Source organism: Streptomyces sp. NPDC006314 (assembly GCF_040613075.1).
In the GTDB taxonomy this organism is placed as follows: Bacteria; Actinomycetota; Actinomycetes; order Streptomycetales; family Streptomycetaceae; genus Streptomyces.
The window spans coordinates 115,344-442,372 of sequence record NZ_JBEXRL010000006.1; the positions used below are offsets into that span (position 1 = coordinate 115,344).

Below are 327,029 nucleotides of genomic sequence, written 5' to 3' on the forward strand. Positions count from 1 at the left end.
GGACCTGTACACCGGCGGGATGCTGGCGGGGCCGACGCTCACCTGCCGCTAGGTCCGGTCGTCAAACCTGTCGTCAAACCCTGTCGTCAAACCCCCGCCGTCCGCCCGAAGGGCGGGCCAGTCCGACGACAGGGCCTCTACCAGGACCGCTCCAGCAGGTCCAGCGCCCCCTCCCAGGCGAACTCCGGACGGTGTCCGTCCTGTCCGGGTTCACCGGTGTACCGGGGGCCGAAGCGGACACCCATCCCGCTCAGCCGTACCACGCTGTCCTGGTAGGCGGGATGTGCGGCCAGCGCGTCGGCCACGCAGGGCAGGACGGCGACCGGCACACCCAGCCCGGCGGCCTCGCACAGGGTGCCGACGGCGAGGGTGTCGGCGAGGCCCGCCGCCCATTTGTTGAGGGTGTTGAAGGTGGCGGGTGCCACCACTACGGCGTCCGGCGGCGGGAACGGGCGGGGGTCGGCCGGGGAGCGCCACGCGGACCGGACGGGCCGGCCGGTCCGCGCCTCGACGGCGACGGCGTCGAAGAACCCGCCCATCGCGACCGGTGTGGCGATGACACCGACCTCCCAGTTCCGTTCCCGGGCGGCGCTGATCAGCTGGGGCACGCCGGCGGCGACTCCCGCCGCGCAGACGACGACGTACAGGAAGGGTTTCGCGGCGTGTTCGGTCACCCGGGAACCCTACCGACGCCTCGCGGACCGGTGTCCGGGCGGCCGGGACGTCAGGCGCCGGGCTCGGTCACCCTGATGGCGCTCACCGGGCAGGACTGGGCCGCCACCCGGACCATCGGGTTGTCCACGCCGTCCTCGCGCCCCGGGAGCAGGGTGCCGTAACCGTCGTCGTCCTGGGTGAAGACGTCCGGCGCGGTCAGCGCGCACTGGCCGGCGCCGATACAGACGTCCTTGTCGATGTCGATGTGCATGAGCAGAGCCTCTTACCAGGTCACGGGGAGTTCCAGCATCCCCTGAACCGTGTCGCCGGGTTTGCAGGGGATTTCCTCGGCCGGGGCGGCCAATCGCAGCCCGGGCAACCGCGTCAGCAGGCTGCCGAGGGCGATCTCCAGCTCCGCTCGGGCCAGGTTCTGGCCGAGACACTGGTGGATGCCGAAGCCGAACGCCAGGTGGTGGCGGGCGGGGCGGTGGAAGTCGAGGGTGTCGGGGTCCTCGTAGAGGGACGCGTCGCGGTTGATCACCGAGGTGGCGAACAGCACGCCCTCGCCGGCCCGGATCGTGGCGCCGGCGACCTCGATGTCCTCCAGGGCGACGCGCTGCAGCCCCTCGGCGATGGACAGCATCCGCAGCAGTTCGTCGACGGCGGCGGGCAGCAGCGCCGGGTCGGCGCGCAACTCGGCCAGCCGGTCGGGGTGCTGGAGCAGGGTGAAGGTGCCGAGGGAGATCATGTTGGCGGTCGTCTCGTGGCCCGCGACGAGCAGGATGATGGCGAGCGCCACGAGTTCGTCCCGGTCCACCGTGCCGTCGCGGAACTGATGGTGGACGAGGTCGTCGAGGATGCCGTCGCCCGGCTCGGTGTCCTTCGCCTTCTCGTCGATCAGCCCGCCCAGGTACTCCGCCAGCCGGTTACGGGCGTCCTGGTTGTCCGCGGCCGTCGGGCCGCGCAGCAGTCTGCGGGACTGCTCCTCGAAGAACTCGTGGTCCGCGTACGGCACTCCGAGCAGGCCGCAGATCACCATCGACGGCACGGGCAGCGCGAAGGCGGAGACCAGCTCGGCGGGCGGCCCCTGGGCGATCATCGCGTCCAGCCGCCCGTCCACGGTCCGCTGGATCAAGGGGCGCAGTTCCGCCGCGCGTTTGAGGGTGAACGACGGGACCATCATCCGCCGCTGCCGGTGGTGCTCGGGGTCGTCCACCCCGAGCAGGGCCACCCGGCGGCGGCGCATGGCGGCGAAGGCGGGCGTGAGCCCGGGGAAACCGGGACGGCTGCGGTCGGTGGACAGACGGGGGTCGGCGAGCAGGGCGCGGGCGGTGGCGTGCGCGGTGACCAACCAGGCCTGCCGGCCGTCGTAGAGGGTGACTCGGGACAGGGCTCGTCCGTCGCGCAGCGGGTCGTATCCCGTGGGCGGGGCGTAGGGACAGGTGCGGTCCTGGGGGAAGGCGACGGGGCCGGCCGGGCTCGCCGGGCCGGAGGTGTCCGTCAGTTCCGTCATGGAAAGTCCTCGCAGACGAAGAGGTACGTCATGCCGATCTTCATTAGATGCCCCGGCATCCGGCCACTCCGGTGATCCGCGTGATGTGGCCGAAGAGCAGGGGTCGCGGGGACACAAACCGGCCAGACCGTGCGGGACGGTGAGGTCGGGGCGGCACGGGCGGTGTGCCCCGGGAGGGGACCACCCGGTCGGCCGAAGGGATCCGCGGTACGGATGATTCGCGCGGTCACCGGTGTTGAGGCGGTGGCAGACAGCCGTTGGACCGACGAAGGAGACGGATCCCATGCCTCTTGAGGGCGAGTACGAGCCGAGCCCGGAGCAGTGGGTGCGCGAGCAGGTCGAGCTGTACGAGAGCTCCGGCGGGACGAGGGGGACGACGCTGCTCGACACCGGACTGCCGGTGATCGTCCTGACCACCCGGGGCGCGAAGAGCGGGAAGATCCGCAAGACGCCACTGATGCGGGTGGAGCACGAGGGCGCCTACGCGGTGGTCGCCTCGCAGGGCGGGGCGCCCAGCCATCCGGTCTGGTACTTCAACGTCAAGGCCGATCCGCACGTCGAGCTGCAGGACGGTCCGGTCAAGCGGGACATGCGGGCCCGTGAGGTGACCGGCGCGGAGAAGGACGAGTGGTGGGAGCGGGCCGTGGCCGCGTATCCGCCGTACGCCGACTACCAGAAGAAGACGTCGCGGGAGATCCCGGTGTTCGTGCTGGAGAGGTTCGACGAGAGCTGATATCCGGCCCGGAGCCGGCCCGTTCCAGATAAATCTGTTCCGGCGAGGTGTGAAGCCGGCTCCGGGCGGGCACTCGTGCGTCAGGCCCCGCCGCGTTCCCCCGTCGCGGCGGGGCTCTCCTGTGCCTCGCCCGCCCGCCGGTCGGTCACATCGAGGAAGATCTGGTCGGCGTCGGGGAAGGTCCGGGCCAGGGAGCGCTTGATGCGTACGGCGACCTCCTCGACCCGCTCGCTGTCCAGGCCCGGCGCCAGGTCGATCCGCGCGGCCACCAGCGTGGAGTCGAGCCCCATCTTCATCGTGAACAGTGCCTCCACACTGTCGATCTCCGGCTGCGCCTCGAGCAGCGACCGGATGCTGCCGCTCAGTTCCGGATCGGCGGCCTCGCCGATGAGCTGGTCGCGGGCCTCGCGGCCGAGCCGGTAGGCGACGTACACCAGCAGCACGCCGATCGCCAGCGAGGCGGACGCCTCCCACACCACCTGCCCGGTGACCATGTGCAGGGCCATGCCGACCAGAGCGAGGGTGACACCGAGCACCGCCGTGCCGTCCTCGGCGACCACCGTGCGCAGCGCCGGGTCGCGCAACCCGCCGAGGCCGCCGCCCTGCCGGCGCACCTGGTGCAGGGCCCGCAGCAGCGAGGCCCCCTCGGCGAGCAGTGCCACGCCGAGCACGATCAGGCCCGCCACATAGCCGCTGAGCTTCTCCTCGGTGTCCGTGTGCAGCGCCTCGAAGCCCTGGAAGAAGGAGAAGCAGCCGCCCATGACGAAGATGCCGACGGCTGCGAGGAGGGACCAGAAGAAGCGCTCCTTGCCGTAGCCGAAGGGGTGCCGTTCGTCGGCGGGGCGGCGGCTGCGGCGCAGCGCGGCCAGCAGGAACACCTCGTTGAGGCTGTCGGCGACGGAGTGCGCGGCCTCCGACAGCAGCGCCGGTGAGCCGGCGAGGACGCCGCCGACGGCCTTGGCGACGGCGATCACCAGATTGGCGGCCAGCGCCACGAGGATCGTGACCTTGGTGTGCCGGTCGGCTTTGGAGTCGGCCGGCCGGCTCGTCTCCCCGGCCGCCGGGCCGTGGGCCGGCGCCGTCGCCCGGTCCGGCGTCCCGTCGCCTGCCGCTGGGGCGCGGGTGTGTGCCGCGCCGCTGTCCTCGGCCGTCCGTGCGGCCGTCTCCCGTTGTGAGGATGTCCCGCTCATTTATCGCAGACTGCCCCCGGCCGTGCGCATCACACCGTGCGGGCGGCGGAAAACGGGGAACGCGTTGCCCCAGAGCCCCCGGCCGGCGAGGAGGAGAGATGAGCGGCGACGGCAACAGCGCTTACGGCCTCACGACGTTCACCCGGTCCAGGAGCCACTTCCGGGACCGCGTCACCGCCGACGGCCGGGACGGCTGGCCGGTGGCGGCGGGCCGTTACCGGCTGGTGGTCTCCCGTGCTTGTCCATGGGCGAGCCGGGCGGTGGTCTCGCGCCGGCTGCTGGGTCTGGAGGACGCCCTGCCGATGGCGGTCGCCGACCCGGTCCAGGACGACCGCAGCTGGCGGTTCACCCTGGACCCGGACGGCCGGGACCCGGTGCTGGGCATCCGGTTCCTGAGCGAGGCCTACGAGCGCCGGGAGTCGGACTACCCGGGCGGGGTGAGCGTGCCCGCGGTCGTGGACGTCCCGAGCGGGAAGCTGGTCACCAACGACTACCAGCAGCTCACCCTGGACCTGGCCACCGAGTGGACGGCCCTGCACCGTGCCGGCGCTCCCGATCTCTACCCGGCCGGCCGGCGCGACGAGATCGACCAGGTGATGGCCGAGGTGTACGAGGACCTGAACAACGGTGTGTACCGGGCCGGGTTCGCCACGCGGCAGAAGGAGTACGAGGAGGCGTGCAGGACGGTGTTCCGACGGCTGGAACTGCTCGCCGAGCGGCTGGCCGGGCAGCGGTATCTGGTCGGTGACACCCTCACCGAGGCGGACATCCGGCTGTTCACGACGCTGGTCCGGTTCGACACCGTCTACCACGGTCACTTCAAGTGCAACCGCTGGAAGCTGGCCGAGAATCCGGTGCTGTGGGCGTACGCCAGGGACCTGTTCCAGACACCCGGGTTCGGCGACACCGTCGACTTCGACCACATCAAGCGGCACTACTACCGGGTGCACGCCGGCATCAACCCCACCGGCATCGTGCCCCTCGGCCCGGATCTCGCGGGCTGGCTGAGCCCGCATCACCGCGCGGAACTGGGCGGCCGGCCCTTCGGCGACGGTACACCGCCGGGACCGGTGCCTCCCGGCGAACGAGTGGCCCCGCCGGGACGCCCCGCATGAGAGCCGCGTGACGAGGAAGGAGTCACACATGGTCAAGAACAAGAAGAAGAAGCTCCCACTCGCCTACCAGCCGGTCGGATTCGTGCTCAGCTGGGCAGGCGGTGCGCTGGCCGGCATGGCCTTCCGCAAGGCGTGGATGGCGATCCGGCACGAGGAGGACGCGCCCGACGCCCTGGACCCGGACCGCGGCTGGGGCGAGATCCTGCTGGCCGCGGCGGTCCAGGGCGCGATCTTCGCGGTCGTGCGCAGCGCCGTGGACCGCACCGGGGCCAAGGCCATCGCCCGGTCGACGGGTGTGTGGCCGGCCACCGACAAGGGCGGCCGGGACTGAGCCCTGCGGGGTGTCTTCCGGATCATGTCGGCGACCTGATCCGGAAGACACCCCCTAACCCTGCTTGGGAGCCCTCGTGGGGCTCAGGCGCAGGGTGAAGGAGTGCCCGGCCGGGTCGGCGTATCCGCGTTCCTCGTACGGCCCCGCCGCGTCCCTCGTCTCGATCGGCCGGCCGCCGAGCCCCACCACCCGGCGCTCGGCCTCGTCCAGGTCCTCGACCAGGAAGTCGAGATGGACCTGGAGGGAGTTCTCCGGGCGCGGCCAGCTGGGCGGGGTCGCGTTGACGTCCCGGCGGAAAGCCAGCCGGACGCCGTCGGCGCCCCGGACCACCACGAGGTTGGCGGAGGCCTCCGTCTGCTCGCCCTCCAGCAACTCCTTGTAGAACTCTGCGAGTTTCTCGGGCTCGGCGCAGTCCAGTACCACGACGCCCGCTTTCACCAGTGCCATGCTTCCTCCCGGTCGTTCTCCTCTCCCCTGCGGATAACCCGGGCCACCGGATTCAGTCGGCGAGCAGCCACTCCCCGTCACGCATCAACTCCCGGCCCGGCAGCTCGTTCGCCTCACGCCAGGCCTGGACGCGCTGCGGAGTGATGCTGAAGTACAGGTAAGGGGTGGCGAGTTGGCGCGGGTCGAAGCCGGTCTTCCCGGCGAACACCTCGGCGTCCTCCTCGGGCAGGTCCTCGGGGGTCACCGTGCGGACGGTGCCCTCGATGATGACGACGTCCCGGGTCGGACCGATGCCGAGGCGGGTGGTGCCGGTCGCCACGAGGTTGCGGCCGGTGGGGCTCTCGGCGGGGGTGGCGATCAGCAGGGTGGAGCCGTCCCACACGAAGGACAGCGGTACGAGATAGGGGGCGCCGCCATCGGGGCCGGCGGTGGCGACCCAGGCGTCGATGTCGTGCTCCAGCCGGTGGAGGGTGTCCTTCTTGCGCTGTTCGGTGGTACGGGCGGGCGCTGTGGTCATGTCGTACGGCCTCCTGGTCGTCGGTGCCCCGGGTGATGACGCGCGGACGCCGTCCAGTGTGACGGTCACTGATCGGTGTCGCCCCGGAACTCGTCGAGGCGTGTCCGCGGCCGTCAGGAGCGGGCCCAGGGCGGGCAGGAGCTGCCGCGCAGGCTGGCGACGAGGTGGCGGGCGGTGGACGCGAGGTGCGGGCGGCGTCTGCGGGCAGCCTGCCGTACCTCGTCCACCCCTCGGTCTCGCCCTCGTGGCGGCCTTCGGGGGTCCTTCCGAAGGCCGCGCCGGCCCGGCCACCGGCCGTCCGTCCCGCCGCTTGCGGCACTGCCCGTGGTGTGCTGATGTTCTCTCTCGCTCCGGGCCCGGGTCGTCCCGACGGCCCGGGGATGTCCGAGGGGGAGCCGGGACCGTACCCTCGGGCCGGTGTGGTCCAAGGTCAGTTCCCGGTACGGAACGCCGGGGGCCGGGACGCTGCCGGTCGGGTCCCTGGCCCGGGCGGTGACGGCGGGCGCCCTGGTGATGCCGCGCATCGCCGGCATGATCGTGGCGACGGTGAGCGCCGTGGGCATCGCCGTCCCGCTGCCTTGCCCGCTCACCGCGCTCGCGGCCGCCTCCGCCGACCACCTCGAGGTCACCGTGGGCGCCGGTCGCCGTGCTTCCGCACCGGCGAGGGCACCGACACCGGATCCCGGCAGCTTGTGACCACTTCCGACCGGCTTTCCAGGAAAGGCATCATGCACGCTGATCTTCTCTTCACCGGCGGCCCCGTCCTCACCCCCGAGGGCCGCACCGCGACCGCCGTGGCCGTGACCGGCGACCGGATCACGGCCGTCGGCCACGCCGAGGTCCGCGAGCTCGCCGGGCCCCGCACGGAGGTGGTCGACCTCGCCGGACGGCTGCTGCTGCCGGGCTTCCAGGACGCGCACGTCCATCCGGTACCGGCCGGGCTGGAGTTGTCCCAGTGCGATCTGACCGGCACGACGACGGCCGAGGAGACGGTGGCCGCCGTACGCGCGTACGCCGACGCCCACCCCGAGCGGGAGTGGATCCTCGGCGGCGGCTGGTCGATGGAGGCGTTCGCGGGCGGCACCCCGGCGAAGGAACTGCTGGACGCGGTGGTACCGGACCGGCCGGTGTACCTGCCGAACCGGGACCATCACGGCGCCTGGGTCAACAGCCGGGCGCTGGAGCTGGCCGGCATCGACCGGGACACGCCCGACCCCGCCGACGGGCGGATCGAGCGGGAGCCCTCCGGCGCGCCCGCCGGCACCCTGCAGGAGGGGGCGATGCAGCTGGTCGGTCGGCTGGCCCCGCCCGCTACGGCGGCCGACCGGCGTGCAGCGCTGCTGCACGCCCAGCGCCATCTGCACGCGCTCGGCATCACCGCCTGGCAGGACGCCCTGGTCGGGGACTTCCTCGGCATGGTCGATCCGGCGGAGGCGTATCTCGCCGCCGCCGAGGACGGCTCGCTCACCGCCCGGGTGGTGGGCGCGCTGTGGTGGGACCGGGAGCGCGGGGCGGAGCAGATCGCCGAACTCGTGGAGAAGCGGACCGCGTTCAGCCACGGCCGGTTCCGGGTGGGCGCGGTCAAGCTGATGCTGGACGGCGTCGCCGAGAACCACACGGCCGCGCTGCTCGACCCCTATCTCGACCGGTGCGGCTGCGCCACGGCCAACCGCGGAAACAGCTTCATCGATCCGGCGCGACTGCCCGCCTTCGTCACCGAGTTGGACGCGCGCGGTTTCCAGTGCCACTTCCACGCGCTGGGCGACCGGGCCGTACGGGACGCGCTGGACGCGATCGAGGCGGCCCGCGAGGCCAACGGGCCGAGCGACACCCGGCCGCACCTCGCGCACCTCCAGGTCGTGCACCCGGACGACGTGCCCCGGTTCGCCCGGCTCGGCGCCACGGCGAACATCCAGCCGCTGTGGGCCGCGCACGAGCCGCAGATGGACGAGCTGACCATCCCGTTCCTCGGACCCGAACGGGCCGGTCGGCAGTACCCGTTCGGGGCGCTGCTGCGCTCCGGGGCGCGGCTCGCGGCGGGCAGCGACTGGCCGGTGAGCAGTCCCGATCCGCTCCAGGGCATCCATGTCGCGGTCAACCGGATCGAACCGGGCGGCACCGGGCCGGTGTTCCTGCCCGACGAGCGGCTCGCCCTGGCGGACGCGCTGACCGCCTACACGGCCGGGTCGGCGTACGTGAACCACCTCGACGACGGCGGGCGGGTGGCCGTCGGGGCCCTCGCCGACCTGGTGGTCCTGGACCGCGACCCGTTCACCGGGCCGCCGGAGGCGATCGCGGAGACGGCCGTGGCGCTCACCTATGTCGGCGGCGAGCGGGTGTACGCCGCGGAGTGACGTCGCTGCGGCGGCGAGGGGCGGCGGCCGTCCCGGTGGGCGGCGCCACGTTCCCGGCCGCGGCGGCGCGGGGCTGCTCGCGCAGTTCCCCGCACTGCCGGCTGCGAGGCTCGGGGGCCGGTCAGGCGCAGCCCACCGACTTCTTGAGCCGCGGCCAGGCCTCCACGCCGCCGGCTGTGCGGACGTAGGCGGTCGCCCTGTCGTCCGTCAGCCACAGCCGACGGCCGCGGTGCTGGTACCCGGTGTCATGGGCGTCGGCGGGCATGCGGACCTTCCCGCGGTACGGTGCCCGGAGCAGGCCGTCCCGGCCCAGCACGCCGTCGGGGTCGCGGGCGTACGTCCGGTCGTCCAGGGCGAGGAAGTAGGCGGACTGCCAGCCGCAGTGCTCCGGTCCCGGCGAGCTGTTGAGTCGGGAAACCGGCACCCTCCGGCCCTGGCGGTCCGTCCAGATCTCCCAGCCCGTGGTGTCCGTGAAGCTCGGGGGGAGTTCGGCGGGATCGCAGGAGGCGTGGGTCTCCGGGCCCCAACCCGGCCGGTCCTTCTGGTCGTTGGCCACAACGACGGCCACCTTGGTGCGGCCGTCGACGTCGAAGGAGTACAGCACCCGGTCCGCCTCCTTGCGCTCCACGCGGTAGCCGTGATCCGGCTCCTCCGGCTCGACCATGTCGAAGTAGAAGGCCAGCCCCTCCTCCGGCGTGTCACCGCCCTCGGACGCGCCCCACCCGTCGGGTCCGGCGCCCTCGAAGATCTCCCCGTCGCACTCCAGTGCCCGGCCGGCGGCCCCGGAGGCCAGGCGGAGCGCCCGCGGGCCGCTGTCGTCGACGTCCTTGGTGGGCACGTGGAGCGGGCCGCCGTAGGGGGTCGCGGGCGGGGTTCCCTTCACCACCAGGTCCGGCCCGGGGCCGTCGTCGCACCCCGCCACCATCACCGCCGTCACCGCCGCCAGTACTGCCGCCACGAGCCCTCTTCGCATATCCCGCCCCTGTTCTTCCGTGCCGTGTGCGGTCCTCCGACGCCGGAGCGGGCCGGAACGTTCAGCGGGCCCGCTGGAACGTCCTGCGGTACGTCTGCCGGGGTCGGGGCGTACGTGATCGGCACGGCGAGCGCGGGCAAGCACGGCTTCCTGCGGGAGATCGGCGTGGACGAGCCCGTCGACTACCGCTCCACCGACGTCACGCAGGCGGTGCGGGAAGTGGACGTCGTCCTGGACACGCTCGGCGGGGAGACGTCCGTGCGGTCCCTGCGGGTGCTGCGGCCGGGCGGTGTCGTGGTGTCGATCCTGCCGGTGGGCTCTCGGGAGTTCCACGAGGAGGCCGAGCGGCTCGGCGTACGGGTGGTGCGCATGCTGGTCGACGCCGATCGCGCCGGGATGCGGGCGGTCGCGGAGATGGCGGAGTCCGGGAAGCTGAAGGCGACGATCGCCGGGACGTTCGCGCTGGCCGACGCGGCGAAGGCGCATGAGCTGGGCGACACGGGGCGCACGACGGGCAAGTTGGTGCTGCTGGTCGACTGACCGGAGCCGGACGGTGGGCGCGGGCCGATTCACCCGACCCGCGCCACGACACGCCGCAAACCCGAAGACATATGTCAATCGAACATGCTCAAATTCCTTCCATCGAGGGTAACTTGACGATCGGGGAACCGATGTCCGGGCGCGGGTGGGAGGTGATGCCGTCATGCGAGACGAGCCCGCTCCGCGCACCCGGCATCTGCGGGTGCACGAGCACCGCGGCTACACGGTGCTGGAGTTCCGGGGCGAGATCGACATCGCCGCGGCGGCGGAGATCGGTCCCTTCCTGGACCGGGTCACCCAGCGCACCGGCGCCCGGGTCGTGATCGACCTGAGGCCGGTGGAGTTCTTCGACTGCTCGGGGCTGCGGCTGCTCTACCGGGCCCGCGCCCGGGTCCTGGAGCGCGGCGGCCGGCTGCATCTGGTGTGCACCCATCCGCTGACCCTGCGCGTCTTCCGGGTGACCGGCCTCGCCCGGTTGCTGCCGCCGCATCCGACGCCGGACGCGGCCCTGGCCGACGCCGAGGCCGCGTCCGGCACGCTGTGACAGGGTGGCCATCCCGGCCGTCCAGACCTCTACGCCTCCTCGAACAGGGCGCTGACGGACTCACCGTTGTGAATCCGCCGTACGGCCTCGGCGAGTGCCGGGGCGATGGACAGGACACGCAGTTTGTCGGTGTGCTCGTCCGCCGACATCGGCACGGTGTTGGTGCAGACGATCTCCAGCACGTCCGGCTGCCCGCTCAGCCGCTTGAGGGCACCGGCCGCGAACAGCCCGTGCGTGCAGGCCACCCGGACCGGCCGTGGCCCCGACTCCCTCAGCCTGTCCAGGAGTTCCAGGACGGTGCTGCCCTTGGCGATCTCGTCGTCCAGCACGATCACATCCCGGCCGGTGACGTCGCCGATGACGGAGCTGATGGTCACCCGGTCGTCCGGGTAGCGCTGTTTGGCGCCGGCCGCCACCTGGGCACCGATCCGCCGGGCGAAGGCGGCGGCCTCCTTGGCGTTGCCGAGGTCCGGGGAGACGACCGTCGTGCGCGAGAGGTCGTACTGCCGGAAGTGCGCGGCCATTTCCCGCAGGGCGTGCAGGTGGTCCACCGGCACCGTGAAGAAGCCGTGCACCTGCGGGGAGTGCAGCGTCATGGCGAGGACCCGGCTCGCGCCCGCCGCCACCAGCAGGTCGGCGACCAGCCGCCCGCCGAGGGAGATGCGCGGGGCGTCCTTCTTGTCGGAGCGGGCGTAGGAGTAGTGCGGCATGACGACGGTGATCCGGGCCGCGGAGGCGCCCCGGGCCGCGTCGCACATCAGCAGCAGCTCCACCAGGTGCTCCTGCACCGGCCTGACCAGCGGCTGGATCAGGAAGACGTCCCGCTCCCGGCAGTTGGCCTGAAGCTGCACCTCCAGGCAGTCGTTGGCGAACCTGCTCACCCGGGTCGGGCTGAGCGGCACCGCGAGGTGCGCGCAGACCTCGCGGGCCAGGTCGGGGTGGGCGCTGCCGCTGAAGACGGCGATGTCTCGCACGATCCGCTCCTCGCCTGATCGGCACCGGTCGGGCCGTCATGCTACCGGCGGGGCCGTGGCCGGGCCTGCCGCCGGGCTTCGCACCGGGCGGTGCCGGCCATGACGCGGCCCGGCGCCCGCGTCGTGGGTCCTCTTCGGCCAACCCACCGGTCTGGTACGGCGGTCGGCGGGAATCCGGAGAGCAGGAAGGAGGACCGTCTCGATGACGACTTCCGTAAGGCACCTGCCCGGCTGGGCCAAGGCCGTGGCCGCACTCGTCCTGGTGCTCGCCGTGCTGTTCGCCGGAATCCGGCTGGCCGTACTGCCGGGCATCAAGGGCCTGTTCGGTACGGAGACGCACGACCGTTCCGGACCCGCACTCCTCAAGTCCATCCAGGACATGAGCCGTTACGACGCGGCCTCGGGCAACTTCCAGGTCGTCGTGGACCTCGACAAGGACGCGAAGTTCCTGCCCGACGCCATCCGCGGCACCCGCACCCTGTACGTCGGCGCGGGCACCGTGGACGCCTACGTCGACCTGGGCCAGGTCGGCAAGCGGGACGTGCGGGTCAACGACGACCGTACGTCCGCCACGCTCCGGCTGCCGCACGCGCGGCTCGGCAAGCCGGCCCTCGACCCCGACCACTCCTACGCCGTGTCCAAGCAGCGCGGGCTGCTGGACCGGCTCGGCGACGTGTTCTCGGACAACCCCAACAGTGAGCAGGCCGTGCAGAGGCTCGCCGTGCGGCACATCGGCGACGCGGCGAGGGGCAGCGGGCTGACCGCCCGCGCCGAGACCAACACCACCGGCATGCTGCAGGGCCTGCTGCGCTCGCTCGGCTTCAAGGAGGTGCACATCGACTACGGCCCCTGAACAGGCCGGGGCCCCTGTCAGCCGCCGAGCACCCCCGGCAGCACCAGCGCCCCCAGCACCGTGACGCCTGCCAGCAGCCAGGCCACGTAGTCGCCGACGTGGCCGGACTGCAGGCGGCGCAGGGGCCCGGCCCAGGCGGGGGCCGCCACCCAGCGCGGGCGGGTCACGGCGAGGCCGGCGAGGGCCGCGGCCAGCACGGTGGAGGCCACCCCCAGCAGGATGCCGTGCCGCGTCCAGTGCACGGAGGCGTGGGCGCCACCCGAACCGGCCTCGTTGACGGAGCGGGCCACCAGGTCACCGAAGCCGGGGGCCACACCGACGGCGAGGGCGGCGGCGAGCAGCACGGCGGGCACCGTCGTCATGGTGTCCGGGATCCGGCGCAACAGGCGACCGCTCTCGGGTTTCTCTTCGGAGCCGCTGGTCTCGTACGCGGCGTCCTCCGGGCGCGGACCGAGCCCCAGGAACACGCGAGCGGTGACCCGCAGGACGGCGCCCGCGGTGATCGCGGAGGCGGCCACGTACACCACGGTGAGCGGGCCGCCGACCGCCTCCTCGGTGACCGCCTTGCCGAGCGCGGTGCCGAACGGCGGCAGGCCCGCCAGGCCGAGGGCGCCGACGGCGAACAGCACCGCGGTGGCGCGGAGCGGGCGGGCGCGGCCGTGCAGCGCGTGCTCGTCGACACTGCCGTACCGGTCGAGCAGCGCGCCCGCGCAGGCGAACAGCGCGGCCTTCACCCCGGCGTGCCCGAGGATGTACAGGGCGACCCCGTCGTCGCCCTCGGGGGTGAGGACGCCGAGGCCGACGAGGAAGAGGCCGGTGTGGGCGACGGTGGAGTAGGCGAGCAGCCGTTTGATGTGCCGCTGGTACCAGCACATGACGGCGCCGATCGCGGCCGTGAGGGTGCCGAGCGTCACCAGGGCCCGGATCAGGTCGGCGGCGGGGATGCCGCCGGGTCCGGCGAAGACGGTGCCGTACACGCGCCAGACACCGTAGGCGCCGAGTTCGACCATCACGCCGGAGAGCAGCATGCAGACCGGGGTGGGGGCGACGGCGTGCGCGTCCGGGAGCCAGAAATGGAAGGGCACGGCGGCCGACTTCACCAGCAGTCCGGTCAGGACCAGCACGAAGGAGGCGAGGACGAGGGCGTCCGGTCCGCCGTGCGCGTCGAGTCCGCGCCCGATCTTCGACATGGCCAGTTCGCCGGTACGGGCGTACAGCAGGGCGATACCCATCAGCAGGGCGTACGCGCCGAGGGAGTTGACCACGCCGAAGGTCAGAGCGCCCTGGACGGCCTTGGCCTCGTCGATGCGGTAGCCGGTCAGGGCGTAGGCCACCACGCTCATCAGCTCGAAGAACACGAACGCGTTGAACAGGTCACCGGCGATGGCGAACCCGCACATGGCGCCCTGGAAGACCAGCATCAGCGCGGTGAACGCGCCGGTGTGGCCGTGCGGGGGCTCGTCGAAGTAGCGCCAGGAGTAGGCGAGGGCGGAGAGGGTCAGCAGCGAGACCAGCGCGGCCATGCCGAGCGCGGGGCCGTCCCCGACCACGACGATGCCGACGCTCTCGCCGTCGACGGGCAGCCAGCCGCCGACCCACTCGACCATCGGCGGTGAGGAGCCCGGTAGCAGCACGAGCGCGAGGGCGGCCGTACCGCCGGAGACCACGAAGCCGGTGATCTCGACGGCGATCCGGGGCAGACGGCGGCCGGTGGCCACCAGCAGGGCGGCCCCGAGCAGCGGGATCGCGACGAGCAGTGGGAGCAGGTGGTGCATCAGCCGCGCAGCTCCCGGAGCTCGTCGGGGTCGACCGTGCCGTGCCGCTTGGCGATCTGCTGGACCAGGGCGAGCAGCAGCGCGGTGACGGTGGCGCCGACGACGATGTCGGTGAGGGTGAGGGCCTGCACCAACGGGTCGACCACCGGCCGGGAGCCGGGCTCGAGGTCGGAGAAGACGGGTGCGGTCGCGCCGTCACGGTAGCCGACCGCCAGCAGCAGGACGTAAGTGGCGGACTGGCAGACCGCGAGGCAGCCGACGGCGTGGATGAGGTTGCGGCTGGTGGCGAGGCCGTAGCAGCCCATCAGGAAGACGTAGGCGGCGATCAGGTACGGAAGGATGTGCATCACGGTGTTCTCACCTCCCGTGCTCCTCCTCGATCTCGACGGCCTGGTCGAGGAAGTGGGCGAGCAGGACGACGACCGCGCTCGCCACCTCCATGCCGATGGCCGCGTTCAGCAGGGGGACGGTGCCGCCGGAGGAGAGCGTGTTGAAGGTGCCGTAGGGCAGCAGCGTGTTGGACAGGAAGGCGGTGCCGGTGAGGACTCCGGCGAGGCCCAGCACGAGGTAGGAGCAGACGGCGAGCGCGTCGGAGGTCTCCGGGACGGCGAGCGGGCGGACGCGTTCCAGCGCCCGGTAGTCGGCACCGAGGTAGAGCAGGTGCAGGGCGGTCGCGGCGACGACCCCGCCCTGGAACCCGCCGCCGGGGCTGAGCTGACCGTGGGCGATGACGTACAGGCCGGTGACCAGGGCGACGGGCAGCACGATCAGCGCGTAGCGGCGCACCGGCCGGCCCGCGTCCACGGGTTCGGGCGTGGCCCGGTGTTCGTCGCGGGCCTGGCGCAGCAGCACCACACAGCCGAGGACGGCGGCGAACAGGATGCTCATCTCGCCGAGGGTGTCGTAGGCGCGCTGGTCGAAGTTGACGGAGGCGATGGTGTTGGCGGTGTGCCGGTCGAGGGAGGCCTGGACGGCCCGTTCGCCGTAGGGGTGCCGCCGGCCGCCGAAGTGCGGCAGGTCGAGGCAGGCGGCGACGAGCAGGGCGGCCAGGCCCGCGCCGCCGACGGCCAGCAGCCACAGCCGCAGCCGCTGCCGCTGCCGGTTCACTTCGCACCGTCCCTCGTCCGGCCACGGCGTCTGATCTTGCGCACCGACAGCATGATCAGCAGCGGGGTCAGCGCGGAGCCGACCGCCAGCTGGGACAGGCCGACGTCCGGGGCCTGGAGCACGGTGAACAGCACGGCCAGGACGATCCCGAGCACGGACAGCACGAGTGCCTGGCGGGCGGGGTCGCGCAGGGCGACGGCCGCGGTGGCGGAGGCGGCCACCAGCAGCAGGGCGACGACGATCACGGCATCGGCCATGCCGCACCTCCCCCTTGACCACCCGGCGCCGGATCAGCCACCGCGCACCCCCTGGAAGCCGCCCGACAGCGCCCGTGCGGCGATCAGGTTGCCGCCGATCAGCAGGGCGCCGGTCACCAGCAGCTTCACCGTCGCCCGGCCGGGCCCGGTGGCCACGCACAGCGCGACCACGACGACCGCGCCCAGTCCGGCGGCGGTCCAGGTCAGCCCCCAGGCACTCGGCCGTTCGCGCTCCAGGTCGTCGGAGAGGAGCCGGGCGAAGACGAGGGTGCCGACCGGGCCGAGCAGGGCGAGCAGCAGGGCGAGGTCGACGTAGGACGGGCGGCCGTAGCCCTGCGAGAGGAGCAGCAGGGCCGGGCACACGGCCGAGGTGGTCAGGTTCTGGGCGATCACCCGGCGGGTGACGGGGCCGGTGGTCACGCCCCACAGGGCGGCCGCCCCTCCCCCGCCCAGCTCGACGGTCGCGGCCAGGATCCAGCCGTTCACCGCCAGGTCACCGCCCGCCGGCCGGCCCGGGCCAGCATCGCGCCCGCGGCGGCGCAGCCCGCGCCGACGATCCGCTCCAGGGGGTCGACCGTCGTGATGAGCACCAGCCACAGCAGCGCCAGACCGGCCCACCAGGTCAGGAGTTCACCGACGGCGAGGAGGACCGTGCGCGGGGCCGTACGCCGGGTCATCCGCCACCTCCTCGTTGCGCTTTACGCATGTGTGCGGCGTTCTGTCCCCTCTACCGCTTGGGGCATCCAAGCACCGCCGGGCCCGCTGCGGCACGGCGGCACGCGGGTCCGCACCCGGAGTGCCCCGGGAGCGTGAACGGAAGGCAGGGGTGCGCGCCCGGCGCGTTCGGGGTGGCGGCATCCCGGGGCGCATGCCGGGTAACCGCCCCACGAGACCCGGAACTTGAGGACTGGAGGACCCGATGGCCCGTACCGCCCTACGCCTGCCCGCGGCCTTGCGTGCCCCCAGGAAGCGGGAGCGGGCCGAGCAGGCCCGGCCGCCGGCCACGCGGCACGCACTGCCGCTGCCCGTCCGGCTGCTGGCGATGCTGGTCGCCTTCGCGTTCATGGTGGCGTTCGCCGTCGTCCTGGCCCGGCTCACCCTTCAGCCCTCTCCGGCCTCCGTGCCGCTGACCCACGGCAACCTGCACCCCGGCCGCTCGTTGCGGGCCTATCTGGAGCAGGCGCCGTTCCGGGACGCGGTCAAGCAGGTCGGCGGGAACGTGCTCCTCGGCATGCCGTTCGGGGTGCTGGTACCGGTCCTCGCCCCGCGCGCCCGCGGGGTGCTCCGGGTGCTGGCACTCACGGCGCTCGTGATGCTGATGGTGGAACTGGCTCAGGGTGCGCTGGTCACCGGGCGGGCCTTCGACATCGACGACGTCATCCTCAACACCGCGGGTGCGCTGCTGGGTTGGCTGCTCCTGGGGCGGCGGCTCGGGCGCGGGGTGCACCGGCGCGTACCGGAACCGTCCACTGAGTGAGTGTCAGCGACCGGTCCGTACCAGAGTATTGACGCCCTCTTATCTCACTCCTTAAATCAAGAGCAATCCCTCTCCTCCCCCCACGTCGAACGGAGAGCTCATGGCCTCCCCACGCCTGCTCCGCAGATGTCTCCTCGCCGCCCTGTCCGCCGCGCTGGTCGGCTCCGCCGCCGTCGGCCCGGTACGGGCCCAGACCGCGGCCCCGGCGGCAGCGGCCGTCACCACCTTCTCCGACAGCTTCGACGGGCCCGCGGGCTCCGCGGTCGACGATGCGAAATGGACGCTGGAGACCGGTGACAACGTCAACAACCACGAGCGGCAGTACTACACCTCGGGCACGAAGAACGCGGCCCTGGACGGCCAGGGCCATCTGGTGATCACTGCCCGGAAGGAGAACCCGGCCGGATACCGGTGCTGGTACGGCAGCTGCCAGTACACCTCGGCCCGGCTGAACACCGCCGGGAAGTTCACCGCGCAGTACGGCCATGTCGAGGCGCGGATGAAGATCCCGCGCGGGCAGGGCATGTGGCCGGCGTTCTGGCTGCTCGGCACGCCGGTCAACTGGCCGGACTCGGGCGAGGTCGACGTGATGGAGAACGTGGGCTTCGAACCCTCCACCGTGCACGGCACCCTCCACGGCCCCGGCTACTCCGGCTCGGGCGGCATAGGGGCGGGCTACTCGCTGCCCAACGGGCAGGCCTTCGCCGACGCCTTCCACACCTTCGCCGTCGACTGGGCGCCCGACTCGATCACCTGGTCGGTGGACGGGAACGTCTACCAGCGGCGTACCCCCGCCGACCTCGGCGGAAAGACGTGGGTGTTCAACAAGCCGTTCTTCCTCATCCTGAACCTCGCGGTCGGCGGCTACTGGCCCGGCGACCCGGACGGCTCCACGCGGTTCCCGCAGCAGCTGGTGGTCGACTCGGTATCCGTGACGACCAGCGACGGCGCGGCCGGGGTCCCGATCAGGGGGCTCGCCGGCAAGTGCGTGGACGTGGCCGGCGCGAACCCCGCGAACGGCACCCCGGTCCAGCTCTACGACTGCAACGGCACCGCCGCGCAGGCCTGGACGGCCGCCTCGGACGGCACGCTCCGCGCGCTCGGCAGATGCCTGGACGTCACGGGCAACGGCACGGCGGACGGCTCGGCCGTCCAGCTGTGGGACTGCACCGGCGGCCCCAACCAGAAGTGGACCGTCACCGGGGCGCACGACATCGTCGACCCGCAGGCGGACAAGTGCCTCGATGCCACCGGGAACGACTCGGCCAACGGGACGCGGCTGCAGATCTGGACCTGCACGGGCGGTGCCAATCAGAAGTGGACGGTCGGCTGAGCCGTCGGCTCAGTGCAGCGTCCAGGTGTACTTGTCGCCGCCCACGAAGCGGACCACGTCCGGGTCGTCCAGGTCGTGGATCGTGATGCCGTAGGAGGCGGCCGCCTCCAGCACGTCGGTGACGGTCCTGGCCGAACCGACCACCTGACCGTCGACCTCCATGATCCGGAAGGGCGGCTCACCGGGCTTCCCCGGGCACACGCCGTGCACGAGGACCCGTGGATGGGAGATGTAGGGAACTCCTTGTTCGGTCATGCAATTCAGCGTAGAACGCGACGCGGGCCGACGACTCGTCCACGGGAGCCGTCCGGCAGATCGAGGACGGCGGCCTCGACCGTTCCCTGTGTGGCCGGACGCCCGAGCACCCCGTGTTCACCCAGCCGGGTGGGCGCGGGGGGCGATCGTCCCGGCGCCGGGCCGCCTTGGTGACGCGGGCGGCGCCGGCGGCCACGGCGGCGCGGACGGTGGCGTGCCAGATACGGCAGTCCTCGGCGGTGAAGTCGGTGCCGGACGGCCGGCGCAGCGCCTCGTCGAGGTCGTCGCCGTGCAGGTCGTGCCAGGAACCGTGCTGGTAGAGGGCGAGGAAGCGGTCACCACAGCGCGGGCGGCGGTCCGCACCCGGTCGTCGACGAGGGCGCGCGCCATCCCGACGCCGCCCTTGGCCGGAAAGCCGAACGTGATCGGGGCGCGGCCGCGGGTGACGTGTTCGCGTCTCGGTGTTGCGGGGGTGCCGGTCGCTGCCGCTGCGGAAGAAACCGAGGTCCGGCAGGCGGACGGCGCTGGCGGTGACCGGGCCCGGCTCGACCATTCCGCCCGGGCGGAATGGTCAGGGCTCGGATACGGGCGAGCCGTTCGGGACCGGTGAGGGGCTCGCCGGAGGTGTCGGCACAGCGCAAGCCCCGGCCGCAGCGGACGCGCTGTGGCCGGGGCTGCCGCAGGAGCTGGTACGCAGCCTCATGGATTCAGGGACGGCGCCACTCGTCGCTGGTCAGATGTGAGCCGGCCTGTGGACCCATGCGGAGCATGCCGCCGTCGACGCTCCACGAGGCGCCGGTGACGTAGGAGGCGTCCGGGCTCGCCAGGAAGGCGATCACGGCGGCCACCTCGCGGGCGTCGCCGGGGCGTCCGAGCGGGACGCCGGGGCGGGACTCGGTGCGCACGTCGGTGTCCTCCTGGCCGGTCATCGGCGTGGCGATCTCGCCCGGCGCGACGGCGTTCACGGTGATCCCGTACTCGGCCAGCTCCAGGGCCATCACCTGGGTGAGCAGGCCGAGCCCGCCCTTGGCCGCGCAGTACGGGGCCGCGCCGACCCGGGGCTGGTGCTCGTGGACGGAGGTGACATCGACGATCCGGCCGCCGTCGCCCTGCCGGATCATGTGCCGGGCCGCCCGCTGCCCGCACAGGAACGGACCGACGAGGTCGACGTCGAGGACGCGGCGTACGTCCGCCAGGGTCAGGTCGAGGTAGGGCGTCATGGTGCCGGTGCCGGCGTTGTTGACCAGGACGTCGATGCGGCCGAGTTCGCCGCACAGCTCGTCGACGGTGTCGGCGGCCTCGGGCAGCCGGGTGAGGTCCAGCTGGGCGACGACGGCGCGGCGGCCTTTGCCGCGGACCTCCTGCGCCGTCTCCTCGGCGCCCTTCTCATCGGTGTGCCAGGTGATGCCGATGTCCAGGCCCGCCTCGGCCAGACGTACGGCGGTGGCGCGGCCGATGCCACTGTCTCCGCCGGTGATCAACGCCGTTCGCTGTGCGGGTGGGGTGGGCATGGCAGGCCTCCTCACGGGGTCACGTGGACGGGGTTTCGCAGTACCCGGGGCGGCGGTGGACAAACGGGGCATCGGGCTCCGCTGTCGGGATGCGGGGCCGTCGTGGCTGGTCGCGCGGTTCCCCGCGCCCCCTCGGGGCGCCTGATGCAACCTTGGTAAGCATGGAACCCGTGGCCGCGCTTGACCGCATCGCCTTCTTGCTGGAACGGGCGCTGGCGCCCTCCTACCGGGTTCGGGCCTTCCGTACGGCTGCCCGGGTGCTGGCCGAGCTGCCCGCGAGCGAAGTGGCCGAGCGCGCGGCGACCGGCACGCTGGAGTCGTTGAAGGGCGTCGGGCCCAAGACCGCCCAGGTGGTGCGCGAGGCACTGGCCGGTGAGGTGCCCGGTTATCTGCGCAAGCTGGAGGAAGAGGCCGGTACGGCGCCGGGCTCGGGCGCGGGTGCCGGGCTGCGGGCGCTGATCCGCGGGGACTGCCACACCCACTCGGACTGGTCCGACGGGGGCAGCACGATCGAGGAGATGGGGCGGGCCGCGGCCGGCCTCGGCCATGAGTGGACGGCCCTCACCGACCACTCCCCGCGGCTGACGGTGGCCCGCGGCCTGTCGCCGGAGCGGTTGCGCGAGCAGCTGGCGGTGGTGGCTGAGCTGAACGCGCGGTGGGCGCCGTTCCGGCTGCTCACGGGCATCGAGTGCGACATCCTCGAGGACGGCTCGCTGGACCAGGAGCCGGAACTGCTGGAGAAGCTGGACGTGGTCGTGGTGTCCGTGCACTCCAAGCTGCGGATGGACGCCCGGTCCATGACCCGCCGGATGGTGGCCGCCGTCCGCGATCCGCACGCCGACATCCTCGGGCACTGCACGGGGCGCCTGGTGACCGGCCGGGGGCGGCCGGAGTCGGAGTTCGACGCCGACGAGGTGTTCGCCGCGTGCGCCGAGTCCGGGACGGCCGTGGAGATCAACAGCCGGCCGGAACGGCTGGACCCGCCCCGGCGGCTACTCCGCAAGGCCGTGGAGGCGGGGGTGCTGTTCTCGGTCGACACCGACGCGCACGCGCCCGGCCAGCTGGACTGGCAGATCCTCGGGTGCGCCCGCGCGGAGGAGTGCGAGGTGCCGGCCGAGCGCGTGGTGACGACGTGGTCCGTGGACGAGCTGCTGGACTGGACGCGTGCGGGCCGGACGCCGGCACGCGTGGCGGGTGCCGGGCGTGGTACCCGGTCCCCGGAGTGAGAGAAAGGACCCCGGATGGACCGTGCCGCCGTCTTCGACGTCGACGGAACCCTCGTCGACACCAATCATCTGCATGTCGTGACCTGGTGGGAGGCTTTCCGGCAGGCGGGCCACCAGGTGCCCATGCACGCCGTCCACCGGGCGGTCGGCCTGGGCTCCGACGATCTCGTCGCGCATCTGCTCGGTGCTGACCGGGACAAGGACCAGGACGCCCAGCTGAGCGCTGCGCACAAGGCCCTCTACGGTCAGTACTTCGACCGGCTCCCCGCCCTGCCGAAGGCCGGGGAGCTGCTGCGGCGGCTGCACCGGGACGGCTGGACGGTCGTCCTCGCCACCTCGGCGAGCGGTGCCGAGCTGGGCGCGCTGCGCCGGGCGATCGACGCGGACGACGCCATCACGGGCATGGCGAGCGCCGAGGACGTCGAGGAGGGCAAGCCCGCTCCGGAGCCCGTGGAACACGCGCTGGAGCTGGCGGGGGTCCCGGCGTCGCGGGCGGTGTTCGTCGGGGACACCGTGTGGGACATGCAGGCCGGGAGCAAGGCCGGCGTGCGCTGTGTGGGCCTGCTGTGCGGCGGGATCCCCCGTGCCGACCTGGAGGAGGCCGGAGCGGAGGCGGTGTACGCCGACCCCGCCGATCTGCTCGCCCGGCTCGACGGCAGCCCGCTGGCATGAGCGTCACCGAGGGTGAGGCGGGTCACGTGTCCGTGCGGAACGCCCCGAGGTGGTTGCCCGTTGAACAAAGCGTGGGTGCGGATGGGGCAGTGTCCCCGGGCCTCACCTTCCGCCCACAGGGACGATCGTTCGGCTGAAGCCCTGTGGAGCGTTTCGCCGAGAGGCGACCGCCATCGGTGCCCACCACCTGGCCGCCCCGGTCGTGATTCCCCCGTCACGGCCGGGGGTCTCCACATGGCCCCGCCCGCTGCTCACCGGCCCTACCGGCGACGAAGACGGCGACCGGTCCGGTGGCGGGGCCGTGGTCGACGTAGCGCAGGCGGGTGCCGTCGACGGGGCTCTCGGAGTACGGCATGGGCCTCCTGGGTGGTCCGGTTCGGGGCGGGCGGGACGGGGCGTCCGCGGTGTTCGACGCCCTTGGTGTCTCCGTGCACCGGCCCGCGCGGTCGATTACCTCTCGTGTCGTGCCGTGTGTGCGGGGGGCGGCCCCCGGGTACCCGGCCGGGCGTCGCGGCCGCCGCCGTGAGGACGGAAGGAGCCGAAGGTGAGCAGCTCAGCGGGCAGCAGGGTGGTCGTGACCGGCGCCACCGGCAATGTCGGGACGAGCGTGGTGCGCCTGCTCTCGGAGGATCCCCGGATCAAGTCGGTGCGGGGGCTGGCCCGGCGGACGCCCGAGTGGTCACCGCCGAAGACCGAGTGGTCCGCGGTCGACCTGGCAGCGGACCAGGCGAACCTCGCGGAGCGGTTCGAGGGCGCCGACGCCGTGATCCACCTGGCCTGGGCGTTCCAGCCGACCCACGATCCGGCCACCACCTGGCGCACCAACGTACTCGGTGGCATCCGGGTGCTCGAGGCGGTCGCCGCGGCCCGGGTACCGGTGCTGGTGCACGCCTCCTCCGTGGGCGCCTACTCGCCGGGTCCGAAGCACCGCGCGGTGGACGAGTCCTGGCCGACGCACGGCTGGCCGGACGCCGCGTACTGCCGGGAGAAGGCCTATCTGGAGCGCACGCTGGACGTGTTCGAGCGCGACCACCCCGAGGTGCGGGTGGTCCGCATGCGCCCGGCCTTCCTGTTCAAGTGGGAGTCGGCGAGCGAGCAGCGGCGGATCTTCGGCGGGCGCTTCCTGCCCGGACCGCTGGCCCGGCCCGAGCTGCTGCCGTTCCTGCCGGACATCCCCGGCCTTCGGGTGCAGGCGCTGCACACGGACGACGCCGCCGAGGCCTACCGGCTCGCGGTGCATACGGACACCGCCCGCGGCGCCTTCAACCTGGCCGCGGATCCGCCGCTCGACGCCCGGGTGATCGCCGAACTGCTCGGCACCCGCCCGGTGCGGCTGCCGCGTGCGGCGGCCCGGTCCGCGATCGCCGCCGCCTGGGGGCTGCATCTGCTCCCGGCCTCCCCGCACCTGTTCGACGCGGTGCTGCGCCTGCCCCTGATGGACTGCGCCCGGGCCCACGCCGAGCTGGGCTGGCAGCCGAAGCGGTCGGCGACCGAGGTGCTGCGGGAGTTCCTGGACGGCCTGCAGAAGGGCGGCGGGATGGAGACCGAGCCGATGCGGGGGCGGAAGGTCGGCTGAGCGACACACCATGAGCCGAGGACACACCGTGAGCCGAGGAGGCGGAGGAGAACGCCATGGCCGTAGAGCGGGAGCAGGGGCAGGGAACCGGTGAGGCCGAGCAGCCGGTGCCAAGGGATATGCCCGATCAGCAGGCCGGGCCCGGCGAGGACCCCTGGGACGTCGCGCCCGGGCATCCCCTCGACGACGAGCCGGACGAGGACGTCGTGCCGGACACCGACGAGGCCGGCAGCGGGCCACGGGGCGCGACGCGTTCCGGCACGGTGCACCCGGAGCATCCGGCACCGGAGGAGCCCTCGGCCTGAGGAGGCTCCGGCCGGGGCGGGTCACCGCTCGACGCGGATCACCGCTCGATACGCTTCGGCGTTCAGCGTGGGGCCCGTTCCTCGAGCGCTGCCCGCCAGGCCGGCAGCCGGTCCTCGCCGACCGGCTCGGGGCGTCGGCCGCCACTGGCGAAGAAGTCGGCCAGCGGCAGGATGGCGGCGCCGACGGTGACGGCGTCGGGGCCGAGCCTGCCGAGTTCGATGGCCACCTTCTCCGCCGGGTGGCGCAGGGCGTAGGTCGTCGCGTGCCGGCGTACGGCGGGCAGGAAACGGGTGCCGAGCTGGAGTCCCGCCCAGCCGCCGATGAGGATGCGCTCGGGCTGGAACAGGTTGATCAGGTCGGACAGGCCGGCGCCGAGATATTCGGCGGTCTCCTCGAGGACGCCCAGCGCGACCGGGTCGGGTGCGGTGCCGTCGGGCGGATAGGCGGCGGCGAGCATTGCGGTGAGCGCGGTCTCCTCGTCGGTGCCCTCGGGCGGCCGTCCGCCCTCCTCGCGCCAGCGGGCGAGCAGTGACTCGGCGCCCGCGTAGGCCTCCAGGCAGCCGGGCGCACCGCAGCGGCAGCGGCGCCCGCGGACCCGGACCGTCAGATGCCCCCACTCCACAGCTCGCCCGTGCTCCACTTCGGGGGTGACGAGGCACGCGCCGACGCCGGAACCGAAGAGCACGACGACGGCGTTGCGGGCGCCGCGCCCCGCGCCGAACCACATCTCCGCCTGCCCCAGGGTCTTGGCTCCGTTGTCGATGAAGTACGGCACTCTCTCGGGGAGTTGGGAGGCCGAGCGGAGCAGCCGCTCCAGCGGGACGGCGTCCCAGCCGATGGTCTGCCCGTGCACGACGGCACCGCGGTCCGGGGTGTGTTCGACGATGCCGGGGACGCCGACTCCGACGCCGAGCAGTCGCTCGGGCACGGCCTGCTCGGCGCTGAGGACCTCGGCGACGCCGTCGCGGATGTGGCCGGCGATGACATCCACGTCGTAGCCCTGTGGGGTCAACGGGCGTTCGGTGCGGGCGAGTTCGGTGAGCGCCAGGTCGAACAGCTCCACGCGGACCCGGGTTTCGCCGACGTCGACGCCGATCATCTGGCCGCTGTGCGGGGTGACGCGCAGCAGGGTGCGGGGCCGGCCCCCGTCGGAGTCGACGCTGCCGGCCTCCTCGACCAGGCCGTCGGCGATCAGGTCCGCGACCACGTTGCTGACCGAACCGGAGCTCAGTCCGGTCGCCGGGCCCAGCTCGAAACGGCTGAGCGGGCCGTCGAAGTACAGCCGCCGCAGTACGGCCGTGCGGTTGCCCCGCCTCAGGTCGCGTACCGTGCGTCCGTTGTGCCCCGCCATGTGGCTCCCTTCACGAACCCTGCCCGACCTGCAACATACCCCTTCGGACAGCTGGGGCGCGACATTTTCCCAAGCCTTAGTTCACGCTGTGAGCTAAGAGCGGGTCGCCTGGCGTCCAGCGCCGCGACGAGTTCCGGCGCGATGGCCCTGCTGGACCGGCCGGCCCGACCCGCCCCGGCCTCCCGCGGAACCGCCTCGACCAGCAGGAACAGGTACAGCCAGGCGTGGTACGGCGCCAGCCGCAGTCGCCTGACCGGAGCACGCCGAGATCCCGCCGCTCACCACCCAGTGATGGTGCTCCTCGCCGATGTCCGCGCCGCCCCGGATCTCAGGCACGGTCGCCTCCGCCGGCTCGTCGTCACAGCAGTCCCGCAGACGAATCATGCTCATCGCACTCCTCGGAGCAGTTGTGCTGCTGATCGCCTTGCGTCCTGTCGGAAATCCCGCGGGGCTGGTTCCGGAGCCGGCAACCAACCGCTTACGGGGCGATGACGTGGGCAGCCACTGACACGCTGGGACGGGCAGAAACTTCCTGTGTACTGGTTCAGTAACCCGTACCGATCTTTGCGGTTGCGGTGCCGCTTCCCTGCGCCTCGGTCGCGAGGCCGTCGAGAGGTAGCTCTCATGGGGGAGGTTGATCGGCTGTGCGGATGACGCCTCGTCCTCGTGGCACGGCCAGGATGGCGTCATGACGATCAAGCGTTCCGTGGACGATGCGGCGCGTCCGACTCTGCGCCGGGCGCCCCGTCCGGGGCTGGGTGAATGGCCGGGGATCACCGCTGCGGCATGGGGGCTGCTGTTCGCGGTGCCCAGTTTCGTCTGGGCGATGGGCAGCACCTTCGGCGCCCGGTCGACGGTGTCGCCGTCGCTGGTTGAGCTCGCTGACGACCGGGTGACTTGGTTCGTGGCCGTCTTGTGGGTGACCGGTTTCCTGAAGCTCTTCGGGGCGCTGGTGGGGATCGGCCTGACGCGCCGGCGCGGCAGATGGGTCGGCCGTCTCATGGTGTTCTGTGGCGGCGGTGCGACGGCGCTGCTTGTCTGGCACGGCTGCCTCTTCGTTGCGCATGGAGTGCTGGTGGAGAGTGGGGCTCTCTCTCCTGCGCCTGACCTGGTCGGGCTGACGCGCTGGTACCTGTATGTGTGGGGGCCGTGGTTCATCGTCGGCGGTCTGGCCTTCGCCGCTGCCACCCAGAGGTACGTCCGTCGACAGGATGTCCGGCGCGAGGTGCGACTGTACGGCGCTGTGGGGGTACTGGGTGCGTTGCTGCTGTCGTTGGCGTCGACCGTAACCGGGATTGGCTGATGATCGTCGTGCACGTGTCGGCCGCGGCCGTCGCAGATGCCGCCGCCGAGGAGCGCACGGTGGCCGGGCGTGCGGTAGGCGCGTCGCGGCCAGGACTCGCCGGGCCTCCTCCTCCGAGTCCCCCACCGTGCCCCTCCTCCCCTGCGGACAGGCCGGCGGCGTACACGTGCTCGACGTAACGCTCCGCCGCCACCAGACGGTTCCCGCTGCCGGAAATCCAGTGGCCCCCTCCCTCCTTGGCTACCTACGCTAGCCGCGCACCTAGGGGCTCTAGGTTCACACGATCGCATCCGGAAGGACTCCCCCCCATGAGATCGCTCACCGAGCAGGACATCCGCAATTCCTTTGTCAATTGCTCCAAGGGGGAGGCCAAGCGGCTGGCGGTTCCGCGTGATCTCGGTGAACGCCCGTGGGACGACCTGGACTTCCTGGGCTGGCGAGATCCCGGGGCGCCCGACCGCAGCTGTCTGGTCACCGAACGGGACGGCGGGCTCGTCGGTATCACCCTGCGCTTCCCGGCCTCCCGGCGGGGTTTTCTGCACCGCAGCATGTGCTCGGTGTGCCTGACCACACATCCCGGCGGTGGGGTGTCGCTGATGACCGCGCGCAAGGCGGGAGCCGCGGGCCGCGAGGGCAACTCGGTCGGCGTGTACATGTGCACGGATCTGGCGTGTTCCCTGTATGTACGGGGCAGGAAGGTGCCGGAGTCCGGCGGCCGGTTCGAGGAGAGCCTGACCCTGGAGGAGCAGGTGGCCCGTACGAGGGGCAACCTGTCCGCGTTCATCGACAAGCTCTACGTCTGAGGTCGTCTTTCAACCTCCATGGGGAGGGGGCGCGGAACCCGCATACGGTCCGCTCGCGGGAAGCGGTCGCCGGCCGTGGTCGGTCGAGGTGCCGGGCAAGGTCGCAGGGTACGCGGCTCGGTGGTGTGGGCCGTGCCGGTGAGGAGGGCGTCGGCCACGTCCTGGACCCGGTCCTCGTGGCCGGCCGGGACGGCGAGTCCGGTGCCGTCGGCATCCCACAGGCGGATTGTCCGGTCGCGGGAGCCGGTGACGAGGCGGCGGCCAAACGGGTGCCGTCGGAGACAGGGCACGTCGGACACCTCGCCCTGTGCCGTCCACCTGCCGGAGAGCGGGCCGCCGAGCCGGTGGCGATGGCCCGGATGCGCACGGTGCCGTCCCGGGAGGCGGAGGCGATGCGCGTCGTCGTGTCCCCGTTCAGGGCCCACAAGCCCTCGCCTTCGACCGGATGACGGAAATCCGCCCCTTGCGATGCCCCGGAGAGCCGTTCATGTCACCGGCGGCGCCCACTTCGCGCCCCGCTCGCAATCTTTGCGGACAGAATCGGACACAAAGAGTCCACAATCGACCACGTTCGACGCACCCTAGGAACGGGAACAGGCCAAGGAATGCACGACGTACGAAAGTGGACTTCAGGACTGCTGCGCCTGGTGGAGCGACGCCGGCAGCCGGTGGTCGTCCAGACGCTGCGGTCGGCCACGGCCGCGACGATCGCCTATGTCATCGCCCTGCGCCTGAGCCCGGAACCCGCCCCCCTGACCGCGCCCCTGACCGCTCTGCTGGTCGTCCAGGTGACCTTCTACGCCACGCTCACCAACGGCATCCGCCGGGTGAACTCGGTGGTGGCCGGTGTGCTGGTCGCCATCGCCTTCAGCGGGCTCGTCGGGCTCACCTGGTGGAGCCTCGCGCTGCTGATCGTGGCCGCACTGGCCGTGGGACACCTGGTGCGGGTCGACGAATACGTGGCCGAGGTGGCGATCAGCGCCATGCTGGTGCTCGGGGTGACCACCGTCGGTTTCACCGCGTGGGCCCGGATCGTGGAGACGCTGATCGGCGCGGTCGTCGGGACGGCCTGCAACCTGTTGCTCCCGCCGCCGGTGTGGGTGGACGAGGCGGGCCGGTCGATCGAGGACCTGGCACGCCGGGTGCGGCAGTTGATGCTGCGGATGGGTGAGGAGGCCGCCGGCCGGATTCCCTGGGAGCGCGCGGCCGAACGGCTGCACGAGGCGCGCCGGCTGGACCACGACATCGTCCGGGTGGACGCGGCACTGCGGCAGGCCGAGGACAGCCTGCGGCTCAATCCGCGCGTGAAGGAGGGCCTGCTGCACCGGGTGGTTCTGCGCACCGGTCTGGACACGCTGGAGATCTGCACGGTGGTCCTGCGGGTGCTGGCCCGTTCGTTCACGGACCTGGCGAAGGCCCGCGGGTCGGAGGAGCTGTTCCCGCCGCGGGTCGGGGCGACCGTCGAGCAGCTGCTGTCGGAGATCGCCGACGCGGTGGTCAGCTTCGTCGTCCTGGTGACCACCCATCTGAGCGAGAACGCCGAGTCGGCGGAGGCCCGGCTGACGGCCGAGTTGCACACGGCGGCCGGCACCCGTGACCGGCTGGCCGAGCTGTTCCAGGAGGAGGTCCGGAAGGACTGGGCGAACTGGCAGCTGATGGGCGCGGTGCTGACCGAGACGACCCGGATCATCGAAGAGCTGAACACCGAGCACCGCACCCGCCGCCTGCTGGAGGAGCTGGACCGGGTCTCCCGGGAGCAGCGGGCGAAGCTGCCGCGGATGTCCCGGCTGCGTGAGCGCCTCGGCGTGCAGGAGGAGCTGTGGCGGAACCGTACCGGGTTCGGCGAGCGTTCTCGGTGAGGAAGGTGCCGGAACGGGTCGGCACGGGATGTGAGGGGGCGGTCGGATGACCGGCGCGGCGGTACGGATCGACGGGAACACACTGCGGCTGCCGGGCGGGGTGGCAGTGCGGTTCGTCCGCACGCTGCGGCTGCCCGAGACGGGCACGCATCCGCTGCCGCCGGGGCTGGGCGAGTTCCCGGTCCGGCGGGTCGCCGACCATGCCGACACGGTCCCCGAGGAGTGGCGGGCGCGCGGTGGCGTGATGCTGCCGGTGTATCACCGCGAGGCGATGTGGCTGAGTTTCTCCGGTACGACGGAGCCCGCGGCGCTCCAGGTCGGGGTGGGCAAGGTGTGCGCGGTGTCCGGCAAGCCGTGGAGCGCCCGGCTCTCCCGGCGCCCGCAGAACTATGTGGTGCTGCCCCGCCAGCCCTGGCTGGACGGCATCAACTCCGGGAAGGGCACGGTCCGCCAGTTCGTCGCCGTACCGCTTGGGCTGGGCGCGACCGTGGAGGGACAGGTCACCGGTGAGGAGGTGTGGGGCGGCGTCCAGCTGCAGTCGTTCCCGCTCAGGGAGGACGCTCTGGCCGAGTGGCGGCGCCAGGAGCGGGAGCGGCTGGAGCGGGAGCGGCGCGCGCGGAGCCACGCGGCCTGGGGGTACGGCGCGGCTCCGCCGATGATGGCCGCCCCCGGCGCGGCGATGCCGATGGCGGCCGCCGCCCCCGGCGCGGTCCCACCGCCGCCCTCGGCCCCGGGTGCGGCACCCCGGCGGCGCGCCGCGGCCATGGGCCTGGGCGTCGGCGGCTCGATGCGGCAGGAGGTCTACCGGGACGACAGGCCCCTGTCGGACTGGTCCGAGGAGCCCGCCGGGCGGGTGTTCGTCCACCTGGTCACGCCGCCGGAGTGGCGCCGCATCACCGGAGAGGCGCCCCCGCCGTCCCCGGTGGACCGGGCGGCTTACACGCAGGCGGGACTGCCCTGGTACGACTACTACGACACGGACGCCGAGGATCTCGCCCCCACGGACACCCTCCGGGCGGTCAAGCCGGCCGGCGACTGGCTCGGGGACGACCTGGATCCGTGGCAGGCTCCGTCTCCCGGCCAGGTGACCCCATTGAAGGACGCGCCGGGCAAGCCGGTCGGGGACGGAGACTGGTAGACCCCTTGCGTTGCATCCAGCGCAACGGACGTTGCCCGGCTTGCCCTTGGCGGTGCACACGGGTCAGGGTATCTGTCACGACCGGGGCAACCGACGACCTGAGGTGCGGCATGGACACGGAGGCACGGGCGGCGCGCTGGAGGTCCCGCCTGCCCATGGGGGTTCCCCCGCTCGGGCGGAATCGCGCCGGGGGCAGGAACCGAGAGCCCGGGGGAGGCTGGAACAGGCGCCGGTTCGTCGGGGCCGTGGCGGGCACGGCGGCCGTCGTGGTGGTGCCGTCTCCGGCGGCCCCGCCGGTGGACACCCCACCCGCGGACAGCGAGCCGAAGGCCGCCGCACCGCCACGGGAGCCGTCCGGGCGCCCCCGCCCGCTGTACCTGGGCACCTACACCTCCGCCGACGGCGGCGGCACCGGCATCGGTCTGGCCGCGTACGACCCGGCGACGGGGCGGATCACCGGTGCGGGCACGCTCCCCGGGGTCCCCGACCCGTCGTACCTGGCCGTGCACCCGGACGGCCGGACGCTGTACGCGGTGAACGAGCGGCAGGACGGCGGCGTGACGGCCGTACGTCTCGTGGACCGGCGGGTCCTCGGCACCTGGAGCACGGGCGGCGCGGGACCCTGCCATCTGTCGGTGCACCCGACCGGGCGCTGGCTGCTCAGCGCCAACTACGGGTCGGGCAGTGTCACCGTGCACCCGATCGACGGCTCGGGCGCTCTGGGCGAGCGCACCGATCTGGTCACGCACTCCTCTCCGGCGCCCGGTCCGGGTCAACAGGGCCCGCACGCCCACCAGTTCCTCACCAGCCCGGACGGCGGTCACGTCCTCGCCGTCGACCTCGGCACCGACACCGTCTACACCTACCGCCTCGACCGGGCCGAGGGCACACTCACGGAAGTTGCGCGGGCGCACACCCGGCCCGGCGCGGGGCCGCGCCATCTGACCTTCCATCCGGGCGGCCGGTACGCCTACCTGGCCAACGAGGTGGACGACACGGTCGCCGTCTGCGCCTACGACCCGAAGACCGGCCGCCTGACGATCGGGGGGCCGCAGCCCACGGGTTCGGGTGATGCCACCAACTATCCGGCGCAGATCCTGGTGACGGCGAACGGTGCGTACGCCTTCCTGGCCAACCGGGGCCACAACAGCCTGGCGCGGTATGCCGTCGAGGCCGACGGGGCCCGGCTGCGGCTGCTCGGCACGGTACCGGTGGGCGGGGACTTCCCCCGGCAGATCGCGTTCTCTCCCGACGGCCGGCTGCTGTTCGCGGCGAACCAGCGCTCCGGGACGGTCAGCGCCTTCCACGTCGACACCGGCAGCGGAGACCTCCGCTCGGCCGGCGAGCCGTTCGCCTCACCTGTCGCCGTCTGCGCGCTGCCGCTGTAGCGCGCGAGGACAGGCGGCGGCACTGGCCTGCGTCAGCAGGACGCGCATGCGCTCGGTGAGCTGGGCGACATCGTCGGCGGGCGCGTGGAAGGGCAGTCGTACGTCGCCGTGGGCGCGGGTGCGTTCGATGCGCAGGGTCAGTCCGTGCCGGTCGACGGCGAGGGGCGCCACACGGGTCGCGGCGTGCAGGCTCTCCGGCCGCACCAGGCGGGTGAGCCGCTCGACGGCGTCCGGGTGGGCGTCGGCGAGGTGGGTGAGCAACCGGGGCTCGGCGCCGACGAGGGGGTCCGGGCGGGCGGCGGTGAACTCGCCGGGATCGACGACCACGGCCCCGCAGGACTGCCGCAGCACGACGCGGGTGGGCCGGAAGAGCAGGGACCCCTCGGTCGGGGCGAACCAGCCGGCGAGCCAGAGCCGGGCACGGATGCGGTCGCGCACCGGGACGGGGGCCGCGTCGGCGAACTCCAGCACGGCGGAGGGTTCTTGGCGCGGCGCGCAGATGGCCGCCGCGAGCAGGGCGCCGTCGTCGGGCACCGTCAGCCGTACCGCGCCGTCGTCGGTCACGGTGTGCGCGCCGACGTACTCCTCGCGTGCGCCGTCCGCGGTCACCGTGCACGACCACGCGGCGGCCAGCACCGACCGGGCCCGTTCCGCCGTGCCCGGTGCGGCCGTCCAGTCCTGCGTGTCACCCATCCCCAGACCTCCTTAGGTAAGCCTTGCCTAACCTAGCGGAGATCGGTGTGCGCGCCAACCGGGCCCGCCACCGACGGAGGGTCCCGACGGGCCGAAGGTCAGACGATGACCCCCAGCAGCGCGCGGGCGCACAGGTCCCGCACCTGTTCCCGGGTCACCTCGCGCCCGCGCAGCCAGTCGAGGCACACGGCCGTGGTGAAGGCGAGCCAGCCGCGCACGGCCAGGCGTATCTGCGGGACACACCCGAAGGCCGGCCCGAACTCGGGGTCGGCCGCGAGCACCGCCAATATCTGCCGCTCCTGGGCCGCCAGCGCACGCTGATAGACGCGGCGTACGGCCTGGTCGCCGGCCGCGTCGGCCCGGTGGAAGGCGCGGAAGCCGTGGGCGTGGGCCTCCACATAACCGAGGTAGGCGTCGAGGCCGGCGGTGAGCTGCTCGCGGACCGGCACGCCGGGCAGGGCCGCCGTCATACGCAGCATCCGCTCGCTCTCGCGCTCCACGACCGCGGCGAAGAAGTCCCGCTTGGTCGGGAAGTAGTGGTACAGCAGCCCGCGGGAGACCCCGGCGATCTCGGCGACCTGCTCGATCCACACCTCGTCGTAAGGGCTCTCCGAGAACAGTTTCGCGCCGACCGAGAGCAGCTGCGCACGGCGCTCCTCGGTGCTGAGTCTGCGCCGGACCCGCTCCCCCTGATTCGCGGCCATGCGGTCACTTTACTTGACGTCGGTTCAACAACCCGACCACACTGGAACACGTTATTGAACTCACGTACAACTCGCGCGCGTCACAGGTTCAACGATCCGCTGGATCAAGGGAGATCGCGTCATGGCGGAGACGACCGAGACCGGGCTGCCGAAGGGTTTCCGGAGCGCCGAGCAGGGCTGGCCCCAGCTGCACCGCATCCCGCACCCGCCGCGCCGGCTGCCGCTGCTCGGCGATGTGCTCGGCGCCGACCGGCACCGGCCGCTGCAGGACTCCATGCGCTTCGCGCGCGAGCTGGGCCCGATCTTCCGGCGCCGGGCCTTCGGCAAGGAGTTCGTGTTCGTGTGGGGGGCGCCGCTGGTCGCGGACCTCGCGGACGAGTCCCGGTTCGCCAAGCACGTCGGGCTGGGGGTGGCCAATCTGCGGCCGGTCGCCGGGGACGGTCTGTTCACCGCCTACAACCACGAGCCGAACTGGCAGCTGGCGCACGACGTACTGGCGCCCGGGTTCAGCCGGGAGGCCATGGAGGGCTACCACGGGATGATGCTGGCGGCCGCCGGCCGGCTGACCGACCACTGGGACCGGGAGGCCGCGGCCGGACGCACGGTGGACGTGCCCGGGGACATGACCAGGCTGACCCTGGAGACGATCGCGCGGACCGGGTTCGGGCACGACTTCGGCTCCTTCGAGCGGGACCGGCCGCACCCCTTCGTCACGGCGATGGTCGGCACCCTCACCTACGCACAGCGGCTGAACAGCGTGCCGGGGCCGCTGGCCCCGCTGCTGCTGCGCGCCGCCGCCCGGCGCAACGCGGCCGACATGGCCCACCTCGACCGCACGGTCGACGACCTGGTCGCGGCCCGGCGCCGGTCCGGCGGCGGCAGCGGGGACCTGCTGGACCGCATGCTGGAGACGTCCCACCCCCAGACCGGCGCGAAGCTGTCGGCGGAGAACGTCCGCAAGCAGGTGATCACGTTCCTGGTGGCGGGCCATGAGACCACCTCGGGCGCGCTCTCCTTCGCCCTGTACCACCTCGCCCGGTACCCGGAGGTCGCCGCCCGGGCCCGCGCCGAGGTGGACCGGGTCTGGGGCGACACCCCGCGGCCCGGCTACGAGCAGATCGCCAGGCTGCGCTATGTCCGCCGGGTGCTCGACGAGTCGCTGCGGCTGTGGCCGACCGCGCCGGCCTTCGCCCGCGAGGCGCGCCACGACACGGTGCTCGCCGGAGACCATCCGATGCGCCGGGGCGCGTGGGCGCTGGTGCTGACGCCGATGCTGCACCGTGACCCCGGGGCGTGGGGCGAGGACGCCGAACGGTTCGACCCGGACCGGTTCGACACCAAGGCCGTACGGGCCCGGCCACCCCACACCTTCAAACCGTTCGGCACCGGGGCGCGCGCCTGCGTCGGCCGCCAGTTCGCGCTGCACGAGGCGACCCTGGTCCTCGGCCTGCTGCTGCGCCGCTACGACCTGCGGGCCGACCCCGCCTACCGGCTGACCGTCACCGAGCGGCTCACGCTGATGCCGGAGGGACTGCGCATGCGGCTGGAACGCCGGCCCGCACCGCCCATCGGGTCGGTGCCGGCGGCCGGACCCACGCCGGAAGCGGTCTCGGAACCGGCGGATGGACGATCGCCCGAAGACGTCGCGGACGCGGCCGGTCGCTGCCCGGCACCGCAAGCGCCCGGACGTGTGCCGGACGAGGCTGCGCAGCCGGCCGGCCGCCGCCCCGCCCGCGGAGAGGCCGTACCGGTCACGCTCCCCGACGACGCCCCCGGATCAGCTGCCCGCTGTCCAGTGCACCGGGCGGGTGACTGACTCCGGCAGCTTGGTGCCGGCGTTGCCCCGGGCCCCGTTGACCTGCGGCTGGGTGAGGAAGAAGGCACCGGTGAGGTCCGCGTCGGTCAGGTCGGCATCCCGCAGGTCGGCGCCGATCAGATCCGCGCCGCGCAGGTCGGCACCGGTGAGGTCGGCGGCGATGAGATAGGCACCGCGCAGGCTCGCCCCCCGCAGGTCGGCGCCTTTGAGACGGGCCCCGATGAGATCCGCGCCCCGGCGGTCCTTCCCGCCGCCCTTCTTGCCCTTCTTGCCGACGTCGGCCCGGGCCAGCTCGCTGGTGCGCAGCAGGAGCACATTGACCTCCTGCCGGTGTGCGGCCACGTCCAGCGCGGCCAGCTCCTCGGGAGTCTGCCGGGTGAGCCGCTCGGTCTGCTCCAGCGCCCGCCGCAGATCGGCGTGGACGGGCCGGGCGGCGGGCAGACCGAGCGCTTCGGTCAGGTACCACAGCAGTTCGTGCAGCTGCCGTACGACCGGGAACACGTCGGCCATCTGCCGCGCGCGCTCCCTGGGGCCCGTGCGCCAGTCCTGCCCGCCGAAGGTGACCTGTGAGACCTTCTGACCGGCGCCGAAGCAGTCGTAGACCGTGCAGCCGGTGAAGCCCTTCTCGCGCAGGTCGGCGTGGATACCGCAGCGGTGGTCGCCCCGGAGGTTCGGGCACGGCTTGCCCGCGGGCTTGTTCAGCGCGAAGTCGGCGGAGCGCGCGAAGGGCAGGGCGACACAGCACAGCCCGAAGCACTGGGCGCAGTCGCCGCGCAGGTCGGAGGGGTCAGCTATCTGGTCCGGCATGGGGTCCAGCCTACTGACCTGCGGAACCGCCCTGCTCCGCGTCGTTCACCGCACGGTCCGGGTCAGTGCGATGGCGCTGGTGGTCAGGTCCCGCCCGTCCGAGGACCCGTGCAGCCCCGGGTGCGCCGCCGCCCCGGTGCTGGGCATCGGCGGCCTCGGCCACCTCCGGGCGCCTTGCAGTGCAGGTAAGTGCCCGCGCCCGTCGCCGATGTCGGACCGGCCGGAGGACTCCCTGTCCGGAGCGGGAGTGCCGGTCCCGGCGGCTGCCGGTCCCGTACCCGTCACCAGGGCGAGCGCCACCCACCACGTCCACGGGGAGGGCGGGTTGCGCGCGCACCCCCCACTGCCGCCGCGCCCCGCCGTACCCGCCGCGCGGAGCCTGTCACGCCGGTTCGCCGCTGCCCTGGGCCACCCGTTTCGATCGCCTTGAGCACGATGCCCCGACGTCCTCGCCGCCCATGTGCCGTGCGGCCCGCGCGGCGGCCCGGGTACCGTCGGCTGCCGCGCTGTCGGGCTATCGGGCTATCGGGCTATCGGCCGAAGACCTCGAAGGCCACCGCCGGTCGGCCGCCGAAGCGCTTGCCCACGGCGGTGGTCTGGGCGGTCAGGAAGTCCCGGACGTACGTTTCCGGGTCCTCGTCGGTCAACGCCTCGATGTACGTGCGGTGTTCGAGCAGCGAGCCCACCGCCCGCTCCAGGCCGGGCGTGGCGTCGACGGCGTGGGTGGGTTCCGCGGAACCGGCGACGGCCACCCAGCGGACGCCGTTCCAGGGTTCGAGGCCCTGCTCGGTGAGTTCGGGGAAGATCCAGCGGTTGCCGGCGTCGGCGGCGGCGTCGAGAGTGGCGCGGCCGACGGCGACGTGGTCGGGGGTGTTCCAGGCGACACCGCCCCAGGTGTCGCGGTGGTTGAGGGTGATGACGAGTTCGGGTCGGTGGCGCCGGATCGCGGCGGCGATGTCACGGCGCAGCGCGAGACCGTACTCGATCACGCCGTCCCGGTGGTCGAGGAACTCCACCGTGGTGACGCCGACGACGGCCGCACTGGCCCGCTGCTCGCGCTCGCGCAGCGAGCCGCAGGTGGCCGGGTCGACGGTGTCGATGCCCGCCTCGCCGCGGGTGGCCAGCACATAGGCGACCTCGCGGCCGGCGTCGGTCCAGGCGGCGACGGCCGCCGAGCAGCCGTACTCCAGGTCGTCGGGGTGGGCCACCACGGCCAGGGCGCGCTGCCAGTCGCCGGGCAGGGGCTGCAGTTCGGTGATCTTCTCCTCCGTCATGGGCGGCACACTATGCGGCCCTGCCCCGTCCGCAACTCCTTTTGCGGCACGCCCCTCGTGGTCCGCGTCGGCCACCAGCGCACCCCTTCCGGTATGTCAGGCCTCGTCCCGGACCAACGCCAGCAGCCGGTCCAGTACCCGGGGCGCACCGGCGCGCAGCCCGTCGTGCTCGAACTCGTCGGTGACCCAGGTACGCAGGCCGCGGATCGCGCGGGCGGTCTCCAGCGAGTGGACGGTGTCGACGTACATGTCGTCGTGGTAGACGGCGGCGGCGACCGGGACCTCGTTCGCGGCGAGGCGGGCGGGGTCGTACAGCGGGCGCCAGTCGGTGCGGGCGGCGAGCAGTTCGGCCGTCTCGCGCAGTGGGCGCAGGGCCGGGTCGGTGTCGAACATCCAGGGGTGGATCGTCTCGCCGGTGAACAGGACCGGGGCGTCACCGGCGAGCGCCTTCGCCGCGTCGAACTGCGGGAACTCGGCGCGGACGCGCTCGGCGGCCCAGGCGGTGGGGCGGGCGTCCTGGCCGTAGATCGCCTCGTGGACGAGTGCGTGCAGGGGGTGGCCGGCGTACGAGAGCAGGGCCTGGGCCTGCTCCTGGAAGGCGTCGGAGAGGTCGAAGCCGCCGGGAGTGCGCACGAAGGCGTCCTCCAGGAGGTGGTGCAGGCGGTGGCTGCCGTCGCCCGCGCCGAGCATCAGGCCCAGGGACTGGAAGGCCTCCGCCGTGAAACGGTAGCCGTTCGGCAGGACCACGTCGTGGGTGAGGAGGTGGTCGGCGATACGGCGGGCCCGCTCGACGTCCTGCGGATAGCGGGCGTAGTGCGCGGTGACCTTGCGTTCGACGCGCGGGTAGGCGGCGCGGTAGACGTCGTCGGCGTGGGCGTGCAGGGAGGGCAGCCCGCCGGTGATCACGGCGGTGTCCAGGCCCTCGGGAGCGAGCGAGAGGTACGACACCGTGCAGAAGCCGCCGAAGCTCTGCCCGAGCACGGTCCACGGGGTGCCGCCGGTGACCTGCGGGCGGATGGCCTCGCAGTCGCGGACGATGGAGTCGGCGCGGAAGCGGGTGAGGTAGTCGGCCTGCTCGGCGGGGCCACCGCGCAGCGGGAGCGTCTGCCGGGTGGCGGGCGTGGAGCTGCCGGTGCCGCGCTGGTCGAGCAGCAGGACGCGATAGTCCTGCAGGGCCCGGCCGAGCCAGGCCTGACGTCCGACGAAACGATTCGCCCCGAAGCCGGGTCCGCCCTGCAGGTACAGCAGCCAGGGCAGGTCCTGCCCGGCCTTGTCGCTCGCGACCGCCTCGCGGGCGTACAGCTCGATGGTCTCGCCGCCCGGGTCGGCGTGGTCGAGGGGCACGGTGAAGCGGCGGTCGGTGAGGACGACGCCGGGCTGGCGGTAGCTGAGGCTCAACGGGGCTCCCGGGACGAATGGGATGGACGCCTCCCAGTCCAGCACATGACCGTGCGGGATCCGACCTCAGGGATCATGGATTGTTACTGAACTTCCGGTCAGCGGGCGGCGAGGCTGGAGCGGCGCACCACCAGCTCCGGCTGGAGCACCACCCGGCGGTGCTCGTGCGCACGCCTGCCCTCGCCCTGCTCGGTCTCCTCCAGCAGCAGCTCGGCGGCGAGGGCGCCCACGGTGACGGCGGGCTGCCGTACGGAGGTGAGCGGCACGGCGGCCGCGGCGGCGAACCCGATGTCGTCGTAACCGACGATCGCCAGGTCGTCCGGGACGGTGAGGAGCAGATCGCCGAGGCGTTCCGGGCGGCGGTGCTGGCCTTCGGCGGGGTGGGCCTGGTCGTGAACAATGCCGCTATCTCCCTCTCAAAGCCCCTGCTGGGGACCACCGCCGAGGACTGGGACCTCCAGCACGACATCATGGCCCGTGGGTCGTTCCTGGTGTCACGGGAGGCGGCGCGGGTGATGATCCCGCAGGGGCTGGGCGACGACATCGTCTACATCACCTCCAAGAACGCCGTCTTCGCCGGGCCGGACACATCGCCTGCTCCGCCGCCAAGGCCGATCAGGCCCACCAAGTACGCCCGCTGGCCGCGGAGCCGGGTGAGCACGGCATCCAGGTCAGCGGTGTCAACCCGGACGGTGTGGTCCGAGGCTCCGGAATGTTCGCCGGCGGCTGGGGTGCGCGGCGGGCCGCCGTGTACGGGGTGCCGGAGGAGAAGCCGGGTGAGTTCTACGCGCGGCGGACGATCCTCGACAGGGAGGTGCTGCCGGAGCACGTGGCGGGCGCGGTGTTCGCGCTCACGGGCGGGGATCTCACGCACACTACCGGGCTGCACATCCCGGTCGACGCGGGTGTGGCGGCCGCGTTCCTGCGATGAGCCCGCGCGTGAAGTCGTACGCCGCGGTGGACCTGGGGGGCGCCCAGTGGGCGGGTGATGGTCGGCCGTGTGAGACCGGACTCGCTGGAACTGAGCGAGGCGCACCGGTTCCCGAACCGGGCGGTGCGTGTCCCGGAGGGGACTGCGCTGGGACATCCTCGGTCTCTACGGCGGTGTGCTGGACGGGCTGCGGGCGGCAGCTGCCCCCTGCGACGGACGGCTCGACTCCGTCGGTATCGACGGCTGGGCCGTCGACCACGGCCTGCTGGACGCCGACGGCGCCCTGCTCGGCAACCCGGTGCACTACCGCGACGCCCGCACGGAGGGCGTCGCCGAACGAGCTGGGCCTCGACGGCTCCGTCCGGTATCTGCGCAACATCATGGGGCTGTGGTCGCTCCAGGAGTGCGTACGTGCCCGGGAAGAGCCGGATCTGGGGCTGCTGCTGCGCGAGGCCGCCACCGTGCCGACGCTGCGCTCGGTGGTGGACGGAGGGGGCGAGGCGTTCCCGGCACCGGGGCGGATGCCGGAACGGATCCCCGAGGCGTGCCGGGCGTCGGGGCAGCCGGTGCCGGGGACACGGGCCGAGGTCACCCGGTGCATCCTCGACTCGCTGGCGCTCGCCCACCGGCGGTGCGTCGAGGACGCGCAGCGGCTGGCCGACCATGCGGTGGACGTGGTGTACATCGCGGGCGGGGGCACCCGCAACGCGCTGCTCTGCCAGCTGACGGCCGACGCCTGCGGGCTGCCGGTGGTGGCGGGGGTGACGGAGGCGGCCGCCCCGGGCAACGTCCTCGTCCAGGGCCGCGCGCACGGTCTGGTCGGCGACCTTCCCGCGATGCGCCGGCTGCTCACCCGTACCCAGCCGCTGACCCGGTACGCGCCGCGCGGCGGCACCGCCCGCTGGCGGGGAGGCCGAGGCGCGGCTCGGCGCCCGGTGAGCCGCGGCCTCCCGCCGGCGGTATGCGCCCACTACCCTGCACTCGTCCGATGAGCGACCCCGAGGAGCCGCGATGCGTGTCGCCCTGTTCCTGACCTGCGTCAACGACACGCTCTATCCGGACACCGGTCGTGCCGTACTGAAGCTGCTGACCAGACTCGGCGTCGAGACCGACTTCCCGATGGGCCAGACCTGCTGCGGGCAGGCGCACTACAACACCGGCTACCGGCATGAGGCGGAGCCACTGGCCCGGCACTTCTCCGATGTCTTCCGCGAGTACGAGGCGATCGTGACGCCGTCCGGGTCGTGCGGGGCGATGGTGCGCGAGCTGTATCCGCGGATGGGCGAGCGGGCCCGCGCCGAGGGCCGCGGGGACTCCCTCGCCGCCACCCTGGCGCCGGTGATCCCCAAGACGTACGAACTCACCGAGTTCCTGGTGGACGTGCTGGGCGTCACGGACGTCGGCGCCTACTATCCGCACACGGTCACCTACCACCCCACCTGCCACGGCCTCCGTGGCCTCGGACTCGGCGACCGGCCCCGGCGGCTGCTGGAAGCCGTCAGGGGGCTGGAGCTGGTCGAGCTGCCGGGAGCCGAGGAGTGCTGCGGGTTCGGCGGCACGTTTGCGCTGAAGAACGCCGAGGTCTCGGCGGCGATGGGCACGGACAAGGTGCGCAACGCCGAGTCGACGGGCGCGGAGGTTCTGTGCGCGGCCGACAACTCCTGCCTCATGCACATCGGCGGCACGATGAGCCGGCTGCGGACACGGATGCGGCCCGTCCACATCGCGGAGATCCTGGCGAGCACGGAGGAGGAACCGGCGGTATGAGCGGAACGTTCGTCGGCATGCCCGCGTTCCCCTCCTTCCCGGAGGCCGCGCACCAAGCCGTCCACGACCCCACCCTGCGGGGGAACCTGCGGCACGCCACGCACACCATCCGCGCCAAACGGTCCAAGGCGGTGGGCGAGTTGTCGGACTGGGCGGAGCTGCGGGAGGCGGGCCGCCGGATCAAGGACCACACCCTGCGCCATCTCGACCGTTATCTGGTGCAGTTGGAGGAGTCGGTCACCGCGGCGGGCGGCACGGTCCACTGGGCCGCCGACGCGGACGAGGCCAACCGGATCGTGGCCCGACTGGTCAAGGAGACCGGCGAGTCGGAGGTCGTCAAGGTCAAATCGATGGCCACGCAGGAGATCGGGCTCAACGAAGCCCTCGAGGCGGAGGGCGTACGCGCCTATGAGACCGACCTCGCCGAGCTGATCGTCCAGCTGGGCGGGGACCGGCCCTCGCACATCCTGGTCCCGGCGATCCACCGCAACCGGGGTGAGATCCGGGACATCTTCGCGAGCGAGATGGGCGAGTGGGGCCGCCCGGCCCCGGAGGGCCTGACCGACACGCCCGCCGAACTCGCCGAGGCCGCCCGGCTCCACCTGCGGGAGAAGTTCCTGCGCGCCAAGGTCGGCATCTCCGGCGCCAATTTCATGGTCGCCGAGACCGGCACCCTGGTCGTCGTGGAGTCCGAGGGCAACGGCCGGATGTGCCTGACCCTGCCGGAGACGCTGATCTCGGTCGTCGGCATCGAGAAGGTGGTGCCGACCTGGCGGGACCTGGAGGTCTTCCTCCAGACCCTGCCCCGCTCCTCCACCGCCGAGCGCATGAACCCGTACACGAGCATGTGGACCGGCACCACGGACTCCGAGACGGCCGACGGACCCCGCGCCTTCCACCTGGTACTCCTGGACAACGGCCGCACCGACGCCCTCGCCGACCAGGTCGGCCGCCAGGCCCTGCGCTGCATCCGCTGTTCGGCCTGCCTGAACGTCTGCCCCGTCTACGAGCGGGCGGGCGGACACGCCTACGGCTCGGTCTATCCGGGCCCGATCGGCGCCATCCTCAGCCCTCAGCTCCGGGGCACGGCAAGCGCGATCGACGCCTCCCTGCCGTATGCCTCCTCCCTGTGCGGGGCCTGCTACGAGGTGTGTCCCGTCGCCATCGACATCCCGGAGGTGCTGGTGCATCTGCGGGAGCGGGTCGTGGAGGGCGGAGAGGCGGTACGACAGGGCAACAGGGTCGTCCTGAGGCCCGCCAAGGGGCATGCGGCCGAGCGGGCGGCCATGCGGGCCGCGCGCTGGGCCTTCGCCCATCCCGGCGCCCTGCGCACCGGCCAGCGGCTCGCCTCCCGCACCCGCCGGCTGCATCCCCGTATCCTGCCGGGCCCGGGCAAGGCGTGGAGCGGCACCCGGGACCTGCCGGCCGTACCGGCGGAACCCTTCCGGGACTGGTGGCAGCGCACGCGGGGTGGGAAGGACGGCGCCAAGTGAGCAGCAGGGAACGCGTTCTGGGCCGGGTGCGGCGGGCGCTCGCCGATGTGACGCCGGACGACAGGCCGTACGAGGTGGCCGTGGAGCGGGACTATCTGCGCGAGCACGGCGAGCCTACGACCGAGCGGACGGTGGAGCTGCTGGCGGAGAACCTGGCGGACTACCGGGCGCTCGTGCACCGCTGCGGCCAGGCTGAACTTCCCTGCCTGATCGGCCGGTTGCTGGCCGGCCGGAAGGCGCGCTCGGTGCTGGTGCCGCAAGGCCTGGAGGCGGGCTGGCTGGCCGAGGCGGACGTCGCCCTGGTCCCCGACCGGACCGGGAGCACACCGCGCGAGCTGGACCGGGTGGACAGCGTGGTCACGGGCTGCGCGGTCGCGGTCGCGGAGACCGGCACGATCGTGCTCGACGGCGGCCCCGACCAGGGCCGCCGTCGGATCAGCCTCGTCCCCGATCACCATATCTGCGTGGTGCGGGTGCCCGACCAGGTGGTCTCCTCCGTCCCGCGGGCCCTCGAACGCCTTGACCCCACCCGCCCGTTGACCTGGATCTCGGGCCCTTCGGCCACCAGCGACATCGAGCTGGACCGGGTGGAGGGCGTGCACGGGCCGCGGACGCTGGAAGTGATCCTGCTCAGCTGACAAAAGGGGTCGTACGCCGCTGGGCCACCGCGTCGAGCAGGCCGGGAAAGGCCTGGTCGAGGACGTGCCGGAGGTCGAATTCGGCGACCGGCGACGACGCCGCGGGTCTGGTCGAGGCGGCGGCCCCGGGGTGACCGGCGTGGCGCCGGGACAGCCGGTGAGCGTCGTCTCGAGCTGCTCGCACAACGGCTACGGGGTGTACGCCGAGCGCGCGCTCGTCCCCGCGTCCGCGCTCCTGCCCCGCTCGCCCGAGGTGGACGCGGTCAGTGGTGCGTCGGTGCGGATGCCGTATCCGACGGCCTATGGTGCGCTGGTGGAGGTCTGCGGTATCCCTCGGTGCCCGTGCGGCTTCACCGGACTCCCGTGACAGACGCCCTGAACAAGCGCTTAGATAGTCGTCAGCAGTGTGGACCCGCCCCCTACCCCGCCGGAGGCCCCGTTGTTCACGTCCGTCGACGACGTCTCCGCCCGCCTCGCCGCGGCCGGCTATCTCACCTCGCCCGCCGTCGCCACGACCGTCTTCCTCGCCGCCCGGCTGGGCAAGCCGCTGCTGGTGGAGGGCCCCGCCGGGGTCGGCAAGACCGAGCTGGCCAAGGCCGTCGCCCAGGTGGCCGGGGCCCGGCTGGTCCGGCTCCAGTGCTACGAGGGCGTGGACGAGTCCCGGGCGCTGTACGAGTGGAACCACGCCAAGCAGCTGCTGCGGATCAGCGCGGGCCGCGACGAGAACTGGGACGAGACCCGCACCGACATCTTCAGCGAGGAGTTCCTGCTCCCCCGCCCGCTGCTCACCGCCATTCGCGGGGACGAGCCGACGGTGCTGCTGATCGACGAGACCGACAAGGCCGACGTCGAGATGGAGGGGCTGCTGCTGGAGGTGCTCAGCGACTTCCAGATCACGGTCCCGGAGCTGGGCACGGTCACCGCGACCCACCGCCCGTTCGTCGTCCTCACCTCCAACGCCGGCCGGGAGCTGTCCGAGGCGCTGCGCCGCCGCTGTCTGTTCCTGCACATCGGCTTCCCCGAGGAGGAGCTGGAGCGGCGGATCGTACGGCTGAAGGTGCCGGGCCTCGGCGAGGCGCTGACCGCGTCGGTGGTACGGGTGGTCGGGGCGCTGCGGGCGATGGACCTGCGCAAGGTGCCGTCGGTCGCCGAGACCATCGACTGGGCGCGCACCCTGCTGGCCCTGGGCGCCGACACACTGGACGAGACGGTCGTCCGGGACAGTCTCGGGGTGATCCTCAAGCATCAGGACGACATCCAGAAGGCGTCGGCCAAGCTCGACCTGGACTCGCTGTGACCGCTGTCGCCGAGCGGATCACCGGCCTGGTCGGGGCACTGCGCGCGCACGGGGTGCGGATCGGCACCGGCGAGACCGTGGACGCGGCCCGCGCGGTGGAGGCGCTGGGGCTCGCGGAACGGGAGCTGCTTCGCGAAGGCCTGGCCGCCACGCTGCTGCACGGCCCGGGCCAACGGGCGGTCTTCGACCCGGTCTTCGACCTGTACTTCCCCCGCGGGGTCGGGCGCCCGGACGGCGACCCCGCGGACCGCGAGGCCCTGCGCGACCGGCTCGCCGAAGCGCTGGCGGCCGACGACCGTGCCCTGATGGCCCGGTTGGCGGCGGAGGCGGTCGACGGCCTCGGCGGGTACGGGAGTTCCCCGGGCACGGACGGCTGGTCGGCGTACCAGACCCTCGAACGGCTGCGCCCGCAGACCCTGTTGGCCCGGGTGCGAGCCGACGTCCGGGGCCGGAACAGCAGCGGCGCCGGCTTCGCGGACCGGCTGCTGGACGACGAGATCCGTCAGCGGATCGAGGAGTTCCGGCGGATGGTGGGGGCGGAGGCGCGGCGCCGGGTCGCCGAGCGGCGCGGCCGGGACGAGATCGCCCGGCGCGGCGTCAGGCCGACCGCCGACCGGGTCGACTTCCTGTTCGCGAACCGGGATCAACTGTCCGAACTGCGCAGGGCCGTTCAGCCGCTGGCGCGCAAGCTGGCCACCCGGCTCGCCGCGCGCCGACGGCGTGCCGCGCGTGGCACGATCGACCTGCGCCGCACCCTGCGCTCCTCACTGTCCACGGGCGGGGTGCCGATGCGGCCGGTGCTGCGCCGGCGCCGCCCGGCCCGCCCCGAACTGGTGCTGCTGTGCGATGTGTCCGGCTCGGTGTCCGGCTTCTCGGACTTCACGATGCTGCTGGTGCAGGCAGTGCACGACCAGTTCAGCAAGGTCCGCGTGTTCGCCTTCGTCAACCGGCTCGACGAGGTGACCGGCCTGCTCGACCACGGCCGCGCCGACCCGGACGGGCTCGGTGCCCGCATCCGTGCCGAGGCCACGCTCACCGGCTGGCACGGCAGCAGCGACTACGGCGTGGCGCTGGGCGAGTTCGCCGAGCGGTACGGCGACGCGGTGGGGCCGCGCACGACGGTGTTCGTCCTCGGGGACGCCCGGACGAACATGAGCGACCCCAACCTGCCCGCCGTGCGCGACGTCGCCCGGAGGGCCCGCCGTGTGTACTGGCTGAACCCCGAGCCGCGCGACCGGTGGGGCACCGGCGACTCGGTCGCGCCCGCCTACGCCGAGCTGGTCGAGATGCACGAGTGCCGCACGGCCCGGCAGCTCAGCGGGCTGATCGCACACCTGCTGCCGGTGTGACGCCGGGCGGCCGCCCGTGATCGACTGGCCCCCCGCAGACCCGCTACCGAGGATGTCCGCCATGAGCCACCTGCCCGTGCCGCTCGGCACGTACCCCACCCCCGTCGAACCGGCGCCCCGGCTGGCCGCCGCGCTCGGACTCGGACCGGAGGACCTGTGGATCAAGCGGGACGACCTGACCGGCCTGGGCGGCGGCGGGAACAAGATCCGCAAGCTGGAGTGGTCGGTGGGCGCCGCCCTGGCCGAGGGCGCGGGCACGCTCGTGACGACGGGTGCCCCGCAGAGCAACCACGCCAGGCTGACCGCCGCTGCCGGCGCCCGCCTCGGGCTGGACGTCGTCCTCGTGCTGCGCGGCTCGCCGGGCGTCTCGCGGTCCGGGAACCTCGCCCTGGACGGGCTGTTCGGGGCCCGGCTCGCCTGGGCGGGCGAGGTGGACCAGGCAGGCCTGGACGCAGCGGCGGCCGAGGTGTGCGCCACGCTGCGGGCGGCCGGTGCCCGTCCGACGCTGATCCCGTTCGGCGGTTCCAGCACCCTGGGTGCCCGTGGCTATGTGCGCTGCGGTGAGGAACTGCGCGAACAGGTGCCGGACCTGCGGACGGCCGTGGTGGCGCTCGGCTCGGGCGGCACCATGGCCGGTCTGGTCGCGGCCCTGGGGACGGGGTCGGTCCTCGGCGTCGACGTGGGCGCGCTGGCCGACCCGGCCGCGGCGGTGGCCCGGTTCGCGGCACCGCTCACGGCCGAGAAGCTGACGGCGGAGGGGCTGCGCGTGCGCCGGGACCAGGTGGGCCGCGGCTACGCGGCGCTGACCGGCCCGGTGGCCGAGGCGCTCCGGCTCGCCGCCCGCACCGAGGGCCTGGTCCTCGACCCGACCTACACGGGCCGGGCCCTGGCCGGACTCCACGCGGCCGTCCACGACGGTGACGTCCGGCCGGGCGAGAAGACCGTCTTCGTCCACACCGGCGGCCTGCCCGGCCTGTTCGGCCACGCGGACGCCGTCGCGTTCGCGGAGCAGGGCGCGACCACTTTCCCGGGCTGACAGGGTGGCCGGCGTCGTGCCGCCACAGCGCACCGGGCGGTCCCGTGCGCGTCGTTCAGGGGTGGGGCGACATCATCGCTACCACGCCGGGAGGGCCGGCGCCGCCCACGAGCGGTACAGGGGTCGCTGGCGCCGGATGGTGGCCGCGCGCTGCGCACCCTGGCCGGACACCGGCCCCGACTGCGCCGCTGGATGCGGGACCGGTGTGCTGTCGGCGGAGCCGGCGCCCGGTGTGGCCCCCGCCCGCTGCCCGGTCTCGACCGGTCACCCGGATACGTGACGGCGACGGCCCGTGCCTCGTGCACCGGCGGGCACGGTGTGCTTCGCGGCGGCCGACGCGAAGCACACCGTGCCGGGTGCGGAACGCCCGCTGCGACGCGGCGGTCGCCGGGCCGGTCCTGAACTCCCTTCCGCATCCGGTCGCCGCGGTGGCCGTCCTGGCCCGTGCCGTCCGCCCCCGGCGGTCCGGTCGCCGCGCACGTAGGGGCTGCGCGGAGGGAGCGCAGTTCCTTCCCGCGCCGGTTCCGGGACGCTGCCGTTACCTCGACCCGGCCGCGGCCGCCCTGGACGAGGGGGGCGGTTCCCCCTGTGCCGGCCGGAGGCGCTGCGGGGTGTGCGGGCCGGCGCGGGACTCACCGACGTGGCGACGGCCGTCCTGCGATGGCCCACGGTCTTCGCCGGATTCGCCGGTCTGTGGAAACCGTTCCCGGCCGGCCAAGGGCTCGCGCCCGGCCGTGTCGCCGCGCTCGCGCCGGCCGCCCGCGACCGGCTCCCCCGGGACGCTCTCACCACGAGCGTCCCCACCGATCCGGACGGCGGCATCACCCTCACCGCCCGGGCCCGGGCGGTCCACGGACACCACTCGCGGCGCCGAGCCCGGACACGCCACCGGGCCGCACACCGTGCGGCCCGGCCCTGTACGCCGACGATCCGATCCGCCGCTCGGCTAACCCTTCGCGTACTCGTTCGCCATGGTCCCGGCGAAGTCGAAGAGCACGACCTGCTCGTCACCCACCACCCAGGCATCGTGGCCGGGCGGGCACACGAAGACATCGCCGGGGCCGACCTCGCTCTCCCCGCCGTCGTCCATCCGGAGGTGCATCCGTCCCCGCAGCACATAACAGTTGTGGTGCACCATGCAGCTCTCGGTGCCCGCGATCGGGCCCACGGACTCCGTCCAGTGCCAGCCCGGTTCGAAGGTGCCCACCGCGAAGTCGAGCCCGGTCAGGTGGAGGGCTTCCAGGTGGCCTCGGGGGAAGTCACGCCGTTCGTCCGGCTTGTCGACCGTCTTCACTTCCAGCATGACGGTGTCCTCCCTTCCAGCCGCTGACCGCGGCCGGGGCCGGCATCCCGCCCCCGGGCCTCGGACGGCACGGGCGCTGCGGCGGTCGCCGTACCCCACGCCTCCATCGTGGGTCCCGCGACCTGGGCCCGCCATTCGGGCGAGTCGGGGACAACGATGTCAGAGCCCCAGGCGGCGGGCCGGGAGTTGCTGCTGGCGTACGGGGTGACGGCCGAACTCGCCCGGTACGCCGGCACGCACGCGTCCTGGACGGCTCCCGGGACCGGCGTGGAGGACCTGCTGGTGAGCTTGGCCGACGAGGTCTGGAAGAACAAGCGCGTTCCGGAGCTGGAGGATCCGGTGGTGTCCCGGCTGGCCGGTGCCGATGACGGGCGGCCGGTGTGGGAGTGGTTCATGGAGTTGGACGAGGCCCTCACAGCCGTCGGGGAGGGCGCCGACCGTAGGCTGGCGTACCAGATGTCCCATCCCCTCCCCCGAAGGTGACCATGTACGCGACCTCACTCGGTGACGACGGCGCCGAGTTGTCTCCCCTCCAGCCCTGGCAGGCCGAGGAGTTCCTCGCCCATGTGGACCGCGGGCGGGAGTTCATCGGGCGCTTCAACGGGCTGCCGGACGTGGTCACGGACGCGGCGGCCGCCCGGTCGTTCCTGCGGGCGTATGCCGAGAAGGAGGCGGCCGACGCGGGCCTCATCCGGGCGATCCGCCTCGACGGCACGCTGGTCGGGGCGGTCATCCTGCGCCGGTTCGACCCGGCCCGGGGCACGGCGGAGGCCGGCTGCTGGCTGGAGCCGGCCGCGGTGGGCCGGGGCCTGGTGACCCGTGCCGCGCGGGTGCTGATCGACTGGGCGATCCGGGAACGGGGCATCCACCGCGTGGACTGGTGGGTGTCGGCGGGCAACGCGCCCAGCATCGCGGTCGCCCGACGGCTCGGCATGCGCAAAGAGGCTGTGCTGCGGGAGAGTTACCTCTACCGGGGCGAACGGCACGACGAGGAGATCTGGTCGGTACTGGCACCGGAATGGACGGACGGCGCGGCGGCCAGCCGAGAGGACTGAGCGGCGCGAGATTCGAAGCCGCCCGCAGCTACCAGGGGCTGAGCAGCACGGAGTGCGGCGCGGCTGAACCGACGAGGCCTGAGCAGCGGGGAGTGTGATCGGTCCCGCAGAACCGACGACGGCCGAGTAGCGCGAGATCCGGCGCCGCCCGCAGCCACCGGAGAGTGCGCATCGCGGAGTGCGACGCGGCGGGAGCCGCCGCAGGTGAAGCAACGATGTGGGACTGTCGGCTACCAGGTGCGGGCTGACCGGAGCAGAAGCGCGTGGACGCGGGCCACGTCCGGGTTGTCGGAGGCGCCGGGGCGCTGGACGAGGAAGCCGGTGTTGATCGGCGGGTCCTCCGGCTCCAGCAGCGCCACCAGCGCGCCGGACTCCAGCAGGTCCTGGCACAGATAGCGGGGCAGCACACTGAAACCGGCGCCCGCGGCGACGGCAGCGAGCACTCCACGAAGGTCGGGCACGGTCGCGGCGGCGGTGCGGGACAGACGCCGGCCGAAGACGTGGCGCCAGTAACGACGGGCGATCGGGAGATCCTCGGCGTAGGTGATCAGGGGGACGCCGTGCAGGGCCGCCGGCCCCTCGACGGCCGGCCGGTCCCGCAGCCGCTCCGCCCAGGCCGGGGCGGCGACCAGGACGAACTCCTCATCCATGAGCGGAACGGCGTGCAGCGTACGGCCACGAGGCCGGGTGGTGGCGATCACCAGGTCGTGCCGGCCCGCGCGCAGTTCCTCCAGCAGCGGATCGGTCAGCCCGGTCGACACACGTAGCCGTACGCCCTCGGCGACCAGCGGGGCGAGGGCCGGCAGGACGGTGGTGCACAGGAGTTCGGCGGGGCCGGCCAGATGGACGGGCTCGGCGCGGGTGCCGGCCGGCGGGGTGGGCCCGGCGACGGCGGCCAGCTCGTCCAGGGGCACGGCGATCCGGGCGGCGAGTTCGTCGGCCACCGAGGTCGGCGCGACACCGCGCGGCAGCCGTTCGAACAGTTCCCGGCCGGTCTGCCGTTCCAGCGCGCGCATCTGCGTCGTCACCGTCGGCTGCGACAGGCCCAGCAGGCGGGCGGCGCCCGTGAAGGAGCCGGAGCGATACACCGCGAGGAAGGTGCGCAGCAGGTTGAGGTCGAGGGAAGCGGTCTCCACGCGTCCGAGTATCACCGCCGGATATTCCCCCACACCCATAGGAGATCCAATGTCAGCCATTCGATACTTCATTGGATGCCTATGGGTAGGTTCGCTTACGTTCTTCCTCGTAGACACACGCTTTCGGGAGAGAGAACCTCATGTCGAAGATCCTGTTCGTGATGACCGGCGCCGACCAGTGGACGCTCGCCGACGGCACTTTGCATCCCACCGGCTTCTGGGCCGAGGAGGCCGTGGTCCCCTACCGCGCCCTGAAAGCCGCCGGTCACGAGGTCGTCGTCGCCACGCCGGGCGGTGTGGTGCCGCCGGTGGACCGGGCGAGCCTGGCCGCCGAGGTCAACGGCGGCCAGGAGAAGGCCGACGAGATCGCGCGTGCGCTGGAGGAGATGACCGAGCTGCAGGCGCCGGCGAAGCTCGCGGAGGTGGACCTTGACGACTTCGCGGCCGTGTTCTACCCCGGCGGTCATGGCCCCATGGAGGATCTGGCCGTGGACGCCGAGTCCGGCCGGCTGCTCGTGAGGGCCCTCGACTCGGGCAAGCCGCTGGCCGTGGTCTGCCACGGGCCGGCCGCCCTGCTCGCCGCCGTCCGGGCCGACGGCTCCAACGCCTTCGCCGGCTACCGGGCGGCGGCCTTCACCAACGAGGAGGAGATCCAGGGCGGCCTCGCCGACCGGGCCAAGTGGCTGCTGCAGGACCGGCTGACCGAGGCAGGCGTCGACGTTCGCGCGGGCGAGCCGTGGGCGCCGCACGTGGTGGTCGACCGCAACCTCGTCACCGGTCAGAACCCGGCCTCCTCGGCCCCGGTCGCCGAACAACTGCTCAAGCGGCTGGGCTGAGCCAGCGGGCGGACCGCCGGCCGCGGAAGCGGCACCGAATCCTCCGGACTCCGGCAGCCGCCGGGGAGAGGCGGCAACGGGCTGGGCGGCCGGCCGGGCGAACAGCCGCACATGGAGAAGACCTACGGCCACCCCGTGCGGCGCGGTCACCCCCGAGGACGAGCAGATCGACGTCGTCATGCGCGCGGTGGCCGAGGCCGGCCTCGACATGAGCCCGGGTATTAGGGAACACCAGCGGACCTCGTACGTCGACGCCCGTGTCGGCGAGCGCTACCGGCCCCGTCCCTATGAGGGCCATGTGGTGCTCTACCGCGCTCGGCAGGCTCACAGGCTCATCACCGCGCTCGACCCGCGCTATCCGAGGACGGAAGCCGACCTCGGCTGGGCATCCTTGTGTCCCCGCCTCGAAGTCGTTCCGGTCGAGGGCGACCACCTGTCCCTCATCGACCCGCCGCACGTGGCCACGATCGCCCAGCACCTCGGACAGTGTGCTTCAAGACATGACCGGCAAGCCGTCGACCGGCCTCGGGCTGGTCGGCGCCCGGCACTCCCGCCGGGTGACCACGGTCGTCGTCGTACTCGAGCGGTGGTGATCGACTGACCTGCCGCACGGTGTTGTCGGCAGGTCGGGGACCTCAGGCGTCGGCCTTGTGGTGGCGCTGGGTCGTGCCGTGGCGCAGTTCTTCGTTGATGCGCTGGGCTTCTTCGAGCTGGTCTTCGAGGATGACGATCCGGCAGGCCGCCTCGATGGGTGTGCCCTGGTCGACGAGTTCCCGGGCGCGCGCGGCGATGCGCAGCTGGTAACGGGAGTAGCGGCGGTGTCCGCCTTCGGAGCGGAGCGGGGTGATCAGGCGGGCTTCGCCGATGGCTCGCAGGAAGGCGGGGGTGGTGCCGAGGAGTTCCGCGGCGCGGCCCATGGTGTAGGCGGGGTAGTCGTCGTCGTCCAGACGGTCGAGCGGGTCTTGTTTGGTCATCTGTACCTTCGTGGCGGGAACGCGGTCGAGGGGCCCTGGTTGCCGTACGGCAACCAGGGCCCCAAGGGATTGAACACCATCTGCCGGCTTACTGCCGTGCCGGCCTTCTTTTTCCGCAACTCCGCCTGGGAGGCCGGGCTTGCGGGGATCGCGGTTGCGTGACCGGGGACCACCTTCCAATCCGGGGTCTTGCGGTACCCGGGCGGTGTCGCTCGCTCGCCCGGGCGATCCTGATGGCGTCTGCCTCCTTTTTCCGCTTCGTGCTGCTGGGAACTGCTGGTACTGCGGGTACTGCTCACGGCCCCGTGGGCCGCCCGGCCCGGCGACCAGCGGTGAGGCCCCGAGTACCTTCCGGCCCCATCACTCCGCCGCCGTGCCGTTCCTGCTTGGTCTTGCATGCGCGGCAGTTCGTCCCTGCCGCGCCTCATTCGACCTCTTGGCTACGGGCAAAACCATAACCCACCACACAGGCAATGTCTACTCTCGCCGTAGCAGATTTCCTGCATGGTCGATCTGCGGTGTTGATAGTCGGCCGTGCCGGAAATCTGTGCCGCCGATCCAGGGGCGGTACCGGATGGCCCGGCAGGCCGGCATACGAGGCCGCGGGCCGCAACCGTTGCGCGCGGGAACAGCGCGGAGGTCACCGCCCGGCCCTCAGGTCCGGCACCGACCGTGAGTGGGCCCCCGCGCCGACGCCGGCAAAGCCGTTGCGCGAGAGGCATGCAATCGCTTCGGCGGCGCAGGTGTGAAGCATGTGGTGTGTTGTCTACCGTGAGTCGCAGGACGAGCCGGAGCAGGTGGACTGCCGGCAGGAGGACGGCGGCCGTGCGGCGGTGCTGGACTGCCTGAAGCGCGTGAGAGAGGACGAGTTCTGCTGGGTGCACGTGGACGATCCCGGACCACGGGACCTGGACGAGCTGGCGGACCAGCTGGGCTTGCATCCGCTGGCGGTGGAGGATGCCGTCCACGCCCATCAGCGACCCAAGCGGGAGCGGTATGGGGAGGTGCTCGCGGTGGCTCTGAAGACACTGTGGTACGTCGAGGACGGCCGTGAGGTGGAGACGGGCGAGGTGATGGTTTTCACCGGCCCGCGGTTCGCCCTGACCGTTCGTCACGGAGCGGCCGACCCCGCCGCTGAGGCGGTCCGGCGACTGAGCGGGAACCCGCAGGCGCGGCGCTTCGGGCCCGTCGCCGTACTGCACGCCGTCCTGGACTCGGTGGTCGATGCCTACACCGAGGCCGCCGCCCAGGTCCGCACCGACCTGACCGCGCTGGAGCGGCTCGTGTTCTCCCCGGACCGTGACGATCTCACCGAGGAGATCTACTCCCTCAAACGCGAGGTGCTCGAGTTCCGCGACGCCGTCCAGCCCCTGGTCCCCGTGGTGCAGGACTTCACCGGGTCCGGCACCGGATGGCCCAAGGAGGCGCTGCCGTACTTCCGGGACGTCGCCGACCACCTGCACCGCACCGACACCGAGGTCCGCTCACTGGACGAGCTGCTCAACTCCGCCCTCGATGCCCATCTGGCACGCGTGGGGACCTGGCAGAACGACGACATGCGCCGCATCTCCGCCTGGGCCGCGATCCTGGCCACCCCCACCCTCATCGCGGGCGTCTACGGCATGAACTTCGCGCACATGCCGGAACTGAGCTGGGTGTACGGTTATCCGCTCGCCGTCGGTGTGATGGCCGCCGCCGCCACCGTGCTGCACCGGGCCTTCCGCCGCAATGGCTGGCTATGACGCCCGCTGACGGCGCCCGTCACCCGCATCCGGGTGAGGGGCGCCGTCCGCCGTCCACCATCAGGAAGACGCCCGCGAGGAAGGTGGAGAGGCGGGTGCGGGCGCCGGAGACCTTTACGTTGATCATCGTCTGGCCGATCATCGCGCAGCCGCCCATGCCGCCGAAGAGGCCCGTGACGATGTTGGCGATGCCCTGGCCGATGGACTCGCGGGTCTTGGACGAGCGGGTGTCGGTGATCTCGTCGACCGGCCTGGCCGTCATCAGCGACTCCATCAGGCCGACCAGCGCCATCGCGAGGGCGTAGGGGGCGTGGGAGCTGGGCCCGGACGCGGGTACTGGCCATAGTTCCAGGTCCACGGAAAGCCCGTCAGGTCATCGGCGCCGGTGGTGGGTTCACCCGCTTCCACGCCCGCAGAGGCCAGGTGAACCCCGACGTCGGCTTCCGCGCACACGCCAGAGGTGGTGGAATATTGAACGACTGCGTTCCGTTGTGGCCGTCGAAGGAGGTCACGAGTGGAGACGCAAGTGGAGACCACGTACTACGACCAGGGAACCCCCGCCGAGCGCTGGGAGCGCGCGCAGTCGTTCTTCGACGCGAAGGACTTCGCGGGTGCGGCGCGGGTGCTGGCCGGGCTGGTCGAGGAGGTGCCGGAGCAGACCGGTCCCCGGCTGCTGCTGGCGCGCGCCTACTACCACTCGGCCCAACTGCGCCGCGCCGAGGCCGAGTTGCGGGTCATCGTCGAGCGCGACCCGGTGGAGGGCTACGCGCGGCTGATGCTGGGCCGCACGCTCCAGCGGCAGGCCCGGCACGAGGAGGCGGAGCGGCATCTGCGCCTCGCCGCGGCGCTCGCGGGTGACTTCCCGCAGGAGTGAGTCGTACGTCCTGGGCCCGGTTTCCGTCGGGGTCGGGGACCGGGCCCTCGGTGTGTCTCCGGACGAGAGCGGTACCGCCCCGTGGAGACCCGGGCGCCCTCCGAGTCCTGCGGGTAGCTCTCCGCCGTGCCGCCGCCGTGCCGGCCGATCTCGCTCAGGGCGCCGGCGAGCGCGGCCGAGGCCACCGCCACGCGTGTCCCGGCGAGCCGTGCGACCGGCCGGGCGGACAGCGAGCCGAGGACCTGCCCCCAGTTCACCTGGCCGTTCCGTCGGGCCCGGCCGTCGTCCCTCTCCGTCTGCCCGTCTCCCCGTCTGCCTTGCGCGTGGCCGGGTCCGCCTGCGACGCGCCCCTTCGGCTCACCGGCCGCTTCGATCGGATCCCCCGGGAGTGTTGGTGACCGGTGCCACTGGGCGCGGTGCGCGGACATGGCATTCTGACGCGATGGCACCTCCCCGTGATCACGCACCGCTCGCCGAGCGGGTCGAGGAACTCCTCGCCGCCGGTGGCCCCCTGCCCATCGTCGCCGCCGGGCAGCCGGTGCTGCGGCACGGCACCGAGCCGTACGACGGTCAGCTCGGTCCCGCTCTGCTGGGCCGCTTCATCGAAGCCCTGCGCGTCACCATGCACGCCGCTCCGGGCGTGGGCCTCGCCGCACCGCAGGTCGGCGTGCCCCTGCGGATCGCGGTCATCGAGGACCCGGCACCGGTGCCGGAGGAGGTCGCCGTGGTCCGGGGCCGCGTCCCGCAGCCCTTCCGCGTCCTGGTGAACCCGGTGTACGAGCCCGTCGGCACCGCCCGTGCCGCGTTCTTCGAGGGTTGTCTGAGCGTGCCGGGCTGGCAGGCGGTCGTGGCCCGGTACGCCGAGGTACGGCTGCGCGCGGAGGACGTGCAGGGCCGCGTGCTGGACGAGGTGTTCGCGGGGTGGCCGGCCCGCATCGTCCAGCACGAGACCGACCACCTCGACGGCACCCTCTACCTGGACCGCGCGGAACCGCGGTCCCTGTCGACCAACGAAGCGGTGGCGGCCCTGTGGGCCCAGCCGACGCCTCACGCGGCGGCCGAGGCGCTGGGGTTCGACCTGCCGTAGACCTGTTCCGCCGGCCCACCAGGACGGCGCCCGGGCGACCGGTGCAGGCGAGGACGCGGCGGTCGTCGTGTACTGCGCGGGGCATGGGCCGGTCCCAGGCCGGACGGGACCCCACCTGCGAAAAGGGCTGGTCGGCCCGCTCGTCGCCCTCGTCACCGCACTGACGGCCGCCCGCACCCCGACCTGGCCGTCGGCATCCGGCAGGGGCGTCGTCTTCCCGCGGTCGAGGCGGTCCCGCTCCGTGGCGGGACCGCCTCGGGGCCGGGTGACGCAGGCTCACGCGTCCCGGTACGCCTCCAGCAGCCGCAGCCACACCTCGCTCAATGTGGGGTAGGACGGGACCGCGTGCCACAGGCGGCTGACCGGGACGCGGCCCGCCACGGCGACGGTGGCCGAGTGGATGAGTTCACCGACGCCGGGGCCGACGAAGGTGACGCCGCGCAGGACCTCGTCCTCCAGGTCCACGACCATGCGGGCGCGGCCCTTGTAGCCGTCGCCGTACAGGCCCGCCCCGGCGACCGAGGAGAACTCGACGTCGACGGCGCGGACGCGGTGGCCGGCCTGCTCGGCCTCGGCGAGGGAGAGACCGACCGCGGCGGCCTCGGGCTCGGTGAAGACGACCTGCGGTACGGCGTGGTGGTCGGCGGTGGCCACGTGGGCGCCCCAGGGCTCGTCCAGGAGGGGACCGCCGGCGGCACGGGCGGCGATGGCGGCGCCGGCGACCCGGGCCTGGTACTTGCCCTGGTGGGTGAGGAGGGCGCGGTGGTTGACGTCGCCGATCGCGTACAGCCAGTCGGTGCCGGTGACGCGGAGGCTGTCGTCGACGTCCAGCCAGGAGCCGGGTTCCAGGCCGACCGTGTCGAGGCCGATGTCGTCGGTGTGCGGTACCCGGCCGGTGGCGAAGAGGATCTCGTCGGCCTCGATCCGGTCGCCGGCGCCGGTGACGGCGACGACGGTGCCGTTCTCACGGGTGACGGACTCGACGGAGGTGCCGGTGCGGACGTCGACACCGGCCTCGCCGAGGGCCTCGGCGACCAGTTCTCCGGCGAACGGCTCCATGCGGCCCAGCAGGCCCTTGCCGCGCACGAGCAGGGTCACCTGCGAGCCGAGGGCCTGCCAGGCGGTGGCCATCTCGGTGGCGACGACACCGCCGCCGACGACGATCAGCCGGCCGGGTGCCGCCTTGGCGCTGGTCGCCTCGCGGCTGGTCCACGGCGCCACGTCGGCGAGGCCCGGGAGGCCGGGCAGCTGCGCGCGGGTGCCGGTGCAGACGGCGACGGCGTGCCGGGCCGTGAGGGTCGTGACCGTGCCGTCGGGGCCGGTGACGGTGACCGTGCGGGGTCCGGCGAGGCGTCCGTGGCCACGGTGGAAGTCGGCGCCGGTGCCGTCCAGCCAGGCGACCTGGCCGTCGTCCTTCCAGTGCGAGGTGTACTCGTCCCGGCGGGCGAGGACGGCGGGCGCGTCGAGGGGGCCATGCACCGCCTGGGCGAGGCCGGGCAGACGGCGGGCGTCGGCCTGGGCGATGACCGGCCTGAGCAGGGCCTTGCTGGGCATACAGGCCCAGTACGAGCATTCGCCGCCGAGCAGTTCGTTCTCCACGACCGCGGTGGTGAGCCCGGCCGCGCGGGTGCGGTCGGCGACGTTCTCCCCCACGGGCCCACCCCCGAGCACCACGACGTCGTACGCGATGGATTCCGTTTCCGTCATGGGGTCAGTCTGGTGGGTGGTGTGCGCCCTGGCCACATGGGTACGCGCGCGGAACACACGCGTGCACGGGTGGAATAGGCGGCCCGGCGGCCGTGTTTCCGCCGTCGGCACACCCCCACACCAGGAAGAGGGAATCACGCCATGAGCAGCACCGTGGAGCTGACCAAGGAGAACTTCGACCAGACGGTCAGCGAGAACGACTTCGTTCTCATCGACTTCTGGGCGTCCTGGTGCGGGCCGTGCCGCCAGTTCGCGCCGGTGTACGAGAAGGCCGCCGAGGACAACCCGGACCTGGTCTTCGGCAAGGTGGACACCGAGGCACAGCCGGAGCTGGCCGCGGCCTTCCAGATCCAGTCGATCCCGACGCTGATGATCGTCCGGGACAAGGTCGCCGTCTTCGCCCAGCCGGGTGCTCTGCCCGAGGCCGCTCTCGCCGATGTCATCGGGCAGGCGCGGAAGCTGGACATGGACGAGGTGCGCAAGAGCATCGCCGCCCAGGAGGGCGACGCCGCCCAGTAGTCTCCGCGGGACGTCCACCGCCGTGTTCGGTCGTCCAGCGCCCTGCGATCCCGGCCGGGCTTGGATCAGGTGGACTCGCGCTGGACCACCGAGGCCCCCAGCACCTTGTGCACCTCGGGCTCGCCGCCGGGGTGGCCCACCGCGCGGTCGACCAGTTCGGCGAGGTCGCGGCCGGAGGGCAGCTCGACGTGGACCGTGCTGAGCCGGGGACGCAGCAGCCGGCCGAGCATCAGGTCGTCGGCGCCGATCAGGGCCACGTCGTCGGGGACGCGGACGCCTTCGTCCTGCAGCGCGCGCATGAGCAGCATGGCGTACTCGTCGTTGTAGGCGAACACCGCGTCCAGACCCAAGTCCCTCCAGCGGACGGCCAGTCGGGTGGCGGCCTGCTCCGTGTACGGGAGCGGTAGCTCCGTCACGACCGCGTCCGTGGCGTGCAGGGCCTGGCGCACGCCCGCCAGCCGGGGCCGCGCGTACGCCTCCAGGCCCGGTTCCTCGGGCATGACGACGCCGATCCGGCGCCGGCCACGCTCATACAGATGGACGCCCGCGCAGTGGCCCACGGTGGCGTGGTCCATCAACAGGGCGTGCGCGCCGTCGAGGCGCTCGGGGCCGAGGGTGACCACGGCCCGGGCGCCGGACCGCTTGAGGACCTGGACTCCCCGGTGGCCCAGTTCCGCGCCCGGCACCAGCACCGCGACCGGCCGCAACTCTGCCCAGGCGCGGGCCGCTTCGTCGCCCTGCAGGCCGACGCTGCCGTACTGCACGACGGTGTAGTCGAGACGGCCGAGCGCCCACTGGAGTTCGTTGAGGAACCTGCTGTAGAGCGGGCCCACCGGGATCGCCGGGGCGGGCATGAGGACCATGCGGCTGTGTCCGGCGCGCAGGCTTCGGGCGGCGGCGTGGGGCACGTACCCCAGTTCCCGCGCGGCCTCATGGACGCGGCGGCGCGTCGGCTCGCTGATCCGTACGGCGCTGGTGTTGTTGAGGACGTAGGACACGGTCGCGCGCGAGACGCCGGCCAGGCGGGCCACGTCGGCACTCGTGGGCGTGTTCGGTATCTGCACCATGACGGAGCGTATTCTGGCAGAGGGGCGGAGGCGTGGAGCAGGCGGGGCAATGTGGTTCATCATTGGACGGAAATGCCTTTTTCGCACCCTTGAACGAACGGATGGAGTCCGGCGGCTGGGACGAGACCGTGCGGGCGCCGGTCGCGGACGCGGCCGGGACGCTGACTCCCCGGCGGATCCACGCCCTGCCGGTCGGCCGTCGCCGGGACCGGGGCCCAGGCGTCCCACTGCCCGGCGACGCCGCCCATCCCATGCCACCGTTCGCCGGCGAGGGCGCCGGCCTGACTCCGGCCGTCGCGCCGAGCGGGGCCTCGCCCTGGCCACGCACCCCGGGGACCACGAGGCCCCCTGGTCGCCCACGAAGCCGGGATGTTCCCGCGCGCCGAGGCGTCGGCGGCGGCGTCCGCGCACAGCGGGGACCTGCTGTTCCGCGCAAACGCACCGCAGGGGCCGCTCGGCATGCTCGCCGGCCGGGTCGGCTGAGCCGCCCTCGGCGGGCGGTCGGCGGGACGGTTCAGGCCACGAGCGGCCTCAGTGTGGCGCGTCCGTGCGGGTCGTCCGGGCGACCAGGTCGATCCAGCCGGCCTCCAGCCGTTCCATGGGCATCCCGCACTGCCGGGTCAGATGGTGGATCAGGGCCGGGTCGAGCGAGGCCATCAGCGTGTGGGACAGCAACTCGCAGTCGGCGTCCGGCACGATCTGCCGGAGCAGCATCGCGACGTGCGTGCGCAGCGCCCCGACGGCAGGGTGGGAGAACCGGCGGTTCGGCTCCGGCTGGGCGGCCAGGTGCAGATCCAGCTGCTCCGCGGAGCGGTACAGCACGGCCACACCGAACGCCCGCAGCCGCGCGAGGGGCGGCGCCCCGGGTCCGAGCGGCGCGGGCCCGCTCATGAAGTCGGCCTGCAACTGCCTGCTCGAGTGGTCGAGCAGGGCCATCAGCAGCCCCGTGCGGTCGCCGAAGCGACGGAAGACCGTGCCCTTGCCCACCTGGGCCGCGGCGGCCACCGCCTCCATCGTGACCCCGGCCACCCCGTACTCCGCGATGAGACGGGCAGCGGCCTCCAGGAGCCGGGCCCGGTTGCGGGCCGCGTCGGCGCGCAGGCAGGGTTCTGCGGGAGCCGGGCCGACGGTGAGCAACTGAGGGGTGTCGAGGGGCTCCTGAGGCTGGGGAAAGGGCGGCAAGGCGCTGGGCATGAAGACAGCGTAAAGCATCGGGAAGAAAACTGGACCACGGTCCGTTTTGGGTGGTACAAAGCTTAACCGGACCTCGGTCCGGATCGTAACAGCGATATTCAGCCCCCTTGGAGTTCCCATGTCCGTCCGCATACTCGCGCTCGTCGGCAGCCTTCGCGCCGGTTCGCACAACCGCCAGCTCGCCGAGGCGGCTGTGAAGCTCGCACCCGAGGGCGCCGAGGTCGAGGTGTTCGAGGGCCTGGCCGACGTCCCGTTCTACAACGAGGACATCGACGTCGAGGGCAGTGTCCCGGCCGCCGCCGCCAAGCTGCGCGCGGCCGCGCAGGCCGCCGACGCCTTCCTGCTCTTCTCCCCCGAGTACAACGGCACCATCCCGGCCGTCCTGAAGAACGCCATCGACTGGCTGTCCCGCCCGTACGGCGCCGGCGCCTTCGGTGGCAAGCCCGTCGCCGTGGTCGGCACCGCCTTCGGCCAGTACGGCGGCGTGTGGGCGCAGGATGAGGCCCGCAAGGCCGTGGGGATCGCCGGCGGCAAGGTGATCGAGGACATCAAGCTGTCCATCCCCGGCTCGCTGACCCGCTTCGCCGAGACCCACCCGGTCGACGACGCCGAGGTGGCCGCCCAGCTGACCGAGGTCGTGGCGCGCCTGCACGGCAACGTGGGTGAGGTCGCGGCCGCCTGAGCCGTACGTCGCCCGCACGGGGGCCGGAGCTGTTCGCAGCTCCGGCCCCCGTGCGCGTCACGGCGGACAGCTGCCGGCCGCACTCCGGGAACGGCGTGGACGCCCGGTCGGCCCGACACCGGGCAACGGGGTACGCGAAGCAGGCCGTGGCTGTTCGTTCCGTGGGCCGCCGTCGCGTACCACGCGTCACGGGGTAGGTGATCACCGGCCGCACACGTCCGCTCCGGAGCGCCGCCCGGGCGGGCTCCGAGTCACCTGAGGAGAAGCCATGCCCTTGGTCCCGCCGCCGTTCGATCCGGAACTCGCCGCCGCGCTGGAGGCGGTCGGGGACGTGACCACGCCCGGCTTCACCCTGGATGACCTGGACGCCGCCCGGCAGGCCGCCGGCCCCGAGCTGCTCGGGTTGCTGGACGTGACCCTGGACGGCGCCTTCGAGGTGGAGGACCGTAAGGTGCCGGGCCCCGAGGGCGCCCGCGACATCTCCCTCCTCCTGTGCCGCCCGGCAGCCACGACGCCCACGGCCCCGCTGCCGGTGATCTACCACGTACACGGCGGCGGCATGATGACCGGGACCAACCGGGTCGGGGTGACCGAACCCCTGGCCTGGGCGCGCGACCTGGGCGCCGTCGTGGTGTCGGTGGAGTACCGGCTCGCTCCCGAACATCCTCACCCCGCACCCGTGGAGGACGTGTACGCCGGCTGGCTGTGGACCGTCGAGCACGCCGAGGAGATCGGCGGCGACCCGGACCGGATCGTCGTCGCGGGGGCCAGCTCCGGCGGCGGCCTCACCGCGGCGCTCGCCCTGCTCACCCGGGACCGGCAGAGCCCGCGCCCGCTCGGCCAGCTGCTGATGTACCCCATGCTGGACGACCGCAACGACACCGTCTCCGGCCATCAGATGGCGGGCCTCGGCGCCTGGGACCGCACCGCCAACGAGACCGCCTGGACGGCCTTGCTCGGCGACCGCCGCGGCGGCCCCGACGTCTCCCCGTACGCCGCCCCCGCCCGGGCCACCGACCTGTCCGGCCTGCCGCCGGCCTTTCTCGACGTCGGCTCCGCTGAGACCTTCCGGGACGAGGTGGTCGCCTACGCCTCCCGCATCTGGCAGGCCGGCGGCGCGGCCGAACTCCACGTCTGGCCGGGCGGCTTCCACGGCTTCGACGCCCTGGCCCCCGAGGCGGCCCTGTCCCGGTCGGCCCGGGCGGCACGAGTGCGGTGGCTGCGGCGGCTGCTCGCCCGGTGACGTTCACCCGGACGGGGCGACGAGGGCGACTCGGCTCAGGCGGCGAGTGTCCGGCGTGCGGGGCCACCGCTCCCGCCGAGTTCCCCAGGCGACCAGGTACGGCAGCCGGCCGGGCATCAGCGGGCACCACCGATACCGAAGACACCCGTGCGCAAACGGTAGGCGTGTCCCCCGACATGAGGTTACCGTTCGGTAGACATCGTGCCCGGAGCCTCCCGGAGGTGCTCCCCCATGACGCCCGACCGTGCCGCAGGCCTCGCGGAGACCCGACGCGCCCTCGCCGACGGGGAGGTGACCTCCCGCGCGCTGGTGGAGCAGGCCCTCGCCCGGATCGAGGCCACGCAGCCGACGCTGAACGCCTTCCGTATCGTGCGCGCCGGGGCCGCGCTCGCCGAAGCCGACGCCTGCGACCGGGAGTTGGCCGCAGGAGTGCGCCGCCCGCTGCTCGGGGTGCCGGTGGCGGTCAAGGACGACATGGACGTGGCCGGCGAGCCGACCGCGTTCGGCTGCCGGGGCGAGTTCCCGCCGGTGGCGGCGGACGGCGAGGCGGTACGGCGGCTGCGCGCGGCCGGTGCCGTGATCATCGGCAAGACCAACACGTGTGAGCTGGGGCAGTGGCCGTTCACCGAGGGCCCGGCGTTCGGCGAGACCCGCAACCCGTGGCACACCGGGCACACACCCGGCGGCTCCTCGGGCGGATCGGCCGCCGCCGTCGCCGCCGGACTCGTCCCGGCCGCGCTCGGCTCCGACGGCGCCGGCTCGGTGCGCATCCCGGCCTCCTGGACCCACCTGATCGGCATCAAGCCACAGCGCGGCCGCATCTCCACCTGGCCTCGCGGGGAGTCCTTCCACGGCATCACGGTCAACGGCACCCTCGCCCGCACGGTCGCCGACGCGGCCCTGCTGCTCGACGCGGCGAGCGGCAACCACGACCGGGACCCGCACCGGCCGCCCGCGCTGACGGTGGCGGACGCCGTCGGCCGCGACCCGGGCCGGCTGCGCATCGCCCTGTCCCTGAAGCCGCCGTTCACCGCCGTACCCGCCCGCCTGGACCCGGCGGTCCGGGCGCGGGTGGCCGAACTCGCCGAGAAACTGGCGGCGCTGGGCCACGAGGTCGAGGAGGCGGATCCGCCCTACGGACAGATCGGGCTGACCTTCGTACCGCGTGCCACCGCCGGGATCGCCGAGCGGGTCCGGGAGGCCCCCGACCCCGCGCTGCTCGACCGGCGCACCCGGGACGCGGCCCGGCTGGGCCGGCTGCTCGGCGGGCCGCCGCTCAGGGCGGCCCGGCGTGCCGAGGCGGTGCTGCACCGGCGGATCGGCGCGTTCTTCCGGTCGTACGACGTGATCCTCGCACCGACCACGGCCGCTCCCCCGCCTCGTATCGGCGCCCTGTACCGGTTGAGCGGGTTCGCCACGGACCGCGCGATGATCGCCGCGTGCCCGTACGCGTGGCCCTGGAACGTGCTGGGCTGGCCGGGCGTGAACGTACCCGCCGGGTTCGTGGACGGTGGCCTCCCGGTCGGTGCCCAACTGCTCGGTCCGGCCGGCAGCGAGCCCCTGCTGGTGTCCCTCGCGGCGCAGTTGGAGGCGGAGCTGCGCTGGCACGAGGTGTGGCCGCCGCAGCAGGCGGAAGCCGGCACACCGGCCGCGTGACCGCGCTCCGCCCGTACCCTGTGCCCATGGGTGACGCGTCGATGGTCGGGCTGATGGGTCGGGTGACGGGAACGGTCGGACCCGGGCTGGTCGGCGAGGTGATCGTGCGGGTGCGCGGCGGCGCGGAGCACTTCCTCGCCTACCCGGCCGACGGCACCGGCCGGATCGAGCCGGGCACGGTGGTGATGGTGGTGGAGTACCTGCCGCCGAGAACGGTCTACGTCACGGGGGCGTACGACAGCTGACCGGGCACCAGGTGAGCGCGTTCCGCCCCAGGTGAGGGCGGTATGCGTCAAGATTGCCACAAGGATTCGCCGTCGTCTTCCCGGCGCGTCCCGGCGGGCGCACACTCCCTTCGTTCGGTGCCGAAAGGGCACCATGCAAAGGGGGCGTATGCCGATGGTTGTCGGCGTCGTTGCGGGGGCGGTCGTTGTCGCCGTCCTCGTGTTGATCGGTCTGTTCAAGATGATGTGGCGGGTCGCCGAGCCGAACGAGGCACTCATCATCTCCGGGTCCAAGCACCGCACCGAAGGCCTCGAGGAGGGCATGGGGTTCCGCATCGTCACCGGGCGCGGCACGATGGTGCTGCCCGGTGTGCAGGCGGTGCGCAAGCTGTCTCTCGACCTCAACGAGACCGAGCTGCACGTGGACTGTGTCACGCACCAGGGCATTCCGCTCAAGGTGCGGGGCGTGGTCATCTTCAAGGTGGGCGACGACTTCGTCTCGATCGCCAATGCGGCCCGCCGTTTCCTGGACCAGCAGAAGCTGATGTCGGAGCGGGTGCACAACGTCTTCGCCGGTCATCTCCGCTCGATCGTCGGCGGGTTGACGGTCGAGGACATGATCCGCGACCGGGAGAAACTGACCGGGCAGACCCGGGCGGCCTGCGGTACGGAGATGGAGAAGCTGGGCCTGATCGTGGACTCGCTGCAGATCCACGAGATCGAGGACCCGACCGGCTACATCCAGAACCTGGCGATGCCACACGCGGCGGCCGTGCAGCGGGACGCGCGCATCGCGCAGGCGGAGGCGAACCGGCTCGCCACCGAGGCCGAGCAGCAGTCGTTCGCGCGGATGGCGGAGGCCACCCGGGACAGCGAGATCCTGCAGGCCGGCTACCAGGCCGAGCGGGACAAGGCGGCGGCGAAGGCCCAGCAGGCCGGACCGCTCGCCGCCGCGGGGGCCCGGCAGGAGGTCGTCGTGCAGGAGACGCGGGTCGCCGAGCTGGAGGCGCAGCGGCGTGAGCAGCAGCTCCAGGCGGACGTCCGCAAGCCGGCGGACGCGAAGGGGTATGAGAAGCGGACGCTGGCCGAGGCCGAGCGCGACGCGCGGATCTCGGCGGCCGAGGCCAAGGCGAGGGAGACGGAGCTGGCGGCCGCCGCCGAGGCGACCCGGGTGAAGGCCGCCGCCGCCGCCGAGGCCGAGGCGACCAAGTCCCGCGGTGCGGCGACCGCCGACGCCACCCGGGCCACCGGTGAGGCCGAGGCCGCCGCCGCACAGGCGAAAGGCCTGGCGGAGGCCGCGGCGACCAGGGCCCAGGGTCTGGCGGAGGCGGAGGCCATCAAGGCCCGCGCCGCCGCACTCGCCGAGAACCAGGAGGCGGTCGTCGCCCAGCAACTCGCCGAGAAGTGGCCGGAGATCGTCCAGGCGGGTGCGTCCGCGTTCGGCAACGTGGACAACATGGTGCTACTCAACGGCGCCGACGGAATGGGCGAGTTGTTCGCCAAGGCGCTCACCATGGGCGGTACGGGCCTGGGTCTCGCTCGCAGGCTGCTGGCCACGATGGGTGACAACGGGCAGGCCGTGAACGGGACTTCGTCCTCGCTCAACGGCGTGGTGACGCCTCCGTCACAGAAGGTGCCCGTGGAGCAGGAGGGCTGAGGAAGGGGTGCTGCGTGTGGCCGGGGTCCCTCACCAGGGGCCCCGGCCGTCCGTGTCCAGGAGCCGCTGGACGGTGCCCGGGTCCAGGGCCGGGTTCGCGGCGGCGGCGTGGGCGAGTTCCTCGTCATGGAGGAGTTCCGCCAGGCGGGGCCGGGCCAGGTTCGGGTGGCGGGCCAGGGCGGCCCGCACCTCGGGGTCGGGGTCCCTGGTGAGCCGCTCGACGACGGCCGGCTCGGCCCGCGGGTCCCGGGCGACCAGGGCGCGGACCTGTGGGTCGGCGTGGCCGGCGAGGTCGGCGAGACCGGTGCGCGGGAAGTTCGGCCGGGTGGTCAGACGGGCGCGCTCGCGGCCGGTGTACTCCAGGAAGCTGCGCAGCAGCAGGGCTGCCGGGGCGTCCGGATGGTTCTGGGCGAGCAGGACGCGCACGCCGAGGTCGTCGTCCTCCGCCAGCCGGTCCACCAGGTCCGGCGGCAGCGTCCGCTCCTGCGCGGCCCTCCTGCGCAGCAGTGGGTGCCCGGAGAGCGCGTCCCGGCGGATGTCGTCCGGGTCGCGGGACACCCAGCCCTGCGCGTGGACACCGAACACGCGGTCCGTCGGGACCGTGCAGTCGACGCGGGCGCGTTCCCGCTCGCTGAGCGCGGGGTGGACGGACACGGCGAGCCGTACCCCCGGGTCGGGGTCCACCGCGAGGACGCCTCGCTCGTGGGCGTCGAGGTCCGCGTGATGGGCGACCGCCCGGCGCACCTGAGGGTCGGGGTCGCCGACGAGTGCGCGGCGCTCCGCCGGTCCGAGGTCCGCCCGGCCCGCGATGCGCTCCCGTACCTTCGGGTCCGGATCGGCAGCCAGGAGGACCACCGCGTCGGCCGGGAGCGTGGGATTGCCGGCGATCGCCGCCTTCTCGTCGTCGTCGGCCGGTGCGGTGAGGACGCCTTCCACGACGGCTCGGCTGAGGGCCCGGTGGAGCAGGATGTCGGTGCGGCCGTGGCAGGGATGCGGGGGCAGCACGCTCTCCACCCACACGGGGTCCTCGAGGCGAGCCTGCGCCTCGGCCCGCTCGCGCACGCCCTCGTCCGGATCCGCCAGCAGCGCGGCCCGTCGTTCGGCGGACAGCGACCCCCAGCGTCCGGCACCCGCTCGGCGGACCTCGGCGACCGGATGAGTGGGCATGGACCGGATCAGGTCCCAGGACATCTGCTGCCAGAAGCCGATCGAGCCCAGCGGCTCGTCACCGTCGTACGTCGTGATCATGTGTACGACGGTCTCGTCGGGCAGGGGCCTCGGCCGGTCCGGGAGGGGCACGCGGGGCCCCTCGGCGAGGTGGGCGCGGACGATCCAGTCCGGATCGTCGGCCAGCCGGGCCCGCTGGTCGGGTTCGACATGGGGATTGACGGCGAGGAATCCGCGGGTCCGCGGGTCCGGGTGTTCGATCACGGCGTCCACGACGGCCGCCGGCAGATCGCGGTCCCGGCACAGCACCATCCGTACGACCGACGGCGCCTCGGCGAGCAACCGGAGGAGGACGTCCTGGGGGGCGGACGGGTTGAGCGCGAGCCCGGCGAGCCGGCGGGTCGCCAGGTCGGCTTCCTCCCAGATCTGCCCTGGTGTCGGCATGCCGTGCGTCTCCCCCGTGCGTGCACCGGCCTCGCGGCCCCGGCCGACGACCCTACGTGTTCCGGCCGGCTCCGCGCGGGGTGCCTTTCCCGAGGGGCCCCGTCACACCGTGAGCAGGCCGGCTCCCAGGGCGATCAAGGCGGCGGCCTTGAGGATCTCCAGCGCCACGTACCAGAGGTGGCTGCGGGAGCGGGGCAGTTCCTCGCCCGCGAGGACCCGGTCGGACCGGCGGTTGAGGCGGGGGCGGACGACGGCCAGCTGGGCGAGGAGGAGTACCGCCACGGTCACGGTCAGCGCGGTGATGCCCGCGGTGGCGCCGCCCAGGGCGACCGCGGCGATCACGACGGCCGCCAGCGCCGACTCGACGGCGTTCAGCGCGCGGAACACCAGGCGGCCTATGCCCAGTCCGATGGGGATCGTCACGCCCGGAGCACCGAACTTGAGCGGTGCCTCCAGAAAGGAGATCGCCAGCACCATCCCGAGCCAGACGAAGGTGACCGCGCTCGCGGTGGCGGCGGACGTGGCGTTCATCGACGTGGGGCCTTTCCCCGCCGGGTTCGGCGGTCGGGTTCGTTTCGGCGGGCCGGTCGTTTCGGCGGGTGGAGTCCGTCCCGGTGGGTGGCAGACGGCCGGGGTGCGCGCAGGGGCGGGGCCTGAATCGGTTGGTTCAGCCGGCGGTCGTCTTCGCCAGGTGCGCCACGCAGGAGTCCGGTTCGGCGAACGGCTCCAGGCCCCTGGCCGTCAGCGGCGCGCCCAGTCGCTCCAACGCGCCCTGCATCAGGCCGAGATGGAGCGGGCACACCAACCGGCCGTGTTCCTCGGCGAGTTCCAGGAACGGGCAGTGCCGCAGCCGGATCCGCTCCGGTGACCGTCCGGCATCGTCGCCGCCCTCCGGCCGCGGTGCGAAGCCCAGGTCGTCCAGCAGGGCGACGAGTCCGGACACAGAGCGCTCGGCCGTCGGCCGCTCGGACAAGGGCAGCGGGTGGACCAGGGAACGGCCCCAGGCGCGGCCCGTCTCCATCGCCTCCTCGCGTGCCTCGGCCGGATCGGCGGAGGCCCACCGGCTGAGCAGGAGGCGCGCGAGGAACCGGTAGTCGCGTACGCCGCCGCGGTCCATGCCGGGGCGGGGGGTGTAGACGGTTCGGGGCCGGCCCGGTCCCGAGGACGCCGCGGCCCGGCGCTCGGCCAGGCCTTCGGACACCAGGGCCTCCAGGTGGAACCGCACGGTGTTGGGGTGGACGCCCATCCGCTCGGCCGTCTCCGCGACGCCGAGCGGCGATCCCGCGGTGTGCAGCACGTCCAGCACCTCTCGGCGGCGGGGGCTCTGCCGCGTCGTCACCGTCGCCCTCCTTCTCTACCTGCGCTTATTTTTCACGAATCCTACCTGTATTAATTGTAGGGTGAGCAGTGGCACCCATGGGCAGGGGAAACAGCGGAGCAGAGGGGAACACCAGATGACGTCGCCGTCGGCGATCGACAGCGGGCCGGATCCGCGGGTGCTGTGCGACGTTCGGGCCTTGGCGGAGGCGCCGCCCGTTCCGGCCGGCGTCCTGTGGAAGCTGGCCGAGAGCGGACGCCAGCTGGACGCCAATGTGGTCCGGCTCGCGCCGGGGGGACGGATCACGGCCCACACCGAGACGCAGCTCGACGTCATGCTCGTCGTCGTCGCCGGGGCCGGCCTACTCGGCGAGGACCCCTCGGCCGAACCGCAGCCGCTCACCGAGGGCGCCCTGGTCTGGCTGCCGCACGGTGCCACGCGCAGCATCACCGCCGGGGAGGCCGGGCTGACCTATCTGACCGTCCACCGCCGCCGCCCCGGTATGCGGATCGGCTCACGCCCGGGCGCGTCCCCGGAACCGCCCAGCGGCGCCTCCCCCGTCCCGCCGCCGCCCACCGGGACCTCACCGGCCTGACGTCCGGGCGGCGGGCGCCTGTTGCCCCCGGAAAGCGAACCACTAGGGTGCCTGCGTGAGCACGTCCACCGATGAGAACGTCCCCGGCCGCCACGGCCCCCACGCCACCGCCGAGGCCGACCCGCGCGAGGTCGGCCGGGTGCGCACCGAGTACTCCCCGGCCCACGACGGCGACCCGGACCCCGGGGAGATCGTGTGGACCTGGGTGCCGTTCGAGGAGAACGACGGCCGGGGCAAGGACCGCCCCGTCCTGGTCGTGGCCCGGGAGGCGGCGGGTACGTTCCTCGCCGTGCAGCTCTCCAGCAAGCGGCACGACGGCGACCGGGAGTGGGTGGCGATCGGCAGCGGGCCGTGGGACCGGTCGGGACGCGACTCATGGGTGGCCGTGGACCGCGTGCTGCGGCTGCACGAGGAGGGCATGCGCCGCGAGGCGTGCGCGCTGGACGCGATGCGTTTCAACCTGGTCCGCCGGCGGCTCTACGAGCGCTACGGCTGGACCTGACCGGCTCGTTCGCGGCCGTACGACCGGCGCGCCGGCCCCGCGCCGGCCATCCGGCCGGCGCCCGCCGTCGTGACGCGTCGAGACCCGGGCCCCGACGGCGTGAGGTGATCACGACGCCATTACGACCCCGCGCTACGCGAACGCCCGCAGGAAAGCCTGTCGCACGACCGCTCCCGGTGTCCGGTCCAGCACTCCGAACACGACGTGCTCGAAGGACCTCGCGAACCGGCCTCCGGGGCCGAGCGGCACCCGGAAGGCTTCCGCGACCTGCGCCGGGTCGTTCTGGAAGACCCCGCAGCCCCAGGCGCCGAGCACCAGCCGGCGGTAGCCCTGTGCCGCGGCCACCTCCAGGACCCGCTCGGCCCGCTGCGCCAGCGCGCCCGGCAGCTGGGTGGCACGCTCGGGCGCCGTACGCCGTACGACGCCCGCGTTGGGGGCGGCCGCGGTCAGGAATCCCGCGAGGTATGGCTCCGGGAGCAGCCCGCCCCGGTCGTCACGGAAGACCGGGACGGCCGGTGAGTGGATCACCCGGTCCGTGTAGAACGGGTCGCGGTCGGCGCGGTGGTGGTCGTAGAAGGCGCGGGCCGTCAGCAGACAGGTGTGCAGCGCGGAGGCGCGGCACAGGGCCTCCTCCTGGGCCTGCGCGCCGTTGAGATAACCGCCGCCAGGATTCCGGGCCGAGGCGAAGTTCAGGACGGCGACCGGAGCATCGGCCAGCCGGCGGGCCGCCTCCAGACTGCTCTCACCGGTCGCCTGGAGGACGGTGTCGACCTCGGCTCCCCGCGGCTCCACCGGTACCGGTGCGGGCCCGAACATCCTCGTGCCCGCCCTCGCGGCGTCGATCGCCGCAGCGAGGGACACCTCCCGGCCGTCCGGCGTGCGGTACCGGCCCGCCGCGACGATGCGTTCCGTCTCCGCGGCCATACCGCGCAGGCGTGCGCTCACGGCGCCACCCCCGTGGGCGCCGCGACCGCGGCCTGCGCGGTATCCCCCGTCGTGCTCATGCAGGCATCCTGGGTGATCCTGGTGATGCGGTGCAACGGAGTTTCCCGCCCGCGGAACGGTCTGGAAACACACGCGGAAACGGAGATGACCGATCCGGAACGTCCAGCAGGGGGCCCTTGTGCGAAACGGCTCAAGGGTTTTGGGTGGAACGAGCGCCCGCCCGGCCCTGTCGAACCGGGCCGGTGGCATGGTGGAATCTCAGGAGGATCCCGACATGTCCGATTCGCGAAGCGATGGTGGTGACTGTACCGAGCACCGCGTCGCTGTCACCGAGCCCGAGGTGGAGGCCCTGGTCAAGGGCATCTGCTTCAAGACCGGACCACCTCGCACCCTCGGTGTGGAGCTGGAATGGCTCGTCCACGGGCTGCGGCAGCCGCAGCTCCCCGTGACCCCTGACCAACTGAAAGCGGCCTACGCCACGTTGCGGGCCGTGTCCCTTGGGTCGGCCCTCACCGTCGAACCCGGCGGCCAGCTGGAGCTGAGTTCGCCGCCCGCCGCCTCCCTGATGGAGTGCATCGGCATCGTCTCCGCCGACCTGGACACCGTCCGCGCCGCCCTCGCGGAGGACGGCCTCGGCCTCGTCGGCATCGGCCACGACCCCTGGCACCCACCCCGCAGGTTCCTGCACGAACCGCGCTACGACGCCATGGAGACCTGCCTGGACCGCGCCGGTCCGGCCGGCCGGCACATGATGTGCGCCTCAGCCTCCGTCCAGGTCTGTGTGGACGCCGGCCACGAGGAGCCCGGCCCCCTGGGACACGGGCGGCGCTGGTGGCTGGCCCACCAGCTGGGCGCGGTCCTGGTCGCCGCGTTCGCCAACTCCCCGCTGATCGGGCGACGGCCCACGGGCTGGGTGTCCACCCGGCAGCTGATGTGGATGGAGATCGGCCCCGGCCGGGCGGGCGGTCCCCCGCTGGAGGGTGATCCGCGGTCCGTGTGGGCGCGGCACGTACTGGACGCGCCGGTGATGTGCGTCCGCCGCGGCAGCGGGCCGTGGGAGGTTCCCGACGGGCTGACCTTCCGGGAGTGGACCCGCTCCCGGTCGCCTCGGCCGCCCACCCGGGCGGACCTCGACTATCACCTGACCACCCTGTTCCCGCCGGTCCGGCCGCGCGGCCACCTGGAGCTGCGGATGATCGACGCGCAGCCCGGCGAGGACGGCTGGATCGTGCCGCTCGCCGTGACGGCGGCGCTGTTCGACGATCCGGAGGCCGCCGAGACCTCCTACCGGATCGTGAAGCCGCTCGCCGAGCGGGCGCTGAACCGGCCCGCGCCGCACAACCCGCTGTGGGCCGACGCGGCCCGGTGGGGGCTCGCGGACCCGGAGCTGTGCGAAGCGGCCACCGGCTGTTTCGCGGCGGCGCTGGAGGCCCTGCCCCGGCTCGGCGCCACCACCCGGGTCACGGATGCCGTGGCGGCCTACCTGGACCGCTACGTCGCCCGGGGCCGCTGCCCGGCCGACGACCTGCTGGACGGGCTGCGCGACCCAAAGCGGTCCCGGCCCGGCCGCATCGGGGGCACGCCCACCGCCCATGGGAGGAAGGACATCCGCACATGACCGCCCCCGAGACCGACACCACCGGTGAGCCGGACATCGAGGCCCTGCGCCGGCGCGCGCTGGCCTCGCTCACCACCGCCCGTGACCGCACCACGCTGCTGACCACCTGTGTCGAGGAACCGGACCTCACCGCCCAGCACTCTCCGCTGATGTCCCCGCTGGTGTGGGACCTCGCGCACATCGGCAACCAGGAGGAGCTGTGGCTGCTGCGCGCGGTCGGCGGCCGGGAGGCGATGCGGCCCGAGATCGACACCCTCTACGACGCCTTCGAGCACCCTCGTGCCGAACGGCCCTCGCTGCCGCTGCTGCCGCCCGTCGAAGCCCGGCAGTACGCAGCCGAGGTGCGCGGCCGGGTCATGGACCTGCTGGAGGGCGCCGACTTCCACGGCACCCGGCTGACCGCGGCCGGTTTCGCCTTCGGGATGGTCGCCCAGCACGAACAGCAGCACGACGAGACGATGCTGATCACCCATCAGCTCCGCAGGGGGCCACAGGCCCTGACCGCGCCGGACCCGGAACCGGCCCCCCTGTTCACCGGACCGGCCGAAGTCCTGGTCCCCGGCGGCCCGTTCACGATGGGCACCTCCGCCGAGCCGTGGGCGCTGGACAACGAACGCCCGGCGCACCCGCGGGAGGTCGCGCCGTTCTGGATCGACACGACTCCGGTGACGAACGGGGCGTACCAGGCGTTCATCGAGGACGGCGGTTACGACACCGAGCGCTGGTGGGCACCGGAGGGCTGGGCGCACATCAGGCAGCACTCCATCACGGCCCCGCTGTTCTGGCGCCGGGACGGCGGCCAGTGGCTCAGGCGCCGGTTCGGGGTCACCGAGGTCGTTCCGCCGGACGAGCCGGTGCTGCACGTGTGCTGGTACGAGGCCGATGCCTATGCCCGCTGGGCCGGACGCCGGCTGCCCACCGAGGCGGAGTGGGAGAAGGCGGCCCGCTTCGACCCGGGCACCGGCCGCTCGCGGCGCTACCCGTGGGGCGACGCCGACCCGGCGCCCGAGCACGCCAACCTGGGTCAGCGTCATCTGCGGCCGGCGCCCGCCGGGAGCTACCCGGCCGGTCAATCGCCTCTCGGAGTACGGCAGTTGATCGGTGACGTGTGGGAGTGGACGGCGAGCGACTTCCTGCCGTACCCGGGGTTCCAGGCGTTTCCGTACAAGGAGTACTCGGAGGTGTTCTTCGGCTCCGACCACAAGGTGCTGCGCGGCGGTTCGTTCGCCGTGGACCCGGTGGCGTGCCGGGGCACGTTCCGCAACTGGGACTACCCGATCCGCCGGCAGATCTTCTCCGGGTTCCGCACGGCCCGCTCGGAGGCCGTCTGATGTGCCGGCACCTGGCCTATCTGGGTCCGGAGGAGCCGCTCGGCCGGCTCCTCGTGGAGCCCCCGCACAGCCTGTTCCGCCAGTCGTGGGCGCCGCGACGGCAGCGCTACGGGACGGTCAACGCCGACGGTTTCGGGGTGGGCTGGTACGTCCCCGGGGATCCCGTCCCGGCCCGCTACCGGCGGGCCGGGCCGATCTGGGCGGACCAGTCCTTCGCCGACCTGGCGCGGGTGGTGCGCTCCGGTGCCGTGCTCGCGGCCGTACGCGACGCGACGCTCGCGGGCGCGGACGCCGAGGCCGCGGCGGCGCCTTTCGCGGCCGGGCGGTGGCTGTTCAGCCACAACGGCGCGATCGCCGGCTGGCCGGACGCGGCGGCACCCCTGGTGTCCGCGCTGCCCGCGGTCGACCTGCTGTCGCTGCAGGCCCGTAATGACTCGGCCTTCGTCTGGGCGCTGGTCCTGCACCGGCTGCGTAGCGGCGACGACCCCGCCCAGGCCCTCGGTGAGACGGTTCGCCGGCTCGCCGAGGCGGCCCCCGCCTCCCGCCTCAACCTTTTGCTCACCGACGGCGACACGATCACTGCCACCGCCTGGGGCGACACCCTCTGGTACCGCACGGAGCCCGGCCGCGGCACGGTCGTCGCCTCCGAGCCGTACGACGACGACCCGCTGTGGCAGGAGGTCCCCGACCGCACCGTGCTCACCGCGAGCCGCGCCGGCGCGCTGCTCGCCCCGCTGGAGGATCCGGCGGCCGTACCCCCGAAGGAGCCCTGTACGTGAGTCCCCTGCACGTCACCCGTACCCTCCCCGAGGACGCGACGGACGCAGCGCTGCGCGCCGACGTCTTGCACGGCCTCACCGCCACCCCCAAGTGGCTGCCGCCGAAGTGGTTCTACGACGCCCGCGGCAGCGAGCTGTTCGACCAGATCACCGAACTGCCCGAGTACTACCCCACGCGCGCCGAGCGGGAGATCCTGGCCGCCCGGTCCGGAGAGATCGCCGCCGCGAGCGGTGCCCGTACGCTGATCGAGCTGGGCTCGGGCTCCTCGGAGAAGACCCGCTATCTGATCGGCGCGCTCCCACTCTCGGCCTACGTGCCGGTGGACGTCAGCGAGAGCGCCCTCACCCAGGCCGGGCAGGCGCTCATCACCGAACGCCCGGACCTCGAAGTCCACGCGCTGATCGCCGACTTCACCGCCCCGCTGACCCTGCCGGCCACGCCCGGCCCCCGGCTGCTGGCCTTCCTCGGCGGCACGATCGGCAATCTGCTGCCGGCCGAACGCGCCGCGTTCCTGGCCTCCGTACGGGCCCTGCTCGTCCCGGGCGACGGGCTGCTGCTCGGCACGGACCTGGTCAAGGACGAGCAGGTGCTGGTCCGTGCGTACGACGACACGGCCGGGGTGACGGCCGCGTTCAACAAGAACGTGCTGGCCGTCGTGGACCGGGAGCTGGGTGCCGACTTCGATCCGGACACCTTCGACCATGTGGCGCTGTGGAACGCCGAGCAGCAGTGGATCGAGATGCGGCTGCGCTCCCGTACCGCGCAGACCGTGAAGGTGCCCGCACTGGACCTCGCCGTGCACTTCGCGGCGGGCGAGGAGCTGCGCACCGAGGTGTCCGCGAAGTTCCGCAAGGAGGGTGTGGCCGCCGAACTCGCCTCTGTCGGACTGGAGTTGGCGCACTGGTGGACGGACGCACAGAACCGCTTCGCACTGTCGCTGAGTGTGGTGCGGTGAGTCAGCCCACGTCCGGGGTGAGCGCCTCGGTGATCTTCCGCGAGGCCCGGCGGGCCTCGGCCGCCGGGTCCGCCCCTGTGAGCACCCGGGTCATGTACTCCTTGATCGGGTTGTCGGCCTCGACGTCGGCCCACTGAGGGGTGTGGGGGGTCGCCCGGCCGTGCGCCGCGCCGGCGGCCATGGCGGCGACCCCCTCCTCGCCGGCGACCGCGCCGGCCAGGGTGGTCTTGTTGGGCACGTAGTTCATCGTGCGGGCGAGTTCGGTGTCCCACTTGGCGCCGGTGAGCGCCCCGACGACGGCGGTCGCGGCGAACTGGTCCTCGGTGTTCTGCGGGACGACGAGGTCGGAGCCGCCGGTGAACACGGTGCCGGGCCGGGCGGCGGTCCTGCCGGGCACCGGGAAGAAGCCGAGCCGGTCCTTCAGGTCCGGGTTCTGCCGCACGATCGAGTGGGCGAGCCCCGGTACGGCGACGAGCTGCGCCACCTTGCCACCGGCGAACACCCCGGCCTGGGGCGGGTGTTCCTCGTCGGCGCCCACGGGACCGTCGCCCAGCGCCTGGAGCCGCCGGTAGAAGTCCATGCCGCGCAGCGCGGCCGGCGCGTCCAGGGTGCCCTGCCATTCGTGGTCGTTCTCCCGGGCGAGGTCGCCGCCCTCGTCCCAGATGAAGCCGGAGAGCGTGTACCAGTCCTGTCCGGCGAGGTAGATGCCCTGGTTCCCACCGGAGTCGAGCTTCTCGGTGTCGGCGAGCCATTCGTCGCGGGTCTTCGGCGGGCGGGTGATCCCGGCCTGCTCGAACAGGTCCTTGCGGTAGATGACGACGCGGTTGGCCGCGTACCAGGGGATGCCGTACTGCTGGTTGCCGTCCTTGCCGGGTTGGGCCAGGCCGGGCAGCCACTTCTCCTTGCCCCAGTCGCGCATCGACTCCAGCGTGAGGTCGACGAGCCGGCCGCCGTCCGCGTACAGCGGCACCTGCGTGTTGCCGACCTCGATGACATCGGGTCCGTCCCCGGAGTCGTCGTCGAGTGCCCCTCGGACCTTCTCGACGATGCCGGTCCATTCCTGGATGCGGATGTCGAGGCGCAGGTCCTTGTGGGTGTGCTCGAAATCCTCGGTGAAGCGCTGCAGGAACTCCTCGGAGGCGCTGTCCTTCATCAGCCAGACGGTGACGGTCTTCCGTTCCTGTCCGCCGGGAATCATCCCGCAGGCGCTGACGAGGGAGCCGGTGACACAGATGAGGGCGAGCAGACGACGTCTCACGAGGGGTCCTGTTCTGTCTGGCATGGGCGGTGCGGACAGGGGTGGGAGCCCGATCGTGGGGGACGAGCGCATGCACTCGTACGGGTGTGCTGGATTTTGGTACGGACCAATGCGCAGGGTCAAGGGCTGCCCCGGTAGGCGCGTGACGCCGTGCGGGCCGGGCGCGGATGCGGCACGGTGGAGTACGGCGTGACACGAGAGGAGCACCCGCATGTCGAACCACACCTACCGGGTCACCGAGATCGTCGGTACCTCGCACGAGGGCGTCGACCAGGCCATCCGCAACGGCATCGCCCGCGCCGACCAGACCCTGCGCAACCTGGACTGGTTCGAGGTGACGCAGGTCCGCGGCCAGATCGAGAACGGGCGGATCGAGCACTACCAGGTGGGCCTGAAGGTGGGTTTCCGCATCGAGGACGGCGACTAGCCCGTCAGGTACGCCCTTCGCGCTCCTGCGCCTCCTCCAGCACGGCGGACGAGGCGGCCCAGCGGGCCCGCACCACGGCGAACCCGGCCCGCTCGGCGTCGTCGCAGACCAGTTCGTCGTCGTCGACCAGGACCCGGACCTCCCGGTTCCGCGCGAGCCGGCGAAGGATCTCCAGCTTCGTGAACCGGGCCGGTCTGCGGTCGGCATTGCTCCGCATGTACACGCGCCCCTCCGGCAGTCCGTGGGCCGCGAGCCATTCCAGCGTGTCCCGTCGGCACCGCTCGGGGCGGCCCGTGAGATAGACGACCTCACACTCCCGGGCGCTCTCCACGGCCAGTGTCACCCCTTCGGCGAGGGGCTGATCGTCGGGCGCGGCGGCGAAGAACGCGTCCCAGTTCCGCGGCCGGCCCTCCAGGAAGTGCTGCCGGTGGGCGGTGTCGGCCAGGGTGTTGTCGAGGTCGAACACGGCGAGCGGAGGCGGGCTGCTGTCTGTCACACGGTCACCCTAGCCAGGCCGCGGCGTCCGGCACGCCCTCGCACGATCGCTCATGAGATCTGTTTTCATCAGCGGCCTCGGCGCTTGCCACAGCACCGAGGAGGCACCTCATGGACGTTCGCCGGCGCCTCGTACCGCAGCGGCTGGTGAGGGGGGCGTACGAGCGCGGGCCGCTACGCGCGGAGGGCTGAGCGGCCACCACGCACGACCCGCCCGGGCCGGGACGCCCGTCACCGCCCCGCCCGGTTCCCTCGCGCACGCGCCCTGACTGGAAGTGACCGCGGGAATCCCGGGCCCCTCAGGGCGTTGAACTCTGCGTGAGCAGCTCAGTGATCGCCCGGACCCGGTTCTCCGTCCTCGACCGCTCCCGCACCCGCGAGGGCCACCCGCCCGCCGAGGCGCTGCGGGACACCGTCGCACTGGCACGGGAGGCGGAGGCGCTCGGCTATCACCGCTTCTGGGTGTCCGAGCACCACGGCGTCCCCGGGGTCGCCGGTTCCGCACCGACCGTGCTCGCCGCGGCGGTCGCCGGGGCCACCCGGACGATCCGGGTCGGCACGGGCGGGGTGATGCTGCCCAATCACCGACCGCTGGTCGTCGCCGAGCAGTTCGGGGTGCTGGAGGCGCTGTTCCCCGGACGGATCGACATGGGGCTCGGCCGTTCCGTGGGCTTCACGGACGGGGTGCGCAAGGCCCTCGGCCGGGACAAGGGGGACGCCGAGGACTTCACGGCCCAGCTCGGCGAGGTGCTGGACTGGTTCGCGGGTACCTCGCCGACCGGGGTGCACGCCCGCCCCCCGGAGGGCCTCGAGGTGGCGCCGTTCGTGCTGGCGATGGGCGAGGGCGCGCGGATCGCGGCCCTCGCGGGTCTGCCGATGGTCATCGGCGACCTGCGCGGCCGGGAGAGGTTGCTGCGCGGCATCGACCAGTACCGCTCCCTGTTCCGCCCCTCTGCCTGGGCGGCCGAGCCGTACGTGGTGATCTCCGGCACGATCGCGGTCGCCGGCACCGAGGAGGCGGCGCGGCGGTTGCTGGTCCCGGAGGCCTGGTCGATGGCGTACTCACGCACCCACGGCACCTTCCCGCCCCTCGCCCCCGCCGAGGAGGCCGAGGCCCGGACGATGACCGCCAGGCAACGGGACTTCTACGAGTCCTCCCTCACCGGTCATCTCGCCGGCACCGCGGAGCAGGTCACCCAGGAACTGGAGACGGTGCTGAAGGAGACCGGCGCCGAAGAGGTCCTGGTCACCACCAGCACCTACGACCGTACGGCGCTGCTGGACTCCTACCGGCGGCTTGCCGCACTGTTCGCGCCGGGCGGCTGAGGCCCGGCCGCCCCGAGATGCGAACCCGGCGTGCGCCGGTGACCCTGGGAGAGCAGGCCGCAAGCGACGAGGAGGGCTGTCATGTCCTTCATGGACAAGATCAAGGGCATGCTCAAGGGTCATGAGGGCATGGCCGACAAGGGCATCGACAAGGGCGGCGACTACGTCGACCAGCGCACCGGTGACAAGTACAAGCCGCAGGTCGACACCGGACAGGACAAGCTGAGGGACGAGTTCGGCACCCCGCAGGACCGGCCCCCGCAGTCCTGACGAGCCGGGGGGCGGGCTAGAATCGCGGGGTTTGTCCCCGTCCCGGCAGGCCCGTACGGAGTGTCCCCCCGATGCACAGCTCCCATGACCCGTACGTCCGCGTCCGCGGCGCCCGCGAGCACAACCTCAAGGGTGTCGACGTGGATGTCCCGCGGGACGTACTGGCCGTGTTCACCGGCGTGTCGGGCTCGGGGAAGTCGTCCCTGGCCTTCGGCACGATCTACGCCGAGGCCCAGCGGCGCTACTTCGAGTCGGTCGCGCCGTACGCGCGTCGGCTGATCCACCAGGTCGGGGCGCCCAAGGTCGCCGAGATCACCGGACTGCCGCCCGCGGTCTCGCTGCAGCAGCGGCGCTCGGCCCCCACCTCGCGCTCCTCGGTGGGCACCGTCACCAACCTCTCCAACTCCCTGCGCATGCTGTTCTCGCGCGCCGGGGAGTACCCGCCGGGCGCCGAGCGGCTCGACTCCGACGCGTTCTCGCCGAACACGGCGGCCGGTGCCTGCCCCGCGTGCCACGGCCTCGGCCAAGTGCACGAAACCACTGAGGAGTTGCTGGTCCCGGATCCCTCGCTGTCGATCCGCGGGGGAGCCATCGCCGCCTGGCCGGGTGCCTGGCAGGGCAAGAACCTGCGGGACATCCTCGACACGCTCGGCTACGAGGTGGACCGGCCCTGGCGCGATCTGCCCGCCGGACAGCGCGAGTGGATCCTGTTCACGGACGAGCAACCGGTCGTCACCGTGCACCCGGTCCGCGACGCCGACCGCATCCAACGGCCGTACCAGGGCACCTACATGAGCGCACGCCGATACGTGCTGAAGACCTTTTCGGACACCAAGTCCCCGACGCTGCGGGCGAAAGCCGAGCGCTTCCTGGCCAGCGCGCCGTGCCCTGCCTGCGCGGGCAGCCGGCTGCGGCCCGAGGCGCTGGCGGTGACCTTCGGCGGCCGGACCATCGCCGAGCTTGCAGCGCTGCCACTGACCGACCTGGCCGGACTGCCGGCCGGCAGCACGGAGACGGCCAGGGTCCTCACACAGGATCTCAGGTCCCGCATCGCACCGGTGGTCGAGCTGGGCCTCGGCTATCTGAGCCTGGACCGGGCCACCCCCACCCTCTCGGCGGGCGAGCTGCAACGGCTGCGGCTTGCCACACAGTTGCGCTCCGGGCTCTTCGGTGTGGTGTACGTGCTGGACGAGCCGTCCGCCGGACTGCACCCGGCGGACACCGAGGCGCTGCTGACCGTGCTGGACCGGCTGAAGGCGGCGGGCAACTCGGTGTTCGTCGTGGAGCACCATCTGGAGGTCGTGCGCGGCGCCGACTGGCTGGTGGACGTGGGTCCCGGCGCGGGCGAGCACGGCGGACGCGTGCTGTACAGCGGGCCGCCGGCGGAGCTGGCGTCGGTCGAGGACTCGGCGACCGCCGCGTTCCTCTTCGACGAGTCACCGGGACCGGCACGTGAAGCCCGTGAGCCCCGCGCATGGTTGACGGTGGGGCCCGTGACCCGGCACAACCTGCGCGCGGTGACGGCCGAGTTCCCCCTCGGCGCGTTCACCGCCGTCACCGGGGTCTCCGGATCCGGGAAGTCCACCCTCATCGGCGAGCTGACGCAGGACCTGGAGGGGGTGGACCGCCTGGTCCGGGTTGATCAGAAGCCGATCGGACGCACCCCGCGGTCCAACCTGGCCACCTACACGGGTCTGTTCGACGTCGTACGCAAGGTGTTCGCGGTCACCGAGGAGGCGCGGGCGCGCGGGTACGGCGTCGGACGCTTCTCCTTCAACGTGGCCGGGGGGCGCTGCGAGACCTGCCAGGGCGAGGGGTTCGTCAGCGTCGAGCTGCTGTTCCTGCCGAGCACGTACGCGCCCTGCCCGGACTGCGGCGGCGCCCGCTACAACCCCGAGACGCTGCGGGTGACGTACCGGGGACGGAACATCGCCGAGGTGCTCGACCTGACGGTGGAGGCCGCGGCGGAGTTCTTCGCGGACATCCCGGCCGCGGCCCGGAGCCTGGGCACGCTGCTCGACGTGGGCCTTGGCTACCTGCGGCTCGGCCAGCCGGCGACCGAGCTGTCCGGTGGCGAGGCCCAGCGGATCAAGCTGGCGAGCGAACTGCAGCGCGGCCGCCGTGGCCACACCCTCTACCTGCTGGACGAGCCGACGACCGGACTGCACCCGGCCGACGTAGAGGTGCTGATGGACCGGCTGCACGGGCTGGTCGACGCCGGGCACACGGTTGTGGTGGTCGAGCACGACATGACGGTGGTCGCGGACGCCGACTGGGTGATCGACCTGGGACCGGGCGGCGGCGACCGAGGCGGCCGGATCGTGGCGTCCGGCCCTCCGGCACGGGTGGCCCGGGCGGCGGACAGTGCGACAGCGCCCTATCTGACGCGGGCGCTGCCATGAGAAGCCGGGTGGCTTCAGCCGGCCTCTCGATGGTTTCCCGCCCGCGCCGGGTCGGCGAGTCGTGACCCGGCTCCGGACGGCGAGCAGAGCGTCCATCTCCAGGGCGAAGGCATCATGCGCCTGTCCTTACGACGCCGGGTGCGCGTGCCCGAGGGCGGGAGAGGGGGTGTGGGTCGCTGAACGGCGTGGGCGGGGACGGAGACCAGACGGGGCCGGAAGGAGCACCTCTCCCGGCCCCGCCCGCCCGCCTTTCTCGGCGAACGATCAGTGCGCCGGCCAAGGGGCGCGGGGCTCGCGCTGAATTTGCGGCTCCGCCGCGTGGGCGCGACCAGCCCCCACGCACCCGCACCCCGACGCGCTACCTCTTCCCCACCTTCCGGGTGGCCCGCAGCCACTCCCGGTTCATGCTCGTGATGGACACCAGCGGAATGCCCTTGGGGCAGGCGGTCGCACACTCACCGGTCAGCGTGCAGCCGCCGAAGCCCTCCTCGTCCATCTGCGCCACCATGTCCAGCACCCGCGTCTCCCGCTCGGGCGCCCCCTGGGGCAGCACGTTCAGATGGTTGACCTTGGCGGAGGTGAACAGCATGGCCGCCCCGTTGGGACACGCGGCCACGCACGCACCGCACCCGATGCACTCCGCGTGCTCGAACGCGAAGTCCGCGTCGGCCTTCGGCACCGGCGTCGCATGCGCCTCCGGCGCGGATCCGGTCGGCACGGTGATGTAACCGCCGGCCTGGATGATCCGGTCGAACGCGGACCGGTCGACCACCAGGTCCTTGATCACCGGGAAGGCGGCGGCCCGCCACGGCTCGATGTCGATGGTGTCACCGTCCTCGAAGGACCGCATGTGGAGCTGGCAGGTGGTGGTGCGCTCCGGGCCGTGCGCGTCGCCGTTGATGACCAGGCTGCACGCGCCGCAGATGCCCTCGCGGCAGTCGTGGTCGAAGGCGACGGGCTCCTCCCCGGCGAGGATGAGCTGTTCGTTGAGGACGTCCAGCATCTCCAGGAAGGACATGTCGGGCGAGATGCCGTCCACCTCGTAGGTGGACATGGCTCCTTCTGCGTCGGCGTTCTTCTGCCGCCAGACGCGCAGGGTGAGCTTCATGCGTAGCTCCGCTGGGTGGGGTGGACGTACTCGAAGGCCAGGTCTTCCCTGTGCAGGACGGGCGCCTCGCCGGTGCCGGTGAACTCCCAGGCGGCGGCGTAGGAGAACGCGTCGTCGTTGCGGGCCGCTTCGCCGTCGGGGGTCTGGGACTCCTCGCGGAAGTGGCCGCCGCAGGACTCGGCGCGATGCAGTGCGTCGAGGCACATCAGCTCGGCGAGCTCCAGGTAGTCGACGATGCGGTTGGCCTTCTCCAGCGACTGGTTGAACTCCTCTCCGGTACCCGGCACCTTGATACGCCGCCAGAACTCCTCGCGGATCTGCGGGATGCGCTCCAGGGCCTTGCGCAGGCCGGAGTCGGTGCGGGCCATACCGCAGAACTCCCACATCAGTCCGCCCAGTTCGCGGTGGAAGGAGTCGGGGGTGCGGTCGCCGCCCACCGCCAGCAGCAGGTTCAGCCGGTCCTCGGTCTCCGCCAACGCCTCCTGGACCACGGGGTGTCCGGCGGTCACCGGCTCCTGGTGCGGATTGCGGGCCAGGTAGTCGTTGATGGTGGCCGGCAGGACGAAGTAGCCGTCGGCCAGGCCCTGCATCAGCGCGGAGGCGCCCAGCCGGTTGGCCCCGTGATCGGAGAAGTTGGCCTCACCGATCGCGAACAGGCCGGGGACGGTGGTCTGGAGGTCGTAGTCGACCCACAGGCCGCCCATCGTGTAGTGCACAGCCGGGTAGATCCGCATCGGCACCTCGTACGGATCCTCGTCGGTGATCCGCTGGTACATGTCGAAGAGATTGCCGTACTTGGCCTCGACGGCCTTGCGGCCCATGCGCTTGATGGCGTCGGCGAAGTCCAGGTACACGCCCTGGCCGCCGGGGCCCACTCCCCTGCCCTCGTCGCAGACGTTCTTCGCGGCGCGGGAGGCGATGTCGCGCGGGACCAGATTGCCGAAGGACGGATAGATGCGCTCCAGGTAGTAGTCGCGCTCGTCCTCGGGGATCTGGTGCGGCGGGCGGTCGTCCCCCTTGGCCTTGGGCACCCAGATCCGGCCGTCGTTGCGCAGCGACTCGCTCATCAGTGTCAGCTTGGACTGGTGGTCGCCGGTGCGCGGGATGCAGGTCGGGTGGATCTGCGTGAAGCAGGGGTTCGCGAAGTAGGCGCCGCGCCGGTGCGCCCGCCAGACGGCGGTCGCGTTGGAGTTCATGGCATTGGTGGACAGGTAGAAGACGTTGCCGTATCCGCCGCTGGCCAGGACGACGGCGTCGGCGAAATACGTATCGATCTTGCCCGTGACGAGGTCACGCGCCACGATCCCGCGGGCCCGGCCGTCGACGACGATCAGGTCCAGCATCTCGGTGCGCGGATGCATCTCCACGTTCCCCGCGGCGATCTGCCGGGACAAAGCCTGGTAGGCGCCCAGCAGCAGCTGCTGGCCCGTCTGGCCGCGGGCGTAGAACGTGCGGGACACCTGCACACCGCCGAAGGAACGGGTGTCGAGCAGGCCGCCGTACTCCCGGGCGAACGGCACGCCCTGGGCCACGCACTGGTCGATGATCTCCACGGAGATCTGCGCGAGCCGGTGCACGTTGGACTCGCGCGCCCGGAAGTCACCGCCCTTGACGGTGTCGTAGAACAGCCGGTGGATCGAGTCGCCGTCGTTGCGGTAGTTCTTCGCCGCGTTGATTCCGCCCTGCGCGGCGATGGAGTGGGCCCGGCGCGGGGAGTCCTGGTAGCAGAACTGGACGACGTGGTAACCCTGTTCGGCCAGCGTGGCGCCCGCGGAGCCGCCCGCGAGACCGGTGCCGACGACGATGATCGTGTGCTTGCGCCGGTTGGCGGGGTTGACCAGCTTCGCCTCGAAGCGGCGCTTGTCCCAGCGCTCGGCGATGGGTCCGGAGGGCGCCTTGCCGTCGACGACCGGCTCTCCGGCTGTGTAGTCCGCGTAGGTAGTCATGTCAGCTCACCACTCCGGTCATGACGCCCACGGGTACGGCGATGAAGCCGGCCGTGAGCAGTAGTGCGAGGACGTCGGCGATGACCTTCAGGGAGCGGTCGCGGGTGCGGCTGCCGACGCCGAGGGTCTGGGCGGCGCTCCAGAAGCCGTGCCGGATGTGCAGTCCGAGCGCGAGCATCGCGGCGATGTAGACGACGTTGCCGTACCAGGTGGAGAAGGTGTCCACGACGTTCTGGTAGGGGTGCCCCTCCTGGAAGCCGTCCGCGTGCACGGTCCCGGTGGTCAGGTCCAGGATGTGCCAGACGATGAACAGGCCGAGGACGATCCCGCCCCAGCGCATGGTGCGGGTCGCGTAGCTCGCCCTGGGCTTGCTGTGCACGTACTTGCTGGGCCGTGCCCTGATGTCGCGGCGGCTGAGCTGGTAGGCGGACGTGGCGTGGGCGACCACGGCGACGACGAGGACGATCCGGATGAGCCAGAGCGTCCACTCGTAGTGCATGAATGGTTCGCCGACCGTGCGCAGCCAGTGCGCGTAGTGGTTGAACTCCCCCGCGCCGAAGAAGATCTTCAGGTTGCCGATGACGTGCGCGACCAGATACAGCAGCATGACCACGCCGCTGACGGCCATCACCGTCTTCTTGCCGACGGAGGAGTCCCACATCGTGCGCGCCATGGACGGCCGTCGGTCCGTCCGCGTTGCCAGAGCCATGGAACAGCACGCTAGGGCCGAAGGACCCGATCGGTCCAAGACATGGTCCGGCTTGTTTCCATAGGCTGGGGCTATCCTGAGAGGGTGCAGTTCCAGCAGCTCCAGTACTTCGTGGCCGTCGCCGAGGCCCGGCACTTCACCCGGGCCGCCGAGCAGGTCCATGTCGCCCAGCCGTCGCTGTCACAGCAGATCAAGGCGCTGGAGCGGGAGCTGGGCGCGGATCTGTTCCTGCGGGCCCGGGGCAACATCACGTTGACCGACGCGGGCGAGGCGCTGCTGCCGCTGGCCCGGCGCATCCTGGCGGACGCGGACACGGCCCGGCACGAGGTGCAGGAGCTGGTGCAGCTGCGCCGGGGACGGGTACGGCTCGGGGCGACGCCGAGCCTGTGCACGGGGCTGCTGCCGGACGTACTGCGCGCCTTCCACGACCGCTATCCCGGCATCCAGCTGCTGATCGAGGAGGGCGGCTCGCACGACCTGGTGCGGGAGCTGGCCCGCGGCGCGCTCGACCTGGCCCTGATCGTGCTGCCGCTGCCGACGCCCGCGCCCGCGCTGACCACGGTGGAGCTGCTGCGGGAGGACCTCGTGGTGGTGTCCTCGCCGGAGGTGCCGGCACCGGGAGAGGACGGCCGGGTGGTCGACATCGGCGATCTGGAGGGTGAGCGCCTGGTGATGTTCCGGCACGGCTACGACCTGCGCGAGCTGACGGTGGCCGCGTGTCGCTCCGCTGGGTTCGAGCCGGATTTCGCTGTGGAGGGGGGCGAGATGGACGCGGTGCTGGGGTTTGTACGAGCCGGGCTGGGCATGGCCGTGGTGCCGCGGATGGTCGCCACCCGGGCCGGGCGAGGTCTGCGGGTCACTCCGCTGGCTCGGCCGGGGTTGCATCGGACGATCGCGTTGGCTCACCGCAGCGATGTGGCTCCGCCTCGCGCGGCTCGGGAGTTGCAGCGGATGTTGCTCGAGCGGTGAGGGCAGGTTGTGCCCGGCCGCGACTGCCACGGTAGCGCCGCGGGAGTACGGGTGCGTCTCGCGCCCACGCGGCGAAGCCGTATGTCCATGCAGCCCCGCACCCTTTCAGGCATTCTCTGCGCCCCCTCCCCATCGAGAGGGCACTCCCTGCTCAGCCCGTCGCGTCGGCCAGAGCCAGGTTGTGCAGCCGTTCCGGTGGTCCCGGTCGTGCGTAGTACCAGCCCTGCGCCGTGTCGCAGCCCAGGACCCGCAACTGCTCGGCCTGGGCGCCGGTCTCCACGCCCTCCACGGTGACCGCGAGGTCGAGGCTGTGGGCGAGGGAGACGATCCCCTCGACGATCTTCAGATCGACCGGATCGGCGGGGAACTGCTGCATGCCCTGGGTGAAGGAGCGATCCAGCTTGAGGACGCTCACCGGCAGGCGGCGGAGGTTCGCCAGATTCGAGTATCCGGTGCCGAAGTCGTCCAGTGCGATGTCGACGCCCATCTCGGCCAGCCGGCGCAGCGGTTTGAGCAGATCGTCGTCGGCGCCGATCAGCGCGGACTCGGTGACCTCCAGACACAGGGCGTCCGGCGCGACGCCCGCGCGTTCGAGGATGTCGACGGTGTCCTGCACCAGACCGGAGTGGCTGAGCTGGACGGGCGACAGGTTGACGTTGATGCGCAGCGGGCCGGCGGCCGTCCCATCGCCGTGCCGTTCTCGCCATGCGCGGGCCTGGCGGATGGATTCCTCCAGGACCCAGCGGCCCAGCGGGACGATCAGGCCCGTGTGCTCGGCGAGCGGGATGAACCGGTCGGGGCCGAGGACACCGTGCTGCGGGTGCAGCCAGCGGACCAGGGCCTCGGCGCCGCGCACACTGCCGTCGCCGAGGTGGACGAGCGGCTGGTACTCGATGAAGAACTCGCCGCGTTCCAGGGCGGTGGGCAGGGCCGTGGTCAGACCGTGGCGGGTGATCGCGCGGGCGTCGGCCTCCGGATCGGCCAGTTCCGAGCGGTTGCCGCCCGCCGACTTGGCCCGGTACATCGTGATGTCGGCGCTGCGCAGGACCTCCGCCGCGGTGCGCTCGCCCGCCGGGCCCTCGACGATGCCGAGGCTGCCGCGGACCATGAGGTCGCGGCCGTCGATGCTGATCGGGGTGACCAGCGCGTTCATGATCCGCTCGGCGAGTTCGTCCACCTTGCGTTCGGTGCCCGGCCCGGTGGTCAGCGCCACGAACTCGTCGCCGCCGAGCCGGGCGACCATCTCGCCGGGCGCGGTCGCGCAGGACTGCAGCCGGTCGGCGACCTCCACCAGCAGCCGGTCGCCGGCCGCGTGGCCGAGGCTGTCGTTGATGGTCTTGAAGCCGTCCAGGTCGAGGTAGCACAGTCCGAAACGCTGGCCCTCGCCGGCGCTCAGGGCCTTCTCCAGGCGCTCGAAGAACAGAGTGCGGTTGGGAAGTCCGGTGAGCGCGTCGTGCGTGGCCTCGTAGCGCAGACGCAGGTTGAGCAGACGGCGCTCGGTGGTGTCCTCCATGAGGGCGAGCTGGTACTGCGGATTGCCGTCGGCGTCGCGCAGCAGGGACACCGTCAGATTGGTCCACAGGACCGTGCCGTCGGGGCGGTTGAACGCCTTCTCCGTGTGGTAGTGCTCGCGCTCGCCGCGGACGAGTTCCTCGTACAGCTTCCAGGTCTGCGGAGCGTCCTCGGGGTGGGTCCAGTCCGGCACCAGGCGGCCGCGCAGGGACTGCTCGGGGAGCCCGAACATGCGCAGCAGTGCCTTGTTGACCTGGAGGACGTTGCCCTCGAGGTCGGCGATGCCGATTCCTATGGCCGCGCCTTCGAAGACCGCGCGGAAGCGGGCCTCGCTGGCGTGCAGCGCCTGCGCCACCACACCCTGGGCCCGCAACGCGGCCTGTGCGATGGCCTGTTGTTCGGCAAGCGTGCGCTCACGCAGGGCTTGCGCGTACCCGGCGGCCATCGCGTGCTGCAACCGCGAGGCGCGCAAGCGCAGTTCGTCCTGGGGGCGGTCCTCGCCGCAGTACAGGGCCAGGTAGGCGTCGACGCAGTCCAGGGTGCGGGTGAGGGCCTCGGGGTCGGTGCAGTGCGCGTCGACCAGCGCGGCACCGACCGCCCTCGCGCCGTCCGCGTCGAACCCGTGCGCCCGCAGCAGCTCGCTCAACCGGTGTGCGAGTGGCAGGAGCCGCTCTTCGAACTCCGCGCGGGTGAGCGACGTCGAGGTCACCGGGAAGACCGCCCGGCTCCAGATCGTCGTCAGCCGGCGCAGTCTGTCCTCCGGCCCGTCCGGCTCCGCGCTCACGCCGTACGCCCCACGCCGGCGAATCCGGAGAAGGCGAACGGATCCTCGTCCTCCGGCGCCGACTCCGGGCGCCAGTGCGGCATCGGCACCAGTCCGGGTTCCACCATGTCGTACCCCTCGAAGAACCGTGCGATCTCGTCACGCGAGCGCATGATCAACGGGTTGCGAATGTCCTTGTACACGTCCACCGCGCCCTCGGCCCGCTCGGCAGGCACCGGGATTCCCTCGTACGAGGCATGGGTGAGGATCAGCAGGCTGCCGGGCGCGAGCGCCTCGCGCAGCTCGGCCACCGCACTGTACGGGTCGTCCGCGTCTTCCACGAAGTGAAGTATGGCAACGAGGAGGAGGGCCACTGGCCGATTCAGGTCGATAAGCCTCTCCAGTTGGGGGCTTGCGAGGATCTCCTGCGGCTTGCACAGATCCGCGGCGACCACGTCCGCGTGGTCGTTGCCCGCCAGGACCGCCTGGCTGTGCGCGACGGCGACCGGGTCGCGGTCGACGTAGACGACATGGGCGCCGGGTGCGACCGCCTGGGCCACCTCGTGCACATTGCCGAAGGCGGGGATGCCGGAGCCGATGTCGAGGAACTGGGTGATGCCCTCCCCGGCCGCGAAACGGACGGCCCGGCGCATGAACGCCCGGTTGGCCTGCATGATCTTCGGCAGGCCCGGCAGGAACTCCATGGCCTTGCGGGCCGCTTCCCGGTCGACCTCGAAGTTGTGCGAACCGCCCAGGTAGTAGTCGTAGATCCGCGAGACGCTGGGCACCGAGATGTCGATGCTCCGTGGGGCCCAGGCAGGACGCTCCATGTATCTCTCCAAGGCGTAAGCGACAGGCGTAGGCGATCCGGTGTTCGAGCAGAGGCTACTGATCGCCTGCCAAAGGAGCGACCTGAAACGGAAATTGACCATCCGTTCCCGGTCACTGCCTGCGGCAAGTGCCCGTATGACCCCGCTGTGTGACGGCTGTGCCGGCACCGGACGGCGTACCACCCATACAACGATCCGCCCCCTCCGTGCGGTGCGGAGGGGGCGGACCTTCGGTCGCGCGCCGGTCGGGCGGGGCGATCGACCCTGGGGAGGTGATCTAGTTGCCCGGCGCGCCGACCGGCTTGCCGTCGGGCGAGACGGCGTACCAGGTGCCGCCCACGCCCTGACCGTTGGTGTCCCCGGGAGCCTTGTCACCGGAGAAGGTGTAGATCGGCCAGCAGTTGACCGTCATCTGCTTCTCTCCGTCGGGCCGGGTGAAGGGCATGAGCCCCTTCTTCTTCACGCCCTCGGTGTCGTCGGCGCTGACCGGGCCGACGGCCGGCCACTTCTCCAGGCACGCGCCGGTGCAGTTGGAGACGGATTTCGGCCAGGCCTCGTCCTTCATGAAGCGGTAGACCGTCCTGCCGTTCTTGTCGACGACGATGTCACCGAGCTTGGGGTCCTTGCGGACGGAAAGTCCCGGCAGGGAGGACAGGGCGGCCTTCTTGCCGTTGGGGGCGAGCGCGAACCACTTGCCGCCAACGCCCTGGCCGTTGACGTCACCGGCGTTGACGTCCTTGGCGTAGCGGTAGGCGGGCCAGCCGCCGACGGTGAGCTGCTTGCTGCCATCGGCACGGGTGACCTCGCCGAGCAGCGCCTTGTCGATGCCGCCGCCGGCGGTGGCGTCGTCGGCGGGCACCGGCGGCCAGGTGGTGGCGCAGTCGCCGTCGCAGTTCGACTTGGGCGGATTGGCGGTGTCCTTGTCGAACCGGTACAGGGTGAGGCCGGAACCGTCGGTCAGCACATTGCCGAGGTCGGGATTGGAGGCCACGGCCAGCTTGCCCGCGGGGGCGGCCTGGGTCGGGGAGCTGGAACTCTGGTTGCCGTCGGCGCCGTAACCGTTGCCCGCGCCGGTCGCGGTTCCGGTGCCCGGATTGCCGTAGTCGCCCGCCGGCGCCGTGGCCCCCACGTTCTGGGCCGACGACGCGGGAGCACCGGCGTTGTCCTGACCGCACGCCGTCGTCAGCGCCAGCACCGAAGCGGCTGTGGCCACCAGTGAGGCGGTCCGCCAGGAGGTCTTCATCGTCAACTCCCCATTATCGCCTGAATATTGCAGCGAGCCCTGCAGCGCCTTGCTGCGCCGCCGCACGGTCATGGGTACGCGGCGGAGGGGCCGCAGCGTTCAACGGAACGGGAAGTTCTTCGGGATTTTCTTTCCGGATGCTGTGGCACGTGCCGCCGGCGGAGACTCGTACGGGCGTACGCAACAGGCCGGTCGGCGTCTTCGGCGTATCAAACCCTTGATCGCACCATGTCCTCCCTTCGGAGCAATCCCGGCGCACTGCGGCGTACGACCACGTTTCCCACCCCATGATCTTCGTCGTGCATGGACCCGAAGTGACCCGATGCGCGCGTGCCACAAGGGCGTTGGCCCTGCTGACGCTGACCTGGGCTCTGGTGGGCTGCCCGGTCGGCAGCGCGTCGGCCGACGCCTGCGCGTCCGCCTCGACGGGCCCGGACGGCACGGTGGCGGTGGCCTACGCCGGCGGCCACCCCTGGCTCTCCCCCGAGCCCTCGACCGCGGTCGGGCACGGGGTACCCGCATCCCCGCCCTGCCCGGAGCCGACCCCGCCGCCGTGCCCGCCCACGCCCACCCCGACGCCGACCCCGACTCCCACGCCACCGCCACCGCCACCACCACCACCACCGCCACCGCCACCACCACCGACGCCGACGCCGACGCCGCGGCCGACACCGAAGCCGACGCCGAAACCCACCCCCATGCCGCAGCCGCCCGCCCGGCCCGCCCCGGCTCCCCCGGCACCCCGGCCGACGCCCACGCCCCCTCCGCCACCGCCGGCACCCAAGCCCCAGCCGACGCCAAAGCCGACCCCGCGGCCGTCGGTGGCCCCGGTGAGCTACCCGGCGTACCACCCCCACCCGGTCAGCCACCACGCACCCGGCCACACCACGCCGGTCACCTACGTCCTGCTCATCACCGTTCCCGCGATCGTCGCCGTGGCGGCGCTGCGCCCGCGCTGACGCGCCGGCCCGCTCACTTCTGGAGGCACCTGTTGTCGGATTGGCTTGTTCTCGTCCTCGCGATGCTGGGGGCGTGTGCGGTGGTGGTGATCGTCACCGTGGTACGGCACAAGAGGGCTCCCGAGGACGAGGACCCCAGCGAGACCCCGGATGTCATCGAGTACATGACGATGTGGATCGGCGTCGTGTACGCCATCGTCCTGGGTCTGGCCATCGCGGGTGTGTGGGAGGCCCGCAGCTCCGCCCAGGACCACGTGCAGTCCGAGGCCCAGGCGCTGCACGAGATCTGGGAGCGGGTCCGGGTCTACCCGCCGGACATCCGTGACCGCGTCCGCGACGATGTCGACGCCTATGCCGGCTACGTCGTGCATACGGAGTGGAAGACGATGGCGCACGACGAGAGCGTCACCGACCGCGGCACCGAACTGCTGCGGAGGGTCCGGCAGGACGTCACCGACTACCAGCCCAGGAGCGACTTCGAGGCGCAGGCCTACCAGCCGCTGCTGGACCAGACGGCCGCCGCCGACCAGGCCCGCAACGCGCGCGCCGACTCCACGGAGCCCACCATGCCGCCGGTGGTGTGGTGGGGGCTGCTCGCAGGCGCGGTGATCACCATCGGCATGGTGTTCGCGCTGCAGATCCGGCGGACGAAACGCGAGTTGGTCCTGGCCGGGCTCTTCTCCGCGACCATCGCCTTCATGCTGTTTCTCATCTGGGACCTCGACGCCCCCTACAGCCGGGGCATCGCGGTGACCGCGGAGCCGTTTCTGAAACTGTTCCCGAACGTCACCGGGTGATCGCGGCGGCGAAGGAGACGTTCCCGCCTGGGCGGCGCACGTGACGGCAGGCCTCGGCCCCGGTTCCCACGAGGTACCGGGGCGGGGCCTTGTGAACGAGTGCCGCGCTGTGCCGTAGGGGCGGCCGCAACGGGCTCAGACGCGCTTCTCGTGCCTGCGGCGCAGCCAGAAGGCGCCGCCGCCGATCACGGCCATGGTCACCAGGCCACCGCCGATGGCCATGTCCGCGGGCGTCGCGCCACTGGACTTGCTGCCGCCGAGGCCGCCCTGCACACCGCCGAGCACGGTGAAGGCCGCCGGACGGGTCAGCGTACGGCCGTCGCAGCGGACGGTGATGTCGTACCGGCCGGGCCGGGCGTCGCGGTCGACGGTGACGACGCCCCGCGCGGTGTCACCGCGGAACGGCGTCAGCGGGGCGGTGCGGAAGGCACGGGAGGTCATCGCGCCGCCTCGGCAACCGTCCACGGTGACGGTGAGCCGGCCCCCGGCGGCGATCACACTGGGCGTGGCGACGATGTTGCGCGGATTGCCGTCGCCGCCCCGGCCGCCGAAGTTGTCGTTGCCCCGGCCCCCGAGGCCGTCGCCACCGCCGAAGCCGTCCCCGCGCCCCCCGAAGTTGTCCCCGCGGCCGAAGTTGTCGTTGCCCCGGCCGTTCCCGTTCCCGTTCCCGTTCCCGTTCCCGTTGCCGTTCCCGTTGCCGTTCCCGTTGCCGAAGCCGTTCCCGCGGCCGTTTCCGTTCCCGAAGCCGTTCCCGTTCCCGAAGCCGTTCCCGTTTCCGTTCCCGCGGCCGTTTCCGTTCCCGAAGCCGTTCCCGTTGCCGTTCCCGAAGCCGTTTCCGTTTCCGTTCCCGTTCCCGTTTCCGAAGCCGTTCCCGTTTCCGTTCCCGAAGCCGTTCCCGTTGCCGAAGCCGTTCCCGTGGCCGTTGCCGTTCCCGAAGCCGTTCCCGTTGCCGTTCCCGAAGCCGTTCCCGTTCCCGTTCCCGAAGCCGTTCCCGTTGCCGTTCCCGAAGCCGTTCCCGTTCCCGTTGCCGTTGCCGAAGCCGTTCCCGGCCCCGTTCCAGTTGCCGTTGCCGGTGATGGCGCCGGTGCCCGGGACGATGACGGTGGTGTCGGTGTTGCTCGGCCCGCCCCCGTTGCCCATGCCGTCCGCGACGGCCACGGGGGCGGCGAGCCCGAACACGGCGACCGCGGTGCACGCGGCCGCCAGGGCACGTTGGTTTCGCATGTGATCCTCCGCGGGAGGCGCCCGGGTCCCGTCCCCGGTCGATCGGCGAGAAAACACCTCCCGGGAAGACCCTCAGACGCCCGGAACACGCCCGCATGTTGAGAATGGTCCGTCCTGGTGAGGCAACACGCCGAACGAAAACCACACAATCGGATATTGCCGCAGGTCACGGACCGTCAGAAAATTCCTGAAGGCTGCAACTCGGATGGCGCACCGGGAAAGCGACGGGCCACCCGTTCGCCGGTTGCCCCGTCGCCCGTCGCGCGCGCGGGACTTAGCGTTTTCCCATGCGCGACGGACGTGGTGACGGCCGCGTAGAGAGGGGATGACGAATGTTGGCGTCCGAGCTTTCCGAGCTTGCCGAAGAGGAGGAGCGGCGGAAGAAGCGTGCCCCCTGGGGCGTGATAGCGCTTGTTCTGCTGACCGGCCTGGCGCTCATTCGGAATGGTTCGGGGGAGTTCGACGTCGGCCCCCCGCAGCCGGCGTCGGCGGCGGCACCGGACAGCCGCGCCACCCCTGACACCGTCCCCGCCGCCGCGCCCGCCTCGCTGCCGTTCTCCGCCGTCGACCGGGTCCGGATCCCCGCGATCCAGGTCGACGCCCCGGTCATGCCGGTGGGGCTGGACGCGAACGGCTGGGTCGGCGCGCCACCGCCGGAGGACCCCAACCTGGCGGGCTGGTTCACCGGTGCGGTCTCCCCCGGCGAGAAGGGCACCGCCGTCGTCGTCGGCCACGTCGACAACACGAAGGGCCCCGCCGTGTTCTACGGCCTCGGGGCCCTGAAGAAGGGGAACCGGGTCGAGATCCTGCGCAAGGACGGAAAGACCGCGGTGTTCGAGATCTACGGGGTCGAGGTCTTCGAGAAGAGCAATTTCCCCGGCGACCGGGTGTACGGCTCGAAGGGAACTCCCGAACTCCGGGTCATCACCTGTGGTGGCGGTTTCTCGAAGCAGAACGGCTACGACGGCAATGTCGTCGCCTTCGCCCGCCTGACCACGGTCGCCTGAGCGCGTGACCGGGCGGGCGAGAGCCTGGTCATACACGGCGGCGCGGCACGGTGAGGTGGTATCCGGAGTCGATCAGATAGGGCAGCCATTCACGGATCGCCCGGACGGTTTGCGAACGGTCGCCTCCGGCGTCGTGGGAGAGCACCACGACCCCGGGGGCGGCACCGCTCTCCACGATGTCGACGATGGTGCTCGTGCCGGGCTCCTCCCAGTCCGTGGTGTCGACGGTCCAGGCCATCGGCTCCATCCCCATCTCGGCGCCCAGTTGGAAGGCGGCCCTGTTCCAGGCGCCGTAGGGTGCGCGGAACCACTGGGGGCGCTCGCCGTAGGCGTCCTCGATGACCTCGGTGGTGCGCTCCATCTCGGAGCGGATCTCCCCGCGGTCGAGGGTCGTCAGCAGCGGATGGGTCCAGGTGTGGTTGCCGACGACGTGGCCCTCGTCGGCCATACGGGCCAGCAGGTCCTTGTTGTCGACGGCCATCTCGCCGCACACGAAGAACATCGCCCGGACGTCGTACTTGGCGAGGGTGTCCAGGATGTGCGGGGTGTACTCCGGGTGGGGGCCGTCGTCGAAGGTCAGCACCATGCGCCGGCCGCGCCCGGAGACCCGCAGGATGGGTGCCTCGCGCACCTTGAGCTTCCGGGGCGCGGCGCGTGGGGGTCCGTATCCGGTGAGCGGCTGGAGCCGGAAGGCGGAGGACTTGAGCGCCTGGCGGGCCTGCGGACCGGCGACGGGGGCGGCGGTCCGTGCGGTCTCCTCGTCGCCTGCCAGGATGACTCCGGCGGTGCCCGCGGCTCCCACGGCTGCGGCGCCGGCGAGGAGCATCCGGCGCCGCGTGAACAACTGATCCTTCTGCATGACTCATCAGTCGCCCCGTCAGGCTCCGGCGCACCGCAACGGCACCGGTGCGGCGGCGTGAATGCACCCGAACGGCGGAGTCGGAGAAGGTTTCAGCGGCGGCGCACGAGTGGGAACGGCAGCGTCTCGCGGATCGTCAGGCCGGTGAGGAACATGACCAGCCGGTCGACTCCGACGCCGAGTCCGCCGGTCGGGGGCATGGCGTATTCGAGGGCCTCCAGAAAGTCCTCGTCCAGCTCCATGGCCTCCGGGTCGCCGCCGGCGGCCAGCAGCGACTGCTCGGTGAGCCGCCGGCGCTGTTCGACGGGGTCGGTCAGCTCCGAGTAGGCGGTGCCGAGTTCGGTGCCGAAGGCGACGAGGTCCCAGCGTTCGGCGAGCCGCGGGTCGGTGCGGTGCTGCCGGGTGAGCGGGGAGACGTCGGTCGGGAAGTCCTTGTAGAAGGTGGGCAGCCGGGTCCGCTCCTCGACGAGCCGCTCGTACATCTCCAGCACGACGTCACCGGGCCCGTCGTCGGCGGTGTACGGCACGCCCGCGCGGTCGCACAGCCGGTGCAGCCGCAGCAGTTCGGCGCCGGGACCGATCTCCTCCCCCAGCGCCTCGGAGATCGCGCCGTAGACGGTCTTGACCGGCCACTTCCCGGAGATGTCGTACTCCTCGCCGCCCTTGCGGGCCACCGGGGAGCCGAAGGCGGCGGTCGCCGCCCCCTGGATCAGCTCGCGGACGAGGTCGAGCATGACGTCGTAGTCGGCGTGGGCCTGGTAGGCCTCCAGCATCGTGAACTCGGGGTTGTGCTTGTAGGAGACGCCCTCGTTGCGGAACGTGCGGCCCAGCTCGAAGACCTTCTCCAGGCCGCCGACGCACAGCCGCTTCAGGTACAGCTCGGGGGCGATCCGCAGATACAGGTCGAGGTCGTAGGCGTTGATGTGGGTGGTGAAGGGGCGGGCGTTGGCGCCGCCGTGGATCTGCTGGAGCATCGGGGTCTCGACCTCGAGGTAACCGCGCTCCAGCAGGCCCTGGCGGAGGGCCTGTACGGCGGCGGAGCGGGCGCGGAGCACGGCGCGGGCGTCGGGGCTGGTGGCGAGGTCGAGGTAGCGGCGGCGGACCTTGGCCTCGGGGTCGGTGAGGCCGCGCCGCGCGCCGGGACGGGGGTCCCCGCTGATTGAGTGAAGCCGAAAGCTCGGGGGAGGGCGCAGGCATTTGCCGGTGAGCTGCCAGGAGGTGACGAAGACGGTGGGTTCGCCCTTGTCGCTCAGCCGCGAGTGGCCGGTGGCGGTGATGTGGTCGCCGATGTCGGTGTCCGCGGTGAAGCGGTCCAGGGCGGTGCCGGCGCCGTCGCGGGTGAGGGCGATCTGGTGGTCGCCGGACCAGTCCCGCAGCATGGCGAAGACGATGCCGCCGAAGTCGCGGACCAGCATGACGCGTCCGGCCACGGTGACGTCCTCGTCGGGCGGTACGTCGGCGAGGGCGTGGGTGGGGGCGGGGACGCCGACGGGGTAGGGGTCGGTGCCGGTGGCGCGCAGCCGGTCGAGCGTGCGGTGCCGGACGCGGACCTGGTCGGGCAGGCCCGCGTCCGGGGCGGCGGGCCCGGCCTGGTCCCCTCCGTCGAGGCCGAGCGCCGTCAGGGACGGCAGCCCTTCCGTGGTGGCGGGCCGCTGCCCGGTCTTCGGGTGCCCCTTTCCCCAGAGTTTGTGCAACGAGGGTACGGACACGAAGCCTTCGGCGATGCCGGAGGCGAGGCCGATGCGGGCCAGGGAGGCGGTGTCGCCGTAGCAGATGAAGCGCGGGTACCACTCGGGGTGGTACTTGGCGTTGGAGCGGTACAGCGCCTCCAGTTGCCACCAGCGGGAGATGAACAGCAGCAGGCGGCGCCAGAGCCGCAGGACGGGACCGGCGCCGATGCGGGCGCCTTCCTCGAAGACGGACCGGAAGACGGCGAAGTTCAGGGAGACTCTGCGCACCCGCAGTCTGGGGGCCGCGGCGCACAGTTCGGCCACCATGAACTCCATGACTCCGTTGGGGGCGGCGCGGTCACGGCGCATCAGGTCCAGGGAGACGCCGTCGCGGCCCCAGGGGACGAAGGAGAGCAGCGCGAGGAGCCGGCCGTCCTCACCGAGGGCCTCCACGAGCAGGCAGTCGCCGTCGGCGGGGTCACCGAGCCGGTCCAGGGCCATGGAGAAGCCGCGTTCGGTCTCGGTGTCGCGCCAGGCGTCGGCCTTGTCGACGATCTCCTCCATCTCCCGTTCGGTGAGGGTGGCGTGGCGGCGGATGCGGCAGGTGGCACCGGTGCGGCGGACCCGGTGCACGGCCTGCCGGGTGACGCGCATGTCCCGGCCCTTCAGGTCGAAGGAGGCGACGTGCACGATCGCTTCGTCACCGATGTGCAGGGCGCCGAGGCCGGCGCGGGCGCAGGCGCGGGCACCGTCCTCGGAGGCGCCCATCACCGCGGCCGCCCAGGCGTGGCGGCGGGCCACGTCCAGCCAGGCCCCGATGGCGTGCGGCCAGGCCTCCGGGTCGCCCACGGGGTCGCCGCCGGCCAGGCACACCCCGGCCTCGACACGGTAGGTGACGGCGGCCTTGCCGCTGGGCGAGAAGACGACGGCCTTGTCGCGGCGGGTGGCGAAGTAGCCGAGGGAGTCCCGTTCGCCGTAGGCCGCGAGGAGGGCGCGGATGCGGGCCTCCTCGTCGCCGTGCAGGGCGGCCTCCAGGCGCTGGGACCGGAACAGCGTGGCGGCTGCGTTCAGCAGCGCGATCGCGCCGAGCAGGCCGAGCAGGAAGGTGACCTCGCGCGGCGGCCGGCCGTCGAAGGAACTGTCCGAGACGAGCCCGCCGCACGCCCGGTCGGCCGCCCAGGCCAGGTGCCGGCCCTCGGGCAGGGAGCCGGGGAACAGCGAGACCAGGCCCCAGCCCAGCAGGATCGCCACGGTGAGACCCGCCAGCAGCACGCCCAGCGCCCGCCGTACGGCTCCGCGACGGGAGGCGGCGTAGAACTCCCCGCGGGCCACGACGAGCAGGAGCAGCAGTAGCGCGCACAGCGCCAGGGACGGCAGCGACTCGGCGTACGGGCCGAGGGCCACGCCGAGGATGTCGTCGAGGACGAGCAGGCCGAGGTAGACGACGACCAGCCACCAGGCGATCTTCTTGCGGGCCGCTGTGGCGCCGGCCAGCAGGAAGAGGAAGACGGCGTAGGCGAGGTTGGCGCTGATCGGGACCAGGAGCAGGTCGAGGGCGCGGACGGCCGGTCGGAGCAGGCGGCGCAGCGGGGCGATGAACGCGAGCAGGGCGCACAGCAGGCCGAGCGCGGCGAAGAGCGCCGCGAAGGCCTCTGGTACCCAGCCGAGGCGCCCGCCGGCGGGAGGGCGTACAGGTGCCGTGGCGTCCCTCCGTTCGGCGGGCTCCGCGGTGGCAGTCATGGTTCCGACTGTAGGAAGCGGCCGGGCGGTCCGCCCGTCGAGACGGTGCCGGGTGCCGGGCGCGGGATGCGGCGGGCGGCCCCCGCATCGCGGCTGGAACCACCGGCTCCGATAGCCTCACGGCCGTGACGGAACAGCACGGGCGGCATTTCCATCGGTTCGAGCGGGGGACGGACGGGCCGAAGGTCATCCTGGTCGGGGTGGACGGCTCCGACTCCTCGCTGCGTGCCGCCGCCTACGCGGGCGGCCTGGCCCGGCGGCAGCACGCGCTGCTGGCCGTGGTGTACGTGCAGCCGGTGCTCGCGGCCGGGGCGGCGCTCGGTGCGCCGGTGGCGGAGACGGCCGACGAGATCGCCGAGGACCTGATCGCGCAGATCCGGGAGGCGGCGGAGCGGCTCAAGGGCTTGTTCGAGCTGCGGTGGGAGTTCCATACCTTCCGCGGCGACCCTTACAACGGCCTGGTGAAGGCGGCCGACGAACTCGAGGCGGACGCGGTGGTGGTGGGCGCCTCCGAGCAGGCCGGGCACCGGATCATCGGCTCGGTGGCGGTCCGGCTGGTGAAGGCTGGGCGCTGGCCGGTGACGGTCGTTCCGTAGGGCGGCGCAGGAGCAGCGGGGTCGCCAGCAGCAGCGCTCCGGCCAGCGCGAGCGCGGTGCGCGGGCCGGTGAGGGCCGCCAGCAGGCCCCACAGGGCGGTCAGGGTGGCGGTGACGGCCTTGCCGGTGACCGACCAGGCGGCGAGGGTACGGGCCACCCGGTCTGTCGGGGTCAGGTCGAGGCGCTCGGTGGCGAGGACGGGGTTGAACACCCCCGCGCAGGTGATCAGGCCGGCCTCGACCGCCATCACCAGCAGCAGGCCGGGGACGCCGGGGCGGACGAAGGCGAGTCCGAGCGGCCAGATCGCGCGCAGTGTGCCGGCGGTGAGCAGGACCCGGCGGCGGCCGTGCCGGGTGGCGAGCGGGCGGGCCAGCCGGGAGCCGAGCAGTCCGCCGAGGCAGGGCAGCGCGAAGGCGAGGCCGTACTGCCAGGGCGCGAAGCCGAGCGGGCCGAGCATGAGGACCGAGAGCACCGGCGAGGTGGCCATGACCAGACCGTTGACCAGCACCACGTTGAGGAACAACGGGCGCAGGGCGGGGCTGGTGAGGAGGTGCCGCCAGCCGTCGAGGAGGTCGCCGGCACGAGGCGCGGCGGTCCGCTCCGGGTGCGGCTCGTCCCCGCCGATGGCGCGGATGCCGAGGGCTGAGAGCAGATAGCTGACGGCGTCCGCGGCCACCGCGGTCATCGGTCCGAGCAGGCCGACCGCGGCTCCGCCGAGTGGGGGTCCGAGCACGAGGGCGGTCCAGTTCGTGGACTCGAACCGGCTGGTGGCGGTGAGCAGTCCCGAGGACGGCACGAGGGCCTTGAGGTAGGCGCCGGAAGCGGCGGTGAAGGTGATGTCGGCCGCCGCGACCACCATGGACACGGCCAGCAGCTGCCCGAAGCCGAGCAGTCCGAGCGCATAGGCGGCCGGAAGCGTGAGCAGCGAGGCACAGCGCACGAGGTCCGCCGTGATCATCACCGGGCGCTTGCGGCGGAATTCCACCCAGGGCCCGAGGGGTACGGTGGCCACCGCGCCGACGGCCACTCCGGCGGAGGCGAGCAGCGACACCTCCGCGGATCCGGCGTGCAGCACGAGGACGGCGATCAGCGAGAAGGCGTCGAAGGCGAGCCAGGTACCGAAGGTGCTGACGCCGTACGCGGCCCACAGCCATCCGAAGCGACGCCCCAGCTTCATCCCCGACCTCTCGTTGACCCGGGACATGTAAACCAGCAGGCCCGGCCGGGAGCAAACAACCGCAGGGGCGCCAGCCACAACCATCGGTTGTACGGGGATAGGCTGACGGCGTGGACCTCAAGGCCGTGCGCACCTTCGTCGCCGTGGCGGACAGTGGGCAGTTCCAGGTCGCCTCGGCCGTCCTGGGCATCACCCAGCAGGCCGTCTCCAAGCGGATCGCGGCCCTGGAGAGGGACCTCGGGGTACGGCTGTTCAACCGGACGGCGCGCGGGGCGGAGCCGACCATCGACGGGCAGGCGTTCCTGCCGCACGCGCGGGAGCTGCTGCTGGCCGAGGAGCGGGCCGCGGCCTCGGTGCGGCCGGGACGGCGCGCACTGCGCGTCGACGTGATCGGGCCATGGCTGGCTCCCGCGGCCCTGCTGCGGGAGTTCCACGAGGCGCGTCCCGGCACGGACCTGGACGTCGTGACCCTCTTTGACGCGGACATGGCCGTGGCCGCCGTGCGCTCCGGCACCATCGACGCGACCTTCCGCGCGGTCACCATGCCCGGCCGGCGGCTTCCCGATGGGCTGGCGGCGGACCCGGTCCTGGACGAGCCGTTGCAGTTGCTGACCGGGCCCGGGCACGCGCTCGCCGGGGCCCGCTCGGTGACGCCGGCGCAGCTCGCCGGGCACCGGATCTGGATGCCGGGCATCGTGGACGGCACCGAGTGGGCCGCCTACTACGCCGCCCTGGCCGCCGGGTTCGGGCTGACCATCGACTCCGTGGGCCCGAACTTCGGCACCGAGGCGCTCCTGGACGCGGTCGCGGACTCGGCCTCGCTAGCCACCTTCGTCGGCGAGCGCACCCGGCTCGTCTGGCCCGCCGAGCACGATCTGCGGCGGATCCCGCTCACCGATCCGACGCCGGTGTATCCCCACTCGCTGGTGTGGGACGCGGCCAACGCCCATCCCGGGCTCGCCGCCCTGCGCACCCACCTCACCGCCCGGTCGCCGGCCCGTCCCGCGTCCCGTACGTGGACACCGGCCTGGGCTGTGCGTGGCGTCTTCCGTCCGGGGCGCGCCTGAGACATCATGATCCGCCGTCAGCCGTTTGCCGTCGGTGAAGAGGTGAGGCGCGTGGCCAGACTCGGTACGGGTGAGGGGATTCTCCGCCGCAAACCCATTGAACACATCGACGAGACAGAGCTCGGCGAGGGCACCCGCCTGGACAGGTCGCTGGGACTCTGGCAGCTCACCGCGATCGGCGTGGGCGGCATCATCGGCGCGGGCATCTTCACGCTGGCCGGCACGGTGGCCAACGGCACCGCCGGGCCCGCGGTGCTGGTGTCGTTCCTGATCGCCGGTCTCGCGAGCGCCTGTGCGGCCCTGTCGTACGCCGAGTTCGCGGGACTGATCCCGAAGGCCGGTTCGGCGTACACGTACGGCTACGCGGTGCTCGGCGAGTTCGCCGGCTGGTTCATCGGCTGGGACCTGCTGCTGGAGTACACGGCCATCGTGGCCGTGGTGGCCATCGGCATCTCCGGTTACTTCGGCTTCCTGGTCGAGGCGATGGGCGCGAACCTGCCCGACTGGATGCTGGGCGCGCCCGGCACCGGTGCGGGCCACCGGGTCGATCTGTTCGCGGCCGTACTGTGCCTGCTGATCGCCTGGCTGCTGAACCTGGGTATCCGCGCCGCGGCCCGCTTCGAGACGTTCGTGGTGGCACTGAAGGTGCTGGTGGTGCTGGTGGTGATCGGGGTGGGCGTGTTCCACATCAGCACGGCGAACTATCACCCGTTCTTCCCGTTCGGCGTCAGCGGGGCGTTCACCGGTGCGGCGACGGTGTTCTTCGCGGTGTTCGGCTACGACGCGATGTCGACGGCGGCGGAGGAGTCGAAGGACGCGCAGCGGCACATGCCGAAGGCGATCCTCTACTCGCTGGCCATCTCCATGGTGCTGTACGTGGCGGCCTGCCTGGTGCTGACGGGCATGCAGAACTACAAGCAGATCGACCCGGAGAGCGGCTTCTCCACGGCGTTCAAGTCGGTGGGGCTGAACGCGCTCGCGGACGTGATCGCCGTGGGTGCGATCATCGGCATCCTCACGGTGATGTTCACGTTCATGCTGGGCGTGACCCGGGTGTGGTTCTCGATGTCCCGTGACGGGCTGCTGCCCACGTGGTTCGCCAAGACGCATCCGACGCGGCACGTGCCGACCCGAGTTACCTGGATCGTGGGGGTGGCGTCGGCCGCGATCGCCGGGTTCGTCCCGATCGGGCAGGCGGCGGAACTCACCAACATCGGCATCCTGCTGGCGTTCGTGGTGGTGTGCGCGGCGGTGATCGTGCTGCGCTACCGGCAGCCCGAGCTGCCGCGCACCTTCCGCACGCCCGGGATGCCGTTCGTACCCGCGCTCGGTGTCGTCTTCTCGGTCTGGCTGATCACGTTCCTGCAGTGGCAGACCTGGGTGCGGTTCGCGGTGTGGTTCGCCATCGGGTGCGTGATCTACTTCGGCTACTCCTACCGGCGCTCGGCGCTCGCCCCGCGGCAGCCCGCCGAGTGATCACTCCCCCATGACCAGGCCGTCATCGGCGGCTCCGCGGCTGAGGACCACGTCCTTGATCCGGTCGCGGACGTTCTCCAGTTGGGCGCCCTGGGCGATCGCCCGGTTGAGGTCGAGGACCCGGCCGGCGTCGAGGTCGTACAGCTGCGGGACGAACTCGGCCTTGGCGACCTGCCAGCGGCCTCCCTGCCTGACCGGCGGCGCGAAGGTGAAGCGGCCGAGGGTGGACTCGTTGCCGCGCCGGTCCTGGACGCCCTGGTCGTTGTACATCTCTCCGGCGATCTGGTCACCCATGCCGTAGACCACCCAGGTGCCGTTGACCTTCTCGTACGCCTGCGGGACGTGGGCGTGGGTGCCGAGGATCAGGTCGATGTCCGGCCGGTTGTGCGTCGCCGAGGCGGTGAGCCGCTGGGCGAGGGTGAGCTGGAGCTGGTCGGGCTCTTCCCGCCATTCGGTGCCCCAGTGCACGGAGACCACGACGACGTCGGCGCCGGCCTGCCGGGCGGCGCGGGCGTCGGCGATCATCCGGTCCGGCTCGATCAGGTTGACGGCCCAGGGCTGTCCGGACGGCAGCGGCTTGCCGCGGGTGCCGAACGTGTAGGACTGGTGCGCGACCCTGGCCGGGCCCGCCCGGAGGATCGTGACCGAACGGGCCTCGGCCCCGCTGCGGGCGGTTCCGGCGTGTCCGAGGCCCGCCTCGTCCATGGCGTCGAGGGTGCGCCGGATGCCCCGGGCGCCGTCGTCCAGGGCGTGGCTGGAAGCGGTGGAGCAGCCGTGGTAGCCGGTCGCGGCGAGGCCCCGGGCGATCTGCGGCGGGGACTTGAAGGTGGGAGAGCCGGAGTAGTCGCCGTCGGCGCCGAAGACGGTGTCCATGTGACACAGCGCCAGATCGGCCTGGGAGACGACCGGTTCGACCCCGGAGAGCATGGGCCGGAAGTGTCGAAGTCCGCCCGGTCGATCACGGAGTTGTGCGGCAGGACGTCGCCGGAGGCGACGAGGGTGAAGCCGCGGGCGGCGGAGGCGGCGGGCCCCGGGTGCTTGGACTCCTGCCGCTCCTGGTTCTGGCAGGCGGCCGCCGCCGCGAGGAGGGCGGTCAGGGCCAGGGCCAGTTGCTGCCTGCGTCCGATCATCAGCTCACCCCAGGATCTTCGTATTTACAGACAAAGCCATGACGGGCATATGGGTACGAATCTGACTCTCCGCGTAAACGGCCCAGGCGGTCTCATTAACCCGTCCGGTGCCGTCCCGGACCGTTTGCCCGACCGTTCGCCGACGCGATCGACCGTCCGCCGCAGAGCCGTGTGCACCCCCTGTCCCCCGGCCGCGCCCTGCGCTGCCATACGGCCATGACGGCCGGAACCTCACTGATCCAGGGGACGACGACACCGCCCGACGGGACGACGACCGCCGAGCACGAGCTGGCCGCGCTCCAGCGCGAGCACGGCGGGCCCCTGTTCGCCCTGCTGCTCAGGCTCTGCGACGGGGACCGGCAACGCGCCGAGGACCTCGTACAGGAGACCCTGGTGCGCGCCTGGCAGCATCCCGAGGCGCTGCACGCCGACGGCTTCGACTCCGTACGGCCCTGGCTGCTGACCGTCGCCCGGCGGCTCGCGATCGACGCCCGGCGCGCCCGGCAGGCCCGGCCGCCCGAGGTCGGCGACGCGGTTCCGGAGGACGCCCGGGTGAGCACCGACCACGCCGAGCGGGCCGCCGCGATGCTGGACGTCCGGGAGGCTGTGAAGACACTCACGCCGGAACACCGTGACGTTCTGATACTCGTGTATTTTCTCGGGGCCAGTGTGGCGGAAGCGGCACAAACCCTGGGAATCCCACCCGGTACCGTGAAGTCTCGCGCGTACTACGGGCTGCGCGCCCTGCGCCGGGTCCTTCCGGGTTATGCAGCCGACCTGCGGTGAAACCGGAAGTCAGGTCAAACCTCGGTAAAGCGCCTTGCTGTGGCCCCCGTTCGGGCAATGGGCTGTCCTCATCCGCGTTCCGGGCGGGGACAGGGTCCCGGGGGTTCGGACGACGCGCAGGTACCGGAGGAAGGGCAGGAAGGGATGCTGCACAGAGGTCACGAGAGCACGGACGGCACCGGTGGCGGTGAACTGACCGTCCCCATGGCGTGGTTGTACGCCGAGTACATCGCCGACGAGCTGCTGCGCACCGGCGATCTGATGCCGCCCACGTCCTTCGAGTTCCGGGCCGGCCGGGACGCGCTGGCACTGACCGTCTTCCTGTCCGACACCGACGGGGAGCTCTCCGGCATCCGGGTGATCTCGCAGCTGGAGCACTGGCTGTCGCTGACCGCCTACGACCAGCCGTGGCGGGACTGGGTGCGCGAACGCCTGGCCGAGCTGACCGCCCGGGACGCCGCGGCGGGCACCCCCTCGCCCGACCTGGCGCTCGCGGCGGACGCCTGGCGCTGGCTGGAGGAGACGGAACTGCTCGCGCCGGATCTGGACGCGGTACCGGGCGGCGGCACGGTGCTCGGTGAGGACGACGGGCCGAAGGTGTGGACACCGGCCTGGCGGCTCGGGCTGCCCCTCGGGCATCTCGCGATCCATCTCTTCTGAACAGTCTGGAATTCATACCAATCCACGGGCCGGGCCGCTCCGAATCTCTTGTCCGGGATTCTGTGCACGGCTTGAGTGATTCGGCTGTCGGCTGCGTACGGGTGGGAGCAAGGAGTAACCCCACCCCCACCCTTCGGCACGAGGATTCGGCATGAGGTCCCTGGAAAGGCATCGCGACGTCGGCGCGTACGCGCTCGGCGTGCTGGACGAGGCGGAGGCCTTCCGCTTCGAGGACCACCTCATGGAGTGCCCTCAGTGCGCGGCACACGTGACCGAGTTCGGGCCCACGACCCGGCAGCTGATGCTCTACCGCCGGGCCACGCCGCGCTTCGTGCACCCCATGGCACAGCCGGGCCCCCGGTTGCTGGACCGGCTGCTCGGCGAGATCTCCCACCGCCGGCGGGCACGGCGTCGCCGACTGCTGTACGGCCTGGCCGCCTCGGTGGTGCTGGCCGTGGCCGGCCCCGGGATCGTCGCCTTCACCGGCCACTCGGAGCCGACCGCCCGCGTCACCGCGGCGACCGATCCGCACACCGGGGTGTGGGCGCGGGTCACCTCCGAGGACGAGGACTGGGGCAGCGACCTCCGGCTGGAGGTCAAGGACGGCTCGGGTCCGCGCGCCTGCCGGCTCGTCGCCATCGGCCATGACGGCACGCAACAGATAGCCGCCGGCTGGACCAACCCCGGCCGGGGTGCCGGGCCCACCACGACGCTCGGCGCGGCCGAGATGCACCCGGACCAGATCGCCCGCTACGAGGTCCGCACGGCGGACGGCCAACCCCTGGTCACCCTCAAGGCGCCGTAGGAACTCACTTCAGCAGCCGGGACAGCCGGCGGTCCGCCAGGGGCTTGCCGCCCGTCTGGCAGGTGGGGCAGTACTGAAGCGAGGAGTCGCTGAAGGAGACCTCGCGGATGGTGTCGCCGCAGACCGGGCAGGCTTCGCCGGTGCGGCCGTGGACGCGCAGGCCGCTCTTCTTCTCGGCCTTCAGGCGTCCGGCAGCCACTCCCCGGGAGCGCTCGACCGCCTCGCTGAGCGTGCTGCGCAGCGCCTCGTAGAGGTGATGGGTCTCCTCCGGGGTGAGGGACGCGGCGAGCTTGAACGGGGACATCTTCGCGGCGTGCAGGATCTCGTCACTGTAGGCGTTGCCGACGCCCGCGAGCAGGGACTGGTCGCGCAGCGCGCCCTTCAGCCGGCGTCGCTCGTCCTTCAGGAGGGCGGCGAAGCGGTCCTCGCCGAAGTCGCCGGCGAGCGGGTCCGGGCCGAGCCGGGCGATGCCCGGGACCTCCTGAGGGTCGCGGACGACGTACACCGCGAGCCGTTTCTGGGTGCCGGCCTCGGTGAGGTCGAAGCCCTCGCCGGTCTCCAGCGCCACGCGCAGCGCGAGCGGGCCCTTGCCCGGCTTGGGCGGGCCGTCCGGCAGCCGGTCCTTCCACTGCAGCCAGCCCCCGCGGGCCAGGTGCGTCACCAGGTGCAGCCCGCTGTCCGCCTGGAGGTCCAGGAACTTGCCGTGCCGGTGCACGGCCGTCACCTCACCGCCCTCGAGGGCGGTGACCGGAGGGTCGTACGTCTTCAGGACGCTGATGGCGACCGGCATCACCCGCACCACCCGGCGGCCGACCAGGTGCTCGGTGAGGAAATCCGTCAGCGCTTCTACCTCGGGCAGTTCCGGCATACGTCCAGAGTGCCATCCGGCACCGACAACGCCATGCGCTGCGGAAGGGTCCGGCCGCTACGGCACCCGGAACTCGCACCACACCGCCTTGCCGCCGCCGCGCGCCTCGACGCCCCAGACATCGGCGAGCCGGTCCACGAGGAGCAGCCCGCGCCCCGAGACACCGTCCTCCCCCGCCTCGCGGCGACGCGGCAGGGCGCTGGAGGAGTCCTCGACCTCGATGCGGAGCCTGCGGCCGCCGCCGTCGAGGGCTCGCAGGGTGACGATCGCCGAGCCCTCGGTGTGTATCAGCGCATTGGTGATCAGCTCGTCGGCCACCAGCTCGATCTCGTCGGCGCGGTCGCGGGCGCCCCAGGCGCGGACGGCGGCGCGGATCATGTGCCGGGCCTGGGTGAGCGCCTCCGGGTCGCCGGGCGCCACATGCTGCCGGAGCCGGCCGCCGTCCCGCGGGGCCTGCGGGACGCGGCGGCGCAGCAGGAGCAGGGCCACGTCGTCGTCGCCGCCCCGCTCCTCGGCCATCCGGATCAGCCGGTCGGCGAGGGCGCGGACGTCGTCCGGGCCGTCCGCGACGAGTGTGGTGAGGCCGCGCATGCCGTCGTCGAGGTCGGTGCCGGGCTGCTCGACGAGTCCGTCGGTGCACAGCAGCAGGGTGTCTCCGGGGTCGAGTTCGAGGGTGGAGACGGGGTATTCGAGGCGGCCGAACTCGGCGGACAGGCCGAGCGGGAGTCCGCCCTCGACGGGGACCCGGCGGCAGCTGCCGTCGGCGTGCCGGAGCAGGGGATCGATATGGCCGGCGCGGACCGCCTGGACGACGCCGGTGGCCAGGTCGGCCTCCGCGTACAGGCAGGTGGCGAAGCGGTCGGTGTCGAGTTCGTGGAGGAAGACGGAGGCGCGGGCCATCACGGTGGCCGGGGTGTGTCCCTCGGCGGCGTAGGCGCGCAGCACGATCCGCAGCTGGCCCATGACGGCCGCCGCGTGGGTGTCGTGGCCCTGGACGTCGCCTATCACCGCGCCGACCCGGCCGCCGGGCAGCGGGATCAGGTCGTACCAGTCGCCGCCGATGTCCCGGCCCAGGGCGGCCGAACGATAGCGGACGGCGACGTCGGCGCCTCGGACGCTGGGAATGGTGCGGGGCAGCATGGCCTGCTGGAGGCCCTGGGCGAGGTCCTTGTCCTGCTCGTAGAGCATGGCCCGCATGAGGCTCTGCGCGATGCTGCTGCCGAGCGCGACCAGCACGGCGCGCTCCTCGGTGGAGAAGCCGCGACGGTCGTCGTAGAGCAGGCCCATGGCGCCGATCGGGCGGGCCTGGGCGATCAGCGGCAGATAGGCGGCCGAGGTGATGTGCAGATCGGTCAGGTGCGGCCAGAGGATGGGGTAGCCCTCGGCGAACTCCTCCGGGGACTCGATGAACCGTGGGGCGAGCGTGCGGACGACCTCGCTCATCGGGTACGGCTCGTCCGTCCGGGTGATGCGGGTGCCGGGGACGGAGCTGCCGGCCGGGCCCTCTGCGACGAGCCGGATGCGGCCCGCCTCCACCAGGCCCATGACCAGGCTGGCCGCACCGAGGTGCCGGATGCCGTGGGCGTCCTTGAGGACGTCGATGACGTCCTGGACGCTGCGGGCGTGGGCGAGGGCGGCGGAGATGACCTGGACGATGTTGGTCTGCTGGCGCAGGGCCTCGTCCTGGGCCGCCCTCAGGCTTCGGGCCGCGCCGTCGGCGAGTTCCTGGGTGGCGTCGCGGACGATGCCGACGACCCGGCGCGGGCGGCCCGACTCGTCGCGCCGGATGTAGCCCTGGGTGTGCGTCCAGCGGGAGGTGCCGTCGCGGCAGCGGATGCGGAAGTAGGTGCCGTAGTTCTCGCTGCCGTCCTTGATGGCCCGGGCGACCACCGCGTCGAGCCGGGCCGCCTCCGGCGGCGGTACCCGGACGGAGAGGGACTCCGGGCGGCCGTCGTACTCCTCGGGAAGCAGGTCGAACACCTCGTAGGCCTGGGCGTCCATATGGAAGAGACCGGTGTCCAGGTCCCAGTCGAAGCTGCCCATGCGGTTGAGCGCGAGAATCGGGTCCGGATGGGCGGGCCAGTCCTCCGGGAGTGACAGGGCACTCGCTCCCCGATCAGCCATGGGGCCACCTTGCCAGGCTTTGCCCGATTCTTCGACTCGATGGACATTCTTTGTCGCGCACACCACGTCACTCAGCGTGATTCCGCCTTGGTGTCCGCATTGCCCCGTGGCCGACGGGCAACTCGGGAAAGTGTCCGGCCGCGACGAAGGGCGCGCACCACCGTGGACTGGTTCACCGCACCCGACTACTGGTTGAGCCGGCTGGTTCTCCAGCGGGCTCTGGCCGCCGTGTATCTCTTCGCGTTCCTGACGGCGGCCCTGCAGTTCCGGGCCCTGCTCGGGGAGCGCGGCATGCTGCCGATCCCGCGCTTCGTGGCGCGGGTGTCCTTCAGACGGGCCCCGAGCCTGTTCCACGCGCACTACTCGGACCGGTTCTTCGCGGCCTGCGCCTGTGCGGGCTGCGCGGTGTCGGTGGCCCTGCTCGCCGGGGCGGACTCCGAACTGCCGCTGTGGGCGGGGATTCTGCTGTGGCTGGTGCCCTGGGCGTTGTATCTGTCCATCGTCAACGTGGGCCAGACCTGGTACGCGTTCGGCTGGGAGTCGCTGCTGCTGGAGACCGGCTTCCTCGCGGCCTTTCTCGGCAACGACGAGGTGGCGCCGCCCGTGGTCGTGCTGTTCCTGCTGCGCTGGATACTGTTCCGCGTCGAGTTCGGCGCCGGGCTGATCAAGCTCCGGGGCGACGCCTGCTGGCGGAAGCTGACCTGCCTGTACTACCACCACGAGACGCAGCCCATGCCGGGCCCGCTGAGCTGGTTCTTCCACCATCTGCCGAAGCCGCTGCACCGGGTGGAGGTGGCCGCCAACCATGTCACCCAGCTGATCGTGCCGGTCCTGCTGTTCACTCCGCAGCCGATCGCGTCGGCCGCGGCCGCCCTGATGATCGTCACCCAGCTGTGGCTGGTGCTCTCCGGCAACTTCTCGTGGCTGAACTGGATCACGATCGTGCTGGCCCTGTCGGCGCTCCGGCTCCCGGCGGACGCGCCGTCCGTGCCGTCGGCGCCCCTGTGGTACGAGGTCGTGGTACTGGCGGTCGCCGCACTGCTGCTCTTCCTGAGCTACCACCCGGTGCTGAACATGACCTCCCGGCGCCAGGTCATGAACCGCTCCTTCGACCCGCTGCACCTGGTGAACACCTATGGAGCCTTCGGCAGCGTCAGCCGGGTGCGTGACGAGGTGGTGGTCGAGGGCACGCTGGACGATGTGCCGAGGGAGGACTCGGACTGGCGCGAGTACGAGTTCAAGGGCAAGCCGGGCGATCCACGCCGCTGGCCACGCCAGTACGCGCCCTACCACCTTCGCCTGGACTGGCTGATGTGGTTCGCCGCGCTGTCGCCCGCCTATGCCGGGGAATGGTTCGGCGGCCTGGTGGAGCGGCTCCTGGAGAACGACCGTGACACGCTGAGGCTCCTGCGCCGCTGTCCCTTCCCACCGGACACCCCGCCCCACTACGTCCGGGCCCGCCTCTTCCGCTACCGCTACACCACCTGGCGGGAGCTGCGGGAGACGGGTGCCTGCTGGGAGCGGACGTATGTGCGCGAGTATCTGCCGCCGACCCGGCTGGCAGGGGTGGCTCAGAGATCGTAGACGCGCCGTGCGGTGCCCTCGTGGACGGCCGTGGGTTCCGCCGCACTGAGCTGCGCGGTCACCTCACACACGATCCGGTTGTGCACGCGTTCGCCGGTGGCGACCTTGACCGGGCTCACCAGACGGCGGATGGCGGCGTGGCCGAGGACGTCCTCGGCTGGTGGGTTCCCCGATCCAGTACGGGCCGAACTCGGCCAGGGCATTCGTCCAGCGGATCGCCTCGTCCACGCTCCAGCGCTGGCTGGCGTCGACGGCCAGGCGGACGTCCGGTCGGACGACCGAGGGCATCGATCGCGGCGGCCTGGATGTCGTTGCCCCGCCCGATGGTGAAGCCCGCCGGCACGGCCGGCATGATCTACCGGACCGGGACGGGCGGGACCCCGGCACCCGCCACGTCCTGGACGGCCTCGCCGGACTGCCGCCGCGCGACGCAGGACGAGCCCCTGCCGGCGCCGCCCGACGGGTGGTCAGCCCCTGCGCAGCCGCAGGGTCATCAGCTCGAACGGGCGCAGCCGTACCGTGATCCGGTCGCCGTCGCGCACCGGCGGCTCCCCGTCGCCGCCCGGCCGTTCCAGCAGGTCCGTCACGGTGACGTCCGTGGTCTCGAAGCCGGCCGTGAGCGTGGCCCGGGCCCGGCCGCCGTGGGCCTCGTGGAAGCGGACCACCACGTCACCGCTGCCGTCGTCGGCGAGCTTCACCGCTGTGATCACGACCGCGTCGTTGTCGACGGTGACCAGCGGGGTGACCTCCTGGGCGCCGGTCGTCCGGCGTTCCGGCAGATTGATCCGCCAGCCCTCGCGGACCGCGTCGGCGATCGAGGCGCCGGGGATCAGGGCGTGCCGGAAACGGTGCACGCCCTGATCGGTCTCGGGGTCGGGGAAACGCGGTGCGCGCAACAGTGATACGCGCACCGTGGTGGTCGTACCGCGGTCACCCTCGGCACGCACGGTCCGGGTCACATCGTGCCCGTACGTCGAGTCGTTGACGACCGCGACGCCCCAGCCGGGCTCCTCCAGGTGGACGAAGCGATGGTTGCAGGCCTCGAACTTGGCCGCCTCCCATGAGGTGTTGGTGTGCGTGGGGCGGTGGACGTGCCCGAACTGGGTCTCCGACGCGTACCGTTCGGCGTGCAGGTCGAGGGGGAACGCCAGCTTCAGGAACTTCTCCGTCTCGTGCCAGTCGACCTCGGTGTCGATGAGCAGCCGCCGTTCCCCCGGCGGCAGCGACAGCACCTGGACGACCCGGGAGTCGCCGAAGGAGCGGACGATCCGCACCGACGCGCCGTCCTCGCCGGCCGTGACCGACTCTGCGTCCGTGAGGTCGGTGACGGTGTTGCGGTAGAAGGAGTCGACGTCCCAGGCGTCCCACATGTTCGGGAAGTCCGGATGGAGTTGGAGGAGACCCGCGGCCTTGCCGGGGGCGATCGTCTCGCGGTCGGCGGCGGGGTCGTAGGCGGAGACCACCAGGCCCCGGGCGTCGACGGTGATCCGCAGCAGGCCGTTGTCCAGGACGTGACCGCCGTTTGGCGTGGGCGTGTGCGTCGTTCCGCCCTGCACCGCCGCGGTGGCCGCACCGCCGGCGGGAACACCGGAGCGCGGATACGGGGCCGCGTTGAAGACCAGCGGAATCGTGCCCGTACCGGTCAGCGTGCGCTGGGCGCCCTCGATGATGGCGGTCAGCTCGCCGGCGAGACGCTCGTACGTCGCCCGCGCCTCCCGGTGCACCCAGGCGATGGACGAGCCGGGCAGGATGTCGTGGAACTGGTGCAGCAGGACCGTCTTCCAGATCCGGTCCAGGTCCTCGTAGGGGTAGGGGAACCCGGTGCGCACCGCTGCCGTGGCCGCCCACAGCTCCGCCTCGCGCAGCAGGTGTTCGCTGCGCCGGTTGCCCTGCTTGGTCCTGGCCTGGCTGGTGAGCGTGGCGCGGTGCAGTTCGAGGTACAGCTCGCCGACCCAGACCGGCGGCTCGGGGTACTCGGCCTCGGCCTTCTCGAAGAACGCGCGGGGTGTCTCCCAGACGACGGTCGCCGAGCCCTCGAGGTCGCGCAGCCGGGCCGCCTTGCCGATCATCTCGCGGGTGGTGCCGCCGCCTCCGTCGCCCCAGCCGGTGGGCGCGAGCGAGTGTCTGGCCCTGCCCTTGTCCTTGAAGTTCTCGGCCGCGTGGGCGATTTCGCTGCCCTTCATGGAGCAGTTGTAGGTGTCGACGGGCGGGAAGTGCGTGAAGATCCGGGTGCCGTCGATGCCCTCCCACTGGAAGGTGTGGTGCGGGAACCTGTTCGTCTGCGACCACGAGATCTTCTGGGTCAGCAGCCACTTGGAGCCGGCCGCCTTGATGATCTGCGGCAGGCCCGCGGCGAAGCCGAAGGTGTCGGGCAGCCAGGCCTCCTCGTTCTCGATGCCGAACTCGTCGAGGAAGAAGCGTTTGCCGTGTACGAACTGGCGGGCCATCGCCTCGGAACCGGGCATGTTGGTGTCCGACTCCACCCACATCCCGCCGGCCGGCACGAACCGTCCCTCCGCCACGGCCTTCTTCACCCGCGCCCACACCTCGGGCCGGTGCTCCTTCACCCACGCCCACTGCTGTGCCTGGGACATGGCGAAGACGAACCCCGGCTCGTCCTCGATGAGCGCGGTCATGTTGGACGTCGTACGGGCCACCTTGCGGACGGTCTCCCGCAAGGGCCACAGCCAGGCCGAGTCGATGTGCGCGTGCCCGACGGCGCTGATCCGGTGCGCGGACGGCACCGCGGGGGCGGCGAGCACCTCCGTCAGCTGGGCGCGCGCCCGGTCCGCCGTGCCGCCCACGTCCTGCAGGTCGACGGAGTCCAGGGCCCGCTCGACCGCGCGCAGGATGTCCCAGCGGCGCGCGGAGTCCACGGGCAGTTCGGCCATCAGCTCGCCGAGCACCTCCAGGTCCAGCACGAGCTGCCACACGGTCTCGTCGAAGACGGCGAGGTCCATGCGGGTGAGCGTGTACTGCGGCTCGTGGCCGGCGGTGTCCTTGTCACCGAGCCGGGTGGGCCGGAAGGGGTGGTAGTCGAGGATGACCGGGTTGGAGGCGGCCTCGATGTGCAGGCGCACCTCCTCGCCGCCCCCGACGGGCGCGCCGACGCGCACCCACTGGTTGCGCGGGTTGAGGCCCTTCACCGGGGTGCCGTCGGGCCGGTAGACCAGGCCCTCGCACTGGAAGCCGGGCATGTTCTCGTCGAAGCCGAGGTCGAGCAGGGCCTCGACGGTCCGCCCGGCCCACGCCTCGGGCACGGTCCCGGTCACCCGGAACCAGCTGGTGCCCCACGGAGCACCCCACCGGGTGCCCACCTCGATCGGCTCGGGCTCGGCGGCGAGTCCCTCCGCGACCGGCACCGGTTCACCGGGCGCGTGCCACACCGCGACCTGCAGCGGCACGGACTCGGGGTAGACGGCGGGGCGGATGCGTTCGTCGAGGACACGCCTGAGGCGGGCTTCCACCAGAGTGCGGTCGTCATGCATGGGGGTTGCTCCCTGCGGGGTTCCGGTTGGTTACCAGGTGTGGGTGACGGTCACGGGGGTCGAGGCGTTGTAGAGCTCCCCCACGGTGCGCAGTTCGAACCGTGCGGCCCTCTCGCCTTGTTCGGGCCGCAGGCCGGAGAGGAAGTGGGCGCGCTGGCCGGTGGCGCCGAGGAAGCGGCGGCTGCCGTCGGGGAGGAGACGGTGGAGGGTGTAGTGGCGGACGGCGCCGGGGGCGGCGTTCCAGGCGAGGCGGAGGTCACCGCCGCTCGCCGCGGTGACGCGGGCGCCGGAGGGGGCGGCGGGTGGGGTGACCGCGTCCCGGACGGCGAGCCCGCCCAGCCGCCAGCGCACCGGGCCCTCGGTGGCGGTGAGCCGAACGCCGAGGGCATGGACGGAACCGGACAGCCCTGTGAGCGGCAGGGTCGCTGTCTGCCAGCCGTTGACGCACTTCACACGGGCATGGCTGTTGACCGGATTCACAGCCAGATACGTGTACGGCGGAGTCGCCCCGGCCCCGCTCGGTTCAGCGGTCGCCACCGCAAGCTCGACGTTCACACCGCCGGTCTCGGTCCGGTACGTCAGCTCGATCACCGTGTTCACACCGATCGGCAGCCGGGTCGCGTACAGATCCACCACCGCCGGTTGATCCAGTTCACCCTTCACCAGCACGCTGCTGCCACCCCGCCAGGCAGCGGCGAAGTCGAAGGAGATCACCGGTCGCTCTCCCGCCGTCCGCACCACCCACCGCCGCGACGGCAGCCGGTCCTGGAGCCCGAGGTGGTTCCAGGGGGCCTCCGAGGTGACGGCCCCCTCCTCGTACCACCGCAGCCCGTGTCCGGTGTTGAACACGCTGGCGAACGGCACCGAGGTCACCGTCGAGTGGTCGGCCACCGACACCGCCGGCGCCCGCCACGGGTCGGCGCCGTCGGGCCGGGAAGGATCGAGCGACCGCCCGCTCCAGAACCGGTCGTCGGCCGCGTGGAAGTCCTCGGGAGCGCGCTGGTCGGCGGGCAGGTGGTTACGGGTCCACTCCGGCCGGTAGAAGCCGATCGAGGTGATGTGCGGCTTCCCGGCCGGCACGATCGCGTCCCAGTTCACGGACGTACCCGACCCGTTCGACTCCACGTCGACGCCCGCCCACAACTCGTACCGGCTGCGCCCCTGTTCGCCCGCCTTCGCGCCCGAGGCGGCCAGCGTGCCCGCGCTCCACCGAAAGTCGACGAACATGGCGTCGGCGGCCTGGAAGAACGCCTGGTTCTGGTTGTTCAGGGCGCCCTGCCAGCTGACCGTGCCGTTCACGGTCATCGCGTCGTACCAGGTCACCCGCTGCCCCTTGGCCGCCGCGAGGGCCTTCAGCTCCCTGACGAAACCGAGCATGGCCGTGCCGAGCGCGGTGTTGCCCCCGCCCGTCTCGGCGTTCACGAACCAGCCGTCGAAGCCGTAGGCCTCGGCGACCGCGACGAGCTGGGCGGCGAGCGGGTGGTGCCCGGTGGCGTCCTTCTGCACGAGGTCGCGGGTCCACTGGAGCCGGCCGCCGTAGGCGGTGGGCGGCAGGAAGATGTTGCCGAGGACGGGGACACCGTGCCGGTGGGCCGCGTCCACGACCGGCGCGCTCGGCGCCAGGATGAGCCCCTCACCGGCCGAGCCGCCCCAGAAGACCAGCTCGTCCAGGTACGCCCAGTGGGTCAGGGCGTAGTAGTCGGCGGTGGCCGATCCCTGGGAGGGGTTGCCGGCGGTGGGCCCGAAGGAGACCAGGGCCTGGATGCGGGCCTGGCCGGAACGGGCGGCGGTGTTGGCCGGGGTCGGGGTGAAGCGGGCGGCGAGCGGCACGGAAGCGGCGTTGAAGGCGAGGTCGGGGTCGTCGGCCGCGCGCCAGGTCTTCAGGCTGCGCCAGGTGATACCGGCCCCGGGGCTGCCGGAGGGGAGCGAGTCCGGGTACCAGTAGGAGGCGTACGGCGGGGTCGCGGCGGTGGCGCGCGGGACCGCGGCGACGGGCGGGGAGGGGGTGAGGGCGGCCGCGGTCGCGGCGATCAGGACGGTGCGTCTGGTGGGGTTCACGAGCGGGTGCCTCCTTGTGGGGTGGGGAGTACCTGGTCGGCAGGGACGACTTCGGTGATGCCGCGTGCGGTGAGGTGTTCCTTGTCGTCGGCGCGGGTGTCCAGCACGGTGGTGGGACGGGCGCCGTCGGCGACGAGCCGGAAGAACGCGTCGAAGACCGGCCCGCCGGGCGCGCAGCGGGAACGGTGACCAGGCTCGGCGGGCACGACGAGGGCCGTACCGCGGACAGCGGGGGGTGTGCGGGGATCCCGGGCCGCTTCCGCCAGCACCCGCGCGATGTCCTTCGGCCGCCGGTCGTTGGTCAGCAGGCCGAGTGAGTACTCGAGTTCGGGGAAGTCGGCGAGGTCACGCGCGACGTCGTGGGAGCACCACCAGGTGATGCCCCACAGGTCGGGGCAGTCGAGGACGTTGGTGACGGTGGCCCCGGCGAAGGCGGCGGCGTGCTCGGCGGGCACGAGGGGTGCGGGTGCGCCGACCTCCTGGAGCCACACCGGCCGGTGCGGTGCGTCGGCCCAGGCCTTGCTCAGCTCGACCAGATAGGCGGCGTGGTGCTCGGCCGGCACGGAGGTGTGACCGTGGTGCTGGGCGGTGCCGTTGAAGACCCAGGAGTGCACGGCGGTGAGGTCGCCGAGCCGGGCGGAGTGGCCGGGGGTGAAGGGCTGGTCGTCCTGATACCAGGAGGCGTCGTAGGAGGCGTGCAGATGGAGCCGGCCCGGGGCGCCCTCGGCGCAGGCGGCCAGCATCCGGACGAGCCACCGCTCGGCCTCCTCGGCCGTGACGCGGTCGGGGTCCGGGTGGGGTCCGGCGGCGAACTGGTTGACCTCGTTGCCGACGGTCATGCCGATGAAGTTGGGCCGGTCGGCGAGGGCGGCGGCGAGGGTACGCAGATAGGCGGCCTGCCCGCCGATCACGTCCGGGTCGGTGAAGAGGTTGCGGCGGTGCCAGGTGCGGGTCCACGCGGGCAGGAAGTCGAAGCTGCTCAGGTGCCCTTGCAGGCCGTCGACGTTGACGTCCAGGCCGCGTTCGGCGGCCGCGTCCGCGAGGGCCACGAGCTGGTCGACGGCGTGCGGGCGGATCAGGGTGCGGTTGGGCTGGAAGTACGGCCACAGCGGGAAGACGCGGATGTGGTCGAGACCGAGCCCGGCGATCGCGTCGAGGTCGGCGCGTACGGAGTCGAGGTCGAAGTCGAGCCAGTGGTGGAACCATCCCTCGCTGGGGGTGTAGTTGACGCCGAAGCGCACGGCAGTGGGCATGCGGTGTCCTTGCTCCTGGCGGGTGGAGTACGGGTTCAGCCCTTGACGGCGCCTTCGCCGACCCCGCGGAAGAAGTACCTCTGCAGGCAGGCGAAGAGGGCGATGAGCGGCGCCACGGCGATCACCGTGCCGGCGGCGACGAGACGCTCGTCGTTGGCGAAGGTGCCGTGCAGATAGTTGAGGCCGATGGTCAGGGTGAACTTGGACGGGTCGCTGAGCACGATCAGCGGCCACAGGAAGTCGTCCCAGGCGCCCATGAAGGCGAAGATCGCGACGACGGCGAGGGTGCCTTTCACAGAGGGCAGGGCGATGCGCAGGAACCGCTGCCAGACGTTGGCGCCGTCGACGTAGGCCGCCTCCTCGATCTCGTAGGGCAGGTTGCGGAAGGCGTTGCGCATCAGCAGCACGTTCATCGCGCCGATCGCGCCGGGCAGGACGACGCCGACGAGCGTGTTGTTCAGGCCGAGTTCACGCATGGTGGTGAACTGGGCGATGACGATGCCCTCGACGGGCACCAGCATCGCCAGGACGAAGACGAGGGTGGTCACGCGCCGGCCGCGGTAGCGCAGCCGGGCCAGGGCGTATCCGGCGAGCGCCGAACCTGCGCAGTTCGTCACGACGTTGGCGGTGGCGACCTTCAGGGAGTTCAGGGCGTAGTCCCAGACCGGGATGGTGTCGGCGACCCGCGCGTAGTTGTGCAGGGTGGGGCGGCCGGGCAGGAACGTGGGCGGTGAGCTGTAGATGTCCTCGGTGGGTCCCTTCAGGGACGTGGACAGCTGCCAGAGGAACGGGCCGACGGTCAGGGCGACGACGGCGAGCAGCAGCAGGTACCGCCAGACCAGTTCGCCGGCCCGGATGCGGCGGCCGTGCCGGTCGGTGCGGCGGGGCCCGCGAGCGGCACCGGTGACCGCGGTCCGTTCGGGCCGGACCTTCTCCAGGACGCTCACGGCTCCTCCCTCCGGTCGGCGCGCAGCACGAGCAGCATCAGCACGACGGTGACGACGAACACGACGACGGAGAGGGCGGAGGCGTAGCCGACCCGGCCGGTGAGGCCGGTGCCGGTGCGCTGCACGAGCATGACGAGGGTGGTGTCCTCGCCGGCCGGACCGCCGCTCGGGCCGGCCATGAGGTACACCTCGGAGAACACCTTGAAGGCGGCGACCGAGGAGAGCGCGCCGACCAGCACCATCGTGGAGCGGACGGCGGGCACGGTGACCGAGAGGAAGCGGCGCGCCGGTCCGGCGCCGTCCACGGCGGCGGCCTCGTGCAGTTCGCGCGGCACGTTGGCCAGCGCGGCGAGGTAGATGACCATGTAGTAGCCGAGGCCCTTCCACACCGTGACGGCCATCGCGCTCATCAGGAGCAGCCATTGGTCGCTGAGAAAACCGACCCGGCCGATCCCGACGGTCTCCAGCAACGAGTTGACCAGGCCGCGTTCGTCCAGCAGCCACACCCAGATCAGCCCGACGACGACGATCGAGGCGACGACCGGGGTGTAGAAGGCGGAGCGGAAGAAGGCGATGCCGGGGATGTTCTCCTGCACCAGCAGGGCGAGCAGCAGCGGCAGGACGACGAGAGCCGGTACGACTCCCACGATGTACAGCGTGCTGTTGCGCAGCCCGGTCCAGAACATGTCGTCGTGGAGCAGCTCGCGGAAGTTGGCGAGACCCACGAAGTGACCGGGTATCAGGGTGCGGCGGTCGGTGAAGGAGCTCACCAGGGTGGAGACGAACGGGTAGAGCACGAAGGCGCCGGTGACGAGCAGTCCGGGCGCAGCGAACATCCAGGGGCTGGCGCCCAGTTGGCGCCGGACCCGGGTGGGCACGGTGGGAGTGGCCATGGCCGGTCAGCCCTGCTGGAGGAGGCGGTCGGCAGCGCTGACAGCGTTGTCGAGGGCTTGCTTGGGGCTCTCCTTGCCCTGCAGCGCCTTGGCGACCTCGTTGCGCAGCGCGGTCTTCATCTGGTCGCTGAACAGCACGGGCGTGTAGTTGACCGCGTTCTTCAGGGACTTGGCGGCTGCGACGCGCACGCGCGTCTCGTCGGTGCCGTCCTCCTGGGTGAAGTACGGGTCGTCGAGGGAGCCGGCGGTGCTCGGGAAGATGGCGACCTTCTTCGCGAACGACATCTGGTTCTGGGCGTCGGTGACGAAGTGCGCGAAGGCGACCGCCGCCGGCGTGTGCCGGGTGCGGGAGTTGACCATCACACCCATCACGTACATGTTGACGTGCCCGGTGCTGGTGATCTGATCGGTGATGCCGATGTTCCTGTACAGGTTCGGCGCGTTCTTCTTGAAGTTGCCGAGGTCGAGGGCGCTGCCGGGGTTCATGGCGACGGCACCGGTGAGGAACTTCTTGCCCGAGGACTCCGGGGTCGCGGTCAGCGCCTGCGGGTCGAGCGCCTTGGCGTCGTACAGCTCCTTGTATTTCGTGAGCAGTTGTACGCCCTTGGCGTCGTTGAAGGCGAACGCCGTGCCCTGGTGGTTCATCAGCGGGACGCCGTAGCGCCCGAAGTCCTCGATGGTGGGCACGTTGGCGAGGGTGGCGACCTTGCCCCCGCTCTTCTTCGCCATCCGCAGGGCGTCGGCGAAGAGTTCGCCGTACGTCTTCGGCGGCTGTTCGGGGTCGAGCCCGGCCTTCTTGAACAGTGCCCTGTTGTAGAAGAGCGGCCCGGTGTTCAGGTACCAGGGGAAGGCGTACGTGCCGCTCAGGCCCGGCACCTGGTGGCTGGCCCAAGCACCGTCCAGGTACGCGGACCTGTACTTGGCTGCGGCCTTGTCGAGGTCGAGGGCCAGTCCGGCCTGGGCGAGCGGGGCGACCAGGTCCGGGGAGACGTTGACGACGTCGGGCAGGGTGCCGCCGCCGGCGTCGGCGCTGAGCTTGTCGGGGTAGCCCTCTGCGGGCTGGTCGACCCACTTCACCTGCGTGCCGGGGTACTTCTTCTCGAAGCCGGCGATCAGGCCCTCGAAGTACGACTTGAAGTTGGCACGCAGGTTCCAGGTCTGGAAGGTGATGTGGCCCTCGACCTTGCCGGAGGCGTCGGTCGAGCCGCCGTCGTCACCGCTGGAGCCGCAGGCACTCAGCGGCAGGACGAGGGCGACGGCAGCGGCGGCGAAGGTTCTGCGGGAGATACGCACGGCGGCTGGGCTCCTTTGAGGTGGGATGCGGCCTTGCGGCGGGCTGCGGTTCTTGCGGTGGGATACGGCCGAAGTGCCGGGCCAGACTGTGCACAGCGATTCCCGGGGACGTCAATGGATTCGACGCAGCTAATGCCATTAGTGACGCGAAATCCCTGCTCACAGCGGCGGGTTGGGCCCATTGCGGTCGATCGCTAATGCGCTTTAGGGTGTGAGTGCTCAAGCGCATTAGCAGTTGGCCTGAACCACACCGCACCGAATGGGGAGCACAGCGTTGCCGGAGAAGCGATCGCCCGCCCGCCGGCCCACGATGAAGGACATCGCCCGGCGGGCCGGGGTGTCCGAGAGCGCCGTGTCCTTCGCGCTCAACGGCCGTCCCGGCGTCTCGGAGCGCACCCGCGCCCGGGTCCAGCGGGTCGCCGAGCAGCTCGGCTGGCGTCCCAGTACGGCCGCCCGGGCCCTGTCCGGCGAGGGCGCGGCGACGGTCGGTTTCGTCCTCGCCCGCCCTGCACACACCCTGGGCGTCGACTCCTTCTTCCTCCAGCTCGTCTCCGGCATCCAGGAGGTGCTCGCCGAGCGCCACCTGGGCCTGCTGTTCCAGGTGGCCGAGGACGTGGCCGACGAGTGCGCGGTGTACCGGCGCTGGTGGGCGGAGCACCGGGTCGACGGCGTCCTGGTGGCCGACCCGCGCGCGGAGGACCCCCGTCCCCGCCTCCTCGACGAACTCGGTCTGCCCGCCGTGGTCATCGGCGGCGCACCCGACGTACGCCACCCCGGACTGTCCACGGTGTGGGCGGACGACGCCGGTGCGATGGCCTCTGTCGTGGACGAGCTGACCGCCCTGGGGCACCGCCGGATCGTCCACATCGCCGGCCTGCCCGACCTCGCCCACACCCGGCGCCGTATCGCCACCCTGCGCGCGGAGGCGGAGCGGCGCGGCCTCACCGAGGTCCGCTCGCTGACCACGGACTACTCCGACACGGAGGGCGCGGCGGTCACCCACCGGGTCCTCGGCTCCTCCCCCGCCCCCACCGCGCTCATCTACGACAACGACGTGATGGCCGTGGCCGGCGTGGCCGCCGCCTCCGAACTGGGCCTGCGTGTCCCGCAGGACGTGTCGGTGGTCTCCTGGGAGGACTCGGCGCTGTGCCGGATGGTCACGCCCCGCCTGTCCGCCCTGTCCCGCGACAGCGCGGAGTTCGGCCGGACGGCGGCCCGGGAACTGCTGGCGCTGCTGGACGGCGACGCGGCCCGCGCGGTGGGCGTACCGGTACCGCGTCTGACGGGGCGGGGCAGCACGGCGGCTGTCCGGTCGGACGAGCGCGTGGAGGAACCCTCTTGAGGAGTGTCCCCTTACGTTGGGCCATCGTGCGCGGGTCGGGCGGAACGACGGTCTACGGGTTCCAGGGGCGGCGGCCCAGCTCCCCGCCGCCGGCCTCTCGACGTACCGCCCCCGACCGGGCACAGTTCTCCCTGCGCCGTGATGTACCAGCGAGTAGCCGACGACTGACCGAGGAGTGCCGGTGGGGAACTGGGCCGGGCGGAGCGCCGCCGAGATCGCCGACGCCGTACGCGAGAAGCGGGTGACGCCACGGGAGGTGGTGGCCGAGCACCTGGCGGGGATCGAACGGTTCGACGGACGGATCGAGGCGTTCCGGAAGGTTCGCCCGGAGGCGGCGCTCGCCGAGGCCGACGAGGTGGCCTCCCGTACCGATCTGGCCGAACTGCCGCTCGCGGGCGTGCCGGTGGCCGTGAAGGACAACCTGGCGGTGCGTGGCGAGTCCCACCGCAACGGCACCGCCGCCAGTCCGGACACGCCGGCCGCCGAGGACCATGTCACGGTGGCCCGGCTGCGGGCGGCCGGTGCGGTGGTGGTGGGCCTGACGAACGTGCCCGAGCTGTGCGTCTTCGGCACGACGGACGGTGTGTACGGCGTCGCCCGCAATCCGTGGGACCTCTCGCGGACGGCGGGGGGTTCCTCGGGCGGCAGCGCGGCGGCGGTCGCCGCGGGGCTGGTGCCGATCGCGCTCGGCAACGACGGCATGGGTTCGCTGCGCATCCCGGCCGCGAACTGCGGCCTGGTCACGCTGAAGCCGGGGCACGGGGTGGTACCGGCGGGGATCGGCAACGGCGACTGGTTCGGCATGTCGGAGAACGGTCCGCTGGCCACGACGGTCGAGGACCTGCGACTGATGTTCGGCGTCCTCGCGGGCACCGAGCTCGGCCGGGCGGAGAAGCCGTCACGGAGGAAGATCGCCGTCGCCGTACGCAGCCCGCTGGCCGGGGTGAGCGTGAGCAGGCCGTATACGACCGCGGTCCGGCAGGCGGCCGGGCTCCTGGCCCGGGCCGGGCACCGCGTGCGGCGGGCCGAGCCGCCGTACCCCCTCTCCCTGGGCGTGACCTCGTTGCGGCACTGGACGGCCGGGACCGCGGCGGACGCCGAGGGTCTGGACCCGGCGCGGCTCGCCCGGCGGACCCGGGTGCACGCGGCGTTGGGCCGGCGCTTCGTCCGCTCGGTCCGCACCGGTGGCAGCCGCGAGCGCCTGCGCGACCGGCTGACGCCCTTCTTCGCCGAGCACGACGTCCTGCTCACCCCGGCGCTGGCCCGCCGCTCCCCCCAGGCCGGCCCGTGGCACGAGCGAGGCTGGCTGCGCAACGTCCTCGCCAACGCCGCCTACTCGCCGTTCACCCCGCCGTGGAACCTCACCGGCTGGCCCGCGATGTCCGTCCCGTTCGGCACCCTGCCCTCGGGCGCCCCCTGCGCCGTACAGCTCGTGGGCCGCCCGGGTACCGAGTCCGTCCTGCTGGACCTGGCGGAGGAGCTGGAGCGGCTGCACCCGTGGCAGCGGACGGCACCGGCGGCGGGGCGGCGCTGAGGACCGCGCCGGGATACGGGGCGGGTCCGGGAGGTGGCAGCGGGCCTAGTCCAGCGCCCGGTACATGATGTGCAGCCCGACCCTGCCGTGCCGTGGGTGCTCGTACGCGTCCGGGACCGTGCCCAGGACGGTGAAGCCGAGGGACGTCCAGAGGCCGACGGCCGGGTTCGTCTCGACCACGGCGTTGAAGACCATCGCGCGGTATCCGTGGGCCTTGGCCTCGGCCAGCACGTGCTCCGCGAGGGCACGGCCGACGCCGCGGCCGGTGTGGTCCGGGTCGACCATGAAGCCGGCGTTGGCCACGCGGGCGGCGGGTCCGCCGTAGTTGGGGGTGAGGTAGGCCGAGCCGACCACGGTTCCGGCGGCGTTCTCGGCGACGTAGACGCGCTTGGCGGGGTCCATCCAGAGCGCGCGGGCCGCTTCCTCGGTCGTCTCCGGGTCCCAGGCGTAGGTCTCGGCGGCGGCGACGATCCGGTGCCAGAAAGGCCAGATCCGCGGCCAGTCGTCGGCCGCGGCTTCTCTGATCAGCATGGGCGTGAGTCTGCCACGCCCATGCCATCGGCGATCGCGACGGGACAGGCCGCGGCGTCAGTCCACGCTCGGCAGGATGTGCGGTTCGGCGAGGTCGTCCTCGTACCCCGCGAGGCGGATCGGGGCGGACCGGGCCCACACCTCGAGGCTGCCGAGTTCTCCGGCCCGGCGGCCCGCGCGCTCCGTGCTTTCCTCGGGGCGCTGTTCGCGATTCGTCTTCTCCGGTGTCACCGCGCACTCCTTATGTGTCGGGTCACCCTCGGGGCATACCGGACAGTCTGCGCTCCGGTGCTCGTCGCCCGCTCGGGTCTGGATGGAAGGCCAGTTCGGGCGCGGTGGCGCCGGTATCTCGTGTCGGAGCAGGCCGTTGTCGACCGGCTCACCCCGGGACGGACGGTGGGTGTGGGTGGGACCCCTTGCTGCTGTCCGTCCCTTCCAGGTTAACCAAATGAGCGGACGTCCGCTCGATAGGGAATGCAAACAAGGTGTAACGCGTGGGCGCCACTTGGCCCGTCAATGCCCCTCAATATGCGGCTATTTGTAATAACGCGCATCACCCGGGTGACAGAGTGAATCACCCACTCGGCCTACATGAGCGAACACTTCTTCGATGTCGGAGCTGGGATTTCAGCGTGCCGGGGCGCGAGGCGGTCCAAGTGCCGTCGGCCCGGCCGCAGCGCGCCAAACGCTGCCGACGTGCGGGCAACGGCTGTCTCGCGGGGGGAGCGACGTCCTCGGTGTCGGGCCGGTGCCGTGACGGACGAGGAGAGCCGGACGGGGGCTTCGACGCGGGCGTGCTGGAGGACTGACGGACGGTGCTGGAACTGGTGGCGGCCCGCAACTCACCGCTCGGCACGGTGGATCGACGGCGGCGCCGCGTACGAGCCCCGACCCTGACCGCCCGTCAGAAGACCTGGGGAAACGGTTGCTCGGGCCCGCGTTCAGCATCGCACAACCGAGCCCGGTGCCGGAGGCCCCGGCGGTGACGCGGTGGGCCCGCCGAAGGGCCTGACAGGCACAGGGCGGCCTGTCCGGTGGAGTGCAACCACGACGTACGCGTCCTGCGCACCGGGCGCCCCGGCACGACGATCGCACGTGGATCACCGGCCACCGGGCCGCCACCGGTCTTCCACCCGGCCGCCCGGCACGCATGACTTTCGCCCGCACGCCCGGCACGCATGACTTCCGCCCGGCCGCCCGGCGGCTCACCACCTGCCGGGCGCGTAGTCCTTCAGGAAGACGCCGTACAGGTCCTCGCCCGCCTCGCCGCACACGATCGGGTCGTACACGCGGGCGGCGCCGTCGACCAGGTCGAGGGGCGCGTGGAAGCCTTCCTCGGCGAGGCGCAGCTTGTCGTAGTGCGGGCGCTCGTCCGTGATCCAGCCGGTGTCGACCGAGGTCATGAGGATGCCGTCGCTCTCGAACATCTCCTGGGCGCTGGTTCGCGTCACCATGTTCATCGCGGCCTTGGCGGCATTGGTGTTCGGGTGGCCCGCGCCCTTGTAGCCGCGGCCGAAGACACCTTCCATGGCCGAGACGTTCACGACGTACGCCCGTCCACTCGTCGCCTTCCTGGCGGCATCGGCCATGACGGGGCGGAGCTTGCTGATCAGGATGAACGGCGCCGTGTAGTTGCACAGCTGGGTCTCGAGGAGCTCCACCGGGGAGATCTGCTCGATCGTCTGCACCCAGGTGTTGGTCTCGACGACGTCGGGGACCAGGCCGCCCGCATCGATGGCGGTGCCGTCGAGGTGCCGGGCGACGCTGGCGTTGCCCGCGACCAGGGCGAGGTCGGCCACCTTCTGTGCGTCGAGGCCACTGGTGCCGACGGGCAGCGCGGCCAGTCCGTCGACCGCGCCGGAGTTGAAGGCGCCGATGACGTGGTGGGCGGGAAGCTCCCCGGCGGGCAGGGGGGCGCTCTCTCCCTCGACCAGGGCGGCGTAGGCGGAGGGCAGGCGGCGCACGGTCTGCGTGGCGTTGTTGATCAAAATGTCCAGCGGGCCCGCCTCGGCGACCTGGTCGGCCAGCGCGACGGCCTGGGCCGGATCGCGCAGGTCGATGCCGACGATCTCGAGACGGTGCATCCAGTCCGCCGAGTCGTCCATCGCCTTGAAGCGGCGGATGGCGTCCTTGGGGAACCGCGTGGTGACGGTCGTGTGCGCGCCGTCGCGCAGCAGGCGCAGCGCGATGTACATGCCGATCTTGGCGCGACCGCCGGTGAGCAGGGCCCGCTTGCCGGTGAGGTCGGCACGGGCGTCGCGCTTCGCCCGGTTGACACGGGCGCAGTCGGGACAGAGCTGGTGGTAGAAGTAGTCGACTTCCACGTACCGGCTCTTGCAGGTGTAGCAGGAGCGCGGGCGCTGGAGTATGCCCGCGATCCTGCCCTCCTCGACCTTCGAGGAGGGCAGGATGCCCTCGGTCTCGTCGTCGATGCGCTCGGCGGAGCCGGTCGCGGTGGCCTCCGTGACGGCGCGGTCGTGCGCGGTCTTGGCCGCCCGGCGTTCCTGCCGGCGGCGCTGCTTGACCGTCCGGTAGATGTGGGAGGTGGCCCGGCGCACCTTGATCGCGTCGGGGTGGTCGACATCGAGCCGGTCCAGTTCCTCGAGCACGCTCAGGCAGACGGCCAGCCGCTCCGGATCGATGCCGGGTCCGTAGACCACCTCGTCCACGGAGGCGTCCGTGGGGACGTCCATGGGGACCTCCATGGACGCAGACCCGTCCTCTGTCACCGTCATCGCGCTGCCGCTTCCCTGATCACCCGCGCAGCGCTCCGACTCGCGCCCGCCCTGGAACAGCGGATTTTACGGAGCGGCAGGCCCTACGGCCAAACCCGCCCGTCCTCGCAGCCGAACCCGCCCGAGCTCGCTGCCGGACCCACCCGGCCCGGCAGCGCGACGCCACCCGCCGAACCGCTCGGGGTCCCTGCGCCGGAATCCGGCCGCCGAACCGCTCGGGCCGCCGCGCCGGATCCCCCGGCGACTCGGCAAGCGCCGACGGCGCATCCGCCCCACGAGGCCCCCGCACCCGACCACGAAAGCCGCACGGGTGATGCCGGTGGGATCCCGAACCCGGCCGAAGGCCTCGCGATCAAGGCTCGCAGACGGAGAGCAGCGTCTCCACTTCCTCCGTCACCGCCCGAGCGAACACATCCAGGTCCGGCACAGCCTGCCCGTCGGCGACGAGCCCGTAGTGCACGCGACCGCGATACGTCGAGATCGCGACCGCCAGCGACTGACCGGGCGCCAGCGGTGCCAGCGGGTAGACCTCCGTCAGCTCGTTGCCGCCGAGCCGGAGGCCGAGACCGGGCAGCGGCACGCTGGTGACCAGGATGTCGAACCACAGCCGGGCGGCCTGGCCGACGAGCGGCCCGCCGAGCCGGTGACCGAGCGCCGGCACGTGGTCGGCGAGCAGGGCGACGGCGCCGGCGCCCCGGTGGGGGCCCGCGTCCTTGTTGCGGACCATCGCGGTGCGCACGGTGGCGAGGCGGCCGAGCGGGTCGGGGTCGTGGACCGGAAGCGTTATCAGATAGCCGGAGAGCCGGTTGCCCTGTGGGTGGGCGGTGCGCGGGCGGCGCCGGGAGACGGGGATGAGGGCGCGGGGCGCCACACCCGCGCTGCCGTCGCCACGTTCGTCCAGCCAGCGGCGCAGGGCACCGGCGACGACGGCGATGAGCACGTCGTTGACGGTGCCGCCGACGCTCTTGCGCACCCGGTGGACGTCGTCGATGTCGAGGACCACCCCGGCGGTGCGGCGGGTGCCGCTGGGTGCGGAGGTCAGCGCGGAGGACGGGCGCATGCCGAGCGTGGACCGGGCGAGCGAGGCACCGATGTCCAGGGCCCGGCCCACGTCGGACAGGGCGCCCTTGACCAGCTCCGGGACGAGGCCGGGCAGCTTGCGCACGTCCGGCAGCAGGCCGCGGGGCGGCTCGATGGCGCGGGGCGTGCGCTCGGGCAGGTCCACCGGGTCCAGGACGCCGGCGGCGAGCTTGAGCGCGCGCAGCCCGTCGGCGAGGGCGTGGTGGAACTTGAAGAGCACCGCGAAGGACACCCCGTCCTCGCCGGGCAGCACATGTGCCTCCCACGGCGGCCGGCCGCGCTCCAGTGGGCGCTCCATCAGCCGGCCGGCCGCCGCGTGGAAGCCGGCGGTCGGGGCGTGCAGCCGTACGTGGTTGAGGGGGTCGAAGTCCGGGTCGGTCTCGCGGGCCGCCCCGCCGAAGGCGAGCGGCTGCCAGACGTCGCGGATGCGCATGCGCAGGCCCGGTACGGCGGCGGCGCGGGTGGCGAGCAGGTCGGCCGCGTGGGCCCCGGCCGTGGGCGAGCGCGCGCCGAAGACACCGAGCGCTCCGAGGTGCATCGGATACCGGTCGGACTCCATGTTCCAGAAGGCCAGGTCTAGGGGGGCGAGCAGGTCGGAAGTCACGGGCTTGCCTCGCGCGTCGAGGAGGGGCGGATCTGTGCAGTCCATCCCCGCCAGCCGATTACGGTCAAGTACGATCGTGCTACGCACGGTCAACAGAAGCGGGGAGGCCCGCCCGGCGGAAGGGGCGGGCCCCAGGTGACGGCCCAGGTCACCTCAGAACGGGTTGCGCCGCCTCGGGTGACGTACCCCACTCAGACGGGCGCGGGCCGACCGTGAAGGCGAGCGCGCGCAGGGAGCGCAGCCCACCGGTCGTCAGGTAGGTCCGCCCGTGCGGCCGCCCGTCGGTCCGGACGGCCTGGATGTAGCGGTCGGCGGCGGAGGTGCCGGGTGCGGAGATCGTCAGCCCACCGCTCGGCCAGTAGTGCCGGTCGAGCCTGAGCTGGACCCGGTCGAAGACCGGGGTGGACAGGCCCCAGGTGTCGTAGCCGGGCTGGATCGGGAAGAGCCCGATGGACGACAGCACGTGCCAGGCGGACATCGTGCCGAGGTCGTCGTTGCCGGTCATGCCGGTGGGGGTGTCGGTGAAGAGGGTCAGTGCCGCGTGCACCACGTCCGTGGTCTTCCAGGGCCGGCCGGTGGACAGGTAGGTGTAGGGCGCGATGAGGTCGGGCTCGTTCATCGGGTTGTACTTGTCGGCGTTGTAGTAGTCGTACGCGTCCCCGTGTACCCATACCTCGCGGGCGGTCCTCGCGGGGTCGGCGAGCAGCCGGTCGTAGGCGAAGAAGGAGTCCAGCCGGTCGTTGGCCGCGCGGTTGCCGCCGATCAGGTCGACCATGCCGGGCAGGTCCTGCGGCACGAGCCACTGGTACTGCCAGGCGGTGCCCTCGTGGAAGCCGGTGCCGCGGGCCGGGTCGGGCGAGCCGGTGAAGGCGCCGGAGGCGTCACGGGCACGGAAGAAGCCGGTGACGGGGTCGAAGATGTTCCGGTAGTTCCGAGACCGGGCGGCATAGCGGGCGGCGTCGTCCTCGTGGCCGAGACCGCGGGCCATCTGGGCGAGCATGGCGTCGGCGAGCGCGTACTCCAGGGTGACGGAGGCGCCGTGGTGGTAGTCGGAGTCGCCCATCTTGGCCAACGGACGGCCCTTGACGTAGGGCGCGAAACCCTGGGCGATGTACTCGGTGTTGGCCTCCCGGCCGATGCCCGGGTACTCGGCGGGTGGCACGCCGTCGGCGTTCTTCTTCAGCGCGCGGTAGGTCCGCTCCTCGAACCCCTTGAGCAGGCCCATGTGGTACGCGGTGGTCAGGAACGGGGTGACCGGGTCGCCGCTCATGACGTTCGTCTCCACCGGGCCGTAGCCCCACTTGGGCAGCCAGCCGCCGTCCTCGTCGATCGCCACCACCGACCGGGCCATGTCCCGCGCCTCGCGCGGCGCGAGCAGGGCGAGGAGCTGGGCCTGGGTGCGGTAGGTGTCCCACAGCGACCAGTTCTGGTAGTACGTGAACCCGTCGGCGCGGTGGGTACGCCGGTCCCAGCCGGCGTAGCGGCCGTCGGCGTCGCTGCCGATGTTGGGCCCGAGGAACGACCGGTACAGCGAGGAGTAGAAGGTGCGGCGCATCGGGGGCGTGCCGCCCTGGACGCGGACGCCGGCGAGCCGGCGCTCCCAGTCCTCGCGCGCCCGGTGGCGCACGGCGTCGAAGGGCCGGCCGCCCTCGGCGCGCAGGTTGCCGGCGGCACCGCGCGCGTCCACGTACGACAGGGCGGTGGTCGCCTCCACGGTGCGGTTCTTCGTGGCGTCGAAGCGGACGTAGGCGCCGCCGCGTCCGGTCCGGGCGCCCGGGGTGACGGCCCGGCCGTCCCAGGTGCCGTACGCGGTGAAGGGCCGGTTGAAGCGGGTGATCGTGTAGACCGTGTAGGGGCCGGTGTCCCGGCAGAAGCCATGCCCGGTGATCTTGGTGCGCACGGTGTGGTCGTCGAGGATCTCCACGGCGCTGCCGACCGCCTTGTGCAGCGACTGCGCCGCGTTCAGCAGGACGTTGGCCTTGCCGGTGGCCGGGAAGGTGTAGCGCTGCACGCCGGTTCGCTCGGTGGCGGTCAGCTCGGCCCGGATGCCGGAGGCGAGGCCGACGCGGTAGTAGCCGGGGCTCGCCTCCTCGTCCTCGTGTGAGAACCCGGCCGCGTACTGGGCGTAGTCCGTCTGCGTGACGTCGCCGGTGGTGGGCAGCACGGGCAGGTCGCCGCCGATGCGGCAGCCGACGCCCGAGAGATGGACCAGGGAGAAGCCGCGGATACGGCTCTGCGTGTAGTCGTAGCCGGTGCTGTGCCCGGTGTCCGGGGAGAGCTGCACCATGCCGAAGGGCACGGCCGCGCCGGGGAAGGTGTTGCCCTCGTCCTGGCTCCCGATGAAGGGGTTGACCAGGTCGGTGAGGTGGCCGTCGGTCCGCTCGGCGGCCCGTGCGGCGGGGGTGGCGATCAGCGCGGACGCTGCCATCACCCCGGCCAGGCACAGCCGCGTGCGCCGGGTCCCTCTCATGTCGGATGACCTCCGGAGGTTCGACATCGTTGCCTGCATCCTGAGGGGCGAACGGCACGAACCCGGGCATCCCGCGAGGTTTACGCGCAACGCGTCGCGGGGGGAGGGGAGGCGACCGAGCGGTGACGGGCAGTCAGGGGGCCAGCCTGAACCCCTCGTGGCTGCGGGCGAACCAGAGCGCGGTGCGGAAGCGGTGGGCGTCCTGGCGGCTTTTGCCGCTGGTGAGCTGGAGGAGCGCACAGCCGCGTGCGCGGGACCGGGCGACGGCACGTTCCATCAGGGTCCGGCCGAGCCCACCGCCGCGCCGGTCCGCACGGGCCCCCGCCTCGATCAAACCCGCTCGGCCCCCCTTGCCGAGCCCGGGGATGTAGGCGGCCTGCGGCAGCCGACCACCGTGCCGGCTCCGGCTTCTACGAGGACCAGGATCTCGTTGCGCGGGTCCGCGTCGATGTCGGCGAAGGCGCGCTCGTACGCCTCCGTCACCTCGACCGTGGCCGGGGTCCACCACCCGCTCCTCGTCGGTGAGCAGGGCGAGCACCGCGGGCAGATCGGCACGGGTCGCGGGACGCAGGACGACCCGGCCCGCCTGGCACCGCCTTGGCCTGCTCCGGGCACGGACGCGGCCGCCCCCTCCCCCTACGACACCCGCTGTCCCTTCCCCAGCGCGATGACCCCGCCCTTGGAGACGGTGTACAGCTCCGCGTCCCGCTCCGGGTTGACGCCGATCGTCGCGCCGGGCGGGACCTCGACGTTCTTGTCCAGGACGGCACCACGGACGACCGCGCCCCGGCCGATGCGGACGTTGTCGTGCAGCACCGATCCCTGCACGACCGCGCCCGGGTCGACGCGTACGCCCGGGGACAGCACGGACCGGGTGACCTGGCCACGGATCAGGCAGCCGGCACTGACGATGGACTCACTCGCGATGCCGCCCGCGTTGAAGCGGGCCGGGGAGAGCTGGCCCGAGTGGGTGTAGATGGGCCACTGGCGGTTGTAGAGGTTGAAGGCGGGGCGCTCGGCGATCAGGTCCATATGCGCCTCGTAGTAGGCGTCCAGGGTGCCGACGTCCCGCCAGTAGCCCTGGTCGCGGGTGGTCTCGCCGGGCACGTGGTTGTCGCTGAAGTCGTACAGCTGGGCCTCGCCGCGTGCGGTGAGCTGGGGCAGGATCGAACCGCCCATGTCGTGCGCGGACTGCCCGTCCTCGGCGTCCCGTCGCAGCGCCTCGATGAGGGCCTTGGTGGTGAAGACGTAGTTGCCCATCGAGGCGAACACGCACTCGGGGTCGTCGGCCAGACCGGGCGGGTCGGCCGGCTTCTCCAGGAAGCGCTCGACGCTGCGGCCGTCCGAGGCCGGCGTGATCACGCCGAAGGAGGCGGACTCCGAGCGGGGCACCCGGATGCCGGCCACCGTCACGCCCGCGCCGCCCTCCATGTGCTCTCGGAGCATCTGCCGCGGGTCCATGCGGTAGACGTGGTCGGCGCCGAACACGGCGACGTACTCGGGCTGTTCGTCGTACACCAGGTTCAGTGACTGCAGGATGGCGTCGGCGCTGCCCAGGTACCAGCGCGGCCCGAGGCGCTGCTGGGCGGGGACCGGGGTGACGTAGTTGCCGAGCAGGCTGGACATCCGCCACGTCGTGGTGATGTGCCGGTCCAGCGAGTGCGACTTGTACTGGGTCAGCACGCAGATGCGCAGGATGTCGGCGTTGACGAGGTTGGAGAGGACGAAGTCGACGAGGCGGTACGTCCCGCCGAAGGTGACCGCTGGTTTCGCGCGGTCGGCGGTCAGCGGCATCAGGCGCTTGCCCTCCCCGCCCGCCAGTACGATCCCGAGAACCGAAGGCCCACCACGACGCATGGTCGCTCCCCTCACCCTGGATGAACCATGGATGCCCCGAGCGGGCCGGACTAAGCCTGTTTGAGGATCTCCTCGTACAGCCCTGCCGTGCGCCGGGCCACCGCGTCCCAGCCGAACTCGCCGACCGCGCGTTCCCGCCCGGCCCGTCCCATCCGCCGGGCCGCGGCCGGGTCACCGAGGACGGTGTCCAGCGCCCGGGCGAGGCCCGCCTCGAAGTCTTCGTCCGCGTCGACCAGGAGGCCCGTACGGCCGTCGTCCACGACCTCGGGGATGCCGCCCACCCGCGACGCGACGACCGGAGTGCCACAGGCCATCGCCTCCAGGTTGACGATGCCGAGCGGTTCGTACACCGACGGGCAGACGAACACGGCCGCGCGCGTGAGGAGTTGGATCACCTCGGGCCGTGGCAGCATCTGCGGGATCCAGAACACGCCCGCGCGGACCCGGCTCAGCTCCTCGTACAGCTCGCGGAACTCGCGGTCGATCTCGGGGGTGTCCGGCGCGCCCGCGCACAGGACCACCTGCGCGCCCGGGTCGATCTCCCGTGCGGCGCGCAGGAGATGGGGCACCCCCTTCTGCCGGGTGATCCGGCCGACGAAGAGCACGTAGGGCCGCGCGGGGTCGATGCCGTGCCGGGTGAGGGCGTCGGTGCCGTGATCGGGACGGTACAGGTGCGTGTCGATGCCGTTGTGGACGACCTGGACCCGGGCCGGGTCGAGAGCCGGGTAGCAGGCGAGGATGTCCTCGCGCATGGCCCCGGAGACGGCGATCACCGCGTCGGCGGCCTCGATCGCGGTGCGCTCGGCCCAGCCGGACAGCGCGTATCCGCCGCCGAGTTGCTCGGCCTTCCAGGGACGCAAAGGCTCCAGCGAGTGGGCGGTGACCACGTGCGGGATGCCGTACAGCAGCTTGGCGAAGTGGCCCGCGAGGCCCGCGTACCAGGTGTGGGAGTGGACGAGTTCCCGGCCTTCGAGGGCGGCGGCGATGGAGAGGTCCACCGAGAAGGTGCGCAGCGCGTCGTTGGAGCCGTCGAGGACGGGCCAGGGGCGGTGGCGTACGACACCGACGCCGCGGCCCTCACCCCAGCAGTGCACCTCCAGGTCCACCAGGGAGGTCAACTCCCGTGCGAGGAACTCCACATGGACACCGGCGCCGCCGTACACGTCCGGGGGGAACTCCCGGCTCAGCAGTCCCACTCGCACCCGACAACTCCCTGGTCTCGTCGGCAGGTTCCCCTCATGGTCACCCAGATGCGGCGCGCGGGGAAGAGCGCGGTGGCCGGATGAAGCAGCAGTCGCCGCAGACCCCGCCGCCTGGTACCCGGTAGTACAGGCAGCAGCTGCGGCGGCGGAAGGCGGTGCCGGTGCGGATGCCGGTGGTGCGCAGCAGGGGGTGGGCGAAGAGGTCGTCGGTGAGGGCGCGGACCCGGTCCGCCACGTCGGTACGGCCGTGGGCACGGGCCCAGCGGTCCAGTTCGCGGGCCGCCCCGGCGAGCGCCGAGCCGGCGTTGCCCCACAGCAGGCCCGTCGCGATGCCGTAGCGCGTCCTCAGGGCAGCCCCTAGGGGTTCCAGATGCCCGTGCAGCACGATGCCGGCGAGCGTGGCCGCGTCGCCGGGCAGCGGGCGCGGCTCGGTGAGCAACAGGTCGTCGGGGGCGGACGCGAGAGGGTCCCAGCGCAGCAGGCGTGCGTCGAGGTCCGGCAGCCGGCCGTACAGAACGGCACAGCCGAGGGCCACCGACCACAGCCGGGCGGCCAGCCCCTGCTGCGCGATGGAGGCGGAAACCCGCAGCTCCGGCGTGCGGAGCCGATGCGCGACCGTGTCGACACGTGAAGTCAGCGCATTCCCGGGAACATCCGAGGTCGCCCGTTCGTATGTCTCCGCGAGGGTCGGCAGCCCTCCGGGCCCGCCGGCCGCTCCGCCCGGGGTCGAAAGCGTGCGCAGCACGAAGAAACCGCCGAGCGGGCGGAGCGCGGCGAGATCGGGGTCGAGGTTCACGACAGGCACTAGTACCAGGCGGGACCGGAGGCCGGGACACGGGGTCCGCACGCAACGTCACCCCTCCAGGGGATGAGCGCACCGCTGGTGTACTCCATCGGTAGTAGGACGCATCGCGTGCTCAGGTACGACGACGGGAAGCCCGTGGGCGGGCAGAGTGTTGGCCATGGAAGCCGACCGCCCGCCGCGCCGGGCTCCGGGTCCCCGCCACCCGCAGGGCCAGGGCCCCCGCCTCATCCAGAGGAGACGCCGATGAGCGCCCTCGCGGTGTCCGTGCTCCTGTCGTTCGTCTCCGCCCTGGCCTACGCGGGGGGAGCGATCGTGCAGGAACAGGTGGCGGTGTCCTCCACCGACAGCGCCTACCTGCGCCGGCCCAGCTGGTGGGGGGCGCTGGCGCTCAACGGCCTCGGAGGCGTGCTGCACGTCGTGGCGCTGGCCTACGGCCCGCTCAGCCTCGTCCAGCCGCTCGGCGCGCTGACCATCGTCTTCGCGCTGCCCCTGGCGGCGCTGTTCGTCGGCCGCAAGGCGGGCGCCACCGCCTGGCGCGGCGCCCTGATGGCCACGGTGGGGCTCGCCGGCCTGCTGTCCCTGGTCGGCTCCGCCGACGCGCACTCCCTGGACGGCACCCAGCGGGTGGTGGTCGCGCTCCTCACCGGCGGGGCGGTCCTGGCGCTGATGTTCGCGGGCCTGGCCGCGCACCGGCACCCGGCGGTGCGCAGCGTGCTGCTCGCCACCGCCTCCGGCATAGCGTTCGGCATGTCGTCGGTGTTCACCAAGACCGTCGCCGTCGACTGGACCCGGGGCATCGGCCTGGGCGAGCTGCCCTCCCTCGCGGTGATCGGCCTGTTCGCCACCGCCGGTGTGCTGCTGTCCCAGGCGTCCTACCGGGGCGGCGGCCTCGCCGCCCCGCTGGCCACGCTGACGGTGGCCAATCCGGTGCTGGCCGCCGCGGTCGGCATCCTGATGTTCGGCGAGACGTTCCGCTACGGCGGCACCGGCACCGTGCTCGCCCTGGGCTGCGGTGTGGTGACGGCGGGCGGTCTGATCCTGCTGACGACGGAGCGGATGGAGGGCACGGGGACGGCTGCGGGCACGCGGACGCCTGCGGGCACGCGGACGCCTGCGGGCACGGAGTTGCCGGGAGTGCCGGAGTTCGTTCCCGTCGCCTCCGCGCCGGCCCTCGCGTCGGACACGCTCCTTGCCGTGCCGCAGCAGCGCTCGGCAGCGGAGCCCGAGGCGGAGAAGGCGAGCCGACGTGAACCGGCCGAGGCCGACGGCGGTTCCACGGATCCGGTCCGGCGGGAGCCGGGCGAGCGCGTCCCACGGGGCCGGGCCGGGCGCGCCCTGCGGGAGCCTGCCGAACCGGCGCTGCGGGAGCTGCTGGTACCGGGTCCGGACGGCAGCGGCGCTGACACCGAGGTCGGCGAGCCGCCGGCCGGCCACGTGTCTCCCGTGCCGTGCACCGCGCTTCCCCTGAACATCTACGTGCCACTGCCGGTCCTGGAGCGCCACCGAACGTGCGTCAGATCCTGACGCCACCGGCCCGCAGATAGGCCAGCGGGTCGATGTCCGTGCCGAAGCCGGGCCCGGTCCGCACCTCGAAGTGCAGATGCGGGCCCGTGACGTTGCCGGTGGCACCGGAGCGGCCGAGGCGCTGGCCCGTGGTGACGTGCTGGCCGGCCCGCACGGAGATGGCCGACAGATGCGCGTACTGCGTGTAGCGGCCGTCGGCGTGCCGGAGCACCACCTGGTAGCCGTAGGAGCCGCCCCACCCCGCGGCCATCACCTGCCCGGCCTGCGCCGCCTGCACGGAGGTTCCGGTCGGCACGACGAAGTCGACGCCCGTGTGGTAGCCCTTCGACCAGTGGGAGCCCGCCACGTGATAGCTGGTGCCGACGGGCGCGTTCACCGGCGCGACGAGCGAGTGACCGGTCGGGGAGGTGTGATGGGGGGCGGTCTTCCTCTGCGAAGGGACTTTCTTCTGTGAAGGGACTTTTTTCTCTGAAGGGGCTTTCTTCTCCGGAGGGGCTTTTCTCTTCTCCGAAGGTGCCTTCTTCTTCGGTGACTTGGTCGTGGTGTGGGTGTCGGGCGCGGCACCGGTGGCGCGCAGGCTGAGCCGCTGGCCCGGCAGGATCAGGTCGGGATCGGCGCCGATCGTCGCGCGATTGCCCGCGTACAGCTGTCGCCAGCCGCCCCGGACGTGGTGTTCGCCGGCGATACCGGAGAGGGTGTCGCCGTGCACCACCCTGTACGTCTCGGCCCGGCCCGCGCGGGACTGCGGGGTGGTCTGCGGCTGCACGTCCTGCACCGAGCCGGTATTCGCGGCGCGGGTCTTCGGGCCGCTCTGCGCGGGGTGCGTGGCGGCACTGTCCGTGTGCAGATCGGGTTCGGCGCCGCCCCGCGTCAGCCCGGCCCGCACCGAGCACACCGGCCAGGCTCCCGGCCCCTGCCCGTCGAGCACCTTCTCGGCGACGGCGATCTGCTGGTCCCGGGTCGCGAGATCGGCGCGCGGTGCGTATCGCGTGCCGCCGTACGCCTGCCAGGTGGACTGGGTGAACTGCAGCCCGCCGTAATAGCCGTTGCCGGTGTTGATGTCCCAGTTGCCGCTGGACTCGCACACGGCGACCTTGTTCCAGGTGGCCGCGTCGGCGGCGTCGGCCGTGCCGGCGGCGACCAGCGGGATCGCGAGGCCGGCACCGCCCGCCGTGACGGTGAGTGAGGCGCGGTTGATCCTGTTCGGCTGGTACCGGCGGTGCCGACCGCGTACGGCCATGTCCGAAATCCCCTCGGCATGCGTCAGGAGCGGCAAAGGTAAGCGCGGCGAACAGGCCATGACAAGACGACAAACCAGCCTTACGGCCCCGCCAAGTGGCCGGGAACGGCCGCTGCTTGAGCGAGATCGCCAAAAACTGAGGCTCAGGGCGCCGTGGCTGCGTAATCAAGCGTGGCGGGTCGGATGTGCGCTCGCCGTAGCAGCACGTCAGGATGGGCGAGGGCCCGTACTGACGGAGCCGTAGTCACGATGCAGCTAGGGAGCAGGCGGTATGAGCACTTCAGCGCAGATCGGTGTCACGGGACTCGCGGTCATGGGCCGCAACCTCGCACGCAACTTCGCCCGCAACGGCTACACGGTCGCCGTGCACAACCGTACGGTCTCGCGAACGAAGGCGCTGGTGGAGGAGTTCGGGCACGAGGGGGACTTCATCGCGGCCGAGACCGCCGAGGACTTCGTGGCGGCGCTGGAGCGTCCGCGCCGGCTGGTCGTCATGGTCAAGGCGGGCGAGCCGACGGACGCGGTGATCGAGGAGTTCGCGCCGCTGCTGGAGCCCGGTGACATGATCATCGACGGGGGCAACGCGCACTTCGCGGACACCCGGCGCCGGGAGCGGGAGCTGCGCGAGCGGGGCATCCACTTCGTCGGCACGGGCATCTCCGGCGGCGAGGAGGGCGCGCTGCACGGGCCGAGCATCATGCCGGGCGGTTCGAAGGAGTCGTACGACTCCCTCGGCCCGATGCTGGAGAAGATCTCCGCGAAGGCGGCGGACGGCGCGCCGTGCGTGACGCACGTGGGCCCCGACGGTGCCGGGCACTTCGTGAAGATGGTCCACAACGGCATCGAGTACGCCGACATGCAGCTGATCGGCGAGGCGTACCAGCTGCTGCGCGATGTGGCCGGTTACTCCCCCGCGCAGATCGCGGACATCTTCCGCACCTGGAACACGGGCCGGCTGGACTCCTACCTGATCGAGATCACCGCCGAGGTGCTGTCCCATGTGGACGCGGCGACCGGCAAGCCGTTCGTGGACGTCGTGGTCGACCAGGCCGAGCAGAAGGGCACCGGCCGCTGGACGGTGCAGATCGCCCTGGACCTGGGCGTACCGGTGTCCGGTATCGCCGAGGCGGTCTTCGCCCGCTCCCTGTCCGGCCACGCGGCGCTGCGCGAGGCCTCGCGCGGGCTGGCCGGGCCGACGGCGTCCGCGCTGAGCGAGTCGGACGCGGCGGCCTTCGCGGACCGGGTGGAGCAGGCGCTGTACGCGTCCAAGATCGTGTCGTACACACAGGGCTTCCACGAGATCGCGGCGGGCAGCGAGGAGTACGGCTGGGACATCGACCTCGGTGCCGTCTCCGCGATCTGGCGGGGCGGCTGCATCATCCGCGCGGCCTTCCTCGACCGCATCCGCGCCGCGTACGACGCCCGCGCCGATCTGCCGAGCCTGCTGTCGGACGAGACGTTCGCGCAGGAGATCGCGGCGGCGCAGGACGACTGGCGCGAGGTGCTGGTCGCGGCGACGCGGCAGGGGGTGCCGACGCCGGGCTTCGCGGCGGCGCTCGCGTACTACGACGCGCTCCGTGCGGAACGCCTGCCCGCGGCTCTGACGCAGGGTCAGCGGGACTTCTTCGGGGCGCACACGTACCGTCGGGTGGACCGGGACGGGTCGTTCCACACGGTGTGGGGTGGGGACCGGTCGGAGGTCACGGCCTGACCGTGGTGGTCTGCGCCCAGGGGGCCTAGCGGACTGTTGTGGCGCGACCGCCGGCTTGTCGTGGCTGGTCGCGCAGTTCCCCGCGCCCCGTTTCGGGGCGCCTGCACCTCCCGGTGACTCATGTGAGGGGCGGACCCGGCTCGGGGCTCGGTACCGGCTCGGGCCCCGGGGGGATCGGGGACGGCGAGGGTTCCGGCGGGCCCGGTGCCGGTGGTGCCGGGGGCGGGGTCGGGTCGGGGCCCGGCTCGGGTGGCGTGGGTTGCGGCCCGGGGCCCGGCGGGGTCGGCTCGGGGCCCGGCTGCGGGGGCGGGACGGGGCTGGGGTACGGGTCCGGCGGGGTCGGGCCCGGGCCTGGCGTCGGTCCCGGCGGGACGGGGTCGGGGTACGGATTCGTCATCGTGTCCTCCGGGCAGTCACTGGACGTCGCCTCTGGACTACTCCCCCGCCTACCCGGCAGCCGCTCCCGCACTCACCCGACGGCAGGACCGGACGGGTACAGGTGGCTGCGGGGGTGGAGGAGGATCAGCCCGATAGCGCCGAACCCTTCGATCAGCCCGATGGTGCCCTGACGGCCGGCATCGGCGTGCCGGCCACCCGGGCCGTCATCGGTCGCGGCTGCTCACGGCACTGCTCGCGTCAGTGGACCGGTGCCCCGCGGCCCCGGCGGGAGGCCGGGGCCGGGTACGGGCACCACCTCCGTCCGTCAGTTGCTGAACGGCTTCCCTCCTCCTGCTCCTCCTGCCTCGCCCAGCGCGCGAGGTGGGTGGGGCGGTGTCAGCGTGGAGACGTAGGACGCGGCGCGTGGGCGCGAGACACGGACGGCAGCAGCGGGAGTGGTCATGACTCGGACGACGTGCCCGGGTGGGATGACCTGCCACCCCGTCGGTGCTGCCGACCGGTTCCCTCCGAACGGCGCGGACCGCTGCTTGCCTCGTCCGCCGGCTCCGCCACGACGCGTCGGCTTGGGGGCAGGGGCGGGTCGAGGAGCACAGCGGGCGGGCGGGCGACGATCCCGGTGGTCGGCCCTGTCGAGGTCCTGGCGATGAGCCGGGACGGCGGCGGCACGCAGTCGGCCGTGCCGGTCCGCGGCGAAACCCGCCCGCCCCTTGCCGGAAAGGACAGGAACCGCGCACTCGACGGGCTCCGGGGACTGGCGGTGGCAGCGGTGCTGGCCCACCACGGCGGCATCTCCTGGGCCCGGGGCGGGTTCCTGGGTGTCGACGCGTTCTTCGTTCTCAGCGGCTACCTCATCACCACCTTGCTGCTGCAGGAACGGGTGCGCACGGGAGCGATCGGCCTTGCCTCCTTCTGGGCGCGTCGGGCCCGCCGGCTGCTGCCCGCACTCCTGGTCATGGTCCTGGTGGTGTGCCTGGTCAGCCCCCACCTGATCTCGTCGTCGGATCTCGCGGGGCTGCGTGGTGACGCGCTTGCCGCCCTGATGTACGTGGCGAACTGGCGGATGGTCTTCCGTGGCACGGACTACTTCGCGCAGACGGCCACTCCCTCGCTGTTGCAGCACACCTGGTCACTGGGTATCGAGGAGCAGTTCTACATCGTGTGGCCACTGCTCGTGATCGGAGTGATGCGGGTTTCGCGGGGCCGCAGTGGCCGTGCCGGCTCGATGCTCCTGGTGATCAGCATGTGCGGCGTTGCGGCGTCGTCGGCCTTGTGCGGGGTGCTGTTCAGGGACCCTGCCGACCTCGGCAGGACGTACTTCGGCAGTGACACGCGGGCACTGGCGCTTCTGGTCGGCTGCGCGGTGGCGATCCTGCTGGCACGTTCGCCCGGACATGGGCTGCGGCATCGGTCTCTCCTCGCGATGGCGGCAGCGTTGGGTGCGGTCGCTCTCGCCTGGTTGTGGTCGAGCCTCGACGGCACAGCGCCCTTCCTCTATCCAGGTGGCCTGCTGGCGGGCTCACTGGCGACAGCGGCGCTGCTGACCCACGTGGTCACCTCCACCGGCTCGGTCGCTGCGCGGATCATGTCCCTGCCCCCACTGGCCCTGCTCGGCCGCATCTCGTACGGGGTCTACCTGTGGCACTGGCCGCTGTTCAGGTGGCTCAGTGCCGAGCGCACGGGACTGGACGGGGTCCGGCTCTTCGGCCTGCGCGCCGCCGTCACCGTGGTGGTCGCCGCCGTCTCCTTCGTCCTCATCGAACTGCCTGTCCAGCGCCGCTCCCTGCGCTTCCTCCGCCGACCGCTTCCAGCGCTGGCGACAAGCGCGGTGTGCCTGACCCTGGTGGCAGGCACGGCGATCAGTGCTCTTCCGTCCGGGCCGCGACTCAGTCCTTCCACGGCCACAGCGCCGGAGGACGCCGCTACCGCGTTCCGCGAACACGAACCCCCCACCGGCCGGCCGCCGTACCGTCCCACCGACCGCCACCCCGGTACAGCGGTCTCCACCGTGATCATGGGTGATTCCATCGCCTGGAGCCTGCTCCACTACCTGCCGCCCACCCCCGGTGTCACCGTCCACGACATCACCCGACAAGGCTGTGGCCTGGCTCTGGGCAGCCCTTACCGTTACTTCGGGAGCCTCCACGAGGTGTCCCGCCGGTGCGAGCGGTGGCCGATCGACCTCCGCCAGGCGGTGGACCGCCATGATCCGGACGTGGTGGTCATCCTCTTCGGTCGCTGGGAGACCATGGACCGCGAGCAGGACGGACGCTGGACACATATCGGCGACAAGGCGTTCGACGGGTATCTGCGGGCGCAGCTCGGGCGCGCGGTCGAAACGGCGGCGGCTCGCGGCGCCCGCGTACTGCTGGCCACGGAGCCGTACAACCGCCGCGGAGAACGTCCTGACGGCGGGTTGTGGCCCGAGGACAATCCCGAGCGCGTCGACCGCTGGAACCGCATGCTCCGCCAAGTCGCCACCCACGAGGGTCCCAGCGTCAAGATCCTCGACCTGGCCGGTCGCCTCTGCCCGGACGGCGCTTTCACTTGGCAGGTCGACGGCGTTCGCGTACGCAGCGACGGCGTCCATCTCACACCGGAAGGAGCACGCTGGCTGGAACCGTGGCTGACTTCCCAGCTGAAAGCCACGGCCGGCTGAAGGGCCGCCCTGCTCGGCCGCCCGCTCTTCTCAGCCAGGGGCTGGAGGGCCGAATAGCCACGCGGCCAGGTCCTCGGCCACCTTCTGGATCTGTGGACGGCTGCCGGCCGTGCCCCGGATTCTCAGCTCGTCCAGCGTGGCCGGCCCGCCGCGCTCGGATAGGCCGACTACGGGGGAATCCGGGGGTCTCCACCCTGGGGTGGAGACCCCTGGCGTATCTCCGCCCAGGCGCTCATGCGTGGAACCCCTGCGGCCAGCAGGCTGGTCGCTGTCTGATCGTCTCGACGAAGGGAATCCCATGATCTACGCATGTCTCGCGACGGCTCTCGGACTGGCGGGGCTGGTGACCTACGTGGTCCGGTCGCGGCGGCGCTCCGGCGGGGGGAGCCGATGAGCGCGCCGACCGCCGAGCGCCCGCCTGTCTCGGTGGACCGGGCGACGATGCCGGGTGAGACACCGCCCGCGCCCCGGCCGGTGGCCCGCGGCGGTACCGGCCCGGGCGTCGCCGAGGAGACAGCGGTACGGCGTCGCGAGCGACGGGGACTGGCCACGGTCATCGGTGCCTTCGCCATCTGCCCGTGCCACCTGCCGCTGACGCTGGCGCTGCTGGGCGCCGCGCTGGGCGGTACCGCCGCCGGTGTGTTCCTGCGTGAACACATCTGGCTCGCCGGTTCGGTCATTACCCTGGTCTGGGTGGCGCTGACGTGGCGCGGGCTCTGGCTGGTACGCAAGGGGCGAAGTTGCCCGGTCCCGGGGGCGAGTAGGTCTGGTGTGCGGGCCTGGTCGCGGTGGCGGCCCGGCGCGCGACGGGAAGGGTAACTGGACTCGATGAGCGAGGTGGGCATGGTGGTGGTGCCGCTGGGCTGCCTGGCGGCGGCCGCCGCCGGCCTGCTCTCGCCCCGCTTCGGTGCTCCGCTGGCGGTCGCGGTCGGGGTGGGGCTTGTCGGCGCCGGTTTCTTCCCGGCGGTGGTGCTGTCCCCGTTGTGTGCCTACCTCGTGGTGGCCCTGAGCCTGGCGGTCGTGCGCGAGCGGTCGACTCGGCGCCGGCTGGAGGCGTCGTCCGCGGCCGCGCGTGCCGCGCAGACCAGGGAGGCCGTGCTCGGTGAGCGCACGCGGATCGCCGGGGACATCCACGACGTGGTGGCGCACAGCGCCAGCGCGCTGCTGGTCCAGCTGATGGCGGTGCGCTCCCTGCTTGAGGACGACCCGGTCGATGTGCCGCGGCTACGCGCGATGCTCGACCGGGGTGTCGAGGTCGCCCGGGCCTCGATGCATGAGACGCAGACGGTGCTCAGCGCACTGCGCGGCGGGGCCCCCGACTGGGCGCAGGTGCGTCAGCTGGCGAACGACTTCGCGATGACCTCCGGCCTGCCCTGCGAGATCGTCCTGCCCGACCCGCCGCCCGCGCTGGAGCAGGATGTGGCCCTGGCGCTGTATCGCACGGTGCAGGAGGCGCTGACCAACACCGTGCGCCACAGCGCGGCGGAGCGGGTTCGCCTCGAGGTCACGGTGCAGGACGGACGGGTGCTCGCCACCGTGGAAGACATCGAGGGCAAGCGGCGGCAACCACGCCCGAAGCTACCCAGCGGCGGCCAGGGGCTGACCGGGCTGCGGGAACGGGTCACCGCGGCCGGCGGAACGCTCGTCGCCGGTCCGACCGCCACCGGCTTTCTCGTACGGCTGACCCTTCCGGTGGCGCGATGAGCGTGCGCGTACTGGTCGTCGACGACCAGGAGCTGGTGCGCGAGGGACTGGCCATGCTGCTCGAACGGGCCACCGGTGTCGAGATCGTGGGCAGGGCCGCGGACGGGCACGAGGCGCTCGCGCTCGCCCAGAGCCTGCGCCCCGACATCGTCCTGATGGACCTGCGTATGCCCCGCATGGACGGTATCGAAGCCACGCGGCGTATCGTCGGGGCTCACCCGGACGTCGCCGTCCTCGCGCTGACCACCTACCCCGATGACCGGTCGCTGTTCGCAGCTCTGCGCGCCGGCGCGCGCGGCTACCTGACCAAGGACGCGACCGTCGAGGAGATCGTGGCCGCCCTGAACACCGTCGTCGCCGGCGGCACAGCGCTCGCGCCGACGGTCCAGGGCCGGGTCGTCGCCGTCGCCCTCGGCGGCGACGACAGCGGCCACGGCCACAGACCGCACGACCGGCTCACATCGCGGGAGGTGGAGGTGCTCTCCTCGATGGCCGAGGGGTTGCGCAACGAGGAGATCGCGGTCCACCTGGGCATCAGCGTGGTGACCGTGAAGACTCACATCAACCACATCTTTGCCAAGATCGGAGTCGTCGATCGAGGCCAGGCGGTCGCGTATGCGTACCGCACCGGGCTGGCACCTCGCACAGACTGACCGCACGGCGACGTACCACGACGAACAACGGCATCGGCCACCGGCAGCCGGCAGCCGGCAGACCGGTGGTGCCGTCGCCCGGGCCGGCGCCTCGACGCGAGGGCGTTCAGGGCTCCCAGCCGACGAGCCGGTCCAGCGCGGCGGCGGTGCGGCTGAACCCGTCGTCACCCAGCTGGGCGCGCAGTTCGGCGTTGAACCGGTCGACCTCCGGCCGTGCGGCGGTCAGGGCGCCGTCCCCGGCTTCGGTCAACTCCAGGGCCACGGCCCGGTGTTCACGGGGATGAGGGTTCCTGGCCAGCAGCCCGGCCGTGGCGAGCCGCCGGACCAGCGCGGTGACGGCGGACTCCCGCAGACCGAGCGTGCGGGCGAGCTCCCCCTGGGTGATCCCCGGCCGGTCCCGCACCGCGTACAGCGCGCCGAGCTGAGCCGTGGTGACCCCCGCGGCGGCCAGGCAGCGCCGGTCGGCGGCGGTGCGCAGCTGGTGCGCGGTGCGCTGCAGCAGGAAGAACAGACGCTGGTCGGGCGGCTCGGGCATGGGCCGATCTTGACAGACGGACCGGGACCGCGCCAGTCTCACTTCACTAGTGAAGCGAGACGAGGCGCGGGGGAAGACCGTGGAGACCCTGGAACTGGAACACGCCCGGAAGGTACTGGCCGAGCAGCCCTTCAGTGTGCTGCTGGGCACCCGGCTGACGGCTTTCGGCGACGGCTCGGCCGAGCTCGAACTGGACATCCGCACCGAACTGCTCCAGCAGTACGGCTTCGTGCACGGCGGAGTCCTCGGATACGCGGCCGACAACACCCTGACCTTCGCCGCCGGCTCCGTCCTCGGCCCCCGGCTGATCACCGCCGGCTACACCATCGACTACCTGCGCCCGGCCACGGGCATCCTCCTGCGGGCCCGGGCCGAAGTGGTCCGAGCCGGCCGCACCCTCGCCGTCTGCCGGTGCGACGTGTCGACGGTCGACGCGGAGGGCCGGGAGACGCTGTGCGCCGTGGCCCAGGGGACGATAGCGATGGCCTAGCACGCGAACGGGAGCGCCCGGCCGGACCGGAACCCGGTACTGCAGCGGTGCCTGCCGTGACTGACGGCCAGGAGCTGAAGCGGTGCACGAACCGCTCGTGAGGAGCATCCGGTTCCCGCGCCCACAACCTGGCATCAGCAAGGTCCCCACCCCTGACCACCCGACGGCGCCCGCGGGGCCGGCCGCTCGGTCAGAACTTCTCGGGGTGGGCCCGGAGCCAGTCCTTCGCGCCCGCCAGCAGTTGCGGATCGGCCGGCGGGGCCACGTCGGGGTGGCGTTCGGCCCACTGGACGACGTACGGGCAGAGCGGGGCCACCGGGACGCCCTCGCGCTCGGCGAGGGCGTACAGCTCGCGGGCCAGGGAGCCGGCGATGCCCTTGCCCTCGTGGGCCGGCTCCACGATCGTATGCACCGGGACCAGGGCGCGCGCGGGCGACTCCAGGACGAAGTACTCGATGTGGCCGACGACTTCACCGTCGCCGACGGCCTCCAGGTGGCCCGCCGCCCGGTCGTCGCGGATCTCGGTCTCACTCATGGGCAGGCACGCTCCTGGTCCCGGTCCGCCGATCAGGCCCGGACGGCCTGCGGACTGCGCTGCTGGTCGGAGCCGGGCACCGGCTCCGACGGGTCGGCGCCGAGGGACACGATCCGGTTGTCGCCGTCCACGTGCACGACCCGCGGCCGCAGCTGCCGTGCCTCGGCATCGGAGACCTGAGCGTAGCTGATGATGATCACCAGGTCTCCGGGGTGCACGAGATGGGCGGCCGCCCCGTTGATCCCGATCACCCCGGACCCCCGTTCGCCCTCGATGACGTACGTCTCCAGCCGGGCACCGTTGGTGATGTCGACGATGTGCACCAGCTCGCCCGGCAGCAGGTCGGCGGCGTCGAGGAGGTCCGCGTCGATGGTCACCGATCCCACGTAGTGCAGGTCGGCCTGCGTGACGGTGGCGCGGTGGATCTTGGACTTGAACAGAGTACGAAGCATTCAGAACTCCCGGAATTCGCTCCCTGCCTGCTTTTTGCAGGTCAAGGGCCGTTCTTCGAGCCTACAACGGCGCCCTGCCGACTTGAATGAGTTCACTGAGGTCGCGTCAGTCGAAAGGGGAAGCCTGCTCGCGGGTCTGCACCTCACTCGGACCAACGAATGAGGTCAGGATATGGGCCAGCGCACCGCAGGCGCACCGAGATCCGCGTCACGTCTGCTGTGGCCATGAGGGCGACGGTCGAGAGCAACCGACGCCGATGGCGTCAACGGGGCCGCGCCGAGCTCATCGGCGTTGCCACTCGTCTGCCAGCAGTCGGTAGGAGCGCACCCGGTCGGCGTGGTCGTGGGTGATGGTGGTGAGGATCAGCTCGTCGGCTCCCGTCGCCTCCTGAAGTTGTTCGAGCTGGTCGGCGACGCGCCCTGGGGAGCCCACGAACTGGGTGTCGACGCGGTCGGCGACCAGTGCCTGGTCGGCATCGGTCCAGGAGTGGGCACGGGCCTGCTCGGGGGTCGGGAAGGGAATGGCGCCCTCGGCGGTGCGGATACTGCGAACCCACAGGCCGTAGCCGGTGGCCAGCTCGCGAGCGGTCGCGTCGTCCTCGGCGACGACCACGTCGGCGGAGACGCTGACATAGGGCTTGTCGAGGTGGCCGGACGGCTGGAACGCGGCCCGGTAGCCCTCTGCCGCCTCCAGGACGGTGGCCGGGCTGACGTGGTAATTGGCGGCGAATCGCAGGCCGTTGCGGCCCGCGACGTCAGCACTCTCGCCGCCGCTGCTGCCGAGGATCCACACCTGCACCTCGGCGCCCTCGCCGGGGACGGCATGTGCCTCGACGCCGTCCGACGAGCGGTAGTCCCCCCGGAGAAGCGCCAGTATGTCGTCGACCTGCTCGCCGTAGTCCTGAGGGCTGGTACCGGGCGGATGCAGCAGTTGCTGCTGGAGCAGGAATCGCGGCGAACCGATCAGCTGCTCCGGAGAGAATCGTGGCGGGATCTTCAGACCGTTCGGGGCGTAACCGTCGACGACGGGAGTGGTGATCGGCCGAGGTCCTGCCGTCCGTCCCCGAGGACGGCCTCCCGAGCGGCCGAGGCCCAGGTCGAGACGCCGCGGGTGCAGGGCGTCGATCAGCCCGAACTCCTCGACGGTGGAAAGGGCGGTGCGGTGACCGAGCTGTACGGCACCGGAGCCGATCCGGATCGTGGAGGTCGCGGAGGCGGTCAGGGCGAGCACGACGGCGGGAGAGGTTCCGGCCACGCCTGGGTTGAGATGGTGTTCGGCGAACCAGTAGCGGGTGTAACCGAACCGCTCGGTCTGCCGGGCGAGATCGATGGTGTTGCGCAGGGCCTCGGCGGCGGTGGACCCGGACGAGATCGGGACGAGGTCGAGGACCCCGAGGGGGATGCCGGACATGGTCGGATGCTCCTGGCGGTCGGTGGACACGGATGCGGGCGCGGGCGCGAACTCGGGTGTGAGCCCGGACGCCGGACCGGCGAGGACCGGTGCCCAGGAGAACGGGGGGTCTGGGATCTCACGGCGCAGCACGGGGGCCACACCTCGGCGTCCGTCAGCTCCGGGCGGAAGCGCCGGGGGACACTCACCTTCTCCTGCCGCCAGATCCGGCGGAACAAGGCCGGTCGGGGTGGTCACAGCCGCGTGACCACGTCGAGCAGTAGCCGGCCGCCGGTCTGCCGCTGGAAGGTGGACGCCATCTGCGCGGCCAGTGTCGGTGAGACGAAGCCGGGACGGAAGGCGACCAGGAACTTCAACCGCTCGGTGTGCTGGCTGACCATGGCGGTGGTCAGCCAGGCGTCCTCGCACCAGGCGCCGGTGGGGGTCAGCGCGCCGGTGAAGCCGAGGTCCTCTGCGGCGCGGGCGATCTGGGTGAGGTAGCCGATGCTCGGCGGCCGGTCACCCCCGGTCGCGGTGACCGGGGTGCCGTGGCCGCCGCCGACGACGTGGCGGCTGTCGCCGTTGGTGGGCAGGAACCAGTGGAAGGTGAGGCTCACTTAGGGCTCACGCCCCTTCGCTCGTCGTCGGCGATCCTGGTCACGGTGTTCATCCGGCGGCAGCCAGCAGGGCTGTTCGGCTGCCGAGGGCTTCGGAGAACCGGTCGACGACATGTGCCAGGGCCTCGGCCGGGCCCGGCGCGACGGTGAGCGTGCCGTCATCGCCGACCGCGATGTCCTTGTCGAGGGTGAACCAGCCCTGGACGATGTGCGTGGCGCCCATGGAACTGAGTACCGGGCGCAGGGCGTAGTCGATCGCCAGGACGTGCGCCGTGGTCCCGCCGGTCGCCAGCGGAAGGACCGTTTTGCCGGCCAGGCCGTACTGCGGCAGCAGGTCCAGCAGGGACTTCAGGAGCCCGGAGTAGGCGGCCTTGTAGACGGGCGTGCCGATCACGACCCCGTCGGCGCGGTCGAACAGTTCGGCCGCCTCGATGATCGCCGGATGCCGGAAGTCGGCGCCGAGCAGCGCCTCGGCGGGGACGGTGCGGACGTCGAGCGGGATCACCTCGTGCCCTTGGGCCGTGAGCCGCCTGTCCAGATGGCGCAGCAGGCGAGCGGTACGGGAGGTGGCGGAGGGACTTCCGGAGACGGACAGGACGGTGGCCATGGCGGACCCTTCGGGAGCGTGGGACGGGCGTGGGGTCGGTGCGGGGCCGCGGATCGGGCCCCGTACGGGCAGGGGATGCCTGCGAGGACGGCTACTTGTCGGTCTTGGGCAGGCCTGGCGGGTTGATCTCCGGCTTGTTCACGGCTTCGTTGGACCGACCCCAGCGCTTCAGCACCTTGGCGTATGCGCCGTTGCCGATGATCTCGTTGAGGGCGTCGGCCAGCGGTTCGACCAGTCCGTTGCCCTTCTCGGCGGTGGCCGCGATGAGGCCCTGAACGGTGGCGCCGGCGCCCGAGTAGGTGCCCACGACTTCCGTGTTGCCGGTGGTGGCCGCGTGGTAGGCGGCGGTGGGGCCGGGGCCGAGGTAGAGGTCGATCCGGCCGGACTGAAGGGCGAGGTAGGTGTCGCTGTCGTTCTGGTAGTGCTTGATGTTCACCGGCTTGAGGCCCGCCTTCCCGTCCTCCTTGCTCCACTCGCTGAGCAGCTTCTCCTGGTTGGTGCCGCTGCCCACGGCCACCGTCCTGCCGGCCACGTCCTCGGGCCCGGTGGCCTTGAGCCCGCTGCCCTTCTTCGCTGCGAAGCCGAGGTTGTCCTCTCGGTAGGAGGCGAAGTCGTACTTCTGCTTACGCTCCTGCGTGTCGGTGATGCTGCTGAAGCCGACGTCGTACTTGCCGCTGTCCAGGCCCACGCCCCACTCCCAGACCGGGTCGGTGGCCAGACCGTGCACGAACTGGGCGACCAGCACGGTCACGGCGACGGCCGCCGCCCACCGGGCGTAGTGGCGGGTGGGGACCACCTTGAGCGTTGCCCGTGCTGTTGGGGAGCTCACTCGCCCACCGTCGCGAGGTTCTGCGGGCCGCGCGCCGCCTGCACGGCGTCGCGTTCGGCGACCTCCTCGCGGACGAGCGGGATCACGTACCGGCCGAAGTCGATCGCGTCGCCGAGCAGGTCGTAGCCGCGGGCGGAGAGGATGTCGACACCGAGGTCGTAGTAGTCGAGGAGTGCCTGGGCCACTGTCTCCGGGGTGCCGACCAGCGCGTTGGAGTTGCCCGCGCCGCCGGTGGCCGCGGCCGTCGGGGTCCACAGGGCCCGGTCGTAGCGCTCCCCCGCCTCGGCGATGGCGATCAGCCGCTGCGAACCGGCGTTCTGAGGGGAGCCGCTGCGATGGTGCCGTACGAGGCCCGCCGCCCGCCGCTCCCGGATGGCGCCGACCGTCCGGTGCGCCTTCTCCCAGGCCAGCTCCTCGGTGGGCGCGATGATCGGACGGAACGCCACCTGGATGCGCGGCACGTCGGTACGGCCCGCGGCCCGCGCGGCGGCCTTCACGGCCTCGATCTGCTCGGCGGTCTTCTCCAGGGGCTCGCCCCACAGGCAGTAGATGTCCGCCTCGGCGCCCCCCGCGGCGTACGCGGCGGATGAGGAGCCGCCGAAGGAAACGCTGGGACGGGGCTGTTGGACGGGGAAGACGTCACTGACGAAGTCGTGGAAGCGGTAGTGGTCGCCCTCGTGGTCGAAGGGCTCAGGGGTGGTCCAGATCTTCTTGACGATCCGGATGTACTCGCGGGTGCGGGCGTAGCGCTCGTCCTTGGTGAGGGTGTCGCCCTCGCGGCCCTGCTCGTGGTCGTTGCCGCCGGTGATGAAGTGCACCGTCAGCCGGCCCTCGCTGATCTGGTCGAGGGTGGCGAAGGTCTTCGCGGCGAAGGTCGGGTACGAGACGTTGGGCCGGTGGGCGAGCAGGATCTGGAGGCGGTCCAACCTGCTCGCGATGTAAGCGGCGGCCGGCGCGGGGTCCGGCGATCCCGAACCGTAGGCGAACAGCACCCGGTCCCATCCGTTCTCCTCGTGCGCCCGGGCGAGCCGGAGCGTGTACTCCTTGTCGAAGGCGGCACCGGAGCGCGGGGTGGTTTCGGAGCCGTCGTTGGTGGCGGCGATGCCGAGAAACTCCACTGGCATGGGAGATGGCCTTTCTCAAGTCCTTTGGTGCCGTGCCGTGCCGATGGGCAGCACGCGGGCACCGCGGAGCAGCCCTCACTGCGGCCGGGTGTGACGGCGCGCCTCAGGGCGCTGGGAAGCCGGGGGGCGAGCAGGTGTGATGACGCCGGGGCATGGGCCTCGGGCGAGGGAGGGTGCTACGAAGGGGCGAACTCGGCCCGTGACAGGGGTACCGAGGGAGGAAAGGGCCGGTCAGACGGCCCGCTGCCGCTTCAGGCGCAACACGCGGCGGACCACACCCGACCGAAGTCGATGTGGTCACGGGTGACCAGGCGCTGCTCGGCATTCATGCGATTAATTGAGCAGTACATCTCCCGTCTCGTCAACCAGGTCCCGGATGCCGGACCGGCAAGTGCTTCCGGTACCTGATTCCGGCACATGGTTCCTCGTCGTGGTTGACATATGCGCGCGTTGGGCACATACGATCGAGCACGGACCCGGCTCCGCCACGCGCGGCAGCCGCACCGGCCGCGTTGAGGGACGCGGCGAGCGTGATGACGCCGAAACCGGGCCGCCGCCCCGTACGCCGCACTGTGTCTGCGCGGATTCCGCGAACGTGTGCGCCACCCCGGCGGTCGCCGGTGCCCGCGCCTCCCTCCCCTGGAGAGCCTCCTGATGGTTTCGCCATCCGACATCACCGATCCCGCCGCCGGTGTCGCCGCGTCACTCCCACCGGCAGGGCGTCCGAAGGACTCGGGCCATGGCCCCGCCGACGACCTGCCGCGCATCGTGCCGCGCCGGCGTATCGGCCGCCGACTGACTGCTGCCGCCGCGCTGCTGGTCTTCGCGATGGGTCGACCTGTTCTGGTTCGACATCGGCGCCCTCTACCCGACGCTCGGCCTCCCCTTCGGGCCCCAGTTCGTCACCGTCAAGACGGTCAACCCGCTCGGGCCGACCCTCACCGCCGTCATCGGGCTGACCCTGCACGAGGCCGCCTACGCCGCCGAGGTCGTACGCGCCGGCATCCTCTCGGTCGACGCCGGCCAGACGGAGGCGGCACAGGCTCTCGGTATCGGCAGGCGGCGCACCATGCTCCGGATCGCCATTCCGCAGGCGATGCGCTCCATCGTGCGGACCGCCGGGAACATGCTCATCGGCACCCTGAAGGGCACCAGCATCGTCAGCGTGCTGGCCGTACACGACCTGCTGTACTCGGTGCAGTTGGTCTGCGACCAGACCTACCAGGTCATCCCGCTGCCGATGGTCGCCACCCTCTGGCACATGGCCGTGACCACCGTGCTCAGTGCGGGACAGTTCTACGTCGAGCGCCACTCCGCGCGCGGCTCCGCACGCACCCTGCCGCCCACACCTCCGCAAGGACTCAGGCTCCGTCTCGCCGCACTTCGCGCCCGACTGGAAAGGGCGACCGCAACCGAGGGCCGCCCGGCAGTGGACGGCGACCGGTGAGCCCGGTGAGCCCGCCTGCGGTGTTGCGTTCCCTACATTTCCTATCGATTTACTGGGGAAGTGTTGACCGGCCACCCGGCGGGTGCGCAGGATGATGCACATGCCCCACACGCAGCAACGACTCGTTCGTCGTCGGCATGTCGACTTTGGTCACGTCGTCAGCGCCGCCTGCTGTCGCGTGTGAACCACGCGCCTCACACTCCGCGCGTGCCACGCCGCTCCTTCTCTCTCATCCCAGGTGCTCAGGCGAATCCATCCCACTGCGCCTGATGACCCGACGCGCTTTTGAAGGACGACCGCCATGACCACGGCACTTCCGGCCCAGGCCACCCCATCCGGTTCGCCACTCGCCGACACGCGTCATCTCCGCCTCGTGGGCGGCATCGTGCAGGACGGCGACGGGGGACACGGGTCCGCTCCGCTCGTCGGCTACCTCCTGCTCGTCCCCGAGGGCACCGATCCCGCCCGGCTCTTCGCCAAGGACGTGACACGACCGGAGATCCGACCGGTCGCCTACACGGGCTCGCCTACCGTCCGGCACACGGGAGACGACGCCGTCCGCATCGATAGCGCGCGTCATGTCGCATCGGTGGACGGAGATGAACTCGACCTCACCTACCTGGAGTTCGCACTGCTGGCCCACCTGGTCCAGCAGCCCCACCAGGTGCACTCGCGCGAGCAGCTGATGGCCGGCATATGGGGCTACGACCACATCGGCGACGGCCGCACCGTCGACGTGCACATCGCGCGTCTGCGCCGCAAGCTGGGCGCGGCACACCGGCATCGCATCGTCACCGTCCGGCGGGTGGGTTACAAGTACGTACCCGCCCGGCAGGACGACACCACCACCGCACCGTGCCATCGACCTTAGAGGAGACCGCTTCCATGGGCGTTGCCCCCGCGCCGGCCGGCCCCGCTTCGGAATGCGACCGGACCGGGCCCGGCCGGGCGCACTGGCTGCGCGTGGCCCGGGAGACGGCGGATGACCTGGCCACGGATGCGGCGGCTCGGGAGCAGGCAGGCAAGGCCCCGTTCGACGAGGTGTCCCGGCTGCGTGAGGCGGGACTGCTGACCCTCCTCATACCGGCCGGGTTCGGGGGAGGCGGCGCGGACTGGCCCACGGCGTACGCCGTGATCCGGGAGATCGCCGCGGCCGACGGTGCGATCGGTCAGCTGCTCGGCTGTCACTACTTCCTGTCGTGGAGCGCGCGGTTCTTCACCCAGCCCTCTCTCGCCGATCGGCTCGAGCGGCAGTCCGCGGCGGAGCGGTGGTGCTGGGGTGGCGGTCTCGCCCGCCAGGAACCCTCATTGACGCTGACCGGGACAGGCAACGGCCATGTGCTCAACGGCCGCCGGAGCTACGTCAGCGGGGTCCTGGTCGCCGACCGCCTCGCCGTGCGGGCCGTGCGGTCCGACACCGGCGAACCGCTCGCCGTCGTCCTCGATCCAACCCGTCACGGCGTGGCGATCGACGGCGACGCCGACGCCTTCGGCCAACGGCTCGCGGCCGGCGGGAGCGTCGAGTTCGACGCCGTACGAGTCGCTGCCGACGACGTACTCGGTTCCCTGTCCGCGGACGAGGACGTCCTGTCACCCCTGACTGCTCTGGTATCGCCGGTCGGGCGGCTGCTGTCCGTCCAGCTCCGTCTCGGCATAGCCGAGGGAGTGCTCGCCGAAGCCCGTGAGTACAGCCGGCCGGCACACTCCGCGTGGCAGACCGCCTGGCCGGTCGGCTCTCCCCAGGACCCGCACGTGCTGTCCGTCTACGGAGAACTCACCGTCCTCACGCGCTCGGCCTCCGCTCTCGCCGATCAGGCGCTGCAAGCCGTGCACGACGGGCTGGCACGCGGCGGAGACCTCACCTACGACCAGTACGCGGAGATCTCGGTCCTCGTGGCCCTGGCCGAAGCCGCCGCCTCCCGGGCCGCGCAGGAGTCCGCCGCGCGCGCCCTCGACATCGTCGGCGCTCGCTCCGCCTCCTCACGGCTGGGCTTCGACCGCTTCTGGCGCAACGCCCGGGCCCACACCCTGTACGAGCCGGTCACCCACCGGATCCGCGAAGTCGGGGACTACTTCCTCAACGGTGAGCATCCTCCGTTCGTCCTGCCCATCTGACCGTATGAGCGTGGCCCCACCCGCGCACAGAAACGCTCCCCGTTCACCTCAGCTTGATCGGCATTTCGCCATCCAATCCGACACCCCGGGTGATTGTGAACGCTGTACTTCACCAGCATTTCGGACGGTTGAGAATATGAGACGGACGCGCAAGCAACGTTGACCTGGCCGGTTTTCGCTGCAACTCTCTGGGTGTGAGCAAGTCCGAGTACCTCGCCGCGCGCCTGCACGTCGACCTGCGACGTCAGGCCAGCGCCATCTGTGCCGTCGGCCGCTGCGCCCGCTGACCGCGCTGCTCTCCTCCGCTCCATTTTCACAGCCGGCTACTACGAGCGTGCCGCTGTTGAGGTGAGAAGGATTCCTCAAAGCCATTCCTGTTGAGGTTTCTCTGCCGCCATTGGGCGCTGCCCCACCCACCCCGCCGCCAGGGCGTCAGGCACCCGTTTTCCGTCCAGGCCCCGTCACACCGGTCAACCCATTCGGGCGCCACTTCTCGTCATTGCCGGAAGCTTCTCCGCCCATCCGGTCTTGCTTTCGGTCGCTTTCCAAGCAGCGCCCGAAGACCGCGGCAGAAAGCCACACCAGCTACTCCTCGATCTTGAACAGGACCTTTCCATGGCCACGACGGCATCGACTCGACGCCAGTTCCTCACTCTGCTGGGCCTCTCGGCCGCGGCCGTGAGCTGCGGCACCGCGACCGGAGCAAGTTCCCGCAAGGGCCAGACCAAGACCCTCCGGTACCAGGGCTGGGCGGGTCAGGTCACCCTGCCGGAACTGGCCGAGGATCTCGGCTATCTGGGCGACGTGAAGCTGGAGTGGGTCGGCAACACGATCAGCGGGCCGCAGGACATCCAGTCCGCGGCCACCGGCCAGGTCGACTTCGGAGGCGCGTTCAACGGCGCAGTCGTCAAACTCGCCGCGAACGGAGCCCCCGTCAAGGCGGTCATCAGCTACTACGGCTCCGACAAGTACGCCCACAACGGCTTCTACGTCCTCAAGGACAGCCCGATCCGCTCCGCCATGGACCTCATCGGCAAGAAGGTCGGCATGAACACCCTCGGCGCCCACTCCGAGGCCATGCTCGACATCTACCTGCGGCGAGCCGGTCTGTCCCGGGCCGACATCGGCAAGGTCGAGCCCCTGGTGGTCCCCCCGGTCAACACCGAGCAGACGCTGCGGCGGAAGCAGATCGACGTGGCCGTGCTCGGCGGCATCCTGCGCGACAAGGCCCTGGCAGCGGGGGGCATCCGCCCGCTGTTCACCGACTACCAACTCCTCGGCGCGTTCAGCGCCGGCACCTACGTGATGACCGACCGCTTCCTGAAGCAGAACCCCGGGACCGCCCGGGCCTTCGTCACCGGCGTCGGAAAAGCCATCGAGTGGGCCCGTTCCACCCCGCACGACGAAGTCGTCGCCCGGATGACCGACATCGTCAAGAAGCGCGGCCGCAACGAGGACACCGGACCACTGAGGTACTGGCGGTCCTTCGGCGTCGCCGAAACGGCCGGCCGGATCACCGACAAGGAACTCCAGCTGTGGATCGACTGGCTCGCCGAGCGCGGCGACATCAAGAAGGGCCAGGTCACGTTGTCGGACCTCTACACCAATCAATTCAACGACGCGGGCAACGCCGACGCTGCCGCTCCCTCAGCGGCTTCCTCCTCCCCGACGAGTGGGAGCTGATCCCATGCCCGCAACCATCACACCCAAGCTGGTGCTCGAGCAGGTGCGAAAGGACTTCACCGTCAAGGACCGGACGCGGAAGGGCCGAGCAGCCGGCACCGACCGTGCAGGGACTCGGCCGGGCACCCGGTTCACCGCCCTCGACACCATCGATCTGGAGATAGCGGCCGGCGAGTTCGTCGTCCTGGTCGGCCCCAGCGGCTGCGGAAAGTCGACGCTGCTCGACCTCCTCGGCGGCCTCGCGCAGCCCACCGGCGGGCGGATCCTGTTGGACGGCAAACCCGTGACCGGCCCGGGTCTGGACCGCGGCATCGTCTTCCAGCAGTACGCGCTGCTGCCGTGGCGCACCGCGCAGGGCAACGTCGAGTTCGGCCTGGAAGCCACCGGCGTACCACGACGCCAACGGGTTGCGGCGGCAAGGGAATTCCTTGAGTTGGTCGGTCTGTCCGGGTTCGAGGACCGCCATCCGCATGAGCTGTCGGGCGGAATGCGGCAGCGGGTGGCTATCGCCCGCAGTCTCGCCTACGACCCCGATGTGCTCCTGATGGACGAGCCGTTCGCCGCCCTGGACGCCCAGACCAGGGAGTCGCTCCAGGACGAACTGCTGCGCATCTGGCAGCGCACCGGCAAGACCGTCGTGTTCATCACCCATGGCATCGACGAGGCCGTCTACCTGGGACAGCGCGTAGCCGTCATGACGTCGAGGCCGGGCCGCATCAAGCGGATCGTGCCGATCGTCTTCGACTCCCGTACGGCGACCGACGACCTGCGCTCCAGTCCCGAGTTCGCGCGCTACCGGCACGAGATCTGGTCACTGCTGCACGACGAAGTCGCCAAGGCCCAGCAGTTGGAGAAGGAGGAGGCTTCCGTATGAGCCCCACAACCAGCACGGCAACCGGCACGGTAACCGGCAAGACCACAACGCCGGGCTCCGCGAGCGCCGCCGAGCCTGCCGTGGCCCCTTCCCCCGCTGCGCCGGCGCCGTCCGTGTCACTCAAGGCATCGCCGTCGGACAACCGCCGCGGTCCCGCCACGGCGGCCCTTGCCCGCCGGGCGGTGCGCCGACTGCCGTTCCTCGTGGCGACGGGGGCGACCAAGTCCGCGTCGATCGTGGCTCTGCTGCTGCTGTGGGAGGCCGCACCGCGGCTCGGCCTGGTCGACCGGACCTTCCTGCCGCCGTTCAGTGAGGTCGCCCGCGCCTGGTGGGGGCTGGCAGCCGACGGGCAGCTCGCCGACAACGCACGCGCCAGCCTGGTGCGCTCGTTCAGTGGATTCGGTATCGCGGTGGTCGTCGCCGTGCCGCTCGGTCTGGTGATCGGCTGGTACCGGCCGGTGGCCGACCTCCTCGGCCCGTTGCTGGAGGTCTTCCGCAACACCGCGGCGCTGGCCCTGCTGCCGGTGTTCGTCCTGCTGTTGGGCATCGGCGAGACCTCGAAGATCTCCATCGTGGTGTACGCGTGCACCTGGCCGATCCTGCTCAACACCATCAGCGCGGTCCGCAACGTCGACCCGACCCTGCTGAAGCTGGCGAAGTCGATGGATCTGTCCGCGCCCCGGCTGTTCCAGAAGGTCATCCTGCCGTCGTCGGTACCGGTGATCTTCACCGGCATCCGGCTGGCCGGAGCGGCGGCCATTCTGGTGCTGGTCGCCGCCGAGATGATCGGAGCGAAGGCGGGCCTCGGCTATCTGGTCAACGCCTCGCAGTACAACTTCGCGATCCCGCAGATGTACGCGGGCATCATCACGATCTCCGCCATCGGCGTGGTCTTCAACCAGGTGCTGGTGGCCGTGGAGCGGCGGCTCAGTTCCTGGCGCGTCCCCGCAGGCGGCTGACCCGGTCCGCCGGACGCCTCACCGTCACCGCGGTCGCTGCCCCCCGATCGCCTCACCGCCTTCCGACCCGAGGAACCCCATGACCACGACCGGACCGCGTCAGCTGCACCTCAACGCCTTCTTGATGAACGCCGGCCACCACGAGGCCGCCTGGCGGCACCCCCGTACCCAACCCGAACGCGTCACCGACCTGCGCTACTTCCAGCAGCTCGCGCAGACCGCCGAACGCGGCCTGCTCGACTCGGTCTTCCTCGCCGACGGCCTCGCCCTGTGGGGCAAGGTCCGGCACAACGCGCTCGGTGGCTTCGAACCGCTCACCCTGCTGTCCGCCCTGGCCGCGGTCACCGAGCACGTCGGCCTGATCGCCACCGTCTCGACCACCTTCAACGAGCCCTTCCACACCGCCCGCAAGTTCGCCTCCCTGGACCACATCAGCGGCGGCCGGGCCGGCTGGAACATCGTCACCTCCGGCACCGTGAACGAGGCCCGCAACTTCGGGCAGGACGAGCACCTGGAACACCGGCTGCGCTACGAGCGGGCGCGGGAGTTCGTCGACGTCGCCACCAAGCTCTGGGACAGCTGGGAGGACGACGCGATCCTGCTCGACCGGGAGCGCGGCGTCTACGCCGATACCGACAAGGTGCGCCAGATCAACCACCGCGGGGAGTACTTCGGGGTGCAGGGCCCCCTGAACGTACCGCGCACCCCGCAGGGTCACCCGCTGCTGGTGCAGGCAGGCTCGTCGGAGGACGGCAGGGAATTCGCCGCCCAGTACGCAGAAGCCGTCTTCACCGCCCAGCAGACCCTCGCCGACGGCCAGTCCTTCTACAAGGACCTCAAGTCCCGGCTGCCCCGCTACGGCCGCACCGACGACCAGCTGCTCGTCCTTCCCGGCATCGCCCCCGTCATCGGCTCCACCGAGTCCGAGGCCCGCGCCCTGGAACAAGAACTGACAGAACTGCAGGTCCCCGAGTACGGGCTCGCACAGCTGTCCGGGATGCTCGGCACCGACCTGACCGGGCTGCCCCTGGACGGCCCGCTGCCCGACCTGCCCGAGGAACGGGACATCAACGGCAACAAGAGCCGCTTCACGCTCGTCGCCGAACTCGCCCGCCGCGACGGCCTCACCCTGCGCGAGCTCATCGCCCACCTCGGCGCCGGACGCGGCCACCGCGTCTTCGCCGGCACACCGGAACAGGTGGCCGACCAGCTCGAGGAATGGTTCACCCAGGGCGCCGCCGACGGCTTCAACATCATGCCGCCCCATCTGCCGGGCGGCCTGGAGGACTTCGTCGACCACGTCGTGCCGATCCTGCAACGACGCGGCCTGTTCCGCACCGAGTACACCGGCCGCACCCTGCGCGAGCACTACGGCCTGGCCCGCCCCGCCAACCGGCTGGCCACCACAGCCGCAGGAGAAGGGCTGCCGGTATGAGCGGGCTGGATCTCACCACCGACGTCCTGGTGGTCGGGGGCGGGCCCGCGGCCAGCTGGGCCGCGCTCAAGGCGGCGCAGGACGGGGCGGACGTGGTCCTCGCCGACAAGGGCTACTGCGGCACCAGCGGCGCCACCGCCTCCGCCGGCACCGGCGTCTGGTACGTCCCCCCGGAGCCCGCCGCGCGGGAAGCGGCCATGGCGAGCAGGGAGGCACTGGGCGGATACCTGGCCGACCGGCGCTGGATGACCCGGGTGCTGGACCAGACGTACGCCGGAATCAACGAACTCGCGGCGGCCGGGCGTTACCCCTTCCCTGCCGGACCCGACGGCAAGCGGCTCAAAAACGGGCTGCAGGGACCGGAGTACATGCGCCGGATGCGGATCCGCGTCCAGCGTGCCGGGGCACGCATCCTCGACCACAGCCCGGTCACCGAACTGCTCAGCGATCCCTTCGGCGCGGTCGCCGGGGCCAGGGGGTACCAGCGTCAGGCCGGCCGGCCGTACCGGGTGCGCGCCGGGGCCGTCGTACTGGCCACCGGCGGCTGCGCCTTCCTCAGCGGCGCGCTCGGCTGCAACGTCAACACCGGCGACGGTGCACTGTTCGCCGCCGAAGTGGGGGCCGAGCTGTCCGGGATGGAGTTCTCCAACGCGTACGGCATCGCACCCGAGGGGACCTCCGTCACCAAGACCGCGTTCTACTCCTTCGCCACCTTCTACCACGAGGACGGCACGCTCCTGGAGGGTGCGGCCGGCCAGGGCGGCCGCTCCGTGATCGCACGTGCGCTGCTCAGCGAGAAGGTGTACTGCCGCCTCGACCGGGCGGACACGACTGCACGGCAGGCGATGCGGCTGGCCCAGCCGAACTTCTTCCTCACCTTCGACCGGCTCGGCATCGACCCCTTCACCCAGCGCTTCGCCGTCACGCTCCTCGCCGAGGGCACCGTGCGCGGCACCGGTGGCATCCGCATCACCGGCGACGACTGCTCCACCACCGTCCCCGGCCTGTACGCGGCCGGGGACGCGGCGACCCGTGAGCTGATCTGCGGCGGCTTCACCGGAGGCGGCAGCCACAACGCCGCCTGGGCCATCTCCTCCGGCACCTGGGCGGGGCAGGGCGCGGCCCGGCACGCCCGCGCGCTCGGCACCCGATCCGCTACGAGGCACCTGGTGGCAGCGGGCGGAGCAGGGCTGCGGCCCACCGGAACACCAGGTCGGGCGGACGGCTTCCGGGAGGTCGTCACCGCCGTCCAGCGTGAAGTGCTGCCCTACGACAAGAACTATCTGCGTCACGGCGACCGCCTCACCGCCTCGCTGCATGTGCTCGACAGCCTGTGGGAGGAGTCGCGTGGGTCCCTGCATGCACCGGGCGTGGAGACCGTACGTGCCAGGCAGGCGGCGGCCATGACCGCGCACGCCCGCTGGATGTACGCCTCGGCGCTGGCACGTACCGAGACCCGCGGCATGGCCAAGCGGCTCGACTTCCCGGCGCAGGACCCCGGGCAGCACCACCGCATCGTCACAGGTGGCCTCGACCGGGTGTGGATCCGCACCGAGCCCGTGACCACCGCGCTAACCACCCCCACCGCGTCGGCGGAACCGCTGGAGGTGGCTTCGTGATCGAGCTGGTCTCGGCGGAACGCTGCATCACCTGTGACAAGTGCATCAGGGTCTGCCCGACCAATGTCTTCGACCGGGGTGAGGACGGCATCCCCGTGCTCGCCCGCCGTGACGACTGCCAGACCTGCTTCCAGTGCGAGGCGAACTGCCCGGCCGACGCCTTGTACGTCGCGCCCCTGACCCGCCCGCTGCCCGATGACCCCACCTGGGACGAGGAGCACCTTGACCGTACCGGCCTGCTCGGTAGCTACCGCCGGCACATCGGCTGGGGAGAAGGCCGCACGCCCGGCTCCCTCAGGGCCGTGGGCCCTCCTCTCGACCCCCTGGGGCCCAAGGGAATTTCCCTGCCCATCACCTCCTGATCACCTCGCGACCGGTCGCCTCCCGGCCGGTCACCTCCTGGAAGGACACCCGCCACATGACTACGAGTACCGGCTTCGACATCCGCAGGATCGGCGGCCGTATCGGCGCCGAGATCCTCGGCGTGGATCTCTCCACCGACCTCGACCCCGCCGTCGTCAGCGAGATCAACTCCGCGCTCCTGGAGCACAAGGCGCTGGTCTTCCGCGGCCAGCAGCTCGACGACGCCGGCCAGCTCCGCTTCGCCTCCCTCTTCGGCGAGCTCACCACCGCGCACCCCACGGTCCCCTCGGTGGAAGGACAGCCCCGGATCCTGCCCGTCGACGGTGACGAGGGCATCCGGGCCAACCACTGGCACACGGACGTCACCTTCGTCCGGACTCCCCCGAAGGCGTCCACGCTGCGCGGCATCGTGGTCCCGCCCTACGGTGGCAACACCCTGATCGCCAACGCGGCCGCCGCCTACCGCGACCTGCCCGAACCGCTGCGCGAGCTGGCGGACAAGCTGTGGGCGGTGCACACCAACGACTACGACTACGCCGCCCCCAGGTCCGAGAAGGCGGCCGAGCACCGCAGGCGGTTCGTCTCACGGAAGTACCGCACCGCCCACCCGGTCGTCCGGGTCCACCCGGAGACCGGGGAGCGCGGACTGTTCATCGGCGGCTTCGCCCAGAGCATCGTGGGGCTCGGCCCCTCCGACTCCCGCGACCTGCTGCGCATCTTCCAGTCGTACGTCACCCGCCCCGAGAACATCGTGCGCGTGGCCTGGTCGCCCGGTGACCTGGTCCTGTTCGACAACCGCATCACCCAGCACTACGCCCCCGACGACTACGGCGACCTCCCGCGCCTGCTGCACCGGGTGACCGTCGCGGGCGACGTCCCCGCCGGTGTGGACGGCGCCCTCAGCCACGTCATCGAGGGCGACGACGCTTCCCACTACACCCCCGCCGCGGCCTGATTCCACCGGCCGCCGGGCGGGGAGACCTACCCCCGCCCGGCGGCCCGCTCGCAGCGGATACCGGCCGCAGCCATACGGGATAATGAGCGCATGCGGATCTCAGCCAGGGCGGACTACGCGGTACGTGCCGCGCTGCAACTCGCCGCGTCACGGGATGACGGGCCACTGAAGGCCGAGGCCATCGCCGCCGCCCAGGACATCCCGCACAAATTCCTCGAAAGCATCCTGAACGACATGCGCCGGGGAGGTCTCGTGCTCAGCCAACGCGGCGGCAACGGCGGCTACCGCCTGGCCAGGCCCGCCGAGTCCGTCAGCATCGCCGACGTCATCCGCGTCGTGGACGGACCGCTGGTCTCGGTGCGCGGCGTCCGCCCCCCGGAGCTGTCCTACACCGGCCCGGCCGAGTCGCTGCTCCCCTTGTGGATCGCGCTGCGGTCCAACGTGCGCGAGATCCTCGACGGCGTGTCGCTCGCCGACGTCGCATCCGCCCAACTCCCCGCAGACGTGTCCGCACTGGCTGAGGTCCCGGGCGCCTGGATCAACCCCTGACCCTCCTGCCGGCGTTGGGAAAGGCGGCCACCAGACCGAACTGCTCAGAGTGTGCCCGGGTCGCCGAGGAGGCCCGAAGGAATGCGAAACTCGAATTCGGGACGGTCCCACGGCACGGCGGGCGGGTTCGCGAGGGCGGTCCCGATCCGCACTGCACCGGCGCGGTGGTAGAAGCCCTCGGCGGGAAGATGCGACACGACCTTGACACGGTCGAGCCCGGCGGCACGGGCCTCGGACTGCATGTGCGCCACGAGCAGTCGTCCGATACCCCGTCCCTGCGCTTCGTCAGCGACGAACAGCAGGTCGAGCTCCGGTGGAGCGAGGACGAGCGAGTAGAACCCGAGGACCCGGCCTCCATGCTCGTCGGCGCCGACGGCTACGAAGGCGCGGTGGGCCTCGATGTAATCAGGACCCACCCGGTAGCCCGCGACTGCGGCTGCGTACTTACCCTCGTAGGCGCCTGAGCCACGCACGAGCCGCGTGAGCCGTTTGGCATCCCGCGCGACGGCCCTCCGTACAGTGATCGGCTGGTTGATCGGGAAAGTGCGTGAACTCATCAGGAGAGTATGTCGCACCGGAGAGTGCTTCGTGCGGCGGGTCCGCTGGTCGGGCAGGCGTTCCTGCACCGCTCCCTGGTACCGCTCGCCCCGGCCCCGGTCGACCACGTCACTGCCGCCGAATGGGTCGCCCGCCGGCAGGAACTGGACGCGGGCACTGGTGGTTGTAGGCGTGCACCCAGCCGTCGATCGCTTCCTGGGTCGGGGCCAGCGACTCGAACGGCGCCACGTGATCGAGGAACTCCTCGCGCCGGCATCGACGACCACCCCCGCTTCGTCGTGATCGCCTCCGTCGTGGCCGTGCCCAGGTTGTCCGTCAGGACCTCGAAGGGCACTCCGTAGCGGCGCATCGCGGCGGTGAAGGCCGAGCACACCGCGCGGGCGCGACCATCTTGCTCTCCCGGCCGTCGGCGAGCGGAACCCCGCCGACCAGCCGAACGTGTCACCATGTCCGGAGCACGATTGGTCCGGTCCTCCATGTCCGAGCTTCTCCTGTTCCAGGTGCTCACCGCCGGGCTGTGCACCCACCCTCGGTCCGTGCGGCTGCCCACAGTGCGATCTGCGTGCGAGAGCGCAGGCCCAGCTTGTCGCGGATCTTGTCCAGGTGCGTGGCGACCGTGTGGATCGAAAGGCCGAGCCGGTCCGCGATCTGCCGGTTGGTCAGCCCTTCGGCGACGAGTTCGGCCACCGTGGACTCCCTTACGGTGAGCCGGAGCCGCTCGTCGGTGGCGCGGACATCGCGTCTCGATCGGTCCTCGCCGCTCCCTGTGCCGAGCGCGTACGCGACCAGCCGCTCTCCGCGCAGTCCACGGGCACCGGCGACGGCAGCCTCCTGCGCCGCAGCCGACAGCCGCGTCCGGGCACGCGCCGCCGCCTGTTCCATCCTGTGCCGCCAGGGAGCCTCGGGCTCGGTGTCCAGGCGGCGCCGCGCCTGCACGCTCGCCTCGTACAGCCTCAGCGCACGCTGCATGTCGCCGCTCTCCGCGGCCACGAGGGCCAGGCCCTCCACGGGGTACAGGGCATGGAAACTGGCCCCTGGAGCGATCCGCAGCACCTCGGCGAACAAGGTCTCCGCGCTGCGCAGGCGCCCCAAGGCCAGCCGTACGGCTCCCGCGGTGTGCAGCGCGGCCGCGGTCCGAGGCCACGGCGCTTGTCGCCTCAGCACGGGCAGACACCGTGTCATCAGTTCGTCGGCCTCCAGCTCCCCGCCGGACTGAAGCAGCGCCCAGGCCAGGTGATGGGTGCACCAGGCAATGTCCTGCGGGATGCCGGGGGAAGCGACGACCTCCAGGCACTCCCTCAGATCCGCGACGGCCTCGGCGAACTCACCGCGGCACAGGCGCGCGGCCGCCCGGGCGTCCAGGGCGTTGGCCAGTCCGGCGGCGTCACCGCGCATCCGTTCGCTCCGCACCGCCTGCTCACCCAGGCGAAGCGCCTCGTCCAGATCGGCCTGCTGGCAGGCCACGCGTGCGGCGAGCGCCGGCACCTGCCCACCCAGCGCCCGGCCCCCGGCTCCCCGCAGCAGTCCGGTGAGCAGCGCACGGGCGGCCGACGGCTGCTCCTGCTGGTAGTGCACACGTGCGAGCTCCAGTGTCAGCCGCGCCAGTACGGCATCACCGTGGCCGGCGCCGCAGGCCAGTATCGAGACGAGATTGTCCCGTTCCACCGCGAGCGGGCTGCCGGCCTGGTCGGCGAACACCTCCCCGCGGCCCCGCCCGGCCAGGTCGGTCAGCCACGCGAGCGCCCGGCGCAGGGTGGCGTGTAGCTCGCCGGATGCACGCAGACGGTCCAGGGCGCAGGCACGGATGGCACTCAACTGCCTGAAGCGTGTGGGCGCCGTCTCTCCCGGCAGACGTACGACGAGCGACTTCGCTTCCAGGGCGCACAGGATGCGGAATACTTGTCGTCGGCCTATGCCGTCACCGGCGCAGACTGATTGCGCGGCGGCCGCGTCGAACCCGCCGACCAGGACCGAAAGGCGCCGGAAGACCGCCTGCTCGGCCGGATCCAGCAGCCGATGGCTCCAGTCGACAGCTGCGGCGAACCCGCTGTGGCGTGCGGGTCCGGTTCTGCTTCCCCCGGTCAGAAGGTCCAACTGGCAGAACTGGTCGTCCAGCCCCGCCAGGATGTCGCTCAGCGCGAGCGCACCGACGTGTCGGGCCGCGAGTTCGACCGCGAGCGCCAGGCCGTCCAGGCGCCGGCAGATCTCGGCCACCAGATGGCCGTTGCCGCGATGGAGCGTGAACCCCGGAGAGTTGCTCGCGGCGCGTTCGACGAAGAGCCGTACGGCATCGGACTGCATGAGGGCCGTCGCATCCTCTCCGGCGTCGGCCGGCGGCAGGGACAGCTCACCGAGCCGGAACACGGTCTCTCCGGGCACCCTCAGGGCCTCCCGGCTGGTGGCCAGGATCCGCAGACGGGGGCAGCGGCCCAGCAAGGTCGCCGCCAGCCGGGCGCACGGCTCGGCCAGATGCTCGCAGTTGTCCAGAATCAGCAGCCGGGAGGCGTCACCGATCGCCCGGACCAGCACGTCGACGCCGGTCCGGCCCGCTCGTTCGCCCACCCCCAGCGCGGCGGCCAGGGACTGCGTCGCCAGCGCGCCGTCCTGGAGTGAGGCGAGTTCCACGAGGTCGACTCGTGCGAAGCGCCTCGGTAATCCCTTGGCGAACTCCAGCGCCAGCCGGGTCTTGCCCACACCGCCCGCACCGGTCAGCGTGAGGAGGCGCGAGCTCCTCAGCAGGGTACGCAGGCCCGACAGCTCGCGCTGCCGGCCGACGAAGGAGTCGAGCGCCGACGGCATCACGCTCCCACCGGCCGTCGAGACCGCAGGCGTGACACCAGAAGCCGCCCGTCGCCGCAGCGCCCGCTGCCGGCAGGCGCTGGAGCAGTATCGAGCCGGCCGACCTCCGTGCGGTCTCACGATCAGCGTCGCACCGCACACATCACACGTTCGGCTCCGGCTCATCCCCGACTCCTGGCCGTACCGCCCCGGAACGAAACCACGCCTTCAGCCATGTGTCTCTACGAAGTCTGCGCCGGTCGGCTCCGGCAGGAGCGGTGCGGCCGCAGTAGCGCGTGCGATGGCCGACACCGTGGCAGGGCCGGCCACTGCAGGCATCCAGGTGCGTCAGGGGGTGGCGGCGGGGTCGATGCCGAGGACGACGGTTCCGGTGACTCCCTTGCCGAGGTCGCCGCCTGCCTGGGTCAGGGTCAGCAGGGTCGAGGACCCACCGTTGCGGTAGATGCCGTCCCGCGCGTTGAGCGTACGGGTGGCCGTGTTGCGCCGGTACGGGGACAGGGCGGCGATCCTGGTGTTGTACGTCTCCGGGAAGTAGAGCTGGCCCGTATGGGACACGTGGCCGCCGTGGTACGTCCCGTTCGAGACGGTGCCTCCCACATGCGTCTTGAGGTGGATGTGGAGAGCCCGGCCGACGTACCAGCCGGGGTAGATGGTGGTGAACTCCGCGACACCGGCGGAGTCGGTCAGCTGCACGCCGCGCAGGAAGGTGGTGTCCGGGGTGGAACCGCCGGCAACATAACCGGAGTAGATCCCGAGGGCGTCGCAGTGCCAGATGTCGACGGCCGTCTGGGGCAGCGGGGCGCAGGTCGCTGCGTCGACCACCGTCACGCGGAGGGTCAGCGGAACACCCGCCTTCCCCTCTGTGATGTCCTTGCGGACCGTCTCCAGGTCCAGGTAGTACGGTCCCTCGGTCTGCTCGGGCGTGAGGACGCACGCTGCAGCCGGCCGGGCCGCGGCCTGGTGCTCGGTGTCGGCAGTCGCCTGCGTGGCGGCGAGACCCAGCGCGGCCACGCCGAGGGTGGCGCCGCCCAAGGCGGCTATGACGGACCTGCGGGTGGCACCTCCGGGAACGTCCGACGGCTGGAGGTCGCGCTGCGGTTCCGCGGTGTTGTGGCGGGGGATGTCAGTCATGGCGTGAGCATGACGCCTGTGACGGCTCACGGGATCGCACGGACGACCCACGAGGCAACCGCGTTACGAAACCCTCCATGGGGGCCGCGTGCGTGCCGTACACGGTCGCCGCGCCCATGACGATCCGGAGCAGCGGGACGAGGGCCTGACGTCGTGTCGAGCCCTACGCGGGCGGCGACGCCCCAACACGGCCGCACTGTGATCTCCGCCGGCGGTCACCGTCAGCGTGCCGGCCATCGGGATGGCGGAATCTCCCGTTTTGTCTGCTCCTTACCTGCTTCACGCAGGTCAGGGGGGCGTCCGGAACCTACAACCATGCGCATCTTCGGTCAGCTTCCCAGGTCTTTCAGGACTCATGCTGAACCATTGCCGACCTTCCCGATGCCGCGTCGGGCCACTGCGGGCCCCCGGATCCCGCGCCCCCACGCATCGCGCCACACCTTCACTCCGCTGCGGGGCGCCCGGATCGCTTCTGCTCGAGGACCGTCGCTCCCCGCTGCCGACGGCCCACAGAGGTTGGAAAATGGAGTGGTGAGCGACCTCCTTGGACATTTCCGGCGACGGCTGCTCGGCTGGACCACGAGCTCTACCTCTCCCCCACGGCCTCCTAGCTCAGGAGACCACCAAGAGCATCAGGAGCACGCCCAGCCCACCGGGGGAAGGGCGCGGCGGCCGCAGCGTCTGTTCTCCCTGCTGAGCGTGCGCAGCATGGCCGGTGAGGTGTTCCTCCTGCAGCTGGCCGTCGTGGTGCTTCTCGTCGCCGCCGCGGTGGTGGCGCTCGTGGTGCAGGCCCGGAGCGCCGCCATGCTGGACGCCCGGTACCGTACGCTCGCCGCCGCCGGAACGTTCGCGGAATCTCCCGGAATCGTCGCGGCCCTGCACAGCCCCCGTCCGAGCGCGGTGCTACAGCCGAGCGCCGAAGCGGCCCGGAAGATCGCCGGGGTCGACGGCATCAACGTGTACACGCTCGACGGGGTCACTCTCACCCACAGCGACCCACGACAGATCGGGAAGCACGTCGTCGGCCCCTTCTCCAAGGCGGCGGCCGGCAAGTCCTTCACCGAGACGTTCGAAGGGTCCCTGGGCCAGTCCGTGGTCTCGGTGGTCCCCGTCAAGGACACCGACGGCTCCGTCATCGCCGTCGTCACCTCCCCGGTCACGGTCCAGAACGTCCAGGGCATGGTGAACCGGCAGCTGCCGGTCGTCCTGGGCAGCGCCGCCGCGGTGCTCGCCGTGTCCGCGGGCGGGACGGCTCTGGTCAGCCGTCGGCTGCTGCGCCGGACCCATGGCCTGGGGCCGGCCGAGATGACGAGGATGTACGAGCATCACGACGCGGTGCTGCACGCGGTGCGAGAGGGCGTACTGATCGTCGGCGGTGGCGGACGGCTGCTGCTGGCCAATGACGAGGCACGGCGATTGCTGGATCTGCCGGTGGACGCGGAAGGGCTCAACGTCACGGACCTGGGTCTGGAGGAGGGGATCGCCGATCCGATCGCGTCGGGCCGCTCCGCGACCGACGAGCTGCACATGGCAGCCGATCGGCTGCTGGCGGTGAACATCCGGCCCACCGCCCCCTACGGGCAGGCCGGGACCGTCGTCACGCTGCGGGACACCACCGAGCTGCGGGCACTCTCCGGCAGGGCCGAGGTGGCCCGCGAGCGGCTGAAGTTGCTCTATGACGCGGGGGTGCGGGTCGGAACGACGCTGAACGTGGAGCGCACCGCGGAGGAACTGGCGGAGGTGGCGGTCCCGCGCCTCGCCGACGTGGTCACGGTCGACCTGCTGGACCCGGTGCTGCGCGGCGAGGAGCCGGCCGAAGGGAGCACCGAGACGCGCCGCACCGCCGTCGTGGGCCTTCAGGGCGACCACCCGCTCTCCCCCGTCGGCGAGCTGATCCGGTTCGCTCCCACCGGTCCCATGGCCGCCGGGCTGGCCGGCGGCCATGCGGTCCTGGAGGCGGACCTGCGCGCCACTCACCGATGGCAGGCCCAGGACCAGGCCAACGCCCGGCAGATCCTGGACCGCGGCCTCCACTCCTTGATCGTCGTACCCCTGCGGGCCCGGGGCGTGGTGCTGGGGATGGCCGGCTACTGGCGGGGGCAGGACTCCCCGCCGTTCGACGAGGAGGATGTGTCCTTCGCCGAGGAGCTGACCACCCGGGCGGCGCTGTCCGTCGACAACGCCCGCCGCTACACCCGCGAGCACACCATGGCCGTCACCCTGCAGCGCAGCCTGCTGCCCCGGGGCGTACCGGAGCAGTCGGCCGTCGAGGTCGCGCACCGCTATCTGGCTGCCCAGGCCGGGGTGGGCGGCGACTGGTTCGATGTCATCCCGCTGCCCGGCGCCCGAGTGGCCCTGGTGGTCGGCGACGTCGTCGGCCACGGTCTCCACGCCGCCGCCACCATGGGCCGCCTACGCACCGCCGTGTACAACTTCTCCACCCTCGACCTGCCCCCGGACGAACTCCTGAGCCACCTGGACGAGCTGGTCGCCCACATCGACACCGACGAGCAGGAGTGGCAGGGGATCACGGGAGCCACCTGCCTGTGCGCCATCTACGATCCCGTCTCGGGGCAGGTGACCGCCGCCAGCGCCGGGCATCCGGGCCCCGCCCTCGTCCGCCCGGACGGTACCGTGTCCTTCCCCGAGGTGCCGGTCTCCCCGCCGCTGGGCCTGGGTGCGGGTCTGCCCATGGAGACCATGACGGCCACCCTGCCCGAAGGCTCCCGGCTGGCACTCTTCACCGACGGGTTGATCGAGAGCCGCGACCGCGATCCGGACGCGGGCCTGGCAGCGCTGCGCGCCGCCCTGGCCGGGCCCGCCCGCACCCCGGAGGAAACCTGCACCGCGGTGATCGACGCGATGCTGCCCATCAGGCCCAGCGACGACGTCGCGCTGCTGGTGGCCCGCACCTGCCGACTGGACCCCGAGCGGATCGCCGAGTGGGACGTGCCCCTCGACCCCGCGGCGGTGTCTCCGATGCGCAACGCCTGCGCCCGCCGACTGGCGGACTGGGGCCTGGAGGACATCGCCTTCACCACGGAACTCGTCCTCAGCGAGCTGCTGACCAACGCCATCCGCTACGGCACCGAGCCCATCCGGGTGAGGCTGCTGTACGACCGCAGCCTGGTCTGCGAGGTCTCCGACGGGTCCAGCACCTCCCCGCACCTGCGCCGGGCCGAGGCCACCGACGAGGGTGGCCGCGGCCTGTTCCTCGTCGCGCAGTTCGCCGAGCGCTGGGGCACCCGCTACACCGCCCGCGGCAAGATCATCTGGAGCGAGCAGGCCCTTCACGACGGGGCCGCACCGTCCGCGACGGATCTCGGGGAGGCGCTGCTGGCCGGGTGGGACGACGAAGGACTCTGAGCACGCGCCGGTACGGCAGCCGCAGGGAAGACGGCGGACACCACCGTCTGGGACTGCGCTGCCGAGGTCGCCGAACGTACGCTGGCCTCGATAAGTACGCGACCGCCCGTTATGGAGCCTTTGTGGCCTCACCCGGTCTCCGGACAGCCTCCGTCGCCGCCTGCCTGGCCCTCGCGGCGGCGTTCCTCGGCGCCTGCGGAGACAAGCCCACCGCCGCGCCCAGAGCACCCGCAGTGGCCACCTCCGCCGCGGACGCCGGCGGCATGGCAGCACTGACCGCGGCGGCGAAGAAGGAGGGCTCGCTCAACACGATGGCGCTCCCGAGCGACTGGGCCAACTACGGCGCACTGATCGACGGCTTCGAGAAGAAGTACGGGATCAAGGTCATGGTGGAGAACCCGGAAGGTACCAGCCAGGACGAGATCAACGCCCTGAAGGAGCACAGGGGCGGAGGCCACGCCCCCGATGTGATCGACGTGGGCGACTCGTTCGCCCAGGCCGCCGCACGGCAGGGCCTGCTCGCTCCGTACAAGGTCGCCGCGTACGACCAGATCCCCGAGTCGCAGAAGGACCCGCGGGCCCGCTGGTACAACAACTACGGCGGTTACATCTCGATCGGCTGTGACGCCAAGCGCGTCAAGACCTGCCCCGCCACCTTCGCCCACCTGCGCAAGCCCGAGTACGAAGGCAAGGTCGCGCTCAATGGCAACCCCACCAGGTCCGGCTCCGCCTTCGCCGGGGTGTACGCGGCGGCTCTGGCGAACGGGGGTTCCTTCGACGACATCCAGCCCGGCATCGACTTCTTCGCCGAGCTCAGGAAGAAGGGCAACTTCATCCCGGTCGAGTCCACCCCGGCCACGATCGCGAAGGGCCAGACCCCGATCAGCATCGACTGGGACTTCCTCAACCTCGGATACGCCGACGAATTCCGCGAGAAGGGCGCGGACGTCGACTGGCGGACCGCCATCCCCTTCGACGGCAGCTTCGCCCAGTTTTACGCGAACGGGGTGAACAAAGACGCCCCGCACCCCGCGGCGGCACGTCTGTGGCAGGAGTATGTCTTCAGCCCGGAGGGCCAGAATATCCGGCTCGGCGCCTATGCGCGGCCCGTCCTCATCGACGCCATGGAGAAGGACGGCACCCTCGACAAGGCCGCCGCGGAGAAACTGCCGACGGTCGAGGGCACGCCGACGTTTCCGACGGAGGCGCAGAGGGAGAAGGCGAGAGAAACCGTCAACCGCGGCTGGGCCGAGGCCGTCTCGGGCTGAGGACCAGGGCGGTCGCGGCCAGGCGGACGCCAGCCCGTCCGGACCTCACACCGGCGGCCACGGCACTCGCGGCGCTGTCCGGCCCGTCTGCACGCCAGGTCCACCGTTGACGATCAGATCGAGGACCTCGGCGAGACGGTCCCTGACCGCCTCACGGTGCTGAAGTGCGTCCGGTGGCGTTCGAATCGTGATCGGCCACAGCTGCACACGACTCTACGAGCGCTGTCCCCTCGAAGGTCAACAGCCACACCACGACCCACACGTGGCTTGGTACGGATGCCTGCGTGCCGGAGCAACTCCCCAGGCTCCGCTCGGCGGGTCTGCACGCCCTGTACCCCCGCTCGGGTGGAGCGGGGGTACAGGGCGTGCCTGGTGTGGCGCCCGGCCGGGGCTGGAGTGCGATCGGTCAGGCGGTCGGCCGGGACAGGGCACCGCCCGCCCTCCGGCGCTCGGCCTCGACCGCTTCCCAGTCCTCGGTACTGAGGTTGGCGAGGGCGGCCGGGAAGACGCCGTCCTGTTCCTTGAGGATGTGATCGCGCAGCATGGCCATCGCTGCCAGCAGCCGCCCCGGCCAGGCCGGATCCGACGGCGTGACGTCGCCGGCGGCCTCCCCCAGGACGGCCTCGACGTGGCGATGCTCGGTCTTCAGGGCGGCGATCTGCTCGGGGAAGTCCCGGGCCATCGCGGGGAACAGGCCGTGCTCCTCCACCTGGGTGTGGGGGCCGAGCACGGTCGCGATCTCGCGGGCGACCCGCGCCATCCGGTCCACGTCACCGTCCTGGTGAGCGGGGCGGAGATGGCTGATCAAGCGGACGACCTCGTCGTGCTCCCGCGTCAGCTCGTCGATCGACGCCAGGGACTGGCAGCCGCAGTACTCGCACACCGGTCTTCTCCCTGCCCTTCGTTCCCGTCGGTCCCGTCCGTGTGCCCTTACGCGGTGGTGCCGGCGGTGGTGCCGGCGGTGGTGCCGTGCCCGCGCTGACGACCAGTGCGGGGCTTCCGCCCTCCGCCTTCGGCCGCCGCGCGGACGGCGGTGAGGGTGAAGGTCAGCGCCGCGGCGGCCACGAAGGCGAGCAGGGCGAGGCCGATCGCGTACGACTCGTACGCCCCGTACAGCGAGCCCATGACCAGCGGTGGCAGGAAGCCGCCCAGGCCGCCCGCGGCGCCGACGACGCCGGTGACGGAGCCGACCTGGTTGGCCGGGATCAGCTGGGCCACCAGGGCGAAGGTCGCGCCGCTGCCCGCGCCGAGCGCGGCGGCCATGGCCAGGAAGGCGATGGTGCCCACCGGCGCCAGCGCCGGGGCGAACGACTGGGTCACCGCTCCGGCCACGACCACGGCCAGCGAGCCCGCCAGCACCCTGGGCGCCTTCATGGTGATCGCCGGGCATGTCGTCGGGCTCGCCATTCCCGACTCGTGGACCGAGGCCGTGGGCATCACCGAGCACGCCTACCACACCACTGCCGTCTGGGCGGGCTCGGTGGCCGGCGTCGCCATGGTCGCCGGACTGGGCATGCTGTGTGCCCGTCGGCTGCTGACCCGCCAGATCCGTCTGGGCACGGATCGCAGCGACAAACTCCTGTTCCCGCTGCTGTCCGCCACCGTCCTGCTCGGCATCACCGCCACCGCCGCCCACAACGTCTTCGGCGCGGGCTACGACTACCGCTCCACCGTCTCCGTATGGTTCCGCGGCCTGTTCGTTCTCCAGCCGCAGCCGGAGGCCATCGCCGGAGCCCCGCTGCTGTTCCAGTTGCACGCGCTGAGCGCCTTCCTGCTCTTCGCGGCCTGGCCGTTCACGCGGTTGGTCCATGTGTGGAGCGCCCCGATCGGATACCTGGCGCGGCCGTACCTGGTCTACCGGCGGCGAGCCACACCGGCCGCGGCGCCGACGGCCGCGGGCCGGCCCCGGGCGGCCTCCGGCTCGCGGCGAGCCGCATGAGTCACGGACCCGCGCTCGCGCCGGAGGCCACGGCCACGCTGGAACCGCGCACGGGGGGCGCGAGCCGCCGTACGGGATGGGTGATGTTCCTCACCGGGGCCGTCGGCTGGCTGGTCTCCTTCCAGTTCACCGTCGACAACTGGCGGCTGCTCCGTGACCCCGCCTACCAACCGCCCTGCAACATCAGCCCCGTCGTGAGCTGCGGCAGCGTCATGTCCAGCCCGCAGGGCAGCCTGTTCGGCTTCCCCAACACGCTGCTCGGACTGGGCGCCTTCGCCGCCGTGACCGCCCTGGGCGTCGCCGTGCTCTGCGGGGCACGCCTGCACCGTCGGCTGTGGCTCGCGCTGGACGCCGGCGCCCTGGTGGGGGTGGCGTTCGTGCACTGGCTGATCGGGCAGTCGCTCTACGAGCTCGACAAGCTCTGCCCCTATTGCGCCGTCGTCTGGGTCGTGACCATCGGCCTGTTCTGGTACGTCACTCTGCACTGCCTGGAACGGGGGATCGTCCCTGTGCCCCGGGGTGTGCTGTACGTCGTCCGGGACACACACTGGATGCTCCTCGGCGCCTGGTACGGGGTGATCGTGCTGCTCGTCCTCACGCGCTTCTGGACGTACTGGAGCAGCCTGGTCTGACCGGCCACCGCACTCCGCACACGTCGCTCACCGGTCACACGGACGAGAGAACAACGACCATGGACGAAGTACTGCGGGAATGGACGGCCGCCCTCAAGGCCGACCTGCGCATCGACCTCGACGTCGACCAGGCCCTCCTCCTCGCCCTCGCGGGCGATGCCGCTCACGGCGTCGCCCGGCCCGCCGCACCGCTGACCACCTTCCTCGTCGGATACGCGGCGGCGCAGACAGGCGGTGGCCCCGACGCGGTGACCGCCGCAGCCCGCCGCGCCGGAGAACTCGCCGCCCGGTGGGCCACCGGGGCTCCCGGCCCAGGGACCGCGTGACCGGCCCTCTTCCACCTGCCTCTCCGCGCCGTGATCGAGGGAACGTTCGAGGGCGTAGCGCCGAACTCCTGGTGAGGGGCGAGGCGTATCACGACCGGCTGGATCGGGTTGTCGTACGGCCTGCACCGAGACGACTGCGGGTGCGAGCCGGAGTCCGTCGACCCCGGCGGCAGCGTCAAGGACCACATCGCCCCGGCGAACGGCCGGCGCGGGTCGTTGCCTGCGGCCAGCGACGGACGGACGGCGATCTCCTCCCCGTCCTCCAGGAGATGAGGAAGCGCCAGCACAATCCCGGCCGCGTGGATGAGGTCGTTCAGCCGGCCGAGGCTCTCACGCACGGTCAGGGCCGCCACCATGAGTTCGGGACTGATGCCCCTGGCGGCGGCCGTGTCACCGACCTCCCGCGCGGGCCTTCCCGCCAGGTCCCGCTCCAGTGAGGCGATGGCCGCGGTCAACGGCTCCGCGTCCAGGAAGCCCGCCAACAGCGCCACGGCGTCACTCAGTTGAGGAGCATCCGCGCCATCCGGTTCGACTGTCATGAACGGCATTGTGCCCGGCGGCGCTTCGGCAGCCCAGCCCCGGCCGGCTTCGGCAAGCGGGCCGATCGGCCCTCACAAGACGACCCCGTTGGTCTCTGACGCCATCGATCGCCGATCCGTCACCGTAGGTGTGATGTCCAGATCCGTCGTGCCCGGAGGGATGCGCGCATGCTGAAACGGGATGGCAGGGTGTTGCTCTGGCGTTGGCGGCGCAACCCGCTCAAGCGGCGCTCCGACGTCGCCGAAGCCTGGATCGGCCTGGCAGCGGTGGCGCTGCTGCTCCCCCTGGTGGCCGCGGTGGGCGTGGTGATGGCCGGCGTGGGCGAGCGTTCCGCCCTCGACCAGGGGCAGGGCCTGCACCGCACTGCCGCACGCCTCGTCAAGGACGCCCCCGCGACGCCGTCACGGTTCTCCGGGCAGGCAGACGACCGCGTGATGGCGACGGTGCGGTGGACGATGTCCGATGGCGCACCCAAGATGGGTGAGGCCCCGGTGGCAGCGGGCGGCAAGGCGGGCTCGTCCACGACGGTGTGGCTCGACGACGCGGACCGCCTTCGTCCCGCCCCGCTCACCCCCGCCCAGGCCAGGTCCCAGGGAACCCTCCTCGGCGCGGCGGCCGGAGCGGGTGTGTGCGTGCTGGTCGTGGGCGGCTGGTGGGTCTGCCGGGTACGGCTGGATGTGCGTCGCAGGGCGCGGTGGGACCGGGCCTGGGCGGAGTTCAACGCCGAGCAAGGCCACCGGCACGCGTAAGACGCCCAGGCTACCGGCGCACGTGGTGGACGCCGCCGGGCATCCTCACCGGGACGCTGAGTCCACGCCTGGATCCCATTCGAAATGGTCACCGGACGCGAGCTCGTGTCTCGCCGGCCGGGCGTGTGCCGCCGGGGCGGCACGGTCGGTCGGATGGAGCGGCACGCACGTCGGAGGCCGTCTGCTCGGTGCGGGGTGAGGTGTGGCGTGCGCGGCCGTGCGTGGCGTGCGGCCGCCGTCGGGGCCGTATCCGATCCGGATCAACAGCTGTGGGCAGCACGGTTGCCTCGATCCGCCCATCGCCGTCCGCAGATCCTTCCACTCCATCGCCTGGTGCAGCATCGAGGTGCGTACCCCGTGCACCGTCGCCGTGAGCAGTACGCGCTGCAGGGCCTGGCCCGCCCGCAACCAGTCCTCGCGCCGGTCTCCTGGGTCCACAACAGCCCTGCCTGGGCGTGGCGTTCGAAGCGCAGGGCGGGCAGGTGCGGAGCGGGCGTCCGGCCGGCGAAATCCCTCATCGGTATCCGCCCGGACGCGTCCGGGGCCCCCAGGGCGGTCACGGGGATACCGTAGGGTGTGTCCCTTCCCGGGGCGGTGAGCCAGGTGCGCGTCTCGGTCGTGCGATCCGGATGGGATGCGTTGCGGGCCTCGGCCGCCTGGGTCAGCTGCAGCAGACGCCGGGTATCCACTGCACAAGCGCCACCCGAGCCTGGAGATCACCTCGCAGCAGGTCCCGCAGCCGCCCGTGACGGCGCTGGTGTCGGCGTCCGCGGACGCCGACCCGCTGGTCATCGGATCGCGAGGCCTCGGTGGCACCATGGGCTTCCTGGTCGGTTCCGTCGGGCTCGCCCTGGTCGCGCACACCGACCGCCCCGTCGTCCTCGTACGCTCCGGTGCAAGCGCCGAGGACGAGCACCAGAGGGACGCGGACGGCCGGCCGTCGAGCACGACGCCGTATCGGGACGTCGTGCTGGGGCTGGACCATGAGCACCCCGACGACGCGGTCATCTCGTTCGCGTTCGAGGCTGCGCCCCGTCGTTCGGCAAGGCTGCGCGTGGTGCACGGGTGGAACCAGCCGCCCTGCTTCGCCTACGGGCTCCCCTCGGACCCGCTGTTGAACGCCGAACTCGCCCGCGAGGAGGCAAGCGCCGTCGAGGCGGCCCTGGCGCCGTGGCGCGAGAAGTTCCCCGGAGTGGAGGTCGTCGAGCAGACCCCGGTCGGCAGCGCCGGTGACCATCTGGTGGATGCCGCCCGCGATGCGTCGCTGGTCGTCGTCGGCCGCCGCATCCGGCGCACCCCGCTGGGTGCCCACATCGGACCCGTCACGCACGCGGTGCTGCACCACGCCACGGCGCCGGTGGTGGTGATCCCGCACGAGTGACCGAAGGACCGAGCGGTGGCGACGAGTTGGGCCCGTGGGGGCGTTCCTGCCGGAACGCCCCACACTCTACTCGTGTGTCTTCGAGTGTCATGGCGTAGTGGCCTGCCGCAATGGGGGCGCGACCTCTGGGCCGTCCGGCGCCTGCCGCGTCCATGGCCGCCGTTGTTTCCTTCCGGCGGGGTCCTGGTGCAGGATCAGCTCGAGGTGGCGCATTCCGCGACGGCGTGGAATGTGAAAGCCTCTGTTTCCTCGTCTACCTGCTCGAGGGTCACTTGCCATGATTCGCCCGGGCCCCTCTGGTCCTCACGCACGTCGTAGTTGAGGGCAGCCTCCGATGTGGTAACGACGAACCCACCGCCTGTGACGACACTTCCGGCGGGGCACGTCGCGGTGGCTGTCGCCTCGCCGCCCTCCGGAACCGTCACCTCCGGTCCCGCCACCTGGAAGGTGTCGAGTTCACCGTTGGGCGGGGGTGGGGGGGTGGTTCCATCTCCGCCGGTGGCGGTGCCCGACTGGGCGGTGGCTTCGTTCCGGGCGTTGCTGTCCCTCCCGCTACAGGTCTGCTGGGGAGAGGTTGCGGTCGCCGGGCCGCTACCGACGAGCGGAAGCGGGACGTTGACGAGGCCGTTCTGGTACGTCACGTAGTTGACCTCAGAGCGTTGGTCGCACTTGACCGTGTTCTTGTCCCCATCGTCGCCGCCGTGTGAGCCGTGGGCGGAGGCGACACTCACGCCGAACACGCTGATACTTCCGACCATGGCAGCTACCAGAGCAGCCTCGCGAAGCTTACGCACAGCATTCCCTCTTCGTTCGAAGTCGCTACCATCCATTGGATGATATGTACGGCTCAGGATGTTATGCAGTTTTTATCCTTTTTTGAAAGCAACATGCCGTTTAGTCTGAAAAGCAGCCCGGCGCGTTGCTGTGGTCGACGGCCGCTCACCGACGGTTGCCGGACGAGAGGTCAGTACGAGATGACGACGTAGAAGTCGCCGACCGGCTCGCCCGGGCCTTGTCCGCCGGTGGCGCTGGTCAGGACGGTGGCATCGGGTGCGAGCAGGGCCGGCGACGAGCCACGCGACCGAGACGAGCGCTGCGCTGACGGCCTCCTCCGGGCCCGGCGACGGAGCATGTCCTGGGAGAAGCACAGGGGTTGGCGAGGCCGATGACCACTTCACAGCGCTCACAGGCGCTGCCGGGCACCCGCCCCCGTACGCGACCGGCACGCTGCCGGTCTTCCGGTCCACGACCTCGACGAAGGAGGCGCAACCCCCATGGTCAAGGCCGCCTACTCGGCCGGCAAGTACGCCCTGGGCGTCGGCGCCGGCAACGTACCCGCCTACGTCCACAAGAGCGCCGAACTGCGCCGCGCCGTCAACGACCTCGTGCTGTCCAAGTCGTTCGACAACGGCATGATCTGCGCCTCCGAACAGGCCGTCATCCTCGACGAGGAGATCTACGACGCCGCCCTGGCCGAGTTCCGCACCCTGCACGCCCATCTCGCGACCGCCGAGGAGAAGGCGAAGCTGGAAGCGTTCCTGTTCCCCACCGGCCAGGCGAACGCCGGTTGCGAGCCCAAGGTCAGCGCGGCCGCTGTAGGACGGAGCCCGGCATGGATCGCCGAACAGGCCGGCTTCACCGTGCCCGCCGACACCTCCCTGATCCTGGTCGAGGTCGCACGTGTCGGCCCGGACGAGCCGTTGACCCGCGAGAAGCTCTGCCCGGTCCTCACCGTCCAGCGGGCCGGCTCCGCGCAGCAGGGCTTCGCCCTGGCCGCCGACATGGTCGCCTTCCACGGCCAGGGCCACAGCGCCGTCATCCACACCGAGGACAGCGCACTCGCAGTCTTCATGCTGTCCACAGAATCCGCCGCCCTGGTCCGGGCCACCCTGCCCGCCGTGGCCGGAGCACTGGACGAGATCACCACCCGCTTCTACGGCGCGATGTTCCGCGACCGGCCGGAACTGCTCGACGGGATGTTCAACCGCGGCAACCAGGCCAGCGGCGCCCAGCGCCGTGCGCTGGCCGGCTCGATCGCCGGGTTCGCGACCGCCCTGCTGGAGGACCCGGACACCCGCCCGGACGCCCTCCTCGCCCGGATCGCGCACAGGCACACCGCCGTCGGAGTCACCGACGACCAGTACACGATCGTGCACAAGTACCTGTTCGCCGCCATAGCCGAGGTCCTCGGCGACGCGGTCACCCCTCAGGTGGCGGCCGCCTGGGACGAGGTGTGCTGGCTGATGGCCGGCGCCCTGATCGCCCAGGAGGCACGCCTCTACCAGGACGCGGGCCTCGAACCCGGCCAGATCTGGCGGCAGTGGACGGTCATCGAACGCCGCACCGAGACCCCGGACACGGTGTCCCTCCTGCTCCGCCCCGCCGACGGCCAACCCGCACCGCGCGCACGGGCGGGCCAGTACGTCAGCGTGCGCCTGCGCATGCCCCACGCACTGCGCACCGAGACACGTGAACTGGCCGGACAACTCCCGAACGCACGCGCCGTGTTCTGGTACGAGCGGCCCGGCGCGGAGGAACCCCACGCCCGCGGCGGTCTGATGAACCTCGACGGGATCCAACTCCCCGACGGAGCGACGGTTTTCCTGTGCGGACCGCTGCCGTTCATGCGAGACGTACGCGGACAGCTGCTACGCGCGGGGGTTCCGGCACGGCACATCCGCTACGAAGTCTTCGGCCCCGACCTGTGGCTCCCCGGCCCGACGGCCTGAAAGTGGGAGTCGTGCACCGTCGCTTCCGAGGACCCGGCCTTCCTCGCGGCGCCGGAGGAGTTCAGCGGGCGCCCGCCCGGCAAGCATCGGTCTGACACCCTCGGGCGCGTCAGTGACCAGCCGGCCTCGCCCTCTCCTCGGCGGCCGCCTGTGTCCGCAGGTGATCAAGGGCTTGCTCGACGGTGGGGTGGAGAGTGAAGAGCTGGTGGAGCCCCGTGACCTGGAAGACGCGCAGCAGGTCGGGGTTGAGGCCCGCGATGCCGAGGGTCGAACCGGCGGCTTCCGCTCGGTAGTAGGCCCTGATGAGCACCGTGATGCCGGTGGAGTCGCAGTATTCCAGGGCCGACAGGTCGATGATCACGTCCAGGCCGGGGCCGAAAGCGACCTCTGCGACTGCCTCGCTGAAGTCGGGCGCGGTGTGATGGTCCAGTTCCCCGTCGACACGCAGCACGATCGGCCCGCCGGGATCGCACTGCCGGGTGATGGTGAGAATCCGTTCCATCTCGGACACCGTTGCCTCCTGTACGGCAGATACGGACGGGCAGCCACCGAGGGCCGACTGGGCCGAACAGGGAGCTGCGCTCCTGCTCCTCGCCCGCCTTGCCCGCCCTCAGCGGTGCCGCTTCACATGGGCCTGGCCGGAGGCCCGATCAGCTGCCTTATCCTACGGAGCCGTACGGGCCCGCCGAGGTCGACGCCTGGTTTTCGGCGGCGCGCCGGGTCTTGACGACGCGGGCGTGGCCCTGGTGGGGACGTGCGAGGCGAGCGCCTGCGCCCCGTGCGACGGGGAATGCGATCGGGTGGTGGTTTCGGGGAAGTGACCGGATCGGACGGAAGGTGTCACGTGGTGCGTCCGGAAGACGCCGGGCAGGAGCCGCAGGCGGCGGCCAGAGTGCAGGTGTTCGCCGCCGACCGTGAAGTCGGTCGCGACCTGGCCGCGGTGGACTGGGCGCGGACGCCGCTCGGGCCGCCCGAGAGCTGGCCGCAGAGCCTGCGGACCTCGGTGAGCATCCTGCTGTCCTCGCGGTTCCCCATGTGGATGGCGTGGGGACCGGAGCTGACGTTCTTCTGCAACTCCGCCTACCGCCGCGACACCCTGGGCCGCAAGTACCCCTGGGCGCTGGGACGTCCGGCGAGTGAGGTGTGGTCGGAGATCTGGGGCGACATCGGCCCCCGTATCGACACCGTCCTCACCAGCGGGGAGGCGACCTGGGACGAGGCGCTGCTGCTGTTCCTGGAACGCTCCGGATACACCGAGGAGAGCTACCACACGTTCTCCTACAGTCCGCTGCGCGACGACGACGGTGCCGTGGTCGGCATGCTGTGCGTCGTCAGCGAGGACACCGTGCGGATCATCGGCGAGCGCCGGATGGCGACGCTGCGTGATCTGGGTTCCGATCCCAGCGTGATCCGCACCGAGCAGGAAGTGCTGGATTTCGCCGGCCGGCAGCTGAGCGGCAACCCGCAGGATCTCCCGTTCACGCTGACCTACCTCTTCCAGGACGGCCGCTCGGCCCGGCTCGCGGCCACCACCGGACTTCCCGACGGCCATCCGGCCGCCGTGGCCACCGTCGGGATCGACGACGCGGACGCGGTCTGGCCCGCGGCGGCCCTGGCCCGCGGCGAGACCGCGCTGGTCGCTCTCGACGGCCCCCCGTTCACCGGTCTGCCGAGCGGGGTCTGGGAACAGCCGCCCACGCATGCCCTGGTCGTACCGCTGCTGCAGCAGGGCAGCGCCCCGTACGGGTTCCTGGTGGCCGCGCTGAACCGGTACCGGGTGCTGGACGACGGCTACCGCAGCTTCGTCGAGCTGACCGCCGGGCACCTCGCCTCCGGCATCGGCAGCGCCCGCAGCTACGAGAGCCAGCAGCAGCGAGCGGAGGAACTGGCCGAACTGGACCGGGCCAAGACCACCTTCTTCTCCAACATCAGCCACGAGTTCCGCACCCCCCTCACGCTGATCACGGGGCCGGTACAGGAGCTGCGGAGCCGCCTGTCCGACGACGCACGGGCACGCCAGGAGCTGGACGTCATTCACCGCAACGGCCTGCGTCTGAGCAAACTGGTCAACACCCTCCTGGACTTCTCCCGTATCGAAGCCGGCCGCGTGCAGGCCAGCTACGAGCCGGTGGACCTGGCCGCCGTCACCGGCGAGCTGGCCAGCGTCTTCCGCTCCGCCATCGACAGGGCGGGCCTCACCTTCCACGTCGACTGCTCCCCGCTCGGCGAGCCGGTCCACATCGACCGCGACATGTGGGAGAAGGTGATCCTGAACCTGCTCAGCAACGCACTGAAATTCACCTTCGAGGGCTCCATCACCGTCTCCGTGCGACGGCACGACGACCAGGCGGTGGTGACCGTCGCCGACACGGGCATCGGTGTGCCGGCCGCGGAGATGCCCCGGCTGTTCGAACGGTTCCACCGCATAGAGACCGCCCGCTCCCGCTCCAACGAAGGCAGCGGCATCGGACTGGCCCTGGTGCGGGAACTCATCGGCCTGCATCACGGCACCATCACCGCCACCAGTACCGAGGGCGAAGGCACCCGCTTCACCATCCGCCTGTCCTTCGGCACCGCCCATCTGCCGGCCGATGCGGTGGCGCCGGCAGCCGACCACCGGGCGGCCTCTGCCGCGGCCGCCGACCCCTATCTGCAGGAAGCCCTGCGCTGGCTGCCCTCCGGCTCCCCCGTCGAGGCCGCCGCGGCGGGACCGCCGGACCTCGCGTCCGACGGCGGCCCGCAGCTGGGTTCGCCCTCCCAGCCGACTTACCGGGCGCGGGTACTGATCGCCGACGACAACGCCGACATGCGCGAGTACCTCACCCGCATCCTCGCCGGCGGCGGGTGCCGGGTCGACGCCGTCAGCGACGGCCAGGAGGCGCTGGACGCCATCCGCCGGAAGGCCCCCGACCTGGTGGTCAGCGACGTCATGATGCCCCGCCTGGACGGTCTGCAGCTGGTCAGGGCGCTGCGCACCGATCCCCGCACGGCGTCGGTACCGGTGCTGCTGCTGTCCGCCCGCGCAGGGCAGGAAGCCTCCATCGAGGGCCTCCGGGCGGGCGCCGACGACTACCTCGTCAAACCGTTCGCCGCCGCCGAGCTGCTCGCCCGAGTACGGGCCAACGTGGAGCTGGCCCGGTTGCGCAACCACCAGGCCCGCTGGCGCACCGCCCTGGTGGACTCCCTGCAGGAGGCCTTCTTCGTCTGTGACGAGGACGGTGCCGTCGTCGAGATCAACGCCGCTTTCACCGACATCCTCGGCTACGGCCCCGAGGACCTTCCCTATCCGGCGGTCCACCCCTGGTGGCCGGATGCCGAGACGGACCCGGACGCGCACCGGCGGGTCAGCGACGCGTTCCATCAGCTGATGAGCGATACCCGCGGCTCCTACACCCTTCCCGCCCGGCACCGCGACGGTCACCGGCTCTGGGTCACCGCCACGTTCGCCCATGCCGAGGACCCCGACACCGGGCGCCGCGTCACCGTCGGCACCCTCCGCGACGTCACCGCCGAGCAGTACGCCATCCAGCGTGAGAGCGCCCTGGCATCCCTCAGCACGTGCCTGTCCAAGGCCACCAGCATGTCCGAGGCCCTGTCCGGCGCCCTGAGCGAGCTGAGGGACCTGTGGCGCGCGAAGCGCGTACTGGCCGCCGTCTTCGCGGGCAGCGGCGAGCCCACTGTGACCGCCACCGACGCGGCCCTCTGGCACGAGCTGCCCGCCGAGCTCCGACAGATGATCACCGAGACGCGTCAGCGCCCCCTGCTCACTCCGGTCCACGACCGGACGGGAGCCGGGATCGTCATCGAGCATCCTGCCGGTCCGATGGTCGTATGGATCGATCCGGGTGGTCACCGTCCCTTCTCCGACGAGGACCAGCTGCTGCTGTCCCTGCTGGCCGGACACCTCGCGCAGGGGCTGACCCGGGCCCACCAGATCGACGAGCAGCGCGAGACAGCGATCGCGTTGCAGCGCGCCATCCTCGGTCCCTCGGACCTGCCTCCCGGTTTCGCCGTCCGTTACGAGCCCGCCACCCGGCCACTGGAAGTCGGCGGCGACTGGTACGACACCGTCACCCTGCCCGACGGACGCATCGGCATCGTCGTCGGCGACTGCGTCGGACGCGGCCTGGCGGCCGCCTCGGTGATGGGACAGCTGCGCAGCGCCTGCCGCGCCCTGCTCCTGCAGGACGCCGACCCCGCGCAGGTGCTCATGGCCCTGGACCACTTCGCGGCCACGATCCCCGGCGCGAGGTGCACCACGGTCTTCTGCGGTGTCCTGGATCCCGCCACCGGCCGCCTGGCCTACTCCAGCGCCGGCCACCCGCCGGGCATTCTCGCCCACCCCGACGGAACCACCCGCCTTCTGGAGGACGGGCGCTCCATCCCGCTCGCGGTTCGTCCGGGCCGGGAGCGGCCCGCAGCGGAGTGCGTCATGCCCCCGCGCACCACGGTGCTGCTGTACACCGACGGCCTCGTCGAACGCCGGCGCCGCCCGCTCAACGCAGGCATCGACCAGGCCGGCGAAGCCGTGCAGGACGGCCACGACGTCGCCGTCGACGATCTGGCCACCCAGATCATGACCCGGTTGGCCTCCGCCGACGGCTACGACGACGACGTCGCCCTTCTCCTGTACCGCCACCCGGCCCCGCTGGACATGTCGTTCCCGGCGGAGTCATCCCGGCTGGCCCCGGTCCGCAAGGCGCTGCGCGATTGGCTGGACCAGTGCGAAGTCCCTTCCCCCATCGTCCAGAACGTCCTGGTCGCCGCCGGGGAGGCCTGCGCCAATGCCATCGAGCACGGTCACCGCGACGCCCCCGGCGACACCGTCCGTCTGCGTGCCGAGGCCTTCGTCCACGGGGTCCGCCTCACCATCACGGACACGGGCCGGTGGAAGACGCCACAGCCTGGGCTCAACACCCACCGCGGCCGCGGCATCATGCTGATGCGCTCGCTGATGCAGCAGGTCACCATCACCCCCGGCGCTGCCGGCACCACCGTCGACATGCATACGAGGATCGCTCGATGACCATCCCGCTCACCCTCACCCCCGGCCAGGACCCGGACGGCACCCAGCGGCTCGCCGTCGCCGGCGAGATCGACATGAGCAACGCCGACGCACTCGCCCACGCCCTCGAAACCACCGCCGGGCCCCTCGTCGTGGACCTGACGGCCGTCGAGTACCTCGACAGCGCCGGTCTGAGCGTGCTGTTCGCCCATGCCGACCGCCTCGAGCTGATCGCCGCTCCCCTGCTGACCCCGATCCTGACCGTTTCCGGCCTCGCCGACCTGGCGACCGTGCACGGGCCCGACGCCACTCTTCCCCCGTCCCGGCCCTGATGCCTGCACAGCGCCCCGCGGCCCGCGCGGGACCCGCGCTGAGCCGGCGCCAGCGTCGCCGGCCAGGCCGCCCACTCGTGTCCGTGCTGCCGCGCGCACGTGCGAGAAGGCCTCTGATGGCCGTCGCCGCCACCACGAACCGGCCGTCGGGGTCACGCCGAGGGCTCGAACCGAAGAGGTCGGGCCAGGCGGGGGCGCGCGGCACGGCTCGCTCGGAGCCCGCGTCCTGGGCGCGCCCGGACGAAGACGAGATGCGGGCCGCATGCACGGCGGCACCCGCGCCGCCGTGCATGCGGGGCCTGTCCGCCCTCGCGGTACGGAAGTCCCCCGGGTGCGCGGTCGACCTGAGGGGCGCCGCCCCGGCCCCGCTCGCGTGCCGGCCGCCGCCGGCCGCACGCTGTGATCCGCACGCGCCCGGAGCGCGTCCGCGCCTCGGTCGGCAACGCCGCCCCGGCCCTCCAGCAGATCCGTGGACGAGGTCACCGCCGACGACATCGACGTGCAGGCCCACCGCGATCCCGCGCGAGCTGAGCGCGGACACCGACACACCCGGCGGGTTCATGGCGTCCGTCGCGCGACTGTCGCCGTCGCCGCGCAGCGAGCCGGGCAGATGCCTCGTCCACGGCGCGCGACCGGCTGGTCGCCCGTCGGCGTCGGGCGTCGACCGGCCGATCCGGAGGCGGGCGGGCCGTCTTCTTCGAAGTCGTTGCTGCCGGCCGTTCGGCGTCGGCACCCGGGCGCTGCCGCGTAGGGCGGTGAGCCCCGCGTATCTCGACACAACGACCCTGCCGGCCGGCCTCACCACCTCGCCCGCCGGCTGGGCTCCCTCGACGCGATCCGCTCCCTCGAGAACAGCCCGGTGCTGCAGACCGTCAAGGCGGCTGTCCGGGAGGGGGCCGGGTGGGTCAGTGATGTGTTCCGTCCGGCTCCGGGGCGTCCTTCTCGATCATCGGCCTGCTGGTGACGAACCCGATCACGACCAGCCCGACGGCGACCCAGAAGGCGACCTGGACGGCGTGCAGCGCGGCCGAGGCGCCGCCCGGCTCCGCGCTGCCGAGGTAGACGCTGCCCAGGATGGCGACCCCGAGCGTGGCGCCCAGCTGCTGGACGGCGTTCAGCAGACCGGCGGCCGACCCGATCTCCTGCGGCCGCAGCCGCTTCAGGGCGATGGTGAAGAAGGCGGCGGTGAAGAGCCCGGTCCCCAGGCCGACGACGCCCAGCGGGAGCAGCAGCCAGGTGGGGTAGGCCGTGGGATCGGCCGCGTGGTAGACGGCGATCGCGGCCAGCGCACCGAGCAGCAGGACGGCGAGACCCAGCGACATGACACGGTGCCCGTAGCGCCGGACCAGTCGGGCTCCGGCGATCCACGACGCGATGGCCAGGCCCACCGACCACGGGACCAGCGTCAGGCCCGCGTTCAGCACACCGGTGCCGAGTCCCAGCTGGAGCTGGAGCACGACGACCATCATCAGACCGTTCGTGACCGCGAAGAACGAGGCCGACGTCGCCAGGGCGGCGGGGAACGCGCGGTGCGCGAACAGGCTGGGTTCCACCAGCGGGCTGCGGCCGGCCGCGGCGACCCGGCGCTGGTGCAGCGCGAACAGGGCCGTCATGAGCAGACCGGCCACGATGGTGCCCCAGCTGCCCCCGGACAGGCCGGCGACGTCCGTACCGATCAGCGGGTAGACGACGAGTCCCGCGCCGAGCGTGGCCAGGAGCGTGCCGGGCAGATCGAGCGTGGGCCGCTTCGGCGCGCGGTTCTCCAGCAGCTTGGGGGCCAGGGCCAGTACGGCCAGCGAGACGGGGACGTTGACCAGGAAGGCCGCACGCCACGACGAGCCGAACAGGTCGGCATGGGTCAGCGCGCCGCCGAGCACCGGACCGCAGACGGCGGCCAGGCCCATCACCGGCCCGATGCCGCCGAGGGCCCTGGACATCTCGTCGCCGGAGAACATGGCCTTGATCAGTCCTATCGTCTGGGGAATGATCACGGCCGCCGCTGCTCCCTGCACCACGCGGAAGGCGATCAGCGCACCCACCGAGGGCGCCAGGGCGCAGGCGGTGGACGCGAGCATGAATCCCGTGACGCCGATGACGAACAGCCGCCGCCGGCCCGCGATGTCGCCCAGCCGCCCACCGGTGATCAGCAGCACCGCGAACGGGAGGGTGTAGGCCGTCGTGAACCACTGGATGCCGGACACCGACCCGCCCAGATCGGCATGGATCGCCGGCGCGGCGACCTGCACGATCGTCGCGTCCAGCAGGTTCATCGCCTCACCCAGGAGCAGCGCGGTGAGCGCCGGCCACCGCCATCGGTACGCCGCCGTGGGTGTGGGGGCGAGCACACGCTCAGCAGTCATCGGGATTCCTCTCCACCGTTGTCGACACGCCGGCCCGACTCCCGTGATCGGGGCGTCGGTTCCGGCCGGGCCCCAGCGTGGGGGGACGCGGCCGGGGCCTCCCGCCGGAGCGCGGAGAGGGAGGGTTTCTTCCGTCGGGGACGCCTTCGCCGGCGATTTCCGACGCGTTGCCGGGGCCCCGACGCGGTCGCCGTCAGAGTGGCGGCGCCTGGACGCCCGGCCGGAACTTCGGGACACGGACCGTTATCTTCGTGCCGGCTCCGATGCCCGTCTCGATGACGAGGCCGTAGTCGTCGCCGTAGACCTGGCGCAGTCTGCGGTCGACGTTGCTCAGGCCGATACCGGTGGACGGACCGGCGGTGCCGTGCAGGATCGCGCGCAGGCGTTCCGGTTCCATGCCGATGCCGTTGTCCTCGATGACGACCCGGGCCTCGGTTCCCTCGTCCTCGGCGAGGATCGTGACGCTGCTGCGGTCGACGGATTCCCCCAGCCCGTGCTTGAGGGCGTTCTCGACGAGAGGTTGCAGACAGAGGAAGGGGAGCGTCACGGGCAGCACCTCGGGGGCGATGCGCAGGGTGACCTGGAGGCGGCGGCCGAAGCGGGCGCGGGCGAGTTCCAGGTACTGCTCGATGGAGCGCAACTCCTCGGCGAGGGTGGTGAAGTCGCCGTCACGGCGGAAGGAGTAGCGGGTGAAGTCGGCGAATTCCTGGAGGAGTTCGCGGGCGCGTTCCGGATCGGTGCGGACGAAGGAGGCGATGCTCGCGAGGGAGTTGTAGATGAAGTGCGGGGATATCTGGGCGCGCAGGGCCCGCATCTCGGCCTCGTGCGCGCTGGAGCGGGTCCGGTCGAGGTCGGCGAGGTCGAGTTCCACGGAGAGCCTGCGGCCCGCTTCCTCGGCGGCCCGGACCACAGTGGTGGACTGCGCGCCGCTGAGCACGGCGAGGGCGCCGATGGTCCTGCCGTCGGCCGTGAGGGGGACCAGTACGCCCCAGCGGACGGGGCAGTCCTCCTCGTCGCACGGCAGCGGGAGGGTCCGGGTGCGGGGGGTGGGGCTGGGGGTGAGCTGTGCCGCCAGCTGTTCGCGGTGGTGTTCGGCGGCACCGTCCCAGGCGAGGACGGCGTCGTCGGTGCCGGCTCCGACGGCGGTGACGGCGAGCGCGGGCGTGCCGAGCAGGGGGCGCAGCCGGCGGACCGCCTTGCGGGCCGTGTCGGGGGTCAGGCCGGCGCGCAGGGGCGCCGCGGCGAGAGAGGCGGTGTGCAGGGTGTGGAGGGTGGCGCGTGCCATGTCGCTGTCGGCCGAGTGCTCCTGCTGCCGGCGGGCCGCTCCGTGCCCGAGGGCGGCACCCAGGGCGAACACGGCGAGACCGGCGAGGATGAGGGCGGCGCTGGCGAGCACGGTCATGGGCGGCACGCTCGGTCCGGGTACGGCCGGTCCGGACGACCGGCGCTGGAACTCGTGTGCACGGTGGCTCCTCGGTCAGGTGGTGGTGGCGGGCCCGGGACGGGCGGGCGTCGGTTCCGGGAGGTGCAGCCGGGCCAGCGTCGCGGCGGTGCCCGGCGGGACGCGGTCGCGGGTGGCCAGGGAGGTCAGCACCATGGCCGCGAATCCCACGGGTACGGACCAGACCGCGGGCCAGGCGAGCAGGGTGTGCAGCCAGCCCGAGCGGGCGCCGCCGGCGATGGTGACCGTGACCGCGGTGAGCGCCGAGCCGCCGCCGAGGAGGAGCCCGGCGATCGCGCCCGGCGGGGTCAGGCCGCGCCACCAGATACCGAGGACGAGCAGGGGGCAGAACGAGGAGGCGGACACGGCGAAGGCGAGTCCGACCGCGTCGGCCACCGGCAGGTCGCTGACGACGGTGCCCGCAGCGGTGGGCACCGCGATCGCGGGCAGTGTGGCCAGCCGGAAGTGGCGGACGTGGCGGATGCCGAGGGTGGGCAGCACGTCCTGGGCGAGCACGCCCGCCACGGACATGGTCACTCCGGAGGCCGTGGACAGGAAGGCCGCACAGGCCCCGCCCGCCACGAGCGCGCCGAGCAGGTCGCCGCCGATGCCGCCGACCAGCCGCTGCGGCAGGACGAGGACCGCCGCGTCGGTGTCTCCGGTGAGCAGCAGGTCGGGCGCGTAGAGCCGGCCCAGCATGCCGTACAGGGGCATCAGCAGGTAGAAGGCGCCGAGCAGTCCGAGCACGATGACGGTGGTGCGGCGGGCGGCGCGGCCGTCGGGGTTGGTGTAGAAGCGGACGACGACGTGCGGCAGGCCCATGGTGCCGAGGAACGTGGCGAGGATCAGCCCGTAGGTGGCGTACAGACTGTGCTGTTCACGGCTCGACGACAGCGGCTTGGCCCAGCTGGACGGTGCGGCGCGGTCGGGTGTCCGGTCCGGCAGGGGGACGCGGGCTCCGGCCGGGAAGCGCAGGGTGGTGTGCGCGCCGATCCGGTGGCGGCCCTCGGCCAGCCGCGGTGAACCGCCCCGCACGCGGCGGCCGTCGACGGTTCCGGACGCGGTCACCCGGACCGGCTCGTGCACGGTGAGGGTGAGCGGTGCGTCGAGGCGTACCTCGGTGGAGCGGTGGAAGACGGGGCGGTCGTCCCAGGCGGGGGCCGGGGTGTGGTCGGCGCGCCAGGCGAGCAGCAGGAACGCCACGGGCAGCAGCAGGGCGGTGAGTTTCAGCCAGTACTGGAAGGCCTGGACGAAGGTGATGCTGCGCATCCCGCCGGCGGCGACGGCCGCGGTCACCACGGCGGCGACGACCAGGCCGCCGAGCCAGCCGGGGGCGCCGGTGAGCAGCCTGAGGGTCAGACCGGCGCCCCGCAGCTGGGGCAGCAGATAGAGCCAGCCGATACCGACGACGAGTACGCCGGCGATCCTGCGGACCGCCCGTGACTCGAGCCGGGCCTCGGCGAAGTCGGGCAGGGTGTAGGCGCCGGAACGGCGCAGCGGGGCGGCGACGAAGGCCAGCAGGACCAGGAATCCGGCGGTGTAGCCGATGGGGAACCACAGCATGTCGACGCCCTGGGCGAGGACGAGTCCGGCGACGCCGAGGAAGGAGGCGGCGGACAGGTACTCGCCACTGACGGCGCAGGCGTTGAGCGGCGGCGCGACGGTGCGCGAGGCCACGTAGAAGTCGGAGGTGGTACGGGAGACGCGTAGGCCCAGCGCGCCGACGAGGGCGGTGGCGAGGGCCACGGCCGTCACGCCCGCGACACCGTACGTCTGGTTCACCGGCCGGTCCCGGCGTGTGCATGGCGCATGGTCAGGGGCGTTCCACGGGGGCGGGGGCAGTGCTGCCGGCCTCGTTGCGCTCGGCACGGCGGACGTACCAGGCACCGATGGCGAGCAGGACCGGGTACGGAGCCACCCCCAGGAGCAGCCAGACGGCCGGCGGGACGCGGGACGCGGTGCCGGGAAACGGCAGGACCCGCAGGAGTACGGGGAGCAGCCCGAGAAGGGCGGCGAGCAGGGCCGTGGCGATGAGCCCGGCTCGCAGTTGTTGCCGCATCACCTTGCGTACGGTGTCGTCGACCCGCGGCGGGGGCTCCGGTGAAGGTGCCGGGCGCGGTACGGTCGTGCGGTCGGAGGGGCGCGGCCGTCCGGTGACCACCTCTCTGCGAGGGACGGACTCCGCACCCATGACGCACTCCCCGACGCCGCGGTGATCACCTGTGTGCGGCGAGTGTACGCAGCGGGCCGGCGGGGAGACAGCCGGCGGACGAGAATCGCCACAGGCCCGTCACGCCCGGGCCCGCCCCGGCCGGCTCAACGCGCCCGCGTGGTCGCGTGCCTGGCCAGGAGGTCCCGCAGCTCCCGGGCGTTGCGCCGGCTCACGGCGAGGACGCGGTCCCCGATCCGGACGGTCAGATTGCCACCGTCCAGACGGAGTTCCTCGATCCGGCCGAGGGCGACCAGCCGACTGCGGTGGATCCGTACGAAACCGCGGGGCCGCCACTGTTCCTCCAGGGTGGACAGCGGAATGCGCACCAGGTGACTGCCGTGGCCGGTGTGCAGGCGCGCGTAGTCGCCGTGCGCCTCCACATAGCTGATGTCGGCGACGGGCACGAACCGGGTCACCCCGCCCAGCTCCACCGGGACCTGGTCGCCCAGGGCGGTGACCGGCTCGGGCGCCGTCACCGGCGGGGCGGCCGGACGGGGCCCCTGCCCGGCCCGGACCAGCTCGGCGACCCGCCGTACGGCCTCGGCGAAGCGTTCCTTGCGCAGCGGCTTGAGCAGGTAGTCGACGGCCTTGAGGTCGAAGGCGCGGACCGCGAAGTCCTCGTGGGCGGTGACGAAGACGATCAGCGGCGGGGTGGCGAACCCACCGAGCAGCCGGGCCAGCTCGAGGCCGTTCAGGCCGGGCATGTCGATGTCGAGGAACACGACGTCGAAGCCCTCCGGGCCGCCCGGACCCTCCTCGATGGACCGGCTCAGCCGGCGCAGCGCCCCGGTGGCCGACGACGCCGGCACCACGCGGCCGACCCGCGGGTCCTCCCCCAGCAGGTAGAGCAGCTCTTCGAGCGCGGGTTCCTCGTCGTCCACCGCCAGGACGCGCAAGGCGGCGTCGGTCACGCTCATACCCGAAAGCCCCTTTCACTCCTTCGGTTTCCCTTCGGTCATCGTGGTCCCCCCGGCCGCCGCCGTCGAGATCGCGGGCGGCGGTGTGTCACGGCCGTCGCCCGGTCATGATCCCCTTGTCCGCGGATCGACCAGCCCGGAGGAGGCCCGGTGGGACACGTGAACCCCGAGGAGTGGGACGCGCACTACGCGAGCGGCGGCCGGTTCCGGCCGCTGGGCGACGCCGAGCGGCGGCTGCTCGCCGAGCACGTTCCGGCGCCCGCGGACGGCCTCGCCCTGGACGTCGGCTGCGGACTCGGCGAACTCGCCCGGCATCTGGCCGGGTGCGGGTACCGGGTGGACGCCGTCGACCGGTCCGCCGTGGCGCTCGCCGAGGCCCGGCGCGCCGAGGGGGCCGAGGTGGTGTACCGGCGGCTGGACATCGAACGGGACGACCTCGGCGGGCTCCCCCGTCCGTCCTACGACTTGATCACCGTCCGGCTCGTCTGGGCGTTCGTCCGCGACCGCACCCGCGTGCTGAACCGGCTGCGGGAGCGACTGCGTCCCGGTGGCGCGCTGTGCGTGATCACTCCGGTCGCGGACACCGTACCGGACGGCAGGCGGGGCATCGCCCTGGACGAGGAGGAGATCGGGTTGCTGTGTGCGGGCTGGGAGTCCGCCGAACGCTACGACGCCGATGGCCTGGGCGTGGTCGTGCTGCGCGGCCCCTCTCCCGCCCCGCCCGGCTGCGCCGGCAAGGGACGCCCCTCCCCGCACGCCCTCACCGGCGCGGGTGTCGTCGTCACGGATCAGGCGGGCCGGGTGCTGCTGGGCTGGTCGGTGCGGGGCGTGTGGGAGTTGCCCGGCGGCAAGAACGACCCCGGCGAGGACTTCGGCGCCGCGGCCGTGCGGGAACTGGAGGAGGAGACGTCCCTGAAGGCCGACCCCGCCGGTGCGCGGGTGCTGGCGGTCCTGATGGACTCCGTTGAGGGCATGCCGAGGCTGACTGCCGCCGTCCGGGTAACCGGGATCACCGGTGAACCGGTCGTCACCGAGCCGCAGTTGATCCGCCGCTGGGAGTGGCACGAGGTCACCGACCTGCCCGTGCTCGGCGAGCCCCTCTTCACGCCGAGCGCCCATGTCCTCGACACGGTGTGGCCGGGGCTGCTGCCCGTGCACCGGTACCGGCTGGCGGGCGGCTGAACGGTCTCAATCCGGCAGTACCAGCCGTGCCGTCTCCCCCGGCCGCACCGGCACCACCCGGTCCCGCAGGCGGATGTCGATGGGTGAACGGCCCGAGGACGGTACGGCGATCTCCAGCAGGCCGCTGCGCAGGCGCAGCTGGACGCCCCAGTGGCCGTGGTAGCGCAGGGAGAAGCCGTAGGAGGAGAGTTCGGGCAGCGGGACCGGGTCGAGGCACAGGGCACCACCCCGGGTCTCCAGGCCGGTCAGTCCGCGCTGGACGAGGTCGAGGGTGCCGGCCATCGCGCCGAGGTGGATGCCCTCGCCGGTGGTGCCGCCCTGGAGGTCGGCGATGTCGCCGCGCAGGGCCTCCTGGACGAAGACCCAGGCGTCGGCGCGGCGGGCCCGGGCCAGGATCCAGCCGTGGACCAGGCCGCTGAGGGTGGAGCCGTGGCTGGTGCGGTGCAGATAGTGGTCCACGGTCGCGGTCCAGGTCCGCTCGTCGAGCCGGTAGCCCAACCGGTCGAAGATTCCGCGGAGTTCGGGAGGAGCGAAGAGAAAGCCGAGCATGAGGACGTCGGCCTGCTTGGACGCCTTGTAGCGGTTGACCGTGTCACCGTCGGCCTCCAGGATCCGGTCCAGGCGGCGGATGTCGCCGTACCGCTTCCGGTAGCCGTCCCAGTCCAGCTCGGCGAGGTCGCCGTAGCCCGCGAACTGGCTGATCACCCCGTCGTGGAAGGGGATGTGGAGGGTGCGCGAGATCTCCTCCCAGCGGGCGGGTTCGTCGCTCTCAAGCCCGGCGCTGTCGGTGAGTTCGCGGCGGCGCGGCTCGGGCAGGGCGCGCAGCAGTTCCAGGGTGCGGGTGAGCACCCAGGCGGCGGTGACGTTGGTGTAGGCGTTGTCGTCCAGGCCCGGCCGGGTCGCGCCGGGGTAGGCGTCGTGGTACTCGTCGGGGCCGACCACGCCCTGGATGCGGTACCGGCCGAGGTGGTCGTCGTAGTCGGCCGAGTCCGCCCAGAAGCGGGCGATGTGCAGCAGCATCTCGGCACCCTCGCCGTGCAGGAAGTCGGTGTCGCCGGTCGCCTCCCAGTACTGCCAGACGTTGTACGCCACCGCCGAGCCGACATGGTGCTGGAGCCGGGAGTGGTCGGGCAGCCAGCGGCCGGAGCGCGGGTTGAGGTGGAGCTGCTGGGTCTCCTCACGGCCGTCGCTGCCGCTCTGCCAGGGGTACAGCGCGCCGCGCCGGCCGAGCTCGCGGGCCGCGTGGCAGGCGGCGTCCAGGCGGCGGTGACGGTAGCGGAGCAGGGCGTGGGAGACCTCGGGGAGGTGGAGGTTGAGGTAGGGAAGGACGAAGAGTTCGTCCCAGAAGACGTGCCCGCGGTAGGACTCGCCGTGCAGTCCGCGGGCGGGGACGCCGACGTCGAGGTCGGCGGTGTGCGGGGAGAGGGTCTGCAGCAGGTGGAACAGGTGCAGGCGCAGGATGCTGCCCGCCTCGCCGGGGACGTCGAGTGCGGTGCGCCGCCACAGCTGCTCCCAGGCGGAGGCGTGCGCGTCCAGCAGCTCGTCGAAGCCGGGCGCTGCCCGGACCCGGTCGACGGCCGCGCGCAGCGGGTCGCTGATGGCGGGGTCACGGGAGGTGTGCAGGGCGATGGTCTTGTCGACGGTGACGGTACGACCGGGCGGCAGGACCAGTTGGACGTGCTGTACGGCACGGTGGGCTTCGTTCGCGTGGGTGACCGGCGCCTCGGCGGTCAGCCGGCCGGCCAGTCCCAGGCTGATGTCCGAGGTACGGGTACGGCAGCGCAGCCAGACCGTGCCGGGTGCGGTGGTGCCGACCTGGACGTGGGTGAGGTGCCGGCCGTCCAGGTCCCGGTAGCGCGCGACACCGGAGTTGGTGACGCTCCCGTCGAGCGCGGCCTCGACGTCCAGGTCGACGGTGCGGCCCTCGGCGGTGAACTCGGTGCGCAGGGCGGCGAGATGGGGGTCGGCCAGGTGAACGAGGCGCAGTTGCCGTACCAGGAGGGTGCCGTCGGTGCCGAGTGGGTAGCGGGTGCGCCGTTCCAGCAGGCCGGGGTCGAGGTGGAGCATCTGGTGGTGCTCGGTGATGGGGGCGGCGTCGGGGGTGAGCCAGTCCCCGCCGACGGGACGGAAGCGCAGCGGCAGCCAGTTGGGCAGGTTGACCATGTCCTCGTTCTCGACCCGGCGTCCGGCGACCTCGGAGGTGAGCCGGTTGTAGCAGCCGGCCGCGTACGTACCGGGGTAGTGGACGTCGTCCGCGGTGCACTCCGGCAGCGCGCCGCGGGTGGCGAAGTAGCCGTTGCCGAGGGTGCACAGAGACTCCCGCAGGCGTTCCTCCTCGGGCCGGTAGCCGTCGTACTCCCAGGTCGGTCCCGTCACCGTCGTCCCCCGGACAGCAGGTCCCGTCACCGTCGCCCCTCGGACAGCAGGGCGGTGAGGATCCGGTCGGGGGTGAGGGGCAGTTCGCGGAAGCGGAACCCGGTGGCGTGGTGGACGGCGTTGCCGAGGGCGGCGGCGGTGCCGACGATGCCGATCTCGCCGATGCCTTTGCTGCCCATGGGGTTGAGGTGGGGGTCGTCCTCGTCGATCCAGTCGGCTTCGATGTCGGGGACGTCGGCGTGGGCGGGCACGTGGTAGGAGGCGAGGTCGGCCTCCGTGAAGTCGCCGAACGCGCTGTCCACGGTGCTGCGTTCGGTGAGGGCCATGCCCAGGCCCATGGTCATGGCGCCGACGAACTGGGAGCGTGCGGTGCGGGCGTTGAGGATCCGCCCGGCGGCGAAGATGCCGAGCAGCCGGCGTACGCGGGTCTCGCCGGTGATGGTGTCGACGGCGACCTCGGCGAAGTGGGCGCCGAACGCGTGCCGCGCGTAGGGGCTGTCGGCGTCGGCCTTCCCGGTGGTGTCCGCCCGGGCCTCGATCCCCTCGCTGGGCAGCGGTCCGGGGTGCGCGGCCAGCCGGGACGCCAGTTCGGCGCATGCCTCGTGGACGGCCCAGCCCCAGGAGGCCGTGCCGGAGGAGCCGCCGGCCAGTGGGGCGGGGGGCAGGTCGCTGTGGCCGACCTCGGTGCGCACCCGGTCGAGGGGCACGCCGAGGGCGTCTGCGGCCACCTGGGCGAGGACGGTACGGGCCCCGGTGCCGATGTCGGCCGCGTTGGTCCGGACGACGAAGGTGCCGTCGGGCAGGGCCTGGGCGGTGGCGGTGGACGGGGCGATCTGGACGGGGTAGGTCGCTGCGGCCACGCCGGTGCCGATGAGGAGGGGGCCCTCGTGGCGGGATCGGGGGCGTGGGTCGCGGTCGGCCCAGCCGAAGCGGCGGGCGCCCTCGCGCAGGCACTCCACGGCGTGGCGGCTGCTGAAGGGGTCACCGCTGCCGGGCTCGCGGTCCGGTTCGTTGCGGATGCGCAGGTCCACCGGGTCCATGCCGAGTGCGTGGGCGAGTTCGTCCACGGCGGACTCCAGGGCGTACATGCCGGGTGCCTCCCCCGGTGCCCGCATCCAGGACGGGCTGGGCACGTCCAGCGGGACCACCCGGTGGGAGCTGCGCAGGGCGGGGGTGGCGTACATGACGCGGGAGACCACCGCGGCCTGCTCCACGAACTCCTTCACGCGCGAGGTGTGGGTGGTGACCTCGTGCAGCAGGGCGGTGAGCCGGCCGTCCGCGCTCGCGCCGAGCCGCAGCCGCTGCAGGGTGGGTGCCCGGTGGCCGACGACGGTGGGCAGCTGACGGCGGGGGTAGGCAAGGGTGACGGGGCGGCCGGTGTGCCGGGCGGCCATCGCGGCGAGGACGACATCGGGGCGCGGGGTGCCCTTGGAGCCGAAGCCGCCGCCGACGTGCTCGGCGACGACGGTGATCCGCTCCTCGGACAGCTCGAACAGCTGGGCGAGCACGGACCGGACGGTCGTCCCGCCCTGGCTGGAGGTGTACACGGTGAGCCGGTCGCCGTCCCAGTGGGCCGTGGTCGCGTGCGGCTCCATGGGGTGGTTGTGCAGCGGCGGCACGCGGTAGGTGACGTCGACGCGAACGGCGGCGGCGGCGAAGGCGGATTCCGGGTCGCCGTGCTCGACGCGGCCGGGCCCGCTGCTGACGTCCTCGGGCTCGTAGGCGTCCGGGTGGTCTTCGGTGAGGCCGGCGTCGTGGGGATGGGCGTCGTATGTGACGCGGACGGCGCGGGCGGCGGCGCGGGCCGCCTCCAGGGTCTCGGCGACGGCCAGGGCCACGCACCAGCCCCGGTGCGGCACGCCGGGGCCCTGGAGGACGGCGAGGGTGGCGTCGTCGGGTTCGGCGAGGCGGGGCGCGTCGCCGGGGCTGAGGACGGCGAGGACGCCGGGCAGGGCGAGGGCGGCCGAGGTGTCGACGGCGGTGACCCGGCCGCGGGCGATCGCGGCGGGCACGGGCCAGGCGTGGGCGCGGCCGGGCAGGGCGTGCTCGGCTGCGTATCGGGCGGCGCCGGTGACCTTCTGCCGTCCTTCCCGGCGTTCGATCGGAGCACCCAGGGCGGTGCCGGTCATGGGATCCTCCAATGACATGCCGGTCGGCTCAGACCCCTGCGGGCGCCGGGGCGAGTCGGCCCAGGACGTCCAGGGCGAGGTTGCGGGCGAGGGGCACTTTGTAGGCGTTGTCCCGCAGCGGTTCGGCGTGCGCGAGTTCGAGCGCCACGGCGCCCTCGAAGGCGGCGGGGCTGGCGGGGGCGCCCAGCAGGGCCAGCTCGGTGTGCCGGGCCCGCCAGGGCCGGTGGGCCAGCCCGCCGAAGGCGACGGCCACCTGGTCGACGACGCCGTCCGCGACCCGCAGCACGACGGCCACGGAGGCGAGGGCGAAGGCGTACGACGCCCGGTCCCGGGCCTTGCGGTAAGCGGACGGGACACCGGCCGTGGCGGCCGGGAGCAGCACGCCGGTGATCAGCTCGCCGCGGCGGATCCAGGTGTCCCGCTCGGGATGCTCGCCCGGCAGCCGGTAGAAGTCGGCCACCGGAAGGCGCCGGGTGCCGTCAGGGCTGTACAGCTCGACCTGGGCGTCGAGGGCGGCCAGGGCGACGGCCAGGTCGGAGGGGTGGGTGGCGATGCAGTGCTCGGAGTACCCGAGGACCGCGTGGTCGCGGTGGACGCCGTCCCGGGCGCCGCAGCCGCTGCCCGGCTCCCGTTTGTTGCAGGGTTTGTCCAGGTCCTGGAAGTAGGGGCAGCGGGTGCGCTGGAGCAGGTTGCCGCCGGTGGTGGCGGCGTTGCGCAGTTGGCCGGAGGCGCCGGCGAGGAGCGCCTGGGACAGTGCCGGGTAGCGGTCGCGGACGCGCGGGTCGGCGGCCAGGTCGCTGTTGCGGACGGTGGCGCCCACCCGCAGGGAGCCGTCGGGCAGCTCCTCGATCGTGTCGAGCGGCAGCCGGCCGACGTCGATGAGGGCCGTGGGGCGCTCCACGCCGAGTTTGAGCAGGTCGACCAGGTTGGTGCCGCCCGCGAGGTAGTACGCGCCCGGATGGGCGGAGAAGGCTTCGACGGCCTCCTGGACGCTGCCGGGCCTGAAGTATCCGAAGCCGTTCACCGGATCACGTCCTCCACCGCCTCGACGATGCGGGGATAGGCCCCGCAGCGGCACAGGTTGCCGCTCATGCGCTCACGGATCTCGGGCCGGTCCAGCGAGACGGGCCGGCCGGAGGGGGCCGCGGGATCGGTGACGTGGGAGGGGTGGCCGGCCGCGGCCTCGGCGAGCATGCCCACGGCGGAGCAGATCTGCCCCGGGGTGCAGTACCCGCACTGGAACGCGTCCCGGTCGAGGAACGCCCGCTGGAGCGGGTGCGGCTCCTCGCCGTCGCCACCGAGACCCTCGACGGTGGTGACCTCGCTGCCGTCGAGGGTGACGGCGAGCAGCAGACAGCTGTTGAGACGGCGCCCGTCGACCAGGACGGTGCAGGCACCGCACTGGCCGTGGTCGCAGCCCTTCTTGGCCCCGGTGAGATCCAGGTCCTCGCGCAGCAGGTCCAGCAGGACGCGCCGGTGGTCGACGAGCAGGGTGTGGGGTTTCCCGTTCACCCGGAGGGTGACCTCGGAGTGGTGGCCGGGCTCGTTTGCGCTGCTCATGGCACGGATGACCTTCCGGATGGGCGGTGGTGCCGTGCAGACCGCGTATCCAGGCCACGGCGGCTCACACGTATCAGCCGGCACTGGTACCGGTCTTGGTCATCTTGTCGGTGACGTCCGCGGTGTCCTCGGCGGGCGGCGCGCTGACCTGCACGTCGGTTCCGTAGTCGGAGAAGCGCAGCACGGTCGTGCTCGTCACGGCGGCGTTCTCCCGCCCCGGCGTCCTCTGCTTCAGCGGGTGCAGGGTGAGCCGGACGCTCTCCTGCCGCAGCCGGCCCTGCTCGTCGAGCCACAGGTCCAGGGGCAGCGAGGACTTCCCGAGCTGGCGCCGCAGTTCCTGCTCCTGTCCGGCGTTGCCCCGGGAGAGGGCGGAGACGGGGACGGAGACGCGGTAGTGGGTGGTGCGGGTGCCGTCGAGGGTCTGGGTGCCGATCCGGGTGACGTCCTCGGAGCCGACGCCCTTGAGGTAGCGCACCGGCTCGGCCGGGTCGCTGACCTGGGACCGCCCGGCCGAGCCGTTCCTCGCCAGCCGGGCGAGGTCGATCTTCGTCCAGGTCTTGCCGCCCGGGACGGTCCCGCGCTGCTTGCCCGACGGCTTCTGGTACACGACACCGTCGACGACGCGCTGCTCGACGGTGGTGCCCTGCGAGGTCAGCGTGACCCGGCTGGTGCCGTCCTTCAGGCCGGCCACGCCGCTGCCGTGCGCGGTGAGGGCCTGGCCCTCGGCGACGACCTTGCTGGTGACGGTCATCTTCGCGGTGTCCGCGGCCACCGTCCTGCGGTAGGCGTCCTGGACGGCCCGGGAGGGCGGGGTCGTGCTCGGCCGGGCCTGCGCGTCCCCGTCCTTGCCGTTGCCGTCCTCGCTGCCGCAGCCGGTCAGCCCGGCGGCGAGGACGAGGACGGCGAGGGCGCTTCCGAACTGGACTTTCGACACGATGAGGATCCCTTTCAAGTCGGGCCGCTCTGCGCATACTTGACCCGGTCCCGGTTTCCCCGTCCCACGCCGCTCACGCCCGTCGGGTCACGGGTGGCGGACCAGGTTCGTCACGTACGTACCCGAGTCGGAGGGTCCTCCGGTGTCCTTGACGACCGCGCCGACGCGGTGGTGACGGTCTGACCGCTCCGTCCGCTGCCGAACCCACGGCCCTGCCGGCCGAGGCGGCCCACATCCCGCGGTCCTCTGCTCGCCAGCACCGTCGACACGGACGGCGCGCGCTGCGTGGAAGGCAGCGACATTCGCCTGACAGATGGTTGGAGGCGGCGGTGACCCGCGAGTCCGGCAGGATCACCACCGAATTGCGGCCCCGGTACGCGCCCCATGTCCCGACAGCGGTACCCGGACCCTCGACCGGGCGGCCGGGCACGGGAGACGGCCGGCCGGCGAGACCGTGCTCTGGCACGGGGCAGGGCCGCGGGTCCGCGCCGGTGGCGGGAGGTCATCACGGGCCGGTCGCAACCGTGGCGCAGGCACGCCGCCCGGGGTGGCCGGCGAGTGCCCGGCGCCGGCGGTCCTGCCGGACCGGGACGGGACACGACGACCCGACCCGACCCGCTGCCGCCTCCCCGCGCTGGAGAAGTCGCCGTAGCCGCTCAGACCGCCGGCGCCTGTGCCTCCCGCTGCGCGAACTGCGTGCGGTACAGCTCGGCGTACCGCCCGTCCGCCGCCAACAGCTCCTCGTGCGTGCCCCGTTCCGCGATTCGCCCGGCCTCCACGACCAAAATCTGGTCGGCGGCCCGGACGGTGGACAGGCGGTGCGCGATCACCACGGCGGTGCGGCCCTCCAGGGCCTCGGTGAGCGCCTCCTGGACGGCCGCCTCGGAGGTGTTGTCCAGGTGGGCTGTGGCCTCGTCGAGGATGACCACGCGCTGGCGGGCCAGCAGCAGCCGGGCGATGGTCATACGCTGGCGTTCGCCGCCGGAGAGGCGGTAGCCGCGTTCGCCGACGACCGTGTCCAGGCCGTCGGGCAGGGACCGTACGACGTCGGTGAGGCGGGCGCGGCCGAGGGCGTCCCACAGTTCGTCCTCGGTGGCGTCCGGGCGAGCCAGCAGCAGGTTGGCGCGGACGGTGTCGTGGAAGAGGTGGCCGTCCTGGGTGACCATGCCGAGGGTGGCCCGCAGGGACGGGGCGGTCAGATCGCGCACATCCACCCCGCCGATGCGGACGGCGCCCGCGTCGACGTCGTACAGGCGTGGCAGGAGCTGCGCGATGGTCGACTTCCCGGCGCCGGACGAGCCGACGAGGGCGACGGTCTGGCCGGGTTCGGCGCGGAAGGAGATGCCGTGCAGGACCTCGGAGCCGCCGCGGGTGTCGAGGGCGGCGACCTCCTCCAGGGAGGCGAGGGAGACCTGGTCGGCGGCCGGGTAGGAGAAGCGGACGTCGTCGAACTCGACGGCGACCGGGCCCTCGGGGACCTCGCGGGCGTCCGGTTTCTCCTCGATGAGCGGCTTCAGGTCCAGTACCTCGAAGACCCGCTCGAAGCTGACGAGGGCGCTCATCACCTCCACCCGGGCCCCGGCCAGCGCGGTCAGCGGGGCGTAGAGGCGGGTCAGCAGCAGGGCGAGGGAGACGACCGCGCCCGCCTCCAGGGTCCCGCGCAGCGCGAACCAGCCGCCGAGGCCGTAGACGAGGGCCAGCGCGAGGGCGGAGACCAGGGTGAGGGAGGTGATGAAGACCGACTGGGCCGTCGCCGTGCGGACCCCGATGTCCCGGACCCGGGCGGCACGTGCCGCGAACTCCGCCGACTCCTCCTCCGGGCGGCCGAACAGCTTGACCAGGGTGGCGCCAGGGGCGGAGAAACGCTCGGTCATGCGGGTGCCCATGGCCGCGTTCAGCGCCGCCGCCTCGCGTTGCATCCGTGCCATCCGGCTGCCCATGCGGCGGGCGGGCAGCACGAACACCGGCAGGAGAACGAGCGCGAGCAGGGTGATCTGCCAGGAGAGGGTGAGCATCACCGCGAGGGTGAGCAGCAGTGTGACCAGGTTGCTGACGACGCCGGAGAGGGTGTTGGCGAAGGCCCGCTGGGCGCCGATCACGTCGTTGTTGAGACGACTGACCAGCGCTCCCGTACGCGTACGTGTGAAGAACGCGACGGGCATGCGCTGCACATGATCGAACACAGCCGTCCTGAGGTCGAGGATGAGTCCCTCCCCGAGCGTCGCCGACAGGCGCCGGCCGAGGATGCCGAGCCCCGCCTCCGCGAGGGCCACGCCCGCGATGAGCAGGGCCAGCCGGACCACCGTGCCGGAGTCGTGCCCCGCCACGATCGCGTCGACGACGCGGCCGGCGAGGACGGGGGTGGCCACGGCGAGCAGTGCGGTCACCACCCCGAGCAGCACGAACCGGACGATGCCGGCGCGGTGCGGGCGGGCGAAGGCGGCGATGCGGCGCAGTGTGGCTCGGGCGAAGGGACGACGCTCCGCCTGCGCGTTCATCACGCTGTGCAGCTGCGTCCATGCGGTGGTCTCCATGCTCATGGAAGAGAAGGTAGAACCTCAAGCTTCGTTGAGGTCAAGGTCCGCGCGTTTTCACCCCCACCGACGTCCCCCCGACCGAAGGCCCCGATGACCGCAGTCTGTGAATCGCCGTCCCCGACCACGCCGCCCGCTGTCGGGCCCGCACGGGAGACCTCCGCCGCTGAGCCGGCCGTCCCGCTTCCCCCGCTCCCCCGGGGCCGGCTCGCGCGTCGCGCCTCCGTCCGCCAGGCGCTGTGCCTGGTCCCGCTCCTGCTGGTCGCCGTGGCCGGCGTACGGCACCGCTCGGTGCTGGCCGAGGGCTTCGGCCATCTGCGCACCGCCTCCTGGCCGTGGCTGCTCGCGGCGGCCGGTGCGACCTGTCTGACCTGGGTGGCCGCCGCGTTCACCCGGCAGGGCGCGGTGGTGCAGCCGTTGCCCAAGGGGCGTTTGCTGGCCACCCAGTTCGCGGCGGCCGCGGCCAACCATCTGCTGCCGACCGGGCTCGGCGCGGGGGCGGTGAACCTGCGTTTCATGACGGTGTGCGGGGTGCCGCTCACCCGTTCCTCGGCCGCGCTCGCCATGTACCTGCTGGCCGAGTGCGTGGGCCGGCTCGGTCTGCTGGCCGCGTTGCTGATCGCCTTCCCGGGCGTGCTGCGGCCCGGCACCCTGCTGCCGGACGGCTCGGCGCTCCCGCTGCTGCTGGGCGCGGCAGGCCTGCTGGTGGGGGCGGCGGCCGCCCTGGCCCTCGTACGGCCGTTGCGCATGCGGGCGTGCGCCTTCGCGCGGGACGCCCTGGGCGAGGCGCGGTCGGTGCACACCCGGCCGGCTCGCGCCCTGGCCCTGTGGGGCGGCTCGCTGGCCTTCCCGGCTCTCCAGGCGGCCGCTCTCGCCGCCGTCGGCCAGGCGCTGCGGCTGCCGGTGCCGCCCGCGCACATGGTCCTGGCGTATCTGGCGGCGACGGCCGCGGTGGCTCTGGTGCCCACGCCGGGCGGGCTCGGTTCCGTCGAGGCGGCGCTGATCGTGGCGCTGGTCGCGGTGGGCGGCCCGGCCGCGGTGGCCACGGCGGTGGTACTGGCCTACCGGCTCATCACCGTGTGGGTGCCGCTGGTGCCGGGGGCGCTGACGCTGGGGGCGCTGGTGCGGCTGAAGGTCATCTGACGTCCCGCGTCAGCTCGTCGGGGTGGGCCGGAAGGTGCGGCGATACGCCTGGGGTGTGACCCCGAGGGCCGCGTGCGGGTGCCTGCACCGGGCCGCTGCCCCGGAAACCGCGCCGCCCGACCGGACACAGGCCGGGGCAGCGGCCCGTGCGCTGGGCACTGTGCCGCGCGACCGGACGCGTGCCCCGGCGGACGACGGGCCGGGGGCAGAGGGCCGGGCCGCCTCACCGCATGCGGGCCGCGGGCGGACCGGACCACTCGCCTCCGGCCAGCCACTCCAGCACCGTACCGCCCACCAGCGTCCCGTCCCGGGCCGCCGCCCGGGCCCGCCGCCCGGGGTGCCGGACACCTCCGGCGGCGAAGACTCCGGGCCGCGAGGTGTGCGGGTGCGCGTCCAGCGTGATGCCGCCCCGGCGGGCGAGTTCGTCCTCGGGGACGAAGTCGCCGGTGAAGACGATCGTGTCGCAGGGCAGTACGGCCGTACGCCCGTCGCGGTGCCGGACGCGGACGCCGGACAGGCGCCCCCGGCCGAGGAGTTCGGCAACCGTGGTGTCCGTCAGCAGCGGAGTTCCCCGGCGCAGGCGGGCCCACTGGGCGCGGGCGCGGCTCGTCCGGGCGCGCGGGTCCTGCGTGACCAGGGCGACGACCTCGGCGCCGGCCGCGCGGACGGTGCCGGCGGCCGCGTACGACACGTCCTCGGCGCCGGCCACGACCGCGCGGGTGCCGATGTGTTGCCCGAAGAGGTGCACGGCCTGCTGGAGTTCGCCGGTGGTGTAGACGCCGGCGGGCCGGGTTCCGGGCACCAGCCGGGCCGCGCGCGGGCGTTCGCGGGCGCCGGTGGCCAGGACGACCGCCCGCGCCTCGATCGTCTCCGGTCCACCGGTGCCGACCGTTGTGAGTATCGTGCTCCGCTCCGGAGAGGCCCCTGCCGTCCCCCAGTCCACTACCGCCTCCCCGGTCCGGAGCACGGCTCCCGCCCGTTCGGCGGCCTCGGTCAGCAGGCGGGCGTACCGGGGGCCGGTCAGCGGGTGCGTCCAGGTGCCGAAGCCGCCGTGTGCGCAGTACCGCGGCACTCCCCCCGGCCGTGCCTCCCGCTCCAGCACCTCCACGAGCCCGGCACCGGCGGCGGCCAGCCGTGCGGCGGCGGCGAGCCCGGCGGGGCCGGCGCCGATGACGAGGACGTCCACGCGGCGCGCTGCCGTCATGGGCGGCACCTTTCCGACCGCCATGAGCGGCAGCCTTCGAACGCCATGGCCGCGCTCTTCGAGCGTCATGGCCGGCACCCTGCGATCGTCATGACCGGCACCCTGCGATCGTCATGGCCGCCCCCTTCGCGCGTCATGGCCGGCGCGAACCCGTTCGTCATGATGGACCCTCGATTCCCCCTGGCCGGCCGACCGTCACGGCCGTTCCCGTTCGTCCAGTCCCCGCTCGAACAACTCCCGGACCGCGGCCCCGCAGTGGAATCCCTGGCAGCGGCCCGCCCGTGCCCGGGTGCGGCGGCGCAGGCCCTCCAGGGTGCGGGGTGGGACCGTACTGGCGAGGGCGTCGCGGATCTCCCCCCGGGAGACGCGCTCGCAGTGGCAGACGAGGGTGCCGTACTCCGGGTCGGCGGCGACGCGTTCGGGCTGTTCGCAGGGGCGCGGCAAGGCCGCGCCGAGGTGGGGCATGGTCACCGGCTCCAGCTCCTTCACCGGGCCGGGGTCGAGGCCGGCGTCGGCCAGCAGGCCGGTGACATGGGCGGCGATGGCCAGGGACGCGGTCAGGCCGGTGGAGCGGATGCCACCGACGGTGACGTACGCCTGTTCGGAGTGGACGGTGATGCGGTAGTCGTCGTGTTCGGTGGCCGCGCGCAGCCCGGCGTAGACGGCGGTGACCTCCTCGTCGAGCAGGGCCGGCAGGATATGGCGGCCCTTGTCCCGCAGCAGGGCCAGGCCCTCGGCGGTGGAGTGGGTGGCCCGTTTGTCGTCGAGGTCCTCGGCCGTGGGGCCGAGCAGGACGTTGCCGTGGACGGTGGGGGCGACGAGGACGCCCTTGCCGAGGGCGGTCGGGACGGGCAGGAGGATGTGCCGGACGAGCGGGCGGGCGAACGTGTCGTAGACGAGGAGCTGGCCGCGGCGCGGGGTGACGGTGAGGTCCTCGTGCCCGAGCCGGCGGTCGAGGGTGTCGGCGTGCAGCCCGGCCGCGTTGACCAGGTACCGCGTGTGCAGGATGCCGCGGGTGGTGGTCAGGCGGTGGCCGTGGCCCTCCCGGGCGGCCTGCTCCACAGCGGCGTTGAGATGGAGATCGACTCCGGCATGGACCGCCTGGGTGGCGTAGGCCAGGGTCGTCGTCCAGGGACAGATGACGCTCTCGCCGGGGACATGCAGCGCACCGAGCGCGCCGGGGCCCAGGTGGGGTTCGCGGGCGTACAGCTCTGCGACGCTCAGCAAGCGGGTGTCGGTGTACGCGTTGTGCTCCGCCTTCTCGGCCAGCCGGGGCAGGGCGGCCCGCTGTTCCTCGTCCCAGGCGACCAGCAGGGCCCCGACGCGTTCGACGGGGATGCCGGACTCGGCGGCGAAGACGCTCAGGCGCCGGTGGCCGTCGCGGACCAACCGGGCCTCCAGGGTGCCGGGGGTCGCGTCGAAACCGGTGTGCAGGATGGCGGTGTTGGCCTTTGAGGTGCCCTGGCCGACGTCGTCCTGGGCCTCCACCAGGGTGATGCGCAGTCGGGGGTGGCGGGCGAGTTCGCGGGCGATGGCGCAGCCGACGACGCCGGCGCCGACGACCGCCACGTCGTACGCCGTCCGGGGCAGCGGCCCCTCCGCCGTGACGGTCATGCGTCGAGCAGTGCCGCGACGGCGGCGCGAAAGCGGGCTCGGCGTTCGGCGGCCTGGCCGGCCGGGATGCGGGGTTCGTACACGGCGACGGGTTTCCGGTCGGGCAGGGCGTCCGCGACGCCGAGCGTGGGGTCCGCGCCGAGGCGGGCGAGGGCGGCGGCACCGAGCGCGGTGGCGTCGGGCAACGCCGAGACCTCGACGGGGCGTTGCAGCAGGTCGGCCTGGGTCTGCATGAGCAGGGCCGAGCGGGTCAGGCCACCGTCGACGCGGAGGAGGTCCAGGGGGGTGCCAAGGTCGGTGGCGGCGGCCTCGGCGAGTTCGGCGACCTGGGCGGCGATGCCCTCGCACAGGGCGCGCACCAGGTGTCCGGGGGTGGTGTCGAGGCCGAGGCCGGTGAGGGAGCCGCGCAGGTCGCCGCGCCACCAGGGGGCGGCCAGCCCGGCGAGTGCGGGGACGAAGGTGACACCGCCGCTGTCGGGGACGGCACCGCCGACCGGGTCGAGGTCGGCGGCGGAGGAGATGACACCGAGGTCGGTGAGCCAGCGGACGGCGGAGGCGGCCGTGTAGACCTGGCCGTCCAGGCAGTAGCTGGTGGTTCCGGCGAGCCGCCAGGCCACGCAGCTGACCAGTCCGGAGGTGCCGCGCCGGGGGCGCTCGCCGGTGTGTGCGAGCAGGAACGCGCCGGTGCCGTAGGTGCACTTGGCGGCGCCGGGCCCGGTGACGCGCTGGGCGAGCAGGGCGGCCTGCTGGTCGACGATCAGGCCGGTGAGGGGGAGTTCCGGGCCGAACGCTGTGGTGGTGCCGACCGGTTGGGCCACGTCCGTCACGTCGGGAAGGCGTTCCCCGGTCAGGCCGTACAGGTCGAGGGCGCGCGGGGACCACTCGGCGCGGTCCAGGTCGAGGAGCTGGGTGCGGCCCGCGGTGGCGGCGTCGGTGGCGTAGGCGCCGGTAAGGCGGTGGACCAGCCAGGCGTCGGAGGTGGTGACAACGCCCTCGCGGGTGAGGTGGCGGCGGATCCAGGCCATCTTGGGTGCGGCGAAGTACGGGTCCAGGGGCAGGCCGGTCAGCTGCCGCAACTCCTCGGCGTGACCGGCGAGTTCGGAGCAGATGCTCTCGGCGCGCCGGTCCTGCCACACCAGGGCGTCGGTCAGCGGGCGTCCGGTGGCCGGATCCCAGGCGAGAACGGTCTCGCCCTGGTTGGCCAGGCCCAGCGCCACGACGTCCTCGCCCGCCTCGGCGAGCGCGCGCCGGCCGGCGTCGACCACCGAGTCGTACAGCTGGGCGGGGTCCACCTCGACCAGGCCGCCGGGCAGGTGACGGGGGCGCACCTCGGCGAACCCGGACCCGAGGACGCCGCGTTCCGGACAGACCACGAGGGCCTTGGTGCCGGACGTGCCCTGGTCGACGGCGAGCACCGGCCCCGTCATCGCACCCTCCCGCACTCCGGCTCCGAAGATCACGCGTCAGCCTGCCGTTGTCCTGTACCCCACGTCAAGGGACGCTGACTGACGGTCAACTGGCCTGCGGCGATAGTTAATTTGGCAACAATGGAAAGGGTGCAACCTCCGCCCCTATAGTGACCGCGACCACTTCGCGAGACTTCAATCACCGCCCAGGGGAGGGCTGTTGCTACGTCACCCCGCCACTTCGCCCGCGCGCCAGTGGCAGGGGGCCGGCGGCTGATGGCCAGAGAAGGAGCCCGCCCCTCCTACGACCCCGCCGGCCCCGACCACGCCCTGCGCAGCGCACTCCAGGAGCTGCGCACCGGGCGCTGGATGGCCATGCGGACCCTGCTCGCGGACACCGCTCAGTGGTGGCAGTGGACCCAGCGCACGCAGGTCCTGGCGGCGGCCGCGGCCGGCACCGACGTGGTGCGGGCCTGGCTCACGGAGGAGCCGGGCAGTGTCCACGCGGCGGTGATGCAGGCCCGGGTCGGCGTGGAGCGTGCGCTGCGGGCCCAGCGCGAACGGCACCGCCGTACCCATGAGTTGTGGATCGAGGCCTGGGACGCCGCCCAGTCCGCCACCCGGACCGCCCCGCAGGACCCCGTGCCCTGGGTGTGCCTGCTGGCCCTGGCCCAGCTTGACCCGGAGCAGCGCTGGGAGGAGCACCGGGCCGACGCGCCGGAGCCGTTGCTGCCGCCGGGCCCCTGGGGGCTGCTGGCCGAGGCCGGCCGGCGAGACCCGTACAACCGCGAGGCCCACCACCGGATGCTGCAGTTCCTGTACGTGCGCGGTGGCTCGGGCCGGCTCGCGGAGGCCGCCGGCTACGCGCAGTGGGCCGCCGGGCAGGCCCCGCCCGGTTCCGCGCTGCACCTGCTGCCGCTGTACGTCCGGGTCGAGCGCTACCGCCGGGACAGCGGGCACGACGCGGCGCTGGACCTGCACTGGGTGGCGGAGGACGCGGCCCGCGAGGCACGGCGGGCGCTGCACTCCTGGTTCGAGCACACCCACCGCGCCGAACGCTCGCTGCTGGACCTCAACCATCTGGCCCACGCCCTGTGGGGTTCCCTCCAGTTTCCGCACGCGTCACGCGTGTTCGAGGCGATCGGCCCGTACTTCACGCCCCCTCCCTGGATCTACCGCACCCCCGACCGCGACCGTGCCGTGGAGGTCTTCGTGCAGGCCCGGGACCGCTGCCGGGCGGCCGCGGACGGCACAACGGGCCACTGAGCGCTTCCCCCTTTTCTAAGTTCCCCTGACGACCCGGAGGTTCCGCATGTCCCGCACCCCCGATCCAGCGCCCTCGCCGGGCCTGCCCCGGCAGGACGAGGAACAGCGCCTGCGCGAACTCGGTTACCGGCCGGTGCTGGCCCGCCGTATGGGCGGCTTCGGCAACTTCGCGATTAGCTTCTCGGTGATCTCGATCCTGTCCGGCTGCATGACCCTGTACGGCTTCGGCCTGAACACCGGCGGTCCCGCCGTGATGCTGTGGGGCTGGGCGGGGGTCGGCCTGTTCGTGCTGTGCGTCGGCCTCGCCCTCGCCGAGGTCACCAGCGCCTATCCGACCTCCGGCGCCCTGTACTACATGGCCGACCGGCTCGGCGGTCGCCGCTGGGGCTGGTACACCGGCTGGCTCAACCTCCTCGGTCTGCTCGGCGCGATCGCCGGCATCGACTACGGCGCCGCCCTGTTCACCGGCGCCTTCGCCAATATGCAGTGGGGCTTCGAGCCGACGCCCGGCAAGACCATGCTGATCTTCTGCGTCATCCTGCTGCTGCACGCGGTGCTGAACCTGTTCGGCGTCCGTCTGGTCAGCCTGCTCAACTCCGTCAGCGTGTGGTGGCACCTGGCGGGCGTCGCGCTCATCGTCGGCACCCTCGCGATCGTCCCCGACCACCACCAGTCGCCGTCCTTCGTGTTCACGAAGTTCGTCAACGAGACCGGCTGGTCGAACCCGCTGTACGTGGCGGCGATCGGCCTGCTACTCGCGCAGTACACCTTCTCCGGCTATGACGCCTCCGCCCATCTGTCCGAGGAGACCTCGCACGCCTCGGTCTCCGCGGCCCGCGGCATCGTCCGGTCCATCTGGGTCTCCTGGCTCGCGGGCTTCGTCCTCCTGGCCGGCCTGACCTTCGCCATCCAAGACTACGACGGCACACGCACCACCGACACCGGGGTACCGCCCGCGCAGATCCTGCTCGACGGCCTGGGCACCGACGGCGCCAGCGCGCTGCTCCTGGTCGTGATCACCGCCCAGCTGTTCTGCGGGAACGCCGAGGTCGCCGCGGCCAGCCGGATGGTGTTCGCCTTCAGCCGGGATGGGGCGCTGCCCGGCTCGCACCTGTGGCGCAAGGTGAGCAGCCGCACCCAGACCCCGGTGGCCGCCGTCTGGCTGTCGGTCGTCGTCGCCGGCGTCCTCGCCCTGCCGTCGCTGTACTCGGCGACGGCGTACAACGCGGTGACCGCCATCAACGTCATCGGCATCACCCCCGCCTACGCCATCCCCGTGCTGCTGCGGCTGCGCGCGGGCGACCGGTTCCGGCCCGGGCCGTGGCACCTGGGCCGGTGGAGCAGGCCCATCGGCTGGATCGCGGTCGTGTGGGTGGCGTGCGTGACGGTGCTGTTCTGCCTGCCGCAGGCGTCACCGGTCACGGTCGGCACGATGAACTACGCCTCGATCGCGCTCGCCGTGGTCCTGGCCCTCGCCAGCGTCTGGTGGTACGTCGCACGCCGGTCGTACGGCACGCCCACCACCGCCGCGTACGGCGACGACCGTGACCAGGCGGAACTCGCGGAGGGCATCGTCTGAGCAGTCCGCCTGCGGTGCCGGTCCGCGTGCGAACTGGTGCGCCGGATACGGCAGGATGAGCGATCACGCGGGCCACCGGCGGACCGGTGACCCGCGTGATCGCACATCCCGGACATCGAGCAGGTGACAACGTGACGAGACTTCACAACAGGCTCTGCGCAGCCGCTTTGCGCCCCGGAGGTGACCTGTGAACCGCGCGCTGACCCTGGACGACCTCGTCCTCGCCGGAATCGCACTGGCAGCGGGCCTGCTGCTCGCCTTCATGTCGCGCACGCTGCTGCGCTGGCTCGCGGGGCACGCCAAGCGGACCCGCTGGAGCGGCGACGACGTCATCGTGGACACGCTGCGCTCGGTCGTCCCCTGGGCGGCGATCGCGGGCGGCGCGGCGGCGGCCGCGGCGGTGCTGCCGCTGAGCAGAACCGTCCAGCACCACGTCGACCAGATCCTCCAGGTGTGGCTGATCTTCGTGGTGACCCTGTCCGCGGCCCGGGTGATCGCCGGCCTGGTCCGCACGGTCACCCAGTCCCGCTCGGGCGTGGCGGGCTCGGCGACCATCTTCGTCAACATCACGCGCGTCCTGGTGCTGGCGATCGGCTTCCTGATCGTGCTCCAGACGCTCGGCATCTCCATAGCGCCCCTGCTGACCGCCCTGGGCGTCGGCGGTCTGGCCGTGGCCCTGGCCCTGCAGGACACTCTCGCCAACCTCTTCGCGGGCGTCCACATCCTGGCCTCCAAGACGGTCCAGCCGGGTGACTACATCCGGCTGAGCAGCGGCGAGGAGGGCTACGTCGTCGACATCAACTGGCGCCAGACGACGGTCCGCCAGCTCTCCAACAACCTGGTGGTCATCCCCAACGGCCAGCTCGCCAAGGCCAACATGACCAACTACACGCGTCCCGAGCAGGAGCTGACGGTCCTGGTGCAGGTCGGCGTGAGCTACGACTCCGACCTGGAGCAGGTCGAGCGGGTGACGGCGGAGGTCGTCACGGAGGTCATGACGGACGTCACGGGCGCCGTCCCGGACCATGAGCCGGCCATCCGCTTCCACACCTTCGGCGACTCCCGCATCGGATTCACGGTGATCCTCGGCGTCGGCGAGTTCAGCGACCAGTACCGGATCAAGCACGAGTTCATCAAGCGCCTGCACCGCCGCTACCGCGACGAGGGCATCCGCATCCCCGCCCCCACCCGTACGGTGGCCCTGCAGCAGGGCACGGTGGTGATCCCGCAGCAGCGCAGCGGCGACGAACTGGCCCCCGGGTCCTCCCTGGCCGACTAGGACCGCCCGGAGCCGACCACGACCGATCCCGGCCACCGCAACCCACCGCGGCCGGTCGGGACGACTGCGCCGGTCGTCTAGGCGCCGAAGCCGTCGTGCAGACGGGAACGCCGCGGGTGGGCCGGCGGCCGGGTCGTGTCTGCGCGGACCACGATGAACCGGGCAGCCGATCATGTGGAAAGGGCCGGGTGAGGGAGCGGTCGCGCGACCGGGCCACACCGTGACCGTACCGCAGTCGCCGAGGCGCGACGGCGTGGGCGGCTAGGCTCGGAGCAGCATGACCTCCTCTCCCGGCCCGTCCTCCCCCGATCCCCGCTCGCTCGATCAGCGACTCGACGCCCTCGCGCGGCAGCCGTTCCGGGCGAGGTTCCGGCTGCGCGGACGGGACAGGGCGACCGCCGCGCTGAAGGGGCCGGCCACGGTCCGCCGGCACGCGTACGACCTGATCGCCAAGCGGCTGGCGCCGGCCGAGCCGTACAAGGACGGCAAGCAGACGCCGTACCGGGGGCATCCGGTCTTCGTGGCCCAGCACGCGACCGCGACCTGCTGCCGCGGCTGTCTCCAGCGCTGGCACGGGATTCCCAAGGGGCGGGAGCTGACGCGCGCCCAGCAGGTGTACGTGGTGAACGTCATCTGCCGGTGGATCGAGCGCGAGATGACGGGCGGGGCCGGTACGGACCCCGCCCGCCGCCGGTGATCAGAGGGTGGCGGAGTTCTCGTGCCGGTGGCCGCCGCGCCCGCTGTGCGGGGCCGCGAAGGACGAGCTGACGGGGTTCACCGTCCAGTCCGGGTGGCCCGGCATGCGCGGGGTCTTGGTTCCGTAGAGCCAGTCGCGCAGGAAGCCGGACCGGTCCTGCCCGGAGACCTCCGAAGCCACGGCGATGTAGTCCTCCGTGGACGCCGAGGAGCCCCGGAAGCGCTCCAGGAAGGTGCGCTCGACGGCCTGGAAGACGTCCTCGCCGACCAGCTGGCGGAAGGCGTACAGGACGAGGACGCCGCCCAGGTAGCGCTGGCTGTCGAAGAGGTTCGCCGCGTTGGGGGCGGCCACCGGGCCGGAGTCGTGGCGCCACTGGTCGCCACGGGCGTAGGTGTCCTTCATCCGGGCCTCCATGGTGGTGAGGCCCAGGGAGTCGGCCCAGCCGCGCTCGTAGCGGTAGAGCAGCCCGTAGAAGTCGGCATGGCCCTCGTTCAGCCACAGGTCGGCCCAGGTGGCGGGGCTGACGAGGTTGCCGAAGTAGGAGTGGACCAGCTCGTGCATCATGTGCGAGCCGATCTTCTTCTCCTCCTGGAGCAGGAAGTTCGGCTTGTACAGGGTGAGGGTCTGGGTCTCCAGGCCGGTGAAGTCGAAGGCCTTCGGGTCATCGGAGTTGCACGGCAGCAGGCCATACGTCTCGAACGGGTAGGCGCCGAGGCGGTCCTCCAGCCAGCCCACCAGGCCGGGGGTGAGGGACAGGGCCGGTTCGAGGGCGGTGGCGCGGGCGGTGGGGACGACGTCGCGCAGGGGCAGGCCGTGCGGACCCTGCCGGTCCTTGATCACGTAGTCGCCGACGGTGATCTGGACGAGCTCGGTGGCGATAGGCGAGGCCGAGCGGTACGCGTACGCCGTGCGGCCGTCCGGGAGTGTGTCGGTGCCGGTGAGCAGGCCGTTCGCGACCGCGCGCAGCCCGTTCGGGACGGTCAGGCGGAAGGAGAAGGCGGCCTTGTCCGAGGGGTGGTCGTTGCACGGGAAGACGGTGTGCGCGGAGTTCGGCTGCGGGCAGATGGCGAAGCCGTCCGGGGTGGGTACCCAGGCGGTGTGCGCGAGTGTGCGGCGGGGGTCGGCGGAGTACGTGACGCAGACGGTCGCCGCCGTCTTCGCCGGGAGTGGTCCGGCGGGGGTGATCCGCAGCTTCTCGTCCGCCTGCTCCCAGGTGGCGCTGCGGCCGGCGACGCGTATCGCGCGTATGTCCAGGCCCAGGGCGTCCAGGGAGAAGCGGGTCAGTGCCCGCGTGGTGCGGATGCGCAGGGTGGCCGTGGCCTCGACCAGCTTCGTCGTGGGGTCGTAGGCCAGGTCGAGGTGGTACGAGGACACGCGGTAGCCGTCGTTGCCGAGAGCCGGGAAGACCGGGTCCCCGAGGGTTTCCGGGCCCGGCTCCCCCGTGCGCCCGCGCGGGGCGGCCTGGGCCGGGGAGTCCAGGGTCAGCGCCGTCGCCGCACCCATCATCAGGACGGCCGCCGGGGCCGTCACTCTGCTGCGATATCTCATGGTCCGCTTTCGCTCGGGCGGCCGGGCGGTCAGAACCGGCCACCGGTGAGTGGGGGATCACCCGTGGTCGGCGGGCGATCGCTTGTCATGACCACGGAGGCCGGGATTCGGTTGCAGCGGCGCGGCATGTTTTCCGGCCGGGACCCCTGTCGAGCCAATCCCGGTCACGAGATATCTTGATGTCGAGCAATGTTGCAGACGTGGAGCGGAGCACCCGGTGACTGACTCGACCATCATCTACACCTACACAGACGAGGCCCCGGCCCTGGCGACGCATTCGTTCCTGCCGGTGATCCAGGCGTACGCCTCGCAGGCCGGTGTGCCCGTGTCGACCCGCGACATCTCGCTGGCCGGGCGCATCATCGCCGTCTTCCCGGAGTACCTGAACGAGGACCAGCGCATCCCGGACGCGCTGACCGAGCTGGGCGAGCTGGCCAAGACCCCCGCGGCCAACATCATCAAGCTGCCGAACATCTCGGCGTCCATCCCGCAGCTGAAGGCCGCCGTCGCCGAGCTGCAGGGCAAGGGCTACGCGCTGCCGGACTACCCGGACGACCCGAAGACCGACGAGGAGCGCGAGATCCGCGCCCGCTACGACAAGGTCAAGGGCTCCGCCGTCAACCCGGTGCTGCGTGAGGGGAACTCCGACCGCCGTGCCCCGGCCTCGGTGAAGAACTACGCCAAGACCCACCCCCACCGCATGGGCGCCTGGACCCCCGAGTCCAAGACCAACGTGGCGACCATGGGCGAGAACGACTTCCGCTCCACCGAGAAGTCCGTCGTCGTCGCCGAGGACGGCGCGCTGAGGATCGAGCTGGTCGGCGAGGACGGCACCACCACCGTCCTCAAGGAGTCCGTACCGGTCCTCAAGGACGAGGTCGTCGACGCCTCCGTGCTGCGCGTCGCCGAGCTGAACACGTTCCTCGCCGCGCAGGTCGCCCGTGCCAAGGAGGAGGGTGTCCTCTTCTCCGTGCACCTGAAGGCCACGATGATGAAGGTCTCCGACCCGATCATCTTCGGCCACGTGGTGCGCGCCTTCTTCCCGAAGACGTTCGCGAAGTACGGCGAGACCCTCAAGGCGGCCGGTCTCACCCCGAACGACGGCCTCGGCGGCATCCTCAAGGGCCTGGAGAACCTGCCCGAGGGCGCCGAGATCAAGGCCTCCTTCGACGCCGAGATCGCCGAGGGCCCGGCCCTGGCCATGGTCGACTCCGACAAGGGCATCACCAACCTGCACGTCCCGTCGGACGTCATCATCGACGCCTCCATGCCGGCGATGATCCGCACCTCCGGCCACATGTGGGGCCCGGACGGCCAGGAGCACGACGCCCTCGCCGTCGTTCCGGACTCCTCCTACGCCGGTGTCTACCAGACCGTCATCGAGGACTGCCGCGCCCACGGCGCCTACGACCCGTCCACCATGGGTTCGGTGCCGAACGTCGGTCTGATGGCGCAGAAGGCCGAGGAGTACGGCTCCCACGACAAGACCTTCGAGATCCCGGCCGCGGGCACCGTCCGCCTGGTCGACCAGGCCGGCAACGTCGTGATCGAGCAGCCGGTCGCCAAGGGCGACATCTTCCGCGCCTGCCAGACCAAGGACGCGCCGATCCGCGACTGGGTCAAGCTGGCCGTCACGCGCGCCCGCGCCACCGGCGACCCGGCCGTGTTCTGGCTCGACGAGGGCCGCGCCCACGACGCCAACCTGATCGCCAAGGTCAAGCAGTACCTGCCGGAGCACGACACCGAGGGCCTGGACATCCGGATCCTGTCCCCGATCGAGGCCACCAAGCTGTCGGTGGAGCGCATCCGCCGCGGCGAGAACACCATCTCGGTCACCGGCAACGTGCTGCGTGACTACCTGACCGACCTGTTCCCGATCCTGGAGCTGGGCACCAGCGCCAAGATGCTGTCGGTCGTCCCGCTGATGGCGGGCGGCGGCCTGTTCGAGACGGGCGCCGGCGGCTCCGCGCCGAAGCACGTCCAGCAGCTGGTCAAGGAGAACTACCTGCGCTGGGACTCGCTCGGCGAGTTCTTCGCGCTCGTCCCCTCCTTCGAGCAGTACGCGGCGGCCACCGGCAACACCCGCGCCAAGGTCCTCGCCGACACCCTCGACCGCGCCACGGCGACCTTCCTCAACGAGGACAAGTCCCCGACCCGTCGCGTCGGCGGCATCGACAACCGGGGCAGCCACTTCTACCTGTCCCTGTACTGGGCGCAGGAGCTGGCCCACCAGACCGACGACGCCGACCTGGCCAAGGCCTTCGCGCCGCTCGCCGAGACCCTCGCGGCCAACGAGCAGCGGATCGTGGACGAGCTGATCGCCGCCCAGGGCTCCCCGGCCGACATCGGCGGCTACTACCAGGTCGACAAGGCCAAGGCGGACGCGGTCATGCGCCCGTCGGCCACCTGGAACCAGACGCTGGCGTCGCTGAGCTGACGTTCGCGTCCGAAGGTCCCTGAACTCCGCCCCGGTCGGCACCGCCCGGCCGGGGCGAGTCGTTGCCGGGGCTTCTCCGGAGGGGGGCAGCCCGGACGGCGGACATGGTACGCCGCCGGGAAAGCGCTGCCGCGTGAGGCGGCCGGCGAAGTGCCGGGCGCGCCCCAGCGTTCGAGACATGGTGGCGGCTCGCGCCCGTCCGGTCCGACGGCGGGTGCCGCAGGCGCTCACCGGGGACAGCCATGTCTCCGGCCCGGCCGGTCCGGGCCACCCGACGCCGGGCTGGTGGGACGCGCCGGCCGGTCCGGGCGGGGCACTGGACACGGGTCGCTGGTTCGTCGCCGCACCGAACGTCATCGGCGGCTGGCAGGGCAGCACCGGGCCGTCCTCCCCCGCCCGGGTGGCGACCGGACCAGCGGCGCCTGCCCGTTCCCGACCCAGCGCGACCAGGTCACGACGGAGGCGGAGGGGCGGACGCACTGGGGATCGGCCGGTGGGCGCTGGTCGTCGCCGGCTCCCTGGGCGGGACGCGCGCGGCGGAGGGCGGTGACGTATCCGGAACGGACCGGCGCGTTGCTGGTGCTCGCGACGGCGGCGGCGAGTGTGGAGCGGATCGCCCGGGCGAACCCCAGGTGCACGCCATCCGCGGCGACCGGTACCGGCAGGGCGGCGACTGCCAGGACGCCGGCCACGGGCCACGCACCGGCCTGCGCCTCGCCCGCCGCGGAGCTGCAGGTCCGCTTCGGCCGGCTGCCGCAGGGGCCACAGGACCCGCGGCGCGGCGGCCCGCACCGGGTGGAGTCCTACCTCGGCCATCACGCCGCCAAGCCGATCCCCCGCTTCGACGCGGCCGGTCACGTCGTCCTGACCGAGGCGATCAACGCCCATGTCATCGACCGGGGCGGACCGCGGGCCGCCCTCGCCCGGGTGACCGCACGTACCTGGTGGCCGGCGTCGACTCCGTCCGCCTCTGTCCGCTCGCCCAGCAGCGGGAGCTGGCCGCCCTGGCCCCGGGCGCCGACCGGCCGCGGGTGGTGGAGTCGCCGTACGGGCAGGGCGGGTTGGTGATCGAGGCGGGCTGGTGGGGTCGCTCGTACGGGAGTTGCCCGGCTGAACACGTTCCCCACCCGTGGTCAGTGCCGTGTGACACCTTGATCCTGCACCACGCCACCGACAGCGCCCCTGGAGCAGCCCGTGACCGAGCCCGCCCCCTCCTTCGAACTCCTGCCCGGAGCCGCCGAGTCGTCCGTGCTGCTGCACGTTCCGCACTCCGCGCGGACGATACCGGACGACGCGCGCAAGGGGATCCTGCTGGACGACGCGGCGCTCGGGCTGGAGCTGGACCACATCACCGACGCGCACACCGCCCGACTCGCCGAGCGGGCGGCCGCCCTGGCCGGGGTCACGCCCTGGCGGTTCGTGAACCGGCTGTCGCGGCTCGTGGTGGACCCGGAGCGGTTCCCGGACGAGCGGGAGGAGATGCTCGCGGTGGGGATGGGCGCCGTGTACACACGGACCACGCACCGAGGCGAGCTGCGGCCCGCGGACACCGATCCGGAGCCGCTCCTGGCGCGGTACTTCCGGCCGTACGCCCGGGCCATGACGGAGGCGGTGGCGGGGCGGCTGGCCGCGACCGGGCGGGCCGTGGTCATCGACGTGCACTCCTATCCGGCCGAGCCGCTGCCCTACGAGCTGCACTCGGCGGGGCCGCGACCGCCGGTGTGCCTGGGCACGGACGCCTTCCACACGCCGCCGGAGCTGACCGAGGCGGCCCGCGAGGCGTTCGCCGTGTGCGGGGAGACGGGGCTGGACAGCCCGTTCGCCGGGACGTACGTGCCGCTGGAGTTCTACGGCACGGACGCCCGGGTCAGCGCGCTCATGGTCGAGATCCGGCGGGACACATACATGGCGGAACCGGGCGGACCGGCCGGTCCGGGGCTCGACCGGCTCGCCTCCGCGCTGGCCTCGCTGGTCGACTCCCTGGAGCCGAGGGCCTGAAGCCGAGGCCCTGGGGTGCCCCGACCGAACGGCACCCTCCGCTACGGACGCGTGCGTCGGCGCCCTGACAGCCGGTCCGCTGGAGCACGACGGCAGGACAGCGGTCGGGGGGTGAGGGCATGACGACCGTGGAGACGAGCGCGCTCTACGGCCAGGCCGCCCCGTGTGGCCCGTACCGGACCGGCCCGTGGCCGGCCTGGACGGGACGGACTCCGACCCGGTCCTCGCCGGTCTCATGCGCGAGGGTCCACTCGACCCGGCCGGCTGCCGTGCGGCGAGGACCGGGCGTGGCCGGCGACCCGCCCGGCAGGTGTGCCGGCGGCACCGGGCATGATCCGCGGGCCCGCGGACGCTCCGGGTCACCCGGTGGGCTCCGTCAGGCCCGCAGCCACTCCGTGACGATCACCTCCGCGCCGGTCCGCAGCCGCAGGGCGAACGGACCGGCCGGCGGGGTGTCGCTGGTGAAGCGGCCGAGGGTGTCGACCGTGACCGGGTGGGCCGTCTGCGGGCCGCCGAGCACCTCGATGCGTGCCGACCGCGGCGGCAGCACCTGGCCGATCAGCCCGTCGCCGGTGACCTCGACGTCGACCGTGACCTCCCCCGCGCGGAACGTCAGCATCCGCGGCGCGTCCATGGCCCCCCTGACCGGCAGGGCGTCCACGAGCGAGTCGAAGGTCAGCTCGGCGATCCGGGCGTCGAGGTCGTGCAGGGCGTAGGCGTCCAGGGCGAGTTGGCGCAGCCCGTCGGGGACCGGGTCCAGGACGGCGGCCGCCTGGCGCAGTTCCTCCTCCAGCAGCGCGTCAGCGAACTCCTCGCCGTCCGCGTTCCGCGGGAAGGTTCCGTTCTCGTCATGTCCGTTCACGCCGCACCCCGCGCGTCCATCCGGGCCCGCAGCCGGCGCAGGCAGCGCTGGCGCAGCGGCCCGATGCTGCCGACCGCGATGCCGAGCGCGGCCGAGATCTCCACGTAGCTGGGTGGCGGGGAGGCCATCAGCACACGCAGCAACTGCCGGCACCGGTCACCCAGTCCGTCCAGCTCCTGCCACAGGCGGCGGACCCGCTCGGCCCGGTCCGTCGCCTCCTCCGAATCGATCAGCGACTCCTCCGGCGTCCGGTCCCCGCTGGGCCGGTCCAGAACCTGCGGATCGTCGGTCAGGGTCAGCCGGGTCAGGCCCTTGAGCACCTTCAGGCACTCGTGGCGGGCCGTACTGGCCAGCCAGGCGCCGGCCTTGTCGGGTTCGCGGATCCGGCCCAGGTGCTGGGCGAAGCGGAACCACACGGTCTGGTAGACCTCGTGTCCGTCGGCGTCGGAGAGCCGGTGTGCGCGCACGACCGACCACACCAGCGGACTCATCCCTTCCACCAGCGCCTTCCAGGCCGCGGCGTCCCCGTCGACGGCGGACTGGACCAGCGCGCCGACCTCTGTTCGGTCCACGGCTCCACCCCTCGTGTACGGGACGTCATCGTACGCCGTGGAGCGGAGGGTTCCGGCCCTCATGCCTGCAGGGCCGGGGTCGCGACCGGGACCGGGCGCCAGGTGGGCGGGCGGAGCGCCGGGACGTGCGCCCCGCGCACCTCGGCCCGGTCGGTGGTGTCCGCCAGCAGCCGGGCGCCGGCCCGGCGCGGGTCGCGCTCCTGGTGCGCCGTCATGTGGGCGGCCACGAGCCCCGCGGCGACCGGGGTCGCGAAGGAGGTGCCGCTCCACTGCGCGAGCCCGTCGAACATCACCTGGTCCGGTTTGGCCCCGGAGCTCTCCCGCCCCTCGCTCAACACACCGGTGTGCCGCGGGAACTGGCAGGTGCAGGCATAGTCGAACCCGTACCGGCAGGCCTCGTAGGTGGAGTGCTGGTAGAGGTACGGCACGGGGGTGCCGAAGCCGGTGAGCGCGCTGGTGAGACGCTCGCCGGGGGCATACACCCGGACCCAGGGACCGTGGTTGCTGAAGCAGGCCCCGGCGTCGCCGTCCGCGCGCAGCGCGCCGACCGACAGCACACTGTCCGCGTACTCGGGCAGGGCGGCGTAGGCGGCGGGCCAGAACGGCGTGTCGCTGCCGTTGTTGCCGGCAGCGGCGACCAGCAGGGTGGGCTGGGCGCTCAGTTCCCGCATGAAGGCGTCCAGGCCGATCAGCCCGTAGGTCCCCTCGGCGGGTGTGCCCGCGGACAGGCTGATGACGTCGGGCCAGCCGTCCCGGTCCACGGCCTCGAAGAGCTTGGCGCCGAACTCGGACTCCAGGACGGCACCGGCGTCGTTCAGGGTGCCGCGCACGGTGATGGCGGTGTTGGGTGCGACGGCCGCCAGGATGCCGGCGATGAACGTGCCGTGACCGACGTACTGGTGGAGCATTCCCTCGCCGTCGGTCTCGGTCAGCTGGGCGTCCCCCGTGGTGTGGGCGAGGAGCGGGTAGGAGGGGTGGTCGTGCACCAGACCGGTATCGACGACCAGGACCCGGACGGCGGAGTCCGGGTGGTAACCGCCTTCCGCGGCACCCGGGTTGGCCGCCTCGGTGCGCGGGACGGGCACCGGCTCGTCGCCGGGGCAGGCGTTGACCGCGATGTGCAGTACATGGTTCCGGCTGACCAGCCGGCGGCCCCCGCGGTCCTCGGCCTCCCGCAGGGCGCGCAGGGCGTGCGGCACGGTGTCGTCGCCCTGGCCCGGGTCGCCGACCCGGATGCGGGTGACGCCGGTGCGGTTGGTCTGCGGGCCGGTGCGGCGTACGTGTTCGGGCAGCAGCCCCTGGGCCTCGGTGAAGTGGGCGCGCACGGTGTCCTCGACGACCCGGGCCTCCTCGCCGTCCCGGGCGAGGACGACGCCCTTCTCGTACAGGTAGTGGGCGTCGTCGTCCGGGCCCATGGCCAGTGGGACGTCGGGCATCGAGCGCTGGATGTGGTCGAACTGCTCGTGGAATCGCTGTGGCGCCATGGCGTGTCCTCCCCCTCAAGACGGTGTTCGACAGTGAGAGTCGCGGGGTCACCGTCTGATACAGCAGGCCACTACCATGCGAGGCGTGACGGCGGGAAGCGAGTCGGTTCTCGAACTGCTGCCCCTGGTGTTCGCCGACCCGGGCGAGGCCCGGGCACGCGCGGAACAGGTGCTGCGCGCCGCTCCGCCGCCGCTGCACGCCAGCGTCGCCCACCAGGTGCTCGGCATCTGGCAGCGCGACTTCGGCGATCTGCGGATCGCACTGCGGCATCTGCGGCGGGCCCGGGACCTCGCCGCGCGCGCCGAGTCGGCCGACCGGGAGGCCGATGTGCTCGCGACGCTGGGGGTCGCACTGGTGCACGCGGGGCGCACGCGGCAGGGGCTCGCGTCGTTCGAGCGGGGTGTCGCACGGGGCACCGGACACACCCGCGCCCGGGTGCTGTACCGGCGGGCGTACGTGTGGTGGGTGCTGGGGCACCACCGGGAGGCCCTGGAGGACGTACGGCGGGCGCTGCCGGTGCTGCGGCAGGTCGCCGACGACATCTGGACCGCGCGGGCACTGACCCTGCGGGCCACCGTGCACCTGGCGCTCGGCGCGGTGGACCGGGCGGTGGCGGACTTCACGGCGGCGGAGCTGCTGTGGGACACCACCGGGCAGGAGCACGACAAGGCGGACGCGGTGGAGAGCCGTGGGCTCGCCGCCTTCCGGTCCGGGGACATCCCGGCGGCACTGCGGCTGCTGGACGAGGCCGAGGAACGGTACGCGAAGCTCGGCACGCCCACCTACATGCTGTCCGTCCGGCGCTGCGAGGTGCTGATGGCGGCCGGGCTCGCCCCCGAGGCACTGGCCGAGGCGGACACGGCGATAGCGTTGCTGGACCGGATCGGCGGGCAGTCCACCCGCAAGGCCGAGCTGCTGCTCGCCGCCGCGCGGGCGGCCCGCTCGGCCGGTGACCCGCACACCGCGATCGCGCGCGCCGCCGTCGCCGTACGGCTGTTCGCCGCGCAGCGGCGGATGTGGTGGGAGACCCACGCCCGCCTGGTGCTGATCCAGGCGCGGGTGGCGGCCGGGCGCCGGTCGGGGCGGCTGGTCGCGGACGCGGCGGCGGTCGCCGAACGGCTGGCCCGCTTCGGCTCGCCCGCCGCAGCCGAGGCATCGCTGCTCGCGGGCCGGATCGCGCTGGCGCTGGGCTGGACGGTGGACGCGGAACGGCATTTGGCGGTGGCCGCGCGCAGCCGGCACGGCGGCCCGCCGACGGCCCGGATGACCGGCTGGGCGGCGCAGGCCCTCCGGGCGCGCGCGGCCGGTTCGCGGCGGGGTGTGCTGGAGGCGTGCCGGCGCGGTCTGGACGTGCTGGACGACCACCGGATGACCCTGGGCGCCTCGGAGCTGCGGGCCCATGCGACCGCGCAGGGCGCCGAACTGGCCGCGCTCGCCCAGGAGGTGAGCCTCGTCCAGGGCGATCCGCGGCGGCTGCTGGTGTGGAGCGAGCGCTGGCGGGCGACCGTGCTGTCCGCTCCGCCGGCCCGGCCGCCCGACGACCCGGCGTTGCTGAGCACCCTGACCGCCTACCGGGAGATCGCCGCGCGGGCGGAGGGCGCCCGGATGGAGGGCCGGCCGGTGCCCGCGCTGGAACGCGAACAGCGGCGCCTGGAACGGGAGATCCGCTCCCGCACCCACCACATGCGCGGAGCCGCGCCCGGTACCGGGGACCGTTTGGACGTGGCCCGGCTGCTGGACCGGCTCGATGACGGGCGGCTGGTGGAACTGGCCGTGGTGGAAGGCCGGGTGCACGTCCTGCTGTGCGGACAGGGGAAGGTGCGGCGGTTCGACGGCGGGGCGCTGGCGGAGGCGGTGGCCGAGGCCGAGTACGTGCAGGCCGGGCTACGGCGGCTCGCGCATCCCGGGGCGGAGGCGCGGCTGCCGCTCGTGGAGGCGGCGGGCCGGCGGCTGCAGGAGCTGCTGCTGGGCGGGGCGGCGGCACATCTCGGCTCGGGTCCGGTGGTGATCGTGCCGCCGGGGGCCCTGCACCGGGTGCCGTGGGCGCTGCTGCCCGCGCTACGGGACCGGGTGCTCAGCGTGTCCCCTTCAGCGGGCAGCTGGCTGCGCGCCCGGGAGACGGAGCCGCCGCGGGACGGCCGGGCCGTGCTGGTGCGCGGCCCCGGCCTGGCGACGGGCGGTGCGGAGGTGCTGGACCTGGCGGACCGGTACGGCGTGGCGACGGTCCTGGAGGGCGACGAGGCGCAGGTGCCGCGGGTGCTGTCGGAACTCGACGGCGCGTGCCTCGCGCACCTCGCGGCGCACGGAACGTTCCGCGCGGACAGCCCGCTGTTCTCCGCGCTGCGGATGGCGGACGGCCCGCTGATCGTGCACGACTTCGAGCGGCTCGCCCGCAGCCCGTACCGGATCATCCTCTCCAGCTGCGACACCGCCCGCCTCGCCTCGGTCGGCGCCGACGAACTCCTCGGCCTGGTCACCGCGTTGCTGCCGTTGGGCACCGCCGGAGTGGTGGCGAGCAGCGCGCCGGTCAACGACGCGGCGGTGGTGCCGCTGATGCTCGCCCTGCACAAGGGCCTCGGTGCCGGCCTGTCCCTGGCCGAGGCCCTGCGCGACGCCCGTACCACGCTCCCCGGCGACGCGGTGCACCAGGCGACGGGCTGGGCGTTCGCGGCGTTCGGTGCGGCGTAGGGGCGCCTCGACGGCCCACGGCACGTCACGCGGGGACACGGGGAACTGCGCGTGCCGCCCCGACGCACCGCAGCCGGCAAGGACCCGCACCCCGTGGACGCGACGCCTACGCCGACTCCGCGACCGGCGGCTCCACCAGCCAGGGCAGCGCCCCCCGATCCCCCGTGCCGAGCCGCGTATACGCGCTGTACAAATGGTTTCCCACGGTCCGCACCGACAGGGTCAGCCGCTCCGCGATCTCCCGGTTGCTGAGCCCCGCCGCCGCAAGCGTGACGATCTGCCGCTGCCGGGCGGTGAGTTCACCGAGGACGAGTCCGGCCAGCGCCGGCGTACGGGCACCCTGGCAGCGGCGGGCGAGAGCGACCGCGCGGGTGCGGGAGAGCCGCGCGGCACGTGGGTCGCGGTGCGCCCGTACCGCCTGCGCGTGGGCCTCGGCCGCGAACAGCAGGAAGCCGCGCTCCCGAAGGGCCTCGGCGGCCCGGTCCAGGGCGGGCCCGTCGCCGCGGGCGAGCGCTTCGGCGTGCCGGGCGAAGACGCTCCCGGCCGGCAACCGCCCCGTCGCCCGCTCGGCGGCGCCGACGCGTACGGCTTCGTACACAGCGTGGACGTCGGCACCGTCGGGATCGCCGTCGGCCCCCCGACGACCGTCGGCCGCCCCTCCCGACTCGGCTTCCGCACGCTCGGCTTCGCTGCGGCATCCCGGGTCACCCGGCGCATGGCGCAGCCCCTCCCGGGCCCACGCCGCCGCGTCCCGTACCTCGCCGCGCAGGCGCGCGTACCGGGCGCGTACCGCGGCGTAACCGGCCGGCAGCGGGGCGCCCTCCGCCACCAGCCACTCCCCCACGGGCGTGGGCACCGGCCGGACGTCCAGCTGTTCGATCCGCTGGGCCAGGGTGCGCTGTTCGGCGTCGAGAGCGGCGCCGGCGCCGTCCGGGGTGCGGGCCAGCCGCCGGGCCCGCAGCCGGCCGGTCGTGGCGCGCAGGGCCGGGCCGTGCAGGGGATGGGCGAGGGTGACGTCGCCCCCGTCGTCGACCTCGATCAGACCGTCGGTCTCCAGGCGTTCGAGGACGTCGAGGTCGAGGTCCTCCAGGGGCACCGCCAGGGGCTCGGCGAAGGCGAGGCGTTCGAGGGTGTCGCGTTCGCCGGGTCCGGAGCGCTCCAGGGCCGGGGCGAGGCGCTCGCGCACGGCCGGGGTGACCGGCAGCGCGCCTCGCCAGGCCCGCTCGCCGGTACCCGGGACGGGGGCCAGCCGGCCGGAGGCGCCGAGTGCGGTCACCAGGTCGCGCAACAGCCGCAGATCGCCCCGGCACACGTGGTGCAGGCGGCCGGCCGTGAGGGGTTCCAGGCCTGCCGCCGCGAGCAGTTGGGCGGTGTCCTCGCGGGGCAGCGGGGCGAGGGCCAGCCGGGGCAGCAGCTCGCCGGTCCACAGCCGGGACACCGCGCCGGGCGCGGGTAGCGCGTCCACCGCGGCCACGAACAGGCGGGTGCGTCCGTGTACCGCGAGCTGGTGGACCAGGGCGGCGGAGGCCTCGTCCAGCAGATGGGCGTCGTCCACGACGAGCAGCCGTGCGCCGGACAGGAGCTGGACCGCGCGGTGCAGTGAGACGGTGTCGGGGAGCAGGTGTGCGAACGCCGCGAAGGGCAGGCCCTGGGACGCGGGGGTGCCGGTCACCCAGGTGTGATCCGTGCCCCGGACCGCCTCCGCGATCAGCCGGGTCTTTCCGTGACCCGCCGGGCCGGTCACCACGATGCCGTGCCGTCCGGTGGTCAGCGACCCGCGCACCAGCTCCAGTTCGTGTTCCCGGCCGGTGAACGGCCACGGCATCTCGAGTGTCTTCGCGTCCGGTTCGAAAGTCCTCACATCATCCGGAGCGCGCGTACTCAGGTTTGATACAGGTGGACTTGAGTAGCCCCCGACTCACGCGCCCGGCACCGGCGGGCGGGCACGCTGGTCGCATGACCCGACGCCTTTGCTCGCTTCCGCGGCAGCCGGCTCCGTCCTTCGCGGCGGGGCTGACGGCCGAGCGGCTGGGTGCGCTGCTCGCGGGGCGGCGGATGTGGGTCAACGGCACGGTCCTGCACTACTGCTTCCTCGACGACCACTCCGACGCCTCGGTGATCCCGGTTCCCGGGACCGGGGAACTGCGCCGGGTGCCGTGGGCCGGGGGCGAGGAGCAGCGGGACGTGGTGCGCGAGTGCTTCCGCGAGTGGCAGGGCCTCGGCCTCGGCGTCACCTTCGCCGAGGTCGGCGACCGGGGCGAGGCGGAGCTGCGGATCGGCTTCCAGGCCGGCGCCGGCTCCTGGTCGGCGGTGGGCCGGGGGGCACTGTCGGTCGGCCGGGGCGAGCGCACCATGAACCTCGGCTGGGACGTGACCGCGCCCGGGGAGCGCGGGACCGTCCTGCACCAGATCGGGCACGCGCTCGGCATGGTGCACGAACACCAGAGCCCGTTCGCCGGGCTCCACTGGGACGACGAGGCCGTGTACGCCGAGCTGGCGGGCCCGCCGAACTTCTGGAGCCGGGAGACGACGTACACGAACGTGCTGCGCACGCTGGACGCCGGCGAGGTGAGCGGCTCGGTGTGGGACCCGCAGTCGGTCATGGCGCTGCCGTTCGGGCCGGGGCTGGTGCTGGAGCCGGAGCAGTACCGCGGGGGGCTGCGTCCGTGCGGCACACCATCCCCGGCCGACAAGGAGTTCGTGCTCCGCTGGTACCCGCCCGCCGACCCTGCCGGGCCGGTGGCGCTGGTGCCGTACCGGTCGGTGCCGCTGGGTCTCGGCCCGGCGGAACAGGCCGACTTCACCGTCGAGCCGCCGGAGACCCGCGAGTACACCGTGGGCACCTTCGGCGACGCCGACACCGTGCTCGTGGTCTTCGAGGAGCGCGACGGGGAACCGCGCTTCCTCGCGGGGCACGACGACGGCGGCGGCCCGGACAACGCCGTTGTCGGGGTGCGGCTCGTCAAGGGCCGCCGCTACTTCGTCCGCGTCCGCCTCTCCTCCACGTGGGGTTCGGGACAGACGGCCGTCATGTGCTGGTGACGGCAGAGGGACGATGAGAACCACAGTCCGGCACCGGGGGAGCGGTCGCGGACGTCACCTACGGGGGAGGTGACGTCCGCGGCCACGCCGGTGCTACGGGTGCGGAAGAAGTCCTCCAGCGTCTCGGAGACCACGGGCAGTCCGGCCTTGTGCTGGAAGGCGAGGTTGCTCCCGAAGACCGACGGGTACGCCTCTCGCGCCTCCCGCGGGGTACGGCCTCCGCGGACGTCGATCGGCAGGCCACGGAGGCGGAGTCCTTTCTCCAGTGCAGTTGCCTGGCAGACCATTGACGTGACGGTCTATCAGGAGATCCCCTTCGTCAGGAAGTTGTCCGGCGATGGCCCAGGCTGGTTGGCCGCCGCCTTGGCCACGGCCTCGTCGGAGAGGTTGTTCGATTGTCAGCGGCCGTATGCGAAGTGGACGTACCCGGAGCCCGCTCTCACCTGCGGGAAGCGTCCGGGGCGTTCCCCGCGTGGGCGGCCCAGTCCAGGATCTGGACAGCCGCCCCGGCGGCCTCCAGCCCCTGGCAACGGCCGTGGTGGCGCTGGGAGATGCCGTCCAGGTCGAGGTGGCGACCGAAGGCGGGGTTGGCGGCCAGGCGGCGGGCGTAGGCCCACAGGGCGCGGTGGTCGGCGATCCGGTGCACGGCGGAGGCGTCGAGGTGGCAGCGGTGGACGGTGTCGAGCTGCACCAGGGTCACCCACAACTCGATGTCGGCGGCGGTGAGCCGGTCGCCGACCAGGTACTCCTCACCGGTCAGCCGTCGCTCCAGCCGGCCCAGGGTGTCGAGCAGCACGTCGAGGGCGGCGGCCTGCTCGGCGCGGTCGGCACCGGCGCGTCCGGCGCGCTGGGCGGACTCCTCGATGCCCTCGGCGCAGATCCGCTGGACGGCCTCGATCACGGACTCCGTTCCGGAGGGATACAGGGAGGACCGGCCGTCACGCGGGAAGCGGTCCAGGTCGCGCAGGATGTCGGGGGCGTGGGTGCTGACGATGCGTCCGGACCAGTCGTCACTGAGGACGGGCGCGAGGGCCGGGCCGGTGTAGTGGTGGGCACTCGCCTCGTACAGCGGGCGCAGCGCCGCGTGGCCGCCGCCGGGACAGTCCGGGACGGCGGGCAGGAGGACGACCGGACAACTGCCGTCCAGGCCGAGAAGGCTGTGCCCGGCGGCGAGGCGCAGCCCGCCGGGGCAGGCGGCCGAGAGATGGAGCCGGTAACGGTGGGGCACGGCGTAGTGGCCGCTGCGCGCGTCCCGGCCGATCCGGCCCCGGAAGACGGGGGCGGGGGCGGATCGGCGAACGGGCGAAGCGGCGGCGAGCGGACTGACGGACATGCGTCTCCCCTGGGCGTGGGCGTGCGGACGGGCGCGCCGGCAGGCGCGGTCCTTCGATGAGGGCGAGGGGCCGGGCTCAGCGCCGGCCGCTGATCGCGCTGCAGACGCGCAGCAGGTCGATGTGGCGTCGGGAGGTGAGCAGGGGCGCGCGCAACGGCACCCGACCCGCTCGGCCGGTGACCGTTCCGAGGCGCGTCATGATTCCCTACCTGTTCACTAGGTTTCCCTCCCGGGAGTGTCGATCCGGCTGCGCACGACGTCAAGGGGGCGTCCACGCCTGGGACTTCCCGGCGGCTGAGGAGGTGGGGGCGCAGCATGCGCGGGTCTCCTCGGAGTATGGATCATGTGACATGGCACTGGCATGGCGAAGTGACGGTCCTCCGCCCAGGAGCGTCTGGGACCTCCTCGAGGCCCTGCCGCCGCGCACCAGAAGGCCGTGCACGAGATCATGACCCGGCGTCTGGAGCACGTCCGCGGCCTGTGGGCGTCCGCCGACCGACCGCGGGCGCCTCCGCGTCCCACGCCTTCCGGGACGGCCGGACATCTCACGGCGCGAGACCCACCGCACGAGGCATTTTGCGTGCTCGGGCGGGCCCGACGGGACAAGAACCGGCGATTTTGAGCCAGCTCGGAACCTGCCCGAGCATGGGCCCGTCCCGGCGATCCCGGGAACGTCAGTTCCATGAGAGGCGCACCACCCATGCACAACACCGGGACCGTCCCGCAGTCGGCTCCGGCCTCCTCGGAGACCCGCGCGGTTCCCGTCGAGGACCCCCACGGCGACACCGGCAGACACGCCCGCCGGTTCGGCCTGCCCATCGCCACCGCTCTGGTCATGGGCAACATCATCGGCGGCGGCATCTTCCTGCTCCCCGCCTCCATCGCCCCCTACGGCACGGTCAGCCTGGTCGCCTTCGGCGTCCTGACCGTCGGCGCCATCGCCCTGGCCCTGGTCTTCGGCCGGCTCGCCGCGCGTGACCCCCGCACCGGTGGTCCGTACGTCTACGCCCGTGAGGCCTTCGGCGACTTCGCCGGTTTTCTCGCGGCCTGGGCGTACTGGATCACCACCTGGGTGTCCAACGCGGCGCTCGCCGTCGCGGCCGTCGGCTACCTCGACGTGCTGGTCCCGGTGGGCGGCCACCCCTGGACGGCCTGCCTGGCCGCCCTCGCCCTGCAATGGCTGCCCGCGCTCGCCAACTTCGCCGGGACCCGTTACGTGGGCGCCGTCCAGCTGGTGTCCACCGTGCTGAAGTTCGTACCGCTGCTGCTCGTCGCGGTGGGTGGCCTGTTCTTCTTCGACCCCTCCCGGCTCGGGCCGTTCAACGCCAGTGGCCACGGCGCGGTCGGCGCGGTGTCCGCCTCCGCGGCCCTGCTGCTCTTCTCCTACCTGGGTGTGGAGTCCGCCGCCGTCAGCGCGGGCGAGGTCAGAAACGCCCGCCGCAATGTGGGGCGCGCCACCGTCATCGGCACCGCGGGCGCCGCGCTCGTGTACCTGCTGGGCACGCTGTCCGTCTTCGGCACCGTCGCGCACGACCGCCTGGTCACCTCCACCGCGCCGTTCTCGGACGCCGTGAACGCGATGTTCGGCGGCAGCTGGGGCGGTACGGCGGTGGCGCTCGCCGCGCTGGTGTCGATGACCGGCTGTCTCAACGGCTGGACGCTGTTGAGCGCCCAGACCCCGTACGCCGCGGCGAAGGACGGACTGTTCCCGGCCGCGTTCGCGCGCCGCCGCCGGGGCGTGCCGACGGTCGGCGTCGCTGTCACCGTCGTGCTCTCCTCCCTGCTCACCGCGTACAACTACCTGTCAGGCTCGGGGAAGGTCTTCGAGGTCCTGGTCCTCGTCACCACGTTCACCGCCACCGTGCCGTACCTGCTGGCCACCGCCGCGCAGCTCTTCCACCTCGTCTCCGGCCGCGGACCGGTCGACCGGGCTCGGCTGGTGCGGGACTCGGTGATCACCGCGGTGGCGGCGGCCTTCTCCATCTGGCTGATGGCGGGCGCCGGTTACGCGGCGGTGTATCAGGGCGTGCTGTTCCTGTTCGTCGGGATCATCGTCTACGCGGTGCTGGCGGCCCGACGACAGCGACGCGAGACGGCAACGGGCCGGGCGTGATCGAAGACGCCACAGGCTCTGGACTCGATCCTGTCCGCCCGCTGACGCGGTCAAGGGCGCCGGTCCTCAACCGGTCCCCGAAAATGATCGAAGGGCTGCTTCGGAAACCTCCGAAGCAGCCCCTGACCGGTGCGTTCGCAAGTCGGGACGACAGGATTTGAACCTGCGATCCCTTGACCCCCAGATAGCTGCCCCAGGGACAGAATCCTGATAAGGGGCTATTGATGACGTTCCACTCGGCCCCCTGGCAGGCATGGACGTACCGCTGCGGCAGGGAGCGGCCGGCTCGGTGCTCCACCTGTCGGCGGCCTGCTGGGCATTCCGGGTGCCTCCGCAGCGGGCTGGCGTCAGTCTGCGCGTACCAGACCGCGGCAGCATGGCCGACGTGCCGGAGCCCGGGGGCTGTCGCCGTTGCCCTAACCCGTTTCCCGACTACTACACGCAGGCCCGCCATCTGCTCTCTCTCATGGAAGAACTCCGCGCGCTGGCCGATCGGCTCGACTCCGGACACGACCTGGAGGCGTACTGCCACGTGCTCGCCTTCCGGATGCACGGCCCAGGAGGGAGCGACTTCCGTCGCCGCCGGCCTGGAAAGTTCCGGCTCCCGTGGCAGGAGACCTGGGAAGAAATCTGCGACGAAGCCCTCGACGCACAAGAGCGGGAAGACGCCTCCGCGGGCACGGCACGCTACGACGACCAGTACGGATTCGACCAATGGTGCGAAAGGTGGCTCAAGGCCCTGATGCATCTCGCCCCTGCCGAGCAGGGCAACCACGCCTCTCCAGTCGCGGCACGATGGGCCCGCGCCCACGATGCCCTGGAGCGTGCAATCAAGCGCGATCTACGGGATGAGCCGTGGGTGGCCAGGCTGGTCGATCAACTGCAAGACACGGGTCGCGGAATGGTGACTGGCATCGCTGCTTCCATGGCCGAGCCGGTGGTCGTGGTCTACGACGGGCGCGAGGCGATCGATCTGCCCTGGCCGGCCCAGTACCTCCTCTGGACGCAATATCCAGGCGGTGTCCGCCAAGCTGGCCACAGCCGACACCGCCTGACCGCCCTCCCACGGCTCATCCCCCTCCTCGACGGTCTCTCGCGCCGCTCCCTACGGGTGATCGGCGACACCGAGTGGCATGACTCGCCAGGCGTCTACCAAGAAGCCATCGACAACGTCACCAAGACCGCGTTCTCGCCCGAAGCCCACTGCTGGTGGAATACCAACGCAGCCGGACGGCTCCCCCACCTCCCGGCCATGGCCCGCGCAGACGCCATCTCAGCCCAACGACAGGCTCAGCGCACCCAGGCACCCTGGCGGTAGGCCACAGCAGGCGGGGCCCTCCAGGTCGTCAGGCCATCGCCAATGTGGACTTAATCAGGTCTCGGGCAGCCTGTCCGTAGACCGCGGAGGGCCGGAGAAGCCCGAACGTCTTCCGGAACACGCCAACCCGCCCCGGATCAGTGACCGTCTCCGCCCCGCGGTACCCCTAGACCTCGACCCTGCTGTCATCGAAGATCGAGAAGCCGCCTCCCGGGTGGACCAAGAGGCGAGCTCGGGCCGGGATGATTCCCAGGGACAGGCCCAGCAGGTCCGTCTCATCCAGCAACTGGCGAAGCTGGTCACGCATCACTTCACGGCCGCCGAGATGGGTAAACAGCGCCCGTTCGCCCAGCAGGGTGTGGAAGGATCAGGCTTCCTGTGCAACGAGGGCCGGTTCAAGGCGAAGCCGCCTTCTTCAGCAGGGCAATCGGCTGGTCGGCCGAAGTCTGCAGGGTCTTCATCCCGTACGGTTCCTGCTGGGCATCGCTGAGCCGCTCCTGGCTGTCGGCGTCGCGTGCGATGTGCACGCTCATGTACGGGGTGGCGCCGGCCCCTTTGGGGATCACCCACCACATCGCCGCCCAGTCCGGGGGTTGGGTGATGCGCATGATCGCGCTGCTGCGGTAGATCCGCGCCCGGTAGCGGAAGAACTCGTCGCCTGGCGCGGCCAGCCAGCCGGGCGGGTCCCTCCGGTGCTCGTGAGCATCCGATTCGGTGTTCCAGGAGTACTCCGCGGAGTCGCGGTAGCTGTTGGCCAGCTTCCCTCGGTCGGCGCGGATGAACGAGGTGATGGCGTAGATCTCGACCCGTCCGTCCACTGCCTCCTTCGCCGGAACTTCGACGACCACGTCCTTGGAGAAGTCGTCTCCCGGGTCGAGCCGGTCGCCCGGGCCGGTGATCGTTCCTGCCGCCAGCACGCTGGACGAGCCCGTGAAACGCTCGTGGCGGTAACTGTCGAAGCCGTCCCCCAGCCCGGTCTCCCAGGTACCGAAGTCAGTTCCGGGCGCGGTGTACGCCGACGGCCACAAGGTGGCCGACCACAAGGTCCCCACGACGTGGATGCTGGCCGGCCCTTCGTTCTTGAACGTGAGCCGGACCGGCACGTAGAGGGAGGTGTGCGCGGCGTTCAGGGTGGGCTTGCCGAACGTAGCCCCGAACGGCACCCGCGGAGGGGCGACGTAGGGGCTGTACATCGAGGAGTACGCCAGGCTGGCCGCACCCACCACGCCCGACAGGGCCACCCCGAGCGCAAAGCGCCGCGGGTGCGGAACACCCCGCCAAGCCTTGTGGCGGGTCAGCGCCCATCCTGCCCAGCAGCACCACAACGCCAGGGCGGCCCACAGCCACAACCAGCCTCGCCGGTACCCGCCCTCCCATTGCAGGACCAGCAACATCAGGCTCGTCACCGCCGCGACGACGACGCCCAGGACCACGACCGGCCCGCAGTACCGCACTCGCCGCTTACCCCAGAAGTCCGCCGCAGCGACGGCTGCGGCGACCTCCACCAGCGCACCTGCCAGGAAGACCGCTCCCATAACTCGGCCGCCGAACGTCAGCGCCCCTATCACATCCCACAGTCCGACCCGGGACAGCACTGCCGCAGACACCAGCAGCCCGACGGCCATGAAGCAGCCGTCCGCCCGCCGCGCCCACGCTTTGTCAGGCCACAGGCCGGGATCCGCGCGCCACCGCACCACGCCCGGGTTGCCAAGGTCGACATCCGGCCCGATGCCCGCCCGCCGCAGCACCCTGCGCAGATCCCGCAGCGACCATGCCCGCCCCACACCCTGCCCCGCCAGGCTGACCTCCCGCAGCCCACGCCCATCCGGAGCATGCACGATCACCTGCGGCTGGCGGCTCATGCCGACCAGCATCGGCCAACCATCCCGCCGCCCCACGACGGCACGCCGCGCCACCTTCCCCGCACCCACCTCAGCTGGTCCGTGCCCCCGTCCCGAAGTCAGCTGGCCGGAGATGAACTGACGCTGTAAGCAGCGTGGCCCTCCCAGCCCCAGGCTGCTGAAGTAAGGACTTGCACCAGCACCAAACTGCACGGCGCCGGCTCCGTCGGCATCACCCAAGGGCGCCCATGACCCGCAGCCCTTCACTCCCATCCTGGGGACAGACCCGTCCTGCGTAAACCGGCCCCTGCTCCGACAACACGACCGCGCCCGTCCGGCCCCAGGCAGGCCTCGGTCCTCCGAAGCCTCGTAGCCCCCCGTGCGACAGGTGGAGTGAGGCCAGCGGGCGATATTGGAGCTCACGTCGTCGAGCGGCGCCGCGCGTTGCCGGGGTCGGGGGCCCGGGCTGTGCTGTTCTGGGTGTATGGCGTCCATCGAGGTCCGTGTGCATGGGGTCGGTGACCACGGGCCGCTGAGCGCCCTGGGCAGCGTGGGTCTGGAACCGTCAGCGGTCCAGTCCGAAGGCGTCGACACGTTCGTGGCCCCCACGACTCCCGCCCACCGGCTGCTGCTGGTGAACTGGTCCCGGACCTCGCGTGGCATCGCCGGCTTCCTCTGGTATCTCGCGGCTCCCTTCACACTGCTGAACGTCGTCGGCTACATGAAGCCCGTTGGAAGGCGACGCGATTACGAGTGGGTCACGTACGTGGCCTGCGGGCTGTCGACCGTGGTCGTGACGGCTTGGCTCATCACCGTCATGGAGACAGTCATGGCGTACGTTCCGGGCTTGCGTGACCGTCCGGGCCTGGGGATGTGGTTGGTCGCAGGTGTCCCGGCCGTAGCCGCTTCCCTCGCGATCCTGATGCGGGCGTATCGGAGGCCAGAGCGGCGTATCGGCCTCCGTGTCGCTTGGGCCCATGCCGTGTGCTCGCTGGGTTTGGCCGGGCTCGTGCTCTGGTGGAAGCCCTCGCGCCTTCCTCGACAAAGGTGGCCGAACAGTCTCGGCTACGGCGGCGACGCGCCGCCACCCCCGTCAGCCGGTGAGCCGCGTCTCGACGCGATGCTGGCCTTCGTCATACTCTCCACCATCCTCGCGCTGGTCCTCGCCAGCCTTCTGCGGAACGCATCAGCGGCGGTCGTGACGGTGCTCGTCTTCCTCGTCCTCCACGCAACCGGTGCGATCCTCCGGCTCGCTGCCGGGTGGCTGATGCTTTACCTGCAGTACATCGGCGTCGGCTTGAGCCGTTCCTCCGGGTTGGCTCCGGAGTCGCTCCTGCTCAAAGCGCCGGATCCGGGGTCGGGCCGGGTGCTAGTCATCGATCTTGTTCCTGTCGTCGCCGTCGCGGTCATCGTGGGGTTCCTCGTTGCCTTCGCTGTCTGGGCTCGGGTCTGGGGATGGGAGGCGACCGTCGAATGGCAGCAGGTATGCGGGTACCGGCGCAGGGTGTTCGTCCACAACGTCGTGGCGCGGCTGCCGGAGCGGATCCGCTCTGCCCTTGTGCCTGCGTTCTGCTTGTACGCATTGGTGGCGGTGGTGACGGCGGCCGTTGCGCTCTGTGCAAGCTTCGGCGGCTGGCCGCTGACCGTTGCACTCGTGGTGACCCACGCAGCTGCGGCCGCCGTCCTGGTGTTCCTCGTGATGCGCGGACGTTTCGGCGGTGCTCAGAAGGTGTACGGCACCGTGGCCGACGTGGCCGGGTTCTGGCCGGTGCGCTACCACCCACTGGCCGGCCGTTCCTACCGCGACGAGGTCGTAGGGGGCTTGCGCCAGGTGCTGAACCGCCATATCTCCGACAGGGTCGTCGTGTTCTGTCACAGCCAGGGTTCGGTCCTGGGGAGTTGGCTCGTGGCAAATGAGCTGGTGCCCGAGTCCGAACTGACTACGACGAGCCGCGTCGCAATCGACCTGTCGGACACGCGTCTTCCACCAGAGGAGAACCTCACTCTCCTCACCTGCGGGTCTCCCCTGAACTCGCTCTACCGGGGTTTCTTCCCCTCCTATTTCCACGATGCTTTCTTCTTGCGCATCACGGAACGCGCCGGTGCCTGGGCCAATGCGTGGCGCAAGACGGACCCGATCGCCACCCCTATGCCGGCAGCCGTGAACAGTGCCGTGGAGGAGAAACGGATCCCGGAACCGAGCTTCACACGACTCAATGTCCACAGCAACTACTGGATCGAGGGAACTTTGACGGACTGGATCCGGGACCGGCTCACACCTGCTGCCGAGGACGGCGGACAGTGACCGGGTCCGCGCCTGCCTCCACCCTTGAGGGCTGGGAGCCGAGGCGGATCCGGCATGGTGGCGCCCTTCACCGGTACTACGAGAAGGGCCGCGGTCCCGGCGTCGTAGTGCTTCCCGAGCTGCCCGGCATCGGACCGGAACTGCTCGGGCTGGCCCAGCACCTCGTCGACAGCGGCTTCACCGTCTTGATCCCCTCCCTGTTCGGCAGGGACGGTGCACCGGGCGGACCGATCCGGGCGTCCCTGGCCATCGCTCGCTGCTGCATTTCGCGTGAATTCAGGGCATTCGCCACCAACGCGCACCGGCCGGTGGCCGACTATCTGTGCGCTTTGGCCAACGAGCTGAACGGCAGGACGCCGGGCCCCGGCGTCGGCGTCGTCGGCCTCTGTTTCACGGGCGGGTTCGCCCTCGCCGCGGCCGTTGACGACTCGGTCCTCGCCGCCGCCCTGAGCGAGCCCTCGCTGCCCGTCCCGATCACCCCCACCCACCGCTCGGATCCAGGCGTGTCCGCGGAAGAGCTCGCCCGGACCGTCGCGCGCGCAGATGCGGGGGACCTGTGCGTCCTGGGCCTGCGCTTCAGCGAGGACCGGTTTGCCCCGCGGCAGCGGTTCCAGACCCTCGAGGATCACCTGGGCGACGCCTTTACATGTATCCAGCTGAGATCCGGCTCCGGCACGGACTTCAGCCGCTGCGCCCACTCGGTCCTCACCCACGAGGTACGCGAAACGGCCGGCCACCCGGCTCTGCAGGCACGCGAGCAACTCGTGACGTTCCTCACGGCCCGCCTGGCGCCCCCACCGTAGAGACCCAGTTTGCCTGCGGCCTCGGTGGCGCGCAGGCTGGCTCGACGCGCGTGGCCAAATGGCGGTCCTGGACGACTCGTCGGCCGATCGATGACCGACCTTGACTCCCTGCGAAGCGGGCAGCCTACCGCCGACCTGGTATCGCATGCTCTCTTCCGGCAGGGCGATGGGGCCCGGTACGTAAGACAGTGCGCCGGGCTAATACGGCGGATGCTCGTGGTCGGTGCGGGGTGCGGGGTGCGGTACTCGTCCTGCTCCTGACAGGAAGGAGCGAGGCAGCCACAACTTCGTCAGAACCTGCGCAGCCGGCGCTCCCGGCAGCGACCCGCGTACAGGGCCCTGAATCGCGGCGGCAGTTCCACCAGCCCCGCCGGGATCTCTCGTTTCCCTGCAAGGTGGGCCCTCGTCGCTCGCCTTGGCTGACCTGGGGGACAGCGGGGGTGATCGGGGCCAAGGTCGCCCACGAATTTCATGCCACCACGAACGCCGCTGTCCGTTCAAGGGCACCAGGCCCAACACCGCCCTCCATTCCGCCCCGAGCGGCGGCGCCTGAAGCCTGCCCTGCCCTGGCACCGATCCAAATCGCCCATAAGAGGTTCTGCAGGAACCCGAGCTTTTGATCCAGAAGGAGCTGCTCAACCCGAGGTGTCCTTAGCTCCGCTCTCATCAGGCGTCGGCTCGTCGGTCATGCTGGCCCCTCTCGACACTCGGCCCCATCAGCGTCTACCGGAAATGGCCCGGCCGCGACCGATCCATAGCGTCTGGGGTGGCTGTAGATGTTGGCGGTGGTCGACAGGGGGGAGCGCCGCAGGGTCTTGGAGACGATGGTGAGGGGGACGCCGGCGGTGATGGTGATCGTGGCGGCCAGGTGCCGCAGGTCGTGAACTGTCACCCGCGGTACACCAGCGGCTTTGGAGAGTTGCCGGAGCCGGTCGAGGACGGTGTGGGGTCGCAGGGGTCGGCCGGCGGGTCTGCAGAAGACGAGTCCGGCGAATGGATCGCTGGGGTCGCTGTGGCGGCGGGCACTTGACCGGGCCCGGTGCTCGAGTGCGGTGGCGACGCGGGGTGAGACGGCGACCCAGTTTCGACTGGTCTCTCGTGCGACCAGCCGGGACCACCACGACTCCTGCGCCCCCTGTGCTTTCCCCTTGTCTGCGCCGAGGGTCGCGGCTCCGTGGAAGCACTACGCCCGCGAAGCCGTCGACACCATCGACCACGCCCTCACCCCGGCCCAGAAGCGAAACGACCGACGGGCCTGGCTGGAACGGCTGCGACCACGACGCGACCACATCCAGCACCTCCGCGAAGCCCTCAACCGGCTCCGCTCCCCCGCCCCAACCGGCTTGTGCTCCGCCACGGAGCAACCCCGAAGCGGGCGTGCGACGACACTGCGACCACCAGCATCCCGGGCATGGAAAAGGCCGTCCTCTCGTGTGTGAGAGAACGGCCTCCGACCTGCATAAAGCAAAGTCGGGACGACAGGATTTGAACCTGCGACCCCTTGACCCCCAGTCAAGTGCGCTACCAAGCTGCGCCACGTCCCGCTGCGGTGTCACCCGGGTGTCCCGTGTGATCACGCAGGTCAACCCTACCGCACCCGTGCGGGTGCCCGGGCCGGCGCCGCCGGGACGGCGTCCACGGCGCGGGCGGAGCGTCGGGCCGGGACGAGGAGGGCGGCGCCGGCCGCGGCGAGGCAGAGCAGGGCGAGCAGGGCCCAGCCGTGGGTGTAGCCGGTGGCGTAGGGAAAGCCGGAGGGCTGGAGCCGGCCGGTGACCAGGACGCTGGTGAGCGCGGCGCCGGTGGAGCCGCCGATGGTGCGGACGTTGGCGTTCATGCCGGTCGCGGCGCCGGTCTGCTCGGGCGGGACGCTGCCCACGATGAGGTTGGCCATCGAGGCGAAGGCCAGTCCGATGCCGAGCCCGAACAGGCCCGCGACCACGGCGATCTGCCACTGCGCGTCGTGCCAGAGGGTGAGGAAGCCACAGGCCGGGGCGTCCAGCGCGGCACCCGTGGTGAGGAGGGCCTTGGCGCCGACGCGGGGCTCCAGACGGCCCGAGAGGACGCCGGAGAGGAACATCGCGACGAGCGTCGGCAGCATGAGCAGTTCCGGACGGACGGGCCGCGTGCCCATGCCCGCCCAGCGGATGCCGGTGCCCTACTTGATGAGCGCGTTCGCCACGACCACGATCACCCCGAGCAGCGCGTCCACCAGGCCGATGAGCACGGCGACCGGCCAACTCCGCGCCGACCAGCGGGCGCTGGCCAGGCCGAGAGAGAACAGGATCAGGATGTTGAGGCCGAACGCCGGGTACTCGACGCCGTTCGGCGGCCACCACCCCCAGCCCGCGCCCGCGAGCAGGAACACCGTGGGCAGCACGACCGTGACCAGCGGCCACTCGTCGCGCATGGTGTGCAGGACGTCCCAGCGCCGCTGCGGGGCGCGCTCGGCGATGTAGTGGGCGTAGCCGTGGGCCAGGGCGGAGGCGAAGGCGGTGACCAGCAGCCAGAGGGCGTCGTACCGGCGGCTGCCGGCGGAACTGTGGCCGTACTGGGTGAGCGCGGCGACCATCGAGCTGGCGAGGACGGCGCCGTAGACCCCGCCGAAGAGGACCGCCTCGCGCGTGTCGTGCCGCCGGGGTCGCTCTTCGGGCTCACCGGGCTCGGCGGCGGCCGCCGTGGAGTCAGCCATGCTCCCCACGATCACCCGCGCCCCGCGTCCCCGCCAGTCCACGCACCCCGACGAAGTGTCCTGCGACCAGGCCGGATCCCCCACACACTGCCGACGGCGGCGGATCGGAGGCGCTCGCTAGGGTCGGCCGCATGACGCACAGTTTCGCCCTCCACATCCCGGACGCCGACCTCGAACCCGAGCCCCTCGACCCGCAGCAGATCGTCTCCGGGAAACCGGAGGTGACCGGCAAGGTGGTCTGGGAGTCGCCGGACGGCCGGCAGCTCCGCGGTATCTGGCAGATCACCCCCGGCGTGGTCACGGACACGGAGGCGGACGAGCTGTTCGTGGTGATCAGCGGCTCGGCGACGATCGAGGTCGAGGACGGGCCCACGCTGACGGTGGGCCCCGGTGACATGGCGGTGCTCCGCGCGGGCGACCGTACGACGTGGACCGTGCACGAGACGCTGCGCAAGGCGTACGCGATCAGCCTGTGAGGCCGTCCCCGGGCGGCGGCCCCGTCGTCCCCCGGATCTCCAGTGCCGGTGCGGCCAGTTGCACGCGTCCCTCACCCTCCGACCGCTCGAAACGGTCCAGCAGGCAGCGGGCGGCGCGCCGCCCGACCTCGTACGGAGCGGTGTCGACGGTGGTCAGCCACACGTGCCGCAGCCGGGAGATGCTGGTGTTGTCGTAGCCGACCACCGACAGGTCGCGCGGCACCCGCAGGCCCAGCTCCTCGGCCGCCGAGAGCGCGCCGACCGAGGCCATGTCGTTGACGGCGAAGAGTGCGGTGGGCCGCTCGGTGCGGCCGAGCAGGCGGACGGTCCCCCGGTAGCCGCCCTCCTCGGTCAGGTCGCCGGGCTCGACGAGCGGCTCGGCGCCGTGGGCCCGCATGGCCGCCTCGAAGCCGCGCCGGCGCAGCGCTCCGACGGCGCCGTGGCCCGCGAGATGGGCGATCCGGCGGTGGCCGAGGCCGAGCAGGTGCTCGGTGGCGAGCCTGGCCCCGTGCTCGTCGTCCCCGGCGACGACGTCCACGCCCGCCGGGCGGGGTTCGCGGGCGCCCGCCACGACCACCGGCATCCGCCGCGCGAGCGCGTCGAGCCCACCCGTGTCCGGGACCGTGCCGACGACCACCAGTCCGTCGACGCCGAGGTCGAGGAAGGGTTCGGCCAGATCGTGGCCCATCCGCCGGTTCAGGCGGGCGTCGGCGAGGAGCATGTGCAGGCCGGCCGCGTGGATCAGTGAGTTGAGGCCGTCGAGCAGTTCCACGAACCAGGGGTTGCGCAAATCGTCCAGGAGGACGCCGACCGTTCGCGTGCGCTGCTCGCTCAGGCTGCGGGCGGCGGCGTTGGGCCGGTAGCCCAGCTCGCGTACGGCCGTCAGGACGGCGTCCCGCTTCTCCGCGCGCACCGGGCCCGAGCCGCGCAGCACCAGCGAGACCAGCGACTTCGACACTCCGGCCCGCTCGGCCACATCGCGGATCGTCGGCGATCTCATGGGATGGACCGTTCCATGTGCCGGGCTGTCGTGTCAAAGGCGAGCTCTGACGTGGCGTACCTGCTTGACACGCACTTCATGTCCGGACATGGTGGCCTGGACAGGAGATGGACCGGTCCAATGAAGGGCTGTCATGGTGGATGCGCTCGGTGTCGCCGTCGTCGGGTTCGGCTGGATGGGACGGGTCCACAGCCAGGCGTACGCCCGTCTCCCGCACCACTATCCCGGGCTCGCGCTGCGCCCGCGGCTGATCACGGTCGCCGAGGAGGTGCCGGGCCGGGCCGATGAGGCCGCCGAACGGTTCGGGTTCGCCTCCGCCACCCGCGACTGGCGGGAGGTGGGCGCCGACCCGCGCGTGCAGGCCGTCAGCATCACCGCGCCGAACTTCCTGCACCGGGAGATCGGCGTGGCGATGGCCGAGGCCGGCAAGCACATCTGGATCGAGAAGCCGGTGGGGCTGACCGCCGAGGACGCCCGCGCGGTCGCGGACGCGGTCGCCGAGGCCGGCGTGCAGGCCACGGTCGGCTTCAACTACCGCAACGCCCCCGCCGTCGAGGCCGCCCGCGACCTGATCGCCTCCGGCGGGATCGGCGCGGTCACGCATGTCCGCATCCGCCTGTTCAGCGACTACGCGGCACACCCGAACGGCGCCCTGACCTGGCGCTACGAACGGGAGCGCGGTGGCAGCGGGGTGCTCGGCGACCTGGCCTCACACGGCGCCGACCTGGCTCGCTTCCTGCTCGGCGACATCGCCTCCCTCACCGCCGACACCGCGATCTTCGTGCCCGAGCGCGCGCGGCCGAGCGGCGCCACCGCCGGCCACGCCCTCGCCTCCGGTGGCGAGCCGGGCCCGGTCGAGAACGAGGACTACGTCAGCTGCCTGCTGCGCTTCACCTCCGGCGCCCGCGGGGTCCTGGAGGCCTGCCGCGTCTCGGTCGGCGAGCAGAACAACTACGGCTTCGAGGTGCACGGCACCGAGGGAGCGGTGTTCTGGGACTTCCGCCGGATGAACGAACTCGGCGTCAGCCGCGGTACGTCGTACCAGGACCAGCCGGTGAGCACGGTGTACGTCGGACCGGGCGCCGGGGAGTTCGCCGCGTTCCAGCCGGGCGCGGCGAACGCCATGGGTTACGACGACCTGAAGGTCATCGAGGCGTACCGCTTCGTACGGTCCATCGCCGAGGGCCGGCCGTACGGCACGACACTGACGGACGCCGTGCACAGTGCGGCCGTGCTGGACGCGATGGCGCGGTCCGCTCAGCGCGGCTCCTGGGTGGACGTCGACAGAAGCTGACCGAGCCGTACGACACCCGCGGCGAGCGCGTCGGCCACCGGCTGCGGGGGTGTGTCGGCCGCGCCGGTGGTCCGGGCCAGGAGCGGCAGTTCCACCTGTACGCCGCCCAGGCGGGTCAGGTTGACCGGGTTCCTGGGGTGCAGGCCCCGCAGGGCGGCCGGGATCGCCTCCAGGTCCGCGACCGCCCGGAACCGGGGGGCGAGGGCGAGCAGTTCCCGGGCGAGGACGAGCGCCGCCTCGCGGTTGCCGCCGCCGAGGAAGAGGGTGTGCGGCGCGTGGGGCCGCATGTGCCCGTGCAGGGAGACCGTGAGGGAGACCCGGTCCAGAAACTCGCGCAGGAGGGCGCAGTGGTCCGCCGCCATCCGCGGGGAAGGGATGTGCACGGGCCGCCGCGCCCCCGGCTGGGTGAAGACCAGGCTGGTGGCGCCGCAGCGGCGTGCCACGAGGTCCGCGAGCTCGGCCGTGCCCCCTTCGTTGCTGCCGTGCAGCGCCAGCAGCCCGATGCCGCTGCCCGGTACCAGGGTGGCGACCAGCGGTACGCCCTCGATCTCCACATGCTCGCTGCGGGCCACGGCGTCGTTCCCTCTCACTCGGCCGTCTGCGCGGGCAGGTTGTAGGGCGTGACGACCTGGATCGCGGACGGCAGCGCCGGCCCGGCCGCCGGGGGCAGCGCGCCGTGCGCGCGCATCAGGAGGTGGCAGGCCTCGCGCATGTCCTGGCGCAGATCGTGGTGGAGGACGGCGGACAGCCGGTGCCCGCGCAGCAGACGGGTGTTGTCGTGGTCGAGGTCGTGGGCGATGAACACCGCGCACTCGCGGCCGGCGTCGGTGAAGGCCCGCAGGGTGGCGTTGTTGCCGCCGCCGATGGAGTACACGGCCCGGATCTCCGGGTCGCGTGCCAGGGCGGCGCGGACGAGGTCGTACTGCGTGGCGTCCAGGCCCTGCCCCTCGGCGATCTCGACCAGGGTCCGCTCGGGATGCCGGGCCCTCATCACGCCGCGGAACCCCATCTCCCGTTCCTCCTCGTTGCGGAAGAAGCCGCTGCTGAGGCTGGTGAGGACGTTGGCGGACCGGTCGCCGAGCCACTGGCCCATCAGGTAGGCGGCAGTCGCGCCGGCCGCCCGGTTGTCGATGCCCACGTAGGCGAGGCGCCCGCTGCCGGGCAGATCGGTGGCGAGGGTGACGACCGGGATACCGGCGGCGGTGAGCCGGCCGACGGCCGCGGTGACCTCGGGGACGTCCGGCGCCTTGAGGATCACGCCCTGCGAGCCGCGCCGGGCGATCCGGTCCAGCGTCCCGATCTGCTGCCGCACCGGGCCGGTCTCGCGGAAGTGGAAGCGGGAGCGGACCACCGCCGGATGCAGCGAGGGCAGTTCGGCCTCCAGGGCGGCGCGCACGGCGGTGGTGAACCGCTCGGGCGCCTGCACCACGATGTCGACCATGAAGGTACGGCCGACCAGCCGGACCTGGGTGCGCTGCCGGTCGAGATCGGCGATGGCCCGGCGGACCTCCTGCGCGGTGCTCTCCCGCACCCCGCCCCTGCCGTTCAGCACACGGTCCACGGTGGCCTCGCTGAGACCCGCCTGACGTGCGATCTCCCGGATGGGGAACGGGTGGCCCACGGACCGCCTCCTTGAGGGCTTTTTGATGGCTGCCTGCTGGTTGTTCGAGGTGTTTGTACTGACAAGAATGACAGGGCCGCGCCGCTCCCGTGCCCGAAAGAAGGACACCGATGTCCCCCGCCTCCGCCGCCGACGGACTTCTCGACGGATCTCGCGACGGGCTTCTCCAGGGCAAGGTCGTGCTGGTCAACGGCGGCAGCCAGGGGGTGGGTGCCGCGGTCGCGCGGGCCGCCGTCCGGGAGGGCGCCGAGGTGGCCGTGACGGGGCGCCGGGCCGAGCCGGGCGAGGCACTGGTGGCGGAACTGACGGCCGCCGGAGGCAAGGCGCTGTTCGTGCGGGCCGATCTGGCGGACGCCGAGCAGGCCAAGACGTCCGTGGCCGAGGTCGTGCACGCGTACGGCCGGATCGACTGCCTGGTGAACTCGGCGGGACTGACCTCCCGGGGCACGCTGCTGGACACCACGCCGGAGCTGTTCGACGCGCACATCGCCATCAACCTCAGGGCGCCGTTCTTCGCGATGCAGGCGGCGGTCGCCGACATGGTGGCCCGCAAGGCGCCCGGCACGATCGTCAACATCATCACCTCGTCGGCGCACGGCGGGCAGCCGTTCCTCGCACCGTACGTCGCCGCCAAGGCCGGCCTGATGGGCCTGACCCGCAACGCGGCGCACGCCCACCGCTGGGACCGGATCCGGATCAACGGCCTGAACATCGGCTGGACCGCGACCGAGGGCGAGGACGCCACCCAGCGCGCCTTCCACGGTGCCGGCGACAACTGGCAGGACCAGGCCGCGGCCCGGCTGCCGATGCGCAGGCTCGGCCGGCCGGACGAAATCGCGGACTTCGTCGTCCTCCTGCTGTCCGACCGCTCGGGGGTGGTCACGGGGTCGGTGATCGACTGGGACCAGAACGTGCTCGGCGGGCTGGACTGAAAGGAACCAGCCCGTCCGGCGTCCGAGGACGAGCCCGAAGGGCGATCGGGGTCCGCGGCGGAGGCCCGGCAGCGGACCGTAACCACACACAAGGAAGCAGCGAAGCAATGCGTATCGGAATCCTCGGCCTCGGCCGCATCGGCGCCTTCCACGCCGAGACCCTCTCCGGACTGGACGCCGTCGAGTCGCTCGTCGTCGCCGACCCGTTCACGGACGCCGCCAAGGCCGCCGCCGAGCGGTTCGGGGGCGAGGTCGCGGACTCGCCGGAGGCGCTGCTGGCGGCCGGGGTGGACGGCCTCGTCGTCGCGGCGGCCACCGACGCCCACCCCGCGCTGATCCGGGCCGGTGTCGAGGCTGGTGTGCCGGTCTTCTGCGAGAAGCCGGTGGCCCGCACCATGGCGGAGGGCGTCGAGGTGCTGAAGGCCGTACGTGACAGCGACGTCCCGATCCAGATCGGCTACAACCGCCGCTTCGACGCCGGCTTCGCCGCCGCGCGGGCCGCGGTGCGGGCCGGTGAGCTGGGCAAGCTGCACACCGTCCGCTGCACCACGCTGGATCCGGCGCCGCCACCCGCCGCGTATGTCGCCGCGTCCGGCGGGATCTTCCGGGACTGCTCCGTGCACGACTTCGACATCATCCGCTGGGTGACGGGCCGCGAGGTCACCGAGGTGTACGCGGTGGGCGGCAACCGGGGCGCCGACTACATCGCGGCGGCGGGTGACGCCGACACCACCGGCGCGCTCCTCACGCTGGACGACGGCACCATCGCCGCGGTCTCCAACTCCCGCCACAACGGTCGGGGCTACGACGTGCGCATGGATCTGCACGGCTTCTCGGACTCGATCGCCGTCGGTCTGGACGACAAGCTGCCGCTGCGCTCGGTGGAACCCGGGGTGACCTTCCCTGCCGGCACCCCGCACGACTTCTTCATGGACCGCTTCACCGACGCCTACCGCGCCGAACTCACCGCGTTCACCGAGGTCGTGGCCGGCACCCGCCCCTCCCCCTGCACGATCGCGGACGCCCTGGAAGCCGGCTGGATCGCCGAGGCCTGCACCCTGTCGCTGCACGAGCACCGGCCGGTGACGCTCGCGGAGGTGCGGGAGGGCTGAGCGCACGAGGCGGCGCCGGGCCGCGGGCCCGGCGCCGTACGTCCCGTCTCCGTCAGCCGCAGTACCGGATCAGCCACTCGTCCGGGTTGTACGTGTCCCGCGCCGGATCCGGCAGGGTCGCCGGCTTGGTCTCCCTCGTGTCCTCCGGGCGTATCCGCTCGGGCAGCGTGCCGAAGCGGTCGCGGCGCAGAACCGCCGCGTCGGTGCTCTCCTGGGGCGTCTGCCGAGGTTCCGTACGGTGTGTCATCTCGTCCTCCCGTCTCCGCGGGCCCCCGTCACCCTTCACAACGCCCGCGTGCCTCCGGTTGGTTCCCGGCCGTCTGCCGGCCGAATCCCGTGCGGTTGCGCAGGAACCGGGGACCACGGGAACCGGCGCACGCCACCACCCGCAGGAGGCGACGCGCGTCGGGGGAACCAGACGCCCCAGGAGTCGGGTGCCGAGCCGACCCGGATGCGGTCCAGGGGAGCCGGGTCGCCATGTCAGGCGGTTTCTTCGGAGGTGGTCGCCACCGGTGCGGTGAGGTCGCCCTCCTCGGGCAGCTCCTCCACGTCGACGCCCCGGACCTGGGCCAGTTCGTGCTTGAGCGCGGCGAGTTCGGCGCCGCCCGCCATGTGGTTGGTCAGCTCCTCGAGGGTCACCGCGCCGCGGTCGGCGCTCAACTCCAGGGTGCCCAGGCGCAGGACGCTGAAGTGGTCGCCGACCATGTAGGCGTGGTGGGGGTTGTGGGTGATGAAGATGACGCCGAGGCCGCGGTCACGGGCGGCGGCGATGTACTTGAGCACCACGCCGGACTGCTTGACGCCGAGCGCGGCGGTCGGCTCGTCCAGGATGAGGACGCGGGCGCCGAAGTAGACGGCGCGGGCGATGGCCACGCTCTGGCGCTGGCCGCCGGAGAGGGTGCCGATGGGCTGCTCCAGGTCGTCCAGGACGATGCCCATGTTGCGCAGTTCCTCGTCGGCCGTCTTCTTCATGCGGGCGATGTCGAGACGGCGGACGGGCCAGGGACCCTTGGTCATCTCGGAGCCGAGGAAGAAGTTCCGCCACACCGGCATGAGCGGGACGGTGGCCAGGTCCTGGTAGACCGTCGCGATGCCCCTGTCGAGGGCCTCGCGGGGGGTGGAGAAGCGTACGGGGGTGCCGTCGACGAGGAAGTCGCCCTCGGTGTGCTGGTACAGCCCTGAGATGATCTTGATGAGGGTGGACTTGCCGGCGCCGTTGTCGCCGAGGACGCAGGTCACCTGTCCGGCGTGGACGGTCAGGTCGACACCGTGCAGGGCGCGGATGTTGCCGTAGGACTTGCCGGCGCCGCGCAGTTCGACCAGGGGCCCGTCGTGGGCGGGCGGGGCGTCCCCGAGGACGGCGCCATGGTTTCCGGTTGCGTTGTCAGTCATCGGTCACCTCCGGGTCGCCGTGCGCTGGACCCATAGATTGATCAGGACGGCGCCCAGCAGCATCACGCCGAGGAAGGCCTTGAACCAGTCGGGGTTCCAGCCCGCGTAGACGATGCCCTGCTGGACCATGCCGAACATGAAGGCGCCGAAGACCGGGCCGATCGCGGAGCCGTAGCCGCCGGTGAGCAGACAGCCGCCGATGACGGCCGCGGCGATGTAGATCAGCTCCTGGCCGACGCCCTCGCCGGACTGCACGGTGTTGAACGAGAACAGGTTGTGCATGCCGACGAACCACGCGCCGAAGCCGACCAGCATGAACAGCGAGATCTTGGTGAACCTCACGGGGACACCGACGGCGCGGGCGCTGTCCTTGTCGCCGCCGACGGCGAAGATCCAGTTGCCGTACTTGGTGCGCAGCAGCACCCAGGTGGCGAGGGCGGCGAAGACCAGCCACCAGACCACGGTGATCTTCACCTGGACGCCGCCGACGTCGAAGGACGAGGCGAAGACCTTCCTGGCCTGGTCGAAGCCGTCCATGGTGCTGATGTCGTCGGTGGCGACGTTGCCGGTGACCAGCTTGGTGACCGCGAGGTTCACCCCCTGCAGGATCAGGAAGGTGCCGAGGGTGACCAGGAAGCTGGGCAGACCGGTCTTCACCACCATCCAGCCGTTGAAGGCCCCGATGGCGAGGGAGGCGATCAGGGCGACGAGCACGCCGGTCCACACGTTCACGGTCAGCTGATAGCTGAGCATGCTCGCGGTGAGCGCCGAGGAGATGACGGCGACGCCGGAGGAGAGGTCGAACTCGCCGCCGATCATCAGCAGGGCCACCGGCAGGGCCATGATCCCGATGGTCGAGGACTGGTAGAGGACCGTGGCCATCGAGCTGCCCTGGCGGACCGAGGGCGCGACGATCAGGAAGAAGACCAGTACGGCCGCGGCACCCAGGAAGACACCCACCTCCGGCCGGGCGAGCAGCCGCAGCGCCAGCGGGCGCCGGGCGGTGCGGCCGTCGGTCTCCTTGCGGCCGGATGCCGGCGGCCTGCCCACCGCCGGCTCTGCCTGCTGGGCCATGCTCATCACCGGGTGCCCTTCGCGGCGAACTCGGCGACCTTGCCGACGTTGGACTTGTCGACGAAGGCCGGGCCGGTGAGCACCGGCTGCTCACCACCGCCGCTGTAGTTGCCGTTGTTCCCGTAGAGCCACAGGGAGTCGACCGCCAGGTAGCCCTGGAGGTAGGGCTGCTGGTCCACGGCGAACTCGATGGTGCCGTTCTTCACGGCCTTGACCAGTTCCTTGTTCAGGTCGAAGGTGGCGACCTCGGCCTTGCTGCCGGCGTCGTCCACCGACTGGGTCGCGGTGAGGGCGAACGGGGCGCCGAGGGTGACGACGGTGTCGATGGAGTTGTCCTGCTTCAGCTTCGCCGTGATGGTCGACTTCACGGACGGCATGTCGGTGCCGTTCACATACAGGGTCTCAGTGGTGCCCTCGAACGTTTTCTTCACTCCGTCGCAGCGCTGGGTGAGGCCCACGTTGCCCTGCTCCTGGATCACACAGACGATCTTCTTGGCGCCGGTGGTGTTGAGCTTCTTGCCGAACGCCTCGCCCGCCACGCTCTCGTCCTGCCCGAAGAACTCCAGCAGACCGAGCTTCTTCCAGTCGCTCAGTCCCGAGTTCAGGCCCACGACCGGGATGCCGGCCTGCTGCGCCTTGCCGATCACGTTCTTCATGGCGTCCGGCTTGGCGAGGGTGATGGCGATGCCGTCGACCTTCTGGTCGATCGCGTTCTGCACCAGGCTGGCCTGGTTGCCAGCGTTCGGGTCGGCGGAGTAGACCAGCTTGATGTTGTCCTTGGCCGCCGCGGCCTCCGCGCCCTTGCGGACGGTGTCCCAGAAGGTGTCGCCGGGCGCCTGGTGGGTGACCAGCGCGACGGTCATCCGGGGGGTGTCGGCCTTGCCCGCGGAGGCGTTCGCCGCTCCCTCCTCGGCCTTCTTGCCGCCGGAGCCGCTGGAGCAGCCGGCGAGGGTGAGGGCTGCCGCGGCGGCCACGGCCACGAAGGGGGCCAGTCTGCGGGGGCGGGGGCGAGAAGAGCGGTCCATCTTTCCTGCACCTCACTGTGCGACGGGGGAGGGACGCTGTCGCGTTGACACGCTGTCGCGTTGGGACGGGATCCAAGTCCCTGGCGGTGCCGCTGTCAATACTTTGTTAAGACATCATTTCACACGCAGGTCCGAATGTAAGTACAAATCGTGAACACCACCGCCCCTACGCGCCTGCAACGGCCGCCGCGGTGCCCGTCCGCCCAGTACACCGCACCCGGCGGCGAACGGCACCGGCTGATCGCCGGCAAGTCCGGCTCCACCTCCCGGAAGAAGGTGCAGGGTGAGGACCGGTAAACCCTCCCGCCCCCCCATACCCGGCTCCGCGCCCGACCACCCGGACTTCACCCTGGGCCGTACGGGACCGGTGCCGCTGTACGACCTACCCGCACCGCGACCGGAAGCGGCCATCGAACGGGGCGCCACGGCCGCGCGGTGCACCGCAGCCGCGCCTACGGGCGTCACGCCCCTCCTTCGCCTTTCAGCTGCTGGTCAGGCCCTGAAACGGAACCACCCGTGTTCGCACAGCCTCCCGGCCGGCCGCCCTGCGGGCAGCCCGCTTCGCCTGCTGTTCAACGAAGTTGCAGGTAACGGTGACGATTACGTTTCGGGCAAGACACCCCCCAGAGCGCCCGCACCTATTGACGCATGAGCGGACATGGGGCTGTCATTACGCCCACGATGTTCGGTCGAGTTGATTTCTGATCGGTTTCGAGGACCTCTCGGTGATCGACTCATCCCCTTGGCCGAACCCTGGTATTCCTCAGGAGCCGCCATGCGCCTCTCCCCCTCCGGTCTTTCCGTCCCGGGTCCCAGTCGTCGTTCACTGCTGCGCGGAGCGGGCGGTGCCGCCCTGCTCGCCGGTGCCGGCGTCCCCCTGCTGTCCGCCTGCGGAGGCAGCGGTTCCTCCTCCGACCCCAAGACCGTCACGCTCGGCTCCAACGCCTCCGACGCCGTACCGAAGAGGGCCTTCGCCGAGATCTACGCGGCCTTCAACAAGAAGTCGGGCATCACGGTCGATGTGAACACGAAGGACCACAACACCTTCCAGGAGCAGATCAACTCCTACCTGCAGGGCACGCCGGACGACGTGTTCAACTGGTTCGCCGGTTACCGCATGCAGTTCTTCGCCGCGAAGAAGCTGGCCACGCCGATCGACGATGTGTGGGCGAAGATCGGGGACAACTTCCCCGACGCGATGAAGAAGCTGAGCAAGGGCGACGACGGCAAGTACTACTTCGTGCCGCTGTACACCTACCCGTGGGCGATCTTCTACCGCAAGAGCGTCTTCCGGCAGCACGGCTACGAAGTCCCCACCACCTGGGACCAGCTGGTCGCCCTCTGTAAGCAGATGAAGAAGGACGGTCTGGTCCCCATCGCCTTCGGCGACAAGGACGCCTGGCCGGCGATGGGTACCTTCGACCAGATCAACTTCCGCCTCAACGGCTACGACTTCCACGTCGAACTGATGGCGGGCAAGGCCTCCTGGACCGACTCCAGGGTGAAGGCCGTCTTCGACCACTGGAGCGAGCTGCTCCCCTACCACCAGGACGGCGCGATGGGCCGTACCTGGCAGGACGCCGCGCAGACGCTGGTGGCGAAGAAGGCGGGCATGTACCTCCTGGGCTCCTTCGTGGCGCAGCAGTTCACCGACAAGGCCGATGTGGAGGACCTGGACTTCTTCGCCTTCCCGGAGATCAACTCCGCGTACGGCCAGGACACCGTCGAGGCGCCGACCGACGGGTTCATGGTCAGTAAGGCCCCGAAGAACCGCGCCGGCGTGGTGAAGCTGCTCGAGTATCTCGGCACCCCCGAGGCGGAGGCGATCTACCTGAAGTCGGACCCGAGTGTGGTCGCCGCCTCCAGCAAGGCCGACACCTCCTCGTACACCGCGCTGCAGAAGAAGGCGTACACGATGATCAGCGGCGCCAAGAGCCTCACCCAGTTCATGGACCGTGACAGCCGCCCGGACTTCACCTCCACGGTGATGCAGCCCGCGCTGCAGAAGTTCATCCAGAACCCCAAGGGCGTGGACGGCCTGCTGTCGTCCATCGAGCGCCAGAAGAAGACGATCTTCGCGTCCTCGTGAGCAGCCCGATGACAACTCATACGACCACGAAGAGCCCGGAGGCGGCCGCCGTGCCGCCTCCGGGCACCGCGCCCGAGCAGAAGCGGGTCACGCAGGGCCACCGGCGCCTGCTGACCCGCCGTGACCGGTTCACGCTCGCCGTGATGGCGGGCGTGCCCACCATCCTGCACGTGGCCCTGGTCTGGGTCACCGCCATCGCCTCGATCTTCCTCGCCTTCACCACCTGGGACGGTATCGGCTTCGACTCGATCAAATGGGTGGGCCTGGACAACTTCACACAACTCTTCGACGACAACCCGCAGTTCTGGCCGGCCGTCCAGCACAACGTCATCTGGTTCGTGGTCCTGATCCTCGTCCCGACGCCGTTCGGCCTGTTCCTGGCCGTGCAGCTGGACAAGAGGATCCGGTTCAGCAGGATCTACCAGACCGCGTTCTTCCTGCCGGTCGTCATCTCGATGGCCTGCATCGGCTTCGTCTGGCAGCTGGTCTACAACCCGGACACAGGCCTGATCAACAGCATCATCGGCGCCAACGAGCCCGGCCACTACGTCGACTGGATCGGCGACCCCGGCCTCAACCTGTGGGCCGTCCTCATCGCCGCGTCCTGGCGGCACACCGGCTACATGATGATCCTGTACCTGGCTGGTCTGAAGAGCGTCGACCCGTCGCTGCGGGAGGCGTCCGCGCTGGACGGCGCGAACGAGTGGCAGACGTTCAAGAACGTCATCTTCCCCACCCTGCGCCCGACCAACACGGTCGTCCTGGTCGTCACCATCATCGAGGCACTGCGCGCCTTCGACCTGGTCTTCGTCTTCAACAAGGGCGCCCAGGGCACCGAGTTGCTGTCCATCCTGGTTACCAACAACATCATCGGGGAGTCCAGCCGCATCGGTTACGGCTCCGCCATCGCCGTCGTCCTGCTGGTGATCTCGCTCGCGGTGATCATCCCCTATCTGATCGCCACCTTCCGGAAGGAGCGACGCGCATGAGCGGCACCACTCTCCCGCTGAAGCGGCGCGCCCCGATCCGCCCCGCTCGCGTCCTGCTGCACGTCTTCCTCGCCGGCACGGCCCTGGCCTGGCTCGCGCCGCTGCTGTGGGCGGTCTTCTCGGCGCTGCGCCCGTACAGCGAGACCAGCACCAAGGGGTACGTGTCCTGGCCTGACAAGCTGAGCCTGGACAACTTCACGAACGCGTTCGGACAGTCGGACATGCCGCACTACTTCGGCACCACGCTGATCATCGCGATCCCGGCCGTGCTACTGACGCTGTTCCTGTCCTCCTGTGTCGCGTTCTACGTCAGCCGGTTCGACTTCCGCCTCAACCTCGCGCTGCTGCTGGTCTTCACGGCGGGCAACCTGCTGCCCCAGCAGGTCATCATCACCCCGCTGTACCGCTTGTACCTGCTCACCGACCTCCCGGGCATCACGGAGAGCGGCAAGCTGTACGACTCCGCGCTCGGCCTGGTCCTCATCCACGTGGCATTCCAGTCCGGCTTCTGCGCGTTCGTGCTGAGCAACTACATGCGCTCGCTGCCGCACGAGCTGACCGAGGCCGCGCTGGTCGACGGCGCCTCGGTGTGGCGGCTGTACTGGCAGATCACGCTGCCGCTGTGCAAGCCGGCGATGGCGGCCCTGGCGACCCTGCTGTCGATCTGGATCTACAACGACTTCTTCTGGGCGCTGGTGCTGATCTCGACCGGTGACAACATGCCGATCACCTCGGCCCTGAACAATCTGTCCGGCCAGTACTTCACCGACCCGAACCTGGTCGCCGCCGGCGCACTGCTGACCGCGATCCCGACCCTGGTCGTCTACTTCGTGCTCCAGCGCCAGTTCGTCAGCGGCCTGACCCTGGGCTCCAACAAGGGCTGAGGCGCGCACACGTGAAAGAGAACACCGTGAATGGCACCCTGTCCGTCCCCGGCCTCGCCTACGGCGGCGACTACAACCCCGAGCAGTGGCCCGAGGAGGTGTGGGCCGAGGACATGCGCCTGATGCGCGAGGCCGGCGTGAATCTGGTCAGCGTCGGCATCTTCTCCTGGGCGCTGCTGGAGCCGTCCGAGGGCGCGTACGAGTTCTCGCGCCTGGACAAGATCCTCGGCCTGCTGCACGAGAACGGCATCGTCGCCGACCTCGCCACGCCCATGGCGGCACCTCCGGCCTGGTTCTTCCGGGCCCATCCGGAGGCGCTGCCGGTCGACCGGGACGGCCGTACCCTCTCCTACGGCAGCCGCCAGACGTTCTGCCCGTCCAGCCCCGCCTATCGGGAGGCCGCGCTGCGCATCGCGGGTGCGCTGGCCGATCGGTACGCGGACCACCCGGCCGTCGCCATGTGGCATGTGCACAACGAGTACGGCTGCCACAACGCGGCCTGCTACTGCGACACCAGCGCGGCCGCGTTCCGCCGCTGGTTGCGAGCCCGCTACGGCGACGACCTCGCGGCCCTCAACCACGCCTGGGGTACGGCATTCTGGAGCCAGTGGTACTACGGCTGGGAGGAGATCCCGCCACCGCGCGCCACCGGCGCCGTACCCAACCCGGCACACCAGCTGGACTGGCGCCGCTTCTGCTCCGACGAACTGCTGTCGCTGTACACGGCGGAACGGGACGTGCTCCGGACGGCGGCCCCCGCGGTTCCCGCCACCACCAATTTCATGGTGATGGCCACCTTCGACGCCCTCGACTACTGGCGCTGGGCGCCGGAGCTGGACATCGTCTCCAACGACCACTACCTGATCTCCACCGACCCCGAGCCGCAGATCGACATCGCGCTGAGCGGCGACCTGACCCGCTCGCTCGCGGGCGGCCCCTGGCTGCTGATGGAGCACTCCACCGGCGCGGTGAACTGGCAGCCCGTCAACCGGGCGAAGTGTCCGGGCGAATCGCGGCGCAACGCGCTCGCGCATGTGGCGCGCGGCGCGGACGGGATCGCCTACTTCCAGTGGCGGCAGTCGAAAGCGGGCGCCGAGCAGTGGCACTCGGCGATGGTGCCGCACGCCGGGACGGACAGCCGGATCTGGCAGGACGTGGTGCGCCTCGGCACCGACCTGAAGGCGCTGGCGGAGGTGCGCGGCAGCACGTCCCCCGCCGAGGTGGCCATCGTCTGGGGCTGGGACGCCCGCTGGGCCCTGGAGCTGCCCTCCCAGCCGAGCGGCGAGCTGCGCTACCTGGATCTGGTCCGGGCCTGGTACGAGCCGCTGTGGCGGTCGGGCGTCGCCGTGGACTTCGTGCGCCCGGACGCGGACCGAGCGGAGCTCTCCGCGTACCGGCTGGTCCTGGTTCCCAGCCTGTACCTGGTCGACGACGAGGGCGCGGCGAACCTCTCGGCGTACGCCGAGCGCGGCGGCACCCTCGCGATCGGCTTCCACAGCGGGGCGGTGGACGAGAACTGCCATGTGCGGCTCGGCGGCTACCCCGGAGCCTTCCGGGAGGTGCTCGGCATCCGCTCCGACGAGCCGTTCCCGCTGCTGCCCGGTGAGCCGGTCGCGCTGAGCGGTGCGGTGCCGGACGGGGCGACGGGCTCGCTGTGGTCGGAGCGGCTGCGGCTGGAGGGCGCCGAGGCGGTCGCGGCGTACGCCGCCGGCCCCCTGACCGGTGTCCCGGCGGTGACCCGGCGCGCCCACGGCTCCGGGGCCGCCTGGTACCTGGCCACGCTGCCCGACCCGGCCACATTGACCGCCCTGCTGGACCGGATCCGCGGTGAGGCGGGCGTGGAGCCGGTGCGGACCGCCCCGCCCGGTGTGGAGGTGGTCCGCCGGCGCGGCCGCGACGCGGACTACCTCTTCGTCATCGACCACTCCGGCCTGGGAGCCGACCTCCCCGTCGCTCCAGACGCCTTTGAACTGCTCACCGGCAAGGAGACGTCCGGCTCGGTCACGGTCGCCCCGGGCGACGTGGCCGTGGTGCGGGAGCCGCGCGGTCAGTGAGCCGCGTTCAGCCGGGTCCGCTGCTCCTCGGTGGGTTCCAGGTCCACGGCGGCGAGGTTCTCCTCGAGCTGGGCCACCGAGGACGCTCCGGCGGGGCCAGCAGCGGTGAGTAGGCGACCAGGCTCAGTTGCGGCTCCGCCCTCGGGTTGCGTTCTGCCGACTCGCGGATGCCCTTCGCGGACAGGCCCTCGGCGTTGTCGGTGTAGCCGGTGCCGGGGGCGAGCGGGCGGGCGCCGAGCTTGGTGGCGATGACGATCTCGTCCCCGATGCCCCGGCTGCGCCACCACCGCCCGAGCAGTTCCTCGCTCTGGCCGCCCTGGCTTCCGTCCTCCCAGAACGCGTAGTTGTCCGACGTATCGATGAAGGTCCCGCCGGCCTCGACATAGCGGTCGAGGACGGCGAAGGAGGTCTTCTCGTCGGTACGCGACCCGAACAGCATCGCCCCGAGCGCGAGCACGCTCACCTCGCGGCGGGTGGCCGCATCCGATCCGATCCTGCGGTACTTCATGCCGGTCCTCCCGTTCGCGACTGATGGCTGGGAGTCATCCGCTTGAAGTGCCCTTCAGGTCAAGGGACTTGAAGAGTGGTCCGGCTGCTGGTGGGATGCGCCGCACCACGAACACCGTCGGCCCGGAGGTTTCCTGTGCTGCGAGCGCTTCTGACGGCGGGCGCGGTGATCGCCGCGCTGATTGCCCCCGCCACCGCCCACGCCGAGGGGACCGGGCAGGGCATACCCCGGCTCACCGACCGTCACGGACGGGTCGTCACCCTGCACGGCTGGAACATCGAGGACAAGACGCACCGGGGCGACCAGGCCCTGTCCGGTATCACCGAACGCCACCTGCGGGACATGCGGGCCAAGGGCTTCGACTTCGCCCGGCTGCTGGTCTTCTGGGACGACCTGGAGCCGACACCGGGCCGGTACAGCGGGAGTTACCTGCACAGGATCGAGCGTGTCCTGGACTGGGCCGCGCGATACGACGTGAAGGTCCTGATCGACGCCCACCAGGACGTCTTCGGACCCGCTTTCGGCCACCGTGGCGTGCCCGAGTGGGCGACCAGGACCGACGGACTGCCGTTCACCGCCCATCCGGACGACTGGTTCGCCGAGTACTTCGAGCCCGCCGTGCAGCGAGCCTTCACCCATCTCTACGCGGACCAGGACCTGAGACGTGCCCAGGCCCGGATGTGGCGGACACTCGCCGGCCGCTTCGCCCACCATCCGGCCGTGCTCGGCTACGACCTGATCAACGAACCGATGGGTGAGCCGCACCGGGCGGAGGATCTGCCCACGGCAGCGCGCCGGATCGAACGCGATCAGCTCACGCCGATGTACAACCGCCTGGCGGACGCCGTCCGTTCGGCCGACCGGGACGCCTGGGTGTTCGTCGAACCCACCCCCCTCGTGGGCGAGGGCGTACCGACCGGCCTCGGCCGCATCGACGATCCCCGGGTCGTGTACGCGCCGCACTTCTACAACACCGCCATGGAGGCGGGCGCCGACTACGACCCCGGGGCCGGCTGGATCGAGGCGTACGAGCGGGCCGTCACGGCGTACCCGAAGGAGTACAAGGTCCCGATCGTGATCGGCGAGTGGGGTCCGCTCAACAACACGCTGCCGAACATGAACCGCTTCTACCGTGACGCGATGGCCTCCCTAGGCCGTTACGCCTCCGGCTGGGCGGGCTATGTGTGGTGCTACGGCGGCGGATACTGTGCGGTCGACGACGACGGCGCCTTCCGCGCCAACAAGGAGCTGACCGCCGAACCGTACGCGGAGACCGTCGCGGGCACGGTCCGCTCCGCCTCGTACGACGCCGGGCAGGGCGGCTACCGGCTGGTATACCGCGCGGCACCCCACGGCCGGCGGCCGACGGTACTGTCCGTGCCGCCGGGCACCTGGCGGATCACGGCCGACGGCGGGGCGACGGTCGTCCGCCGGACAGCCGGCCGGGCATGGGTCCTGGCCGTCCCGGGCAGCCAGGTGACCGTCACCATCGAGCGCGACTGACCACGCGCGCCCGGCGATCGCCTGGCCCGGAAACGATCGAGGAGCCGGACCGTGTCACGTCGCCATCGGGCCGGAATCGTGTTGGGTGAGCAGCAGGGCGATGTCGTCGGCCCGGTAGGAGGAGCCGCGGGCGTGGTGCAGGAGCCGGTCGGCCAGTTCGTCCAGTGAGTCCGCGCGGGCGTGGGCCAGTGATACGCGCAGGCGGTCGATCGCCGTACCGATGTCGGTTCCGGGTTTCTCCACCAGGCCGTCGGTGTAGAGGGCGAGGACGGATCCCGGCGGGAAGACGAAACGGGTGGGAGTGTAGGTGCCTGCGTGGTCCACGCCGAGGACTGTTCCGACGTCGAGATCGAGGGCGTCTGCCGTGCCGTCGGGGAGACGGAGCAGGGGGGCGGGGTGGCCGGCGGTCACTGCGTGGGCGTGATCGCGGCCGGGTTCGAGGTGGATGTAGCAGCAGCTGGCCAGCAGGTTGCAGTCGAGGTCGATGAGGGTGCGGTTGACCCCTGACATCACGTCGCCGGGTGCGTGGCCGGCGGCCACGAACGCGCGTACCGCGCTGCGCAACTGGGCCATGGTGGCTGCGGCGGCGATGCTGTGCCCCTCTACGTCACCGATGATGAGGCGGACCCCGCTGTCGGTGGGGATGACGTCGTACCAGTCGCCGCCGATGTCCATACCGCTGGTGGCGGGCAGGTAGCGTGCGACGGTGCGGATGCCGGGGACTCTTGGCAGGCGGTGCGGCAGGAGCGCCTGCTGCAAGCCGTGCGCGACGGCGAACTCCGAGTCGTACAGCCGTGCTCTTTCCAGGGCCTGCGCGATCAGCCCGGCGAGTGCGGTCAGGACACTGCGGTCCTTCTCTGTGAAGTGGTGGGGCTCGTCGAAGCCGAGGACACAGGTGCCGACCGGCCGGTTGGAGGCGAGCAGGGGCAGATACACCCAGGAGCTCACCTGTCCGGTGGGGATGCCCGGGTAGCCCCGGACGAGATCCTTCTGGGACTCGATGAAGAGGGGCACACCGGAGGTGAGAGTTTCCGTTCCAGGCAGGCGGGCGTGCAGGGGAACGCCCTGGAGCCAGTCGAGGAACGTCTCGTGGTGGCCGGCGTGGTGGAGAAGGTGCATCTCTTTGTTGCGGACCACATGGATCGCCATCTGCTGGCCCCCGAAAGCCGGCAGGAGCTGGTCGGAGACGACTTCGCAGACTTGGCGTGTGGTGACTGCCTCGGTCAGCGCGCTGCTGAGCTGCAGGACGTGGTACATCACACCCAGGCGCGCCGGCCCGGTGGCGGGTGCCACCGTCGGTGGAGGCGCGGCGGCTGCCCCGGCCGACGGGGGGCGGCCGGTGGGGACCACCCGTCCGGTCACCCCGTCGGGCTGCGGGTGAAGGGAGAAGGCGAGCCACTGGTCGGGTGGCCGGCTCACCAGGAAGGAGGACGGCGCCTGAGAGATCATGGCGGAGCGGTGCCGGTACTCCACGCTGGGGTCGGACAGCCACGGCAGCACGTCCCACAGGCACTGGCCGAGTACCTCTTCGGGGGAGATGTCGAGCAAGTGCAGGGCACGGCGGTTGACGTAGGTGACACGCCCGTCGGGGGCAAGGGAGAACAGCCCGTCTGGCAACCGTTCGACCGCTGCGACGGCCGCACCGCCCGCCCGGGCGTCCAGGACGGCGCCGACCAGATGCGCGACCGCGCGCGCGTCGTCGCCTTCCGGCACCCGGCCCCACAACTCGACGGTGCGATATCGTTCGCCTCCGTCGCTGCCATCCCGTACGCGCAGGCGCCGCGCTGCGATCCGGCCCTCGCCCGCCTCACGCGAGCAGGCCCGGAAGGCAGCGAGATCACCGGGGTGCAGGCACGCCGCAAGTGTTTCGGGACGTCCGTCGAAAGCGCCGGGTTCGAGACCGAAAACCGCGCAGAACACGTCGTCCACGCTGAGGGTGCCCGTACTGAGGTTCCAGTCGAACAGGCCCACCTGCACGGCCGCCGCCGAGTAAGCAGGGGTCTCGACGGCGGCCGTCCCCGGTTGCCATTCCACGGGCTCACCGGTACGGGCACGGAGGTGGGCCAGGGAGTCACCGAGCCGACCGGCGACGCTCCGCAGGAGGCGACGATGGGCCTTGGACAGTCCCTCGCTGCCCGATGAAGCCGGCCACACGACAGCCAACGATCCGAAAAGCTCGTCCCGTGTGCGCACAGGCACCGAGCAGGAACCGAAGGCGTACGGCAGAGCCACCGCGAGCTGCGGATAGCGCCGCATCGTCTCCTCGGCGTTCGCCAGGTGGACCGTGCGCCCGGCCGTGTACGCCACTGCGACGGGAATCGGGCTGCTCACCGCGATGAGGCGCCAGCCACCCAGCAGCGAGGGCGGCACGCCGCACGTCGCCGCGAGGACGATCGACCGGCGGTCACGAGAGCGCAGGAAGATACTCCCCGCATACGCGCTCGTGCCCTGCACGGCCTCCTGGACGGCAGCCGCGAGCAAGTCCTCACGCTCCGCCACTCCGCTGGCGGTCAGCCCGCGCATACATCCAGTGTGCGCAGGTCACCACGCCGGAGCCCAACCGGGCGCGTGCCATGTCGGCCGGTTCGGGTCAGGTGTCAGTCGGGATGGGGCGGCGGCGCCTTCCTCGCCGGTGGCGGGGTCCAGCCCGTGCACGACGTCGTGCTCGGCGTCGCTCTCCTTGTTGGCGAGTTCGATCATCAGCAGCTCGGTTCGGCGTGGCGCCGTGCCGGTGCTCCTGGTCGGCCTCGGACAGCACCCGGTCGCCGGTCCCGATGAGCTCGATCGGCCCGCCCCGGCGCTGGCACAGGTCACGCCCCCGGTGAGGAAGACGGCCCGGCGCAACGGGTGGCGCTGCCGGTGGGTGCGGGCACCGGGCACGAAGTGCACCAGGGCGGCGCCGACTCGGGAGGGCTCGGGCGCGGCGGCGACGGCGTCGATGTAGACAGGACGCGGTCGATCAGATGGGGCAGGCAGCGGCGTACGGGGGGCGGGGCGCCGCGCAGGCAGCCGCCGGTCTCCGCCCCCGAACGCAGGTCAGGGCCGGTTTCGGATACCTCCGAAACCGGCCCTGACCTGCGACTCTCACAAGTCGGGACGACAGGATTTGAACCTGCGACCCCTTGACCCCCAGTCAAGTGCGCTACCAAGCTGCGCCACGTCCCGATGCGCTCACTCGCGGTGACCCGCGTGATCGCGCGAACAGAACTTTACCCCACCTCCGGGGGTGCGCCGAAGAGGGCAATGGACGTGCGGGGACAATCGGCCGTATGACGAACGCAGGCGCATCGGACGGCAGGGACCGGGACGTGGCAGGGCGGGCCCGCAGCGCGCGGCCCAGGGACGGGCTCGGCCGGCCGCTGCCCTACGGCACGGAGGGCGTCCCGCGGCAGCCGGAGGGTCTCGTCCGGGCGCCGAGGGAGACGGTCGCCGAGGCGCAGACGCTGCTGGACGCGGGGAAGCCGTTCCACGCCCACGAGGTGTTCGAGGACGCCTGGAAGTCGGGCCCGCGGGACGAGCGCGCGCTGTGGCGGGGGCTGGCCCAGCTGGCGGTCGGCCTCACGCACGCGGCACGCGGGAACGGCGTCGGCGGGGCACGCCTGCTGCGGCGGGGCGCGGGCGCGGTAGAGGAGTGGGCGGCACAGCGGGGCGAGGACCGGCCCTACGGGATGGATCTCCCCGGACTCGCCCGGTGGGCGCGGGAGTTGGCCGGGCGCGTGGAGCACGGGTCCGGCCCGGTGGACGCGCGGGCCGAATCGCCCCGGCTCGGCCCCTGACGGGTGCCGGCGCGAGCCGTGTGGAGGCGGTGCGGGCCCTGTCGGTGGCATGCGGCAGACTCGGGGCGTGCGAAAGATTCATGTCATCGGTATCGGCGCGGGCGACCCCGACCAGCTGACCCTGCAGGCGGTCAAGGCGCTGCGGAGCACGGACGTGTTCTTCCTGCTCGGCAAGGGCGAGGTGAAGAACGACCTGACCCAGCTCCGCCGGGACATCCTGGACGCGCATCTGGCCGAGGGGTCGTACCGGGTGGTGGAGGCCCGGGACCCGGAGCGGGACCGGAAGGCGGGCGGGGCGGCGTACTCGCCGGCCGTCGAGGACTGGCGCAGTGCGCGCGCCGGGATCTACGAGCGGCTGATCGCCGAGGAACTGGGTGAGGACGGCACCGGCGCCTTCCTGGTGTGGGGGGACCCGGCGCTGTACGACAGCACGCTGGGGATTCTCCAGGAGGTGCTGGAGCGCGGCACGGTGGCGTTCGAGTACGACGTCGTGCCCGGCGTCAGCAGCGTCTCCGCACTGGTCGCCCGGCACCGCACGGGTCTGAACCGGGTGGCCCGGCCGGTACAGATCACCACCGGGCGGCGGCTGGCCGAGGGCTTCCCGGAAGGGGTGGACGACGTGGTCGTGATGCTGGACGCCCAGCAGGCCTTCACCCGGTACGCCGACCAGGACATCGACATCTACTGGGGGGCGTACATAGGCACCCCGGACGAGATCCTCGTGTCCGGTCCGATCGCCGAGGCCGGACCGCGCATCGAGCGGGTGCGAGCCGAGGCGCGCGAGCGCAAGGGCTGGATCATGGACACCTATCTGCTGCGCCGGAACACCGGCGAGCGCTGAGGTCCGCCGCGTGCGATCGGCCGGGGCAGGACGCCGGCCGTCACGCGGGGCCGAACCCGAGCCGCTCCAGCACGCCCGCCACGTCGGGCACCGCCGTCACCCCGGCCGGCAGTTCGGGCCGTCGTACCACGACCACGGGCAGCCCGCGTTCGCGTGCGGCCGTGAGCTTGGCGGCCGTGGCCTCGCCGCCGCTGTCCTTGGTGACCAGGACGTCGATCCGGTGGGCGCGCAGCAGCTCCGTCTCGTCGGCGAGGGTGAACGGGCCGCGTGCGAGGACCACTTCGGTGTCCGGCGGCAGTGGCGGCTCGGGCGGGTCGACCGAGCGTACGACGAAGTGCAGATCCGTCAGGTGAGCGAAGGCCGGCAGGCCCAGGCGCCCGGTGCTCAGGAACACCCGGCGGCCCAGCCGGGGCAGGGTTTCGGCAGCCGCGGCCAGGGAGCGGACGCGGGTCCAGTCGTCGCCGGGGCCGGGCCGCCAGCCGGGGCGGCGCAGGACGATCGCGGGGACGGAGGCGGCCGCCGCCGCACGGGCCGCGTTGGCCGTGATCGTCTCGGCGAAGGGGTGGGTGGCGTCCACCAGGACGTCCACCCGGTGCGCGCGCAGCCAGCCGGCGAGGCCCTCCGGCCCGCCGAAGCCGCCGGTCCGGACCTCTCCCGCCAGCGCTCCCGGCCGGGCGACCCGGCCGGCCAGGGAGGTGGTGACCCGGACGCCGGGGCGGGCGGCGAGGTCGGCGGCGAGGCGGCGGGCCTCGGTGGTGCCGCCGAGGATGAGGACATGCGGGGACATGAGGGTGAGCGTAGGGGACGCCCCGATGTCCCGGCAGTTCCGCGATGCCCTCGGCGGTTAGGGTCCAGGCATGGCTTCCATGGCGTCCGTGCGTGCCGTCCTCATCGACATCGACGGGGTGCTCACCGTGTCCTGGCGTCCTCTGCCGGGCGCGGTGGAGGCCCTGCGGGCGATCCGGGAGGCGGGGCTGGGGGTGGTGCTGGTGACCAACACCACCTCCAGGACCCGGGCGTCGATCGCCGCCACGCTCGCCGACGCGGGCTTCCCGGTGACCGCCGAGGACATCCTGACCGCCCCCGCGGCCACCGCCGCCCACCTGGCCGGGGCCCGGTGCGCGCTGCTGAACAGCGGGGACGTCCGGGAGGACCTGGAGGGGATCATCCTCGTCGACGAGGAGACCGGTGACGCCGTACCGGATGTGGTGCTGTTCGGCGGCGCCGGGCCGGAGTTCGGCTACGCGGCGCTGAACCGGGCCTTCGCGCACCTGCAGCGGGGCGCGCGCCTGGTCGCCATGCACCGGAACCTGTACTGGCGGACGGACGCGGGGCTCCAGCTGGACGCCGGGGCGTTCATCGCCGGGCTGGAGGCGGCCGCCGGGAGCGAGGCCGAGGTGACCGGGAAGCCGGCGCGGGCCTTCTTCGAGGCGGCGCTCGGGCGGCTGGGTGTGGAGCCGGGCGAGGCGTTGATGATCGGGGACGACGTGGAGTCGGACGTGCTGGCGGCGCAGCGGCTCGGCATCACCGGGGTGCTGGTGCGAACAGGCAAGTTCCTTCCGGAGGCGGTGGAGCGGGCGAGCGGCCGCCCCGACCAGGTGCTGGGGTCCTTCGCCGACCTGCCGGAACTGCTCGGGCTAGCGCAGTAGCAGCTGCAGCCCGCCCAGGATCGTCGCGGCGATCACGAGCCGTTCGAAGAGTCGCTGGTCGATCCTGTTCACAGCCCATGTGCCGAGCAGCGCCCCGGGCACGACGAACACCGCGAGCGCGGCGTCAAGAAGCAGCGAGCGGCCGTCGATCAGGCCGAGCCCCGCGCTGAACGGCACCTTGGACACGTTGACGATCAGGAAGAAGTACGCCGACGTGCCCAGGAAGCCCAGCTTCCGGAAGCCGGCGGACAGCAGGTACAGCGACATCACCGGCCCGCCCGCGTTGGCGACCATCGTCGTGAACCCGCCGAGCACGCCGTACGACCGCGCCTTCATCCGGCCCGCCCGGGACGTGACCGCGTCCGGCGCGTCCCCCGTCGCGTCCTCCCGGCGTCGGCGCCACATGGTGACCCCGGCCATCAGCAGCAGGATCGCGCCGATCGAGGTCCGTACGATCCCGTCGTCGGCCCACATCAGGAACAGCGTGCCGACCACCACACCCGCCGCGACGGCCGGGAACAGCCGCCACAGCGTCGGCCAGTGCGCGTGCCGCCGGTAGGTGAGGACGGCGAGCACATCACCGGCGATCAGGACGGGCAGCAGGACGCCGGTGGAGGCCCGGGCGGGCAGGACCGCCGCGAAGATCGCGAGGCTGACCGTGTTGGCCCCGCTCACGGCGGTCTTGGAGAAGCCGACGAGCAGGGCCGCGCAGGCGAGCGCCGCGAACTCCCAGCCGGAGATGTGCCAGAGCGTCATCGTGTTCATGCGGGGACCGATGCTATGCGCACGCAACGGCCCGCGTAAGAACCGTCTCGCCGGCCGGTCCCTAACGCCCCGTGTACCGCGCCCGCAGTTCCCTCTTGAGGATCTTCATACTCGGCCCGAGCGGCAGCGCGTCCGTGAACTCCACGCGCCGCGGGTACTTGTGCCGGCCCAGGTGCTCCTTGGACCACTCGGTGAGGGCGGTGGCGTCGGGGGCGGTGCCCTGCGCGGGTACGACGACGGCGCACACCTCCTCGCCGTGCAGCTCGTCGGGCAGGCCGATGACGGCGACCTGGGCGATGCCGGGATGGCGCATCAGCACCTCCTCGACCTCCCTCGGGTACACGTTGTAGCCGCCGCGGATGATGACGTCCTTCTTGCGGTCGACGATCCGCAGGAAGCCGTCGTCGTCCTTGGCGCCGAGATCACCCGTGCGGAACCAGCCGTCCACCAGGGCCTCCGCGGTGGCCTCCGGGCGGCCGAGGTAGCCGGAGAAGACGTTGTGGCCGCGGATGACGACCTCACCCAGCTCGCCGGGCGGCAGCAGTTCGACGCGGCCCTCCACCTCGGCGCGGGCGATCTCCACGTCGACGCCCCACAGCGGGTGGCCGATGGTGCCGGCCCTGGTGCCGAAGACGGGCTGGTTGACGGTGGCCGTCGGCGAGGTCTCCGACAGCCCGTACCCCTCGTAGATCTTCGCCCCGAACGCGGCTTCGAACCGCTCCAGTACGGCGACGGGCAGCGAGGCCCCGCCCGAGATGCACACGCGCAGCTCGGGCAGCGCGTCGGCGTCCGCGGCCGCCGCCGCGAGCGCGACGAACATGGTCGGCACGCCGTGGAAGGTGTTCACGCCCTCCTCGACCATCAGCTGGAGGGCGCGGGCCGCGTCGAAGCGGGGCAGCAGGACGAGCGTGGCGCCCGCCCGCCAGGTGGAGTTGAGGGAGACGGTCTGGCCGAAGGCGTGGAACAGGGGCAGCGCGCCGAGGGCGATGTCGTCGGCACGGATGTCGTTGGCGTCGAAGGCGTTGACGGTCGCGTTCATCACCAGGTTGAAGTGGCTGAGCACGGCACCCTTGGGAACGCCGGTCGTACCGCTGGTGTAGAAGATCACCGCGGGGTCGTCGGCGGCCCGGGTGACGTACGACGGGAGCGGTTCGGCGTCGGCCGCGAGCCTCTCGAACTCCTCGCCCAGGGTGACCGCATGGACACCGGTGGCGGAGGCCGCGGCCCGGCCGGTCTCCGCCTGGGCCGAGTGCACGAGCAGCAGCGTCGCCCCGCTGTCCCGCAGGACGTGCTCCACCTCCCCGGCCGACAGCAGCAGGTGCACGGGGACCACGACACCGCCGGCCGCGGCGATCGCGTAGTACGCCACGGGGAACTCGGCGGTGTTGGGGGCCAGCAGGGCTACCCGGTCGCCCGGTCGTACGCCGAGGCCGGTGAGCGCACCCGCCTGGGCCAGCGCCTTCCGCCACACCTGGGCGAAGGTGAGTCGCAGGTCCCCCTCGACGAGGGCGGTCCGGTCGGGGCGGCGCCTGGCGTTCTCGGCGAGGACGGACGCGAGGGACAGGGTTGCCATGGAGTGGTGCTCCGTTTCCTTGCTGCGGCTCGTGTACCGGATGCCCGTGCGGGGAGCCCCCGTTGGACGTGCGGCTAATGCCTCTCGATCAGCACCGCGCTGCCCTGGCCCACGCCCACGCACATCGTCGCCAGCCCCCGCTCCGCGCCCGTGCGCCGCATCCGGTGCAGCAGGGTCGTCAGGATACGGGCGCCGGAGCAGCCCAGCGGGTGGCCGAGGGCGATGGCGCCGCCGGTGGGGTTCACCAGGTCGGGGTCGATGCCCAACCGGTCGACGCAGGCGAGTGCCTGCGCGGCGAACGCCTCGTTGAACTCGGCCTCCTGGAGATCGCCGATCTCCCAGCGGGCCCGGTCCAGCGCCTTGCGGGTGGCGGGCACCGGGCCGATGCCCATCACGTCGGGGTGGACGCCGGCGGAGGCGCCCGCGACATAGCGCCCCAGGGACTCCAGCCCCAGTTCGTTCAGGGCCTCTTCGCTGACCAGCAGCAGTCCGGCCGCCCCGTCGTTCATCGGCGAGGCGTTGCCCGCCGTGACCGTACCGCCCTGGCGGAAGACCGGCTTGAGACGTGACAGCTTCTCCAGCGAGGTGTCCTCGCGGACGCATTCGTCCTGCTCGACCACGATGCCGTCCGGGCGCTCGACGGGAAGAAGTTCGTCGTCGAAGTGGCCGTTCTTGCGTGCGGCGGCGGCGAGCCGGTGGCTGCGCAGGGCGAACGCGTCCTGACGCTCGCGGGAGACGCCGTAGCGCTCGGCGACCTCCTCGGCGGTCTCCCCCATGGCCAGCAGGCCGTGCAGGTCCTTCATGGCGGGGTTGACCAGGCGCCAGCCGAGCCGGGTGTCGTGGGTCTCGATGCGCTGCGGCAGGGCCTCGTCGGGGCGGGGCAGCACGAAGGGGGCCCGGCTCATGGACTCGGAGCCGCCCGCGATCACGATGTCGGCCTCGCCCGCGGCGATCGTCCGGGCGGCGGTGGTGACCGCTTCCAGGCCGGAGGCGCACAGCCGGTTGACCGTGGCGCCGGGCACGGACTCGGGGAGTCCGGCGAGCAGGGCGGCCATGCGGGCGACATTGCGGTTGTCCTCGCCCGCCTGGTTGGCCGCGCCCCAGTAGACGTCGTCGATCCGGGCGGGGTCGAGGGCGGGCACCTCGGCCACCAGATGGCGGATCACGGTCGCCGCCAGATCGTCGGGCCGGACGGAGGACAGGGCTCCGCGCAGCTTGCCGATGGGGGTGCGGCGGGCGGCCGCGAAGTGGACGGGACGCACGGCTGGACTCCTGACCTACGACACTGTGGATCAGCTGGGGCTGCGGCTGCGCCGCGGCCCCCTCTTAATTAGCACTGCTAGTTTTGGACTATAGACCTCCGACCCGCTCACTGGGAAGATCCTCCCGGACCTTCACCGAAGCAGTTGGAGGAAACATGCCCCACGTCCGCGAGCACGTCCTCGACGGCACCCGCGGCACCGTAGCCGTCCGCGAGTGGCCGCACCCGGCACCCCGCTACCTGGCACTCCTGGTACACGGGTATGGCGAGCACGCGGGCCGGTACGAGGACCCGGCCCGCGTGCTCTCCGGGCACGGGGCGGCCGTGTACGGGCCCGACCACATGGGTCACGGGAGGTCGGCCGGCGAGCGCGTGCTGATCGAGGACTTCGAGGACGTGGTCACCGATGTGCACGCCGTGGCGGAGCTGGCCCGGGCCGCGCACCCCGGCCTGCCGCTGATCCTGGTCGGCCACTCCATGGGTGGCCTGATCGCGGCCCGCTACGCCCAGCGGTACGGCGAGGAGCTGAGCGCCCTGATCCTGTCCGGCCCGGTGATCGGCGCCTGGGAGCTGCCGGGGCGGCTGCTCGCCCTGGACGAGATCCCGGACACCCCGATCAGCCCGTCCGCACTCTCCCGGGACCCGGCCGTGGGCGCCGCCTACGCCGCCGATCCGCTGGTCTGGCACGGTCCCATGAAGCGGCCGACGCTCCAGGCGTTCGTCCGGGCCCTGGAAACCGTGGCCAAGGGCGGCGATGTCGGCCCGCTGCCGTTGTTGTGGCTGCATGGGGACGACGACCGGCTGGTGCCGCTGCCCGGCAGCCGGGTCGGTGTGGAGCGGCTCAGCGGCGGCCGGCTGACCGAGCGGATCTTCGCGGGTGCCCGGCACGAGGTGTTCCACGAGACGGACAAGGAGCAGGTCTTCGCGGAGCTGATCCGCTTCCTGGAGACGGCACTGCCCCGCTGAGCAGGCCTGTTTGTTCCCCCGGACGCTGGGCACCCGCGTTTGCGGACGTAACGCACACCGCTGACGAAAGGGGACGGTCACATCATGACCGTGGTGAAGAGCACGCTGTCCGAGGAGGCGCTCGGCGTCACCGGGACCGCTCTGCAGGAGACCCTGGTGGATCTGCTCGGACTGTCGCTGGTCGGGAAGCAGGCGCACTGGAACATCGTGGGCCCGCGTTTCCGCTCGATCCACCTCCAGCTGGACGAGGTGGTCGCGACGGCTCGTGCCCACTCGGACACGGTCGCCGAGCGGGCCGCCGCGCTGGGTGTGTCACCGGACGGCCGCCCGGAGACGATCGCCGCGACGTTCGCCCTGCCCGGCACCAAGGACGGCTGGCTGCGTGACACCGAGGTCGTGGAGCTGATGGTGTCGACGCTGGAGGCGGCCATCGTCCGGCTGCGCGAGCGGATCGAGGTCACGGAGAAGGCCGACCCGGTCACCCAGGACCTGCTGATCTCCATCACGGCCGACCTGGAGAAGCAGCGCTGGATGTTCGAGGCCGAGAAGCCGCACGACAACGCCGCCAGCTAGGACACCCGCCCCCGCACAGAAGAGGAAACCCATGGCCGACGCCCTGGAACTCGACGCGCTGTGGGAGGACTTCCACCGCGTGGTGAACATGACCTCCGCGGAACTCGCGGCCTGGCTGAGGGTCCGGGACGCGGACGAGCAGTCGGAGCCCCTGCCCGAGGAGGCGGGCACGCCGACCGGACAGCATGTCCTCGCGATCCTCCAGAAGCGCCGCACCGACCTCACCGACGACGACATCCGGGTGATGCACAAGGTCGTCGACACCGTCGGTGACCTCGTGGACATGGAGAACGAGCCCGAACCGGAGCGGACGCCGGAGGACACCCGCCGCCGGCACCGGCTGATGACACTGGGCCACGACCCGCTCAAGCCGTAGACCCATGAACAAGGACGAACGGGTCGTGCACGTGCTGGTGTCCGAGTACGGGCGGACGTACGCCGAGGAGGCGGGCATCCGCCTGACGGACACCCCCCAGCCGCTCTACCGGCTGCTCGTGCTGTCCCTGCTGCTCAGCGCCCGGATCCGGGCCTCGGTCGCGGTGGCCGCCGCGCGGGCCCTGCACGAGGACCGCCTCGACAGCCCGCGCCGCATGGCCGAGGCCGGCCGGCAGCGGCGGGTGGACGCGCTCGGCAGGGCCGGCTACCGGCGCTACGACGAGCGCACGGCGACCCAGCTCGGCGACGGTGCCGAACTGCTGCTGGACCGCTGGCAGGGAGATCTGCGCCGCCTGCACGAGGAGGCCCACGGCGACACCGGCGAACTCAAGAGGCTCCTCCAGACGGAGCCCGGCGTGGGCCCGGCCGGCGCCGACATCTTCCTGCGCGAGGCCCAGCGCGTGTGGCCGGAAGTGGCGCCCTACCTCGACGGCAAGGCGCTGTCCGGGGCGCGGCGGCTCGGCCTGCCGGAGCACCCGGACAAGCTGACCGAGTTCGCCGGGGACACCGAACCGGCCGTCCTGGCCGCCGCGTTGGTGCGGGCCGCACTCGACAAGCGGGTGGCCGAAGACTGTCTCCGCCGCGCCGCGTGATCGTGTCAGACTGCTGCCCGCACGTCCCGGAAATGACCACCGGGACCAGCCGAGCGGAGGAGCAGCACGTGACGGGGACCGAGGCGGCCGCACAGCGCATCGACACCACCAGGCCGCATCCGGCCCGGGTGTACGACTGGTTCCTCGGCGGCAAGGACAATTACCCCGTCGACGAGGCACTCGGCCGCCGGATCACGGCGATCGACGAGGGCGCCGTCCGGGCCGCGCGCGCCAACCGGGCGTTCATGCACCGGGCCACACGCGCGCTGGCCGAGGACGGCATCCGCCAGTTCCTGGACATCGGCACCGGCATACCCACCGAGCCCAACCTGCACCAGATCGCCCAGTCGGTGGCGCCGGACGCGCGCGTGGTCTACGTCGACAACGACCCGATCGTGCTGGCCCACGCGAGCGCGCTGCTGCGGGGCACACCCGAGGGTGTGACGGAGTACGTGCAGGCGGACGCCCGAGACCCGCAGACCATCCTCCGGTGCGCCGCGCAGACCCTGGACCTCGGCCGTCCGGTGGCCCTCTCCCTCATCGCCCTGCTCCACTTCGTCGCCGACGAGGACGGAGCCCACGACGTGGTGTCGGCCCTGGTCGACGCGCTGGCACCGGGCAGTTGCCTGGTGCTGTCCATGATGACGGCCGACTTCGAACCGGAGAACGTGCGCAAGGGCATCGCCGCCTACGCGGCGGGCGGAGTGACCCTGGTGGCGCGTTCCCGCGACGAGGTGTCCGTCTTCTTCGAGGGACTCGACCTGCTGGAGCCGGGCATCGTGCCGGTCGCCGACTGGCGGCGCGAGGAGGCCCCGGACGGTGTGGGGCCGATCTCACTGTACGGCGGCGTCGGCCGCAAGCCCTGATGCGGACCGCCGGCTCCACCCGGCCTGACCGGACGGACACGCGCGGCCCGGCCAGCCCGCCTACAGGCCCAGCACCCGGGCGACGGTCCGCAGCACTCCGGCGTCGTTGTTGGAGGGGGCCAGGTGGCGGGCCCGGCGCAGGACCTCCGGGTGGGCGTTGGCCATCGCGAAGGACCACTCGGCGGCGTCGAGCATCTCCAGGTCGTTGAGGTAGTCGCCGAACACCATGGTCTGCGCGGGCGTGATGCCGAGCGCGTTCTGGAGCCCGCGCAGGGCGGTGCCCTTGTTGGCGGTGCGGTTCATGACGTCCACCCAGTGCTCGCCGGAGACGACGACATGGTGGGTGCCGGCGAACTCCGCGAGGGCCGGGGCGGTGGAGTGCTCGGCGGCCCCGAAGTCGAACAGGGCGACCTTGATCACGTCGTCGTCGACGGCGGTGGCGTCCGCCACGATCCGGTGCTCGACGTAGTACTTGCGCACCTCGGCCAGGAACGCCTCGTCGGTGCGCTCGACGTACGCCGACCGCTTGCCGCACACGACGGCGCCGACGTCCACACCGTCCGCGACCAGCCGCCGTACCGTCCGGACCACCCCGGCGGCGACGGAGTTCTCCAGCGGGTCGGAGCTCAGCTCCACGCCGTCCCGGACCACGTACGTGCCGTTCTCCGCGATGAACACCATGCCCTCGGACACGTCCGCGAACTGCCGGGCCAGCGTGGCGTACTGGCGTCCGCTCGCCGGACTGAACAGCACCCCGCGCCGGCGCAGCTCGGCGAGCATCGGCCACAGCCCGTCGGGGATCCGCTTGTCGTCGTCGAGCAGCGTGCCGTCCATGTCGGTGACGACGAGCCGGATGTCGGCGGGGCCGGCGGGCAGGCCGGGGGTGTGGAGGAGGGACGTGGGCGTGGTGGGCATGTCCTGCTTCCGGTCGGGGAGGGTAGGGGACCAGTGTTCCTCATGGGCCGGAACGTCCCGATGGCGCCCCGAACCGCCCATGGTGCGCGTCTCCCGGGACAGCGCCATCGACGAGCGGCACAATGGCGGCGGACACCCGCACGTGAGAAGGGCGGCGACGTGACCGAAGGGCAGCCTCCGACGGCCGGACCGGCGAAGCTGGACACCTCCGTGGCGCACAACGCCCGGGTGTGGAACTACTGGATCGGCGGCAAGGACCACTACGAGGTCGACCAGCGGGTCGGCGAGCACGTGGCGGGGATGTTCCCGGTGATCCGGGCGGTGGCCCGCGCGGACCGGGAGTTCCTGGCGCGCGCGGTGAGGTTCCTGACCGGCGAGCGCGGGATCCGGCAGTTCCTCGACGTCGGCACGGGCCTGCCGACCGTGGACAACGTCCACGAGATCGCCCAGCGGATCGCCCCCGAGTCGCGGATCGTGTACGTCGACAACGACCCGATCGTGCTCGTGCACGCACGCTCGCTGCTCACCAGCTCCCCCGAGGGCGTCACGGACTACGTCGACGCCGACGTGCACGACCCGGACGGCATCGTGCAGCGGGCCGGCGAGACCCTGGACCTGAGCCGGCCGGTCGCGGTGATGATGCTGGGCATCCTGAACTTCGTGCTGGACACCGGTGAGGCCCGGGACATCGTGCGGCGGGTGATGTCGGCGGTGCCCTCCGGCAGCCACTTCGTGCTCACCCACCCGACCTATGACGGGGACGTGGGCGGCGGGGGCAACATCGCCGCGATGGAGTTCTGGAACGCCAACGCCACCCCGCCGATCACCGCCCGCAGCCGGGCGGAGATCGGCGGGTTCCTCGACGGTCTCGACCTGGTCGAGCCGGGTCTGGTGCCGTGCTCGCAGTGGCGCGCGGAATCGGCGTCCGCCGCCCCGGTGCCGCAGTTCGGCGCGGTGGCCGTGAAACGCTGATCCTGGCCCCATGCGCCGCCGAGCCCGTCGAGGAGGACGTATGACCACCCTTGCCGACCCCGTGCCCGGCGGGCGTCCCGGCGATCTGCGCCGGGTGGCCGCGCTCACCGACGACCTGGCCGCGAGGGGCGTGCGCGGCATCGTGTTGGCCTACGTCGACACCGCGGGCGTCGGCCGGGTGAAGACGGTCCCGACGGCACGGCTGGAGGCGGCCGTGGCCTGGGGCGTGGGCATGTCCCCGGTGTTCGACACCTTCCTCGCCGACGACTCGATCGTCACCACCGACGTCCTCGGCTCCCCGGACGGTGACCTCAGGCTCTATCCGGACCTCGACCATCTGGTGGCGCTGGCCGGGCAGCCCGGCTGGGCGTGGGCACCGGTGGACCGGATCACCCAGGAGGGCACCCGGCACCCCGGCTGTTCCCGCACCTTCCTGCGCCACCTCGTCACCGACGCCGCCGAGCGGCACGGCCTCGCCTTCAAGGCGGCCATCGAGATCGAGTGGGCGGTCGGACTCGGCTCGGCACCCGCCGGGGAGTTCCAGCCGGCGGTCCGCGGTCCGGCGTACGGCGCGATCCGGCAGGTGGAGCTGAGCGACTACACCGCCGACCTGCTGGCCGCGTTCGCCGCGCAGGAGGTGGACGTCGAGCAGCTGCACCCCGAGTACGCGGCCGGGCAGTTCGAGATCTCGGTGGGCGCGCTGGACCCGGTGGCGGCGGCCGACCGCAGCGTCCTGGTCCGCCAGACGATCCGGGCGGTGGCGCAGCGGCACGACCTGAGGGTGTCGTTCACGCCCTCGGTGTCCGCCGAGGGCGTCGGAAGCGGCGGTCACCTGCACCTGTCCTGCTGGCGCGACGGGGTGAACCTGCACGCGGGCGGCGAGCGCCGGTACGGCATGACGGCGGAGGCGGAGTCCTTCGCGGCCGGGGTGCTGGCGCGGCTTCCCGCGCTGACCGCGGTCACCGCCCCCAGCCCGGCCAGTTACCTGCGGCTCAAACCGTCCCGCTGGGCGGGGGTCTTCACCGCCTGGGGCCGCGAGACCCGCGAGGCGGCCCTGCGCGTGATCACGGGCACGGCGGGCCGCCGGGACCAGGACGCCAATCTGGAGGTCAAACCGGTCGACCTGGCCGCCAACCCGTACCTGGCCCTGGGCTGCGTGATCGCCGCGGGCCTGGACGGCCTGGCCACGGCCCTGTCCCTCCCGGAGGAGATCACCGGCGACCCGGCCCGGTACGGCATGGACGAGGCGGCGGCCCTCGGCGTACGGCGGCTGCCGCAGTCGCTGCCGCGGGCCGTGGAGGAGTTCCGTGCGGACCAGGTGCTGCGGGACGCGCTGGGCCCGGTCCTCGCGGACGCCGTGATCGCCGTACGCCTCGGCGAGGCGGCGGCCGTGGCCGGCCTCGACGACGCCCAGGTGGCGGCGGCCTACCGCTGGACGTACTGACGATGACCGCCGTATCCGGACCGGTCCACGAGGCACTCGCCGAGCTGCCCCTGGTGGACCACCACTGCCACGGCGCCGTGACGGCCGACCTCACCGGCGGCGAGTTCGAGTCCCTCATCACCGAGGGCGAGGCCTGGCCGGGCGTCTCGCCCTTCGACAGCCCGGTCGGCGTGGCCGTCCGCCGCCACTGCGCACCCGTGCTGGACCTCCCCCGCCACGCGCCACCGGCCGACTATCTGGCCCGGCGCTCGGCCCTCGGCTGGCAGGAGGTCAACCGCCGCTTCCTGACGGCGTCCGGAGCGGAGGTGTTCTGTGTGGACACCGGCTACGCCCCGCACCCCGTCACCACCCCCGCCGAACTGGCCCGCTCGGCAGGGGCCGCCGCCTACGAGGTCGTACGGCTGGAACAGCTCGCCGAGGCGGTGGCCGCGCGGGGCCTGGAGCCGGACGCGTACGCGGCGGCTTTCCGCACGGCCGCCGAGGAGGCCGTCCGCCGGCCGGGGGTGGTGGCGGTGAAGTCGGTGGCCGCCTACCGCACCGGTTTCGCCCTCGACCCGGCGCGTCCCGCGGCCACCGAGGTGACCGGGGCCGTCGCCCGCTGGGTCACGCAGGGCGGTCGCCTCGCCGACCCGGTCCTGGTACGGCACCTGCTGTGGACCGCCGTCGACCTGGGCCTGCCCCTCCAGCTCCACACCGGCTTCGGCGACGCCGACGTACGACTGCACCACGCGGACCCGGCCCTGCTCACCGACTGGCTGCACCTGACGTCCGGCACCATCCCGGTCCTGCTCCTGCACTGCTGGCCCTACCACCGCCAGGCCGCCTACCTGTCCGCGGTGTTCCGACAGGTGTACCTGGACGTCGGTCTCGCCCTGCACTACACCGGTCCGGCCCGCTGCCGGACGGTGCTGGAGGAGGCACTGGAGATCACCCCGTTCCGGAAACTGCTGTACAGCTCCGACGCCTACGGTGTGGCCGAGTTCCACCACCTGGGCGCGCTGTCCTTCCGTCAGGGGCTCGCCGGTCTGCTCCAGGCCCGGGTGGACGCCGACGAGTTGAGCCTGCCCGACGCCCTGCGGATCGCGGCCTGGACGGGCCGCGACAACGCCCGCCGACTGTACGGACTGCCCGCAAACGAACCGGCCCGCGACCTCGGCGGGCACCCCACCCGGAAAGTATGATCAAGCAATGTCTGACATGACCGAAACCACGCCCGGCTGGCTGACCACGGACGAGCTGGAAATGGCCAGGGCCCGGATGCCGATCCTGTACGTCGAGGCCGTGCCCGTGCGCGTGGACGACAGCGGCGAAGTCACCAGCATCGGACTGCTGCTGCGCATCGGCCCGGACGGAACGGTCAGCCGGACCCTGGTCTCCGGTCGCGTCCTGCACCACGAGCGGGTCCGCGACGCGCTGCTGCGCCACCTGGAGAAGGACCTCGGCCCGGTCGCCCTGCCCCGCGTCCCGGCCTCCCTGCAGCCGTTCACGGTCGCGGAGTACTTCCCGACGGCGGGTGTCACGCCGTACCACGACCCGCGCCAGCACGCGGTGTCCCTGGCCTACGTCGTGCCGGTGACCGGGGACTGCCGCCCCCGGCAGGACGCGCTGGACCTGGTCTGGTTCAGCCCGCAGGAGGCCGCCTCACCGGCCGTGCACAGCGAGATGCCGGGCGGGCACGGCATGCTGCTGAAGCAGGCTCTCGCCCACGTGGGTCTGGTGTTCTGACGGACGCGTCCGGGCGAGACCCGGAGATTCCCGGCGGTGCCGGGTCGCGACGCGGCGCAGCCGAACGACCCGGCGCCTGCCGCCGTCCTCGGAGGACCGCCGTATCGGACGAAGATCGGCAAGTACCCGCTACGCACGGGCCACCTGCGCCAAAATGACGCAGTCCGCGCAGATGGCCGGCGATCGCTGGGGGAATGCATGGCGGAGAACACGGTGGGAAGAGTCGATGCGGGAAGCGGCGACGCGGGGAACGGCGAAGCCGCCGGGCGGCTGCCGGCAGTGCTCGCCGAGGAGATGACACGGGAGTTGCGACGTTGGCGCGTCGCGACGGTCAACTACGGGGTGACCTACTATCTGAGCAGGATCCTGCTGATCGTCGCGAGCGCCGTCGTGGCGGCGGACCAGAACCTGGGTGAGGGCAAGGCCCAATGGCTCATCGCCTGGGTGCCCTCGCTGGCCCTTGCGGTCGCGGCGCTGACCGCCATCGACACCTGGCTGAAACCACAGCAGAAGTGGCGCGGGTTCATGGAATCCCGCGACGCCCTGGCCGATCTGATGATCCAGGCCGGCGACGGCATGGCCCCGCAGGAAGTGCGCGGGAAATTCCTCGAACTGCGCAAGCAGCACCGGGAGCGGAACATCTTCTGACCACACCGGTACCGTGTGCGCGCAGCGTGCCGGGCGTGCGCTCAGGCTGTCTGCTTCGAGTCGCGTCGGTCCATGGCCCTCCGCTCGGCGGCCTCGACGTCGAGCCGGCCGGAAGGGTTGCCACCACGCGCCAGAACGGCATCACGCACGAGGGCCATGTAGAAGAGCGCCGGAGCACACGGTGTCCAGACCCGGTCCTCCTCCAGGATGAAGTCGAGGACGTTGTCCGGGTCGCTGGGCACGAACCTGAACTGGTCGTGCTCCCACTTGTCCTCCACGCCCCTGCTCCGGCGCCTGATGAGATCATCGGCCGTCAGTTCGGAGAGGACGGCGCGGTAGAAAGCCGCCCACTGGTGATTGCGCAGATCGAGGGCGAAGGCGAGCAACTCCAGTTCGACCTTGTCGTCGTCCTGGACGGCGAGTTCCTCCCGCAGCGCGCGGCGGGCCACGGCGTGCAGGCTGATCGGGGAACCGTCCTCCGGGACGTCGTGGATGGCGGCGAGCCCCTCGTTCACCGAGGAGTTCCAGCGCTCCGTGTTGTGACCGGCCACGAGGGCGCTGCGGCGGGCGAAGACCATCTGCCGATCGGGTCCCGTCTGCACGGCCACGTTGACGCCGAAGCTGCAGGAGAGGAAGGCGGGCGCCGTCACCGGGTCGGTGTTCTCGAGGTACTGCGTGCGCAAGGTGGCCGGTTCGCCTTCACGCAAGGGGGTGTCGAGGTTGACCGAGGTGGCCAGGAAGTCGAAGTAGTCGGCGTCGCACAGGCTCAGCTGCACCATCGGTTCCTCGGCCTCGTTGGTGCGTGAGGTCACGATGCTCTCCACGGCGAAACGAGGGTTGTTCCACCGGTAGGGCTCGCCCGCGGCCTGCCTGCGCTCCTCCTCCGCCTGGATCGCCTGGCGCCACCGCTGTACCTCGAGGGGCAGCGACACGCGGCGGAGCCCGGGCTCGTAAATGATCTTGACGTTCTCCTCGTGGATCGGGCGGGTGCCGTCCCCTTCGAAGATGTAACAGTCCGTGAGGAGATGCCCCACGACGAATCCCTCTCGCTGCGTCACCTAACCCCCTTGGTGTGGTGCCGAGTTGCGCGAAGCGTGCCACGCGCCGCATGGTGAGACGCCAGGTTGCCACACTTCGCTCTGTCACGAGCGCACGGATTCCGGCTGGGCATTCGGGGGAGGACGGGTTCGGATGGTCGATGTCCCGCATGACGGCGTCGTGGCCACAGTGGTGGTCGACCGCTACCGGGGTGACACCCACCGACGGCGCGACCGTTCCTACCTTCGCCGCAGTGCCGACCACTTCACCGAGCAGGCGAAGCGGCTCGGCTTCAACGCGCCGCCCCTGCGGGTAGCCAGTTCGGGGGATGCCGACACCACGGGTTCTACCTTGGACCGTGGTCGCGTCCGGGAGCTGGTGACCAGACTGCGCGAGCAGCCGGCGGGCCGGAAGGTCCTCTACTGGACCGGTCACGGAGAGAGAATCGGGGACACCTTCTACCTCGCCTGCCAGGACACGTATGCCGACGGGGCCTTCGCCCCCGACCGAGCCGTCTCCGCGTCCGAACTCGTCTCCTGGCTGGCCGAGGACGCCGCGGACACCCTCCTCGTCCTGGACGCCTGCTTCTCCGGAACGGCACTGGACGACGTGAACGAACAGGTCAAGGCGGCCAGAGGGCGGGTGGGGGACGGGACGGGCGGCGACGCCGGATTCGCGGTGATCGCCACGGCCGAAGCCGACGAGGAGGCAACCGAGGGGCGGTGGGTGGCCTGTCTGCGTCATGTGCTGGACACACCCGACGCGGAGACGCGCGCGGTCCCGCTCTTCCACCGGGAGAACCCCGTCGTTGCGTTCACGCACCTCATGCTGGCCGTCCGGGCGTTGATGAGGGACCAGGTGCCCGAGTGGTACGAGGTGCGGGCCCTGCGCCCGGACTTCCTGTTCAATCCCTACTGCTCCGAACGCGTGAAGCCCGCCCTGCGCTCCCCCGACGACGAGTCGTGGATCGGCGAGGAACTCAGCGCCGACGTCATGCCGGTTTTCTCCGACGCCGGGGAGAGCTGGCAACTGCGCGACTTCGCCTCCCGTGATCGCGTCCTCGGGGAGCTGGTCACCTGGATGGTGACAAGGAGCACAGGCCTGTTCGCCGTCTCCGGTGCCTCCGGCGCCGGCAAGTCCACGTTGCTGACCTATCTGGCCCACCTGACGACACGCGGGTTCTCGGCCTCACTGCCCGCGGACAGACGGCCGCGGATCCAGCCCGAGCTCTATTCCGTGCACGCAGCGTTGCACTGCCGGGGCAAGACCTTGGCGGTCCTCTGCGAGGAACTCGGCCACCGGCTGGGCGCCTTGGGTCTCGGCCAAACCGACCTCGCGTACGGAGCACCGCACACCTATGTGGAGCGGATCGCCGCCCTCGCGCAGCGCAAGGGCAGCCTGACCCTGCTGTTCGACGGGCTGGACGAGGCAGCCGCGGGACACGCGTTCGACATCGCCCGCGGACTGATCAACCCTCTCGCCGGGACACCACTGGTCAAGGTGGTGGTCGCCACCCGCCCCAACGCGCGCAGGAACCTACCCGGCGGATTACCCGCCGAGACCCTGCTGGAGGCACTGCACTGCGAGGATCCGGTCGAGCTGGACCGGCTTCCCGAGACCGAAGGCGACATCGCGCTGCATGTCGAGCACCTTCTGGGTCAGGACAACTCCCCGTACCGGCTCGCGGAGGCCGAGGAGACACGGCGTACCGTCGCCCGCCACATCGCTTCCCGCAGCAACGGCCTCTTCCTGGTCGCCACCCTGTGGGCACGGCGTCTGGCACGGTTGAGCACGCTGCCGGAGCCCGAGCGACTGGACGACGAACTGCGCCACGGAACCGCGGCTCTGGAGTCACTGCTGAGCGACGAACTCGACCGGCTGGACCCGGCCGAACCCGCACGCATCCGCGATCTGCTGCGCCCTTTGGCGCTCGCCCAGGGCAACGGGCTGCCTCAGCCCCGCGTCTGGCTGGCCATGGCCAACGCCGTGCGCCCGCCTGGCAGCAAGGAGTACACCGAAGACGACCTGAGATTCGTGATCGCCGTGGCCACGGGCGTGGCCATCGCCCGCGACGACGAGTTCGGCACGGAGGTTCACCGACTCCACCATCCGAGCTTCGGAGCTCACCTTCTCGGCGACGAAGCCCGGCAGTGCCTGCTCCACCGGCGTATCGTGCTGGCATTGCGGCCTTCACGCAGCGAGCACTGGGCGAAGGCCGAACCTTACGTGGCGCACTACATCGCCGCACACGCCGCGCTCGCCGACGACGCCACTTTGGACGAGCTGACGAGCGACTACCACTTCGCTGTGCACGCCTCGCCGGACATCCTTGAACCGCTGGTGGCCACCCGCCTGGCGATCGCACCACGGCCGGCGCTGTACGTGCAGGTCGCGGATCATTTCCGCACCCATCCTCGATCCGCCGCGCGGTGGGCCATGCTGCGTGCGACCGCTCTCGCGATGTTCCCCGCCGAGGTCCTGGACAGCGTTCCCCATCCCCCCGAGGTCTTCTGGAACGACGTGTGGAGCAGCGCGGACAGGCTCCCGCTGCAGCGGAGCTGGCCGGCCCCGCTGGGCGGGGCGTTCGCGGTGCACTGGGAGGGACACGGCAACGGAATCATCCACGCGGCGGGCGCGGGAGAGATCAGATCGTGGACCGCCGGCGGTCACGAGATCCGGGGCCGTGACACCGGACCGGCGGGCTGGTCCGCGGCCTGCCGGCAGCGGGGGCTGGCGGTGGCGGAAGGCGGCGGCAACCGGGTGATCGTGACACACGACGGACTGGCGCTGCGGCTCTGGCGCGGCGAGGAGAGACACCCCTTCGAAGAGCTGTACTGGGGAGGGTCACCCGATGCCGTCGCCGCCGCCTGGTGGAACGGGCTGGTGCACCTGGCCGCCGTGGAGGGCGGGCGGCTGTGGCTGTGGAAGTGGGACGGCAAGGGCCCGTACGGCCGGGAGCTCCTGCGGTTACGGGTGCTGCCCGCCGCGGTGTCGTGTGTGGCACTCCTCCCGCTGGCCGGCTCCGTCGTCGCGGTCGCGGGTGGGCCGAGGGGACTGACTCTGTGGGCCGTTCCCTTCCGTGGCACCGTCACGTCCGAGCCCCTGCACGGCGCGGCACCGCTGCTGACCACCGACCAACCCGTGCGGGCGGTGTCCGCGCTCGCCCCGCGGGACGGCCGGGGCGCCGTCGTCGCGGCTCTGGACGGCCGTGCACTCTCCGTCTGGCGGTTGCCCGACCCGCTCTTCGGCAGCGACCGTGAGCTCCTCCTCCACACCGCCAGCGGGGGCCAGGCGGTGAGCGTGGGGGAAGGCCCGAAGGACTGCTCGTGGCGGTGCGCGAGGGCTCCGAGGTGCGGGTCTGGTCCGGCTCGGGGACCGAACACGTGCCTCTGCCCTGCACCAGCCACCACAAATCGCTGGCGTACGACCCATCGGGCACGGGGCGGCTGGCCGTGGCGGACGAGACCCGCGTCCGGGTCTGGGAGCCGCACCCCCCGCACGAGCAGGGCACGCCCGGGGTCAGGCGAAGACGGCGAGGCGACCCCCGAGCCAATCCGCAGACGGAGGTCGCCGTCGGCGCGGCCGGCGAGTTCCTGCTGTGCAGGTCACAGGACACGGACATCCTGGTGAGCCTGCACACCTCGGCCGGCCCCCGGCCCGTCGGTGCGGTGCTGAGCCATCCCGATCCGGTCACCGCCATCGCCGCCGCGTCACTCGGCGAGCAGTGGGTGGTGGCTGCCGTCGGCCGCAGGGCCGCCCTGGTGTGGACCCTCGGTCCCGACCTGGTCACCATGACCACCGACATGCTCGATCTCGCGGGGGCAAGGGATGTGCCCGTACCGTCGATCGCCCTCCGCGCGGCCCCCGGGCGACACCTTGAGCTGTTCTGGCCCTCCGGACAGAGTGTGGCCTGCTGGGAACGCGACGCGGAGCCGGGGACCGGCTGGAGCCGCGGGACCACGCGGCCCATGGGTGCCTCGGGCAGTGTGCAACGCCTCGCCGTGGCCGGGACGCCGGAGGGGCGGACCTGGCTGTCGGCGTGGGGCGGCGACGTCGTACGGGTCTGGGACCTCGCCGCCGCCGAGGCCAAGCCCTTCACCGTGGACTCCGTCAAGGTCCGCGCGGTCGCCACCGGTGTCCGGGAAACGGGTCGGAGGACCGTGCCTCTGGTGGCCATCGCCTGCGGCAATCAGGTGGAGATCGCCGAGTGCGAGGGCTGGTTCGGCACGACGGCCCTCCTTCCGCCGCCCCCCGGCGGTCCCCTCGACGGTCTCGCCCTGGTGGGCCCGGCCCATCGGCCGCTCCTGGTCGGCTGGCACGCCACCTCAGGCCGTCTCCACCTCTGGGACGTCGCCACCGAGCGGGCGCTCCCCGCTGTCGAACCCCGCGGTTACGACGTGTCGCAGGTGGCCTCCGTCTTCGACGACGCCGGGATCACCCTCATGGTCCAGGGCGGGCCGCAGGTCGGCCTGCGCTGCGACCAGTTGCTGCTGACCTCGCAGAACCTGATCCGTCTCGGCGTTCCGATCACCGCCCGGAACGCTTCATTCCGTTCACCGACCGAGGAGCACTTGCCGTGAAAGACGACCTTGTCGTCGTCGTGCCGGGCATCATGGGCACGGCGTTGACCTGGGATGGTGTGGATGTCTGGAACCTGAGTCCGCAGGCCGCCGCCGGCGTCCTCCGGCCCGGGAGACTTCTGGAGCGTCTCCGGCTCCAGAAGGGGATCGCGGACGAGGACCCGGAGCCGCAGCACGCCCTGTCCCTGGGCTCCCCGATCGAGACCCCGCGTGTCCTGCCCGGCCTCATGGCACACCTCGGCTACGGCGGACTGGTCAGGCGGCTCGGGATCGCTCCCGAACAGCTGGCCGTGTTCCCCTACGACTGGCGGCTCAGCAATCGCAACTCGGCACGGAAACTCCAGCGGTTCGTCGAGGGGCGCCTCGCCCGGTGGCAGTCCACCGCGGACCGCCGGCGGTTCCCGGGTGCCGGGGACGCCAAGGTGGTCTTCATCTGCCGCTCCATGGGCGGTCTGGTCGTGCGGTACTACGTGGAGGCACTCAAGGGCCGTGAGGTGACCCGCGCGGTCGTCTCCCTCGGCACGCCGTATCTGGGCAGCGTGAAAGCTCTGCGGTTCCTGCTGGGTGAGGGGCTGGGACCGTTGCCGGGCGCGTGGCGGGACGGGCTCCGCGAGGTGTGCTCGACGTACCCGTCTCTGGGGCAGTTGCTCCCGGTGTACAAGGCGGTCGCGGTCGACGACCGGGAGGGGGCAGTCTCGCACCTCAGCGCGATCCCGCCGATCAAGGGCCTTGCGACCGCCACGGTCGTGGACGCCTTCAAGTTCCACCGGGACATGCAGAAGGCCCGGATCAGGAACGACGCCGAGGGAGCCGCCTCCTATGAACTCATCCCCCTGGGCGGTGCCACGCACCGCACCGCGCACAGCGTCTCCTTCGACACCGCGGGGCAGCCTCGATTCCATGACGACCTGCCCGGCGGTCGTGGTCCATGGCTGGGGGACGGCACCGTCCCGCAGCTCTCGGCCACCCCTCCCGAGTACGCCACCACGGCGTCCACCATGTGGTTCCCCTTCCGGCACGCCTCGCTCATCGACGCCGAACCCGTTCAGTACCAGTTGCGGAACATCTGCAACGGCGTCGAACGCGCCCGGTTTCTGGCCTCGGAACACGAGATCGGGCTCGAACTTCCCGACCTGGCCCTGGCCGGCGAGCCGATCGAGGTATGGGCCACGAACGCGGACAGCGCCATGGAACTCCGTGTCCAACGCCTCGCGGAGGACGGCAGATGTGTCTCCGTCGATCCGATGAGACCCTGCGGCGACGGGCGGTTCCGCGCGGAAGTACGGGCCGAACCGGGAGTGTGGACCCTGGAGGTGTCCTCCCCCGCGACCGGTTACGCGTGCCGGGACGCCGTACTCGTGATGTAGCGGAGAAAGACGCCGCACACCCACGAAGGCCGCCTTCCCATCTCTGAGAAAGCGGCCTCCGACCTGCGACAAGCAAGTCGGGACGACAGGATTTGAACCTGCGACCCCTTGACCCCCAGTCAAGTGCGCTACCAAGCTGCGCCACGTCCCGGTGCCCGTTTGACCTGGGGTTTCCCGAGTCGAAACGCGCAGGGAAACAATACCGCACTCGGGTCGGTGGTCGCGCATCCGTTTCGGCTTGACCTCAAGTTTGGTTGAGGTTGCACGATCGACGGCATGACGATCACAGCGGAAGAGAACCGTGCGTACGGCCATGACGACCTGCCCGGGCTGATGAGTCTGATGACCGGTGACGAGAAGCACGGCCCGGCGGCCACCTCCACACTCGACGTGCTGTGGGTGCTGTACGACCGGGTGCTCCGGGTCACGCCGGAGCGGCGGGACGATCCGGGCCGGGACCGGTTCCTGCTGAGCAAGGGGCACGGGCCCATGGCGTACTACGCCGTGCTGGCCGCGAAGGGCTTCCTGCCCGTCGAGTGGCTGCCGGGGTTCGGGTCGTACGACTCCCCGCTCGGGCATCACCCGGACCGCGTACTCGTGCCGGGGGCCGAGATCGGCAGCGGGTCGCTCGGGCACGGGCTGCCGATCGCCGTGGGCACCGCGCTGGGACTGCGGGCGCAGGGGCTGCACGACCCGGCGGTGTGGGTGCTGATCGGGGACGCGGAACTGGACGAGGGCAGCAATCACGAGGCGATCGCCTTCGCCGGGCCGTCCGCCCTGGAGCGACTGCACACCGTGGTGGTCGACAACTCCTCCGCCAGCCACACGCTGCCCGGTGGGATCGCCGCCCGCTTCGAGGCCGCGGGCTGGTCCGCGGTGACCGTCGACGGGCGCGACCACGAGGCGCTGTACGCCGCGTTCACGGCCCCGCATCCGGGACGGCCGCACGTGGTCGTGGCCCGTGTCGAGCCGAAGAACCGCTGACCCACTCTGCTCTCCGGAAAGGGCACACCTTCATGGACACCATGCGTGACCGTTTCGCCCCCGTAGTGTCCCGGCTGCTGGACGAGGACCCGCGGGTCGCGGTCGTCCTCGCCGAGATCGGCACGGACGGCTTCCGCGAGGCCATGCGCCGGCATCCCGACCGGGTGATCAACGTCGGCATCCGCGAGCAGCTCCTGGTCGGAGTGGGGGCGGGGCTGGCGCTCACCGGACTGCGGCCGGTCGTGCACACCTTCGCCAGCTTCCTCGTGGAGCGGCCCTTCGAACAGGTCAAGCTGGATCTGGGGCACCAGAACGCCGGAGCGGTGCTGGTGAGCGCGGCCGCCTCCTTCGACTGGCCGGCCGGTGGCCATACGCACATGGCCCCGGGCGACGTGGCCCTTCTCGACACGCTGGACGGCTGGACCGTGCACGTGCCCGGGCATCCCGACGAGGCCGAGACGCTGCTGCACCACGCGGTCGCCGCGGGCGACGACAAGGTGTACGTGCGGCTCTCCGTGCAGTCCAACCGGCAGGGCCGGGTGATCGACGGCAAGCACTTCGTGACGGTCCGCGAGGGCCGCTCCGGTGTCGTCGTCGCGGTCGGCCCGGTGCTGGACGCCGTCCTCGCGGCCACGGAGGGGCTGGACGTGACCGTCCTGTACGCGACGACCGTACGGCCCTTCGACGCGGCGGGGCTGCGCCGGGCCGTGGAGGCGGCGGGCAGCGACGTCGTGCTGGTCGAGCCCTATCTCGCGGGGACGTCGACGGGCGTGGTGAGCGAGGCGCTGGCCGACGTTCCGCACCGGGTGCTCGGGCTGGGCGTCGGCCGACGTGAGCTGCGCCGCTACGGGACCATCGAGGAGCATGTGGCCGCGCACGGGCTCGATGCGCGCGGCCTGCGGGAACGGATCGGCCGGTTCGTGGGTGCCGGGCAGCGCGTCGCGACGCGAGCGTGAGCCAGGGAGCCTTCGGGGCGGGGCCACTCGCGTCGGCACGGACGAGGTCGCGGGATCGCCGGGGCCGCGAGCAGGGCCGCGGCCACCGCCAGGCTCGTCGCGGCGGAGACCAGCAGGACATGGCCGGCGCCGAGTGCGCCGGCGGCCGGGTCCGCGAGGGCCTGGCCGACCGGCATCATCGCGAGGGAACCCGCCACGTCGTAGGCGTGGATGCGGTTGAGGACGTCGGCCGGGACCTGGTCTGCACACTGGTCGCCCAGACGGCCGGGGCCGTGGGGCGGCGCCGCACCCGGCCCGGATGACGAGATCCCGCCGTGCATCCGTACCGGTCATACCCCGTACTCCCCTCCCGGCCCCGGCCCTTGCCGATCCCGCCGCGCGGGATCATGCCACGCCGCCCCGGCCGCCGCCGGAGGGTTTTCACCGACCGCCGGGCGGCCCCAACTCCGGGTGGACCTCCAGGAGCCGGGGCGGGGCCGCCTGACGCCAGGAGTCGGCGAGAATGTCCCGCAGCTCGTCCTCGTCCTCCAGCACGGCGAGTCTCGCCCTCACCCAGGCGAACTGGGCCTCGTGGTCGGCGATCCAGAACTTGTCCGGCTCGGCCAGCACCAGCTCGTCACGCTCCTCCTTCGGGCAGCGCACGGCGATGGACGTCTCGTCCTCCGGGAGCGTGGCGAACATCTTCCCGGCCACCCGGAACGTGGGCATGTTCCAGGCGACCTTCTCCGTCGTGTCCGGCAGGGACAGGGCGATACGGCGTACGTCTTCTGCATCCGGCATGCCCGGCACCGTAACCCTTGCCACTGACAGTCACCCCTGCGGAGCGGCCGGCCGCTTGAAGTACAGGGTCGTGGGGTGCAACTCGCCCGTGGGGTCGCGGGCGTAGTCGGGAATGGTGCCGGCCCGGGTCCAGCCGGCCGAGCGGTACAGGTGCTCGGCGGGGCTGCCGGTCTCGGTGTCTAGGTGGAGGAGGGTGATGCCGGCGGACACGGCCGCGTGTTCGGCGGTGGTGAGGAGCCGGCGGCCGAGGCCCCGCCCGCGCGCGGAGCGGTGCACCATCAGCTTCACGAGTTCGGCGCGGTGGCGGCTGTTGGGCTTGTCGGGCAGCGCCAGGCCGACCGTGCCCGCCACCCGGTCCGTGTCGTCCACGGCCACCCACACCGCCAGCCGCCCCGCCGCCACGGCATCCGCCCGCTCCCGCCACCAGGCGGCGGCCTCCGCCCGCCCGAACGGGGCGAGGAAGCCGACCGAGGCGCCGCCGGCCACGGTGTCGGCCAGCAGGTCGGCCAACTCCTCGATGTGCCGGCGCATGTGAGTGTCGTCCCAGCGCAGTACCCTCATGGCCGTACCACCGCCAGCACGTAGCGCGCCTCGCCGGGTCCGGTGCAGCGGAACCGCGTCGGGCCGAAGACGCGCATCCGCAGGCAGTCGCCGGCGTCGAGGACGTGGCCGGTGTCGCCGACGGTCACCTCGAGCGTGCCGTCGAGGACCCACAGGTGCTGTTCCAGGCCGGGCACGGACGGGCGGTCGTAGGCGATGTCGGCCCCCGGCGTGAGCCGGCCCTCGACCAGTTCGCCGCGCAGGCCGGTGTGCGGCGGGGACACGGACCGGCGTGCGAAACCGGAGGCGCTGTCCTCCCAGACCTGCTGCTCTTCCGCCCGGACCAGCGGGGCCGGCTCCGCCTCGACCTCGCTGAGCAGCTGGGACATGGTGCGTCCGAAGACGTGGCAGAGGCGGTTGAGGAGTGCGGCGGTCGCACTGGTCTCGGCCCGCTCGGCGCGGGACAGGGTCGACCTGCTGACTCCGCTGCGCTCCGCCAACTCGCCCAGAGACCAGCCGCGTTGGGCCCGGAGTTCGGCGAGCCGGGCGCCGAGCCGGGTGTCGATGGGATCGCCGTCTCTCATATCCGGGACGTTAACCCGGATATGAGACGAGCGGGTTACGGAAGCCTCACGCCTGTGCCGCCTCCCCCAGCGCCTCCAGCACCGGCCGGATCAGCGGGTGCCCCTCGGCTCCCCGGCGTACGGCGGCGAAGACCCGGCGGGTCGGGGCCACGCCGTCGACCGGGCGGACGACCACACCCGTGAGGTCCATGCCGCGCAGCGCGGAGCGCGGTACAAGGGCCACCCCGGCGTCGGCCGAGGCGAGGGCGACGACAGCCCGGAAGTCGTCGGAGGAGTGTTCCAGGCGGGGCTGGAACCCGGCGCTCTCGCAGGCCAGGACGACCACGTCGTGGCAGGGGTTGCCGGGGTACGGGCCGATCCATGGGTCCTTGGCCAGTTCGGCGAGGGGAACCTCGGCGGTGTCCGCGAGGCGGTGACCGACCGGTACGACGGCGTCGAACGGCTCGGCGTACAGCGGGACGTGGGTGAGCCGGGGGTCGTCGGCGGCCGGGGCGCCCCGGTACTCCACGGCGACCGCCACGTCGACCTGCCGGTCCAGGACCATCGGCAGGCTGGCGTCGCCCTCGGCGTCCTGGACGCGGATGCCTATGCCGGGGGCGCGGGCCGAGAGGCGGGCCAAGGCCGGGGCCACGACCTGCGCGATACCGGTCGCGAAGGCGGCCACGGTGACCGTGCCCGCCTCGCCCGAGCCGTAGGCGGCCAGCTCGGCCTCGGCCCGCTCCAGCTGGGCGAGGACCGCGTTGGTGTGGCTGAGCAGGATCTCGCCGGCCGGGGTGAGCCGTACGCCCTTGGCGCTGCGCTCGACCAGACGGTGGCCGGTCTCCTGCTCCAGGGCCGTCAGCTGCTGGGAGACGGCCGAGGGGGTGAGGTACAGCGCGGCGGCTGCCGCGGTGACCGTGCGGTGGTCGGCCACCGCACGCAGGATGTGGAGCCGCCGTGCTTCGATCATGCCTCGATTATCCCAGGGGTCCGCCCCGGTCAGGTCGCCCCTGGGGACCGGCTCCGGTCAGGCCACCAGCTCGGCGCGGGCCGCGACGAACGCGTCGACGGCGCGGTTCACGTCGTCCGTGGAGTGCGCGGCGGACAGCTGGACGCGGATCCGGGCCTGGCCCTGCGGGACGACCGGGTAGGAGAAGCCGATCACGTAGACGCCGCGTTCCAGCAGCAGCTCGGCCAACCGGGCCGCCTTCGCGGCGTCGCCGATCATGACGGGCGCGATGGCGTGGTCGCCGGGGAGGATGTCGAAGCCCTCCTCGGTCATGCGGCGGCGGAAGAGCGCGGTGTTCTCGGTGAGGCGGACGCGCAGGTCGTCGGCGGACTCCAGGAGGTCGAGGACCTTGAGGGAGGCGGCGGCGATCACCGGGGCGAGGGTGTTGGAGAACAGGTACGGGCGGGAACGCTGGCGCAGCAGGGCGACGATCTCGGCGCGGGCGGCGACATAGCCGCCGGAGGCGCCGCCGAGGGCCTTGCCCAGGGTGCCGGTGATGATGTCGACGCGGTCCATGACGCCGTGCAGCTCGGGGGTGCCGCGGCCGGAGGGGCCGACGAAGCCGACGGCGTGCGAGTCGTCGACCATGACCATGGCGTCGTAGCGGTCGGCGAGGTCGCAGATCTCCCGCAGTGGGGCCACGTAGCCGTCCATGGAGAAGACGCCGTCGGTGACGACCAGCTTGCGGCGCGCACCGCCCTCGGTCGCCTCCTTGAGCCTGGCCTCCAGGTCCGCGAGGTCGCGGTTGGCGTAGCGGAAGCGGCGGGCCTTGGACAGGCGGATGCCGTCGATGATGGACGCGTGGTTGAGGGCGTCGGAGATCACCGCGTCCTCCTCACCGAGCAGGGTCTCGAAGACACCGCCGTTGGCGTCGAAGCAGGAGGAGTACAGGATCGTGTCCTCCTGGCCGAGGAACGCCGACAGGCGGCTCTCCAGCTCCTTGTGCACCTCCTGGGTGCCGCAGATGAAGCGGACGGAGGCCATTCCGTAGCCCCAGCGGTCCAGGGCCTGGTGGGCGGCGGCGACCACCTCGGGGTGGTCGGCGAGACCGAGGTAGTTGTTGGCGCAGAAGTTGAGGACCTCGCCGGGACGGCCGCCGGCGGTGACGTTGACGGTCGCGGACTGCGGGGTACCGATGACCCGCTCGGGCTTGTGCAGGCCGGCGGCGCGGATCTCGTCGAGAGCGGCGCGCAGGTCGTCACGAACAGAGTTGAACATGAGGGACTCCATCAAGTGCGAGGGCGAGTGAGCCGAAGGGGCGCGCCGGTCTCGAGAGGGCGAGCGCGCGAAGGCCCGAAGGGCTGAGCACGGTCGGTCTCTCGGCACCGGCATCAGGCGCCCCGGAGGTGAACCGAGCCGGAAATCAAACAGTCCAGTCCAGGATGATCTTGCCGCCGGTGCCGCTGGCCGCGTCGGCGAAGGCCGCTTCGAAGTCGCGGTAGCCGTACCGGCCGGTGATCACCGGGGCGAGGTCCAGGCCGCTCTCCAGCAGCACCGACATCGCGTACCAGGTCTCGAACATCTCACGGCCGTAGATGCCCTTGATGGTGATCATCGAGGTGACGATCCGGGCCCAGTCGACCGAGAATTCCTGCGCCGGGAGACCTAGCATCGCGATCCGGCCGCCGTGCGTCATGTTGGCGATCATGTCCCGCATGGCCTCGGGGCGGCCGGACATCTCCAGGCCGATGTCGAAGCCCTCGCGCAACCCCAGCTCCCGCTGGCCTTCGGCGATCGTGGACTCCGCGACGTTCAGCGCGAGACTCACACCGATCTTGCGGGCCAGCTCCAGGCGCTCCTCGCTGACGTCGGTGACGACCACCTTGCGGGCGCCCGCGTGCCGGGCCACCGCGGCGGCCATCAGGCCGATCGGTCCGGCGCCGGTGATCAGGACGTCCTCGCCGACCAGCGGAAAGGACAGCGCGGTGTGCACGGCGTTGCCGAACGGGTCGAAGATCGCGGCGACGTCGAGGTCGACGGGGACGCGGTGCACCCACACGTTGGACGCGGGCAGGGCCACGTACTCGGCGAAGGCTCCGTCGCGGCCCACCCCCAGACCGACGGTGGCCCGGCACAGGTGGCGGCGGCCGGCCAGGCAGTTGCGGCACTTGCCGCACACCAGGTGGCCCTCGCCGCTGACCCGGTCGCCGATGCGGACGTCGCTCACGTCGCGCCCGACCTCGACGACCTGCCCGACGAACTCGTGCCCGACCACGAGCGGAGTGCGGATCGCCTGCTGCGCCCAGCCGTCCCAGGCCCGGATGTGCAGGTCGGTGCCGCAGATACCGGTCCGCATGACCTTGATCAGCACGTCACCGGGACCGATGGCGGGCTCCGGGACGTCCGTCAGCCAGAGCCCTGGCTCCGCCTTCTCCTTGACCAGCGCCTTCAACGCTACGGCTCCTGTGGGTGAGGTCCCGGCCGCGGGCATGCCGAAGCAGCCCGCACCGGGTCAGAGGGGTGGAATCACCCTGCAATCTGCCGTACGCGCGGGCCGGGGTCCATCGAGCTTTTCTTAACCGCTGCCTCAGCTTTCCTTCATGCCCCTCGCGATGCCCCGCGTGTCAGAGAGGCAAGCCGTCGTCCGCGCTCCGTTCGAGCCGTACGACGAGAGTGGCGGCGAGTGCCTTGATGGTCTCCAGGCCCGCCTTCCCCCAGGCGCTGGGCTCTGTGCCGGCGGCGCACACGGTGCCGAGCGCCATACCTGAGCTGTCGATGAGCGGGGCGCCGAGATAGGACCGGATTCCGTACTCGTCGACCACGGGGTTACCGGCGAATCGCGGGTAGTCGCGGACGTCCTCCAGGACCAGCGCCTTGCGGCGGACCACCACATGGGGGCAGAACCCGTGGTCGCGCGGCAGGACCCGGCCGAGCACGGCCCCGCTGCCGTCCTCGCGGACGACCGGGGCGATGGCGGGGGCGCTCAGGCCGGCGAAGAACTGGTGGTCCTCGCCGATGAAGTTGACCATGGCGTACGGCGCCCCGGTGAGCTGGGCGAGGTGCTCGGCGAAGGCGTCGAGCGCGGGGTCGGGCCGGTCCGCCAGGCCGAGTCGGCGCAGCCGGTGGACGCGGGCGGGGGCCTCTTTGTCCTCGGGGGTGAGCAGCAGCCCCCGGACCGGTCGGGGCGGCTCGTAGCTCATGGCCGGGCTCCGTCGCTGTGGGCGTACCTCATATAGGGGCTCCATGGGCGGTAGGGCGGAATCACATGTGGGCGCCACGCCTGGGCGCGGGCTCCGGGGTGTGGGCGAGCAGATGGCGTACCAGGGTGAGCAGGGTCTGCACGCCGGAGCTGGAGATGCGGGCGTCGCAGCGGACGACCGGGACCTCCGGGCCGAGGTCGATGGCGGCCCGCACCTCCCCGGGGTCGTAGCGGAAGCCCCCGTCGAACTCGTTGACGGCGATGATGAAGGCGAGCCCGCGTTCCTCGAAGAAGTCGACGGCGGCGAAGCAGTCCTGGAGCCGGCGGGTGTCGGCGAGGATCACCGCGCCGAGCGCGCCCTCGGACAGCTCGTCCCACATGAACCAGAACCGCTCCTGCCCCGGCGTGCCGAAGAGGTACAGCACATGCTCCGGATCGAGGGTGATCCGGCCGAAGTCCATGGCGACCGTCGTCTCCATCTTGTTCTCGATGCCGTCGAGGTTGTCCGTGGCCGCACTGACCGTGGTGAGCAGTTCCTCCGTGCTGAGTGGCGCGATCTCGCTGACCGCGCCCACGAAGGTCGTCTTGCCGACCCCGAACCCGCCCGCCACGAGGATCTTGAGCGCGGTGGGGAACGGGTCAGAGCTGTCGTCGTAGTCCATCGAGCACTGCCTCCAGCAGAGACCGGTCAGTGGGAGTGTGGTGGAAGGCGGGCGGCTTGGTGGTCAGCGCACCGCAGTCGACCAGGTCCGAGAGCAGGACCTTGGTGACCGCTGCGGGCAGTTTCAGCTGGGCGGCGGCCTCGGCGACCGAGACGGGCGCGCTGCACAGGTCGAGTGCCTGTGCGTACTCGGGCCCGAGGTAGTCGAGTGGGGTCACCCCGGTGGCCATCACCTGCGACATCAGGTCGAGGGCGATGCTCGGCTCGGTGCGGCCGTTGCTGACCGTGAACGGGCGCACCAGCCGTCCCGCCGCGTCGTCCAGCCAGGGCCCGTCACCGGCTGCGGCCACGCTCAAGGCCTCGTCGCCGTGGGTTCGGCGGTGTGCTGCCGGGGCGCGGTCACCAGGTAGGGGCGGACGCTCTTGACCAGCATCGCCATCTCGTAGCCGAGCACGGCGGCGTCGGCCTCGCGACCGGCCAGCACGGCCAGGCAGGTGCCGGAACCGGCGGTCGTGACGAACAGCAGGGTCGAGTCGAGTTCGACGACGACCTGGCGGACGTCTCCGCCGTCGCCGAACCGGACGCCCGCACTGCGCCCGAGCGAGTACAGCCCGGAGGCCAGGGCCGCCATGTGGTCGGCGCTGTCGGGGTCGAGACCGTGTACGGACTTCACCAGTCCGTCGCAGGACAGGAGCACCGCGCTGCTGGTGTGCGGTACGCGCTGCACGAGGCCGCTCAGCAGCCAGTCGAGGTCGGATGCGTGGGCGGTCGGCGCATCGCTCGCCATGGTGGATCGACTCCTTGGGGTACGGAAATCTGCGGGAGCGCTGGATGGGGGTATACGGGCGTGGGGTGTGTACGGGGGGTGTGGTCAGCCGGCCGGGGCGCTCCCGTCGGTCCGGCCGGTGCCATGGGTGCCGTCGGATACGGGCGCGTGGGCGCGCGCTCGGGGGATGGGGGCTGGGGCCGTGTGGTCGGGCGTATGGTCCCGGGGCGTGTGGTCCGGGACCATGTGCTTGTGGCCCTTGTGGTCGGGGCCCGTGTGTTCGGGCCGTGCGCGTGTGGGTTCGAGGGGATCCGCCGCGGCGGACTGAAGGTGGCCGGCCGCCATGTGTGCGGCATCCATGTGCGCGGCGTCCATATGTGACGCGGTGAGGCGGGGCGACGGCATGTGGGCGGTGCCCGTGTGGCCGGAGCCCATGTGCTGTGACTCCGGGTACGCCAGCTCGCCGTACCCGGGCTCCCTGCCCGGCGACTCCCTGCCCGGCGACTCCCCGCCCGGCGACTCCCCGCCCGGCGTCTCGTCGGCCGCCGGCCCCATGTGCTGCTGTGTCTCGGCGAGTCCGATCCCGCGTTGGAAAGCTGCCATCAGCGTGGGGTCGTGGCCCGCGACGGTGTCGCCGTCCTGGCGGGGCGCGGGGCCGCCGCGCAGCTGGGGCACGAGGTTCTCTTGGGCCCGGCGGCGGGGCAGCCGGGGCTTGTCCATGGTGCCGCGCACGATGCCGTCGCGAGGGGTGGGTGGCATACCGGCATGTGCCTCGACCACCGGCCGGTCCTCGGCGCCGATGCCGGGTACGGCCTCGGTGGGGGTCGGCCGCGCATCCTGGGCGCCTCGCACCGGCAGCGGAGCGGGGACAGCTCCGCTCCGCCCGTCCTCGCCGCTCTCGGAACCAGGCCGATCCGCGCCGCTCCCGGCATTCCGCCGCCCGGACCCGCGCTGGGCGTGCCGCCGCCGCCCGGTACCGGGAGCCGGCCCGGCCCCGGACCCGGCCGGGGCCGGCACTCCGGCTCCCGTCCGTGCCCTCGGGATCTGTGCGGGCGGCGGTACGGGCGCCGGCACCTGCTGCGTCTGCTGCGTCGCCCCGGTGTCCACCGGGTCCCGCAGCTGCGCGGCGGTGGCGGCAATCGCCCCGGGCACCCCGGGCGCCGTTCCCAGTACGGCCTCGGGGACGACGAGTACGGCCTGCACACCGCCGTAGATGTTGGTCTGCAGCCGCACGGTGATGCCGTGTCGGCGGGCCAGCTGGGAGACGACGTAGAGGCCGATGCGGCCGTCGGCAAGCAGGCTGGCGACATTGACCTGGTCGGGGTCGGCGAGCAGGGCGTTCATCCGGTGCTGTTCGGCGACGGGCATGCCGAGTCCGCGGTCCTCGACCTCCACGGCGAGCCCTGAGGTGACGAGGTTGGCGCGGAGCAGCACCTGGGTCTGCGGGGCGGAGAACACCGTGGCGTTCTCGATGAGTTCGGCCAGCAGGTGGATGACGTCGGCGACGGCGTGGCCGCGCAGTTCGCCGTCGATCGGCGGCACCAGCTTCACCCGGGAGTACTGCTCGACCTCGGCGATGGCGGAGCGCAGCACCTCGGTCATGTTCACCGGGTTACTCCACTGGCGCCGGGAGACGGCACCGCCCAGCACGGCGAGGTTCTCGGCGTGCCGCCGGATGCGGGTGGCCAGGTGGTCCACGTGGAACAGGCCCTTGAGCAGGTCGGGGTCCTCGATCTCGTTCTCGAGATCGTCGAGGATCGAGATCTCCCGGTGCACGAGGGACTGGAGCCGGCGCGCCAGGTTGACGAAGACCTCCAGCTTCTGCTCGCTGCTCGCCTGGCTGGAGAGCTGGGCGGCCCGCACGACGGCGGTGACGGCGCCGTCGTGCGCGCGGGCCAGATCGGCGGCGAGCAGTTCGAAGTCGTCGGCGTCCTCGGCCGGCCGGCGGCGCGGGTTGCGTTGCGGCGGGGTCTCGCCTTGGCGCAGCGCGTCGACCAGGGCGTGCAGGTCGGCCTCCCCGCGCGCGGCGGTGCGGCGCAACGCGTCGACCCGCTCGGCGACGGAGCGGGCGGCGCGGTCGGCGGCCACCGCGGCGATCAGGATGCCCGCGACGGCCACCGTGACCGATCCGGCGAGCACGGCCCACAGGATGGGACCGGTGCGCGCGCCGGTGGAGCGGATGCTGAACAGCACGGCGGCGGTGGCGCTGAGCGCGACCGCGAGGGGCGGCAGTACCGCGAGCCGCATGAGCTGGGGCCGTATGTGCGGTTCGGGCAGTGCGGGAGCGGGTCGGGCGACCGGCCGCCCGTGCCGGCCGCCCTCGCGGCGGTCGGCGCGGGTGGCCGGTGCTCGGAGGTGAGACATCTGCGTCCTCGTACTGTTCCGTCGGGCCTGTTTCCTCACGCGGTGCGCGCTGCGGACATGCGTCATCGCGGTGCCGGTCGGCGGGACCGGTGCACCCGGCCGCGCGTCGTCCGACGGACACTCACAGTAGTTGCCTGAGCATCATGTGCGGTGGGCAGTTGACAAACTCCCCAGAGGAGCGTCCCGCTCTGGTATGAAGCCTCGTACGAAGGACCGATGGCCCGGCCGGACACCCCCGGCCGACCCGAAAGACAGCGATAGGACCTGGTCAAAACCGGTCACAAAAGAAGACGACGGGCGATGGGCCGGCACCCGCCCGGCCCTCACCGCCCGTCCGTTTTTCTCGAGTTCTCCGTCCGTCTCTCGCGCCGGACCGCGCGCACCGCCCCCGGCCTTCCTGTCGATGTCACGCAGAGTGCGGGTTTTGGCCGTGGCTTAGCGGGCTCGGCGGCAGGAGAGGACGCGTCAGCCGCGCTTGGGCGGCTCGGCGACGAACGCCCCGACGGAGCGCCAGGTCCGCCGGACCTCCCCCGACACGGCTCGCCACCACGCCTCGGCCGGGAGCTTGCCCGCCGGCTCGAAGGGCTCGCCGGGCCGGGGCAGGGCCACGGCCTGGCCGGCCTCCTCCGCCGCCTCCTTCGTCCACTCCCCCGGCTCGGCCCAGGGGTGCGGGGCGAGGTTGAAGGTGCCCCAGTGGATCGGCAGCAGCACGCCGTGCGGCGCTCCGCCCTGCAGGTCGAGATGGGCGCGCAGGCCTTCCTCGGGGGTCATGTGGATGTCGGGCCAGAACTCGCTGTACGCCCCGATCTGGATCATCGTGGCGTCGAACGGGCCGTGCGCGGCACCGATCTCCTCGAAACCCCCGAAGTAGCCGGTGTCGCCGCTGTGGTAGATCCGGTGCTCCTCGCCGGCGACGGCCCAGGACGCCCAGAGGGTGTGCTGGGTGTTGCGCAGTCCGCGGCCGCAGAAATGGCGGGCGGGAGTGGCCGTGAGGGTCACTCCGCCGACCTTGGTGGACTCGTGCCAGTCCAGTTCGCGCAGCCGGTCCGGGGAGACGCCCCAGTGTTCGAGGTGGGCACCCACACCGAGCGGCACGGCGAACACGGTGTCCGTGCCGGCCAGCGCCTTGATGGTGGGCAGGTCCAGGTGGTCGTAGTGGTCGTGCGAGATCACGACCACGTCGACCTCGCCGAGCGCGGCCAGCGGCAGCGGCACGGGGTGCAGCCGCTTCGGTCCGGCGAAGGGGAACGGGGAGCAGCGCTCGCCCCAGACGGGGTCGAACAGGACCCGGTGGCCGTCGATCTCCGCGAGCACGCTGGAGTGGCCGATCCAGGTCAGCCGCAGTCCCGTGGCGGGTGGGCCGGCCAGGTCGGCGAAGGTCGTGGGGTGCACCGGGACGGTGCCCTTCGGGGCGCGCATGGGCCGGGTGTCCTTGTCGAAGAACACCTTCGCGAAGTCCAGCGCGGAACCGGAGGGCCGGGTGCGCGCGGCTCCGCCGGGGTTCTGGAAGACACCGTCCTTGAAGTGCGGAGAGCGACGGATGCGTGCCAGGCGCTCACCGTCCGGGTCCGCGCCGAAGGCCGCGGGCCGCAAGCCGCGGAGCCCGGAGCTCAGGGAACGCAAACCGGTCACGGTACCTCCAGGGGAGTGGCTGAGGCTCTCCATTATGGTCGGCCCCTCCGACAGCCCGGGGCCGCCGGGGCCGCCCTCCGGCCCCGGCGGGCGCCATCGAAGATCCGTTCAGCACGTTGACAGGGTGCGGATCGGCGGCTCCGCATACTGACCCATGATTCAGTAACTCGCATCCCGGCTCCCTCCGCCGACCGCCCCCGGCCGCCTTTGGACGGTCCCGGGGAGGCCGGCGTCGAGACGCCCTGTGGCCCGTGGCGCAAGGCCGCCGAGGTGGGCATCACCGGCTGCGCGCAGCGGCAGGAGGGCGGCGGGGGCGGCTTCCCCGGCGCGTTCTCCCAGCGCCTCGTCCAGGAGGAGCCGAGCGTGGACGACCTGGGCATCGGCGACCTGCTCCGTTCCAACGGCTTGCTCGCGGGCCGCGTCCTCGAATGCGGCGCGAAGGAGCGGAAGCAGCGGTGGCTGACGCCGCTCACGGACCCTGACACCCTGGCGCGCACCCTCACCGAGGCCCTCGACCGGCCCGGCGCCGCTCTGATCACCGTCCCCGAGGAGACCCCATGACCGCCCCCGCCCCCCTGATGTCGCTGGTCTGGACCGACCATGTCACCGGCCGCCAGGGCTTCCTGGTCGTGGACCGGCTGGTGCGGGGTGTGGCCAGCGGAGGGCTGCGGATGCGTCCCGGTTGCACGCTGGGGGAGGTGGCGGGGCTCGCCCGCGGCATGACGATGAAGGAGGCCCTGCACTACAACCCCGGGGGCCGCTACGTCCCGCTCGGCGGCGCCAAGGGCGGCCTCGACTGCGATCCCCGGGCGCCGGAGGCCTACGGACTGCTGGTGCGCTATCTGCGTGCCATGCGGCCGTACATCGAGAGCTCCTGGACCACCGGCGAGGACCTGGGCCTGACCCAGGACCTGGTGGACCGCGCCGCGACCGAGGCGGGCCTCATCTCCTCCATCCAGGCGGTGTACCCCTTGCTGGACGACGAGGCGGCGGCCCGCAAACGGCTCGCGGACGCCTTCGCGGTCGAGGTGGACGGCATCGGCCTGGGTGAGCTGGCCGGAGGCTGCGGAGTCGCCGAGTCGGTGCTCGCGGCCTTGGACCGGGCGTCGGTGCCGTACGCGGGCGCCCGGGTCTCCGTGCAGGGCCTCGGCACGATGGGCGGGGCCACCGCGCGCTTCCTCGCGCGCGCGGGCCTGACCGTGGTGGCGGTCGCCGACATCAAGGGCACGATCGCCAACCCGGCGGGGCTCGACATCGAGACGCTGCTCGCCGCGCGGGACGCCTACGGCAGCGTCGACCGGCACGTGCTGCGCTGCGGCGACCGGGAACTGCCCGGTGACGCCTGGCTGTCCGCTGAGGCCGAGGTGCTGGTGCCGGCGGCCGTTTCGTACGCGATCGACACCGCCGCCCAGGAGGGGATCGGCGCCCGCTGGATCGTGGAGGCCGCCAACATGCCCGTGCTGCCGGGGGCGGAGGCGCTGCTGGCCGCGCGCGGGGTGACGGTACTGCCGGACGTGGTGGTCAACTCCGGCACCAACGCGTGGTGGTGGTGGACCCTGTTCGGTGACATCGGTGCGGACGCCGACGAGGCGTTCTCGCACATCCGGCGCTCGATGCGCGCCCTGATCGGCCTGATGCTCGACCGTGCGGAGGCCGACGGTACGACCCCGCGCGCGGCCGCCCACGCCCTGGTGACCGACCGGCTGCCGGTGATCGCGGAACGCTTCGGGTGGTACCGGTGACGGGCGACAACGCCGTCTCCCCGGGCGCACCGGCACGGTCGACGTGACGGCCGGACTGCCCACGGGCTCGCGCGTCGACATGACCGGCGCCTGGTCCCCGGTGCTCGACGAGGGCCGGCTCGGCGAGGCTCGCGTGAAGACCTCGTCCGCTGTAGGACGTCCGCAGTCGCGGACCTCCTACAGCGCCATCGAGGTCGGCATCCGCGAGGGCACCGCCGCCCGGCTCGACGTCAGCTCCGACGAGGCGGTTCAGAGCCGGCCGATCATGCGGTTGAAGAGGTTGCGTCGGCGGCTGCGTGCCAGTCTCCGTACTGGCGTCGTCGCCGGGTGGGCGTTGGTCCCGGCCGACGCCCGGGCCCGACCGACGCCTCGCAAGCCGTTCGTGGCACCGGCACACCCAACCGGCCCCGGTCCGTGCGGGCGTCCTGTCTCCCGGGTGACCGAAGGTGCCGCCGACCCCACTCGAACAGCCCGAGGAAACGGGTCCCTTCGACGCCGCCCTTCCCAACGGATTAGGGTGACCGCGTGGCGAGAGTGCGGTTGAGCGTGGCCGAGCGGCGGGAGGAGCTGCTGCGGGCCGCCATCGAGCAGATCGAGGCGCGGGGCGTGGCGGCGGTCAGGATCGCCGACGTGGCCGCGGCGCTCGGGGTGAGCAACGCGCTGGTGCTGTACCACTTCTCGACCAAGGAGAAGCTGGTCGCCGCCGCGTTCACCTACGCGGCCAAGGACGATCTCACGCGTCTGCGCAAGCTGCTGGGGCGCAGGACGTCCGCGCTGCGCCGGCTGCGGGCGGCGGTGCGCTGGTACGCGCCGACCGGTCAGGCCAAGGGCTGGCGGCTGTGGATCGAGGGCTGGGCGGTGGCCCTGCGCGAGCCCGCCCTTCGGGAGGTCACCCGGGACCTGGACAAGCAGTGGAAGGCGGCGATCGCCGAGGTCATCGCCGAGGGCGTGGCGGCGGGCGAGTTCACGTGCGCCGACCCGGCCGGTGCCGCGCTGCGGCTGACCGCGTTGCTCGACGGGCTCGCGGTGCAGCTGACGTCGTACCCGGGCGGGGTGCCGCGGTCCCGGGCGCAGGTGTGGGTCGACGAGGCGCTCGCCCGGGAACTGGGGCTGGACCGGCAGGCGTTGACCGAGCGGGAGCGGTGAGCGCTCCACACGGGTCGGACGCGATCGTCGTTTGTACCGGTTGACCGGCCGGTCGGCCGACTCCGCCCCGGCCCGGCTCGCCGACCGGCTCGGCCGTCACCTGGATCGCCGGTCGGACACAGCCGCGGTCTGGAACGACGCCCGGATACGGCCCTGCCCCGGATCACGGCATGCGTGGTCCGGGGCAGGGCCGGCGGCGTCAGGCCACGGAGGTGATCCGCAGCTTGATGTCGTCCGGCGACAGGGTTCCCTTGGCCGTCACATGGTCACCGGAGGACTCGCCGCGCAGCCGTCGGCCGATCCACGGGACGAGGTACTCGCGGGCCCACTGGACGTCGTCGCGGCGGACCTCCAGGGTGCCCCGGGGCGGCAGCGGCGGCCACGGCTGCTCCGGGTCGGCCGGGACGTCGAGGCCGAGGACCTGCCCGGCGCGCAGCGCCACGCGGGTGTGCCCCTCGGGTGAGAGGTGGAGCCGGTCGTTGTCCCACGCCCGGCGGTCCTGAACCGACTTGAGGGACCACAGGTCGAGCACGGGACAGCCGTACCGGTCGGCGATCGCGCGGACGTGCCCGTTGTAGGTGGCGATCTTGCCGCGCAGGTGCTTGAGCACGGGAACGCCTCGGGTGTCGAAGCCGGTCGTCACCATCACCGTGCCCGCGACCTCGGCGAGCCGGGCCACGGCGCGCTCGAACCGCTCGGCCACCTCGTCCGGGTCGGTGCCGGGTCGGATGATGTCGTTGCCGCCGGCACAGAAGGAGACCAGATCCGGGGCCAGTCTCACGGCCTTGGGGAGCTGGTCGGCCACGATCTGGTCCAGCAGCTTCCCGCGCACGGCGAGGTTGCTGTATCGGAAGTCGCCCTCGGGACGCCGGTCGGCGAGGAGTACGGCGAACCGGTCGGCCCAGCCCACGAATGCCCCGTCGGGGCCGAGGTCGCCGACGCCCTCGGTGAAGCTGTCCCCCACCGCCACGTACGACCCGATCACTGATCTGTTGTCATTCTTCGAATCGTCTGCCACGTCGGACCATGATTCACCTTCGGATGTGGCTTACGCGACCGTAGGCCGGGGTTGACTACCGGTGAGATGAGACACCCTTAAATAGTTTGCCAATTCAGGAATTCGGCTGCCCTCGGACGTGTTGGGTATGTGATCGCCACACCCGGAAGCCGGTGGCACTGAAGTGGATCCGCACGATCCGGAAAGCGAAGTACCCACCGGCCGGTTCGGGACGAGCAGGGGCTCCGCGCGGATCGCCTCCCCTGTCGACACTCCGGGCGGGACCGCCACATGGCCGCAGGGAGCCGGACCATGCCCGGACACACCGAAGGCCGGACCCGGGGATCGTGGGTCCGGCCTTCGGAGGCGTGTCAGGCGGGGAATGCCGGGCGGGGCGGTCCTCAGCCGACGGCCACGCCGTGCTGGCGGAGGTAACCGAGCGGGTCGATGTCGGAGCCGTAGTCCGGCGTGGTGCGGATCTCGAAGTGCAGGTGCGGGCCGGTCACGTTGCCGGTGGCGCCGGACAGGCCGATCTGCTGGCCCGCGGTCACGGTCTGGCCGGCCGAGACGGAGAGCTGCGAGAGGTGGGCGTACTGGGCGTAGTAGCCGTCGTTGAGCTTGATGACGACCTGGTTGCCGTAGGCGCCGCCCCAGCCGGCGGAGACGACCGTGCCCGCGGCGACGGCCTTGAGGGAGGTACCGGTCGGGACGACGAAGTCGACCCCGGTGTGGTGGCCGCTGGACCACATGCTGCCGGCCACGTGGTAGCCGGTGCCGATGGTTGCGCCGGTCACCGGGAGGGTGAAGCCGGTGGCGGTGGCCGTGGAACCGGAGGACTTGGCCGCCGGGGCCGCCTGCGCCGGGGAGGGCTTCGAGGCCGCCGGCGCCTGCTGCGGGGCGGACTCGGCGCGGGTCTGCGCGGCCTTCTTGCCGAGCGTGAGTTCCAGGCCCGGGCGGATCAGCGCCGGGTCGGCACCGATGGCCTGCCGGTTGTCGTCGTAGAGCTGGTGCCAGCCGCCGCTGACGTGCTGCTGGTCGGCGATCGCCGAGAGGCAGTCGCCGGACTTCACCGTGTAGGTGCGCACAGCGGAATCCGGTTGCGCGGCCGCCTTCTTCACCGTGGCGGGAAGGGACTGCACGGTCTTTCCGGAAACTGACTGCGCGGGGGTGGCGGCGTGCGCTCCGGTGGCCCCGATGAGCGGGAGGGCCAGCGCGGCGCCGCCGGTTCCGGCGACGGCGAGGGAGCGGGAGCGGGAAAAACGCGGGGTCTTGGGACGTCGGTGCTTACCCTTAGCGGGCATGGCGCATTCCTCTCCGACGCCTGCGAGGTCAGCTGTCGGGTTCGGGCTGGAGCTGCCCGGCCGCGTTGGATCGCGACTTCACCCCTAGCCTGTCGCGGAGACCGGACAGGCAGTCGTACCTGGTGGGTCCCCCGCTCCTGCCGAACGCGGGTCAAGTGTGTGGGGACTCCGGGCGGCGGCAGGATTCGGCGTTCCGTCCGGATTGGTGGCGAACGTAGGCGAGCGAGACCTACGGAAACAAGCAGCCGGTCCCCGCCGTTCGCGTTTCCGGAGACCGAAGGCGGACCGGCCCGGTCACCCTGCGTGAATTCCCGCCCTCTGCGCCCTTCATTTTCCCTTCACTTCTTGAGAATTACGTGGACATGACGTGCGACGCTCGGTCACCGATATGACCCTCCTCACGCGTCACCCACCACCGGCCCTTACAAGGCGGCGAGTTGTAACGAAGCCGCCAATTCGGGCAGAAGGCTCAGATGCGGCACAGTCGGAGAACCGTCGCATCCAGGTCTCCCTTCAGGCCGGTGCGCAGCCCATGGTGCAGCAAGACGGCTCCTCGAAACACTTCGCCCGTTTCGCGGCATTCATACGATGCTGTCGGGTCGAGTCCACGCAACCGCACCGCCGGCACCGGTTCGCCGTAGCTCTGCGCCTGCAGCCAGGCGAGGACCACCGCCTCGTCCGCGAGGACGTACTGGACGGCGCTCAGGCCGCCCGCCGGGGGGCGCAGCCGGTACAGCTCGCCGCGCTGGACGACCGGGCGGATCTCCTTGTACAGCTCCACCCACCGCCGGGCCTCGGCCAGTTCCTCCTCGCTCCACTCCGTGAGGTCACCGCCGACACCGAGAACGCCGGCCATGGCGCTGACGAAGCGGAACCGCAGCGAGCTGACCCGGCCGTTGAGCTGTGTGTTCGGGCTGTCGGTGACCCAGGCGGCCATCACCCGGGCGGGGTGGATCTGGGTGAAGCCGTGCTGGATGGCGAGCCGGTCCAGCGGGTCGGTGTTGTCGGACGTCCACACCTGGTCGGTGCGGCTCATCATCCCGAGGTCGATCCGGCCGCCGCCCCCCGAACAGGACTCGAAGGCGACCCCGGGGTGCGCCGCGCGCAACCGGTCCAGCAGCGTGTACAAGGCCCGGACGTGGTCGGCCCACAGGCGCTGCGGGTACGGCTCACCGGGCCAGCCGGCGTCGGTGAAGCAGCGGTTGAAGTCCCACTTCACGTAGTCGATCGGGGCGTTGCTGAGCAGTGCGTCCAGCTGCCCCCACAGGTATTCCCGGACGTCCTCGCGGGCGAGGTTGAGGACGAGCTGGTTGCGCAGTTCCGTCCGCTTACGTCCCGATTGGTACTGGACCCAGTCGGGGTGGGCGCGGTACAGGTCGCTGTCCGGGTTGACCATCTCGGGTTCGACCCAGATGCCGAACCGCATGCCGAGGCCGTGCACCCGGTCGGCGAGAGGCTTGAGGCCGTGCGGGAAGCGGTCGGGGTTCGGAGTCCAGTCGCCGAGCCCGGCGCGGTCACTGGTACGGGCGCCGAACCAGCCGTCGTCCACCACGAACAGCTCGACGCCGATCTCGGCGGCACGGCGGGCGAGGGCGGCCTGCTGCTCCTCGGAGATGTGGAAGTTCGTCGCCTCCCAGGAGTTGAAGAGGACGGGCCGGTCCTGCTCCGCGTCCGGGATGACGTACGCGCGCTGATAGGCGTGCCAGACACGGCTCGCGCCCCCGAAGCCGCCGTCGCTCCACAACCCCGCGAAGACGGGGGTGGTGTACGACTCCCCCGGCTGCAGGAGCAGCAGGCCGGAGTCGTCGTAGCCGGCGCCGCCGGTGATCTGTACCCGGGCGTCCGGGAGTTGGGCGACGGCGATGCGCCAGGAGCCGGACCAGCCGAGCGCGCAGCCGTAGACCTCGCCGCGCTCCTCGGTGGCGTCGGTGTCGAGCGCGACCCAGGGCAGGTGCTGGTGGCCGGTGTGGCCGCGGCGGCTGCCGATGACCTTCTCACCGTAGGTGAGGGGGGCGGTGGTGAGCCGGGACTCGGCGGCCCATCGGCCGTGCAGCTGGGACAGCCGCCAGCCCTCGCGGTCGGGCAGGGTCCAGGTGGCGGCGTCGGCCCGCAGCAGCTCCACGAGCGCGTGACCGCCGTTGCCGAGGGTCACCCAGCGCTCCACGACGTCCCCGCGCGTCCGGTAGTGGAGGGTGATCGCCAGCCCGTCGTCCTCGAAGCGCAGCCGCAGCTCGTCGCCCTCCGCCTCGTACGCCTGGAAAGCCCACTCCGTGCCGCGGCGCTCGACCGTTCGCACGGACAGGGCGGGGCGGACGAAGCGGGGGCCGCCCTCGACGGGGTACTCCTCGCGGCCGTCGAGCGGGGATTCGAAGGGCCAGTAGCCGGGCAGGGGGCTCACCGCCAGCGCCTCGGCGTCCGCGAGCGCGATCCGCGGGCCCCAGTGGAGGTGGAGCAGCTCGTCCGCCTCGGTGAGATGCAGGGCATAACTGCTGGTGGGCCCCGACAGGAGCCAGGTACGACCGTCTTCGGCGATGTCCACCATCGAGACCTCACAGCTGTCAACAGATCCGCTCAATTGCGAACATCATCAGCTGTGCGGCCCCAGGTGACAATGCCTGTGGACAACTCATTGCCCGAGGAAAGCAATGTCGTATGGTCGACGGAGCGCCCGTCGACGAGCCGCGCCGGCGGGGCCGACCGGGAGGAGCCCCCGTGACGCAGCAGGTCCCGTCGACCGAGCCGGAGCTGGCCGGAGTGCGCAATTTCCGTGACGTAGGCGGACTGCCGACCGTGGACGGACGGCGGGTGCGGCACGGTGTGCTGTACCGCAGCGGGCACCTCGCGCACGCGACCGAGGAGGACGCGGCCTTCCTCTCCTCCCTGGGCCTGCACACGATCTTCGACTTCCGTAACGCGGCCGACCAGAGGCTGGAGGGACCCGACGTCGAGCTGGCCGGCGTGCGCAATGTGAACCTGCCGCTGAGCGACCCGGCGGACGGCGCCGAGTTCTGGAAGATGGTCCGCGACGGCGACCTCGAGCAGTTGCGCGCGATCCTGGACGACGGCAAGGGGGCGGCCCGGATGATCGCCTCGTACCGGACGATCGTCAAGGAGCGCACCGCCGAGCACTCCCGGGTGCTGCACGCGCTCGCCGAGGACAGCGTGCCCGCGCTGATGCACTGCGCGGCCGGCAAGGACCGCGCGGGCATCTCCATAGCCGTCACGCTGCTCGCCCTGGGGGTGGAGCGCGACGCCATCGTCGCCGACTACCTGGAGTCCAACGCCAAGCACCGCCGCTACCGGATCCGGCGCAACGGCAGCGCGGACACCGCGTACATCCCCGAGGTGATGGAGCTGCTCAGCCCGCTCTTCGACGCCCGGGCCGAATACCTCGAGGCGGCCTTCCACAGCATCGAGGAGACCTGGGGCGGAGCCGACGCCTACCTGGAACAGGGCCTCGGCCTCGCCACCGAGACCCGCGAGCGGCTGCGCGAGCGCCTGCTGGACTGACCGGACGCGAGTCCGCGGATTGCCCGGATGCGCGGATTGCCCGGATGCGCGGGCGCGTAGGTCCACAGGGCCGGGGGGCAAAGGCCGTCCGTGGGGTCGGCCTACGCTGCCCGCATGTGGAAGGAGATCGCAAGCACGAGGACGACGGCCGGCGGTGGGTCGAGCGCGATCTTCGAGACTACCTCGGCCGGCCCGCGGGGACGACTGGTACCGGTAACCGTCGTGAGCAGAACGAGCGGGGCTGCCACCGACAGGAGGGCAGGAGCCCGCCGGGCACCGTAGGGTCACCGGTCCGTGGAGCGAGTTCCGCCCAGCGCTACGCGGGCCCGTGATTCCGCGCCGCCTCGCCGGGTCAGCCCTTGGCGCCCACCGCGAACAACAGGTAGAGGAACGCGGCCAGGACATGGCCGAGCGCGATGTAGATGAGCAGCCGGATCCACAGGGATCGGGGGAACTTCTCCTCGAAATCGCTCATGGCAGCTCTCCGGTCAGCGGCCCCAGGCACAGGGTGGCCGTGGGGCTCTGCAGCAGGGTGTGGACGAACAGCAGCTCCACGCCGTCGTGATCCTCGGCGGCGAGGCGGTGCGGGGTGAGGGAGTCGAAGTGCGCGCTGTCGCCGGGCGCGAGGAGGTGCGCGGTGTCGCCGAGACGCAGCCGCAGGCGCCCCTTGAGGACGTACAGCCATTCCTCGCCCGGGTGGACGCGCACGATGTCGCCCTGGGAGCCGTACGGCACGCGCACGCGCAGGGCCTGCATGCCGCGGCCGGGCGCCCCGGCCTGGACGTATGTCCAGCCGCCCGCCCGGGTCGGCTCCATGTCGGCGGCCCGCACGATCGCGTCCCGGTCGGCTACCGTCTCGCCGAGGAGCTCGGAGACGGTCGTACCGTAGACACGGGCGAGCGCGAGGAGCATCGGCAGCGAGGGTTGGCGGTGTCCGGTCTCCAGGCGGGAGAGGTGGGCCGGCGAGAGCCCGGCGGTGCGGGCCGCGGCCTCCAGGGTGAGGCCTGCCCGGCGGCGCAGTGCGCGCAGCTGCGGCGCGACGGCCGGCAGGGCGTCGCCCTGGCCCGCCCCCGGTGCCGCGGCGTCTGAGGCGTTCATGCCTCCATTCAGCCCCGATATTGCCTGATCGGCAATTTTCTTACCTCAGAGGCAAAAAAGGCCCCGCGCCCCAGCGTTTTGCTACGATCAGGCTAAGAACTGAACACGTTCAAAACAGGGGGATCGCATGCCTGCACGCACCACGCCGGACCCAGCCGACACACCGGCGACCGCCCTCGGCCCCACCGCACTCGTCCTGGGGCTCGTGGCCGCACCGGGCCTGTGGCCGACCCTCACGTTCGGCCTGCTCCCCGTGATGCTCATCGCCGGCGGGCTCGCCGTCGTCCTCGGCCTCACGGGCGTCCACTACGCCCTCCATGGCATCGGCCGGCTGTGGATCGCCACCACGGGAACCGTCCTGGGCGCGCTCGGACTGGCCTATCCCTTCGTTCTCGTCCTGCCGTTGCTCCTCTGAACGCCCCACGCCCCGCACCGAGCCCGTCCCGGTTGCGGGGCGCGGCAAGAGGGCCCGGCCCCCGGTCAGCGATGGGCCACCGCCTGCTTGATCAGGGTCTTGCCGAAATCCCACATCAGGCCGCCACCGCTGTGCGCGTCGTCCATCACGGCGGTGAAGGCCTCCACGAACCGGTCCACGTCGGCCTCGTCGACGACCAGCGGCGGAATGAGCTTGATCACCTCCAGGTGGTCGCCGGAGACCTGGGTGAGGATCCGGTGCCGTTGCAGCAGCGGTACGACGACCATCTGCGCGAACAGGCCCTTGCGTGCGGCCTGGAGCATGGTCCAGCGGCTGCGCAGCTTCAGCGAGGACGGCTTGCCGAACTCGATGCCGATCATCAGGCCCCGGCCGCGCACATCGGCGAGCAGCTCGTACTTGTCGATCAGCGCGGTCAGACGGGACTTCAGCAGCTCACCGGTCGTGCGCACCCCGGCGACGATCTGCTCGTTCTCCATGACCGACAGCACGGCGAGGCCGCACGCCATCGCCGGGGAGTTGGACCCGAAGCTCGCCGAGTGGACCAGGACGCGGTCCATGGACGAGTACACCTTCTTGAAGATCCACTCCTTGCCGAGGGTGGCACCGACCGGTACATAGCCGCCGGAGAGCGCCTTGGCCACGCACACCAGGTCCGGTTCGACCCCGTCCTCGTGCTGGTAGGCGTAGAAGTCGCCGGTGCGGCCGAGACCGGTCTGCACCTCGTCGGCGATGAGCAGCGCCTTGTGCTTGTGCAGCAGGTCCTGGGCGGCGCGCAGATAGCCGGGCGGGGCCTCGTGTACGCCCTTGCCCTGGATGGGCTCGACGATGAGGGCGGCGACGTCGCCCCTCTTCAACTCCCGTGCCAGGGCGTCGAGATCGCCGAGGGGGACGGCGGTGTCGGGGAGCAGCGGGGCGAAGCCGTCGCGGAAGCCGTGCTCGCCGTTGACCGAGAGCGAGCCCGTGGTCAGGCCGTGGAAGGCGTGGTCGCAGTAGAGGACCCGCGGCTTGCCGGTGGCGTACCGGGCGAACTTCAGGGCCGTCTCCACCGCCTCGGTACCGCTGTTGCCGAAGAACACCCGGTCCAGGTGCGGGCTGTGCGCGAGGAGCCGCTCCGCGAGCAGGCCCGGCAGCGGCTGGCAGTCGAACCGGGTGAGGTCGGCGAGGTTCAGGTCGAGGACGTCGTGCAGCGCCTTGCGGACGACCGGGTGGTGGCGGCCCAGGCCCATCACCCCGAACCCGGCGAGCATGTCCAGGTAGTCGTTGCCGTCCGCGTCGTAGAAGTGGGCGCCTTCGCCGCGCTCGTAGACCTTGTCGAAGCCGATGGTGTGCAGCATGCGCGGCAGCTGCGGGTTGAGGTACTTCGCGTGCAGCTCGTAGCGCTCGGCTCCGCGCTCGGCGAGCAGGGCACCGAGGTCGAACTCCGTGGTCATTCACTCTCCTTGGCTGTGCCGTCGACGTCCCTGACGGCCAGGCTCGCGCTGATCCGCCCGGCGATCTCGACGGGCGTGAGGCCGATGTCGGCCAGCACCTCGCCGCGTTTGGCGTGCGCGAGGAACTGCTCCGGAATGCCGAACCGCCGCACCGGCACGTCCACGTCGGCATCACCGAGGGCCAGGGCGACGGCCGAACCGACGCCCGCCGCACGGCTGTTGTCCTCCACCACGGCCACCAGGCGGTGTTCGGCCGCCAGGCCGGGCAGTGCGGGGTCGACGGGCTTGACCCAACGCGGGTCCACCACCGTGCAGTCGATACCGCGAGCCTGAAGCAGCTCGGCGGCCTGCAGGCACACCGGTGTCATCACACCGACGGCCACCAGCAGCACCTCGGGGAGCCCGGCCCGGTGCAGGACGTCCATGCCGCCCACGTGGTCGATCGCCGGGATCTCCGGGCCGACGGACTCCTTCGGGAAGCGGACCACAGTCGGCGCGTCGTCCACGGCGACCGCCTCGCGCAGCTGCGCCCGGAGCTGGTCGGCGTCGCGCGGAGCGGCGATCCTCAGGCCCGGTACGACCTGGAGGACCGACATGTCCCACATGCCGTTGTGGGACGCGCCGTCCACGCCGGTGACGCCGGCCCGGTCCAGGACGAAGGTCACCCCGCAGCGGTGCAGGGCCACGTCCATCAGCAGCTGGTCGAAGGCACGGTTGAGGAAGGTGGCGTAGACGGCGACGACCGGGTGCAGGCCGCCGGTCGCGAGCCCGGCCGCGGAGACGGCCGCGTGCTGCTCGGCGATGCCCACGTCCCACACCCGGTCGGGGAAGCGCTCGGCGAACTCCCCGAGACCCACCGGGTGCAGCATGGCCGCCGTGATGGCGACGACGTCCTCCCGCTCCTGCGCGATCCGCACGATCTCGTCGCCGAACACCGAGGTCCAGGAGGGCCCGCCGGAGGGCACGAGCGGTGCGCAGGTGAGCGGGTCCATCACGCCGACGGTGTGGAAGTGGTCCTCCTCATGGGCGAGGGCGGGCTCGTAGCCGCGGCCCTTCTCCGTGAGGCAGTGGACCAGGACCGGGCCGTGGAAGCGTTTCGCCCGGCGCAGCGCGGACTCGACGGCGCCGATGTCGTGGCCGTCGATCGGGCCGACGTACTTCAGGCCCAGGTCCTCGAACATGCCCTGCGGGGCGAAGGCGTCCTTGAAGCCCTTCTTCGCGCCGTGCAGGGACTCGTAGATCGTGTTGCCGACGACCGGGGTCCGCAGCAGCACGTCCTTGCCCCAGGCGAGGGCCTTCTCGTAGCCGTCCGTCGTGCGCAGGGTGGCCAGGTGGTCGGCGAGGCCGCCGATGGTCGGCGCGTACGACCGCTCGTTGTCGTTGACGACGATGATCAGCGGCCGGTCCTTGGCGGCCGCGATGTTGTTCAGCGCCTCCCAGGCCATACCGCCGGTCAGCGCTCCGTCACCGATGACGGCGACGACGTGCCTCTTCTCCCCCTGCACCTGGTTGGCCTTGGCGAGGCCGTCGGCCCAGCCCAGCGCGGTGGAGGCGTGGCTGTTCTCGATGACGTCGTGCTCGGACTCCTCGCGCGAGGGGTAGCCGGACAGGCCGCCCTTGCCGCGCAGTTTGGAGAAGTCCTGACGTCCCGTCAGCAACTTGTGGACATAGCTCTGGTGTCCGGTGTCCCACAGGATGCGGTCGACCGGTGACTCGAAGACCCGGTGGAGCGCGATGGAGAGTTCCACCACCCCCAGATTGGGCCCGAGATGACCGCCGGTTCTCGACACCGCGTGCACCAGGAACTCACGTATCTCGTCGGATAGTTCGCCTAGTTCCGCCTCGGACAGCGCCTTCAGGTCGCGTGGTCCCCGGATCGTCTCCAGAATGGTCACGCTCGGGCCCCCTCTCGGTCCGTGCCTTGCCTCAACTCATCGTTCCGGGCTCGTCGGCTCGGCGAGCTTCCTGGCCTCCTCGATGAGGGTCTCCACGATCTGCGACTCGGGGACGGTCTTGACGACCTCCCCCTTCACGAAGATCTGGCCCTTGCCGTTGCCCGAGGCAACCCCGAGATCGGCCTCGCGGGCCTCGCCCGGACCATTGACCACACACCCCATCACCGCGACCCGCAGCGGCACCTCCATGCCGTCCAGGCCCGCGGTGACCTCCTCGGCGAGCTTGTACACGTCCACCTGGGCGCGACCGCAGGACGGGCAGGAGACGATCTCCGGGCGCCGTTGCCTGAGGCCGAGCGACTGAAGGATCCGGATGCCGACCTTGACCTCCTCGGCCGGCGGGGCCGACAGGGAGACGCGGATGGTGTCGCCGATACCCCGGGCCAGCAACGCACCGAAGGCGACGGCCGACTTGATCGTGCCCTGGAAGGCCGGGCCGGCCTCCGTGACCCCCAGGTGCAGCGGGTGGTCGCACTGTTCGGCGAGTTGCCGGTACGCCTCGATCATGACGACCGGGTCGTTGTGCTTGACCGAGATCTTGATGTCCCGGAAGCCGTGCTCCTCGAAGAGCGACGCCTCCCACAACGCGCTCTCGACCAGCGCCTCCGGGGTCGCCTTGCCGTGCTTCCGCAGCAGCCGCCGGTCCAGCGAACCCGCGTTGACGCCGATACGGACGGGCGTGCCGTGGTCCTTCGCGGCGCGCGATCTCCTTGACCTGGTCGTCGAACTTCTGATGTTGCCCGGGTTGACGCGGACCGCGGCGCAGCCGGCCTCGATGGCCGCGAAGACGTACTTCGGCTGGAAGTGGATGTCCGCGATCACCGGGAGCCGCGACTTGCGGACGATGGTGGACAGAGCGTCCGCGTCGTCCTGCGTGGGGCAGGCGACGCGGACGATCTGGCAGCCGGTCGCGGTGAGTTCCGCGATCTGCTGCAGGGTGGCACCGATGTCGGACGTACGGGTGGTCGTCATCGACTGCACCGACACCGGCGAGCCGCCGCCGACGGCCACCGGGCCGGCCTGGATCTGCCGCGACCGGCGACGCGGCGCGACCGGACCGGCCGGTACCTCGGGCACGCCCAAGGGCACCGCGGTCACCGCGGTCACCGCGTCACTCCCGGTTTCCGGCGGCGGCCTCGCGCATGGCCCGCAGCGACTCCTTGAGGGAGCCCATCGTGGCGAGGACGGCGGTGGGCTCGTAGCCGCAGTGCGCCATGCAGTTGGCGCAGCGGGGGTCCTTGCCGCGGCCGTACTTGTCCCAGTCGGTCTTCTCGATGAGTTCGCGGTACGTCGGCACGTATCCGTCGCTCATCAGGTAGCAGGGGCGCTGCCAGCCGAAGAGCGAGTAGTTCGGGATCGCCCACGCGGTGCACGGGAAGTCGACCTTGCCCTCCAGGAAGTCCAGGAAGAGCGGGGAGTGGTTGAGCCGCCACTTCCTGCGGTTGCCACCCGCGAAGGCCTTCTTGAACAGCTCCCGGGTCTGCTCGACACCGAGGAAGTGCTCTTGGTCGGGCGCCTTCTCATAGGCGTAGGCGGGCGAGATCATCATCTCGTCGACCTTGAGGTCGTCATTGAGGAAGTTGAGCACCTCGATGATGGTCTGCGGGGTGTCGGTGTTGAAGAAGGTGGAGTTGGTGGTCACCCGGAAGCCGCGCCGCTTGGCCTCCTTGATGGCCTCCACCGCCTCGTCGAACACGCCCTCCTTCGCAACGGACTCGTCGTGCCGCTCACGCAGCCCGTCGATGTGCACCGCGAAGGCGAAGTAGGGCGAGGGCTTGAACTTCTCGATCTTCTTGCGCAGCAGCAGCGCGTTGGTGCACAGGAAGACGAATTTCCTCCTCGCCACCAACTGCCGCACGATCTCGTCGATCTGAGGATGCATCAGGGGCTCGCCGCCGGCGATGGAGACCATCGGCGCACCGGACTCCAGCACCGCGCCCACGGCCTGGGCGACCGGCATGCGCTGCTTGAGCACACCGGCCGGGTGCTGGATCTTGCCGCAGCCCTCGCACTTGAGATTGCAGGCGAACAGCGGTTCCAGTTCCACGATGAGCGGGAACTTGTCCCGTCTGCGGATCTTCTGTTCAGCCAGGTATGTAGCGACCTTGATGGACTGACGCAACGGCATGGCCATCTGGCTCACCTCCGGGGGAGCAGCAAAGAACGGTGCCATTCAAAGAAAGCGGGAAGAACGGAACGAAGAACACGGAAAGCTGATATTCCACCGCGCACCGTGCCAATCCGGACGAGTTCATGTTCGGGAGCGTCCACGACCACCCGTACGGCCGCAACCGGACGGTCGCCCGCACGGCCGGCGGCGAGCAGCGTGGCCGCGGACTCCATGTCGGCCGCGATCGCGCCGGTCGCGAGCAGATCGGACCGCTCCGGGCCCCGGACCACGTGGTCGGAGCCGGTGAGCGGCCCGGTGTGGACCGTGCGTCCGGGCAGGATGCGCACGAGTTCCTCGACCAGCAGGTCGGTGCCCACACACGGGACGGTCCCGTGCGGGTCCCGGGTCTCCTCGGCGACGATCAGGTCGCCGGGGTGCATGCCGGGGGCGAGTCCGGCACAGAAGCCGGTGGCCAGTACGGCGGCCCCGGCGAGGGCCGGGGCCGCCAGACGGCCGGTGATGGAGCGTTCCGCCGCCCGGGGACCCATGCCCGTGCGGACGACGGTGTACGGCCCGCCGGCACCGCCGCGGTCGCCGGTGCGCAGGGCGAGGTGCTCGATGCCGAGCGCGCAGGCGATCAGCAGCGGGGCCGGAGCGGGCTGGGTGCTCAAGTCAGCTACTCCCCTTGGCCTGCGGAGCGGCCTTCTCGGCCGGGGCCAGGAGGTTGCGCTCGAAGGGGTCGCCGTGCAGGTACCGGCCGAGCGCGGTGAGCGGGAACACCTGCCGGTAGAGGTGGTAGTTGATGGAGAAGTCCCAGGGGAAGCCGGTGCCGGTGAAGTACGGCTCGTCCCAGGTGCCGTCCTCCCGCTGGGTGTCGGCCAGCCAGCGGATGCCGCGCTCGACGGCCCGGGAGTCCTTCTCCCCCGCCGCGAGCAGCGCCATGAGTGCCCACGCCGTCTGCGAGGCGGTGGAGGCGCCGCGGCCGCTCCACTCCTTGACGTACTTGTAGGAGCGCAGGTCCTCGCCCCAGCCGCCGTCGTCGTTCTGAACGCTCTCCAGCCAGGTCACCGCCCGCCGGATCGCCGGGTGGGAGGCGGGCAGGCCCGCCGCGGTCAGCGCGGGCACCACCGAGCCCGTGCCGTAGATGTAGTTGACACCCCAGCGGCCGAACCACGAGCCGTCCGGCTCCTGTTCGGCGAGCAGCCAGCCGATGCCCCGCCGGGTGCGCGGGTCGTGGGCGAGGCCCTCGGCGGCGAGCATCTCCACCACATGCGCGGTGACATCCGCGGACGGGGGGTCGATGACCTCGCCGAAGTCACAGAACGGCAGCCGGTTCGGGAACGGACTGGTGTTGTCCACATCGAAGGCGCCCCACGCGCCGTTCTTCGACTGCATCCCCAGATTCCAGCGCACGGCCCGCCCGATCGCCCGGTCCACGCGCTCGGGGTCGTGGTGCCTGACCCGGCGCAGCGCGAGGGCGACCTCGGCGGTGTCGTCGATATCCGGGTAGTTGTCGTTGTGGAACTCGAACGCCCAGCCACCCGGTGGCAGCTGGGGTCGCTTGACGGCCCAGTCACCCGGGCGCACGATCTCCTCGCCGAGCATCCAGTCGGCCGCCTTGACCAGTTGCGGGTGGTCGGCGGGCAGGCCCGCGTCGACCAGCGCGATGGTGGCGAGGCAGGTGTCCCAGACCGGGGACTGGCAGGCCTCGATCATGCGGGCGCCGTCCTCGCGCCAGACGGCGAAACGGTCCAGCGAGGCGAGGCCCTCGCGCATCACCGGGTGCTGGAGGTCGTAGCCGAGCAGGTACAGGGCGATGACCGAGTACACGGCCGGGGGCTGGATGCCACCCCAGCAGCCGTCGTTCTCCTGCCGCTCGATGATCCAGCGGGCGGCGGAGTTCATCGCGGCCTTGCGGAGTCTGCGCGGCGCGACCTTGCGCAGCCGGTGCAACGCCTTGTCCAGACGCTGGAAGACGCCGTCCCAACTGGCCACCGGCGCAAGCGGCTTGGGGGGGTTGGGCTGGGCCGGGTCGGTGTGCAGCTCGTCCAGCGGGAAGGGCGCCGGACGGACCGGGCGCTTGGCCGAGACGATGGTGAGCGGCACGATCGTCTGCCGGGCCCAGCACCCGAAGTCGTAGATGTTGAGCGGCATCCAGCTGGGGAAGTAGATCAGCTCCGGGGGGAGTTCGGGCAGGTCCTCCCACTTCCACCAGCCGAACAGGGCGAGCCAGATCCGGGTGAAGACGCGGGCGGCGGCGATGCCTCCGCGCTCCCGGATCCAGGCCGATGCCCGCGCCATGTGCGGGGCGTCGGGAGCGTCACCGGCCAGGCGCAGGGCGACGTACGCCTCGATGGTGGTGGACAGTTCACCGGGGCCGCCGTAGAAGGTGGCCCAGGTGCCGTCCTCGCGCTGCTCACCCCGGATGAACTTGGCGGCGGCCTCGGTCGTCGCCGCGTCGCCGATACCCAGGAACTGACGGAGCAGCAGGTCCTCGGCGTCCATGGTGACGTTCGTCTCCAGGTCGCCCTTCCACCAGCCCTCGGCATCCTGCCGGGCGAGCAGGAAGTCGGTGGCGCGCCTCGCGGCGCGTGCGGCGGCTTCTTGTACCCCGGCCGCCACGGGGGTGATGAGGGTGGTGTCGCTGGCCGCGGCAGCGCGGGTCGGCAAGGTCGCCCCGGTGCTTCCGTCGGTCGTCGCTGTCATGGCTTCCCCTTCGTGCAGTCGTGCGAGTCGTGCTGCTGTGGGTCCGCCGTCGGCCGGTGTCCTGCGTCCTTGGGTCCCTCCCCGCTCGAACGAAGCCGAGAGCTCGGGGCGGACACCGGCCGGCGACTACGCGAGGTGTGTCGAGCCGATAGTGATCATCTCTTTCGTACGACGACGAAGTCGGCGAGCGCCGTGAAGGAGGCCCGTACCCGGTCGGGCATGTCGACGGCGTCGAGGGCTTCGAGGGCGATGGTGTACTGACGACGCGCTTCCTCGGCCGTCCAATCGCGGCCGCCCGCCTCCTCGATGAGGGCGGCGCGGGCCGCGAACTCCTCCTCGGAGAAGTTCTCGAAGTCGCTGCTCTTGGCGTCGGCCGCGAGGATCTCGGCGAGCTGCTCCGAGGCCGAGCCGCCGGCCGCGAGGGCGGCCACCACCGGCAGGGACTTCTTGCGCTGCCGCAGGTCGCTCCAGGTCTGCTTGCCGGTGGCCTCCGGGTCGCCCCAGATACCGAGAAGGTCGTCGACGGCCTGGAAGGCGAGCCCGAGGTGGTAGCCGTACCGTTCCAGCGCGTCGGCGGTGGCGTCGTCCGCACCGCCGAGGACCGCGCCGATGGAGGAGGCGCAGGCGAGCAGCGCGCCGGTCTTGTTGCCCTCCATCTCCAGGCACTCCTCGACGCTGACGCGATCGCGGTGCTCGTAGGAGATGTCCTGCGCCTGACCGTCGATCAGGGCGCGGGTGGCGGCGGTCAGCCGACGGGTGGCGCGGCCCGCCTCGACGGTGCCCAGCTCCAGCAGGACCTCGTTGGCGAGGGCGAACAGGGCGTCGCCGACCAGGATGGCCTGAGCGGGGCCGTGCACCTTCCAGACGGTGTCGCGGTGCCGGCGCTGTTCGTCGCCGTCCATCAGGTCGTCGTGCAACAGTGAGAAGTTGTGGACGAGTTCGACGGCGACGGCACCGGGGATGCCCGTCTCGGGTGCGGCGCCGGCGACCTCCGCCGAGAGCACGGCGAGGGCGGGGCGTACGGCCTTGCCGCCGTCCCCGTCGGCCGGGTTGCCGGCGGCGTCGATCCAGCCGAAGTGGTAGGCGGCGACGGTGTCCATGGGAGGCGCCAGGCGGTCGACGGCCGCACGCAGGACCGGTGTGGCCAGGGTCCGGCCGCGCTCCAGCAGCGCGGACACCTCCGCCGCGGCCCGTGGAGCGGGCGTCGAGGCCGGGGGCACAGTGGGCACAGTCTCTCCTCTTGTTGCGGTACCGGGAGTGCGGAGGCCTGCCGCGGGCTCCTGGGCGAGCATCAGGCCGCCTCCTCGAAATCGAAGAGGTGGCGGGGGCGGGGCCGGCCCAGAGCGCTCAGCACGGCGTCTGCCGCGCTCACTCCACTGCGGACCGCACTCTCCATGGTCGCGGGCCACCCGGTGGCGGTCCACGCTCCGGCCAGGTACAGGCCGGGGGCCTTGGTGCGGGCGCCGGGCCGCAGCCGCCCGACGCCGGGGGTGGGGGCGAACGTGGCCGTGCGCTCCCGGGTCACGAAGAAATCCTGCACCACGGCCGCGCACGTAGCCGGAATCAGTCGTTCCAACTCGGGCAGGTAGCGCTCGCGGAGGTCGGCGACCGGGGCGTCGATCTCGTCCTGCGCCGCCGACTGGGACAGCGCGAGGTACTGGCCGGCACGCAGCCCGGAGGCGTCGGTGCGGTCGAAGACCCACTGCACGGGGGTGCCGAGGGCCGCGAAGAAGGGCTTCGCGAGCACCCTGCGGTCGTAGACGACATGGACGTTGAGGATCGGGGCGGTGCCGATCTCCAGCAGCCTTTCCGGGGCGTCCAGGGCACCGGGCGGCAGCAGGTCGTGGGTCTCGCGCTGGGGCACGGCGAGGACGACCGCGTCGGCTTGCAGGGTCGCGCCGGGAACCTGAACGCTCCAGTTCCCGTTTTCGTTGGTAGAGACGGAGGTGACGCGTGTACGGACCTCGGTACGCACGCCCGCGGAGTCGAGCGCCTTGCGGGCCAGCCGGTCGTGCAGTTCGCCCAGCGGGACGCGGGCCCAGCCGATGTCGGCCGCGCCCGGGTCGGACAGCAGACCGGTCTTGAACACCATCGCGGCGAGCCCCAGCGAGGCGTCGCCCGCGACCGCGTTGAGGGTGGCGACCCCGACCAGGTCCCACAACGCCTCGAGAGCGCGCGCCGACTGGCCGTGCGCGGCCAGCCAGCTGCCGAAGTCCTGCGAGTCCAGGGCCGGATCGGCGAGGTCCAGCCCTTTCAGCGCGAGCGCGGCCCGCCCGACCGCCGCGCGCTCGGCGAGCGAGAGGTGCGGATAGGCGGCCAGGCTGCGCCCCAGGTGGAGGGGGACGGGCAGCGGGTCACGCCGCAGGCGGCCGAGCCGCCGCCCCTCGGGCTTGGCGACGTCGACGACGGGCACGTCCAGGCGGTCCTGCAGCGGGGCCAGCGCCGCGCCCTCGATCCGGTCGAGGAACCAGCGGTAGGCGGTGCAGCAACGCAGGTACACGTGCTGGCCGTTGTCGACGGTCAACTCGCCGCGCTGGAAGGAGAAGGCGAGGCCGCCCAGCCTGGGCCTGCCTTCGAGCAGGGTGACCTGGACGCCCGCGTCGGCGAGCGCGAGCGCCGCGGTGATGCCGGCGAGACCGCCGCCGACCACCACAGCGCTGCGGCCTGCCACCTGCGGCGTACCGGCGTGCGCCGGTGCGGGGCGTGAGCCGTCGCTCATCGTGCGTCCTTCCGTGCGTGCCGAGCGTGCTGGTTGAACGGTGCACGCCGGGCCGTCGCAGTCAGGGACGCCACGCCGCAGCGGAGGGTTGCCTGCCGCGCGCAGACCCGCTCGGACACGTCCATCAGGCGCGCCTCCTGACGGAACGGGGAGAGACATGGCGCGAGACATGCCGGGTGTCGAGGCCGGACAGGCCACGCACGGCGACATACGCCTTCTCGTGTCCGGGCAGCGAGACCCGGCCGCGCAGCACGGCCTCCGGTTCGCGCTCGATGCGTTCCAGCAGACGCCGGTAGATGCCGGCCATGGCGGCCACGCAAGCGCCGCTGCGCCGGTCGAGCATGGGAAGCAGCCGGTAGCCCTCGGCGAAGAGGGCGCGCGCCCGTCGCACCTCGAAGTGCACGAGGCCCGCGAAGTCGGAGCCCTCGGGAGGGGTCGGCCCATGGAACCCGGCCGAGCAGCCGAACTTGGCGAGGTCGTCGGCGGGCAGATAGACACGGCCGCCCTGGGCGTCCTCGCGGACGTCCCGGAGGATGTTGGTGAGCTGCAGCGCGAGACCGAGCGTGTCGGCGTACTCGGGTGCACGCTCGGCGCCGTACACCCCTGGTTCGGTACCGAACACGCCGAGCGAGAGGCGTCCGATGGCACCGGCGACACACCGGCAGTAGACCTTCAGGTCGTCCCAGGTCTCGTAGGTCTCCCCGCGTGCGTCCATCTGGACACCGTCGATCAGCTCGTCCAGGCCACCGAGCGGGATCGGGAAGGCGCGCGCGGCGTGCGTGAGGGCGACGGCCACCGGGTCGGTGTCGTCCTCCTCGACCTCGCCCTCGCGGATCCGGGCGAGCAGCGCACGGGTGTCCGCCAGCCGCGCCAGCTTGACCTCGTCGGCCAGGTCACCGTCGCCGATGTCGTCCACGCGCCGGGAGAACGCGTACAGCGCCGACATGGCGCGGCGCTTGGCCGACGGCAGCAACCGGATGCCGTAGGCGAAGTTACGGGCCTGCTGCCCGGTGACGGCCTCGCAGTAGCTGTAGGCGGCGAGTACCGGTGCGGACACGTGCGGCGGAGAATCCACGGTCCGGATCACCCCTCTCCTCGCAGGATCACGCCCGCCTCACGCAGCAACTGGACCTTGCCGGGTCTGGGCGGGCCGGGAAGTACGTCGTACTCGGCGGCGGCGATCGCCCGGATCGCCGCCCTCCCCCCCGCCACGAACCCCGCGAGCAGCAGTTTCAACCTGCCGTGGACGCTACCCACCAGGGGGGCGCCTTCATTCAGCAGATCGCGGGCGCGTTGCCCCTCGTATGCAACCAGGGCGCGCACCGATGCGCCCGCGGTTTTCGCGGAGAGATCCGTTTCCTGGACGTGGAAGCGCTTCATGTCCTCGACGGGCAGATAGATGCGGTCGCGGCCGAGGTCCTCGGCGACGTCCTGGAGGTGTTCCACGATCTGCAGGGCGGTGCAGATCGCGTCGGACAGCCGGATCCGCTCGGGGGTCGAGGTGCCGGTGACGGCGAGGACGAGGCGGCCGACGGGGTTGGCGGACAGTTCACAGTAGGCGAGGAGGTCGTCGTAGGTCTCGTACCGGGTGACGAGCTGGTCCTGGCGGTTGGCGGCGATCAGGGCGAGGAACGGCTCGGGGATGAGGGAGTGGCGCCGGACGGTGGGCTGCAGGCGGCGCAGCAGAGGGTGACGTGGGGTGCCGTCGAACACGCGGCGCAGGTCTGCCTCGAAGGCGTCGAGGAGGATGAGGCGGTCGTCGGCCTCGGCCGGCGACACGCCGAGCAGACGGGCGTCGGCCCCGCCGGGGGCGAGGTCGCCGTCGCCGATGTCGTCCACGAGGCGGGCGAAGCCGTAGACGGCCGTCAGATCGTCGCGCCATGCTCTGGGGAGGAAGAACGGGGCCACGGGGAAGTTCTCGCTCGCGGCCTTGTCCAGTGTGGCGCGTTCCAGGTCCGGCGCCGGGTCGGCGGCCGTCATCGGGCGCTGCCCGGGGCGGGGACGGCACATGCTGCGTTGAGCTGGGGAGTTTCCGTAGCCATTGCCGTCGTCACATCTCCCGTTCTACACTGCCGACCCAATACACACTATTTCGGACACGCCGCCCGGTAATGCGCGAGGCCGCCCTGACGGAGGATGTCGCGCATTATCGCCCCACTTGCCGCTTTCCGGGACCGGTCCAGCTTACGTTGTACAACGCAGCAAGGATCGTCGGGGTGTCCCGCACATCACAAGAACACACCGATTGGCCTCAAGATTCCTCGTGCCAGCCGGAGTTGACGTTTCCTTTGCAGACGCGGGGCCCCGCCGGAACGGTTTCCGACGGGGCCCTGGCCGAAATGGGCTACTTGCCCGTGAACTTCTCGTATTCCTTCAGGACCTCTTCGGTCGGTCCGTCCATGCGCAGCTCGCCGCGTTCCAGCCACAGCACGCGGTTGCAGGTGTCGCGGATCGACTTGTTGTTGTGACTGACCAGAAAAACCGTTCCCGCCTCCTTGCGCAGTTCCCGGATGCGCTCCTCCGAGCGCTTCTGGAACTTGCGGTCACCGGTGGCCAGCGCCTCGTCGATCATGAGGACGTCGTGGTCCTTGGCGGCGGCGATGGAGAACCGCAGGCGGGCCGCCATGCCGGAGGAGTACGTACGCATCGGCAGGGTGATGAAGTCGCCCTTCTCGTTGATGCCCGAGAAGTCGACGATGTCCTCGTAGCGCTCCTTGATCTGCTCCCGCGACATGCCCATGGCGAGGCCGCCCAGGATGACGTTCCGCTCGCCGGTGAGATCGTTCATCAGAGCCGCGTTGACGCCCAGCAGGGACGGCTGGCCGTCGGTGTAGACCCTGCCCTTCTCCGCGGGCAGCAGGCCGGCGATGGCGCGCAGCAGGGTGGACTTGCCGGAGCCGTTGGAGCCGATCAGGCCGATGGCCTCGCCTCGGTAGGCCACGAAGGAGACGCCGCGCACGGCGTGCACCTTGCGCACCCCGCGCTCCTCGCCCCGCTTCAGGATCCGGCTGAGGGCGGCCGTCGCGCTGCCCTTGCCGCTCTTGGCGCCGTTGACCCGGTAGACGATGTGCAGCTCGTCCGCGATGACCGTCGGGCGTCGGTCCTGGTTGTTCTGCTCAGCCACGGCCGTACCGCTCCTCCGCCTTCCAGAAGTACACGAAGCCGCCCACGGCGAAGAGCGCGGCCCAGCCGCCCGCCGCGGCCCAGACGTGGTCGGGCAGGTTCTCGGACCCGTAGCCGTCGATCAGGGCGAAGCGCATCAGGTCCATGTAGATGGCGGCCGGGTTCCACTGGAGAACCGTCGCGATCCAGTGCGGCTTGTCCTGCAGCATGATCGGGATGGAGAACATCACGCCGGACGCGTACATCCACGTACGCATCACGAACGGCATGAGTTGGGCCAGGTCCGGGGTCTTCGCACCCGCACGCGCCATGATCAGGGCGAGCCCGGTGTTGAACAGGAACTGCAGGACCAGCACCGGCACGATCAGCAGCCAGGACGGGCTCGGGTAGCTGCCGAAGCCGATCGCCACGAGGAACAGCACGACCATCGAGAACAGCAGCTGCTGGAGCTGCTGGAGCGAGAAGGAGACCGGCAGGGCGGCGCGCGGGAAGTGCAGGGCGCGCACCAGGCCGAGGTTGCCGGAGATCGCGCGGACGCCCGACATCACCGAACTCTGCGTGAAGGTGAACACGAACACGCCGGTGACCAGGAACGGGATGTACACCTCCCGGGACATTCCGCGGTTGGCGTGCAGGATCAACCCGAAGATGAAGAAGTACACGGCCGCGTTCAGCAGCGGCGTGGCCACCTGCCAGAGCTGGCCGAGCTTGGCCTGGCTGTACTGGGCCGTCAGCTTCGCCTGGGAGAAGGCGAGGATGAAGTGACGCCGGCCCCACAGCTGGCGGACGTACTCCACGAGCGAGGGCCTGGCACCGCTCACGGAGAGCCCGTACTTGGCGGCCAGCTCGGCCGCCGTCAGTCCCTCGTCGGGCGACGGGGCCGCGGTCACCGCGACCGCGCCGTCGTGCGTGGTCTCACTCACAGGTGGAAACTTTCGTCTTCGGGTTCGCGTTCGAGTTCGTCGTCCGGTGCGTCCGTCTCCGGGCGCACCGGCCCCTCAGGGACGAGCTTGTCAGATGACCGGGGGACGGCCCAGTCGGGTGAGTCGCCACACCGTACGCCAGCGCATGGGGCGGCGGGGCCCGCAGGGGGTGGACCAGCCCTCCTTGAAGCCGCCGAACCAGGCCCTGAGCGCCGGCCGCGAGGGACGGCGGAGCAGGGTGAGCAGCATCCAGACCCCGAGGTAGACCGGGACCAGGAGGGCGGGGAGGTTGCGACGGGCGAGCCAGACGCGGTTGCGGGCGACCATGCGGTGATAGACCGCGTGCCGCGACGGCGCGGTCGTGGGGTGGTACAGCACCATGTCGGACCGGTAGTCGATCATCCAGCCCGCGTCGAGGGCCCGCCATGCCAGGTCGGTTTCCTCGTGGGCGTAGAAGAATGCGTCGGGAAGGCCGCCGACTTCCGCGAAGACGCGGGTGCGGACCGCGTTGGCGCCGCCGAGGAAGGTGGTGACCCGGGAGGAACGCAGCGGGTCGGAGGCGCGCAGCCGGGGCACGTGGCGGCGCTGGGTCTCGCCGGTCTCGGGGTCGGCGATGCGGAAGCTGATGATGCCGAGCCGGGGGTCCGCGGCGAAGGCCGCACGGCACAGCTCGGCGGTGTCGTGGCGGGCGAGCAGACCGTCGTCGTCCAGGAAGAGCAGGATGTCGACATCGCGGCCGCTGGGGCCGAAGGCCTCTATGCCGACGTTGCGGCCGCCCGGGATGCCCAGGTTCTCGGGCAGTTCCATGGTCCGTACGCCGTCGGGGACGTCCGGGACGGGCGAGCCGTTGCCGACGACGACCACCTCGACCGGGTCGCCGTCCTGCTTGGCGACGGAGTCGAGCAGGGCCCGCAGCTCCTCGGGCCGGTTGCCCATGGTGATGATGACGGCGCCGACCTTCATGCCGCTCACCGCAGCCTGCTCGACGCCAGGATGGACACCAGGTGCAGCAGGGTCTGCAGCAGCGCGATGCCGGCGAGGACGGCCGTACCGAGCCGGGTGAAGAACAGGTCGCCGCGGGCCTGGTCCGCGATCGCGAGGACCACGATCAGCAGCGAGGCCTCGATACCGAGGATCAGCCGGTGGAACTTCAGTGCCGAAGCGGCCCGGCGGGCCAGCGCCATGCCGGAGGATCGCGGCTCGGAGGCCGCCTCCTGCACCGGAGGCTTGCCCGCCTGGTGCCGGGCGACGCCGACGAGGTCGGTCTCGGCCTTGATCAGGATGGCGCCGAGCGCGGCGAGGGTGCCGAGGAAGGCCCACAGCCAGTCGATACGGCCGCTGCCCCACAGGTCGGCGGCGCGCAGGCCGAGACCGACCAGCACGGCCGCGTCGGTGAGGTAGGCGCCGACGCGGTCCAGGTAGACCCCGCCGAGCGAGTACTGCTTCTTCCAGCGGGCGATCTCGCCGTCGACGCAGTCCAGCAGCAGGTACAGCTGGGTGGCGACCACGCCGAGCAGGGCGCCCGCGATCCCCGGTACCAGCAGGGCCGGGGCCGCGAGCACACCGCAGACGGTCATCAGGTACGTGAGCTGGTTGGGCGTCACCCTGGTGTTCACCAGGTAGCGGTCGATGCGCAGGGACACCTCGCGCATGTAGAGGCGTCCCGCCCAGTGCTCACCGCTGCGCCGGTCCTTCACCCCCGCGGGGTGGACGACCGGACGGAGTTCAGCTACCGATGGCCTTGACATAGTCGGCGTAGATGTCCTTGATCTGGTTCGTCTTGAGGTCGAGGTGTTCGAGGATCGTGTAGCGGCCGGGCCTGGTCTCCGGAGCGAACTCCACGGCGCGGACGAACTCGTCCACGGTGAAGCCGATCTCCTCCGGCAGCACCGGAAGTCCGTGCCGGCGCAGCACCTCGGCCATGTACGCCGACTCCTCGTGCGCTCCGCGCAGGTACATCGCGAAGGCGGCACCGAGCCCGCACTGCTCGCCGTGGGCGGCGGCGCGCTTGGGGTACAGCAGGTCGAAGGCGTGGTTGATCTCGTGGCAGGAACCCGAGGCGGGCCGGGAGTCGCCGGAGATCGACATCGCGACGCCGGTGAGGACCAGTGCCTCGGCGAGCACCTGGAGGAAGTCGTTGTCCCCGATGCCGCCGGGGTGCCGGAGCACCGCCTCGCCGGCCTGTCGGGCCATCGCGGCGGCCAGACCGTCGATCTGCTCTCCGTTGATGCGGTTCGCCAGCTCCCAGTCCGCGATCGCGTTGATGTTGGACACCGCGTCACCGATGCCGGCGCGCACGAAACGGGCCGGGGCCTCGCGGATCACGTCCAGGTCGATCACGGCCGCGATCGGGTTCGGCACGCCGTAGGAGCCCCGGCCCGCGTCGTTGTCGAGGGTGGCGACCGGTGAGCACAGGCCGTCGTGCGCGAGGTTCGTGGGTACGGCGACCAGGGGCAGGCCGATGCGCGCCGCGGCGAACTTGGCGCAGTCGATGATCTTGCCGCCGCCCAGGCCCACGACCGCGTCGTAGCGGCCGGACTGCATCTCGCCGGCCAGCCGGACCGCGTCGTCCAGGGTGCCGCCGCCCACCTCGTACCAGGTCGCCCCGGGCAGCGAGGGCGCGAGGCGCTCACGCAGCCTGGCG

At 72.0% G+C, this 327,029-nt stretch carries 286 protein-coding genes, 3 tRNA genes, 18 pseudogenes and 1 riboswitch (1 of these 308 only partly in view); of the genes and pseudogenes, 143 read left to right on the top strand and 164 right to left on the bottom strand.

Annotation, left to right across the window (positions count from 1 at the left end; genetic code table 11):
• On the top strand, positions 1–52 hold the final stretch of the coding sequence (locus ABZ079_RS13005) for a hypothetical protein (RefSeq protein WP_356939482.1). Its footprint begins 794 nt before the window's first position; only the last 52 of its 846 coding nucleotides appear in the window; its start codon lies beyond the left edge, outside the window; it ends in the stop codon at positions 50–52.
• Positions 53–137: 85 nt separating this feature from the next.
• Here the strand turns inward: ABZ079_RS13005 and ABZ079_RS13010 are convergent, their stop codons facing one another.
• From ABZ079_RS13010 to ABZ079_RS13020, 3 genes are read right to left on the bottom strand one after another with little or no spacing between them, the layout of a single operon-like run.
• The gene (locus ABZ079_RS13010; protein ID WP_356939483.1) at positions 138–674 is read right to left on the bottom strand and encodes a flavoprotein; all 537 of its coding nucleotides are present in this window, start codon (positions 672–674) and stop codon (positions 138–140) included.
• Positions 675–724: 50 nt separating this feature from the next.
• On the bottom strand, positions 725–925 hold the full coding sequence (locus tag ABZ079_RS13015; protein WP_356939484.1) for a ferredoxin: 201 nt from the start codon (positions 923–925) through the stop codon (positions 725–727).
• 12 nt (positions 926–937) lie between these two features.
• Positions 938–2,167, bottom strand: a complete 1,230-nt coding sequence (locus ABZ079_RS13020) for a cytochrome P450 (RefSeq protein WP_356939485.1) — start codon at positions 2,165–2,167, stop codon at positions 938–940.
• A 283-nt stretch (positions 2,168–2,450) separates the two neighbouring features.
• On the opposite strand from ABZ079_RS13020, the gene ABZ079_RS13025 reads away from it, so the two are divergent.
• Positions 2,451–2,900, top strand: coding sequence for a nitroreductase family deazaflavin-dependent oxidoreductase (locus tag ABZ079_RS13025; protein ID WP_356939486.1), 450 nt, complete (start codon positions 2,451–2,453; stop codon positions 2,898–2,900).
• A gap of 80 nt (positions 2,901–2,980) precedes the next feature.
• Here the strand turns inward: ABZ079_RS13025 and ABZ079_RS13030 are convergent, their stop codons facing one another.
• Complete coding sequence (locus ABZ079_RS13030; protein ID WP_356939487.1) at positions 2,981–4,090, bottom strand: cation diffusion facilitator family transporter; 1,110 nt, start codon at positions 4,088–4,090, stop codon at positions 2,981–2,983.
• A gap of 98 nt (positions 4,091–4,188) precedes the next feature.
• On the opposite strand from ABZ079_RS13030, the gene ABZ079_RS13035 reads away from it, so the two are divergent.
• Both ABZ079_RS13035 and ABZ079_RS13040 read left to right on the top strand, forming a co-directional pair.
• A complete protein-coding gene (locus ABZ079_RS13035) occupies positions 4,189–5,205 on the top strand; it encodes a glutathione S-transferase C-terminal domain-containing protein (protein WP_356939488.1) in 1,017 nt (338 codons plus the stop codon).
• 28 nt (positions 5,206–5,233) lie between these two features.
• Positions 5,234–5,536, top strand: coding sequence for a DUF4235 domain-containing protein (locus ABZ079_RS13040; protein ID WP_356939489.1), 303 nt, complete (start codon positions 5,234–5,236; stop codon positions 5,534–5,536).
• A 54-nt stretch (positions 5,537–5,590) separates the two neighbouring features.
• Here the strand turns inward: ABZ079_RS13040 and ABZ079_RS13045 are convergent, their stop codons facing one another.
• Together ABZ079_RS13045 and ABZ079_RS13050 are read right to left on the bottom strand one after the other, a co-directional pair.
• Entirely contained in the window at positions 5,591–5,983 is a 393-nt protein-coding gene (locus ABZ079_RS13045) for a VOC family protein (protein ID WP_356939490.1), read from the bottom strand.
• A 52-nt stretch (positions 5,984–6,035) separates the two neighbouring features.
• Complete coding sequence (locus ABZ079_RS13050) at positions 6,036–6,500, bottom strand: pyridoxamine 5'-phosphate oxidase family protein (protein ID WP_356939491.1); 465 nt, start codon at positions 6,498–6,500, stop codon at positions 6,036–6,038.
• 417 nt (positions 6,501–6,917) lie between these two features.
• Between ABZ079_RS13050 and ABZ079_RS13055 the strand changes: the two genes are divergently transcribed.
• Positions 6,918–7,196 carry a hypothetical protein gene (locus ABZ079_RS13055; protein ID WP_356939492.1) on the top strand — a complete coding sequence of 93 codons (279 nt, stop codon included), beginning with the start codon at positions 6,918–6,920 and terminating at the stop codon, positions 7,194–7,196.
• Positions 7,197–7,228: 32 nt separating this feature from the next.
• The gene (locus ABZ079_RS13060) at positions 7,229–8,854 is read left to right on the top strand and encodes an amidohydrolase (protein ID WP_356939493.1); all 1,626 of its coding nucleotides are present in this window, start codon (positions 7,229–7,231) and stop codon (positions 8,852–8,854) included.
• Between the two features lie 121 nt (positions 8,855–8,975).
• Here ABZ079_RS13060 and ABZ079_RS13065 read toward each other — a convergent pair whose 3' ends face one another.
• The gene (locus ABZ079_RS13065) at positions 8,976–9,827 is read right to left on the bottom strand and encodes a hypothetical protein (RefSeq protein WP_356939494.1); all 852 of its coding nucleotides are present in this window, start codon (positions 9,825–9,827) and stop codon (positions 8,976–8,978) included.
• 105 nt (positions 9,828–9,932) lie between these two features.
• Between ABZ079_RS13065 and ABZ079_RS13070 the strand changes: the two are divergent.
• A pseudogene (locus ABZ079_RS13070) lies at positions 9,933–10,367 on the top strand (zinc-binding dehydrogenase); the annotation flags it as partial.
• A gap of 163 nt (positions 10,368–10,530) precedes the next feature.
• A complete protein-coding gene (locus ABZ079_RS13075; protein ID WP_356939495.1) occupies positions 10,531–10,911 on the top strand; it encodes an anti-sigma factor antagonist in 381 nt (126 codons plus the stop codon).
• Between the two features lie 29 nt (positions 10,912–10,940).
• Here the strand turns inward: ABZ079_RS13075 and ABZ079_RS13080 are convergent, their stop codons facing one another.
• Positions 10,941–11,885, bottom strand: coding sequence for a ribose-phosphate pyrophosphokinase (locus tag ABZ079_RS13080; protein WP_356939496.1), 945 nt, complete (start codon positions 11,883–11,885; stop codon positions 10,941–10,943).
• Positions 11,886–12,087: 202 nt separating this feature from the next.
• Here ABZ079_RS13080 and ABZ079_RS13085 point away from each other — a divergent pair, with 202 nt between their 5' ends.
• A complete protein-coding gene (locus tag ABZ079_RS13085; RefSeq protein ID WP_356939497.1) occupies positions 12,088–12,738 on the top strand; it encodes a DUF4230 domain-containing protein in 651 nt (216 codons plus the stop codon).
• A gap of 17 nt (positions 12,739–12,755) precedes the next feature.
• Here the strand turns inward: ABZ079_RS13085 and ABZ079_RS13090 are convergent, their stop codons facing one another.
• Genes ABZ079_RS13090 through ABZ079_RS13115 form a run of 6 tightly spaced genes read right to left on the bottom strand, consistent with a single transcriptional unit; the run spans position 12,756 to position 16,554 of the window.
• The gene (locus ABZ079_RS13090) at positions 12,756–14,513 is read right to left on the bottom strand and encodes a complex I subunit 5 family protein (protein ID WP_356939498.1); all 1,758 of its coding nucleotides are present in this window, start codon (positions 14,511–14,513) and stop codon (positions 12,756–12,758) included.
• The gene (locus ABZ079_RS13095; RefSeq protein ID WP_356939499.1) at positions 14,513–14,860 is read right to left on the bottom strand and encodes a sodium:proton antiporter; all 348 of its coding nucleotides are present in this window, start codon (positions 14,858–14,860) and stop codon (positions 14,513–14,515) included. The genes ABZ079_RS13090 and ABZ079_RS13095 overlap by 1 nt, the downstream gene beginning before the upstream one ends.
• A 10-nt stretch (positions 14,861–14,870) precedes the next feature.
• A complete protein-coding gene (locus tag ABZ079_RS13100; protein ID WP_356939500.1) occupies positions 14,871–15,620 on the bottom strand; it encodes an MnhB domain-containing protein in 750 nt (249 codons plus the stop codon).
• On the bottom strand, positions 15,617–15,877 hold the full coding sequence (locus ABZ079_RS13105; protein ID WP_356939501.1) for a hydrogenase subunit MbhD domain-containing protein: 261 nt from the start codon (positions 15,875–15,877) through the stop codon (positions 15,617–15,619). Before ABZ079_RS13105 ends, ABZ079_RS13100 begins: the two co-directional genes overlap by 4 nt.
• 33 nt (positions 15,878–15,910) lie before the next feature.
• The gene (locus ABZ079_RS13110) at positions 15,911–16,363 is read right to left on the bottom strand and encodes an MrpF/PhaF family protein (protein ID WP_356939502.1); all 453 of its coding nucleotides are present in this window, start codon (positions 16,361–16,363) and stop codon (positions 15,911–15,913) included.
• Positions 16,360–16,554 carry a hypothetical protein gene (locus ABZ079_RS13115; protein ID WP_356939503.1) on the bottom strand — a complete coding sequence of 65 codons (195 nt, stop codon included), beginning with the start codon at positions 16,552–16,554 and terminating at the stop codon, positions 16,360–16,362. The genes ABZ079_RS13110 and ABZ079_RS13115 overlap by 4 nt, the downstream gene beginning before the upstream one ends.
• A gap of 242 nt (positions 16,555–16,796) precedes the next feature.
• On the opposite strand from ABZ079_RS13115, the gene ABZ079_RS13120 reads away from it, so the two are divergent.
• Both ABZ079_RS13120 and ABZ079_RS13125 read left to right on the top strand, forming a co-directional pair.
• Positions 16,797–17,354 carry a VanZ family protein gene (locus ABZ079_RS13120; protein ID WP_356939504.1) on the top strand — a complete coding sequence of 186 codons (558 nt, stop codon included), beginning with the start codon at positions 16,797–16,799 and terminating at the stop codon, positions 17,352–17,354.
• A gap of 100 nt (positions 17,355–17,454) precedes the next feature.
• Positions 17,455–18,687 (top strand): family 16 glycosylhydrolase, encoded by a 1,233-nt coding sequence (locus ABZ079_RS13125; RefSeq protein ID WP_356939505.1) that lies wholly within the window; start codon positions 17,455–17,457, stop codon positions 18,685–18,687.
• Positions 18,688–18,696: 9 nt separating this feature from the next.
• On the opposite strand, the gene ABZ079_RS13130 is transcribed toward ABZ079_RS13125, so the two are convergent.
• Positions 18,697–18,942: a hypothetical protein gene (locus ABZ079_RS13130; RefSeq protein WP_356939506.1), complete on the bottom strand. Its 246-nt coding sequence runs from the start codon at positions 18,940–18,942 to the stop codon at positions 18,697–18,699.
• Between the two features lie 707 nt (positions 18,943–19,649).
• Positions 19,650–20,453, bottom strand: a complete 804-nt coding sequence (locus tag ABZ079_RS13135) for an SDR family oxidoreductase (RefSeq protein WP_356939507.1) — start codon at positions 20,451–20,453, stop codon at positions 19,650–19,652.
• Positions 20,454–20,614: 161 nt separating this feature from the next.
• On the opposite strand from ABZ079_RS13135, the gene ABZ079_RS13140 reads away from it, so the two are divergent.
• A complete protein-coding gene (locus tag ABZ079_RS13140) occupies positions 20,615–21,679 on the top strand; it encodes a PHP domain-containing protein (RefSeq protein ID WP_356939508.1) in 1,065 nt (354 codons plus the stop codon).
• Between the two features lie 15 nt (positions 21,680–21,694).
• Positions 21,695–22,351 carry an HAD family hydrolase gene (locus ABZ079_RS13145; RefSeq protein ID WP_356939509.1) on the top strand — a complete coding sequence of 219 codons (657 nt, stop codon included), beginning with the start codon at positions 21,695–21,697 and terminating at the stop codon, positions 22,349–22,351.
• 214 nt (positions 22,352–22,565) lie between these two features.
• On the opposite strand, the gene ABZ079_RS13150 is transcribed toward ABZ079_RS13145, so the two are convergent.
• The gene (locus ABZ079_RS13150; RefSeq protein WP_356939510.1) at positions 22,566–22,706 is read right to left on the bottom strand and encodes a hypothetical protein; all 141 of its coding nucleotides are present in this window, start codon (positions 22,704–22,706) and stop codon (positions 22,566–22,568) included.
• A 189-nt stretch (positions 22,707–22,895) separates the two neighbouring features.
• On the opposite strand from ABZ079_RS13150, the gene ABZ079_RS13155 reads away from it, so the two are divergent.
• Together ABZ079_RS13155 and ABZ079_RS13160 are read left to right on the top strand one after the other, a co-directional pair.
• Positions 22,896–23,927 (top strand): SDR family oxidoreductase, encoded by a 1,032-nt coding sequence (locus ABZ079_RS13155; protein ID WP_356939511.1) that lies wholly within the window; start codon positions 22,896–22,898, stop codon positions 23,925–23,927.
• A gap of 56 nt (positions 23,928–23,983) precedes the next feature.
• Complete coding sequence (locus ABZ079_RS13160; protein ID WP_356939512.1) at positions 23,984–24,232, top strand: hypothetical protein; 249 nt, start codon at positions 23,984–23,986, stop codon at positions 24,230–24,232.
• A gap of 62 nt (positions 24,233–24,294) precedes the next feature.
• On the opposite strand, the gene ABZ079_RS13165 is transcribed toward ABZ079_RS13160, so the two are convergent.
• Positions 24,295–25,584: an ROK family transcriptional regulator gene (locus ABZ079_RS13165; protein WP_356939513.1), complete on the bottom strand. Its 1,290-nt coding sequence runs from the start codon at positions 25,582–25,584 to the stop codon at positions 24,295–24,297.
• Between the two features lie 688 nt (positions 25,585–26,272).
• Between ABZ079_RS13165 and ABZ079_RS13170 the strand changes: the two genes are divergently transcribed.
• A complete protein-coding gene (locus ABZ079_RS13170; protein WP_356939514.1) occupies positions 26,273–26,887 on the top strand; it encodes a DUF3995 domain-containing protein in 615 nt (204 codons plus the stop codon).
• 308 nt (positions 26,888–27,195) lie between these two features.
• Positions 27,196–27,690 carry an FBP domain-containing protein gene (locus ABZ079_RS13175; protein WP_356939515.1) on the top strand — a complete coding sequence of 165 codons (495 nt, stop codon included), beginning with the start codon at positions 27,196–27,198 and terminating at the stop codon, positions 27,688–27,690.
• Here the strand turns inward: ABZ079_RS13175 and ABZ079_RS13180 are convergent.
• Positions 27,681–28,115: a hypothetical protein gene (locus ABZ079_RS13180; protein WP_356939516.1), complete on the bottom strand. Its 435-nt coding sequence runs from the start codon at positions 28,113–28,115 to the stop codon at positions 27,681–27,683. The two genes, ABZ079_RS13175 and ABZ079_RS13180, sit on opposite strands and share 10 nt — an antisense overlap.
• 180 nt (positions 28,116–28,295) lie before the next feature.
• On the opposite strand from ABZ079_RS13180, the gene ABZ079_RS13185 reads away from it, so the two are divergent.
• The 3 genes from ABZ079_RS13185 (at position 28,296) to ABZ079_RS13195 (ending at position 32,075) form a co-directional block, all read left to right on the top strand.
• The gene (locus ABZ079_RS13185) at positions 28,296–29,549 is read left to right on the top strand and encodes an aromatic acid exporter family protein (RefSeq protein ID WP_356939517.1); all 1,254 of its coding nucleotides are present in this window, start codon (positions 28,296–28,298) and stop codon (positions 29,547–29,549) included.
• Positions 29,550–29,595: 46 nt separating this feature from the next.
• Positions 29,596–30,687: a hypothetical protein gene (locus ABZ079_RS13190; protein ID WP_356939518.1), complete on the top strand. Its 1,092-nt coding sequence runs from the start codon at positions 29,596–29,598 to the stop codon at positions 30,685–30,687.
• 245 nt (positions 30,688–30,932) lie between these two features.
• Positions 30,933–32,075 carry a lactonase family protein gene (locus ABZ079_RS13195; protein ID WP_356939519.1) on the top strand — a complete coding sequence of 381 codons (1,143 nt, stop codon included), beginning with the start codon at positions 30,933–30,935 and terminating at the stop codon, positions 32,073–32,075.
• Here ABZ079_RS13195 and ABZ079_RS13200 read toward each other — a convergent pair.
• Complete coding sequence (locus ABZ079_RS13200) at positions 32,043–32,768, bottom strand: DUF2470 domain-containing protein (RefSeq protein WP_356939520.1); 726 nt, start codon at positions 32,766–32,768, stop codon at positions 32,043–32,045. The genes ABZ079_RS13195 and ABZ079_RS13200 overlap by 33 nt on opposite strands.
• 98 nt (positions 32,769–32,866) lie before the next feature.
• The gene (locus ABZ079_RS13205; protein WP_356939521.1) at positions 32,867–33,472 is read right to left on the bottom strand and encodes a TetR/AcrR family transcriptional regulator; all 606 of its coding nucleotides are present in this window, start codon (positions 33,470–33,472) and stop codon (positions 32,867–32,869) included.
• 121 nt (positions 33,473–33,593) lie between these two features.
• On the opposite strand from ABZ079_RS13205, the gene ABZ079_RS13210 reads away from it, so the two are divergent.
• Entirely contained in the window at positions 33,594–35,288 is a 1,695-nt protein-coding gene (locus tag ABZ079_RS13210) for a cytochrome P450 (RefSeq protein WP_356939522.1), read from the top strand.
• Here the strand turns inward: ABZ079_RS13210 and ABZ079_RS13215 are convergent.
• The 4 genes and pseudogenes from ABZ079_RS13215 to ABZ079_RS13230 all read right to left on the bottom strand — a co-directional run.
• Positions 35,250–36,095 carry a pentapeptide repeat-containing protein gene (locus tag ABZ079_RS13215; RefSeq protein ID WP_356939523.1) on the bottom strand — a complete coding sequence of 282 codons (846 nt, stop codon included), beginning with the start codon at positions 36,093–36,095 and terminating at the stop codon, positions 35,250–35,252. The genes ABZ079_RS13210 and ABZ079_RS13215 overlap by 39 nt on opposite strands.
• 530 nt (positions 36,096–36,625) lie before the next feature.
• The gene (locus tag ABZ079_RS13220) at positions 36,626–37,369 is read right to left on the bottom strand and encodes a PIG-L deacetylase family protein (protein ID WP_356939524.1); all 744 of its coding nucleotides are present in this window, start codon (positions 37,367–37,369) and stop codon (positions 36,626–36,628) included.
• A gap of 96 nt (positions 37,370–37,465) precedes the next feature.
• Complete coding sequence (locus ABZ079_RS13225; RefSeq protein ID WP_356939525.1) at positions 37,466–38,767, bottom strand: alpha/beta fold hydrolase; 1,302 nt, start codon at positions 38,765–38,767, stop codon at positions 37,466–37,468.
• Positions 38,768–38,865: 98 nt separating this feature from the next.
• Positions 38,866–39,093, bottom strand: a pseudogene (locus tag ABZ079_RS13230) (substrate-binding domain-containing protein); the annotation flags it as partial.
• A 3-nt stretch (positions 39,094–39,096) separates the two neighbouring features.
• Between ABZ079_RS13230 and ABZ079_RS13235 the strand changes: the two are divergent.
• The 9 genes and pseudogenes from ABZ079_RS13235 to ABZ079_RS13275 form a co-directional block, all read left to right on the top strand.
• A pseudogene (locus tag ABZ079_RS13235) lies at positions 39,097–39,698 on the top strand (SDR family oxidoreductase); the annotation flags it as partial.
• Positions 39,695–40,690, top strand: coding sequence for an FGGY-family carbohydrate kinase (locus tag ABZ079_RS13240; RefSeq protein WP_356939526.1), 996 nt, complete (start codon positions 39,695–39,697; stop codon positions 40,688–40,690). The pseudogene ABZ079_RS13235 and the gene ABZ079_RS13240, both read left to right, overlap by 4 nt.
• Before the next feature lie 19 nt (positions 40,691–40,709).
• Positions 40,710–41,465, top strand: a complete 756-nt coding sequence (locus ABZ079_RS13245; protein WP_356939527.1) for a (Fe-S)-binding protein — start codon at positions 40,710–40,712, stop codon at positions 41,463–41,465.
• On the top strand, positions 41,462–42,958 hold the full coding sequence (locus ABZ079_RS13250; protein ID WP_356939528.1) for a LutB/LldF family L-lactate oxidation iron-sulfur protein: 1,497 nt from the start codon (positions 41,462–41,464) through the stop codon (positions 42,956–42,958). The genes ABZ079_RS13245 and ABZ079_RS13250 overlap by 4 nt, the downstream gene beginning before the upstream one ends.
• Complete coding sequence (locus tag ABZ079_RS13255) at positions 42,955–43,596, top strand: lactate utilization protein C (RefSeq protein ID WP_356939529.1); 642 nt, start codon at positions 42,955–42,957, stop codon at positions 43,594–43,596. The genes ABZ079_RS13250 and ABZ079_RS13255 overlap by 4 nt, the downstream gene beginning before the upstream one ends.
• A gap of 157 nt (positions 43,597–43,753) precedes the next feature.
• Complete coding sequence (locus tag ABZ079_RS13260; RefSeq protein WP_356939530.1) at positions 43,754–43,963, top strand: hypothetical protein; 210 nt, start codon at positions 43,754–43,756, stop codon at positions 43,961–43,963.
• 72 nt (positions 43,964–44,035) lie between these two features.
• Complete coding sequence (locus ABZ079_RS13265) at positions 44,036–44,893, top strand: MoxR family ATPase (protein WP_356939531.1); 858 nt, start codon at positions 44,036–44,038, stop codon at positions 44,891–44,893.
• On the top strand, positions 44,890–46,242 hold the full coding sequence (locus ABZ079_RS13270) for a VWA domain-containing protein (RefSeq protein ID WP_356939532.1): 1,353 nt from the start codon (positions 44,890–44,892) through the stop codon (positions 46,240–46,242). The genes ABZ079_RS13265 and ABZ079_RS13270 overlap by 4 nt, the downstream gene beginning before the upstream one ends.
• 61 nt (positions 46,243–46,303) lie before the next feature.
• Complete coding sequence (locus ABZ079_RS13275; protein WP_356939533.1) at positions 46,304–47,278, top strand: D-cysteine desulfhydrase family protein; 975 nt, start codon at positions 46,304–46,306, stop codon at positions 47,276–47,278.
• A 946-nt stretch (positions 47,279–48,224) separates the two neighbouring features.
• Here the strand turns inward: ABZ079_RS13275 and ABZ079_RS13280 are convergent.
• Positions 48,225–48,581 (bottom strand): cupin domain-containing protein, encoded by a 357-nt coding sequence (locus ABZ079_RS13280; protein ID WP_356939534.1) that lies wholly within the window; start codon positions 48,579–48,581, stop codon positions 48,225–48,227.
• A 156-nt stretch (positions 48,582–48,737) separates the two neighbouring features.
• Between ABZ079_RS13280 and ABZ079_RS13285 the strand changes: the two genes are divergently transcribed.
• Both ABZ079_RS13285 and ABZ079_RS13290 read left to right on the top strand, forming a co-directional pair.
• Positions 48,738–49,064, top strand: a complete 327-nt coding sequence (locus ABZ079_RS13285; protein WP_356939535.1) for a hypothetical protein — start codon at positions 48,738–48,740, stop codon at positions 49,062–49,064.
• A 2-nt stretch (positions 49,065–49,066) separates the two neighbouring features.
• Complete coding sequence (locus ABZ079_RS13290; protein ID WP_356939536.1) at positions 49,067–49,636, top strand: GNAT family protein; 570 nt, start codon at positions 49,067–49,069, stop codon at positions 49,634–49,636.
• Positions 49,637–49,866: 230 nt separating this feature from the next.
• Here ABZ079_RS13290 and ABZ079_RS13295 read toward each other — a convergent pair whose 3' ends face one another.
• Positions 49,867–50,772 (bottom strand): LysR family transcriptional regulator, encoded by a 906-nt coding sequence (locus tag ABZ079_RS13295; RefSeq protein WP_356939537.1) that lies wholly within the window; start codon positions 50,770–50,772, stop codon positions 49,867–49,869.
• A gap of 140 nt (positions 50,773–50,912) precedes the next feature.
• Between ABZ079_RS13295 and ABZ079_RS13300 the strand changes: the two genes are divergently transcribed.
• The gene (locus ABZ079_RS13300; RefSeq protein WP_356939538.1) at positions 50,913–51,608 is read left to right on the top strand and encodes a type 1 glutamine amidotransferase domain-containing protein; all 696 of its coding nucleotides are present in this window, start codon (positions 50,913–50,915) and stop codon (positions 51,606–51,608) included.
• 635 nt (positions 51,609–52,243) lie between these two features.
• On the opposite strand, the gene ABZ079_RS13305 is transcribed toward ABZ079_RS13300, so the two are convergent.
• A complete protein-coding gene (locus ABZ079_RS13305) occupies positions 52,244–52,582 on the bottom strand; it encodes a MerR family transcriptional regulator (RefSeq protein WP_356939539.1) in 339 nt (112 codons plus the stop codon).
• 752 nt (positions 52,583–53,334) lie between these two features.
• Between ABZ079_RS13305 and ABZ079_RS13310 the strand changes: the two genes are divergently transcribed.
• Positions 53,335–54,324 (top strand): magnesium and cobalt transport protein CorA, encoded by a 990-nt coding sequence (locus ABZ079_RS13310; RefSeq protein WP_356939540.1) that lies wholly within the window; start codon positions 53,335–53,337, stop codon positions 54,322–54,324.
• Positions 54,325–54,379: 55 nt separating this feature from the next.
• On the opposite strand, the pseudogene ABZ079_RS13315 reads toward ABZ079_RS13310, so the two are convergent.
• Positions 54,380–54,643, bottom strand: a pseudogene (locus tag ABZ079_RS13315) (SulP family inorganic anion transporter); the annotation flags it as partial.
• A 207-nt stretch (positions 54,644–54,850) separates the two neighbouring features.
• Between ABZ079_RS13315 and ABZ079_RS13320 the strand changes: the two are divergent.
• Both ABZ079_RS13320 and ABZ079_RS13325 read left to right on the top strand, forming a co-directional pair.
• Positions 54,851–55,198 (top strand): tetratricopeptide repeat protein, encoded by a 348-nt coding sequence (locus ABZ079_RS13320; RefSeq protein ID WP_356939752.1) that lies wholly within the window; start codon positions 54,851–54,853, stop codon positions 55,196–55,198.
• A 442-nt stretch (positions 55,199–55,640) separates the two neighbouring features.
• Positions 55,641–56,285 (top strand): peptide deformylase, encoded by a 645-nt coding sequence (locus ABZ079_RS13325; RefSeq protein WP_356939541.1) that lies wholly within the window; start codon positions 55,641–55,643, stop codon positions 56,283–56,285.
• A gap of 276 nt (positions 56,286–56,561) precedes the next feature.
• On the opposite strand, the gene ABZ079_RS13330 is transcribed toward ABZ079_RS13325, so the two are convergent.
• The gene (locus ABZ079_RS13330) at positions 56,562–57,992 is read right to left on the bottom strand and encodes an NAD(P)/FAD-dependent oxidoreductase (RefSeq protein ID WP_356939542.1); all 1,431 of its coding nucleotides are present in this window, start codon (positions 57,990–57,992) and stop codon (positions 56,562–56,564) included.
• A gap of 141 nt (positions 57,993–58,133) precedes the next feature.
• Here ABZ079_RS13330 and trxA point away from each other — a divergent pair, with 141 nt between their 5' ends.
• The gene (gene trxA, locus ABZ079_RS13335; protein WP_356939543.1) at positions 58,134–58,511 is read left to right on the top strand and encodes a thioredoxin; all 378 of its coding nucleotides are present in this window, start codon (positions 58,134–58,136) and stop codon (positions 58,509–58,511) included.
• A 65-nt stretch (positions 58,512–58,576) separates the two neighbouring features.
• Here trxA and ABZ079_RS13340 read toward each other — a convergent pair whose 3' ends face one another.
• Together ABZ079_RS13340 and ABZ079_RS13345 are read right to left on the bottom strand one after the other, a co-directional pair.
• Positions 58,577–59,578 (bottom strand): LacI family DNA-binding transcriptional regulator, encoded by a 1,002-nt coding sequence (locus ABZ079_RS13340; protein ID WP_356939544.1) that lies wholly within the window; start codon positions 59,576–59,578, stop codon positions 58,577–58,579.
• A gap of 531 nt (positions 59,579–60,109) precedes the next feature.
• Positions 60,110–60,790, bottom strand: a complete 681-nt coding sequence (locus ABZ079_RS13345) for a helix-turn-helix domain-containing protein (RefSeq protein ID WP_356939545.1) — start codon at positions 60,788–60,790, stop codon at positions 60,110–60,112.
• A gap of 100 nt (positions 60,791–60,890) precedes the next feature.
• Between ABZ079_RS13345 and ABZ079_RS13350 the strand changes: the two genes are divergently transcribed.
• The 5 genes from ABZ079_RS13350 to ABZ079_RS13370 all read left to right on the top strand — a co-directional run bounded on the left by ABZ079_RS13350 (position 60,891) and on the right by ABZ079_RS13370 (position 66,234).
• Positions 60,891–61,454, top strand: a complete 564-nt coding sequence (locus tag ABZ079_RS13350; protein ID WP_356939546.1) for an NAD(P)H-dependent oxidoreductase — start codon at positions 60,891–60,893, stop codon at positions 61,452–61,454.
• A 268-nt stretch (positions 61,455–61,722) separates the two neighbouring features.
• On the top strand, positions 61,723–62,697 hold the full coding sequence (locus ABZ079_RS13355) for an alpha/beta hydrolase (protein WP_356939547.1): 975 nt from the start codon (positions 61,723–61,725) through the stop codon (positions 62,695–62,697).
• A gap of 231 nt (positions 62,698–62,928) precedes the next feature.
• Entirely contained in the window at positions 62,929–64,353 is a 1,425-nt protein-coding gene (locus ABZ079_RS13360; RefSeq protein ID WP_356939548.1) for an amidase, read from the top strand.
• 26 nt (positions 64,354–64,379) lie between these two features.
• Positions 64,380–64,598, top strand: coding sequence for a hypothetical protein (locus tag ABZ079_RS13365; protein ID WP_356939549.1), 219 nt, complete (start codon positions 64,380–64,382; stop codon positions 64,596–64,598).
• Positions 64,599–64,746: 148 nt separating this feature from the next.
• Positions 64,747–66,234: an SPFH domain-containing protein gene (locus ABZ079_RS13370; RefSeq protein ID WP_356939550.1), complete on the top strand. Its 1,488-nt coding sequence runs from the start codon at positions 64,747–64,749 to the stop codon at positions 66,232–66,234.
• 30 nt (positions 66,235–66,264) lie between these two features.
• Here the strand turns inward: ABZ079_RS13370 and ABZ079_RS13375 are convergent, their stop codons facing one another.
• From ABZ079_RS13375 to ABZ079_RS13385, 3 genes are all read right to left on the bottom strand, one after another.
• Entirely contained in the window at positions 66,265–67,845 is a 1,581-nt protein-coding gene (locus ABZ079_RS13375; RefSeq protein WP_356939551.1) for a hypothetical protein, read from the bottom strand.
• Between the two features lie 102 nt (positions 67,846–67,947).
• Positions 67,948–68,376 carry a hypothetical protein gene (locus ABZ079_RS13380; protein ID WP_356939552.1) on the bottom strand — a complete coding sequence of 143 codons (429 nt, stop codon included), beginning with the start codon at positions 68,374–68,376 and terminating at the stop codon, positions 67,948–67,950.
• Positions 68,377–68,512: 136 nt separating this feature from the next.
• Positions 68,513–69,184: a helix-turn-helix domain-containing protein gene (locus ABZ079_RS13385; RefSeq protein WP_356939553.1), complete on the bottom strand. Its 672-nt coding sequence runs from the start codon at positions 69,182–69,184 to the stop codon at positions 68,513–68,515.
• A 115-nt stretch (positions 69,185–69,299) separates the two neighbouring features.
• Here ABZ079_RS13385 and ABZ079_RS13390 point away from each other — a divergent pair, with 115 nt between their 5' ends.
• Together ABZ079_RS13390 and ABZ079_RS13395 are read left to right on the top strand one after the other, a co-directional pair.
• Positions 69,300–69,758: a hypothetical protein gene (locus tag ABZ079_RS13390; RefSeq protein WP_356939554.1), complete on the top strand. Its 459-nt coding sequence runs from the start codon at positions 69,300–69,302 to the stop codon at positions 69,756–69,758.
• A 55-nt stretch (positions 69,759–69,813) separates the two neighbouring features.
• Positions 69,814–70,260 (top strand): type II toxin-antitoxin system PemK/MazF family toxin, encoded by a 447-nt coding sequence (locus ABZ079_RS13395; RefSeq protein WP_356939555.1) that lies wholly within the window; start codon positions 69,814–69,816, stop codon positions 70,258–70,260.
• 132 nt (positions 70,261–70,392) lie between these two features.
• On the opposite strand, the gene ABZ079_RS13400 is transcribed toward ABZ079_RS13395, so the two are convergent.
• Positions 70,393–71,205, bottom strand: coding sequence for a TIGR02452 family protein (locus ABZ079_RS13400; protein ID WP_356939556.1), 813 nt, complete (start codon positions 71,203–71,205; stop codon positions 70,393–70,395).
• A gap of 274 nt (positions 71,206–71,479) precedes the next feature.
• Here ABZ079_RS13400 and egtA point away from each other — a divergent pair, with 274 nt between their 5' ends.
• From egtA to egtD, 4 genes are read left to right on the top strand one after another with little or no spacing between them, the layout of a single operon-like run.
• Positions 71,480–72,823, top strand: a complete 1,344-nt coding sequence (gene egtA / locus ABZ079_RS13405; protein WP_356939557.1) for an ergothioneine biosynthesis glutamate--cysteine ligase EgtA — start codon at positions 71,480–71,482, stop codon at positions 72,821–72,823.
• Entirely contained in the window at positions 72,820–74,154 is a 1,335-nt protein-coding gene (gene egtB, locus ABZ079_RS13410; protein ID WP_356939558.1) for an ergothioneine biosynthesis protein EgtB, read from the top strand. The genes egtA and egtB overlap by 4 nt, the downstream gene beginning before the upstream one ends.
• Positions 74,154–74,933, top strand: coding sequence for an ergothioneine biosynthesis protein EgtC (egtC, locus tag ABZ079_RS13415; protein WP_356939559.1), 780 nt, complete (start codon positions 74,154–74,156; stop codon positions 74,931–74,933). The genes egtB and egtC overlap by 1 nt, the downstream gene beginning before the upstream one ends.
• Positions 74,930–75,889, top strand: a complete 960-nt coding sequence (gene egtD, locus ABZ079_RS13420; RefSeq protein ID WP_356939560.1) for an L-histidine N(alpha)-methyltransferase — start codon at positions 74,930–74,932, stop codon at positions 75,887–75,889. Before egtC ends, egtD begins: the two co-directional genes overlap by 4 nt.
• Before the next feature lies 1 nt (position 75,890).
• On the opposite strand, the gene ABZ079_RS13425 is transcribed toward egtD, so the two are convergent.
• Positions 75,891–77,147 carry an extracellular solute-binding protein gene (locus tag ABZ079_RS13425; RefSeq protein WP_356939561.1) on the bottom strand — a complete coding sequence of 419 codons (1,257 nt, stop codon included), beginning with the start codon at positions 77,145–77,147 and terminating at the stop codon, positions 75,891–75,893.
• Between the two features lie 211 nt (positions 77,148–77,358).
• Here ABZ079_RS13425 and ABZ079_RS13430 point away from each other — a divergent pair, with 211 nt between their 5' ends.
• Positions 77,359–77,574: a dodecin gene (locus ABZ079_RS13430; protein WP_067043298.1), complete on the top strand. Its 216-nt coding sequence runs from the start codon at positions 77,359–77,361 to the stop codon at positions 77,572–77,574.
• A gap of 4 nt (positions 77,575–77,578) precedes the next feature.
• Here ABZ079_RS13430 and ABZ079_RS13435 read toward each other — a convergent pair whose 3' ends face one another.
• The gene (locus ABZ079_RS13435) at positions 77,579–78,070 is read right to left on the bottom strand and encodes a hypothetical protein (protein WP_356939562.1); all 492 of its coding nucleotides are present in this window, start codon (positions 78,068–78,070) and stop codon (positions 77,579–77,581) included.
• Positions 78,071–78,387: 317 nt separating this feature from the next.
• Between ABZ079_RS13435 and ABZ079_RS13440 the strand changes: the two genes are divergently transcribed.
• The 3 genes from ABZ079_RS13440 (at position 78,388) to ABZ079_RS13450 (ending at position 82,067) form a co-directional block, all read left to right on the top strand.
• On the top strand, positions 78,388–79,395 hold the full coding sequence (locus ABZ079_RS13440) for an LLM class flavin-dependent oxidoreductase (RefSeq protein WP_356939563.1): 1,008 nt from the start codon (positions 78,388–78,390) through the stop codon (positions 79,393–79,395).
• Positions 79,396–79,476: 81 nt separating this feature from the next.
• Positions 79,477–79,665 carry an antitoxin gene (locus tag ABZ079_RS13445; protein WP_356939564.1) on the top strand — a complete coding sequence of 63 codons (189 nt, stop codon included), beginning with the start codon at positions 79,477–79,479 and terminating at the stop codon, positions 79,663–79,665.
• 71 nt (positions 79,666–79,736) lie between these two features.
• Complete coding sequence (locus ABZ079_RS13450) at positions 79,737–82,067, top strand: excinuclease ABC subunit UvrA (protein WP_356939565.1); 2,331 nt, start codon at positions 79,737–79,739, stop codon at positions 82,065–82,067.
• A gap of 358 nt (positions 82,068–82,425) precedes the next feature.
• On the opposite strand, the gene ABZ079_RS13455 is transcribed toward ABZ079_RS13450, so the two are convergent.
• The 3 genes from ABZ079_RS13455 to ABZ079_RS13465 are packed head-to-tail and all read right to left on the bottom strand — an operon-like array spanning position 82,426 to position 85,794.
• Complete coding sequence (locus tag ABZ079_RS13455) at positions 82,426–83,175, bottom strand: succinate dehydrogenase/fumarate reductase iron-sulfur subunit (protein ID WP_356939566.1); 750 nt, start codon at positions 83,173–83,175, stop codon at positions 82,426–82,428.
• A complete protein-coding gene (locus ABZ079_RS13460) occupies positions 83,172–85,121 on the bottom strand; it encodes a fumarate reductase/succinate dehydrogenase flavoprotein subunit (protein WP_356939567.1) in 1,950 nt (649 codons plus the stop codon). The genes ABZ079_RS13455 and ABZ079_RS13460 overlap by 4 nt, the downstream gene beginning before the upstream one ends.
• Position 85,122: 1 nt before the next feature.
• Complete coding sequence (locus tag ABZ079_RS13465) at positions 85,123–85,794, bottom strand: succinate dehydrogenase (RefSeq protein ID WP_356939753.1); 672 nt, start codon at positions 85,792–85,794, stop codon at positions 85,123–85,125.
• A gap of 120 nt (positions 85,795–85,914) precedes the next feature.
• Between ABZ079_RS13465 and ABZ079_RS13470 the strand changes: the two genes are divergently transcribed.
• On the top strand, positions 85,915–86,799 hold the full coding sequence (locus tag ABZ079_RS13470) for a LysR substrate-binding domain-containing protein (RefSeq protein ID WP_356939568.1): 885 nt from the start codon (positions 85,915–85,917) through the stop codon (positions 86,797–86,799).
• Positions 86,800–86,950: 151 nt separating this feature from the next.
• Here ABZ079_RS13470 and ABZ079_RS13475 read toward each other — a convergent pair whose 3' ends face one another.
• The 4 genes from ABZ079_RS13475 to ABZ079_RS13490 all read right to left on the bottom strand — a co-directional run bounded on the left by ABZ079_RS13475 (position 86,951) and on the right by ABZ079_RS13490 (position 91,904).
• The gene (locus ABZ079_RS13475) at positions 86,951–89,095 is read right to left on the bottom strand and encodes an EAL domain-containing protein (protein WP_356939569.1); all 2,145 of its coding nucleotides are present in this window, start codon (positions 89,093–89,095) and stop codon (positions 86,951–86,953) included.
• A complete protein-coding gene (locus ABZ079_RS13480; RefSeq protein ID WP_356939570.1) occupies positions 89,092–89,904 on the bottom strand; it encodes an SAM-dependent methyltransferase in 813 nt (270 codons plus the stop codon). The genes ABZ079_RS13475 and ABZ079_RS13480 overlap by 4 nt, the downstream gene beginning before the upstream one ends.
• Before the next feature lie 277 nt (positions 89,905–90,181).
• Positions 90,182–91,147, bottom strand: coding sequence for an SCO0930 family lipoprotein (locus ABZ079_RS13485; RefSeq protein WP_356939754.1), 966 nt, complete (start codon positions 91,145–91,147; stop codon positions 90,182–90,184).
• Positions 91,148–91,601: 454 nt separating this feature from the next.
• Positions 91,602–91,904: a hypothetical protein gene (locus ABZ079_RS13490; protein WP_356939571.1), complete on the bottom strand. Its 303-nt coding sequence runs from the start codon at positions 91,902–91,904 to the stop codon at positions 91,602–91,604.
• A 73-nt stretch (positions 91,905–91,977) separates the two neighbouring features.
• Between ABZ079_RS13490 and ABZ079_RS13495 the strand changes: the two genes are divergently transcribed.
• Positions 91,978–92,106, top strand: a complete 129-nt coding sequence (locus tag ABZ079_RS13495) for a hypothetical protein (protein WP_356939572.1) — start codon at positions 91,978–91,980, stop codon at positions 92,104–92,106.
• Between the two features lie 32 nt (positions 92,107–92,138).
• A complete protein-coding gene (locus ABZ079_RS13500) occupies positions 92,139–92,903 on the top strand; it encodes a hypothetical protein (RefSeq protein WP_356939573.1) in 765 nt (254 codons plus the stop codon).
• A 135-nt stretch (positions 92,904–93,038) separates the two neighbouring features.
• On the opposite strand, the gene ABZ079_RS13505 is transcribed toward ABZ079_RS13500, so the two are convergent.
• On the bottom strand, positions 93,039–94,127 hold the full coding sequence (locus ABZ079_RS13505) for a hypothetical protein (RefSeq protein ID WP_356939574.1): 1,089 nt from the start codon (positions 94,125–94,127) through the stop codon (positions 93,039–93,041).
• A 332-nt stretch (positions 94,128–94,459) separates the two neighbouring features.
• Here ABZ079_RS13505 and ABZ079_RS13510 point away from each other — a divergent pair, with 332 nt between their 5' ends.
• Positions 94,460–95,134, top strand: a complete 675-nt coding sequence (locus ABZ079_RS13510) for a class F sortase (protein WP_356939575.1) — start codon at positions 94,460–94,462, stop codon at positions 95,132–95,134.
• A gap of 28 nt (positions 95,135–95,162) precedes the next feature.
• Here the strand turns inward: ABZ079_RS13510 and ABZ079_RS13515 are convergent, their stop codons facing one another.
• On the bottom strand, positions 95,163–95,993 hold the full coding sequence (locus ABZ079_RS13515; RefSeq protein ID WP_356939576.1) for a polysaccharide deacetylase family protein: 831 nt from the start codon (positions 95,991–95,993) through the stop codon (positions 95,163–95,165).
• A gap of 92 nt (positions 95,994–96,085) precedes the next feature.
• Positions 96,086–99,403 carry a bifunctional lysylphosphatidylglycerol synthetase/lysine--tRNA ligase LysX gene (gene lysX, locus ABZ079_RS13520; RefSeq protein ID WP_356939577.1) on the bottom strand — a complete coding sequence of 1,106 codons (3,318 nt, stop codon included), beginning with the start codon at positions 99,401–99,403 and terminating at the stop codon, positions 96,086–96,088.
• Between the two features lie 125 nt (positions 99,404–99,528).
• On the opposite strand from lysX, the gene ABZ079_RS13525 reads away from it, so the two are divergent.
• Positions 99,529–99,999, top strand: coding sequence for a universal stress protein (locus ABZ079_RS13525; RefSeq protein ID WP_356939578.1), 471 nt, complete (start codon positions 99,529–99,531; stop codon positions 99,997–99,999).
• Here ABZ079_RS13525 and ABZ079_RS13530 read toward each other — a convergent pair.
• Complete coding sequence (locus ABZ079_RS13530) at positions 99,935–101,176, bottom strand: MFS transporter (protein WP_356939579.1); 1,242 nt, start codon at positions 101,174–101,176, stop codon at positions 99,935–99,937. The two genes, ABZ079_RS13525 and ABZ079_RS13530, sit on opposite strands and share 65 nt — an antisense overlap.
• A 110-nt stretch (positions 101,177–101,286) precedes the next feature.
• Here ABZ079_RS13530 and ABZ079_RS13535 point away from each other — a divergent pair, with 110 nt between their 5' ends.
• Together ABZ079_RS13535 and ABZ079_RS13540 are read left to right on the top strand one after the other, a co-directional pair.
• Positions 101,287–102,243, top strand: a complete 957-nt coding sequence (locus ABZ079_RS13535) for a LysR family transcriptional regulator (protein WP_356939580.1) — start codon at positions 101,287–101,289, stop codon at positions 102,241–102,243.
• Positions 102,244–102,294: 51 nt separating this feature from the next.
• Entirely contained in the window at positions 102,295–103,719 is a 1,425-nt protein-coding gene (locus ABZ079_RS13540; protein WP_356939581.1) for an amino acid permease, read from the top strand.
• Here ABZ079_RS13540 and ABZ079_RS13545 read toward each other — a convergent pair.
• Positions 103,720–104,849: pseudogene (locus ABZ079_RS13545) on the bottom strand (CapA family protein).
• 216 nt (positions 104,850–105,065) lie between these two features.
• On the opposite strand from ABZ079_RS13545, the gene ABZ079_RS13550 reads away from it, so the two are divergent.
• The 3 genes from ABZ079_RS13550 to ABZ079_RS13560 all read left to right on the top strand — a co-directional run bounded on the left by ABZ079_RS13550 (position 105,066) and on the right by ABZ079_RS13560 (position 107,100).
• Positions 105,066–105,635 carry a sigma-70 family RNA polymerase sigma factor gene (locus ABZ079_RS13550; protein ID WP_356939582.1) on the top strand — a complete coding sequence of 190 codons (570 nt, stop codon included), beginning with the start codon at positions 105,066–105,068 and terminating at the stop codon, positions 105,633–105,635.
• 144 nt (positions 105,636–105,779) lie between these two features.
• On the top strand, positions 105,780–106,295 hold the full coding sequence (locus tag ABZ079_RS13555; protein ID WP_356939583.1) for a hypothetical protein: 516 nt from the start codon (positions 105,780–105,782) through the stop codon (positions 106,293–106,295).
• Between the two features lie 151 nt (positions 106,296–106,446).
• The gene (locus ABZ079_RS13560) at positions 106,447–107,100 is read left to right on the top strand and encodes a zf-HC2 domain-containing protein (RefSeq protein WP_356939584.1); all 654 of its coding nucleotides are present in this window, start codon (positions 106,447–106,449) and stop codon (positions 107,098–107,100) included.
• A gap of 4 nt (positions 107,101–107,104) precedes the next feature.
• On the opposite strand, the gene ABZ079_RS13565 is transcribed toward ABZ079_RS13560, so the two are convergent.
• Together ABZ079_RS13565 and ABZ079_RS13570 are read right to left on the bottom strand one after the other, a co-directional pair.
• Positions 107,105–107,968 (bottom strand): DNA-formamidopyrimidine glycosylase family protein, encoded by an 864-nt coding sequence (locus tag ABZ079_RS13565; protein WP_356939585.1) that lies wholly within the window; start codon positions 107,966–107,968, stop codon positions 107,105–107,107.
• Positions 107,969–108,025: 57 nt separating this feature from the next.
• The gene (locus ABZ079_RS13570) at positions 108,026–110,092 is read right to left on the bottom strand and encodes a SpoIIE family protein phosphatase (RefSeq protein ID WP_356939586.1); all 2,067 of its coding nucleotides are present in this window, start codon (positions 110,090–110,092) and stop codon (positions 108,026–108,028) included.
• Between the two features lie 162 nt (positions 110,093–110,254).
• Between ABZ079_RS13570 and ABZ079_RS13575 the strand changes: the two genes are divergently transcribed.
• Positions 110,255–111,676, top strand: a complete 1,422-nt coding sequence (locus tag ABZ079_RS13575) for a lipase maturation factor family protein (protein WP_356939587.1) — start codon at positions 110,255–110,257, stop codon at positions 111,674–111,676.
• A gap of 68 nt (positions 111,677–111,744) precedes the next feature.
• On the opposite strand, the pseudogene ABZ079_RS13580 reads toward ABZ079_RS13575, so the two are convergent.
• From ABZ079_RS13580 to ABZ079_RS13610, 7 genes and pseudogenes are all read right to left on the bottom strand, one after another.
• A pseudogene (locus ABZ079_RS13580) lies at positions 111,745–111,955 on the bottom strand (enolase C-terminal domain-like protein); the annotation flags it as partial.
• Positions 111,956–112,143: 188 nt separating this feature from the next.
• Positions 112,144–115,164, bottom strand: coding sequence for a glycoside hydrolase family 38 C-terminal domain-containing protein (locus tag ABZ079_RS13585; protein ID WP_356939588.1), 3,021 nt, complete (start codon positions 115,162–115,164; stop codon positions 112,144–112,146).
• A 30-nt stretch (positions 115,165–115,194) separates the two neighbouring features.
• A complete protein-coding gene (locus ABZ079_RS13590; protein WP_356939589.1) occupies positions 115,195–117,222 on the bottom strand; it encodes an endo-beta-N-acetylglucosaminidase in 2,028 nt (675 codons plus the stop codon).
• Positions 117,219–118,463 (bottom strand): glycosyl hydrolase, encoded by a 1,245-nt coding sequence (locus ABZ079_RS13595; protein ID WP_356939755.1) that lies wholly within the window; start codon positions 118,461–118,463, stop codon positions 117,219–117,221. Before ABZ079_RS13595 ends, ABZ079_RS13590 begins: the two co-directional genes overlap by 4 nt.
• 47 nt (positions 118,464–118,510) lie before the next feature.
• Positions 118,511–119,422 (bottom strand): carbohydrate ABC transporter permease, encoded by a 912-nt coding sequence (locus tag ABZ079_RS13600; protein ID WP_356939590.1) that lies wholly within the window; start codon positions 119,420–119,422, stop codon positions 118,511–118,513.
• Positions 119,419–120,315, bottom strand: a complete 897-nt coding sequence (locus ABZ079_RS13605; RefSeq protein ID WP_356939591.1) for a sugar ABC transporter permease — start codon at positions 120,313–120,315, stop codon at positions 119,419–119,421. The genes ABZ079_RS13600 and ABZ079_RS13605 overlap by 4 nt, the downstream gene beginning before the upstream one ends.
• Before the next feature lie 6 nt (positions 120,316–120,321).
• Positions 120,322–121,608, bottom strand: coding sequence for an extracellular solute-binding protein (locus ABZ079_RS13610; protein ID WP_356939592.1), 1,287 nt, complete (start codon positions 121,606–121,608; stop codon positions 120,322–120,324).
• 274 nt (positions 121,609–121,882) lie between these two features.
• Between ABZ079_RS13610 and ABZ079_RS13615 the strand changes: the two genes are divergently transcribed.
• Positions 121,883–122,950 (top strand): LacI family DNA-binding transcriptional regulator, encoded by a 1,068-nt coding sequence (locus tag ABZ079_RS13615; RefSeq protein WP_356939593.1) that lies wholly within the window; start codon positions 121,883–121,885, stop codon positions 122,948–122,950.
• Positions 122,951–123,131: 181 nt separating this feature from the next.
• Positions 123,132–124,484 carry an amidase family protein gene (locus ABZ079_RS13620; protein ID WP_356939594.1) on the top strand — a complete coding sequence of 451 codons (1,353 nt, stop codon included), beginning with the start codon at positions 123,132–123,134 and terminating at the stop codon, positions 124,482–124,484.
• Between the two features lie 45 nt (positions 124,485–124,529).
• On the opposite strand, the gene ABZ079_RS13625 is transcribed toward ABZ079_RS13620, so the two are convergent.
• The 9 genes from ABZ079_RS13625 to ABZ079_RS13665 form a co-directional block, all read right to left on the bottom strand.
• Positions 124,530–125,015, bottom strand: a complete 486-nt coding sequence (locus tag ABZ079_RS13625; RefSeq protein ID WP_356939595.1) for a GNAT family N-acetyltransferase — start codon at positions 125,013–125,015, stop codon at positions 124,530–124,532.
• Between the two features lie 57 nt (positions 125,016–125,072).
• Positions 125,073–125,246 carry a hypothetical protein gene (locus ABZ079_RS13630; RefSeq protein ID WP_356939596.1) on the bottom strand — a complete coding sequence of 58 codons (174 nt, stop codon included), beginning with the start codon at positions 125,244–125,246 and terminating at the stop codon, positions 125,073–125,075.
• Between the two features lie 974 nt (positions 125,247–126,220).
• Complete coding sequence (locus ABZ079_RS13635; protein WP_356939597.1) at positions 126,221–127,750, bottom strand: SDR family NAD(P)-dependent oxidoreductase; 1,530 nt, start codon at positions 127,748–127,750, stop codon at positions 126,221–126,223.
• A 352-nt stretch (positions 127,751–128,102) separates the two neighbouring features.
• Entirely contained in the window at positions 128,103–129,434 is a 1,332-nt protein-coding gene (locus tag ABZ079_RS13640; protein WP_356939598.1) for a wax ester/triacylglycerol synthase family O-acyltransferase, read from the bottom strand.
• A 148-nt stretch (positions 129,435–129,582) separates the two neighbouring features.
• Positions 129,583–131,904, bottom strand: coding sequence for a GH92 family glycosyl hydrolase (locus ABZ079_RS13645; RefSeq protein WP_356939599.1), 2,322 nt, complete (start codon positions 131,902–131,904; stop codon positions 129,583–129,585).
• A gap of 133 nt (positions 131,905–132,037) precedes the next feature.
• Positions 132,038–132,442 carry a GNAT family N-acetyltransferase gene (locus tag ABZ079_RS13650; protein WP_356939600.1) on the bottom strand — a complete coding sequence of 135 codons (405 nt, stop codon included), beginning with the start codon at positions 132,440–132,442 and terminating at the stop codon, positions 132,038–132,040.
• Between the two features lie 98 nt (positions 132,443–132,540).
• Positions 132,541–133,761 carry a glucose-1-phosphate adenylyltransferase gene (gene glgC / locus ABZ079_RS13655; protein WP_356939601.1) on the bottom strand — a complete coding sequence of 407 codons (1,221 nt, stop codon included), beginning with the start codon at positions 133,759–133,761 and terminating at the stop codon, positions 132,541–132,543.
• 50 nt (positions 133,762–133,811) lie between these two features.
• Positions 133,812–134,963: a glycogen synthase gene (gene glgA, locus ABZ079_RS13660; RefSeq protein ID WP_356939602.1), complete on the bottom strand. Its 1,152-nt coding sequence runs from the start codon at positions 134,961–134,963 to the stop codon at positions 133,812–133,814.
• Positions 134,964–135,003: 40 nt separating this feature from the next.
• Positions 135,004–135,777 (bottom strand): (2Fe-2S)-binding protein, encoded by a 774-nt coding sequence (locus ABZ079_RS13665; protein WP_356939756.1) that lies wholly within the window; start codon positions 135,775–135,777, stop codon positions 135,004–135,006.
• A 234-nt stretch (positions 135,778–136,011) separates the two neighbouring features.
• On the opposite strand from ABZ079_RS13665, the gene ABZ079_RS13670 reads away from it, so the two are divergent.
• Positions 136,012–137,292 (top strand): DMT family transporter, encoded by a 1,281-nt coding sequence (locus ABZ079_RS13670; protein ID WP_356939603.1) that lies wholly within the window; start codon positions 136,012–136,014, stop codon positions 137,290–137,292.
• On the opposite strand, the gene ABZ079_RS13675 is transcribed toward ABZ079_RS13670, so the two are convergent.
• Positions 137,282–138,532, bottom strand: coding sequence for a transglycosylase family protein (locus ABZ079_RS13675; RefSeq protein ID WP_356939604.1), 1,251 nt, complete (start codon positions 138,530–138,532; stop codon positions 137,282–137,284). The two genes, ABZ079_RS13670 and ABZ079_RS13675, sit on opposite strands and share 11 nt — an antisense overlap.
• A gap of 271 nt (positions 138,533–138,803) precedes the next feature.
• On the opposite strand from ABZ079_RS13675, the gene gndA reads away from it, so the two are divergent.
• The 5 genes from gndA to ABZ079_RS13700 all read left to right on the top strand — a co-directional run bounded on the left by gndA (position 138,804) and on the right by ABZ079_RS13700 (position 145,655).
• The gene (gene gndA / locus ABZ079_RS13680; protein ID WP_356939605.1) at positions 138,804–140,243 is read left to right on the top strand and encodes an NADP-dependent phosphogluconate dehydrogenase; all 1,440 of its coding nucleotides are present in this window, start codon (positions 138,804–138,806) and stop codon (positions 140,241–140,243) included.
• Between the two features lie 1,042 nt (positions 140,244–141,285).
• Complete coding sequence (locus tag ABZ079_RS13685; RefSeq protein WP_356939606.1) at positions 141,286–143,298, top strand: acyltransferase family protein; 2,013 nt, start codon at positions 141,286–141,288, stop codon at positions 143,296–143,298.
• Positions 143,299–143,688: 390 nt separating this feature from the next.
• Positions 143,689–144,117 (top strand): hypothetical protein, encoded by a 429-nt coding sequence (locus tag ABZ079_RS13690; protein WP_356939607.1) that lies wholly within the window; start codon positions 143,689–143,691, stop codon positions 144,115–144,117.
• Positions 144,118–144,126: 9 nt separating this feature from the next.
• Entirely contained in the window at positions 144,127–145,002 is an 876-nt protein-coding gene (locus tag ABZ079_RS13695) for a histidine kinase (RefSeq protein WP_356939608.1), read from the top strand.
• Positions 144,999–145,655 carry a response regulator transcription factor gene (locus ABZ079_RS13700; protein WP_356939609.1) on the top strand — a complete coding sequence of 219 codons (657 nt, stop codon included), beginning with the start codon at positions 144,999–145,001 and terminating at the stop codon, positions 145,653–145,655. The genes ABZ079_RS13695 and ABZ079_RS13700 overlap by 4 nt, the downstream gene beginning before the upstream one ends.
• A 106-nt stretch (positions 145,656–145,761) precedes the next feature.
• Here the strand turns inward: ABZ079_RS13700 and ABZ079_RS13705 are convergent, their stop codons facing one another.
• Entirely contained in the window at positions 145,762–146,190 is a 429-nt protein-coding gene (locus tag ABZ079_RS13705; RefSeq protein ID WP_356939610.1) for a MarR family transcriptional regulator, read from the bottom strand.
• A gap of 49 nt (positions 146,191–146,239) precedes the next feature.
• Between ABZ079_RS13705 and ABZ079_RS13710 the strand changes: the two genes are divergently transcribed.
• Positions 146,240–146,680, top strand: a complete 441-nt coding sequence (locus ABZ079_RS13710; RefSeq protein ID WP_356939611.1) for a PaaI family thioesterase — start codon at positions 146,240–146,242, stop codon at positions 146,678–146,680.
• A gap of 190 nt (positions 146,681–146,870) precedes the next feature.
• On the opposite strand, the gene ABZ079_RS13715 is transcribed toward ABZ079_RS13710, so the two are convergent.
• The 7 genes and pseudogenes from ABZ079_RS13715 to ABZ079_RS13745 all read right to left on the bottom strand — a co-directional run bounded on the left by ABZ079_RS13715 (position 146,871) and on the right by ABZ079_RS13745 (position 152,234).
• Entirely contained in the window at positions 146,871–147,215 is a 345-nt protein-coding gene (locus ABZ079_RS13715; RefSeq protein WP_356939612.1) for a GNAT family N-acetyltransferase, read from the bottom strand.
• 32 nt (positions 147,216–147,247) lie between these two features.
• On the bottom strand, positions 147,248–147,667 hold the full coding sequence (panD, locus tag ABZ079_RS13720; protein ID WP_356939613.1) for an aspartate 1-decarboxylase: 420 nt from the start codon (positions 147,665–147,667) through the stop codon (positions 147,248–147,250).
• Between the two features lie 283 nt (positions 147,668–147,950).
• Positions 147,951–149,078, bottom strand: coding sequence for an LLM class flavin-dependent oxidoreductase (locus ABZ079_RS13725; RefSeq protein WP_356939614.1), 1,128 nt, complete (start codon positions 149,076–149,078; stop codon positions 147,951–147,953).
• A 242-nt stretch (positions 149,079–149,320) separates the two neighbouring features.
• Positions 149,321–149,674 (bottom strand): annotated as a pseudogene (locus tag ABZ079_RS13730) (LLM class flavin-dependent oxidoreductase); the annotation flags it as partial.
• 49 nt (positions 149,675–149,723) lie between these two features.
• Positions 149,724–150,281 carry an NADPH-dependent FMN reductase gene (ssuE, locus tag ABZ079_RS13735; protein ID WP_356939615.1) on the bottom strand — a complete coding sequence of 186 codons (558 nt, stop codon included), beginning with the start codon at positions 150,279–150,281 and terminating at the stop codon, positions 149,724–149,726.
• A gap of 91 nt (positions 150,282–150,372) precedes the next feature.
• Positions 150,373–150,969 (bottom strand): annotated as a pseudogene (locus tag ABZ079_RS13740) (transporter substrate-binding domain-containing protein); the annotation flags it as partial.
• Positions 150,970–151,106: 137 nt separating this feature from the next.
• Positions 151,107–152,234, bottom strand: a complete 1,128-nt coding sequence (locus ABZ079_RS13745; RefSeq protein ID WP_356939616.1) for an LLM class flavin-dependent oxidoreductase — start codon at positions 152,232–152,234, stop codon at positions 151,107–151,109.
• Positions 152,235–152,888: 654 nt separating this feature from the next.
• Between ABZ079_RS13745 and ABZ079_RS13750 the strand changes: the two are divergent.
• The 12 genes and pseudogenes from ABZ079_RS13750 (at position 152,889) to ABZ079_RS13805 (ending at position 164,233) form a co-directional block, all read left to right on the top strand.
• A pseudogene (locus ABZ079_RS13750) lies at positions 152,889–153,681 on the top strand (ABC transporter permease subunit).
• Between the two features lie 301 nt (positions 153,682–153,982).
• Complete coding sequence (locus tag ABZ079_RS13755) at positions 153,983–154,552, top strand: winged helix-turn-helix domain-containing protein (protein WP_356939617.1); 570 nt, start codon at positions 153,983–153,985, stop codon at positions 154,550–154,552.
• A 14-nt stretch (positions 154,553–154,566) separates the two neighbouring features.
• Positions 154,567–155,796 (top strand): acyl-CoA dehydrogenase family protein, encoded by a 1,230-nt coding sequence (locus tag ABZ079_RS13760; protein WP_356939618.1) that lies wholly within the window; start codon positions 154,567–154,569, stop codon positions 155,794–155,796.
• A 194-nt stretch (positions 155,797–155,990) separates the two neighbouring features.
• The gene (locus ABZ079_RS13765) at positions 155,991–156,083 is read left to right on the top strand and encodes a putative leader peptide (protein ID WP_356939619.1); all 93 of its coding nucleotides are present in this window, start codon (positions 155,991–155,993) and stop codon (positions 156,081–156,083) included.
• Between the two features lie 328 nt (positions 156,084–156,411).
• Positions 156,412–157,479, top strand: coding sequence for an ABC transporter substrate-binding protein (locus ABZ079_RS13770; RefSeq protein WP_356939620.1), 1,068 nt, complete (start codon positions 156,412–156,414; stop codon positions 157,477–157,479).
• Between the two features lie 4 nt (positions 157,480–157,483).
• The gene (locus tag ABZ079_RS13775; RefSeq protein WP_356939621.1) at positions 157,484–158,353 is read left to right on the top strand and encodes an ABC transporter ATP-binding protein; all 870 of its coding nucleotides are present in this window, start codon (positions 157,484–157,486) and stop codon (positions 158,351–158,353) included.
• The gene (locus ABZ079_RS13780) at positions 158,350–159,312 is read left to right on the top strand and encodes an ABC transporter permease (RefSeq protein WP_356939622.1); all 963 of its coding nucleotides are present in this window, start codon (positions 158,350–158,352) and stop codon (positions 159,310–159,312) included. The genes ABZ079_RS13775 and ABZ079_RS13780 overlap by 4 nt, the downstream gene beginning before the upstream one ends.
• 79 nt (positions 159,313–159,391) lie before the next feature.
• Entirely contained in the window at positions 159,392–160,747 is a 1,356-nt protein-coding gene (locus ABZ079_RS13785; protein WP_356939623.1) for an LLM class flavin-dependent oxidoreductase, read from the top strand.
• Positions 160,744–162,366, top strand: a complete 1,623-nt coding sequence (locus tag ABZ079_RS13790) for an FAD-binding protein (RefSeq protein ID WP_356939624.1) — start codon at positions 160,744–160,746, stop codon at positions 162,364–162,366. Before ABZ079_RS13785 ends, ABZ079_RS13790 begins: the two co-directional genes overlap by 4 nt.
• A complete protein-coding gene (locus ABZ079_RS13795) occupies positions 162,363–162,728 on the top strand; it encodes a ferredoxin family protein (protein WP_356939625.1) in 366 nt (121 codons plus the stop codon). The genes ABZ079_RS13790 and ABZ079_RS13795 overlap by 4 nt, the downstream gene beginning before the upstream one ends.
• 56 nt (positions 162,729–162,784) lie before the next feature.
• On the top strand, positions 162,785–163,684 hold the full coding sequence (locus ABZ079_RS13800; RefSeq protein ID WP_356939626.1) for a TauD/TfdA family dioxygenase: 900 nt from the start codon (positions 162,785–162,787) through the stop codon (positions 163,682–163,684).
• 90 nt (positions 163,685–163,774) lie between these two features.
• Positions 163,775–164,233: an Rrf2 family transcriptional regulator gene (locus tag ABZ079_RS13805; RefSeq protein ID WP_356939627.1), complete on the top strand. Its 459-nt coding sequence runs from the start codon at positions 163,775–163,777 to the stop codon at positions 164,231–164,233.
• A gap of 44 nt (positions 164,234–164,277) precedes the next feature.
• On the opposite strand, the gene ABZ079_RS13810 is transcribed toward ABZ079_RS13805, so the two are convergent.
• The 3 genes from ABZ079_RS13810 to ABZ079_RS13820 all read right to left on the bottom strand — a co-directional run bounded on the left by ABZ079_RS13810 (position 164,278) and on the right by ABZ079_RS13820 (position 168,721).
• On the bottom strand, positions 164,278–164,790 hold the full coding sequence (locus ABZ079_RS13810) for a GNAT family N-acetyltransferase (RefSeq protein WP_356939628.1): 513 nt from the start codon (positions 164,788–164,790) through the stop codon (positions 164,278–164,280).
• A 505-nt stretch (positions 164,791–165,295) separates the two neighbouring features.
• Positions 165,296–167,590 (bottom strand): LuxR C-terminal-related transcriptional regulator, encoded by a 2,295-nt coding sequence (locus ABZ079_RS13815; RefSeq protein ID WP_356939629.1) that lies wholly within the window; start codon positions 167,588–167,590, stop codon positions 165,296–165,298.
• A 327-nt stretch (positions 167,591–167,917) separates the two neighbouring features.
• Positions 167,918–168,721: an intradiol ring-cleavage dioxygenase gene (locus ABZ079_RS13820; RefSeq protein ID WP_356939630.1), complete on the bottom strand. Its 804-nt coding sequence runs from the start codon at positions 168,719–168,721 to the stop codon at positions 167,918–167,920.
• 708 nt (positions 168,722–169,429) lie between these two features.
• Here ABZ079_RS13820 and ABZ079_RS13825 point away from each other — a divergent pair.
• Positions 169,430–172,087, top strand: coding sequence for a SpoIIE family protein phosphatase (locus ABZ079_RS13825; protein WP_356939631.1), 2,658 nt, complete (start codon positions 169,430–169,432; stop codon positions 172,085–172,087).
• 122 nt (positions 172,088–172,209) lie between these two features.
• Positions 172,210–173,355 (top strand): extracellular solute-binding protein, encoded by a 1,146-nt coding sequence (locus ABZ079_RS13830; protein WP_356939632.1) that lies wholly within the window; start codon positions 172,210–172,212, stop codon positions 173,353–173,355.
• 406 nt (positions 173,356–173,761) lie between these two features.
• Here ABZ079_RS13830 and ABZ079_RS13835 read toward each other — a convergent pair whose 3' ends face one another.
• Together ABZ079_RS13835 and ABZ079_RS13840 are read right to left on the bottom strand one after the other, a co-directional pair.
• Positions 173,762–174,238, bottom strand: a complete 477-nt coding sequence (locus ABZ079_RS13835; RefSeq protein WP_356939633.1) for a hemerythrin domain-containing protein — start codon at positions 174,236–174,238, stop codon at positions 173,762–173,764.
• Positions 174,239–174,285: 47 nt separating this feature from the next.
• A pseudogene (locus tag ABZ079_RS13840) lies at positions 174,286–174,717 on the bottom strand (hypothetical protein); the annotation flags it as partial.
• Between ABZ079_RS13840 and narI the strand changes: the two are divergent.
• From narI to ABZ079_RS13860, 4 genes and pseudogenes are all read left to right on the top strand, one after another.
• Positions 174,716–175,294, top strand: a pseudogene (gene narI, locus ABZ079_RS13845) (respiratory nitrate reductase subunit gamma); the annotation flags it as partial. The pseudogenes ABZ079_RS13840 and narI sit on opposite strands and share 2 nt — an antisense overlap.
• On the top strand, positions 175,291–175,926 hold the full coding sequence (locus ABZ079_RS13850; RefSeq protein ID WP_356939634.1) for a vitamin K epoxide reductase family protein: 636 nt from the start codon (positions 175,291–175,293) through the stop codon (positions 175,924–175,926). The pseudogene narI and the gene ABZ079_RS13850, both read left to right, overlap by 4 nt.
• Before the next feature lie 68 nt (positions 175,927–175,994).
• Positions 175,995–176,252: pseudogene (locus tag ABZ079_RS13855) on the top strand (DUF6457 domain-containing protein); the annotation flags it as partial.
• Between the two features lie 707 nt (positions 176,253–176,959).
• The gene (locus ABZ079_RS13860; protein WP_356939635.1) at positions 176,960–177,541 is read left to right on the top strand and encodes a hypothetical protein; all 582 of its coding nucleotides are present in this window, start codon (positions 176,960–176,962) and stop codon (positions 177,539–177,541) included.
• Between the two features lie 219 nt (positions 177,542–177,760).
• On the opposite strand, the pseudogene ABZ079_RS13865 reads toward ABZ079_RS13860, so the two are convergent.
• Positions 177,761–178,224: pseudogene (locus ABZ079_RS13865) on the bottom strand (hypothetical protein); the annotation flags it as partial.
• Between the two features lie 62 nt (positions 178,225–178,286).
• On the opposite strand from ABZ079_RS13865, the gene ABZ079_RS13870 reads away from it, so the two are divergent.
• Positions 178,287–178,922, top strand: a complete 636-nt coding sequence (locus tag ABZ079_RS13870) for a universal stress protein (RefSeq protein ID WP_356939636.1) — start codon at positions 178,287–178,289, stop codon at positions 178,920–178,922.
• 194 nt (positions 178,923–179,116) lie between these two features.
• Here the strand turns inward: ABZ079_RS13870 and ABZ079_RS13875 are convergent, their stop codons facing one another.
• Positions 179,117–179,752, bottom strand: a complete 636-nt coding sequence (locus tag ABZ079_RS13875) for a hypothetical protein (RefSeq protein WP_356939637.1) — start codon at positions 179,750–179,752, stop codon at positions 179,117–179,119.
• Positions 179,753–180,097: 345 nt separating this feature from the next.
• On the opposite strand from ABZ079_RS13875, the pseudogene ABZ079_RS13880 reads away from it, so the two are divergent.
• Positions 180,098–180,766 (top strand): annotated as a pseudogene (locus ABZ079_RS13880) (bifunctional acetaldehyde-CoA/alcohol dehydrogenase); the annotation flags it as partial.
• Between the two features lie 6 nt (positions 180,767–180,772).
• On the top strand, positions 180,773–181,651 hold the full coding sequence (locus tag ABZ079_RS13885) for a globin domain-containing protein (RefSeq protein ID WP_356939757.1): 879 nt from the start codon (positions 180,773–180,775) through the stop codon (positions 181,649–181,651).
• 109 nt (positions 181,652–181,760) lie between these two features.
• Here ABZ079_RS13885 and ABZ079_RS13890 read toward each other — a convergent pair whose 3' ends face one another.
• Positions 181,761–182,153, bottom strand: a complete 393-nt coding sequence (locus ABZ079_RS13890) for an STAS domain-containing protein (RefSeq protein WP_356939758.1) — start codon at positions 182,151–182,153, stop codon at positions 181,761–181,763.
• Between the two features lie 531 nt (positions 182,154–182,684).
• Here ABZ079_RS13890 and ABZ079_RS13895 point away from each other — a divergent pair.
• Positions 182,685–186,677 carry a SpoIIE family protein phosphatase gene (locus tag ABZ079_RS13895; RefSeq protein WP_356939759.1) on the top strand — a complete coding sequence of 1,331 codons (3,993 nt, stop codon included), beginning with the start codon at positions 182,685–182,687 and terminating at the stop codon, positions 186,675–186,677.
• The gene (locus ABZ079_RS13900) at positions 186,674–186,988 is read left to right on the top strand and encodes an STAS domain-containing protein (RefSeq protein WP_356939638.1); all 315 of its coding nucleotides are present in this window, start codon (positions 186,674–186,676) and stop codon (positions 186,986–186,988) included. Before ABZ079_RS13895 ends, ABZ079_RS13900 begins: the two co-directional genes overlap by 4 nt.
• Positions 186,989–187,893: 905 nt before the next feature.
• Here the strand turns inward: ABZ079_RS13900 and ABZ079_RS13905 are convergent.
• The 5 genes from ABZ079_RS13905 to ABZ079_RS13925 all read right to left on the bottom strand — a co-directional run bounded on the left by ABZ079_RS13905 (position 187,894) and on the right by ABZ079_RS13925 (position 193,918).
• Positions 187,894–189,348, bottom strand: a complete 1,455-nt coding sequence (locus ABZ079_RS13905) for an MFS transporter (protein WP_356939639.1) — start codon at positions 189,346–189,348, stop codon at positions 187,894–187,896.
• A gap of 193 nt (positions 189,349–189,541) precedes the next feature.
• A complete protein-coding gene (locus ABZ079_RS13910) occupies positions 189,542–190,750 on the bottom strand; it encodes a histidine kinase (RefSeq protein WP_356939640.1) in 1,209 nt (402 codons plus the stop codon).
• A gap of 75 nt (positions 190,751–190,825) precedes the next feature.
• Positions 190,826–192,571 (bottom strand): cation acetate symporter, encoded by a 1,746-nt coding sequence (locus tag ABZ079_RS13915; protein WP_356939641.1) that lies wholly within the window; start codon positions 192,569–192,571, stop codon positions 190,826–190,828.
• A gap of 31 nt (positions 192,572–192,602) precedes the next feature.
• Positions 192,603–192,980, bottom strand: a complete 378-nt coding sequence (locus ABZ079_RS13920) for a hypothetical protein (RefSeq protein ID WP_356939642.1) — start codon at positions 192,978–192,980, stop codon at positions 192,603–192,605.
• Between the two features lie 125 nt (positions 192,981–193,105).
• The gene (locus tag ABZ079_RS13925; RefSeq protein ID WP_356939643.1) at positions 193,106–193,918 is read right to left on the bottom strand and encodes a response regulator transcription factor; all 813 of its coding nucleotides are present in this window, start codon (positions 193,916–193,918) and stop codon (positions 193,106–193,108) included.
• 150 nt (positions 193,919–194,068) lie between these two features.
• On the opposite strand from ABZ079_RS13925, the gene ABZ079_RS13930 reads away from it, so the two are divergent.
• On the top strand, positions 194,069–195,100 hold the full coding sequence (locus ABZ079_RS13930; protein ID WP_356939644.1) for an NUDIX domain-containing protein: 1,032 nt from the start codon (positions 194,069–194,071) through the stop codon (positions 195,098–195,100).
• Between the two features lie 6 nt (positions 195,101–195,106).
• On the opposite strand, the gene ABZ079_RS13935 is transcribed toward ABZ079_RS13930, so the two are convergent.
• From ABZ079_RS13935 to ABZ079_RS13960, 6 genes are all read right to left on the bottom strand, one after another.
• A complete protein-coding gene (locus tag ABZ079_RS13935) occupies positions 195,107–197,476 on the bottom strand; it encodes a glycosyl hydrolase family 65 protein (RefSeq protein WP_356939645.1) in 2,370 nt (789 codons plus the stop codon).
• Between the two features lie 26 nt (positions 197,477–197,502).
• Positions 197,503–199,605, bottom strand: a complete 2,103-nt coding sequence (locus ABZ079_RS13940; RefSeq protein WP_356939646.1) for a xanthine dehydrogenase family protein molybdopterin-binding subunit — start codon at positions 199,603–199,605, stop codon at positions 197,503–197,505.
• 28 nt (positions 199,606–199,633) lie between these two features.
• Positions 199,634–200,629: a xanthine dehydrogenase family protein subunit M gene (locus tag ABZ079_RS13945; RefSeq protein WP_356939647.1), complete on the bottom strand. Its 996-nt coding sequence runs from the start codon at positions 200,627–200,629 to the stop codon at positions 199,634–199,636.
• Positions 200,626–201,165 (bottom strand): 2Fe-2S iron-sulfur cluster-binding protein, encoded by a 540-nt coding sequence (locus ABZ079_RS13950; RefSeq protein ID WP_356939648.1) that lies wholly within the window; start codon positions 201,163–201,165, stop codon positions 200,626–200,628. The genes ABZ079_RS13945 and ABZ079_RS13950 overlap by 4 nt, the downstream gene beginning before the upstream one ends.
• A 73-nt stretch (positions 201,166–201,238) precedes the next feature.
• The gene (locus tag ABZ079_RS13955; protein ID WP_356939649.1) at positions 201,239–202,099 is read right to left on the bottom strand and encodes a hypothetical protein; all 861 of its coding nucleotides are present in this window, start codon (positions 202,097–202,099) and stop codon (positions 201,239–201,241) included.
• A 656-nt stretch (positions 202,100–202,755) separates the two neighbouring features.
• The gene (locus ABZ079_RS13960; RefSeq protein ID WP_356939760.1) at positions 202,756–204,633 is read right to left on the bottom strand and encodes an ABC transporter ATP-binding protein; all 1,878 of its coding nucleotides are present in this window, start codon (positions 204,631–204,633) and stop codon (positions 202,756–202,758) included.
• 93 nt (positions 204,634–204,726) lie between these two features.
• On the opposite strand from ABZ079_RS13960, the gene ABZ079_RS13965 reads away from it, so the two are divergent.
• Positions 204,727–205,776 carry a lysylphosphatidylglycerol synthase domain-containing protein gene (locus ABZ079_RS13965; protein ID WP_356939650.1) on the top strand — a complete coding sequence of 350 codons (1,050 nt, stop codon included), beginning with the start codon at positions 204,727–204,729 and terminating at the stop codon, positions 205,774–205,776.
• Between the two features lie 262 nt (positions 205,777–206,038).
• Here ABZ079_RS13965 and ABZ079_RS13970 read toward each other — a convergent pair.
• The 3 genes and pseudogenes from ABZ079_RS13970 to ABZ079_RS13980 form a co-directional block, all read right to left on the bottom strand.
• Positions 206,039–206,980, bottom strand: a pseudogene (locus ABZ079_RS13970) (FAD-dependent oxidoreductase); the annotation flags it as partial.
• A gap of 195 nt (positions 206,981–207,175) precedes the next feature.
• Positions 207,176–208,594 (bottom strand): FAD-dependent oxidoreductase, encoded by a 1,419-nt coding sequence (locus ABZ079_RS13975; RefSeq protein WP_356939651.1) that lies wholly within the window; start codon positions 208,592–208,594, stop codon positions 207,176–207,178.
• Positions 208,591–210,021 carry an FGGY family carbohydrate kinase gene (locus tag ABZ079_RS13980; RefSeq protein ID WP_356939652.1) on the bottom strand — a complete coding sequence of 477 codons (1,431 nt, stop codon included), beginning with the start codon at positions 210,019–210,021 and terminating at the stop codon, positions 208,591–208,593. Before ABZ079_RS13980 ends, ABZ079_RS13975 begins: the two co-directional genes overlap by 4 nt.
• Positions 210,022–210,276: 255 nt before the next feature.
• On the opposite strand from ABZ079_RS13980, the gene ABZ079_RS13985 reads away from it, so the two are divergent.
• The 4 genes from ABZ079_RS13985 to ABZ079_RS14000 all read left to right on the top strand — a co-directional run bounded on the left by ABZ079_RS13985 (position 210,277) and on the right by ABZ079_RS14000 (position 214,821).
• On the top strand, positions 210,277–211,266 hold the full coding sequence (locus tag ABZ079_RS13985) for a hypothetical protein (protein ID WP_356939653.1): 990 nt from the start codon (positions 210,277–210,279) through the stop codon (positions 211,264–211,266).
• 46 nt (positions 211,267–211,312) lie between these two features.
• The gene (locus ABZ079_RS13990; protein ID WP_356939654.1) at positions 211,313–212,845 is read left to right on the top strand and encodes an amino acid permease; all 1,533 of its coding nucleotides are present in this window, start codon (positions 211,313–211,315) and stop codon (positions 212,843–212,845) included.
• A gap of 187 nt (positions 212,846–213,032) precedes the next feature.
• On the top strand, positions 213,033–214,124 hold the full coding sequence (locus tag ABZ079_RS13995) for a mechanosensitive ion channel family protein (protein ID WP_356939655.1): 1,092 nt from the start codon (positions 213,033–213,035) through the stop codon (positions 214,122–214,124).
• A gap of 277 nt (positions 214,125–214,401) precedes the next feature.
• Positions 214,402–214,821, top strand: coding sequence for a DUF4186 domain-containing protein (locus ABZ079_RS14000; protein ID WP_356939656.1), 420 nt, complete (start codon positions 214,402–214,404; stop codon positions 214,819–214,821).
• Here ABZ079_RS14000 and ABZ079_RS14005 read toward each other — a convergent pair whose 3' ends face one another.
• The gene (locus tag ABZ079_RS14005; protein ID WP_356939657.1) at positions 214,822–216,369 is read right to left on the bottom strand and encodes a M1 family metallopeptidase; all 1,548 of its coding nucleotides are present in this window, start codon (positions 216,367–216,369) and stop codon (positions 214,822–214,824) included. It abuts the gene before it with no gap.
• A gap of 217 nt (positions 216,370–216,586) precedes the next feature.
• Here ABZ079_RS14005 and ABZ079_RS14010 point away from each other — a divergent pair, with 217 nt between their 5' ends.
• The 3 genes from ABZ079_RS14010 (at position 216,587) to ABZ079_RS14020 (ending at position 220,804) form a co-directional block, all read left to right on the top strand.
• Complete coding sequence (locus ABZ079_RS14010) at positions 216,587–218,806, top strand: NADP-dependent isocitrate dehydrogenase (RefSeq protein ID WP_356939658.1); 2,220 nt, start codon at positions 216,587–216,589, stop codon at positions 218,804–218,806.
• Positions 218,807–219,352: 546 nt separating this feature from the next.
• The gene (locus tag ABZ079_RS14015; protein ID WP_356939659.1) at positions 219,353–219,874 is read left to right on the top strand and encodes a hypothetical protein; all 522 of its coding nucleotides are present in this window, start codon (positions 219,353–219,355) and stop codon (positions 219,872–219,874) included.
• 126 nt (positions 219,875–220,000) lie between these two features.
• Entirely contained in the window at positions 220,001–220,804 is an 804-nt protein-coding gene (locus ABZ079_RS14020; protein WP_356939660.1) for an N-formylglutamate amidohydrolase, read from the top strand.
• Positions 220,805–221,180: 376 nt separating this feature from the next.
• Here ABZ079_RS14020 and ABZ079_RS14025 read toward each other — a convergent pair whose 3' ends face one another.
• The 3 genes from ABZ079_RS14025 to ABZ079_RS14035 form a co-directional block, all read right to left on the bottom strand.
• Positions 221,181–221,600 (bottom strand): hypothetical protein, encoded by a 420-nt coding sequence (locus tag ABZ079_RS14025; RefSeq protein WP_356939761.1) that lies wholly within the window; start codon positions 221,598–221,600, stop codon positions 221,181–221,183.
• A 62-nt stretch (positions 221,601–221,662) separates the two neighbouring features.
• Positions 221,663–222,301 (bottom strand): sigma-70 family RNA polymerase sigma factor, encoded by a 639-nt coding sequence (locus tag ABZ079_RS14030; RefSeq protein WP_356939661.1) that lies wholly within the window; start codon positions 222,299–222,301, stop codon positions 221,663–221,665.
• On the bottom strand, positions 222,298–223,722 hold the full coding sequence (locus ABZ079_RS14035) for a S8/S53 family peptidase (RefSeq protein WP_356939662.1): 1,425 nt from the start codon (positions 223,720–223,722) through the stop codon (positions 222,298–222,300). Before ABZ079_RS14035 ends, ABZ079_RS14030 begins: the two co-directional genes overlap by 4 nt.
• Before the next feature lie 76 nt (positions 223,723–223,798).
• Between ABZ079_RS14035 and ABZ079_RS14040 the strand changes: the two genes are divergently transcribed.
• The gene (locus ABZ079_RS14040; RefSeq protein ID WP_356939663.1) at positions 223,799–226,411 is read left to right on the top strand and encodes a CHAT domain-containing tetratricopeptide repeat protein; all 2,613 of its coding nucleotides are present in this window, start codon (positions 223,799–223,801) and stop codon (positions 226,409–226,411) included.
• A 106-nt stretch (positions 226,412–226,517) separates the two neighbouring features.
• On the opposite strand, the gene ABZ079_RS14045 is transcribed toward ABZ079_RS14040, so the two are convergent.
• Complete coding sequence (locus ABZ079_RS14045; protein WP_356939664.1) at positions 226,518–228,236, bottom strand: LuxR C-terminal-related transcriptional regulator; 1,719 nt, start codon at positions 228,234–228,236, stop codon at positions 226,518–226,520.
• 131 nt (positions 228,237–228,367) lie between these two features.
• On the opposite strand from ABZ079_RS14045, the gene ABZ079_RS14050 reads away from it, so the two are divergent.
• Positions 228,368–229,453: a M12 family metallopeptidase gene (locus ABZ079_RS14050; RefSeq protein WP_356939665.1), complete on the top strand. Its 1,086-nt coding sequence runs from the start codon at positions 228,368–228,370 to the stop codon at positions 229,451–229,453.
• 439 nt (positions 229,454–229,892) lie between these two features.
• Here the strand turns inward: ABZ079_RS14050 and ABZ079_RS14055 are convergent, their stop codons facing one another.
• Together ABZ079_RS14055 and ABZ079_RS14060 are read right to left on the bottom strand one after the other, a co-directional pair.
• Entirely contained in the window at positions 229,893–230,786 is an 894-nt protein-coding gene (locus tag ABZ079_RS14055) for a glutathione S-transferase C-terminal domain-containing protein (protein ID WP_356939666.1), read from the bottom strand.
• 76 nt (positions 230,787–230,862) lie between these two features.
• Positions 230,863–230,985: a putative leader peptide gene (locus tag ABZ079_RS14060; RefSeq protein ID WP_356939667.1), complete on the bottom strand. Its 123-nt coding sequence runs from the start codon at positions 230,983–230,985 to the stop codon at positions 230,863–230,865.
• 501 nt (positions 230,986–231,486) lie between these two features.
• On the opposite strand from ABZ079_RS14060, the gene ABZ079_RS14065 reads away from it, so the two are divergent.
• Together ABZ079_RS14065 and ABZ079_RS14070 are read left to right on the top strand one after the other, a co-directional pair.
• The gene (locus ABZ079_RS14065; protein ID WP_356939668.1) at positions 231,487–232,899 is read left to right on the top strand and encodes an amino acid permease; all 1,413 of its coding nucleotides are present in this window, start codon (positions 231,487–231,489) and stop codon (positions 232,897–232,899) included.
• 253 nt (positions 232,900–233,152) lie between these two features.
• Positions 233,153–234,217, top strand: a complete 1,065-nt coding sequence (locus ABZ079_RS14070) for a hypothetical protein (protein WP_356939669.1) — start codon at positions 233,153–233,155, stop codon at positions 234,215–234,217.
• A 166-nt stretch (positions 234,218–234,383) separates the two neighbouring features.
• Here the strand turns inward: ABZ079_RS14070 and ABZ079_RS14075 are convergent, their stop codons facing one another.
• Complete coding sequence (locus ABZ079_RS14075; protein WP_356939762.1) at positions 234,384–234,572, bottom strand: Scr1 family TA system antitoxin-like transcriptional regulator; 189 nt, start codon at positions 234,570–234,572, stop codon at positions 234,384–234,386.
• A 40-nt stretch (positions 234,573–234,612) separates the two neighbouring features.
• Positions 234,613–236,091 carry a hypothetical protein gene (locus ABZ079_RS14080; RefSeq protein WP_356939670.1) on the bottom strand — a complete coding sequence of 493 codons (1,479 nt, stop codon included), beginning with the start codon at positions 236,089–236,091 and terminating at the stop codon, positions 234,613–234,615.
• A gap of 451 nt (positions 236,092–236,542) precedes the next feature.
• Between ABZ079_RS14080 and ABZ079_RS14085 the strand changes: the two genes are divergently transcribed.
• Entirely contained in the window at positions 236,543–238,363 is a 1,821-nt protein-coding gene (locus tag ABZ079_RS14085; protein ID WP_356939671.1) for a hypothetical protein, read from the top strand.
• Positions 238,360–239,166, top strand: a complete 807-nt coding sequence (locus tag ABZ079_RS14090; protein ID WP_356939672.1) for a dienelactone hydrolase family protein — start codon at positions 238,360–238,362, stop codon at positions 239,164–239,166. Before ABZ079_RS14085 ends, ABZ079_RS14090 begins: the two co-directional genes overlap by 4 nt.
• Before the next feature lie 685 nt (positions 239,167–239,851).
• Here ABZ079_RS14090 and ABZ079_RS14095 read toward each other — a convergent pair.
• From ABZ079_RS14095 to ABZ079_RS14110, 4 genes and pseudogenes are all read right to left on the bottom strand, one after another.
• Positions 239,852–240,274: a tyrosine-type recombinase/integrase gene (locus ABZ079_RS14095; protein WP_356939763.1), complete on the bottom strand. Its 423-nt coding sequence runs from the start codon at positions 240,272–240,274 to the stop codon at positions 239,852–239,854.
• A 362-nt stretch (positions 240,275–240,636) separates the two neighbouring features.
• Positions 240,637–240,710, bottom strand: a tRNA-Pro gene (locus ABZ079_RS14100).
• A 44-nt stretch (positions 240,711–240,754) separates the two neighbouring features.
• A pseudogene (locus ABZ079_RS14105) lies at positions 240,755–241,270 on the bottom strand (MFS transporter); the annotation flags it as partial.
• A 51-nt stretch (positions 241,271–241,321) separates the two neighbouring features.
• Positions 241,322–241,855: a hypothetical protein gene (locus ABZ079_RS14110; protein ID WP_356939673.1), complete on the bottom strand. Its 534-nt coding sequence runs from the start codon at positions 241,853–241,855 to the stop codon at positions 241,322–241,324.
• Between the two features lie 131 nt (positions 241,856–241,986).
• Here ABZ079_RS14110 and ABZ079_RS14115 point away from each other — a divergent pair, with 131 nt between their 5' ends.
• Positions 241,987–242,331 carry a cupin domain-containing protein gene (locus tag ABZ079_RS14115; RefSeq protein WP_356939674.1) on the top strand — a complete coding sequence of 115 codons (345 nt, stop codon included), beginning with the start codon at positions 241,987–241,989 and terminating at the stop codon, positions 242,329–242,331.
• On the opposite strand, the gene ABZ079_RS14120 is transcribed toward ABZ079_RS14115, so the two are convergent.
• Positions 242,321–243,331: a LacI family DNA-binding transcriptional regulator gene (locus tag ABZ079_RS14120; protein WP_356939675.1), complete on the bottom strand. Its 1,011-nt coding sequence runs from the start codon at positions 243,329–243,331 to the stop codon at positions 242,321–242,323. The genes ABZ079_RS14115 and ABZ079_RS14120 overlap by 11 nt on opposite strands.
• A gap of 133 nt (positions 243,332–243,464) precedes the next feature.
• Between ABZ079_RS14120 and ABZ079_RS14125 the strand changes: the two genes are divergently transcribed.
• On the top strand, positions 243,465–244,625 hold the full coding sequence (locus tag ABZ079_RS14125; RefSeq protein WP_356939676.1) for a Gfo/Idh/MocA family oxidoreductase: 1,161 nt from the start codon (positions 243,465–243,467) through the stop codon (positions 244,623–244,625).
• On the opposite strand, the gene ABZ079_RS14130 is transcribed toward ABZ079_RS14125, so the two are convergent.
• Entirely contained in the window at positions 244,589–245,197 is a 609-nt protein-coding gene (locus ABZ079_RS14130; RefSeq protein ID WP_356939677.1) for a poly-gamma-glutamate hydrolase family protein, read from the bottom strand. The two genes, ABZ079_RS14125 and ABZ079_RS14130, sit on opposite strands and share 37 nt — an antisense overlap.
• Before the next feature lie 14 nt (positions 245,198–245,211).
• Positions 245,212–246,246 carry a LacI family DNA-binding transcriptional regulator gene (locus ABZ079_RS14135; RefSeq protein ID WP_356939678.1) on the bottom strand — a complete coding sequence of 345 codons (1,035 nt, stop codon included), beginning with the start codon at positions 246,244–246,246 and terminating at the stop codon, positions 245,212–245,214.
• A gap of 110 nt (positions 246,247–246,356) precedes the next feature.
• Between ABZ079_RS14135 and ABZ079_RS14140 the strand changes: the two genes are divergently transcribed.
• Together ABZ079_RS14140 and ABZ079_RS14145 are read left to right on the top strand one after the other, a co-directional pair.
• On the top strand, positions 246,357–247,178 hold the full coding sequence (locus tag ABZ079_RS14140; protein WP_356939679.1) for an SDR family oxidoreductase: 822 nt from the start codon (positions 246,357–246,359) through the stop codon (positions 247,176–247,178).
• 107 nt (positions 247,179–247,285) lie between these two features.
• Entirely contained in the window at positions 247,286–248,290 is a 1,005-nt protein-coding gene (locus tag ABZ079_RS14145; protein WP_356939680.1) for a Gfo/Idh/MocA family oxidoreductase, read from the top strand.
• Between the two features lie 52 nt (positions 248,291–248,342).
• Here the strand turns inward: ABZ079_RS14145 and ABZ079_RS14150 are convergent, their stop codons facing one another.
• From ABZ079_RS14150 to ABZ079_RS14165, 4 genes are all read right to left on the bottom strand, one after another.
• Positions 248,343–248,537: a hypothetical protein gene (locus ABZ079_RS14150; protein ID WP_356939681.1), complete on the bottom strand. Its 195-nt coding sequence runs from the start codon at positions 248,535–248,537 to the stop codon at positions 248,343–248,345.
• A 233-nt stretch (positions 248,538–248,770) separates the two neighbouring features.
• Positions 248,771–249,682, bottom strand: coding sequence for an ATP-binding cassette domain-containing protein (locus ABZ079_RS14155; protein WP_356939682.1), 912 nt, complete (start codon positions 249,680–249,682; stop codon positions 248,771–248,773).
• A gap of 3 nt (positions 249,683–249,685) precedes the next feature.
• Positions 249,686–250,762 carry an ABC transporter permease gene (locus ABZ079_RS14160; RefSeq protein WP_356939683.1) on the bottom strand — a complete coding sequence of 359 codons (1,077 nt, stop codon included), beginning with the start codon at positions 250,760–250,762 and terminating at the stop codon, positions 249,686–249,688.
• Positions 250,762–251,781: a substrate-binding domain-containing protein gene (locus tag ABZ079_RS14165; protein ID WP_356939684.1), complete on the bottom strand. Its 1,020-nt coding sequence runs from the start codon at positions 251,779–251,781 to the stop codon at positions 250,762–250,764. Before ABZ079_RS14165 ends, ABZ079_RS14160 begins: the two co-directional genes overlap by 1 nt.
• A gap of 150 nt (positions 251,782–251,931) precedes the next feature.
• On the opposite strand from ABZ079_RS14165, the gene ABZ079_RS14170 reads away from it, so the two are divergent.
• The 5 genes from ABZ079_RS14170 to ABZ079_RS14190 all read left to right on the top strand — a co-directional run bounded on the left by ABZ079_RS14170 (position 251,932) and on the right by ABZ079_RS14190 (position 257,797).
• On the top strand, positions 251,932–252,078 hold the full coding sequence (locus ABZ079_RS14170) for a hypothetical protein (protein ID WP_356939685.1): 147 nt from the start codon (positions 251,932–251,934) through the stop codon (positions 252,076–252,078).
• A 478-nt stretch (positions 252,079–252,556) separates the two neighbouring features.
• The gene (locus ABZ079_RS14175) at positions 252,557–253,870 is read left to right on the top strand and encodes an ABC transporter substrate-binding protein (protein ID WP_356939686.1); all 1,314 of its coding nucleotides are present in this window, start codon (positions 252,557–252,559) and stop codon (positions 253,868–253,870) included.
• 8 nt (positions 253,871–253,878) lie between these two features.
• Positions 253,879–254,859: a sugar ABC transporter permease gene (locus tag ABZ079_RS14180; RefSeq protein WP_356939687.1), complete on the top strand. Its 981-nt coding sequence runs from the start codon at positions 253,879–253,881 to the stop codon at positions 254,857–254,859.
• Entirely contained in the window at positions 254,856–255,743 is an 888-nt protein-coding gene (locus ABZ079_RS14185; protein WP_356939688.1) for a carbohydrate ABC transporter permease, read from the top strand. The genes ABZ079_RS14180 and ABZ079_RS14185 overlap by 4 nt, the downstream gene beginning before the upstream one ends.
• A 26-nt stretch (positions 255,744–255,769) precedes the next feature.
• The gene (locus ABZ079_RS14190; protein ID WP_356939689.1) at positions 255,770–257,797 is read left to right on the top strand and encodes a beta-galactosidase; all 2,028 of its coding nucleotides are present in this window, start codon (positions 255,770–255,772) and stop codon (positions 257,795–257,797) included.
• Here ABZ079_RS14190 and ABZ079_RS14195 read toward each other — a convergent pair.
• Positions 257,791–258,305, bottom strand: a pseudogene (locus ABZ079_RS14195) (aldo/keto reductase). The gene ABZ079_RS14190 and the pseudogene ABZ079_RS14195 sit on opposite strands and share 7 nt — an antisense overlap.
• A gap of 135 nt (positions 258,306–258,440) precedes the next feature.
• On the opposite strand from ABZ079_RS14195, the gene ABZ079_RS14200 reads away from it, so the two are divergent.
• On the top strand, positions 258,441–259,808 hold the full coding sequence (locus ABZ079_RS14200; RefSeq protein ID WP_356939690.1) for a cellulase family glycosylhydrolase: 1,368 nt from the start codon (positions 258,441–258,443) through the stop codon (positions 259,806–259,808).
• Positions 259,809–259,862: 54 nt separating this feature from the next.
• Here the strand turns inward: ABZ079_RS14200 and ABZ079_RS14205 are convergent, their stop codons facing one another.
• The 3 genes from ABZ079_RS14205 to ABZ079_RS14215 form a co-directional block, all read right to left on the bottom strand.
• Positions 259,863–262,331: a SpoIIE family protein phosphatase gene (locus ABZ079_RS14205; protein WP_356939691.1), complete on the bottom strand. Its 2,469-nt coding sequence runs from the start codon at positions 262,329–262,331 to the stop codon at positions 259,863–259,865.
• An 18-nt stretch (positions 262,332–262,349) separates the two neighbouring features.
• Entirely contained in the window at positions 262,350–262,508 is a 159-nt protein-coding gene (locus tag ABZ079_RS14210; protein ID WP_356939692.1) for a hypothetical protein, read from the bottom strand.
• A gap of 391 nt (positions 262,509–262,899) precedes the next feature.
• Positions 262,900–262,973, bottom strand: a tRNA-Pro gene (locus ABZ079_RS14215).
• 104 nt (positions 262,974–263,077) lie between these two features.
• Between ABZ079_RS14215 and ABZ079_RS14220 the strand changes: the two genes are divergently transcribed.
• Together ABZ079_RS14220 and cobF are read left to right on the top strand one after the other, a co-directional pair.
• On the top strand, positions 263,078–263,584 hold the full coding sequence (locus tag ABZ079_RS14220; protein WP_356939693.1) for a DUF309 domain-containing protein: 507 nt from the start codon (positions 263,078–263,080) through the stop codon (positions 263,582–263,584).
• 67 nt (positions 263,585–263,651) lie between these two features.
• Entirely contained in the window at positions 263,652–264,425 is a 774-nt protein-coding gene (gene cobF, locus ABZ079_RS14225) for a precorrin-6A synthase (deacetylating) (RefSeq protein ID WP_356939694.1), read from the top strand.
• Positions 264,426–264,465: 40 nt separating this feature from the next.
• Here cobF and ABZ079_RS14230 read toward each other — a convergent pair whose 3' ends face one another.
• A complete protein-coding gene (locus tag ABZ079_RS14230) occupies positions 264,466–265,212 on the bottom strand; it encodes a cobalt-precorrin-6A reductase (protein ID WP_356939695.1) in 747 nt (248 codons plus the stop codon).
• 79 nt (positions 265,213–265,291) lie between these two features.
• On the opposite strand from ABZ079_RS14230, the gene ABZ079_RS14235 reads away from it, so the two are divergent.
• On the top strand, positions 265,292–266,074 hold the full coding sequence (locus ABZ079_RS14235; RefSeq protein WP_356939764.1) for an HAD-IIA family hydrolase: 783 nt from the start codon (positions 265,292–265,294) through the stop codon (positions 266,072–266,074).
• Here ABZ079_RS14235 and ABZ079_RS14240 read toward each other — a convergent pair.
• From ABZ079_RS14240 to ABZ079_RS14250, 3 genes are all read right to left on the bottom strand, one after another.
• A complete protein-coding gene (locus tag ABZ079_RS14240) occupies positions 266,063–266,839 on the bottom strand; it encodes a sulfite exporter TauE/SafE family protein (protein ID WP_356939696.1) in 777 nt (258 codons plus the stop codon). The two genes, ABZ079_RS14235 and ABZ079_RS14240, sit on opposite strands and share 12 nt — an antisense overlap.
• 61 nt (positions 266,840–266,900) lie before the next feature.
• The gene (locus ABZ079_RS14245; RefSeq protein ID WP_356939697.1) at positions 266,901–268,412 is read right to left on the bottom strand and encodes a long-chain fatty acid--CoA ligase; all 1,512 of its coding nucleotides are present in this window, start codon (positions 268,410–268,412) and stop codon (positions 266,901–266,903) included.
• A gap of 74 nt (positions 268,413–268,486) precedes the next feature.
• Positions 268,487–269,674, bottom strand: coding sequence for a thiolase family protein (locus tag ABZ079_RS14250; protein ID WP_356939698.1), 1,188 nt, complete (start codon positions 269,672–269,674; stop codon positions 268,487–268,489).
• A 155-nt stretch (positions 269,675–269,829) separates the two neighbouring features.
• Between ABZ079_RS14250 and ABZ079_RS14255 the strand changes: the two genes are divergently transcribed.
• The 5 genes from ABZ079_RS14255 to ABZ079_RS14275 all read left to right on the top strand — a co-directional run bounded on the left by ABZ079_RS14255 (position 269,830) and on the right by ABZ079_RS14275 (position 273,106).
• Complete coding sequence (locus ABZ079_RS14255) at positions 269,830–270,639, top strand: lysophospholipase (protein ID WP_356939699.1); 810 nt, start codon at positions 269,830–269,832, stop codon at positions 270,637–270,639.
• A gap of 84 nt (positions 270,640–270,723) precedes the next feature.
• Positions 270,724–271,212: a DNA starvation/stationary phase protection protein gene (locus tag ABZ079_RS14260; RefSeq protein ID WP_356939700.1), complete on the top strand. Its 489-nt coding sequence runs from the start codon at positions 270,724–270,726 to the stop codon at positions 271,210–271,212.
• 31 nt (positions 271,213–271,243) lie between these two features.
• Positions 271,244–271,588 (top strand): DUF3140 domain-containing protein, encoded by a 345-nt coding sequence (locus ABZ079_RS14265; protein ID WP_356939701.1) that lies wholly within the window; start codon positions 271,244–271,246, stop codon positions 271,586–271,588.
• Between the two features lie 4 nt (positions 271,589–271,592).
• Positions 271,593–272,240 carry an endonuclease gene (locus tag ABZ079_RS14270; protein WP_356939702.1) on the top strand — a complete coding sequence of 216 codons (648 nt, stop codon included), beginning with the start codon at positions 271,593–271,595 and terminating at the stop codon, positions 272,238–272,240.
• Positions 272,241–272,308: 68 nt separating this feature from the next.
• A complete protein-coding gene (locus ABZ079_RS14275; protein ID WP_356939703.1) occupies positions 272,309–273,106 on the top strand; it encodes an SAM-dependent methyltransferase in 798 nt (265 codons plus the stop codon).
• 60 nt (positions 273,107–273,166) lie between these two features.
• On the opposite strand, the gene ABZ079_RS14280 is transcribed toward ABZ079_RS14275, so the two are convergent.
• Entirely contained in the window at positions 273,167–274,021 is an 855-nt protein-coding gene (locus ABZ079_RS14280; RefSeq protein ID WP_356939704.1) for a Cof-type HAD-IIB family hydrolase, read from the bottom strand.
• Positions 274,022–274,180: 159 nt separating this feature from the next.
• Here ABZ079_RS14280 and ABZ079_RS14285 point away from each other — a divergent pair, with 159 nt between their 5' ends.
• From ABZ079_RS14285 to ABZ079_RS14305, 5 genes are all read left to right on the top strand, one after another.
• Complete coding sequence (locus ABZ079_RS14285; RefSeq protein WP_356939705.1) at positions 274,181–274,993, top strand: SAM-dependent methyltransferase; 813 nt, start codon at positions 274,181–274,183, stop codon at positions 274,991–274,993.
• Positions 274,994–275,033: 40 nt separating this feature from the next.
• Positions 275,034–276,437 carry a glutamine synthetase family protein gene (locus ABZ079_RS14290; RefSeq protein WP_356939706.1) on the top strand — a complete coding sequence of 468 codons (1,404 nt, stop codon included), beginning with the start codon at positions 275,034–275,036 and terminating at the stop codon, positions 276,435–276,437.
• Between the two features lie 2 nt (positions 276,438–276,439).
• Positions 276,440–277,618 carry an amidohydrolase family protein gene (locus tag ABZ079_RS14295; protein WP_356939707.1) on the top strand — a complete coding sequence of 393 codons (1,179 nt, stop codon included), beginning with the start codon at positions 276,440–276,442 and terminating at the stop codon, positions 277,616–277,618.
• Positions 277,619–277,634: 16 nt separating this feature from the next.
• Positions 277,635–278,162, top strand: coding sequence for an NUDIX hydrolase family protein (locus ABZ079_RS14300; RefSeq protein ID WP_356939765.1), 528 nt, complete (start codon positions 277,635–277,637; stop codon positions 278,160–278,162).
• 198 nt (positions 278,163–278,360) lie between these two features.
• Positions 278,361–278,810 carry a hypothetical protein gene (locus tag ABZ079_RS14305; RefSeq protein ID WP_356939708.1) on the top strand — a complete coding sequence of 150 codons (450 nt, stop codon included), beginning with the start codon at positions 278,361–278,363 and terminating at the stop codon, positions 278,808–278,810.
• Between the two features lie 41 nt (positions 278,811–278,851).
• On the opposite strand, the gene ABZ079_RS14310 is transcribed toward ABZ079_RS14305, so the two are convergent.
• On the bottom strand, positions 278,852–279,868 hold the full coding sequence (locus ABZ079_RS14310) for a translation initiation factor 2 (RefSeq protein ID WP_356939709.1): 1,017 nt from the start codon (positions 279,866–279,868) through the stop codon (positions 278,852–278,854).
• Positions 279,869–280,001: 133 nt separating this feature from the next.
• Between ABZ079_RS14310 and ABZ079_RS14315 the strand changes: the two genes are divergently transcribed.
• From ABZ079_RS14315 to ABZ079_RS14325, 3 genes are read left to right on the top strand one after another with little or no spacing between them, the layout of a single operon-like run.
• Positions 280,002–283,478 carry an NACHT domain-containing protein gene (locus ABZ079_RS14315; protein WP_356939710.1) on the top strand — a complete coding sequence of 1,159 codons (3,477 nt, stop codon included), beginning with the start codon at positions 280,002–280,004 and terminating at the stop codon, positions 283,476–283,478.
• Positions 283,475–284,428 (top strand): hypothetical protein, encoded by a 954-nt coding sequence (locus ABZ079_RS14320; RefSeq protein WP_356939711.1) that lies wholly within the window; start codon positions 283,475–283,477, stop codon positions 284,426–284,428. The genes ABZ079_RS14315 and ABZ079_RS14320 overlap by 4 nt, the downstream gene beginning before the upstream one ends.
• The gene (locus ABZ079_RS14325; RefSeq protein ID WP_356939712.1) at positions 284,425–285,795 is read left to right on the top strand and encodes a hypothetical protein; all 1,371 of its coding nucleotides are present in this window, start codon (positions 284,425–284,427) and stop codon (positions 285,793–285,795) included. The genes ABZ079_RS14320 and ABZ079_RS14325 overlap by 4 nt, the downstream gene beginning before the upstream one ends.
• A gap of 77 nt (positions 285,796–285,872) precedes the next feature.
• Here ABZ079_RS14325 and ABZ079_RS14330 read toward each other — a convergent pair.
• Positions 285,873–285,946 (bottom strand) — tRNA-Pro (locus tag ABZ079_RS14330).
• 125 nt (positions 285,947–286,071) lie between these two features.
• Here ABZ079_RS14330 and ABZ079_RS14335 point away from each other — a divergent pair.
• Together ABZ079_RS14335 and ABZ079_RS14340 are read left to right on the top strand one after the other, a co-directional pair.
• Positions 286,072–286,779 (top strand): transketolase, encoded by a 708-nt coding sequence (locus ABZ079_RS14335; RefSeq protein ID WP_356939713.1) that lies wholly within the window; start codon positions 286,072–286,074, stop codon positions 286,777–286,779.
• A 32-nt stretch (positions 286,780–286,811) separates the two neighbouring features.
• The gene (locus ABZ079_RS14340; protein WP_356939714.1) at positions 286,812–287,735 is read left to right on the top strand and encodes a transketolase; all 924 of its coding nucleotides are present in this window, start codon (positions 286,812–286,814) and stop codon (positions 287,733–287,735) included.
• Between the two features lie 28 nt (positions 287,736–287,763).
• On the opposite strand, the pseudogene ABZ079_RS14345 reads toward ABZ079_RS14340, so the two are convergent.
• From ABZ079_RS14345 to ABZ079_RS14405, 13 genes and pseudogenes are all read right to left on the bottom strand, one after another.
• Positions 287,764–287,997 (bottom strand): annotated as a pseudogene (locus tag ABZ079_RS14345) (MFS transporter); the annotation flags it as partial.
• 158 nt (positions 287,998–288,155) lie between these two features.
• Positions 288,156–288,515 carry an MmcQ/YjbR family DNA-binding protein gene (locus tag ABZ079_RS14350; protein ID WP_356939715.1) on the bottom strand — a complete coding sequence of 120 codons (360 nt, stop codon included), beginning with the start codon at positions 288,513–288,515 and terminating at the stop codon, positions 288,156–288,158.
• 30 nt (positions 288,516–288,545) lie between these two features.
• Positions 288,546–289,076 (bottom strand): GNAT family N-acetyltransferase, encoded by a 531-nt coding sequence (locus tag ABZ079_RS14355; RefSeq protein WP_356939716.1) that lies wholly within the window; start codon positions 289,074–289,076, stop codon positions 288,546–288,548.
• Positions 289,073–289,639 carry a helix-turn-helix domain-containing protein gene (locus ABZ079_RS14360; RefSeq protein WP_356939717.1) on the bottom strand — a complete coding sequence of 189 codons (567 nt, stop codon included), beginning with the start codon at positions 289,637–289,639 and terminating at the stop codon, positions 289,073–289,075. The genes ABZ079_RS14355 and ABZ079_RS14360 overlap by 4 nt, the downstream gene beginning before the upstream one ends.
• 46 nt (positions 289,640–289,685) lie before the next feature.
• Positions 289,686–290,588, bottom strand: a complete 903-nt coding sequence (locus ABZ079_RS14365; protein WP_356939718.1) for a LysR substrate-binding domain-containing protein — start codon at positions 290,586–290,588, stop codon at positions 289,686–289,688.
• A 57-nt stretch (positions 290,589–290,645) separates the two neighbouring features.
• Positions 290,646–291,845 (bottom strand): glycine C-acetyltransferase, encoded by a 1,200-nt coding sequence (locus tag ABZ079_RS14370; protein ID WP_356939719.1) that lies wholly within the window; start codon positions 291,843–291,845, stop codon positions 290,646–290,648.
• A gap of 145 nt (positions 291,846–291,990) precedes the next feature.
• The gene (tdh, locus tag ABZ079_RS14375) at positions 291,991–293,019 is read right to left on the bottom strand and encodes an L-threonine 3-dehydrogenase (RefSeq protein ID WP_356939720.1); all 1,029 of its coding nucleotides are present in this window, start codon (positions 293,017–293,019) and stop codon (positions 291,991–291,993) included.
• Between the two features lie 172 nt (positions 293,020–293,191).
• Positions 293,192–293,767 carry a GAF domain-containing protein gene (locus ABZ079_RS14380; RefSeq protein WP_356939721.1) on the bottom strand — a complete coding sequence of 192 codons (576 nt, stop codon included), beginning with the start codon at positions 293,765–293,767 and terminating at the stop codon, positions 293,192–293,194.
• A 61-nt stretch (positions 293,768–293,828) separates the two neighbouring features.
• Positions 293,829–294,428, bottom strand: coding sequence for an ATP/GTP-binding protein (locus ABZ079_RS14385; protein WP_356939722.1), 600 nt, complete (start codon positions 294,426–294,428; stop codon positions 293,829–293,831).
• Positions 294,406–294,777, bottom strand: a complete 372-nt coding sequence (locus ABZ079_RS14390; protein ID WP_356939723.1) for a DUF742 domain-containing protein — start codon at positions 294,775–294,777, stop codon at positions 294,406–294,408. The genes ABZ079_RS14385 and ABZ079_RS14390 overlap by 23 nt, the downstream gene beginning before the upstream one ends.
• Before the next feature lie 2 nt (positions 294,778–294,779).
• Positions 294,780–295,214 carry a roadblock/LC7 domain-containing protein gene (locus ABZ079_RS14395; protein WP_356939724.1) on the bottom strand — a complete coding sequence of 145 codons (435 nt, stop codon included), beginning with the start codon at positions 295,212–295,214 and terminating at the stop codon, positions 294,780–294,782.
• Positions 295,215–295,298: 84 nt separating this feature from the next.
• The gene (locus tag ABZ079_RS14400) at positions 295,299–297,557 is read right to left on the bottom strand and encodes an ATP-binding protein (RefSeq protein ID WP_356939725.1); all 2,259 of its coding nucleotides are present in this window, start codon (positions 297,555–297,557) and stop codon (positions 295,299–295,301) included.
• Between the two features lie 465 nt (positions 297,558–298,022).
• The gene (locus ABZ079_RS14405) at positions 298,023–299,189 is read right to left on the bottom strand and encodes an MBL fold metallo-hydrolase (protein WP_356939726.1); all 1,167 of its coding nucleotides are present in this window, start codon (positions 299,187–299,189) and stop codon (positions 298,023–298,025) included.
• A 207-nt stretch (positions 299,190–299,396) separates the two neighbouring features.
• Here ABZ079_RS14405 and ABZ079_RS14410 point away from each other — a divergent pair, with 207 nt between their 5' ends.
• The 3 genes from ABZ079_RS14410 (at position 299,397) to ABZ079_RS14420 (ending at position 302,077) form a co-directional block, all read left to right on the top strand.
• Positions 299,397–299,750, top strand: coding sequence for an acyl-CoA dehydrogenase family protein (locus tag ABZ079_RS14410; protein ID WP_356939727.1), 354 nt, complete (start codon positions 299,397–299,399; stop codon positions 299,748–299,750).
• Complete coding sequence (locus ABZ079_RS14415; protein WP_356939728.1) at positions 299,747–300,931, top strand: Glu/Leu/Phe/Val dehydrogenase dimerization domain-containing protein; 1,185 nt, start codon at positions 299,747–299,749, stop codon at positions 300,929–300,931. Before ABZ079_RS14410 ends, ABZ079_RS14415 begins: the two co-directional genes overlap by 4 nt.
• A 525-nt stretch (positions 300,932–301,456) precedes the next feature.
• A complete protein-coding gene (locus tag ABZ079_RS14420) occupies positions 301,457–302,077 on the top strand; it encodes a TetR/AcrR family transcriptional regulator (protein WP_356939729.1) in 621 nt (206 codons plus the stop codon).
• Between the two features lie 199 nt (positions 302,078–302,276).
• Here ABZ079_RS14420 and ABZ079_RS14425 read toward each other — a convergent pair whose 3' ends face one another.
• The 3 genes from ABZ079_RS14425 to ABZ079_RS14435 form a co-directional block, all read right to left on the bottom strand.
• Positions 302,277–303,062 (bottom strand): SGNH/GDSL hydrolase family protein, encoded by a 786-nt coding sequence (locus ABZ079_RS14425; protein WP_356939766.1) that lies wholly within the window; start codon positions 303,060–303,062, stop codon positions 302,277–302,279.
• Between the two features lie 413 nt (positions 303,063–303,475).
• Positions 303,476–304,375 (bottom strand): LysM peptidoglycan-binding domain-containing M23 family metallopeptidase, encoded by a 900-nt coding sequence (locus ABZ079_RS14430; protein ID WP_356939730.1) that lies wholly within the window; start codon positions 304,373–304,375, stop codon positions 303,476–303,478.
• Positions 304,376–304,379: 4 nt separating this feature from the next.
• Positions 304,380–304,543: riboswitch (cyclic di-AMP (ydaO/yuaA leader) on the bottom strand.
• Between the two features lie 301 nt (positions 304,544–304,844).
• Positions 304,845–306,917: an alpha-galactosidase gene (locus tag ABZ079_RS14435; protein ID WP_356939767.1), complete on the bottom strand. Its 2,073-nt coding sequence runs from the start codon at positions 306,915–306,917 to the stop codon at positions 304,845–304,847.
• Between the two features lie 170 nt (positions 306,918–307,087).
• Between ABZ079_RS14435 and ABZ079_RS14440 the strand changes: the two genes are divergently transcribed.
• On the top strand, positions 307,088–307,885 hold the full coding sequence (locus ABZ079_RS14440; protein WP_356939731.1) for a tyrosine-protein phosphatase: 798 nt from the start codon (positions 307,088–307,090) through the stop codon (positions 307,883–307,885).
• Positions 307,886–308,237: 352 nt separating this feature from the next.
• Here the strand turns inward: ABZ079_RS14440 and ABZ079_RS14445 are convergent, their stop codons facing one another.
• The gene (locus tag ABZ079_RS14445; protein WP_201813663.1) at positions 308,238–308,360 is read right to left on the bottom strand and encodes a DUF6126 family protein; all 123 of its coding nucleotides are present in this window, start codon (positions 308,358–308,360) and stop codon (positions 308,238–308,240) included.
• A complete protein-coding gene (locus ABZ079_RS14450) occupies positions 308,357–308,983 on the bottom strand; it encodes an XRE family transcriptional regulator (protein WP_356939732.1) in 627 nt (208 codons plus the stop codon). Before ABZ079_RS14450 ends, ABZ079_RS14445 begins: the two co-directional genes overlap by 4 nt.
• A gap of 127 nt (positions 308,984–309,110) precedes the next feature.
• On the opposite strand from ABZ079_RS14450, the gene ABZ079_RS14455 reads away from it, so the two are divergent.
• Entirely contained in the window at positions 309,111–309,398 is a 288-nt protein-coding gene (locus ABZ079_RS14455; RefSeq protein ID WP_356939733.1) for a hypothetical protein, read from the top strand.
• Positions 309,399–309,463: 65 nt separating this feature from the next.
• Here the strand turns inward: ABZ079_RS14455 and ABZ079_RS14460 are convergent, their stop codons facing one another.
• The 16 genes from ABZ079_RS14460 to ABZ079_RS14535 all read right to left on the bottom strand — a co-directional run.
• Positions 309,464–310,849: an aspartate aminotransferase family protein gene (locus ABZ079_RS14460; protein ID WP_356939734.1), complete on the bottom strand. Its 1,386-nt coding sequence runs from the start codon at positions 310,847–310,849 to the stop codon at positions 309,464–309,466.
• Positions 310,846–312,744, bottom strand: coding sequence for a 1-deoxy-D-xylulose-5-phosphate synthase (gene dxs, locus ABZ079_RS14465; RefSeq protein ID WP_356939735.1), 1,899 nt, complete (start codon positions 312,742–312,744; stop codon positions 310,846–310,848). Before dxs ends, ABZ079_RS14460 begins: the two co-directional genes overlap by 4 nt.
• A gap of 36 nt (positions 312,745–312,780) precedes the next feature.
• On the bottom strand, positions 312,781–313,902 hold the full coding sequence (ispG, locus tag ABZ079_RS14470; protein ID WP_356939768.1) for a flavodoxin-dependent (E)-4-hydroxy-3-methylbut-2-enyl-diphosphate synthase: 1,122 nt from the start codon (positions 313,900–313,902) through the stop codon (positions 312,781–312,783).
• Between the two features lie 13 nt (positions 313,903–313,915).
• Positions 313,916–314,938: an adenosyl-hopene transferase HpnH gene (gene hpnH / locus ABZ079_RS14475; protein ID WP_356939736.1), complete on the bottom strand. Its 1,023-nt coding sequence runs from the start codon at positions 314,936–314,938 to the stop codon at positions 313,916–313,918.
• Positions 314,939–314,943: 5 nt separating this feature from the next.
• Positions 314,944–315,585, bottom strand: a complete 642-nt coding sequence (locus ABZ079_RS14480) for a 1-hydroxy-2-methyl-2-butenyl 4-diphosphate reductase (protein ID WP_356939737.1) — start codon at positions 315,583–315,585, stop codon at positions 314,944–314,946.
• Between the two features lies 1 nt (position 315,586).
• Positions 315,587–317,620, bottom strand: coding sequence for a squalene--hopene cyclase (shc, locus tag ABZ079_RS14485; RefSeq protein WP_356939738.1), 2,034 nt, complete (start codon positions 317,618–317,620; stop codon positions 315,587–315,589).
• Between the two features lie 155 nt (positions 317,621–317,775).
• Positions 317,776–318,912: a polyprenyl synthetase family protein gene (locus tag ABZ079_RS14490; protein WP_356939739.1), complete on the bottom strand. Its 1,137-nt coding sequence runs from the start codon at positions 318,910–318,912 to the stop codon at positions 317,776–317,778.
• Positions 318,912–320,339: a hydroxysqualene dehydroxylase HpnE gene (hpnE, locus tag ABZ079_RS14495; RefSeq protein ID WP_356939740.1), complete on the bottom strand. Its 1,428-nt coding sequence runs from the start codon at positions 320,337–320,339 to the stop codon at positions 318,912–318,914. The genes ABZ079_RS14490 and hpnE overlap by 1 nt, the downstream gene beginning before the upstream one ends.
• Entirely contained in the window at positions 320,336–320,464 is a 129-nt protein-coding gene (locus tag ABZ079_RS14500; protein ID WP_356939741.1) for a DUF6380 family protein, read from the bottom strand. The genes hpnE and ABZ079_RS14500 overlap by 4 nt, the downstream gene beginning before the upstream one ends.
• Positions 320,464–321,426: a presqualene diphosphate synthase HpnD gene (gene hpnD, locus ABZ079_RS14505; RefSeq protein ID WP_356939742.1), complete on the bottom strand. Its 963-nt coding sequence runs from the start codon at positions 321,424–321,426 to the stop codon at positions 320,464–320,466. Before hpnD ends, ABZ079_RS14500 begins: the two co-directional genes overlap by 1 nt.
• Entirely contained in the window at positions 321,423–322,319 is an 897-nt protein-coding gene (hpnC, locus tag ABZ079_RS14510) for a squalene synthase HpnC (protein WP_356939743.1), read from the bottom strand. Before hpnC ends, hpnD begins: the two co-directional genes overlap by 4 nt.
• 364 nt (positions 322,320–322,683) lie before the next feature.
• Positions 322,684–323,463: an ABC transporter ATP-binding protein gene (locus ABZ079_RS14515; protein ID WP_356939744.1), complete on the bottom strand. Its 780-nt coding sequence runs from the start codon at positions 323,461–323,463 to the stop codon at positions 322,684–322,686.
• Complete coding sequence (locus tag ABZ079_RS14520) at positions 323,456–324,385, bottom strand: ABC transporter permease (protein ID WP_356939745.1); 930 nt, start codon at positions 324,383–324,385, stop codon at positions 323,456–323,458. The genes ABZ079_RS14515 and ABZ079_RS14520 overlap by 8 nt, the downstream gene beginning before the upstream one ends.
• A 90-nt stretch (positions 324,386–324,475) precedes the next feature.
• The gene (locus tag ABZ079_RS14525; RefSeq protein WP_356939769.1) at positions 324,476–325,348 is read right to left on the bottom strand and encodes a glycosyltransferase; all 873 of its coding nucleotides are present in this window, start codon (positions 325,346–325,348) and stop codon (positions 324,476–324,478) included.
• A gap of 5 nt (positions 325,349–325,353) precedes the next feature.
• Positions 325,354–326,133: a CDP-alcohol phosphatidyltransferase family protein gene (locus ABZ079_RS14530; protein WP_356939746.1), complete on the bottom strand. Its 780-nt coding sequence runs from the start codon at positions 326,131–326,133 to the stop codon at positions 325,354–325,356.
• The coding region (locus ABZ079_RS14535; protein ID WP_356939747.1) for an iron-containing alcohol dehydrogenase family protein at positions 326,111–327,029 on the bottom strand (919 nt) is incomplete at its 5' end. The genes ABZ079_RS14530 and ABZ079_RS14535, both read right to left, overlap by 23 nt.

Excerpts from the sequence above, each read along its gene's own strand:
- ABZ079_RS13015 (WP_356939484.1), bottom strand. The coding sequence starts at position 925 with ATGCACATCGACATCGACAAGGACGTCTGTATCGGCGCCGGCCAGTGC.
- ABZ079_RS13020 (WP_356939485.1), bottom strand. The coding sequence starts at position 2,167 with ATGACGGAACTGACGGACACCTCCGGCCCGGCGAGCCCGGCCGGCCCC.
- ABZ079_RS13025 (WP_356939486.1), top strand. The coding sequence starts at position 2,451 with ATGCCTCTTGAGGGCGAGTACGAGCCGAGCCCGGAGCAGTGGGTGCGC.
- ABZ079_RS13030 (WP_356939487.1), bottom strand. The coding sequence starts at position 4,090 with ATGAGCGGGACATCCTCACAACGGGAGACGGCCGCACGGACGGCCGAG.
- ABZ079_RS13035 (WP_356939488.1), top strand. The coding sequence starts at position 4,189 with ATGAGCGGCGACGGCAACAGCGCTTACGGCCTCACGACGTTCACCCGG.
- ABZ079_RS13040 (WP_356939489.1), top strand. The coding sequence starts at position 5,234 with ATGGTCAAGAACAAGAAGAAGAAGCTCCCACTCGCCTACCAGCCGGTC.
- ABZ079_RS13045 (WP_356939490.1), bottom strand. The coding sequence starts at position 5,983 with ATGGCACTGGTGAAAGCGGGCGTCGTGGTACTGGACTGCGCCGAGCCC.
- ABZ079_RS13050 (WP_356939491.1), bottom strand. The coding sequence starts at position 6,500 with ATGACCACAGCGCCCGCCCGTACCACCGAACAGCGCAAGAAGGACACC.
- ABZ079_RS13060 (WP_356939493.1), top strand. The coding sequence starts at position 7,229 with ATGCACGCTGATCTTCTCTTCACCGGCGGCCCCGTCCTCACCCCCGAG.
- ABZ079_RS13065 (WP_356939494.1), bottom strand. The coding sequence starts at position 9,827 with ATGCGAAGAGGGCTCGTGGCGGCAGTACTGGCGGCGGTGACGGCGGTG.
- ABZ079_RS13075 (WP_356939495.1), top strand. The coding sequence starts at position 10,531 with ATGCGAGACGAGCCCGCTCCGCGCACCCGGCATCTGCGGGTGCACGAG.
- ABZ079_RS13085 (WP_356939497.1), top strand. The coding sequence starts at position 12,088 with ATGACGACTTCCGTAAGGCACCTGCCCGGCTGGGCCAAGGCCGTGGCC.
- ABZ079_RS13090 (WP_356939498.1), bottom strand. The coding sequence starts at position 14,513 with ATGCACCACCTGCTCCCACTGCTCGTCGCGATCCCGCTGCTCGGGGCC.
- ABZ079_RS13095 (WP_356939499.1), bottom strand. The coding sequence starts at position 14,860 with ATGCACATCCTTCCGTACCTGATCGCCGCCTACGTCTTCCTGATGGGC.
- ABZ079_RS13105 (WP_356939501.1), bottom strand. The coding sequence starts at position 15,877 with ATGGCCGATGCCGTGATCGTCGTCGCCCTGCTGCTGGTGGCCGCCTCC.
- ABZ079_RS13115 (WP_356939503.1), bottom strand. The coding sequence starts at position 16,554 with ATGACCCGGCGTACGGCCCCGCGCACGGTCCTCCTCGCCGTCGGTGAA.
- ABZ079_RS13120 (WP_356939504.1), top strand. The coding sequence starts at position 16,797 with ATGGCCCGTACCGCCCTACGCCTGCCCGCGGCCTTGCGTGCCCCCAGG.
- ABZ079_RS13125 (WP_356939505.1), top strand. The coding sequence starts at position 17,455 with ATGGCCTCCCCACGCCTGCTCCGCAGATGTCTCCTCGCCGCCCTGTCC.
- ABZ079_RS13130 (WP_356939506.1), bottom strand. The coding sequence starts at position 18,942 with ATGACCGAACAAGGAGTTCCCTACATCTCCCATCCACGGGTCCTCGTG.
- ABZ079_RS13135 (WP_356939507.1), bottom strand. The coding sequence starts at position 20,453 with ATGCCCACCCCACCCGCACAGCGAACGGCGTTGATCACCGGCGGAGAC.
- ABZ079_RS13140 (WP_356939508.1), top strand. The coding sequence starts at position 20,615 with ATGGAACCCGTGGCCGCGCTTGACCGCATCGCCTTCTTGCTGGAACGG.
- ABZ079_RS13145 (WP_356939509.1), top strand. The coding sequence starts at position 21,695 with ATGGACCGTGCCGCCGTCTTCGACGTCGACGGAACCCTCGTCGACACC.
- ABZ079_RS13150 (WP_356939510.1), bottom strand. The coding sequence starts at position 22,706 with ATGCCGTACTCCGAGAGCCCCGTCGACGGCACCCGCCTGCGCTACGTC.
- ABZ079_RS13160 (WP_356939512.1), top strand. The coding sequence starts at position 23,984 with ATGGCCGTAGAGCGGGAGCAGGGGCAGGGAACCGGTGAGGCCGAGCAG.
- ABZ079_RS13165 (WP_356939513.1), bottom strand. The coding sequence starts at position 25,584 with ATGGCGGGGCACAACGGACGCACGGTACGCGACCTGAGGCGGGGCAAC.
- ABZ079_RS13170 (WP_356939514.1), top strand. The coding sequence starts at position 26,273 with ATGACGATCAAGCGTTCCGTGGACGATGCGGCGCGTCCGACTCTGCGC.
- ABZ079_RS13175 (WP_356939515.1), top strand. The coding sequence starts at position 27,196 with ATGAGATCGCTCACCGAGCAGGACATCCGCAATTCCTTTGTCAATTGC.
- ABZ079_RS13185 (WP_356939517.1), top strand. The coding sequence starts at position 28,296 with ATGCACGACGTACGAAAGTGGACTTCAGGACTGCTGCGCCTGGTGGAG.
- ABZ079_RS13190 (WP_356939518.1), top strand. The coding sequence starts at position 29,596 with ATGACCGGCGCGGCGGTACGGATCGACGGGAACACACTGCGGCTGCCG.
- ABZ079_RS13200 (WP_356939520.1), bottom strand. The coding sequence starts at position 32,768 with ATGGGTGACACGCAGGACTGGACGGCCGCACCGGGCACGGCGGAACGG.
- ABZ079_RS13205 (WP_356939521.1), bottom strand. The coding sequence starts at position 33,472 with ATGGCCGCGAATCAGGGGGAGCGGGTCCGGCGCAGACTCAGCACCGAG.
- ABZ079_RS13210 (WP_356939522.1), top strand. The coding sequence starts at position 33,594 with ATGGCGGAGACGACCGAGACCGGGCTGCCGAAGGGTTTCCGGAGCGCC.
- ABZ079_RS13215 (WP_356939523.1), bottom strand. The coding sequence starts at position 36,095 with ATGCCGGACCAGATAGCTGACCCCTCCGACCTGCGCGGCGACTGCGCC.
- ABZ079_RS13220 (WP_356939524.1), bottom strand. The coding sequence starts at position 37,369 with ATGACGGAGGAGAAGATCACCGAACTGCAGCCCCTGCCCGGCGACTGG.
- ABZ079_RS13240 (WP_356939526.1), top strand. The coding sequence starts at position 39,695 with ATGAGCCCGCGCGTGAAGTCGTACGCCGCGGTGGACCTGGGGGGCGCC.
- ABZ079_RS13245 (WP_356939527.1), top strand. The coding sequence starts at position 40,710 with ATGCGTGTCGCCCTGTTCCTGACCTGCGTCAACGACACGCTCTATCCG.
- ABZ079_RS13250 (WP_356939528.1), top strand. The coding sequence starts at position 41,462 with ATGAGCGGAACGTTCGTCGGCATGCCCGCGTTCCCCTCCTTCCCGGAG.
- ABZ079_RS13275 (WP_356939533.1), top strand. The coding sequence starts at position 46,304 with ATGAGCCACCTGCCCGTGCCGCTCGGCACGTACCCCACCCCCGTCGAA.
- ABZ079_RS13280 (WP_356939534.1), bottom strand. The coding sequence starts at position 48,581 with ATGCTGGAAGTGAAGACGGTCGACAAGCCGGACGAACGGCGTGACTTC.
- ABZ079_RS13285 (WP_356939535.1), top strand. The coding sequence starts at position 48,738 with ATGTCAGAGCCCCAGGCGGCGGGCCGGGAGTTGCTGCTGGCGTACGGG.
- ABZ079_RS13290 (WP_356939536.1), top strand. The coding sequence starts at position 49,067 with ATGTACGCGACCTCACTCGGTGACGACGGCGCCGAGTTGTCTCCCCTC.
- ABZ079_RS13300 (WP_356939538.1), top strand. The coding sequence starts at position 50,913 with ATGTCGAAGATCCTGTTCGTGATGACCGGCGCCGACCAGTGGACGCTC.
- ABZ079_RS13305 (WP_356939539.1), bottom strand. The coding sequence starts at position 52,582 with ATGACCAAACAAGACCCGCTCGACCGTCTGGACGACGACGACTACCCC.
- ABZ079_RS13310 (WP_356939540.1), top strand. The coding sequence starts at position 53,335 with ATGTGGTGTGTTGTCTACCGTGAGTCGCAGGACGAGCCGGAGCAGGTG.
- ABZ079_RS13325 (WP_356939541.1), top strand. The coding sequence starts at position 55,641 with ATGGCACCTCCCCGTGATCACGCACCGCTCGCCGAGCGGGTCGAGGAA.
- ABZ079_RS13330 (WP_356939542.1), bottom strand. The coding sequence starts at position 57,992 with ATGACGGAAACGGAATCCATCGCGTACGACGTCGTGGTGCTCGGGGGT.
- trxA (WP_356939543.1), top strand. The coding sequence starts at position 58,134 with ATGAGCAGCACCGTGGAGCTGACCAAGGAGAACTTCGACCAGACGGTC.
- ABZ079_RS13340 (WP_356939544.1), bottom strand. The coding sequence starts at position 59,578 with ATGGTGCAGATACCGAACACGCCCACGAGTGCCGACGTGGCCCGCCTG.
- ABZ079_RS13345 (WP_356939545.1), bottom strand. The coding sequence starts at position 60,790 with ATGCTTTACGCTGTCTTCATGCCCAGCGCCTTGCCGCCCTTTCCCCAG.
- ABZ079_RS13350 (WP_356939546.1), top strand. The coding sequence starts at position 60,891 with ATGTCCGTCCGCATACTCGCGCTCGTCGGCAGCCTTCGCGCCGGTTCG.
- ABZ079_RS13355 (WP_356939547.1), top strand. The coding sequence starts at position 61,723 with ATGCCCTTGGTCCCGCCGCCGTTCGATCCGGAACTCGCCGCCGCGCTG.
- ABZ079_RS13360 (WP_356939548.1), top strand. The coding sequence starts at position 62,929 with ATGACGCCCGACCGTGCCGCAGGCCTCGCGGAGACCCGACGCGCCCTC.
- ABZ079_RS13365 (WP_356939549.1), top strand. The coding sequence starts at position 64,380 with ATGGGTGACGCGTCGATGGTCGGGCTGATGGGTCGGGTGACGGGAACG.
- ABZ079_RS13370 (WP_356939550.1), top strand. The coding sequence starts at position 64,747 with ATGCCGATGGTTGTCGGCGTCGTTGCGGGGGCGGTCGTTGTCGCCGTC.
- ABZ079_RS13375 (WP_356939551.1), bottom strand. The coding sequence starts at position 67,845 with ATGCCGACACCAGGGCAGATCTGGGAGGAAGCCGACCTGGCGACCCGC.
- ABZ079_RS13380 (WP_356939552.1), bottom strand. The coding sequence starts at position 68,376 with ATGAACGCCACGTCCGCCGCCACCGCGAGCGCGGTCACCTTCGTCTGG.
- ABZ079_RS13390 (WP_356939554.1), top strand. The coding sequence starts at position 69,300 with ATGACGTCGCCGTCGGCGATCGACAGCGGGCCGGATCCGCGGGTGCTG.
- egtA (WP_356939557.1), top strand. The coding sequence starts at position 71,480 with ATGTCCGATTCGCGAAGCGATGGTGGTGACTGTACCGAGCACCGCGTC.
- egtB (WP_356939558.1), top strand. The coding sequence starts at position 72,820 with ATGACCGCCCCCGAGACCGACACCACCGGTGAGCCGGACATCGAGGCC.
- egtC (WP_356939559.1), top strand. The coding sequence starts at position 74,154 with ATGTGCCGGCACCTGGCCTATCTGGGTCCGGAGGAGCCGCTCGGCCGG.
- ABZ079_RS13430 (WP_067043298.1), top strand. The coding sequence starts at position 77,359 with ATGTCGAACCACACCTACCGGGTCACCGAGATCGTCGGTACCTCGCAC.
- ABZ079_RS13445 (WP_356939564.1), top strand. The coding sequence starts at position 79,477 with ATGTCCTTCATGGACAAGATCAAGGGCATGCTCAAGGGTCATGAGGGC.
- ABZ079_RS13450 (WP_356939565.1), top strand. The coding sequence starts at position 79,737 with ATGCACAGCTCCCATGACCCGTACGTCCGCGTCCGCGGCGCCCGCGAG.
- ABZ079_RS13455 (WP_356939566.1), bottom strand. The coding sequence starts at position 83,175 with ATGAAGCTCACCCTGCGCGTCTGGCGGCAGAAGAACGCCGACGCAGAA.
- ABZ079_RS13460 (WP_356939567.1), bottom strand. The coding sequence starts at position 85,121 with ATGACTACCTACGCGGACTACACAGCCGGAGAGCCGGTCGTCGACGGC.
- ABZ079_RS13465 (WP_356939753.1), bottom strand. The coding sequence starts at position 85,794 with ATGGCGCGCACGATGTGGGACTCCTCCGTCGGCAAGAAGACGGTGATG.
- ABZ079_RS13480 (WP_356939570.1), bottom strand. The coding sequence starts at position 89,904 with ATGGAGCGTCCTGCCTGGGCCCCACGGAGCATCGACATCTCGGTGCCC.
- ABZ079_RS13485 (WP_356939754.1), bottom strand. The coding sequence starts at position 91,147 with ATGAAGACCTCCTGGCGGACCGCCTCACTGGTGGCCACAGCCGCTTCG.
- ABZ079_RS13505 (WP_356939574.1), bottom strand. The coding sequence starts at position 94,127 with ATGCGAAACCAACGTGCCCTGGCGGCCGCGTGCACCGCGGTCGCCGTG.
- ABZ079_RS13510 (WP_356939575.1), top strand. The coding sequence starts at position 94,460 with ATGTTGGCGTCCGAGCTTTCCGAGCTTGCCGAAGAGGAGGAGCGGCGG.
- ABZ079_RS13515 (WP_356939576.1), bottom strand. The coding sequence starts at position 95,993 with ATGCAGAAGGATCAGTTGTTCACGCGGCGCCGGATGCTCCTCGCCGGC.
- lysX (WP_356939577.1), bottom strand. The coding sequence starts at position 99,403 with ATGACTGCCACCGCGGAGCCCGCCGAACGGAGGGACGCCACGGCACCT.
- ABZ079_RS13530 (WP_356939579.1), bottom strand. The coding sequence starts at position 101,176 with ATGAAGCTGGGGCGTCGCTTCGGATGGCTGTGGGCCGCGTACGGCGTC.
- ABZ079_RS13550 (WP_356939582.1), top strand. The coding sequence starts at position 105,066 with ATGACGGCCGGAACCTCACTGATCCAGGGGACGACGACACCGCCCGAC.
- ABZ079_RS13555 (WP_356939583.1), top strand. The coding sequence starts at position 105,780 with ATGCTGCACAGAGGTCACGAGAGCACGGACGGCACCGGTGGCGGTGAA.
- ABZ079_RS13560 (WP_356939584.1), top strand. The coding sequence starts at position 106,447 with ATGAGGTCCCTGGAAAGGCATCGCGACGTCGGCGCGTACGCGCTCGGC.
- ABZ079_RS13565 (WP_356939585.1), bottom strand. The coding sequence starts at position 107,968 with ATGCCGGAACTGCCCGAGGTAGAAGCGCTGACGGATTTCCTCACCGAG.
- ABZ079_RS13570 (WP_356939586.1), bottom strand. The coding sequence starts at position 110,092 with ATGGCTGATCGGGGAGCGAGTGCCCTGTCACTCCCGGAGGACTGGCCC.
- ABZ079_RS13585 (WP_356939588.1), bottom strand. The coding sequence starts at position 115,164 with ATGCATGACGACCGCACTCTGGTGGAAGCCCGCCTCAGGCGTGTCCTC.
- ABZ079_RS13605 (WP_356939591.1), bottom strand. The coding sequence starts at position 120,315 with ATGGCCACTCCCACCGTGCCCACCCGGGTCCGGCGCCAACTGGGCGCC.
- ABZ079_RS13625 (WP_356939595.1), bottom strand. The coding sequence starts at position 125,015 with ATGCTGATCAGAGAAGCCGCGGCCGACGACTGGCCGCGGATCTGGCCT.
- ABZ079_RS13635 (WP_356939597.1), bottom strand. The coding sequence starts at position 127,750 with ATGACGGTGACAGAGGACGGGTCTGCGTCCATGGAGGTCCCCATGGAC.
- ABZ079_RS13645 (WP_356939599.1), bottom strand. The coding sequence starts at position 131,904 with ATGAGAGGGACCCGGCGCACGCGGCTGTGCCTGGCCGGGGTGATGGCA.
- glgC (WP_356939601.1), bottom strand. The coding sequence starts at position 133,761 with ATGCGTCGTGGTGGGCCTTCGGTTCTCGGGATCGTACTGGCGGGCGGG.
- ABZ079_RS13670 (WP_356939603.1), top strand. The coding sequence starts at position 136,012 with ATGAGCGCCCTCGCGGTGTCCGTGCTCCTGTCGTTCGTCTCCGCCCTG.
- ABZ079_RS13675 (WP_356939604.1), bottom strand. The coding sequence starts at position 138,532 with ATGGCCGTACGCGGTCGGCACCGCCGGTACCAGCCGAACAGGATCAAC.
- gndA (WP_356939605.1), top strand. The coding sequence starts at position 138,804 with ATGAGCACTTCAGCGCAGATCGGTGTCACGGGACTCGCGGTCATGGGC.
- ABZ079_RS13685 (WP_356939606.1), top strand. The coding sequence starts at position 141,286 with ATGAGCCGGGACGGCGGCGGCACGCAGTCGGCCGTGCCGGTCCGCGGC.
- ABZ079_RS13690 (WP_356939607.1), top strand. The coding sequence starts at position 143,689 with ATGAGCGCGCCGACCGCCGAGCGCCCGCCTGTCTCGGTGGACCGGGCG.
- ABZ079_RS13695 (WP_356939608.1), top strand. The coding sequence starts at position 144,127 with ATGAGCGAGGTGGGCATGGTGGTGGTGCCGCTGGGCTGCCTGGCGGCG.
- ABZ079_RS13700 (WP_356939609.1), top strand. The coding sequence starts at position 144,999 with ATGAGCGTGCGCGTACTGGTCGTCGACGACCAGGAGCTGGTGCGCGAG.
- ABZ079_RS13705 (WP_356939610.1), bottom strand. The coding sequence starts at position 146,190 with ATGCCCGAGCCGCCCGACCAGCGTCTGTTCTTCCTGCTGCAGCGCACC.
- ABZ079_RS13715 (WP_356939612.1), bottom strand. The coding sequence starts at position 147,215 with ATGAGTGAGACCGAGATCCGCGACGACCGGGCGGCGGGCCACCTGGAG.
- panD (WP_356939613.1), bottom strand. The coding sequence starts at position 147,667 with ATGCTTCGTACTCTGTTCAAGTCCAAGATCCACCGCGCCACCGTCACG.
- ABZ079_RS13725 (WP_356939614.1), bottom strand. The coding sequence starts at position 149,078 with ATGTCCGGCATCCCCCTCGGGGTCCTCGACCTCGTCCCGATCTCGTCC.
- ssuE (WP_356939615.1), bottom strand. The coding sequence starts at position 150,281 with ATGGCCACCGTCCTGTCCGTCTCCGGAAGTCCCTCCGCCACCTCCCGT.
- ABZ079_RS13745 (WP_356939616.1), bottom strand. The coding sequence starts at position 152,234 with ATGCCAGTGGAGTTTCTCGGCATCGCCGCCACCAACGACGGCTCCGAA.
- ABZ079_RS13755 (WP_356939617.1), top strand. The coding sequence starts at position 153,983 with ATGACCACGGCACTTCCGGCCCAGGCCACCCCATCCGGTTCGCCACTC.
- ABZ079_RS13760 (WP_356939618.1), top strand. The coding sequence starts at position 154,567 with ATGGGCGTTGCCCCCGCGCCGGCCGGCCCCGCTTCGGAATGCGACCGG.
- ABZ079_RS13770 (WP_356939620.1), top strand. The coding sequence starts at position 156,412 with ATGGCCACGACGGCATCGACTCGACGCCAGTTCCTCACTCTGCTGGGC.
- ABZ079_RS13775 (WP_356939621.1), top strand. The coding sequence starts at position 157,484 with ATGCCCGCAACCATCACACCCAAGCTGGTGCTCGAGCAGGTGCGAAAG.
- ABZ079_RS13780 (WP_356939622.1), top strand. The coding sequence starts at position 158,350 with ATGAGCCCCACAACCAGCACGGCAACCGGCACGGTAACCGGCAAGACC.
- ABZ079_RS13785 (WP_356939623.1), top strand. The coding sequence starts at position 159,392 with ATGACCACGACCGGACCGCGTCAGCTGCACCTCAACGCCTTCTTGATG.
- ABZ079_RS13790 (WP_356939624.1), top strand. The coding sequence starts at position 160,744 with ATGAGCGGGCTGGATCTCACCACCGACGTCCTGGTGGTCGGGGGCGGG.
- ABZ079_RS13800 (WP_356939626.1), top strand. The coding sequence starts at position 162,785 with ATGACTACGAGTACCGGCTTCGACATCCGCAGGATCGGCGGCCGTATC.
- ABZ079_RS13805 (WP_356939627.1), top strand. The coding sequence starts at position 163,775 with ATGCGGATCTCAGCCAGGGCGGACTACGCGGTACGTGCCGCGCTGCAA.
- ABZ079_RS13810 (WP_356939628.1), bottom strand. The coding sequence starts at position 164,790 with ATGAGTTCACGCACTTTCCCGATCAACCAGCCGATCACTGTACGGAGG.
- ABZ079_RS13815 (WP_356939629.1), bottom strand. The coding sequence starts at position 167,590 with ATGCCGTCGGCGCTCGACTCCTTCGTCGGCCGGCAGCGCGAGCTGTCG.
- ABZ079_RS13820 (WP_356939630.1), bottom strand. The coding sequence starts at position 168,721 with ATGACTGACATCCCCCGCCACAACACCGCGGAACCGCAGCGCGACCTC.
- ABZ079_RS13825 (WP_356939631.1), top strand. The coding sequence starts at position 169,430 with ATGGCCGGTGAGGTGTTCCTCCTGCAGCTGGCCGTCGTGGTGCTTCTC.
- ABZ079_RS13850 (WP_356939634.1), top strand. The coding sequence starts at position 175,291 with ATGAGTCACGGACCCGCGCTCGCGCCGGAGGCCACGGCCACGCTGGAA.
- ABZ079_RS13860 (WP_356939635.1), top strand. The coding sequence starts at position 176,960 with ATGCTGAAACGGGATGGCAGGGTGTTGCTCTGGCGTTGGCGGCGCAAC.
- ABZ079_RS13875 (WP_356939637.1), bottom strand. The coding sequence starts at position 179,752 with ATGGATGGTAGCGACTTCGAACGAAGAGGGAATGCTGTGCGTAAGCTT.
- ABZ079_RS13885 (WP_356939757.1), top strand. The coding sequence starts at position 180,773 with ATGCTGTCCACAGAATCCGCCGCCCTGGTCCGGGCCACCCTGCCCGCC.
- ABZ079_RS13890 (WP_356939758.1), bottom strand. The coding sequence starts at position 182,153 with ATGGAACGGATTCTCACCATCACCCGGCAGTGCGATCCCGGCGGGCCG.
- ABZ079_RS13895 (WP_356939759.1), top strand. The coding sequence starts at position 182,685 with ATGTGGATGGCGTGGGGACCGGAGCTGACGTTCTTCTGCAACTCCGCC.
- ABZ079_RS13900 (WP_356939638.1), top strand. The coding sequence starts at position 186,674 with ATGACCATCCCGCTCACCCTCACCCCCGGCCAGGACCCGGACGGCACC.
- ABZ079_RS13905 (WP_356939639.1), bottom strand. The coding sequence starts at position 189,348 with ATGACTGCTGAGCGTGTGCTCGCCCCCACACCCACGGCGGCGTACCGA.
- ABZ079_RS13910 (WP_356939640.1), bottom strand. The coding sequence starts at position 190,750 with ATGACCGTGCTCGCCAGCGCCGCCCTCATCCTCGCCGGTCTCGCCGTG.
- ABZ079_RS13920 (WP_356939642.1), bottom strand. The coding sequence starts at position 192,980 with ATGGGTGCGGAGTCCGTCCCTCGCAGAGAGGTGGTCACCGGACGGCCG.
- ABZ079_RS13925 (WP_356939643.1), bottom strand. The coding sequence starts at position 193,918 with ATGAGCGTGACCGACGCCGCCTTGCGCGTCCTGGCGGTGGACGACGAG.
- ABZ079_RS13940 (WP_356939646.1), bottom strand. The coding sequence starts at position 199,605 with ATGACCGGCACCGCCCTGGGTGCTCCGATCGAACGCCGGGAAGGACGG.
- ABZ079_RS13950 (WP_356939648.1), bottom strand. The coding sequence starts at position 201,165 with ATGAGCAGCGCAAACGAGCCCGGCCACCACTCCGAGGTCACCCTCCGG.
- ABZ079_RS13960 (WP_356939760.1), bottom strand. The coding sequence starts at position 204,633 with ATGGAGACCACCGCATGGACGCAGCTGCACAGCGTGATGAACGCGCAG.
- ABZ079_RS13965 (WP_356939650.1), top strand. The coding sequence starts at position 204,727 with ATGACCGCAGTCTGTGAATCGCCGTCCCCGACCACGCCGCCCGCTGTC.
- ABZ079_RS13975 (WP_356939651.1), bottom strand. The coding sequence starts at position 208,594 with ATGACCGTCACGGCGGAGGGGCCGCTGCCCCGGACGGCGTACGACGTG.
- ABZ079_RS13980 (WP_356939652.1), bottom strand. The coding sequence starts at position 210,021 with ATGACGGGGCCGGTGCTCGCCGTCGACCAGGGCACGTCCGGCACCAAG.
- ABZ079_RS13985 (WP_356939653.1), top strand. The coding sequence starts at position 210,277 with ATGGCCAGAGAAGGAGCCCGCCCCTCCTACGACCCCGCCGGCCCCGAC.
- ABZ079_RS13990 (WP_356939654.1), top strand. The coding sequence starts at position 211,313 with ATGTCCCGCACCCCCGATCCAGCGCCCTCGCCGGGCCTGCCCCGGCAG.
- ABZ079_RS14000 (WP_356939656.1), top strand. The coding sequence starts at position 214,402 with ATGACCTCCTCTCCCGGCCCGTCCTCCCCCGATCCCCGCTCGCTCGAT.
- ABZ079_RS14005 (WP_356939657.1), bottom strand. The coding sequence starts at position 216,369 with ATGAGATATCGCAGCAGAGTGACGGCCCCGGCGGCCGTCCTGATGATG.
- ABZ079_RS14030 (WP_356939661.1), bottom strand. The coding sequence starts at position 222,301 with ATGAGGGCCGGAACCCTCCGCTCCACGGCGTACGATGACGTCCCGTAC.
- ABZ079_RS14035 (WP_356939662.1), bottom strand. The coding sequence starts at position 223,722 with ATGGCGCCACAGCGATTCCACGAGCAGTTCGACCACATCCAGCGCTCG.
- ABZ079_RS14040 (WP_356939663.1), top strand. The coding sequence starts at position 223,799 with ATGCGAGGCGTGACGGCGGGAAGCGAGTCGGTTCTCGAACTGCTGCCC.
- ABZ079_RS14045 (WP_356939664.1), bottom strand. The coding sequence starts at position 228,236 with ATGCCGTGGCCGTTCACCGGCCGGGAACACGAACTGGAGCTGGTGCGC.
- ABZ079_RS14050 (WP_356939665.1), top strand. The coding sequence starts at position 228,368 with ATGACCCGACGCCTTTGCTCGCTTCCGCGGCAGCCGGCTCCGTCCTTC.
- ABZ079_RS14055 (WP_356939666.1), bottom strand. The coding sequence starts at position 230,786 with ATGTCCGTCAGTCCGCTCGCCGCCGCTTCGCCCGTTCGCCGATCCGCC.
- ABZ079_RS14060 (WP_356939667.1), bottom strand. The coding sequence starts at position 230,985 with ATGACGCGCCTCGGAACGGTCACCGGCCGAGCGGGTCGGGTGCCGTTG.
- ABZ079_RS14065 (WP_356939668.1), top strand. The coding sequence starts at position 231,487 with ATGCACAACACCGGGACCGTCCCGCAGTCGGCTCCGGCCTCCTCGGAG.
- ABZ079_RS14070 (WP_356939669.1), top strand. The coding sequence starts at position 233,153 with ATGGACGTACCGCTGCGGCAGGGAGCGGCCGGCTCGGTGCTCCACCTG.
- ABZ079_RS14080 (WP_356939670.1), bottom strand. The coding sequence starts at position 236,091 with ATGCTGGTCGGCATGAGCCGCCAGCCGCAGGTGATCGTGCATGCTCCG.
- ABZ079_RS14085 (WP_356939671.1), top strand. The coding sequence starts at position 236,543 with ATGGCGTCCATCGAGGTCCGTGTGCATGGGGTCGGTGACCACGGGCCG.
- ABZ079_RS14110 (WP_356939673.1), bottom strand. The coding sequence starts at position 241,855 with ATGGCTGACTCCACGGCGGCCGCCGCCGAGCCCGGTGAGCCCGAAGAG.
- ABZ079_RS14115 (WP_356939674.1), top strand. The coding sequence starts at position 241,987 with ATGACGCACAGTTTCGCCCTCCACATCCCGGACGCCGACCTCGAACCC.
- ABZ079_RS14120 (WP_356939675.1), bottom strand. The coding sequence starts at position 243,331 with ATGAGATCGCCGACGATCCGCGATGTGGCCGAGCGGGCCGGAGTGTCG.
- ABZ079_RS14125 (WP_356939676.1), top strand. The coding sequence starts at position 243,465 with ATGGTGGATGCGCTCGGTGTCGCCGTCGTCGGGTTCGGCTGGATGGGA.
- ABZ079_RS14140 (WP_356939679.1), top strand. The coding sequence starts at position 246,357 with ATGTCCCCCGCCTCCGCCGCCGACGGACTTCTCGACGGATCTCGCGAC.
- ABZ079_RS14145 (WP_356939680.1), top strand. The coding sequence starts at position 247,286 with ATGCGTATCGGAATCCTCGGCCTCGGCCGCATCGGCGCCTTCCACGCC.
- ABZ079_RS14150 (WP_356939681.1), bottom strand. The coding sequence starts at position 248,537 with ATGACACACCGTACGGAACCTCGGCAGACGCCCCAGGAGAGCACCGAC.
- ABZ079_RS14155 (WP_356939682.1), bottom strand. The coding sequence starts at position 249,682 with ATGACTGACAACGCAACCGGAAACCATGGCGCCGTCCTCGGGGACGCC.
- ABZ079_RS14160 (WP_356939683.1), bottom strand. The coding sequence starts at position 250,762 with ATGAGCATGGCCCAGCAGGCAGAGCCGGCGGTGGGCAGGCCGCCGGCA.
- ABZ079_RS14165 (WP_356939684.1), bottom strand. The coding sequence starts at position 251,781 with ATGGACCGCTCTTCTCGCCCCCGCCCCCGCAGACTGGCCCCCTTCGTG.
- ABZ079_RS14175 (WP_356939686.1), top strand. The coding sequence starts at position 252,557 with ATGCGCCTCTCCCCCTCCGGTCTTTCCGTCCCGGGTCCCAGTCGTCGT.
- ABZ079_RS14180 (WP_356939687.1), top strand. The coding sequence starts at position 253,879 with ATGACAACTCATACGACCACGAAGAGCCCGGAGGCGGCCGCCGTGCCG.
- ABZ079_RS14185 (WP_356939688.1), top strand. The coding sequence starts at position 254,856 with ATGAGCGGCACCACTCTCCCGCTGAAGCGGCGCGCCCCGATCCGCCCC.
- ABZ079_RS14205 (WP_356939691.1), bottom strand. The coding sequence starts at position 262,331 with ATGCGCGGGCTGACCGCCAGCGGAGTGGCGGAGCGTGAGGACTTGCTC.
- ABZ079_RS14210 (WP_356939692.1), bottom strand. The coding sequence starts at position 262,508 with ATGATCGAACTCGCCAACAAGGAGAGCGACGCCGAGCACGACGTCGTG.
- ABZ079_RS14220 (WP_356939693.1), top strand. The coding sequence starts at position 263,078 with ATGACGAACGCAGGCGCATCGGACGGCAGGGACCGGGACGTGGCAGGG.
- ABZ079_RS14230 (WP_356939695.1), bottom strand. The coding sequence starts at position 265,212 with ATGTCCCCGCATGTCCTCATCCTCGGCGGCACCACCGAGGCCCGCCGC.
- ABZ079_RS14235 (WP_356939764.1), top strand. The coding sequence starts at position 265,292 with ATGGCGTCCGTGCGTGCCGTCCTCATCGACATCGACGGGGTGCTCACC.
- ABZ079_RS14240 (WP_356939696.1), bottom strand. The coding sequence starts at position 266,839 with ATGAACACGATGACGCTCTGGCACATCTCCGGCTGGGAGTTCGCGGCG.
- ABZ079_RS14245 (WP_356939697.1), bottom strand. The coding sequence starts at position 268,412 with ATGGCAACCCTGTCCCTCGCGTCCGTCCTCGCCGAGAACGCCAGGCGC.
- ABZ079_RS14255 (WP_356939699.1), top strand. The coding sequence starts at position 269,830 with ATGCCCCACGTCCGCGAGCACGTCCTCGACGGCACCCGCGGCACCGTA.
- ABZ079_RS14260 (WP_356939700.1), top strand. The coding sequence starts at position 270,724 with ATGACCGTGGTGAAGAGCACGCTGTCCGAGGAGGCGCTCGGCGTCACC.
- ABZ079_RS14265 (WP_356939701.1), top strand. The coding sequence starts at position 271,244 with ATGGCCGACGCCCTGGAACTCGACGCGCTGTGGGAGGACTTCCACCGC.
- ABZ079_RS14270 (WP_356939702.1), top strand. The coding sequence starts at position 271,593 with ATGAACAAGGACGAACGGGTCGTGCACGTGCTGGTGTCCGAGTACGGG.
- ABZ079_RS14280 (WP_356939704.1), bottom strand. The coding sequence starts at position 274,021 with ATGCCCACCACGCCCACGTCCCTCCTCCACACCCCCGGCCTGCCCGCC.
- ABZ079_RS14290 (WP_356939706.1), top strand. The coding sequence starts at position 275,034 with ATGACCACCCTTGCCGACCCCGTGCCCGGCGGGCGTCCCGGCGATCTG.
- ABZ079_RS14295 (WP_356939707.1), top strand. The coding sequence starts at position 276,440 with ATGACCGCCGTATCCGGACCGGTCCACGAGGCACTCGCCGAGCTGCCC.
- ABZ079_RS14300 (WP_356939765.1), top strand. The coding sequence starts at position 277,635 with ATGACCGAAACCACGCCCGGCTGGCTGACCACGGACGAGCTGGAAATG.
- ABZ079_RS14305 (WP_356939708.1), top strand. The coding sequence starts at position 278,361 with ATGGCGGAGAACACGGTGGGAAGAGTCGATGCGGGAAGCGGCGACGCG.
- ABZ079_RS14315 (WP_356939710.1), top strand. The coding sequence starts at position 280,002 with ATGGTCGATGTCCCGCATGACGGCGTCGTGGCCACAGTGGTGGTCGAC.
- ABZ079_RS14335 (WP_356939713.1), top strand. The coding sequence starts at position 286,072 with ATGACGATCACAGCGGAAGAGAACCGTGCGTACGGCCATGACGACCTG.
- ABZ079_RS14340 (WP_356939714.1), top strand. The coding sequence starts at position 286,812 with ATGGACACCATGCGTGACCGTTTCGCCCCCGTAGTGTCCCGGCTGCTG.
- ABZ079_RS14350 (WP_356939715.1), bottom strand. The coding sequence starts at position 288,515 with ATGCCGGATGCAGAAGACGTACGCCGTATCGCCCTGTCCCTGCCGGAC.
- ABZ079_RS14355 (WP_356939716.1), bottom strand. The coding sequence starts at position 289,076 with ATGAGGGTACTGCGCTGGGACGACACTCACATGCGCCGGCACATCGAG.
- ABZ079_RS14360 (WP_356939717.1), bottom strand. The coding sequence starts at position 289,639 with ATGAGAGACGGCGATCCCATCGACACCCGGCTCGGCGCCCGGCTCGCC.
- ABZ079_RS14365 (WP_356939718.1), bottom strand. The coding sequence starts at position 290,588 with ATGATCGAAGCACGGCGGCTCCACATCCTGCGTGCGGTGGCCGACCAC.
- ABZ079_RS14370 (WP_356939719.1), bottom strand. The coding sequence starts at position 291,845 with ATGTTCAACTCTGTTCGTGACGACCTGCGCGCCGCTCTCGACGAGATC.
- ABZ079_RS14380 (WP_356939721.1), bottom strand. The coding sequence starts at position 293,767 with ATGAGCTACGAGCCGCCCCGACCGGTCCGGGGGCTGCTGCTCACCCCC.
- ABZ079_RS14385 (WP_356939722.1), bottom strand. The coding sequence starts at position 294,428 with ATGGACTACGACGACAGCTCTGACCCGTTCCCCACCGCGCTCAAGATC.
- ABZ079_RS14395 (WP_356939724.1), bottom strand. The coding sequence starts at position 295,214 with ATGGCGAGCGATGCGCCGACCGCCCACGCATCCGACCTCGACTGGCTG.
- ABZ079_RS14400 (WP_356939725.1), bottom strand. The coding sequence starts at position 297,557 with ATGTCTCACCTCCGAGCACCGGCCACCCGCGCCGACCGCCGCGAGGGC.
- ABZ079_RS14415 (WP_356939728.1), top strand. The coding sequence starts at position 299,747 with ATGACCGCCCCCGCCCCCCTGATGTCGCTGGTCTGGACCGACCATGTC.
- ABZ079_RS14430 (WP_356939730.1), bottom strand. The coding sequence starts at position 304,375 with ATGCCCGCTAAGGGTAAGCACCGACGTCCCAAGACCCCGCGTTTTTCC.
- ABZ079_RS14435 (WP_356939767.1), bottom strand. The coding sequence starts at position 306,917 with ATGGTGGACATCGCCGAAGACGGTCGTACCTGGCTCCTGTCGGGGCCC.
- ABZ079_RS14445 (WP_201813663.1), bottom strand. The coding sequence starts at position 308,360 with ATGAGCGATTTCGAGGAGAAGTTCCCCCGATCCCTGTGGATCCGGCTG.
- ABZ079_RS14450 (WP_356939732.1), bottom strand. The coding sequence starts at position 308,983 with ATGAACGCCTCAGACGCCGCGGCACCGGGGGCGGGCCAGGGCGACGCC.
- ABZ079_RS14455 (WP_356939733.1), top strand. The coding sequence starts at position 309,111 with ATGCCTGCACGCACCACGCCGGACCCAGCCGACACACCGGCGACCGCC.
- ABZ079_RS14460 (WP_356939734.1), bottom strand. The coding sequence starts at position 310,849 with ATGACCACGGAGTTCGACCTCGGTGCCCTGCTCGCCGAGCGCGGAGCC.
- hpnH (WP_356939736.1), bottom strand. The coding sequence starts at position 314,938 with ATGGCCATGCCGTTGCGTCAGTCCATCAAGGTCGCTACATACCTGGCT.
- shc (WP_356939738.1), bottom strand. The coding sequence starts at position 317,620 with ATGACAGCGACGACCGACGGAAGCACCGGGGCGACCTTGCCGACCCGC.
- ABZ079_RS14490 (WP_356939739.1), bottom strand. The coding sequence starts at position 318,912 with ATGCTCGCCCAGGAGCCCGCGGCAGGCCTCCGCACTCCCGGTACCGCA.
- hpnE (WP_356939740.1), bottom strand. The coding sequence starts at position 320,339 with ATGAGCGACGGCTCACGCCCCGCACCGGCGCACGCCGGTACGCCGCAG.
- ABZ079_RS14500 (WP_356939741.1), bottom strand. The coding sequence starts at position 320,464 with ATGGACGTGTCCGAGCGGGTCTGCGCGCGGCAGGCAACCCTCCGCTGC.
- hpnC (WP_356939743.1), bottom strand. The coding sequence starts at position 322,319 with ATGACGGCCGCCGACCCGGCGCCGGACCTGGAACGCGCCACACTGGAC.
- ABZ079_RS14525 (WP_356939769.1), bottom strand. The coding sequence starts at position 325,348 with ATGAAGGTCGGCGCCGTCATCATCACCATGGGCAACCGGCCCGAGGAG.
- ABZ079_RS14530 (WP_356939746.1), bottom strand. The coding sequence starts at position 326,133 with ATGTCAAGGCCATCGGTAGCTGAACTCCGTCCGGTCGTCCACCCCGCG.